Below are 461,373 nucleotides of genomic sequence, written 5' to 3' on the forward strand. Positions count from 1 at the left end.
CTGAAACAAAATACAGAAGTTGCCGGAGCATGGGTCAAGACTGTGGTTCATGAAGACTCACCATCAGTGCTCACCAATACCCCGGGATTCGGGGGACAAATAAACCGAGCAACACTTTGGCAAAAAACAGCCTTGTATCGAACTCAGTCGTTATCCCCGTTCATCCGGTTCTCCCCATCTTGTAAACAGTTGATGTGGGATGCGCAAGCTATCCAGCACTTTACCCACTAAAAACAGAATCAACTCATCCATAGTCTGAGGTTTGTAATAAAAAGCAGGCATAGCCGGTATCATTCGTACACCAAGACGAGAAAGCTTCAGCATGTTCTCCAGATGGATTGCATGAAGAGGCGTCTCACGTGGTACGAGAATCAATGTTCTTCCCTCTTTCATCATAACATCCGCTGCGCGAGACATCAGATTATCCGACGATCCCTGCGCGATGGACGAAAGAGTTCCCATCGAACATGGCATGATAATCATGCCGTCGGCCAGATAAGAACCACTTGCAATGGAGGCCCCTATATCACTCACAGGATGATAGATCAGAGAACCGGCACGGTTGCCGAATTTTTCTTCCAGCACCGCGTCCCGATTCGTCACATCCCAGTCCAATTCTTCTTTCAGTACACGCCACCCTGCATTGGATATGACCAGATGAACGTTATATTCCAAATCAAGCAGCGTTTCAATTAATCGAATGCCATATATGCTGCCACTCGCTCCGGTAATTCCGACAACCAGTCGTTTATTGTCCGGCTGCTGCACCATTTATTTCACCGCCAGATCAATCAGAGTGAACGTAAACACAATTAAACTAAGCAAACTGTTCATGGTAAAAAATGCCGTTTGAACACGGCTCATATCATTAGGCGATACAATATAGTGTTGATAGAACAGAATTCCATACGTCACCAACATGCCTGCGCCATACCACCAGCTCAGATCTGTCATCAACAATAACGCAAGAAAACCAATTGCAGTAATCACATGGAAGAACTTAGCGATCTGCAAGGATTTAACCAGGCCAAAACGGGAAGGTATGGAGTGAAGACCCTCTCCCTGATCAAATTCCAGATCCTGACATGCATAGATAATATCAAAGCCCGCTGTCCAGAACACAATCGTAACGTACAGCACAATCGCTGTCCAATCCATCGTTCCTGTTACTGCTACCCAGCCACCAAGTGGTGCCAAACCAATCGTCATTCCGAGAACAATGTGGCATAACCATGTGAATCGTTTGGTGTACGAATACAGTACCAACATAAACACAGCTATAGGCAACAGCTGCATCGATAATACATTAAGATTGGATGAGGCCCAGAATAACAATATAAATGAGATAATGACAAATATAACAACTTCCCCATTTTTCAACAGTCCTGCCGGGATGGCTCTCATCGCGGTACGCGGGTTTTTGCCATCAATCGCTTGGTCAATAATTCGGTTCAAACCAAAAGCCGCACTACGTGCACCGATCATCGCAAGCAATACCCACATGATCTGCATCCAGCTTGGGAAGGTATCATTCACTACCATGGAGCCGAGGATCGCCCCCATAAATGCAAAAGGTAAAGCAAAAAGCGTGTGTTCAATCTTGATCATTTCTAAAAAGATGCGAATTTTCCTAAACATGCTGATTCTCCTTGGTTCCAATATGCAGTGCCGCGATACCTCCGGTCAGAGGGTAGGCCTGCACTTGTTGTAATCCAGTTTCTGCAAAAATGTCTGCCAGTTCCTGCCTTCCCGGGAAAATGGCCAGTGAGTCCGGCAGCCATTTGTACTGCTCAAAACTTTTAGCAAACACTTTGGCAAGATTCGGTAAAACCTTCTCAAAATAAAAATAATAAATGCCTTTGAACGGCTGCCATGTTGGCTTGGACAATTCCAGGCACACAACCATACCACCCGGTTTGACCACACGTTTCATTTCAGACAACACTTGTCTGAGATCAGGTACATTACGCAACCCAAACCCGATCGTCACATAATCAAACGAATTGTCTTCAAAAGGAAGTGACATGGCATTTCCCTGTGTCAGGGTAATCTGTTTTTGACGTTGCACCGCATTGATCTTTGTCTGGCCGACCTCCAGCATGTTGCTACTGAAATCAAGTCCGTGCATGTGCCCCGTTTCACTTGCCTCTGCCATAGCAAGCGTCCAGTCACATGTGCCGCAGCACAAATCAAGACCGGTATCGCCTTTGGACATATTCATCTTTTTCATGGTGAATTTACGCCAAGCCTTATGCCTGCGGAAACTTAAAATATCATTCATGACATCATATTTTCCGGCTATACTCTGAAAAACCGAATGGACATATTCTTCTTTCGGTTTGGTCTCTCCGCTCCCCATTCGTCTGTCTCCCCCTCAATCTTCCCTTACTGCCGCATGTGAAGGCTGCAAATATGCCAAGTAAGGCTCTAGAATTGCATGTATCTCATGCAAGCCCATCCGCCCTTCCTCATCTTGCAACAACAGTTGAATGCGGTGTGTACACTCGCGAAGCTTGTCCAGCAAAACCTCGCCAACCCTATGCTTCAGCACCATAGCGTTCCATGCACGTGCATCCAATTCAGATTGACGCAACACATTGCGCTCATCGTCATTACCATGCTCGTATATGTGCCAGTATGCATAGCTGTGAAGATATTGTTGTTGGTCATTCATCCGCTTCAGTTCTTCCACGATCGTTTCGCAGGAGCTGAATTCGGTCAACAGGCTGTTCCATAATGACTCTTCCTTATGTTGAATCATGCCTGTAAATGAAAGAAACAGCTGCATTCTCAGCTGTACCGTTTCACGCAAGTATTCGTCAGCCGAAACGAGAAGCTTCTTCATCCGTTCATACAGCGTCATCTTGCGTGCGTTCACTCCGGATACAGCACCACTGAGTTTGCCAATCATTTCAATTCTGCCCGCTTGGGCAAGCAATTGATAAAAACGGCTACTTAAATAATCCCCGGCGAGTACATTCAACTGACGTGAACGCATCTCCTGCTCTTTCCGCTCACCGGAAATGGTATCGATTCGATCATGCGTATCCATGGCCAACTGAACGAGCGAAGTTGCAAGAGCATATAACTCTTGATGCACCTTTTCGTCTGTGCGGCCCACAAATACCTGCAACAGACGTGCTCGGCTATCCGGAAATGATGGGATTTCCGTATGTTGTCGAATCATGTCGTAATCTGTATATTTCTTTGCTAGTTGGGGTACGCGATATGAATTCATTCTCAGCCTCCGAGCCTTAACATTGTTAAACCTTTTCTGCACTACAATCTTATATATTATAGCATATGTTGAACGGGCACGCACTGAATCCTGCTATTCTATTACCCCTGACTTGTCATTTCGAATTGCTTCTTCCACAGTTCGGTCTCCATCAAATGAAACCAGTCCTTCAATTCATCTGAAAAGGCCGCACTTTTCCAGTTCCGTAATGTTTCAATCGCATACAGAGGCCACTCTCCACGCCGAATATCAGCAGCAAGTAACAGATGTCGTTTATGCATCCATTCATCTTCTGCCATCACACGCAGCAGCACCTGATCCACGTTATCCAGACTCCGAAAGCCAAGATCCGCCACAGCTGCCATGTTCTCATAGATTTCAGTGTAACTTGTACCCGTGCCTTTAACTTTGAGGTCCAGTGTCAAAATGGACTGTTTCCATTCCACTCTTGCAATGGGCGTTGATAGTTGCATGGAGCTTAGCACATCAACCAGATTGTCATTCGTTAGCTGAACTGGATGATGTGATGCAGAGGCAGGCTGTACGTTGTCCCCGCCCCATGTACGCATATGTAAGGTTTGTATCGCAACAAGCAGAAAGACCGCCGCAACCGTTGCCAGCATTGAAGCAGTAACAATCATCCGCGGTTTCATATACGCCTCCCTGCCTTTACCTGTTAGTGTAGTCTGTCCGGTAAAGGCTCATACCTCATTGTACAATGAAAAAAAGCAGGCTATGCCTGCAATCTTCATTTGAATGTATTCAATCTGTCCATTACTCCGATTCAATCTGTCCATGCTTGGTAATCAGCGTGGCTTTGCCCCGGATTTTAATAGCTGAAGTATGGGTGGTAAATTGGGCAAACATCACTTCACCCTTGTCCAATTTCTCGGTGTGGTGAAAACGTGTATCCTGACCTCGGGTTAATCCGATCACCTGGACACCATTTTCCTCTGCCTTAATTACAATATAATCATTGCCGGTTGGATGATCCATCACGCATGTCCCCTTCTTTAGTTCGATAGCGTTAATGATGATTAAGATTGTTTCATTTGTCAACCTGCGCCTTATACGAATGAACCGCAAGAATCATCGTTAAAGGGCAAAAGAAAAGGCCGTGAACAAGTCACGGTCTTTTTGTCGACATATGGAATATGTAGAAATCTTATTTAATTCCGTCTTTGAGCGCTTTACCTGGTTTGAATGCAGGAATTTTGCTCGCAGGAATTTCGATTTCTTCACCTGTTTGCGGGTTGCGTCCTTTACGTGCAGAGCGCTCGCGAACTTCGAAGTTCCCAAAACCAACCAATTGTACTTTATCTCCGCTTTGAAGAGCCTCAGAGATTGCTTCGAATACGGCATCAACCGCTTTCGTTACATCTTTCTTGGACAATTCAGTCGCTTCAGATACGTGTGTAATCAAGTCTGATTTGTTCATTTGTTTTTCACCTCCTGTATCAATGTCCTGAATGTTATACTGTGTTTCCGTTTTATAGCGAAATATACGTTCATACGCAAAAAATCTACGTACATCTTGAGCGCTGAACACAAATCTCCGCCTGCGGTCAACAGTCATTTTCGGCAGAATGTCGTCTGAAACCACGGGCATTTCAGACGCCGAACAAATTTCATACTAATACAGACAGCCCACAATTTCAAGTCCGGTTGCGGTTTAAGACGTAAAATGTAACCGCCAGGGCAAGCACGAGAACCCCACCTTTTACAATATCATGTGTGAAATACTGTACGTTCATCATTGTTAAACCGTTCACAAGTACACCAATCAGAACCGAACCAATGAAGGTTCCGATGACATTTGGTTTACCCGCACCAAACACAGAGAAACCGACAAATACTGCAGCTACGGATTCCATTAACAACGGTGATCCCGCATCAATTTGCCCAGATCCTACTTTGGAGGCATAGATGATACCCCCGATTGCTGCAAACACTCCAGCGGCTACATAGGCGAGTGTACGCACCTTTTTCACCTTGATTCCAGACAACCGTGCAGCTTCCTCATTACCACCTGTAATGTACATCTGGCGCCCATATTTCGTATACGTCAAAAAGATATGCACACCTATTACCGCAATAAGTAGCATGATAACCGATATCGGCATACCAAGCCATTTACCCTGCCCTATTAGCAGGAATGTCGGGTCCATCTCTCCCGCAGCTTTGCTCCCATCAGGGAACTGCATGTGATTGTAAATGGTATATCCCTGTGCATACGTTTTGTGAATACCTCCGATAATGTACATCGTGGCAAGGGTGGCGAGCAAATCCGGAATACGCAATTTTACAATGAGCAAAGCGTTAAGTAAACCAATAACAGCGCCAATGATTAGTGGCACAATAATTACAATTGCCAGTGGTTGTTGATACCAAATCATTAACGAAGCAGTAACAACGGTAGTTAATGAGACAGTCGCCCCAACCGAGAGATCGAATCCATCAACAATGAGAGATAACGTAACACCGATCGCTACAAAAGTAACGATAGAGATCGAGCCCAAAATATCGGTCAAGTTACTGTACGTAAAGAAATAAGGCAATTTAATGCCGAAAAATGCGATAACACCTATTATGACTATAATCGCCCCGTAACGGAACGCAAAATCCAGTGATTTATCCTTCATGATTGCACCTCTTGTCCACCGCTTGCATAGTATAGCAGCTGTTCTTGGTTAGTCTCGCCTCGTTTGAACTCTTTTACGATAACACCTTCGCACATGACAGCGATTCGGTCACCAATTCCCATGCCTTCATCCAGTTCACAGGTGAAATAGATTACACCCTTGCCCGCCAAAGCCAGTTCATTAATGATGCGGAAAATGTCACTTTTTGCCCCAATATCTACGCCTTTGGTTGGCTCATCAAATATAAATACATCCGCATCCGCATTAAGCCATTTACCAATGGCTACCTTTTGTTGGTTACCACCGCTTAGATATTTCACTTCCTGTTTCACGGACGATGTTTTAATTCCAAGCTGTTTCACCAATGACTCTGCGTTTAGACGTTCCCTCTTACGGCTTACGAAACCTAATGTACTAAGACGACTTAGCAAAGGTAGACTTAAATTTCGTTCCACGTTCTCCTGAATCAGGATTCCTTGTTTACGCCGCTCCTCCGGTACAGAAACAATCCCCAGAGCCGCCGCATCCGCAGGCTGAGATAGGCGGAGATTACGGTTGTTAAGCCGGATCTCGCCTCCCTCCAGCCGATCTGCACCAATCAGCAAACGAGAGCTTTCCGTTTTACCCGCGCCTACCAGACCCACCACAGCGAGGACTTCACCTCGGCTTACAGAGAGGTTAACACCTTTAACCTTCACTCCACGACGAAGCCCACGCGCCTCCAAAAGCAGTTCCCCCACGGGCGCTTCCGTCTTTGGAAATTCTTCTTCAAATGGTTTGCCTAACATCTGAGTAACCAAATCATTGATCGTCAGTCCCTTTGCTTCACCAGTAAATACATGTTGTCCATCTCTCATAACCGTAACGCGATCACAGTGACCCGTCACTTCCGCAAGACGATGGGTAATGAAAATGCAGGCTACGCCCCGCTCCTTCAGCAGATGTACAATACGGAAAAATGCATCCGTTTCTTCCTGACTCAGCGGTGCAGTAGGCTCGTCAAAAATGATGACCTTGGCATCCTGAATCAAAATCCGTGCCAGCAAAATCATCTGTTTTTCTGCAAGTGTCAGATCGGCCACTTTTTGGTGAACGGATATGTCCGCCCCTAATTGCTTCAATGCCTCAACCGCGCGCTGTTGCAGCTTCCGTGGACTTTTCCACCAACCTCCAGCAGATGAAGCCAACTGATCCAACATAATGTTCTCCGCAGCCGTCAGCTGTGGCACCAGTGCCGCATCCACTTCCTGATAGACACAGTGAATCCCACTTGCCTTCGCGTCTCCCGGAGAACTCAAATGAAGCGCTTGTCCACTTAACTGAATCGTTCCCTGATCCAATGGATAGGCACCGGACAAAATTTTCATTAACGTGCTTTTACCGGCACCATTGGCACCCAGCAGCGCATGAATCTCCCCACCTTTTACAGAGAAATCCACATCCTTCAGTGCAGGAATACCTGAAAACTGCTTGTGGATATGTTCCATTTGAAGCAGAATCGGTGCAGTGCTCATGATGTTAACCTCCAATCGTTCCCATACGGGAGTATCCCATTTCTCATCCAGACTTGCACATCATCTTCATTATGGTGGAAAAAGCGCGCCTTGCGGCGCGCTTCCCTTACGCTGCTTATTTAGCAGTAATTCCGTATTCACTCATCCAGTCCTTGATTCCTTGTGTGCTGCCACCCCAACCTTCAACGAACTCAGACAGCTCCGAAGTGGAGATTTGTTTATCCGGCAGAGCTTCGCGTTGAACATAGACCGGGTTAAGAACAACTGCATCTTCCGTCTCGTCCCCGTTCAATTTCTGATAAGCATAACGTACCTGGACGCGACCAATATCTGTTGGATCCACAGCCGCAGAAGCAACCCAAGGATTTTTCGGGTCCTGAATCATTTGCAGATCCTCGTCACTCATATCGATACCATACACTTTGATCTCATCACGTCCAGCTTGTTGAATCGCACGTGCTGCACCTTTGGCGAACTCATCCCATGCAGTCCATACAGCTGTAATCTCACCTTTAGGATATTGCTTGAGAATAGCTTCCATTTTGGCTTGTGTATCCAGCGCCGGATTCTGTGCAGAACCAAATGTAGCTATTTCCTTGATGTCCGGATTTGCTTTCATGAATTCACCGTATGCAATCTGACGGCGTTCCATCGGTGCGAAACCAGCTACCCATACTTTGACAATATTACCTTGTCCATTGATATCTTTTTTCATTTGCTCCAGCGTCAGTTCAGCCATCTTCTGGTCATCCTGCGACAGGACTGTGGCTCCTGGAACACTGATAGCTGCGTCAAACACGACCACTGGAATATTCTGTTCTACTGCCTTCTTCACGCCTGGCTCTAATAGGGAATCCCCATGATCCGTGAGAATGGCATCAAATTTCTGGTTAATAGCGCTATCAAGCAAGGATACCATTTTTGCTTTGTCATTATCGGCAACAAACGTTGTCAGTTCTCCACCGAATTTTTCGATTTCTTCTTTTACACCCTGTACATATTGCTGCGAGAAAGTACCTGTATTAAACTCCATAATAAGTGCGATCCGTTTGCCGCTTAGAGGGCCTGTAACTGCTTCCGTTTTTGGTGTATCATCTGATGCGCCCGAAGCCGGAGTGGCTGCCGGTTCTTTTTTGATTCCGCAAGCGGACAGCGCCAATGTAAATACTAATAACACACTCAACCATACCCATTTAGTCTCTTTTCTTTTCATCTCTGTATCCCCCTGTCCACTCTCTGTGATCTCGATCACAATAGTTGAATATTAATATAACGGCTAATCCCTAGTATGTAAATGGGTTTTAGCAATTTAAAGCTAAAACTCGCTAAGTTTTTTCGAAAGAACTATTCTTCCTATCCATTTCATCCAAAATAAAGAAATCATATAAAAAAGACCGCGAGGGGATGCCCCCTTACGGTCTTTTGATGTTTTACAGAATGATAGCGATCAAGCCGCCCGAACCTTCGTTAATGATTCTTCCCAGCGTCTCTTGCAATTTGTATCTTGCATTATCCGGCATCATGGCAATCTTGCCCTGGATACCTTCTCGCACGATGGAGTGCAGTGAACGACCAAACATGTCTGAATCCCATACCTTGATCGGATCGTTCTCGAAGTCCTGCATCAGGTATCTCACCAGTTCCTCACTTTGTTTCTCCGTACCGATAATTGGTGCGAATTCAGATTCTACATCAACCCGGATCATGTGAATGGACGGTGCCGTTGCTTTCAGACGTACGCCAAATTTGGTGCCCTGACGAATGAGCTCAGGTTCATCCAGAGCCATCTCGGCGAGAGATGGAGCAGCAATGCCATATCCGGTCGTTTTGACCATCTCCAGCGCTTCTGCGAAGCGGTCGTATTCTCTCTTCGCATGCGAGAATTCCTGCATCAATTGCAGCAGATGATCCTTACCGCGAATCTCGATGCCAACCACTTCCACGAGAATCTGATCATACAGTTCATCCGGCGCGTACAGGTCAATTTCGGCTACACCTTGCCCCATATTCATGCCACTCAGGCCTGCGCGATCAATGAATTCATATTCCATGAACTGTGCGACAACCCGATCCACGTCACGAAGTCTGCGAATGTCCTTAACGGTATCCCGTACGGAATTTTCGTAGTTGCTACGCAGCCAGTGAGTCTCATTGAGTACCATAACCCAGCTCGGCAAGTTTACATTCACTTCATGCACAGGGAACTCATAGAGCACTTCACGAAGTACACCCGTCACATCATCTTCCGTCATGGTCGCTGCACTGAGTGTCATCACCGGAATATCGTATTTGGCAGCAAGCTCACTGCGCAATTGCAGGGCTTCTTCACTGCGAGGACGAGTAGAGTTGATGACCAGTACAAACGGTTTACCCACTTCTTTTAATTCCGCAATGACCCGTTCTTCGGATTCCACATAGGAACTGCGGGCAATTTCGGCGATTGTGCCGTCTGTTGTTACCACAACACCCAGTGTGGAATGCTCCTGAATGACTTTGCGAGTACCAATCTCGGCGGCTTCCTGGAACGGAATTGGTTCCTCGAACCAAGGCGTGGAGATCATGCGTGGACCATTCTCATCCTCGTATCCCTTGGCTCCTTCCACCGCGTAACCTACACAATCCACAAGGCGCACATTGACATCGAGTCCTTCTGCCACCTTAATCTGGACTGCGTTATTTGGTACGAATTTTGGTTCGGTAGTCATGATTGTTTTACCTGCTGCACTCTGTGGAAGTTCATCCACCGCTCGACCACGGTCAGCCTCGTTAGTGATGTTTGGCAACACAATGGTTTCCATGAATCGTTTAATAAATGTTGATTTTCCCGTCCGGACTGCGCCGACAACCCCGAGATAAATATCCCCTCCGGTCCGCTCAGCTATGTCCTTAAAAATGTCCACTTTCTCCAATGAAATCCCCTCCCTAAATTACTCCGAAGGAAAAATGCTAAAGAGCATCCGCTTCGTTTTTTCAATCAGAAGACTGAAATCCCTGCAACGGTAGAGCCGCCTTTGTGAGTGCCCGGAAGTCGTCCGCCGCCGAACGTTGCATTCTGATGAAACCGGCGAGAGCGGCGTTAACTCGTACATGCAATTGGACTAGTATCATCTTATGTATCCGTATGCGGCAATATGACGCGTATTTTTGTTTTTTTATCTTAAGGTGATGACATTAGGAGAATCCCCCGATCTCGGACTGCGCGTCTTTATTTCAATCTACTTTATGTGATCCGCGAAGCTTTTATGACGGTTATTGCTCATACTGACAAAAGAAAAAAGAGATATCCCTTATTTGGAATATCTCTTTTTGAACCATTAGAGCCATGGTGGTCATACAGCTAAATCATTTGAATTGCAACCATGCTTATTTTATGGGCTGGGCAACCGGCGCATTATTTTTCCAAGCGTAGAAAACCGATTTTACAGGTACGAAGTAGGAGTGTTCCACCAGCAAATCCCGAACATCTTCAGTCTCTGCTGGAGACACGTCAGACTTTTCCACTGCCTGCATAATATCAAAAGCATAATCTACATAGACCTTGCCTTCGTCATCCATCATAAACGGTAACGCCTGACCTGAATATACACTATTCAGCGTAATGGATGGAGTACCTGCCTGAGCAGCCTGCTCCATATTCACAGCATATAACCCCGGATACAGTTCTTCCCCGCTTGGCAGCTTATTGTTATGTACGGACTTATATTGATTAACCAATCGTTGCACATCGTTTACTTTCTGTACGGTCAGAAGATCCATCACTTTAATGGTCGGATTCACTTCTTCGTCCTGAATAAGGAAGTAAGCGCTCCCACCACTTTCAAAAGCAGTCCCCGGTATTTCATCCAGATACCCCAGTTGTTTCAACTTGGGCAGGTCCACTCTGAACTTCTCATATTTTGGCGTTTCCATATCTGCATTGATGATTGGCAAAATCCCCTCATCTTGCTGAAATGCCTCGACCGCACTCTGGATGCGGCTCACGCTTTCCCGATAGGCTATCTTAGGGTCTGAATTGCTCTGGGATGGATACATACAACCACTTGCTGTAAAAGCAAACAACAGGAATAACAGCAGACCGCCCGTCTGATGTTTCAGACGCTGCCGTCTGCTTCCTTCCACACATTTTGGCTTGTTTCTAATCATTCGTGTCCTCCTTGAATAACTCATTAGAGAATCAATGTCATAACGCTCAGAACCAGTCGTCTTCCTGTTGTTGACGTTCCAGTTGTTTCCGAATGGCTGCCTTCAGCGGGTCCTCTGGAACATGAACCGATAGAGATCCACACACCTTGGCCTGACAGGACAGTCGTGTACCTGCTTCCAACAGTGAACCTAGCTTGCGCTTTTCTGCATCTGTTGGTGGATACAGTTCCGTCCGATGTTCTTCATCCACGTTCACTTTGCACATCAGGCAAGCCGCTTTGCCATCACATCGGGTCGTAATCTTGACTCCAGCACGTCGTGCTGCATGCAGAAGTGTTGCCCCTGGTTTGAGCACTATCGATTTGTTCATAGGTAAAAAAGTAACTTTATAGTCCATCATTTTCCTCCCTCAACCTACTGGGGCCATGTAAAGCCAACAAGCTCTTCCACTTCGGCTCTGAAGCGGCTTGTCCAGACATTCTGTTGACTTAACAGCATCATTATAGGTTGATGTGCATCTGGCTGCTCGCGCATCTGTTTCGCAATGGGGACATAACGATCTTCACGACCTCGTAGCAGATTAAACAAAAGCTCATGCGCAAGCGGCATCAGTCGCAGGCTATATGAACCCACTTGTGCTACTGGTGCATGCGGAGCAAGTACATGTTCAATCTCAATACGGTACCAACTTTTGCGAGCCCATATTTCGAAACCACCAACCAGTTCCAGCGCACATTCACCCACCTGATAGTGGCTCAGCAGAGAAGCATACGGTCCTGTCTTATCCACTGTAGGCTCGTCAAGCATTCCCCCCGGAGCGCTACGGTGAAGTTCTTTAGCAGCAGCAACATCCGCATAGATATCAATATCTCTCGGAGCCTGTTGCAACTCCACTCCTTGAAGCAGCAACCCACAACTTCCTCCAAGTAACCATGTCTGTGGCTGTGTGTTCCAGGCTTTGGCCGTTTCCAGCAAAGCCGCGTGTAATTCCGGATAACGCTCTGTCCGACCCTCCGTATCATGCGGCCCCATAGGCTCACACTCCCCTCATCCGTGTTCATTGTGTCAGTTCTTATGATGTGCTTATGCGGATGTTATCCTTCAGGCATGGGAAATCAGGTCAGAGAAGCGATTCCACCGAACAAGCCAATCAGCATAATCAAAAATGCAATCAGAGAAAGAATCCCCCGTACAATACCTTTTGTTTTGGCACGAGCAAACGTAATCAGGAATACAGATAGTCCCATAATGAGGATGGCCACCAATGACAGCCACATCTTGTCCATTGCGCTCATAATCCAGCAGTCTCCCCTTCAGTCCGATATTCATCACTGACACTGTGACAATTGCAACCATTATAACACGAAATTCAGCTCAACTTTCCAAAAAAAAGACAAAAAAGCAAGCCGGCAGAAGCCGACTCGTCTTTTTGTCTTACTGGATCACCTGCACATGCAGGTGTGATCTATTATTTTTTCATCATCATTTTCATTAACGATTCCATACTGCTCGGATTCAATCCGCTTTTCTTGACCGCACTCACAATATCCTTAACCGTATCCTCAGATACCGGAACTTTCGCCATGGCGGATACTTGTTTGATCAATTGGCGCAACTGAGCTTCATTCTGAATCGTCGTTGGTTTCACCGTGCTTGCCAATTTCTTAACGGCACCTTCCGTTATCGTTTTACCCGTTTTCTTGTTGATTGCATTCAGTGCATCTTTGGAAATGTTGTTACCCATTCGTCTCCCCTCCTCCGGCAATACTCATGTGTATAGTATGAGTCTGCTACAGAAAAGGTGAATAAGCTTCTTATTTCACAAGGTACGTTTAGGCTGATTACAATCAGGAATGCCACTGCTCCCAGGTTTCAAGCTTCATGACTTCCATTTCAGTCTTCGGGTCACGTCCCATCAAGGCTTCAACCGCATCACGCGGCTGTCTCTCCTGGAATAAAACGTGATATAACTGATCCGCAATTGGCATTTGTACACCGTATTTTTGTGAGATGAAATAGGCAGCTTGCGTAGTTCGAATGCCTTCTACCACCATGCCCATGGACTTCAGAACATCATCCAGCTTCTGTCCCTGGCCTAACATGGAACCTGCTCTCCAGTTCCGACTGTGCTGACTTGTAGCCGTTACAACCAGATCCCCGATTCCAGCAAGTCCCGAAAACGTTAGCGGATTTGCTCCCATCTCAACACCAATACGTGTGATCTCTGCCAAACCGCGTGTTAGCAAAGCGGCTTTGGCATTATCACCAAATTGAAGACCATCGGACATACCTGCACCAAGAGCAATGATATTTTTGAATGCACCAGCCAGCTCAACACCGATCATATCCCGATTCGTGTAAACCCGGAAATAAGCATTCATAAACAAAGCTTGGGCAGATTCGGCAGATGCCTTATCCAGTGAAGCTACAACCACTGTCGTTGGACAACGCTTCACCACTTCTTCCGCATGGCTTGGGCCAGAAAGAACAACCACACGTCCTTCTTCACATTCAAGCTCTTCTGAAATGACTGTGGACATCCGTTTGAGGCTTTCTGTCTCAAAACCTTTGGTTGCATGAATGACTAACATCTCAGGCTTGTAATAAGCCTTAAGCTGGTTCGTAACTGCACGCATGGCTGATGAAGGCGCAACAATTAACACAGCTATAGCGCCTTCCACCGCAGCTTCCATATCAGTTGTTGCTTGAATCCGTGGTGAAAGCTCCGCATCCGGAAGATAGCGAGTATTAGTGTGCTTGTTATTGATTTCGTTAGCCTGGTCTTCACCACGTGTCCACATCATCACATCCAACTGATTGGCGGCGAGTACACTGGCGAGAGCTGTTCCCCAGCTCCCAGCGACTAGAACAGCAACTTTTTTAGACAACTCGTTTACCCCCTCCAGGGTTTTTCGATCCCAATTTATTTTCCTGTCCTTTGGCGAGCTTCGCAATATTGGTACGATGTCTCCAGAACGCAAACAGACAAATAATCAGACTCCCCCAGAAGATATTCATTGAATATCCGGGTAATACCATGATAAAGATGGGTGTAAATGCTACAAAAATCAGAGAGCCCAATGAAACATAGCGTGTCAATACAATAGACAGAATGGCGATCACCCCAGCACATAACGCAGGCAGGAAAGCAAGACTTACCAGAACACCAATGGCTGTGGCAACGCCTTTTCCTCCACGAAAATGGAAGTAAAGCGGCCAGTTATGTCCTGCAATGGCTGCTATACCACTGAGTGCAGGAATCCAGGCAGAACCGTTACTCAGCCAGATTCCAATCCATACAGCTGCAACACCCTTAAGTACATCAAGTAACAGAACAGCAATTGCTGGTCCTTTACCCAAAATACGCAATGTATTGGTAGCTCCCGCGTTTCCGCTTCCGTGCTGACGAATATCGATCCCCCGTATCGCTTTGGCAAGGAGGACACTAAAGCTGATCGAACCGAGCAGATAACTCAGTACAATCGCTGCGATTTGTAAAATCACACACTTCTCCCCTAACTTTCGTCGGACTTCTTCCGAGTAAATATGCGAATTGGTGTTCCTTCGAAGTCAAACGCTGCACGGATTTTATTCTCCAGGTAGCGCTCATATGAGAAGTGCATCAATTCCGGATCGTTCACAAAAACAACCATGGTCGGTGGCTTAACGGCAACCTGAGTCACATAGTTAATTCTCATTCTCCGTCCTTTATCCGTTGGCGGAGGGTTAATTGCAACCGCATCAGACACCACATCGTTAAGTAGATGTGTTTGTACACGTAACGAGTGTTGATCTGCTACCCTTTTCACAACCGGCAACAATTTTTGTAAGCGTTGTTTTGTGAGGGCTGACAAGAATACGACTGGAGCATAAGTCATAAACAGGAAGTGATCCCGAATTTTTCTCTCAAACTCTTTCATCGTTTTGTCATGCTTCTCTACCACGTCCCATTTGTTCACAACAAACAATGACGCTTTACCAGCTTCGAATGCATATCCTGCAATATGCTTGTCCTGTTCAATAATGCCTTCTTCACCATTAATGACAATCAGAACAACATCTGCACGCTCAATCGCACGCATCGCACGCATTACACTGTATTTCTCAGTTGTTTCATATACTTTACCACGCTTACGCATACCTGCTGTATCAATCAGCACGTAACGTTGGCCGTCTTTTTCAAAAGGTGTATCAATTGCATCCCGGGTCGTTCCAGCCACGTCACTTACAATGACACGTTCTTCACCCAGAATAGCGTTCACCAGTGAAGATTTACCCACATTCGGACGTCCGATCAGAGCTACACGAATGACATCTTCATCGTAAGTCTCTTCCTCAAGTTCTGGCAACTTCTCCACAATTGCATCAAGCAAGTCACCTACACCTGTACCGTGACTTCCGGATACGCCGATGGGATCACCGAAACCAAATCCATAAAACTCATAAATGAGCTCACTTCGTCCGATATTATCCACTTTGTTAACGGCTACAACAATAGGCTTGCCTGAGCGGTAGAGCATCTCTGCTACCTCTTCATCCGATTGCGTAATACCTGCTTTTGCATCACACATGAATACAATAACATCCGCTTCTTCAATAGCGAGCTCTGCTTGCATCCGAATCGATTTTAAGATTACATCTTCACCATCAATTTCGATACCACCTGTATCAATGATACTAAATGGTTTACCGTTCCATTCACCGATTCCATATATACGGTCACGGGTAATGCCCGGCTTGTCTTCCACAATGGCCAGTCTGTCGCCGATGATCCGATTGAAAATGGTGGATTTACCCACGTTCGGTCGTCCGACAATTGCCACAACGGGTCTTGCCATACATTCCACTCCTCCTGTCCATACTTACGATACTCATCATAGCAAAAAAGATATATCTTGGCTAACGTTTCATGCCAAATTACTCGCAATAAAAACAATCGGCGAACCCGCCTTGGGCTCGCCGATCTTGCTTTTGTTATTCAGCAAAATATGCAGTATATAACTTAGAACCATGCATTGTTAACTTATTTGAATTTGCTGAGTTTGTCTCCAAACAGTTCGCCAAGCGTAGTGCTCATACCTTGATTGTTCAAGGAAACGTTTGGATTGTTGATTTCTTCACGCGGAGCGTTGTTTCTTGAAGGTCTTTCTGATTTTTGTGGTTGAGCTGGAGCTTCTTCTGTTTCTTTGATGCTCAAGCTTACACGTTGCTCAGAAGGGTTCATGTCCAAGATTTTAACTTGAACTTCTTGTCCTTCTTTCAGCACTTCATGAGGAGTGCCGATGTGCTTGTGGGAGATTTGCGAGATATGCACAAGTCCCTCAACACCAGGAGCGATTTCAACAAATGCACCGAAGTCTACCAGACGTTTTACAACACCTGTTACGATATCGCTGGAATTGAATTTTTCGCTTGCTGTTTCCCAAGGACCTGGTTGAACAGCTTTCATGCTCAGGCTGATTTTGCCTTTTTCAGGGTCAACTTTCAGCACTTTCACACTAACTTTATCACCTTCAGACAGTACGTCGGATGGTTTTTCAACGTGTGTCCAAGCCAGCTCGGATACGTGAACCAAACCGTCAACTCCGCCCACATCAACAAATGCACCGAATTGAGTCAAACGTTGTACTGTACCTTCGATCACTTGACCTTCTTGCAAACCAGCCATTACTGTAGCTTTGTTTGCTTCGAATTCTTGCTCCAGTACGTCTTTTTGGGAAAGGATCACTTTGTTGTTCTCACGGTCGATCTCTTTCACTTTAACACGCAGTGTGCGTCCTTTGTAGTCGCTGAAGTCTTCAACGAAATGGCGTTCAACCATGGAAGCCGGGATAAATCCACGTACGCCCACGTCTGCTACCAGACCGCCTTTAACAACATCACCTACAACAACTTCGAATACGTCTTGGTCTTCAAAATGCTTTTGCAATTGATCCCATGCGTTTTCGCTGTCGATTGCACGTTTGGACAGAACGAGTTTTTCTTTCTCGTCGTCGATGCTAAGAACTTTAGCTTCAACTTCTTGTCCAACTTCTACTGCGTCAGACGCGCTGTCAACATGTAATGAAGACAGTTCACGAATTGGAATGACACCGTCATATTTATATCCAATGCTCACATAGGCTTGGTTATCTTCCAATTTGACGATGGTTCCTTTTACGGTATCTCCTTTTTTCAAGGAAACGAATTGATCCAACTCATCTTGGGTTGCTTCTTGATTTTTCATTTCTTCCGACATGTCAAATACCCTCCTCAATTCAAAAACCCCATTATATTCAAACCTGCCTGTAGCAGAGTTCAAAACACTTTCATCACTGAGTGCTCAAACTTTAGTCTCCCTCAAAAATATGGAAACATGCACTCAGCTACCGACGAAGCCATTACTTGCTTGGCACGCCCGTTTGCACCATCTCGTTAATCTTGGACATAATCTTTTCAGTCGCCTTCTCCAGAGCTTCTCCAGATGGGTCTTCCTTGAACTCGTCCAAACTTACTGGTGCTCCATATACAACTTTCATCTTACGAAAAACTTTGTAGTTACCGATAATAGCAGTAGGAATAACTGTAGCGCCACTGCGGAGAGCAAAACTCGCTGCCCCTTTTTTGCCGATACCTCCATCATTGTGACGGCTTCCCGAGGGGAAGATTCCAAGCACTTGACCATCACGCAAAATATTGAGTGAGGTTTTGATGGATTCCTTGCTGACACCTCCACGTTTAACAGGGAAAGCGCCCACGGCTTTAATAATTCGGCCGAGTACCGGAATTTCAAACAATTCGCTTTTGGCCATGAAACGCACCTGACGGCGAAGTTTGATACCAACGGTTGGAGGATCGAAGTTACTAATATGATTGGAACATAAAAGTACGCCGCCTTCTTTCGGAATATTCTCCCGTCCAACGGCCTCCAAGCGGAAAAGAATGGTATAAATGATCCGCAGTAATGTGCTGCAAAATGTGTAAATCATAGACCGATCTCTCCTCTGACCATTGTGCAATAAGATACGATTTTGTCAACCACTTCATGAATGTTCATCTCCGTTGTATCAAGGACAATAGCATCCTCAGCACAACGCAATGGGGAAATTTCCCGATTCTCATCCAATCTGTCACGGGTGGCAATGTCTCGCTCCAGCTGTTGCAACGTCAGTCCTTCAGAGGGGTCCAGTTCTTTGAAGCGGCGAAGCGCACGCTCTTCCACACTGGCAGTCATGAAGATTTTCACTTCCGCATCGGGCAATACTGTCGTTCCGATATCGCGTCCATCCATGACGACGCCCTTGCGCAAAGCCATTTGCCGCTGAGTATCCACTAATTGCGTACGCAGCCCCTCGATTTGCGCATATCGGGACACGATTCCCGTCACTTCACGGGAGCGGATTTCCGAGGTTACTTCTTCCCCATTACAGAACACTTTCTGTCCGTCGGGATCCGGTTGTAAATCAATGACCAGCTTTTGGGCTTCCTGAAGTACCTGTGTCACATCTTCCGGTGTAATACCTTTCCGAAGCATATGCAAGGTTACCGCACGGTACATTGCGCCTGTGTCGACGTATACATACGCGAGCGCCTCTGCAACCAATCGGGCCACCGTGCTTTTCCCGGCACCGGCAGGTCCGTCAATTGCAACGTTCATTTTCCCGTTCTCTGATGTGTTCTGGCTTGCCAACGGGGCATTCCTCCTCAAACGATAAACCTCAATAAAAAAACAGGCATTGCCTGCATCGTGAAAATTATACCACACTCTACACATGGATGCAAAAACAGACAAATCAACGACGGTTGTAATCATTCATCGTTTGCACTTCAATTGGCGTTCCTTCCAGGCGGTCAATGGTGGTCAAATTCTTTTTGAAGCCTGGTACCAACAGCAGCAATTGATATACCACAAGCAGGATTAGAAGGGCTGCAATCAGAATCGTAACCTTTCGTTCCATTCGCCTGGAGAAAACATAATAAAGTCGTTCATATCTGCGAGTTGCATGACGACGATTCAAGGCAATACCTCCGTTTTTTCATTACGGTACCCGCAGTTCCCTCTCTTTATGCCACAACATTCCTATTTCGTGCGATAGTCAAGTTGCCGCTCAAAACAAAACTTGATAATTTTCTGGCGCTCCGAATCTGAAATCTGCATAAATTTGAGCATGCATAGCTGTCTGCCGGTTTCCAGGGTTTTGATCCGCACAACTTCAGCTTCAAAATTCACATGTTCAATGGTTGAATTCCGGTAGGGAACCAGCAACCAGCATTTCAATTTTTGACCTTCAGCTATTGAGAAACCTGTTTCGCCGTAGATGGACAATCCACCACCGCCAATATCTTCAGTCAATCCGACAGCACGGGTCAGATCTTCACTCTGGATGGCCAATTCGAGGTTTGCATGAACACGAAGAAAGCTACGCCGTTGTATTTTGGATATATCGCTCGGAAGCGGTTTGCGGATACGGACAAGACGGACCACATCTTCCTCAAATCCCGTGATATAGGTATTAAAATAATGCCGGACCCCATCCTCCGTAATATATGAAATGGACAATTCATCTCCGAAAAAGAGCCTTTTCAGACGGCTGCTTCCTTGTTGCATTGGGACCTCAATCAGAAAACTGCTGTCATCCATATCTGCAATGCGTGATTTGTACTCTTTGTGTTCCTCTTTTTCATCTGCAGAAGCAATCTGGATGTATAAAATTTCATTTATTTTCGGAAACAAGCTGTTCACCGCCACTTTATGTATTTATCTTCGTATGTACAAGGACTATTATACCATGACCTTTCTCACATTGAACAAGAAAAAAACAGACCACATCGTGGTCTGCCGCAGTTATTCGCTCAACTTCAAATTCAAATTATCCATCTTTTTATGAGGTTGCATTGACCGGTTTGATCTCTTCAACCGCTTCTTCTATTCCTGTATTCGCATTAATGTATATCCGGTAACGAGAACCGTTAATTTTCCCTCCGAATTCATAACACAATACTTCTTTGCTGTAATCATTCTCAATCAGGGATTTGCGAACATAATTTTCTTCGAACTCCGAATTAAGCTTTTTCCGCGCCTGTTGCTCCGTAAGAGTTGCTTTCGGAATTTTGCGCATGTCATTATGTTCGTAAACAAAGTCACTCGCCTGGAAGCCGGTTACTTCGCCTGTATCCAAACCTACACGAACTGACATTTTCTCGGGATAAATCAAGGTGTCCCCTTGCTTACGCACATAAGTAAGGTTACCCAGATTACCATATTCATCGTAGTTTACAGCCTTCATATCCTTATAGCCTTTGTTCATTAGAAATTGATCTGCTTTAGCCATGGCATTCTGACGAGACACTTTTTTGGTTCCGATTGGACGCGTATCACTGTAAGAGATCAGCATTCCGCCATTACGGGTGAAATCCATCATCAGTTTGCCATTGTTGGCATGATCAATCGTGGCAGTGTAGGACTCCCAGTCTGTTCCTTTGCCGTTCTCCTGCACTTGAATTTTGTTACGATCCGCATCAGAGAATTTTGCAGCCTTGCTCTGAATCTGTTCTTTGGTCACCGGCAAGCCGTCCAGTTTCTTGACTGATCGTTTTGCATAGATGTTGGATACGGAAGGACCCCAATCAAGCTCCGGGTATTCCTGTACCTTTTTGTTTACAGTACGAAAACCATCAACGATCGTGTTGTCCATGGTTTGCTCTTGTGTTGCCATGGCAGTCTCTGCATCCATCCAGCGCAATCGGTCCGTCAGGACTTTCTGCTGCACATCCTGCAGATTCTTGGTAATCTCGGATGAATTCTGATACAGCTTTTTCAGGTTGCCCATTTCCTTCTCACTTAGCGGTTCGTTCGTCAAGTCACGCATCGACGCCCGATAGGCAAAGTTGGAAATACGCGAGAGAAACTCCTCTGTCTCGTTAAATGGTAGCATGGTGAGTGGCAGTTGGTTGATCTCATTCTGCGCTTCACTGGTGAGTCGCCATACATTCATCAGACCTTTGCGATGCATCCCCTGTGATGTAGAGTGAACTGCCAAGGTGTTACCAATCTCCGAATGCAATTTGTCCATATGAAAAGATAAATCGTGAAAGGCACGCTGATATTGATTCTCTGCCTTGATCAGAATTGCATTCTTCTCCTGATTCTCCTGATAGCCCCACACGAGCGCACCGACCAGTAGAACCGCAAATATCGGAAACATAACTGAACTTAATCGTTTATACATCGGTAGAGTCTCCTTTCTTCTAAACCACTACCTCTATTGTGGATCGAAGAAAGATCTCTTATGCATGCGATTTCCAGTCCTTACACAAGCAGGCTGCTAAAGTACTGTCTGGGTCCTCCTTTTAATTCAGCTGGACCCCAGTTGCCATGCCCTCTTCTTCAATTTCGAACTGGTCTCTGTTATCACATAGGCACTGCTTGAATCCCGTCTCAATCCGGCCCCGATCTTTCTTGCCTCGTAATGTAAATCGTTCACCGCATTGTTTGCATCTGATTTTAATTTTAATTCTCATCACAACGATCTCCGTTTCTGTCGGTCATTCCCCGGGAGTTTATCTGTAAAAATAAAAACACACCGGAGTCATAGGCGCAATATGCGCTTTATGTCCACCAGTGTGTCCGTATTTTTATAATTTAACCTCTTCCTCCCGCTTCACAAAACGAAAAGGAGAACGGTTATTAGCTCGTGTGATTTTACCCATTGCCCCATACCACAGGCCCGCCATTAGCGGCGCTATAAACCACAACCAATGATTCACCATGGTGTTCATGATGACATCGTACAATGCATGCCAGAAAAAAGGTAACACCAGAGAAAGAAACAGATACCACCGCTTTTTCTTACCACCGATAAACTTGGCTTTACCCATATAATAACCCATGATTACCGCAAACATAGCGTGCCCTGAAACAGGGAGCAGTGCCCGAAGGAACATGGCTGAGACGGATGCATTCCCCGCAAAGGCATACAACACATTCTCAACAGTGGCAAATCCAAGTGAAACAGCGACTGCATATAAGATCCCGTCATACGGCTCATCAAATTCGGTGTGATTATAGATGATATGATAAAGTACGAACCATTTAACGAATTCCTCCACACCACCTGAGATCATAATGGCCTCAAGATAAGGATTATCCCCGAGCCACATCATCATGCCACGCTGAATAATCATCACAGGCAGTACCATCAGAATACCCATGAGGAAAACCCGCAGTACCATATGAAGTGGCTCATAATCATAACGGTCTTTCAGGTAAAAGTATGTTAACAAGGCGAGACCCGGAGCAACTGCTGCCGCTAAGACCGAAAACAAAAGCACCGAAATTCCCTCCTCTGACTAAAGACGCGATTACAACTAGAGATTAATCCTGGCGTTTGAAGTGGGTGCAGATAACATCAATCGCTTGTGCAGGAATAACAACCTTACCATACTCTTCCATGACTGCTGGAGTAACTGAGGAGCCTTCGCCAAATTCAGCAAGCAAGGCAATCAATGCCGCATGTTTGGTGGAATCTACCTCATCTGGCTCCAAATGCAAGAACCACTTGTCTTTATAGGAATAAAGTCTCCCAGCATCCGTAACATGCTGACGCAACATATGTGCAGCTTCAATGAGCACTTCAAAGTCCTTGAATGCATAAACAATGGAATCGCTTTGCTCGAGTGTAACTTCCATTTCATATACTTCTTCAGGAAGATCATCTTCATGACCTAAACCATATTGTTGCGGATCATATTTTCCACGTGTGACAATGACAACCATCCCTTGAGCGGGAAGTGCGAATACTTCGACAGCGAGTGGACCTGTGGCATCAAATCCAAGTTCGGAATAGGCCTGATCCATCATTTCAGTGAACAGTTCATGAACCTTAGGTATTTCCTGCCACATATCTTCTTTTTGTATTCCGCGCTCGCTCAGATCGTCAAAGGTCAGGAAAATCCGTATCTTATCGTGACTTAGTCGTTCTATTTTCATACAGGATCTCCCCTTTATAAGCAAGTCTTATAACAGATTATGAAGCACAAAACAATATGTGCTGAAAATAAATCTATGTAGTTATGTTATCATTTTATACCTCTAAATGCACGAAGTAAAATCGACAAAAAAAGAATCATTCCACAGCAAATCAAGACTGTGGATGATTCTAATTGGAGGTTTTGGTTTATAAACCCGGTACTGTTGTGTTTGTTTGGCTTAAAATTTGCTCAACTTCATGCTTCACATCGGGATTGGTGCGAATAAAATCTTTGAGCATGCTCATATTCGCTTCTTTTTCCTGCGGTGTGATTGCTCTTGCGGTCTTTGCTGCCGGATTTTTGTGGGATTCACCATGTTGATTTTGCTTGCTTGTGAACCCGTCCATACCCGGGAAAGTCATTTCCATCATCTTATGTTTTGCCTGATCCATCATATTTCTTGATGAACCCGATGACATCATGGGCAATTTGCCTTTGGACAGCCATGAACTGGCTGCAACACCAATGACAATGCCCCAAAAAAAGGATGAAGCCTTCATTACACCAACCTCCTTCAAGTGTTAAAATCATATTTAGTGTTTGCGGTAGTGAGCGATCTCATTCCGTATAATTACAGGAAAGCGAGTTGAAATCATGTTTAGACATACCGCCGCATTGATCATTGCTGCAAGTTTGCTGTTGTCAGCTTGTGGGACAGCGGAAGAAAAAACATCTGATAATTCCACACCAGCGGGCGAATCAACTACCACGGTTCAAGAAGAGCAAGGTAACTCTAACCCAACTGAAACAGGAGAACCCGGAACTGGTGTGCCCGAGTCTTCAACGGAAGATTCAACTGCGACAGAAGAAGAACCTGAATCTTCGGAGAAGGTTTCTACAGAAGAGAAAGTGGAAAAGACGTATCATATGAATGAAAATTATTATATTAAACCAAACGATGAAGCGAGCCCAAGCAAAGTGGTCTTGTTAACTTTTGATGATGGACCCAAAGAAGAAAAAATGATTACTTCACTGATCGACACTTTAGATAAACATAACGCTAAAGCGATATTTTTCGTCAATGGATATCGGGTGAAAAGCCATCCGGAATTACTCAAACTCATACATGATCGGGGTCAGATTGTAGGCAATCATGCCTGGGATCATGAGGATCTCAAAAAAATGTCCAACGCTGAGGCGGCAAAACAGGTTACAGATGTCCAAAAAATAGTGAAGGATACCATTGGTGAGGAACCGCAATTCTTCCGTCCACCTTTTGGTTCGGGAAATGATGCACTGAAGGCTGCTGTGAAGAAAAATGGCATGTTATACATGACTTGGTCTAATGGTTCTCTCGATTGGGATAAAAGCACCAAAGACAACCCGGAAAAAGTCATCCAAAATGTACTCGATCAGTTAAATCCCGGAAGCAATATTTTGATGCACGAGTTGCCATGGACGGTTGAAGCATTGGATGAGTTGCTGACCAAGCTCGAAAAGAAAGGTTATTCCTTTGTTGATCCGCGTGCAATTGAATTGGAAGCTCGTTAAATTGTAATTTTGCGCATTAAAATAAAACAGCCTTGATCCAATGGATCAAGGCTGTTTCTCTGTGAGTGCTTTTTCCGCGGGCACTCTTAACGTGATGATATGCATCTCCGCAGGACAACTTAGTCGGAGAGGAAGATGATTTGTACCGTATCCTCTGCTAACAAGCATTTTGCCTTCTTGGTGAATGTCCTCCGGACTTCGCTTCAGGGAGTACCACCCGTTCGATACCGGACGATACGCTTTGCTCAGGAACACAGGTCCGAAAAATGGCAAAACCAATTGTCCGCCATGTGTATGACCACTTAATATAAGATCTGCATTTTCTTCCAAGCGAAGGGCCTGCAAAGGATCATGGACGATAGCAATTTTGCAAAAACGGTTACCGATCTGCTGTAGTAATACATCGCCCTGTTTGGAACGATAGTCTATGCCGATCAGGCTCAATCTGTCGTTGCCCCTTTGCAGATATTCTACATTATCCTGCAGGAGCCTAACGTCCGATTCCCGAAGGATTCGCGCAAGTTGAGCGGTACCAGCCCTCTTGTCATGGTTGCCATACACCGTAAATGAAGGAGCAATGTTCGATAAAATTTTCATGTTATGTCTAACTAAAGACCATGAGATTCCTTTTTCCGCAACATCCCCACCGATGAGAACCCAGTCCACCTTGTTTTTAACGTTTGCCAGATCCTTCTGCTTCAGCTTGCGCTTGTGCGTGTCGGATACATACAAAATCATGGCCCCGTCAAAGGATGTTGGCAGATTAGGCACTTCAACCTCTTCTTCAATCATTTGATGAATATGGGCTTCACGCCACATATGAAAAAGTAGTAAAACTCCCATCAAAATGATTAAACCTGCGAGTAAAAGCATTACCACGGCAAGGGAAGGAACGTATTCAGAGCGGGTGCCCCTTCAACCCCCCACCAAACCAGACTAATCGTTAACATGACAAAAATAAAAATGAGTGAATTCACAAACCTCTTGCTCAATTTTAACCGACGTGAAGGATGTAATTCTGTCCGTGTAGGAAGCGAACCCGCTTCGGGGATCGATTCTTCCGTTGAATTTGGCGTTTTTTTGGAGCGTGATGGTGCCCTTTGAGGAAGTACTGGACTTTCCAGTTTTTCTGTATAAGGCTTGCGCTGTGATCTAGGTAAAGAAACGGAAGTAATTGGTGTGATTCCGCCAACCTCAGCAGCTGCTGCCGTTTCAGCAACGATGCTTACTTGAGAAGCCACCTGACGCTCGGATTTCTCTTTTTTATCCGATTGACGATGGCGCTGACTGCCATATGTCTTCATTCTACTTAATGGCTGATTCATGATCCCCTCCGAAAACGTATCGCTAATCCGGACACCAAATCAATAATAAAGTGACATAATATAGGTGCCCATAATGTGCCGGACTGCAAGTAAATCCAACCCAATCCATAACTTGAGACAAACACCCAGCCTGTTGGAATCCAGTGGCGCAAATAACGAATATGGATAACTGCAAATAAAATACTTGTCCAGTAAGGACCGATGGCATGTTGGATGGCTCCACGGAATAATAATTCCTCACACACAGCAACAATGGCTGCTATACATACAATGTGCCAGATCGGACGCCCACGGAACAACATCTCGTTAATTCCACCGTCATCCATGCTTTCCTGAGGTATAACATACGACAGTACCAAGTCCATAACAAGCATTATTCCTGCAAGACCCAGACCCCACCATATAAATTGGTAATTGTCAGGCCATGCGAGTACATCTAACAAGTTTCGTTTCTGCAATAAGATCCACACAACTCCGATAATCAGTGTCAGACCTTGTGTAAAGTATAGATTGATTAAAAGCAAACGCTCGGTAAGCTGCTGTGGCTCAGCCTTCTGAATCTTGAACTTGGGAAACTTGAATTTTTTCATCGGATGCGTCTGTCCTCTTGAGTTAAATTTGATGGATAACAATTACGTTGTCCAATCGGATAGTATACTAAATGATAGCCAAAAAACCAATTAGGTTCAAGGCCTGCCCCAAGTCCTGGTTAGATGTCCGTGCCATTACTTCATTAAAGCAGTAAAATTCAGTTCACCAAACAGCTTACTTTCCATCTTCTTGTGGTAGGTATATTAACTATTGTATTACTTATGGTGACTCTGTTTATGTGTGAATCTAAAGACATCTGCAAAACATTTTAAAACATTTAAGCCTATTGACATGCTCATGTCAGCCATGATACATTATGAAAAAATTAGTCACGTTAAACACGATGATGGAAAAAAGATGTTGCTTCGTCTTACAGAGAGCCGGTGGTAGGTGTGAATCGGTGGCAGGCAAATGGTCTTGAGCGCTCCTGAGTTATTGCATTGAAATTGGAGTAGGTGCAATCGGTTTAGACCCGTTATCCTCTTCGGTCTTCATTGACCGCTAAGACTGTCGTTGCGAAACGGCGGTGAATTAGGGTGGTACCACGACAACTCTCGTCCCTTATTGCGCAAGCAGTATGTGGATTGAGAGTTTTTTGATTTATTTTAAAGGATATCTGTGGGATCACTCTATTTGCTTCACCTTCCCCCTCTGTTGCGACACCGCGTTGTTGGGCGGAAGAATCAACCTGGTTTTAAGGAATACCTCTTCGCTGAGGTCAGACCTTGACGATATAGATACACATACCTAAGGAGGAAGAAACCATGTACAAAGTGTTAGTGTCGGACCCAATCAGTGATCTGGGGATCCAGCAACTGGTGGATGCAAATGATGTTGTTGTTGAGAAGAAAACCGGTCTTAGTGAAGATGAACTTGTTGCCATTATTGGTGATTATGATGCCCTCTTGGTTCGCAGCCAGACTCGTGTTACAGATCGTATTATGACGGCTGGTACCAACCTTAAGGTGATCGGACGTGCAGGTGTTGGTGTAGATAACATTGATCTGGAAGCTGCTACACAGCGCGGTATCATCGTTATTAATGCACCTGATGGCAATACCATCACAACCTGTGAGCACACGTTTGCCATGATGATGGCATTGGCACGACACATTCCTCAGGCATACGCTAAGACAATTCAGGGTACGTGGGATCGTAAAACCTTCCTGGGTGTGGAATTAAGAAATAAAACGCTCGGTGTACTGGGTATGGGACGGATCGGTAGTGAAGTTGCCAAGCGCGCCAAAGCATTCGGAATGGACATTCTTGCTTACGACCCGTTCCTCACGGAGGAGCGTGCCGAGAAGCTGCAAGTGAAGCTGGCTAGTGTAGATGATATCATTCGCAATGCGGACTTCATGACCGTTCACACGCCATTAACACCGGAAACACGGCACATGATTTCACGTCCACAATTCGAAGTGATGAAAAAAGGCATGCGTATCATCAACTGTGCTCGTGGTGGAGTTGTAGATGAGATGGCACTTGTCGAAGCCATTGATCAAGGTATTGTTGCTGGTGCAGCATTTGACGTATTCGAAAGCGAGCCGCCAGCCGCTGATCACCCGTTCCTGAATCACCCAAGCATTATCGTTACGCCTCACCTTGGTGCGTCCACAGTAGAAGCACAAGAGAACGTGGCTATCGATGTGTCGGAACAGGTGCTTCACATTTTGCGTAACGAACCGTTTAAAAACGCAGTTAACATGCCGGCTGTTGCACCAACCGTGATGAACAAATTGCAACCGTATTTCAAACTGGGTGAAACGTTGGGTAGTTTTGCAGCACAGATTACACAAAATGCAGTGCAGGAGATTCGGATCGACTATGCTGGTGAACTTTCTGAAGTAGATACTTCTCCTCTCACACGTTACATTGTGAAAGGGATTCTCGCCAGACATTTGGGTGGGGAAGCCAACATCGTCAACTCCATGCATCTGGCCAAAATCCGTGATCTGAATGTGGTTGTAAGCCAAACCTCAACAACTAAAGGATTTACTAACCTGATTACCGTAACATTGGTTACAACTCAGGATGCTGAGGAACGTCGTGTAGCAGGTACATTGCTTGCAGGTTATGGAGAACGTATTGTTCGTCTGGACAAATTCCCGGTAGATATCGCACCGGAAAGTCATCAAATTTTGATCTCCCACAACGATAAACCAGGTATTATCGGACGTGTAGGAACCCTGCTTGGACAAAACGATGTCAACATCGCATCCATGCAGGTTGGACGTAAAATTATTGGTGGTGCAGCGATCATGATTCTGACCGTAGATAAAGCTGTTCCAAAAGATGTGCTTGTGCAGCTTGCTGCGCTGCCTGAAATCAATACTGCTGTTGAAATTGTTCTGGAATAATCAAATATATTTTTAAATGTATAAGGAAAGACGGGACCCTAGTGGTTCCCGTCTTTTTTTCGTGTACCCGCTGAAATATCGGTGAAGAAGTTTGCAAACAAAATATTTGTGGAATTGGAAAAGGGGTGCCCATCACCCCCATATGAACTCCGCTTCTTTTGGCCAATGGAAATAGTCTTAATACGTAATCGAACTATTAACTTAACTGAATAATGTTTAGTGTAGACCCCGGAGGAGACAGAACGGCTGCGCCAACAAGCCCGAATAATTGTAACTGTATTGTAGAACCAGCGGTAACGGTAACCATAAAGTCAGACTGCAGCTGACTGAGAGAAAGTACTGGAGATACTACACTCGCTGGAATTGCTGCACCGTTAAGTAAAACCCGAGATTGGATAGCAAGTGCAGCTGTCAGATTTATTTTGTATGAGATATAGTAACGACCTGCATTGGTCAGTGTGAAGGTGTCATTAGCCCCATTGACGGTTATACCTGTGCCAATATTTTGGTTATTCGGTAATGGAACAAGTGTACCACCCAATATTACAACAATTGTACCATTAGTGTTCTCAGCAAAAGCCGAATTAGATGTTACAGATGTTCCGGTTGCACCGGTTGCACCGGTTGCTCCAGTAACTCCTGTACTTCCGGTACTTCCGGTTACACCGACTCCCGTTGCTCCCGTTATACCTGTGGCTCCTGTTCCACCAGTCGCGCCTGTTACTCCGGTACTTCCCGTTATGCCAACTCCTGTGGCTCCCGTTATACCTGTGGCTCCGGTTTCACCAGTGACACCAGTTACTCCAGTACTTCCCGTTACGCCAACTCCTGTTATACCTGTGGCTCCTGTTCCTCCAGTCGCACCAGTTACTCCAGTACTTCCCGTTATGCCAACTCCTGTGGCTCCCGTTATACCTGTGGCTCCGGTTTCACCAGTGACACCAGTTACTCCAGTACTTCCTGTTATGCCCACTCCCGTGGCTCCAGTTACACCTGTCGCTCCTGTTCCCCCAGTCGCACCAGTTGCTCCAGTACTTCCTGTTATGCCCACTCCCGTTACACCTGTCGCTCCGGTTTCACCAGTCGCACCAGTAACTCCAGTACTTCCCGTTATGCCGACTCCTGTTGCCCCGGTTATACCTGTCGCTCCGGTTTCACCAGTGACACCAGTAAACCCAGTGCTTCCCGTTATGCCGACTCCCGTGGCTCCGGTTATACCTGTGGCTCCTGTTCCACCCGTGACACCAGTTGCTCCGGTACTTCCCGTTACGCCTACTCCCGTGGCGCCCGTTATACCTGTTGCTCCGGTTTCACCAGTGACACCAGAAACTCCGGTACTTCCTGTTACGCCGACTCCTGTGGCTCCTGTTATACCTGTGACTCCTGTTCCACCCGTGACACCAGTTGCTCCGGTACTTCCCGTTACGCCCACTCCCGTTGCACCGGTTATACCTGTGACTCCGGTCTCCCCCGTGACACCAGTTGCTCCGGTACTTCCGGTTATGCCGACTCCCGTTGCTCCTGTCACACCTGTTACGCTTACTCCCGTTGCGCCAGTCAATCCCGTTACGCCTGTTGATCCTGTTTCCCCTGTAGCACCAGTACTACCTGTTACACTTACTCCTGTGGCTCCTGTGATCCCCGTCGCCCCAGTCAACCCTGCAACACCAGTCGCTCCTGTTTCACCAGTTGCCCCGGTTCCTCCAGTTACTCCTGTTGATCCTGTTACGCTTAGTCCCGTGGCTCCTGTAATTCCCGTCGCCCCGGTCAACCCTGTAAGACCAGTCGCTCCTGTTTCACCAGTACTTCCCGTTACTCCAACTCCAGTTGCACCCGTCACACCTGTCGCTCCTGCTCCAGCGATCAACGTGTAATCTGGTGAAGTCCCCGGCGTTCCCGTTGGTGATGCTACATTTGCAATATACGTACTGCCATTGAACGTTACAACCTGACCCGCTGGATATGTCGGGGCTACAGCTGGATCGAATGGTACAATACCACTTAAACCTACACCTGTCGCTCCTGTTTCGCCGGATGCTCCGGTACTTCCTGTTACTCCAACACCAGTTGCACCCGTTGCTCCTGCGCCCGCAAGCAATGTGTAATCCGGTGAAGTCCCCGGCGTTCCGGTTGGCGATCCCACATTTGCAATATACGTACTGCCGTTGAACGTTACAACCTGACCCGCTGGATATGTCGGGGCTACAACTGGATCGAATGGTACGATACCACTTAAACCTACGCCTGTCGCTCCTGTTACGCCGGATGCTCCGGTGCTTCCTGTTACTCCAACACCAGTTGCACCGGTCACACCGGTCACACCTGTCGCTCCTGCGCCCGCAAGCAATGTGTAATCCGGCGATGTGCCCGGCGTTCCCGTTGGTGAGGCCACATTCGCAATATACGTACTACTGTTGAACGTTACAACCTGACCCGCTGGATACGTTGGGGATACGGCTGGATCAAATGGTACAATGCCACTCAAACCTACGCCTGTCGCTCCTGTTTCACCAGTTGCCCCAGTTCCTCCAGTTCCTCCTGTTGATCCCGTTACGCTTAGTCCCGTGGCTCCTGTAATTCCAGTCGTCCCGGTTAACCCTGTAACACCAGTCGCTCCTGTTTCACCAGTACTTCCCGTTACTCCAACTCCAGTTGCACCCGTCACACCTGTCGCTCCTGCTCCAGCGATCAACGTGTAATCTGGTGAAGTCCCCGGCGTTCCCGTTGGTGATGCTACATTTGCAATATACGTACTGCCATTGAACGTTACAACCTGACCCGCTGGATATGTCGGGGCTACAGCTGGATCGAATGGCACGATACCACTTAAACCTACACCTGTCGCTCCTGTTACGCCCGATGCTCCTGTCACTCCGGTACTTCCTGTTACTCCAACTCCAGTTGCACCGGTCATACCAGTCGCTCCTGTTACGCCCGATGCTCCTGTAGCTCCGGTACTTCCCGTTCCACCAATGCCGGTTGCTCCTGTAACTCCCGTTGCTCCTGCGCCCGCAAGCAATGTGTAATCCGGTGAAGTCCCCGGCGTTCCGGTTGGTGACACGACATTAGTTATATACGTATTGCCGTTGAACGTTACAACCTGACCCACTGGATACGTTGGGGCTACGGCTGGATCGAATGGCACGATACCACTTAAACCTACGCCTGTCGCTCCCGTTACTCCTGATGCCCCTGTGACTCCGGTACTTCCTGTTACTCCAACACCGGTTGCTCCGGTCACACCTGTCGCTCCCGCGCCCGCAAGCAACGTGTAATCCGGTGAAGTCCCCGGCGTTCCGGTTGGTGACACGACATTAGTTATATACGTATTGCCGTTGAACGTTACAACCTGACCCACTGGATACGTTGGGGCTACGGCTGGATCGAATGGCACGATACCACTTAAACCTACCCCTGTTGCTCCCGTTACCCCTGATGCTCCCGTTACCCCTGATGCTCCTGTGACTCCTGTAGGTCCTGCACCTGCAAGCAATGTATAGTCTGGCGAAGTACCTGGCGTACCCGTAGGAGAAGCCACAGTCGTTATATACGTGCTGCCATTAAAGGTAACGACCTGGCCGGCTGGGTATGTTGGAGCTACTGCAGGGTCAAACGGAACCGCACCATTGAGACCGATGCCCGTAGCTCCGGTCACACCTGTAACTCCTGATCCTGCTAACAGCGTATAGTCTGGAGAACTTCCTGGCGTACCCGTTGGCGAAGTGACATTTGTAATATAAGTACTGCCACCAAACGTGACGATCTGTCCAGCTGGATATGTTGGTGCTAATGCGGGATCGAATGGCACGATGCCACTTAATCCTGCACCTGTGGCTCCAGTTGCACCAGTCGCCCCCGCAGCAGCGATTAATGTGTAATCCGATGAAGATCCTGGTGTTCCTAGAGGACCAGCTACACTCGTAATGTAAGTACTACCGTTATACGTAATTACTTGACCTGCTGGATAACCCGGGGCGAGCGCTGGATTAAATGCCACGGCTCCTGTCAAACCAGCTCCGGTTGCTCCCGTTGCTCCAGTCGTCCCACCCGACAGCAAAAGAGTGTAGTCTGGAGAACTTCCGGGTGTACCCAAGGGGCCATTTACATTAGCAACATAAAGACTACCCTCGTAGCTTACTACTTGACCTTGAGCATAAGTTGGTCCCAGTGCAGGATCAAATGCAGTAATATTGTTCAAACCCACACCAGGTGCTCCTGCCGGACCCTGTGCTCCCTGTGGACCAACTGGGCCAACCGGTCCTACTGGTCCAATTCCTCCTGGTGTGCCAGTAGCCCCTTTCACTCCAGGGACTCCTGGGACACCAGGTACCCCCGGGACTCCTGGCACTCCCTGTGGCCCGGCTGGTCCGGTAATTCCTCCAGTTCCAAGAGTTGTCGTCGCCCGGCTTAACGATATGGAGATCGATCGAATTAATCCCACAAGTTTATCTTTTTCTGCAGGTGGTACTTCAAGAAGCAGCGTCACACTTAACAAGTCATCCAGTAAGTTTTGCAAGTTACCTGCGAGATTAATAAGAGGAACAGGAACAACCTCTGAACCTGCAATCGTTAATTCCAATACGGCTTGTAATTCTGCCTTTACTCCGGCACGAAATCCGGATTGATTTACAAAAGTAAGTAACTGGCGTAATCCATTCTGTAATGACAGTATATTGGCTGAAGTCGGCTGACTGATTGCAGCAGGAATAGCCACAGCCAAAGAACGCAGTATGGATTCAAACTGCTCCAGTTCGCTTGTGGTTATTGGAATAAACGGAGAGCCTGCTCTAAAAGATCTGCCTTCCAAGAAAGCTTTAATATTGACCCTTTTTCGATCATCGGACATGCTTAACTCAATCCTCCTCTATCTTGCTTGCTTTTCAAGCTTATGTTACATAGGAAGGAAAATTATCTTGGACACTCTTTTTAGTCAAAAAAAGACCATTCTTGTTCCACGTTGAACAAGATTAAACGGTAGTCTTCAACAAAAAAACACCCTCCATAAGAGGGTGTTTCCGCACTTTTTGTATGAAATTCAGGCTATTTCGATGAATCCAAAGGAAATTGCAAAATAAACTCTGTTCCTTCGCCAAGCACACTATTGACGGTAATCATGCCTTGATGCGCATCAACAATATTTTTCACAATCGCTAAACCAAGCCCCGTACCTGCACTTTCTCCCCGAACACGAGCCTTGTCAGCTTTGTAGAATCGTTCGAAAATAAATGGCAAGTCAGATGAAGGGATACCTACACCCTGATCCTTCACAGAAACTCTGACAAATGGAGCACGAAGATAAGTGACCCGCTCTGCTGAGATCATTACATTTTTGCCAGTAGGTGTATGTCTGAACGCATTATCCAGCAAATTCGTAAATACTTGCTCAAGTCGATCCTCATCTGCCTGTTGAAGTTCAATTGTTGGCTGTTCGAACTCAAAGTGCAGTTGAATTCCCTGTTCTTTTGAACGCACCGAGAACTTCCGATATACACGTTCGAGTAGTTCTCCGAGGTCAACTTCCTTCATCACCATGTCCGTGTGTCCAGCTTCCATCCGCGCAAGATCAAGCAAGTCTTTAACCAGTCTGCCCATCCGTAGAGACTCATCATGAATGACTTGGATCAGTTCTTCGCTCTCTTCCGGTGAGGTTGCCATACCGTCCAAAAGGGCTTCACTGTAGCCTTGCATCATGGATAGCGGAGTTCGTATCTCATGAGATACGTTAGCCACGAAATCACGCCGCATTTTCTCCAGACGCACTTCTTCTGTTACATCTCTTAAAACAGCCACAGCCCCTCTGACAACACTGTCAGCGTACAACGGTGCCATCTGAACAGACCAGACACCTTGCTGTACGTGAACATTGGAGTTCTGGTCCCCGCCTTGCTCCATCACCATTCTGAACAAAGGAAGAAGGGGCTCAGGTACATCCCGCGAAGTCTTGTCAGACTGCTCGGATTCTTGTCCTTCGTCCATTTTCGCCCAATCGAGATCATACCATGCCTGCATGATCTTCTCTCCAGGCGGATTCGTCAGAATAACTTTGCCTTCACCATCGAATGTAACAACAGCATCAGTCATGCTGCGAAGCACACTCGCCAAATGTTCCTTCTCATGGTTAAGGTTTCGAATATTATCTTCCAGTTGGGCAGCCATATGATTAAATGTGTTGGCAAGTTCACCAATCTCATCACTCGTTACCAGGGAGAGACGTGTTCCGTAGTTCCCTTTGCGAATCGCATTGGCTGCCTGAATCAATTGCTGCATAGGCTGCGTTATTTTGGTGAATAGAAACAATGCAAAAAACGTGGTTAAACTGAATCCGATAATACAGATATAGGTGAACAACCGCTTAATATCTCTGGATTCGGATTCTGCAAAGTTCGTATCAATGTAGGGCAGCAAAAAGAGACCCAGCGCTATAAGTACACAACCCACAAGGCAGATAATAGTGATCCATAACTTCCCGACCAGTGATCTCCAGAAACTAAAACTACTTCGGTACTTCCAGTTTATAACCCACACCCCACACCGTCGTAATCATGGCCGCCGATTCAGGCGATACCTTGTTAAGTTTCTCGCGAAGACGCTTCACGTGCGTATCCACGGTACGAAGATCGCCAAAGAATTCGTAATTCCATACATCTTTGAGCAATTCTTCTCTGGAGAAAACTTTGTCGGGAGATGTTGCCAGGTAGTGCAGCAATTCATATTCTTTTGGTGTAAGACTAATCTCTTCGCCACCAGCGGTTACCCGGTGGGCATCATGCTCAATAACCAGATGCGGGAACACGATGTTGTTACTCGAATTGCTCTCCTTGGAGAGATAAGCTGTCGCGGAAGCTCGACGCAAAATCGCTTTGACACGATAAATCACTTCACGCGGGCTGAATGGTTTTACAACATAATCATCAGCGCCAACTTCGAAGCCTTGAACCCGGTTAATCTCTTCACCTTTTGCAGTGAGCATCAAAACCGGCGTTGATTTCACCTGACGAAGACGGGTACACACTTCAACTCCATCCATACCCGGCAACATCACATCAAGCAAAATCAGACCGTAGTCCCCTGCTGTTGCTTTACGCAGCGCAGTTTCCCCATCCTCAGCTTCATCGATTTCATAACCTTCTTTTTCAAGATACATTTTCAAAAGCCTGCGGATTCTCTCTTCGTCATCCACGACCAATATTCGATTCTCATGTTCAGCCATGCCTCTCCAGCCCCTTTGCAATAACTCCTCATCACTTCTATTATGTTCGATCTGGCGAACAATATTTGAATACCCTTCAATAAAAAGGTACATTTGTGTTTCCCGCTTCTAAACTCAACCTTTGCAATACGAGTCTGTCCTAGTCAGCTCCAGCATAAGAATGTAATCCGGCAATGATCAGATTCACTCCAACCAGCGTAAACATAACCACCAGGAAGCCAAGAACTGCAAGCCATGCAGACTTCTGACCTTGCCAACCTCTGGATAAACGCAAATGCAGATACACACTATAATATAGCCATGTAATCAATGCCCACACCTCTTTGGGGTCCCAACCCCAAAAGCGACTCCAGGCAATCTGAGCCCAGATCATGGCAAAAATTAATGCTCCCAGCGTAAATATCGGAAAACCAATGGCAATCGCGCGATAACTTATCTCATCCAGATCATCAGCATCGATTCCATCCATCATTGGCTGTAACGCTTGTCCAAGTGGTCTGCGCACAAGAAGTCGTACAATTCCATACAGGATCAGACCTACAATAAGTGACCAAACCACCGTATTCAGCTTGCGCCCGGCATTTACCCCGTTCATCCAGGAAGGCGTCTCAAGTAAAGGTTTTTTCATGCCAAGAAACGGTGTCATGCTCTCCACTTCGCTATTATATGGTGCAAAAATCGGAGGCATGCGATAAATCACTTTCTCTATTGTACTATTTTCCTGTACCTCTGTGTCAATGCTGACCGTTTTCTGTACAAAAACCGCCTCGTAACCAGCTGTACGAAAGGCAAATACCGTTCCTATGAATCCGATGACTACAACGATCGTAACTAGGGTGAATTCAACCCATCCTCGTTGACGTCTTGAAGACTTGTCTTTACCACTGAAATCAACAGTACGGAGCAAATACATGAACCCTGCGGCAAAACCCACGGCGAAGAATGCTTCACCAAGCGCGGCCAACGTCACGTGAATTTTCAGCCAGATGGACTGAAGCGCCGGGATTAATGGCTGTACCTCCTGAGGAAATACAGCGGCATACGCCATAATAATAATGGTAAGTGGTAACGCAAACAAACCCAGTAATGACTTGCGGTATATGGCATATACAACAATAAATGCAACCATAATCATCATGGACAGAAAAGACATGAACTCATACATGTTACTAACCGGGATATGTCCTGCCCCAGCCCATCGGGTTACAAAAAATACGAAATGCGCCGCCAAGGCGACAGTCGAAGCGATAAAAGCTCTTTTACCCCAGCGATTCATATGGTCCAGAGGATCACGATTACTCCATTTTTTGCCCATGACCGCGACAGCATATAACAAGAATGCAGCACAATAGAGAAAGAAAGATACGATAAATGCGTCGCTGCTGAAATCCAATAATCTCATGCCTGATTCCCCCCGTTATCCAACGACTTCTCTTCCACTTCCAAATTCATCTGTTTCAAGACGGCCGCAACTTCACGCCTGAAGCCAAACCAGTTTTTGTTGGTATGTCCACCCAAGGTGAGCTGTTTATCATCAAAACGAATCCAGATGCGGCGATGATGCCAATAAAAACCCATGACCAGACCCAACATAACAATACCGGCTCCTACCCACACAAAAGGCATTGCCTTATCCACTCTTATATTGAGATAACTTACGGACTGAATAATATCGACCTTGTCCATGCTGTCTACTTCCAGCTGTAAAGGAATCTCAGCTCCAATCAGCTGTTGGTTAATTGCATCCTGTTGAAACCGTTGTTTATCAATCTGCTTCGCAAAGTACAGATATTGTATCCCCTCTTCGGGCAGATCCGGTCCCTTGATGAGAAAGAGAAAAGCAGGTGCATTAGGTGAAGGCGATTTTGATTTGGGCTGACCATTCTCATCCAATCCAAAGTCCATAAACTTTTCTTTTACCGTGAGCTTATAAGGACCAGCTTCAAATGTTCTTTGGGTATCTACCATATCGATCTTAATTGGCCCATATACTTCACCCGTCTTTGTATTGACCAGATCAGGCGTTACGGACCGAATGGTGGGTGTTAGATCATAATCAAACTGATATGCTTTCAGACCGTTATAATTCAATGGATGATTCACGCGTACATCATGTCTGGCTACCTCAGCTAACTGAGGTTTCTTCGAGAGATCCGAACAATCTGCTGTACATTCATACAAAACAACTTTTGTTTCGAACAGTTTTGGAACGGTCTTGTTCAGGTTACGGAATTGCTCGGGTACTTCGTCCTCACTGTAGAATTCAACATTAAACTGTTCATTTTGCAGATACATCGATGTATTCGGGATCTTTTTGATCTCACCTTCAGGAAAAGCGACGTGCTCGTCCAAATTCAGACCTGGAAGACCTCGTGCGAGCACCGCCAGCAAAAATATAATGAGTCCAATATGGATGACATATGGGCCCCATCGACTGAATCGCTGTTTCTCGGCGAGTAATGCATCCCCCTGGGTGTGCACGCGGTATCCTTTCTTTTTCAACGGCGTAACCGCTTTCTTAATCCAGTCTTCTGGTGCCTCTTCGATGGTACCTTGGTACACGAGACGCTGTCTTGTCAAAAATTGCGTATGCTTACGTATTCTCTGTTTATTCAGTGCTTTGTAGAGCGGTAGGACGCGATCCAGACTGCATATCACCAATGATGCCCCAATCAGCACCAGCAGTAGAATAAACCACCAGGATTCATATGTATGGGATAAACCCAACAGATAATAGATATGACCCAACTGACCGTATGTTTCTTTGTAGTACACGGAGGGATCGATATTCAGAAATGTACTTTCTTGCGGATAGATCGTGCCAAGCATAGAACCTACAAGCGTAAAAACAATCATATAGACGGCAATTTTAACGGAAGAAAAAAAGTTCCATATGCGGTCAATGATATTAGGATTACTACGCTGTGAACGGCGCGCCATGCCATCATAACGCATTTCCAACACTTCATCCGATTTAGCTTCAGACTCCAGCAGCGGTTTCCCACATGCTTCACATAGTACAGTGCCTACCGGATTCTGGTGTCCGCACTCACATTTGGTATTTTGGAACACGAATAGACCTCCTGTCAGGGCTGCTTCGCCAGTTGCGAAATTTGAGCGTCAAGTGTGTCCAAATCAAGTTGCCCGATATGAATGGTAGAGATTTTGCCCGTGTCGGATACAAAAAATGTCGTTGGCATGGGAGAGATCCCAAAATCACGAACCGAGTTTTTGTCCCGGTCAAGCATGATTGGAAACGTAACGCCAACCTGCCGTACAAAATTATCCACGGTCATCTGGTCTTCTCCAACATTAATCCCGACAAATTGTACTCCCTGGTCCTTCCATTTGTCAGCTTGCGCCTGAAGTGCAGGCATTTCTTTAACACAAGGTTCACACCATGTGCCCCAGAAATTGATCACCATCGCTTTTCCTTTGTACTCATCAGACGTATGAACTTGACCATCCAGGCCCAGCAGTTCAAAAGAAGGAGATTTGTCCCCTTCCTTTGGCTTGCCATTCGAGCCGGATACCGATGTGGTAATCGCATATCCGCCCAACACCAGGATCAATAACAAAATGACGATTTGCACCGTTCTTCTTGATTTCCCCATGTGCTGCTCCCCTTTTAAGTGACTGTAGCATTCGCATCTTATTGGTATAAGACAACTGTGAACATCCTATGAACAATTATAGCGAATTTCGTCACAAAACTGCGGCGGTTTTATGAAAATTATGTGTCCTCACATTACCTTTTTTTCATTTTTTTGGCTGGCTCTGATTGTGCGAGGGTAATCAGGTTGTTGACTTCCTCTTTGGTCAGATGACGTGTCAGACCACGTTTCAGGTTTTGTAGCAAAATACCACCAAACGAAATCCGTTTCAGGCGGGTTACCGGATGGTTGATTGCCTCGAACATACGTCTAACCTGACGGTTACGTCCTTCATAGATCGTAATGGAAATGACCGACTCATTAGCCGCTGTATCCACATCTTTGTACTCTACCTCTGCAGGAGCAGTCATGCCGTCATCCAGCATAATGCCTGTCTTTAATTTCTCCAAAGCTGTACCATGTGGCACACCTTTAACCGTTGCATGATACGTTTTGGGTACGTGATGCTTAGGATGCGTCAGCAAATGTGCAAACTCACCATCATTGGTAAGGATCAATAAGCCCTCTGTGTCATAATCCAGACGACCTACAGGATATACGCGTTCCTTGACACCTTTCAGGTAGTCGGATACAATTTTCCGACCTTCCGGGTCAGATGCACTTGTGATTACGCCTTTTGGCTTGTTTAACATCAAGTACACTTTTTTCTCACTACGGATCGGTTTTCCATTAACCGTAATCATATCCTCTTCGGGGTTCGCTTTTGTACCCAGTTCGGTTACGACCTCCCCGTTAACTTCTACTTTGCCGGACAGGATTAGTTCCTCGCTCTTGCGGCGGGATGCAATGCCTGCCTGTGCGATAATTTTTTGTAATCTTTCCATGTTTGTCATGTCACCTCACACTAATGATACCCATCACGCAAGGAAATCACAAGGATAATCCATGGATTTTGTAAACTGGAGACACGAATATCCATTTCTGGCTACCTTCCTCCCCCAGATTGCCGCAAAAAAAAGCCTACCTTTACACGACCTGTTGAACACAGATGGCGTAAAGATAAGCCTTTTCCTCAAATCATTTAATTGGAAACTTTGCCGGCAACTGCAACCTGTTTTTTGGCAGGTGTGGTACTCTCTTTAATGAAAGTCTGCAATGTCTTGGAAGTAATATAATAGGTACGTCCACCGTACACAAATGTCATCATACCAATGACCCGGTTGTTCTGATCCAGAACAGGGCCACCTGAATTACCTTGGGCCATGGATTTCACAATACTGCCAATTCCCTTTTTACCTGGAACGTCCAAAGCTTGGGAACTAAACACTCTGCTTTTGGCTATCGTATTGAAGGTAGAAGGAAAATCTTCATCCAGGATGACAAGATCACCAGCAGGATTTTTGGGGAATCCAATCGTATAGACGACCTGGTTATCCCTTGCGTTTGTAAATGTGACCGGTTGGGCATCTATTTCCTTGTCCAGCTTCAGCAGTGCCATATCTGTCACCGGGTCTGTCTTAATAATTTTTGCCTTTACAGGCTTACCCAAGGAACCCGGACTCGCAACAGTCAGTGTACCTTCATCACCATCAGACAGTTCAGCAAAACTCTGAACGACATGATAATTCGTGAGTACTTCATCCTTTGAGATCAATATTGAGGTACCAACATCATAATATACCATATCGGGTTCATCCTGCTTAACCAAACGTACATTCACGACTGGAAAAGAATCCGCTGTGACTGCCATTTGTGCACGCAGCTGTTTATCGAAGTAACCTGTAAAATGTATCGTCTGAACGGCTTGAGCTGCCGCCAGCCCCGTTGACCCTGCGAGCATTGCAATAGCAAGCACGCCTGACATTCCGACACGGAGCATTCGTTTCCAACTCTTCTGCATGTCTCACTCTCCTCCGCTATTATTCTAGCATATCTAATATATCGGAAGGAAAGGAGATATCTTTTAACCAAAAACGAGCAAACAAATGGCGAGCGCAGCAATAAAACCAACGACATCGGAAAACAACCCTACTTTGAGTGCATATCGACCGTTCCGTATGCCTACAGCCCCAAAATAAACAGTCAGCACATATAACGTGGTGTCTGTACTCCCCTGAATCGTAGATGCCATACGTCCAATCATGGAGTCAGGGCCATGGGTTTTGATCAGATCGGTTGTAAACGCCAGAGAGCCAGTCCCCGTTAAAGGACGCAGTATTCCGAGTGGCAACACTTCGCCTGGAACACCCATCCAGGACACCAGCGGAGCAAACAGACTAATCACAAAATCCAGTGCACCCGAGGCACGAAATACGCTGATTGCGACCATCATGCCCACGAGATGCGGAATAATACTGATTGCAGTGGAGAAACCATCCTTGGCCCCATCAACAAAGGATTCGTAAACCGGGACCTTTTTGGTAAACGCATATAATGGAACAAACGCGATAATAACCGGGATGGCCCAGACGGAAATCCAGTTGATGAAGGTTAACAAAGGTGCTCATCCTTTCATGCCGGGATTGCCACTTTTCTGTATGCGCGGCGGTTTGTGTAAAGCCCTGTTTCGATACCAGCGATCGGCGATTATAGCAGCAAGTGTAGCGATAATGGTAGCCATCAATGTTGTTCCCACAATCTCTGTTGCATTGGCGGAATGATAGTTTAAGCGGATGGCGATCAGCGTTGTCGGAATAATGGTAATGCTAGCCGTATTCAGAGCCAGTAAGGTGCACATCGCAGGAGAAGCGGTTTGTTTGTCCGGATTAAGCTCCTGCAGCTGTTGCATGGCTTTGATTCCCATCGGTGTAGCCGCATTTCCTAGTCCCAGCAAATTGGCACTCATATTGGAGAGAATATAACCCATCGCCGGATGATTTTTGGGCACATCCGGGAACAGGAAGCCCACAACCGGACCGAGCAGCTTGGCAATCCGAGCCAGGAGACCCGCATCTTCAGCCATTTTCATCATGCCCATCCAGAACACAAGCACACTAATCAGTCCAAAACAGACCGTGACTCCCGTTGCCGCCCCATCAAAAGCGGCTTGCGTGACCACTTCGATATTGCCGTTGACGGCTGCAAAAACAAATCCGATTAAAATCATGAGCAGCCAAATTAGATTAATCATGGATTATATCCTCCCTTCAATGGCGATTTAGCTAAGGAGACAACAGATGGCTTAACACGGCGCGCCATGCAGCTGCCCAGGAAGAGACATCACCGATTCCACCCAGCGTTGCATCTTCTGTCTTCGGTTCAGGAGGAATATAACTGCCTTTGCGATACACGGGAATTGAGCCCACAAGTTTGCCGTCAAGCTGCATATCAATGCGACCTGCCAATCCGAACGAAGGATCTGTCGATTGTTCCTTGCCTTCCGTTTCCGACTGTCCTCGATTTTCGTGTAGGATCAATTTCTTAGTCAATGAGCCTTGTTCACTTTTAGCCAGTGGGTACCAGAATCCCCGACCCGTAACGACATCTGTATTTTGCACAGGCTGTTCTTGCTTCGCGACCTCTACCAACGGGAAGTATTCAAACCCAAAATCAAGCATCCGAGCATGATCGTTCCAATCGTTTCCGTCGTTCAGCGTTACCGCGGCGAGCTGCTGTCCATTACGTGTAGCGGAACTGACCAAACATCTGAAAGCTTTTTTTGTGTAGCCGGTTTTCACTCCATCCGCACCTTCATACATCCGCAGCATTTTATTTTTATTGTGCCAAGAGTATTCCCAGCTTTCATTGGGGTTCGGTGCGGATTTGTCCTCCGTGGCTACGATTCGTTTGAACACCGGATTGTGCAATGCATATGCCGTTAATCGGGCCAAGTCATTGGCTGTAGAATAGTGACCTTCTGCATCCAGTCCATGAGGGTTCATAAAATGAGAATGCGTCAGACCGATTTGCTCCGCCTTTTTGTTCATTAACAGGACAAAGCCTTCTTCCGATCCACCGACATGTTCTGCGATCGCAGAGGCCGCATCATTGCCTGAACGAAGCATTAGCCCGTACAACATGTTTTCAAGCGTCATCTCTTCACCTAACTTGAGATAGAGAGAAGATCCTTCTTTGGCAAAAGCCGTGGGAGACACTTTCACTTTATCATCCAGCTTGCTGTGTTCGATCGCTACGATCGCTGTCATGATTTTGGTCAAGCTGGCAATTCGCAGTTCTTTATCCCCATCCTTGCTGTATAAGATCCTGCCTGATGTGACATCAATGAGAGCAGCGCTTTGCGCATGTGTAGACGGACCTTGAATCGTTGCCTGGGCTTGAGTTGCCCCTAATGAAGACAGCAAGAAGACAGGGATAAGCATGCATGCAATGACTTTCGTTATTTTTCGCATCAATTCATTCCTCCGGGTCACTTGGAATCTTGTACTATCTTATGTCCGGACAACTTGGAGTATGTCCCATAGGGCAAAAACAGCAAAAATCCCTCACGCTTGGATGCGGGAGGGACGTTATGTATGAGACATTATATAAGATATGAAGTGCTTAGCTTAGACGACAATCAAGCCTGATCCTTTTTATCCAGCATTTTAGCTACTTTTCGCATAATTCTAGAGACTCTCATCTGGCTAATGTCTTCCATATCTGCGGTCTGGGTTTGATTAAACCCTTCAACACGATGCTTCAGTACAGTCACTTCTTTCTCACTAAGCTTGCGCTTGACCGAATCAATAACCGCATCAACGTATAACTTGTCCAAAATATCTTCTTCAATATTCTCCCCGCTATAGATGGTATCCATCAACGTCACGGATTGAGTTTGTTGATCATCAGCACCTACAGGCTCATCCAGGTATTTCACACCTTTACCCACTTGAAGTGCTTTATTGATCTTCTCTTCTTCCTCATCAAGCAACAATGCGATTTCATGTGCTGGTGGGAGGTAGCCCATATCGTGCTCAAGTCGATTGATTCGGTTAATTAATTCCGTAGCTGTGCGAGTTGGACGAATAATGCTTGCACTATCTCTCAGAAAACATCTGATTTCTCTGACAATCGCAGTAACACTAAACGAACTGAATTTTACGCCACGCCCCGTATCAAATGCTTTAACCGCTTTGATGAATCCCAGACGGCCCAGTTGAAGAATATCATCCTTCTCCACACAATGATTCTTAATAATCATTTCGGGCTTTCCAATATACTTATGAACAGAATGCCAAATCAAGTTCTCATTGACCAAAATACAATCCCCGAGGAAATGCTCATCGAGCTTACAACGTTCAATATTTTCTACGTCATCCATTGTGTAGTGCTTCTTATCTACCTGCAAATTCGTGCTAATATGTTCTGGAAATTTTCCCATTTGGATCTCCCTATGTAAAATTGATAACCGATATTATAGTATTCAAACTCTATTGTTAACTGATGTCTATTGACCTTTTTTGATTATTCCAAGCATCTTGTTATGATGTTCCTTCACTTGATTGTAGTACCAGGGGCGAGCCTTTCCCTTATCTACATTGCCCTCTCCCTGATTGTACGCAATGGTTGCTGTACGAAGATTTCCGTCGTACTTATGCATAAGATATTCAAAGTATATAATGCTTGTCCTGATATTCGTTTCAGGCTGATGTAGCTCCTGTTTACTCACTCCATACGATTTCGCTGTGCTCGGAAGAATCTGAAGTAAACCAATCGCTCCATGGGATGATACACTTTCCTCTAACATCCTGCTCTCTTGCCACATCATAGCCAGAATCCAGACGGAATCGATATCCGTATCCTTCGAATATTGAACTACCCACCTCACATACTTCAGCAGCTTTGCCCGGCTCACTGTTTTCTCATGGTGGAGTTCTATATACTGTTCAAGCATATCCGTCATTTGTATGTGCGCAGGAGCAACCGATTTAACTTGTTTTTGTTGTTTTTCTTGCTTCATTAGTTTTATTGGCTTTACCTGCTCTGCTTCCGTTGCTTGGTATTGTGAAGCTAATACCACCACCGCAACAACAATACCTATTACTCTTTCTAAAGTGAGCAACAGATTCGCCCACCTCCTTACTGAAAGCCTCTATATTATAGAAGGAATAATCTCATACCTAAGTTAGGATTGGTCTTGTTCACTTGGCTGATATACAATGATTGCGGCAAATTCCAACGTCTTACTGGTTGGTTCAACGGTGGAGGTAAACTCCAGTCCGGTGACGAACGTGTGCGGCTTGGATAACATCCATGCGTTGATTAATTCTTCCACACCTGCAGCGCTAGCGGACACAAACGTTTTTACAGCTAAATCCGAGGCGTAGTTTAACACCTTCATTGCTCTTCACCAGATGAGTCTTGTTCCTCTTCCTTTTTCTCTTCAATGAGTTGATTAAACTCCTCTTCGGTCAGTTCATGAATCTCCAATTCGTAAGCACTTGTCAGAATGTACCCCATACCATCCGTTAAATGAACGTTATAAAATGTTTGTAGTTCTTCATGGAAGGTACCCTCTTCGTAGTTGAATCCAATAATGGCTTTTTCGTAACCAGCTACACGACCAGCAAACCATACGTTCGCTTTTGTTGTTGCGCCAGTTGGCGTCTGGATTTCATGCATATTGGTCGGCGCGTGGATATACTTTCCAATCATACTGGATACGATTTCTTCCGTTAATTTATCATCTTTTGCTTTGATCATATGTGTCATTGAATTATTCCTCCATTAGTTAAAGTCTCGCGAATATGCTTGCCCTTACATTCTCTATACGTGTTATCGGAGCGGCAGTTAAATTGGAGCCGCAGATGAAGTATTGGTTCCGCTGCTTAGGACCATATAGTTCGTCCGCATATGGTGTACAGCCACGTCCAGATCAGCCACTCGTTTGGAGACAAAATCTTCGATGACAGGCTCCAATGGCCTGAAACCTACACTCAAGATCGGTTTTTTATGTATATACGCATGATGCATGATCACAATATCAGTAGAGGTCAAATGATCCATATCCAGATTAACCAAGACAGCATCAGCCTGTAACACTACTTTCTCAATGATCAAGGCATACTCCCTGTTGCTTAAATCAGAAGCTGTCGAAGAATCATGACTTGCCCAAGCGATATCCGAATACCCCTCTAGACGTTCCACAGAAAATCCTAAAACCACCACACTAAGCATCCTTGTTCCGCCTTTCTTTCTGTACTAATCTCTCTATACGACATAAAAAAGCACCCAGTTAAGGGTGCTCTCTCTGTTCTATGTAGGTTACTGAATCTATCTTCATCAAACTTAGGCTATTAATTGCCACTTATGACTACAATGCTTCGTATTTCTCACGAATCGCTTTCCATAACTGGGATATACGTGCCTTGGATACACCTAGCATTCCTGCAATCTCTACAAATTCATACCCCGAAGTCCGAAGCTTAAAGATTTGTTTCTCTCGTTCGTTCAGCCTCATATTTTCCATAATATCTGTTACAAACTCAAAATTCTCATAAGCAAACCCAGCATGACCAAGCGCTAATGCGATGTCTGAGCTTTCCGATTCATCGCCACCACCCTGATCCGTGCACATGATCTGTACAGCGTTAACCACACTCAGATTTTTCTCAGACATGCACTTGCGGTACATGTCCTTAATTTTATTTTCGATAAGATGATCAACAAACGTCGACATTTTGGCCTTTTCTGCATCATACTTGTCCAGGGAATTAACTAATTTGATCATAATCTCCTGGGTCACATCTTCTTTCTCCATCCCGGCAAACGTTTTACCTCTAAGCTTGTGACGACACTTCTCCTGAGCTTTGTTCAGGAACATGTCTATATCCCCAATCTCAAATAAATCATCAAAACCCATAGCAGTTGTAGCAGACATTATTCATTTCCCCCATTAACTATTTAATTATCAGTAATCGTATTCTTTCTTCACAATCTAGTCGCTATCCAGCATGATCTTACTCTACCTTCCCGCTTTTGCTCCCGAAATCTCATATACCATATGTAGTCTTGTTACACACAATTGAAGCTAATGAGCCTAATTACACACAAACAATCAAGAAATCTCCCTTTGATCCGCCTCCCCATTCCCATCCTATTACATTCAGAATAACAAATGCGAACTAATGTTCGCAACATTTATTTATTTCGTTCGCTTATATGCCTTTTACTGACTATATACGAAGTATACAGTGAAAGGTAAAGCAGCATTTTTTACAAACAAAAAGACCAACACAGAGCGCACCACTGGAAAATACCAAAATGGTGGAATGTGTCGGTCTTGGTCTGACATCTATTTCGTCCCAATTACCGAAGATATGGCCTTCAAGTTCTTTAACAAGGTTATAGGCTTCGTCAAGATTATTAATCTATTCGATCGCCATAAGGGTAGTATAAGGAAATATGTAGGATATTGTCAACAACAAAATTAGTTCCTAAGAACCTGTCCAGTATTCAAACGTTAGTTAATAGGTCTTAAGGCATGTTAATCTCATCATTTTTCAGCAGCACTTCAACATCCTTGTTCATCTTGAAGACTGTAATCTGCTCTGCAAAATCATGACCAAAAAATGTTGTTTCGATGTCTTCGATCTTCAGACCCATGTTGATATAGGAGAAAACGGGGTTGAAATCTTCTCTCATCATATGTGCTAGCTTCATCTTGTATTCGGCGAAAATTTGACTTGAGTGTGATTGCATATGTTCCAGCATGAATGCTTCAGGCTTGGTAAATTTTGCTGTAAACTTTAAGATGATAAAATGATTCATGATAGAGACTCTGGTATCTACCGGCCCGCGCTCAGTAAAATCTTTTCTTATTCTGGATGCCAACTTTGCGAGCTCTCTTTCCAAGTCTTTTATCTCAATGTCCCATCCCTCCTTGCCAATCATCCTGACCCCTTCTACTGCCCCTGAACATATGAATTCAACCTAGTTTAATCAAAACTGCTTGTACAAGACAAGTTTCAATGGATGCATTAAATCATGTCACTCTCAACTTTTCATGAAAAAGGAATAGACCCCAGAACTAGGCTTGGGGTATATCACTTTATTAACTATATTTTATAATTATTCAAATAAACTAGCACTTGGTGCTGAAAAGCTAACATTAGTTAGCTTATACGCTTAATTTATCATTTCATTGGTGAGCTCTATTTTGAGCAGGCTAAACGCAACCAGGTTTAAAACGACATTGGCACCGTAGTCTCTTTCGATCAAATCGAACGCTTCTTCCGTTGCTCCAACCAGATCCTCCTTATCCGAGGTCATCTCCGTAGTGACAATTTCCTCATCATTCAGTGCAAAGGTCAGCCTGTACAGCATCTGTATTCCCCTCCTTAGAGGTCAATTCAATATTTCGCACATCAGTAAGATCAATGATATGAACCACATCGTCTGTATCTTCCAACGTAATCGATTTCCCCTCGTTCTTGTGTTTGGTGAAAAGTCGGCGATATTCTTGCTTAACCTCATCCGAAGTTAACGGGATTTCGCGTACGACCTTATCCGAATCTTTCTCTTTCTGTTGTAATCTAGGATTATCTTCCATCCAGTTCACCGTTTTTTTCTTCCCACTTCCCTTGAAATAGAAATGAGCAGTAAGTTCAATATTCATCGTACACTACCTCCCGGAATAATTACGTTCTCATACTACTTTCTCTATACGTCTTGATCAGGTAATTGTTAATGCTAATCTTCAATGTAGATGTGGATTTCATAAATTATTTCGTTGTTAAAAGGAAAAAAGGACAGCATATGCTATCCTTCCGTATTAGTATTTCTTAACCGCTATACGATTGCCGTATGAGTCATATATATATTGGAAGTTAGTTTGAACAGGTGTTGTTCCCAACCTGATGATGGACTTGGCCACCAATCTTCCCTCATCATCATACTGATAGATGACATCAACCAAAGTAGGAAGCTGCACGAAGTCTAGACCATCATATCGATATATCTCACCAATCGAAATGACCAAGAAGGAATCATCCTGTGCATAACCTTCTGGAGAAGCCGGCATGGTAAGTACAGGTTCTCTAACAAGCTGCTCGGTGTAGTTGTCTGTAACGACTTGTCGAATAACTCTTCCCTGCATGTCAAAAGCAAAATATGTAACTACATCTGTATAATCTACCAAATCGCTGATCGATTCCCACGGATCAATGACATTCAGGCGTTTTCGTTCACCCCAAGTCATGCTCACATGTGTTTCTCCATCGCTGATCATATCGGCACTATGTGTGTCAGGATGTGTGTAATAATTGGCCTCAAGCTCGATGTTGGACAACTTTTCACGTTCGTTCAGAGTCATGATAACGTTATGACTTCCATCTGTTAACATATCAGCACTGTGTGTATCCGGATGGCTATAGATCACCGTTTTGGTACCATTAAGATTAATCGTTCCATTCTCAGGATGGTTCGAAACTCGATCACCACCCACCTTTACATATTTCCCACCGCTGTATGTATAGGTCGTTGATTCATTTTGATTGCTTGAGTCTTGGCGTACCAGATATAATCTTCCTGCTTCACCTACGGTTGGAAGTTCTGTTTTCAGTCTGACCGAGACCACGTTTCCTACTGACACTGCGTCCAGTCTGCCATCAAGTGAGGCATAAGAATCCCTGGCTTGTTTAACTTCACGTTCTACTTTGGCAGCTTTGCTGTATGAAACAATATCCATGTGGTGGTCCTCCTCTCACCTTGTAGTCAAACCAACGACCTCAATATCGAAGTTGGCAACATCTGTACCCAGATTTTTTAACGACAAGTGAAGTGTTGAAGTCCCATCTACGTCCTCATATGGCAAATCAATCATATCGTAAATCCCTTCCATAAAATTTCCCGTCGAGTATTGGGCATTGTTGAAATAGAGAACCTCTGGATGTGGACCCGCACTGTTCAAAACATGAACTTCCACATTCGTCTCTCTGGACGGAATGACCCTAATCGTTTTGATCATGAATCGAGGATGTTCCATGGGAATATCAATCATTGCCTTCGCCCCACCGCCAACATACTCTACTCTTTGGGCAAACGATACCGGCAATAGCACTTTTCTCATCTCCTCCATCAGTTTCCATGTCCTGTTCAAGAGCCTTCCCTCCTTCTAGGAATATGTGTATCCGGATACCGTCGTGGACGAAGATGACTATCAGATGTGTTTCCACTTCCGCTGTAGGACCAATCCCCCCACGTTTTCCCCACTAACCCAGCCTGCTGGACAGGAATCTTGACCTTAATACACCAATCGAGCCCCGCATAATTTTGTTTCACTTTGAGGCCTCTTATGGTATCACGAATTAAACCTACTCCACTGGACTGGGTCAAAAATTTATGCTTGAGTATCATATTTTTTTCATTAGGAACTCCCACTCTGGTTCGTGGCCCATAAATATACTTATCCGTAACGTATCCAATCAATTGATCATTATGGTTGTCCAGCATCCTCCATGTACCCCAACGGTAGATGTCAATTAATTCAGCCGTAGTGGATAACGTTCCTAATGAATAGACTATTTCCTTACCTTCAATGGTGACCGGAACAGCATCAAGATCGTATCCAATGCCATGGAGAACTGCCGCCTTACTCTGGGTATAGAGAGAACCGCTCTCGGCGGTCCCTACAACTTTCCCTTGATGTATAGCCATGTCCATCACCACCTTAATTCATCAGGACAGCAACCGTAGCGCCTGATAAAAAGCTCTGTCCACCAATCGACAGCGAGTATACCTTATATGTTTTAGTGCCCACTTTGATCTCATCTCCATGGGAAACCCCAGCAGAAGGTACCGCATAGATATCAATAAGTTCGCCTCTAGGGCCTTCCACACCATTACACATAATAACTGGAGCAAGATGATAAAGAGACCCCCACCCTGGATTAACAGGAAGCATGGCAGAGTAAGCATCATAAATGTTATTCACCATCTGTTTATCTTTATCACGCAACGTCCGAATACCATTATCCCCGTTGTAGCTGAGGCCAACACTCAAACTCGAGGAATCTGTCTCTGTGGCATACCTGTTCAGAATTCCGAAGTAACCCAGATTGGATATACCGGTAACCGAGTTCACATCCCCCTGCAAATAAATAATAATCCGGTTTGGTTGTACTGAAACTTGGTAATCGATTAATAGATTCGTATCAACGGCACTTGTATGACATAGGAAGTCCTTATTCACTTCGGCTCTGCCCAAAGGAATACTACCATCTGTTGCCATCACATCTTCAGCCACACTCACGGTCAATTTGTTTCCCGTAGTTCCCTTCGTGTTTCCAACCTCAAGTCTGAAGAACAGTTTATCTGAACCTGTTGTTCCCACTGATTTGAGCACGATCACACTCGCTGTCTCGTAAAATACGGACCAGGGAGATCCCGCAATCGTTTTAAAACCTTGAACAATATTCGCGAATAATTCATTCATCTTAACTTTGCCTGTGAAATTAACCATTCCTCATAAACACCTCCTATATTTGGAAAAGTAACGCTCTTTGTCCACCACCAAGCAGTCTGGCACCATGGAAGAACTTCGGCCTTGAATACACAGGAGCTAGGTTCGAATTGTAGTAATAACGTCCATAGTCTGTATTCGGATAATCCTGATCTACGACATGAAACACGTAATACTTGCCATCATTGCCAAGATCGAGGATCGATCCGTCCGGGTGCTGCGCACTGTTTTTAAATACAATGGAACGCATACCCTTGAATTCACCCCTAGCTCCTTCAGATGGATGATAGACCATAAAAGGTGTAACATAGTATCTTGAACCTACACCTGGAGAAGGGATGGACTCTGTCCCAAAATTGTACAGTGCGTACTCCGTTCCATTCCGTGAAGTCATCACGACACCTCTCGGTGTATCATATTGATCTGATATGTTGTTATCCGAAGCGGATAAAGGCATATGTGGAAAAACGCCATAAAATTTATTGGCAATCGCCGGGTCCTCTTGCTCTAATGGCTGGCATTTACCTAGGAATATTCGTACCGGGTAAGCTCTTTCCGGATAGTTCAGACTCTCTCCATGGATAAACAGGATATCCTCATTCGTAATTACAGACCACTTATAGTTCACATTATACTGTACGTTATGACACAAAAATGGCGTTTCCGTCATGAATTTATCTGTGTCCACTGGCGAATTTACGAATAGATCTGGTGATGCCACATTGCTTCCCAGGTTCTTCAGTCCCCAGCGAATGTTGACTCCTCTGGCGTGCGCCCATACACACATGGTAAAACGCATGGATGTATTTTTTTTATTGGTAAGCAGCGCATTGCCCCAGTTGGCATAAGTCGTTTCGGCCGTATGTATGGTATCCCAGTAAGGATCGAGTGCATCTTTCAATGTGTTAACAAGCGTTGAAGTAAATAAGCTTAGCGTACTGGTAAACTCGTGTCTGCGAATCATGGTCATGCACTACACCTCCTTCTCGATCTCGAATAGCAGCACCCGTTGTCCGCCACCGAGAAGTAACGCTGAATCGAAGAAGTAGGGTTGACCATTGTAGTAAGCTCCATTAGTTGCAAAAAATCCCTGATGAGTTGCCGGATGCTGCTGAACATTCACATGGAATACATAATAGCGCTCATCCCCCAGGTCAAGAATTGAACCATCCGGGTACATACTCGAATTTCTTAGTACGGCAGTACGTATACCGAAGAACTCTCCCCTTACTCCTTCCGTTCCATGCCAGACATAAAAAGGAGAGATAAAGTACCTTCCACCTAAACCCGGAGAAGGAACTTGAGAACTCGTTGAGAAATGATATAACGCATTACTTGTACCATTTCTTGATGTCCTCACGTAGCCTCTGCCTGTATTATGCTTCAATTCAACACCAGCAATATTCATCCCAACTGGATAATGACCAAAAATTCCCACAAAGTCATTTGCCACAAGTGGATCTTCTTCCTCAAAAGGCTTCATTCTGCCAAGATATAATCTAACAGGATAGGCTGCATCGCCAATGTAATTTTGTGCCTCACCAAATAAATAGATGTAATTAAAATTAGTGAATAGAGTCCACTTCCAGTAAACATTAGGAGCATTAGATAAATTTGAATACGCTTCGTTAATACAAGTATTCAGAGGAATTTCGGTTACAGCTCCTACATTGGTATAAAGATCAGGTTTCACAATCGAACCATTATTTCTCAAACCTGTTCTAAGCATATAACTCCTAGTGCAATCTCTGCTGTAATTGGGTGTATAGAACCTAGAAACATTCATACTAATTGTGAAGAACATACTTGGATCTTTTATATTTTGAGCCGTAAGAGTGCCCAGATTTGCATCACTCCTACTAGGATGAGTCCAACTCCTTGGAATTGAATATTCATTAGATGGTTCATAAGTCCAGTTCCAATGTATATCCCCATATAAATCTTGACTAACTGTTTTGTAAAGCTCTGCAATCAAATTAGAAGAATAAGAATAAAACTCATAGCGACGCAGGGCACCTAACAAAATATTTTCAGCCAACTATCCCACCTCCTTAAGCACCAAATCGGATTTTCATTTCGTGAAAGATGTTCTCTTTAAGTACGGTTAACAAGACTGTTTTCACCATGTCACTTCTCTCTGTTATGAAATTCTCTTGATAAGACTGCTCTTTGTCCCCAGCTCCATCCTCTGTCTCCACACCACTAGCAGCCTCATGAATTTCAGGTAGCCCTTTAAGTGAAGGCAGAAACTTATGAGCCACATTATCAAACAGAATATTGCTTTCAAAAGCAAAGATTAGAATTTCAATTTCCTCTGTACTGAATGGCTCTAAGTGATTGCCCACTAATTTATCCATGATGGTATGTAGTGCAAACTTCACATCCTGCACGGTCCTCGTCACGTCAAATCACAACCTTTCTAATTTTTACTTGTTTGATGTTACCGCTAGCATCATATTCAAATCCCTTCTGAACTCCTTGGCCGTCATAGATCAAGGTCTCAGTCTTAACGGTACCATCTGCATTGTAAGTAAACGATGTTTTCTTCAATAGCTGTGGAGTCAAATCTAATGAGAACACTTCTTCTGACTCAATGTCACCATTAGAGAAGTAGTTATATATGACATCCAGCTCAAGTGTACTTCCTTCAAGAAAGACAAGTCTCCTCCGGATGTCCGTGTCATCGAAGGTAGCACCTCCTTGAAGCACATAATACTCTGCACCATTGTTGATTTCGCGCAGTACTCTACCCGTAATGTCACGCTGATACTCAATGGACTTGATCTGTCCGTTACTCTCAGTAACCTCCTGTCGTTCCAGATTTCCATCCGGGCTATAGAAGTGCTCAATGGTCCGGTTGATCCCTCCATCAATCTTCTCCGTATGCACTTTTCCATCTGGATAATAGGTATATTCGGTTACCGAAGTGGTGTTAATAATTGACCCACGACCAATGACAGTTACTCGGGCTTCCTTGGGCACATCAAAAGTAAACCGTATAAGCGTATCATTATATTCAATGTAATCGTCTCCTGCATCCATGCGTATTCCATCCAGAAATACCTCTGCAGAATTTGAACCAATCACATATCTGGGCACTTGAAAATCTCTAGACATCGACAACCTGCTGTTAGGAGCAGAAGTAAAATGGAATACGGATTGATGCTCCATAGTGCCTTGACTCTCAGCGAGTTCAAGACGACTCTGCATGTTGTCGAGTCTGTCCTTGAGAGCATCATAGACTACTCCATTTTTATCTTTTTTTGAAGCCACAACTTCTTTAGCAGTTGCTTCTAATTGGACTTCCATCGCTTTGATCGCCGTATGATGTGTAGCAATTGTTGTGGTTTGCTCACCAACGTTTTTTTCCAGATCATCTACACGAATTCCCAATGCAGACATGTCATTTTCAACAGAACCCTTTGTTAAGAAATACCTGAAATCCAAAGCCGTGAGTGAAGTTGTTGGAGAAACTCCAACATCGAGTCCACCTATGATCATGGCATCCTTGGGCTCTTTTTGATCTGAGCTATAAGTGTACTCCCCATTTTCATGAAGAAAAATATAATATGTCGTATTGGCTTCAATGTCTGAAATGCTGAATGTCTGAGAAAACTGATCCACAATAACCTTGTTGATACTGGCTCGTCCTGCATTAATCGTAACTTGGACACTGTTATTTGCATCTAGGTACGTGGGGTTGGTAACACTGAGATCCTGAATGGGTTGCTTCACTACAACTTCAATCGCTTTCTCCAACGTGTCAAATCGATGATCTATGGATGCCTCTGCTCCACGTGCTTCTTTTATCTCCGTCTCCGCAAGACTCAATCTCTTTTCATGGTCATCCTGACTCTTGGAAATAGTATTGACATCTGCTCTTGCCGTCACAATATCCTGCTGAACATCATCCAATCGTGAGCTGTTTGAAATAACCTTAGTCTCGACATCGCCTAATCTCTGCTCATGATTTTTTACTGCGTCTCGGCTATCGTGTGCAGATTCTTCTACGAGTGTGATTCGATCACCTAGACTAAGCGCATTCCCTCTGGCTTCATCCAACTCTGCAAGATAGGAATCAATCTCATCATGCGTACGGACCCCAATATCACTTAATTCCTTATGACTCTTGGCGGATGATCGATGAGACTGGTTAATTCTTACTGACATTTGACCACCTCCATTCATGCCTTACATGATCTATACGTAATTACTCCAATACTAATAAGTCATATGTATGTCGAATACATCTGTAGCGAAAATTTGACCTGGGAAGCATACCTGTCTTGAGATTCTTCCCTTTCCATTCGCAGCCAGAATGGATAGGACGCTCCTGGTAGAATGGTAAACGCGGTGATCGAGTAGCTGAAAGACCCCGGAATGCCTTCAACATCAGGCGCAATCTGCACTTTATCCGTCCCGCTTGTGAGCGCAAAGGTTACATTTTTAAAGTCTCCTGATATCATGGGGTTCTTGGCAAACATTCGAACTTCTTGTGTAGCAGAACCACCTGCCGTTAAATAGCCTAGAAACCTATCCGTGTTGGGATAGAGAAGCACATCGAAATCTTCTCCTGTTTCAGGATTTGATTCTTTGTAATATAAATCTGGTGTAACCTCAAAATACATTAGGTCTCCCCTGTATAACTTTATAGAATCCATGGCCTGAAACCGATTTCCATCCGGAAGCCTAATCCCAAAATTGCCCTCAAACGGATATGAATATGGATCCATGTTAAAATGTACAACCGTTTCTTCAGATCGGCATACCCTGGACTCAAGCACAACACCATTCTGATCGATTAGATCAACCACAGTTCCTTTGGTTAGATTGTCTACGGTAATAGATGTTCCTTTGTTGATTCGAATATACTGAATATGCATGGGGTGATCCCCTTCACCCTTCAGATACAGACCAATTTTAGGGGCTCCCACCAGTTCTACAGAACCAATGATGTTCCAAATCATGCCATCATCCGACCAATACGCCGTATAATAGTTATAGTCTCGAATCAAACGTATCCACGGGTAAGTCTTCAGCAAAGGCTTTGGCAAGGACATATCCAAAAACTCTTCAATCTCCATGTAGTTATGTTCATCTACAAACACGATAACTCCACCGTAACATCCCTCTGTATCGGGATTGTAACTGTTCTTCACATCCATGACGAATTGCTTCATATCTGTCAGAGGTTTATAGAACATATACAGCGGATCTTGACCATGTTTGAGCACCAGGCTGCCACTACCCGCTTCATAGCGAGTAGCATCGTTAGGGAGTACTTCCCATTTGGAATCCAGGTTGGAGCTTACGAACGCATCCTCATAAATCCTGCCTGACTCTTTCAATCTCGCAACACCCATACAGAACCTCCTTTCTTTACGTGAATAACCAGATGCGTTTACCGATCACACACATCTTGGGCCTTGCTTTCCAAACTTCCAGCAAACATTTAATAAGCGCTTCAACACACTTGTCTCCCCCACCACCTTCGCAGTAAGGAATGACATAGACGTCATCACAGATCCAGTTGGTCAGTTCCATCCAATCCAGATTAGCGTATTCGTAACTACGCGTACCCACTTCCTGAAGTGAGGTGAACACCCATTTGAACTCATGTTTGCCTTTAGGCACTGGATGTGAAAATGTATAGTATCCACCCTCTTGAGTGAATGTTTTGATAAGCTCATCGTCAATGAAGAAATCCAGTTGACAATCAAACGGCTCAGGCACCCACACCCATCTTTCGTAGGCTTTGAAGTCATGCACCCGGAAGGTGGTCAGATATCGTTTTCCTGTCCAATCGCTGATTTGCCCCTTCTGATCTGTTGTAATCTCCACCTTATACTTGCTATAAGGCTTGGGAGCCAGATCATTCAGTTCGAAGCCACGATACCCATCCCCGTAATACTTTTCATCCCATAACACTTTTCCATCCTCGCGGGTAATTTTCACGCGCATATTACTGTTATCGCAGCCACCCATCCAGATCGGTTTATTATTCCAAACTTCAAAGTGAGTCACCTCAGCCCAGGATGGATCAACTTTGATAATATCATCAATATTCAGTTTCCCTCCCCAGATCATTGCGCCATCTCCCGGGCATCCTCGCTCGAATCGAACACGAACCTCGTAATTTTTTTTCTGATTTGAGGTATTTTCCACTTCAATAGAGATGATCTGGTCCTCTTCAGTTGTTACTTCTTTTATTGGAAGTAGTAATTGGCCGTTCTCAAAAGTTTCAATGACAATCTTTGTGCCAGAACACGCTCTGTGGTTATTCTTGTATAGACGAATAACATCTAGCCAAGCATGACTCCCACCATCTGGTGTTGTGGTATCTGGTGGATTCGATGGCTCTTGGCCTGGGTGAGGAGAATTGCCCTCAAGGAACATGTTTCCACTTGCATCAATACAGTAATTAGGCCATCTCTCGGAAAAACTACCTTCACTTAATGTAAATCCACCTGCATCAAGACCTGTCGCGTTGGTTGAGGTTTTATCTTTAATAAGTGTGTAAACCACTTTATATTTGTGTCCGGGTATTAATGAGTATGGGCTGTTAATGTGATCGCTAACTTTTTGACCATTTTCAACGGATATTTTAATCGGATTAAATTTGTTTTTTTCGTCTGTTAAATCAAACCACTGCACATTCACATAAGTTGTTCGATCCACTAAGACTGGATTTAGCAGTTTATTTTGATTCACACCATCGGGATCATCAGTGCGAACCACAAGGTCTTTGATGGCTGCGTAATAGTAATTACCTTCTCTTCCTCTTTCACGCCCATTATAAGTATCAGTAAGACCTATAATTAATGTATATTTCCCAGGTTTCTCAACTGTAATTGGAATAGAAAACTTTTCCGCTTTTTTCCATTTTGTTTCATCAATGCTTTTGCTATTATATCCTTTTTTATCTCCATAATTATCGTTACAATCAAGAATTGTTACCTCTTGACTTGCTTTGTCTTTAGGATAATAAGCAACCCTAAGTCGCCCTGCTTGAATTGAATCTTGAAACAGGTAACATAAATATTTGAATTTAATATCAAATGATTCAACACAATAGAATTCAAAAGTTATTTTCTTGGTATCTGGACCAAATAAACTATATTCAGGACTTTGAGGGTTGTCACCAGAAACATCCAATGAGTAATAGTCCACTGTACCATTTGATTTGTTGATAGTCTCAGCACGATCATATTTAGCACTCTTATTATTTAGTGCTCTCTTTACAAAGACTCTTCTCTTGGTAACCGGATAGACTGTCAACAATTCAGAATAATTAAAATTTCCAATCTTAGGGGCAGTAAACGTACGAACGATTGTCGATTTTTGCTTAGTAACACCCAAAGCGTACGCTTGACCAGAGGATGAGTAAACTTCACCTCTATTGATTGCATCAAACTTAGCAGCACGTGGCGAATGCCCTCCATATGATTTTTGCGCGTATTGGATGTTATCCGTTTTTGAATCTCCTGTATAACACTTCACTCCATATGGATCTTTCTTTGCACTGCCTTGCTGATCAGTTCCCGTACCTGTTCCAGCGGAATTTTCCGAACCCCCATCTCCGTTACCTGGCGTATATTTCTTACCGTCCCGGTATCTCCATCGGAATTGATGATTCCCCGAAGGTAGAGGATACATACAATTGGTCCCTTCTCTGTCATTCGACTGACTTCCTGTCCATACAGAGATACCATCAATTTGTAATTCCAATTTTTCTCCTGGATCAAATTGCCCTCCATATTGCCAACAGATGTAACCCGAATTGTCTAAATGCGCTTCAAAATCACATATAAAATCCTGATCATGGCCCTGTGCCCACATGACCCCATCGCCGTTAACAATTTTTTTCCACACCCAATTTCCAGAGAATCTCAACGATTCATGATACTTGCCTTCCTCATTAAACAATTCTTCGAAAACGTTAAAATCTCTTGTTACCCCCTTGTCTGGATCGTATGAAGAGTCCATCGCTGGATAGATACGCATATGCTCTTGAATGCTAAACTTAGCTCCAGGATTTAACTCTGCATTATATCTAATGGTATCACCATTTTTTTCAGTTCTAGCACCTGCATCTGTTACATCCCAACCACGTGTCACATCAACGTACGAACCTAAATCCGTTACTGTTCGATATGTATTGCCAGTATTGTTCCCGTACGTGAATAATTTTTCTATGTTATCGATGAAAGGCTGCTCAGTGTAATAATCTCGAATATAGAATTGGATAATGTTTAAACCTTCCTCTAGCGGAATTCGTATCTGCTCCCCCTGGCTATGCATCGTTGAATAGTATTCAAGCATGCCATTTACAGTCACCTCGAACGATTCCGTAGCTCGTAATTGATGAGAATAACTAAACAAAAACCAACCCTCATCTTGCAAGTTCACTTGGGTTTGAGCAATCATATCCCCTTCTATAGGTTCATCCAGTCTTAATACATTCCCTGATCTTACCCATGGCGGGCTGCCCGACATCTGCCACTGATAATTCCCAATCCCTTGACCATAAAGCGACGCTTCCCAATGATCAATCTCATACGTTGGACATATGACTTCAACTACACTTTTTAAATCTACAGTCGCCTCAGGGCCTGTTATAATTTCGTATTCAATTTTGGCTTGATTAGCTGTTGTTTCGGAATATTCCTCATTGAGATTCCACTCTACACCGTGTAAAGATTGAGCATGACTGCCATGACTGCTTTCTCCATGCTGAGTTCTGGATTCAAAAGTGTCATCAAAAAACAATTCATAATCTTTAGCTGGATAAGATTCTTTGTCTACTCCCATGTAGTAAGCAAAAGAAACTGTACCATCACATTCATTATCCAAATTCATTTTCATCGTCTTACTTCGCTCTTCATCTGTAATGAACTGAGCTTGAAAGTGGGCTTGTGCAATGCTTTGTGATGACTTTACATACCAATCACTATCACTTTGTTCCCCATCCAGATCAATATCCAGAGGTGCAGGCGGCTTACGTGTATCCACAATCTCAACGACTTCAACATCCTTAATATAGATGCCATTGTTCTGCCATACTTCAGGTCTCATTTTGCGAATTAACCAGTCGAACTTGTACATCTGTCCTGGCTGCAACGTAAAAGCCGCTTCCTGCCATCCGCTATTCTCGCTCCATTCACCTCCGACTTGCTGCCCATTAATATAGAACAGCATGCCATTACCGCGCTTGGCACTAGCCAGGTACTTGAACCTGATCTGTCCATAACGCTTCACACGCCAGTTAAATGTGATTTTGGATGAGTTGCCAATCTCCAGAAGCCCTAAATCCAGTTTTAAGATCATCTCTGATCCAGATTGTTCATTTCGGCCTACGGAGTGGACAGCTACCCATTCCTGATCCTCCGTCGATGATACATATCTGAAGAAATCAGGGAATTTATTCGAGAACGGGACGTCCTTTTTCATTGAAAAGAGTGGAATCTCATATACGGTTGCATCAAAATGATTAAAGTAATTCCCACTAAAATGATGGTAGTAGGGTGCCGGACAGACGGGCAATGATACACCATGATGACTACCGCCAGGCTTCTGAGCATTTTCAAGAATCTTGTGAATACAATCTTTAATCATCTGCAGTACTCGCTGATATTGTGTTTTATCTGGAGGCTGCTGCTGTTCTACCCACCATTCAATCCTGCGATACATATTCCACAGTGCTTCACGGCATCGTACACTCGCATACCACGACTTATCTTTCAGATATTGCTCAATGATTTGATCAATACTATTTTCCAGTGCATCCAATTGAACCGTCTGCCATCGTCCTATCTGACCGTAACCTGGATCACCCAGAATAGGATTATTTTCTTCACCATGCCGGTCCGTTTCACTCCTCGGTGCATTGGGACTCTGCGGTAAATACGCAGGGTTATTGGGGTTGCCGTAACTTTCGTCCGCAATCTTCGCTCTCATATTGGCGAACAATACACCTTTCTGTGACTTGGAGAACAAACCAAATGTATGACCCATACCAATCACCTCCCAATCTCTCTATACGACAAAAAGAGCACCGAGTTAATCGGTGCCCGTCAGATCATATTGCAATTTCGAATCTGTGTAGATCTGGAGTTTATTTTTCATGACCGACACGGACAATGTATACCATTTTTCCTTCTCCCACTTAAAGGGTTGCATCGGAGAACCCACTGCAGTTGGATTGCCAGCAACGATTTTATATAGCTGCATCGGCGTTCTCATATCCAGACTGTTATCGCTATCTCCTCCGTGAACCATAAACATCCAATAATTATTTTCATCGAAGTATTTGAAAATAATTCCTGCGCCATTCCCATCCGTACTTGCATCCACCTTGAAATCAATGGAGAACTTATACGTCTCAGCCAGGAAATTATTGCGGTACCATCCACTGATGTCCTTCGTATCTGCCTTAGAATAAAACTTTCCAAGCAATTGATCCCGATCCCAATCGCCTTGACCGAATTTAGTCCAATCGTCAGACTGGGATAATTCCAGCGCATCCATATCCTTGGAATACGGATAGTACACATTAAATGGATCATTCGGATCATAGTCCTCCGGCACACCCAAACCACCTTCCCAATCTTCAGGATCCATCCCTCGATCGAGCAGATCTTCCGAGTAATCGAATATGAGACCCTGTGCCATGGTGTCCATCATCGGAATGTAAGCATCAGCGGATTCCCGTTCAGCCACCGGATGATCATTCAGTGTGAAGCTCTCACGTGGTTCCATCTTGGCTTCGTGATACATTTCCATAAGATGAGCTGTTCTCTCGGGAAGAAAAGCGTGCAACTGTTCCAGATACTCTGCTCGTTTCTCAGGTCTTTCAGCGAAAATAAAACCTGTGATGACTTGAGAACAGCGTTCTTCAAATGAAGCCATGAGAGAATCAGGATCTTCAATTTCAGACAATCTGGCGTTTGCTGTTCCAGTCGGCAACTCTCTTGCAATGCTAGATTCACGTTCCTCAGTTATCCCTTTAAAAACATCTTCACTAAGATAACCCGGGTCTATTAACTTACTGCCAAAGCTCTGGCCGTCATTAACAACGTAACTTGTGTATGGCAGACTATTTCCGTAACTTAACTCGTCTCCTGAGAATGCAAACCTCTGAAGCGTGGTCCCGTATATCCCATCGAAATGCTCACCAGCTCGCTCACCCCCAACGCCACTTTCCATTTCATGTGAATGACCATATCGATCTATTTTCTCCGCTGCGAACTGCTCCCAATCCAGAGTCGTGCTTCTTAACAAGTTCATTCCAGAATCCAATTGATGGTTATACGCGTCATAAGAACTTCTGGAGCTCATGAACGAATTATCTTCAATATGAACGTCTCTCGTTTTAAGGTAAGCATATTCGCTTCGGATCAGGTCTAGCTGTTTATATTGGAAGCCAACCAGTTCCATGTCCAAAATGGATTCATTAAATTCCTTGTTTCCGTAGAACATGTCCTGATCCAACGATCCATTTCGCAGTTTCACTACATCATTGATCGTCTCATGGGTATGCGCCCATCTTTCAGCTTTTACCCCCAAAAGGTTGTCATGAAGGAATGCTGACCTATCCTCTTTATTTAACTCAAGCGTTTGGATCAAATCAGCTTCATTACCGTTTTTAAACGCATGAATTTGCTCATCAATAGTGGATTCTTTGGCATTTTTCAGACCGTACATGTTCTCTTCCAAATATCCATATTGCGGTTTGTCGGCGAGCAGATTCTCTTCCATATTGCCGTACTGGGGTTTGTCCGCTGAGAGTACAATCTCTGTTGTTCCATACTTCAAGTTTGTTCCACCAACAATCTCAACCGGAACATCACCGTACTTCAGATTTGTTCCGCCAACAATCTCTACAGGTATATCTCCATAAGTGAGCCCCGTCCCACCCACAGATTCCACTGGAACATCTGCATATTTCAGATTTGTACCGCCTAGTGGTAACGTGAGGTCAAGGTAACCATTTTGCGGTTTATCCGCTATAAGTTGTTCTTCAAGATTAGCAATCTTTTCAATCGTGCTATCAGTTGTCTCATGAAGGTAAGCGTCATGAGTATGCTTGTATGCAAGAATCACATCATGATCCAGTGCTGAATCCTTTTTACTCTTTATCGAATCATAGATCAGTTCGACCAAGTCAGTATCTCTGATACCTTTACCACCGTACCAACCCTCACCATGCAATTCACTCAAGCGTAACTTGACAACTTCACTCTCAATTTCATGAACTGATGCCTCTTTCACGATTCTTGTAAAATGGTTATCTTCAAGCATGAGGGATAATCTGTTCATGTTATCCGAAATGATTTCAACGTTCAATTGTCCTTTGCGCATGATTGAATGAGCCGTCAGCATATCGTCAAGATTCGCAGATTTCATTACAGTAGTGGCTAGAGATATCTCATCTTGCACCGATCCATATTGATCTACCCTAATCGCTTCAGGAGTAATATTTACCAACGTGGATTCCCAAGCTTGCCGCATACCTTCGTTAAACTCAATATCCATCGCACCTTCTCTTGCCCACGATGAACCAAGCGTATATCCAATCTCAGCTACTCCATCTCGATATTTCGAGCTGCTTATGGAATAATCCTCGCTGAGCAGCGCAGATCTCCATTTCAAAGTCGCCAGTGAGTAATCTATATCAATAGCTGCCTGACGTGGTTCAATCATGCCAATAGAATAGCTCTCATTCAAATACAACTGTCTGATCTTGGCTGTGCCTATGGAGTACTCACCACTGATTAAACCTTCTCTTATTGGATTAGTAGCCATAAGTTGTTGATCATACGAGTATCCATCACGAGTCTTTGACGTTCCAATAGCATATTCGCTGTTCAAAAGCATCTGGCGTAAGTTCGTGCCACCCATGGTATATTCATCATCAATTATTCCATATCGATACCGGGAAACCCCGCCCATATTAAATTCGGTATGAATCACACTCTCACGGTTCATGTTGGAACTCACGATATGATGGTCGAGAGCCATTCCGTCCCGTTTATATTTTGCGCCTATCCCGTACTCATCAAAGGTTTGTCCTCTGCGTTCAACTTGACTTCCTTCATACGCTGGGTCATCCGGGAATAATCCCCCTCCAGGATTCAGGTAACCTAATGAATCTTCAAACTCAATAATAGCCGGTCTTGCATTAAAATCTGCGCCGTAAATGACTTCCGTAATTTCGCCATGCTGATCTTCCTTTACTTTCACTCCCTCGAAAACGTCTGTCTCTAGAGTAGAATTACGTCTGTTCAGTTCAGCCGATCGAGATTCATCCTCAAGTACTGTTATGCTCAAATCTTTGGATGCTTCTGAGAGTTCCGTCCCTATATCACCAAGCTGAGATTCCTTCGCACCTTCGAAATTAAAGGAAATGATGCCTGATCTGCTTCCTTCTTTATCAGCTGTTAAGATCCCACAATCGATTAACGCATCTACCCGCTCTCTAACCCCAGCCAAAAACGGTTCATCAAAATAAACCGAAGCGTCTGCATTATTCACAGCTTCCATCATCATTTCCAGGATGACTGCCGGACTGTTCTCCAAGATCTCCCCTACGATAAATTCCTCGTCCAGATATCCAGGGTATGCTTTATTCCCCAACCATCCTCCACCAACCAAATTGTCCAAAAGCTCATCCCGAATCATGGTTGGTCGACTATTATCTCGGATGGATTGCAGGGTCGTTTCCAGATGTAGCTTTTTACGATCTCTATGTGATACAAGTGGTTTCTCTGTCAGATGTACATGCTTCTGTTCGTCGTTCTTTCCATACGAATTTAGCTTTTCGAGCATGGTAGAACGTAATAATTCTTTGTCAGCCAAATGGTCCTCAGACTCAGGTAACCACAAATCATGAGCCAACGCTCTTTCTGCCGTTGTTGAACCAGCCGTATAACTTTCAAAGGATGCTTTTCTTTCTGCACCTTCTTCGCTATTCGGGATGAACAAATTCCTTTTTTCTGTTTTTGCAGTATGGAACTTGTCCTCAATATAGCTATCGAACTTGCTTTCCCTTTCACCAAGTGATTGCTTGTTGAGTATTTCAAGAGCCTCTGCAGTCACTCGTTTGCCTAACCTACTCTCCCTCTCTACATACCCAGGAACCTTACTGATCCTTCTGCTCTCCTGCAAATCTCTGAAAACAAAACCGTGCTCCTTACTTTCACGATAAGCCTGTTCTGCATGACGGTCCACCTCACTATGAACCACATAAATTCGTCGTGCCTTAGGATGCTCGTGCTCAATATACATTTTCTCCAAATAAACTCTTTGCCCCGTAGTCAGATCACCCATGACGTTCATATCTTCCGCTTGATCTCGAACAGCCCAAGGAAATTGCCTTTCCACATCCGTAATAGTCCCTATATCTCTGGATGCCAAAATGATACCGGATGCTGTAGTTGCCGGATGTTTGTCTATAATTCTGTGAGCTTGGAGCGGATGCCAAAGGGTATCACTCGGACGAAAGACTAACGCATTTCGATGTTGGTCACGGCTGCTTTGACTGAGATCATCATGAAAGTAAAGTTGCTTGTTGACTTCTCGCGTACTTCTCATTTCGGTATGTAGAACAGTCGGGTACTGACGATCCTTCAGTTTGGCAAGTACATTCTCGTGAGTTGTCATTTCATTCTTAATAACCCTCGTAGCATGATTCAGTTGTGAAAGAAACATATTCTCTTCGTTGTCTCTCATTGCTTGAACAATTTTGCCTGTAGTCGTTCCACCAAACGTTGTTGCTCGCACAGCTGTTCCCAGTGTCTGCATGAGTGTCAATTGTGAAATGTTATCCACTCTTTGGGCTAACGGCAACGTCCGATCAAGGTGCATATACTTTATTTCCTGAAATCTACGAATATAAGCAGTCGACATATCAGAGAGAATGGATAATTGCTGATGATCATCTACCCTTTTCCCAATCATGGTAGCTTGTTCAGCAAATGTTTCTTTATGAACATCACGTAAACCTAGCAGATCCTGATATAGAATTTCCACGTCTTGTTTGCTTACCTTCCGGGATTGAAGGCTTCTCTCCAGTTCTGTACTTCTGAAGTGGTCTTGAATGGCTTCTAACAAAAAGTCATTTTGTGCCCGGCGTCCAATGATCTTCTCCACTTTCTCGAAAACCTCTGCCACATCCATATCCGGTTTATCGTTTCGAACAGAGTGTATCAATTGTTTAATCACCAGTTCAGAGCTGTTATCTTGCTCTGCACTATCTGCATAGTCCGCAATCATCCCAAATTCACTAACCCTGAAACTGATTTTTCCAGGCTCCAGCTTATCCAGATTCTTAACAAAGTTACGAGTTAAACCCAAATTACGGACAATCTTCAGCTCTTTATCGTTATCTACGCGCCAGCCCTCTGACATATCTTCAGGAATGAATGAGTCCTTTAAACCTCCGGGTCTGTGGCCCTCATCTTGATGATCCATCTCCAAAGCTTCAATTAACGCAGACCGCTGCATTTCAAACGAAAATTCCATGACATCGCCTTGCTTGGTACCTGAGCTCGATCCTTCCATGGAACTGTGCAGAAGTCCTTCTTTATCCTGTTTAGCTTCACTTAGGACAATAAATCGTTCTTCTCCTTCCAGATCCTTGCGAATCGCTTCCACAAGTTGATGATTAAATCCATGTGAGATCGATCTTGCCATGTAAAAATCAAGCATCAGGACACTTGGATACCGGCTGTAAGGCATGTATATAAATCGATAATCCTCAGGCCTGCTTCCTGTAGTTCCGACTGTAAACAGGTAACCGTACTGAGTTGTCGTGTAATCTATAACGGTGAAATCAAACTTATTGACTACTTGACTCACGTTACTGCCCCCTTCCAACTAAAAAAAAGGGAACCCCTGAGTGGAGTCTCAGAAAGTTCCCTCTCACTGAATCTATACGACTCAGTTTTGATTCAGTTTAACTTACGCCGTATAACGGACTTCCTTCAGAATAGCCACACCCATACGTTGGTTGGCAGACAGATTCATGAAATTCTGCGCTGTATCGGTATCGAAGTAACGATACACTTCTTGGTCCCAAGACTTGCCTTCCACATCAATAATTAACTCATCCAGGTGAAGGATATTATGCTTCGTAACCGCGATGCAGTTGTCGAATTGACCGCGGTAGCCCTCGTAAGGGTGAACCACGTAGATCGGAGACAAGTGATATTTGGATGTCCATTTGGACGCCTGGAAGCCTTGAGGCTCCAGTTCCAACCCCGTATCCCCCAATTCCGGATCTTGATAAGCTTTCCCCTTCGGTGGAGCTTGAGTAATAAAGGAAGGATAGTGCTGCTGGAATTCAATACCTGATTTGGTTTTCAACATCTGAAGTGTGTTGTTACCTGCAGAAGTATATTGACCGTAGTAATACGTTCCTGTTGTTGCAATCTGAGAGATATCTGGTTCTTCGATTACTGCTCCAGCTGTCAGCATTACATTTCCGTCTACGTCATTCAGGTTGTATTTGAACGGTTTCAATGCACCTGCATACAGGAAGGATTTTTTGTAATCAAGGAAGTTTACTGCTGGGTCCGCAACGAGAACCATCGCCAAACGATTGTTCATGACATTTACATACATGTATACAGGTTTTTCTTTATTCCGATCCGTTGGTGTATAGTTTTCCAGTGCCCATTGGTAGAGTACCGGATGTCCTGTTAGCTTGAATGTAGGGCGAGTGGTAACTGGTAGTGTAGTTGGTTCGCTGCCTTCCAATCCTTCAAGCAGCTGAACAGTCAACGTACTATGCTCCTCATAGGCTGGAACTGGTGCAACGACGCGTGGTACCAGAGCATGATTAATGAAACTAACATAGAAATGTTTAGTAATCGGTGTTGCTTGTGTTCCAATGGTCATGATCCCGCGAAGAATAAGTTCCTGAATACGGTCACTACTGTCCTTTTCTTCGTAAAATACTTCCCACAGATTTTGTTCCTGAGACTCGCCTGCAGTGGATTCAAATGGGAAACTCTTAAACCCTGTAACTTCCTCTTTCAGTTTTGTCAACACGTCCTGTGAAGTAGTGATTGTTTCTACATATTTAAAATTTGCCATTATGTAATCCTCCTTATTTTATCTCTTTCAAAAATGCAATCGTAATTACATCTGGTGATGGGGAATGCTTGAATAGATTCAACGGACTCTTGATACTGAAAAACTTGTAAACCTCTGTCCACGTACCCAACGCAGGTTTGGAAGGATCTTTCAGAATTTCTGTATCTACGATTAATTCATCGCGATTGACCAAATTATGGTCGTATATCGCAACTACACCGTCCATATAACCCCGATATCCTTCTGCCTGATGCACAAGGTAGATTGGGCTTGCGTGATACTTTCCTGTCCAGAGAGATTTCTGGAACCCATCCGTATCTACAATCAATTTCGAGAGGCCCGGGGGAAGTTTACCCACAGAAGGATAGTTCGGAAGATGCGAAATAAATGCCGGGTAATACCGCTGGAACAAGACATTACTGCGTGTCTTCAACATGGACATGGAGTCCATACCATTTGAAGTGTACTCACCGTATTTGGCATAGATATCCGGATTAAGATCCGTGAGAATATCATTTTTCGTATAACCTGTCATATCTGTTCGCAGATCACCCATGCCAACGGTGACACCAAAGTTTCCTCCATGGTCGTAATCATTGAACGGAACGATCTTGCCTATGTATCCAAAACTGCGGTAATAGCTATGAATATTCGGAGAAGGATCACCTTCCAGAACAAGAACTACTCGATCATTGTTTACCGATAAAGTGTAAGCTACCAGGTAATCCGGTCTGCGTTTTTTGTTAGGCAACCATGACGTGGTAGAATGTCGTCCGTGGAAAAATCGAGCTGCCGGGCTTACGATCTCTGTCTTGCCGTCATAATCCAGCTTCCACTTCGTGGATGGTGGGATGAAAGGTTTAATGGCTGATGAATCATTCCATGTTAAATACATATAATGTGCCTTCAATTGGTCAATGACTGTAGGTGCTTTCCCAATCGTTATGGTTGCAGGATCACAGATCCCATCATACGTTTCGCTCTGGCTTCCTTGAGCAACTTTCCCCTCGAAACCTTCTCCATAGTAGATGTTAATGTAATTCCAGTCATTGGGTGGCTGCTCAAACATGACATAATAATCTCGAACCTGAATCCCTGTGGGAACTGTAGGAGTTGCTTTCACTACGGTCTGAGCAGTTACATTGTTCAATACATCAGCTGTATAGAACAGTTCATCGAACTTGTAAAGTTGCTTTACAGGTTCATAAAAACTATCAACAATTGCTCCCCACGCCCAATACGGACTCCTGTCATAATAATTATCTGGTCTTGAAAAGTTGTATTGAAACTTTCCTTTCGGTGCAAGCTTGATTGCGTACGCCCAATCAGTTGGCATTTCTGTAACAATCTCAAACTGGTTCCACTCTTTTGATGGCTTTGTTGTTCCATCGAGTTTTCCAATTACCTGACGCACCAGATACGCTCTGTACCCGTCTGGAACTGAATTATCTAAAACAACGGTTACCAAGCAGCCAGGAACATCAACATATTTTGTTTCATTTGTCTGAGTGTCTTGGTAATTAAATTGTAAAACCTGAATTTTACGTCCTGTCTTATAATTGCCGTAAGTTTTTCCGATGTTTGCTGTGCCTGGTTGAGTCATGCCTTCCACTGCTTCGTCAAAATAGGTTTGCCTTACTTCCCATAAACATCCATCCGCATCTAGAGCAGAGTCTCCTGTGTAACTTTTGGCTTCCGTCCAATCCGGAATTTTGTATACTTCATACTGATTTCCATCCGAATGGGTGTACATGCCAACAATTCCTTTGTGATAACTTTTACTGTAGGTCACCCACTCAGCTCCGCTAGATTCGTAGACTTTCTCCCAGCGATTGGCGTCAATCCCGCCCTCTACTTTGGGAATATCAGCACCTACGATTTCATCGGCCAGCGTGTTAATTAGTTTTTGTGCTTCCGACTCTCCGTCAATATAAGCGGCAAAGTTCGTCTGCGGTTTTTGCAGTGCCATCGTCACCCTCCTTATCTCAAAAATTTGATGTTGTACCAGACCGACTTGGCTTCAGCCACCGCGTTAAAAAAGTCAAACGTGATGGTCGTTCCCGCCGGAATCGGGTAGACAATTCCGAAACTGTTACCCATGGAAACCGACTCGGGAAGTTCCTTCGTATAGATGGTACGACATACCTTCTCCGTCCCGATCATCAGCTCCCAGTAATCGCCGACACAGTAGTGGCTCGCAGCAAACGCAATGCTCAGGAACTCTGTGTCATACGCCAAGGTGAACGTATCAGACTTGGTGGTCTTCGCCGCCGGAATGTCCAACATCTGTCCCCGAATGAACGGGATCGTCTTTTTACTGAAGTGTGGGTACGGCAGCTCGCGCACTTTGTCGATGACGCCACCCGCGATGTAAGATACATTAAATGCCATGGAACCACCTCCTACATGTTATATACGACTTACGCTCGTTCCAGTTAAGCGTCCTTCGTCATCATAATTTAGACCAATATTGTAAGTGAACATGGACTCTCCAGCTGGATCATATGTACGGGCCGTCACCTGCGTTAGCCTGTAATACTTGTAATAATCATAATCCGGGTGGGAATAGCCCACCCCTGAAGGAAAGTCTTCCTCCTCCTCTGAGCCAAACTTCATCCAGATCGAGACCTTCCATGCTGATTCATACAAGAGGTCTGCCCCTGTCACTCTGTCCGGGTCCTGCATATGCTCCCGATATAATGTAACGGAAGGTTCACCTTCAAGAGGAGAAACATTTGAATTGGAGATACTGCTATATTTGCGAAGCTCCCGGTGGATTAGATCCAGCACGGGAAATACAATATTTTCATTCACAATGCCGGCCATTACACCATCACTCCCTTTCTTGCCCACATCATATCAATGACCTGTAACATGCCACGGTCGACCGAATAACTGGTTTTAATACTTTTAATCGTATATACAGCCCGTGTGGTGGTCGTTTTATCCGTCACAATGACGTTGTCGAGCAGATCAAGCGCAGGATTCGCAGGAATGGATACCTGTAACGTACGGCACATACGTTTCATATCAAAAAAAGCTCGTTCTGCCACCTGTCTTTTGGCTTCAACCGTCTTCGCCCAAGGAACGGCCAGCACCATGGTTCGGATTTCTCCTTTGAGTTCGAGCAAAATCTCCTTGTCTACGAAACTGCTCTGAATATCATTCGAGTCAATAACAACAATGTGGCTTCTTCCTCTGGACCAATCCGTGGATTTGGTAATGGAGATCAGATTGTCATTCTCAGAAAACTCTGTCACGACCGGTTTGTCATAATTTAAGCGCTCCAGTCGGTACGTACCATAACGGTCACAGTAGCTTCGATACGGAATCTCCGAGATCACCTCCTGAACAGCTTCCGTAACTTTGGCAGACCATTGCTCAAACGTCTTGCCATACTCCTCAATAAATGGATTAAGCCATCCGTTCGGTGTCAGCACCGTGCTTGCGTCCTTAACTTCAAACTCACCTTCCTGACCCGGTACGGGGACAATGACCCTGCCCGTCTTTTGATTCACTTCAATCAGATAGGTCTCGTCAATCACGTAGTCAGGATAAGAGCGATCCTTACTGGTTGCCCGCCAACCCACCATACCCGCATGTTTAACCAGATCTAGTACAACCGTTGATTTGACCCAAGCAGGCTTTTCAAATTCTACAGGCTGAGCTGGTGTTGGTGTAACTGCCGGGGTGGAGGTTGCTGTAATGGTCCAGCTTGCCGGATCTGCGAGCATCTCCTGATAATAGGTCCATACCTTGTCCACCCAATTCTCCCGATCTTGACTCCAGGTCATGGGAGCAATGTCTCCACCATTGTGGAAATAAAGTACATCGGCTTTTGAAGTCACTTTTTTACCTCTGGAAGCTAGTGCTTTGGACATCCGTTCTGCTCCGCGCTTCATTTGCTCCTGAATACCTGCGTATTTATCAGTACACGGTCCCTCACTAGGACAGCCATATCCAAGAATAAAGCTTCCGTTCTCATCTTTACCCTTCCCCTGTGTTCCGAGAACGGTCTCGTGCCTGCATATCGCAAGCAAAAACTTATGATCAGGCACACCATACACTGCAGCTTGGGCCTGTGCAGCCTGAATTATGGATGATGTCCGGTCCGTGCCAGCTGCTGCAGGCGGCACCGGATCTGGCACATTATCAATCTCTTCTACCTCTGGATAGGCTTTTTTCTCGGAAATGACTTTCTCGATAATGCGCTTGTACATATCTCGGGCCGTAATCTCCAGCGTGGAGCCTTCGCCATTGATGTCCACCTTGTCAATCAGTCCCGTAAATACCCGCATCATGTGCTGACCATATCCCATATATATGCGTATCGGTGTATTTTCACTCAGAACCCCGATATGGAATCCGTTTGCAAAATAAGACCATGGAGACGGTACACCACCAAGCTCGGGAAAATGAGCAGGATTATAATCCGGAGAGAAGAATCCTCTCGGATTGGAGATCGTCAGTCGTGCTTCCCTGGCTTCAGAATCAAACTGATCATCAATTTCGGCACTAATGATATTGGGAAGAACCTGCGTGTCCATATAGACAAAAGACCCGACCTGAATAACATCCGTCTCTGTCCTTCTATTATTGATAAAATCTCCGTAGCTGTTCGTTTGATAATATCCTTTGGACGGATCTAGCCCTTCTTCACTCTTTTGATTCTTCAACGGAGCAGGCAACAACTCTTGTATGCGAATATAATCAATGGCGAATTTTTTATACTTCTTACTCGAAGCAGGAACAGACCCGGTTGGGACAGTGGAGTTTTGTTTGCCCCCATAGGTCACCTTAATCTTGATACTCTTGGCTTTTGCAGGGATCACAATATTATTCAATTCCGTCAGTTTGGTCAGATCATATGCCCCGTTAAACTTATTCACATAGGCATACGTTTTACCATCAATCACCACCGCGAAAGAATCCCCTTCTGCTTCACTAAAATTAGTCCCCATTCCAATACTAAGCAGCCCTTGCGTGGGCATACTCAGTTTTGTCACGTTAATCTCAAATTCAGCTACGGCGGCTTTGCCTTCAAACGTATACAGTAACTTGCCTCCTGAATCAAACATAGTCCAGCCCGATTCAATCTTGGCATAATCCGAAAATTTCAATCCGGTTGTATAAACGTCTTTCTCATGCCAGTTTCGCTTGTCGAACTTCTCATTCAGTTTAATCTCTCCGGGATATCCCTCGACTTGAACCGGCTTTACATCAGTAAATGTTGTTTTCGCATTTCCATGCAGTTTGCGCTGTCCGCTCAGATATAATCTAGGATCAACTGGCTTGCCGCCCTCTCCGGTTCTCGTTGTTGGATTGACTCCTTCCCAAATTTCAAAATGCAGATGTTTTCCCTTGCCCGCCGCACGTTCTGCCGCAGACACCTTATGACCACCGGTATACACGCCACCTGTATTGCCCAGCGTTCCAATGACAGCCCCTTGAGCTACTTCATCATCCACCGAACAGAGAATTTCTTTCAGATGAAAATATTTGGTGATAACACCATTATCATGTCTTATATTTACGGCATTACCGGCACCTTCTGTTTTATTCAAGGATGTTCGGACTACTTTTCCGGCCCATGCAGCCAAAATTGGCGTTCCGATCTTCTCCGACAAATCGATGCCTCGGTGAATTTTTGACGCGCTATTACGAGGAGCACCAAATTCATCTGTAACAGGAGTGGTAATCAGCGTTTTACCCTTGATCGGAAAACAAATCTCCTGAGCATTCGCTTGAGTAGAACCGTTATATATACCATTACTCGACTCATCTACCCAAACGGATTCTGTACTGATGATGGGTACTTGCTCGGTTACGATATGCCTGAACTCTTCTGTCCGTCCCGGGATAAAGGCCAGCCGATCTACTTCGACACGGATATTGGGAAGTGCTCCTTCCCCCAGCTTCAGACGTTGGGACAGCACATTCATAACCTCATCCGAAATTGGAATCATTTTGTAATCTCCCCCTTACTTGAATCGCTCGATGGTCCATTTCATGAATCGGTCCAGGAAAGCTACGGCTTCAGCCCGGGTCATAGCGGAATTTCCAAGGAACCATAGCTCTGCCTGCTCTGTGCCATTTGTAGGTCTCCCCATATCTGTTACTATCGCTGCACCATCCAGCTTGTTATTGATAGGAATTCCATTAATTAGTGGATCATTGTTCGCAAATGTTTCGTCTTCCATTTCCGAGACGGCTATTTTCCAGAAAGCATCCTTGGACTGTTCTACCCGCTCACCTTTGGTTTGATAATAAATGGCTGAAGCTTTGCCGACATCTGCGAACCTCTCGCTCACATCTTTGAGATAATAGAATGTCACTTCGTCGCCTTCTGAAAAAGGTTGATTAAATACAACCGTGTGGTTGTCAATTTCCGAATAAGCCGGTGTTTCTGGGACGTTATCTTTTTTTTCGTCTTTAAATTTCACTGTAATTTTAAGTTTCTTTTTACCTGCCGGATAATTGCCATTAAGTCTAAACACCCGTTGACCCTGAAATGCCGTAATAGGCTGATTAATCTCCGTCGTTGGTGCTTCCATGTCCGTAAATCTGGCATAGAACACTTTGCGCAACTTGTTAATCAGATGAAATGCTTCTCCCCGCTGTATAATGGCATTAGGAAAAAAACAATTGTTGTATGCTGGTTTGAGTGTTGTCGCTTTGATATCTTCACTCTTGAATTTGTTATTCTTCGTCCAATAATTGAACTTGCAAGTGACACCGTTCAGATTAAAAGGAAGAAACACCGATCCCCCCGGGCTGACACAATATACATCCGTTCGGTAACCAATAGCCTTTGTTGCAATTTTGGTTACCGCCGCGGCATCCCCCTTGGTATCACCCCATACCTCGGAAGGAATACTGAGTCTGCGAAGCGGTTGGCCTGCTGCATACAAATATTCCTGATGATTACGACTGAATGGATCGTAGAAATAGGTCGTCGCTGCACTAAGTTCAGCTCTGGGCAGATCTCCAGTCCAGGAGACGGGCGGCCTTTTCCAAGCACTGTCCAGCAACGGTTCACCATAACTACAGAAGGACACCACCTGTCCTGCTTTTACGCCCGTATACAACTCCACATCAGTTAATCCCTTACTATTGGTTTCAGCCGTTTGGTAGATCGTTTGAACACCGTCAATAAACACATACAGTGGATTGTCATCTGTTGGTTTAATCAGCACAGGCAGACTAAATGAGGTTTGCCCCGCTTTCCCTTTGATTTCTTCATATACAAAAGGCTTGCCTTCCTCAAACTTGTTATAGTTGATTCCGGCCACAAAGACTTCACCATCTTCCAAAACCATATTCGTGGCTTCCATAACATCGTTATAGAACCAGTCCCCTTCGTTTACATCAACCCATTTTCGTATGATAAACACCTCCTATCTTTAGAATAGACAGAAAAGAGAGTAGGTCACCCTACTCTCGAATTGTTCGTTCCAGCAAACGTTTAGTACGCATCAGGAAAGTAACAAACTCTGCTCTGGTTATGAAGTTTTCCGGTCTGAAATATAGAATGGGTTTGCCATCCAATTGTGTTATAACCGTCAGTCCCAAATCAGCCAAGCGTTCAATGGAATCTCTTGCCCAGTGGTCCTTCCCTTCTGTTGTCTGTAAATCCTGAAACTGTATTGCACTCTTACGGTCATATCCATCTTTTTTGATCAGGGTCATGGTCAATTCGACCTTGTACCCCTTCTGATCTTTATCCATCGTATCCTGATGGTAGAAAATAGGGTCAACTTTGATGGACTCTACAACACCAACATAGATATTACCCTTCTCATCATAAAATTTGTGCGTCCAGCCTACGTACATGACGTAGTTGTGATAGGCCTGCTTGTCTTTAAATAGAAAATTAATAATTGCCTTGTATGAAGACACTCCCATTTGATGAAAATGTGAGGGTGCATTAATCATTTTAATTTCCCTCACTTGCGGATTGGGCGAAGGTGAAGAGTACGGATCAATAATTCTTCCGTTCACTAGCTCGAACTTCATGCCTGTATCTACATACAGCTTTCTTTTATACCGGTCATTAACTAAGCCAAACGGATCTTGCTGAGTCATATCAGATGCCCTCCTAACCTATTTTATCTGGGGTAATTCCTTCCCATTCCCGCACCAACATTGCTGGCCATTCGGTTTGCAATACCAGGACTGTTCTGCCGCAGTGTCTTGTCCAACGTAGATGTCAGTCTCTCCACATCTTTTGTACTGCCTGTCATATTATCGATGTTCACATGAACCGTGACATCACCTGAGCCAACCATCACACTTTTATGTGTATTGTTCGTCGTCATGTAGTCAAAGTAATCCATGACCTTAAGACCTGATGGAATGTTGAATGAAGATATCGGTTTATCCATTTTTTTGCTAATTTCATACAAATTTTTGGACTGTTCTACACCCAATGCTTGGATTTGTTTAAAAATCTCCATATATTCATTTGACCCTGGTTTAAACACACCACTATTCAGCAGATTCTTCCAATCTTGCTTGATCGAACTTATTTGTGAATTCATTTCAGATGCACGGGATTTGTTCAATGCAATTAATTCTGGTGCATCTTCCTTACCCCCATTAGCCGCAAGAAGATCATACATTCGTTTATCATAATCCAACTGTGTCAACTCAAACTGATCATTCATCTTGCGTCTAAGCTCATCAATCTGGCTGTTTTTAACACCATTCAGTTCAAGCTCTGATTGTGCCTTCTGCTGTTTCTTCTCATTGATCTCCAGGCCCAGTTCATCTTTATCCTTACCTTCAGCCATCTTGTCGTACGTCTTCTGTAAACTTGCAATGGCCTTATCGAAGAACTTGATATTCTCTTGCAAATATTTCTCCATTAGCGCGCGCATCTGACCAGAATCTTCGCGAACACCACTAATCAACAGGCGGGATCGAGTGACTTGGTAATTGGTTTCGTTATCACTTGTCGATTTGTTAAGCTGCCGATTAATCTTGGCGATCATTTCATCAATACCATTGCTTTGCGGCTGTGGCCTATAACCGTTAGCAATAGTTCCTATTCCACCCGCAGCAGGAATATACTGCATTTGAGGTTGAATATATTGTATCTGCGGTGGTTGTTGTTTGTTGTCCCCAGGCGGTTTTCCAGACTCTTTATCCATTTGAATCTGGGCTTCTTTTTTCTCCTGCTTATAGTTGTATTCCTTGCCCAGTTTCTTCTCAACTGCATCTCCGCCGTCTTCGCTCCATACCGCCTTAAATCCCTTCCAGTAATCCCCGAACTTGTTATTGGTAGCACTTTTTCCGAATATTGAACTCATTGTGCCAGACACAGCAGCATCCATCCCCAGGTTTAACCCTTTCCACACTTTCCCTACAAAAGATGACTGCTCCATATCCTTGAAATCTTTGGCCAACTCTTCTTTATTGGTTGCGCGAATACTCTGCTTCTCCGCTTCTGACTTCCCCATGTTGTTTAATGGATCGACAAGACCAGAGACGACATCCATAGCGGTCATCGCTAACCCAAGTGCTGGTACAGCTTTTAAAGGCCTCAATAATCTCCCGCCGGATTTGACTAATTTCGAAAATTTTCCGGGTGTTTTAATCCCACGGGCAGCTTGCTCCGCATTGATGTCACGCTGAGTAATCGAGTTGCCTTGTCTATCTCGAAGAATATTTCCATCTTTATTACGGATCGGGGCATTGCTATCAAAAAATGCTTTGCGATTGCCTGTATCTTTCATATCCTTAAATCTGGAAAGAAGACCTCTTTTGGGTGTGTTTTTATTCCCTTTTTTCGAGTCGCCCCCCGGATTGAATTCATCCATTATCGCGTCTTTCATGACATCTTTGATCAGGTCTTCATGACGAGCTACAAAGGTTTTGTTCTTGGGTTCTTCCTTGTCATCCTTAACAGGGGATCCAGGGGATCCAACGCTTCCTGCACCTTGAGTAACTAACAATCCTCCTGGACCACTCATCATACTCGCGAGCTGAACCTGTTCAAGTTCCTTCAGTTTGGATATGTATGCTGTAGCATCGATCATGCCTTGTCTAAAAGAAGCATTTAACTCATTGACTTCGGTTCTCAATGTGGAGAGAACATCATTCAATAGAGTTGACTGTTTACGCAGCTTCTGGATCTCGGATTCGTACCGTTGAACATCGGTTGAACCGTATGTAAACTCAGCATTAAGGAAATACAACTTATTTCGTAGTTCAACCGCATCGAGGTCCATGTCATCCATCGCCATCATCAAAACTCTAGCTTGGTGTTCAAGTTGCATCATTGCTCTACTCGTGTCATCCAACTCTCGCCCTAGAAACTCAAGGCTTCGCTTCGTCTTTGCAATCTGAATATCGAGTGAATGCATTTCTTCTCGCAACAGAAGAAGTTCTCGACTATACGTTTTGACTCGCTTCTCAGCTTCGTCACGTTCTTCTGCATGAATGGAAGAAGCCGCTGTATCCCCATCTTGTATAGCCTGATTGTACATTTTATGTTGATGATCTCGGTTAGTCCGAGCCTGAAGTACCTCACCTTGCTTGGCTGCGGCCCTACTTTGAATTTCTGTTCTGCGATGATCCAGAGTCTGTAGACGACTCTGCTGTCTGCCCATTTCTTGCGCTACACCAGCACGTTGCACATCCGTGACTCGAAGTGGCTCGGGAACGTTGCTCCCCGTATTTTCGACTTCCCCTGGATCCGTATTTGTAGCACCGTATCGCTTCTGATCGCCTTCATTCATCACTTCACCGAACTTATCCCACGCAACCTGAACTCCGACTTCATCCATAATTCGGTTAAGCACTTCCATATGATCAACAATGCCACCCGTACGATCTCCAATTAACCGCATGACTGCGATAAGATAATCGCCCAGCTCGGCAAATTCCTCTTTCAACCCTTGCATCGCCTCATGTGTTGCAATCTGAAATGCGATTTCGATCTGTCGTTGTCGGAATTGAAGGTTGTCTCTGCTTCCAGTGCGCTGATGGACCGACGCGTTTGCATCCGAAGCCTTCAATTGTTCAGCAAGAAGATCGAATCTAACTCGATTCGATGCAAAGCCCTGCTGAGGATGATCTCCTTTTGACTGAACCAACAATCCAGCCTTGCTAATCCAGTTGGCTAATGCATCCTCTTGTGCAAGCGTTCCATCAGGGTTACCAGCCATTGGAAGGGTCTGACGCATCATATCCATCAAGTCCTGAATGCCAACATCCAACATCGTTGAAGCTCTGATCATCATGTCTGTGACTTGGGACAGATCAAAGCTACTGCTTCCCCATGCCGGAGTAACAGCTTCCAGACCTGTTGCCGTCTGTTCTACATCCATATTGCCCACTGAATGCAGCTTGGCTACTTCTTCAGCAAACGCGACAGCTTCAGATGAATGATCATAATTACGAGAACCAATACGATAGGCAAGACCTACATCTTCCTGATCCATACCATGTTTCAGTGCAATTCGTTGCAGATTTTTGACCGTTCCGGTTTGTGTGAATTGCCCACTGCCATTTGTAGTCCCAGACGATCTAAGCTCCAAATTTTGGTCGGCCCGGCTTATCTGTTGATCCATCTGCTGCGACGAGTCAAGGGATTTCTTAAGTAATGTTGTTGAATACCCCTTGGTTTCACCTGCTGAAATATATTTCATCGTATTCATCACGGAGTCTATCAACCCCTGTGAGCCAGCTGCAGATACATCCTTCATTTCACTGAACGCTCCACGATAAAAGTGCTCCAAATCGGTAGTCAATGTTTCAATCATTTGCGACTGCATATCACTTCTGATTGTCTCCACTCGTCTAATCAGTGTGCTAACGCCTGAAGGGGAACTCTCTTTCAGTACTGCGTTTTGTCCAGTTAATTGATCCTTATCCGTTAATATTTCTTGTGTTAAGGAATGTTTATCTCCTTGTCCTTCTGTTTCAGTCAAAAGAATCACCGCCTTTATGCATAAATCCCGTTCTACCTTCATTTAGGCAAAACGGGATATCTCTCTCTTATCCTCCGAGCGCTTGTGCAAGCATACCGATATCATCTTCTGATATCTCTGCGTAATCCTCGTCATTGAAGGTTCTTTTACGTCTGACGGTCCCATCTTCTTCGACTTCCTCGCCCCCACCGCCACCGAACATGCGAAGAGGTGCTGTCATAAGCTCAACCTCAAATTGAATATATTTCTCGGCTGACTTGCACAGCTCCGCAACCTGAGGGAGTGTGTACTCCCAAATCTCCCACTTGTTCAGCCCACAGTGTTTATGGAGGGTGAAGAAGATTTCTCCCCAGTGAACAGGTTCCTGTGTTTCCGTATCACGGATTTCGGTTCCCTCCAAAGACTCCCCCTCGGTGCGTTCTACTTTTTTAAACCATTGAGTCCAATGAGCATATCAATGACTTTGCGAGCTGTGTTCAGATCAAGGTACTCATCCAGATACTCTCGATTGATGGTATACTCACCATGCTCATCTTTGGTCACGATATGTGGATAGTTTTTGAATGCCATTGCCAATACATCAAATAAATCCTGCTGCCGCTTTTCATCCAGTTCATCATTCTCAGTCGGAATGAAGTTAAGAATAATGGCATCGATATTCACCGTTTTTAGCAACTTCATCAGACGGCGGGCATCCTTCAGGTTACATGGCGGAATACGATATTTCCGTCGATCCCTCAGCGTAATAATCTCATCATCTTCAAAGAATGCACGCTCAGCAGCTTCCACTTCCTCCGGAGTCACCCGTTTGTTTTCCGGATCATCTTTGATTCGTTTCGCCGCTTCCTCATTCAGCTTTTCCGCAAGCTCACGCTCGGCTTTTTCTTGTTCTGTTTCCATGAATTTAAAGACCTCCCCAGGACATTCTCCCCCATATAATAAAAAACCTGGCAAGGCAAGGCTCTGTGAAGGGGAGGACACAGATGCCGTTTGATACCTTGCCAGGAGCAATCAACTTTATTTAGATATTAGATCTTGCTTGGTGCGCTGAAGCGTTTGATACTGCCGATTTTTCCATCAGCACGTTCAGGGTCAAGAATCTGCAAAGAGATTGCAGATGCAGAAGCGGCAGCGCGCTGGGCATTGATGCTGAATGTACCTTTTGCACGGCACATGTACAGCTCGGTTTCAACACCTGCATACGAACCATCTTTTTGCTGGAACGTCCCGTGATGAACGACAGAGATTGGGAATGGTACTTCGTCAACCAACAGATCAACCATGTCTACAATTTGATCTCGCTTGTAGTTCAACACAATCTCTTTACCGATATGGAACGCATTCAGGATGACTACACCGTTCGCTTCGTCGTAGAAGAACGCATTGGGTTCCACGGCTGTTCCTTTAGTAGTGAGTTGTTTCAGCAACGTGTTGGAATCTTTGAGACGAACCGTAATGTCACCGTTACTTCCATAGATATCACTTACATGCTTCGGTTTGGCTTCCGCAAATCCAGAATTGGAAACGCCTGCAGCCACTGTAGACTGCTCATTCAGCACCCATACATAAGACTTCACTTGCTCTTGTACCGTTGAACCCATCATCAGCTGGATCGCATCCAGATCGAATTTAGCATCTGTTGCCGATACTTCGATCGATTTCGACTTCACCAGTACATCAATGGCGAACAGACCGTCACCACCAAAGATGTCCTCAAGCTCCACGTTAAGGTCAATTTTCAGATCTTGCAGGGTGCCCAGGGTAACTACCTCAATTTCGCCCATCGGATCTTTTGGAAGGCGTTTAGCCATAAACGTACCTACACCTTTGATAATCATTTTTTTAGCCATTGAACAGTCCACTCCTTAGGATAGTATGTATTTTTAGCTACGGAGACTTGCTTAAGCCGGGATCAGGTTAAAGGACTTGATGATCGGGAGATCCTTCTTTAATCCGTCTGGCTATTCACCGTCTCTGCTTTTTATAGTGTAGAACGCTATCTTCAATCCCTAACGATAATGTAAACGAAATATATTGAAGCACGATTAGCAACCGTCATCTTTGCAAAAGGAATAGTCCAATAAAGGTCAAAGAAAAGACCCCTACATTAGAGGGGTCATTCTGTTTGGCAAAGCATCTATAATTTGCGCTACCTGTTCTGCACGTTCTTTGATCTCAAATTCATCGGCAGTAACCAGATGAACATGTGAGCAGTATTTGCCATGCTCATAGATTCTCTCGGGTGTAATGAAGACAACGTCAGCAACAGCTTCCATCTTGTGTTTGTGCTTCTCGTACTGATCCGGATCGGTCAACGAATCAAATACGACCAGATCAGGATAGGCTGTCTCGACAGAACTTGCCAGCCGGCTATCGTTCACCCAATAGATTACGCGATCACCTTGAAACAGCGTACGGACATTATGGCCCACACGGGCTACGACAAAGTTTGGAAGCTCCGGATGGGGATACTCCAAGGCATCTACCTGATAGAACTCATCACTGGAGTTGATATATATTACATTGTAGCCTACTTCCGCGAGTGCTTTTAACAGCCGTTGTGGTCGACGCCCGAATCGTTCACTATGGAAATCGATCGCAGGCAGATATACAATCGTTGTATCCATGTTTGGAGTGTATGTCGTAACATTGAACTCCGTCGCGTCAATCTCTATTTCTTCAAGCTCAATTGTCGGTGGTGAAGTCGATTGGCTACCAAACATTCGTTTAAATATCTTTTTCATTTCTCATACCTCCTATGACCTGATTAATCATCTTCACGGCATCCATTGCCCTGCCATCCCAACTATTAGACTTAGCCACCCTTACTCTTGCCGCAATTTTGGAAGCACTATTCTCACGAATCGCTTTCTCCAACATCACCCCGCAATTATGCTGATTCATAAAGTAAGTTACATCGCTGTACTTATGAACAATTTCCTCCATACGCGTCGTCAACACAGGTTTGCCCGCAGACAAATATTCATAATACTTGATCGGATCGCAGCCCCGGATCATCTCTGTCAGCTTGAATGGCACGATACAGACATCGAATTGAGCAATGTAGGCGGGAAGCACTTTATAATCTTTGTGCGGAAGACAAGTCACACTGGGATGCACAATATTTTTTTGATAGAGGGCATTGTTTCCAATCAAAACAACACGATAACCTTTATCTGCAATAGCGGTAATCAGCGAATAATCCACCCACGATGCCATTGCACCGTGGAAACCCACAATCTTTTGCCCATCATGAACATCGGGGAAGTCCGCCGGTTTGGGCAGAATTGCCCGCGCTTTCTCAAAATGTTGGTAATCTGCCCCGTTAGGGCACATAAAGATTGGTTTGCCGTCATGTTTATGTGCCTCGTACATCACCTTGGCAGTCGTGGCAATAAGATCTGCACGGTCGAAACATTTCGGGATGTAGGATTTCCACACAGCAAACTCATCAGCCGAATTATCAAGGTAATCAAATACGGTAAAATCAAACTTCCGTCCATCCGAATAATTGTACTGACCTGGATTCGAGAACCAGAGTACCTTCTTTCCTTTCACCAGGTGATCGTAGTTCACACCTTTTTGCACAAGGAACAGATCCTCATTTAACTTTTCAATCGGGCGGGTCTGCTTTCTGTACGTTTCTTCATTGATAAAGATAGCCCTTATACCTGGAATATTAGAGAAGGCGGTCATCAATTGCTGAGGACGTTGGAACAAGAGGTTCCAGTCAAGTGCGGGCGGGTAGACAATGGTCATTTCTATACTTTCAAAAACCGGATTTTCTCGTTGTTTTCTACGAAGCAGCCAATTGAGCAATCAACTCCACCCCTTCCGCATAGGCATGAACGGGACGCAACCGAGTATCTACAAACAGTTCAAACCCCAATCTTCTAGCTTGCTCACAGAATGGTGCATCTTCACCTGTTGGATGGGAACCATATCGAACCCCTGCTTCGATCACTTCACGCTTAATCAAATATACGGCACCTGTCAGTTCTACTGGGAACAAACCCGCTTTGAATTCAGGTATATGTTTTCCGCCGCTCATGGCATTATGAGCCTTCAATTTTGGGTGATTCCGTATAAGCATTGCGCATATATCTTTGTCATTATCCATTAACTGCCGTAGGCTACCCTCAGGAATGATGATATCCGTATCAATTGAGAACAGATAATCACAGTCCGATTCCAGAAACTCATCCAGAAGCATATTCCTCAACAACGCCAGGTTGTGATAGGAATATTGTCCACGTATATGACCATATGTTCTCCCCAGATGATGAGTCAGATAAGGAATCTGATGACAATCAAGGATATGCTCCGTCTGATCTTCACTATCATTCAGGATGTACATATAATGCTTCTGCACTGCTTGTTGCTCAAGTGATTGCAAGTGCCGTTCCATAATCCAAGCCCGGTTTCGTACAGGACTACCTATAAATACGTTTTTCACAGTCCATCCCCTCTCCCTTTTTACATAGTCTAGACTGTTGCTCAATAACCTTCGCACATTGAACAAAAAAAGAGTGATTCCTCAAAAGAAGAGAGAGAACGAAGCGTTTTTCCTATTCTAGTACAGAAGGAGTTGATGAATATGTATACCAAAGAAACCATTATTCACACATGGAAAGAAGGTGACCTGCATGCTGGGGAGTGTAGAATTAATCCACAACTGGTTCCAAATGGCCTCTGATGGAGAAGCCCATGCTTCTGTTCGATTTGGGGATGCTTCCAACACCATTCTGGCCCACGATACCGTTCTGACTATGGATTTCATTAAGTCTCATTACGGCTGGTTGAACGATCCTACCTATTGCGGGATAACCTTACCCAACGCGAGTGCGAGAGAAATTATTGTACACTGCCTGCGAAAAGCGGATTACGTCGGACATCTGATCCAGACAGATCACTGGTATTTCAAGCCGTTATTTGATATGTGCCTTGCCTATTACAAGGTGGAACCCAAAGAGACCTTCTATGCTTTTGAGAATAATTACATCGCCAGATTCAGGTTATTCTATGAAACATTCAAGACCATGCCTATTCTGCTCTGCGGAGCCAAGGCCGAGCAATATCGAGAAGTTCTGGAGCGGAGATACGGGTGGACAAGCATCGTGGGAACGGTGGACTGCCCCTCGTGGTCTCATGTGAGCACAGCATCCAAACAAATGGAACATATCTACCAACAGACACCGTGGAAGCTTGCTCTGGTGTGTGCAGGTGCACCCGGCAAGGTACTGGTTATTAAAGCGAAAGAACTGCACACCGTAGGTGTTGACTTTGGTTCCGGAGCAGATGTTGCCATTCAAGCCGACAGCGAAAATCTGAACGCATGGGATTACAACGGATTTCCTGATTATTGGGAAGGCAGACCCAAAAAATGACCCTCTCCGGGTCTTTTTGCTGGATAAAACTGTGATTCCAAATCCGATTTTATTGACTTAGTAGCTGTTGATAATTTAAACTATCTGCCTTATTATTGTTAAGATAACTCCTAATCTAACCTGGTTTAAACTTGCATGAAGAGGAGCTCTGCTAAGATATTCAAACCGTTGGAGGGAAATGTAATGGCGTACTCGCAGTCAAAGACCGAAATAGTAGCGACTCATTTACGAACAAGATTTATGGAAGGTAACGTGGAGGGACATGAGATCGTTGTTGCCTTGATCAGTATGGTCAAAGCTGAGAAGATTAATTTAGATGAGGTTGCCCCTATTCTCTCTACAGTCTTTTTTGAACAACCGCAAGGTATTCTGTTGGCACTCGAAAAAGCTAGCACCCTGATTGATGATGAATTAATTGATTCCATTCTCCACGAAGTAAACGAAAAAGCTTAATCTTACATACAAAGGGAGAGCTTATCATCAGATTTTAATTTACAACAACCAGTTATTCTCTCCACACTTTTAGATTGAATAGATTCATCACTGAGAAATTGGAATTTCTCGTTATTTTCTGTCCTCCTCCGCTTATTCTAGTAGTATTACGAAGGAGGGGACACCAATCGAGACAGTGAATAAAGCCATTTTATTTTTAGCAGTTATTGAAACCATGCTTGAAGCGCTCCACCATACAGAAGTAGATCAGACAGAACTTGTGGATTCGCTTGTCATGTTAGGTTTTGATCCCATTGAGATGTTGTACGAGACAAATACCATTAGATCTTTCCAAAAGATATGCAGGGCTTTCGCAGAACTCCATCTTACAGATGAGGCCCTGGACACGTTCTCAAAAGAGTAGTTACATAACCAGAACCCCACATCACATTCGACGTGGGGTTCTGGTTTTTTTTGAATTTGAACCCGTTTTGAACCGGATCATCTTAACCTTCCCCATCCTGCCTCGTATAGGTCATCTAGGGACTATGGACATCTCCATCGCCCCTGTTGACTCTGACTTAATTAACGAAAGGACGGTTGTATGAGCTCACCCACACCAACACATGTGATCGAAACAAATCAACTCGCTGTTATTGGAGTCGTCGATGAATTCTCGATTCAGACCCAATATGAACTTGAGTATCCTGACCATATCGTGATTATACAACATTTTTATTTTTTGAAAGATCCAGCACACTTTAACTCTTGGTTAACCAGCAGACAGGCATAACCTCTATCTGAGATGTACTTTGGGTCAGGACTTTTTACGTCTGCGCTCATCAATTAAAACCTTCAGTAACAGCAACTCTCCATAGGTTAACTTCTTCTTGCGTACCTTCTCTACCCATGCCCAATCTTCAATCACCTTGTCGTTGTAGGCATCTCCAATATACTGATCAAGTTCATTCCAGGCCCATTGTGCATAATCCAGAACTGTATTCATATCATCATCCTCCGTGACTGCTATTTCTTGCAGTGGGTTTAATTTTATATGTACTGCTTGCTTAAATCTTTCATATTCACCTGGTTGTTTAATCCATGGCAGCGGGCATTCCTTCCATCCAACCACTTCTTTATGTGTGAAGAAGACGGGTGGAAAGCCCCGTTCCCTGATTAGGTATACCGCGAGGTCTACAACGTTGTTAAATGTATCTTCATGGATACTGCCATCCTTTTCAATGCACATCTCAATGCCCACTGTACTATTGTTCGGATATGTCCCAAGTTTGGCTAGCGCTTCCTTCGTGTATGTTGCACTCCCACAGTGATAGGCTAGTTCATCATCCGGGAGACTGTTATATATCGAAGTGCGATCTACCGAGAAGTGTGCGCTTGCATAACGACCTTTCACTGCTTTATTGGAATCCTGCTGTGCCAGACTTGCAAAGTATTTGCTAATGTTCTTCGCGGGCGCTCCGGGAGAAGCCGTATAATGCATTACAATTCCACATTTCGCTTTTAATTTAAGTCCGGCCCGACTGTATTTATTCACAGGTATGTAATCCTTGGTGATCTGTATCATGACATCTTCTCCTTATCTTCAACTTGATCTTCATTCCCTCGAAGCTTAAAGAGTGCTGAAGTGATAAACTTCGGTACAGGCAGGCCCAGTTTTCCCATGTTCTCCAATATACTGATTCCTTCGGTACCAATGATGAACATTAACATTGCATCTCGCATAAAATCATTGGAATTGCCTGCAACCATATCCAGTTGATGTGCAATAATGACAAAAACAAATGTCAATGACTTACGAGCAAGCCCCCACCATCCAACCCTGCTGGATAACTCCTTCCTATACCATGCAGACAGCACCCCTGTGATGTAATCCAGCCCCACAAAGATGGTCACGGCAATAAACAGGTGATCAATTCCTCCTACCAAATACACGACTGCCGATAGCAGCCAGCCAAACAAAACCATAAACACGGTATCTCTGTGCATTAACGTTCCCCCTTTAATAACCTATTTCATGTCTAGGTTAGGCGGATCATAGACATAAGTCTCATGCAATACGGAAACCTCCGAAAAAACACTCACCATCTGCTATACAAACAGCAAAAATCCCTCACGCTTGGATGCGGGAGGGATCATGACGAAATGATTCAGCTATAGGTTGATGGATCTGGTGTAACTGGTACACCTGTTGTATTCGTTGGTGTTGTATTCCGTTGGAACATGCCTTGAATTCGGTCCAAAACATAAGGGGTGGAGTCAATGAGTTTCTCAAACAGATGTGTGGAGTTATCGAGTGGTACAATGTGTACCCCCTGTTTACCTACCACCAGGAACGCAATAGGACGTATGGATACACCGCCGCCACTACCGCCACCAAATGGAGAAGCTACTTTAGCTGAACTCGCATGTTCAGCAGAGGTACCCGTAGCACCACTTTTGCCACTACTTTCTCCATTAACGTGAAAATCACTACCACCGGCAGCAAATCCGAATCCCACCTTACTGATTGGCAGAATCACGGTACCATCTGGTGTTTCGACTGCATCGCCAACAATTGTATTGACATCCACCATGGCCTTGATATTTTCCATTGCGGTTTCCATTAAGCCTTGAATTGGATGATCTGACATTTAAATTCCCTCCAGTTTCAATGTAAGCTAGGTTTGATCTAACCATATCATCCCCAAACTTGAAGGGACTTATGTAATAAGCATTTTAAATACACTCACCAAATCCCAACCTTACATTCTCAAAAACAGACCGACTATGATGGGTTTTTATACTGTTGTCCCACTAAGTTTCTTCTTTTGCTTCTCCTTATGCCTGCGGCGCTGTTCCTGAAGAAGCTTGAACCACATCCGCCATCCGCCTTCGACTTGAAACACACGGGTGAGTAGTGTAACTCCAGCGATCAGAACGGCTGTAATCCGAATTTTCACTCTGAAATCAAGTTCCGTTCTAAATTCCATTTCATCGGACCATACCGGCATAACCTGAAGCACAGGTGTTTCATCAAAGCGGATCTGATAGGTGAGAAAACCAATAATAATGGACTTGATACTCCACACCCAGCCCGTCAGCACCGCTGTATATGCTGCATCACCAACGCCGATGTGGGTAGCCCAGGACAGTTGGGTCATATGTACGCGTGTAAGTGTTTGCTTCAGCCACAGCTTGAGCGCGTCCGTTGCCCTAAGCATAATTTTCACATCTTTAGCCCACTTCTTGACTTTGCGTTTGTTGACCCGCTCGCTTCCTTGGGCCTCGCCTCTCGAATGATTCATGGATTGTTCGGTCTTGACCAGAAAACCTTCCTTCATATTGCGAAAAACAATACTCGGGATCTCATAGTTAATCCGCACAATTCCATAGAGAAGACGAACATTAATATTGGCGTAATCATCACTTTTATGTTTACTGAATGTAAAATGTACATGAACATTTGAGATGAGGACTGCGGCAATCAGCAATGCGAACAACAAACCGATTCCTCCAAGCCAAATCCACACAGGCCTTACCTCCAAGCCCTCAATTCTTTTCTCGTCTAGTATGGCACTCTGAATAGGAAAAAATTCACGTCTGACCTAAAAATCCCATTTGATATTTGTTTGGAAACTGTTTTATTCACCATTTATCTAAAAACAATGCGCAAAAAAACCGACTCCACTGATGGGTGTCGGTTAGTATGAGCTTGCAAATTAGAGTGAAGAGTCCGTATTATCGTCTTCGTTGTCAAATTGACTTAGATCATCCACCGGATCAGCACTTTCCGGTTCCAGTTGTTGCAAATCCAGTTTGTTGAATAATAGTTGTGTCTCTTCCTCCAGGTTTTCGGAATCTTCGAACAAGCCCGGTTCCGGAAGGTCTTTAATTGAAGCCAGTCCGAAATAATCCAGGAATGACTTGGTTGTTCCGTACAGAATTGGTCGTCCGATCGCCTCGGCTCGTCCCACTTCAATAATCAGATCCTTATTCACAAGCGTATGGATGGCCCGCTCCGATTTTACACCGCGGATTTCCTCAATCTCTACCCGTGTAATGGGCTGCCGGTACGCTACAATAGCCAGCGTCTCCAGAGCCGCTTGGGATAAGGACGTACGCGCGGGAGAGTATGCCAGTTTCTCGAAATATACAGCGTGGTCAGGCAAGGTGCCCAACTGAACTACACCAGCGATCTTGAGAATCTGTACACCTCGTCCCTGCTGTGAAAATTCATGAATCATCTCCTCAATCGCGTCCGTTACAAGCTCCACTCGCTGGTCAACGATCTCGGCGATTTGTTTGATACTCAGACCTTCTTCTCCGGACAAAAACAGCAGGCCTTCAATAATCGATTTCAATTTCGGAAAATCCATGATTCTTTGTTTCCCCTCTCCACTCCATAACGATATCCTCAAACATCCGTTCCTGATAACAGACAATCTGCTTCATCTTCATCAGTTCCAGCACCGCCAGAAAAGTGACAACAATCTCATGGCGATAGATATGTTCATCCATCAACTTGGAGAATAACAGTCTGCCACCCGGCCCCATACTTTCCAAAGCGCCGATGACATCCCGTATCCGATCCTTAACCGAAATCTCATCCCGTTTGATCCGGGTTACGGTTGTACGCTTCTCAGCCTTGCGTAGCGCCTTCTGAAATGCTGCAATCAGGTCAGAGGTGTGTAAACCCTCAACCGGGTTCGATTGGGCTTCTACGGGCATATAGGGGCGCAGATCCTCGGGCTCTTTGGAAAATATAAGACTGCGTTCCCACTCCCGTTCATGAAGATGACGCGCAATTCCCTTGTACTTGCGATATTCTATCAGACGCGCAATCAGCTCTGCACGTGGATCATAATCTTCTTCTTCCATATAATCATAATCCTCGAAGTCCTCAATGACCGGTGGTTTGGGCAATAAAAGTTTGCTCTTGATCGACAGCAATGTTGCTGCCATGACCAGAAATTCACTCGTAATATCCAGTTCCAGTTCCTGCATCGAATGCAGATACGCCATGTATTGATCGGTAATATCGCTGATGGGAATATCCTGGATATGAATTTCAGCCTTATCAATCAGATGAAGCAGCAGATCCAAAGGCCCTTCAAAAGTCTCCAGTTTGTATGTAACTACCGTCACTAGACGAATCCTCCCGCCAGAAAAATACAAAACCCTGCTAAGCCGTCCGAATCGGTTTCCCGTGTTCGTCTGCGCAAAGCAGGGCACTACTATTAAATAAGCACTATTTTAGCTGTTTCGTCAAGTTTGCCATCTCAATTGCCGCCGTAGCTGCATCCCAACCTTTGTTACCCGCTTTGGTTCCAGCACGTTCAATCGCTTGTTCAATATTTTCTGTTGTAACCAGTCCAAAGATCGTAGGCACGCCAGTTTTCAGATTAATTGCTGCTACCCCTTTAGCCATCTCGTTGCACACATAATCGTAATGCGTAGTGGATCCACGAATGACAGTTCCCAAGGTAATCACCGCATCATACTTGCCGCTCTCTGCCATTTTCTGCGCAATCAAAGGGATTTCGAACGCACCTGGAACCCAGGCTACATCCACTTCATCATCCTGAACGCCGTGACGTTTGAATGCATCGAGCGCTGCGCTAAGCAATTTACTGGTAATGAATTCGTTGAAACGTCCAACGACAACTCCATATCGTGATCCTTCTGAAACTAAATGTCCTTCAAAAAATTGTGGCATTCAAGTCATCTCCCTAACGGTATAATGTAATGTAAGTAACGGAAATTCCTAATTAATCTCTTCCATAAATTACATGGTGAACATTGTTCATCTAAAATATATTTACTGTTCGTTTTGCTCGATATCATCAAACTTGAGCATATGCCCCAGCTTGGCTTGCTTGGTATGAAGATAAACCGTATTGTCCTCGTTCTCCTCCATCTGGATCGCGACACGCTCTACGACTTCAAGTCCATATCCTTCAAGACCTTTAATTTTACGAGGGTTGTTAGTTAACAGCCTGATCTGACGAATCCCAAGGTCTTTCAGAATTTGGGCACCAATTCCGTAATCACGCAAGTCAGCAGCAAAACCCAAACTCAGGTTTGCATCAACAGTATCCATACCTTCCTCTTGCAACTTATAGGCTTTGAGTTTGTTGATCAGGCCAATACCCCGACCTTCCTGTCTCATATAAAGCAGTACACCATTGCCTTCCTCGTGGATCTGTTTGAGTGCCGCATCAAACTGCGGACCACAGTCACAACGATGCGAATGGAATACATCACCTGTCAAACATTCAGAGTGCACACGTACAAGTACGGGTTTCGAACCATCAATTTCTCCTTTGACCAAAGCCACATGTTCCTTATTGTCCACAGCGTTTGTATAAGCCACCGCTTGAAACTCACCAAAGTCCGTTGGCATACGCACAGCCACTTCACGTTGAACCAGCTGCTCTTTTTCGTTACGGTAACGAATCATGTCCTGAATACTGATCAGCTTCAGATCATGCTTCCGGGCAATCTCCTGCAGATCCGGAAGTCTGGCCATCGTGCCATCTTCCTTAATCACTTCACAAATAACGCCAGCAGGGTAGGAACCACACATAATGGCCAAATCTACCGCCGCTTCTGTGTGCCCGGCACGACGAAGTACTCCGCCGTCTTTTGCAATCAACGGGAACATGTGACCAGGCTTACGGAAGTCCCCGGCTTTCGCCTCAGGATCAATTAGACCTTTCACGGTAATAGAGCGTTCATGTGCCGAAATACCTGTTGTCGTATCTTTGTGGTCCACAGAAACGGTGAAGGCTGTTCCATGGAAATCCGTATTTTGTTGAACCATCGGTTTCAGGTTAAGTTCGTCCGCACGTTGTTGTGTAATCGGAACACAGACCAGACCTCTACCTTCAGTAATCATGAAATTAATGACTTCAGGTGTCGCCTTTTCGGCCAAAGCGATAAAATCGCCTTCATTCTCCCGATCTTCATCATCCACAACAATGACGGGTTTACCACGCATGAGATCATATATGGCTTCTTCTATTGTGTCCAGAATGGATTGTTCTGACATTGGTCCACCTCCAGTTAATTTCTGTTCTCTATTTATGCAAATCCGTGATTGGAGAGAAAATCTTCACTGATACTGCGCGGCTTGCCAGCACCCGTCTCCCGATGTCCTCTCCCATACTGGAGCAGATGATCCACATATTTGCCCAAAATATCGCATTCGATATTAATGGTATCCCCTGTCTTTTTCACATTTAGTACAGTTTCACCAATGGTATGCGGGATAATGGAAACCGTGAATGCGGTATCCGATGTATGGACAACGGTTAAACTAATGCCATCCAGTGTAACCGATCCTTTGGGGATCAGATATTTGAACAACTGGTGATCATCAGGCTTGATCTCAAACACAATTGCATTCTGATCACGTGTTATACTGCCAATCACTCCAGTACCATCGACATGACCCTGAACGATATGTCCGCCAAAACGACCGCCTGATTGCATGGCCCGCTCCAGATTAACTTTACTGCCAGATTGCAGCTGACTGAGATTGGTATGGCGATAGGTTTCAGGCATTACATCGGCGGTAAAACCTCCACCTTCGAGCGTTGTCGCAGTTAAGCACACACCGTTCACTGCTACACTATCACCAATCTTCAGATCGTCCATGATGGCGGAAGCTCCGATATTCAGGACCATCGCTTCGCCTTTCCGACCAATACGCCGGATCTGACCGACTTCTTCCACCAAACCGGTAAACATGCTGCCGCCTCCCTTTTTCAAGTATAAAGAACCTAACTTTCTACTTTCAAATCCATTTATTTATTCAGGCCACACCGGAATACCGCCAATGCTGATATTATCTCCAACTTGTTCAATCTCCAACTGATTCAATTGAATCGCCTGATTCATACGTTCCACACCCTCGAAGCGGAAGCTTCCAGGTGTATCATAACCGCCTACAATCTTCGGAGCGATAAACATGAGCAGTCGATCGACCAACCTTGCCTCCAGCATGGCTCCATTCAAGGTGCCTCCACCTTCAAGCAAAATTGAACCAATGTCACGCTCACCCAACTTGCTAAGTCCGTTTAACAGATCCACACGTGGTCCAGGACCACAGCGTATAATTTCGACGCCGTAGGCTTCCAAACGTTCAGCAGCTTCAGGACTGGCTTCGTCTGTTGTCAGCACCCATGTTGGAGCAAGACCATCCTTAACCATTTTGGCACCTACGGGAAGACGTAACTTGGAATCCACTACAATGCGCACTGGACTAATGCCTTCGACTTGCAAACGGGTTGTTAGTTCCGGATTATCGGCGATTACCGTGTCGACGCCAACCATGATTCCCTGGTGACGATGACGAAGGGCATGCACAATCTCACGAGCGGGCTCGTTAGAGATCCACTTGCTGTCTCCGCTGCGAGTAGCAATTTTGCCATCCAGAGTAGTAGCCGTCTTCAGTGTCACAAAAGGTAGACCCGTTGTGATAAATTTAATGAACTTTTCATTCATGCGTCTTCCACGCTCACGCAGTACGCCAACTTCAACTTCAATGCCTTGTTGACGAAGCATGCTTATACCCCTGCCGGATACTTGCGGATTTGGATCTTCACAACACACCACAACACGTTTCACCTTTTCATGAATCAGGCGTTCACTACAAGGTGGCGTCTTGCCATAATGACTACAAGGCTCAAGTGTAACGTATACCGTACTTCCCTCTGCATCACTGCCTGCCATGTTAAGTGCATGCACCTCTGCATGACCGGTTCCACGTTTCAGATGGCTCCCCAGGCCTACAATACGGCCTTCTTTCACAACTACACATCCAACAACCGGATTAATCCCCGTCTGTCCCTGTGCTCGTTCCGCCATATCCAATGCCAGTGCCATATAAAATTCATCATTGATCATTTCCAAATCCGTTCACCCCGCGGTTTAAAGTCTTGTTTATTAAAAAATCCCCGTCGAACAATCAGTTCGATGGGGATGATGAGAGACAAATGTCACCAGCAGGAGTGAAATGGATACAGCACGCCAACACTTTGCCCAAAACTTCATTTCGGGCAAGTGAAAATAGACACATACCTTAATGAACATCAATTACAGGTAAAGAGCTTTTATAGTGCGGCATATGTATGGAACTGTCCGACGTAACCGGATCTTCCCTGCACAGTGCAAGACAATACAAATTGTGACTGTGCAGCAATACTCCTGCTGAATGCAAACCTGTTAGGTCTGCACCTCTCCTTCTCCCATCCAGACTATACTGTCGGTTCTGGAATTACACCAGATCAGCCATCTGCCAATGGCAGACAGGTCACGGACTTTGCATCAAGTGCTGGACACCATAGGTCCTTACACTTCCTGCATCACCGCCGGTAGGGAATTACACCCTGCCCTGAAGGATTGCTTTCGTTATTACTTGGATGTTAGCACTTTAATGCCAAAAAATCAATTGTTTTTTGTTCCTTTTTGTCACATACTAACTTTTAATAAGCTAAGAAACAACAAAAAACCGCTTCCTCTCAAAGAGGCACGGTTTTGGCTTGGAGGCCTATTTCACATCCATCGCATCATTCTACATATCAGGAAAACACCAGCTCGCCATATGCTTTAATTCTTTGGCATTATGGAATGGAGTGCGATCAGGTTCTTGCAGGGGCGAAGTCGGAAGCGGGAACTCTCTTGCCACCCTTCTGACCCAACTTGTGGAATCGATCGCAATAGCCGAGCATTTCCAGCGTCCATTCGCTCTCGGTCGAAACGTCCCATGCAAATCTGCTTTTCCCGGCATCTCTGGGAAGACTCCATCCAGATATTCAACGATGACGCGCTTGTCTCTGACTTCATGACAATATACAGTCACCCATACACCTTCCCGGACCCGAACAGCATACACATCTCCAGACTGTACCTCCCCGGTACCTGCATCAGGTGATGCCTTTGGTACTTTTCCGCGAACACTTCTCTTCTTCTCCAATGCCCCTAAGATCGTGTCCTTTACAGCTGGACTCTCACCAGGCTTATCCGCAAGTGATATATTATTCAGATCAAAATCATGAAATATCTTGTTCAGGTTGTTCTCATTAATTCCGACAGATGAATCCCACCACGCCAGAGGGGCCTGCACTTCAACCCGCACATTGGGGCGTGCGTCACGCTGCATGTATGAGGTGAATTCCGTGATCATTCCAGGATGTTCCTGCGTATCCAATATGCCAATCAGAGCTAACGTCTCAAGTAAATCACGGTAGGCATATTCCTTCTGTGTAGGCAAAAGACGTTCCTTCTTGAGCGCTACTGCTGCCTTGCTGTAACGTGTTTTGGGAGGTAATTCGCGCAGCACCGTTAACACCGCACGGAATGTCCAGCGGTCGTACTCATTGGGTATTGGAAGCTCCTGCGCGGTAGCCAGCTCTCGAAGTGCCAACACGCATCCAAAAGGATCACCGTCCAACGGGGTTCCATTGGTCATCCGCCAATACCATTGCAGCGTTGTGTCAGTTGCTTGATCCACACTTAATCCGCAGATCTTACAAGTGTTCGAAGATGGATATGGCGTATGTTCATGACTTGGCATACTGCTCGCAATAAGCTTGCCTGTAAGCAACGAACGCCAGATCATGGGTGCTGACCACAAAGAGGATACAAAGGCCTGCGCTGCATCATTGATCGTCCATTGGTTCGCAACTTTTTTCAGCTCAGTAATCGTTTCATCATGTTGCGGACGTACAAAGCGATTCGGTTCATGCCCGGCTGCCTCAAGCGCTTCTCGATCCTTTACGGATAGACTATCCGGAACGACATGGCGCGATGCCTGCAATTCTTCATCCCACAACGTGCGCTCACTATAAATTTGTTTTAACAAGCTTAGCTGAGTAACCATATCCAAGGTTATATTCATCCTTTCTAATTATCGATTTGAAGTATGTAAAAAATAAAAAAAGTGCTTCTATTAAAAGAAGCACTTCATGTTTGGATCCAGTTAAGGTGAAGGTATTAAGCTTCTACAACTTCAACAGTTTCCATTTTGTCTTTACCTTCTAAAGCGTCCACGAACTCCATACCTTTAGTTACTTTACCAAATACAGTATGTTGTCCATCCAAATGTGGTTGCGGTTGGTAGCAGATGTAGAACTGGCTTCCACCTGTGTTACGGCCAGCATGTGCCATAGCAAGTGTTCCGCGCTCATGTTTGTTCGGGTTAATTTCACAGTTGATTGTGTAACCTGGGCCACCTGCACCGGAACCGTTAGGGCATCCGCCTTGAGCTACAAAGCCCGGGATAACGCGGTGGAAAGTAAGACCATTGTAGAAACCGGAGTTAGCCAGTTTCTCAAAGTTTGCTACTGTGTTTGGAGCTTCTTGATCGAACAGATCGATCAGAACTTCTCCGCCGTTTGCCAATTTAATTTTCGCTTGTTTCGCCATATGTAAATGACTCCTTTCGTATTGACCATCGTTAATGGTGCCAGAACGCATGACCCTGGGCCAAGCATTACAGCACTTTTCTTAGTGTACACCGAAAATGTCTGGATCGCAAAAAAAACGGCAACTTTTTTTCATGATTTAGCTCAAATACGCAAAAAGCAGACAAAAAAGGAAGTTCCCTTTTCATCTGCTTCAACTGCAAAATCCCTATATCTTGAATAATGCAGAATCGCATTATCTTTTGACGAATTAGCGAGTTACTGGCTGTTTTCCAATGCGCGCTGGTACCAGGTCATTCTGGATGATATCTTGATACGTCTCACGGCGTACCACGACATCCCCTTGACCGTCTTTGACAAAGACAACAGCTGGACGACGAATCCGGTTGTAGTTGCTCGCCATGGAGTAGTTATACGCACCTGTGCAAGCTACAGCGAGCAGATCGCCGCTTTCCACTTTTGGCAGGTCCAGATCCCAGATCAACATATCGCCACTCTCGCAACATTTACCCGCAACAGATACTGTTTCCTGAGCAGCCTCATTCGCACGGTTGGCAAGCACAGCTTCATACTTGGATTCATACAAAGCAGGACGTGGGTTATCGGTCATACCACCATCAACGGCAACGTATTTACGCACGCCTGGAATGTCTTTGCTTGTTCCAACGGTATACAGCGTTGTTCCCGCTTCACCCACGATGCTGCGGCCTGGCTCAACCCAGATCTCAGGTACGGCATAGCCGATTTGAGCAAAATGATTTTTAACGGCATCTGTAATAGCCTTCACGTATTGTGCAACTTCAAGTGGCGTATCTCCATCGATATAACGGATTCCGAATCCACCACCAAGGTTAACCACTTTGAAAGCAACATTAAGACGCTCATATACACTTGCTGCAAATTCAGCAACACGTTGAACCGCCATCTGGAAGCCTTCAACTTCGAAGATCTGGGAACCGATGTGGGAATGCACACCGAGCAATACCAGATTAGACTGCTTGGAAGCCAAGTCAATCGCTTCAAATGCCGTACCATTACCGATATCGAATCCAAATTTCGAATCCGTCTGACCTGTGGAAATATATTCATGCGTATGTGCCTCAACACCAGGCGTCACACGAAGCAAAATGTTTACTTTACGATTTTTGTCCGCTGCTACAGCCTGCAACAGATGCAATTCATTGAAGTTATCAACAACAAAGCATCCAATCTCTGCATCAAGAGCCATTTCGATCTCTTCCAGCGTTTTGTTGTTACCGTGGAAGTGAATGCGCTCAGCCGGGAATCCTGCTTGCAGTGCAGTAAACAGTTCACCGTCAGATACGACATCCAAGGAAAGTCCTTCTTCAGCTGCAAGGGCACACATCGCCATTACACAGAATGCTTTACTTGCGTAAGCAACCTGGAAGCCAAGTCCGGAAGCACGGAATGCTTCCATGTACTCTCTGCAACGCTCACGAACCAATTGCTCGTCCACAACGTACAGGGGAGTTCCAAATTGTTCTTTCAGATCTGTTGCATCAACTCCGCCAATCTCTAGATGCCCTTGCGCATTTATTTTACTTGTACCATGTAAATACATAATCTGCATTCCTCACTTTTTATATACTGGAACAATTGATATTCCAATGATTTTACACCAGTATATCAAATTAGGCAGCGAGATGAATGGATTTTTCGGAAGATCATTTGTGTTTTTTACTTTTTTGCAGTTCCCCGTCCGGATCATCGGACATTTTGGTGTTGTCACGGGTTTTATTGAATGATGGACGTTTTTTATTTTCCAGCAGCGGAAGCCGGAATAAAAAGTTGCCCAAGGCCTTTGCATTAAACGGTATAAAAGGCCAGAGATACGAAGAATTGTACGACCGGTGAACGGTGAGCGCCAATATGAGTAATGTACAGCCCACGACCAACCCCGGAACCTTGAATATCGCAACAGCGACTAGCAGAACCAGCCTGACCAGCCTATTGGCGAGACCCAACTCGTAACTCGGCGTGGCAAACATACCGATGGCTGCTATGGCCATATAGAGCACAACCTCATTGACAAAGTATCCTGTTTTCACCGCGATATCCCCGACTAGAATGGCCGCGATTAAGCCCATAGCCGATGCCAGAGGTGTAGGCGTATGGACCGCTGCCATCCGTAATAAATCGACGCCTAGTTCGATCAGTAGAAACTGTAGAATCAGTGGTAACTTTACATTTTCCTGCGGACCAATGAAGTCGAGTCCCATCGGTTTAATCGAAGGGTCAATAACCATCAGAAGCCATAGTGGTAGCAAAAACAACGAGATGAGAATCCCTGCAAAACGGACCCATCGTAAATACGTTCCCATTAAGGCCGTCTGTCTGTTCTCCTCCGCATGCTCACATAGGTCGAAAAAGGTCGTAGGCAGAATCATCACACTCGGGGAAGTGTCTACGAAAATGACGACTCGCCCTTCCAGCAAATGGGAGGCTGTAACATCCGGTCGTTCCGAATATCGAACGAGTGGGAACGGATTCCAGCCCTTGTTGATAATCGCTTCCTCCAGCTGCTTGTCGGCGGCCGGAATACCATCGATATCCACTCGCTGAATTTTTTCCCGGACTGAATCCACCTGCACTTTATCCACAATATCGTCAATGTACACCACGCAGACATCCGTTTGTGTTCTCCGACCCACCTGCATGATCTCAAACTTCAGTCCAGGGTCGCGTATTCTGCGACGCACTAAGGTCACGTTGGTCAGGAGCGTTTCTGTAAAGCCGTCTCTGGAACCGCGGACCACCCTTTCCAATGAAGGTTCTTCTGGTGAACGAACCGGGTAACTCCGTGTATCCATAATTAAGACCGAGCGATCTCCTTCAACGAACATTGCGCTCATACCGGTAAGGACCTTGTTGATGACAGCACTCATCTTCTCGACTTTTTCCACCTGAATGTGGGGAATGTAACATTCAAAATAGGATTTGAGTGCATGTCCTGAGACGTCATCCGGCGTGAGATAGGTTAATCTTTTCAAGACTTCAAGCAAAATCTCATCCTTGGCGAAGCCGGTGATCATCAGCAATCCAACGTGCTTACCACCTAGGACCATTTCCCTCATATTCACGTCGAACGATTCTCCAAGCCCCAGCACCTGTTGCAGTGTATATCTGTTCTCACTCATGCGTGGGGAGATATCATCGTTTTCCTGCCAATATTGTACGGATTCCTCAATGCTGTCGGACATCTCATTTTGTTTTTTCTTATTGTACGCTTTCTCCTCTTCTTCCTTCTGAATCTCATAAGCAGACTTGTGTAACATCTCTTCCGTTATACCTTCACTATTTTCCTGGCCTGTGTGCTCCGTTCGTTCATCCATCTTCCATCCTCCTATGGCCACGAGTTACCGCTGATATATGAAAAAATCAAACAGGGAACCTGTCATTTTGCCCAAAATCATGGCGAGCAGTAATCCAAATAAATAAGGTTTCATGCCCAATCGTTTGGCTAGCACGGGCAGTACATTGAGTACCTCAGTGAGCGCTGCGGCGAGCAGACCGATGAACACGCCACAGAACAAACCAACGATCGGGCTGAGCAGCAGCACCCCATGCATTTTCCAATGCCAGAAGTCCGCCACCGTCCCGAGCAGTGAACCACCAATTAGCGCCCCTTCGTACCAGTGAGTTTTGTCATACGATTGCGTAAGTTGAGCCAACCTGGGAATCATATCGAGCACCAGAATGAGCGCAATTACGCCGCTCCCTACGGCAATCCCCCCTGCAATACCCAATACAATGCTGATTGCTCCATTAAGAACGCTCATCCGCATTCATCTCCCTGCGTTCCTGCTCGTGCATCCGTTCACTTTCTTCAATCACCACATATTTATCTACATTTTGCTGGTATAGGAACATCTCTACTTCCAGCGGGGTAGGTTCCTCATTCCATTTTTTCTTAAACAAATGATTAAAAAATACTGCCATTCCGAATCCAATACCAATAGAATACGCCACTTGGAACAGATAGGGATGTTCGTCCCGATGCCCAGTGAGCATCTCCACAATTCGAATCTGTACTTCCTGCATGTTCACATCGGCATGAAAATTCATAATGGTTAAGGCCGATCCGAAGAACAGCAGCAGCCAAACCAATATGAACAGAGACTTGGAAGGTTGACCATTTCCCGCAATGACTTCAACCAACGTATGGCCTGATCCTATCAGTTCCACACTTACCTCCGGCAAGATGTGCCGAATTTGGGGAATAATCTGCAATATATCAATGAGGATCAGATTGCCATCCTCTGGTCCAGGGCTTAGCAGTTCAAGCTCCAATAGCCTGCCCTCTTGGTCTTCTGAAGAGGTCAGTACATGTGCAATGTCTCCAAGCTTGACTGCTCTGCCCCTCTGGATGCGAATACGGCTGCGCAGACGAATATAGACCATTGGAGTGGGTGTCTGGGACATCCATAGCACTCCTTTACTGCGTAATTTAGGTTAGTATTTGAAGAATGTGCAAATTTATTACAAACGGGTTGGAAAAAAGGTGGAAGGCTGAGTTGGCGCTGCGGGATGGATCGGTCATTGGTCACTGTTGCTCGGGGGGAGGATACACGCAGACACTACGACGGCAGACCAACCTTCTGATCGCTGTTGTCTCCAAATTCTTTTTATTGATTTCTAAGTGTTAGAAATTTGGAGACAAAGGCGAACGCTTCGCTTCTTCAGGTCTAATCTGCCGCCTGCGTTGCTTATGTATCCTTAGGTGAGCCCTCACGCTTCGCTCCTTTTGACCGATTCCATCCCTCCGCTGCCCATCGTCCTCCCGTTTCCAAACGTTTGAAATAAATATGCTGGGGAGGTGGCAGAAGGGAATTAAAAGAAGAGCTTTTGGGGGTTATTTGGCTCAAAATTCTATGACGTTGGAGTTTGTCTTCTGCATGCGTCTTAGAATACAACTGTGTAGAAAATTGGAGACAATGATGCACGTTTCGCTCCTTTTGACCGACTTGAGGCGCAACCGAGTGCGGAGCATTTTGTTACATATCAAAAAAAGTCGCCGTATGGGCGACTCTTCGGTATTGGTAGATAGGTCACGGATCATATACAATAACTCAAGAATTATGTTCTTTTTCTCTTTTGTTCAATTCCCTTCTAAATCGTAAAGGGGTTGAATTCATTGTTTTGCGGAATTGGTTAATGTAATAACTCGTGCTGTTAAAACCGACCTCATAGGCAATTTCGGTGATGCTACGCTTGGAGGATTGCAATAGTTCAATGCTTCTTTGGATGCGGTACTCGATCACATATTGCATGGGTGTGGTTTTCAGGATTTGCTTGAAATAACGGCAAGTCTCCGATCGACTTAACTGTCCGGCCTTTGCAATATCTTCAAGCTTAATTGGATCGGCATAATTGAGATTAATCCATTGCAACATGTCTTTCATTCGGTTGTTTCTGCTCATCTCTGATGGATCATGTTCAAGAGAATATCCGTTCATAATCAGCAGTTTCCACATATTAAGCACCGCAGAAGCAACATTCACTTCGTAAAAAGGAACTTGGTGCACTAACTCTTTTCTAATCCGTGAAATAACATCCAGGATCTGTTCTCCCCAAGCGTTAGCTCTTTCGATATACAGAAAAGGCAAATTAGTTGCTGTTACATATGGATGTACGTACTTTATATACAAATCCGAAGGCATGATAACATGTGGGGACAAATTCAGACATAAATAAATGCAGTTCTCGCTCACCCCGTGATCTTCGGCCATATGCATTATTCCACTGTTGATAAAAACCCCGTCACCTTTGGACAAAATCATCTTTTGATCGTTGATATGGAACAACGCCTTACCCTGAAGAACGGCAACAAACTGCAATTCATCATGCCAGTGGAGAGGAATATGTCCGTGAACATTTTTAACAATGGTTGTCTCATAACAGGCTATAGATAATGTATCGGTACGGTGTTGCGTCATTTCTTTCAAATGTTGATCAATGATAAATTCGATCTTCTGCATGGCCCTCATCTCAATATAGTTATATTTTTAAGTGTAATATTGATATAAATGTATCGTATTTCTCTTTAATATAACACTATTCTTATATTTAAGGTGAGGCGAACAAGAATGACAACTTCTGCAAAATCCAAAATTTCAGGCATCGTGCTCGTTCTGACGGGAGCCATCTGCTGGGGCATTGGGGGGACGGTATCTCAAAAATTGTTTCAGCTGGATGGAATTGAGGTCAATTGGTATGTCACTGTACGATTGTTGATTGCTGGGTTACTATTACTGGTTATTCAATCGTTTACAAATGGAAGATTTCAGATTTTTGATGTATGGAGAAATAAAAAAACCGCTGGGCAGTTGATCATTTTTGGATTGGTGGGCATGCTTGCCGTTCAGTATACGTACATGGCATCCATTAAACACGGCAATTCAGCGGTGGCTACACTCCTACAGTACCTGTCCCCTGTCATGATCATGATTTACATCGCACTCCGTAAGCAGTCTGTCCTTACACGCAATGACCTTGCATGCGCCGTTCTGGCTCTCGGTGGGTGTTTTCTCCTACTGACGAACGGCTCACTCACGCAGTTATCTGTCTCCTGGCTCGCAGTGATGTGGGGCATATTATCCGGGGTTTCAGCTGCATTTTATACGCTGTATGCCGTGCAACTAATTAAAAAATTCGATTCACTTGTTGTGGTTGGCTGGGCTATGATCATCGCTGGTTTGGGAATGAGTTTTATTCACCCGCCTTGGAAAATGAATTTTGCTAGCATCACGCTCGAAACCTACGGTTATTTGATATTTACGATCCTTTTTGGAACCATGATTGCTTTTTGGTTTTATATTGCGAGTCTCAAAAGTCTTACACCCAAGGAAACTAGCTTGCTTGGGAGCGCAGAGCCGCTTGCTGCTGTTGGAACAACCGTCATATGGCTCCATGAACCTTTTGGCTTCTATCAATGGATTGGTATGGCATGTATTCTTGGCATGATGCTGGTCATGCAGTCCAATCGTTCGGGATCTCCCCGTATTAACAACAAATAACCTCCCTCGCCATAATGCGCGATAGAAGGTTGTTAGTTGTTGTATATTGGTGTATAAACGCCAATACTGTTGGTGCAACCCATGAAATCACTGCGCGATCTGGTCGCGGATGGATTGCAGTATTTTTTTCTCCAGACGTGATACCTGCACCTGAGATATTCCCAGCCTGCTGGCAACCTCGGACTGGGTCTGATCTCGGTAATACCGAAGATAAACGATTAATCGCTCCCGCTCGCTGAGACCACCGATGGCTTCGTTCAGAGCCAGCTTGTCAAACCAACGTTCCTGAGACTCGTCGGCAATCTGATCCATTAACGTGATGGGATCACCGTCATTCTCAAATACGGTCTCATGGATGGAGGTCGGTGGTTTGTTCGCTTCCTGGGCAAATACAACTTCCTCCGGAGTTACCCCCAGCTCTGCGGCAACTTCCTTAATCGTTGGTAAACGATCCAGATGTTTGGACAGTTCGTCCCTTTTTTTGCGGACTTTATTCGCCATCTCTTTCAGTGAACGACTGACCTTCAGGGTACCGTCATCCCGCAGGAATCGCTGGATTTCTCCGATGATCATCGGTACCGCGTAGGTTGAGAACTTCACGTCATAACTGAGATCGAATTTGTCCACTGACTTGAGCAGACCGATACAACCAATCTGGAACAGATCTTCCGGATCATATCCCCTGTTCATAAAACGCTGTACGACGGACCAGACGAGTCTGATGTTGCAGTTCACCAGCGTATCCCGTGAGACATGGTCACCCGACTGACTGAGCGCAATCAGCCGTTTGACCTCGGCATCGTCCAAATAGGTCTGTGAAGATGGTTTCACTTCAGCATCCATAAGAACACCAACCCCTAATTATACAATGCTTTCTTGGATTCAATCCTTTTTTTCATCTTGATGGAGGTGCCTCTGCCGGGCTCACTGCTGACTTCGAATTCATCCATAAAGTTTTCCATAATGGTGAAGCCCATGCCCGACCGCTCAAGTTCGGGTTTGGACGTATATAGCGGCTGCTTGGCGAGTTCAAGATCTTCGATTCCTTCACCGCGGTCTTCCACGATGATTGTAATCATGTCTTCCCGAATCTCGGCCTGGATAGACACAACACCTTCGGAGTTGTTGTTGTATCCGTGGATGATGCTGTTGGTCACGGCTTCCGAAATGACCGTCTTCAGGTCACTGAGCTCGTCCATCGTTGGATCAAGCTGGGAGATAAACGCAGCAACGGTTACCCGTGCAAACGACTCATTCTCTGACTTGGCCGCGAATTGCAGATTCATGAAATTTGTCCCTGTTCCTTCATTCATGAGACGACCTCCAGACCTGAGAGAGCAGTTCCCTCATTTTCGTATATCGGCATAATCTTGAACAGACCCGACATTTCCAGCAAACGGTACACTGGCGAATTGACGTCACAGACCACCATCTTGCCACCTTTATTCTTAATGAGCTTGTATCTTCCCAAAATGACACCCAGACCTGAACTGTCCATAAATTGCAGATCTTTCAGGCTGAGTACGAGATGCTCGCTTTGTCTCCGCTGGATGGCTTCATCCATTTGCATCCGTACCATGTCAGCTGTATGGTGATCCAGCTCCCCGGATAATCGTACAATCAGAATCCCGCGATGGTGTTCCATTTCCACATGCAAGTTCACGTTTGCTCACTCTCCTCCCTGTCTTAGAACAAGGATTTCTACGCTTCCGAAGGCTTTTCCTGCCCCCCGACAAAACTAGAAGAAAACCCCTATTTAACTACAAAATATGTTCGAAGGATACGTGCAACTCGCAGAAATCGCCGTTTAGTCAAACAGGTTGGACGTTGTCCGCTTGAACAGCTTCCACCAGCCAGCCTTATTCACATCCTGCGGAGCCTGAATTTCGAACTCCTTAATGACGTCGTTGCCCTGGTAAACCACCAGTTTACCTATACTTTGCCCGGCTTTGATCGGAGCTTTCAATTCTTTGGCAACCAGCAATTCATGCCGGATGTCGTTGGATTTGGCTCCTTTGCGCATCAGCACACTATAATTTTGCGTGGCATTCAGAGGCAATTCGGCAACTTCACCTTTTTCGATCTTCAGACTACCCAGCAGATCCCCTGCCTTGTAGAGCGCCTTCATCGTATATTGACTAAACGCATAGTCAAACATCGAAGACACTTCACTGTTCCGTGTTTTGGTATTTGGTTCACCGAGTACCACGGAAACGACACGCAGTCCATCTTTGGACGCTGTTGCGGACAAGCAGAATTTCGCTTCGGATGTGTAACCTGTTTTCAAACCATCTGCCCCTTCATAAAAACGAACCAGCTTGTTTGTATTCACCAGCCAGAATGGCTTTTCCGTATCTTTGCGAAGGTAATCCTGATATGCACCGGTGTACTTCGTAATCCCGGAATGCTTCAACAGTTCACGGCTCATGACGGCAATGTCATGGGCGGAAGAATAATGATTATCGACCGGCAGGCCGTTACAGTTGGCAAAATGAGTATCCTTCATGCCAAGCTCCTTCGCACGCTCATTCATCAGCTGTACAAAGGCTTCTTCCGAGCCAGCGATCTTCTCAGCCATCGCTACCGAGGCATCATTGCCCGAAGCCATCGCGATCCCTTTTAACATATCATCTACCGTCATTTCTTCCCCAGGCTCCAGGAAGATCTGCGAACCGCCCATGGAAGCTGCATACTCGCTTGTTCTTACTTTGTCGGTCAGCTTCAGCTTACCCGAGTCGATCGCTTCGATTGTAAGCAGCATGGTCATAATCTTTGTAATGCTCGCTGGAGGCAGCTGATCATGACTGTTTTTCTCATAAATGACCGTTCCCGTGTCTGCATCCATTAAGATCGCAGAGCGCGCCGACGGGGCCAGATCAGTTCCTCCCGCTGCCTTCGGTGTTTCTTCAGCCAATGCTGTTGATGCCATAAGGGACAGCAGGATACAAAGGGTCATGAACGATGCCATTATTCTTTTCTTCACAAGGTTACCTCCTCAAATGACTTGCTTACTGCATGTTCCATGCATGTACTGCTAATCATTGTCGGCCCGTTTCCAGTAAATTATTCCATGTAAAGCATGATTTCCCGAACTTTTATTGAAAATGTGGTCATAGCCAAAAAAAACGCACTGCACTCAAGGAATGAGTAACCGTACGTTCAACACAACAAAAAAAGGTTACCCCCCTATGATTTCTCATCCAAAGAGGTAACCTTATCTACTCAAATCTTGCTTACATTTGTGGAATAACTGCCACTACCAGCGCCAGGAACGACTCACGCACACGTTCCGTCGTCTCCATAACCTCATCATGTGACAGTGGCTGGTCCAGAATTCCGGCAGCCATGTTGCTGATACAGGAAATACCGAGTACTTCCAGGCCCGCGTGGCGTGCCACAATCACTTCAGATACAGTGGACATGCCCACTGCGTCTGCGCCCAGTGTACGCAGCATTCTGATCTCTGCAGGTGTCTCATAGTTCGGACCGAGCATACCTGCGTATACCCCTTCACGTACGTTAAAACCTTGTGATGCAGCCGTATCCTTCGCCAGCGCACGCAAACGGCGGCTATATGCTTCGGACAGATCCGGGAAACGCACGCCCAGTGCAGCGTCATTTGGTCCGATCAGTGGATTTTTGCCTGTGAGATTCAAGTGATCCGAGATCAGCATCAAGTCTCCAGCTTCATACGACGTATTCACGCCGCCTGCAGCATTGGTTACAAGCAGGCTGCTTACACCCAGTTCTTTCATAACCCGTACCGGGAAAGCTGTCAATTCCGGACCATATCCTTCGTACATATGGAAACGGCCTTTCATCATCACGACTGGACGACCTTTAATGGTTCCGACCAATAGTTCACCTTCATGTCCTTCTACTGTGGACACTGGAAAATGCGGAACATCCTGATAAGCAATACTTACGCCATCTTCAATCAGTTCTGCCAGTACGCCAAGACCTGAACCCAAAATCAAACCTACTTCCGGCTTGATGGAGCTTTTGCTTTGAATATAAGATGCTGCTTCCGAAATCATTTGTTGGTTTAATGCTGTCATGCGATGTATGTTCCTCCTTGAGTTGAAACGATCCGTCTTATGTATAACGGCGTTTGGATGTATTCAATTTATTTTATCCTAAATCGGCCCAATGTTCCGCATTTATTTGTGAATGCCATGCGTCAAAATCTATCTTGCCCTCGGATGATGGGTTTCATAGATTTCTTTCATGGTTTTGCGACCATGATTGCCATATTGTTGTCCAGGCTGCTCCACGTGACCCAGCATGTCTTGAACCGCACGTGTATCCGCCCCATTGGCAATCAGGTGTGCTGCAAACGAATGACGAAGGGTATGCGGCGTAATTTCTTCCGAGATTCCCGCATCCACCGCCGCTTTTTTGAGCAGCTTCCAGAAGCCCTGCCGGGTTAAACGTCTGCCAGATACATTCACGAATAGTGCCTGCTCGGCCGAATCGGTTTTGAGCAACTTGTTGCGGAATTCCTCCACATATACACTTGCCCAATGTGCAGCTGGTGCACCGATGGGAAGGATACGTTCCTTGCCCGCCCCACCGCATCGTATAAAGCGCATCCCTGGCTGTACATCCCGAATGTCAAGGGCAATCAGTTCCGAGACCCTAATGCCTGTAGCATATAACAGTTCAAGCATCGCTCGATCTCTCACACCCTGCGGTGAACGAGTATCAGGCGCTGTCAGCAGTTGTTCGATCTCTTGGATACTTAACACCTGTGGTGGCGTCTTGTCCGCCTTGGGAGCTTCCACATCAAACGTAGGGTCCTGTATAATATCACCCCGTCGCATCAAAAAATGAAAGTAGGAGCGCAGAGATACGATGCTGCGGGCAATGGTTGCATTGGCACGTCCTGCCTGTTTGAGCTGACCTGCAAACAGGACGACATGTGTACGTCTGACCTGGTCGGCTTCGCGTATGCCATATTCCTTATCTGCAAATTCAATGAACTTGTCCACGTCTCGGAGATACGATTCAAGCGTGCTGCTCGACATCCCTTTATCATCTTCCAAGTATAAGGCGTAGGCGTGTATCGTCTGTTTCATGTACAACGCTCCTCAACTGACAGATCTGCCGCTCTGGCAGACTGCTCCCGTATTTGCATCCCTGGCTGTTTGAAGCTACTCCCCGTACCAATAGAACAAACGGAGACGCTCTGCCATCGTAGGACGTCCTTCTCCATTACCCGGCCAATCCGTTTCCTGAAATACTTTGATTGCATTGCCAGTCGGCATCTGATACTGATCCACAGGTGAGATCCAGCCATTAAACAGATCCAGAACATGATAGAACAGATAAACTAATGCAGCAAAAAATATAATAAATCGAATAAAACGGAGCCCTCTCCGCACTGATATAATCATGGGCGCGTCCCCTCCTGATTCGAATCCGGTATTGTCCTTGAATCAGGGTATGTCCATAAACACAGGTTTATGCCATTCGGGGGAAACTCCAGATCATGTCCGGTGCCAAAAAAGCTCTCCCGTCAAAACCGCCGGTGAGAGCTTGAAGATATGCTATGTTATTCTTCATCTTTGGGTTTCTGTTCATTTTTAGCTTTGCAACGATAACAAATTCCATGAAAGTCCAGTCGGTGATCTACTACCGAAAAGTTGAATTCCCGCTCCAAACGCTCTTCAAGCGGTCCAAGCCAGTCTTCACGTATTTCATCCATACTTCCGCATTGAACACAGATTAAGTGATGATGGTGATGCTTGGATGTATCTCCGCGCAGATCATAACGCGCTACACCGTCGCCGAAGTTGATTTTCTCTACAACATGCAGCTCACTCAGCAGTTCGAGGGTACGGTACACGGTTGCCAGACCGATTTCGGGAGCCTTTTCTTTAACGAGCATGAATACATCTTCTGCGCTCAGATGATCTTCTTCATTCTCAAGAAGTACTCTTAAGGTGGCTTCCCGCTGGGGCGTTAATTTATATCCTTGGGACTGTAGTTGCTGCTTAATTTTATCAATCCGTGCTTCCATTTTCTCCCTCCCCCTAGGAAATCACTGCACACTGCAACTTAACCCACTCTTTTCATTATAGGGGGAGTGCGTAATTAAAGTCAACATTTTACACTATACGGTGCACGTTAGGCCGGTAGTAACATTGGCGTGACCCAACGCATCATTGCAGGTGTAACCCATGTTTCAAAAGACGCCACGCCGAGCAGCAATGCAGCCATAACCAAAGTTAACACTATATATGAAGCAAAAGGCCTTTGTCGACCAGGTGTTCGCTGCATCAAAACACGATTACGAATGATGTATAACGAGAACGTCATCGCCGCTACACTGCAGATCAGGAGGATCGGAATGACAAATAGATTATGCGGTGCCACGGACACCAGTGCAAACAGTAGCCCTTTCCAGGAATACTGTCCAACAAGGTACCCCACTGTGAATCCAATGAGCACACCTTTCAAAAAATCCAGAACCAGTATACCGGGTAGTCCAACGACGGATAAACCCAGAATAAAGATCAGACCCACCCATTTCAGATGGAGCATGGCAATGTCCCAATATGCCCCGGTCTCAGTCACTTGTGCACTGTGCTGCACGGTCATGAAGAAATTACCGAGATAACCCTCCAGATCCTGACGTTGCTCGAGAGACAATGCGTTCACCATGAGCGCGCCAAAAATGACGCCGACCAGAAACAAGACGGCCACGAATACATATAACGAAGTCTGACCTTTAAATGTAAAGTAGGAAGAGCGCATACAGGTACGAGTCCCCTTTCCGGTATCATGCTGCAAGGATTTTCATTTACATCCTCATAGTCATTCTTATGAACCGGAATGCACCTGTATGACTTCTTGTCCAGATTGGACCTCTGTATAGCGAAAGCTATATGAGTTGAACTAAAGATTATTTACACCGGTCACTCCGAGGCTTTTTCCTGAACAGCAACCTTTCCGTACGTACCGCCACCTCCGGAGGACAGCTCCAGTTGTCCGTTCCGTGCAGCCACAATCAAGCCTGCCAGCACAGGTCCAACAACCGCAGCAAGCTCTTCCTCACGCGTGCGATGAAGTACGTTCATTTCTGTACCAAAATGGTCCAGTAGCTGGCGCAGTTTGGCTTTGCCAAGTCCCGGGATGAACTCCAGTGGCACCTGATAATGATAGGCTGGTCTGTTTGCAGGAACATGAGGATTCTCTCGATCAGAGATCGCCAGGATGCGATCCAGCACCCCCTGCACCAGCTTCAGACTGCCACAGTGCGGACAGCGCTCTGCTGACATCGCTTGCTCATCCATAATGCTGCCACATGCTGCACAGTAGGTACGATGATATTTGCCCAGCCTTGGATTCAGTCCATAATTGGCCGCAATTTTCCTGCCGGCTTCTCCTTGAAGTGCCATACGGAATTCATCAAAAGAAGGGGCAGCAACTTGCAGCTCGTTATACTCCCGTCCAATCTTACCGAGCGAATGAGCATCCGAATTGGTCAGAAACGGTACATGATCCAACTCCCGAATATAACTGGCCATGGATGAGTCCGAGCTTAACCCCAGCTCTACCGCATCCACGAGACGGGTATCCAGTACATCGCCCATACGGGACGCCGTACTGCCATAGATGCCTTTATGCGGTGTAAATACATGTGCAGGAACAATAAGTCCACCACGGGCCTTAATCTCCGTCTGCATCTCAAGAGCGGGCACGTAGACCCGCTGAGAACTGAGATTCACATTTTTCATATAACGTTTCATCCAGTCCGTGAAGGACTTCATCGTTTTCAAATCACGGAAGTACGCCAGCATATGGAACTCACGCATTCCAGGCTCGCGCAACTCAATCTCTGTACCCAGCAGAATGGTCGTGTCCTGGTAGGCAATACCGCCGCCCTCAATCTCGGACATGGTGCCACTCTCCAGCAATTGCTCAATATCCGTCTGTACAACCGGAGAATGACAATCAATAACACCAAGTAAATGAATTCCTTTGCGATCCGATGCTTCCCGGGCAATATTCTCAAATGTCAGATCACGACTGCCGCTGATTTTCACGGCCTCCCCACGTGAGGTTCGTCCGATGTGGATATGCAGGTCTGTATAACAGGGCTCCCACATCGTGGACGTTTCCAGTTGATCTTGCATCCTTAGAACCGTCCTGTCGTTCTGTAAAGGTCCCACGCGTACACGGCCATCATCGTTTTGGCATCGCTAATCCGGTTCTCGTCCATAAGCGCATAAGCTTCCTCCAGAGTTATTTCGGCAACTTCAAGGAATTCATCTTCGTCCAGCGCCATGTCCCCTGCTTCCAACTCTTCAGCGATGTAAAGATGAATGATCTCATCTGCGAACCCCGGTGACGTGTAAAACGAACGCAAATGACGCAGCGACTTGGCTACATATCCCGTCTCTTCTCGCAATTCACGTGCTGCGGCAACTTCCGGCTCTTCTCCCGGGTCCAGTTTTCCCGCAGGAATCTCCACTTCGGTGCGTCCCATTGCCTGACGATACTGATCCACAACAAGCATGCGATCCCCATTCAGAGCGAGTACAGCTACCGCTCCAGGGTGCCGGATTATCTCACGTGTAGCCGTCTGGCCATTCGGTAGTTTAACGGTATCGACTTGAAGTGAAATCACTTTGCCCTCGAAGATTGGCTTAGTGGATACGGTCACTTCATCTAGTTTTGGATTGGCAGGTTGCGCCGCGTGGATGGATTGGGCAGATTGATTTGGTTTCATTGGTTCTTCAACTCCATATCGTAGGATTATATATTCGGTTAATGTATATATCTCTTATTTTGGGCATATGGTGAGCGTATAGAACTCTCACAGCAAATATAAACGAATCAGGGGGACTTTCAATGAATAGTTATATGACGCCTCAATCCTTACACGTGGTAGGACAAGCACGGCAAGTACAGCTCATACTCAAACAATGGTTACGCGAGTGGGGCCCGGATGCCAAGTTAATCGATCTCCTCGCTGGACGCAAATGAATGGGTAATCGATCCATTGTTTCAATTTGATCCTAAATTAACGAGTCTTCTCACTTGAAATATAACATGAATTCACAAAAAGTCCGAATCCGATACAGATAGACCGGGTTCGGACTTTTGTCTAACAACATGTGAGGTAACATGTGCTCTATATTATTTCTTGTCAGCTGCCGTTTCCTGAATAATAGCTACGACTACCTGGGATAACTTCACAATGTCTTCGGCACGAATACGTTCTTTGGTTGTATGAATATCCTCATACCCTACCGCCAAGTTCACTGTTGGAAGGTCGAATCCGTTAAAGATATTGGCATCACTGCCACCACCGGAAGCAAACGTACTTGTCTCCAGCCCAATACTGCGGATGGCACGCTGTGCAAGTTGTACAACTTCGTGTTCATCATGGAAGCCAAATGCAGGGTAAAGGATCTCACTTCTGAATTCAGCTGTTGCACCGTATTTGCGACAAGTCGTTTCCAACGCGTCACGCATCTGTGCAACCTGCAATTCAACTTTCTCCTGCACAATACTGCGAGCTTCCGCTTCAAGCTGTACAAAGTCACATACCACATTGAGTGCTGACCCACCCTGGAATTTTCCAATGTTTGCTGTTGTCTCGTCATCAATTCTGCCCAGTGTCATCGCTGCAATTGCTTTTGCGGCAACCTGAATGGCGCTGATCCCGTCTTCCGGATTCACGCCAGCATGGGCAGACTTACCATAGATGCTCATTTGAATTTCAGCTCTCGCTGGAGCAGCAACACAGATCGTGCCTACAGCTCCATTAGAATCCAGCGCATAACCGAACTCGGCATCGATATCCTTCGGATTCATGGCACGTGCACCCACCAGTCCAGACTCTTCGCCGACCGTAATGACAAATTGAATTTTACCATGTGGAATCTTGTTTTCCTGGATCACACGAATCGCTTCAAACAATGCCGCAATCCCTGCTTTGTCATCTGCTCCCAGGATCGTTGTTCCATCACTGCGGATCCAGCCATCTTCACCCAGTTCAGGCTTGATTCCCTGTCCCGGCGTCACGGTGTCCATATGACATGTGAAAAAGATCGGTGCAACCCCTTCAGTTCCTTCGGCTTCCCAGGTAATGACGAGGTTTCCGGCGCCATGTCCGGTTTGCTCCATGGTATCATCCTCATAGACATGAAGACCAAGCTCTGCAAACTGTTCTTTTAACACCTTCGAGATGTTCTGTTCATTTTTCGTTTCACTATCAATCTGCACCAGTTCCATGAACTGATCGATAACACGTTGTTGTTTAATCATAGGACTTTCCTCCCTCTCGTAGATACGGTACAATACAATTACTATGGCTTGTTTATTTTATGAGGTTGTTCAAAAAGTCTGCTTTTGATTACGAAGGATGCCTGGCGGCATCATCAGCATCGAATATGGAATTCAGCCGAAATAAGCGGGAGGCTTACGAAGTATGTTTCCTTTGGAAACATTGTGGTTGCTCACATAGTTTTCCCTACGCTCCGCTACTCCATTTCTAGCTTCATCCCATCTTCTTGGTACTGAAAACCAGTCTTTTTGAACATACACTTTATGTTGAAAGGAGTTCTCTCATCATGCAAAAAAAGAAATGGTTCAAAATCATCATCTATCTCATGCTGATCGCCATGATCGGGTCCACCCTTTTCATAGCTCTCGAACCGTTGCTGTTTGGATAGCAACCTAAAGCCTTTCGACGACCTGTTTACAGACGTTGAAGGGCTTCTTTTTCCGTGACCCAATTAATTTGATATTGAAAAATACGATTAAAGTACGGAACAATCTCCTGCGCTACTTGCTCCACCGCATAGGACTTGCCCGTTATATCCTCCAGTGAGGTAACGCCATACTGTTCAATCCCACAAGGAACAATCCCCTGAAAACCTGCATGTTGAATGCCTGAGCTGATGTTAAAAGCAAACCCGTGACTGGTCACAAAACCGCGGCGGTGTTTGCAACGATTAAACTTGATGCCGATTGCAGCAATCTTCATATCACCAATCCACACACCCGTGTAACCCTCTTTGCGTCCAGCTTCAATGCCCTGGTCTGCGAGATAATCCATAAGCACCTGCTCAAGTTTCCGTAGATAGCCGTGCAGATCCAGGTCTTCATCCCGACCAAGAATCAATAACGGGTAACCTACCAACTGGCCCGGGCCATGATAAGTAATATCACCGCCACGGTCAATTTGAAACAAAGAAATCCCTTGCTCACGCAACTCTTCCGGACTGAGAAGCAGATGCTCCGGATGATTTTGTGAGCCGATCGTATACGTTGGCGGGTGCTGTAAAAGTAACATCTGCTCCGCTCCCTCGCCCTCGTCCAATCGCTGCACAATCGCTTTCTGGCGGTTCCAAGCCTCTTCATAATCAAGCATTGGTATGTATGCAACATCCAGCAGCTTGCTCATGATTCCCCACACCCTTCTGCTTCAGGTTCAGTGTACAATTGAGCCCCTGTCCGTAGACAGCAGGAAAAGTGCACGGCCTCCGGCACATACACTTTCCCGACAACTATTTACTTAATACACCTTGGTCTCCATGGTATATCCTTCAAGGTTTTCTTTGACACGTTGCAAGAAACGTCCGCTGATTACCCCATCCAGGATTCGGTGATCCAGCGACAGACACAGGTTAGCCATCGAGCGAACAGCGATCATATCATTAATAACCACTGGTTTCTTGACAATCGACTCGAATGTAAGAATGGCTGCCTGCGGGTAGTTAATGATTGGCTGGGACAGGATCGAACCAAATGAACCGGTGTTGTTCACCGTGAACGTACCACCTTGCATATGGTCCAGCTTCAACGTACCTTCACGTGTTTTACGAGCTAGCTCATCGACTTCACGGGCCAGACCTGCAATATTTCGCTGATCGGCATGTTTGATTACGGGTGTAAGTACAGAATCTTCGGTTCCTACCGCCATGGACAGGTTAATGTCCCGTTTGACGATAATTTTGTCCACTGCCCATACCGAGTTCATGATTGGGTAGTCTTTAATCGCGTTAACGACTCCCTTCATCATGAAGGACAGATATGTCAGATTGATGCCCTCCTTACGCTTGAACTCATCCTTGAGTTTATTGCGCAGCATCACAAGATTGGTTACATCCACTTCGATCATCGTCCATGCATGCGGGATTTCCGATACGCTTTGACGCATATTCCGGGCAATGGCATTACGCACAGGGGTAACATCGATGAAATACTCCGATCTTCCCTGGCCGCCACCTTCCACTTCGATCTGTGGAATTTTCGGACTTTCGGTTAGATGAATGCCTGAATGTCTCACAGGAACACCTGCATCAGACGCTGAGATCGCTTCTCCAGCGGTTAAACCCATTTCTCCATTTCCACGATTCACTCCGCTGAATGGAGAAGCAGACGGCACACCAGAAGGCGCATGCTGTGCTGCAAGAGATGATGCTTGTGCAGACGATCCAGCCGCGTTACCTCCTTGTGCAACAAATGTCAGCACATCTTTGCGGGTAATACGACCACCGGCACCTGTGCCTTGGATACTTTGCAAGTTCAAGCCATGCTCTGCTGCCAAGGATTGCACTGCCGGGGAATACCGATTACGCATCGGCTGGTTCGGATCATGTCCTGCTGTATTTGACGCGGCAAGAGGAGTGGGGCTCGCATGTTGCTGCACTTGCTCCTGTTGCTGCGATACTTGTGTTACTTGCTCAGCCGCTTCTTCGTCAGAAGCTGCGACCTGCATGCGGCAGATTGCTTCACCAACAGCAATCGTTGTGCCCTCTTCCACCAAAAGGTCACCCATAATTCCATCCACAGTGGATGGAATCTCGGCATTAACTTTATCAGTGATTACTTCACAGATCGGCTCGTACTGTTCCACACGGTCGCCCGGTTTTTTCAACCATTTGCCTATGGTAGCCGAGACCAGCGATTCCGCCAATTGCGGCATAATGACCTCGATCCATTTCATACGTTCAGCCATTTGATTATCACTCCAAACTTTACTTTTAAACGATCCAAAAAACGAAATTAAAACTCGGCAAGTGTACGCATTGCTGCTTTGGCTTTGTCCTTGCTCAGCATGTAGAATTTCTCCAATGTTGGGCTAATTGGCATGGCCGGCACATCAGGTCCGCAGAGACGCTGAATCGGTGCATCCAGTTCAAATAGACATTCCTCACTAATAATCGCGGCAACTTCGGCACCTACACCACCCGTTTTGTTATCTTCGTGTACGATCAGCACTTTGCCTGTCAGACGAGCGGAAGCAATAATCGCTTCACGATCCAACGGTTGCAATGTGCGCAGATCCAGAACGTGTGCTGTAATGCCTTCTTCACGCTCCAGCTCCTCAGCAGCCTGCATAACAAAATGCAGCGGCTGGCTGTAACCGATCACCGTAATATCCGCACCCTCACGAAGTACATTGGCCTTACCAATCGGAACGATGTAATCATCTTCAGGCACATCTTCCTTGATAAGTTTGTAGCATTTTTTATTTTCAAAAAAGAGTACCGGGTCCGGGTCGCGAATAGCGGCCTTGAGCAGTCCCTTAGCATCGTATGCCGAGTAGGGAGCTATAATTTTCAGACCAGGTGTACCAAAGAAAATCGATTCCGGACATTGGGAGTGATACAACCCACCGAAGATCCCGCCACCAATCGGCGCACGGATAACAATCGGACAGCTCCAGTCATTGTTGGAACGATAGCGAATCTTCGCCGCTTCACTAATGATCTGGTTGGTTGCCGGCAACATGAAGTCCGAATATTGCATCTCGGCAATCGGCTTCATGCCATACATCGCTGCACCAATCGCAACACCTGCAATAGCAGATTCAGACAATGGTGTGTCCATCACTCGCATTTCGCCAAACTGATCTTGCAGCCCTTTAGTTGTGGTAAACACACCACCTTTGAGACCTACGTCTTCACCAAGGATAAACACATTTTCATCCCGTTCCATCTCTTCTTTCATCGCGAGACGGATTGCATCAATATATTCCATCACTGCCATACTTACCGTCCCCCTTCTTCGCTGTCCGCATAAACGTGCGTCAGAGTGTCCTCAGGTTTAGGATATGGCGCGTTGTCTGCATATTCAGTTGCTTCTTTCATTTCCAGCGCAAGCTGGGAAGCCAGATCCGCATCCCGGGCTTCGTCCCAGATGCCGCAATCGATCAAGTAGTTCTTCATACGAGGAACGCCATCTTTCTTCCAGTTCTCCTCAACTTCCTCTTTGGTCCGGTAAGCCAGATCATTATCGGAGGTGGAGTGAGGTGACAACCGATACATCATCGCTTCAATCAGTGTCGGGCCTTCTCCGGCTATGGCACGGCGACGCGCTTCCTTCACTGCAGCATATACTTCTAATGCATCGTTACCATCTACACGAAGTCCGGGGAACCCGTATCCTTGTGCTCGATCGGATATTTTGCCGCTCAACTGTTTGTGAATCGGTACCGAAATTGCATATTGATTGTTCTCACACATAATAATGACAGGCAATTTATGCACACCTGCAAAGTTGGCTCCCTCATGGAAGTCACCCTGATTGCTTGATCCTTCGCCAAACGTAACAAAAGAAACAAATTCTTGCTTCTTCATTTTGGCAGCCAGTGCAAATCCAACAGCGTGCGGAACCTGTGTTGTAACCGGGCTGGAACCCGTCACAATCCGCAGCTTTTTGTGACCGAAGTGACCGGGCATTTGCCGACCGCCACTATTCGGATCTTCTGCCTTCGCAAAAGCAGACAACATCAACTCACGCGGAGTCATGCCTACCGCCAGTACAAAACCGTAATCGCGGTAATAAGGTAAATAATAATCGTGATCCCGATCCAGACCAAAAGCAGCACCTACTTGCGCAGCTTCCTGTCCTACACCGGATACGTGAAAGTTAATTTTGCCAGCCCGTTGCAAGAGCAAGCAACGCTCGTCAAACTTGCGCGCGAGCAGCATGTATTTGTACATATCCAATACTTCACCATCGCTAAGTCCCAGCTGTTGATGCCGGTGGACCGCGTCTGCAGTACCTTGTGAACTCATATGAGGTACCTCCTTTTAATCAGAGCCTGTGCCACTCTTACTACCCGATCTTATAACCTGGTACTAAGACTTGGCTTAACCTTATTATAATCCCTTTTACCCAAAAAAGGAAAGGACCTTTCTCATAAGCTTGTTTGGCTTACATTCCAATGGCCTTTCCATCGACCGCCAACATGGCTTCACCCATAATTTCCGACAGAGAAGGGTGCGGATGAATGGTTTGTCCGACTTCCCAAGGTGTGGCATCCAGCATCTGAGCCAGAGAAGCCTCAGCGATTAATTCCGTCACATGGGTGCCAATCATATGTACCCCCAATATATCATTCGTCTTGGCATCTGCGATCACCTTCACGAATCCATCCCGACTTCCGTGAATAAGCGATTTGCCAATGGCCGAAAACGGGAACTTGCCTGTTTTAATGTCATAGCCACGTTCTTTGGCTTCACGCTCGGTGAATCCGATGCTTGCTGCTTCCGGACGTGTGTACACACAGCGCGGGATACGGTGGGATTCTACGGCATGTACCGTTTTGCCCGCCAGATGATCGACAGCGAGAATGCCTTCATGACTTGCGGCATGTGCAAGCTGCAAACCGCCGATGCAGTCACCAATGGCGTAGATGTGACCTTCACCGGTCTGTAACTGTTTGTTCACAGCGATGAACCCACGCTCCAGTTTGATATCTGTATTTTCGAGTCCGATATTTTCGACATTAGCCTGACGTCCAACCGACACGAGCATTTTCTCCGCTCTTAGCGTTTCCTGCTTATCTTCACCAAGCTGCACATCAATCTCAATGCCCTCTTGATCCGTGTTATATGTTTCGGTTAGAACGGTGGCACCTGTCAGGAAACGGACACCTCGTTTGCCAAGCAATCGCTGCATTTCTCTGGCAACATCCTCATCCTCGGCAGGCAACACGTGAGCAGCTGCTTCTACTACTGTGATGTCTACGCCAAAGTCATTCAGCATGGATGCCCACTCCAATCCAATCACACCCCCACCAACAATGATGAGTGATGCAGGAAGTTCATCCATACGCAGTGCTTCGTCGCTGCTCATTATGAATTTGCCGTCCGGTTCCAGGTCCGGCAACACACGTGGACGCGAACCAGTGGCAATGATGAGATTGGTTGGAACTACCGTATCCATCTCGCCATCTTCAAACTCCACAGCGACTGCTCCGCTCTGCGGTGAGAAGATGGATGGTCCGATGACGCGACCTTTCGCGTGTACAACCTGGATTTTATTTTTTTTCATCAAATATTGAACGCCCTGATGGAGCTGTTCGACAATTGCATCCTTGCGCGCCTGTACTTTGGGAAATACAAGTGTAGCTCCAGCTGTCTCGATACCATACGTCTCGCTCTCCTGGATTTCGGCGTATACTTCCGCACTTTTCAGCAAAGCCTTACTCGGAATACAGCCACGATGCAGACAGGTACCGCCAAGCTTGTCCTTCTCAATGATAACAACCTGTTTTCCCAGCTGTGCAGCCCGGATCGCGGCTACATATCCACCGGTTCCTCCTCCAAGAATTGCAACATCACATGTAATTGGCATCTCTCATGCTCTCCTCTATGAATCAAATTTCAATATAATTTATGATGGCTTAAATCATGGTTTGGCTTATACCCTCTATATGCCATTGTACTCTCCTTGAGCGGTCAACTCAAAGTTTGAACCAATCACACATGGACAGCCTATGCATTCCAAGCTATGATGGAATCAGGTATGATCTGTAAGCGTAACCTTTATTTAATGTCGACTTTGGCAGAAAGGGTATAATGCTCATGAATACAAGATTGGTCTTTGCGCGATTTTTGGCAATTGTTGTTCTGGTCATCCCCGGGTTAATGGCAATGAAGGGTTTTCTGATGATGAAAGATGCCCTGTTCCTATATTATGCCGAGCACGGGAACGAACTGATTTCACCAGGATTCCAGTGGCTTTCCTTTGGCGGTGGACTTGTCCTTTTTGCCGCAGGTATGAGTTTTCTGGGAGGCTGGATCTTGTTCCGTGACCGCAAGCGTAATTATGTAGGTCCCCGTTTCCGGTCCAAAAGTGTACCCGAAAAAGCAGAGACGCCCGGAAGGACTCCATGAGTCCGGGCTTTTTGTGTGTTTATACAACACACCGCCTACTTTACATAGACAGGATGGATCATCATGGTATCATTTCTAATCACGTTACAACGATTGCTCAAAGGCATTTTCCATGCGTTCAAAGACCCTAAGTTTCTGGCTCTGTTCGCGTTAACGGCAGCAACGTTGCTATCAGGCACTTTATTTTACACTCGTGTTGAAGGTCTGCACTGGATCGATGCGTTATACTTCTGTGCGGTTACCTTGACTACGGTGGGACATCCTGACTTTGTGCCAACCACCGGATTCAGCAAAGCCTTTACCGTAATCTACATGTTTGCAGGCATTGGTCTCACCTTTGCCATGATTGCCAGAATTACAGCAGGTATTCTGTTCCCTCGCAAATTAAAGACAGAAGAGGACCCGGAGTAATCTCCGGGTCATTCGTATAAGGCATCCCGCAGTTTGGTAGACATACGTGATTCTTTGGAAGAAGACTTCAAGATCGTTCTACGCAAGGTAAGGTTACTTGCCTGCAGTCTCTCCGCTTCTGCGAACAGTTCTGCAAATAACACCTGCGCCGCTTCATCTAGAGATCCCTGTTCTTTCAGGCTTTCATATCGCTCTTGAAGTGATGATAATGCTTCACTCATACTAAAACACCTCTTTTCACAACTCCTGTTAACTAGCTGCCGTAACCAATACCTTAACATTCCATATAGTAACACAAAGCTGCGCAGATTAGTTCTGGCTCTTTCCAAAGATTTTGTGGTACTCTGTAAAGGTCGCTTTTTTTGTTGAATCCCGTATGTGAGAGGAGTAGCAGCACCGTGCAAACAGGACGTATTACCGTAATTACTGGACCCATGTTCAGTGAAAAATCCGGTGAACTCATTCGCCGTTGTCAGAAATTAATACAATTTGGCCGTAAAAAGGTTGTGGCCTACAAACCAGCCGAGGATAATCGATTTGCCCAGGACGAGATCGTAAGCCGAATTGGTTATCGACTCCCTGCCCATTCCATTCCCCGGCAATTAACCCCGGAATCCGTAGAAATGATCTTGAACCAAACCATAGATGCTGATGTTGTTGCATTTGATGAAGTACAATTTTTCAGCAGTGCCATTATGGAACTTGTCTCGGAGTTAGCGTATTGTGGCAAACATGTCATTGTGGACGGACTTAATATGGATTACCGTGGTAAGGAATTCGGATATGTCGGTGGTTTGCTTGCCATGGCAGATGACATTGAGAAACTCTCGGCTTTCTGTGCGGTATGTGGCAGCCCAGATGCAGCCTTTACGCAACGTATCGTCAATGGGGAGCCTGTTACCTTGGGTCCGGTTGTCATGATTGGCGATTCAGAAGCTTACGAGCCACGCTGTCGTTGCTGCTTCATTCCTCCTCACAAAGTTGAATGCTCATCATAATTCCTAAAAGATCGATCTTAGATATTTTCCAAAAAGGCCCCTTGGGGCTTTTTTTGTTATAGAGCAAACATTCGCACAAAAAAGCACCGCTTCGCAGCGATGCTTCCAGAGTCACTTCCCGCTAGTCACGGGAAACAAAATATTTGTTGGTCATGTAGTAAGCGTCACCACGCGACGTTTCCACCATTCCTTTTTTGGCATCCAAAAATACAATCTCTTTACACTTTGTACAGTACCATTTTGTGCGCTTGTATGGGGATTCCGTCACATAAGCCGTGCCACATTTACAATCAATCTTCATTAATAACTCGGTTGATTTATAAGCACTGGACAAGCGTTCCAGGTTATCCTGCTGCTGTGTAGGCATAATGGTCTGCTGATAATCCGATAAATGATTCTGAACCTTGAAGTCTGCTACCAATCCTGCATTCAATCCAAAAAACTCCTTGCCGATTTCGGTCACGAAGCGCTTCTCATTTCTGTAGCAATCCAGCCACTCAATAATCTGCTTATTAGACAGTGGAACCGTACCCTTGATACCGCTGTTTAAGGTGTAGGTCATGATGTATAAAGTATCGTCTTGTCTACCTGAGTACATTAGAATCCTCCTTCGAATACATTTGCTAATGTACTACAAAAACGCGCATAAATCAAAAAAATCTTATTTCCTGAGCGCATCTCTTCTTATTAAATGGGAAACATTCCACGTTCATCCGCCAAAGACTTACAAGAACTGCATACACCTGAAACATTTCCCTGTGGCGCGGCATAATGCACGACCGATTTAACGTTTTTCTTGCATATGGAACAGTAGTGCCTCCTTTCCTTTTTTGGGATATAATCCGATAGCTTAACCACGTTTTTGTTCGGTCGGAATCGTTGTAAGAAACCCGGCCATTTCATCTCGCTTCACTCTTTCTTGTTCGTCTACTTCGTAGTCATTTTTTTACTCTGGGCTAAAAATCATCTCGTCTTTTTTTATGTATACGATTCCAAGTTGTGCGTGCCTATCTCATAATCTATTCGACGTTTTGAGCGTTTTTCCTGTTTTTAATCTCTACACATATAAAAAAAACCGACAGAACCTGCTCTCCTTATTTTACGAAGAACAGTATTTTAGTCGGTTCCATCCTTATTTATAAAAAGTTCCCAGAACGTCCAGCTCTGATGAGCGCTCAATTCGAAATGGATAGATATAACCCTGATTCATTCGGGTAAATTTGCGGCTCCACAGATCCAGTCCCGATGTGAACTGATAAGCCTGATATATAAACTTGGAGCAGTAATTGCGCTCAATACTGCGCAGATTGGTCTGCAAACGGTAGAATTTTACCTGCTTGTAATGGTCGTGTACCCACCCGGCTGCTTTCATTCCTGCCTCATTCAATCTGGAACGGAATACAATAAAACGATCTCCTTCATAAAATCGCGTCAGATACCACTCTAATGAATCAGCAAATACAGGCCCATAAGGGTGCACATGATACACCTTGCCGTCGAGACCGATAATGCCCATATGCCCGGCGTAATACGTCGATTCCGAGCTTGGCGTGTACACAATATCCCCTGGCTCTAGCTTCATCTCGCCCAACACGTTAATTGGCAAGTCCTGATGCAGCCGTTTGGCTGCAGAACGTTCACGCCGCCCTTCAACCAACAAGCGATGAAGCGCGCCAGCCAGTGCGAGATACATTTCAGACCATTTGATCTTTTTTTTATCAGATCGTTTGAACCACCGCTGGATGAAGGTGAAACCTCGTTGTGGCTGTGATCCCTTTTTCATACGCTGCACTCCACTCTAATCTAGTTATTGTATCTATATAAGTTGAAATAAAGTTTATTTACACTGATACTACGATGACAGAACAATCTTCCAATCGCTGTTATCCCCAGATTTTTTCGATTCCCTTTTTCTTAAGGGAAAATCCGGTGATAAAGGCGACCGCTTCGCTTTTTCAGATTTTTTCTGTCCTCTCCGTTATCGTGTAAATTATTATTTCAATTTATATAGTTGTTATTCTACAGTTTCTCAGGCTTATTATAGACATTTGGTGGTTCATGTTCAATTCTAAGCGTGTTCTATCTTGTGCCATTATGCCTTCTTATTACCCATTTTATGCAAAAAAGATGACTTCGGAATGAACCCGAAGTCATCTTAATATAACCGATCGAAGACCTTTATTCTTCTACAACACCAAGGGCTTTATTTTTCTCCTTAAAGCGACTGTTATGGGAAGAAACATAAGCCACTTTCTCCGCTTCAGGGTCCATGTAAAGCTTCGCACTGTTTACCGCTAGGGCTGCATCTGTGAAAGTACCCGCAATCAGGTACAGTTTGCTACCATAATCTACAAAATCGCCTGCGCCAAACACGCCGGGAATATTGGTTTGCAATCTCTCTGTTGTAGTGACATGCCATTCACCAAGATCAAGTCCCCAATCCCGTATTGGACCAAAGTCACTCTTCATGCCGTGGTTTACAATGACAGCATCGACTTCAAGCAGTTCAGTTTCACCTGTGTCCACGTGTGAGATGGTCACCTGTTCAATCACATCACCACTCATACTATGCAAGGTCTCTACCGCGTAAGGTGTACGGACATCTACAGAGGATTCTCTCATACGCAGTACATTACGCTCCAACCCGCCAAAGCGGTCACGACGATGCACAACCGTAACTTGCTCTGCCAGTGCTTCCAGTTCATTCGCCCAGTCCACAGCAGAGTCGCCTCCACCCGAGATTAGCACACGTTTACCGCGGAATGGCTCCAGTTCTTGCACGGTATAGTGCAGATTGCTAACCTCGTAACGGTCTGCACCTTCAAGCTCCAGCTTGGCCATTTTATATATACCATATCCGATTGCCATAATGACGGTACGTGTCCAGTGTTGCTCACCTGTTGCAGAAGTTAACAGAATCGTGCCATCAGGTTGACGCTCGAATCCTTCGATCTGTTGTTCAAATACGAGGGTTGGCTCAAAAGTTCGTGCCTGTTCTTCCAATTGTTTGATCAGATCTTCACACAGAATTGGCGTAACACCCCCGACATCCCAGATCATTTTCTCCGGATAAAAGAGCATGCGACCTCCCAATCTGTCACGTGCCTCAATCAACTTGGTCTTCATATCTCGCATGCCGCTATAAAAGGCAGAGTACATGCCCGCAGGGCCACCGCCGATAATGGTTACATCATAAAGTTCCAACTGCTGATTCATATTAAAAATACCTCCGTTAATTCGATCCAGAACATCGAGTATTTGATATCGATTCTCATTATCACTTAAATCCTAGTGTAATGGTAATCTTATCAAAATACAATGGCTAAAAAACAAACATTTCTTGTACAAAAATTCTACGAACACATCTTCTCTTTACTATTGCGCTCTTGGAGCCGCCAACAGCTTTTCAACGACAAAATCAAGTTGTTTATTAATTGAATAGATATCCGAATAATAGAAGAAATCGAAATCAATCTCAATTAGACGACCTTCTTTGATCGCTGGGATACTGCTCCATATTGGATTATCCGTCAAGTTATCTGCCCCTTCATACACAGAGCGAAACACATAGTCTCCGATATATTCAGGAAGGACTTCCATGGAGATTGTGGAGCCTGCCGCGTCCGAAACCACGTCTATTTTTTTCTGTACAACTTCAGGTGCTTTCATTCCCAAGTACTCGTATACCGCCTGAGATCCACGGCCAAATTGTTTGCTCTCTACAATAACCATCCCTTTCAAACCGCCCTCCACAATGGAGATTGTTTTGTCCAGTATGCCTGCATCTGCAAGAGTTTTTTTACTCTCTTCGACTTTGTTGTTGAGATTGGTGATTAACGTCTCGGCTTCCTGCTCTTTGCCAAAGATACTTGCTATATCATGAAGTCTCTCTTCTGTAGTCAATTTCTCATACGGAATATATACCGTAGGTGCAATATCTTTTAATAACGTATACGTCTCTTCTGAAGGAACAATGATCAGATCTGGATCAAGATCAATGACAGCTTCAGGATTCGGTTCAAACCAGGTACCCAATGCGTTTACACCCTCTAGCTCACTCTTGTATGCAGCCCCGTCATATACATCTGAGGTAGCGATTGGCTTAACTCCAAGTGCAACGACATCCCCCTGGAGATACAATACAACAACCCGTTTTGGATTCGCTGGAACAACTACGTCACCCTTAACCGTTGAGACCGTGCGTGTTTCATTGTCTTTGTTCGTCTGGCTTCCTGTGTCTGATGATACTGCCGTACTACTGTTATTGGAACTGGCACCCGTTCCTTCGCCAGCTGCTGGTGTTGTTGCTGTACCTGAAGAGCAGGCAGCTAGGAGCATCGTTATGCTCAATAATGCAACCATAATCATACTGGAACTTGTTTTTCTTCTTTTCATTGGTGTAGACCCTCCGTCTATATATTGATAATGATTCTCATAATCAATATATCCCGACTTCCATCTTCGGCCAATGGACGATTCAGAGATTACCAATGGACGATCCTCTGCTCTCGCTTCTTCTCTTATCTTTCGTTGATACTGAATCGGAGAGATCCCCACATGTTTTTTGAAGATACGACTAAAATAATACACATCGGAATAACCCACGTCTGCTGCAATTTCACTCAGCGTTGCATCAGATCGTACAAGCAGATTCCGAGCCTTGGCGATTCGAGTCTGAATTAAATAATCAATGGGACTGTAACCCGTCTGTCGTTTGAATTGCATGGATAAATGTCGGGAGCTGTAGTTAAACTGTTCAGCCAGGAAATCAAGCGTGACCTGTTCCCTATAATGATTCTGTATATAACGAAGTGTTTGTTTCACCGGGTCAGCAAGCTCTGTTTTGATCTCCTGCTCTGCCAATTGAACCATCATTTCATGAATGAATTGGTAAAATAAACTTTTTGTGTGAAGCAGATCCAGACTCCCAGATTGAATCCATGCACCCTCAAGCTCATCAAGGTAACGTAATAACCCCAGCGGACTACTCGGTGCAAATCCATATTGCAAAGAGAACGATGCAACTTCCGGCTGTGCCAATAACCACTTTTTACGATAACTAGGAAAGGCAAGGAATGCTCTGTAATAGAGCAGCATATATTCGAAATCTTCGTTGGTTTGGATATCCAGTGAAGATCCTTTGGCCCCATGAAGCATGTAGAACCGCTCTGCCTTGTATGTTTGTCCATCCAATTGAAGCACAGCCGATCCTCGAATCGTATATATAAAACCATTTGCCGGAAGTGTGTAGGAACTCAGTTGTGCCCCTGCCTCCATAACGATTCGGCGTATATCCAGAACCTTAACAGCGGCATGATTCCAGCATTTCATCTGTTCGTCTAATTGCATCGAATACTCTCCAATCCCAACCTCACCCGGAACAAAGGCCTTACAAGGTCATCATTCTGCCACACATCCGATAACATATGCGTAGCAAAGGTTCACTAATGTACCTTTATTATAGATGATAATAATTTTCATTATCAACTGAAATTTAGAGTGGAATTGGATTTCACCTCATCAATCACTTGTTAGACTTAATTTGGTTCAGAGATCTTCGTAAACCACGCGGCCAATTCCTCTGTTTGATCCAATGTTGCAATCGGGTCAAAGTACCATGAACGATCCGGGCTCCAGATAAACACACGATCATTTTTAACCGCATCGAGTGAACTCCAGACCGGTTTCGATTTCAACTCTTCCAGGGTCAGATTATCTGCTGTTAGAATGATATAGTCTCCGGCAAATTCAGGAATCGCTTCCGATGAAACTTCAACCAGTTGATCCTTCATTAAGATCTCTTTTTTATCTGCAGGAGGATTCAAACCAAGCGCGCTATAGACTGCCTGACCTCCCCGACCAAAATTATCACCAAAGGCCAACGGTGCTTTATCATAGAACTGCATGACCGACACTTCGGCCTGCGGATCAATCGCCTCACCAACACGTTTCTTGGCATCTGCAATTCTTGCGTCATAATCGGTTAACCATGCCTCAGATTCTTTTTCTTTATTTAACACTTCACCGAAATAGGTAATTTCTTCGTGGGTATTTTTCAATTCACCATAAGGTACAACCAAGGTAGGTGCAATTTTGCTAAAGGAATCAAATAAATCAGGATTACCTGTCACAATGAGATCCGGTTCAAGTTCCAACACCTTTTCTAGAGAGATGGTTTCATATTCACCAATATTCTGCACACCCTCAAGTGATTTGATAAAATAAGGATTCTTCAGGTTCATCTCGGGTGTACCCACAGGCTTGATCCCCAAGGCAATCAGACTTCCCAGATACAAGTCAACCACAATCCGTTTAGGTTCAGCCGGAATTGTAATGTCTCCCTTAACCGTTGAGACTATGCGGGGTTCCGATGATTTGCTTTGATTCTCCGCTGTTACTGTCTTCGTGGAACTTGACGTACTATTGCTTCCGGATGCATCCCCGCTCGAATTACTGGCAACACCTGTAGAGCAGGCACTCAGCAGTAATGTAAGACTTAATAGAATACTAAGCAGCATTCCCGTTCTTGTCTGTCTGTTCATATTTATTGACCCTCCATGCTTATATTGATAATGATTATCACCATCAGTATAAACATACCTTCCACTTCCACCTCTGAAAATGTCATTTCGCGCCACACCTGATGTCAGATCAGGCCAATATAGGGGTGCTGAGGTCTTTTCTTTAAATTGCAAAGGAGAAAGACCTGTATGTTTCTTGAACATACGTCCCAAATAATATCCATCCGGATAACCGATTCCTACAGCGATCTCATCCAACGTGGCGTCCGTTTGCAGCAACATCTCCTTGGCTTTGAACAAACGAAACTGAATCAGATAATCAATGGGACTATATCCCGTCGACTGCTTGAACTTGCGTGACAAACTTCTTGGGCTGCTGCCAATCATTTCTGCTAAAACATGAAGTGTAAGTGGCTGGGTGTAGGAAGACTCTACAATTTCAATGACTTTGCTAACCTGATCCAACATACTTGGATAACGATTGGATATACGAGGAATCTGTGATGAGATCTGCTCCACAAATGCATAGAACAAACTCTTGGCCTGAAAGTGCTGAATAGGGTTCTTTTGATCCCACAAAAAGTGCATCTTTTTCCATTGCTCATATAGAATGATTGGCATATCGGGGGTAAAGCCATAGTTCATTTGGAACGGATTGATACGCTCCATTAACCTTCCCAGATCGTTTCTCCCTCCACTAGGCAGGTTTGCTTTGTACATCAAGTAATATAGGCGCAATCCGGATTCGCCTGCTTGAATCACCAACTTACTCCCTTTTCCCCCATGGAAAATATAAAAGCGGCTCACTTCATATGTTTGATTGTCAATCGTCACTCCAGCATCACCCTGAATGGTGAGTACAAAGGTACTTGTCGGAAATTTGTATTTCATCTCTTCATATGCCTCTAATTCAATGTAACGGATATCTGTTATGCTCACCGCAGCATAGTTCCAGAGGATATAATAATCATTCCACATTTTGCTAACCCATCTCCGTCTACATAAATTGTGTCTGTACTCTACTCACTTATTGATAAACATTATCAATTATTATGATGAAGTACGCAATACAACCGACGCAAAATGAATCCATTGCGAGGAAACAAGAGATATTCAAATATTTCTCTTAAAATCCGATATATGTAAATAGAACCATGATAAAGTGGAGAAGGAGAACAGAGGATATGAATTCAATCTCATCTGCAACCAAAAGCAGTTTCACTCCCGGGAATCAAGTCTCCAATCGGGATAAAGAAATTCAGGGACTCATGCAGCAGAAGATCCGGCTCAATGAAGAAATGCAAGGTGTAAAAACCAATGACGAGTTGGATACCAAAACCAAAGCTCAGCGAATTAAATCCTTAACAAGCTCCATTTCCCAGATCGACAGCCAGATTGCCCAAATTAAAGCTGAAGAATTGCAAGAAAAGAACAAATTAAGACAGCCAGAAAAGGCTCAACAGCAACAACCCAAACCAACCGACGAGGCACAAGCCCCTTCACTCGATCATCTGATCAAGCATAGTCAGACTTATGATCAATTGGGTAAGCTGGTCGGTTTGCGTGATCGCATGCAGGGCTCCATTCAGACCACCGAAGGAGAAACCCGCTTTGACCGACTTGTTCTCGAGATCAATCCTCCCGCAAATGATCTCGATCTAGGCAAATCAATGATGTTGGAAAATTCAGAACGCACCGTCTTTCAGGCAAAGCGAGAGACCGTCCAGGACATCAACTCCCAGTTAAACAAGGTTAATCAGAAGATTGGGGAACTGGTGGAAGAGATTCATCAGCCGGCACCTAAAAAAGGGGTACAACCACCTATCTCTGCAACATCTGGAGAAGAAGAGCAGGAAGTAAATGAAGGAAAGAAAACGGGAAGTAAGGAGCACCCATCAGATGGCGGAACCACAGATCAGGAATCAGGAAATGGTCCGCAAACTACGGCTTCTACATCTCATGCTGCTTCATATCCATCCGTCGATATTCGAGTCTGAATACGCATTGATCAAACATACTTATATGTATACATAATGAGCTTAAAGATTAAAGTGGCTCGTTTGCTACACAACCTTTAACTCGCATCCAATGATAGAACCGCTATTACAGGTGACTAACTCCTGATAAATAGCGGTTTTTCTGTATTTTAACGTTATGGGTATAGAGGCGAAGCCTCAGCTTCCGAAGAAGCTTTCTTACAGAAAGCTTTTAGTCCACGTCTTCAGGTTCTCTCTGTCCTCTACGTTCTCGTAATTTTATTTCTAGCACGGAGTACCGGCGGTATCATTTGCACAGATGATACTTCCAGCAATCGCTTTACAACCTTTTTTGATGCGTGTGGCCTCATCAATAATCTGATCTATGTTTTCATATTTTCGCTTGCTATTGGTTACAACGGCGATGGATACCGACACCAGAGGAATGGGCCGTTTCAGCCCGGAGCGTCCTTCCCCCAGAACATATTGATGATGCCAATCATGTTCGTTATAAAATGTCTTTTTCATTTCCTCAAAACTTGAGATGACTTCCTCACTAATATATTTATAATCATGGTGATTTAGGATCGTAATAAAATCATCACCACCGATATGTCCAAGAAAAGCATCAGGGGGAACAAATAGCTTGCGAAGCAAGTTAGCTGTCGCCTGTATAAGCTGATCCCCCATTTTGAAGCCGTAGCTATCATTGTAGGATTTGAATTGATCGAGATCAACGTACAGTACGCTAAATTGGTCCATCTGAAGAGCCTGAGACAGCCTTTCATCTATAATATGATTACCTGGAAGACCAGTCAGCGGGTTCATAAAAATCGCCATTTCAGCCCGTACATCAGCAACAGCGAGTAGCAAACGCCGAATACTCACAGCTCCAAAGAAACTTTCCCCTGACGTGACCAACACAAGATCATATATTTCCCCTTCATCTCGGTCCATGGCTAGAACACTGACATCTGTAATGTTCCGAATAATCCACGACCAGTGCCTGTGTGTTCATCACCAGTTCTACAGGACGTCCCATATACAGATTATAGCCATACTGGGTGCCAATCTGCTGAAAGAATCGGGGCCGCATCATTAATGACACACCCTTCTCCCCCATAACAGCTATACCTTCCAGACTAGGATTGGACTTGAAAAGATGATAGACGATATCACATTTTGTATCAGATTGTACTACAGGAATTGGTTCAGCAATCTCGCCTATTTGCGTAAACATACTATTCTACTCCTCTGTTCGTAGCATCTTATCCGAACTTTTCAAATATATATGTAGGTCTTTGTCAATGGTCACATCGTACCACTTTCTACTTGAAAAAGCGTTAACTGAAGGTAAAAGTTTATGAAATATTTCCTTTTCTGAATTTTGCTATAGGGAGCTTACTTTAATGCTTGATCTCAAAATTCAGAAGCAATCATGCAACACTAAATCATCATCATGTTCTGTGTTATTTCGTTATGCAAAAATACCGTCCTTTACTGGATATCTTTAATCCAATAAATGACGGTATTCGTTGGCATATATTACAGAAGTTTATCGGCATGAAATGAACGAATTCAGATATAGGCCGCCAAAAACCATTTGGCTAGAATCAAATTTGAATCCAAACTATACTTGCCAGCTCACTACTCCTGACCCTTTCAGCTTACCTTATGCTCAATTCTCAGCTTGTCAGCAACCATCGCGATGAACTCGCTATTTGTTGGTTTCGACTTGCTGATGTTGATTGTATAACCAAACAAGTGGCTGATACTGTCGATGTTACCACGAGTCCATGCCACTTCAATGGCATGACGGATCGCACGTTCGACGCGGGACGGCGTTGTTTTGAATTTTTCGGCAATCGCCGGATACAGTGTTTTGGTGATCGCTCCCAAAATTTCGATATTGTTATACACCATCGTAATCGCTTCGCGCAAATACTGATATCCTTTAATATGCGCAGGAACGCCGATTTCATGTATGATGGACGTAATATTTGCATCCAGATTTTTGTGTTTGCCCATTGGCACAACATTGGATGATTTCATGAACATGGATGATCCGCTGCTTGTGGACATCGCCGTCTGTGTTCCCACCAGTTGACGCACACGATTCGCAAGCACTTCCATGTCAAACGGCTTAAGAATATAATAAGAAGCTCCGAGTTGCACGGCACGCTGTGTGATATTCTCTTGTCCGAATGCCGTAAGCATAATGACTTTAGGCTGTGGAGACAGGTTCAGGTCGCGCAAGCGCTCAAGCACACCCAGTCCGTCCAGGTGAGGCATGATAATATCCAGAATCAATACATCCGGCACATCCCGAGTTTGCTCCAGCAATTGCAGTACTTCTTCTCCATTGTATGCAATACCGGTTACTTCCATATCTTCCTGCTCAGATATATATTCGGCAAGCAAATTCGTAAATTCACGATTATCATCGGCCAGCAATACCTCAATTTTTTGCAAAACGGTATCCTCCTTTAAATTAAACATCGTTTCGTACATTTCCTTACACGTTTAATTTTCGACACAGCCAGTTAAATTCCTCCTGTCGAAAATTATTTTTCTTTATTTTTTTTTCTTGATCCTATATAATAAATAATTTATTTCATTATCCGATATATTATGTTTGCTTTCGACAAAAAAGAACCTCAGGGCTGTTTAGCCAGCCTTGAGGTTATTATCGTCTTCCTTTTTCATCATAACGCCAGCATCTTGTAACATCCATTCAATGAAGCAACCGTAACCCGATTTTGGATCATTCACGAATACATGAGTAACTGCACCGATCAATTTACCATTTTGTACAATGGGGCTGCCACTCATCCCTTGAACGATACCTCCGGTCTTATCCAGCAGTTTCGGGTCCGTAATTCGAAGTACCAGACCTTTTGTTGCTGGTTCAGTTTGATCTGCCACATGAACAATGTCAATGGAGAAGCGTTCAACTTGTTGACCGTCAACCACGGTAAGTATTTCGGCCGGTCCTTCCTTTACTTCATGAGAAAAAGCGACGGGAATACCTTTCGAATACAGACTGTGCTCAGGATTTCCGGACATTTTACCAAAGATACCAAAAGCCGTATTACGTTCAATATTGCCCAAAATTTTGCTTTCCTTGAGGAAATGAGCACGTTTTTCACCCGGATCACCGGTCTCACTTTTAGAAATGGACGTCACATTGGATTGAACGATCTGACCACTACCCACAACAATAGATGTTTGTGTGTTCATATCTGTAATGACATGGCCCAGTGCGCCATATACGCCCTGATCGGGAGCATAGAAGGTAAGTGTGCCAACACCGGCTGCAGAATCACGAATGTACAATCCAAGCCTCCACGCTTGATCCTCGGAGTCATACGCCGGAGTTAATCGTGTCTTCACCGTTTCCTTACCACGTTTTAACACAACATCAATACCTTTTTTACTTTTCCCTGCAAGTTCAACGGCTTCAGAGACACCTGCTACGCCATCCAGACGTTTACCATCCATATGCGTAATCAGATCTCCGAGCTTAATGCCCGCTGTTTCTCCGGGCGATACACGCTCATCCTGACCGGAACGGACCAAATGATGTCCAACCACCAGAATGCCTGCCGATTTAACTTTGACGCCAATCGTTTGACCCCCGGGTACAACACGCAAATCCGGTATCACATTCACATGGACTGTTTTGACCGGAATTTTACCCCACAACTTCAACGTTAATTTGGCATGTCCCGTCTGTTGAGGGTGAAGATGCAAAGGTTGTTGCCTGGTAACATGCATCGCTACCTGATCATCCAAACCAACGATATCAGGACGATCTACAACGGCACTTGAAACAGCAGGTACAGCGAGCCGGACATCCGCTTGCCTGCCAGCAAACACCTGCAATTCATCCGGCAGTGAAGCATAACTTTGCACAGGCTGAATGGCCTGGCTAATCACACAAAGAAAGAAGGCAAATAAAAGACCTAGCAATTTCTTCCTGAGGGGGGAATTCAATGGCTGTCACACTCCCTTTGCTTCTTTCGCTTGACGAAAGGTGGTCGCCAATTGCGTACCTTTAAGATAACCTCGCCCCCAGGCTTTTATTACTGTCAATCATTACGCCAGCCGTCCGTTTCACCCTTTTTTGGCTTCCGCCAAATTCAGCATTTCCTGTGCGTGATGCAGTGTTTTTTCTGTAATTTCCACGCCGCCCAGCATACGTGCCAATTCCTTCACTCTGCCTTCGTCTGACAGCGATTCCACCTGCGTCATTGTCCGTCCATCGTAGACATGTTTCTCAATGAGATACTGATGATCTGCCATACAAGCCACTTGTGGTAAGTGAGTTATTGAGAAAACCTGACAAGTCGAAGACAAACGGAACAATTTTTCCGCAATGGATTGAGCTGCTCTACCGCTAACTCCGGTATCAACTTCATCAAAAATCAACACAGGTATCAGGTCATGTCGCGCAAAGATACTCTTCATCGCCAGCATCATTCTCGACAACTCACCACCTGAAGCAATTTTGCCAAGTGGTCGTAATGGCTCGCCCGGGTTTGGTGAGATTAGGAATTCCGCATTGTCCGCACCATGACGATTCAGACGAATACGACGTCCATTCCATTCAATCCCCTTTGGATCTTCGAAAGGAGTAATTTGAACACGCAGTGTAGTCCGCTCCATTTGCAGATCCTTGAGTTCGCTTTCCACCTGTGCAGCAAGTTCCTCGGCGCATTGTTTGCGAACCTTGCTGAGCTCTTCAGCAGACTCCATCACAAGGTTAAGCATTTTGTCACGTTCAGCTCGCAATTTCTCCAGCCGTTCGTCCTTGTTCTCCAGTTGGTCGGTTTCATGGCTAATCTGATCATAATAACTCAGAATAAGTTCAACACTGTCCCCGTATTTCCGTCTGAGGCCAGAAATCAGATTCAGCCTTTGCTCCACTTCTTCCAGCCTTGCCGGATTAAATTCAATCTTCTCCCGGTAATCCCTTAACTGAAATGTCGCATCTTCCAATTGATAAAATGCAGATTGTAGCTGTTCTACGATTGGTTGCAGTCCTTTGCTATCATATCCAGAAATGTCTTCAATTCTTGAAAGAGCAATGCTCACAGCTTCAAGTCCGCGTTGACCGCTGAGCAGATCATATGCACCAGCAACACTGTCCATCATTTTCTCACTATGGGATAGTTTGACCCGTTCTTCCCCGAGTAATTCATCCTCGCCTTGTGTAAGGCTTGCTGCTGCGATCTCCTCAAGCTGAAAGCGATACATGTCCAAGAGTTGATATGCCCGCTGACTGGACTCCTGAAGGGCACGCAGTTCTTTTTCCGCCGTGATAAACTTGCTGTAGCGCTCCTGGTACTTCGCTTTGATCGGTCCGATGACTTCCGAGCCATAAGTATCGAGAAGCCCCAGATGGCTCTCAGCGCGTAGCAAACTCTGATGTTCATGTTGTCCATGAATATTGATCAGCTTCTCGCCTACTTCCCGTAGCATGGTCAGATTGACCAATTGCCCATTAATGCGGGACGTACTTTTCCCCTGCGTGTTCAGTTCACGTCGAATAACCAGATGCTCTTCAGGCTCACAATGGATACCCAGCTTCTCTAATGTCTGCCATACCGGATGACTCTGCTCCATCTCGAACAAGGCTTCCATCTCTGCCTTATCACAACCGTACCGGATCAAATCAGCTGAACTTCGTCCACCGGCAATTAAGCCAAGTGCATCTATAATAATCGACTTACCTGCACCCGTTTCCCCTGAAAGTACATGGAATCCCGGGTGGAATACAACATCCACTTCTTCCACCACAGCCAGATTACGAATCGATAACGTAACTAACATCTGCAAAAACACCTCCGGATGACTAACTCAGATATTATGTTTTTGAACCATTGATTCAAGAGGTTGTTCAAAAAGTCCGCTTTTGATTACGAAGGATGCCTGGTGGCATCATCAGCATCGAATATGGAATTCAGCCGAAATATAAGTGGGATGCTTACGAAGTATGTTTCCTTCGGAAACATTGCAGTTGCTCACGTAGTTTTCCCTACGCTCCGCTACTCCATTTCTAGCTTCATCCCATCTTCTCGGTACTGAAAACCGATCTTTTTGAACACGCACTTTAAGCAATGTAACCCATGATCCGCTCAATAACGGTCACACTGTTACCTTCAGTCCGGCAGATAATCAGAATGGTGTCATCTCCACAGATCGTGCCCATGACTTCATTCCACTCAATATTATCAAGCAAAGCTGCAATGGAGTTGGCTGTTCCGGGCAAACATTTCATCACAACCAGATTGTTTGCGTGATCAATGTGCAAGAAGTTGTCAACAAGTGCACGCTTCAACTTTTGAATCGGATTATATCGTTGATCTGTTGGTAAAGAGTACTTGTATCTTCCGTCATCCATCGGAATCTTGATTAACAGAAGTTCTTTGATATCCCGGGATACAGTCGCTTGAGTCACCTGAAAACCTGATTTGCGCAGTGCTTCAACCAGATCATCCTGGGTCTCAATTTCATTTTGACTAATGATTTCACGAATCTTGATGTGCCTTTGTCCTTTCATATATGCCTCCAGTTAGATGTATTGCAATAAAGCAGCATTTGTAATTCGCCGCAGACTTTGCCCTGCAATGTTCATTCTTTTATATTAGTCCAGATCATCTCCATCATACACATCTTCCTGATAGTCCATGAGCCTGATTAACTTAATATCGGAATCCTCCACGTCAACATACAGCAATCCTTCACAGCCAGGATATAACAACAAATAATTGAGGAAGCGATCCCTTAGCGCAGGGCCGGTCATATCGATTGGCTGTCTGCGACGAGACGTTTTCACGAGGTATCTGAGATCCTCACGTTCTGCAACATAATCAATGAATAATCTGCTGTAATAAACGGATTCATTGGCCTCAAAAGCCAGAGGGACTTTCATTTTGCCACCGATAACTTCGTAGCCCTGTGCTTCAAGCAAATCCAAGGCCGGGGAATCTTGAATCTTCACGTTCAGTTGCATTCCAGACAAGCTTACCGGCGTCGGTCGGTTCACCCAATTACGCAAGCCAAAGAACAGCCACAAGATCAAACAGACAGCAAGTACACCTATAAAGATTGTGTCATATTGACCATCCATTATCGCTCACCTCGAAGACATATTCGAGGTTCAGTAATGATTTCCCTTTACGTCAATCACCTTTCCAGCGAAAAGAAACCCATCTTATGATGAGTTTCCCGTAAATGTATGAGCTGCTTCCTTTGCAACTTGCTCCGCAAGTGCGTCAAGTGAAGCTGGATCGATCTCTGGTTGTGTTGCCTCTGGTGCTTCCAGACGCCAATGTGCGAGAAATTCTATATTACCTTCTCCACCCGTTATCGGTGAAAAAGTTAAACTCTGCAGATGTAAACCAAGTTGACTGGAAAAATGAAGCATTGTCTGCAATACATCCTTGTGTACCTTCGTATCACGTACTACACCGGACTTGCCTACTTTTTCACGCCCTGCCTCAAATTGAGGTTTAATCAATGCAACGATATCTGCAGGTTGTTTCAAAAGAGCCAGAAGTGGCGGCAATATGATTCGCAGTGAAATGAACGACACATCAATGCTCGCAAAGTTCGGCACGGGTCCCGTCAGATCTTCAGGAGTCACATAGCGGAAATTAGTTCGTTCCATAACGGTAACCCGCTCATCATTACGCAAAGACCAGTCGAGCTGATTATAACCCACATCAATAGCGTAGACGTGAGATGCGCCATGCTGAAGTGCACAGTCCGTAAATCCGCCGGTGGATGAACCAATGTCGAGCATGACAAGTCCGTTCATATCAAGGCCGAAATGACGGATCGCTTTTTCGAGCTTCAATCCGCCTCTACCGACATAGGGATGTACCGAGCCTTTAACTTTCAGCTCGGCTTCCCTTGGAATTTTCATGCCCGCCTTTTCGATCGGCTCATTATTGGCATATACCAGTCCAGCCATGATTGCAGCTTTTGCCTTCTCACGACTTTCATAATAGCCCTGCTCAACCAGCAGAACATCAATTCGTTCTTTCGGGAGTGACATGTCTGTCTCCTATCATGTAAATTTACGAAGGAAAACGTGTTTTGGGTATGCCGTAAGATGATTGAACAGCCATCTTGCGCAGTTCAGCACATACATTTTCAACGGTAAGACCCACTTCCTCACGTTGTTCCTTAATACTGCCATGCTCGATGAAGCGATCCGGAATCCCCATCAATTGTACATGAACATCATGTAGTCCCTGTTCTGCATAAAACTCCAGAACTGCACTACCCATGCTGCCTGCCTGGGATGTTTCTTCAAGTACAATCAATTTGGTGCCTCGAACAGCTAAATCACGCAACATTTGCTCGTCAAGAGGTTTCAGGAAGCGAGCGTTGATTACGCCTGCTGTGATCCCTTCCCGCTTCACCATCTCTGCTGCTTCTTCTGCAAGCTGCACCATCGAACCTGAAGCGATGACAGCATATCCCTCGGATGGACGCAGTTGCTCCCATGATCCGATTGGAATCGGAACAAGTACATCATCCAAAGGTACACCGACCACATTGTTTCGTGGATAACGGTAAGCAATTGGACCTTCATTATAATCAAGCGCCGTTTTCATCATATGACGCAATTCATTTTCGTCTTTTGGCATCATCAGAACGATATTTGGAATATGGCGCATAAATGCCACATCGTATACCCCTTGATGTGTTTCCCCATCCGGACCAACAAACCCGGCACGGTCAATGGCAAACATCACGTTGGCGTTATGACGGCAAATATCATGTACAATCTGATCATAAGCACGTTGCATAAACGTAGAATACACGGCAAAGACCGGCTTCAAACCTTCCATAGCCAGTGCAGCACACATGGTCGCCGCGTGCTGTTCTGCAATACCTACGTCAATCATGCGATCGGGAAATTCCTTACTGAACGGAATAAGACCTGATCCTGTAGGCATTGCTGGCGTTACAGCTACGACCCGCTTATCCTGCTTCGCAAGATCAATTAACGTTTGACCAAACACTTCCGTGTACATCGGTTTTCCGACTGCCTTCAGCACTTGCCCAGATTCAATTTTGTACGGAGAAATCCCGTGCCACTTGTGCGAATCGGCTTCTGCTGGCTGATAACCTTTGCCTTTGGTCGTGAGCACGTGAACGAGCACAGGGCCATCAACGTTATCTGCCTGTTTGAAGGTTTCGATCAATTTGGGAATATCATGCCCATCAATCGGTCCCAAATACGTGAAGCCCAGTTCTTCGAAAAGAACACCTGGTACCATCATATATTTGACACTATCTTTGATCCAGCTTGCCGATTTGGCCAAACGGTCCCCAATAGCAGGAATTTTTTTAAGCATGCCCTCGACATCATCTTTTGCTTTCAGATAATGACGATCCGAACGAATCTTGCTCAAATATTTATGCATGGCCCCAACGTTTGGAGCAATGGACATTTCATTATCATTCAGAATAACCATCAGTTTTCTCTGCTCATGACCGATATGATTGAGGGCTTCAAAAGCCATACCACCTGTAAGCGCTCCATCACCAATCATCGCGATAACTTGGTTGTCTTCACCCTTCAGATCACGTGCAAGGGCCATCCCCATCGCAGCAGACAATGAAGTACTGCTGTGTCCAGCTTCCCATACGTCATGTTCACTTTCGTTGCGTTTGACAAACCCGCACAGACCGTTATGTTGACGCAATGTATCAAAGCGATCCATACGCCCTGTCAGGACTTTATGCACATAAGCCTGATGCCCTACATCAAAAATCATTTTGTCTGCTGGACTGTTGTAGCAGTAATGCAGGGCTACCGTGAGCTCAACCACGCCTAAGTTGGGTGCGAGATGCCCACCTGTAACAGACAGTTTCTCAATCAGAAACTGCCGGATCTCTGCCGACAAAAGGGCAAGATCATCCTGAGACATCGACTTTAGATCACTGGGTTGTTTAATTTGTGGAAGCAGCACGAGAATCTCCCCGCTTTCCTAGATTGTTTAGTTATTGTTGTAAATCGATATATACATTATGAATCAAATGACATTAAATCATTATAACATAAAAGAACAAGAATCATAATTTACTGCACTATACTCCCGATAACGAGCATTCTCGCCAGCAAGTTATTTAAAATTCTTCTCCATATGTATTCGCGCATCCACTCGGGACAGACTTTTTCCATCCACTCGGAAAAAGGACATTACATTCATTACACGGTTATACAGGTTTTGAAACAGACCGCTCCGTCAGAATCTAATGGTCTCGACTCATCAGATAATCTGCAATTTCCAACAATCTGGATGCATCAGGTAACTCGGCTCTTTCAAGTGCGTCTTTTGCAGATTGGGTAAGGGATTTCACTTCATCTACAGAAGCCTCCATGCCAATAAAATAAGGATATGTTACCTTCTGCTGATTCACATCGCTCTGTGTTTTCTTGCCCATCTTCTGCTCGTCACCCGTCAGGTCGAGAATATCATCCTGAATCTGGAACGCCAGCCCCAGATCACGTCCAAACACACGTAAGGCTTCCAATTGTCCTTCCGTTGCTCCACCAATTCGTGCTCCAGCAATGAGTGAGAAAACAATTAGGTCACCTGTTTTGTGCAAATGGATATATTGGAGCTGTGAAAGATCGGTCATGCCTTGCTCGCCTTCCATATCCGCAACTTGGCCGCCGACCATACCTCTTGCTCCAGCAAGTTCGGACATGTCCTCTACGATGGACAGCAACGCATCTGCCGCTACACCGCTACGGCGTCCAGCTTGAACAATGCTATAAAAAGCATGGGTTAACAGCGCATCGCCTGCCAATATGGCTGTTGCCTCACCATATACCTTATGATTCGTTAATTTTCCCCTGCGGTAATCATCATTATCCATAGCAGGCAGGTCGTCGTGGATCAGTGAATACGTATGAACCATCTCCACGGCGCAGGCTACCGGCATTGCAGCTGTACGCTGTGCACCGAAGGCTTCCGCCGCAGCAACGACCAGAAGAGGACGAAGGCGTTTGCCTCCGGCCATGAGTGAGTACTGCATCGCATCCGTCAACGATTGGGGTACATCCCAGTGATCGGGAAGCGTGTGTTTCAACGCTTCTGTCACCGCAGCTGTGACCTCTTCGAGGTACACTTGAAACGAAGGACGATTACTCATGGACTTCACCGCTCTCATCGTCAGCAGTTCCGAAAGGCTTCTTGCGAAGCTCTCCATCTTCTTCTACGATCATCTCGATCTTGCGTTCCACTTGTTCCAGCTTAAGACCGCACAGTTGCGAAAGTTTCATCCCGCGTTGAAACAGATCGATGGCCTGTTCCAACGGAACATCACCATGTTCCAGCTGACCTACGATGTCTTCCAATGCCGCCATTGCCTCTTCAAAATTCAATTCCGGTTCATTCGCCATGGGTATTGTCGTCCTCCTTCATTCCCCAAACCTGACAGTCCAGCTGTCCGTCTGTTAATTTAATCTTAATTGAATCTCCAGGCTGTACATCTTTCGTTGACTTGATCAATCGCTGTTCCTGCTCGTCATAGACAAGACTGTATCCCCGTGACATGACTTTGAGCGGGCTAAGCGCATCCAGATGCCGCACAGATGATTTCCACTGTTGCTGCTTCGATCTGGCTATAGACCTGATCGCAAGTTCCAGTTGTCTGCGTGCTGCCGCATTCTCACGGCGTGCTGCATTGACCTGCTCACGAGGATTGAATCGTTGCAGTGCTGCCCGCAGACGCTCCTGCTTCTCTCCTGTCCATTTCATACGTGTATCCACTGTTCTCAAAAGCCGTTGATGCATCATATCAAGTCGTTCGGTGTGCTGCATCAAGGTACGTCTTGGATGCACCAGCACTGGCGAACGCTGTAATCTTGCGAGCCGTTCACGATTATGTACAGCACGCTGACGCAAGCTATGCTGTAATTGACGCTGACGTTGTCCAATCTGATCAAGCAACTCAGCTCGATTAGGTACAGCTAATTCAGCAGCTGCTGTAGGTGTAGCCGCACGCAAATCGGCTGCAAAATCAGCAATAGTGAAGTCCGTTTCGTGCCCAACCGCAGAAATGACAGGAATATCCGAAGCAACTATTGCTCTTGCCACAATCTCCTCATTAAAGGCCCACAACTCCTCCAGTGAACCGCCTCCACGTCCAACGATAAGTACATCGGCTTCTCCCATCCGGTTCAGGTTGCCAATCGCTTTGACAATGGAAGGTGCTGCACCCTTGCCTTGAACCAGAACAGGATATAAAACAACTTTGGCAGAAGGGTACCTGCGCTGGAGTGTGATCATGATGTCTCGCACCGCCGCTCCCGTCGGTGAAGTTACAACCCCGATGGTCTGTGGATAACGAGGGATCTGTCTTTTTCGAGAAGGTGAAAATAACCCTTCATCCTCAAGCTTTTTCTTCAGCTGTTCGTAAGCCAGATACAGACTTCCAATTCCGTCCGGCTGCATATGGGTAGCATAGAATTGATACTGCCCATCCCGTTCATACACCGAGACATTACCACGGGCAATAACCCTTGCACCCTCCTTCGGTACAAAGGGTAATCGCTGGTTATGGGACGCAAACATAATTGACTTGATCCGGCTGTCCTTGTCCTTCAATGTAAAATACATATGGCCGCTGGAGTGATGTGTGAAATTCGAAATCTCCCCGCGCAGCCAGACGTCCGACAGGACCTGATCCGATTCCAGTTTCATCCGGATGTATCGGTTCAGGTCTTTGATGGAGTAGATCTTTTGATCTGCCACAGACAAAACCCTAGGCCAATCCGTGAGCGCGCTTGGCAGCGATCAATGTATTTTGCATCAGCATTGTGATTGTCATCGGACCAACACCGCCAGGAACGGGTGTAATTGGACCAGAAACTTCTTTCACACTCTCGAAATCAACGTCTCCTGCCAGTTTGCCATTATCCAAACGGTTCATGCCGACATCGATAACAACAGCACCTGGTTTCACAAAATCAGCATCCACAAAATTAGCAAGGCCGATGGCTACAACTAAAATGTCCGCCTGACGTGTAATTTCTTTCATGTTGGCTGTACGGGAATGACACATGGTTACCGTCGCATTCTCACGTTGGAGCAACAGCGATACCGGTTTGCCAACGATGTTGCTTCTTCCGATAACCACTGCATGTTTACCGGACATTTCCAGTCCAGTACGTTTGATCAGTTCAATTACACCCGCTGGGGTACATGGAAGCAGACTATCGTCTCCAATTACGAGATTACCAACATTGACTGGATGGAATCCGTCTACGTCTTTATCCACGGCAATCGCATCAATAACCGCTTTCTCTTCGATGTGTTTAGGTAGTGGAAGTTGAACCAAAATTCCGTTAATGGATTGTTGATTGTTCAGCTTGTCCACCAGCGCAAGCAGATCTTCTTGGGACGTATCTGCATCCAAGCGATGCACTTCGGAGTAGAAACCGAGGTCGTGACATGCTTTTTCTTTATTACGCACATATACTTGGGATGCCGGATCTTCCCCGACGAGCACAACAGCCAGACCAGGTACTACCCCCTGTTCGCTAAGCTGTTTTACTTCTGTTGTCATGCTTGCGCGGATCTCTTGGGATACTTCTTTACCGTTAATAATAGATGCTGTCATTGTACTCTCTCTCCCTTATGTGAATATAAATTTAGAGGTTGTTCAAAAAGCCCGCTTTTGATTACGAAGGATACTGAAAACCGGTCTTTTTGAACACACACTATAATTAATCATAACTTAAGATAATTTTGCTTTAATCGCGTCAACTTCCTGAATCATGCGTCCAAGTACACCATTGACGAACTTGCCAGATTCTTCTGTACCAAAATATTTGGACAGTTCAATCGCTTCATTGACCGATACCTTTGCCGGAATGTCATCACGAAACACCATTTCATACGTTGACAGTCGTAGAATCTGGCGATCTACACGTGATAGACGGCTGATCTGCCAACCTTTCAAATAATCCACAAGCAGCCCGTCAATGGCTTCCTTATTGTTCCAAGCTCCTTGTACGATCTCAGTAACATAAGTACGCATTACATCTGCATCACGGATAACCACTTCGGTTTCATTATCTTCAGCAGCTTCATTGATCAACATGTTCACAGCTTCTGCTGCACCTACCTCATTCATTTCCATCTGATACAGACTTTGTACTGCAATTTCCCTTGCCAAACGTCTTTTCATGTCCTGCCTCCTGCAGCGCTCCGTCTGGAGCGTCATCATGCTTATTTTATAATCCATGCAACCATCTCATCAAATCCTGTATTGGATTGATCGATGACTTCCACGGTATTGTTATTGTTATCCCTTTTCACAAAAAAACCTGCAATACGTATCCTCCAAAAAACGGGCAACCTAAACTACAGCTCTATTTTCGGAAGAAACATATTGCAGGGTTCAGGTAGGTCACTTAAACGGACGCCAGCGATCGCCCAGCCATTGCCCCCACTCCCTCCAGGGAATGGACGAACCCAGCTTCGAATCGCTTCGTCTGCCTAACGTATAACCGATGAACACCAAGAGTGCAAAGAACAACATATCCCAAAAACCGATCCATACATAAAGAAATCCAAAAAAGATGCCGCCGATAATTCCGGTAATTCGGCCTCTGTGACTATCCCAAATCTCTTTCCACAGCATCAGTGAAACTCACCTCATTCCACTCGACTCTTGTAGTTAGGCGACTGGGTTACATTAGCGATATACACCGTGACAAAAGAAACCGGGATGCCCGTAATCTCTTGCACATGATCATGTATCGCCTTTTGCAGATCAGAAGTCAGCGCAGGAATAGGTGTCTCACCATCCACTACTGCACGGATCATAATCTCCAGTCCTGACTCAACCACACGTATGCGTGCCTTGACATCACGTACTCCCCGGAAACGGGAAGTTGCCTTCAAACAGAGATTCTCAATCGTCTCCATCGAAATCTGTACATCACCAAACTCAGTACGTTGATCTACAGACGGCAACGATGCACGCTCACGCCGAACCGAGATGTAGAAAAATCGCAAACTCAGGATAAACAAAATCGCTGCTGCAATAACCGACGCAACAATAACGTTCTGTTCCTGCTGGTAATTCAATTCGTAAGGCAGCACACCGCTAATCAGAAGAATGACGGCTGCCGATATTGCTCCAACGCTTATGCTGTATATAAACAACAGAAGCCGATCCAGTATTTTAGCCACGAACTGCACAGCCTCCCTTGCTCACTAACATGACTTAACCTGTTCACTAGCAAAAAATCAGATCCTCATCTAGCTTTCGCTATAATGAAGACCTGTCCAAGACGGGATAACCCCCGGCAGATGATGCCGGGGGAATCTGTCTTCTTTTATTTTACGCGCTGACTGTTCAGGTCGATCTCTTCCACTTTCTCGGTGCTCTTGAACTGAACGTCATGAATGTGCACATTCACTTCATTCACATTCAATCCTGTCATGTTCTCGATGGAACGTTTCACGTTCTGTTGAATCTCCGTAGCTACTTGTGGCAGACGGTATCCGTACTCGATAATTACGGAAACATCAACTGCAGCTTCACGTTGGCCCACTTCAACTTTAACGCCCTTGGAAAGGTTTTTGCGACCAAGCAATTCAGCAAATCCGCCAGCGAATCCGCCACTCATGCCTGCAACACCTTTCACTTCAAGGGTCGCCAATCCAGCAATCACTTCAATAACTTCAGGTGCGATCTGGATTTCACCGATATCCGTTCGTTCAAATTCAGTCGGTAGTGTACTCATAACTGTTCAACACACCTTTCGCGAGATAAGTTTGCGGCCATCCGTCAGGGCGCTGGACTCAGGTTAATCAACCTTCAGAACCCTTCCGGTCCGGCTTTACCGGAACTCCTGCAAACATCCGCGAGGTGCGGGCTTATCCTTTGCAGGAGACATGCGCTCTTATTATTCATACTATATCATTTGGGCTACATTATGACAAACAAGCCCAATATACCTTTTAAATCTCGTTTTCCTCAAGAAATTTGATATCAAAGTCACCACGAATGAACGTTGGGTGCTCCAGCAATTTCTGATGGAAAGGAATAGTTGTAGATATGCCTTCAATCGCAAATTCCCCAAGCGCACGTTTCATCTTGGCAATCGCCTCTTCACGATTCGCTCCCCACACGATCAATTTTGCGATCATGGAGTCATAGAAAGGTGAAATGGTATAACCCGGATAAGCAGCACTATCTACACGAACGCCAGGTCCTCCCGGTGCAAGGTAGAATCCGATTTTGCCTGGTGAGGGCATAAAGTTACGGTCCGGATCTTCTGCATTGATACGACATTCAATGGACCAGCCATTGATAACCACGTCTTCCTGACGGAATGAGAGTGGGTTGCCTTCAGCTACCGAGATCATCTCACGGATCAGATCCACGCCAGTAACCATCTCAGTTACCGGGTGCTCTACCTGAATACGCGTATTCATCTCCATGAAATAGAACTCGCCATTCGGGCTGAGCAGGAACTCCAATGTACCCGCTCCCGAGTAATCCACAGCAAGGGCAGCCCGTACCGCAGCTTCACCCATCAGTGTGCGCACATCTTCGGAGAGAATCGGACACGGAGCTTCTTCTACCAATTTCTGGCGACGACGCTGAACCGAACAATCACGCTCTCCCAAATGTGCTGCATTTCCGTGTTTATCAGCAATGATCTGAATTTCCACGTGTTTCATACCTGTCAGGAATTTCTCCAGATATACACCTGCATTGCCAAATGCCTTTTGTGCTTCCTGCTGAGCAGCGGTAATCTGCTTAATCAGCGTTTCTTCATCTTCGGCAATACGAATTCCCTTACCTCCGCCACCAGCAGTAGCTTTGATAATAATAGGATATCCGATATCTCTAGCAATCATGATGGCTTCATCCATATTTTCAACAAGGCCGTCTGATCCAGGAATAACAGGTACTCCTGCATCTTTCATCGTCTGTTTGGCAACAGCCTTGTCTCCCATTTTGGTAATGGCTTCGGGTGAAGGCCCGATGAATGTAATATTGCAAGACTCACAAATTTCCGCAAAATCAGCATTCTCCGCCAAAAAACCGTATCCAGGGTGGATTGCATCACATTCCGTCAGCGTAGCTACACTCATCAGGTTTGTGAAGTTGAGGTAACTGTCCTTAGACAGTGTCGGTCCGATACAATAAGCCTCATCTGCAAGACGAACATGCAGAGAATCCTTGTCCGCTTCCGAGTAGACGGCTACCGTTGAGATACCGATTTCACGGCAGGCACGAATAATACGTACCGCAATCTCTCCACGGTTCGCAATCAGTATTTTTTGAAATTTCATTTCGTTTTGTCCTCCTTCGAAGCTCATGCGGTTAGCTGTTAACCAGCTATAACGGTTATTCCGGTTTCACCAGGAAAAGGGGCTGCCCATACTCGACCAGCTGTCCGTTCTCAACCAGCACTTCAACGATTTCTCCCTTGATGTCCGCATCAAGCTCGTTCATCAGCTTCATAGCTTCGATGATACATACCGTTGTTTTCTCAACAACTTTATCACCAGCGCTCACAAAAGGACCCGCTTCCGGCGAGGAAGCTCTGTAAAAAGTACCTACCATCGGAGATACAATTTTATGTAAATGACTTGTAGTATCGACCTGCGGTGCAGCTTCACTTACCACTGCTGCCGGCTGTACTTGCGGAGCAGCAATCATTTGCGGTTGCACAGCAGTTGCTTGAACATACTCCGTTTTGCCCGGTTTGCGGATTGATAACCGTGATCCTTCATTTTCAATTTCCAACTCTTGAACGGAACTTTCATCTACCAGTTTAATCAGTTCTTTGATTTCACTCAATTTAAACATTTCCATTATTCACTCCTTCGGCATCATGCCAGTCTCACTAGGACGGTCATATGGCTTTATGTATTATATCATAATCATTAAAAATGGAAAGAGCCCGAGAGTGCAACCAGCTCCCGGGACTGCATTTCCATGATTTGGATTACTGTTCTGTGACGTATTGCACGCTGATTTTGTTCTGTGAAACCGCCAATTCTTTCATGACCAGATCCACAATGGATACCGCCTGTTTTACATCCAGTTTGTCACTGAGGACCACAACCTTATACTTGTCGGAATCTTCTTGAACGATCGCATTAGCGTACTGTTGAGAGAGCGTCTCCTCAATGCCAGTGATTTTAGCTTCTTTTTCTTCCAGTGTACGGAGTTGCTCGGTTGCTTTGGCATTCTCCTCTGGCGTTTTGCTCAGATCACCTGCCACGGTCATCAGTTCCTCATACTTACGATTGTTGCTTTCCTCACGTTGCCACTGGTAGTTCTGGAACTGGCTGCTCGCAGATGCTGTCGTATTCTGCTCTTCCATTTCCTTGAGGACTTCCTCATCTGTCTTGGTTGCAGTGCCGCCTGCCTGACCGTCTGTCTCCGGTGTAGTTGTTGCGCCTTTGTCGGTCTCTTTGTTGGTTTCTTTACCTGTCTCACCCTTATTTTCGCCTGGTTCGACAGCAGGTGTTTTCTCTGTATTTCCAGCTTCTTTACCTTCCGTAGCCGATGGTTCCTCCACAGCGCCAACCGCACTTGGATCACTTTCAACTTCGCCGCTATTCACCACTTCATTTACAACCAAACCTTCTGTAGGATCAAGAATGCCTGCCGTCTCCTTTGCTTCCCCCTGCTTGATTCCATCCACTTGCTGACTGTCAGCCACCGGCGCGTTGACTGGACCGGAATCCTCAGTGAACAGATAATACGCGGACAAAATGACCATCAGACTCAGCATGGAAACGAGCCATACCGTTTGACGTTTGTTATTCATTAGAACTTCCTCCTCAAATTGGCTTCAATCTTATGAGAATTGAATCTTGTGATTCAACACATCAGATTAGTCTTGTTTGCGCGGTACAACCGAAATCCGGTAGGCTGCCACATTCAGTCCTTTTTCCACAGCATCGGTTATCAGGTCCTTCACAACCTTGTTCTCTGCACCCCTCGCAACCACAAGCACCCCACGGATCTGCGGTTTGAGCTTTTTGGTCACTATAGGTGTCTGATCCCCTGCTATTTCGTAAGTAATAATCTCGCCATCACGGGTATATTGCGTCATATGCCGTTTGCCCCCGCTAGCATCGGTTTCTTCGGTAAGTTGCTGAGAATCCTTCACGTTCCGCTGAACGACCAATTCTTCTGTGGAATCCACGGTAACCATCACATCAACCGTTCCCACACCAACAATGTTTTCCAGCACACCTTTGATTTTGTCTTCAAATGCAATTTCGATCGCCTGAAAAGGATTCTGTTCCGACGGATCACTCTGTATGGATGCCATGGATGTTGCCGGGTCCGGTGGTTCCCGACCGATATTTTCGGAATCAATTTTTTTGACATTGACGAAGGAATTGAACAGCATGATTCCCACCCCGATCAAACCCAGGATAATCAGCCAGCGGAAGGTTTGACTTCGCCTTGCCCCACCCTCTCCGCCACCCATCCAGGTTTCCATCTTTTTGAACCATTGTTTCATCGGACACCCTCCTTCTCAGAGCACTTCAGCACTTTTTGGTTCTGTCACTTGAACGTTGTTTGCATCAACATCCCACTTTTCAGTCAACAATGTAATAATCTGCACCGCATATTCGGACCTTGTGGATGTCTCACCTTGCTGCTTCGTCTCATCTGCTTGATCACGTATAACAGGCTCCGAAGACGCTTCATTTCCATCACGTTGCCCTCTACTCACATCAATCTGAACATCAGGCACTTCAATCTGACCGATCTGGATGGGCTGCTGTATTTGATGTGATTTATCCTTCTCGACTTCTGTGTCTGTTCCAAATATGGGTTGTGTGTTAGCAGCGACTTCTTGCTGCCCTGCCTTCACTTCTCCTTCTACACCCTCTCCGGCCATCTCGACCAACACACGCTGGATCACAGGCAGTTCGACTGATGAGGCAGCTTCCATCTCCGTTTCAAATTTACTCATGGTCAGCTGTACCTCTACGGACCGCACCTTGGCTCCTGTTGTTTCTTCAATCTGACCTTTCATGACATTAGCCAGTTCTTTGGCTGTCCATTGTAAGGATTGTTCCTGTTCATTGGATTGTAGCCGTTTGCCCTGAGCTAATATCTGTTCGAGTGTCGCATTCCCATTCGATGGAGCATCCATTGCAGACATTGCCCGTTTCAGTTCGCCAACCGGATCACTTTTGAGCAGCTTGGTTATGGGTGATAAAAGGGTCAGCAGGATGAGAAGGCTCAGCACAAGCTTGACATAACGTTCCATGGATCGATTGGGCAACAACATATCCACAAAAGTCGCCAGCAGAACGATCATAATCAAATCCTGGAGCCAGTTGCTCAGCCACCCCATCCTTTCCACCCCCTTTCTTGCCAACATACATTCAGCGCATCATGACAGTCAGATTGCCCGCGGTCAGCAAGATGGTAATGGCCAGGAAAAACATCAGCCCGACGGCTGCCAGCGCCGCAAATACGTAGATCATGCTCTTGCCGATGGCCTGGAGGCATCCTACAATCGGGGTGTCTCCTAGCGGTTGCATAATGGCACCAGTTACGTTGTATATCAAGGCAAGAGCCAGAATCTTGAGTGCCGGAAAGGCACATAGAAACAAAATGATGATCACTCCGGTGAGTCCAATTGCATTTTTGACAAGTAAAGAAGCTGTAATTACCGTATCCGTCGCATCCGCAAATGTTCTGCCCACGACAGGGACAAAGTTGCCTGCGATGTATTTGGCGGCCTTCAGGCTAACTCCATCCGCTACGGAGCCCGATGCTCCCTGAACCGAGATTACACCCAAAAACATCGTCAGCAGGATACCCAGCAGTGCCACACTAATATTGCGCAGGAGGTCTGCCAGCTGTGTCAGCTTGTACTTGTCAGACAATGAACTGACGAGATGCAGAACAGCTGAGAAGAAGAGTAACGGGAATACCAGCAAGTGAATCAACGTACTCACCAGATGAATCATGAAAATGATGAGTGGATGTGTCACCGAGACGGTGATGACATTACCCATGGACGCAAGCAGTGTGAATAACAAGGGAACCATGGCCATCATGAAGTTGATCATGCCGGTTATGGCATCCTTGGCGTATCCAATCGCCACACTGAAGCTGTTAATCGCAATAATGATGATGACCATATAACAGATGGAATAGGCGATTTTGCTAATATTATTTTTCTCAAATGCGGTCTGAAGTGTCTCCAGAATCATGCTGAGTACACTTAACATCACAATCGTGACCAGAAGTTTGCCATTATATAAAATTTCATGCAGCATGAAGGTTCCTATCGCTACAAACACCGATTTCAGGCTGAACCCTTCATTGCCGGGGATTAACATATCCATGAAGGAAGGGGTCTTCCCATCCGGGAAGAAACCACCGTATTGTTGCATCAGTTGATCCCAGTATTTCTCCACCTGATCCTTGGGAAGGTGATCGGCCTGCTGCTCCATCCACTCACCGGAAGGCGAGGTTGCAGTAACCTGTCCCAGGATACCAAACAGAAAACAGAGCATCAGCACAACCGTAAGGCGCCACTGCGGCTTAAGATGCATTGATTTCATATGAAGTCCGCACGCCCTTTCTACACCGGCATCAGCTTCATGACGGTTTCGATAATAATGCTGATGATCGGTATAGCAAGTACAAGGATCAGTACCTTACCAGCCAATTCGATCTTGGACGCAATGCTTTCTTGACCTGCATCCCTGACAATCTGTGCGCCAAATTCAGCGATGTACGCTATGCCAATAATTTTCAGCACCGTTTTCAGATAAATACTTTCCATGCCTGAATTCTCGGCAAGCCGCTTCAACACTTCGATGACTGCTCCGATTTTGCCAATCAACAACATGAAGATGACAATGCCGGTCGCGGCAGCAATCAGAAAGGCAAACATCGGTTTCTGTTCCTTAATGACCAGAATGAGCACTGTTGCGATGAGCGCCAAACCTACAACTTGGATAATTTCCACAGGTCACCACCATCCGGCTTCATGACCGTTTTTCATTGAAAAAGAAATATCGATTTGATCTCTTGTAGCAGGCTGTCCAGCATACGGACCACCATGAACAATACAACGACAAATCCGATTACGGTCACCCAGTGAGCCATATCTTCCTTTCCCATTTGTTTCAGTACCGTGTGAATCATGGCGATGATGATTCCGATACCCGCAATTTGAAAGATTGCGTTCACTTCTAGATTCATGACCTTGGCACCTCACTATCCCGGCTATTTCAGAAGATCAGAATGACGATTAACGCTCCGACAAGCATCCCGAGGCTTCGGCTCATTCGTTCATATTTCATTTGATCGGCCTGGGCGCGGGATTCCTCATGCATTAGTTGTTGAATGGCTAACGATATATGTTTGGTCTGATCCTGACGGTCACTTGTGCCAAGGCTGAAGCTTAATTGCAGCATCACTTCCTTCTCGTCAGCCTTCATGGCCGATCTTCCCCACGCCAGATCCACGCCTGACTGCAGACTTTCCCGGGCAGTGAGTCCATGAGGAGGTTCCATCTGTGTAGCTGCATGAAGAAACAACGTCTTTACAGGTTCTTTGGTCTGTGCTCCCATCTTCCCCATGGCATCGGGAAGTGGAGTGAGCCCATAGTTAATCTCCGTCATTAGTCGCTGGAGGGCTGCAATGAGTTCTCGCAACTGTCTCGGTCTTAATGCATACTGTCTGGCCTTGTAAAATCCGGCGAGGGTGCTGGCTAACAGAATAATTACCGCACCAAACATGTTAACCAAAGGCTTCACCTCCTGCCCCGGTCAGCTGCAACCCACGCATTTTGCCATCAGCCAGCCGAAAGGTCATGCCCCGGCTCGTCCGTTGCAGCTGGACATAACGTTGAAACATCTGCTCCGTAATTAAGGTTCTGAGGGCGGGTCTGGCCGACAGCTCCGATAGGTCACGGCCATGCGCAGTCGCAATCACTGAGACTCCTGCATGCAGGGCTTCCATCACAGCCTCGGCATCCTCCGGACGACCGATCTCGTCCACAATCAGGACATCGGGCGACATGGAGCGAAGCATCATCATCATGCCCTCAGCCTTCGGACAACCGTCCATCACATCTGTTCGGGGACCTACGTCGAAGCCAGGTACTCCTTTGTAGCTACCAGCGATTTCGGACCTTTCATCCACAATGCCCACTTTCAGACGTGGACGTATTCCCTGAACCAGTTCAGTTCCCCCTGTAAGCTTTGTACCACTACTAATTTGTCTCGCCAGATCTCGCAGCAACGTCGTTTTCCCTTGTTGTGGTGGTGATAGGATCAACGTGTGCAGGACCTGTCCGCTCTTCATATCGAGAAGATAAGGAAGGATACGATCAGCCACTCCATGTACCTCACGGGCTACGCGAACGTTAAACCCGTTGATGTCACGCAAGTATTCGACACGCCCACCGCTTAGTACCGTTCGTCCAGCAAGCCCGATTCGATGTCCCCCAGGTATGGTGATGAACCCTTTGCGCAGTTCCTCTTCCAATGTATAAAGTGAATGGTTACTGATCAGGTCCAGCAACCTGTGCGTCACTTCTTTCTGAGGAACATACGCTTCTTCAGGATTCCCGGTCGGACAACCTTGAGGTGTCAGGAAGTGGTATGTGTTGCCTGCATTAATCTCCAGGGGTCTGCCTTCACGAATACGTACTTCCTCCACTTGTTCCAATAGAGCGGGTGGCATTCTTCCAAGAATGGTTCGGATCGGTTCCGGAAAAAGTTCCCTCCAGTTCACCTTCATGAGTAGGCTCCTCCAACCTTGAGATCATTTGGTTCACACTTCTGGCGCTTGTTCATATCTCAAGTTTATGCCTGTACATTTAATTTATGACGCTGAAATCTATCAATTCTTCAGAATGCGGTTGAGAGTTGAAACCATAGATGCACCTTCTGTTCTAGGCACCCGTCTAGATGTGCATGCATATAGTAATTGCAGATAGGTAAGTTCCATTCCGGTTCAAAACAGAACTACCGATCCCCAGATACCAGAAAGGAGTTGTGGGGAGTGCGAGTTGATGTCGTTGGCAATGTGAATGAAGTACGTACCATTGATATTGCAGGGCGAAGTGCAGTTGTCATTGATGTATTGTGTACGACCAGTACGATTGTTACGGCTCTGGCGTATGACGCTTCGGCTGTGATTGCCGTAGAGACCGTTCCACAAGCCAAACAAATGGAAGTGAAAGATTGCATTCGAGGCGGGGAGCGTTTTGACAAAAAAATCACCGGATTCGAAGTGGGGAATTCCCCCTATGAATATATGACTGCAGGCATTGCAGATAAAACAATCATTCTAACCACAACCGATGGAACACGAGCTTTGATCAAGGCTTCCAAGGGGAAACATGTATTCGCTGGTTCATTTCTCAATGTGCAGGCTGTTGCAGCAGCTCTATGTGAACTTCAACGAGATGTATTGCTGTTATGTGCGGGGAACCAGGATGAATTTGCTCTGGAGGACGGCTTGTGTGCTGGATGTATCATCGATGAACTGCACCGTCAATCCTGTTCTCCCCTCCAACTTAACGATCTCGGCATAGTGCTTCATCAGGCGGTATCCCAACGTAGTGAGAGCATCCCGGAGTTGGTCCAGGGGTCTGTTAGCGGGCGGAGGCTTGAAAAGTTAGGCAGAGTTCATGATATTTCGTATTGTTCTCAATTAAACCTGCTGGATTGTGTTCCCGAGATGGGGGAGGGGAACCGCATGCAGCCTTATAGAGGCATACGCGGGGGAAAGATGTTCAAGTTGATGTGAGAATTGCCATGAGAAAAACAAATAAGGTGTACTGCTGCCCGTTGGCAACAGTACACCTTTGCTAATTTACATATATTGAAGATACTTATCTGCGATCTTGAGGTCCACCGATAACGGCTTGCTCGGCAGTGTCGAGATCATATGCTGTATGCAATGCCTTAATGACGTCATGCAGCTTATCTCCGTCAATAACACAAGATACTTTGATCTCGGAAGTGCTCACCATCTTGATACTCACGCCTTCAGCCGAAATGACTTTGAACATCTTCGCAGCTACACCAGGATGACTGACCATGCCTGCGCCAACAATGGAGATTTTAACGAGGTTCTCCTCAGATGTAACTTCACGGTAAGGCAAGCGGCTGTGAAGGCCTTCAATGACACGTAATGCGTTCTCACGATCAGACAGCGCCACAGAGAACGAGAAGTCCGCTTTGCCATCCATCACTCCGCTCTGAACGATAATGTCCACATCCAGCTGATTGGATGCAAGCGCACCAAATACTTCGGCCAGAACTCCTGGTACATCCGGCACACCCAGAATACTGATGCGAGCCACGTTTTTGTCATAGGCAATACCACTAACCACTACGCCTTGTTCCATTGCTGCTTCCTCCTTCACAACCGTTCCTTCATTATGGTTAAAGCTGGATCTTACGATTAAAGGTACACCGGAATGCTTCGCGTACTCTACTGCACGCGGATGCAACACCGCTGCTCCCAAATTAGCAAGTTCTAGCATTTCGTCATACGATATTTCCTTCAGCTTGCGCGCAACCTTAACGATCCGCGGGTCCGTAGAATAGATTCCGTCTACATCCGTATAGATCTCACACGCATCAGCCTTAATCGCTGCCGCCAGCGCTACAGCTGTTGTATCCGAACCACCACGACCGAGCGTTGTGATCTCGCCGTCTTCCGTCATGCCCTGGAAGCCTGCAACAATAACAATGTTGCCCTCGGCAAGTGCTGCATTCACACGGTCAGGTTGAATATCATGAATACGTGCTTTTCCGTGAACCGGCTCTGTGCGGAATCCCGCTTGCCAGCCCGTAAACGATACTGCCTTACGTCCAAGCGCTTGAATAGCCATCGATAACAAAGAGATCGAAATCTGTTCTCCTGTCGTTAAGAGCATATCCATCTCACGAGCAGGCAGTTCACTATTCAGTTGTTTTGCCTGATCAATCAAATCATCTGTTGTATCCCCCATGGCCGAAACCACAACTACACACCGATGTCCTTCATCAGCTTTTTCTACAACACGTCCGGCCACACGCTTCATGCGTTCTGTATCTCCGACCGAGCTACCCCCAAATTTCATGACGTACAATGACAACGCAAATCCACTCCCTACCTTGTGCAGTATGCATAATTAATGTCCATCGTCATTATTCTCTACGAGAAATGACTTTAACCCAGTATATTACGAAAGCGCCTGATAGGCTAATCTTTTTTCGAAAAAACCCTCTGCCAAAGGAATGGCAAAGGGTTGTTAATAACCTTTTTTAGCTTACAAGCTGTGAAAGTTACGCACGGGAAGAGTATTTACCTTCACGTGTGTCAATCAGGAGAACGTCACCTTCGTTAATGAACAAAGGAACCTGTACGTTCAAGCCTGTTTCCACTTTTGCATTTTTGGTAGCGCCTTGTGCAGTGTTACCTTTAACACTTGGCTCAGTCTCGATGACTTTCAACTCAACGCTTGTTGGCAAGTCAATTCCGAGAATTTCACCTTGGTAGCTAACAATCTTAACGACCATGTTTTCTTTCAGGAAGTTCAATTCCCATTCCAGTTGTTCACTAGTCAATGTGAACTGATCATATGTTTCGTTATCCATGAACGTGTGCTCTGTACCGCTTGCATACAGGTAGGATACGCCACGGTTTTCAATAATGGCACGACCAATCGTTTCGCCTGCACGGAATGTTTTTTCAACAGTGTTACCGTTACGCAGGTTTTTCAATTTGGAACGTACAAAGGCAGCGCCTTTACCTGGTTTAACGTGTTGGAAATCAAGTACGGTATAGATATCGTTATCTACTTGCACGGTCAAGCCTGTTTTAAAATCGTTTACTGAAATCACAAAAAATCCCTCCTGATATGGTTAAAAAGTAGGTGATATAAGACGATGGGTTAATGTTATATGTAAAATGAGCCCAAGAATGGCCACCTCGTTCACTTCGATTGCAGTACCATCCTCTGATCGCTGTTATCCCCAGATTTTTTTGATCCCATTATCAATGGGAAAATCCGGTGATAAAGGCGAACGCTTCGCTTCTTCAGATTGGTTCTGCACTCTCTGTTATGGTGAAATTTCTTATTTTCAATTTAAATAACACATTAAAAATCGTCTTATATCCCTGTGGCTGTAATTTAGCCGATTACGGTGAACTTCTTGTCCGACTTCGTGAGAATATGAATACCCGTCTCGGTAATCACTACGTCATCCTCGATACGCACGCCGCCAAGCCCGTCAATATATATACCCGGTTCAACGGTAACGACCATACCCGGTTTCAATACATCGTCGCTAAGCTTGGACAAGCGAGGAGCTTCGTGAACTTCCATACCCAGACCGTGGCCTGTGCTGTGTCCGAATTGATCTCCATATCCGTGACCTGCAATGATATCACGAGCCAATGCATCTGCTTCCCGTCCGGTCATGCCCGGTTTCAGGTTCTCCAGCGTATGTAACTGAGCTTCCAGTACAATGTCATAAATTTTGCGCAGTTCAGGTACAGGTGTACCCGTTGCAATGGTACGTGTCAGATCTGAACAGTATCCGTCCAAAAGTGCACCAAAGTCAAATGTAATTAACTCATTTTGACCAATGACCTTGCTGCTCGCTACACCGTGAGGCATAGCAGAACGTTCACCCGAAGCTACAATGGTGTCAAACGAAGAGGACGTTGCTCCATGTTTGCGCATGAAAAACTCCATCTCCAGATCCACTTCACGCTCCGTCATACCTGGTTTTGCAAACTGCAAAACGTGGCTGAACGTGGCATCCGCCAGATCTGCTGCTCTCTGCATGACCGCGATCTCATCTTCATCCTTGAACATACGAAGTTGTTCCACGATCCCGGATACAGCTTTCAGTTCAATAGATTGCAGTGCTTCAGCATAAGCGGAATGCGTGCCAAATGTGACACTATCCTGCTCGAAGCCCACTGCTTTGATATTCGCGGATGCCAGTAGTTCACGCACTGTATCCATCGGCTTGGCTCCATGCTCCACAACGGTAAATCCTTTGGCTTGCTGAGGCGCTTGTGACATGTAACGGAAATCAGTCAGCAGATATGCATCCTGTTCCGTAATCAGCACATATCCCGCCGAGCCTGTAAAACCCGTCATATAACGACGGTTAATCGGGTTTGTAATCAGCATTGCAGTGAGTTCATGCTCACGCATGGCTTCACGCAACTTATTTACTCGTTTGTTTTCCATCGGTAACCCTTCTTTCTCTCACATTCCCGGGTTCCCGGCTCAGGTTTGTTTGTCCAGATGACGCACAAGAGCCAGCAATCCCAGTTCATAGCTTACTTCGCCAAATCCGGCAATCTGCCCGATTGTTTCCGCTGCAATCACTGAATGATGTCTGAACGCTTCGCGTGCATGAATGTTGGATAGATGTACTTCAACCGTAGGGACTTTTACAGCATTGATTGCATCACGTATAGCATAGCTATAATGGGTAAATGCTCCGGCATTCAGTATTATTCCGTCTGCCTCACCCATCGCTGCATGAATGCGGTCAATGATGTCCCCTTCATGGTTCGATTGATAAAAAGCGATGGAGACGCCAATTTCATCAGCCTGTCTGCGAATTTTGTCCTCAATATCCTTCAGACTAAGCGTTCCATAGATGCCCGGTTCGCGTACACCAAGCATGTTCAGGTTCGGACCATTGATCACAATAATTCGTTTCATCGCTGCTCCACCCTCTCTGCAAATAACCATCTGCTATTTTAACACAGCCATTGCCGGATTGAGAAGCTTTTTTGCGCTATGCCCCCGCTTGCTCCGGCTCGCGTTTGCGTTCGTCCGTGTACTCCATGGCTACCGTGTAACCAATGAACAGCCCCCATAGCAAAAAGAAACAGAGTTCCGTGATGATTGAATCCCACGTTAAACCGTTCAGAGGTTTCATCATCCCCAGTTTTGGTCCGACCAGTATAAAGAGAATCAGCCACCAGACGATTCCATACACCATGCCGGGTAACGGCCCTTTCAGTCTTCTAATCGTGAACGTGTAGAGTAAGGATGCCAAGATGGAAAAGACGATAAAAAACAGCCAACCTGTCAAATGTCCTGCTGCGGTATATATATATTCATGTTTGAAAAAAGGCTCGGCCAGAAATCCGACAGGTACAATCGTAAAATGCAACAGATAGAATAGCCAATGCAGTCCACCCCAGATAAAACCGGCAAAAAAGCCAAGCTCTAACGCAAAGGAAAATGGCTTGGTGTAGTAGTGTGCTTGGCCTTGCCTCTGGGTCGGGCGCCTGCCCTTGTCTTTTTGCTGCCGCTCATTGGGACGTTGACCTTCATCTTGTGATGTATCTTCATGCTTACGTTCTGTCATCGATATTCTCCTTCATTCAGTTGATAATCCCGCATTATGCCTCTAATTTCCGCTCCGATTCTACGAGGTAGTATGTTCAAAACAGGACAATCTTAACAACATCCTTTAAGGTTTGACTCACAAACTAGAAATTGGTCTTAAAATTCGATACAATAGGGTTATTAAACTGCCTTTGATTGCGAAGGCCTAGAACAGAATAGGAAGGTGAATAATTTGCCTCAACAATCCAAGCCTGTCAGCTATGGGGGGCAAGCTGTCATTGAAGGCGTAATGTTCGGTGGGAAACATGTCAACGTTACAGCTGTTCGTAGAAAAGACGGCGAAATTACGTATCTGGAAGTTCCCAAGCAAGACAAGTCCTGGGTCACGAAATTGCGGCGGATTCCTTTATTACGCGGAATTGTCAGCATTATAGATTCAAGTGTCAAAGGTAGCAGACATCTCAATTATTCTGCTGACGCCTATGCTGATGATGAACTGGAACCTGAAGAGAAAGCCAAGCAAAAAGAGAAAGAAGGTTCGGGCTGGAGCCTAAGCATGATCATTGGTGTGACCGCCGTCGCCATCCTTTCATTCCTTTTTGGTAAAGTTGTGCTCACATTGCTTCCTGTTGTTATCGAGAATTTTCTATTCAAAAATGCATTCGACAATCAGTTTTTGCATAATTTACTGGAAGGCGGCATTAAGCTGATCCTGTTACTCGCTTATCTGTGGTTAATCTCACAGACGCCGATGATTAAACGTCTCTTCCAGTATCATGGAGCGGAACACAAAGTAATCAGCGCACATGAAGCTGGTGAAGAACTGACACCGGAGAACGTGCAAAAGTACAGCCGACTGCACTACCGCTGCGGAAGCAGTTTCATTATGTTGACTGTCATTATTGGAGTGTTTCTATACTCCCTCTTCACGTACGATAACCTCTGGGAACGGATGGGTCAGCGTCTGTTGTTATTGCCAGTTGTGCTAGGCATTTCTTTTGAACTGTTAAAGCTCACGAATTCAGTACGTGATATTCCTGTACTGCGTTATCTCGGATACCCGGGATTGTGGCTGCAATTGCTGACAACAAAAGAACCGACCAACGAGCAGGTAGAAGTATCCATTGCTTCGTTTAACCGTATGCGTGAGTTGGATGCCAAGCTTGCCAATGTCTCTGCTACGTCAGAAGTACCTGTTGCAACACTCGATCCTGTGAAAGGGTGAATGATATGAACAAGCAGGCAATCTTATTTTGGACGTTCATCGCACTAGCTGCTGTTGGAGTCTTGACTTGGCTGGGGAACGCTAGTCCATCCAGGATCATTATTCCTCTGGTCGTGTTCGGAGCCGTACTCCTGCTGTACAAATATCCGCCTCGTCGCTGGGCACAAAAAGCCAAATCACCAAAGATTAAGCCATCTGCACGAACCATGGCGAAAGTCAATGCACAGTCCAGTGCCAGAAAGAGCAGCGGCTCTTCAAAGAAACGCAAGGATTATCCTTTCCAAGTGATTCAGGGACAAAAAGGGAAAAGCGATGAAGATATACCGAAATTTCACTAAAAGGTACTGAACATACAAAAAAGCAGTTCTCCCAACATGCGGAGAATTGCTTTTTTCACGTTTATACAGGAATCAGAGGGGGAGCTTCTGCTTGTTTCTTACGCAATTCTTTTCTTTGTTTGTCCAGCTGTTCACCATATATTTTCGTATTCCATCCATTGAAAAATTCGTTTCCTGCGGTAGCGCCTGATCGATATAAGGCTGTGCTGTCCTGTAACGATAAATGAAATTGCGTTGGTTTAATCCCAAGCGTTGGTATCTTCACTGTACGAAACCGGTTAATCTGTTCGATATAGCGTTCATCATGTGCTGTTAGCATCGTCTCTACAAGGGCCTGAAGCATGCTTAGCGGTCCTTTAATCCGGGCAGGTTCCACTTCCGTCTTCCCCACCATTTTGAATCCGACAACCGGAATAACGTCTCCTCCTCGTTCCGAGCGATCACCATCGAAGAGCCACAACGGAAAATTGCTAAGCAATCCACCATCCACGACATACACAAACTGATCTTGAAAAGGAAGCCCTTTGGAGAATACTGGTGATTTGCGTATGACTACCGGATCGAAAAAATACGGGATACTGCAACTCATACGTACCGCCTTTGCAACATCCAGCTTCGCAGGGTCAATGCCAAACCGCCGAATATCGTCCGGCAGCACCAGAATGGTCCCATTGGATATATCGGATGCGGTAATAAGCAACTTGCCTTGTGGCAAGTCAGCGAAGGTGCGAATCCCTTTCTGCTCCAGCATCTTGCGAATCCATGATTCCAACGCTTCTCCCGAATACAGTCCTTTCTTCAAGAACAGCCTTGCCGCGGGTCCGATCCATCGGGTATTAAATATGGGGGAACGACGCAGCAATGAAACAAAGGGGGTATTCTCAATAATGACTTTCATCTCTTCAGCCCGGTAACCAGCCGCTAACAGAGCAGCTACAATGGAACCGGATGATGTGCCTGCCACTCGATTAAACTGAATGCCGCAGTCTTGAGCACCCTGCACAGCACCTGCAAGCGAGATCCCTTTGACGCCTCCACCTTCAAACACCGCGTTAATTAACATAACAAAAAACCCCCGTTCTCCAGGCAGCCACGTTTCTACTGCCACTCTATGAGAACAAAGGTTTGTCTTATCACTGTATTGTTAAAATGTTTTATAGACCATAGTAGGCTTTTAATTTGGAAATTAAGCCGAGAGGGTTCTTCGTCAAGTACTGTGAACTAAAGAAAATATCCCCTTTGACCGAACCATACTTCTTGTTGTAGTTCAGCTGATCGATGATCTCCTGTGAAGTCTGCCAGCCAATTTCCGGCGTACCTAACTTATAAGGAGAGTGACCGATATACAATTTTACATTTGTGTTAGCCACTTCATTCGCCCACCAGTCCACGACTTTGTCGTATCTGGCTACACTTAATGTCATACTCCAATACACCTGCGGAGCGACATAGTCGATCCACTCCTGGTTAATCCATGTCCGCACATCTGCATTCATGCTGTCATATGCGGTTACTCCTGCTTTGGTATCAGAACCTGTCAGATCAACGGATTTGTTACGCCACACACCAAATGGACTAATTCCATATTCAACGTTAGCTTTCGCGCTGTGAATGCTCTGCCCGAGCTGCTTAACGAACTGATTGATATTGTCCCGACGCCATTCAGCACGGTCTTTGGTATTCAATGTGTTATAAGTTTTGAAAGCTGCATCATCATTAAAAGTCACATTGGATGGATAGAAATAATCATCCAGATGTACACCATCAATATCATACTGATTGACCACTTCCATGATCGTATCGATAATATGCTGTCTGGCTTCCGGGATACCCGGGTTAATGTACATTTTGCCGGATGCATTCACAATCCAGTCGGGATGAAGCTTGGAGATGTGGTTTGCAGCCAAGTTTGATGTACTTGCTGAGTTCGTTGCTCTAAACGGATTAAACCAGGCGTGGAACTCCAGACCCCGTTTGTGTGCTTCCTCGACCATAAACGCGAGGGGATCATAACCTGGATCTTTACCTTGTGTTCCTGTCAATACGCTGTTCCAAGGTACCAGACCTGAAGGATAGATGGCATCCCCATTGGCTCTCACTTGGACAAATACGGCATTAATGCCCATACCTTGCAACGTATCTAGTTGTTTCGTATACTCCTGTTTTTGCTTCTCTACATTTCCCTTGGCACCGGATGTAGGCCAGTCTCCATTCACAGTGGAAATCCAGGCTCCCCGCATCTCTTCAGAAGCTGGTACAGTGCCCGTGCCTCCAGGCTCCGCTGGGGTTGCCGGGGTTGGTTCAGGAGTTGGGACTGATTCGTCTCCTGTGTACAGATCAATGGTCTGGGCTGACTGATTCCAGTTCACTCGAATGCCCAGGTTCTCACTGACGAAACGAATGGGTACCATGACCCGACCTTGTTTCAATTCGACTGATGCATCCAGACCAACTACAGCGTTATCCACAGTTGCCTGCTGGCGTCCGCTTGTCATAGAGATGACCGAATCGGATTTCTGAATGGTCACGGTACGAGTAGCTTGAGACCATAGAACAGACGCACCCAATCCTTCGCTAATAACACGCAGAGGTACCATCGTTACATTTACTTTGGGCAAGATGTAGGGTGATACATCCGATTCCAAACGGTTGCCGTCTAGAAAAATAGCGATTTCCTTCTGCCCGGCTGCTTGTGCCGTCATGCCTGCTGTCTGTAATCCAAGTACAAAAATGAGCAGCAGCATCAATCCTTTACGAACGTTCATTAGTGCAGTCCTCCAAAATCATTATAAATTTGCGGTAAATTCTACTAGTTTAATAGACGCTCCTACCGTTCGTTTAGTTGCGAAAATCACCAAATTATGGTGTGATTGCACACAAAAAAATGCTTCCTGCCATTGAAACGGCAAAAAGCATCCTTTGATCACGGGATACAATTCATTGTATATCACCATGTGTATTCCACTGCTGAAACTTAAGACTCCGTATTACTCATGACGTCCTGAAGGTTTTTGAGGTCACGCAACCGGCTCTCATCCTGACGGAAGTATTCAACCAAGGACTCGATGCATGTAATGGAGTCCCAGCTCAGATGATGTTCAATGCCTTCAACATCATTGTAGATATTTTGTTCCTGAACACCAATCGTTGTCAAAAATTGTTCAAGCAGATGATGGCGCTCCATCAAACGTTTGCCCATCTTTTTGCCTTTTGGCGTAAGCACCAGTCCGCGGTACTTTTCATAGATCAGGTACTCGTCTTTGTCCAGCTTTTGGATCATCTTCGTCACCGATGAAGGATGTACTTCCAGTCCTTCAGCTATATCAGACACACGAGCATAGCCCTTTTCATCAATTAATTTGTATATACGCTCCAAATAATCTTCCATACTGGGCGTTGGCATCTGCTTCCCTCTTTTCTCTCTGACCGGCCCCTATTCGTGCCTGGTCCCTATCTTATAATGATACATGTTATCAATACGCATTGGCAAGTCCTGCACAGTTCGGAGCGCGTTGTTACACAAGTAATTGGCAGGCGTGACTTCTCCCCAAACGAGGCAAACTAAGCAAAGTTCCGCATCGAAAGGAGTGATTTCGTGAGTACAAGTGTAGCCTCACCGCCAGTTCGTAAAGCAAAAGGTACTAAACCCTTTATTCCCGATTTGGTGTATTTTGAACCCGGTGCGTTGGAATATGACAAAGGCAAACGGATTATGGAATGGGTGACATCCAAAAACATACCTTATCAGATGACCACATCCCATAACCGAATCACAAACTTGCCGGGTGAAACCGAACAAGAAAAATATCGGATGGCAAAGCGTACTCTGGTCGTTGGTGTGCGCAAAACACTCAAATTTGACCAGTCGAAACCTTCAGCGGAATATGCCATTCCCATCTCTACAGGCTGTATGGGGCACTGCCATTATTGTTATCTTCAAACTACCCTTGGTGCCAAACCTTATGTCCGTGTCTATGTTAATACCGAGGAGATCATTCAGGCAGCCAAAGGATACATCGAAGAACGCGCACCTGAAATCACGCGATTTGAAGCCGCCTGTACGTCAGATCCCGTAGGACTCGAGCATATCACGGAGAATTTAAGTGACCTGATTCGTTTTATGGCGGAAGAAGAATATGGACGCTTGCGATTTGTAACCAAATATCATCACGTTGATCCGTTGCTGAACCTTAAACATAACGGCCACACCCGTATCCGGTTTAGTGTCAATTCGGATTATGTCATCAAAAACTTTGAACCAGCTACCTCTAGATTTGAGGAACGTATTGAAGCTGCTGGCAAAATTGCACACGCCGGTTATCCCTTGGGATTCATTATCGCTCCGATCATGTGGTATGAAGGCTGGGAAGAAGGATACTCGGAGCTGTTGCAGAAGCTCGCAGACACACTTCCAGAGGAAGCAACCAAGGATCTTACCTTTGAGATGATCCAGCACCGTTTTACCAAAACGGCCAAAGCAACCATTGAGAAACGTTATCCAAAAACCAAGCTGGAGATGGATATCGAGAAACGCAAGATGAAATGGGGCCGCTGGGGTCAGTACAAGTATGTGTATAAGGATGACCAGCAAGATGCGCTGCGCGAATTCATTACGGAACGGATCTTTGAACATTTTCCACTAGCCAATATTGATTACTTCACCTAAACGAAAAACGCGACTGCCCGTAATGATATGCTCGTATAGGCATTCCTAACAAACGATTAAAAAGCAGGTTACATGACCCAGAATGTCTCTGGTAACATGTAGCCTGCTTTGTCATGCATTTTTTAATTCAAATTCAGTTCATCCGTTTAAATAATCATCCAGTCTGGTGTAATCTGCTGCAACCAGATCGTAATCTTCGTCATCTGATCTGTAAAAAGCAATACCCCAAGGAACAACATTAATGCTCCCCCGACTTTCATCATGACATTGGAATAGCGTAAGATCCAGCGTGTCGAACCGATGAAAAACGCCAAAATGAAGAACGGGATTGCAAACCCTGCCGTATACCCTGTAATTAACGCCAACCAGGTTGTGGGCTCACTTGCAGCCATCGCAATGATCGCTGTTAGAATGGGACCAATACAAGGCGACCACCCTGCTGAGAAACCGATGCCAAATATAAAAGAGCCCAGATAGCCTGCAGGTTTCCATTTCATATCCATCTTGCGTTCCTTCATCAGAAACTGTGGCTTGAACACACCAAGCAAAAACAACCCCATAAGCATAATCAAAATCGCAGACAATTGCCGAATCAGTTCCCGGTTATCATTGAAAAATTGGCCAAACAGTCCAGCACCAAGGCCAAGCGAATAAAATACAGCCGAGAAGCCTAAAATAAACGCCAGCGTATGCGTCATGGTCTTAAAGCGGACTTCGCGCTGATTACGATCATCCTTCAATTGTTGCACCGTCATACCTGTAATATAAGAGAGGTATGATGGATACAGCGGAAGACAACATGGTGATATAAATGAGACCAAACCTGCTACAAAAGCCATCCATACATTAACATCAGGCATGAAGCGGATGTCTCCCTTCCCCGGGCTCACGTGCTTGCTCGTTCAGTCGTCAGGCTCGGAACCCTTTTTTTCCAATCATCGTCAGAATCAGCATCATGATCAGTAATAATACAATCGTTGCTCCAGGTGCGAGGTTCCAGATACCTGCTACGACCAGTCCAAGGACTACGGCAATTTCGCCAATCACCACGGACAAAATAATGGCGGATTTGAAACTTCGGGCCATCAACAGGCTGACCGCTACCGGAATGGTCAATAGTGCTGACACCAGAAGCGCACCAACAATCTTGATCGCCGTGCTAATGACAAGTGCTGTCATCACAGTGATTAACATGTTCAGAATTCTCACAGGCAACCCTGTAACCGCTGCCGCATCTTCCTCAAAGCTGAGCAGGAAAAATTCCTTATGTAACAATGCCACTACAATCACCACGATCAGCGTAACCACACCTACCAGCTTCAGATCCGTAGCGTCTAATGTATATATACTGCCGAACAAATAACTCATGACATCTGCATTATATCCCTTGCCCAGCGTAAAGAACAAGGAAGCAAGAGCCACGCCTCCGGACATGATAATGGCAATCGATAATTCGGCGTAACTCTTGTACGCTTTGCGCAATTTCTCTATCGCAAATGAAGCAAGCACGGCAAATATCAAGCCCACTGCAATGGGATACACTTCAATCAGGAATCCAAGTGCAACACCGGCAATGGTCACATGAGACAAGGTGTCTCCGATCATGGATAACCGCCGCAAGACCAGGAACAGTCCGATTAACGGAGCGGTAATGCCAATTAACAACCCACCCGCCAGGGCACGCTGAAAAAAATCACTCATTAATATTTCCAAAACAAACACGACTCCTTCGGCCTTACTCTAATCTAATGGGCCACAAATACGGCTAGCGTACCTGTGCAGTGGTATGTTGCAGATTGGTCTCAGCACAATCTTGTACCTCATGCGAATGACGGACATGAAAATTAATTTTACCATTCGTTACCACAGCTTCAGAACCCAGATAACTCTCCATCCGATCCATATCATGAGACACCATTAGAAAAGTCATTCGATGATGTTCATGCATATGGGTAATCAGTTCAAAGAAACTGGCCTGTGATTCAGCATCAATACCTACAGTAGGTTCATCCAGAATCAACAGATCCGGGTGATTGATAAGCGCTCGTGCCAAAAATACACGCTGCTGCTGTCCGCCGGACAATTGACCAATACGTTTGTTCGCCAGATCCTCGATCCGCATGACTTGCAGAGCATCCGTGCACTGTTGCTGACATTTGCGAGACATACGACGGAACATGTTTTTGTTATTATACAAGCCTGACATGACCACTTCACGAACGGTCGCAGGGAACAACGGGTTAAATGCATTCTTTTGCGGCACATACCCGATTCGGTCCCAGTCCTTGAACCTGCGGATCGACTGTCCGAATAGTTTGATATCTCCCTGCGCAGGAGGAAGAAGTCCTACCAGCATGCGCAGCAATGTCGTTTTACCCGCCCCATTGGAACCGATAATCCCGACAAAGTCCCGCTCCTGGGCCATAAAATCGAGATTCTCAATCACTCGCTGGTCCCCGTAGGAAAATGATAGTTTCTCGATCTCTATAATTGGATCATGACATAGTGGCATGATTTGCTGCATGGCAAAGCCGCCCTTCATTATATATAAGAATCCCATAGCGTCCTAAGAGCCTTCACCGTGAACGGTAAAGACTCTTCGATCTAAATTCTTCATTATATCTTATTTTAATGCGATCAGCAGATTTTGCAAATTTTTCTCCATGAGGGTGAAATAATCATCCCCGTTTGTTGCCTGCTCCTTGGTCAATCCCTCAACCGGATTAAGGACCATGGTCTCCACTCCTGCTTCACTTGCCAGTGTTTTCGCCAATTTGTCAGATACCAGCTCTTCGAAGAAAATGTATTTAATGCCTTCATCTTTAACCAGTTTCGCAAGCTTCACAATATCCTGTCCTGTCGGTTCAGCATCCGGGGAAAGTCCCATAATGGCATGCTGGGTTAATCCATAATCACGTGCAAGGTAGCCAAACGCTTGGTGCGAGACAACAATCTCGTTGTTTGGTACATTAGCCAATTCATCTGTAAAACGCTGATCCAGCGTCTCAAGCTTGGTACGAAGCTCTTCATAACGTTGTTCGTAACCTGCTTTGTGATCAGGATCTGCCTCGACCAGACTATTTTTGATGTTTTCAGCCATGATCATGGCTGATTTCGGACTAACCCACGTATGTGGATCAATATGATGATCAGCGACCTCTTCACTGGTAGCCTCATCTGTATGTTCATCTGCATGCTCGTCTTCGTGCTCTTCGCCGTGACCGTGCCCATCATCACCCTCAGCTGTTAACAGCTTAACACCTTCACTAACGGCAACAGACTTCACCTGTGTATCGCTATTCAGCGACTTCAGGAAATTCGGCACCCATCCTTCCAGTCCAGCTCCATTATAGAGAAACAGCTGTGCCTTGGACGTATTAACGATATCCTGACTCTTCGGAGTCCAGTCATGTGGCTCTACTCCCGTTGGCAGCAGGTTAATGACATTGGCATCCTCACCACCGATTGCAGTTGTAAAAGCATATACAGGATAAAATGTGGTCACAACGTTTACCTTGCCTTCCACAATCTTCGCACTATTGGAACTATCCTGCCCACACGCTGACAATACCAGCAAAGTGAGAATAAGCAAACCCGTCCACAGTAACTTCATGTTGCCTCTTTTGCTCGTCTTCCCTGTCCGGTTATCCTGAACTTGATGTTGCACTTTATAAAATGTCATTATGATTCACTCCGCATCTCTTAATCGTAAACATTACTGAAAGAATTATAGGTAACCTGAACCTACTTGTCAAGCTATCCCGTCCTATTCATTCTTTCCTGAAGTACGGAGTTCATAACAGTATATGCTTGTTCTCTTCCCGTCAGATACGAATTATATCAACAAAAAAAGGGACCCGAATTACATCGGGCCACCTTGAGTCATAGTTACGACAGTATTTGAAGCAATTTCATAACTTAATTCTTATTTTACTTGTGCACCATTAGGCATGTTGTCTGGTACTGTAGCCAGTGTAAGCTGGTCGCCATGCGATGCTGCAAGGATCATACCCTGAGACAGTTCACCACGAAGTTTCACCGGTTTGAGGTTGGTCACACAGATGACTTTGCGTCCAACCATCTCTTCTGGCGAATAGAACTTCGCGATTCCCGATACGACCTGACGCTGCTCATAACCCAGATCGAGCTGCAATTTCAGCAACTTATCCGCTTTTTTGACCGGTTCGCAGGCAATGACTTGCGCGACACGCAGTTCAACTTTGGCAAAATCGTCAATCCCGATCTCTTCGGTACCTTCTGGGGCTGTTACCGGTTCAACAGATGCTGAAGCTCCAGCATCTGCTTGACTTGTTTCAGGTTGTGCTGCTTTTTGGCCACCAGTCATTGCTTCGGAGATATAAGCAATTTCCTGTTCGGAATCCAAACGCGGGAAGATTGGATCACCTTTTTGCAATGCGTTTCCAGTTGGAACCAGACCCCATTGCTTGGCTGTATCCCAAGCCGTAAGTTCACCCTCCTGAATGCCGAGCTGTGCCCAGATTTTATGAGGAGCACGTGTCAGGAACGGTTGCAACAGAATCGAAGAAATTCGCAAGCTTTCGATCAGGTGAGCCATAACGGATGCCAATTCATCGCGTTTTGCTTCATCACGAGCCAGCGCCCATGGCTGCGTCTCATCAATATATTTGTTGGTGCGGCTGACAAACTGGCTGATCGCTGTCAGTGCTACGGAAAACTGCAGGTTTTCCATCGCCTGTTCCACTTTTTCCACTGTAGCATGGCCTGCTTCTTCCAGCGAAGCATCAAATTCCGTTACATTTGAAGCAAACGCAGGGGCTTTGCCTTCAAAATATTTGTCTACCATGGCAACGGTACGGTTCAACAGGTTACCCAGATCGTTCGCGAGGTCGGAGTTGACACGCTCTACGAAGCTCTCTGGTGTAAATGTACCATCGGAACCAAACGGTACTTCGCGCAGCAGGTAATAACGCAGTGCATCGAGACCGTAACGGTCAATCAGGGTAACCGGATCAACGACATTACCTTTTGATTTGGACATCTTGCCATCTTTCATCAACAACCAGCCATGTGCAAACACTTTCTTCGGCAAAGGCAAGTCCAGCGCCATCAACATAATTGGCCAGTAGATCGTATGGAAACGAACAATTTCTTTACCTACCAAATGTACATCCGCAGGCCAGAACTTGTTATACAGGGATGCATCGGATGAACCGTAGCCCAGTGCTGTAATATAGTTGGACAACGCATCAATCCACACGTAAACCACGTGTTTTGGATCGCCTTTAACTTTGACGCCCCATTCAAATGTAGTCCGCGATACGGCCAAATCTTCAAGACCTGGCTTGATGAAGTTGTTGATCATCTCGTTCTTACGGGATTCCGGCTGAATAAAGCCCGGGTTCTCTTCATAATATTTCAACAAACGATCTGCATATTTGCTCATACGGAAGAAGTAAGATTCTTCTTTGACCAATTCAACCGGGTGTCCGCTATCCGGGCTCTTGGCCGAGATAATCTCACCCTTCTCATTCTTCTCTACATCCACCAGTTGAGTCTCCGTGTAATACGTCTCATCCGGAATGCTGTACCAGCCTTCGTACTCACCTTTGTAGATATCTCCCTGTTTCAGCAAACGGTCAAAGATATCCTGAACAATGGTTTTGTGACGTTCTTCGGTTGTACGGATAAAGTCGTCATTGGAAATGTCCAACTTGTTCCACAGTTCCTTGATCCCCACAACGATATCGTCGATAAAAGCTTGCGGTGTCTGTCCTTTCTCTTGTGCCTTGCGCTCAATCTTCTGGCCATGTTCGTCGGTTCCTGTCAGATAATGAGCATCATAACCGCGTAGACGCTTGTAACGAACCATCGCATCTCCCGCCACAGTTGTATACGCATGCCCAATATGCAATTTGTCACTCGGATAATAAATCGGGGTTGTCAGATAAAATGTTTTTTGGTCAGCCATGAATGACTTCTCCTCCTTCAAATGTTCCTGCTTCATGTGATCCCTTCGTCCAAAACAACTAAAAAAGAACAAAAAAAACTCCCGCCCCTATGGGACGAGAGTTGCTCTCACGTGTTACCACCCAAATTCCCCATGTTTTTCGCAAAACACAGGCTCTGTCGGTCCTTCGACCGCCCATTAACGCTGGATCACGCCTCAGCCTTACGACAGCAGCTCTGAAATCACTGTCTGCACGCTCGAAAGAGGTTCCTCCGGGACCATGTTCCATCCTCCTCCCAGACCGGTTCTCAGCTCATCCGGCTCTCTGCACTGGGGGTGTGTCTGTACTTATCCCTTCACTGGAAATCATATAGAAGTTGTTCAAAAAGTTAAAACTAGACTTTTTGAACTCGCATATATAGGAAAAATATACTGAAATGCGGACCCCTTTGTCAAGTGGACAGCATACTCAAGTTCAATCCTGGCCTGCTTCCAGGCCACCCGAATACTTCAAGTTACATCGTTACTCTGATACCATCATGGATTTCTCCACCTTTGGTGGCACCAGATCTACACCGCCTGGATGAAACGGGTGACATTTGGCAATACGTTTCGCTGATAACAACGAACCTTTGAGCGCACCGTGCACTTCAATCGCCTCCATGGCATAAGCCGAACAGCTCGGATAGAACCGACATGTTGGCGGTGTTAATGGAGAGATATAGTTGCGGTACACCCGAATGGGTGCCTGAGCAATTCTGCGCGATAACTTCATGGTCAGTGCTTCCCATGAGCGTGTTGATGTCCCGATGCCGCTTTGGCCGGAGCATGCTCAGCACAGTCCTTACAATATCCAAATACCTCGAACTTGTGGTCTACAACCTGAAATTGCTCAGGCGCATCCGCAAGCTGCATCGGGCAAAAAATAATAGGATATGTCTTCTGACACTTCAGACAGATCATATGATGGTGATGATGATCTTCACTACAGTGCGCTTTGAATTTAACGCCATCTTCGAAGATGACCTGTTCCAGTACACCCAGTTCCTGCATCACCCGCAAATTACGATATACTGTGTCAAAACTCAGTCCGCTGTAAGTCTTACCCATATATTCATAGACGTCCTTGGGTGTAAGATACCCCGGAGACTCGGCAAATAACCGGGCCAGTGTTTTCCGCTGATCGGTAATGCGAAGCCCCTGTGAGGACATGGTCGAAATAATCTGTTCTGTCGACAGCATGATCTAAAGCACCTCCTGTCATACGAGCATTTTGCATCATTCATAGAGCGACAGTTTATTCGGCAAAAGCGAAAACTTTTGCTTTCTTGTATACCTCTAATAATGCATCATATTACGATTAGAGTCAACGAAGACACCGGGTTAGGTCATTCCAACATCATATAAAAAAGGACTCCATGCACATGCATTGCCATTAGTCTAGCTTGAGCTAATGACATTACATTTTGATGGAGTCCCTTCCTGACGGTTCAGATGATCAATCGTTCGGGCGACTTTTGGGGTGAACGGGTATATATGATATAAGCTTTCACTCCAAACCGTCCGTGCACGTTCAAGTTATTACTTTTCAGCCGGAAGCGGCGTGAACAGCAGGTTAACAGGCAAGTTACTTCCTGGTGCCGCCGAGAAGAGAATGGTTACACTCTCGCCGTACGAACCTGTGCGATACATAACACTTTGCTCATTAGGTGCAGTGACAGATTTACCTGTGGAAATCTGAACGACCTGTCCATTCACAAGTGCCACACCTGAGTATCTGCCACCACGAGGGTTGAATGAAATCAACGTGCGCGGAGCAACATTATTCAATGTAATTTTGTACAATACACCGAAGTTACCTGCGTTGGACGCTTCCGTGTAAGCCATAGGGTCCGTTCCCACAAGGTTTGGATCACTTGCATTGTCTCCAAGTGGAAGACGTGCAGGTTTCGACCCTACTTCTTGATCATACGTAATGATCCGTGTTGCATTGGGATAGGTACCACGGTTGTGAACTCCATCACGATCCAGAACCGGCAGGCTCGATAACACTTCCATCGGGTCCTTGTTTTCTTCAATCATGATAATGTTGTAGTCCAGTTCATAGTCACTGAATACATCCGAATACAAGGAAATGACTTGTCCCTGTTTCATCGGAAGAACGCTCAGATCATTAAGAATCAGCTTGCTTTCTCCTGGCTGGATGTACACTTTCTTTTGTCCGGTACCATTCTGCATCGACTGGAACCAACGGTCAATCGACAGCTTTCCAGCTACCGTTGCAAAAGGAGACGGTCCTGCAAAACCCATGTTTTGTTGGTCAATGGACGCCGTGTATGCATTGTTGTTTGTCGCTACAACATACATTTTCACGTTTTTGCCCGTGTTGTTCACATGGTGAATCATGAAGCGTGTCTGTCCGAAGGAAGATTCCTTGTACACAATACCTTCCGTATTCACGGTTTCCGGGCTGTTACTGCGGATCAGCAGACTTGGTTCATCATAATAAGTGAAAGGTACTTTCTCCAATGCCGGTACTCCACCACCGTCAAAAGTGAACTTCTCACCGACTGGTGTGAACAATTGATTGAAGTCAGTCACACTATAAAGTGTTTCTCCCGTAATATTGATCATCTTGGTATAGCTATTGTTAGCACCATGTTTATCGGTAACTGTAATCGTTACGGTCTTCGGTCCTGGAACAAAGAATGCAAGTGCATTGTTATCCCATTCTGTTTTTACAATTGCGTTCTCATCATCTGTACTTTGATCAATATAAGTGATTTTCTCACCCATTTTGTATTCTTCTTTATCTGTCGTAAACATCGCAACAGGAGGCAGGTTTGGCCTTTCAACCTTAATCGTAACCGAATACGGATCACTCCATTGGCCACTTGAATCCTGGACCGCATAGGTTACTGTGTATACACCTGGTTGGTCGAATGAATCCTGACGGCCTGTCCAACGCTCATCTACAATGCTGAGTCCCTTGGGAGAGCTGGATCTGGTTGTGTAGGTTACCTGGTCTCCGGCAAAAACCTCTTTTTGTACCGTGAAGCTTGCCACCGGTTTGGTACTCAGATTCAATACAACCGTTTTGGCAGATTGATTTACTTTATACGTAATGTCCAGAGCCTGTGTAATTGAAGTCAACGGCACCATGAACGTATTTTTTTGTTGATAAGCCGCGCCCTTCATCGTTCTGGACACACCATTAACGGTATAGATCTTGCTGTTTGTTTTGAAACGCAACTCATCTTCGCCACTAATAATGATCGTTTCTTTGGTTGTGTTATCATATTTGACATCATAGCCAACCCGATCAACGAGAGCACGGATCGCTACATAGGATACTCCATTTTTAACAGCCATCGGCTGTCCAGCAAGATACGTTTTGCCATCTTGCATCATTTTATTACTGTTCATATAAAGAGTGAGGTCTCCACCCCCGCCTCCAGCAACAGATGAACTGCCTGTAGATGGTTGCTCCACTTCTACTGGTGCAGGTGCTGGTGTTTCCTCAGCTGTACCTTCTTCGTCTGTAGGTTCAATTACCGGCTCAACAGGAGTCGCGTCTGTTCCTGTAGGAACATCTGTCTCAGGGTTCACTTCTTCAGTTGTTTCATTATTTGATGTTGGAGTGTTTGTTCCGGATTTCACTTCGGATTCCGCGATGGTTTGTTCTTTCTTCACAACCTCCACGGATTTAACTTTGGCTGTATTCACTGATGTAGTATCGCTCTGATCTGCTGATTGTGCATTGGCAGGAATCACTGCAAACGCCTGAAACACAGCAAAAGCGGTAAGTATGGACAATTTCTTCTTCAAATTCATTCTTTGTCTTTGGCTCCTTCTGCTCCCATTTTATAAATATCCCCCTCAAAAAGTCATATTATTAGACGCTTGGAACCGGGAAAAGTTGCTAAAAAGTTAAGAGGAGAATTGTAAACTTTTAATAGAAGGAAAATACTATGAAAATAGTTATCTATCAATTATCTTTTTAGCATTCATATCCCAAAATTAACCAATAGAAAATTCCAACAAAAAAATCTCTCCAGGAGATGGTCAATCAGCACCATATCGCAGAGAGATGTAAGGATTGAATAGGCCTAGCGCAAACGGACAGGCAGACTTCCTGTTGGCTGCAGTCCACCGGTTAACACATGGGACAGTACCCGAACAACTGCAGGTGTATTCTCATACGTACACACATAACTTCCCGGCCTCGAAATCTCCAGCAGATCATATGGATTGCGCAGAGCAATTACAATCAGCGAATGATTCTTACTAAGCTTTTCAACCAAATACTGTTGCCCTTTCGGAAGATGACCTGCCGATGTGTACGTACATACGATAACTTGTTCACTCTCCGACACATCAGCCAATATCCGATCTGCTTCATCATAAGTGGGCTGAGTAGTAATTTTGTGCTCACGAACTGTGCCTCGCAGCTGCGATAACGCCATACCCAACGATTCTGTATGGGACCATGGTTCATCCACTTCTGTCCGCTGCACAACCTCAGGCCAGATGACATACACGTCCTTCTCTGGGTCCAACGGCAGCAGCCCATCATTATGAACGATGGTAATACTGCTTGATGCAATCTTGAACAATGTCGATTCGTTTAATTCACTGGGATCACTGGGTTCAGTGGATTCAATGGATTCATTGTTTTTAACAGGTTCAACATCTGCTCCTTCGAACGTTTCACTCGCTTTCGGCGAAACAAGATGATCATTCTGCTGGCCGCAGCGCTTTTTTTTCCATGTCATAATGCGTTCCACCGCCTGATGAATAACCTCTTCCGAAATGCGCCCCGTTCGAACTGCTTTCACAATGGCTTCCAGCGCAGCAACCTGATCTTGCAAGGTATGACTCACCAGAATCAGATCTGCTCCTGCCTCCACAGCACGAACGGCAGCTTCAGCTACCCCATATGGCTTGGATATTGCATGCATTTCAAGACAGTCTGTAATAATAATGCCTTCAAAACCCATTTCCTCACGTAGCAGACCCGTTAACACCTTATGTGACAACGTTGCCGGAATGGGCTCGGGCTCAATCGAAGGGAACATCACATGAGCTGTCATAATAGCATCAACTCCGGCCTCAATCGCCTTACGGAACGGTAACAACTCCATCTGTTCCAGCCTGTTTCGATCATGAGGTACTGTAACCATACCAAGATGAGAATCTACGGCGGTATCTCCGTGTCCAGGAAAATGTTTGGCAGTAGCAGCTATGCCCTGTGATTGATATCCGGTGATGGCTGCTACGCCATGAGTGGCCACACTTTCAGCATGTTCACCATACGAACGCACACCGATAACCGGGTTAAGCGGGTTGTTATTCACGTCGACCACTGGCGCAAGGTTCATATCAATACCGATGCTTTTTAACTCACGACCCAGAATTTGGGCACACTCCAGGGTATATTCCGGATTGCCTGTCGCACCAAGTGCCATATTACCCGGCACTTGGGTCATTCCCTCTTTGTCAATCCGTGCAACCATGCCACCTTCCTGGTCTACCGAAATCATGAGTGGTAGGGCCCCCGCTTCAGCAGCCATATCTTGCAGTTCGGCGGACAGCCGTGTCAATTGATCTACACTTTCGACATTGCGCCGGAAATAAATGACACCCCCGACGTGATATTCACGGATTAAGCGAGTAATCTGTTCATCTGCTTGCTGACCGTGAAATCCACACATCAACAATTGGCCTACCTTTTGCTCCAATGTCAGATCATTTAAGAGTTTCATTTGACCTCTCCTCCCGTTCCCCTTGCCACTACGAACCCAATCGTTTGCTCTGCCTGTACTCCGAGGGTTTCATATGGAAGTGTTTATGAAACACCTTGGAGAAGTAACGGCGCTCCTTGAACCCTGTCGCTTCCCCAATCGCTGTAATGCTCCATTCGGTTGTACTCAACAATAAAGCGGCACTTTCCATCCGTTTCTGCGTCATATATTCCACAAAAGTAACACCCATTTGGGTTTTAAATAGCTGGCAGAAGTATCCCGGGCTGATTCCAAGCCAATCGGAGACTTCATCTATTCCCAAGTCCTGTTGCAGCCGTGCATCCATATACTCACATGCAGACAAGATCAGTTCCGATACAGAAGGACGTGGCTGCGTTTGTTTGCCCTGATAGGCATGGGTAACAACCTCTGCAAGTTCAAGGAGTTCCCTCATGGATACGGCCCCTTGCAGTGCATTCCAAAAATTCACTTCGTGCTCTTCAGCGAGGGCCTGCACTTCCCGCAGTTCACGAAGCATGTGCACAAGCATAAACCGAAGATTGGTTTCATCTATCTTGCTGAAGGATTGTCCTGAATTCCCCATTTGCTGTTTAAGCCGGTCCAATACATCACGTAACCCCTGCTTGTTCCCTTGACGAATCCACCGAGTAACAAGCTCCAGATCTTCTCTTGTAATCCATGAGTTAGCCCCTTTGGAAGCCGTATGATCATACGATAAGGTGGTTTTGGGACAACTCGCCTTCAGCACCTTGTCTTCACTCTCCGAATGGGACATCAGTATTTTTTGACAATGCCGGTATCGCTCCAGAATTTGACTTTCCAGGTTCACGGGCACAGCATCCTGAACAACCCTAACCTTCACACTTGAATCCAAGGACAATATCCCATTTAATTCGAGACACAGTTGATGGGCCAGTTCCTCTGAGCGACGTTTCCACTCCCCCGATGCCTCCAGCAGGATGCACCACTCACCTTTGCGGGTCGAAAGAATCTGACAGTCATCTATAATTCTCTCTGCCACTTCCCTAAGTCTGGAACTTACGATCTCATGCCATCGTTGATGCTGAAGCTCGGACCAGCCGATAGAATGGCGAAAATAACCGACTGCATCCACCAGCAGCAACGTATAAGGTGCAGTAGTTGTTATGAATTCAGGAACAGAGGCAGGATAGGCAATCTTCAAAGGTGCTTCTCCTCGCAACAGGTCAATCAACTGTTTATGTCTGATCCAGCTTTCCATCTCTTGGCTGCGATAACGTTCCGATTCGTTTGCCAGACGTTTCTTCTGGATCTGCCCGGCAAGTTCACGCAGTTTATGTTCAAGATTCGAATAATCAATTGGCTTACATATGTATTCATGTACGTTATACTTGATAGCGGTTCGAGCATATTCAAACTGCTGATAGCCGGTCAGTAAAATAATCTCACACGTTTCACCCTGCTCTCGCAGCAAACGAATAAGTTCCAATCCATCCATAGACGGCATCCGAATATCACACAAGAGAATGTCTGGATGACTTTCTGTTACTTTCCCCAGCGCTTCTAAACCACTTCTCGCTGTACCTGTGATTTCAATCCCCATCTCTTCCCAGGGTAAAATGAAGTTCAGATTCTCCAGAATCGGCAGCTCATCGTCAACCAGCATTGCAGTCAGATTCATCCGGCTTCCTCCTGCTCATATAATGGAATGATGCATCGAATAACTGTGCCATACCCCGGTGCTGAACATATAAATATGCCATACCCGGCCCCGTATTGAATACGAATTCGATCTGCTACACTTCGTAATCCCAATCCCCTGCGTTCCGTTATGGACGATAATGATTCCGCCCCTTCCGCGAGCATATCTTCCGGCGGATCTTCTGCCATATACTCAAATCGTGCGAGCATTTCCTGGGGAATACCGATCCCATTATCCTCAACATATAACACCAGATGATCCCGTTCTGTATATGCGCTTATCCGCAGTACACCTGCATAGGTGATCCCCTCAAACCCATGTTGAATACTATTTTCCACCAGAGGCTGGAGGGTAAGCTTAAGCAGAATTGAGCTGTATAAATGGGGTGGAATGTCAATCTCATAGGTGAACAAATCACTGAACCTGTACTGTTGAATCTCCAGATAACTCTGCAAATGCCTGATTTCCTCACCCAGCGGAATCTCCTCCTGATCCTGAATGCTGATACGAAGCATATTGCCAAGTCGGGTCACCATCTCGCTTACTTTGCGGCCCTCCCCTCGCAGCGCTAATCCATTAATGGATTCCAATGTGTTAAACAGGAAATGAGGTTTGATCTGGGCCTGTAGTACACGCAGTTCCGCTTGGGCCTTCTGCTCTTGCTCTGCCCGAACACGACGGAATAATCCCCCGATCCGATCCAATAGTTCATTGAATCCTTGCGCAAGCAGCTGCATCTCATCGAATCCTTTTCCTTCCACCCTCGCATTAAAATCACCATCATCCACACGACGCATAAACCTGACAAGTACAGCAATGTTACCCGTAATGCGATTCATGAAAAAAAGATTAAAGATCATCGCTGCGAGCAGGCATGACAGAATAATGATGACAGACCAACCTGCAAAGGCATTGGTTTCCGCAGATAAGGCTTCCCATGAAGTCACACTGACGAGACTCCAGTTATAGTTCTTCAGATGATATTGCGAAATGATGCTCTCTTTACCGTCAAAGACCGTTCTGACACTGCTAAAACCGGGACCGTACCTGCCGGATTCAGCACCAAGGTTTTGCATGTTCTCACCGTTATATATACCTGCAGGATCATAGACGATCAGCCCTTCTTCATTAATTAACAGGAATGATGTATCCTGTGCCGAATCGCTGATTTGCAGGTGACGGAAGATCCGGTCGATCTCTCCTTTTTTGATCTGCACAACAAGCACGCCAATATTTTGAAAATAACTGAGTTCTTTGACCAGTCTGATCTGGGTGAAGACAGGCTCTACCCCGGTTAATTCGGGATATTCCAGAGGTGCTAGCCATTTGGGCACGCCATTGAGTTGCTGAATTTCGTTAAATAAGGGATGCACTTTGAATTGCTGAAAAGGAAGGGCTTGAAAATTTTCTTTGGTGAAAATGGAGACAATCTGGTTGTTCTCGGACGAACGCAAATCATATAAAAAGGCATAACTGATGAATGGATAGTTATATAGAAGGGAACGGAAATTGCGCTGGCTGGCATTCAGGGATAACTGATTACCGGTTCCCAGATCCTGCTTGGTCGGATCTTTGGCGTTCAATGCCATTTGGAAAACCGATGTGGCTATCCCGTTGTCGGTAACACTATTAATCTGCTGAAATACATTCTCGATATTGTAACTAATGGCCTGAAGTGCATATTCGGCCTGTTGATTGTATTTTTTCTCAATCGTATGTGATGTGACCAGAAACATGCCAATGCCTAGCGCACACATCGGTACAATAATCAGCAGCAAAAATGCCAAGGCCAGCTTCATTCGCAAGTTCATATCCCGTTCTCCCTATCAACTGGTTCATGGTATTAACCTTTGACACCACCTGCAGTTACTCCTTCTATAATTTTCTCCTGGAGTATAGCGTAGATCACAAGTACAGGTACAACGCTGTATACAATACCTGCTGACATCTGGGCATAGTTCATCTGATATTGATCCCGAAACTGGACCATGCCCACAGGCAGCGTACGCAATTTATCGGTGGATAAGAAATAGTTAGCGAGTAAAAATTCGTTCCAGTTGCCGAGGAAATTAACGATAAAAACGGTAACAATAGCCGGAACCGTAAGAGGTATCACTATTTTAGCAAAGATACCCGGGGCCCTCAAGCCGTCCATGACCGCCGCTTCCTCAATTTCTCCAGGCAGAGAACGCATAAAAGCCGCCAGGATAATAATGGTAAAAGGGATTGCATTGGCCACATAGGGCACGATCAATGCCAGATGGGTATCCAATATGCCCATTTTGCGTACAAGCAGATAAATCGGCAGCATAAGTGCATTGTTGGGAATAAGCATACCGGCCAGAATCAGGCTGTACAGAAACAGGCTCCATCTCCGGTGTCTCATCCGGGTTACGGCAAAAGCAAACATGGCACCGAGCACAATCGTACACGCCGATGATAAAACCGAAATGTACAGGCTGTTCCAGAAATACGTGCCAATCTTGGCATTCACCCAAGCCTCCACGTAATTGTTAAACTCCCATGTTGTAGGCAGACCGAATGGATTCAGGGCGATTTCATTGTTATCCTGCTTAAATGAAGAAAAAATTACAAATAAAAAGGGAAACAAAATCGCGATCAAGTACAACATTAACAACACATGAGGTATACTGCTTTTTAAGCTTTTTGCCATCAATATTCCACCTTCTCGCTCCGCCTCGCCACCAGCAGTTGATACACCGCAGTGAGCACAAGCGTCAGAGCAAAGATCAGCACTGCAATGGTATTGCCATAGCCATATTTGAAGTTGGTAATCGCGTATTTGATCATGTATGTGGCCAGAACCTCGGTGGACCCGGCGGGCCCACCTTTGGTCATGACAATCACGATGTCGGCTGCTTTCATGGCACCTGCGATGGACAACATGATCACTACTGAAATGATCGGCCGGATCAGCGGCAACGTAATTCGCATTGCACGTTGTACTGCTGTTGCCCCATCAATTGCAGCTGCTTCATCCAGATCACGAGGAATCGCCAGTATGGCCGCCAACACCATGACAATGTAAAATCCCGTCCACTGCCAGGCATTGGTCACCAAGATGGACAACATGGCAAATCGGTTATCGGATAACCAGTAGATGGGATCGATGCCCAGCACATGAAGCATTTTGTTTAATAGCCCGATATTCGGTTCATAGATGAATCCCCATAAAATACCGATAACGGCTGTCGACATGATGGATGGTAAAAAAACAGCTGTTTTATACAGACCCTTCAGCCTTTTCACATTGGCAATAAGAAGTGAAAACAGGACGATCAGGGGTACCTGAATCAGTACCGAGAATCCGATGAAAAAGCCGTTATTCCGTGTGGAAATCCAAAAGCGTTCATCGGTCAGTGCCTTCACATAGTTGGATAAACCCACAAAACGTGGCTCAGCCGATACCCCATTCCAACTCGTCAGACTGTAATACAGGGAGCTGCCAATAGGATATAAGAAGAACATCACAAACAGAATTAGGGCTGGCATTACAAATAACGTATAGATTAACGGGCTGCGGAGTGAAGTATTCATGGTCAGCCTCCTTCAGTCACTTCAACGAACGCAGTTTCAACTTGGATTGATTTATTCCACGGAAGCGTTTGCTTCCTCCTGCACCTTTTGCAACTCTTCTGCCATTTTCTCTGGCGTGGTCTGCCCACCAATCAACTTCTGAATCTGCAGATTGCCGATCTCAGTCGTCACATCGGCCTGAACGAGTGCATCAAATGCCGGGAACGACGTCTTGGACGCATTAAGCACGGCCACAATTTCTTTCATCAGATCATCGGTAATACTGTCGGTCAGCACTTTCTCATCCAGCTTCATGGCAGGCAACACACCATCTTCCACAAGGCCACGGACCTGCATATCTTCATTGTAGAAATTTTTGATAAAAGCTTTCACTGCTTCCAGCTTCTGCGGGTCATCCGCCACTGCTGCCGAGAATCCGTATCCATTGTTCACATCCCGCATCAAAGACGTCTGATCCCCTGCTCCGTTCTCTACCGGAGGCATATTGAAGAATCCAACCTTGCCAATGAGCGATTCACCGCTCTGACCTTCCTTGAATACAGATGATTTCCATGTTCCGTCATACATCAACACCGCTTCGCCGCTTGTAAATTGGGTGGTATATTCGGCATACTCAAAGCCCAGTTCACCTTTTTTGAAATAACCTTTATCCACCCATTCCTTATGTTTGGCAAATCCTTGGACCACACCCGGGTCGGTCCACTTCGCTTCACCTGTTGCAAACTTTGCGGTAATCTCCGGCCCGGCATATCGGGACCACAGATGGTTGGTTAACATAAGCGGCACCCAGCCCGCCTTGGATGCAGAAGCCAGCGGCACTTTGCCATCGGCCTTGATCTCGGCCAGTATATTGTCCAGTTCAGCCATGGTGGTTGGAGCTTTCCATCCTTTTTGTTCAAAGTACTCTTTATTATAGAAAAAACCTTCGCCCGAACCGCCAATCGGCAGTCCATATACTTTGCCTTCATACGTAAACGGTTCAAGCGATGTAAACTGGTCTTGAATGCCCAGCTCTTGCAAGATCGGAGTCAGATCAAGCAACATACCTTCCTTGGCATAAACTTTGGAATCCGGGCTACCGAACAGTTCAAATATATCCGGCGGGTTGCCTGCCGCCATCTCTCCGCGAAGCTTTTCCTTACGATTCACATCAGATTCGACGCCATCCAGCGTAAAGGTCAGATTGGGTATCTCACCCTCCACTTTGTCCACAACATCCTGCAGAATGGCCAGTCTTTTCTGTTTGTCAGCTCCCACCTGCGTGTGGCGGAGAAGCATCTCAACCGGTTCCTTACTTGTTTCCTCCACAGGTGTATTACCTGCGCCTTGCTGTGGCTCGTTACTTGAGCTTGCACATCCCGCCAAAGTCCATGAAGTGATAAGCAATAATGAAAGCAGTAATGTCATTCCTTTTTTCATCTGGTTGACCCTCCTCAAGATATTGAGCATTTGGCTTTACACTCTGATTATAAAAAGCCGGAGCTTACATCGTAAGGATGACAATTCATCAATGGAGGGATAAAATCCTTCACTGGACCCATAATCTTGCATTTACAATGGATAACAGCAAAAAAAACAGCCCCTGCGAAACATGTTCGCAAAGACTGCTTGGTTGGTATATACGTTGAACTCAAGAATATTTACACTTGCTACTCCGATGACAGAACAACCTTCTGATCGCTGTTATCCCCCGATTTTTTTAATCCACTTTTACAAAGGTGAAAATCTGGGGATAAAGGCGAACGCTCCGCTTCTTCAGCTTATTTCTGTCCTCTTCGTTCTCGTGTAAATAGTTAGTTCAAATTATATACATCCTGCATATAAAGGTAGTTAATTACCGGAACAGGCCACGCCAGCCGTTTCCTGGCGACCTTGTTCGATCAGACGATACGCCCGCTCCACTTCTTCTTCACTTGGTGAAGGAACACCATCCAGTGGATATACTTTACCGAGCGCTTCCCATTTGTAGATCCCCATCTGATGGTATGGAAGAATTTCGAACTTCTCGACGCCATTTAGTGTGCCTATAAACCGTCCGAGGTTAAGCAGATCCTCTTCCTCGTTATGAATACCAGGCACATACACGTGGCGTATCCACATTTTCCGACCTTGCTCCGATAACCACTTGGCCGTTTTCAACGTTCTCTCGTTGGATTTGCCTGTCAGCTTGATATGTTTCTCGTCATCAATATGTTTGAGGTCCAACAGAACCAGGTCTGTGTGATCCAACAGATCGTGAATCCGATCCGGTTCGTTAAACCCGTTGCTATCCAGTGTCGTATGCAATCCCCAGCGGCGCTTCACTTCCTTGAAGATTTCGGCTACAAAGTGAGCCTGTAACGTTGGTTCACCGCCAGATATCGTGAGTCCGCCTCCAGAGCTGCGGTAATAGGATAGATACGGCTCAATTTCAGCCAGTACCTCCTCAAGCGTCATTTCTTTTCCACCATCCAGCGCCCATGTATCGGGGTTATGGCAATACTGACACTTCAGTAGACATCCTTGCATAAAAAGCACAAAGCGGATGCCTGGGCCGTCAACCGTCCCGAAAGTTTCGAGTGAATGAATATGTCCGTTAACCATGCTGCCTCTTCCTTTCTGTATCCGCATCCGCTGTGCGTTTTATATGATTTGGAATGCCTTGCTCTAGCGGTCTTCTACTTGCAAATTACTTACATCGAGCCATGGAACGTACGGTTGATGACATCCAACTGTTGTTCACGAGTCAGTTTAATGAAGTTAACCGCATATCCAGATACCCGTACAGTCAGTTGCGGATAGTTTTCCGGGTGATCCATCGCATCAATCAATTGTTGACGATCAAATACGTTGACGTTCAGGTGATGAGCGTTTTGACCGAAGTAACCATCCATCATCGCAGTCAGGTTGGATTTACGTGTAGTCTCCTCTTTACCCAATGCTTTTGGCACGATAGAGAAGGTATTGGAAATCCCGTCAAGACTGTGTTCATAAGGCAATTTGGCTACAGAGCCAAGGGATGCCAGTGCACCTTTTTTATCACGACCATGCATTGGGTTTGCACCTGGAGCAAACGGTTCACCTGCTTTACGACCATCCGGTGTAGTCCCTGTTTTCTTACCATATACCACGTTGGAAGTGATCGTCAGAACGGATTGCGTTGGCACTGCATTACGGTAAGCTTTGTGCTTGCGAATCATGCCCATGAAGTTCTCAACCAGTTCAACAGCAATGCTGTCTACGCTGTCTTCATTGTTACCGTAACAAGGGAAGTCTCCTTCGATTTCGAAATCAACAGCGATGCCTTGTTCGTTACGAATTGGTTTTACTTTGGCATATTTAATTGCACTCAGTGAATCTGCTGTAACCGACAGACCAGCGATACCACAAGCCATCGTGCGTACAATATCACGGTCATGTAATGCCATTTCGATACGCTCATAGCTGTATTTATCGTGCATGTAGTGAATGACGTTAAGGGTGTTCATATACAGCTTCGCGAGCCACTCCATCATTGGTTTGAAGCGTTTCATAACCTCATTGTAATCCAGCACTTCGCTAGTAATGGCAGGATACTCAGGTCCAACTTGGGCTCCGGATTTCTCGTCACGACCACCGTTGATCGCATACAGGAGAGCTTTTGCCAGGTTGGCACGAGCGCCGAAGAATTGCATTTGTTTCCCGATCTTCATCGCCGACACACAGCAAGCAATACCGTAATCGTCACCGTAGATCGGACGCATCAGATCATCATTTTCATACTGGATTGAGCTGGTTTCGATGGATACTTTGCTGCAATAATCTTTGAAAGCTTCTGGAAGTTTCGTTGACCAGAGAACAGTCAAGTTTGGTTCTGGTGCAGGACCCAAGTTGTGCAGTGTATGCAGGAAACGGAAACTGTTTTTGGTTACACGTGTTTCGCCATTCACGGACATACCACCGATGGACTCAGTCACCCATGTTGGATCTCCACTGAACAGTTCGTTGTAATCCGGTGTACGCAGGAATTTGACAATTCGCAGTTTCATTACAAAATGGTCAACCAATTCCTGAGCCTGTTCTTCGGACAAAATACCTTCTTGCAGGTCACGTTCAATGTAGATATCCAGGAAAGAAGATACACGTCCCAGTGACATCGCAGCACCGTTCTGTTCTTTGATCGCAGCGAGATAACCGAAGTACAACCATTGGAACGCTTCTTTTGCTGTTGTCGCTGGCAAGGAAATATCGAACCCGTGCATATCGCCCAATTGTTTCAATTCTTGCAATGCACGAATCTGTTCAGACAATTCTTCCCGCAGACGAATGACATCTTCATCAATAACATCAACTTCGAGTGCATTCAGTTCGCCTTTTTTGTTACGAATCAGGAAGTCTACCCCGTACAAAGCTACACGACGATAGTCACCGATGATCCGGCCACGGCCGTAAGCATCTGGCAGACCTGTAATAATTCCTGCTTTACGCGCTGCACGCATGTCGGAAGTATAAGCATCGAATACACCCTGGTTGTGTGTTTTGCGAATGTTTGTAAATATATCAATGACGCCCTGTGGCATTTCAAAGCCATATGCCTCACATGCGTCAATCATCATGCGAATTCCGCCTGTTGGTTGAATGGAACGTTTGAACGGAGCATCGGTCTGAACGCCGACAATCTGCTCTTTGGATTGATCCAGATAACCGGGTTGGTGAGAAATAATAGTACCTGGTGTGTTCACGTCAACGTCAAGGACACCGCCGTTATCCCGTTCTTTTTTGGTCAGATCAGATACGATCTCCCACAATTCTTTGGTATTCTGGGTTGCACCTGCGAGAAATGCTTCGTCACCGTAATACGGAGACAAGTTGTGTGCCAGAAAATCATTCACATCTACGGATTTGGTCCATGTTCCTTTGGTAAAGTTTCTCCAGCCTGTTTGTTGTTTGACATCTTTTTCAATCACCGACATCGTAATCCCTCCACTAATTTGGATTTCTGGACACATAACATCTTGCTTCATTCGTAGCATTGTGTGCCCAGAGCCGCGATTAATGTGAATTGTTTCACATAAACCGGAACATGTTCTCTCTACTTGGGAACCGGAACCGCGGGATGAATGTTTTTCTTACATTTTCAGTATACGACTTGGGGCTTTCATCATCTGTGATTTTTGTCACAAAGCCAGTGAACTAACTCACTCCACCTGCGCTGTGTCGCATTGACCCCTGTAAATTCACACTTAGCCACTGCGCGGGCAGAACAACTTCCGATCGCTGTTATCCCCGGATTTTTTCAATTTTATATTTCAAAGGGGAAAATCCGGGGATAAAGGCGAACGCTCCGCTTCTTCAGTTTTTTCTGCCCTCTCCGTTATTGTGTGAACATCTGGCTCAAACAGCCACATCACGAATTCCATACTACCTCTTTAGAACCCTTTTGCTCCTCTAGGTTCGGAGCAAACCAAATCTTAGAAATAAACCCTGAAAAACAGATGCTCGCTCTTCTGTTTTTCTGCCCTCTTCGTTATTGTGTGAACATCTGGCTCAAACAGTCATGTCACGGATTCCGTGTAACCTCTCTAGAACGCTTTTGCTCCTCTATGCTCGGAGCAAATCAAATCTTAGAATATACCCTGAAAAACAGACGCTTCGCTCTTTTGTTTTTCTGCCCTCTCGTTATTGTGTGAAAGACGGCAATCGGGGCTCCCCTCTCGGGGAACCCTGATCTTCTTGCCGTAAGGCACGCTTCGTTCTAGATTCTTTATTCAAACTTTCCGTAGAAAGCGTTGCGGTATACATCAGCCAGTTCAGTTACCAGCGGTAACTTCGGATTAGCGGTTGTACATTGGTCTTCGAAGGCACGGTCTGCCAGATAATCTACATGTGCTTCGAAGTCTTTGGCATCAAATCCGATTTCCTGGAACGATTCTTCAATGCCCAAGATTTTGTTCAGGTTACGGATGGCATTGATGAGACTGGTAACACCTTCTTCTGTCGTGCGAGCAGGCAATCCCAAGATGCGGGCGATTTCGGCATACCGCTCATCTGCTACAAAGTGTGAATATTTCGGGAACGATGCAAATTTGGTCGGTTTTTTCGCGTTGTAACGAATGACGTGTGGCATCAGGATTGCATTTGTGCGTCCGTGTGCGGTGTGATACTGACCGCCCCATTTGTGCGCCAAGCTGTGGTTGATGCCCAGGAATGCGTTGGCAAACGCCATACCTGCAATCGTGGAAGCATTATGCATTTTCTCACGTGCCAGTTTATCTCCTTGCAGTGCCGATTGCTCCAGGTATTGGAATACCAGTTGGATTGCTTTGATCGCAAGTCCATCCGTGTAATCATTTGCCATAACAGATACATAAGCTTCAATCGCATGCGTCAGTACGTCCATGCCTGTATCTGCAACGGCTGTTCTCGGCAGGGAGTATACGAACTCCGGATCGACAATCGCTACGTCTGGTGTCAGCTCATAGTCGGCCAATGGATATTTGGTGTTACCTTGATTTTTATCTGTGATAACCGCGAACGATGTCACTTCAGAACCTGTACCGGATGTTGTTGGGATCGCTACAAATTTCGCTTTTACGCCGAGACGTGGATATTTGTAGATCCGTTTGCGGATATCCATGAATTTTTGTTTCAGATCGTTGAAGTCCGTGTCCGGATATTCATAGAACAACCACATGGCTTTGGCAGCATCCATCGGTGATCCACCGCCGAGTGCGATAATGCAGTCTGGTTGGAAGCGGCGCATCATTTCGGTTCCACGATCTACCGTTGTTGTGGATGGATCTGGCTCAACATCGGAGAACACTTCGATCGCTACTGGCATTTGGCGTTGACGCAGATAGTGTTCTACCTTTTCAACATATCCAAGCTTCACCATCATGGCATCCGTAATAATCGCCACACGTGTGATGTCAGGCATTTTGGCAAGATACTGCGTTGCCCCTTTTTCGAAGTAGACTTTGTTCGGCACTTTGAACCATTGCATATTCACGGTACGGCGAGCCACCCTTTTCACATTGATTAAGTTCACAGCGGTTACGTTGGAAGAAGTCGAGTTACGTCCGTATGATCCGCATCCCAGTGTCAATGACGGCATGTTTGTGTTGTAGATATCCCCGATGGCACCATGTGTGGATGGTGAGTTCACAATAATCCGTCCAGTTTGCAGACGATCTGCGAATTTGCCGATCACTTCTTCATTTGTGGAGTGGATAACCGAGGAGTGACCCATGCCGCCAAAAGCAACCACTTCTGCTGCACGTTCAATGCCCTCTGCTGCCGTTTTAACTTTGTAACAAGCCAGTACCGGGCTTAATTTCTCAGCCGACAATGGGAATTTGGTACCTACCCCTTCAATCTCGGCCACGAGAATTTTGGTGCCTGCTGGAACTTCAATACCGCACAACTTCGCAATGCTTACCGCAGATTGACCAACAATCGCCGGGTTCACCGCACATTTCTCGGTATTAATCGCACCTGCTGTCAATTTTGCTGCTTCATCTTTGTTAACAAAGTAACAGCCATTTGCAATCATTTTTTTCTTCACTTGATCAAAGATCGGTTCTTCAATGATGACCGCTTGCTCGGAAGCACAGATCATGCCGTTATCGAAAGACTTGGACAGGATCAAATCCGTTACTGCCTGATTGATATCCGCGCTTTTCTCGATAAAGCAAGGTACGTTACCCGGTCCTACGCCCAGTGCAGGTTTACCACAGCTGTACGCTGCACGTACCATGCCTGATCCGCCTGTTGCCAGAATGAGAGCCACATCATTGTGATTCATCAGTTCGTTTGTACGATCCATGGAAGGATCATCAATCCACTGAATGCAATCTGCTGGTGCACCATGTTTCACAGCCGCTTCCAGCAGGATTTTGGCAGCTTCCCGGCTACAATTCTGTGCAGATGGGTGAAAACCAAAGATGATCGGGTTACGCGTCTTGATGGAAATCAATGCTTTAAACATCGTCGTTGATGTTGGGTTGGTAACTGGTGTAATACCCATGATGATGCCGACCGGCTCCGCAATTTTTTGGAAGCTTTCATACTCGTTATCTTCAATCACACCTACGGTTTTATCGTACTTGATACTGTGGTACACATATTCTGTTGCAAATATATTTTTGGTGATTTTATCCTCATATACTCCGCGGCCTGTTTCTTCTACGGCCATCTTGGCGAGCATCATGTGTTTATCCAGACCCGCAAGCGCCATTGCTTGCACAATCCGGTCAATCTGCTTCTGGTCCATCTTCATGAATGCGGCGTGTGCTTTATTCGCTTTGTCGATTAACGTTTGAATATACTGACCTGCTGTCGGTTCTTTTGCTGGGGCGACTTCGTTCTTTACAGCCATCTCCCTCATCCTCCTAAAGGTTCGTATTAGTTTGTCTCTCTCGTTTACATTCACATCGTAACATGACAATAAACTTAATTATGTGATTTTTTTCACAAAGTATAACAAATTTAATTTAAGTTTTGTAGTGTCCTTCATACGACCATTTTCACTTCCTATTTAAAATATAGAGCTGTAAAATTCATCCTCTCCATTAAAAGTGAATTTTATCACAATGTTTGAAATTTCGTCATTTTTGCCCCCTTTCCTTCCCCCTCAAACGGTAAGATTAGGTATATACTGAACTTAAAAATTGAACCACCGCAATTTGTACCGTCCTTCCTCCCGGCCGAGATGACCCTGATCAGGACGGCAACGGTTTGCGGCGAACCTCGGAGGCTACTGCTTACTACAGAAGGTCGTCCGATGGACATAAAGGGGAGATAGACTTATGAGAGAACTAACAACTGTACTGGAAAAGCGCGGTAATACTAACTGTTTCTCGGAAGCAAATTTCAACCATCTGCTGGTTACCATGAAAGATAGAACCTATCCGGAAGGTACACATCTGTACTGGGAAGGCGACATCTCTGACAAACTTTATTATATGAAACGGGGCCGTGCCCAGATCACCAAATCCACGGATGAAGGCAAGGAACTGATCATGTACATGTATCAATCCGGTGATATGATTGGGCAGGCTGATCCCTTCTTTGGCTCTAAACACAGCTTCTCAGCGGAAGTATTGGAGGACAGTGAGATCGGTGTACTGGAACATAAAGACCTGGAAATGTTAATCTGCCAGCATTGTGACTTCGCGATCGATTTTATGAAATGGATGGGCATCCACCACCGGTTGACACAGACCAAATTCCGGGATCTCATGTTATATGGCAAACCGGGTGCACTTTGCTCCACCCTCATTCGGTTGTCGAATTCGTATGGTGAGCCTCATGGAGAGCATGTCATTATTCACAAAAAAATTACCCATACGGACCTGTCCAATATGATTGGAGCCACTCGTGAAAGTGTAAACCGCATGTTAAGCGATCTGCGTAAGAAAGATGGGATTGAATATGACAATGGCATGATTGTCATCAAAGATCTGAAGATGCTGCAAGGAATCTGTCACTGTGAGCTTTGCCCGAACGAGATCTGTCGTATTTAACATTTGACTATGATAATCGGATATTGCTTATATATATTTAATGAAAAAAAGCCCAGTTCTCTAAAAAGAGATTGGGCTTCTTGGTATACTTAGGATGCATTGGTCAATTCAAGCTTTACCGCATCACGTGGATTCAATTTCATGTCCAGACCATTTTCCATTAATTCTTTGTCATTCACCATAATGACCCACCGCTCATTCATACGAGGCGTGACATTCTCGACCGAAACGACAAATTTGTTATTCTCCGACATTCTTACAATGCCGCTCGACTTCAACACATCACGAACTGTGCACTCCTGAACGTAGACGCCGGCATATTGACGATTAAGGGTTGGCATAATGTTTCCACCGCTAACCTTGAGTAACGTTGTCTGATATGCAACGCCATCCCCCCCACTGTCAGCGGCTTTCACGTAAATGATCACTTCATCTTTGGCATGAAGTTCCATGTCCCAATCTTCCTGTTCAATATCCTTGCCATTCAATTTGACAGCCCAGCTAAGCGAAGAATCCAGAGAAACTTCACCGACGGATTGAATCCGCTTGCCATCTGCCGTAAAATCAACCAGTCCGCTATTGAGTAATGCTTTTTTGAGTGTCAAACCCTCACTAAAATCTCGCTTAATGGACTTTGTTGCATCAGGCAAAAACGTACTGCCATCTACAGCCACTGTGATTGTATTCGCTGTTTCTGTCTCCTTGACAATTGGCTGCTCAGAAGGCTGTGTCTCACTACAACCAGCCAAGATCGCCAGTAGGAGCAAACATACACCTATGTAACCGGGGATTTTCTTCATCATGTAGGTAACACCACCCTGCGTAAAATCATTCACCCTGTTGTCCATAACCTCTATTATGGCACAACTTTCGGCAAAAAAAAGTGTCAAAGCCGTTACTTTTATAGGGTACCGCCTCCAAATAAGGCTTGTACAAGAAAGAGAGCCTGCACACAGGCTCTCCAATCTATATCATTTTTATGTTCTCATTGGTTACGTTATCATTGGACACTAGCCTGCATGTATGTCCGTCCTCCATCGCCATCTTTCAGATATGGATTAAGCCCGAAGAACTGCTCCTCAGATACATATACACCTGTCAGCAATCGCCCTTCAAGCAATCCACCATCCACCTGTACGCAAAATGTAGGTGCATCTACATACTCCTGATACAACGGAATCTGCCCATATTGTTGATGTACCTTGAATACCTTGCCTTGCTCATGCAAAGGCCGTTCCGAGAAATAGGTAGGCACAATATAACGGGCAATGACATCCAGTTCCTGCACGCTATAAAAGGGTTCATCACCAAGCCATGGTGCAAACATTCGAATCTTCTCATATTGAGACCAGACAACCGCCTGAATCAGCATTTCTGCCTGAACCAATCGACCTTCTCCCACATCCAGAACCAATTGCTTTCCATGGATTGTTTCTTCCATCTGAGACATCGTTGAATCAGGTTGTCCCAGCTCACATCCGATACACTTCCAGCCCCTGGACGTTTGAATCCATTTTTGCAGCACCGCCGGAGCTAATTTCGGACCATCGCTGTTCACAGAATGCGTATTCACTTCGGCAAAATCATCTTTAACCGAACGCGAATATGCTGTGCGCTTAAACAACTCCGCAGCTTTTTTGTAGATTAGATGTACCTGAATGGATGCGCTCTCAAGTTCCGCAATATCTTTTTTGCCGTAGCGTACTTCACGGGATAAGCTTTCTTCTCTCATGACAAGTGGGCCTCCTTCGCTCCGGCCGTCTGTGGCCATTTTCTATAGATTATACTACAACTCATGACAACATGTGCATAGCCTAAGAGAAAAACGCCGATCCACCTAATAATGAAGACAAAAACCCCTGATTTCCACGGAAATCAGGAGTCTATGTCACTCATGTAACGAAAGTGGGTGATGCTTATACGTTACTCAACCCACTGCTCAGCCCAGTCTTGAATTTGATTCATGACAGGCTGGAGCGCTCTACCTTTATCCGTCAGTTCATATTCAATACGAACTGGCGTCTCGGGATAGACGTGACGAACCAGAATACCTTCACTCTCCAGATCTTTCATCCGTTCGGATAACATCTTATCACTCATGGATGGAATCAGATTGGAAATATCCTTGAATCGCTTCGAACCACTCATCAACGTTTGAATAATTAAACCATTCCAGCGCTTGCCCAAAAAAGAAAACGCCGTCTCAAAACGCGGACACATCCGCAAGTCTTGACCTTCCACATTAATCACCTCTTTAGAGATCACTCAAATCAACTTACATTTTGTTAGTATATTTCATAATAACATATTTAAGCTTCAAAGAAAACGCCTGCAACTAAAAAGTTTAAATTTTAGAAGCATATCATCCAAAATGGATCATACATCCCAGTATACATTACACGCTACGTCGTCACCATGGGAAATATCGTATAACTTCCCCATAGTACTATCTTACCCAAAAAGAACCCAACTGCCACAGTCATCAATGACTCGGAGAAGGGTTCTTTTTGAATAAAACTTATAATTTCCATTACACGATTGAGTTAGTGAATTAGACCAGCACGCCACCAAATGGTCTTACAGGTTCGCTCTTGCCAAATTCCGGCTTAAAGCTGCGGGCAGGATATGCCCATTTCACAGCGTTGCTGATCACTCTTAATATTTCCGGTTTGTAATAGGTCGGATACGTCTCATGACCTGGTCGGAAATAAAAGATTTTACCTTCACCACGCCGGAACGTACATCCGCTCCGGAATACTTCCCCACCCTGGAAGTTGCTCACAAACACCAGTTCATCCGGTACTGGAATATCGAAGAATTCACCGTACATCTCTTCTTTTTCCAATACAATCTTGCCTTCGATGCCATCCGCAATCGGATGAGATGGGTTAACACACCATACAATTTCCTGCTCGTCAGCTACACGCCACTTCAGATCGCAGCTTGTTCCCATCAGCGCTTTGAATGGTTTGGAGAAATGACCTGAATGGAGCACAATCATCCCCATGCCGTTCAGCACTCGCTGCGCAACCTTCTGTGAGATCTCATCGCTTACGCGATCATGTGCCATATGTCCCCACCATATGAGCACATCTGTGGAATTCAGCACTTCATCACTTAATCCGTGTTCAGGCTGATCCAGTGTAGCTGTACGAATAGCAAAGCCTTCGCCGCCAAGTCCGTCAGCCAGTGCTCGATGCAGACCATCCGGGTAGACTTCCCTTACTTCATCGTGAATTTTCTCATGGACAAATTCATTCCAAATGGTGACGTTGATCATATTCAATTTCCCCCTAGTGTAGCTCTAAACCCACCACATGTCGCCCAGCGGTTCTTCGATCAATACTTGCTGGAGATTTTGCACGGCTTTAGAGAATCCTTCTTCAACCGACATCAGACCGTCTTCGTGCTCAATACTTACTACATAATCATATCCGACCAGACGCAAGGCACTCATAATATCTGCCCAAGTCTTGTTATCATGTCCATAACCGACCGAGCGGAACTGCCAAGCCCGATCCAGCATATTGGTATAGTCCTGCATATCCGTTACACCGTGTTTGTTCACGTTTACCGGATCAATTGTTGTATCTTTTGCATGGAAGTGATGGATAGCTCCTTCACGTCCCAAGATGTGAATTGCCTGAACCGGATCAATACCTTGCCACCACATGTGACTTGGGTCCAGATTGGCTCCGATCACTTCACCTGCTGCTTCACGCAGTCTCAGCAAGGTTGCTGGTGTATGAACGGAGAATCCACCGTGCAGCTCCAATCCAACTTTTACGTTACGATCTGCTGCAAATTTACCCCACTCTGTCCAGTAAGGGATCACTTTGTTCTCCCATTGCCACTTCAGGATCTCCTGGAAGTCATTTGGCCATGGTGCAACAGGCCAGTTCGGATATTTGGCATCCTCATGGTCTCCCGGACAACCGGAGAATGTATTCACTACAGGTACTTCCAGCTTCTCAGCCAGTTCTACCGTTTTAACAAAATCATCGTGAAATCCTTTGGCAATATCCTTTTGCGGATGTAGCGGGTTACCGTGACAGCTGAGTGCACTGATCGTCAAACCACGTGATTCCACTGCATTTTTGAAGTTTTTCAATGCTGTAGGATTGCTTAACAACTCATCTGGCTTACAATGTGCATTGCCTGGATGTCCGCCTGTTCCGATCTCTACTGCTTTTAATCCCTTGGATGCTACATAATCAAGAGCATCCTCCAATTTACGTCCTCCGAATAGTACCAAAAATACGCCGAGTTTCAAGTGCGATTCCTCCCTGGATTAGATATCGTATGATTGCTGAATTCATGAATATTGAACTGTATACAATTACCGTTCAGATCACATGCCTGTTTGATTAGTGTGGAAAATCGAGAGTGTTTCTATCCTGAAATTGAACGTAAGAATACTGGTTATTCTGCTTCACTCGTAAGAGCATCAAGCTTCGAACACTTATTACTCAGACTAGTGGGATTCCACGGTTTCAATCTCAGTTTGAACTGTGCGAGTTACTGCAAAAGAATCATAGCTGCTCTCCAGATGTATGTGCTTGCCTTCAAGTGAAGAACGCTGGAATGAATGCATGGCTTCCAGAACGTGATAAGCTAGCTTGCTACTGGCTTTGTGTTCCCGTCCGGCACGAATGGATTCAACCATTTCGGTTACGCCGATGCCTCTTTCGTTTTGTCCACTTTCGAAGACTGGTTTGACCGTCTCCCAAGTGTCTTGACCGTATCTGCGAACCTTCACTTCCCCGTTAAAATAATTGGGGTCCGGTACACTAAGCGTACCTTCTGTACCATAGATTTCAATACGTGGCAGATCCGAAGCTCCGCGAATATCAAAACTGGTGATCAGGGTTGCAATGGCACCTTCTGCAAAATCAATGGTTCCTGCCAAGTGAGTAGGCGTCTCTACTTGAAGCGCTGTACCTTCCTTTGGCCCAGAGCCAATCTTGCGATCTGCAATCTGTATGCCTGCCGAGGCGCTGATTCTGCGTATCGGTCCAAGCAGCGTAATCAGAGCGGTCAGGTAGTAAGGTCCCATATCAAACATCGGTCCGCCACCTGCGACATAAAAGAACTCCGGATTAGGATGCCAAGCCTCTGGTCCTCCACCCATGAAGAATGAAGTCGCTGCAACCGGCTTACCAATCAGCCCATCCTCAATGGCTTTACGAGCTGTCTGTATGCCTGAACCAAGGAAGGTATCCGGTGCAGAACCAACATACAATCCCTTTTCCTCAGCCAACTCAACAACCTTGCGACCATCCTCAAGAGAAATTGCCAGCGGCTTCTCGGCATACACATGTTTGCCTGCTTCGAGTGCAGCCAGATCGGTCATGGCGTGACTGCCAGGAACCGTAAGGTTCAACACAAGTTCAATTTCGTTATTTTGCAGCAACTCATCTACATTGTAAACGTTTGCGATATTAAATTCATCTGCCCGTTCCTGAGCGCGTTCACGAATCAAATCCGCAACAGCCACGACTTCAATGACCGGGTTGTTTTTGAGATTTTCCAAGTAGATGGCGCTGATGTTACCACACCCGATGATGCCTGCTTTCATTTTCTCCACTGTGACGTTCATCTCCTTACGCATGGTGAAAATCTGCGTTTGAATGGTTGAGATACATATGTTTTGTTGGATGTTTCCTGTTCCTTAAATCTAATACTATGGTATTCCGTTTCAGCTTCAATTAAAATGAATAATATGATTGAAACATGAACTATCTGGTCATAATTTTCAAATTGCAAGGAGTATGCCCATGCCGACAGATCAAACCTGCCAAGTTCTTACAGCAGGCTTTTCATTTCATCGTAAACCCTACGCTATGGTGCAGCCTGAAGGGGTGAAGAACTACCTGTTAAGACTGCAAACAGACGGACGTTGCCGTGCACGCATAGACGGGGACATGTCCCTGGTGGATGCGGGCGATCTGCTTCTTTTTGATCCTGACGAACCCTATGAGCTGAGAATAGACAATGAAACCAATCCGATGGGAGAACGACTAGTGGAGAGTGGTGACTATCACATCTTCTTTAATGGTTCCTGGGTGGATGAGTGGTGGAAACGTCACAAACGGCCGACCCGAATCAAAGTCGAACTGACGGAAAGTCTCTTGGTCCTGTTTCGACAGCTCGTACTGGAGCAGCGCCGCATCTCCAATCCTTATCCGGAAATTTCAAGTTATTATATGCGAATTTTATGTCTCGAAGTGGATCGTCTGCTCGCGGAGCATCCAACGATAACCAACACCAATTATGTGGCTTATGAGATCAAAAACTACATTGAAGAAAACGCTTCCTCTTTATTCAAGCTCGATGATGTGGCAACACATATTGGCATCAGTGTTTCACGGGGCGTTCATCTCTTCAAAGAAGCGTTTGGCAAAAGCATCATGCAATACACGCTTGACGTACGGCTGAATATGGCCAGGGAACGAATTATTTTCAGTCCAATGACCCTGGAGCAAGTGTCTGAGTCTTCCGGCTTTAACAACTATACCTATTTTCATCGGGTATTCCGTTCCCGGTTCGGCATGTCCCCGAAGGAATTCCGCGTCATTCACCGGGAACAGATGTAATCATACCAGTATACGTAAGTTGAACTTATTTGCGCGCGGCTATGGCCTCGGATACAACCATCGCCAGATCTTCATTGCCAAACATGGACAACACGCCAAGTACCGTATCATCCGGGATCTCACCGGCTTCCTCCTTGGATACAATCAGCTTCTGCACCTGCTGCAAACGCTCGTTGCTCTGCTGATCCGGGTAGGCTTGCCGGTACATCTCTTCCGGGTCCAAACCATTATTGACACACCACTGGGCAAATACGAGGATCATCATCTCTTCTTCCTGTTTATAGGTTTCTACAACAGCTTCCTCGATCTGTTTATTACGTTCCTTTTCATATTCATCCATGACTTGTATTCCTCCGTATGTGTATTCTGCAATTATTTGCGAATCAATTGTTCCGCCAGTTCATGACTGTCCATGACGTGACTTGCACTGATCAGGCAATCATCAGGTGAGTCCAGACAAGCCAGGAAATTATCAACTGCTCCGCTAAAACCTCTGCGTGTTAACACGGTTTCCCAGCTCCCGAACGTTTCTTTGGTTTCCAGACTCCCCTGTTCCATGCAGCTGATCGTGTCCATGTTCACCACTTCAACAGATCGTCCACCACCATGCAATTCGATCTTCTCCAGATCTGCCCCAGCTTCACACAACATATCGAATCGACCGTAGGCTGTTCTGCCCAGCTTGGCCGTTCCGGTTGCGTGCAGCAGTCTGTCCAGATCATTCTTCCGAATCCATTGATGAAGCAACTCCACATTATGATCCGAGTACCACAACATCAGATCCAGCATATGGATGAGATCATCATAGATGGTTTCTGCCGCAGGACGATCCTGAATGCCTGTACGATGTTTGGTCACTGTCAAGGATTCAAAACCTTTTCCACCCTGCATCCATTCTTTCGCTTTTTGGTACATCGGTGCGAATCTGCGGTTGAAGCCCACTGCCAGTAACAGCCCTTGTGCCTCGGCAAAAGCAGTCATCTCTTCCGACTCCCGAATCGTATAGGACAACGGCTTGTCTACGTACACGGCTAATCCCTGTTCCAGACATTGCATGACAATGTCAAAGTGCGCTTCCGTTGCTGTATGTACAAACACCGCATCCAAGTCCCAGGACAACAGTTCTTTCAGATCCGTTGTTCCCCGTTCTAATCGATACGCCTCCTGAACGGCTTTGACCGGCTCCGGAGATCGGTTCATAATGCCTACAATCTCCACGTTCGGATGAGCTGTTAACAGCGGCAAATATACTTTACGTGCAATATCGCCGAGGCCGATAATTGCAACTCGTTTACGTTGGGTTGTTTCCATGATGATCATTCCACCTTCAGTTCGGTTCTATATTTCCACGTCCTATAGTGTAACCCTTCGGACAGCAACTTGCCAATGATTGCAGCACACTTCGTACGAATTGTTCAGACAATGGGCGAACGTGGTAAACTTAGGAGGAACAGCAGTACAGATCGGGACACGACCAGACCTGCCTGATCTGAAAGGAGCGTTTGGGATTTTGCGAAAATGGTTATGGCTTCTGTTATATGTTTTACTTGCAGGAGTCACGTTTATTTACAGATATGAACTGCTGGCCTGGACCGATCTCCATCAGTCCATTCCGCTGTTACTCGCCATGGCAACATTGTTCGCTCTTGTGCCTGTAATTCCTTATAAGTTTGTTATTATCGCCTTTGGTTACAGTTACGGTACCACCACAGCAGCCTGGATATGCTGGCTTGGCACCACACTTGCTGCCATGCTCGTTTATGGCGGAGCAAGAACCATCTTCAGACATCAGGCGAGATCGTACCTCGAACGTATTCGGGGTCTGAACCGTTTTACCACATGGATGGAAGCACATCCGTTCATGGGTGTCATGTCGATGCGACTGTTGCCGATCGTGCCCCAGATGGCCGTTAATATCTACGCAGGTATAACGTACACGCCATTCTGGGTCTTCATGCTTGCCACGGCCATTGGGAAAATGCCAGCGATTTTTGTATTTGCCTATGCAGGTGCACAGGCTGAAACCTCAATCTGGCTGAGCCTGGCCATCCTTGCCGGATATCTGGTGTTCATGGCCATTGTATTACTCTTATTTCGCTTCCGGTCACGCAACAAAGCCTGAATTCAGAATTAGCAAACCGTTCAGATTCAGCTTGTTTTCATTCCGGCTTGGTTGGCTTGCCAATTCAGGATATAATAGAAGAGCAAGCCTAATGCTTGTGTAACAAGTTTCAATAAAACAGTAGATTGCTGGAGCTCGAACACGAGCGCTAAATCTTCATCAGAAATGGAGTGACTATAGCATGGAACAACATTCAAGTGAGTTAGCAACTTTTGCAGGCGGATGCTTCTGGTGTATGGTATCCCCCTTTGAAGAACTGCCCGGTATTCATAAGATCGTATCGGGTTATACAGGAGGAGATACCGAGAATCCAACATATGAAGAGGTCTGCTCGGAGACAACAGGACATGTAGAGGCTGTGCAAATTACGTTTGACCCTGCCATCTTCCCTTATAAGAAACTGGTTGAACTGTTCTGGCAGCAGATTGATCCTACGGATACAGGCGGGCAATTCCATGACCGTGGATCTTCCTATCAGACGGCCATCTTCTATCACAGCGAAGAACAGCGCCAGATTGCGGAAGCTTCCAAAGCGGAGCTGGGACAAAGCGGACGTTTTGATAAACCAATCTTCACTCCGATTTTGCCAGCCAAACCGTTCTATGAAGCGGAAGAACATCACCAAAATTATCACCGGAAGAACCCTGCCCATTACAAACGCTACAGCAAAGGTTCTGGACGTGTAGATTTCATCGAACGCAACTGGACCGGTAACGTGGATAAAGACGGGCTGAAAGAGCGTTTGACGCCGATTCAATATGAAGTTACGCAGAACAGCGCGACCGAGCCTGCATTCCATAACGAATTCTGGGATCACCACGGTGATGGTATCTATGTGGACATCGTATCTGGCGAGCCATTGTTCAGTTCTACCGACAAATACGACTCCGGCTGCGGCTGGCCGAGCTTCACACGTCCATTGCGTGACCACAACGTGAAGGAAAAAACCGATCTCAGCCACTTCATGATTCGTACCGAAGTGAGAAGTCGTGAGGGCGATTCCCATCTGGGTCACCTGTTCAACGATGGTCCTGCCGAAGCAGGTGGAATGCGTTATTGCATCAACTCTGCGGCACTTCGTTTTGTACCCAAAGAAGACTTGCAAAAAGAAGGATACGGTGAGTACGCCGTCCTTTTCCAATAAGTTATAATGCAAATACAAAAAGAGCAGTGGGATGATCCCGCTGCTTTTTTGTTGTACATTCTTTTTTTCATAGACGAACTATTGTTGCATGAGAATGCATTGATTAGGTTTGGCTCGAAGAGATTTCCGAATTTAATTGGCTGGCAGAAGCCGTCTGATCATTACGAAATTGAATTCGCATCGCTGGAACAATACCCATGATCATCACGGTAACCGAAATTGCGTAGACGATAAAAATGGATGTGCTGTTCATCAGTACACCTGCCATGGAAGATCCAAGAAGCATACTTCCTATGAATAAAGGGGTGATGGTGCCATTCACTCTCCCGATCAAATGCTCATCTATCCGAGTGACCAAGTACGTGGAGATGATGACGTTGATGAATGCCATACTGATTGAGCTTAAGAAGCTGATCAAAAGGGTCAGCCAGAACCAACTGGATAACACTTCCCCCATCGTGGCTACAGCCAGACACAGCACACCTACAAGCAGAATTAAGGTCTGGTTCAGCTTAGCACTTACAGCAGCCGCAATACCTCCTCCAATCAATAAACCTATTCCAGACGCACCAGATAAAAACTGTAACGACGTTGCTTCAAGTCCCAGACGTTCAGTGATCAGAAATATTCCAAGTGGACTGATGAGACCTGCAGAAAGCCCTATACAGATGAATACCAGACTAAGCATTTTTAACGAGCGAGATCGAGCAACATATTGCCAGCCCTCTCTGATATCCGCTAATAATGAGGTACTTGTTACCCGCTGAGTGGCGTCTTTAGGCAGAAATGTGAGTAGAAGCGCAGAGATCAGGAATAGAATGAGTAATGCGTACATGGATGCCTGAATTCCCATTGCAGTGTATATAAACGTTCCGACGATTGGTCCGAGAATTAAAAACAACGATTGACCACTCTGGGTAATAGCAATTGCAGACTGCAAATGTTCTCCTTTTACATTTCGCCTCACAATCTTTAGAGAGGATGGTTGAGAAAACTGGCTAACGATAGAGGATACAAATGTGGCTACGTATAGAATCTGCCAATACCCGGAAGATAAAACGCCAATTATCATGACAATAGACAACGCACTCAGAATATCCCCCAGTATCATCGTACGTTTGGGATTCCAGCGATCAGCAAGTGCACCGCCTATGATGGAGAAAACAAAAATCGGGGCATATTCAAGTACGGTAATCAGCGAGACAGCTATTGGACTTCCTTGAGTTCGATCCATTACATAATAGAGGATTGCCATATTCCGGATCCATATCGCCAGATTTTGTAGCAGATCAGACCCTGTCACGATTAAAAAAGCTTTGTTTCTGAACAATGTGTTCATTCTCCATCTCCTCTTTTAAACCGACTGTCCGGTTTATTAATATTTAAAAAGAAAAACTGACAGTTACATCAGCTTTTCATAATTAATGTTGTTGAATACCTGCCAGCAGACTGGCCATGCCTTTGTGGTAAATACGACGAATATCCGTCAGGTCCTTCTCATAATAGAGTGTAGTCAATCCGCTAAACAGACCGTAGATGATGTGCATTACATCCTGTGGGTCATCCGGTTTTAACTCTCCATCTTCCATCCCTTTAGTAATAATGGACTCGTATGTCGCATACGGAATTCGGATCAGGGAAAGCATCTCATCAAGCATCTCCTGACTGACGACCTGACCCGAGACAAACTCGTTAATGGCGTGATTCAGCGGGTTAGCCAAATCATCCACGTAATGATCAGCAAGTCCGTACAATTTGTCTATGGCAGTCTTATACCCGGTTTCTTTGTCCAGCCAAGCATCCATCCAATCTTCATTGTTAAGCTTGATTAGATACATGAATAACTCTTCTTTGCTTTTGAAATGATAATAGATGCTGCCTTTACTCCGATTGTTAATCGTACATATGTCTTCCATGGAAGTTGCACTATATCCCTTTTGGGCAAACAGTTCCTTGGTATTACGTGCAATGTCTTTCTTTATCTGGGTAACATCTTTTCTTCGTTTAACTTCGATTGGAAAAACCTCCATAAATTAAACCGACTATTCGGTCTAATAGTATCACAGCACAAATACCCCGTCAATTCAATTTGCTCAGGCACCCTCTCATTTGCTGTTTCAAAAGGATGTACAAGAGAGTGCCTGGCTACAATTCAGGAAAGAAGTCGTCACATCATACTTACGATCCAACCGATCCAATACGCAAATGGAATTAATAACAACTGTGCCAACAGAGTACCGAATAAACGGGATACGAGCATGCATCCATAGATCTGATTCATGCGATCCAAACGGATCTCGCCACGTAATGATTTGTCACTGAGCAGGGAAATCCGCGGATCAATCAGGATGGTTAACAAAATAGTCGCTATTCCGTTAATTAACCCGGTTGATTGGGATGCAGCTACAGCCTGCCCTGGGTAAAGGTACGCTGCGTATAAGCTGGACAGGACACCTGTGGTATAGATTGCGGTTACCGCTACATTAAGCAGCATTAACCGTCTTGGCATCCCATGTTGTACTAATCGTTTGGCCATCTTCCAGGATGGCGGGGTGATGTAATACGTTGCATTTCTAATCTTGCTTCGCTTCAGCATACCGCGAACCATCGCAGGGATGGAACCGGCTGCTTCAAAATGTACAACCATTCTTGATGAGAGCTTCACCATGGTTGGAAAACACAATATGGCTAATGCCGTTCCAATTGTTGCCGCACCCATTAACCAGTGCAGCTGCGCCGCAAAGTGTGGATTGGTTCCACGTGTTGCAGTATCCACTAGATTACCTACCATCGGACCCTGGGCCATATTCGAGGTTCGAGAAACCAACAACAAGATACCTGCCAATGAAATGGCCAACGCGATTCTGCGGGTGCGTAATCCACCGAGGCGGAGCGCGTATGACAAGCTGTCTGCGGCATGAATCAGCATGGTGAACAGCATAGGGATTGCCAGACTAAGACTAAACATATGTACGTACTCCTTTATATTCCTGTTATTGAACTTATTTCTTTCATGGACAGCATTATACTCCTCTGACTTGCAAAAGTATAGGAACGAGATCCCTTTATATAAGTTGAACTAAAGAATGTTTACACTGGACACTCCGATGACAGAACAACCTTCCGATCGCTGTTATCCCCAGATTTTTTTGATTCCTTTTATAAAGGGGTAAATCCGGGGATAAAGGCGAACACTTCGTTTCTTCAGTTTTTTTCTGTCCTCTCCGTTTCGTGTAAATGTTTATTTCAATTTATATAGATCATCGGTAAATGCACTTACGACCTCGGCTGTTCATCGTTTATCCCTCACCTCAGAGGGTAATATACAACTAATCCATTATTGTACAGGAGGGGTTTATATGCCTTGGAACAAACATGATTATCCGGTATCCATGAAGAACCTGGAACCACGTGTCAGACATAAAGCAATTGAGATTGCCAATGCTCTGCTCGATGACGGGTATGAGGAAGGACGCTCGATTGCCATAGCGACAGCTAAGGCGGAAGAATGGGATGAAAATCATCCCGCACCGGAAAGTTCGAAATCGGACTTCACATCTTCTTCCGATAATTCCAACCCTAAAAAGTCGTCTTCCACGGATCGTCGTCATTCCGAGCCCGTCTCTTCGTCCAAAAGTCATGACAACATCCATGTCGTGCCTACTGACTCCGGCTGGGCGATCAAAGAAGAAGGAAAGTCTACCTATCTGTCCACATTTGATACTAAGGCAGAAGCTGTAAATAAGGCCAAAGAACTGAGTAGCAAACAAAATATTCGAGCGATTATCCATAATCAGGATGGTCAGATTGCTTCTTCGATCAAGTCCTGAATGAATCGGAAAACAACAAAATCCCTTTTGCTGCTGAAGAGCAGTCAAAAGGGATTTTGTATGAACTTTAACTATCAAGACCTGAATATGATGCATACAGGTTATGGTTGTTCTGAAACGTATGGTTAATTGGATACCCCTCTAGCCACCGTAGTCCGTTGTGAAATAGCAGCAGCGTTAACTGCCTTGGCTGCAGCCGATGGTATCGGCAATTTCACAGCCGAAGTTGTAACCACGGTTCCGCGAGCCGGAACACTAACGACGTACGTGATGACTTTGCTGGCAATCCATACGGCCAGAATCGTATATAAAGTTTCTTTTACCGGAAGAAAGAAAAGCGACAATCCCAATACAAAAGCATCGCTGACAAAGAAAACTGTTCCCAGCTTCCATCCCTTCCAGCGGCTAACCAGCACGGCGAGAATATCGTCTCCACCTGTCGCTCCACCGAATCGAAGCACGATCCCAGCGCCTACCCCTGTCAAAATACCGGATAGAACTGCCGGAATCCACAGATTTCCGTTAAACGACAATACCAGTGTGGAGTATCGTTCAAAGCCGTCATAGAATAGGGAAAATGCACCGACGCCAAGCAATGCCTGAATCATGAATTTCCAGCCTTTAAGGAACCAAGCCAGGATCATGACCGGAATGTCCAGTAACAACATACCGATAGCAGGTGATAAGCCTGTTGCGTATTTTCCGAGCAGGGCCAGACCAACAAATCCGCCCTCCGATAAATGATTCTGAAAGTTAATGTGATAATAAGCAAAAGCTAAAATAAATGTACCGAGTAGCATAATGGCGAATTTGATCGCCTCTGTTTTAACGTGTTGTAAGGTTAACGATGTTCTCTTCATTCAGGTTCCCTCGCAGTTTGTAGGTTGGTTTTTTAGACCGACCGTACCCTGCAAAAGGTAAGCCTGGAAGAAATCATCGTGTACGTCCTTCGAATATTCATTCCAATCCCCTCTTTCGCAGAGTCAGCCGTTTTTTTGAACCGGTTGGTGTACTCTACAAGGGGCGCTATGTGTATGAGAGATCGTAACGTTTCCAGATCGTCCTTGGGGAGATTGTCCTTCGGGAACTCATGGTATCCTGATCCTTTCTGTTCTGTTGTGGTTAGCTGTGCTCAGTTAAACTGAAAAATAACTACAATGCATAAGCTTGAACATTTAATTGTACACTTACACTTGGATTACAGTACCCTCTTTTGATCGCGGTTATCCCCGGATTTTTGGAATTCCATTTTCCCTCTGGGGAAAATCCGGTGATCGCTTATGCTTCCGAAGCTGCTTTCATTCAAAAAGCTTTAAGGCGAACACTTCGCTTCTACAGATGGGTTCTGCACTCTTCGTTCCTGTGTAAATTGTAAATCCAACTTACAGCAGTTGCAAGTTCATTCAGTTTAAACACCAAAGCTAACTTGCTTGTTCTTCTATTATATAACACCAACGTGACCGGGTCTAAACAGTAGACCCCTCAAAAACAGGCATAAAGTAGCCTTTGGACTGCTCCAGCAGTCATACGGCAACACCAGGATAAGCAATGCTTGCTAATGGTGCAACCTGCTCCTTTATTCTATGACCAAAGCTTCCAAAAATAACTGTCAGTCACCCAACTGTGACAAATTGGGGCCTTTTTTTATTTTCTTGCGCTTTTTAAAGGAATCATTTTCCTTTCACACATACACTATAGCAAACGTAATCGGCTTATTCTTTGTCCAGTTCAGACGTTTCCAGACTTACTCTGCTGTTTATGGTATAATATAACAATTGAATCCCACTACCGTTTAAGCGAGGCGGATTGATGAAAACGTTAAAGCCAAGAGTCTTTATTGGCTGCTCGCTGGAAGCGAAGCCGATTGCAGCCGCAGTACACGAAAACTTACGTTTTTCAGCCGAAGTTACCCCTTGGTATTCCGGGGTTTTTAATCCAAGTAGCTATACCATGGACGATCTGGAAGTAGAGGTCCGTACGACTGACTTTGCCATTTTTATTTTTCATCCGGATGATATATCCAAAATTCGCGGGAAGTACTACGCGTCAGTCCGGGATAATACAATGCTGGAAATGGGTCTGTTTATGGGTCGTCTGGGACGAAAACGTATTTTTTTCATTCTTCCTGAGGATATTACAGACATCAAGGACACAACCAAGGTTGAAGGATTGCGTATGCCCACAGATCTGCTGGGGTTAAATCCACTCGTATATGAAATCCGTTCTGACGGAAAGTGGGCACCAGCCGTGTCCGTGGCATGTTCCAAAATCGCAGACAGTATTGAGGAACAAGGACGCTGGAGTGATCCAGAATTGGAGAACATCATTGAGAAGCATAAACGCACTGAGGGAGAAGCAAGGTTACAACTGCTTAAGTTGCTGCGGTTCTTTAGGGAATTGCTGCGTACCCGCAAAGCAGATGCCAAGATGCTGGAGCGAATGAGCGATGCCTTACGTACTGCCTTTGTCTCTCATCCTCCATTCGCTGTACGTGGCACAGCCATATACCGTACAGATGACAGTGGTTACATTGAGCAATTATGTGGTAATGTTGGAGAACCGGGGAGAAAGTATGACTTGTCCGCTAACGACGACAAACAACCGGATGATCCCAAGCGCATTCTGGTGATTGATTCTTACCGGGAGAATAAAATCAAGATTAACCTGTATGATGATTACCTTGAGAAAGAGTATCTGCTATGCTATCCTGTAGCCAAGAGGTATGTTATCACCGTTCACATTATTGGACATATTGAAGCGGATGAGGCGGTATTTCAGCAGATTGACCTACAGAATCGTCAACTGTTCAACGCCATCAACGATTTGTTAGGAGGCGAACCGGAATGAAACCGGAAACGAAAAAAATAAGCAAGCGCTGGGGCAGCGAAAAAAAGGTACGCCTCAGTTCTGCGCCCGAATCATCACGACCGGTTCCGGAACCCAAGGAAGAAGATCGTTTCCACAAGCCGGCCGTACCGCTAACTACCATTGGGCCCTCCCTGAAGGGCAAGGAAAGACCTTATAAGGTCATTCTTGAAAAAGAGGCGTTCTACGAAAAGCCTCAATATCTTGCTTAATTTCTGAACACATCATCAGACCTGCCGCTGAATCGGCAGTATTCCATAGGCCCCGCCGCCCAAGGCAGGGGCTTTTTTGTTGCTCATTTTCGCTAAAATAAAGCTACTTCTACTCGTTGACCTGGTGCCATTGTGTTAAGGCAAGACATCCTTAAATCATGATCATAATCGTAATAGCAATTCATTGCAGTAATTCATTGCTTGTAATTACTTCTGTAGCAGACTGCATTGCATAAGGCTTATTTGGTTTATGGCCTTAGGTTTCCTGCAAAACCCATAAATTATACCTTATTTTGGAGCAGGCTTGTCCCTAAATCCCTAGCTTCATTCATTATCTGTACCTTTAGGAAAATGCGGTAATGTGTGCTTCCAATATTTCTCGGTTGTATTGTGTATCTCCATTACATATATTGATTATAATATAGGAACACATGTTCTGTAAATATAAAATTCCAATTAAAGGTTAAGGAAGTGAACATATGACATCCTCAACTTCCGCCCCATCCCCTGCGGATGAAGACCATCGTCTGATCAAAGGTCTGGTTGTGCGCACGCTATTACTGGATGTACTTGAACGAGATATTCACACACTGGATACGTTGCTGCTGAAGATGCCCGAAGTCTACATTCTGTCGCTGACCCGCATTCAAAACAATGTGCTCAAGGAGATGTTGGCCCTTCGTAAACAGATGAGAACCCGCGGTGTCAAAGTACTGGAAGAGAAACGGGAAGCCGAGGGTATCGAAACTCTGTATATGTGCAGAGGGTATTGGCAACGGTTCTATATGCTGTGGACATTCGCACGTAATGAAGTCAAAAAAGAACTCAGTCGGCATCTGCAGATGGACTTGGCGCAGACTTGATACAACTCTGACAATATAGAACCCATTCCCCAGCAAAACAAGTTGACCATCGCTAGCTGTGTTCATTAAGATGGAGAAGAGATATCCAACCATTCCAATAAGGCATGAATTGATTTCAACCGGATATACGCTCAACGTCTTATCAATCAAGGAGTTGTACTTCATGGATTTGAATACACATTCGATTAAACAAACACCCGCACATACAGGCATTGCCGCAGATGTGACAGAACTGATCGGCCAGACACCTGCCGTTAAACTGAACCGACTCACAGGCAGCGACTCCGCTGACGTATACGTGAAACTGGAATACTTTAACCCGAGTGGCAGCGTCAAAGACCGTGCCGCCTATAACCTGATCATTCAGGCTGAACTTGCGGGACACTTGCTCCCTGGTGCTACCATTATCGAACCAACGAGCGGCAATACCGGGATTGGTCTTGCGATGAATGCCGCCGCCAAAGGATATAAAGCCATTCTGATCATGCCGGACAATATGTCCAAGGAACGCATCAACATTCTGAAAGCCTACGGCGCAGATGTGGTGCTCACCCCTGCTGCAGAGCGGATGCCTGGTGCGATTCGCAAAGCGAAAGAACTTCAAGCAGACATTCCGGGAAGTTTCATTCCGCAGCAGTTCGAGAATCAGGCGAACCCGGACATTCACCGGATCACGACGGCTCCCGAGATTATGCAGCAGATGGATGGCAGGCTGGACGCCTTCATCGCTACGGCGGGCACTGGCGGAACGATTACGGGAACCGGGGAAGAACTGCGCAAGCAGTTACCCGGTATTCGCATCTATGCGGTGGAGCCCAAAGGTTCTCCGGTGTTGTCCGGTGGCGAGCCCGGACCACACAAGCTCGTCGGTACAAGTCCGGGGTTCATTCCGGACATCCTGAATACCGACGTGTGGGATGCCATCATCCAGGTGTCCGATGAGGACGCACTGGATACGATGCGGCAGCTTGCTGCCCGGGAAGGGCTGTTGCTCGGCCCTTCCTCTGGGGCATCGGTGTGGGCCTCCCTTCGCATCGCGAAGGAACTGGGGGCGGGTCACCGGGTGCTCTGCATTGCGCCGGATACCGGGGAACGGTATCTGAGCATGGGTATTTTTTAACACAGCATAAATCTGTACACATCAAAAAGGGGCTTCCATCTCCCATAAGTCATGAGCATGACAGAGGCCCTCCCTTATTAGCGCTCATTGGTCATTGGTTCTAATGAACCTGACACACGCTATTCGCTCCTATTTGCGCAGGTCTGACGTGTAACGAATCACAGCGACGTTATTTCTCCAAATCGGTCGATTTACAGGCTTAAGAGCTATTTTCGGCGGGATAACGTTACTGAGATTCGTTAGAATTTACATCTCTTCATTATCACCCTAATAAGGTGCGGTAGGTTCGTTAGAATGTTGGAGCGATTGGTAGCGAGGAGCGAGGGAAAATCCCTCGAAAAAAGGGAAGAGAAGTACATTGAAGGAACCATCAAAACAAAAAAAGCCCTTGCTCACTTACGGATGGTGAATCCGCAGAGAACAAGAACTTATTTTGGCAAGAAACTTTATCATCGAAAATAAAGCAAGAACATTTAACGTAAGCTAGTTAGTGTGTCAGGGTTGTCCATTCCACACCTTCGGGAAGCAGGGCCGCAATGCGGTCTTTGGCTTCCTTTTTGGTATACAGCGATTCATCGAGAATGACCGCAGAACCGGAATCGGTGCTTGTCCGAATCAGACGTCCAAGACCTTGCTTCACACGCAGGAGCATATACGGAAGATCGATCTCTTCGTATGGTGCTGCCGACGCACTGCGTTTTGCATTGAAGACAGGGTCCTGTGGTGGATACGGAAGCGACCAGATCATGACATTGGATAATGACGGACCTGGAACGTCCAGTCCTTCCCACAGATTAACGGAGCATAGCACACTCTCCTCATCCTGCTGGAACGCCGCAATCAGATCACTGATCTCCCGGTCGCCCTCATACATAAAGCGCAAACCTTCTGCTTCAGGTACATGAACGATGTCCTGCTTGAACGCACGTAGCTCTTCCATCGTACGGAACAGAACCAGCGCACGTCCTCCACTCTCCTGAAGTAACGACACCGCATCACGCATGCGATTTTCATTCTCCGGGTGACCCGGTATAGCTTCATCGGTAATTTTCATCTTCATTTTGTCCGCATAATCATACGGAGAAGCCACCGAGAATGATACAAAATCATCAATGCCCAGGCTGTCCGCCACATAACGGAATGAACTGTCCACAGATAACGTGGCGGAGGAGAACACGATTGGAATACCTGTGTTGAACACACGCTCGTTCAGCATTTCCTTCACGGTGCGCGGCATGATCGATAAGGTCGTCTCATCCTCGCTCTCTTCCGCCCAACAGATGTAACCATCTTCCTTGCGGAACAAGGCAAGCGCAGACTGAATCATATCGAGATGTTCTTCCACAACACGCATCTGGTAACCATCCAGCGAGAACAATCCGCTCTCAAATACCAATTCCTCACCGATCGCATCCAGCACACTCGTCAGACGTTCAATCTCACGCAGAAGCGGTGCTTCTACCCGAACTTCTTTCCGTTCCGAACCAGGGATCGCCACCGTATACGTATCCAGCAATGCAAACAGTCGCTCACTGCTCTCAATCGCTTCATCTACACACTCCGCGAGGGATTCACGAATCTCTCCTTCTAACAGGCGAGTGACGAGTTCCTCAAAGATGCGGTGTTTCAGCTTGTAGCTCAGTGCGTTCAGGGCTGCTTCTTCCAGCAAATGTCCTTCATCAAATACAACTGAGCTGTGGTCAGGCAGCAAGGGCAATTGTCCCTCGCGTTTGCGCGCATCATAGGTCCACACATGCTCCATGTAATAATCATGGGAACAGATGATGATGTCTTTGGAACGTCGGTAATGGTCACGCGACAGCGTCAGGCCGCAGCGTTGTCTTTTAGGACAAACAAAACAATCCTGGAACGGGTCCCAGTTGATTTTGTTCCACTGACGATCATTCAGATGTGGATACTGTTTGCGGTCACCATACGGATGGAAGGCCTGAAGTGTACCCGGCGTGTTCACAAAATCCGGCAGACTCTCATGCACTTCTTCAATAACAGGCGCATCTTCATCCGCAAATCGCATCGCACTTAGTTTGTTCAGACAGACGTATTGATCCGGTGACTTGCCCAGACGTGCGTCCACTTCCAAGTCCAGATGTGCAGCCAGCTTCGCAATATCTCCACCGGGCTTCACAAGCTGTTCAATCAAGGACTCATCGGCACAGGCGATCACTGCCGGTTTGCCCGTATAACGTGCATAACAGACCGCGTAGAGCAGATAGACTAACGTCTTGCCTGTTCCGACACCGGCCTCCGCCATAATGGTCTTTTTATCTCCATAGGCCCGTTCGAGTTGGTACGCCATAAAAATCTGTTCATCCCGTACCTCGAAGCCGAACTCTGGCAAAATATCGTAAAAAACATCGGCAACCCATTCCCCGAGACGGGATACAAAAGGTTCAGCCGGATCATATGCAAAAGGATAACGTTGTGTAGACAATCCTAGGTCAGCCTCCATTCTTAGACGCGGTCCTCTTTCATTTTTCCGTTCAAAAAAGGCCGCAGGGCAAAAGTTAATTATCTCACGCGATGAAGCGGGTGACAAGCTTTTTTTACGAGATTATTTGCGAGGTTTAATGTATAGAACCAATTTTCAGGGAAAATATATACAGGAATCCACTTTAAGGAAAGGCGGTGCTCCACTCCATGAATCATCAGTCTTCACAACCAGAGCATTCCTCAGACAAATCAGCTGAGACATTAACGGATCGACAAGGGCATCCCATTACGGACAATCAGAATGTACGAACCGTTGGTAGCCGGGGACCGACTACGCTGGAGAACTATCATTTTCTCGAAAAAATTACTCACTTCGACCGCGAACGTATTCCGGAACGTGTGGTCCATGCCCGCGGCGCTGGCGCTCATGGCATATTTGAAGCGTATGGATCAGCCGGGAGTGAACCAGTATCGAAGTACACACGTGCACGTCTATTTCAGGAAAGAGGCAAACAAACGCCCGTTTTCGTTCGCTTCTCTACCGTTATACATGGCGGACATTCACCGGAGACACTGCGGGACCCGCGCGGATTTGCTGTAAAATTCTATACCGAAGATGGCAACTGGGATCTGGTGGGTAACAATCTGAAAATTTTTTTCATTCGTGACCCGCTTAAATTCCCGGATATGGTACACGCCTTCAAGCCAGACCCGTTGACCAATGCACAGGATATGGAGCGGTTTTTCGATTTTGTATCGCTAAGTCCTGAAGCTACCCATATGGTGACATTCCTCTTCTCTCCATGGGGCATTCCAGCGAATTATCGGCAGATGCAAGGGTCGGGTGTTAATACATACAAATGGGTCAATCAGGAAGGCACGGGCGTACTCATCAAATACCACTGGGAACCGCTCAATCAAGGGATACGCAACCTGCTGCAAAAAGACGCGAGCGAGATTCAGGGACAGAATTTCAATCATGCGACATTGGATCTGTATCACGCCATCGAAAAAGGGGAATATCCCGAATGGGAGCTGTGCGTTCAAGTGATGGAAGACGGCGAGCATCCGGAGTTGGATTTCGACCCGCTGGACCCGACCAAGTTGTGGCCGCAGGAGCAGTTTCCTTTTCTACCTGTGGGCAAAATGACACTGAATCGTAATCCCGAGGATTATTTCAATGAAGTGGAGCAAGCAGCGTTTGGCACAGGTGTATTGGTAGACGGGCTGGATTTCTCAGATGACAAACTGCTGCAAGGACGGACCTTCTCCTATTCGGATACCCAGCGTCACCGGGTGGGTGCAAACTACCTGCAATTGCCTGTGAATGCACCGAAAAATCGGGTAGCCACGAATCAAAGCGGCGGGCAGATGCAGTATCAGGTCGATCGGGCACCGGGTCAGAATCCACATGTGAACTATGAACCTTCCTCGCTCGGTGGACTAAAGGAAGCGGCGCCACGTGGTAAGGAGCATGAACCATTGGTGGAGGGCAGGCTAGTGCGTGAGAAGATCGAACGTACGAATGATTTTGGTCAAGCCGGTGATACGTACCGGGCATTCGAGGATTGGGAGCGAGATGAGTTGATCAGCAACATGGTCGGGGCTTTGGCGCAATGCAAACCGGATATCCGGGAGCGTATGATTTCTTACTTCACCCAAGCCGATGCCGATTACGGTCGTCGTGTAGCTGAAGGGCTGGCCTCTGTGCCAACCGATGATAGTGCGACGGTCCAACCGAAACATGAACCAAGCGTGGAGCAAGCGAAGAAACAGAGTCGTGAGACGGACGGATATTAAGGTGGATGGACAGCGTTTGGATAGCTGAGTCTGACACTGTTAGTACATTTGGATATTTTGAGTAAGCAGATTACGTTCTGGATTAAGCATAGCCCTGATCGTCAAGTTGCCGGTTGCAACTGCCATCAGGGCTTTTTCATGACTAGCTTGAGTGTAATCTCCACTTCAGGATGCATGCAGCTATGTATTTTAAATTAAAAGAAGTTCATATGAGTGGATCGAAGGTAAGACTTGTGCTCGTGGGATGGAAAAGCGTACTTCTCTACGTTCATTTCAGATGATTCTTCGTTAAATGAGAGCTATCACCCAATGGAAAGATTACATAATTCACGTGATATTACAGGCATTGGAAGCTTGCAGGCCTGACCTGCCTGCATGTACCTCCATCTGATCAGATGATTATTGATGATAACGCTTACAACATTTACCATAAAGTTGTGTCCTGAGATTACATCTAACCAGCCGGCATGACCTATCTCATAGGTAACGGTCTGGTACACGGATACCACATGCTCTTCATTCTATTCCCAATTAACCAAGGAGGCTTACGTAATGAAATTATTCCCATCCACATCCACTCATGTATCTGCACGTTCTCTGAAGGAACGCTCCCTCAAATCCAAAATGGCCCAGATCTGTCTGAGTGCCGCGTTCCCTCTATTATTAATTGGTGGTGGATCGGCCGGTGCTGAGGAACTGATCGAGAGCAGCTTGCAAAATAACCCATCAGAAGCAGCCGCTACCTCAAGTGTGACACTTGCTGCGGGTGATCTGTATGTGTCTCCTGGCGGCTCAGCCAGCAATCCGGGAACACTGAACAGTCCAACGTCACTGGCTAACGCATTGACCCAGATCGCACCAGGCAAAACGATCTATCTGCGCGGCGGCAACTACAGCTTTTCTCAGACTATTACCATTGAACGTGGCAACAGCGGCACATCGAGCCAACGTAAAAACCTGGTGGCGTATGGATCGGAAAAACCGGTCTTTGATTTCTCAGCCCAGGCCTTCGCTTCCACCAATCGTGGACTGCAAATGTTCGGAGACTACTGGTTCGTCAAAGGGCTTGAGGTGAAGGGTGCGGGCGACAACGGCATCTTCATCGGAGGCAGTTACAACCGTCTGGAGCAGATCGAAGCTCATCACAACCGGGATACGGGTATTCAAATGGGACGTTATGCTTCCACAGCCGCCAAGAGTGAATGGCCTGCATATAATGAAGTGATTCGTTCCTACTCCCACAATAACTATGACCCGGATGACGGCGAGGATGCAGACGGTTTTGCGGCCAAACTGACCGTAGGCCCGGGCAACGTCTTCGACGGTTGTATTGCGGCCTATAACGTGGACGATGGCTGGGATCTGTATAGCAAAACGGACACAGGCGCCATCGGCGCGGTTACGATCCGCAACAGCATCGCCTATGCTAACGGTGCAACATCAGACGGCACCTCCACCTCCAACAGCGATGGCAACGGGTTCAAGCTCGGCGGCGAGAAGATTGCAGTGAATCATATCGTAGAGAACAGCATTGCGTTTAATAATAAAAAGCACGGCTTCACCTACAACAGCAATCCCGGTTCGATCCAGATGAAAAATAACACCTCCTGGAACAATGGGCAAAGCAACTTTGCCTTTGATGTAGGCACCCACATCTTCACCAACAACCTGTCCTTCCAAGGCGGCGCCAGCGACAAAACAAGCGGAACCGACGTCAGCAGCACCAACGTCTGGTGGAAAAACAAAAAAAGCGAGAACGCCAAAGGCCTGCTCGCCAGCGCAGCCGACTTTGTCTCCCTCGTCCCTTCAGTAACACGTAGCGCGGACGGAACGCCTGTCCTGGGCAATTTCCTCAAGCTTGCGGGTGGCAGTGATCTGATCGGCTCGGGTACGCCAGCGGGTAAGAATATTGGTGCGCGGTAAGCGGTAGGTAATATGATAAAAGAATGATTTAAAAGCAAGTCCCCTTCCCCATTCCGCCTAAGCGGTGGTAATGGAGGAGGGGATTTTTGAATTGCTGTGCATTGTCTGCCGCTGGCTTATGAAGTAGGTAAATACTCACGGTTTAGCTAAAACCTCAATCATCAGTCTGCCGCCTGTGCGAAAACCTTGCTCGAATGCCGCTTCCACATACATGGACGTGGATTGTCCGATCAAGTCGATCAGTTGCTCCAAAGCATCGTATTCGTTCTCGGTAAGCTGTATTTTGTAGTCCTGCATCAGGTCCGATATTTGACGATTGATCTCTTGATACTCGGCCTGCTCAGGATGAATCGACTCGTCCAACCGCAGGTTTCCATGAAACAAATCCTCGATCAGGTTTGACATGTTATCCCCACCTAGTGTTTTTACCAACTATTCTCACTATACTTTAGCGGATTTTCCGCTAAAAATCAATAGCGGATAACACGCTAAAGTATGATGTTGATGAGGTGATGATAATGTACGCTCGTATACGCAATTTGCGTGAAGACAAAGACTTATCCCAAACACAAATGGCCGCCTATCTCGGCTGTAGTCAACGTGTTTATAGCAACTATGAACGAGGCGAGTTGGATATTCCAACAGCTATATTGATAAAATTGGCTGATTATCATCAGACCAGTACAGATTATCTCTTGAATCGGACGGATATAAGAAAACCTTATCCCTTAAACTAAAAAGTCCTACCCTTGCGAACACAATGACAATGAACTCGTATTCCACGCTCATCAAGACGTTTGCTAAGCAAAAGAAGTGACTGAACTGGTCGTTCACAGGGACCAGTTCAGTCACTTTTTATTTCACTTATAACCTAGACTCTCTTGTTATCTTTGCATCATTTCATGGCTTAGTCTTCTCACAGGTCCAATCTGCTTTTCAAACATTAAATCCCAAATATCTAGACATTCTTGTGCTATACATCTTATCTCTGGCCTCGTATCTTCAGTAGTTTCATCATATAGGCCAATAACTAATTTAGAGATATCATCATGGATACCCCATAGACCTTCATATCCTCTAGTATCATTCTGAATTAAATGACGACTCATTGATAATATTATATCTTTGAATTCAACTACCGATTTTGCCTCTTCTTCGAGATAATTTACAAATGCATGCAATGTTCTACGACTCAAATCTGAACTCATTAGTTCAATTAGAAAATCCTTATCTCTCTCCAAATCGATTAAATTATCATAAAATAATCTTGAGATCGGCATTTCTAAATCTAAGGTGCTTGTTTTAAATTTAAGAATAATATTTTTAGCTAATGAATTGTACTCTTCTTTATCGAAATACAACATAACCATATAAATAATTTCCTCAGCTTGTAATTTACTCATATTATCTACGTTAGCCATTTCATCAACAAAATCATTTTTTATGATAAACATTTCAGACAAACAATGCGCCCCTGATCTAATTAGTTGATCATCTTCAGAATCGTAACACTGCTTGATAATATTGATTATTCTTTGACGATATCGGGGATATAACCAAAAAAACATATTTCTTGTATCATGGAATCCAGCTAATCGATAATCTTGTTCATAAAGATAAAGGATTTTTTCAGACGCCCAATCCCTATCAATGTTGTAGGAGGGCCATAGTGCGAATAGGCTTGCATACCTTACTGCTGGGTTTTCATCAAATACTAACTTTTCAATGGTATCTTTAAACTCACTGAAAAGATCACTTTTTTTCCATAGTAAGTTAGCTATGGCTTGAGCTGCTTCACCTCTCACACAATTTATTGCATTACTTTGTAACATCTCAAAGCTACGCATTTCTTTATCTTCATTATTAGTTACATTTGGCTTTCCAATTTCCGGATTTTTGTGTTTAATTGCAATATCCTTAAGTGAATCTAACATCTCCTGTGACCATCCAACATCATCACTTTTCTCAATCATTGTACATATAGAATTTGCTCTATATGAAGTGAAATTAAATGAAAATTTAAAAATCATCGATTCTAGTAATTCTAATGGGATATTCTTAAACGTTTTACTGTGGGCTACTCCATTAAATAAAGTATCAATGTAAATTTCAGATATTGTATCGTTACATGAGAGCAACAACTTTATCATTCTTTCTGGTTCTTCTGAAACGGCAGTGCTAAAAGTGCTTGAAAAGGATTGAATTGAACTTTCAACAAAACCTCCTGGAACCTCATTCCAGCGCGAACCACCTTTTGTTCTTAGTTTTTGATTAGTCAATATAGCAATCCATCTTTTATCACTAAGCTTCTTCCCAGCAATAGGCGAACTTACAGAGCCACTGTGTCCGTTAGAATACATATATAAAGTAGTTTCATTTTTATATCTTCGCCGTAACACATGAATCAAATCTCTGGCTTTTTTGCTAAGCTGATTCAATGGCAATGCTTCAAGGATTTCTTTTTGTAAGTCCCCCCAAAAACTCCAGTAAACTATCGATCCATTATTCTCTCGGTTATATTCAATTCTACGTTGATATAGTCTTCTAGCTAACGGGGATACATAACTGATAACCGTCTTTTCTAGTAACTCAAAAATAGGTAAACTACAGTGTTCCGAATGTCTTGCCATAACTTGTTTTGCTAGTAATAATTGATCACCGTTACCACTTGTTTTATCAAAAATATTATTTTCAAAATCACTACATAAGTACTCAACAATAGCATCGCTATAGGAATACGGTAATTTGATCATTGCATCTAAAATAATTTCGTTGTATACGTCGTTTCCTTTACCCATATATCCTTTATAACGTTCCCAAAATGTTTTTGGATTTGATAAAATTATTACCGTATTTGCTTTTTTTATGATCTGAATACAAGCTCGCTCAAGACCATTTATGTGTGAATACCTTGCAGACCAATCATTAAAAGATGAAATTTCGTTCTCTATAGTTGGAACAAAAGGTAGTAGTAAATTAATAACTTCGCTACCTTCCTGAATTAGAAATTCCGAATCTTCCAGTAGAAATTCTTCTTCGTATCTATACAAAGTTTGAGCATGACGCTTCAGTTTATTTTCTAAAAGAAATGCAAACACCCGTATTGTTCTCATCTCGCATTTTCTTAGCATTGCCTTAAAGTCAAGATAGTTTTCTGCCATGTTCGGATATCGACGATAAAATTTCATTCTCAATTCGAACATCTCGTCAATATCCATATTAATATCATGTAAGAAACATCGCATGAAATTAGTATCATCTTCTTGTGATTGAAATGCATGTTTCTCTATAAATAGTGCATCTTCTACTTCATATTCAGGTGATTTACTAATAATAAGATTAATTACCGTCTGTTTCTTCTCTGTATCTTCAAACCATCGATCAAGAATACCTTTGTTTCTAAGTAAATTAATATATTGAGGTTTGAAATTTACTACATTATTAATTATATGAGAAGCAAACATCTCATTTTCACAGTTATCAATAATATAATTTTGTACATTACGATCTAAATGTTCCAATTGATTTAATATTTCAAAAAAAACAAACTTGACACTGTATCGGATATTCTCAGACGCAAGAATCTTTTGTCCAGCAACAAGAAAATCTGCACTGTCAAACTCCACTAAATTTTGTAACATCATCTGAACTTGATATCTTCTTCCAGGTGTTTGCTTCTCCTTGTCGCCAATAACATTTAATATGTTTTCGTTCTCATAATATTGTTTCAGCATCATCTCAGCTAAAAAGCAATCTAATATTGATTGATGAGCAAAAGAAATTTTATTTCCTTGTAACATCAGGAAACCGTTTGAAGATAAAAACTCCAAACTTGACCTGTTGACACTTAATAAATTTATAGGAATAGATATTCTACCTAATTTATCAAACTGCTTAATAAGTTGCTCCTTAGTTTCATTAAGAGATCCCTCATTAAGTCCAAATTCAAAACATCTTTTTTCTAATTGTCTCCACCATTCTAAGACCAGATGATTTGCCGTTGAACATTCATTATATTCACTAGCATTATCTAAGTGTTTCCAGATATATAGATTACTTGGAACTCGTAATACTTCTTTCAATTTTTTTGTCAAGTTCTCATAACGATTACCGACAATAACTTTGACCGAATCATCGGGAAATTCATTGATTTGAATCTTATTCCAATGCAAAGCTGTTTTTTTGTTATTATCGGTTTTGAAAAGAGATTTAATATTATTATCATTTTCCAAGTCATATGTTCTACATACAAAAACTACTGAAATCTTATTTTCTCTTTCTAAATTTACTCTTTCAACTTGATCTATAATTTGAGTACACACCAATAGAGCATCCCTTGAGTGTGCTTGAGTCCAACGTAGTGCATCTAACTGATCTAAAATAATCACAGCACTCTCAGTCTTGGAAACACTATGGATACAATGAACTATAGAAGAGGGCAACCCTAAATCTTCACCCCATTTCTGAGCACTTACACTTGGAGTACGCTTATCTAATTTTAAAGCTATAAACGTTATAGCATTTTCTTGACAATAGTTAATAATGTCTTCTGTACAACCGCTTTTTCCTCTCCCAGCTTTTCCATGTATTATTAATGATTCGCCTGAACTTATTGCTTTTCTGCTCTCATAAAACTCCTTTCTTTCTATAAGTTTATTATTTAATGGAAGAAATAAAGAGGTATATTCACGATTTAGCTCTTCAAATCGTGGGATAATTCGTTTGTCTAATGCAAGATTTTTTAAAATCATTGTTCTTCCATTAATTAACTGATAAATGACGGATGGAGTAATTGGTTTCCCTAAGATATCTCCGTCTATAACCCAAGTAGCCAACGTTTCATATATCTCATTTTCGTCACCCAGAAAAAGGTAATTAATTCTGGATAATATCGTTCTTTTTAAATCACTATCTGAAGTCTGACGATACGATATTCTCTTCAGAAGTGAAATGCACTTTATTAAATCATGATCCACTTGAGGGATCAATTCCATTGATTTGCAAAAATTCTCAAAGAAGCTTCTCAGTTCTTTACTGGCAGTAAGTATTTGAAATTGATAAAAATCCTGAGGGGACGTGCTTGTATTATTTGCTCTATTAATTAGGTCTTCTAATAGGGTAAATGCTAACGGAGATACTAATGAAACTGTGTTAGACTCATTTCTTTCTAATTGGAACTTCCAATTTGTGAAGATTCCTTTTGCATTAGCTGTGCCATAATCCCAATATTCTTTACTTGCATTTCGTCCTTTACATTGCTGTGCTTCTCTAGTGCCATTCTTTAGTCCGACCCAGATATCAACTCCTTGCTCGTCATCTCCGAGAGGTTCTAATGTAATATAATCTAGTCTTTCATCTAATACTTCAAGAATCTGATTTACTGTCCATCGAATTTCAAATTTATTTCCACTTTTATCTGATCTTCCTCCTAATTCATACGGCACACTTGAAACCTCCATTATTTTACATCATTATAAAAACCGCTTAATAACTAGAGTTGATCCATGAACGTAAAAAGAGACATTCTTGACTCGCTGTGTAAAATATAAGTGACGCCAACTATTCTACTTAGCGGAGCAAAAGATATGTCTCATAATTATACGTCATCATTTAGAAGTTAGTCTCTAGGATTCTGATAACACCAATCTGGGTCATACGGTAAAGATTTTAGATTTTGCATGTCCTCCAACCTGTATACCCAATCATTGTCTGCAATCCAGAAATAATCATCAGGATTCAGCTTGAGATATTCATAAATAAAATGAAGTATCAACTCTTGATTACCATAAATATCATCCATGTGCCCGACTTGGGATAGTGATACATTAGGATCTAAACCCAAATCTTCGTGATAATAAAATTCTGTGCTTGGGCTACTAATGCTGTGAATATGGAAAATCAATGAGGATTCCTTGTCCCCTGTGAATGACTTATGATTAATATTCAGCGTTGTATACAGGAACTCTCCTTCATTTGTATACGTCTTATTATTATAGAAATAGAGAGCTACGTCCGAATGAAAAGCTGCAACAATCGTATCAGCTAGAAACTGCTCTGGTGAATATTTGTCTTTTTTTGTTAAAATAACAGCTGAAGTCCCCATCTTATTTAGCTTTCTCCCCTATTACGAAGTGCAGTTTATCTGGTGAGCCCACATTACAGGCAAGTTCGAGCATAAAATCTATTCCTTACTCAAACTTTTGTCCTGCAACCACTTTATAGCTTCCTCACCCACCAGAATATTTGGTTCTTCTGGCGTTCCGATATTGATGCTTTTTATAAAGGCTTCTTCTATTCCCCTAAGCCCTGTTAAGTTAGCACCGTGCAACAAAGTTCCTTTAAACGATGCTGAACTGACATCTACCTGATTCATATTAGCATCTCGAAAATCTGTAAGGTACAGGGAGCTGGAAATTAGCTTTGCATTTGACAAATTCGCATTTGTAAAAATGGACTCAGAAAGATCCGCTTTGGCAAACCTTGCACCTTGGGCATCTGCATCTGTAAAATCGGCATAAGACAAATCTGCCTTATAGAAATCAGCATTTACTACGTTGGTGTTAGTAAAGCTGGATGAACATAACAACGATGATGACATGTCCATATGTTCCAAATTCATGCCATCAAATGTACATTCGGTCAAAAAAGCTTGATCCAAAGGATATCCCGATAAATCGACATGACGAAAGTCTATTTCATCTACACCTAATTTTTCACCCTTTTCTCCAATGGTTTCAATCCACACTCGATGTGAATTTAATTGCTCTATGAGTTCTTGTTGGTTAGTTGTTTTCATTGCTGCATCACATTTAGTCACCCTGACGTTTTACTACTTTTCTGGAATTTTGAAAACAACAAGACAGAAAGAATCTTGAAACTCAACATTAATCTTTTCTAATAAACGATCGGCATGGTCAACGATCTTTTGCGATTATTGACTCTCAATCTCACAGATTTCAATATATTTTTTGTTTATCCAATCTAATGCTAATTCCGCTTCTTCTTTCAAGATAACGCCTCGTCGGCTTTTATACTGAAAGTTCTCTTTTGCCCACAACAATAGTATCTTTACATATTCTAATGTTTCAATTTCACATGTACTGTCCTCTTCATCTTCTTCTGCAAAGATATCTTCAAAAGTTGTGAAAGACTTATCAGATTTTATTAAGTTTACATTCCCTCCACCTTCGTATAACGTTATTTTCCCTTTCAGTAATTCGATTAAGTTTCCGATCTCTTCCTGGATCGTGGCAAAGTCTCCAAATATATCCGATCCCAAAGAATTACTAATCAAATAACCATTCTTTAATGATGAATCGATGCCTAAGTCCACGATAACTTCGTTGAAATCTTCTTTATATTCGATTGTATACCTGTATTTAATCATGTTCGTATCTCCAATCTTCTTAATACAACGGATAAGCCGATGTGATTTTCTCATTTTTTATAACAAATTCAATAGTCACTCCTGTACTGGAAGTCCCTCTATATCTATTATTTTTGAAAAGAACTTTGTTATCGAAAGCTATATTTATCTCATCAATTACTTGTTGTGGTGTCCAATCTTTCGAAAAAAACGTGGTCTTCGCTTTTTTTAGTATTCCATCTACCTCTACATTGGCTCTATACACACCATACTCATTAGGAGGATCAATATTTCCAACAACTTTCCCTTTGGTATTTGGCATACCTTCATAATGAAATCCAACCGCTTGTCCCTTTATTATTTCACCCTCGAAGATATGATTCAATGCATTACTTGTAGTTCCTTTTTTAAAAACCTCAGTATTCTTTAATTCATTGATTTTCCAACTACTCTGGTACGCATTCGCTTTCCTTGCTTCAGCCGCTTCCATATTCTTTTTAATCTTCGCCGCAACTGGATGAGAAGAAGATAAGCGAAACGGACCTTTGCCACCCGGCATACTCCCACGAACCATCTGAAATGCCATAAATAGCTGGCTGAACTTCAGAGAAGTCAACATCATCTGAGCATACTTATCGGATACAGGCTCGCCTGTGAAGGGATGAATTCCATTTTCAAAAGCTTTGATCTGCATCGCATAAATATCTTCCCCTGGCGCTTCAGCATCCGTAGCTTGCATCCGATTAAAATCTAAATGCCCCTGATCCTTCTTATATGCCTGCAGGGCTGCCTGATCCGTAACACCATTCTCATTCACAGGCATCCACATCAGCTTCCCAAACATATTGACTTGTGCCATCCGGTAGCCCTTATCATCCGAACCAGCATAATATCTTGAGGTCTTCATCATTGCTCCCGCACCTACAGCGCCAACAGTACTACCAAGACTCACCTTTTCAGCATCAACATTCTCAAATCGCGTGGCAATATCCTTCAATTCCTTAGAGGTGTTCACCATACTTTCCAGCGCCTTCTGCAATACAGGACGTGACCGCGCAAACTCATCATAAAAACGCTCCTGCGTCACACCTAGCCACATCTGCTGAAGGAACATGATCTGTCTTGTGATATCCTCCCGTATATGCTCCAATTGTTGTCTCGCCTGATCCACTTGATTCGATACGTGATGTAACTGTTCAGGGGTAACTTTAATGGTATTCATCCATTTTCACCGCTCATCTAAGATATGATAAAACTATGTTAGCAGAAGTTTAATGGCAATTACATCCGGCTAATCTCCTGATTTCACTGCATGAATCCACGCTCAGAATGATTTATATCCGTCCCTCAGCCCATACGATCTCTATGTAGGTGTATACATGTTCCAGAGGGTTTTCCTTTTACGACTACAGGATACTGTGGCATTTTACTAGAACAAGCCGAAAACTTTAACAAATCATAGTATTAATGAAGAAACTTGACTCGTGCGGATGATTAGGTGTACTATATGTTTGTATAAATGGAATATATTACAATTTAAATATTTATTTTGGAATCTTATATTATCAAGATGGGTATCAGAGCCTATCATAGCTAAGATATCAATGCGTATAAATGAGTTTTACATTTTGTCTGCAACACATAATCATTGGCAGGCATTCATTTTACATATACATTCCTACTTCATAGAGTTTTCTAGCCTGTAGAGTTCTACCTCCTTAAATTCTTTTTCAGTAAAGAAAAAAGGGGAAGAACCATCTTTAAAAGAGAGGAGGGCAAGAGGCTTTAATCTGCAAGCAGGTCTATTTGTCGTAACCACATGTTTTTGTAAAAGAATACCCATAACAAGAAAGGTGGAATTTATTGCTATGAGAAAATTGTTTAGTTTAGCTCTTATTCTTGTTCTAGTGCTTTCATTTAATGTAGCTGCCTATGCAGATGGTGACGTGACTCAAGCCAAACCTATGACAAAGGAAGAAATTATTAATTCCAAAGAATTCCGTGAAGCTGTGAAAGCGGCTAAGGCTGAATTCGAATCGCAGAAGGCTGATAATGCGGGTGGTCCAGTTCTGTTTGCGCCTGCTCCGAAAGTATCTCACATTAATGTATATGGTGTCGTATCTCCTAATGGTGGTCAAGAAATTTACGGCTTCAACAACAACCCGCTCTCCACGACCAATGATCATGGCGGGGCTTGGATTCAGTGTATTACTTTCCAGATCGGTTATGACAGCAGTCACTACGGCACACTCGCCGGCAATACAATGACTAACAACTGGTCTGAAGCTATTGATCTGGACGGTGATCGTGTCGTTGATGCTTTTGCCCATTCTTGGGTTTATGAAGCGCCTAGTACAGGTGGACAATTTGTAGGTACGGTCTATTCCATTAATATTCCAACACAGTGGACCGCTTGGATTAATGTTCGTTAACCGGAAGGATGTAATATGAATATTGGAGGAATTGGCTATGACAGCCCACTCTTCTGCTAACAATTATATTAGTATATTTTCTCAGGCGGCCTTGAAGAATGCATCTCAAGAAGGTCCAGGATGCGTGGAACAAAGCAGATGAAAAAAAAGTAGCTTCAATCCCTTAACCGATGCTGATGGTAAACTTACAGGTTCCTCCTTGATGGCGCGACATATGGAGATGGAATACAACTTGATGCTTCGTTATGGTAATAAGGAAGCCCGTGTACGCATGGACAATGTGTTTGTAGACAAAGATTCCGCAAAGGCTCTTATCCGTGCGGCTTTGGAACGAGCTAATCATCCGTTAGCAAGCACTAAAGGCTCTGCCCAGCTTGAGTTAGAAAAGCATTTATTAGAGTCCTTTCTACCCTATATGGATTGATGGACACCGATTTGATTTCTTGATCAGGCGCAGGGATATACATCCCCTGCGTCTTTTTTTGTTGTGACATTACCCTAAGAGCAGTAGCAGAGCCACTTTTCAAGGAAATTGACGAGTGTCTAGTTCAATAGGGTCAAACCTTCCAGTTCCACTTGTTTTAATATGCTCTTATTAAACGTATGGTCTCAATACGTTTAATCCGACTTTCAGGATTGGCTACGTGAATTCAATGTCACATTACAATTCATATCATTCAATTGATTTTGGAATAATATCAAGCGTTAGTTGCACCCATTGCTCTTCTCTGTAGTTGTACACATATTCTTGTGAGTTGTCCTTAAATTTAACCACAATAGGACACTGAGGAATTTACTACGACGAGCTTTAATGCTAACAATATTATTTTTTTCTATCCCTTTTTAACGGTTCAATACGTTCTTAAACCATCTTCAAGATCCTTCATATCCTTTTTATATGAGGCATACGAAGGAGGGGATATTAAATAAAGACCTTGAGGATTAGAGTCCTCAAGGTCTTATCAGTTCCTAGTTCTTAATACTATAATGTTTCATTAACTTATTAGTCACATCTTCGGGTATACCTTTGGTAAAGTTTAAGGCCACCAAATCAGTAATAGCCCTGTCTATTGAAAAACATGAGTCACTACTGTACTTGCTCATTTCATCGTTAAAACCTAAAATACAAATGCCGTAACTTCTTTCTCCCCATATTGCCCAATTCAGCGACGGCGATAACCATATAACTATTTCAGAGTTAGATAGAATAGCATCAGCAGGGCTTTCTTCTGGTCCCTGATTAAGGATATTCCAATACTCATCAGCGGTGGTACCCTTTTGTAAAACGCACCAGTTATATTGGGAAAACTCACTGTAGTAATAATTTACAGGGTCTGGATCTAAAACAGCCATAATTACAGAGTAGTCACCAAAAGTATCCATGATTTCAACACAAATTACTTTTGAAACCAAACGTGATGCTTTCTCAAACTCTTCTGAGCTTTTAATCATTTTTCTCAATTTGTCAGTCCCCAATAGAATCTTAGTTGTGACCCCTGTCGCACCCTTAGCCCAAAATTCAGCGTTGAGTTATTTAGATTCAATTGTATACCTATATTCAATCATGTTAGTATCTCCAATCTCCTTAATACAACGGATATGCCGATGGTTGCAACTCATACTCTCATTAATATTAGAGAAGATGCCCCGATGTATAACGAGGTCATCTTCTTTAAGAACGATACGGCAATTTTTATTATCCATATTAAAATGCAATATAAGAATGAACTCATTTCTCTCATTTTTCAAACAATCTTTTACTGTATTTTTGTTATGTTAATAGGGGTGTCCCAATTATCAAGATAAAAAATAACATTGGATTTAATATTTACTTTGTTCCAAACTTTCTTGTCTATAGGAAATGTTTCATCTCCAAAACTGTTTGATTTAACTTTAATATAGAAGGCTCCTTCATTTTCTAACTTTTTAGTTACCACTCCTGACAAAGGATCTTTCGTTGGTTCTTTATTAATTGAAACGATGTATAGATACTTCCCTTCATTCAGATACCGATAGGTTATTGAATCACCTTCTTTTAATTTGTTACATGATGGACTTTCAAATCGTTCTGTTTGAGTACTCCTGTTTATAGGCTTTGGTGGATCATTAACAGTTACCTTGCATGAATTACCTTTAAGGTCGACTGATATTATATGCCTGCTAGTTTGTACTGGAGTTGAATCTTTAATGAAAATAAAAAAAATGAATATGGTAATCATTAATAAAACACCTATTATTAATACCTTTCTCAAAATAACACCTCTTCCCTACAAAATACTTAATAGTATGGATTCCAACCAGTCCATCCAGTAGGTTTACCATCACTAGTAACAATTACAGTTTGCATAGTATACCCTTTGGGGTTGGCCACATAAATCATAGTAGTTACCGTACCCTTTTTAGTTACTTCAACATTGCCAAAAACTGATGCTACTAAATAGTTTACATTCCCGAATTTTTCACTGGTAACTAGACTTGTAAGTCGTGAGGAAACATCCCCCATAATTGCATCTGCTTTTCCCTTCGTGTAAGTTGTCTCATCGTAAATGCAACCAGTGCAATTATATTTTGACGCGTCCGCATAATAAACTATATTACTTTTAGGATCTACCATTACTTTCATATTTCTTGAAGTATCATTTTGTAAAACAAATGCATTAAAGACGGGATCACTTTGCTTTAAAAGTCCTTGCATTCCTTTATTGCTGTTTCTTATCGCTTTTGCTTGATTTGCAGCTTGGTTTCTTTTTTTGTGTGCGTGAACCCACATTGATGAATTGTCTTTGGATCCTTTAAAAACCCCATCCCAGTAAACCCAATCTGCTTTTAAGGAATTTAATTTCCAGTTAATGTTAAAAACATCTACATCTACGGCCACATGGCCACTCGGATCTACATATTTTAGAGGATTATTACTTACATAAGAGTATAAATTCAAACTTAATGGATCATTCAATTCTCCCTCATACGTGTCCTCACCGATGAAACGTGCCATGCCTGGATCATACCAGCGCGCTCGCAGATATTGCAGCCCTACCGTATCATCCCAATATTCTCCGGCATAGCGAAGCATATTCGGTACGGTTTCCTCTGTTGTTAACGGTCCGCCCCAGATATCATAGGTATAGCTGTTCAACACTTTTCCTGCATCGTCTACAAGGCCAACGACATCGCCATGACCATTCAACTGGTAGTATTCCAGTTTACCTGTTTGCTTGTCCTGGCGAGCCCATAATTGCCCATACAGATCATAGATATAGGCATATGTCAGCTCTGCTTTTCCAGACGTCACAGTGGCCTCAGCCATGAGTTTGGCTTCTTCATCGTAATAATAACGAATCGTTTGGTCGCCTTCCGTACGTTCATACAACAATCCATCTCCATTATAGCTGTAGGTTACCGTTTTGCCTTCACCCGTTGCTTTAATCAGACGATTCTGGCTGTCATACGTATACTGTGCATCCTTTAGACCGTATACCTTACCACTTCCGGTACTGTACCGGTTACCATTCGGGTCATAAGTATACGTTTCTTTTTGCGTACCCGTTTCGGTCTGAATCCGGCTCAATTCATCGTATGTGTATTGATCAGTTTCCCCATTCTGTGTACGGGACGTGATGTTTTTATTACCATCATATTCATAGGCGAACTGTTGCACCGCAGATGTCCCTTGAGAGATCGTGATTCCCGACAGGTCATAGCCGCTGAACTGGTAGCTTGTGCTCAGGCCCTTGCCAAACGACAATTTCTCCAGCAAGCTATTGGACGCATAACTGAATGTCATACGATCCACAGGCGTCGTTCCCGATGCTGCGAGTGCAGAGGCCCCTCCTGAACCCGTGGTAATATCCATGGAGGTTACCCGATTCATGGCATCTACTTCGCCGTGAATGCGCAAGGATTGTCCTTTGGCATCCGTTAAGGTATACCCTAGACGTTGCTGGGTATTGTTTTCGTAATCAAGTCGTGTCCCATCCGGGAACGTCAGTCCGTTCAACATCCCATCTGCCACTCTATAACTGTACGTGGTCTTTCCATGATCATCGGTCATCGATGTTCTACGGCCAATCTCGTCGTACGTATAGGATACATTCGTATCCGGTGCTTTCATACCTGTGAGCATGTTGTCACTGTTATACGTATACTCTGTTACTTTCCCAAGTCGATCCTGTTTTTTAATCAGATTACTTTTCTTATCGTAATATAACGTTGTCGCATACCCGGCTGGACTCGGATGCGTCTGTTTAATGAGTCTTCCCAATTCATCATACTGTTTTGTGACTGTTTGCGTATTCGGTGATACGATCTGTGTCACTTGGCCCTGATAGCTATAGAAGTAGCGGCTTGTCTCTTGCTTCGGTGTTGTCACTGTTGTGATCTGTCCAAGCGCATCATACGTATAGGTCGTTCGTTGACCGTTACCATCGATAGATGCAATTACGTTACCATCGATATCATACTCGGTTTGTTGTAACGGAACATATGCACCATTCCGATATTCTTCCACCGCCGTCACTCGACCAAGTAAATCCTTCTTCTCCCGTGTTTGATTGTCAGCGGCGTCCTTATAGGTCACCGTTTGGGCCACAGCATCAATGTTGGTTGTTTCGATGGTCCCGTCTGGATACTTTGTCTCTATCGCTTGTCCAAACGCGTCGACTACAGCTCTCGTAACATTGCCTTCAGCATCCTCAACAGCCGTAACATTACCTTCGCGGTCATAGGCGTATTTGTACGTAGCCTGAGCCGTCTGCTCTTCTACCAAAAGACCTAACGGATTATACCGCTCGGTCGTGACAATGCCATCTGGCGATGTATTTGTAATGATGTTCTTAACATCATCATACGCCGTAGTTGATTTCGTACCATCAGCATGTACGATTTGTAGAAGTCGCCCTCTCTTATCATACTGATAGGATTCCTGTTCCCCGGATGCATCGGTTGTCTTTTCCAGTTCACCAGCATTCGTATATTGATACGATTCCACGAGGGCTTCTGCTTTACCAGCAGCATCATTCACGGTTATGGACTTGGATTTCACCAAATGCCATGCATCAGCCTGATAACTCAACATCGCTACGCTGTCTTTAGCTAAATAGCCGCCTTTATCCGTGGTGCTGGTGACTCTTCCTTTATCATCCAGCTTCACTTCCGATTCAGTGAGCAACTGCCCGCCGTATCCATTTTTAGTTGTGCTCCGCAGAACGGAACCTTGGCTGTTATAGGTTGTTTCGGTGTATCTCTCCAAGGTACTATTAATCTTGCTGGTCGAACGAATAGGTTTGATCCAGTGATATGGAGCCTTACTCGTTTCATACGCATAAGTGGATTCTTGTCCGGTACTGCGCTTTTCTGAAGTCACCATTCCATTGATATCATAGGTCATGGTCGTGGTTAGCTTCTCGCCTGCACGTCCACCCTCACTAACCCACTCCGTCATTTGAGTCGGAAGGTTTCGCTTCGTCTGGTTATCGTACTGCAACTCCGTTGAATAAGTCACGTCATCTCCAGTTAACGTGTGCTTATCTGCGCGAACCAAATCTGGATGAGCTGCAGCGCTAAACGTTTTGGAAAACGTCCAAGTATCTGCGGTGTTCTCTGCTTTCACTTTCGTTGTCCATAATGCGGATTGACCGTAAGAGTCCAGATCTTCTCCAGAGTACTCAAAGTTAACCTTGTCCAGAACGCCTTCGCCATCCGTTGTACTAAACTGGCTCTTGCGCTCTCTTACTTGGAATACGAAATGAGAGGAAGCTTCGCCAATCTGCTTCAGCGCCGGAATATATGCATAATCCGTTATAGCTGATGAGGGGCTTGTAATGCGCGATAGCAACGCTGTATGCATCACACCTTGAGCATTTTGGTTACTTTGCAAGTCAGGCAGGAAATTGAATTTGGATTCCGGATAATAGTACGTATACGTCGTTGTCCGATCAAGAGCATCTGTGTATTCTAGCAAAATGCGAATGCCTTCGTCCTCGCGTTGCGTGTACGTTGCTTTCCGATCTGTTCCGGCAAGCTGTACAGTAACCTTCAGGTTGTCATAAGCAAATGTCAGCGCCTGACCTTCGCTGTTTTCAATTCGTGCAATAGCTTGGTTTCCGTTCAATGTCGTATAGTCAAAATTCACGGTATTGCGGTAGCCATCTGTAATTTGCAACAGCTCTCCGGCTTCATTAAATAGATAATCGTAGCCGTTTCGGATGGATAGACGATAACTGCTAGATACGCCATTAACAGTCATGGTCGCATCTCGCTTAACGGTTAAATCATTCCATACGTAACCTTCCAGTTCCAGATTAGCATTTAAGCGGTAGTAGCCCACGCCTGGAATAAGAATATACTGATGATCGCCACGCTTTTCCATGAAAGGAATGTCCCAACGCCAGCCTTGCCCCAATCCAGCAGAGAGTTCTTCCTTGCGTGGCGTAACCATATTGGAATACGTCTGTGTGGTTTCGTCATATTCAACGCCCAGCTGTCCACTCGCTCTAGCGCTGTCATAGACGCGTGTCAGATCGAACGAAATGAGACCAGGTAGAGAAAGGTCAGTACTCTGAATCATCATTTCCCCTGTAGCAGTTGAGATGGATTCTGCTCCATATGACGTCATATAAAGCGATGCATCATCTCGGATATCTACATGGTTAAGTCCAGTTTCGTCCACGGTTGTTCCTGTACCTGGCGCATCCTCATTAAGAGCATTAATCGAGAAGTTATTTTGCTGTGATGATCCGGAAGGGCGTAGCCCCTCCATTTGGATCGGTTCACTTATTTCTTGTGCTTCTAGCCATTTCTCAGCAGCCTCGCCGCCTGTGCGATCTGTCTGTAAAGCTTTATACAACTGGTACAGCGAGTAACCTTGATCTAGTTTTTTCTCAATCCAATCTTCTTTAATACCAAATTGCTCTTTTAAACTATGGATTGTAATGTAGGTAGCGGAAGGGAGGGAATCCCTACCCTCAGCCGCCGCTGCTGCTTGTCCTCCATATCCAAAAGAACCGAACCCACTAAGAACCAATATGACGCATAACCAAATAATCGTTATTTTCTTAAACACTCCATCACCTCAACCTAGATTTAGACAATCATTAATTAAATGGGAAAATCTTTTTCGTTCGTTTCGTTAAATTACCGTTGCGATCATACTCAAACACAATTTGATCTCCTGTAAATAGAACGACTTTAAGCAATTGATTGCCATAGCCGTACTCATAGCTATTGTCATTACGAATGTTCATCCATGCTGCTTTTATGGCTCCCTGAATCGGTTTTCCTTCTTTTTCACTTAGCTTGAGATAATAATTCTGTCCACCTTCAAGCTCCCATTCAAGAACGGTATATTGCTCACCATATACCTGTTCTTGCTCTATTGAAGCAGCTACCGGAATGCTCAATTCCTTATCTGAATACAATTCGATCCGAGGTTCAATGGAAAAATCACCTGATTCCTTTATGGCAATCCGATACTTGTCAGAGCTATACGGACTAAAACGGTAGTATACATTCCCTTGCTGAACTGTCGGAAGCACCGTCTCTGTGTTTTCATACAAAGTCAGAAACTCCACTTCCACTTCCTTGACCGTAAAGTGCCGATAAGCACCTACAAATTTCAGCGTTTGAGCTGACACGTTATGCACCTGAATGTCAGACTTTCCAGGTACAAATTGTCCTCCTGTAGCGTTCTTTCCTTCCTTAATAACCACTTGATTCTGATTCCGAATAACGTAATCATAGGTTCCTCCTTCAGAAGGAGAACCAACGAGTATAGCCTCATAAGGTGAGGTGTTCGAGAACAAGAGCGTGTTATTTGGCGTCAAATTCCGCTTGATAAGTGCAGGCTCCTGACTTGAGCTGGCTGTCACAGGAGAATGATATTTAATCGTTACAGGTTCCGTAGATACTACGGTAACAACAAGCGTTGCACCTGCTGGAATATCCCATGTTGCATGACTCATACCTTCCACGAAATACAATGCTTTATTAGATTTATCGTAGACTGTATAATCCACAACGGATGCTACTCCTGCGATTCGTTCAATTTGAGCAGGTTTTGAATCCGGATTCGTAAATACTGCGCTCTGCCCTTGGTTAACAGTGATTTCCGATTCTGGTGAAGGGACTTGATCATCTTGTCCACGGAAAACGCGGTAAATCCCACCATACGTTATGGGTTGATCCGAGATGTTGGTAACAACAACTTTTTTACCACCCAAGACATACGCCTCGATCGCTGTTGCTGTTCTACTGCTTGACACTGTTCCATCTACGTTGTAAATCGTGTAATCATACACCCGTCCCGCGCTGCTGGAAGCATCATTTCGAAGCCTTTTTGGATCTGAGCTTATGTTGGTGAAGGCATAGCTCTCGCCTTTGTTCAACGTTACGCGCAGATAAGCTGGTTCCTGGCTGTCCACTACAGAGAAATCATCCGTGTATTCAAATATTACAGGTGTACTTCCCCCTACGGTAATGACGGCTTCACCACCAGAAGGAATGGTAGCGAGACTTACATTGCTATTGAATTTGTCACTATGTGCTCTACCGTCTGCCTTATACACCACAATATCAAACAGTGCACCTAATTTTTTGGCGTTACTCCGTATTGGGTTGCTGAGTGAGCCTCCATTATGGAATTTGACCGATTGACCCGGTGATACAGTAATCTTAGTTAGTGCTTCATTTGGTCGATCCTCTACATCAAAAATGGTGTAAATCGCCCCTATGGTTACAGGTTGAGCAGATACACCTGTAATTACTGCTTTATTTCCATAGTAAACAACTGGTTCAACCGTTGTTGCTTTTCTTGTACTCCGTTCTGTACCATCTGGATAATAGGTGACGTAATCAAATATCCGCCCTTGGGTGGTGGACGCATCACTGTCGAGATATTCCCGATCAGTAGTGTTATTCCAAAATGTCACGCTTTCTCCCTGTTTGAGTGTTACGCGATGGTACGCAGGTTCCATGCTTTCTTCAACCGAGAAATCATCCGTATAACTAAACTCAATTGGGACTTGCCCAACTACAGTCACGACTGCGTAACCTTGTGAACGAATGATCGGATTTGTATTTTTGTTGAATCCATCCGAATGAACGACGTTTTCTGCTGTATAAAGAACATAGTCAAAAAGGGCTCCATTGGAACTGCTGGCATTGTTTTTTATCGGATTGGCCAACGAACCATTATTACTGAAAATCATAGATTCTCCAGGATATACAGTGATTCGAGTAATTGCATCGCCACCGGCTTTTTGGACATCAAATGTCCGATAGGGCACACCATATGTTACAGGCGTTGCTGTAACCAAAGTTACAACGGCGGTTCTTCCTGCTGCTACAGTAGGTTTAGTGGTCGTATTCGTCCCTGTAGAACTTTCCGTTCCATCCGGAAGATAAACAACGTAATCATGCTTATCTTTGGTCGTTCCATCCGTTTGGAGTGCATCGGATTTGGAACTGATATTAGTGAACTGGTAGCTATCTCCCTGATATAGCGTTGTACGCGTATAGGCTGGCTCATCGCTCCATTCACCGGTATAGACTTCATAGGGAAAACCAACACTAACAGGCTGTGAGCCCGCTCCAGTAATAATGATTTCGTTCCCTCCCGCAAGTGAAGGTTTCCCAGTCGTTTCGAAATTGGAAGCTACAAGACTACCATCTTCTTTGTATGAAGCGTAATCTATCTTCCTGTCCTGAGCTGTGGAAGTATCGGCACTTAGAACTCTTGACTGTGTCCCTTCATTAAAGTATCGATAGCTCTCTCCTTTGGATAACGTAACCCTAAGCATGGCTGGGTTAGCTGATACACTGTAAGAAAATTCTGAACGGATTGTCACTGTAAACGGATTCTGACCCGTAGAGGTGATTACAGCTGTATAGCCTGAGCCTACTGATAAACTGCTAATAGAGTTCATGTTTTCGCTCATGATGCTGCCATCTGGTCTATAAATAACGTAATCGTATGCACTGCTTCTTGAAGTCGCGGCATTGGTACTTAACGATCTTGCGGCACTTCCGTTATTCGTGAACGTATAGGAATCTCCGGGACTCATGGTCAAAGTTCCATCTGCCATGGCCATAGCTTGAGGAGAGAAAGAGTTTTCCCCATATGTATCATCAGTTACCGTCGCTTCATCTTCTGCTTCTTCGATAACTTCATCTACACCTTCTGGTTCTTCGTAGACATCCGGATCAATAACATCTAGATTCTCGCCGTCTGTTAAAGCTGATTCCTCCATAGAAACATCAACATTCTCCGCGCTACTTTCACTTGTTATTATGGCATCCGATTGGTCCGAAAGCGCATAACCGCTAGTCGGATACATGGTTCCAATCAACAACAAAGCCATCAGAAAAACAATAAAACCTTTTCTTAAACTCATGGAATTCATATTCCTCCTTTATGTTTTTTATCCATTTACTCCCTCAACAGATGTATAAATGGAGCCTAATAAATCATTATCGTCATTTTCCTTATTTTAGGACATAGTAAATTAGTCCCTAAATTCAGGGACTTTTTTCCTTTTATATCTCAGATAACAATTTAAAATATAACCTGTCATTATCCTGATACAAAATATATTCCTATTTTGATTAGGACTTAGATTTAATATCTGAAAAATAAAAAAGCCGCCAGTTGGCGACTTTTAATTGAATCAAATAGTTATCATTCTGGTACATGATCAGCGCACAGCAGCTACTGTACCTCTGCTTGTATAAAAACAAACGTACTCTCGTCGGATCGTTCTTCTGAAAAAGCGAAATTCAACCGATCAAAGTTTCTTACATCCCTCACATCTGTAATCTTATGCTCTGCCATATAACGTACCATTTCACCTCTGGCCATCTTGGCCCAGGTTGCCTTTTCAACAAGCTTCCCATTGACCATTTGTCCGAATACACAAGTAATGAACCGGGTTTCCTCACTCAGAAAAGGTAAAATATTTTTGCTATACTCTTTGGAAGCCAAATTAAGAATACAGTTGCTGTCCGCTTGAAGTTGATCTGCCAACTTGCTGCCCCAGAATTGATAGAGCGATTTGAAGCCCGGACCTTGTAACTTGCCCTGCATCTCCAACCGATAAGGGGTAACCCCATCCAAAGGCCGCAACATGCCATAAAAACCGGATAAAATACGTAAATGCTGCTGAAGATACTCTAATTCCTCATTTTGAAAAACACCCGGAGCCATATATTGATACTGAATGCCCTCATAGGCATAGATGGCTATGTAAGATTTTCCTTTATATTCATATTCTGAATCCGTTCCACGTTCTGTTCGGCGATTGCATCGTTACACTTCCACATCGCTTTGAGTTCGTCATAGGATAACTCTTGAAGCAGACTCATTAGCTGTTCTGACTCGTTTATAAACTGCGGCATCTGCGCGATAGCCATAAGATCGGTATCAATCTTCATCTTTTTAGCTGGTGATATGATAATTCTCATCGTGCTAATCCATCCTTAATCTACCGTTGTTTTTGTCGTTATCCATTGTACAGGATTGGGCAGGCGAATCCAATGTCTAGCGCGTTCATTACAACTCGAAAAGTTCAATTGGTTTTTGAATATGGATTAGGCATAAGTTGTACTCATTGCTCTCCTCTATAAGTGAAGGGGGTTATCCTTCATTTTGACGACTACAGGATACTGTGTCGTTTTACTGCGACGAGCAGTAATACTAATAATACCATGTTTATCCATACCCCTTTCAACAGTTGACCACATCAAAAATCATCTCCAAGTTTTGTCATATCATTCTTATAAAACCCATACAATAACGTCATTTAATAGAATGCTTCTTTAATATAGTCAAAAAACCGCCGTCTATCGACTCGCTACAATAAATTTAGCGTGTACGCTCAAAGATATTCGACTCTGACCTGTATTAAGTATCATATTTCCACCTTTGTTAAATGTTATATAATGTAGTATTTTGTCACTTAATCAGGTATTTCTTCCTATTCAAAATATAAACAAAAAAATCCATAATAGATCTAAATTAATATAAGGAGGTTATATAAAATTGAAGAAACGATCTATGCTTCTTAGTTTTGGTCTTTTACTTTCCCTCTTTGCAGGCAGCACTTCCTCAGAAGTTTATGGTGCAGATGACACAAAACAGTCCCCCCTTTCGGAGTCTATAGTTAGCGATATAAAGGATATATCTCCAATTGTTACATTTCCAGAAGATGAGATGGCTCGCGAACTTGAATTTAATGAGGAAATAGTTCAAAAACATCAGCGATACCGAAAGTCAAATAACCTCGATTATTCCAATCAGGCTATCATGAACGCATTAAATTCTTCTAATGCAAGAGATACTATTCCAAAATATAGTATAGCGCTCACTGAAGAAGAGGAAAGATACATTCAAGAAAGAGATGAGCTTATGAATAAGTATGGACCCCAAATATCAAACTTACTCACTAAAAATGGTGTAGTATCTGCAAAAGGTCCAAATAATGACATAATAGAAAAATATAGTGATATTGGAACATTTCATCAGGAAAAAGAAAACGGATTAAAATTTGTTATTGGTTTCTCGGTAGAAAATGAAGAAGTCAAAGAAATTAAAAAAGCAATTGAAGCGCTTGTCCCAGCAGAATATTTAGAAATCAAGAAAGTAAATTTCTCAGAGGCCGAACTTGTAAGCGCCTATGAATCTGTGATAAATGAAAGTAAGCAGCTTGGGATTCCTTTCGAAACTGTTGCTGTAAGAGTAAAAGAAAATGTGGTTGAGATTCAACTTGCCGACAGTACGAATGCAACGAAGTTAATGGCATCTAGCCCAATTAAGGCGCTAACTGTAGAAAATGATAATATTTATAAAATAGTGACTGGCAAGTCGAATGAAAAACTGGATGCAAGAAACACTAAGCTTGACACTATGGTTGGTGGATTACTTATCGCTGATACTGCAACAAACTCTACAAATTCTATAAACTATTGTACAATAGGAACCTTGGCCACAAAGAGTAGTGATCGCTTTATTATCACAGCTGCACATTGTCTCGAATCATGGAATACCAATAATGCATACCAAGGCGGTTCATTAGTTGGAACAGAGCATTTTTCTTATAACGGAAACTATGCCGACGTAGGTGTTATCAAAGTACCGTCTACTAAAAAAATTTCTAACTACGTCTATAAATATTCTTGGACGGATAGCAAAATCACTTCTTATCAAACAAGTACAAATTCCCTCAATGTAGGTGACAATGTTTGTTTATCTGGGGCAACTAGCGGTTTTAGCTGCGGATCAGTTACAGCAAAAAACATCACCTCAATAGGAAACAGTGGGTATATGGAGGCTGATGTTGTTTCTCTTGGAGGCGATAGCGGAGGAACTTGGTGGTATAACGGAGTTTTGATTGGCATACACAGATCTGGTGACGGCGCTTCGTTTGCAAGATTCTCGCATATTTCTAATGCAAAAGCCTATGGTGGGGATTGGACTCCATATACATCAGATACAGCTAAATAATTGTAAGAACTAATTCAAAAAAGCGATCTAGCTAGATCGCTTTTTTTCAATTTTATTCTGCTATATTTATTTCTTTGGCAATAGATGTTGGAGGAACAGTATCAAGATGTTCTTTTTCAGCAACATAATTGATTTTCACCCCAATCTCCAGAGCATTAAAATCTTTTTTTTCTAGTGAGATGTCTTTTAGGTCTAGCCATTCTAAGTTATATTTATTTTTTTTTAAAATCTCCTGAACGGTTTGACCCGTAATTTCTTTTAGGTTTGACTGTAACTCGGGATTTTTTGTGTCTAATGCAAGCAGAATTTTCTTCTGTCCCTTTGACTCCTGCTTTGCAAGGACAATAGCCTCAGACGTCTTTAGAGCGTCTTGCTGTTCTGTTGAATTGTTAGAATGGTCACCTTTACCGCTACAACCTGTAACCATAAGAATCAAAATGAAAACAGACAATATAGATTTCAATGTCTTCCTCTCCTTTCCAAAAGTACTTATTAGACGGTTAAAGTAATGCGAAGGTTGCAAGCCAACGGAAAGTAACTATTGCGAAACCAAACGTGTCTTACGTTTTTCTGTGTTTGGCCAATTTGCTTTTATATTCATATTCCGAATCCGCTCCACATTCTGTTCGGCAATTGCATCGTTACACTTCCACAACGTTTTGAGTTCATCATAGGATAACTCTTGAAGCAGACTCAATAGCTGTTCTGACTCGTTTATAAAATGCGTCATCTGCGCGATAGCCATAAGATCGGTATCGATCTTCATCTTTTTAGCTGGTGATATAATAATTCTCATCGTGCTGATCCATCCTTAATCTACCGTTGTTTTTGTCGTTATCCATTGTACAGGATTGGACCGGCTTGTTCATTAGAATTCAACACATTAATTTGTTAAGAAAGTAAGACGTGCACTTCAAACCACTAATTAGGGAGATACGCTTCCCGCGCCACTATTTTGCTCTACTTTAGTACCCGGTAATTGAATCATTGGCGTGTTTGACCCACTTACATATGGAAGGGCTCCATCCCATTTCTTGATGGTTTCATATTCAACGAGTTGACTCGATAATGATTGTTGAAGCTCTTTATTTGCTTTAGCTTGACCTTCTGCTTCGATCAATAGTTTGTCTGCATTACCTTGCGCTTCCACGCGCTTACGATCTGCTTCTTTTTTGGCGATCTCAAGTTCAGTCGTTTTACGTTCCAGTTCTTGAGAAGCTTCAACACGCTTATCGATTGCTTCCTGAGTCTTAGCGTCAGGTTGAGGAACACCTACAGTAACGTTTGATACAATAAAGCCTAAATCTTTAACGTCATCAGAAAAACGTTGTTGCACGTCTACTCCTGCTTCGGATGACTTTTCACCATACACATCAATGACTGTAAACTTGGAGATACCTTTACGAGCTGCGTCACGGAAACGTGTTTTGAGATATGTATCCTCAATTTCTTGAATGCTAATTGGCCCAAATGTATTAAAGATAGAAGATACTTTACTTGGTTCTACTTGGTAGTTGTAAGCAAAATCGATTGTGATGTTTTTCCCGTCAGAAGTAGCAATCTGAATATCTCTGTATTCCACCGTTTGAATTCGGATCGGATATTTCGTCACTTTATCAAACGCTCCAACGAGTTTCCACCCTTGACTCAGTGTGCTATCTTTTACGCCTCCATTGGGTGAATAAACGACCCCAACATATCCATTAGGAATTCGTGTTAAAAAGAAGGTCACCAGTAATACTCCTACAATAATAACGAATGCAACTGTAATTGCCCCTACTCTAAACGTCTTTGAATTTTTCATCACCATTCTCCTCTTGTTTGAATTTATTGTATTTCTTCAGAATTCTACTACCTATTTTATTGAATAGCGGGATCATTAATGCCCATAGAATAAATGCTAGGATCAAGATTAAAATGATTCCCCCAATAAATGGCATATTCGTCCTCCCCTCTTTGGATGTAACCGAGTACAAATTTATAAATAACAACTAATTATATCCTTCTTTATATATACTTTGTAAATTCATATTAGGTTTCAAGGATATTCGGCGTCACTTCCTGTAGACCTCTGTAGATACAAACATATTCCGAACAAGACTGCCTTAGTCTTACAAAAAAAAAGCCATCAAATTATTTGATGGCATTTTACGAATGCGTAACCTATACAAACCAAAATTTATAAACCATTGTGCAACAGGCTACTGTCCCTCTGAATATATAAATACATAAGTACACTCATCCGACTTCTCTTCTGAAAAAACAAAACCTAACCGATCAAAGTCTCTTATATCCTCCACATCTGTAATCTTCCGCTCAGCCATATATCGTACCATCTCACCTCTAGCCATCTTGGCCCGGGTTGCCTTTTCAACAAGTTTCCCATCGACCATTTGTCCGAATACACAAGTGATCAACCGGGTTTCCTCCTTCAGGAAAGGCGTGATGTTCTTGCTATACTCTTTGGAAGCCAAATTTAGAATACAATTGCTTTCAGATTGAAGTTGATCCGCCAATTTGCTGCCCCAGAATTGATAGAGCGATTTGAAACCTGGACCTTGCAGCTTACCCTGCATCTCCAACCGATACGGCGTAACGCCATCCAAGGGCCGTAAAATGCCATAAAAACCGGATAATATGCGTAAATGCTGCTGAAGATACGCCAGTTCCTCATTTTGAAAAACGCCCGGTGCCATATATTGATACTGAATGCCCTCGTAGGCATAAATGGCTGGCGTAAGATTTGCTCTTATATTCATATTCCGAATCCGCTCCACGTTCTGTTCAGCGATTGCATCGTTACACTTCCACATCACTTTCAGTTCGTCATAGGATAACTTTTGAAGCAGACTCAATAGCTGTTCTGACTCATGTATAAATTGCGGCATCTGCGCGATAGCCATCAAATCGGTGTCGATCTTCATCTTTTTAGCTGGTGATATTATAATTCTCATCGTGCTAATCCATCCTTAATCTACCTTTGTTTTTGTCGTTATTCATTGTACAGGATTGGATGGGTAAATCCAATGGTGTTGCATATTATCCTCTATTATCTTAGTACGTATGATTGAATTATTCATGCGGATCAGGCGTCAGCTGAATCCATTCATCTGCTCTATAGTAGATATATTCCTGCGGATTGTCCTTGAATTTGACGACAACAGGATACATCGGCATTTTGCTTCGACGAGCAGTGATGCTTATAATCTTATTTCCATCTATTCCTTTTTCGGCGGTTAAATATGTTCTCAAGTCATCCTCCAGCTGCTTCATATCACTCTTATAAGAGCCATACCATGTAAAAGAAGCGATGACCACTAGTGGAACTATAACTAATGAGGTCTTTAGCAACTTCATTTTTACTCACCCTGACTTTAATTTATATACTAATAATCCGAATTTCTCCAATCTGATTGAACCACCTTATCTAGAATAGGCCCTTGCTACTAGATCAGATCAAAACTTGTCAATATGCTATTACCTGAAGTTGGGTCGAAATTCTCATGGGTGACTATGATCTGGTTTGTTATGATTATAAATAAAACGTATTTAAATTAGTAGGGTCTATGAGAAAGGGTGCCGCTTCTTATGTTTATTGTTCATCTATTGCTCGCTCTCGCACTGTTGGGCGGTTCAGACAGCTCCAATGATGCCACATCTACACAACTTCAAGTCAATCCGTTACAACCTCATCCTGCTTATTCTGAACTAGTCTTGGAATCCGGTTTAAAGCCTTTCCGTTCTGAACGAACATACAAAGGATATGATCCAGACTATAATCAATTTGAGCAGGCTGCTAAAATTCTACAAGACAAGCTTCTTGAAAGCGCACTACCACCACTTCTATCCAAATCCGGAGATACAGGTACATTTGATTATGGAGGACATTTAAAATTGTTAAAAACTGTCCCTCTGAAGCAAAGTATTGAATTCGGCCCATTAACTATTCACATGATGGATGTACAATTATTAGAAGCTAGTGATATACCAAATGATACTAGTAAAAACATTTCTATTCTGAACCAAGAAGATATTGGTCCTGATATGACGTATATCAAAATCATCTACAGTGTAGAAAATACAACGGATCAAAATATCGGATTTTACGGTTTGAATTCCATTCATCCGAACACCGGTAAACCAATTTCAGCAGACCGTAATTTCATGAGGAAACCCTATGTTTATCATCAATATGACGGTGTAGTCATGGATAACATGGGCTATGGTTTAGTCTATACAGATGACCCCGACAAGCTGGAATCCATTGAATTGGTTTTCAATAGAATCTATGACTACGACACTGGAGAAACCATTGTAGAGCCTACTTCGTTAAATATTCCTTTCACGTTCCAGAAGTAATATTAAACCCCGGTCACGTACCTGCAGATGAGCAGCATACAGCCGGGGTCACTTGTTGTTTTAAAAGGATGCCTTTGATTTATTTAATATCTCAAACTATCTCATCTCGTAAAATCATGCTGACCAATCGTCAGCAACGTTGGCCTGCTCTTACTCCATACCGAAGTCGCAATCTTCGGATTGTAATAATACAGCGCTCCATTCGTCGGATCAACACCATTTAATGCTTTGCGTGCTGCCTTATAAGAGGTCGCCGTCGGCTTGGTATTAAACTGGCCATCGTCCACCGCCGTGAACTGACCTTTCTGGAAAATGACCTTCGAGATCGATGACGGGAATTCACTCGAATGTACCCGATTCAACACAACCGCTCCTACAGCGACTTGCCCTTCAAAAGATTCTCCGCGCGCTTCACCGTGGATCAGCTTCGCCAACTGGCGTAACGTCTCGCCTTCGGCTTTGGCCTTTTTGTTCAGTCTGTTCAGTGTTGCTGGACCTGCAACGCCGTCTGCACTCAGTCCCTGCGCCTGCTGGAACTTGCGGACAGCGCTTTTGGTAATCGAACCGTAATAACCGGTCATTCCCGCATCAAAATACCCCAGGTCACTTAATTGCTCCTGCAATTGCAGCACATGTTCACTGCGAACGCCTTGTTCCAGCTTCTGTGCCCCCGCAGAAGGTGCTGCTACGGTCAACCCGACAGCCATCGCACAAGTACCGAGAAGCATACCCACTCGTCCTGCTCTTTTGCCTGCCTTTCTCCCTCTCCGATGGGTTACTTTTCGACTAACGGTGATAGGCTCTATGAAGTCAGCACCCAACTGCATATCAGACCCCTCATTTGTGCTACCGACTCTAATCCGTACATCCTCACTGCCCGTGTACTCCATATTTTTCGTAATCGTCATGTTATTCATAATATTGGTGACCTCCATCTCTTTCGTAGGTTTACTTTCATCCACAACATACACATCATACATTCCGTTTATCTCACTACGTCCATTAATGTTATTATCGCTGTACATTACATGTATGTTGTTATTCCCATGTACTCGCACCATGTCAATCACGTTGTTGTGGCTTCCATTTATGCTATTCGCTCGAGTCGCTTCACCCATCGTATTGTTTTCATTGAATTCACGCATTTGATCCATTTCACGCTTGATCTTCATCTTTTCGTTACCCTCCACTTTTCTGAATCCAGATCCCACTTCTTTCCCCTGAATCCTCACAGTTGGACATCCCGAGTGTCATTATAGGATATAGAAAAAACGAAGTCTATCGGACCGATGACGCAGTGAAAAAACGAAGCTGAACATAACAAAAAGAGGCATGAGCCCATGGTCACACCATGGTCATGCCCCTTCTTGTATCAACCATATACCGCTTGTCTAACCCGTTTTTCCGTAGGCAGGCAGACCTGTACAAAAGTTGCGTTGTATTTATTGACAATTACTCAGCAAGTTCCTGACCCTTCGTTTCCCGGCCCCAGAACAGTACAGCCGCTGCGCCAATGAGGATTGTCACGAAGAAAATCGTGAAAATCAGGCTGATTGCCACTTCGCGTTGAACCAGCATACCGACCATTAATGGAGCCAGTACGCCACCGATTCGGCCAACCGATGTGGCAAGGCCAACACCTGTCGAACGAACGGAAGTCGGATACAATTCCGGGCTGTAGGCGTACAGACCACCCCAGGCTCCCAGATTGAAGAAGGAAAGACAGATTCCTGCGGTCAGGATCGTGGCTTCCGTTGTAGCCAATCCAAACGCAATCGCACTGAATGCAGTCAAGGTAAGGTACACAACCAGTACGAACTTGCGCCCGTAACGTTCAATGAAGTACGCTGCGGTGAAGTAACCTGGCAACTGTGCAATCGTCATGATCAGCACGTATTGGAAGCTTTTAACCAACGTGAATCCTTTTGCCATAACAACCGAAGGTAGCCACAGGAACATTCCATAATAAGAGAAAATGACGGTAAACCACAAAATCCAGAGCATCAACGTTGTACGGCGATGTGGTGCTGACCAGACGGTAGCCACTTTTTCGCGGAACGTGATTTTATGAAGCTTGGTATGATTCTTGTACCGCGGCGGGTCCTGAATGGCACGACGCAGATACAGTGCATAGAACGCCGGAAGCGCACCAATGGCAAAAGCAATTCTCCATCCGTACTCCGGGATGACAAAGTTGGCAATGAGCGCGGATACAATCCAGCCCCCTGCCCAGAAACTTTCCAATAATACAACGGCACGTCCCCGTTCCGCTGTAGGCATCGACTCCGATACCAGTGTGGATGCCACGGGCAGCTCTCCGCCAAGTCCAATACCCGCAACCAGACGCAGTGCACACAATACGGCGAATCCAGTCGCCAATGCAGACAGACCGCTTGCAATCGTAAAGATTAACAAGGTCCACATCAGTATGGCCTTCCGTCCAAAACGGTCCGCAAGTGCACCTGCAAGCAAAGCACCGAGCGCCATACCGATCGAGTTAATACTCGTAAGCACGCCGACTTGTCCGGGACTGAGACTCCATTCCTTGGCGAGTGCAGCCACGATAAAGGAGATCATACCAACTTCCATCGCATCAAACAGCCAGCTCATGCCGGCACTGAACAGCAGCTTGCGCTGCTTGGGATTCCGCAATACTTCCAGTTTGCTCATCACTTATAGCTCCCTTGATCTCTATGTAGTCATTCTGACACTAAATCATTATTATGCAGAATGCTCCAGAAATCAATGCAAAATAAGCTTTTCCTTCCGATTTCTGCGATACCTCACCCCTTGAGTGAACCCGCTGTCAGACCTGCTACAAAGTAACGCTGGAGTAGAAGGAACAACGCAATCATCGGAATGGCCGTTACCAGCACACCCGTAAGCATCATCGGATAGTTCGTCACGTATTCCCCGCGGAACTGCATAAGTGCGAGCGGTAAAGTGAGCTTGGACTTACTGCTGAGCATCAGCATCGGAATAAGCAAGTCATTCCAGACCATGACGAGCAGGAACGTAGCCGTTGCAGCCAGCGAAGGTGCAGCCAGTGGCAGTGCAATCCGCGTATAGAGTCTCCACTCGCTTGCTCCATCCATACTGCCCGCTTCCAGAATCTCCGAATTGAGCATGCGCATGAAACCTGTCAGCATAAATACTGAGACAGGCATCAGCATAGCCGCGGATACGACAATCAATCCCGTGAGACTGTCCGACCACCCGAGTGTACGCGTGAGGGAATAGATTGGCAGCATACTCACTTGGGATGGAACGATCAACCCTGCTACGTACAGAGCAAACACGATTTTTCCTACACTGCCGCCCCAGCGGACAATGGCGTAAGCAATCATGCTACTCAGCAATAACTCAATGGCAACCGTACCAAGCGTCACGACCAGACTGTTTCCGAAATATTGCCACATCGGCTGATTGCGGAACATGCCAGTGATGTTATCCCACGTAAACGGGTCCGGCCAGCTGAACGGACTGGTGAAGAAGTTGCTGCTTGTTTTGAACGAGGATACAAATACAAAGTACAGCGGCACCAGAATCAGCAGCGCGTACACCAATAAGATCAGGCGATTGAACCATTTTAAAAACATGTGAACTCCCTTCTGCCTCGATTGCAGGATGAATGCTCCAACATCAACCTCAATAACTTACCCGGTCGGCACGCAGTGCCTTGAACTGCAACAGCGTCAAGAGCGCGAGCAACACCAGGAAGATCATGGAACCGGCAGAAGCCAGACCAAATGAATAGCTGCCAAAGGCGGTATGATAGATATATGTTGTCAAAATTTCAGTTGCGTAGTTCGGGCCTCCGTCCGTCATGGTAAAAATGAGGTCAAATGCCTTGAACGACTGAATGGTCGTATAGGCCACAACAATCGTTGCCGAAGGTGCCAGCAGTGGCCAGGTCACGGTACGAAATACCTGCCATTTGCTGCCGCCATCCATGCGAGCCGCTTCATACAGTTCTGCCGGGATGCCTTGCAGACCTGCGATGAATACAATCATCATCTGTCCGGCATGGGCCCAGACTTGTACCGCAGCGATGGAATAGATGGCGATCTTGGGATCACCAATCCAGTTACGAGCGATGCTGCTCATGCCCGCTTCATTCAGTCCATAGTTGATTAGTCCGATAGATGGATCATACATAAATGCCCAGATCAGTCCAACCGATACGGAGGACAGAATCGCAGGCAGGAAATACAATGCCCGAAGCACAATGCGTGTCTTGGTATTACGTACCAAGAGCAGGGCCAGGACAAGTGAAATAAAGGTTTGTGCAATAACAACCGTTAACATGAACTCCACGTTGTTGCCAAAGGCTTTGCGGAATACGATGCTGCTGAGACTGTCCTTGTAATTATCCAGCCCTACAAATGCATACGACGGGGATACCCCATCCCAGTCCGTAAAGGAATAGAACAGCCCCGTCAATGTAGGAAATACGAACAATCCAACGTACAGCAGCAACCCGGGGATCAGAAACAGGGATAGCTGAAGACGGTTTTTCATCGTTTATTTCCCGATATGCTGATCAATGATCGCTTGTGCCTGCTGTGCTGCTTCTTCCGGAGAAGTGCCGCTCAGTACAGCCTGAATGGAGTTGGTTACTGCTTTTTGATTATCTCCGTTCAGGATGGTGAACCGTGGCTGGAACACGGTCTTTTTGGTTGCCCATTCTCCGGCTACCTGAAGCTCAGGCGTATCGTACTTCACACCATTCACCGTTACATTTTGTCCCGTTTGGTTGGCATAGTCACTCGCTACATCGGGATTGCTAAGGAATTCGAGGAACTTCTTCGCTTCTTCCGGATGTTTTGACTTGCTGTTCACCGCGAGCATGAACGTAGTAGTATGCACTCCTTCATACTTCGCTTGATCTGCACTTACTGTAATCGGTGCAAGCAGTTTTTGCTCCAGATTAGGATTCTGCTGCTTGTTCTGAGCCAATTGATACGATCCACTTGCCAGCATCGCTGCTTTCTCTTGGATAAACAGTGCGCCCGCCGCAGGGTCTTTCGTACCCAGTGCATCCTGTTGGAAGTAACCTTTATCGTTCAGTTCCTTGATTTGAGTCAACGTTTTCACCCAGAACTCATCCGTCAGTTTGGCTTCGCCCGCTTCTACTTTGGTAAAAATGTCGTCACTCGGTGCATTGTTCATCACCATCGTATTCATGAATTGTCCTGGGCCAATGTCCGCTCCGGCAAAGGCAATCGGAATGATGCCATTGTCTTTCAGCTTCTGGCAAAGTGCCAGGAAGCCTTCCCAATCGGTCGGCGGCGTCAAGCCGTATTGTTCAAACAGCTTTACATTATAAATTGGATCGTTATATACGAGTTGATACGGGATCGCATATTGCTTGCCATCGTGCTGTCCTGATTCAATCAGCTTGGAATTGTAGGCCGACAGAAACGATGATCCGGTCAGGTCCGTGAACAAGCCGGCTTTGGTGAAAGCTTCGAACTGTGCACCCGGGAAGGAGGCAAATACATCTCCTACCGAACCGTCACTGATTTTGGATTGTACGGTGGACTGATATTGATCGGAAGGCAGCGTCTGCATCTCCACTTTAATGTTCGGATTTGCTGTCTCAAAAGCGTCAATGGTTTTGTTCAGTGCTTCCACATCTTCTCCACGCCAGTGCATGAAGCTGATTGTAACTTTACCTGAACCCGAGGAGCCGTTCTCTCCAGATGACGTGTTATCCCCACCGCCGCAAGCTGACAGCAGGATGGACATCACCAGCATACTGACAAGCGGCAGGATTAATTTTTTATTTTTTTTCATGAAAGACGACCTCCTGAGGATGCTTGATATTTTAACTAAAGAATGTTTATACTGACCACTCCGATGACAGAATAACCTTCCGATCGCTGTTATCCCCGGATTTTTTGAATCATTTTTCTCAATGGTTAAAATCCGGGGATAAAGGCGAGATGATGCTTACGAAGTAGCTTTCTTTCAGAAAGCTTTTAGCTTCGCTTCTTCAGATCGGTTCTGCCCTCTCCGTTAAAGTGTAAAAAAAGGGGCTCTTACTTTAGTTAGTAGTAACTTGATGCTGCTTCTGTCTTGTTTTCCATTTCTCGCGAATGATCGGCATCACGGTCCGTCCGAAGATTTCGGCCTCTTCCAGATGCGGGTAACCGGACAGAATGAAGGTTGTCACGCCAAGATCTCCATATTCCATCAAACGTTCTGCGACTTGTTCGGCTGTACCCACAATGAGGATCGCACCGCCGGAACGCACAACGGACAAGCCTGTCCACAGGTTGGGACCTACGACAAACTGCTGCTTCTCGGACAGTTCCCGTAGCTCGTTCTGTCTGCGTTGGTTGGTTGCATCCGTCTCGGCAAAAGCGGCTTTGGCTTTCTCAATCGCTTCTGGTGGTACTTTGCTAATAATCTCCCAAGCTGCTGCCCATGCTTCTTCTTCGGTATCCCGAATGAGTACCTGAGCACGCATGCCGTAACGGAGCTGACGATCTTGTCCCGTTTCCTCTTTCACCTGCTGACGAATGACCTCAATCTCTTCGATCTGCTCCTGAATCCAGTCATGAGGCTCGCCCCACATGAGGAACGTATCCGCATGTTCAACAGCGACCTTTTTCGCAATCGGAGAACTTCCTCCCAGATAGAATGGTGGATGCGGATTTTGCACCGTCTCCGGCATGCCTACCGGTCCTTTGAAGTTGTAATACTGGCCGTTGAATTCAGGATTGGGATCACTGGATGCATCTGCACCAGATTTTGAACCATTTCCGGCAAACTCCGTCAGATTCAGTCCCGTCGATTGGGTCCATGAACGCTTCATGACTTCCATATACTCGCTCGCCCGCACATACCGCTCATCATGCGCATGTGCCAGTGGATCGCCAAGTTCCTCCAGATCTCGAACAGAACTGCCTGTCACCACATTGATCATGGCTCGACCACCCGATAGCTGATCCAGTGCCGCTCCCATTCGTGCAGCGAGCACGGGGGTAACTAATCCCGGGCGAATGGCGACAAGGGGACGCAATGTCTTCGTGTGACTCATCACAGCTGAGCCGACCACCCATGCGTCCAGACAGGCTCCCCCTGTCGGAATCAATACAAATTCGAATCCTGCCTTCTCCGCCGTCTGTGCCACATCGATCAGATAATCCAAACTTGGCTCCCGCTCCGGGGCAACCCCTACATACTTACCATCCCCTGCTGTAGGCAAAAACCATCCAAACTTCATTTCTTCCTGTTCGCTCACAAAAGTCAATCCCTTCTATGATAAATTGCTCTAAAAATGTTTCACTCAAGCACTTCGGTTACAGAAAACCTTCCGAGCACTCTTGTCCCCAGATTTCTTCTCATTCCCCTTTCATGGGGAAATCTGGTGACAAAGGCGCACGCTTCGCTTCTTCAGGTCCTTTCTGTCCCCTCCGTTGTCGTGTCATTCTTTAAATTGATTTATTAGGCATATCCAATCTCAAATGCCGATTAATTAACTTGGTTTAATAGGTATGGACATCATAACAATTGATTTGTCTGTGAGCAATGTCATTTCGCGGCAATTTTATTTTGTCATTTTGTGGTCTTTTCTCAGATTTAGGTCTTCCTGATCTTGAATATATATAAAACCCACCTGTATAATAGGTTTAAATGCATGTTCAAAAAGTCTGATTTTCAGTACCGAGAAGATGGAATGAAGATAGAAATGGAGTAGCGGAGCGTAGGAAAACTACGTGAGCAACCACAATGTTTCCAAAGGAAACATACTTCGTAAGCCTCCCGCTTATTTCGGCTGAATTTCAGCTTCGATGTTGATGATGCCACTAGGCATGATTCGTAATCAAAAGTGGACTTTTTGAACTACATCTGTAAGCGAAACTTTTAGAATGTACAAACGATACTTATACAATAAAGAGGTGTTCCTGATGACCGAGAGCATGAAGGAGGACCACCATGAGTTTTTGGATATTATTTTCTTCACTCCATCTGAATTCGAGAAAGCTGGTGGCGCCTGGCCGATTCGCATCGGACGAAATATAGCCAAAACCAACTATCATATTGGCCCGCGCACTACGCCTTATTATTATTTGCTGTTTGTACTGGAGGGGGAAGGTACATTCATACAGAACGGACAGCGTCATGCCCTTCGTGCCAGGGATGCGTTCTGTCTATTTCCACATGTTACCCATGAGTACTGGACGGACCCGGAAGACACGTTGCAGAAAATATTTATTGCATTTGACGGTGCACATGCAGCCGAGCTACTGTCTCGAATTGGACTTACACCCGACTCACCGTACCGTTCAGGTGTACTGACCCCGGAGACTGCAAGTGCCATGCGCTCGTTCATGGAGGATGTTCGTAAACCGCAGGACGGAGCGAGTGATCTGGGACGACTCACCCGATTTCTAAACCTCTTCGACCGAATTGCCCGGTCACCCGCAACCAAAGGATTGCAACCGGATTCAGCCACGCCTTGGCTCCAGAAAGGCAAGGAATACATGGACATTCATTTTGCAGGCGGCATCTCCGTGGAAGGTGTGTCCGCTCATGCGGGTGTGGATCGAACCCATTTTGCCAAACAGTTCCGCAAAGCCTATGGTCTGTCCCCTGTGCAATATATCCAGCAATTGAAAATGACCCAAGCCAAACGTCTACTCGTGCAGACGCCGCTAAGCTTAACTGAAGTGGCTCATTCCGTAGGTTACCCGGACTTGTTCTCCTTCTCTAAAGCGTTCAAAAAGCAAGTCGGTCTGCCGCCCAATCGCTATCGGACAGCGGAAAATGACTCAAATAAGATTAAATAAAAAATACACCCTAGAATTCATAAATAAACTTGAAGTTTATTTATGAATTCTACAGGTGCAATTTCATTAGTTTTGAGCACAACGTTATTGCATTATAGTATAGCTTTTTAAGCTAAAAATTATCTGTAGTTCTTGGCCATCTAGTATTTTAAGATGAGCAAGATCATTTCTTGAAGCATATATTAACTGAAAAATATCACTATCCTTTTTACTTAGTCCTTCTTTAGTTTTTAAATAATAAAAACGAATATGTCTTAATTCCATATCCTCAGGACGCTTAATTTTTTTCCCAAATTCATCTGTAACAGGTAGTATTGTAACTAATTCATTATAATAAAATTCTATTATTCTTCGCCTTTCCTGCTCAATTATAGGAAATACAGTCTGAATCTGAGCTTCCCATAGGATATATTCAACATTCTTTATGCTATTTAACATTGTTCTAATCTCAGGATCATATTTCGCAATATTATTTAATAATCCTATGGCATCTTCTCCAATCTGTCCTACAGCTAATTTTTTACATATTATAGGGTTATCCACAGATAAGCGTGATACAATCTGCGTAATGTAATTCTTCATCATAACAGACAAATCTGTTTGTTCAGCTAGACAGTAAGAAGCAAATAGTTGCATATCGTAAATGGTAATATAATCCTTAAAATCAAATACAGAGATTTGTTTATTACTTTTCATTAAGCTCTTTTTGTCACCATAAGTCAGCAGAATAGCTCCACTATTAAAAGAGCAATATTTAGCAAATTCTGTCCCAATTTCAATCCATCGCTGGTCTTCTTCAATATTCCTTATAATTATAATTTTCTCATTCAACAAGTTTTTACTAGCCATGGCTTTTGTTAAAGAACCATACATTGGATGATGATCATAATCTGCTGCGTATTTCTCTATTAAAGTATCCTCGAGATTTTCAGACATTTTGTAATCTACCGCATCATAAATATCTATTTGTAAACTACTATTCTTGTGCAGTAGCTTGTCTTTCAATTGAATAAAAAACTGCTCCATATAAGCTGTCTCTTTTAAGATTGTAACTCCACCATCTGAAACAGCTTCAATTGTATCGTGAAGATAACGAGATGGCCCAGAAACTTGATTCCACCAGAGCATTTCACTACTTAACATAACTATGCTCCTTGCTCACTATATTTCAGTAATTGGTCAAATACATTTTCTGAACTACCTAGCATTTGGAAGAAGCTATACCTATTAAAAATATATTTCCCATGTAAACCTTGTTCTTGTCTAAGAATATTCAGCTCATCCATTTCTTCCAAAAGAGCCTTCAAATTATCCTCAGACATTTTGCAAATCTTCTTTATTTCGAAATATTTACATATTTCCATTATTTCTTTTACTGTTGCTCCCTTGTTCACACCCCTTGAATAATAATGATAGGCCATTGCATTAGCCAATATGTCATAGAGATCATCTTTATCTAACTGTAAAGTAATTCGGAATCTATCTTCAATCATTTCTAGAAATTCAGATTGTGATAAAAGAGTTCTTAAATGCTTCTCATCCAACAAATATGGAGGAGAACTATTTATTGAGTAGCTTCCATTTTTATAACTATCTATAGTCGCCTCAATAAGCTTTTGACAATAGAAATGAATAAGGCCTGGGTAATAGTTAGTCTTGGCCAGAATCAAACTTAACATGTGATCATCTCGTTCATCTATACGAAAACCTAAATAATGTAGTGGTTTTTGTAAAAGATCACAAGCATCAGCATAAGCTAAAGGACGGATTGTAATATGTCCCATATGAGCCAATACACTATTTCCACTCAATCGCCGTTTGTTAAATCGAACAACATCTCTTAGACCAGCTAAAATAAATTTGAATTGGTCGTTAAAAGAATCTTTAATTTCCTTAAGTATTTCAAGAGGCCGATTTTCATCTTGCTCACAGCTCGAAAGAAAACGATCTGCTTCATCTAAAAGCAACAACAATTTATTGACAGGCCTTTCTTTATTATTCAATCTTTTCTTCAGTGCTACTTTCAATTCTCCCCAAGTAGAACACTCACGATCTAAAACTCGAGCATAGACAAGTTCTTCACTTATCTTTTTAGGGGCAGTATGACAATTATCTTGCTTCAAGTCTATAAAAACAGCATAACTTCCTTTTTCTGGGTGGTGGTCTAGATTCTTAGCTTGACGAAGTAAAGCCGTTTTTCCAAGTTGTCTCCCCCCATACACAAGCACAGGTCCATTTAAATTCCTTATCCTATTGAGCTCATCTGTTCTTCCAATAAACATTTCTGGTGGAATTATTCCATTTGGAATGTATGGTTGTATGTTACTAAAAGGAAGTGAGACCTGCAACATAACATTTCCTCGCTCCACTTGGTTATATCCAGCAAGAAAGAGCGCCATAACACGATCTATAACAATAATAATTTCAGGAATCCCTCTAAGTTTTACTGATTTGGCAAGAACTCGTCTCTCCACTAAAGGCAAAGCATAGTCTAAGAAAACTATTGTTGAAGCTGCACCGCTTGCACCATATTGAATCAACTCATCTAGTATATTATCAGCAGATCTTGTACCTGCCATATGAATAACACGAATACCTTTCTGAGACGTTTGGGTTCCAAAAGCAGTAAAGGGGTGACTATATTGACCCAATGTTCCATCAATAGTTTTAGGATAGATGAAAAATTCATTTTCTTTACCATTTTCCAATTTATCTATCTCATGGAATGAGAGATGCTTCATAATAGATTCTAAACTTCCAGCACTAGCAATTTTAGACCAAAGTCGAATAAACTCATCCGCATTGGTTGTATTACGATTACGCTGGTTCGCGAAAATACTGGATTTTACTTCTCTCTCGTAAATTCGATTTAAATCACTGCTCTTATTAGAATTACACGCAGTAAATAATGCTTGGTAACGCTGAAAGAACAATCCGAAAGGATCAAAATCATTTTGTTGAATAGAAGGAATATCTTGTTGTCCATTTCCATTGTTGGCTAGTTGAATATAATCCTCTGCCACAGTCATGTTACGTTTTTCTAACATAAGATCTATTTTTTCTAAAATAGGCCACTGTTCAAGCACCTTTTCATTATCTAAATCCTCATCTTGTTCTCTTAGCGCTACATTAAGAATATTGTTTTTAAGTTCTTTTAATCTAACCTGCGTTGCTTCTAAACGTTCTTTGGAATCTTGAAGTATTTGCTTTCTACACGCTTCAAGTAATCTGTTGTAAAAACCAGAATTATTCAACTTTATTGCATGTTGTTCAGCAACAACAGCAAGCCTAAAATAGTTATCCATAATTCCCTTACTTGAAATTTGTCCATAATTTTGTGCTATTTCAACGCTAGTCATAAACTCTTCTTTATAACGTGTAATTTGAGTTGAGAATTTTTTTCTAATATCTACAATTACTAACTCATCTATTGATATTTCTTTATGGAATCTATTAAAAATCAAACCATATCTTCCTAAATCATAATCAAAAAGAGCCTCCATAGCAGCCTTTTGCCAATTTCGCTCTTGATATTCACAATGTTTAATGGCCCTCTCCCATAAACGGAATTCTTTCACATTAGGCAATTCGTGCATCCAATTATCCAATACAGGAATATACTGGTCATCAAGTTCAATTTCACCAGTCAGAAGTAAATTTTCATAAAAGTAATTTTCTTCTGGAGTATCTTCGTTTAATTCTTTATGAATTTGTTTAATTACCGTTGTCAAACAAGTGTGTCCTGGTTTTTCCTGAGTATCAATAATATTTTGTGAAAGTTCATTTAGAATATCCATCATAATCTCATTTGCTCTTTTACGATATTTATTAAGAGCTTCTGGACTAACTACATCCATGTTACTTCTTTTCTCTGCTTCAAGTCGGTAGATATAACACTTCAGTACTGGTGTTACCGCGTCTCTTAGCCAACTACGCTGATGCTCTCGTTCTCTTCCAAGCAGACTAACATTTTTATCGAAATTAGCTTTAAAGTTCATACCATTCCAATAGTTATCAATGAAAACTTCTAGCTTTTTGTCTTCCGGCGTAAAACCACTTGTATGGTGATTAACGGAAAGCATATCTGCCGATATGAACTGTTCACAAAATTCTTTTAATTCATTCATATTAATTGTATAAGCTGTTCTTACTACATTGGTTAAAACACCATTATTTCCATATAACTCCAATACCATCTGATGTGCTTTTTTATGCCCTATTTTAGCTTTAATATTTCTCGTGTTAAATACATTGATTGCTTCTGTAAGCTGAATGTTAATTTGTTCAAGTGTTTTAGTTATGTTCATCTGATCACGTACAGTACCAGATGTACAAAATATAAACCCTACGTTGTGACGTTCAAGGAATAACCAGAAGTGACTAATTAGTTTTTTTAGAGAAGGACAGTTCTGTAAGACTAGGCTAGAGTTGTCACTGTTAATTTGACCCCAACGTGATTTTAAACGATGATCATTGGGATTTTCAGGATTAAAGAAAATACGCAACCACATCGCAACATTTAAATAGTCATTTAGGACCTCTTGGTTCTTCTTAACGGACAGATTAAGTGGTGTATCTACTAGTGCAAACAAGTCATCATACTTACATATAGGGTCCTCTAAAACAAATGAAAGCTTGTCTCTTAATACTTTGTCTTCAACTGAAAATTCAGCAATAGAATGAAGCAATATCATAGCTTCAGCCAACTTATTGTCTGAAAGCATCATTAATGATTTTTCAACAACTGAATACAGATCATCTTTTTCAACATATGGAGTAAACTCAGGTAATGAATCTTCGCCTTCACGTTGAACATAACCTTCAGTTCCGAGACTACTTTCTTCTCCTGACATATGTTGCACTACTTCAATTGTCTTTTCTTGTAACTTTTCGTAGGACATAGATAAATCATCATGTTCGGTAGGACTAAATTTGGGAACATTAACTACTTCTAAATTATGTGAGTTAGTTTCTTCATTAAGCTTTCCATCCTCAACCAAGTTCTTATCTTGCTCAAAGACCACATGGAATTTGTCGTCACCTTTGTAATCACCTAATAATATTTTGTCATTTTCATCAGTCAAGAAATAAACAATGTGATCGTCTACTGACAATTCTTCGCTAAGGTAAAGGCCTTCATGTGTTGATGTTGTCCAAATAATTGGAACACAATCTTTCTTCATCTCTATAATCTGCTTAATTAATTTCAGATCATAAGTATCATCTTTCATAATTGGAGCTATTATAACCAAACGAATCCCTAATTTACGGTATTCAAGATCTCTATGAGGTAATGGAACAAGAGTCTTCCAATTTTCTAAAATAAATCTCGACTTTAATGATTTCTCTAGTAAAAATTGTGCTCGATTAATCAAACTCAACTGACAAGCCACCATATAAATTTCTTCATACTGTTCCAAATCTAAGTAGTCATCTCCTGGATTTCTATAAGAAGGTTTAAGTTTGGAATTTTGTAATAATTGCTTACGACTAGTCTCCTTTTGAAAAGCTTCTGCTCCGACAGAACTCAGGGTGTAGAAAACAGTAACTTGTTCATCATTACTAATCTCCCACGATGTAAGATATCCTTTCTGACATAAACCACTTAGTGCTCTACGATAGTAATCTAATTTGTTATCATTATCTGAACCCGAAGTATCCGAGTTAAATAAGAATAATTCATTTTCGCTGAGTATACCGTGATTATAGATGTAAGTTAACATTAGCTCCGTCGGCCCACGACTTGAAGAAATTCTTTTCAGATCTTGTTCAAATTTACTTACTGAGAATTTCTGTAGTTTCTTTCCTCCAACTTTGTAACTAATCTTAGGATTTACAAGCTGATCCGATGTTATATCATTTTTTTGTGGAATTAGTTCAGAAAATTCAGTCATAGAAGGATTTATAGTCTGCATTTCCATTGTTTCAATATCGTAAATCTTAAATAAACCCTTTTTTAGAGCATAACTTGTAGCGAATCCTATTTCTTTGGTTATACGACTATAATCATTAGCTTCGGGGGTAATTGTACGAAGAGCTATCTTCATTGCTAAATCATACTTTTCACCCAATTCAGTTAATTTTTCACTTGAAGAATAGTTATCGAGTAGCTCTTTCGCTGCAGCTTGTTGTTGTTTAATTTCTTCAATAATATCTTGGTCTATACACTCTAACTTAATGAATTGAAGGATGCTAATTTTAATTTGTTCAATTGCTCCTTTGATTCTTTCATTTTGTTCAATTTCTTCTATTAACACTCTAACATCATTAACATTAACAAATTGTTGTTCATGGTTCATTGATAGATACTCTAGTAGTTCTTTCTGCTCAACAGATAAAACTGATAATACTTCAATCGCATCCCTCATAACTGACTCTGGTGGGAATTGATCGTTTGTGATTTCTTTAATTAATGGCTCAATATAGTCGATTGCTTGCCGACGTAAATGGACTAAAGAATCAACTTTTGCTTTTAAATAGGTATTTCTATTTTGTATAATCAAAATAATTTACTCCGATCTTTTAATTAGATAATAGCTCTATAAATTATAAGGGTGTATTCAATCCTCCTCCTTCTTTTTATAATTCATTAGTACTGATTCTTTAGGATTACTTTTATTAGTATAATACTACTATCATGTCGTTTACTGTCAGATTACGCCGTCGAAAAACAAAAAAAACAGGTTAGTCTGATGAAGGCTCTTTACCCACTTCAGACTAACCTGTTAACGCTGACCTAAAACTATTCCTTCTCCTCATTCTTGCGCGCAAGCGGAATACCGTTCTCCTTGGCATACCATGCTTCATAATGATGCACAGCCACACCTGCAAATGAAGAATGAGAGGTACCCAGATCAAACACCTTTGCCATCTCTTCATTCATATTGCTAACCGGTTTACGGAAAAAGGTCAGGTGATCCCCCTCGTGTGTATCCGCGAGTTCCGCTCCGATCCAGACTTTCTTGCCGAGATCATCCGCTTCGTCCAGTTCTTCCTTGGACAGATCATACATCTGCTGCCCACTATCCCGGTAAGCCATAATAGCCACCGCATCAAAGTGGGAGATCACCCAGCGACTGAATGTACCTCCTTCAGCCGACTGACGGGCATCAAGCCAGAACGGAATGGCAGCGCTCATGTACAGTCCGGCATCCTCGCCGGCTTTTGTCCAGGCCTTCATGTTGTTCTGCCACTCTGCAATGACGCTGCTCTCCTCGTTCTCCCAGCGCTTCAACTGATACGGCTCCACATCCAGTTGAATGCCTTCGAAGCGTTCATTCTTGGCCGAAGCTGCATTGTATGCTCTTACTCGCTCAATAAAAGCAAGCCCTTCATCCCGCTTCTCCTCATAGGCCCAGTCTGCATGACCGTTAAGTCCATGCACTTCAATCTCAGCCTGTCGGGCAGCCGCAATGAATTTGCGGTATGTTGCGTCAGGAACCTCATCCTGGATTTGCAGGAAGATGGTATCCACGCCCTGTTCTTTGGAAAAAGCAATAATCTCAGGTGTCTGCTCTGCAATAATGGACGCGTCCCACAGCCAGGTCGCTTTGTGTTCCTCTGCCGAGAACCATTTGAACATCCAGGACAGAAGCAGCAGGCACAACACCACAGCCAGAATGGCCCATTTCGCCATACCCACCAGTTTGCCCCGTTGCCTCATATATTTCCTCAGACGAGCAACGCTTCACTTGGTTCAAGCACAGGATGCTGTACCGAGTGACCAATCTTGTAGATATGCGGATGTGTGTATGAACGGAACGCATTACGTGTATCCAGAATCGGTACACCCATCTCGGCAATATCAAAGTAAGGCAAATCGCTGTGGTTGGTGATCAGCACGATGCAATCGTACTTCTTGAACTGTTCCAGATTGAACGCTTCGCTGTGTACGGTCTCGCCATGTTTGTCCTGGAAGGAATCCGCATGTGGATCGTAGTAGCTAACGTTAGCTCCACTTTCCTTGAACAGTTCATACACTTCCAGTCCTGGTGATTCACGCAGGTCGGCAATATTTGGTTTATACGACATACCGAGGAGCAGAATATTGGATTTACGTACGGATTTAGCGTATTCGTTCAGAATCGTTGACGTTTTGTTTAGCACATAATATGGCATGTTGTCATTGGTGGATTGCGCCAGCTCAATGAATTTGCTATAGAAACGGAAGCCCTTGGCCTTCCATGACAGGTACATCGGATCAAGTGGAATGCAGTGTCCACCGATGCCTGGGCCTGGATAGAATGGCATGAAACCAAATGGTTTCGTCGCCGCCGCGTCAATAACTTCCCAGATATCGATGCCCATGCGGTCACACATCATCGCCATTTCATTTACAAAGGCAATGTTCACACTGCGGAATGTGTTTTCCAGCAGTTTGGACATCTCAGCCACTTTTGGTGAGGATACCGGTACTACGGTTTCTACATATTTTCCATATAGCGCTGTTCCGAGCTTCAAGCAAGCTTCAGTTGTGCCCCCGATTACTTTCGGCGTATTAAATGTTGTGAAACGTCCGTTCGACGGGTCCACACGCTCAGGCGAGAAGCAGAGGAAATAGTCTTTACCTGCTTCTTGTCCGATCTTGTCCAGCTGCTGCTGGATCAGTTCTTCGGTTGTACCTGGATAAGTGGTGCTCTCCAGCGTAATCAGCATGCCTGGTTTCATGTGCAGTTTGATCTGATCCACAACAGTCTCGATGTAAGACGTATCCGGGTCCTGATTCTCACTAAGAGGTGTCGGTACGCAGATACTGAGGGCGTCGATCACACGCAGCATGCTGTAATCTGTCGTTGGCTGGAAACGACCGCTTTGCATTACTTTTTTCAACTCATCAGACGAAATATCGTGAATATAGGAATCTCCTTGATAGATACTTTCTACTTTGGACGCATCCAGATCAATTCCGATTACCGTGAAACCTTGATTGACCATTTCCACGGCAAGTGGAAGTCCTACGTAACCGAGCCCGACGACGCCGAGTACAGCTTCTTTATTTTCAATCGCATTCAGTAATGTGTGGAATTGTTGATTCTCCATGATATTCCCTCCGGGCAGTGTATTTGGTGGTGCTTAAAATCCATATAAATAGATGAGTGTCTGTGCTCTAAATGTTGCTCTAATCTATCTGATTCATAGTGTAAAAAAAGCTCTTACTTTGCACTTCACACAATCAGCTTATTCAAGCCGTCTTCTAATGCAGGCAGCGTCTGATTCGGGCATCCAGCTCTACAGGCGAGAACGGTTTAGTCATGTAATCATCGACTCCGCTGCGGAAACATTGACTAATCGTCTGCTCGACACGCTGTTCGGTCAACACGACAATTTTGGGTGGCTGCTCCATCTCCAGATTCTGAATATGATGGATGAACGGCAGACCATCGATGCCATACAAATTCAGTTCGGTGAGCACCAGATCTGGTGTGACTTTCTCGATCAACTCCAGTGCAGCCAGTCCATCAACGGCTTCATAGGTTTCGTATCCCTGCATCTTCAACCGCAATTGCAGGAATTCGCGTACCGTCGGATCGTTGTCCACAATCAAAATTCGTTCCGGCTCGTCCGCCGTATTGTCCAGCGTGTAGATATGAATTTCCGACGAATCTACGAGCTTCGAGGACTCAGCCATATGCTGAATAGTTGCCTTCGAAGGGCGCTCCCCTTCCGGGAAACTGGCCAGTGTAATCTGTGGATCGGCACCGGGTACAGTCTCTTGCAACTCATGTTTGATCCGAAGTCCTTCATAATGAACTTCATCCAGTGACAAACCTGGCAGCAGGACGGCAATCGTTTGGGTAGCCCCATCCTTCCATACCTGGAAGGCAGACTCACTCGTTTGCTCCAGATGTGTCCTGACCTGCTGCTCAGGTTGAGAGTTTCCTGCACAATGGATGAACATTAAGCCGCATGTTTCGGCACCCGTTTCCTTCAATCCCTGTTCTACACTTCGGTACACATTAACGGCAGCCTCACGCTGCAATGTCGCCGTATTTGGCATGTTCTTTTCCACCCTTCTCCTCGATTATCTATATAAGTCCAAAAAATATTATTTACACTGACACTCCGATGACAGAACAGCCTTTCGATCACTGTTATCCCCAGATTTTTTGATTCCTTTATACAAGGGGAAATCCGGGGATAAGCGTATGCTTTCGATGCAGCTTTCTTTCAGAAAGCTTTTAGGTGCACGCTTCGCTTCTTCAGGCTTTTTCTGCCCTCTCCGTTATCGTGTAAATGTCTAGTTGGACATATAATTGCTTTGATTATTCTTTACTTAAGCGGCTTCGCTTGTTTTCTTCTCATCCTCGGACCAGCTTTGACGTGTCATAGTACCCCATGAGTTGTTGTTTTGCATGAACTGCACATGTCCCTGCAATCTCCACAGTACGCCGAGCTGGTGGTAACCCACGAATTTCAGCGCGGAGTAGACGAGCATTTTGACCAGATCGGAGAGTTTGTTGTAACGTTTGAAAGCAATCTCCTCCAGGACAAGTGCGCCTACACTCAGCAGATAACCACTCACAAAGTTCAGCAGTCCGAACAGAACCAGAATCGGCCATTGCGTCATATCCAGAAGAACATATCCAGCGAGAGCCAGAAGTCCGGTAATCCGGAAATACGGGTTGAGCGCTTCAAAAAGGACGTTATATGGCATGGTCACCATACCCATAACCTTATACTTCGGATTGAACAACATGCCACGATTCTCGATCATGTTCTTCAGATTCCCGCGGCCCCAGCGCTTACGCTGACTGGACAAGATCCGGTAGGAATCCGGTGCCTGCGTCCAACATACGGCCTCAGGACAGAAGGCAATGCGGTACTTCAATTTGTTTTCCAGCATGTAACGGTGAAGTTTGATGATGATGTTCATGTCTTCCCCAGGATAACCATCCCGGTATCCACCTACGGCGATAACAGCGTCCTTACGGAACATACCGAAGGCACCGGAGACAATGATCAGACCGTTCATGTGACTCCAGCCAATCCGTCCGCCCAGGAAGGCTTTGAGATATTCAATCGACTGGAACATGGGCCAGATTTTGCGTGGCAGCGATACATCTTGTACTGCCCCGTTTTCAATTTTGCAGCCATTAGCGATCCTTACATCTCCACCGATGGCTACCGTCTCTTCCGGATTCTCCATATACATGCGTGCCATGCGGATCAGGGCATCCTTCTCCAGCAAAGAATCGGCATCGATGGAAGAGATCAACGGATAATGGGACAGGTTGATCCCGGCATTGAGGGAATCGGCCTTACCGCCGTTTTCCTTGTCAATGACATACAGATCCGGAAACTCCGGGTTATGATAGATTCCACGAATTTTCTGACAGGCGATCTTGCCCCGAATCTTCGTATTGGGTACTGGCTTCAGACGATATTCCTCCAACAGGATATTTAGCGTGGCATCACTGGAGCCATCATTCACAACAATGACTTCATACGTTGGATAATTCAGCGTCATCAGGCAGTTCACATTTTCAATAATCGTCAGTTCCTCGTTGTATGCCGGTACCAGCAGAGAAACGGAAGGAACCAGTTCCGAGCCTGACAATGTATTGTATTTGGAATAATGCGACCGCCGGAAGATCGTCCAGATGTTACGGAACGATAAGGCCAGAATGGAAAAATAGAGCGTATTTACAAAAACAACATAGTAGATTGCGACCATGCCGTAGATTAATAGTAGATCCCTAAGCAGTGTAATCCCCTCCTACCGTAGCGACACCTGTACGTTTCTTGCTGGTTCTGTTCTCTCGTACAGGGCCAAAATAGCGATCGTACAGCAGTCTTTTTTTGTTATGTGCAATCATCTGCTCTACAGCTCTGTCATCGGTTCTCGTATGCTGCATGGTACTCTCAATCTGCTGCATCGCAATCTCGCGCTCAGCAACTGTACCTTGCACCGCAGCCTGACACAGCGCTTCGAATCCCGGTTCACCGAGCTTGCTCAGACTCTCCGCACTGTTATATCGAACTCTCCAGTCTTCATCCCGAAGCGCTTTGCGCAGCAATGGAATGCTGCCAGATGCATGCTTGTAACCAAGCGCTTGTACCACTTCGGCGCGAACTTCCGGATCGGGGTCCTGGATCAGCTTCAGGATTGTCTCATCCCGGAGTGCCGGACTTGCGCTAAGATACAGCTTCACCGCCTCGGCACGTACATCCTGATGTTCTGCGCCTACCAGTCTGTCGAGTGCAGGCATCACTTCAGGTACAGCCTGTCCCCACATGGCAACCAGTCCGACTTTGACAAAATCAGGATTCCGGTCTTCCAGCAAATCAATTAGAATTCTGCTCGTATCCAGACTCGTTTCGAGCAGAATATCTGCTGCCAGATGGTGAATGGACTTACCTTTGGTTAACAGCAAAGCGAGCATGTCTTTCAGTTCACCTTGCCGAGTCGTACATCTGGAGATGGATCGACCAATCATAATGGCCATCGGGCCCGGTTTCTCATCCTTCAGTAATTCCATCAAACCCGGAACGGCTTCGGGACAACGCATGCCACCCAAGCGATAAGCTGCATCAATCTGGCGACCATAACGCAGACGGCCCAGTTCCTTCAGATCATGCTCTACGAATCCTGCTTCACGGCACAGTGCGATTAATTTGTCGCGATACTCACCCTTGAACTGGTCGATCCATTCAATCAGTCTGTCCTGAATGACTCTGCGTTCCAGCGGAGCCAGTTTGCCTGGTGGCAATCTGAGTGGACTATTCTCGGTCAAGGCTGTTTGCAGATAGGTGAAATAGTCACGCTGCTTCAATTCATAAAATGCCGTCTTACGTCGTTTGCCATTGTGGGACATTTTCATGGCAAACAATACGATGACGCCTACAACAACAAGTGCGATACAGATGTACAAAAACAGATAGGCCAAAGCCAAACTTGGAAACATGTGAAAAGGTCCTCCTTTATACTCTTTTATTCGATCTGAAAACTAGGAATTTTTTCGTAACTCTTCTTCATTTTTTCGTAGCTTAGCTTCAGGCGTTCACTATACTGCACCTGCTCCCAAGGCTGCCAGCTATATACCGGCAAAGTCTTCAGGTCCAGGGTCGTCTGTTCACCCCCAGGCCAAGATACGTTCTTCGTGGCGCGTTCCGTTAACCACGGAATGAGGGTAACGCCTTCCACAGCAACTGTGGAGAACTCACGTCCATTCTTGAGCGGTCCATAGTCGATCGCTTGCAGCGAACTCGGATCACCGAACCCAAGCAGCATCCAGGGAATTCGCATCTCCACTTGATTGCCATTATACTGCCATGCCGTTAATGAATCCGTATCAGGTTGGCCGGGAGCCGTCGTTCCCCGCTTCAATGTTCCGACCTTTTCATTCATGAACGGTTGAGCAGATCGGGTATCCGGCGGTGTCATCCTTAGGCTGACTGCCAGATTCCATGGGTGGAACGGATCTGCGGAATCTGACTGCTGATCTGGCAGCATGTCGTATCCTTCTTTGCCGTACAGACGCTGATTAAAGTCATAATCCTTGGCAATCTCCACCTGTGATTCTTCATCCTGCCCCAGTGTAATCACTGTCTCAAGACCATCACTGAGTGTCCGGCCCGGGAGTAACTTATCAGTCTGACTGCCTCCAGCAAGTGTATCTGTGCCAATTCGCAGCACTGTCTTCTCCGGGTCAAAAGGTTGATCCAAGGTCAGCCCAATATACAGATAGGCTTCATCATGGGTCATCTTCATTTCTTGAATGCCGTCCACTTGGCCCTGCCAGGTCGTGACCTCTTCATCCTTCAGATCATCCCAGTCATCCAGTGATCCGTCGATGGTCAACTGTTCCTGTTTACCGGGGTCCATGGCAAGCAGACCAAACATCTTCTCGTTTGTCAGCACGTTCAGCCAATATGCACGGCGATCAGCCGGGATTTCCAGTGGCATCGTGTTCCATGTTTTTTTGAACCATTCATCCTGCCACATGAACACAATGGCTCCCGAATACCCCTCATCATAGATATCCTGCGTCAGTGACGCGTCAATATCTCCCTGCTCTACTTCGTTATGTCCACCCTGATTCCGTCCACCCATACCCAGATGGGAAATACCAAGAGAAGAGGGTACGCCATACTCTGTAATCATTACAGGCATATCGGAAAACTCGGCTTTTAGTTTGCGCAGATAACTTTTGTACGTGTTGTACTCACCGTTCTCATCCTTGATGGTTTGGAGTGTTTTATCGATATGGAACAGATCCGGGTAATACGGGTACACATGGTAGGCTGCAAAATATCCACCCTGCCACGCCTCCGGCTGAATATGACGGGCATCCACACTGACGAGATCCTCTTCATACAGCGGCTCGCCGGGATGATCCAGCACATCGGTGGTTACCCAGTTGGTGAAGGTCATCGGATGCTCCCACCCATACTTCTTCTCCAGGACCGCCGTATGATCCAGCAACTCTGCCAGCCAGTTCTCAAACGGTGACGCTTCTGGACTCGCCGAGAAATGAACTCCCTTGTACTGCGGCACGTCTGCATGTTTTGCGTTTGTGTTGTCTACCATCGCCGGGTCCCATTCCGTCCCCACATGCCAGGCCATCAGGTATTTTCCTGCATTTGTTTTATATTTGCCGCTGGACTCTCCCTGCTTGGCAGGAATGTCCGCATCGCCATAGACAGCAGATACGGCCTTTTCAATCTCCTGCTTGAACGTCTGCTCAATATGCGCCGCATAGGCATCCTGCTTCTCAATTAACTCTTCTTCAGGTGACCATATGCCCTGTATAAAATATAACGGTTGCTCCCGGCCGCGGTTATATTCGACTAATGCGGAGTAGAAAATCGGTTCGTGAACCGTGTATACCCGGATTACATTGGCTCCCAGATCCTCGATCTGCTGGAACCACCGCAAGTAATCCTCTTTGGTCAGCGGGAATTCTCCCGGGTAATGCCCCGGTGAAGTTGCGCCCAGGTTGACACCTTTGACGAACATCTCCCTCCACGTTCCATCTGGCCCGTATTCCATGAACCGGTCTCCATCGGTCTTGAATTTCATCTCCGTGCCGTTCTCCGCTGTGTACGTAACGAGCTTGGGTTGCATATAGTGCCATCCGGCAAATATTCCACCGGTCACCACCACTGCTCCTGTCAACACCGTTAATAACCAGCGTCTTCGTCTTTGTCTGCTCATGTCTTTAGATTGCTCACCTCTCTAATATGCATCCTGCTTCAACATCGAATGGTCCAACATGAAGTTTACGAATCTTTCCGCTTCGGATGTCCGCTTGGTAGAGATGTCAGCGGTGTAGTTCTCACTATAGCGCTAAGACTCTGCATTTGTAACTAGGCTGATGGAAGCAAACATGAAATGGAACATTCTGCCCATAATTCGTAAAAAGCGCCATCAACTAGCACCCGAAAGCCTCCAGGATACGACTGATTCCCAAACGCTAATATTTGCTGGGATCGCATGGATTAAATGGCCTGCTGATCTTGCACTTCTGGAACCTTTATTGTTATGTGCAACGCGGGTACAGGCAACGTTTGCCGTTTGAACACATACCCCATTAAACGCGAGTCATATGTTAAAGTTGCGGACCTTTTTACAGTATTAACCATAAAGATTACAAAATTGATACTATAGTCCGATAACGCATCAGCGATATTCCGCGTCACATCAAGGTTTTCTGAAAAATGCAGAAAACCAAAAAAGGACGTCAGTCCCCCTCTATAGGACTGTACCCATTTATAAACCTTTTACAAAAACCTAAATGAACGCCCGGTCATCACCCAGAGGTCACAGATCTCTCACATTAAATGTAAAAAAGCACATCTTATTTCCTAATTTCTGCCTCTAATATGGCTAACCCATAATTGTGTCCAATTTGCAAAATAATTCCGGTTGCCGCATTTCGAATTGTCAGATATGCTTATAAAACAAGAACACTTGTTCCATACTGTGAATAAACTGTTAATTATCGATGTTCAAATGAAAATAATTGCTTCTTAACATAAGAGCTTAGCATCACGAATAAGGAGAGAAGTCTTATGCCCCGCCAAGACAGACGTGTCATCATGCTGGCAGACTGCCAGTCATTCTATGCCAGTGTGGAGAAGTCTGCACATCCCGAATACAAGGACCGCCCCCTCGTAGTCGCGGGAGATCCGGCGCGCCGTTCGGGTATTATTCTTGCGGCCTGTCCACTCGCCAAGTCCTATGGAATTACGACAGCAGAACGACTGGGCGAAGCGCTCGCCAAATGTCCGGATGTTGTTGTTGTTCGCCCCCGGATGGCCGAGTACATTCGGGTGTCCCTTCATATTACGCGTATCCTTCAGTCTTACACCGATCTGGTGGAACCCTATAGTATTGACGAACAGTTCCTCGATGTCACCGGAAGCCTGGATCTGTTCGGCAGCCCCGAGACGATTGCGCGCAGCATTCAATCGAGGGTGATGGATGAGACGGGTGTGTACATTCGAATCGGTATCAGTGATACCAAGGTCGTTAGTAAGATGGCCTGTGATCTATATGCCAAAAAAGTCCCTGGCGGAATCTGCACGTTGCCTCGCAAAGATCTGCCGTCCACCATCTGGCAGAAGCCTGTACGAGACATGTTCATGGTTGGTTCCCGCATGGCGCAGCATCTCTACAAGATGGGCATTCATACCATTGGTGATCTGGCCCAGACCCCACTGTCCCGACTAAGAGAACGTTGGGGGGTGAATGGCGAGGTACTGTGGCGTATCGCTCGCGGTATTGACGATTCCCCGGTCAAACCCGGGACCTATGCTCATCAGCAGCAGGGGATCGGACATCAGATGACGCTACCCCGGGACTATGACTCCTGGGAAGATATCAAAGTGGTACTGCTTGAACTGGCGGAACTCGTCAGTCGACGTTCCCGGGACAAATCACTCATGGGCCATGTGGTCTCGGTTGGATGTCGCGGACAGGATTATGATCGACCAACCGGTTTCTCCCGCCAGATGAAGGTGAATGAACCCACCAACATTACGGATGAAGTATACGATGCGGCAGCAGCTCTGTTCCTGCGCCATTGGGACGGATTACCCATCCGCCGCATCAGCGTGTCATTGACCGGACTTGTACCCGATTCCGAAGTGCAGCTGTCCTGGTTTGATGACCGCGAACGCAAAAGAGAACTGGAACGTGCCACAGATGATATCAAGCGCAGGTACGGAGAAACCGCCATTATGCGGGCTTCCTCCCTCTGCTCGTCCGCGCAAGCCCATGAACGTTCTCATAAAATTGGAGGTCATTATAAATGAGTAAAAAATTGCAGCAAAACGGTATCTTCGAGTCCTCACGCATGATGCTCCCCGAACACCGGGAAGCCTACATTCTTCATCAGGAACAACTTGCTCCTCGTACCCGCCCATCTCTGGATGCCCAGGCCGCGGAAGAAATGTCCCGTTTGCTCAGCAACTCGATGATGCTTGGAGATAGGGTCACTATTACGTTGTTTCACGAACATGATGATATTCGTTACACGGGGCAAGTGCTTCGACTGGACCGTCCGGCTCGTACCCTCAGACTGCTGATGGAAGATGGGGCCCGGGATATTCAGATGAACCTCATTACAGATGTGGCCCTAGCCGATGACTGAAGGGAGATATACCCACCCCGATGTTGTGGATATTCCATGATAGATGCAACATAGCCGTTGCCATGCAGGACTGTCTTCCTACACTTCCAGGTGAATACCAAAAGCAGCCGACGAGACATACCCAGACCATTCACTTCGTTCTAAAGAAGCAAAATATCAGATATGTGATTCATCGGCTACATATAAGGGTAATGCTTCTTTTTTCTGAAAAACTTCTTAGAAAAAGCTCCAGTCAAATTCCTTTGACAGACGCTCCAGCAGATGCACACCGGCAATACTGTTGCCTTTGCGATTCAGAGCCGGGCCAACAAGACCTATGCCGAATTGTCCCGGTACAAGGGTCAATATCCCTCCGGATACTCCACTTTTGGCGGGCAAGCCGACCTCGATGGCAAATTCGCCTGATGCATTATACATACCACAGGTGGTCATGAAGGTTTTGGCAATCTGAACATAGCGACGAGGGATGAGTTCTTCTCCCGTAATTGGATCTGTTCCATTATAGGCCAGAACGAGTGACATTCGAGACAGATCTGCACACGTCACTTCAATGGAGCAATGACGGAAATACACGGCAAGCACGTCTTCAACATCATCCTTAATGACCCCGTTGTGCTTCAAAAAGTAGCCAAGTGAACGATTCATATGACCGCTCTCCGATTCGGACTGAAACACCTCTTCGTTATAGCCCAGCTGATCATTATTCGCCAGTTTGCGGAAAAACTCCAGAATGCGGCGTGATTTCTCTTCCTTACAGTCTCCTCCAACAAGCGAGGACACCGTAATCGCACCCGCATTGATTAATGGATTAAACGGAATACCGGGTTCGACTAGTTCAAGCTTGATCATCGAATCGTAATCGTCGCCTGTGGGTTCTTTTCCTACATTAAAGAAGACTGCTTCTTCACCATGGTCCATTAAGGCCAGAATAAGGGTAAATACTTTAGAGATACTTTGCATCGTAAATGGGACACCGCAATCCCCTGCCGACACATAGTTCCCATCGGCGTCCATGATATGTATACCAAGCTCATCCTGAGAGGCTTTGACAAGCTCCGGGATATAAGAAGCCACCTTACCCTGCCCGGTGTGCAGACGACTGGTCTCCAGCCACTCCGGCAGCAATGCATTCAGACGTTCCATGGTTGAATTGCTCATATGTCATCTCCTCCACATCTCTATATAAGAAAGCATCTTGCATGAAATGTGCATGGTGAACCCATGTACATGATGATAATGAGTTCTAGCCCTCTCATGCAAGATGCCCTATGTTATCTGATTATCCTCAGAACAGTTCCTTTACCGCTTCATTTGAAGATTCAACTCCAAAATCTCACCAGGAAGACCATCGTAATCACCTGTCCAGGTGGATACAAAGTTCTGCCTGGTCAAGATCCGGCGGGAAGCAGCGTTACCCGGATCGATAACTGCATAGAGTGATCCAATCCCTGCGGCTTGTGCCTGAATAATCAACCGTGACGCTATGGATGTGCCTTGACCTTTGCCCCAATGTTCAGGTAGGATCATGTAACCTATCTCAGCCTTGGTCGGGTCCTCCTGATCCGGAATCAATTTGGCATACGCCACACCGGCACCATCTTCACTAAATACCCGGTAATGTCCGCAAGTGGAACGCTCATTAAAATCCAGCATGGACTCAAATTGCGTTCTCGCCTCTTGCTCAGGTATTGCACGTTCTGTAATCTGTTTCATTACTTCCATATTGGAAACCAGTGCATAATAATCATCAAAATCAGGTTGTGTGTATTTAATGAACTTCATGTTGTGCCTCCTCTGGGGTACATAACTTATCTTGGTCTTGTTGAATTCACCTAGAGTATAACAGATGCGAATGATGGAATGCACACAAGGCACCACGCTTGCAGGCAGCCAGATGGTCCGATAGGCCAACAGTCCGGCAATCTGACAACTGTAGATACCAAAAAGCGGCCTCATCTGGACACCGCTTTGTTTACTTTGTTTTTTAATTTGCTTTTTAAGATGAAGAAATATTCTCTGTTCCGTACTTCCAGTGCATGTTGTTAGCTTGCCCGTGATGAAGGGTTAAGGTTCATCTGTTTTTCACGTTGACGTGCACGACGACCTTCACCTGGAGGGGTGATGATCAGTGCGAGCAACAGCGAGACAGCGCAGAGTACAGCAATCACAATGAAGGTCAGATGGAATCCGCCCAGCAGGGCGCTGATGAATGATCCAGCCAAAGCACCAAATCCAAATCCCTGATAGATGACGCCATAGTTTTTGCTTTGATTTTTCAATCCGAAGTAATCGGCCACAATCGCCGGGAATACCGTAATGTTACCGCCGAAGCAGAATGCAACGGCCGCCACACAGGCGAAGAAGATCCCGAAGGTCAGTGGAACCAGACTAAGTGTCATGACAGCTACGGCTGTAACCAGCAGCGCACCAGCGATGACTTTCATTCGTCCTACTTTATCCGACAACGCACCGAGAATAATACGTCCTGCCGTGTTAAAGATTGCAACCATGGCCACTGCGTTTGCAGCGGTAGCTACATCAAGACCTGCAAGCTGTACACCGATATCTTTGACAATACCGATCAGATACAAACCGCTCATACACGCCGTGAAGAAAATAACAAACAGCATGTACGCTTCTTTTGTACGCAGCATCTCTTTCACCGTGTAATCATGACGTGCTACGACTTGTTTGGATCCTTCCTTGCTTGCCGGAGCCTGTTCACGAACAACCGCTTCGCGGATCAGGAATGATCCCGCAACGACCAGAACAAGAACAATAATGCCCCAATACATAAATGCCTGAGCAGGACCAACGGCACCAATCAATGCCGTGTTCACATATTTGAACAATAAACTACCGGTACCAAAGGCGCCGACCGAGATCCCCGAGATCAGACCTTTACGCTCCGGGAACCATTTGATCAGATTAGACAGCGACGTAATGTACGCCGTACCATCTGCAAAACCAACGACAAATCCAGCCAAAATGTACAGCAGTGTTAACGAAGTGACTTGGGAACTCAGAATAAGACCCAACCCGAGCACAACCCCAGCTACACGGATCAGACGCTGAAGACCCCAACGTTCCTGCAATCGTCCTGCAAACAATGTGGCAAAAGCCAAAGCAAAACTGGTAATTGAAAAAGTTATCGCGACCGAGCTGACGTCCCATCCGAAACGATCAGACAACGGTTGATTAAATAAACTCCAAGTATAGATGGTTCCAAGACCCATTTGTACAATGATGGTCCCCAATACAATAAGCCAGCGGTTCATTTTTGTAGGTGCAGAAGTTGATTCAGGTGTTGATGAAACGGATGAAATTGTTGCTTTCATCGTGATCTCCCCTTTGCCGATGTCATATACATGAATGCGTTCACAAGCTAATCATACATGAAAGGGGATTCATCACACCGTTTTGAGCATGAGTTGCATCAGATGCGGAATGAAATGCTTCTAGATGCGCATGAGTTGCCTGAATTCTTTGACCTTCCCACGACTCACGGGCACTTCAGCTTCCAAATCGCGCAGGCGGAGCAGATACGTATTGTTGAACCAAGGTACAATTTCACGGATTTGCGACAGATTTACGACGTACGAACGGTGGCAGCGAAAGAACGTATCCTGTGGCAGACGGCTGTGAAAATCCGATATGCTCACTGGCATGGTGAACTCCCCATTTTTGGTATATACCTTCGTCACTTTCTCTTGTGCTTCCGCATAGTAGATATCTGCCGTATCCGTAACAATAATATTGTCATTCCGCAGCAAATTAATTCTTCTGTCTGTATGGGAATTCGTATCTCGTTCTCGTACCAGTTCACCATGCGCAGCAGATCCGTCCGCCGTAGGGGCTGGTCCATCCTCAACATGTTGCTCCACCGGCGCATGATCACGTTTGAATGCAAGTTCCAGCTTATGGAGCATTGCAGCAATTCGTTTCTCGTCATACGGCTTCAGAATATAATCAAACGCCTCCAACTCAAAGGCTTCCGCTGCATGTTCCTTATATGCCGTAGTAAATACAATGTAGGGTTTCGTTGCAAACTTTCCAATATGATGGGCCAGCATCATACCGTCCAGCGAGGGAATATTGATATCGAGAAAAATAACATCAACTTCTTGTTCTTGCAAAAACTTCAGTACATCTAGCCCATCTTCAAGGCGATCCACCACTTCAATCTGACTATGTTCCTGGATTAAATAATTCAATTCTTCACTTGCCAGAATCTCATCTTCCACAATAAGAGCTCTCATTGATCCATCATCACCTTGTTACGACATCTCCTTTGGGCACATCAAATAAAATATTGGTTCCTTGTTCCAGCCGCGTAATGGTTACACCTTGTCCGTAGATAAGCTTGACCCGTCGATGCACATTGTATAGCCCGATCTGGTTACCAGGCATACGGTCGTGGTAGACACGTTCAATAATATCTGCACTGATGCCTGCACCTGTATCACTGACACTAATTCGCACAAACTCCGGATAATCTTGTACCCGAATTCGAACAGTCCCGGGTCCTTTGACCTTGAGAATGCCATGAATAATTGCATTTTCGACGAGCGGCTGGATAACGAGACTCGGAATATGCACCGCGACCTCATCAATGTCATAGATCACGTTAAGTCGGCTACCAAAGCGAGCTTTCTCAATCTCTACATAATTACGGACCTGCTCCAGTTCCTTATGAATATCAATTAACTCATCCGACAGCTCCAGATTGTAGCGCATGTACCCGGATAGGTTCACAATCAGCTCGCGCGCTCGATCCGGTTTGGTTCGGATGGACGATGCAATCGCATTTAATGCATTAAACAGAAAATGAGGATGAATGGTTGTCTGTAACGCACGTAGCTCTGCTTTGTTGGCAGCAGCCTTGATCTCCTCTACCCGCGATACCTCCATCTGGGTCGAAATGATCTGTGACAGACCTACAGCCATCGTTTGTAATGGATACGTAATTTTGTACGCTTTGCGATAATAGATTTTGAGCGCACCTGTAATGTCTCCTCGTTCTTTGAGCGGAATGATTAACAGCGAGTGGATATCGGGTGTTTTTTCATCAATCACATCATTACTGATCGTAATCTCCCCGCTGGATATTGTCTTCTTGGTCATCTCACTTATAATTTCATTACCGATATGATATCGTTCTTCACCAAATCCTACATACGCCAGTACATTCCGGGTATCCGTAATTGCAACCGCATCGGCCTGAATATCCTCCTGAATAATCCGGCAAATTTTGCGCAGAGAATCCTCATCAATCGAACGGAAATAAGGCAAGGTTTTGTTTGCAATCTCCAGTGCCAGCTTCGCCTGACGAGCTGCAATCATCTCTTTTTCCCCTTCGACACTCTGTACCAAGAGCACAATCAGCCCAATGTTGACTTCACCCAGAATCATAGGCAGCGCAATCTGCGAGACAATATCGGCACCCAGTGGATCGGGATAGGAAAATAGCAGGATTAATAACATCGTGAGCGCTTCACAGATCATTCCAGCACCAATACCGATGATCCACCGCTTGGGCTTGGGCGTGTACTTATGTATATATCCGGAGACCAGACCCGCCAGGATACTTGTGATCAGACACGGTATAGCTGTGACTCCATCCATATCAATCAAATACCGATGTACCCCGGAGACAATCCCCGTAATAATACCCACAGGCGCTCCGAACAAAATACCACCCGATAACACGGCGATGATCCGTACATTCACCAGTGAACCTTCAACATTAATGCCCGTATATGTCCCGAAAATGGCAAAAGCACAGAATAACAAGGTAACCGCAATAGACTCCTGCCACCTTAATTTCCCCTTTTGCAGAATCTGCCTAAACCTTGGCACCCTCGACAGAAAGAATAAAAATATAATCAACAGCGCCGCCCGTTCAAATAAACCCAGCAGCATCGTAAACATTTCCAATCGTACTTCCTCCACATCTGTTTGAAAAATAAAATGCATATCAGCACAGCCACGCCTTTTTTGACGTAAAATCCAGGACATTAATCCATAAGGCTAGTACGCTCGTATGCAACAGTTTACCGCTCTCCCCGGAGGAAAGCAAAGTCCATCCTGTGAAAATACATCAACTATATTGCACCAAGCACACCATAGTTCGTCCCTTAACTTCTATGAAAATGTCCGACTCCAAAAAAACCTATGTTATAATTAGTTGTCATGTTATTCCAATTATTCAATGAAATTAATACAGAAAGGTGTTCATTCATGCTTGCCATTCTACTCCTGGGTTCACTTCTGCTCTTTAGTTTTTTATGGTACACCCTATACTTTATCTCCAAAAGAAGCCAACATCCCGATCGCTCATCGGCGATTGTCCTGCGAATAATCTTAAGCATCTCAACTCTGACACTCATCGTTCAAGTCTACAACCTTAAAGGAAACCCATATAACTTTATTTTAATATTCGTATTTATCGCTTCATTAATAGCCACTCGTTCTTTTATCGGTACGAACAAAAACAGATAAAAATAAAAACAATAGGCCATGGCAGGCTTTATACGATCTGGAACTAATCCAAAAAGGCCAACCAGACGTACCTGGTTGACCTCAAGTCCAAAATTCATGAAAAATTTCGCCTGATAAAATAACTTGGTGTGCAGCTCCAAGCATGGCAATAACTGTTGACCAAATTGCTACCATAAGGAGAATACGTTTTGTCGTCCGGGTCGTAGAGCTCCCAGAAGGTGTCCGCCCCATCTTTTAGCATGCCGCCCCAATACCTTCGGATCTGCTCCAGTGCCTTCTCCTCTTCCCCGCACATAAGCAATGCATCAACATAATGATGAACCATGTACGGCGTGGTCATGCCAATGGCTTCTCCGTTACTCGTTAACCGATCAAGTAATTGCCGGGCCGCTGGAGCATCCATGATCTCAGCCAGTACCATCCATACTTGCGATGCCCAGGATACCTGTCTTTTTTCACCACTGACGAAAAAGCTCTGCTCACCATCCCACAGATATGTGAGGGCTGCTTGCTCAGCGTCTTTGATGTGTGCGTTAATCCATTCCTCATACTCCGGCAGCCCTATTTCTTTGGCAATCGATCTGCCCCTTTTCATACTATAGATGAGCACTGCCTGAGCACCCGCCTGTTTATTTAATTCTTCATGCCAGTCCAGAAAACAATACCATGTATCGTCATCCCTTACGATGCCCCGCTCATCAAGTCGTTTAAGCCCAATCTCAATCTGTTCTCGAGCCACCGGCCAAAGTTCTTCCAACGTTTCCCTGTCCTTCGTAGCTTCAAAATAGTCCCATAATGTCGCAATAAAGAACAACGCATAGTCATATAGGTAAATGTCGTCCACGTACGGTTCTGGTTGTTCGTACAAACAGGCTCCTACCTGGCCGCCTTCCAGTCTCGTTCCGGCAAAGAGATACAAACAGCGCTTGACGAGATCATTACAGCCGAATGTTTCATAATTGACGAGGGCCTGAAGGCGAAGATCTCCGATCCATAAACGTCGATCGCGCTTCGGTCCATCTTCGAATACCGTCTGCATGCAATCCCGGAGTGTCTTCACGGACACGCGATCTATTTCCAGCAGCTCCGTGTCGATACCTTCAGGCAATTGAGGTACTGCCCCTGTGTCTGCTGAAGTCACCGTCAAGCAATATATATCGTTAATTCGAATATCGTAACGGATCGACGTTTCTACCACCTCGATTTTCAGATACCGAAAGGCATACCGACGGTCCAGTGTTAGCGTGCCAGGTAACACGTCCACATTCACGATCTCATCTTGAAGCCATGAACGGCTAAGCCAACCCGAATATTCTGCAAAATCCTCACCGACCTCACAGGGCATTTCTCCAAATGTGAGCTTCAACCTGAGAGGTGCATCTGCATTACTGCGCTCGTTAAGAAGCGACAAGGTCAGATAACCGACGAGATGCTCCCCGAAATCCAGCGTAACACTGTCTCCCTTGCACAGCACTTGATCCGATAAGTGTTCTACTAAGCCGAGTGGTTCGATACGCCATCCCTGAAAAGCTGACGCATCCGGAACTGCGCTCACGATATGTTCCGGATAGACCTTTTGCTGGCTAAGCTCCGGCATCAGACCCTGCGCTTTTTCCAGCCAGGCTGTGTTTATCACTTTTTCATTCATTGCAGTGTCCTCCTTAACCTTTGACCGCCCCAACGGTCATACCACCGATAAAATATTTTTGCAGGAACAAGAACGCCAGCAGCAACGGTAGTGCGCACAGAAAGCACGCTGCAAACAGGACATTCCACTGCGTGGGATTTTGCTGATCGCCCAAAAATCCGAGCATGGCCAGTGGTAACGGTGAATCTCCTGCGCTGGAAATAAAGATCATATTGAAGAAATAATCGTTCCAGATCCAGACACCTTGTGTAATAATGACCGAAACCGTTACCGGAATGAGTAAGGGGAACACGACGGTCCAGAACCGTTGGAATAATCCCGCCCCGTCGATGTGCGCCGCTTCTTCTACCTCCTCAGGCACACCGCTTCTAATGAAACCCGTGTACAGGAAAGTTGAAAATGGCAGACTGCACGTAATGAACATGAAAATAGGCGTATATTGATTCGTTGGGATATGCAGCGCATTGATCATTTGCACGATCGGTATCAATACCATTTGCGCAGGTACCACGAGTCCTGACAAAAAAAACAAATACATGAACTTACTTAGCTTTGTCTTCAAACGGGCCATCGGGTAGGACGCCATCGCAGCAAACAGGACAACAAACACGACCGATACGCCGGTTAACACCACGCTGTTCCATAGCGCTTCCGGAAAGTGCATGCGGTCGAAGGCAGCCTTGTAACTTGCAAAGGACATCTCCTGGAACAGGATCAGCGGATTGGTGTTGTTGCTTGGATCTCGGAGTGATGTCGAAAAGGCAATAATTAACGGAATCAGGTTTAACGCCATCACCAACAACACAACGACCTGAACGGACCCTTTCCCCAAAACTTTACGAAGCATCATGCCGACACCTCCCGTTTGTTCATTTTCAGGACAAAAACAGCGGTAATGACGATAATCACGGCAAAGGAAATGACACCAAGAGCCGAAGCTTTACCAAAGAGTTGTTCGGTAAATGCCATCTTGTAGATGGTATAAATCAGCGTGTTGGTAGCCGTGCCGGGACCGCCATTCGTCATGATAAACGGGAAGTCGAACGCTTTGAGTCCATTGATCAAACTTAACGTCACGTTGATTGTAATCGCTGTTGCCAGTAATGGAATCTTCACATGTCGCAGCAATCTCCAGGAGCCGCAACCATCAATCCGTCCGGCTTCCAAAAGGTCACTAGGAACAGTCTGTAGTCCTGCAAGGAAGATAATCATTGTCGTTCCGATCGTCTTCCAGATTTCCACGAAGATAATAGAATACAGTGCGGTCGAGTAATCACCCAGGAAATTCAGTTCATTTGCGATACCTAGTTTATCGAGAAAGGAAGAAATCAGCCCGTAATCCGGCATATAGACGTAACTCCACAAAAATCCGACGACGATCGCACTGAACAATGTGGGAATATACGCCAGGGAACGGTAAATCCCGGTTCCTCTTATTTTCATGTTTAACAGCAATGCCATTGCCAAACCGATGATATTGCCAGCTATGACGGTGACAAACGTATAGATCAGTGTATTTTTTAAAGAAATGCCTAGGATGTCGCTCCGAAACAATTCCTTATAGTTGTCGAAACCGATATAGTTATAGGCTTGGGCGTACCCGTTGTAATCCGTTATACTGTACTGGAACAACCGCAGGATCGGGAAGATCCAGAAGGTCAGGTAGAAGATCAATGCCGGCAAAGCAAACCAGTACATGGACTTTTTCATTACAGTAGAGCTCATCCTGCTCCATCCTTTCCAAGAGGGCCTGCGGCAAGGGAGAAGGACAATCATTCTCCCCTTTACAGCAGACAGCATCGTTTTGTTCTAGTTTTTCCACAGCTCTCTAAACTTGGTTTCCATGGCGTTTGCCACATCTTCTGGTGTTGTTTTCTGTCCAGCAATAATCTCGGCAAACTTTGCTTGCATGACGTCCGATACTCCTGCTGGCCACATCTGGTTGCTGAAGTAGATGGAATTTCCAGTTTGTTGATAATTGTCATTCACTTCCTTGAACAATTCATTTTCAAGTTCTACGTCCTTATAGACGCTGATGGAACTGTTGGCTTCCACAAATGCTTTGAACAGATCGGATTCACCATCAAACAGGTAGTTCAGTACTTCCTTGGCTGCATCCAGGTTTGCCGATTTGGCGTTCAAAGCGTATCCGGCAGATGTTGCAGCAGATACAAACACCGGCTGTTCCGGCTCGTTACCTGGCAATGAAGCGAATCCGCGAGTAAAATCGGTAGCGCCTTTGGACGTCATGGAGGCATAATCCCATGTTCCCGTAAAGGTCATGGCTGCTTTCCCGTCGATAAACAACTGTGCAGATTGGGCACTGCCAATACCAAGCGAGTTTTTGACAACGTAGTTGTTATCATAGAGCTCTTTGTATTTCGATATCGTTTGAACCCACTTTGGATCAGTCAGCGATTTTTCGCCGTTCTGCAGTTTGACATCAAAATCCAGCTCATTCGGATACACGACATTGGCCGCAATCGGATACATACCGAATTGGATCATCCAAGGGTCCTTGTCACCCATCGCAATTGGTGTTACGCCCGCTGCCTGCAACTTTTGGCATAAGTCCAGAAACGAAGGCCAATCCTTCGGAAACTCGGAATATCCCGCTTGTTGTAACAACTCCTTATTGTAGTAAACGCCCAAGAAGTCCAACCCTTCGGCCACCCCGTAAGGTTTACCCTCATAGGACATATCTTCCTTCGCTCCTTGGCTGATGTTGTCCCAGAACTTCAGATCTGACAGATCTGCAGCGAAACCAGCCTTTGCAAAATCAATGACACCGCCAGCCGCATTCTTCGGGAAAATCCAGAAAATGTCCGGTCCCTGTCCAGCCGCAAGCTTGGTTCGAACAGATGTATTGTATTGATCATCAGGCAACTTTTGTACTTCCAAGTTAATGTTCGGGAACTTCTCTTTGACTAGACGCGGCAAGGTCTCCAGCTCGAAATCCTCTCCCTCGGATGCCTTGTTTCCCGAAAGCATCATCGTCAACGTAATTGGCTTTCCTGACTCATCTGAACTCCCGTTATTGGTATCCGTACCGCTCCCCTCCTGGCTACTGGAGCTACATGCGCTCAGAAACATCATGAGCAGTACCAAAGTTAGGGACCACAGTCGTTTTCTTTTTTTCATCTTGTCATTCCCCCAATTCATGTTTATTCTTGCTTTGTGCACATTCTCATCATACGGTGGGCAAAAGTGCATTTGCTTTGGCTCGTATGGTGCACTATTTTTAGAATTGACAAATGGCGGGAGGAGCACGTATGATTCTGTTCAACATCAAAACTAAACTTTTTCTGGTCCTCGTCCTCGTATCAATCGTGCCAATTATCGTTGTTTCTGTCAGTTCCTATCGCAGTTACACGAAGCTGGTGAATGAGCAGACCTCTCTCGTGACGTCGACAACTATAGGCAATTCGGTCAAGAGCATGGAGGAAATTTTGCAGAACATTGACCGGATCTCTGTCACACTCCTTCAGCAGTCTTCCAATGCAACCGCTTACAGCACTGTGAGTGATGAATTAATCAAGTTGAACGGTACCAACGATCAATATGAAATCTTCATGATTCGCAGCAAATTGAAATTGATCTTTGAAAACATTCTGCTTGGTTACAATTACATCAATGGTTTGTACCTTTTCACACCTGATGGCAAATGGATAAGCTATGGCAGTAGCGGCACAGACCTACGCCTCGATTATGTCGCACTTCGCGATGAGTGGTATCTGGATACGATCCAGCGCAAAGGCGATTTGTATATTGGTGAAGTTGGCGTCAAACCTTACATCATTAACGCCAAGGAATCCATTGGCTTCTCCAGAGCCCTCTACGATCCCAACAACAACGAGTTCCTAGGCGTGTTTATGCTGGATTGCAGTATGAACATTTTTGACGGTCTAAAACGTAATCCGGCACCAAGCTTGTCCAATCTATATCTGGCGAACGACGCTGGCGAGATCCTGTACTCCAGCGACGGAAGTAGAGTTGGCACTCCTCTCTCCGATACTCTGGCTGCGGCAACGCATCAAGTCGGCAACAGTTCACAGTACAAATCAATCCAAGATAACATGATGACGGTAATCCAGAAAGTTCCCGGCCGCAATTGGAACGTGATTGCCAACATCTCTATGGATCGGCTGTATGAGGAGTACAACATCTCACAAAAGTTGCTGTTATACGTGGCCGTAAGCTGTGCCGTCATTTTCCTTCTACTTTCCTTTTTCTTGTCCAACCTGATCACCAAACCCATCATCGAATTGACCAAACTGATGCGCAAAACCAAATCTCATCGTTTTGTGACCATCAAGCCTCAAGTAACAAGGCAAGTCGACGAGATTGGAATCCTTTACCATGAGTTCAACAAAATGATGAAAGACATCGATACGCATATCCGAGAAAGTTACCAGAATAAAATCCTCATGCTGGACTCCCAGATGAAGGCATTGGAAGCACAGATCAACTCCCATTTCCTCTACAATACGCTGGAGTCGATTAATAGCATTGCCGAGATCGAAGAAGTTGAGAGTATTGTGGTGATGACCAAGTCACTCGGGGACATGTTCCGCTACAGCATCAAAACGGACAGCGAGCTGGTCGTGGTCAGCGAAGAACTTCAGCATGTAGAAAACTACATGGCCATCCAGCAGATTCGGTATGGTGACAAGTTCGCGTTCAACCTGAATGTGGACCCGGAAATTCGGAGTCGTCGCATGCTGAAACTTCTGTTGCAACCACTCGTGGAAAATGCCATCTATCACGGGTTGGAGAACAAACGTGGGAAGGGTACCGTTACCATTACCGGGTTGTTTCAGGGGGACAGCATCGTGTTCGAGATCTGGGATGACGGCGTGGGCATGTCCTCAACACAAGCGGAGGAACTTCGACAATTGCTCCAGCAGCCACCTGAATTCATCGCCGTTGGTCAAAGGCATAAACAAAGCATCGGCATCAAAAACGTGCATTCACGAATTGCTTTGTATTACGGAGAGGGTTACGGCCTTTCGTTTCATACCGATTTGAATACAGGAACTCGAATTACACTCGAAATTCCGGCCAATTGGGAAAAGAGGTGACCAAGAGATGTACACGTATATCGTTGTGGACGATGAACCCTTGATCCGCAAAGGTTTGTTAAAAAAAATCGGGAATTTTGAGCACTCGCTTGAACTCTTAGGCGAAGCAGATAACGGCGCAGACGCCTTGGCTTTGATTGAATCGTTCAAGCCGGACATTATCTTTACGGACATGCGCATGCCTGAGGTCGACGGCAAGCTGTTGATCAGGACAGTATGCCAGCAATATCCGCGCATTAAGTTAATTGTCATTAGCGGACATACCGATTTTGATTATATGCAGGAGGCAATCTCTGCGAAAGTTGTAAATTACCTGCTGAAGCCTTTTAGCCGGGACGAGATCCACGGTACGCTTCACCAAGCCATCCAAGCCATCGAACAGGAGCGCTCTCTTCAGCGGGAAGTCGTTCTAAGAGAAGAAGAAACGGAGCAGATGAAAAGGGATGCAGACATGCAAGCCTTCCTGAATTACGTGCTGGCTCCCCATTCATCCATCAAAACACCTGTGTTCCGCTCTGCGGAATTTGCCGCCATCATGGCATCTGACCAGTTCATTTTATTGACGATTTATGGTCCTCAACCGCTTACAGCACAGCAACTACCTACCTTTTCGAATGGCCTGTACATTCCTCATCCACAAACGGATCAGGTACTGTTTTTCCTGATGCATGATCTGGATTACTCAGGCCAGCTTGATTTGCAGAAAATGGCGGAACAAACTGCGAGTATCATTTTGACCAAATCTGAAACTACGGATTGTTGTGTGGGGATCAGCTTGCCTCATACAGGCATTGGTGGGGTCCGAGAAGCTCATCATCAAACGATCCTTGCGTTGGACGAACGAGCCATTACCGATTTTGGCAAATGTTACGTATTTTCACGGGAGCAAATTCCTTTACATCAACTGAAGTGGGCTCGAACATATGAACTGTTATTTTTTATAGAGAGCGGGAATGTGCCGAAGGTGGAAGAGCTCATCACCGATTTCTTTGCTTTCTACATACGCCAGCCTGACGCTTTGCTTGCCCACCTGAAAGAGCAGTGCAGAGACATTATCACGGAAACCAAACGGCTGCTGAGTAACTATATCCAGAACGGAGGTAACAGTAGCGCCTCTTCCAGCTTGGAGGCCGTCCTGAACGTCTCGTTCGATATGGAGTGCATTAGGCATTACATGGTAAAGGTGCTGACGGGAACAGCTCTTCTGCTTAAGGAAGACAACCCCTACGCATCAGATCAAGTGATCGACAACGTCAGGACATATATTGATAATCACTATACCAAGGATTTAACGCTGGAATGGGTATCGTCCCTGTTCTACCTGAACCCGAGTTACCTCAGTCATTTATTTAAAGAAAAGACATCCGAGAACTTCACTGATTACATAAACAGACTACGGATCAGGCAAGCCAAGCAGCTCTTAACGAGCACAGACGATAAAATCTACCGTGTTGCCAAACAGCTAGGTTACGACAATCCAAAATATTTTTTTCGGGTGTTTAAAAAATTGACCGGTTGGACTCCAGAGGAATACCGAAAGCAACACAAATCCTTCACCGCAAAAAACAAGGAACCAGGCCATGCATGATGGCCCAGTTCCTTGTTTTCGTTGTTGTGGTTCTTAGCTGACAGTCTTCTCCCTGGCACCATACCGTTCAAAAAGGGGTGTTCCATTACGTCATCTGCATGACTAATGAAACACCCCTTCCTAAATTACCACACAACTTGAATGTAATTTGGGTTTTGTAAAATATATCAATTTACACAACAACGGAGAGGACAGAAATAACCTAAAGAAGCGAAGCGTGCGCCTTTATCACCGGATTTTACCCTTGGAAAGGGTCAATCAGAAAATCCGGGGATAACAGCGCTCGGAAGGTTATTCTGTCATCGTAGTGCCCTCGTGTAAACGAATGTTTTTTTCCACCCACATTACATCGAATCCCTACCTAAACATCCCCCACAGCTTAATCAAATGAAACGTATTGTTCGGATCAATCTTCTGCGCGAGCACAAAAGCAACAAACTGCTCCTCCTGCGCCGGAGAGAAATTCTCATTCATAATAACTGCCGAAGACTTGACCAACCTTCTGACCTTGGCCTTATCTTGCAGATCAGACTTGGTCACGCCATCAATCAACTTTTTGATACGCTCTTTGACAGCGGGATTTTTCATCTTTAATTTAATCCGCTCCACCAGCTGCGGACTAATTCCATATTGTTGATAACCCAAAACGTATAGCACCTCCCAAAGAATGAACTCACTTCTTATTCATATGTCGGGAGGGCTTGTACACTTGTCTTTTTTTACAAAGGTAATACGAAAAAACAGCTATCAAGGCAAGCTTTAGTCAATCAGATCACCCTTGAATACTTGCTGTTGCTGTAGGAAATCACGCAGAGGTGCATAGTCCATGGAGGTCCAGAAAGTCGCATCCTCAATTAAGTGGGTCACGTCATCTCTGGCCTGTTCCAGCACAGCAAAATCGGCAACCATATCGGCAAGACGGAACTCGGGTAGTCCGCTCTGTTTGGTACCAAAGAAATCACCCGGACCCCGGAGATCGAGGTCACGCCGGGATACCTCGAATCCATCCTCCGTTTCCGTCATGACCTTCATGCGTTCCTGTCCAACCTCCGTCTTGGGATCAGCAATGAGTACACAATAGGAAGCATGCGCACCACGACCGACCCGACCACGAAGCTGATGCAGCTGGGAGAGACCGAAGCGGTCCGCGTCCATAATGACCATCAACGTGGCATTTGGCACATCGACCCCAACCTCGACAACGGTGGTGGAGACAAGCAACTGAATATCATTGCTATAAAAGTCCCGCATCATCTCTTCTTTCTCCGCAGCCGTCATCCGGCCATGCAACAGACCTACACGATATTTTGGAAAGTTCTGTTGCATCTGCACATGCAGATCAATAGCATTCTGCACATCCAGCTTCTCCGACTCTTCAATGAGCGGACAGATCAGATAGGCCTGACGGCCCTGATCCACTTCTCTGGAGATAAACCCGAGCACCCGCTCCATCATATCGTGTTTGACCCAATACGTGGAGATGGGAATCCGTCCCTTCGGACGTTCCGAGATCGTCGATACTTCAATATCCCCAAAAGCCGTAATCGCAAGTGTCCGTGGAATTGGCGTAGCCGTCATCGTTAACACATCCGGATTATATCCTTTGCGTCGTAAAACGCTTCGCTGATTCACCCCGAAGCGATGCTGCTCGTCCGTCACCACAAGACCCAGATCACGGAAGAAAACATCTTCCTGAATCAGGGCGTGTGTACCCACCACGATATCAATCATGCCCATTTGCAACGAGGCGATCAGATCTTTACGTTTGCGTCCATTTACACTGCCCGTTAACAGCCCTACGGTTACCCCAAACGGTTCAAACAGTTTTTGCAGTGAGCGCATATGCTGTTCCGCCAGAATCTCCGTAGGCACCATCAGAGCCCCTTGGAACCCAGATCGAACAGTTGTGTATAGCGCAATTGCCGCAATAACCGTTTTACCTGATCCGACATCACCCTGCAATAACCGATTCATTGCATAGGGCGAACGCATATCATGCAGAATTTCAAGCTCCACCTTTTTCTGAGCATCTGTCAGTTCAAAAGGTAAACTGCGTACAAACTCACGAATCGTCGTATTGTCCGTGGTATGTACCACACCATCCATGCGATTCCGGTTGAGCGCACGATACGCCTGCATTTTCAACTGGAACAGAAACAGCTCTTCATATACCATCCGCTGTCTGGCCTGTTGACCTTCCCGGTTGTCCTGTGGACGATGAATTCCCGCAATCGCTTGTTTACGAGGCATCAAGCTGTATTTCTTCATCAAGGACTGAGGCAGAATCTCAGGAATCATATCTCCGAATTGAATTAACCCTTGATTGATCGTTTTTCGCATCCATTGTTGCGTCAGTTTGCCGGTTACCGAATATACAGGTTGCAATGTACCTGAACGCCCATCGCCTTTATCAGGGAACTCCGAGTCAGTAACTGTCATCTGCATGCGTTTTTGTTCCCATTTTCCCGTAATCACAATCTCCCGATTGGGGGTTAGTTGTTCTTTGAGGAAATGGCGATTGAACCAGGTGGCTGTAATCATCCACTCTTCCGTCATGATCTTACAGGTAAGACGGGACTTTTTACCGTATCGTTGTAATACAGGAATACCCATCACCTGTCCCTGGACCGTAATCTTGTCCCCATCCTTCACTTCACTAAGTGAACGCAGACGATAATCCTCGTAACGGAACGGATAATATTCAAGCAGGTCTTTAACAGTAGAGATGCCAAAGGCGTGAAGCTCTCCCTCTTTGAGAGCACTCACGCCGTTAATTTGCTTAACTGATATTTCTTCCAATTTCATGTCTAATCCCTCATTCCGGAACAGGCCACATAAAGATCGCAATGACACCAGGTCCAACATGACTGCCTATTACGGCTCCAATATTGGTATAGATCACTTCATTCAGTGTAAAATGACCCCGCAGCTGCTCTGCACAAGCGATCGCTGATCCCGGGTCAGCGGTATGACCTACCGCCAGGTTCACCCGTTTGCCTGCAAGATCCTTCTGGAACAGCTCAATAATGCGTGCCATTGCTTTTTTATGACCTCTGACTTTCTCAACTGCGTAGATAACGCCTTCTTCATCAATAGACAGGATCGGCTTAATGTTAAGCAACGTTCCCAAAATGGCTGAAGCTTTGCCAATCCGACCGCCCTTTTGCAGATACTCCAAAGTATCCACGAGAAAGAACAATTTACGCGATTGTTGCATCCCTTCAATAGCCGCAGCGATTTCGACTGCTGACTTGCCCTGTTCGGCAAGTTCAGCAGCCTGTACCACCATTAGACCGTATCCATACGATGCTGACTTCGAATCCAGCACGGTGATGTCACCCTCACGCTCCAGCAAAGACTTGCCAAGCATGGCCGATTGGTAGGTACCACTCATGCCGGATGACAGGTGGATCGATACAATCGGACGTTCCGGGTTCTCATCAAGAAGTGATTGGTACACATTCATGAAATCGGTTGGAGATGGCTGTGAAGTTGTAGGCAACACAGATACCTTCTTCAACTTTTCGTAGAACTGTTCCGAAGTCAGATCAACGCCATCTGCATAGGTCTCTTCACCGAATAGAACACGTAGCGGAACAATATGAATCCCGTATTTGCGAATGAGTTCTTCGGGAATATCTGCCGTACTGTCTGTTACTATCGTAACCTTGTGGCTCATGACTCTCCTCCTCTTCGCTAGAGTGCTATTAGGACTCTACGGAGAACAGATAATAATACACCGGCTGTCCTCCAAGATGTACCTCTACCTCAGCATCAGGATACTGTTCTTCAAGCCATGCAGCGAGGGCAGCAGTAACCTCAGGGTCAGCTTCGTCCCCTTCAAGGATCGTCACCACTTCATCTCCACTCTCCATCATCTGTTTGAGCAGACCTTCACATGCTTGAAGCATGGTTTCATCCGTCGCTACAATTTTGGAGTTATGAATACCGATATAGTGCCCCGCCTTGATATCCAGTTCATCATATTGCGTATCACGAACTGCATGAGTCACTTGACCCGACTGCACCCGGCTAATGGCCTCCAACATTTGGTCACGGTTTGTTTCCGCAGACTCATCTTCTTGGAAAGCAAAAGCAGCAGCCATTCCCTGTGGAATGGTCTTGCTTGGAATAACCGTAATCCGGCGCTCATCTTCAAGCAATTCACGAGCCTGCTCGGCAGCCAGTACAATATTCGAGTTATTCGGGAGTATAAATACCTGCTCCGCAGCAATGGAACGAACGGCTTTTACAAAATCCTCAGTACTCGGATTCATCGTCTGTCCTCCGGACAGAACAACATCAACGCCAAGACTTTGGAAGATCTCTGCAATACCGTCACCGGAGGATACCGCAATAAAACCATACGGTGCCATCTCATCTGCAGGAAGCACAGCCTCTTCCATACTGCGCGCTGCCTCAGGTGGAATCTCTGCAAACAATTCAGGTGATGGAGCAATATCCATGCCTGCTGTCAGGAGATCCCGATGCTGTTCACGCATATTGAGAATATGAATCTGTGTAATCTCACCATAATGCAGCGCCAGGTTTAATACATCGCCTGGTGTCTTGGAATGGACATGAACTTTGATGACTTCATCGTCGGCAATGATGATGATCGAATCCCCATTAACTGACAACGCTTTCCGGAATGCTTCGTCATCAAATGCTACTCCTGCGTTCTCTCCAAGCTCACGATTAATGAAGAATTCCATATCATACAGGAATTCAATATCTTCCGTTTCCAGTCTCGCCTGAGCAGACAATGGCATCTCCGGTGCAATCACCTGCTGCTGTGCAGGCTTCTTGATATCCACTTCTGTCGGTGCAGCCGGTTTCAAAGCAGTTGCTGCCACGGATGGGGTTACTTCTTTGTTCAGTGAAGTCCGACTCCCTCCGTCACTTTGCAGCAATACTTCCATAAAGCCCTCGTAGATATATACAAGCCCCTGACCACCTGAATCCACAACACCAACCTGTTTCAGTACAGGCAGTAATTCCGGAGTCATTGCCAGTGCTTCTTTTGCTTTTAACAAAACTTCATTCATTAATTCAGTAATATCATTCGTCCGTCTTGCGTAGTAGTTGGCATGTTTCGCCGCTTCCTTGGCTACGGTAAGAATGGTCCCTTCAACGGGCTTTACGACTGCTTTGTAAGCTGCGTCAACGCCGTTCTGCAGGGCTGCTGCAAATTGGAGCGTATTCAGTTCCTCATAGGGAGCAGCTGAACGACTAAAACCACGGAACAATTGCGACAGAATAACTCCTGAATTCCCCCGTGCGCCCATAAGCAGGCCTTTCGATAGAATACCGGCAGCTTCGCCGATGGAGGCAGAACTTTTTCTTTTAATCTCTGCGACTCCTGCACTCATTGTCAAATTCATGTTCGTTCCCGTGTCACCATCCGGCACAGGGAAAACATTCAGGGAATTGACGTGCTCTGCATGCTGTCCAAGTTGTTCCGCTCCGGCAAGTACCATTGCGGTGAAATCTGTTCCATTTAAAGAACGTATACTCAAGTGAGAATTCCCCTTCCTAGCTTGATACACGAACACCTTGCACCAAGATGTGTCTGGTCTGTTCATGCGCTAACGCGGACTGCGTTATTCTTCGTCCATACCTTGTCCGGCACAGGCATACAATACAACATGTCAGCCGGATTAACGGTCTGGGCGGCCGGGCTACCAATATCCTGCACTCTCTGCACCCCTAACTTCGGGGCATACGGATATGCACCGGTATCAAGAGCCGGCATGAATGCCGCATGGAGACTGGTGCCAATGATGGAATGCCGCAGCTCACAGCGTTGCCAAAAAGCAGACCACCGACCTCTAAGTACGGTTTATTCTCCGACTTCCTCGCGGCAACAGCCTGTTCACCACTGTATTATGGACTACTCAACATTGTACTATATTAGACAGGAGAAATAAATAAAGTTTTTGGATCAGTTGACGAAGCTTTTTTAATTATGATATTATATTCAAGTATTGTTTTATGCAGGTTAAGTAATGGAAATGATCCGGTTCATGCCGGCTTAAACAACGCCATTAGCTACTGAAACCTGATCTTTATGATCAGGAAGAACAATTTAGTCCTTATGGAATGACTTTTCGTTTCTGAAGGCAACTGGTTATTTTAGGATAGGAGGTGTAATCTATGTCTCGCAAATGTTATGTGACAGGTAAGAAACCGGGCACCGGTAACCACGTATCCCACGCTAACAACCGTAACCGTCGTACTTGGGGCGTAAACGTTCAGAAGGTCCGCATTCTCGTTGACGGCAAACCAAAACGTGTATACGTAAGCACCCGTGCACTGAAAGCCGGTAAAGTGACTCGCGTATAATCACGCAAAGCTACTATAAATCGGGTAAGCAAAAAGCACCTTGTTCCTTGCAGGTGCTTTTTTGGTATTCAAAAAAGGGATTCTTGAATACGCTCATTAACATGTGAATGGCCGCCGCATGGCGCTTCGCAGGTACGAATTCCAGATAAGCCTGAGCCAAAGCGGCGGTATCCCTGTTACCTTATCAATCGGATCAGTTCTTTTGAAACGTATTAAGAATCGCCTTTACAAACCCTCCCAAAAACTTCGGCAGTTTGAATGTGTAAAATTTCATAATTCACCCTCCCCATCATGCTCATGCGTCCGCCGTATCCTATGCTTCAGGCCTTCTTTACCTCAAACACGACAAAAAAGGCTACATGAGAAACCTGCTCATGTAACCATATTTATGCGGAACCTTCGATCCCTATTCCACAATGACAAGCCCGAAGATCAGGTCATTTACGTTTGGGCAGGAATATATTGATAGGCAGCGATCATGAAAACACTCAGTAAATAATACAGTATGCCGAAAATGACAAAAGTAACCCGATGTCCCGTACGATCAAATTTGCGGAAATACATAATAACAACGCCTACCCCGATTAATGACGTAATAGCATTAAACGGGGATTGAATAACCGCAAACAAAGCAAGCACAAGTCCCGTCACGAGACTCGCAGCCATCGTCCACAGTGTCTCCTTGAGGGTCATAGATCAGCCTCCGTAGCTACGGCGAATTTCAGTAATCGCGGCAGCGCGATCCTCACGGCCAAATACGGCACTCCCAGCAACGAGCACATCTGCTCCAGCTTCCACCACAAGCGGGGCTGTATCGGCAGCAATTCCGCCATCTACTTCGATATGTACATCATGGCGTCCCTTTTCGTTCAACCAGGTACGAATCTGCTTGATTTTGTTCATCGTACCCGAGATAAATGCCTGTCCGCCAAAGCCAGGATTGACCGTCATGACAAGAACCATATCCACATCATCCAGAACTTCGAGAATGGCAGACGCTGGCGTTCCTGGATTAAGGGCAACTCCTGCTTTCACTCCTTGCTCCTTAATTAAATGAATAACGCGGTGCAAATGCACACAAGCCTCAGCATGAACGGTAATTACCGCTGCACCCGCTTTGGCAAATTCCTCAACATAACGCTCCGGATTCTCAATCATCAAATGCACATCGAGCGGCAAGCTTGTATGTGGAGCGATTGCCTTCACAATCGCAGGTCCAAGCGTAATATTAGGGACGAAATGGCCGTCCATAACGTCAACATGAATCCAGTCTCCTCCTGCAGCTTGGGCTTCTGCAACTTCCGCACCAAGGCGGGCAAAATCAGCTGATAATATCGATGGGGCAATTTTAATCATGTTAATACCTCCGCTTCTTATCTTTCATTTCGTTCAGGAACAGCACATAGTGCTGATATCGGCTTTCGGAGATCAGACCTTCCTCCTTGGCCGCAAGCACACGACAGCCTGGTTCATGTGTATGGGTACAACCTCGGAATTTGCACTGATCTGCATACTGGGCGAATTCCCGGAAACAAGTGGAGAGTTCCTCCACACCGATCTCCAGAAAGTCCAGTTGGCTGAATCCTGGCGTATCCGCAACAAATCCACCATTATCCAACGGAATAAGCTCCACGTGCCTGGTGGTGTGTTTCCCTCGTCCTAGACGCATGCTGATCGCATTTGTCTCCAGCGTCAGGCCCGGCATCAATGCATTTAACATCGAAGACTTGCCTACACCGGATTGTCCGGAGAATACGCTGATCTTACCAGCCAGACGGTCTCTGAGCAATTCACTGCCTTCACCGGTACGTGAACTTGTGGAGATCACCTCATAACCAACCTGTTCATACAATGCTTTCACTTCAGCAACAGTGTCTTTGGATGGATCAGCCAAATCCAGTTTGGTCAACACAATGAGTGCATCCAGCCCCGCCTGTTCGATGTGAACAAGGAACTTGTCCAACAGGTTCAGGTTCATATCCGGTTCCTTCACAGAGAACACAAGAACAGCCAAACTTACATTGGCTACAGGAGGACGGATAAGTTCCGTCTCACGCTTCCGAATTTCATCAACCGTTCCTTCTCCATTCTCAGTCAACATGTAGCTGACGCGATCACCTACAAGCGGTGATGTTCCCCGCTTTCTGAAGATACCTCTGGCTCGACATTGAACGGCGGAACCTTCAACCGAAGGAACCCCGTTGTCTTCCACTGGCATGACATAATAGTAACCGCTTAGCGCTTTAACGATGATACCTTCTGGCATAGCTCCGACGCCCTCCTTTAGATGGTGGTACATTTACTCCAGACGCCAGCATAAGCCGCCCTTATGGACGGCTTGATGCGTTAATGACTTCCTTTTTCTTCTCTTTTTCCTTGCCGTGCCCCTTACCATTATTCATGGCAGAAGTGTCCTCATCTACGCTCTCACCCTCACCGTCTGCCGGTGTGGACTCAGGTTCACCTTCCTGATTGGAATCAACACTTCCCTCATCCACGCTACCTTCACCTGGATCAGGCTCATTTTCTGGCGGCGTCTCAGTGCTTTGTTCCGGGTCAATGGAAGGTACGTTTACTGTTCCGTTTTTGGCTTCACTGTAGGAGACAAGATACGTATCCAGGAACTGTCCATCACGATAGACGGACACAGCCCCATTTTCATTTGGAGCGAGTACAAGTGGAATGGTCAAGATCTGGGTTGAGTTCACGGTGCGAGTTCCCCATTCCTGATTCTTGCCACGTGCATCTTCATATGTGATACGGATTTTACTGTTTTTGCCCTCTTCTTTGGGTGATACATTGATATCAAAAGGATATTGCAGCGCTTCAGGTGGATACCCTGTGCTGATAAAGATCGTAATCTTATCGCCAGGACTCACATCTGCGCCCGCTTCCACAGGCCATTGCTGCGTCACTTTGCCCTTTTCTACCGTATAACTTTGTTCTTCCTGTACCTGAGCAAGCTCAAGTCCAGCAGATTTAAGTTTTTCTTCGGCTTCACTGCGGGTAAGATTTTTCAGATCAGGCATTTTGACCGTTTCAGTGCCTTTACTTACGGTTAACTCAATCTGAACTGTCTCTGGATCAAATTCCTCATTGACACCCGGTGTCTGGGAAATAACAGAACCTGAAGCCACATCATTGGAGAAGTCATCTTTCCGCTGAATCTGATCTTCCTTAATGCCAAGCGCAGTCAACTTCTTGACAGCCTCATCATAAGTTTCTTGTTTGACATCAATCATCTTCACCAGTTCTTTTTCTGCACCAACACTGATCTGGACTTCGGAGCCTTCTTTGACAACATCGCCTTCTTTTCTGCTCTGGTCAAACACAATACCGGGTTCGACACCTTCCTGGTACAGACGGATGACCTCATCACTGACGACGAGTCCTTTCTCCTCAAGCATTTCCCGAGCCTTTTCTTCAGTCTGGGTGATCACGTTAGGTACGGTAACTTCAGGTACAACCAACATACCCTTGACATACCATACAACACCCACCATGGCGATTAGAATAAGAACGGTTAATGAAATGAGTAGAGCTGGCTTCTTCCAGCTCTTCGATTTCGCTTTACCCTTGCCAGTTTCTTCGTCAGACTCCATCACAGGCACCGCACCCGTCGATGTAACTCCACGCGGTTCAGGCTTGATCGCTGGCATTACGCGAGTCTGGTCTATATCATCCTCATCCGGAAAATCAATCTTCGTTTCATTTCGTCTCTCCGGCATCAGGCAAGTTTCCAGATCGGTCTGCATTTCTTTGGCCGACTGATAACGTTCCTGCGGATTTTTACGCATGGATTTTAAGATGACATTTTCCACACTTTGCGGAATCAATGGATTGAATTTGCGTGGTTCATCGAACTCTTCCTGCAAATGCTTCAATGCCACACTGATTGGACTTTCACCCAGAAACGGAAGTTGCCCGGTAAGCATTTGGTAAAGTACGATCCCAAGAGAATATAAGTCCGATTTTTCACCAGTAACGATGCCTTTGGCATGCTCTGGTGAGAAGTAATGTACAGAACCAACTACGGAACCGGTCTGCGTAATCGTTGTAGATGTAACCGCACGGGCAATCCCGAAATCCGTTACTTTCACACGGCCATTCCGGCCAATTAATATATTGTGGGGTTTGATATCCCGATGAATGATTTGATTATGATGTGCATGATCAAGAGCATCTGCAATCTGGGAAGCGATTCGCACCGATTCGTCCACCTGCAGAGGGGCACGTTCTTTGATAATTTCATTCAGGTTTTTGCCTTCCACATACTCCATGACAATATAATGAACGTCATCTTCCTGCCCCACGTCATAAATGCTGACTACATTCGGATGAGACAGCGATGCTGCCGACTGTGCTTCCCTGCGGAAACGGCGAATAAACTCTTCGTCATGCACAAACTGTTGTCTAAGAACTTTGATCGCTACATTCCGGTTCAACAGAAGATCCTGGGCTTTGTACACAAGAGCCATGCCGCCACCACCGACACGCTCAATCACTTCATAGCGTCCGCCTAGCTGGTGCCCAATCATGACTCACACCCCGTTTCCGTATCCACGGAACCTTCCCTCTGCAACTCGAACAAAGCAACCGTGATGTTGTCGTCTCCCCCAGCAAGTAAAGCCAACTGAAGCAGTCGGTCTGCACGATCTTCCAATGCCAGTTCCAGATTGCCGGCAACCTGAATAATCTGCTCATTGCTGACCAGGTTACTGAGACCATCACTGCACAGGAGAAGAACTTCGCCTTCCTCCAGCTTGACGGTATCCAGATCTACCTTCACCTCGGCATCTGTTCCAAGCGCACGAGTTAGTACGTTGCGACGTGGATGATGGGACACATCCTCTTTGCTAATCTGACCATTTTTGAACAATTCATTCACCAGTGTATGGTCCTCGGTTAGCTGGATCACAGCTTTGTTCGCAATTTTGTAGGCTCTGCTATCACCGATGTGTCCAATAACACCTTCCGTATCGTTCAATAAAGCCGCAACTACCGTTGTTCCCATGTTGTGATACTTGTCATCTGTTGATGCCGTGCGGAAGATAACTTCGTTGGCATGCAAAATAGCATCGCTGAGAGCCGCAGACAGAGACGCATGTGACAGACCTGGTTCCAGTGTTCCCAGATCTTTCACCAACGTCTCTACTGCCAAGCGGCTTGCCGTATCCCCTGCAAGATGTCCACCCATGCCATCGGCAACAATACCCAGAATATATCCTGTATCGAGATTACGAATCCAGGCTGAATCTTCATTCACCGAACGCACTCGTCCGATATGGCTCACATGAACTGTTTTGATCAAAACGTTCTCACCTCAACTCCATATGCTTTGCACGAAGCTGACCGCAAGCGGCAGCAATATCATGTCCCTGTTCACGACGAATGGTTACATTAACACCCTGTTCCGAGAGAATCTTCTGAAAATTGAAAATGTCGCTTCTCGATGTTCTTACATATTTGCGTTCAGGTACATGGTTAACCGGAATCAGATTCACGTGGCACAACATGTTCTTAAGCACACTTGCCAGTTCTGCTGCATGCTCTGGCTGATCGTTTACCCCACCAATAAGTGCATACTCGAACGTAATTCTCCGACCTGTTTTGGCCAGATAATAACGAAGGGACTCCATCACGTCTTCAAAAGGAAAACGACGGTTAACCGGCATCAATTTCGAACGCAGTGCATCATTTGGTGCATGGATCGAAATGGCGAGGTTAATCTGTGTATCTTCATCTGCAAACTTGTAGATGTTCGGAACGATTCCGCTCGTGGATACCGTGATGTGACGCTGACCGATGTTCAGCCCTTTTTCATGAATCATAATGCGCAGGAAAGTCATCGTAGCTTCATAGTTTTCAAAAGGTTCACCCGAACCCATGATCACGATGCTGCTGACACGCTCGCCCCGTTCATCCAGAATTTTCTGAGCCTGCACAACCTGTGCAACAATCTCCCCAGCCGTAAGGTTACGCTTGAGACCACCCAATGTGGATGCACAGAACGTACAACCAATACGACAACCAACCTGTGTGGTTACACAGATGCTGTTCCCGTAGTTATGCTTCATGATTACTGTCTCAATGGCATGATCATCATGAAGACCAAAGAGGAATTTAACCGTTCCATCCTTGGATTCAAACTTGGTAATTTCCTTAAGCGTTACAAATTCAAATTGCTCTGTCAGTTTTTCACGCAATGGCTTGGACAGATTGGTCATTTCACTGAAATCATTCACGCGTTTTACATAAATCCAGTCAAAGATTTGGCCACCGCGAAACGCCGGCTCCCCATTCTCCACAGCCCATTGCTGCAGTTGTTCCAGAGAATAATCATATATAAAAGGTTTCATTTTGTTGTCAACACCTATTCCTTCTTTTCTTTTCGTTGGCTTCCTTCTTTTCGTTCCATTCGTCCTATTCTATCACAAAGACCACGTTACATCCATGTATACCCTTGATATCTGTACTTCATGCATTATAACATCTCAATGCCGCCATCGCACCCTGTCACCACATTCTCTGACAATTATATCGAAGTCCCATCACAAAGAAATCCGCCGAAGTTCCCCTCGGCGGTCATACTTCCGTGCTCTATTAAACTGTTATTCCACTGTTTTTGTCAACCGTGCGATGAAAAATCCGTCACTGTGAGCGTATTGTGGCAAAATCTGAATACCACCGTTCACAACCTTCAAGTTCGCTGTCTCCGATTCAGACCAGACGGATGCTTCTGCTGGGCTGTATTCCGGATGTCGATTCAAGAAGTCTGCAACCATATCCTCATTCTCAGCAGGCTCAATCGTACACGTGCTATACACCAGAATACCACCTGGTTTTAACAACGGCGCAACCTGATCAAGCAATTCACGTTGCAAGCCTGCGATATCTTCGATATCTTTTACGGTTTTGGTCCATTTCACATCAGGCTTGCGGCGAATAACACCCAGACCTGAACATGGTGCATCCAGCAAAATGCGGTCAAACGACGCTTCCGGGTACCGTTCATTCAGGTCTAGTGCATCTCCAGTTACAGCATCGATACAAGTCAGACCGAGACGCTCCGCCTGATCCAGGATCAGCTGGCGCTTGTGAGCATGTACATCATTCGCGACAATACGACCGCGATCCTGCATTTTCTCAGCCATATGAGCTGTTTTACCACCTGGAGCTGCGCAGCAATCCAATACAAGTTGGTCTACTTCTGGCGCAACTGCTTCAGCGACAAGCATGGAACTTTCGTCCTGTACAGAGAACAACCCGTCCCGATACCAGGACGTTAGAGCCATGTTTCCGCCACTACGTACAAGAATTCCATCGGAACTCAGCTGAGAAGCTTCAACGACTGCACCTGTACTGGTCATCTCATGCATCAGTTTCTCCCGTGTGGTCATTGTTGTGTTGACCCGGACACTCACCGCTGGCGGCTCATTATTCGCACGACAGATCGCTTCCGCTGTCTCTTCGCCGTACTGGGCAATCCAGCGTTCAACCATCCATAACGGGTGGGAATGCTCCAGTGAAATACGTTCTGCAGCGGACAGATGTTCTGGAATACGAAGTTCATCCCGATTGCGGATCATATTGCGGAGCACTCCATTCACCATACCCGAGATTCCCTGATGGCCCAGTTTCTTCGCCAGATTAACCGCTTCGCTCACCACGGCATGCTCCGGAATACGATCCAGGTATATCATCTGATAGACGCTGATTCGCAGCAGGCTACGAACCCATGGTTGCAGTTTGGATACTCCTTTGGCGACGTAACGTTCCAGAAAATAATCAAGTGTATTCAATCTGGCGATTGTTCCATACACCAATTCGGTAGCTAGTCCAGCATCTGCGGGGCTTAAATCCGCCTCTTTCAGACGGCGGTTCAACTCCAGATTACTGTATGCTCCATCTTGCTCAACAGCACTCAGAACCTTGACTGCCAATGTACGAGCAGATGTTTTGGGTTGCTGGGAGCGCGATGCACCACCCGATTTACCCGAATTCGAACGCCGGTTTCCTTCACGTCCGGATGAATTTCCATTAGCTTTCTGGCCTTTTCCTGACGAACGACCTGGTATGTTATCGCTCATCGCAGCACCGTTCCAGGTTTCAGTGTACCACCGCGAGCAAAGTCAGCGGCCTGCATCACCTTTTTACCTGCTGGCTGCACTTCAGTCAACCACAGAGACCCATTGCCTGTGCGGACTTCAATCCCTGCCTTGTTCAATTGCAGCACCGTTCCAGGCTCTGCTTGTCCAGCATCCGAAGAAGTTGCCAGGTCCACCTGATCGGGATTAGCCGCAGCCCAGACTTTGAAGACCTGATCATCCCACATCGTAAATGCACCGGAGAACGGCACAAGACCACGAATCTGATTGAACAGTTCACGTGAAGTACGACTCCAGTCCATTTTCTCGTCATCCCGAGTCAGATTGCGAGCATATGAAGCCTCGGCATCATCCTGAGGGACCGCTGTTGTCTCGCCTGCAATCAATCGTGGCATTTCTGCCTGAAGCAGTTTGGAACCAGCCTCACTTAATTTATCAAACATCGATCCTGATGTATCTTCATCCGTAATTGGCAGTTCCACACGCGAGATCATATCTCCGGTGTCCAAGCCTTCAGCCATATACATCAATGTGACTCCTGTCACGGATTCCCCGTTAATAATGGAACGTTGGATCGGGGCTCCTCCCCGATATTTTGGCAAAAGAGATCCATGCACGTTCACACAACCGCGAACAGGCATATCCAGCACGGCTTTGGGCAGAATCTGTCCAAAGGCCGCGGTTACGATCAGATCCGGCTTCCATTCAGCCAAGCGGGCTACCGCTTCCGGATCACGCAATTTAACAGGTTGAAACACCGGCAGACCGTGGCGTTCTGCCGCGGCCTTAACCGGTGTTGGCGTAAGTACTTTTTTGCGTCCCTGTGGTTTATCAGGCTGAGTCACCACACCCACCACATTGTATCCCTCTGCCATCAGCATATCGAGAGAAGGAACTGCAAATTCAGGTGTTCCCATAAAAACAATATTCAAATCGATCACTCCTTAATTACGACGCGGTCCCGTTTGATCGGCTGCAATTTCGTACACTTTCTCGGCGACATCCGTAAAGAGTACGCCATCCAGATGATCAATCTCATGCTGGAATGCACGGGACAGCAAGCCACTACCCGTAATAATCAGCTCTTTACCTTCACGATCCAGACCTTTAACTGTAACGGTCTCGAAACGGCGAACATCACCATTAATTCCAGGGATACTCAGACAACCTTCAGGTCCAAATTGTTCTCCCTCACTTGCAATGATCTCCGGGTTAATCATCTTGATCAGCCCTTGCTCATCACCTGCGTCGATAACAATCAGACGTTTCAAAATACCGACCTGTGGCGCAGCAAGACCCACACCTTCCGCATCGTACATGGTATCAGCCATATCATCCAGCAATTTTTGTACATTTGGTGTAATTTTGGTTACTTCTTTGGCTCTCTTGTGGAGCACCTCATCTGGTTCTTGCACGATAATGCGAATCGACATGTTGTAAGCACCTTCCTAATCCTCATCATAATTTCAGGACGATATCTGTATTTTTGGGGTATTCATTTTAATCTATGTTTATACCGCTTGTTTACATCCGCATTGCTGCAAAATGCTTACATTAACATTTGCGGGTCTACATCCAGACTAATAAGCAATTTTTGCGCCTGAACATCATCGTCCATGCGCCGGGCCGTAGCCAGAGCGAGTCCTATGGCGTCTACATCCCCCCGCCATTTTATCATACATTGGAATCTGTATCTATTCTTGATCCGAGGAATCGGAGACGCTACCGGCCCCAGTACATCAAAGGCATCATTGCTGAATCGATCCAGACTGCCGAGCCATCCAGCCGCATTAGCCTTCTCTTTCAGTATTCGCGTATAGTTCTCGGCAAGACGAATCAATACCGGAAGTTGCTCATGCGAAAAGGTCACCAGAATCAGGCGACAGTATGGCGGATATTGCAAATTGCGACGGTGCAGCAATTCCTCACGTACAAACGACACATAGTCATGCTGACTCGCATGGCCAATGGAGTAGTGTTCCGGCGTATAGGACTGAACAAACACCTCACCAGGCAATTGGTGCCGACCCGCTCGGCCAGCTACCTGTGTTAGCAACTGAAACGTTTTTTCCGCAGCACGGAAATCAGGTAAATTCAACGCTGAGTCCGCTGTTATCACGCCAACCAGGGTTACATCCGGGAAATCAAGACCCTTCGCAACCATCTGGGTGCCCAGCAATACATCCGCCTTTTTCTCACGAAACTGTTTCAGTAGCTTCTCGTGAGCCCCTTTTTCCGTTGTTGTATCCACATCCATCCGAATGACCCGAATACCCGGGAAGAGCTTGGCAAGCTCTTCCTCGACTCGCTGTGTACCTGTACCAAAGTATCGAATATGCTCACTTCCACAGTCCGGACACACTTCCGGAGCCGCTTCCGCATACCCGCAGTAATGACAACGGAGATTATTCGAGCGCTGATGATACGTCAATGAAATATCACATTCAGGACAACCTGCCACATATCCACAACTTCGGCACATAACAAAGGTCGAATACCCACGGCGATTCAGCAGAAGCACCGTCTGTTCACCACGTTCCAAGCGTTCCTCCAGCCCTTTGTGCAAAGCCCTGCTGAACATGGAGCGGTTGCCATCCTTCAACTCTTCACGCATATCAACGATCCGCACTTCAGGCAGCTTGTTACCCAGTGCCCGCGTTGGCATCTCCAGCAAGAGTGGTGCAAAATCATCATTACTCTGCGAGCGTGCTGCATAATAACTTTCCAGCGAAGGTGTCGCTGAACCCAGAACAACCACCGCCTGATGCTGCTGTGCTCTTTTTACCGCCACATCACGGGCATGATATTTCGGAGTTTCCTCCTGTTTGTAGGAAGTCTCGTGTTCTTCATCCATAATGATCAACCCAAGCCGACTGAATGGAGCAAATACAGCTGAACGTGCCCCAATTGCAACCTTTACCTGACCCTCACGAATCTTGCGCCATTCATCATAACGTTCACCGCCAGACAGACGACTGTGCATAACAGCAACTTGGTCCCCAAATCGCCCTTTAAAACGTTCTACCATCTGTGGTGTGAGCGCAATCTCGGGCACCAGTACGATAGCCTGCCGATCCTGTTCGATGCATTGTTGAATGGTTTGAAGATAGACTTCCGTCTTGCCACTTCCCGTAACACCATGTAACAAAAACACCCCATGGCGTTGTTCCTGCAATCGGCCATTGATATTGTCGTAGACAAGTTTTTGCTCATCGGTCAGAACCAGCGGTTCAGTCGCTTTGAACGTCCTGCCCTGATACGGGTCACGGAAGACCTCAACGTCCTCGGTGACGATTAGTCCCTTTTCCTCAAGCCCTTTAATCGTCGCGGCCGATACCTGTAGTGTAGATAACACTTCTTTCATCGGCATGGGCAGCAGTTCTTTCATTTCCAGCAAAAAAGCCAGAATCTCCTTCTGCCGCTGTGCTTTCGCCGGGAATGAAGCAAGTGCTTCCTGAGCAGCAGCAATATCTACAGCCAGATCAACGGACTTCATCGTTTTTTTATTTAACTTGTCCTTGATGGCCTGACTTTCCAGCAGTACACCACCAAGCAATAATTTCTTAATTAGTGCAGCATGATTGGGATATTTTCGACTCAGTTGTTGCAGCGGTACCTGACCCCGACTTTTGACAAAATGGATGATATCCTGCTGTACTTTCTCAGTCGTAGACTCTTCTCCCCAAACAAATAACACCTCATCATCCGGTTGTGCACCCGCCATCTGTCCATCAAGTGCATCTCCCAGCGAGATGTATCGCTCTGCTTTCCCTTTCAATGCCGTCGGCACCATGACCTGCAATGACAAAATCCGGTTACTGGCATAACGTCCACTCATCCATTCGGCCAACTCAACCAAATCCTTTGACAACGGGGGAACAATGTCCAGTAACTCCTGAATCTGCTTAAGCTTGAATGTTTCCTCTCCGGTACGCGGCACAAGATCAATCACGAATCCCTGCACCGTCCGATGACCAAAAGGCACACCCACCCGGCTGCCAATCTCGATCCATTCTCTCATCGATTCAGGTACCAGGTAATCAAACGGCCGATCTGTTTCCTTAACGGGAACATCGACTATGACCTTGGCAATCTCCATATCCTAATTCCTCCCGGCAATGCGCTCCGCCGCAATCTGGAGCAACCGATGAGCCACATCGTCCTTGGCCATCACTGGAAGCTCCTCCACCAAACCTTCCCGGTCATAGATATGTACCGCGTTGGTGTCTGTTCCAAATCCTGCACCCGTGCGGGTTACATCATTGGCTACGATCAGATCACAGTTTTTCCGTTCCAATTTCTCACGTGCATACATCTCAACTGACTGAGTCTCCGCAGCAAAACCAATCAAAAATTGATGGGTTTTCTGTTTGCCCAGTGTTTCAAGAATATCTATATTTTTAATAAGTTCGAGCGACAGCGTGTCGCCTTTCTTCTTGATCTTCTCGGTATAAACTTCCTTTGGACGATAATCGGCAACTGCCGCCGCCTTAACCACGATATCAGCATCGTCCCACTCGCGTGTTACCGCTTCATACATATCCTGTGCAGACTGTACAGGGATCAACTCAACGTTCTCCGGTGGCTTGGCTTGGGTACTGCCCATAACCAATCTCACATCTGCCCCCAGATCACGCGCAGCTGCGGCTATGGCAAATCCCATTTTGCCAGATGAATCGTTCGTAATGTATCGTACTGGATCAATGCGCTCAATCGTACCTCCAGCCGTAACGACAACCTTCTTGCCTTGTAACAATGAAGCTTGTCCCTGCCGACTAATGTCTGCAGATTCTTTCTGTTCAAAGAAACGTTCTACCACATCCACAATGCTCTCCGGTTCTTCCAGACGTCCCTTGCCCACATATCCACACGCAAGCAGACCTTCACCCGGTTCGATCATCATGGCGCCCCGTTCAACAAGCAGGTTCATATTATGCTTTACAGCTGGATGATCATACATATGTACATTCATCGCTGGAGCAATCATGACAGGGGCTGTCGTCGCAAGAAGAGTTGTTGAGAGCATATCATCTGCCATGCCATGCGCCATCTTGGCAATCACATTGGCTGTTGCCGGAGCAACCAGAACAAGATCAGCCAGATCGGCCAGATGAATATGAGATACGACTGCCGGTTCACGCTCATCAAATGTATCCGTATATACGGTGTTTCGGGTCAACGTTTGCAGCGTCAATTCGGTAATAAACTGTGTAGCGGAAGCTGTCATGATCACATGAACATCCGCTCCCTTTTGCACCAGTCTGCTGCATAATGTTGCCGCTTTGTAAGCGGCTATGCCGCCAGTCACACCAAGCACGATTTTTTTACCGTTCAACATGTTTATTTCCCCCGATATTTATACGACGTCTAGGGCGCGTCTGAAAACTCCGAAGGAAGCAGATTTTCCCGAATTTTCGTTCCAAGCAAGGAAGTTTTCCGCAGGCGTGCCGGGGCACGTCAAGGGAAAGTGACGCAGCAGGGGGCGAAAAGGCGGTAAAAGATGCACTTCAGCGAGTTTTGAGACACGTCCTAAGTAAGATTCCGTTAAAATATGATTATTCGTAAAAAAATAACAACCTCGCGGTTGTCAATTAATCCGGCTTGCGCCGTATGCAGTTGAAGAGCAGCCGCAGGCGGCTTACTCTTCTTCTTCGTCCTGTCCTTTGATGACAACGAGCAGGTCTCCATAGATTTCTTCCAGTGCAACGCCAACTTGTTTATGGGATCTTGCACCTCTTAAATCCGTTTTTTCACCTTCACGTAGCTGTCTAGCCCGGCGGGAAGCAGCAACAACAAGGGAATACTTGCTGTCGACTTTGTTCATCATTTCATCAATAGAAGGATACAGCATATTAACAAACACCTCTTCGCATTAGTATAATCACAAGTTGCCGCCTGACAGAACTGATGTGGCATGTCTTCACACCCGGGCATTCCGAGAAGGAGTGCTTCAGTATATGATATGACAACTGCCCCACTTATATCGCATTCTGCAGCGGCAAAAGGGATTATTTATTGATCTTACAATGTTCGGCGATTATGATGCTTTCTATTCTCTTGCACGCCAAATCAATTTCATCATTAACAACAGCGTAATCATACTGCTCCAGCAGACTGATCTCATCAACCGCCACGGACATCCGGTGATCAATGGTCGCTTGGCTTTCGGTACCACGGCCCTGAATGCGATCTTTCAGCTCGTCCAATGAAGGAGGAAGCAGGAAAACAAAGATCCCTTCCGGGAATTTCTCTTTCACTTTTAACGCGCCTTGAACCTCAATCTCCAGAATGATGTCGCGGCCTTCGTTAATCGTTTTCTCTACAAAATCACGCGGTGTTCCGTAATAATTACCAACATACTCCGCATGTTCCAACAATTGATCTTCAGCAATCATGTTCTGGAACTCTTCATGACTTCTGAAGAAATAGTTCACACCATGTTCTTCACCAAGACGAGGCTGACGGGTTGTTGCCGATACGGAATAGATCAATTCCGGCACCCGTTTGCGCAAAGCGCTGCATACAGTACCCTTCCCGACCCCAGATGGGCCGGACAACACTACCAGTAATCCCTTAGACATATTACACTCCATTTTATTCGTCGTTATCATCATCTTTCGAAGAAAGACGATGGGCGACCGTCTCAGGCTGAACTGCAGACAAAATGACATGATCGCTATCCGTAATAATTACGGCACGAGTACGTCTTCCGTACGTTGCATCAATCAGCATGTGACGATCTCTTGCCTCTTGTATAATTCTCTTGATCGGCGCCGATTCCGGACTCACGATGGATATAATCCGGTTCGCCGATACGATGTTACCGAATCCAATGTTAATGAGTTTGATTGCCATAATCAGGTTCTTCCCCCTATACATGCGACTCTTTTGCCGAAATGTGGCCGTTCATTCGATATTCGCAGCTTGCTCACGAATCTTCTCCAGCTCCGCCTTCATCTCGACAACACGATTCACCAGAGCCAAATGGTTGGCTTTTGATCCAATCGTATTGACTTCCCGATTCATCTCTTGAATTAGAAAGTCCAACTTACGACCTACGGGCTCATCACTCTTCAGCAGTTCCCTGCTCTGTCCAAAGTGACTCTGTAGACGCGTAAGCTCCTCTTCTATGTTAGAACGATCGGCAAACATTGCAATTTCCATACCCAATTTATGCTCATCAAAAGGGAAAGAGCCTTCTTCCTGCATTTCCGTAAGCCTTTGTCTTAGCTTGTTGCGATAATCACTTACCACAGTCGGTGCAAGATCAAGCATTTCGGTATGCAGTGACTCCAGACGGGTAATCCGCCGTTCCAGATCATTGGCCAGATGAAGACCCTCGCGAGCGCGCATCTGTTCAAGGCTGGACAGAGCCTCTTTCAATCCTTCCTGCAGAACTCGCTCCCATTCGTCCTTCTGCTCTTCGGGAATGGAACTTGTCCCATCCGAATGAACCATGACGTCCGGCAGCCCAAGCATATCCACAATACTTGGTTTGCCCTGCAATCCATATTGGGTCTCCAGTTGCTCTGCAGCCTGCAGATAGGCCCTGACAGTCTGTTCATTCAGAACAGCGGGAAGAGCCTGGTCTTCCTCTTTTTCTTTCATTACATAAACATCAATCCGCCCACGTTTCAAACGACTCTGTACGATCCTCCTCAAACCGTCTTCATAATACGTCCACTCTCTTGGCAGACGCATCATCACTTCGCAATAACGATGATTAACAGATTTGATCTCTAATTGTACTTTATAGCCGCCAAAATGAAAGGCGGATTGACCGTATCCGGTCATACTGAATGACATCGGCATCACATCCGTTTTACTATTGTAATTGATTATTAGGGTTGAAACAAGTAGGACATTGATGCTCCGACTTCTCCCATACGTATTGAGTCAGTTCGGCCGTCATGCCGTAGAACATAAACGGTGTCATGAGATAGATGCCTTTGAAATGCGCTGTTGCTACGTCCAGCAGTTCTTTGGCAATTTTTACTCCCATCGCACGGCCTTCTTCGCCTTCCAGACCTGCCATACGGGAACGCACTTCATCCGAAAGCTGGATTCCGGGAACCTCGTTGTGCAGATACTCTGCATTCCGTCCACTCGCTAGCGGCATTACACCTACAAAAATGGGCACATCCAGATGTTTGGTCGCTTCGTGCATTGCTACAATCAACTCAGGATCATAGATCGGTTGTGTCATGATGTAATCAGCGCCAGAGGCAATTTTCTTCTCCAGACGTTGTACAGCTTTCTCCAAATATTTCACATTGGGATTAAATGCTGCTCCGATTACAAAACCAGCTTTTTGCTTCAGTGGTTTACCTGAGAAAGCTACTCCATCGTTCAACTGTTTGATCATGCGTATGATTTCAAAAGAAGTCAGATCGTATACCGAGCTCGAACCAGGCAGATCGCCAAATCTTGCAGGATCTCCTGTTACAGCCAGTACATGATTAATACTCAAAGCATCAAACCCCATCATGTGGGACTGCGTTCCAATCAGATTCCGGTCACGGCAGGCAATATGCACCAGTGGACGAAGGCCCGTGCGATCCTGAACGAGGTGACCCAGCGCCATGTTGCTCATGCGTGTAACCGCGAGTGAATTATCGGCCAGTGTCAGGGCATCGGCTCCGGCTGCTTTTAATGTCTCGGCACCTTTCATGAACTTGGCAATGTCCAAGTCACGTGGCGGGTCAAGTTCAACGATAACGGTGTGACGATGCTTGACCAGATCAACGATCGTAGGCTGTCCGCCACGTCCGGAACGCTCATCCACTTTTTCATGCAACACAATACGCGGTTTGGATTCTGACGGATCAGGCTCCAGAATAAGCGAAGGCACATAGTCAGCAAGCGCCTCTTTCATAGCGGTGATATGATCAGGTGTCGTACCACAGCAACCACCGATAATACGAGCGCCCAGTTCAGCAAATTGCACTGCCGTCTGACCAAAGTACTCCGGAGTCGCACCATAACGGAACTCACCATCTACATAATCTGCTGCACCCGCATTCGGGTAGACGGACATTGGAATACCAATTCGTCCCGAGACGGTTTCCATGGCACGCATAATCCCGTTTGGACCTGAGCGACAGTTAAAACCAATGACATCCGCGCCCTGCTCCCGCATAATCCGGAAGGCTTCAGGCATTGTATATCCGTCCAGTGTGTGTCCTACATCCTCTACCGCGAACTGTCCAATTACGGGCAGATCACTTAGCTTGCGCGCTTGCAAAAGGGCAATATCCATTTCCTCGATATCATAGAAGGTCTCAAGCAAAATGCCATCCACGCCTTCATCTAGCAGTGCAGAGATCTGTTGTTGATAAAAGCGTTTCAGTTCACTCGTTGACACGTTTGTCCGCTTGCCACCTCGAATGGAACCAACTGCACCAAGCACATAACCGGTATCTCCAGCTACCTCTTTGGCGATGCGTACGCCGGCACGGTTCACGTCCTCCACCTTGGACTCCAGACCGAACTTGGACAACTTGTCGTAATTGGCAGAATACGTATTTGTTTCAAATATTTCTGTACCTGCATCCCGATAACGGCGATGTACATCCGCCACTACTTCAGGTGAAATCAAGTTCAATTCTTCATATGAAATCCCCACCGGGAACCCCATTTGGTACAGAAATGTTCCCATGGCCCCATCTCCAACGAGAACCCGTTCCTGCATAACTTTGCGCAAATCCGCCTTCATCCCATTTCCCCCCGCCTAGCTGTGATCATTTACATACTAATGTAACACAAAAAACGCTAAAAAACGAAGAAAAACACAGGTTTTTAATGAGTATCCAGCTCATATGGACTTTCTTGCCATACAGCCCCCAATATGTCTCTGTACAGGAGACACGACCTATCCTTTTTGACAAAAAAAGAGGCCCGCAGGCCCCTTTGGTTAAACCTTTCACTTTTTATGAAGTGATTCCTTTAAAAACAACTTCAGCAGGTCCAGTCATGTACACATGATTGTCAGCTTCATTCCACTCAATGTGGAGATCCCCACCTTTGAGGCTGATGACTGCTGTACGATCTGTATGTCCATTCAGGACAGAGGATACCAGTGTCGCACAAGCTCCGGTTCCACAAGCTAGTGTTGGACCCGCTCCGCGTTCCCATACACGCATGTCCACATATCCACGGTCACGAACTGTGGCGAATTCCACATTGATTTTTTTTGGAAACATCGGATGCACTTCAAGAAGTGGTCCCCAAGTCGTGAGGTCAAAATTCACAGCGTCATCTACATAGATAACCGCATGCGGGTTACCCATGGATACGGCGGTGAATTTGAACGCATGTCCATTCGCTTCAATGTAGTGATCAACCACTGGGTTGGCATCCACCGTTGTAGGCACTTGAAGACCGTTCAGGATCGGCTCGCCCATATCGACACGAACAGTTTCCACTTTACCATCACGAATGTTGAGACTCACAGGTTGTACCCCTGCACCAATCGTTTCAATGGTGATCTGCTCCTGGCTCACGTGACCATGATCGTATACGTATTTGGATACACAGCGAATGGCATTACCGCACTGTTCTGCTTCCGAACCGTCCGAATTCATGATACGCATCTGAAAGTCCGCCTTCTCCGAAGGCAGTATATAAACCAGGCCGTCCGCACCGATGCCAAAGAAACGGTTGCACCATTTCACAGCCAACTCTGCCGCATCTGCCGGAAGCTCCTTTTCACCAAATACAACGATAAAATCGTTACCAAGTCCATGCATTTTCGTAAATTCCATAATCTTGCCCACTCCTTTTGGCAGTCTACTGCCAAAGCTATATTCTTGCTCTTCTACAGGATTACCATAGAAATTCATATTCAGCATTTACACAAAAAAGCTATCCTGCAAAATGCCAAAGCTTCCGCTTTGAATCATTTTGAGGATAGCATACCGAAATAGGTAAGGAAAAGGTATTGATTTTATGCCGAAAACTTTGTACTTTTCGGTACGAAGCGGCCAGTACCACCCATACGGCGGCGGTTACGACGACCACCCCAGACGCTGCCTGCGCCCATAAGGAACGTTGGAATGCCTGCAGCAACGATACAGAGCGCCCATTCACGCAATCCCAGAGGTACGGTTTTGAAGATCGGCTGCAATGGTTCAACGTACATGACAACCAGCATCAGTACAACCGATGAAATCACCGCAAGAACCAGATATTTGTTCTGTAAAGGATTCCGGTGGAAGATGGACCGCGAACTACGGCAATCAAAGACATGAATGAGTTGCGCCAAAACGAGTGTAGCAAAAGCCACAGACTGTGCCTTGATCAGTTGACCCGGATTATCCGGCGCAGCCTGAAGGGTAAGCCAGAACGCTCCGAGTGTGCATAATCCAATCAACACACCACGACTGACGATTTTCCAACCCAGTCTGCGGGCAAAAATGTTTTCCTTGGCGCCACGGGGTTTGTGTTCCATCAGATCTTTCTCAGGCTGATCTACCCCCAGTGCCATTGCAGGCAAACCATCCGTAACGAGGTTAACCCACAGAATCTGAATAGGCACGAGTGGCAGCGGCAGGCCCATCATCATTGCAAAGAACATTGTCAATATTTCGCCCACGTTTGATGCCAGCAAATAACGGATAAACTTGCGAATGTTCTCATAAATATTACGGCCTTCTTCAATGGCAGCCACAATGGTTGAGAAGTTATCATCACTCAGAATCAGCGCCGAAGCTTCCTTCGTGACATCTGTACCCGTAATGCCCATCGCGATCCCGATGTCTGCCGCTTTAATAGCTGGAGCATCATTGACTCCATCACCCGTCATGGCGACGACATGCCCTTTGCGCTGTAACGATTTTACGATCCGAAGCTTGTGTTCAGGACTTACCCTTGAGAAAACATATATGCCCTCTACCTGTTTATCCAGTTGATCGTCTGTCATGCCTGCCAGCTGCTGACCACTTAAGGAGGCACCTCCACGAGGAAGAATCCCGAGTTGATGAGCAATGGCTTCTGCCGTTGTTCCATGATCACCTGTGATCATGACAGTTCGTATCCCCGCCTTGCGGCATGTGGCAATCGCATCTCGCACTTCACGACGCGGCGGATCAATCATACCTGCAAGTCCTACGAAAACTAGCTGACTTTCGGCGGCGTGTTCGTCAGCCACTTTTTCTTCCGGCCGCACTTCACGGTAGGCCATTCCGAGGACACGTAGTGCTGCTCCGGCCATGCTCTCATTTGCTGCCATCACTTTCTGGCGCAGTGTCCCAGTGAAAGGCACGACCTTGCCTTCCCACAAAATATAACTGCAGTGTCCGATCAACACATCCGGTGCACCTTTGGTATAGATCATTCGGCCCCCCTGATGATGAACCAGGACCGACATGCGTTTTCGCTCCGAATCAAACGGGAATTCCTGCTGGCGGGCATACAACTCTTTGAGTCCGGCAGGAGTAAGCCCCATTTTGGAGGCCAGTGTGACGAGTGCCCCTTCCGTCGGATCGCCTTTCAGCTCCCAGAATACATTATCTCGTTGAACGGTTTCTTCTTGGAGGTCACCTTTTTTCGTGTTTTTCTTGCTTTCCTTTTTGGTATCCTTGCCCTTTTTCTTGCTCCCCACCTCGCTTGCAGCACTTTCCACAATACTCGCATTGTTGCAAAGCGCGCTGATCTGAAGCATTCTGCGCAGGGACTGGTCGCTCTTCAGTTCCACCGTACGACCGTTCTCCAGCATCTGCCCTTCAGGTGCATAACCATCCCCGGTAACCTTGATGTTACGTCCCTCCAACCACACATCCGTTACCGTCATCTTGTTCTGGGTGAGCGTGCCAGTCTTATCCGAACAGATTACGGATGCACAGCCCAGAGTTTCGACAGAAGGCAGTTTGCGTACAATGGCTTTACGTTTGATCATACGCTGCACGCCTAGTGCGAGTGCAATGGTTACAATGGCCGGCAGGCCCTCCGGTATGGCAGCCACCGCGAGGCTGACCCCTGCCAGAAACATGCCAACGGCTGGTTGTCCGTGCAATATACCTGCGACGACAACCATAATGGTTAATCCCAATGCGACAAAAATCAGAATTTTGCCCAATTGCTCCAGCCTGTGCTGTAACGGTGTTTCTTGCTCCTCCGTATTTTGGATCAGATCGGCGATTTTGCCCATCTCCGTCTCCATCCCAGTACGAATGACTACACCTTTAGCTGTGCCACGAGTGACCATGGTACCCATAAAACCAATATTCTTCTGATCACCCAGCGGAACGTCCTCGTCCGCAATCGGAAGGCAATGTTTGCTTACAGGAACCGATTCCCCGGTAAGTGCCGATTCCTCGACATCCAGACTGTTCGTTTGCAGCCAGCGCACATCAGCGGGTATGCGGTCCCCACTCTCCACCATGATAATATCCCCGGGGACAAGTTGTTTGGCGGCAAGGTGTACTTCCTGGCCTGAACGAAGCACTTTGGCAAGAGGTGCAGACAACTGTTTCAATGCACGAAGAGATCGTTCAGCCCGGAATTCCTGTACAAACCCCAGAATCGCATTCAGTACGATAATAGCCACAATCGTTACCGCATCCAGATACTCACCCAGTAATCCGGATACCAACGTTGCTCCCATCAACACCAGCACCATAAAATCCTTGAACTGATTCAAGAGCAATGTAATTGGAGAAATGCGTTTCCCCTCGCTCAGCTCATTCGAACCGACCACTTTCCTCTTCTCTGCTACAGCTTCATCCGTCAATCCTTCCTGCGGGCTGACGCCAAGAGTGTTACGAAGCTCTTCATCACTAAGTTGATGCCACTTGGTATGTTCCATGCTTCAAGTTTCCCTCCCAGTCTGTATTTCATCTGCAAAATAAGCTCACATGACTCACCGGCGCGCTGGTCGACAGGCTGTACACTATGCCGGACAAACTACCTGCTCTATATGTATTCGGACAGGTCTGTGATTAGCACCCGGAAGGTGAATCCTTTCCCTGATGGACAGAATAGGCTAAAATAAAAGTCTGCGATGTTCTGCGCAGTACCAATTCCATTGTTCAACAGGCAAGCAACGAAGAATCTGTAGCCAGTCCTTGTTTTTTTACATACCTGGTTGCACGTTTCAGTTATATAGATGAAGCATTTGGCATGATAAATGCAGATGCTCGATAGAGAGAGGAAGTGGAAAAAATGGCATTGGACGGCATTGTGACACGGGCCATTGTTCATGAACTGCAAGGCTGCATTGGTGGACGTATCAGCAAAATCCATCAGCCGAATGGCCATGACGTAGTTCTCACCCTGCGTGCTCAGCGCGGAAATAGTAAATTGCTTGTTTCGGCAAGCCCAACCTATCCCCGTGTGCATTATACGGAAAAGACATTCCTTAACCCTACGGAAGCACCCATGTTCTGCATGTTGCTCCGCAAGCACTGTGAAGGTGCAATCATTGAGGAGATCCGTCAGATTGGCATGGAGCGTATTATCCACATCAATGTGCGCCAGCGCGACGAACTGGGGGATGTTTCGGTTAAACGGATCATCATTGAATTGATGGGGCGTCACAGTAATATTATTTTGCTTGATCCCGTTACAGGAACGATTCTGGATGGCATTCATCATGTGACTCCGTCCATCAGTAGCTACCGGGTAATCATGCCTGGATTCGCGTATACTGCCCCACCCGAGCAACATAAAAGTAATCCGCTCGAAGTGAGTCGTACAGCATTCGAGGACAGCTATCATGCCGCTGAAGAAGAGGCATCACGCTGGCTTGTGAACTCCTTTAGCGGTCTTAGCCCGTTAATTGCGGGAGAGATTGCTACCCGTGGGATTGCTGCTGAAGGCACCGTGAGCACTCAGACTGTGGTGGAGGGTGAGAGCCGAGTTGAGGCTGGTGCACTCTGGAACGCTTTTGAAGCCGTGATGGGACCTGTCAGAGATCATATCTACACACCTGTAACCGGAATGAACGCCAAAGGCAAAATGATTTTCTCAGCCGTTCATCTTCAGAGCATTCAGGATTTGGAGAAAACCTATGACACGATGAGCAAGTGCATGGAAGATTATTACGGAGATAAGGCTGAACGAGACACGGTTAAACAGAGAGTAAGTGATCTGCTCCGTTTTCTGCAGAATGAGCGAAGCAAAAACATCAAAAAGCTGGACAACCTGAACAAGGATCTACTGGAAGCGGATGATGCGGACAAGTTCAGACTATGGGGTGAGTTGCTGTTTGCCTCCCTGCATCTGGTTCACAAAGGGGACAAGAGCGTGGAGCTTGTGAACTTCTACGATGAAGACCAAGCCAACATTACCATTCAGCTTGATCCACTGCTTACACCATCTGACAACGCACAACGTTATTTCAAGCGGTATAACAAATACAAGAACAGTCTGGCTGTCATTCATGAGCAGCTTGGCAAAACCAAAGACGAGATTGACTACCTCGATAACCTGTTACAGCAGCTCTCCATTGCATCGATGAACGATATTGAGGAAATACGGGACGAGCTTGTACAGCAAGGATACCTTCGTGACCGTAATAAAAAGGGTAAAAAGAAGAAGAAAAGTGACCGTCCAACCGTACACCAGTTCACCTCCTCGGAGGGAATTGATATTCTTGTGGGCAAAAACAACCTGCAGAATGAGTACGTGACCAACCGTCTCGCTTCTTCCAACGACACCTGGTTGCATACCAAAGACATTCCAGGTTCACATGTCGTTATTCGCAGTACGGACTTTGGTGAAGCTACATTGGAAGAAGCAGCACAGCTTGCTGCCTATTTCAGCCAGGCCAAGGAGTCCAGCAGTGTGCCTGTGGATTACACGTTTATCCGTCATGTGCGCAAACCAAGTGGTGCGAAGCCTGGTTTTGTGATCTATGATCATCAGAAGACCTTGTTTGTCACGCCAAATGATGAATTGATCAAGAGTCTGCCATCCACCATTAAAAATGGATAGTAAGTTGAACTAAAGATTATTTACACTGACACTACGATGACAGAACAACCTTCCAATTGCTGTTATCCCCAGATTTTTCTGATCCCCTTTTTCAAGGGTAAATCCGGGGATAAAGGCGAAGCTTATGCTTCCGAAGTAGCTTTCTTGCAGAAAGCTTTTAGCTCCGCTTTTTCAGGTTTTTTCTGTCCTCTCCGTTATCGTATAAATGATTAGTTCAACTTATATAGATGTAACAGTAACAATAGAAAAATCCCCTGACCATTAACGGTTCAGGGGATTTTTGTTATTGCATTAGTTGTTTGAATGCTGGTTGAAGCCAACCTATTTATCATTTTATTGAATATTAATTCATTTATATGTATAATAATTCAATTCTAAGAAATATAAATTACTGTTAAGGAAGTGTACCATGACCATACATATCAGAGAAACTCAACCTGATGATCTGAAACCCTTGATGGCATTAATGCATGACTATGTGGTGGGATTCTACAACAACCCCTGGCCTGGTGATCAATCCATCCAGCTTTTGATCAACAACCTGCTTAATCAGAAGATCGGTGCTCAATTTGTGGCAGTAGAGGACGGGAAGCTTATCGGATTTTCTACCCTGTTCTTTACATACAGCACGATGAAAGCAGAGCGTGTCGCCATTATGAACGACCTATTTGTTACGGAAACATTTAGAGAGGGCGAAGCAGAAGCTAAATTATTTGCACACTGTCAGCAATATACGCGGGACCATGGATGTGCATATATGTCTTGGATCACAGCAGTGACCAATGAGCGGGCACAGCAATTATTCGAACGTCTTGGGGCTACACGTGGCGCTTGGGTAAACTATTCCATTACATAGACTATTTTCAGAACAAAAAAAGGGACATGCAAACATGAAGGTTCAGCCTTATCATGCTTGCATGTCTCTTACTCCTTCGATCTTAAAATGTATCCAGTAACACAGTATTTATTATAGTCAGATAGAGCGTTGCAACGTCTCGCTTACTCTCCCCTTTGCTGTGAAGCAGCTGCCTTCAGCCTTTCCAACACATCAACCGTTACGGTCTTGCTACCAAGATCCCCGTGGAAAACAACACCTTGCCGTTTACCATGATAATCAGATCCACCTGTTTCAATGAGGTCGTATTCCTTGGCCAGCTTACCATACCTGCGTTCCTCTTCTGGGCCATGGTCCGAATGAAACACCTCAATGCCATCCGGAAGGGCGTCTTCAATGATGCGACGTACCAATTCATCATCATTATAGAGACCCGGATGGGCAATCACAGCGGCTCCACCTGCGGCTCTAATCCACTCACACGCATCCTCTGGTGCAACTCGGGGTACAGACACGAAGCCAGGCTTGCCTTCAGCAAGATATCGATCGAATGCATCCCGCATGTCGACAGCATATCTCTTCTTCACCAGCACATCGGCCATATGAGGTCTGCCAATACTCTCATCCGGCTCTAACGGGCGTCCCAGCTCATCCAGTACCTCCTGCCAGCTTATATCAAGCCCGAGTTCCTGCAGCTTGGCGATAATCAGATGATTCCGCTCATCTCGCGCTTCTCGTAATCCGGCCAACCGTTGCAGGAATATCTCATCCTCCGTATTAACGTAATAGCCCAGCACATGAATATCTTTCCCACCAGCCCGAGTGCTGATCTCCACTCCGGCAACAACATCAATATCGTACTCTTTTCCCGCTTGCTGTGCTTCCGCTACACCAGCTACTGTATCATGGTCCGTTAGGGCAACCGCAGATAGCCCTTTTTGTTTGGCAAGCTTCACATTATCAGCAGGTGGCTGCATTCCATCGGAAGCCTGACTATGCGTATGAAGATCACAGCGTCCTTGGCACTGATCCATGATCAACAGCTCCTTTGTTTAAAATTGATTATGATTCAATCTTATCTACCATTGATGTTGCCAACTATTATGCCTTCCCCGTCTTATGTACCGACTTAGGCTGCTCCTGCTGACGCAGATAATTCAGGAAAGCGACTGCTGACAGGGGCAACAAGGACGATTTTAGATGGATGGCATAGAACTGCCTTTTGAATTCGAGTCCGCGGATATCCACAATATGAACAAGTCCCAGAGCCAGTTCATGCTGCACCGAAGAAGGAGATAACATCGTAATACCTACCCCTGCCTCCACGGCCGATTTTACCGCTCCTGTACTGCCAAGTTCCATCACCACATTCATATCCTGTGGATCAATCTTTTTCTTTTGCAATTGGTCTTCCATCACCTGACGAGTACCCGAGCCCTTCTCACGCAGCACAAAAGGATAATTCATTACATCCTCAATATTCACTTTGCTACGCTTAGCCAAATCATGTCCGGCAGGTACAATCAGTTTCAGCTCGTCCTGCATGACAGGCTCCACAATCATGTCCGGGTGGTGCACTGGCGCTTCAATCAGACCAAAATTAAGCTGGTGCTTCAATATATCATCCATAATTTGCGTTGTATTCATCACTTTCATGACAATTGAAATATCGGGATACTGAAGTGCAAATGGTCCGAGCATGCGTGGAAGCACATATTCCCCGATCGTTAAGCTGGCTCCCAGCTGGAGTCGGCCCTGTAACATCTGGGTAAACGCCGACATCGCTTCGTCCGTCTGTCTGACCAGCTCTACACTCCGTTTCGCATGAGGTAATAAAGTCCGGCCAGCCTCGGATAATTCTATTTTTTTGGTGGAACGATGCAGTAACTTGGTGCCAAAATAGTCCTCCAATGATTGAATCTGCATCGTTACTGCCGGTTGAGTCATATGTAATGCTTGTGCAGCCGCCGAGAAACTCCCCTTCTCTGCTACCGTATAAAAAATATGCAATTGGTGAAAATTCATATCTTCGCCCCTCTTCGATTACACTCTCTACATTGTAGCCGATTTCTCGCTTGGCAACAAAAAAAGCATGCAGCTTGTCTGCATGCGATAATCCTTGAATCTATGATTTCAACATATTGAATCTACTCAGGCTTACTTATGCTTACGGCTATTTTTGACCAACGTCATTCTTCTTGAATGTCTTAACCATGAATAATATGACTTCAGGTCCCTTAATTCAATGGTCTCCGACATACGTCCCAGAAACGTAACTACAATCATTTTGTGCAGCGGATTGCCCGCAATATCATATTCTCCTTCAAGTTCGGAAAATTCGGCGACCACCACCAGATCCTCATCAATCAGGTAGACGTCCTGTTCATTACGGTAGTATGGTGTTATACGGTCCTGCTTCAGACACTCCCATAACCACGCCGCAATATGGTCATCATCACTACGTGCAGGCTCAATACGGTCTGCATACCGCATCTTGGCATGATGGGTAATGACGATGTCGGCCACTTTCTTGTCTCCAAGAGCCACGAAAAACGGCTCGTAGGTGCTCCAACGTTGCATCACCTTATCACGCATGGGAATCACTCTCCACCAGATAGGACTTTCTATCTATTTATTACCAAATATATTACAACATTAGTCCCGCAACCTCAAGGCGTAAGTTTAACTTTTTTTCACAATAGCCAATTTGTGTATAATTCAAGAAAAGAGCGACCCCAAAGGGTCCCTCCAGTTTCTCTTCTATATTCCGTAAAAGCTCGTTTTGTCCATCGTTTTGCTGGCATACTCGGTTTTGATCTCATTACGATACGAGCGTTCGATCTTGCGCACATAGGAAAGTCGCTTCACATTTTTCATCGTATCATCTGCCCGTTCTGCATTAACATACATGACTACATAATGCATACGGCGGGAGATATAATGCACGGTGCCATATTTTTCGAGATTACGGGCAGCCTTCAAATCACTGACCCAAATAATATATCCTGTCCTTTCCGCAAACATCATCGTTCCCCGCCCTTCTATAATGATTACTTAACTGCAACCACACTTGCCGCCACTACCGCAGCCGCCCTTCGGATTCGGGTCATTGCTCGGTACCTTAATGGTCGTTGACACTGCAAATGCAATGGTCTCTGACATCTGGAATAACATATCATCCAGGGACTTCTCTGCCTGTTTGAAGCGGATTACCGCCTCGAAATTTTCCAACTCCTGTTCCAGAGCCTTCACCTGGTCTTTTGCTGCATGATAATCCGGGTGAAAATGACCGAAACGCTGTGTTTCTTCAAACAATTCCTTCTTGGCATTCAGCTTCCGAATCCCCATCTGAATCTCAGGAGTAGTCTCGACTTGCTGCTTCCAATATAAATAATCCGATACTTCGGCAGATTGGTTAATCATGTCGCCCAGTTCATATGCGCCCGTTAACACTTGGGCCATATCGACCGTGTTCATTTCCGCTACGCTCATGAAATATTCATCCTATCTATATATAAAGTTCTACTTAACGTAGACTACCTCATCATAGCATATCCATGAATAGTTAAGAAGAGTTTTTCCTGCAATTAGAAATAGGGGGAACTCGAAAATTCGCCTTTCAACCTGATATTCACGTGAAATAGTCAGGTTATGACATCATCTGGCAGGATAAGACGCATTGTATCCCACTCTGACGGGGAGAATGTACGCCATTCCGTCTCTGGTGTATTTTCACTTGAATCCAACATGCACCAACCGCTTAAAGTCCATTGTTCATGACCCTCTACCTGATGTGGAATGAGGTATTGCGTACGATTTTCCTGTTGTATCCCCAGCTTGGTCTGCCACTCAATGGCTTTGGCAGCAATCTGTCGGGCGGTTGAACTATGATATCGACGCCACTCCCTGTACCAGGTCTCCGGTATCTCCTCAAATCCCAACAGAGAGAACTTCTTCTCAATGACAGATTGATCACGCTCCAACCCATGCAGAGAAGCAGGGACATCAACCAGACCTAGACTATCGGGAGTGTAGAAAGAAGAATATACACCGCTCAACATATCCTTTTCTAATAACTTCGGATCATATGCAGAGCCTGTACTTGCCTCCATTACCTTCATACTCCGATTTACAGTCAACGGTGCAGCATCCGTCTCCTTGCCCCAATCTGCTAACGCAATACGTACATTCTCTGGTATGCCTGTCAGCGCATATTGATCCAGACACTCTATCACTTCATGTAATTCATACCCTCTGGCTAAGGCCGAAATGAATCGCTCTCTTGTCATACGGTAGATGGACATTCGATCACGCGTCACCCGTTCTGCGCATTGCTCCAGCATCCAGATCACATCAGGCCCTGCTTCGGGCGGCACCAACATTTCGAAATCAGGCTGCATGTAAAATCCACACGGCTCCGCCTCACTTACCATCTCTTGTTCTCGATATAACAGGCTATGCGGTTCGATCAGCCAACGGAATGCCAGCGCTCCCGACTGATCTTCTCCTACTTCACCATAACCCCAGCCAGCCAGTGCGTATAGCCAGCCCCTGATCCGTGGTTTCAATTCCAAATTCTCTATATGGCACCATATGTTTTTTTCTGGAGCCAACACTGCCAATTGATAACGGAAATGCTGCAACGCGGGTTCAGCTTCTCCGTATCTTTCCATACACGCTTGATATATTTCCCGATGCATCTGTCTCCACGAGAGCTGCAACCATTTTTGTAATCGATGATCTACAATCTGAATTTGGCCACCTGACTTCTGAACGAGATTCAGACTGAGCAGTAGATCGAGAAGGATAGCTACGTGGGTCGGATACAAATCCGAATGATCATATCGGATGCCCAGACCTTCAAAGTCTGTCGAAGATAACACCGTGATCACACTTAATTTTTGAACACTTTTCTTATGTATAGTGCCCTTCCCTGTCAAAGGAAGTCCTTCTCTTTCAATCCACGCGATCAGATGAAGAAGTTCCGCAGCAGTATCCGGCTTTCCTTCCTGTAATACATGAGCATGCCGTGCCATCTGTTTAACGGTTATACCCACTCTTTGTGCGTAAGCAATCGTCAATGTCTCCATCAGCGAAGCAGGAATATAGAATAATCGCTCTCCCCAACTCTTATATACAGATTCAATCCATCTTTGCTGCCTAAGGCTGGCGAATGAAGAATTGGCTTCTGCGACACTGAGTCCTTCGATGGCCCACTGTTCTCGTGGCAGGAGGGAGGAAAAAGGCTGACCGGCATGTTTGTGAAAAATTGCACCAAGCACTTTTTGTTCCACCAAAGCAAGCTTTGACCATGAATCAAGGTTCAGTACCAACGGCTCATCTATTGGTTCAAATGAAGACATATCCCAATCCCTCCTCTTTTCGCGAGTATAAATGGACTATTCGTTCTCGTGCACAATGGCATATTCATATCCCTGCTCCACCAAGAACATCTGACGGTTTAATGCAAACTCCTGTTCCTTACTATCCTCTGATACCAACGCATAGAAATATGCTTTGTTTTCTCCAGCTTTTGGTCTCAGAATTCTTCCCAAACGCTGTGCCTCTTCCTGCCTTGACCCGAAACTTCCGGATATCTCAAGCGCAACAGCAGCATCAGGCAAATCCACAGCAAAATTGGCAACCTTGGATACCACAATTGTTTTAATCTCTCCACGTCGAAAAGCGGCAAACCACTTGATTCGCTCTTGCTGTGACATGTTACCCGAGATCAAAGGTGCTTCAATTTCCCGGGCAATCAACTCAAGTTGATCCAGATATTGTCCAATCACTAGCGCAGGCATATCCCGATGACGTTCCAGCAAACGCTTAACTACATGTACCTTCGCCGGATTCTCGGCAGCCAATCGAAATTGATGTTTAACCTCGGCTTGCAGATAATTTGATCTTAGTTCCGGGGAAAACGGAATACGTATCTCTTGACATTGTACATCAGCAATCCACCCTTGCTGCTCCAGTTGTTTCCACGGCATATCATAGAGCTTTGGACCAATCAACGAAAACACATCCTGTTCACAGCCATCCTCTCGAACCAAGGTGGCCGTCAATCCCAGCCTTCGCGTAGCTTGAATATCCGCAGTTGCACGAAACACTGGTGCTGGCAGCAAATGTACTTCATCATATATGATCAGCCCCCATTGCCGCTCACTGAGCAGTTTGATGTGGGTAAAATCAGCATCCTTTGATTTCCGGTGTGTAAGAATCTGATATGTAGCTACAGTCACAGGTTTCACCTGTTTTTTCTGACCGGAATACTCACCGATCTGTTCGCTGGTAATCGTGGTTTTGTCTTGAATTTCCTGAATCCACTGTCGCACAGACGTTGTATTGGACGTCAAAATAAGGCATTCACATTGAAGCCGCTCCAGCACGGCCATCCCAATGACCGTTTTTCCTGCCCCGCAAGGAAGTACGAGTAAACCGCTTCCTCCCATGCCCTCACTGCCTTCAAATGCATCCACAGCCTCTCTCTGGTAAGAACGCAACGCAAACCGCTCAGAGTGGTCCCCCGGATCATTAGACCGCCAATCAAATGAAAGCTTGGTTCCCTCCCGATATCCTACGTAATCAAGTACGGGGTAACCCAATCGTGTTAATTCCCTTTTTAATAACCCTCGCTGTTCTCCTGGGAGCAGAAGTTCATGAGCGTCCTTACGTTCCATGCGAAAGGCAGCTATTGTTTTCAATCCACTTAATTCATCCAGCAACCGCTCATCCTCACTGTAAAGACGCATTCTAGTGTGATCTGCTTCGGAATGCAGCTTTAATTTGCCATACTGATCCATGATTCTCCGAACATCCTGTATCAGTGCAGCAGGCACGTTCCAGCGGGATACCAGCTCCAAACTTGCGATGACCTGATCTGCATTCCATCCCAGCGCAGCCGCATTCCAGAGCGATAACGGAGTGATTCGGTAGGTATGAAACGCTGCTGGTGTCTTAACCAGTTCTGAATACATCCCAAGCTGCTCTCTTGCTCTTTCGAATCCGGGGTGGCCAACTTCCAGCAAAACTGTAAAATCTCGCTGAACGATACAAGCATCTGTGCTTACCATATGTTCTGTTCCTTCCATTTGGAGCCTTCCTCCTATCACAAAAAAGTCCAGTTCCGGCAGCTTCCGAAAATGAACCGCTACAATTTCGAGTTCAAAAAGTCTGATTTTCAGTACCGAAAAGTGGACTTTTGGAACAACCTCTAATAAAATCCACAAAAAAAACATCCTGCCCATACCTTGGTATGAACAGGATGCCCAACTGCATCTAAAGTCATTCTGCTGTGTAACCTTTGGCCATGGCGATAAATAATTTCACGGCCGTCTGCATCGCGTCTTCATCAAAATCAAACATCGGATGATGATGCGGATAGATCGCATTTTTATCTGGGTTGCCTGCTCCAACAAACATAAAGCACCCTGGAACCTTTTGCAGATAATACGCAAAATCTTCCGCTGGCATCAGCATCGGGGATGCTTGCACTCGTTCTGCCCCAAATAATTCTGTAGCCTCTCTGAAGAAACGTGCTGTCTCTTGTTCATCATTCACCACAGGCGGATATCCCATAATATATTTCACTTGCGTCTCTGCTCCGTAAGCTGCCCCTGTCTGGGCTACCATGGTAAGCACACGCTCTTTCATCCCGTTTCGGGTCTCTTCATCAAATGTTCTTACCGTACCGCTCATTTTGCATTGCTCTGCAATTACATTCTGAGCCGAGCCCGCCTGCATTGTACCAATGGTCAGCACCGCGGGTTGCAATGGATCAACCGAACGACTGACAACGGTCTGAAGCTGCATCACAAGCGCAGAACCCGCTATAAGACTATCTATCGTGGATTGTGGCATCCCGCCATGTCCACCTTTGCCTTTGATCTCAATGTAAAAATCGTCCGCCGCCGCCATCATCGGTCCTGCCTTACTGGCAACAACACCTACAGGCAGCGGGGTCCACAGATGAATGCCATATATGACATCCACGCCTTCAAGCGCACCATCCGCAATGACCTGGACTGCACCACCCGGAAGCAGTTCTTCTGCTGGCTGGAACAAAAAGCGAATCTCTCCTTGGATCTCCTGCTTGTGACGACTGAAATACAATGCCGTACCGAGCAAGATGGAGATATGACCATCGTGGCCGCATGCATGCATCGCTCCTGCTTGTTGTGATGCATACTCGATATTCTTTTCATCCTGAATTGGAAGTGCGTCCATATCAGCTCGCAGCATGACGACAGGACCCGGCTTGTCCCCACGAATGGTACCGATGACCCCGTGACCACCAACATGACGCCTCACTTCAACGCCAAAGCTCTCCAACATATCCGCTACAAAAGAGGATGTCTTCTCCTCATGAAAGGAAACCTCGGGATTGCGATGAAGATGACGCCGCCATTCCACCATGTGGATCTGCAGATCTTCCCACCATATATTATTAGTCATGTCTCTCCACCCTTTCAATCTTGAACGGGACTTGGATCAAGCCCGAACCTTCCTCTTCAAACCTATTGCTGTATATTGTAGCAGAATTGGAAGAAAACCGATACGAAACGCCTTCGGAAAGCTTGCACGGGAAGGGGAAACATACTATCATGAACTAGAGAAATACTCGAGAAATTATACTCGGAAGCTTATGAGGAGGATCAAACGCTTATGATTTTTGAGAATACAGGCTTGGATGGCTTGAAGAGCGACTTGGCATACCTGGATGAGAGCGCCGAGAAAGTCGGATTTGTCCGGTGGCAATGGGAATATTACCGTGCTACATATGACTACAAAATTGAAGATGAACAAACCAACTCAGAATACTTTGTACGCATTAATACCCGCGCTGTGGAAGGCAAATTGGAAAAACCGGATACCGTTCTTGCTGTGGAAGCAGTATACCTCGGCAAAGCCACTTTCCCTCACGGCCTGGATTATGACTCTTCCGTTCCGCAACCAGTCGTGAAGCTGGCAGCCGAAAAATTACAGCAGCTTAAAGAACTGCTGGAAGCATAGGCTGGGCCAAACGATGAAACAACAAACGGCCCAAACGAAAACGAAGAGAGGCACGCCGGATTTTCAACTGCTAATCCTCACTTTATTGTTGGTGGGCTTTGGACTGGTGATGGTATTCAGCTCCAGTTCCAGCATTGCAATCGCAAGCGATAAATTTAACAATGATGCCCTTTACTTCACGAAAAAACAACTTATGTGGGCGATTATCGGTCTATTTGGCATGTTTTTTGCCATGAATATCCGCTTCAACAAGTACAAAAAGCTCTATGCACCCTTTTTCCTGCTCACTACGGTCATGCTGGTGATTGTTTTGATCTCAGGTGCAGTATTGAACGGTGCACGAAGCTGGATTCACATTTTTGGTTTCAGTCTTCAGCCTGCAGAGTTCGCGAAAATTGCTATCATTCTCTATCTCTCTGCTCTTATTACCAAAAAAGGTGAGAAATTCAGGGTTTTCAAGACAGGGTACGTTCCCGTCCTGTTTATCGTTGGATTCATCGCAGGACTGATTATGCTGCAACCAGACTTCGGTACCACCTTCATTCTGGTGTCCACCTGTGGTCTCTTGATCTATGCCGGTGGAGCCAGTATGAAACATATCCTGGGTTCGATTCTCCTGGTTGTACTCGGTGGGGCACTGGCGTTCGGAGCGAATTCCCTGTTTTCTTCCATGTCTCCTTCCGACACAACGACTGCTACAACAGCAGTCACTGCGGAGCAGAACTACAAGATCGGACGTATTCAGGCTTTCCTTGATCCAATGTCCGATATTAATGGCGGAAGTCTTAACCTCTACCGTTCTCTTGTTGCCATTGGTGATGGCGGCATGACAGGTTCAGGGATTGGACAAGGTACGATGAAGCTGCACTATTTGCCAAACGCGTATAATGACTTTATTTTCTCCGTAATCGGGGAAGAACTCGGATTCATCGGAAGTGCCTTATTCCTGCTTGTTTACCTGTACTTCATCTGGCGCGGAATTATTGTCTCTCTCCGCTGTCCCGATCCATTCGGAACATTGGTCGGCATAGGTATCATGGGACTAATCGCGATTCAGGCATTTATCAACATCGGTGGTGTAACTCAAACCATTCCGGTGACGGGAGTTACGCTTCCGTTTATCAGTTATGGGGGTACCTCACTCTTTGTAATGATGGTTGCCATGGGCATTCTGCTCAGTATCTCACGTACTAACAATCTGGACGTGATCAAGGAAGAGAAAACGAAGTCCGTAACTGTACAGACACAGACTCGTACCTCTCCTGCTCTTCGTTCACGGGAGTCCATCCGTCGGATTCGATAAAAAACAACACAAAAAAGGCTGTGCACCTAATGGATGCGCAGCCTTTTTCTGTGTACTCGGTACAATTGTGTCTATCAAGATGAAGAACAGGTCAATATCGTTCTGTCCTCCATTGCGGAGTGCGATTTCTACAGATCGTCGCCTTTGAAAGATACGCCTTCTACCTTTACATTGACTTCAACCACGCGTAATCCGGTCATGGTCTCTACCGCTTCTCTTACATTCTGCTGAAGCATACGGGAAACTTCATGAATCGGGGTTTCGTACAGGACGATGATGCGCAGGTCAATGGCTGCTTCCAGCTGGCCGACCTCAACGCTCACGCCTTTCTGTACGTTTTTACCGCTGAGTCGCTTCGCCCAGCCCTCTGACAATCCTCCAGACATTGCGGCAATTCCGGGTGTTTCCATTGCAGCCATTCCGGCAATTTTTGCAACCACGTCATCGGCAATCCGGATGTTTCCGCTCTCCAGTTGAAGTTGTTCTGCCATGCCACATCCTCCTTCACTTCGTTACTCGTATTTTAAATCCTTTCCACCCCAAAAAGCAAATTAAACTCAAAAAGATGCGTTTACAACCTACCACCATTTGGTTATATTGAAATATGAAAATAATCTCATAAGCGATTTACAGTGTAATTCAAAAACAAAATAATTTATAACCGAGGTGTTTGTTGTGAGAAACCGGATTTCATCCATTTTGCTGATTGCGTTCTTTGCACTCAGTGCCATCGCCCACTACTTGAAATGGGATTCGATTCTACAGTTCGTGATATCAGCCATTTCGGTTATTTTTGTGGCCGGTTTTTTAGGCAAAGCCACCGAAAATGTAGCCCACTACGCCGGACAGCGGCTAGGTGGATTCTTGAATGCCACCTTCGGCAATGCTGCCGAATTGATCATCGCCATTTTCCTCGTCAAAGAGGGACTCTTCGACATGGTCAAAGCTAGTCTGACAGGTTCCATCATTGGAAATCTGCTGTTAGTGCTCGGGTTAAGTATTTTTGCCGGAGGACTCAAGTTCAAAATTCAGAATTATAATGTTTCACTCGCAGGTCTGAATGGTTCCCTGATGATTGTTGCCATCATTGCCCTGTTTATTCCGGCAGTCTTTCTCAATACACATTCCATTACACAGAAAGACACCAATACACTTAGTCTCATCGTGGCCGGATTGCTCATCCTCGCGTATATTGCGTGGTTGCTATTCTCCATGGTGACGCATAAGAACTACCTCGCAGACGTCACTGAGGATCGCGATGAAGAGCTACCTCATGAGCATGCTCCGGCATGGTCCAAGAAAAAATCAATCCTCTATCTGGTGCTCGCAACAGTCATGGTTGCCTTCGTCAGTGAATGGCTGGTGGGCACGCTTGAAGTCTTCACTTCGGAATTTGGACTTAGCGAACTGTTTGTCGGTGCATTCCTTGTGGCCATCATTGGTAATGCCGCCGAACACAGTGCAGCCATCATGCTTGCCATGAAAAATAAAATTGGAGCCGCCGTGGAAATTGCGGTTGGCAGCAGCTTGCAGATCGCACTCTTCGTTGCTCCTGTACTGATTTTTGTCAGCTACTTCACAGGCAGAACCATGGATATCGTATTCACAACGATTGAACTGGTCGCCATCGGCGTATCCGTATTTATTGCGAAGTCCATTACCCAAGATGGTTCAACGAATTGGTACGAAGGTTTACTCCTGCTCGTCGTATATATCATACTCGGTGTATCCTTCTTCCTGGTGTAACCAGGCCCTCACGTAGCGATATAAGTTGAACTAAAGAATATTTACACTGGCCACTACGATGACAGAACAACCTTCCGATCGCTGTTATCCCCTGATTTTTTTGATTCCTTTTATAAAGGGGTAAATCCGGGGATAAAGGCGAACGCTCCGCTTCTTCAGGTTATTTCTGTCCTCTCCGTTTTGTGTAAATGTTTAGTTTAATTTATATAACACTAAAATATACAAGCCACAAGAGGCAGCCCGAATTTACATCTGGTGCTGTCTCTTTGTTTGTATACGCCCTCCGGCTGGCTTGCATCCCCACCCCGTTCAGACGCACAAAAAAAGCATGCATAAACGCCTGCATGCCTTCTATTCTGACCCGCGCATTTGCAGGCTATTGCTCATTCTTCTTGTTCAAGGCTTCATATAAAATTGCCAAATTCCGCTCAAGCGCGCTAACCAGCTGCTTACCTGCACCTTCTGGAAGGAGCCCTGCACGAACAGCAAAATCAACTTCTTTGGAGAACCCATACATCTGTGTATCCAATACTTCCTCATAGAGAGGGCAGTAGCGGGTAGCCAGATTCTCCATCTGTACTTCAATAAGCTTCTGTATTTTATCTGCATCTTCTTGAAGAAGACTGATCGCTTTCAAACTCAGCTGGTCCTGCAGATCAGATGAAGTCATGCATTTTTCCCCCCTATGTCCCAAAAATCGCGTAAAGACGTTCTACCTCTAATATTAGACGAAATGAAGAGCTAATACAAGAACCTGACCAAAATAAGCCCGCAAAGTTAAGCCTTTTGTTGAAGCTTAATCCACCTGTTCCAGTCACGTCCAGACGAGTATTCAGATCATTCCATGCCAAAAAACACCCCTGCCAAAAAAGGCAAAGGTGCTTCTTGAGAGCTATTACTCAGATGCGATGCTTACATTCAGTCCATGCTTGGCAAATACTTCTGACATGGCTGCTTTCGCTTCAACTGCATCTGGACCATGAACATGCAGTTCATAGCTGTGCGTGCTGATCAGCGTTGTAAACAATCCGAGAATACTTTTTACATCGATATACTTGTTCTCCGAATGAAGCACGATTGAAGAAGTAAACTTGCCTGCTGTTTGAGCAATTTCTACTACAGCCGCGTTATTACTCGACATAGGAATCCCTCCGTCTTTTTACTATTGGTATCATCTATTAATTACCACTACATGATACCGTGAATCCGCTTTCCTAGCAACAGCAAAATCCTGTTCCTACTTCAAACGGTCCGGATTCAAGCATTCCAGCTCAGGAATGACAAAGATACCGTCTTTACGAATCAGCACATCGTCAAAATAAATCTCCCCGCCGCCATAATCCGGACGCTGGATCAATACGAGATCCCAGTGGATGGACGAGCGGTTGCCATTGTCGGTTTCTTCATACGCCTGACCTGGCGTAAAGTGTAAGCTGCCTGCGATTTTTTCATCAAACAGGATATCTTTCATCGGATGAAGAATATGCGGGTTAAATCCAATCGCGAATTCACCGATATGACGAGCACCCTCATCCGAATTCAAGATTTCATTCAAACGCTCTGTATCGTTACTTGTCGCTTCAACAATTTTGCCATCCTTGAACGTGAACTTGATATTTTCAAAAGTCACTCCATTGTACAGGGTTGGCGAGTTATAACTAATCGTTCCGTTCACGGAATTGCGCACAGGGGCACTGTACACTTCGCCATCCGGGATATTTTTTTGGCCAGAACATTTCTCTGCACCGATATCTTTAATGGAGAAGCTCAGCTCTGTTCCTGGTCCGGTGATACGAACTTTATCCGTCCGCTTCATCAGGTTAGCAAGCGAGTCCTGCGCTTTGTCCATTTTGGCGTAATCCAGGTTACATACGTCGAAGTAGAAATCTTCGAACGCTTCTGTACTTGTATTGGCGAGTTGCGCCATACTTGCGTTAGGGTAACGCAGTACAACCCATTTCGTATGTTTGACACGTTGTTCACTATGTACCGGGTGGGAGTACAATGCATTGTACATTTTCATTTTTTCTTCCGGCACATCGGACAGATCATTCACATTTTCTCCCGCACGAATACCGATATAACAATCCATCTGTTTCATACGGTTCAGATCAATCTCTGCCCATGTTTTCATCATTTCTTCTGTGGCATTTTTCAGCATCGCACGCTGTACGGTTTTATCGGTCAACTGTACAAAGACGTTACCACCTTTTTTTCCTACCTCTTCAATAATGGCGTTAATCAGATCACGTTCCGATCCAATCATCTCAACCAATACATTTTCACCAGGCTGTACATCTACTGAATAGCCCACCAGGTTTGCTGCAAGCTTTTGAATTCTTGGGTCTTTCATCTTGGTAAAATCCTCCTGTCATCTGCCATACTTGAATTGAACAACGGTAAATTACGATACTATTGTAGCACGCGAACAGTCATCCCGTCAGTAGGCAGTCCCTCACTTCGTTTATTGATATGACTTGAAGTTCACATCGGTGACAAGGGCTTCTTTGTTACTTTTACGGTTGTTGTCCGTGTAACTCATCTGACTTTCAGAGGATAAGCGAAGAGGCAGACTGCTCTTCCGATCTACCGTGAGATGATATACCGTCTGCACGCTCGCTTGTTTCATCATCTGTTGCATCGTTGTTTCGCCCTGTTTCCAAACTTTCTCCAGATCCTTCTCAAGCTTCTCCTTACGCGCCCCTTTCACCGTAGCTGCCTTATGCATATATTCTGCCCGAATGGCGTTCATCTCGTCGTTTAGCTGGGTTACAGCCCATGATTTGGCGTCTTCCGGTGCAAGTTCAATCCGTAATGTTCTGGTTCGACGACCGGCCCCATACTCGGATTGAATCGTTTTGTGCATCCCATCAATCTTCTCCAATTGGGCGATTGGGTTAAATCGAGAAAGAGACCCACGCAGCGGCTCATGCTGCGCTGACAATGCCATCCATTGCCCTTGTTTCCGCTCAAAAGAGGCGCTAAACCCACTGGGCTGTCCATTATTTTTTACGGCAGTTGTTTGAATGCCTGTCCCCACAGCAGTTACTTCTCCAGGTAATCGGGTCTGAAGGGTCAGACGATCATGATTCTCCAGCTTGCCTTCAAATTTGAACTGATTCTCAAACAGCCCACTGTTCTCCCGTCGAAGTCCTGCCTCTCCTTCAAAACTCAACGTTTCTTTTCCCGCTATCCCCGATAAAGCCAAGGAAAAGACCTCTTCAGGCGTTTGATCTCGCTGGATTAATCCACAACCCGGAACACCAATAATCACGATGCTCACAAATAACCATAATGTACGTACCGAATGGCGGTTAAACATGTCTATCTTCACCCTTCCATGAACTTTCTCCATAGATTGCCCCGCCCGTATACGCTTATACTTCCTTCTATACACATCTTGATTCTCCCATGCACAAAAAAAAGAGAACGACTCCGCAATTGGAATTGTTCTCTCTTAACGTGTTACATCCTGTTCCTCTACAACGATTCTGTTCCGACCACCATTCTTGGCGCTATACAAAGCCATATCAGCCCGATAAAACAAGGACTCTACACTGACCTTTTCATCCATCCAACTCCACTCTGCGATGCCACTGGATACCGTAACGGGCGGTCTGGTCTCTTCTGCGACTCTCTTTCGAATCACTTCCGCATAATCTAACGCCTGCCTTACACTCACCTGTGGCATATAGATCGCCAGTTCTTCTCCACCCCATCTGGCGCAGACATCCTCCGAGCGAACAGAGCTGGTGACGATCTCACTCACTTGCTTCAATACTTGATCCCCCGTCTGGTGTCCGAATGTGTCATTCACCTGTTTGAACTGATCAATATCCACCACAATGAGGGAGCCACAGAATTCATGAGCCTGTCGCTCGTGAATCACACTGTCCAGATAATGCCTCACGTACAGGCCTGTCAACATATCCAGATTAGCCAAGCGCCGAACCTCGGCATGTAACGTGGCATTTGACAGGGCAAGCCCAATATGAATAGATAACATCTGCAAGAGCCTATAGTTATCATATGAAAAGTAGTGCTCTCTACTGTGTCCCAGCAAAATGGCACCCTTCACTTCACCATTGACTCGGATCGGTGATGCAATCAGTGACATGGATCCAGTATCTTCCATGAAAAAGGAGGACACTTTATCAAATTGCGCATAATTGGCTATAATAAGCGGTTCCTCTGTTCGATAGACCAAACCTGCGATACCGTAGTCTACAGAAAAGGATTGGTGAAAAACATCTTTCACGTTAGATGACATGACTTCGAAGTCATTTGTACTGTCATTGAGTTGAAGAATGCAACACGTTTCAGCCTGGAATATTTCCTTTAACTCTTGTTCGGATAGTTGATAAATCTCCGAAAGATGCAGACTCTTGTTCAACCGCTGTGTAAGATCATTAATTAAACGAAGTTCCTGAATTAACATATTGGATTGTTCATGCAACTTGGCGTTCTCAAAGGCCGTTCCTGCAGTGTCTACCATCATCGTAATCAATTGCAAGTCCGATTCTTCCATAATCTCTTCATTCATTTCGATATGGAACACACCGTATATGCCTTGTTTGCCTTTCAGCGGAATCCCTACATCTACAATGCGGTTCTCTGCATCATGTGAGCGAGCAACGATCAGCTTACCTTCCATAAATGAACGCACACAAATATCTTCTCCTCGCTCGTGGACAAGCAACGGTTTAATCCGTGGATCAGAGTTGCTCTGATCCTGAGACATATACAATTTGATATAAGTAGCCGGGTACAAGTAATCCATACTGTCAAATACCTCATCCAATATGGCCTCGACATCCATTTTGTCATGCATTCGCTGAACAATCTGAAAGAGGATGGACCTCCGGTGTTCCTCACGGGCTGTTTGTTCATGAGCATGTAACAGGTCCGTCATAAATATGTATTCGAATCTTCGGTAAAAGCAGGTGTGATAATGCAATGCCTCAGATTGAACCACAGCTTCAGACGTTTCATATCCATTGGATTCATAGATCACAGCAGTGAATACGGCAAACATATCCTTGTTAGTTCTGGAGAATAAGGGATGTGTTATTATAAGATATTCTCCGTGTTCGCTTGTCCCTTTAAGGGACAGGGCCTGTCTCTTATCCAAACATTCCAATACCAGCCTGCGTGCATTTACGCCCGGATCAGCTTCATGATCGCTATCGTATCCTATGCAATCACCTTCCGTGTTCCACACACTGTAAAAGGTTGATGGTCTGGCCAGCCTTGAACCCACTCTGGAGTTCCAGTCACTGTATGCCTGCTCTAGCAAGCTGCCCAAATATGAAAAATCAAAAGGTGTGATATCCATTTTTTGCATCCACAACACATGCTCTTCATGAGAACGAGGAGCGGCAAAAGATGCGGAATCGCCCGAACTTCGTGAATTCAAGCTGGCAGGTAAACTTCTTAGATGTTCTAACATGTCAGGCGCTCCTTTGCACCGTTTTTGCATCCACCAGGATGCATTAATCTGCAGACGTTATCGCAAACCTGCAAATTCGTTGCGATAACCTTGTTACATAAAGATGATTTAAAGTTAAGATACAATCTATTTTACTCTGTTTAAACCATTTTTGCATCCATATTTCAGAAAAATGTCCCATTATTTTAGGCCCAATGACCTATCGACAAATTTAGACGTTTTTTTGCTTTTATTCTGCGCTTGACTTTGTTTCTCTTAAACTGTAATATAAATTGTTGATGAAGACTACTAATGGGTCTTTAAATTTGGGCATTACCGGTTGTGTCACCCTCATTCTTTTTGTTGCTTTCAGGACAGCGGCTGAACTTTCCTGATCGTTCTATGCGTGGCCAAGCCCGCATCAACAAATTGGAGCGCAAACAGAGCCCTAATATGAACTTTAACTAAAAAGGAGCTACTTTAAACATGGCACGTTACACTGGTCCTAAATTTAAATTGAGCCGTCGCCTCGGCATTTCCCTTAGCGGAACAGGCAAAGAATTGAAACGTCCTTTCCCTCCAGGTCAGCACGGAGCTAACCAACGCAGAAAAATCAGCAACTACGGTATGCAATTGCAAGAAAAACAAAAATTGCGCCACATGTACGGTTTGGGCGAGAAGCAATTCCGCACACTGTTCTCTAAAGCTCAAAAAATGCAAGGTATTGCCGGTGAGAACTTCATGTTCTTGCTTGAGTGCCGCCTTGACAACCTCGTTTACCGCCTTGGGTTTGCTAACTCCCGCGCTGGAGCGCGTCAGTTGGTAGCACACGGTCACGTAACTGTAAACGGCAAAAAAGTCGATATCGCTTCTTACCAAGTAAGCACTGGCGATGTAATCGGCTTGCGTGAGAAGAGCCGCGCTCTTTCTTCCATTAAAGAAGCTTTGGAAGGCCGTTCGCATCTTCCAGCATACGTTGAATACAACGAAGCAGCTGTAGAAGGTAAATTCATCCGCTTGCCTGAGCGTGCTGAATTGTCCCAAGACATCGATGAAAAACAAATCGTCGAGTTCTACAACCGTTAATCGTTGCAATCACATTAAAGTTTCAACCCAAACAGCTGTCGAGATTTTCTCGACAGCTGTTTTTCTATGCTTTTTTTTAATTATCTTCATTATAGGAACGTAAATAACGATATAAAATATAGACTCCCTTCAGGAGAAGCACACATCCATATATACATCACAAGAATGACATCGAGGGGGATTAAAACATGCATTTTTTTCGCAATCGCAAGCTCGCTGTTAAGCTTGGACTTTTACTCGGGATCGTATTACTCTGTTGTATTGGAGCCCTGATTGCATTTAATACCAAATCCATTTACGACAAAAGCCTCCAGTACGGCGAAACCGTTGCTGGACAGGCAGCAAACCGGGCTACGAATGAGTTTATGACTGACATTAATCAGGTGAAAAACACGTTGGACACCATGAGTACCACGTTATTGGATGCCGCTCAGAACGGATCACTCAACCGTGAAGAAGTCGTCAGACTCCTTGAACAATATCTGAAGAAGGACGAGAAAGTTTTTGGCTTTTATACGGGCTGGGAACCAAATGCCTTTGATGGAAACGATGCGGAGCACATCAACAAAAAAGAATATGATGATGCTACGGGTCGATTCGTTCCATACGTTATACGTGATGGCAACTCCCTGCATTTTGAACCTATGCCTACTTATGAGGGAAGCGGTGAAACTAGTACTTACTATCAGCAGCCAAAGAAAACCAAATCCATCTATTGGTCCGAGCCTGTTACCTACACGGTTGGTGGAAAAGAAACACTGCTCGTTTCGATTGTCCTCCCTCTATTAGATGAAAACAAAAATTTTCTGGGCATTGTTGGGGCCGACTTTACCATTGATCGTTTTCAGCAAAATATAGCATCACTTAATCCGGATCAGGGTTATGCCATGCTTATTACTAGCGAAGGGCAGATTGCTGCACACGGCTCCAAACCGGAGCTGGCTCATGAAGGAGCCGTAATTCCATCTGAAATGAAGACAGTCATTCAGCGTATACAGTCTGGCGAATCTCAGTTTTACGCTACAGACCCTGAAGTAGGTGAAGAACTATTTATTGCCGAGCCTGCCAGGTTACAAGGAACAGATTCGAACTGGTACCTTGTATCGGCGCTGCCAAAGAGCCATATCCTTCAACCCTTTTATGACAGCTTGAACTGGTCCGTACTGATTGCCGTACTGGCAGTACTTCTGCTTGCAGGTGTGGTTACCTACACCATCGTCTCCATTGTTAGACAGTTGAATCAAGTTAATATCGTCGCTGGACAGCTGGCTGGCGGGGATTTGACACAAAAGTTACCTGTACGATCCAAAGATGAATTTGGCATCATGGCGGGTCATATGAATCAGATGATGGATACCCTGCGTCATACCATATCGGTTATATCCGAACATGCTTTATCTGTCGGCTCCACCTCTCAACAGTTGACCGCAGGTGCCGAAGAAACAGGTAAAGCAGCCGAACTGATTGCATTAACAGGAGTCGAACTTGCAGATAAAGCAGGTAAACAGGTGCAGGAGCTGCAAGAGTCCTCCCGTTCCATGAATGAAATATCTGCAGGGATCGGAAGAATTGCAAAGGCCGCCTCCGATGTATCCGATTCATCGCGAACTGTGGCCGAACGAACAACCATCGGAACTGATAAGATTCAGTCCGCTATGCGTATGGTCGATAGTGCCACTTCTTCTGTGCAGACGTCGATGACCGCACTGGAGAATTTCCGCCAACGTTCGGAAGAGATTGGCCATATTACAAGCATGATCACGGAAGTTAGCCGTCAAACCAACCTACTTGCACTTAATGCTTCCATTGAAGCATCGCGAGCAGGTGAACACGGGCGCGGGTTCGGTGTTGTTGCTTCCGAGATTCGTAATCTGGCTGAACAATCCAGAGTATCAGCAGCGCAGATTGCAGCGTTAATTCATAGCGTTCAGCAAGAGGTCCTTTCTCTCGTTGAAAATATGGAACATGGAAATGCCGAGGTGAGCCATATAGCGGAAGTGATTAATGAGAGTGGTGAACTATTCCTCTCGATTTCATCACAGATTACAGATGTTAATGAGCAGATTGAGCATGTCTCAGCCATTGCGCAGCAGATGTCAGCTGGATCACAACAGGTTGATGCCACGTTAGTGCAACTCAAAACCATTGGTCATGAGACAGCAGATCACGCAACTCGTGTCGCCTCTGCCTCTGAAGAACAACTCGCATCCATGGAAGAGATTACGGCGGCATCTGCCTCACTGGCTAATCTTACCCAGGAACTATTAGAGCTGATTCAACGATTCAAAACCTAATGTAGAAGACCTCCATTACGACACATCATTCAGGCCACCCTATGCACCTCAGCATGGAGGTGCATAGGGTGGCCTGCTTATTATGGCTTACAACTCATGAAATGTGCTTCAATATCGCATGATATATAGCATAATGCATGGCAGAATGGCAAATTTCGACCATTACTTGTATTTCTCAGGCATGCAAACCCGCCTTTTTATGCTATAATAAGTGCTGTTAAAAGGAGGAAGACACTGAATGGTTGATGTTAATAAGAAAAAGCCCGATGAACAGCCTGTACGCAAACGCAGCTTTGCCCGCAGACTGGGAAGTTTCGTCAAATGGATGGTTGTCCTTGGATTTATGGGGGCACTATTTGTAGGCGGTGCTTTGATGGGATACGTCAGTTCCATTGTGAAAGACGAGCCTGTCCGTTCAAGGGCCCTGATTGAACAAAAAGTCAGCGAAAACTCCATCACAGGCTTTGCTTACTTTGCCGACGGCAGTCCGATCGGTCAATTACGTACGGAAGAAGACAGGCGTCCGGTCACTACGGACCAGATCCCACAGAAGGTTATTGATGCTGTCATTTCGATTGAAGACAATCATTTTTACGAACATAAAGGTGTAGACATGAGCGGAACACTGCGTGCCGTGAAACAGAAAGTGCTGAAAGAATCAGTACAAACCGGCGGTAGTACACTGACTCAACAATTGGCGCGTCGTGTGTTTTTGAATCTGGATCGCACGGAAGATCGGAAAGTGAAAGAAATTTTGCTCTCACTCCGACTCGAACGTTTCCTGACCAAAGACGAGATCATGACAGCCTATCTGAACAAAGTTCCTTTTGGTAATGGTTCCAGCGGATACAACGTTTACGGAATCAAAGCGGCAGCCAAAGGATTGTTCAATATTAACGATCTGGAAAAAATCAACATCGCTCAAGCTGCTTATCTTGCTGGATTGCCACAACTCCCCTCCTCTTACTCCGCTTTTAACGGTAAAGGTGATTTTGTAGAGGAGAATTTTGACCGCGCAATCAACCGGCAGCATCTGGTACTACGCCGTATGCTTGAACTGGGCAAAATCAATCAGTCCGAGTATGACAAAGCTCTTGCTTTTGATATCAAAAGCTCTCTCGCTCCGAAGACCATCAAGGCTTACAACACTTATCCATATCTTATGATGGAAACAGAACGACAAGCTGCACAGATTTTGATGAAACAGTTGAATTCCGACACAGCTGAATCTACAGACAAAGCTACGGATGCAGCCACACCTCAGAAGGAAAGCAGTGCATTATTAGAGGAAGCTCAGACGCAACTGCGGACAGGTGGATATCGTATATACACGACCATCAACAAAAGCATCTACAAAACGATGCGTACCATTGCGGAAGATGACAGCAATTTCTCAGCAGATGATCCTGTCAAAGGAAAAGAACAAACTGCTGCTATGCTGATTAATCACAAAACCGGTGCAATTCTGGGGATGATTGAGGGTCGGGATTTCCAGGATGAACAGATGAACTACGCAACGCAGATGATACGCCAGCCAGGTTCAACGATGAAACCTATAGCCGCTTATCTTCCTGCGCTAGATGAAGGTCTTGTTCAGCCAGCTTCAATTATTGATGACTCACCGATCATTCTCAAAAATGGTCCGAGCGGATACCACATTGCCAAGAATGCCAACAACCGGTATCAGGGACTCGTCACTGCCCGCAGAGCACTGAATTATTCTCTCAATATACCGGCTCTGAAGTTGTTTAATGAAGAAGTAGGGATCGAGAAGGCTTGGACCTTCGCCAAGAAACTGGGGATTACCACCATTCAGAAGGAAGACTATCAGGCTCAGACTGGTGTTCTCGGAGGTCTCCAATACGGTGTAACCGTTGAAGAATTAACCAGTGCCTATGGTGCTATCGCCAATAAGGGTGTATATAACGATTCTTACATGATTAGCAAAATTGTAGATTCCAAAGGAAACATCGTTTATAAACACGATACTGAACCTGTCCAAGCTTTCTCGGAACAGACAGCATACCTGATGACCGATATGCTGCGGACCGTTATTACAGAAGGAACGGCAGATAAAGTACGTGAAAATTACAAATATTCCAAGAGTGTGCCAATCGTAGGTAAAACGGGTTCCACTCAAAACTACGCAGATGTCTGGTTTGAAGGTTATACACCAGATGTCACACTTGGCGTGTGGGTTGGATACAAACAGCCCGTGAATACGCTGGAAAGTAAATCACAGAGAAAACGTGCGCAGCAACTGTGGTCGAAAATCCTGAACGAAGTGATCGATACGCAAAAAGATCTGTTCGTTACGGATTCGTTCAAAAAACCATCTGGCATCGAAACGCGCACGGTGTCTGCATACAGTGGCAAGTTGCCAACATCCATGACTGACAAATTTGTTACGGATATTTTCAACAGCAAGTTTGTTCCGAAGGATAGCGATGATGGTGTAGCCAAAGCCAAGTACATTACTTACAATGGTGTAAACTATATTCCGCGTGACGGAACACCTTCGGACATGTTGAAGGAAAAAACAGTAATCAAGCGTAAAAAACCAATCTCGGATCTCATCAAAGAATTGCAAAATGCATTTTCACGTATGAGTCGACATGAGTCACTTGCTTATTATCTTCCTGAAGATGCTGGTGCAGACATGCCAACACAGATTGATCCAAGGACAGATAACGGCAAAGCTCCTGATGCACCAGGCAACGTACGCATCTCAACCTCGGGTGACAGAGCAGTCATTACATTTAATGCCACACCTGAAAATGATGTCGTGGGTTATCGTCTGTACCGTTCTGTAAACGGTGGAGGATTCCAGAACCAGGGCCAGGTTGTCTTGGCCGGTGAATCCAGATCATTTTCTGCATATGCAGCGCAAGGCGGTAACTTCGCCTTCTATGTAACGGCAGTGGATGTTGCCGGCAGAGAATCTGCTCCTAGCGCTACAGTAAATAGTGCTGGTGTAGCTCCCCCTGTGGAAGAAGAGATTGATCAACCGATTGAAGTTCCTGGTACAGTCGTTACGCCGGGAGAAACGCAGACCGATAATACAACAACGACAGCCCCAGGCACACCTGGTCAAGTCAGCGTATCTGCCCTCACTCAAGGACTGCGTATTCAATGGGCGGCCAGTCCAAACGCAGATAGTTATACTGTATATTACAGTGAAACAGGCTCAGCTCCTTACACCAAAATTGGAACAACAGCGGGAAATACCATGGATTATGGAGTACCCGCATCGACCAGTGGATGGTTCAAGGTATCTGCCAGCAACAGTGCGGGTGAATCCGAGCCTTCTGCAGCCCTACATTTTCAACCCTGATTCAGGCATAGCGATCCAAAACAAGCCGCATTCTCAGACCATATCTGAGAGTGTGGCTTTTTATTTGCATGTGCAGCAGGCAGCAGCTAAAAAAGCCTGCTTCATGCCATTGGCATAAAGCAGGCTTTTACAACCGATTTTAATGGGTAGAGTCACTGTATTCGGAACCACAGAAGAGTAACTTCTTCCCCACTACTCAATGTATCACCATCGATACCAACACATTGATGATCCTTGCATTGTCGCGTTAGTCTTCAATGGTGGATAGATCTCCTGTTGGCAGATCAAGCTCCCAGGCTTTCAGGACACGGCGCATGATCTTGCCGGAACGTGTCTTGGGCAGTTTATCCTTAAACTCAATCTCACGCGGAGCAGCATGGGCAGACAGGCCCTCTTTGACAAAACGATAGATCTCTTCTTTCAGCTCCGGTGTCGCCTCATATCCTTCACGAAGCGCCACAAAGGCTTTGATGATCTCTCCACGTGTTACATCCGGCTTACCGATTACACCCGCCTCTGCTACCGCAGGATGCTCCACAAGCTTGCTCTCCACCTCAAAGGGGCCGATACGCTCGCCTGACGAATTAATCACATCATCAATACGTCCCTGGAACCAGAAATATCCTTCTTCATCCATATAAGCGGAGTCACCGGATACATACCAGCCCGTAAGCCTGAAATACTCCTCGTATTTCACAGGGTTATTCCAGATCTTCGCCATCATGGATGGCCAAGGTGTCCGTATGGCCAGATTACCCATACTGTACGGCGGCAATTCCTGCCCGCGATCATCAATAATCGCTGCTTCGATTCCAGGCAACGGACGTCCCATGGAGCCAGGCTTGATCGGCATTCCGGGATAGTTACAGATCAGCTGAGCGCCTGTTTCCGTCATCCACCATGTATCATGAATTCGTTGACCATAGGCTTTCCATCCCCAACGAACAACCTCCGGATTGAGCGGTTCACCAACAGACATGACATGACGCAGACTGCTCAGATCATGCTGGGCAATGGTCTCTTCTCCCGCTCCCATCAGCATACGAAAGGCCGTTGGTGCACTGTACCAGATCGTGACTTTGTTCTTCTGGATGGTGCTGTACCAATCTTGAGGACTGAAACGACCACCCCGTATCACATTGGTCACTCCGTTGAGCCATGGAGCAAAGATACCGTAAGAGGTGCCTGTCACCCAACCAGGGTCAGCAGTGCACCAGTATACATCATCCTCGCGTAAATCCAAGACAACCTTACCTGTATAATAGTGCTGAATCATGGCATTTTGAACATGGTACACCCCTTTGGGTTTACCCGTAGAGCCTGAGGTATAGTGAATAAGCAAACCATCCTCACGATTCAGCCACTCTACTTCCATCTCATCCGAAGCTGCAGACATCTCTGCATCAAAATCGATGAGTCCTTCCTCAGTCTGCGCGCCCCCACCCACAATAAATATATGTTTGAGCTCGGGCAATTCGGAACGTTTGATGCGTTTTAGCAATTCCGGAGTGGTGACGAGCGCTACTGCTCCGCTATCCTCCAGCCGATCCTTCACAGCCGTTTCCATAAAAGCTTCGAACAACGGGCCCGCGATGGCTCCAGCTTTCAATATACCCAGGAGACTAAAATACAGCTCAGGACTTCGAGGCATAAAAATAAACACTCGTTCCCCTTTGGCTATGCCATATTTGCGGAGAACGTTCCCGAACCGACTCGACTGTTCACTCAGATCAGCAAAAGTATAGGACTCTTCACGTGAAGCATCGCTATACAATAAAGCGGTTTTTCCGCCCCTTCCTTCCAGTACATGACGATCAATCGCTTCATGCGCCATGTTTACTTTTCCGCTGGCGTGCCACGTAAAGTGCCTTTCCACCGATTCCCAATCGAACCGGCTTCTCGCCTCCGTGTAATCGCCCAGATTAGATTCAGACACAACCGTTTGCAGCATCTCACCATGTGCTTGACTCATGCTTGCCAGCCTCCTTCAACTCGACATTTCGATTCCCGTTAGGGGTCACTTCCCATTGCCTTTGTGTTGACTGAACTTCCAGTTAGCGCTTACATTAGTAGAGAGAACTTCTCATCATGTACTTGCTCGGCCAAACAGATGTTATCCATACTGTATTGAATTGTGAACATTTTTTGTCTACGCAATTATAGCAAATCTTTTCAATTGTCGTCTATGGCTTTTCAATTTTTTGGATTTTTGCTATAGCGTTCTTTTTGAAGAACAACCTCTATAAGCAGGAGAGAGAGGAGCATGAACCATGGAACATATCAAAGAACATCATATGCGTTCCATCTTCAAGTCCGGCCACCGAATTACTGTTGAAGGCCCCGTGCAGGCCGAGGAGATAACCCGTCTTGCCTTCCATCCGGATCTGGATGCCTTTCGGCGCCCAACGGAGCAGCAAGAAGCTCTGGCCGAGATCGCAGCATTGCCTGAAGGGCGAATTATCATTGCACACGAAAATGAAACCATTATTGGCTATGTAACCTTTCACTATGCGGATGATTGTGAACGCTGGTCCGAGGGCAATATGACTGATCTGATAGAGCTTGGGGCAATCGAGGTTGCGGACGACTATCGCTCGCTTGGCATTGGACGTGAGATGTTACTTACCGCTCTGGAAGATAAATACATGGAGAACTACATTATTTTCACCACAGAATATTATTGGCATTGGGATCTGAAGGGCAGCGGACTAAACGTATGGGATTATCGCAAAATGATGGAGAGGCTGATGGAAACGATCGACATGACCTGGTATGCAACAGACGACCCCGAAATCTGTTCACATCCTGCGAACTGTTTGATGGTACGAATCGGAAGTCATGTACCAATAACATCGGAAGAACAGTTTGATCGTGTGCGTTTCCGCCACCGGTTTATGTACTAATGCAATGATCTGTTCCAAACGATATACATAACAAAAACCGCCTCTCGCAGCGTTGCTCCATACTTCATGGAACAGCTAATCGAAAGGCGGTTTTTTAAGTTACTACCATTACATATTTTCTAACATATGCTCCACAATACGATGTGAACGCTGCGAAGATTCAACCGTAAATTCAGCAAAGTTCACATGCGCCGAACCATCCGCTTTATCAGACATCCCACGCAGGACAACAAATGGTACACGATTCATGTAACAGACCTGAGCGACTGCTGCCCCTTCCATCTCGGCACATGCACCGTCCATTTCGGTATATAACATGTTAACCGTATCTTTATTTGCAATAAATTGGTCTCCAGATAACACTTTACCGATCAGGTAATTGGCTCCCTGTGCTTTACACGCTTCTTCAGCCAGTGTAATAAGCGAAGCCTCGGCAGGGAATGCAGATGTCTCCTGGTAAGGAATAACCCCGCGTGCGAACCCCAGTGGCGTTACATCCATGTCGTGCTGAACACATACAGACGATATAACCATATCTCCAATGTTCAGCTCCGGGTTAACTGCACCCGCAACACCTGTGAAGATAATCCGATTAACCTGAAAACGATCAATCAAGATCTGCGTTGTAACCGCTGCATTTACTTTGCCTACGCCGGATTTGCACACGACAATTTGCTTGCCCAGCCACTCGCCCGCAACGTATGTAATGCCGGTTTGTTTGACCGTCTCAAGCTGCTTCATACCTGCCAGCAAAAGCTCGACTTCCTCATCCATCGCTCCGATAATACCAATCGTTTCACGCATCTTCTGATACCCCCTGTTTTCATTTTTAAACTAATTCAGCACAAAAGCTCCGTCTCCGGAGCTTTCGCATATCCACTATGTAGAGAGAATGACTTCTCCCTTACTGTATATAATCCCGATTAAACTACATCTGCGTGACTTACAGACAGACGAAGAATCGTTTCATGCGGCAAAATAACCCGTGGGTTCTCCACATTTTCTTTCTTCATCAACTTGGTCAGCAAACGCATCGCTACTGCGCCAAGGTCGTACATTGGCTGAGCCACTGTTGTCAACTGAGGACGCACCATGGAAGCCATACGGATGTTATCCACACTAATAATGGAGAAGTCATCCGGTACTTTCAGACCGTCATCCTGAATGCTGTGAATGGCACCAATGGCCATTTCATCTGTAGCAGCAAAGATAGCTGATGGTTTTTTCTTGAGTCCAAGGAAATATTTCATTGCTTCCACACCGGATTCATATCGATAGTTACCGATTCGAACAAGATCCTCCTGGTATTCAATCCCCGCTGCTTCCAGTGCTTTTTTGTATCCTTGGAAACGGGCATATCCATTCGCCGGATCTTGCAGTGTACCACTGATCATCGCAATTTCCTTGTGTCCATGACGAATCAGGGTGTTGACCGCGTCAAACGCAGCCGCCTCATGGTCAATATCCACCGAAGGGAATGTGCCCTTCTCATCACTCGTTGCACAAAGTACAATCGGCACAGCCGCAGACTGGAACGCCTGAATGTGTTCGTCCGTTACTGTTCCGCCCATGAAGAGCAGTCCGTCTACTTGTTTTTCGAGCAACGTGTTGATAACACGAATTTCTTTTTCTTTCTTCTTATCTGCATTACACAAAATAATATTGTAGTGATACATATTCGCAATATCTTCAATTCCGCGGGCAATCTCCGCGAAGGTTGAGTTCGAAATATCTGGAATAACGACCCCGACCGTGGTTGTCTTCTTGCTTGCCAGACCTCTGGCTACCGCATTCGGACGATATCCCAACCGCTCGATGGCTTCATATACTTTTTTCCGCGTTTGCGGTTTGACATTAGGGTTATTATTAACTACCCGTGATACCGTTGCCATAGACACTCCAGCTTCACGTGCCACATCATAAATGGTTACCGTCACAGTACTTCTCTCCATTACCAGTAAATTTTCATACCATTTTCATTAAGATTTATATTACGACAAATTTTTGCATTAATCAATTAAAATAGGCTTTAGGACTCACTCAAAACATTCGTAAGTGTGGTTCTAGTAATATCTGAATGGGAAGTATGCCATACAGGAATTCCCTTTTTAATCAGGATCGCCTGTGGAGATTCATGCTTAACACCCAGCTTGTCTGCTGCTTCATTGGATACCGCGCGATCTTCCACAACATAGATGATGCCATATTTCACTTGTTCATTGGCATTGTTAAGCAAATAATCGTTCATCTCCTGATAAGCGTTCGAGCTGATCGGACAGCGCGTGCTATGCTTAAACAGAAGCAAGGGTTGATCCTTGGTAGCCTCCACTGCGGAGTTTAGCTGTTCAATACTTGTCATTTTAGTCATGTCAGCCATTAGATATACATCCCCCTTTACCAGGAATACCGCTATGTTGAGCGTTTTCACTCTTCGATATCTTAACAAAAAGTGCGCGAAAAAGCCAATTTTCATGAAAACAAGCATTTTACACGTCAAAATTAGACAGCATTTGAGAAGTACTCCTGCCACACAAATCCGGATAATTGACTTAATCTGCGCTCCGTGGTCTCCATCCACGCTGCATCACCAGACTTCGTTGCGTAACCCATAATGTCCAGCAGCAGATTGATACGCTCCTCCACTGCTTGCTGCATTCGATATTCCATCTCCCGATCAGTCGCATCCGGCCAGGCCAGCAGTAGCTCATGAAACAGGTCTGCCAGTTCATTACGTTCACCAAAAGATACGTCTTGCTTCACGGGCTGTTCACCCAATGTGTTAATGCATTCTGTTAAGTCCGGCTTGACCGGCGGAAGCACTTCATATGATACACAGTCTGTACACGCAAATACGGGTACGTTTCGAATCTCCACTTTTTTGGCGTATACCACTGTTCTTAATTCCAACTCCATTACATGTCCACATCTGCACGACTTGCGCACCACCATCACCTCATTCGTTCTATACTCTATATAAGTACCATTCGACCTATTTCGGCTCAAATCCTGCTATAAACGAAAGGTTGCACAAATTACCACTCCCTCCAGATGAAGGTTGTCGAATGCAGGCAGTTACTGACTTGTAATCGCTTCCTCCAAACTGAATATGCACTTCCATGAAGTCCCTTGGAGAATCTGTTACAATTAAAGACGCAACAGACCTAATCACCGCAAAAAGGAGAGATGGACATGAGATTAACTGGTAAAAAAGTCATCGCTCTGGTCGATGAAGAATTCGAGGATTTGGAATTGTGGTACCCTGTACATCGGGTTCGTGAAGAAGGTGCAGAAGTGCATCTTGCAGGAGAGAAAAAAGGAAAAACCTATATTGGCAAATATGGTGTGCCTGCTGAAGCCGAATACAGTTTCGATGAACTCGACAGTTCAGATTACGATGGCATTCTGGTGCCAGGCGGTTGGGCGCCAGACAAGCTGCGTCGTTATCCCAAAGTACTGGAGCTTGTGAAGGAAATGAATGCTGACCGGAAACCGATTGGACAGATCTGTCATGCCGGCTGGGTGCTGATCTCTGCCAAAATTCTGGACGGAGTTATAGTAACCTCTACACCAGGCATTCGGGATGACATGGAAAATGCAGGTGCCATCTGGAAAGATGAAGCCGTTGTTGTTGATGGACATATCATCTCAGCACGTCGTCCGCCTGACCTTCCCCCTTATGGCAAGGCATTCTGTGATGCACTCGCTGACAAGTAAAAATAACCCCATTGTGCTCTCATGCACAGTGGGGTTATTTTATATAACAAGGTTTCCAACAAATAATTATCACAAATGTAAATATATTAACTTGAAGGTATTTATATCCAGTTTCCCTAATTACGATGCGTTCGAACCACTTTGTTCATCCGGACTTCCCGTGGAGTCATTAAAGACTTGCAGTCGCTCCTCAATATCTCCGCTGGTCCGTAAGGCGAAGCACTTTCGCGCTTCTTCTTTGGCGGCCGATGCTGTTGTGTTCAGCACTCTGTGCTTCACACGTAACAAGGATTGTGGAGACATACTCAAGTGGCGAATGCCAAGCTCCAACCAAAGCGGAATGGCACGTTCGTCCCCTGCCATCTCTCCGCACACACTGACATCAATTCCAGCCGTATGAGCCGCATCTGCTGTCGCACGAAGCATCCTCAGAACAGCCGGATGATAGGGGTGATACATATGAGCGATCTGCTCATTCATTCGATCTACTGCAAGTACATATTGAACCAGATCGTTCGTACCAATACTGAAGAAATCAGCTTCCTCTGCGAGCAGATCAGCAATCATCACCGCTGCAGGAACTTCAATCATAATTCCCACCTGAATGTGAGGGTCGTATGATAATCCCCGCTCGTCCAGATCGGACATCGCCTCACGAAGAATCTCATTGGCCTGCTGAAGTTCTTCCACCGAAGAGATCATAGGGTACATGATTTTGACATTTCCGGCCGCGCTGGCACGCAGAATGGCTGTAAGCTGTGTTTTGAACAGATCCTTGCGGTCGAGACTAATCCGAATTGCACGGTAACCCAGAAACGGATTGTCTTCCTCCGGCAATTCAAAGTAATCGAGTTGCTTGTCACCACCGATATCCAGTGTACGAATAACAACCGATTGTCCTGCTGTTTTCTCTGCCACAAGACGGTACACCTCATACTGTTCTTGCTCACCAGGGAAAGTAGCACGGTCCATATACAAAAACTCTGTTCGGAACAAGCCCACACCTTTGGCTCCTTGTTTCAAAGCAAGGTCCAATTCCTTCACCGAACTGATATTGGAAGCCAAGTGCAAAACGGCCCCATCTTTGGTTACGGCATCCACGGTAGCAAGGACTTGAAGTTGTTCCTTTTTCTTCAGTTGTTTGCTGCGAAGCATGGTATACCGTTCAATTGTCTTGCGATCCGGGTCCGTAAATACCAAGCCATTGTCACCATCCACCACAAGCATATCCCCTGTCTCTACCGGCATGCCAAGACTCGCTTCCAGACCGGAAACGAGAGGAATGCCAAGGGCACGAGCCATAATCGCAGAATGTGATGTTTTCCCGCCAATCAAGGTCACAATGCCTAGTACATGGGTGGGATTCAGATGCGCCAGTTGAGATGGCGACAGTTCTTTGGCAACGAGTACATACGGCTGGGTATCCGAAGGAAGTGTAATCTCCGGTGCACCGAGCAAATGCTTGAGCAGACGGTTACCCACATCCTTGATGTCAATGGCCCGCTCCTTCATATACTCGTCTTCCAGCAAGTCAAACATCGTGACAAAATGGTCTATGGCTTCTTTGACCGCCACTTCTGCTGCCTTATATTGACGCTCAATAATACCGCGAATTTCGTTCATGAATACCGGATCTTCCAGGATTGCCAGATGTGCATCAAAGATACTGGACTCCTCTGGACCAACAACTTCCTTGAACTCATTTTTGATATATTCAATCTCATCCTTAGATGTCCGTATGCCCTCATACAGCCGTTCGAACTCTTGGGCGAGATCCACCGAATCCATCTTCTGATCCGGCAGATCCCATTCCCAACTGGGCAGGACAAATGCTTTGCCGATGGCTATGCCTGCAGCTCCGTTGATGCCTTGTATCTTCATTCTACCCCTCCAACGTTCCTGTCATAGAGCACCACGGACATAACGGATGCCTGACCTTTCTTAACTTGCTTAAATGGAGCAAAACTCCATGATTTTACACGATCTGGATTCGTAATTACCATTGGTGTTGTTAGTGACGCCGCTTGCTCGCGGAGTACTGCCAGATCAAACTTGATCAACAACTGCCCTGGCTCCACCGTATCGCCCTCCTGAACAAAAGCTTCAAAATGGCCTTTCAACTGAGAGGTATCGATGCCGATATGCAGTAACACTTCAAGCCCCTCACGGGTAGATATACCCAAGGCATGCATGGTCGGGTACAAGTGCATAATCGTTCCGTACACGGGTGAGACCAGCTCTCCCTTTTCCGGGACAAAGGCTACACCATCACCGACAAGCTTGGCTGCAAAGATCTGATCCGGCACCTCTTCAATCGGGAGCATTTTGCCCTGAACGGGGGCACAGAACAGAACCTGTTGCAGATCTCTTTCCAGCAGCTTCGCGATTTCTTCCCGAATCAATTCCGAGTAGGTCCCGAATACCACCTGTACGTTACCGCCACCCAGCTTGATCAGTCCAGCGGACCCCATACTCTTCATGGCACCCGTGTCGATCAGGCGGTCATCATGCACAGTCAGGCGAAGGCGTGTAATACATGCTTCAACCTGTACAATGTTACTCTTCCCACCCAATGCTTCGAGGATTAAAGGTGCCTGATAAGGAATGTTACCTACCCAATCTTCCAGCATGGAGCCCTCTTCACGTCCTGGTGTTGGAATCTTGAACGTACGAATCGCCCATCGGAACAGGAAGTAGTAAACCAGCCCATATAGTATGCCAATCGGAATGAGCTTCCAAGCATTCTCCGATAGATGGAAATTGAGTATGTAATCAATAATACCTGCGGAGTAAGAAAATCCATGCCGGATATCAAGCCAGTAACTAATCCACATGGCAACGCCGGACATCACTGCATGCACGATGAACAGATAAGGTGCTGCGAACAAAAAAGCAAACTCAATCTGTTCCGATACCCCGGTTAGAAAACAAACGAGTGCCGATGTCAGAAAAGTTTTCTTGATTTTTGGTTTCAGATCTTCCCTGGCTTCCTGAATAATAGCAAAGGCTATTGCCGGAATAGCAAACATCATGATGGGAAACAAACCCGCCATAAAGAATCCTGCTGTTGGATCACCTGCAAAAAATCGGGGCAAATCCCCTTGCACAATGTTACCATCAGGCGTTTCAAACGTCCCTAGCTGGAACCAAAACACATTGTTAAGCAGGTGATGAAGCCCAAAAGCAACCAGCACCCTGTATAACACTCCGTAGATGAACAGTCCAAAACCCCCGAGACTATATTCCCAGGTAGCAATGCCGTTCAATCCATGCTGTAGGATCGGAGCGAGCCATAACATAAAACAGGAGAACAATGCCGAACAGAGTCCGACAATGAGCAAAACAAACCTTGAACCTCCAAAAAATTGTAAAATTTCAGGCAGTTTAATGCTTTTAAACCGATTATGCATCCCACCGGCAAGCGCGCCGAGTATGATTCCGATTAAGGAAGCGGGCTGAACGGTGCCATCCCCGAAGTTCCGAGTCACCTGATCATATATCACGATACCAGCCAGAGCAGCAAGTCCCGCTTGTCCGGCCTGGTTGGAGAGTCCCAGTGCTACACCGACAGCGAACAGATACGGTAAGAAATAAAAAATACCGTGTCCGGCCACGGTAGACACTTCACCGACAATATCCAATCCCCAGGCGTCCCAAGGCAGACTGCCAACACTGAGCAAAATTGCGGCGGCGGGCAGGACCATTGTAGGCAGCATTACCGCTCGTCCGAGCTGCTGCAAGGATCCGAGCCAATTCATGGCGACCTCTCCTTTCTATCCTAGATGGTAAGCTTTACGCAACGTTTTGTCAAAGCAAAACAGTAACCAATTGGTAATTAATACGGCAAAAATAGAACAGAAAAAATCCCGTCAGCTTCAAGTTAACGGGATTCATCCTATGTTCATTCAATTGGGAAAGATCAGGAGATCATCCGATCACAGGTGAACGAGCCTCTCAGCCGCGTCCAGCGCCGCGCAGAACGATGGAATCCTCTACCTTGATACAACGATTCGTTACCGCTGTCATGCCGTTCTCTGCAGCAATCTGGACCGCTTCATCACTATGGATGCCAAGCTGCAGCCACAGCACATTTGCTTTGATGGCAACGGCGTCACGAGCGACATCCGCGCAAAACTCTTCGCGACGAAACACATTGACAATGTCTACCGGCTCTGGAATATCCGCGAGTGTGGCATATACCGTCTCGCCAAGGATTTCACCTTGCACCTGTGGATTAACCGGGATGATGCGATAACCTCTGCTCTGCATGGCTTCTGCCACCATATAGGAAGTGCGATCTGATTTGTCTGATAAGCCGACGACTGCGATGTTGCCTGCCTTGCGCAAAAGTTGTCCAATTTCTTCACGAGTAGGGTTGTTAAATTCCATGTTCAAGCACCATCCTTTTCTGATTAAAGTGCGTGTTCAAAAAACAGGTTTTCAGTTATTTACTCTTTTACCCATTGAACCGAGGCGCCAAGCGCCTGCAAATGATCGAAATATTGCGGATAAGACTTGGCTACATGGTGTGCATCCCGAATACGAAGCGGCTCCTTGGAACGCAGACCAACAACAGTGAGCGCCATAATTACGCGATGATCGTAATGAGCGTTAATCTCAACGCCGCCTTCAACGCCTTCTGGACGTCCATGTACGATAATCTCAGCTTGACGCTCTTCAACGTTCGCTCCTGCCTTCCGCAGTTCGTTCAAATAATCGGTGATTCGGTCACATTCCTTGTAACGCAGGTTCTCTACATTATAGAACCGTGACGTGCCTTCCGCAAACACAGCTGCGGCTACCATAGCCAAAACGGCGTCCGTCGCGGCATCCCCGTCGAATTCGATCGCTTTCAGTCTGCCATTACCTTGAACATGTACAACATCGTTCTCATGTGTCAATGGCACTTCCATCATGCGCAGCACGTCAACGATGGCACGTTCACCCTGTTTGCTCTGCTCCATCAGGCGCAGAATTTTCACATCGGACTGTGTAACCGCTGCTGCGGCAAGAACCGCTGCTGAGCCGGGATAATCCCCTTGAACTGTGTAGGTCGTTGGTTGGTAAGCCTGTCCACCTGGTACACGGAAGGACATATAATCATCACTTGCATGGATAACGATACCTGCCTGCTCCAGCACTTCCAGCGTCTGTCCGATAACGACCTTGGACTTCAGGTCATTCAGTACTTCAATGGTGCTGTCTTCTGCAAGCAACGGAGTTACAAACAACAACGCACTCAGATATTGGGAGCTGACGGAGCCGGATACACGAATGAGTCCACCCTTGGCATTGCCACCCTTGATTGTAATAGGCAGGCGTCCTTGTTCATGCTGTACATCTACACCCAATTGACCAAGCGCATCGATCAGGTCATCATGTGGACGTTTGCCCAGCGAATCCGGGTACGTATTCACAAAAGTAACTTCAGGGCAGAGCGCTGTAACGCCCATCAGGAAACGAAGTACAGCACCCGCATTCCCAACATTCAATTCACGCACATCACGGGGATGACTGCCAAAACCCTGGATCACAATCTTGCTGTCGTCTTCTTCAAGTACTGCCCCCAGATCACGAATACATCTGCGCATGGCGTCACTGTCTTCACTGTGTGCCGGGAAATGAATGGTACTTGTGCCTTCCGCCAGCGCAGCAGCCAGCAAATAGCGAGTCGTGTAGTTTTTAGAGGACAGAGCCCCGATTTCCCCGTTCAGAGTGGGGGTTGGTTTAACAATAACGTCCATGGATGAAATTCTCCTTCATTGATTATATTGTGGCCAAATTGACATTCCGTGCATCGCTTGGGTATCATTATAAGCGTTAAGTCCATACAGAAAAGAGGACCTGAATATGACACAAATAGCTGAAATTGAAACGTCTGAGCTGCGCCGCCGTTTACAGGCGGGAGAGAAGCTGCAGATGATAGACGTCCGCGAGGACGATGAAGTCGCGCAAGGCATGATCGAAGGAGCCAAGCATATTCCGCTTGGACAGATTCCGGACCGACTGTCTGAGATTGAGAAGTCAGGCGAGATCGTGATCATCTGCCGTAGTGGTTACCGCAGTGAGCGTGCATGTGAATATCTGCAGCAACTGGGATATGAAGGCTGTACAAACATGGTCGGCGGTATGCTCCAGTGGCAACAGGAAGACTAGAGAAGCCCGGAGAGAAGCCAAGTCATTTGTAACCTTGTGACCTCAGCTCTGCTCCACTCCCAGAAACGGGCCTATACGGCCCGTTTTGTTATATCTGCCACCACCTATCAACCATCAAACTTCGATGATAACAAGCTTAGACGCGGTAATGCGCTAAAATTAAACGAGTCACTTCAGCAGCGGATAACTCGGTTGTATCCACCGTATAATGTGCGAACCGATATGCGTCTTTCCGTTCTTCCATAATTGCCTGAATGCGTTCCTCTGCATTGCCTGCGAGGAGTGGGCGATTGTCACAGCCACTAACACGCTCTACAATCACTGCCGGATCAGCAGTCAAGGCAACAACCCAACCATTCTTCAACATCACGTCACAATTATCCGAACGCAGCACCACGCCACCTCCGGTCGCTATGACCTGTGACTTCTTCTCCAGCACCGAGCATAACATGCGGCTCTCGGCATCACGGAAATACGTCTCTCCCTTGCCAGTGAACAATTCCGGAATCGTACAGCCTTCCTCTTTTTCCACCGCGGCGTCTACATCAATCAATCGATAACCAAGCTCGCGTGCAAGCATGTCAGCGACGGTTGATTTGCCGGTTCCCATCATACCAATGAGAATAATATTGTTAGACTTGCTCAAGGTGTACACTCCTTTAATTCAAGCAATTCGTGAGCACTTTTGTCCTATCATAACACAGCCCTGCGGACTGGGAAAGACCATCTCCTCACTGACTTCCTTTCGACCATCCGCAAGTACTTCCAAGACAGATTAAGTAACTCCCGGCACTAAGCCTACGTCAGATCACCCTCAAGCAGTTTTGAGCCTCCAAACATCTCAATCAGTAATCATCCAACAACCTAACGAACTCCAATGAGCTTATTTACCTAAAATAGGAGCAGTTAAACTTCTAACAAATCTCAGTAAACTTATTTCAAAAAATCACCGTCAAAACCTCGACATCTCGCTGCGAATTATTGAAATAGAGCCATCTGAGTTCGTTAAAAAATAGAACCGGCTCATTTTGCCAAAATAGAGTGTCTCCTGTTCATTAGGTCTAGAACCAGCTACATATCTTCTCCATCAACACTATTACTGTATAACACAGTAAAAAAAGAGGCCTAGCGTTAACCGGCAATCACCGGAACGCCAAACCTCTTTTGAGCCCCTTAGCAGGCCAAACCTGCCACTTAAAGTGGCACTAGCCAAATCATAATAGACTTGTATATGTGGTACTACTCCATCCAGTTGTGGTGGAAGCTACCTTCTTTGTCCACACGTTTGAACGTGTGAGCACCGAAGTAGTCACGTTGGGCTTGCAGCAAGTTTGCTGGCAAGCGCTCTGTACGGTAGCTGTCGTAGTAAGAAAGAGCGCTGGAGAATCCAGGTACTGGAACACCTTGTTTTACAGCAGCCGCTACAACTTCACGCCATGCGCCTTGATAAGACTCAACGATGTTTTGGAAGTAAGGATCCAAGAGCAAGTTTTTCAGCGCTGCGTCTTTATCATAAGCTTCTTTGATGTTTTGCAGGAACTGCGAACGGATGATGCAGCCACCACGGAAGATCATGGCAATGTTGCCGTATTTCAGATCCCAGCCATACTCATCGGAAGCTGCACGCATTTGTGCAAATCCTTGTGCGTAGGATACGATTTTACTTGCGAAGAGGGCTTTACGCACGCTCTCGATGAACGCTTTTTTGTCACCGGAGAACTCTTCAGTTGCTGGTCCATTCAGGATTTTGCTAGCTGCTACACGCTCGTCCTTCATGGCAGACAGGAAACGGGAGAATACGGATTCTGTAATCATGGACAATGGAACGCCGAGATCCAGCGCACTTTGGCTTGTCCATTTACCTGTTCCTTTTTGTCCAGCAGCATCCAGAATGACGTCAACCATTGGTTTGCCGGTTTCTGGATCGTATTTGGAGAAGATATCTGCTGTGATTTCAATCAGGTAGCTATCCAGCTCTCCTTGATTCCATTCCGTAAAGATCGTATGCAGCTCTTCAACGGAAACGTTCAATACGGATTTGAGCAAGTGGTATGCTTCACCAATCAACTGCATATCTCCGTACTCGATACCGTTATGAACCATTTTCACATAGTGTCCGGCACCATCAGGTCCAATATATGTACAACATGGATCGTCACCGACTTTGGCCGAGATCGCCGTCAGGATCGGTTCAACCAGTTTATAAGCACTTTCCTGTCCACCTGGCATGATGGAAGGGCCTTTCAGTGCGCCTTCTTCACCACCGGATACACCTGTACCGATGAAGCGAATGCCTTTGTCTTCCAACTCTTTGCTGCGACGTTGCGTGTCAGGGAAGTATGCGTTCCCTCCGTCAATGATGATATCGCCCTCATCCAGATGAGGAAGCAGTTGTTCAATGGTAGCGTCGGTCGCTTTGCCGGCTTGTACCATGATCAAAATTTTGCGCGGGGATTCCAGGGATGCTACGAACTCTTCAATGGAGAATGAGCCTGTCAGGTTTTTACCTTCAGCTTCTTTCAGAAGATCATTGGTTTTCTCCGGGGAACGGTTAAATACCGATACTGAGAAACCTTTGCTTTCAATGTTAAGGGCCAAATTTTTGCCCATGACAGCCAGGCCAATTACGCCAATTTGTTGTTTTGTCATCTGGTCCTCCATCCTTTGCTCCAATTAATTTTATTGAAATAAATTCTCAACAATACTCCCATTTTAACGGTTTTATGTATAGAAGTGAACCCCGTGGCACAGCTACGCAACGAGAAAACACCCCAATCTGCTGAGGTGTTCATCGTATTTTCATAAATACGGCCGTATCTTGTCATCCTTCCAACATTAACAGATGTCCAGACAACTGTTTTAAGACTTGACGGCAAGCATTTGCTTTTTCGATATTATCCATCTGCATGGCCGTGTAGAGGCGCTCCAGTTCATCGTCTACTTCCATGCGCAACAACATGAGCCTTTCCTCGCCTTCACGCGAGAGGAACATTTCTTCCATCTCTTCCGCCGTCGGCGCAGGTTCCTTTTGAAAAATGACACGCTGTTTGAACCCAGACACTTCCACGAGCCGAATGACTTCACCGAATAAAATGTTCTCCACAGTCATCTGCTGATCCTTGAAACGCTTCACAACTGCATGCCCGCGTGTATCTCCAATCAGCTTCTCCAGCCACTCTGCAAGTTTTGCATCCTTAATGATATAATCCCCAGTCATCTTGTAGTTCCCCGTGCGTGTCTGTTGAAAGCGGAGCTTTACCAGCTTGCGGCCGGTCCGGACTGACAGGATAAAAAAGGATTCGTCCTCGCTCCAATATAGTGAATATCCCTCACGAATAAGGTCTCTGATCAAATTTTGGATATGCCGACGGTTGAACCGCAGCTCCAGATTGCAATATTCAACTTCATAACTCTTATTCACGGCACTCCCTCCATCTGTACCGGATCAACTCCGGCCCTCGTCTTCAATCGCTTCTACTCAATCGGCTTACCCTATTTTATACTTCATTTTATGTAAGGGTACTTGGTTATTTGACTATTTTTCACCGAAAGGACCGCCGGATTGCAGCTTTCCGCAGACGCACAGGGGCAAGCCCCCGATTATCGTGATATATTGGACGCTAAAAAGGGAGCTCCACAACCAATACGGTTGGTGGAACTCCCTTTTCTTTTGCTTATTTGGCCGGAGCGGTGCGAAACGGATTGCGGGATAACACAAAGTGCACAACGGCAAGTCCTGCCATGACGATGGCACTGCCGATGAATGGAGCCGGATGGCTCACGTGGTCCCACAGCAGTCCGGAAACAATGGGGCCTACAACCATGCCTGATCCCTGCAATGTAAGGAAGAATCCCCAGATCGCACCCCGCTCCCCTTTGGGAATCAGCGTGGCTACAAAAGCATTCCAGGCGGGCAAAATCATGGCATAACTGATGCCCACCAGCATGACAACACCAAACACCACCGGAATGGATGTTATGGAGGAGAATGCAAACAGACTTGCCGCCGCCATCAAAAAACCAACATTCAGGAACGGTTTCGTCCCAAACCTGTCTACCATTTTACCAACAGGCAGCAAGGCAATAACGGTTATTCCACCACCTGCAATCAGCAACAAACTGTATAGATTCGGTGAGATGTGCAGGTCTGTGCGTGTATATAGCGTGATGACTGGACTGAGCAGCCCGATGACAAACGACTGCATAAACAGGGCAGGATACACCAGTGGATTAACATTAAGTGTGCTGCGTACCCGTTGCAGTGTGTCCTTCACACTCTTTTGCAGCCGGATGAACGGCGTGAGCAGATTCGGTTTGGCTGGATATTTCACATCACTATTCTTCGCTGCTTGCTCGGCATGCTCTCCTTCAACAATGACACGTCCAGGAAGAATCATGGCCACCAGAATAACGAGAATGGCACAACCCATCAGCACGAGGAATATAGTTTGATAATCATGATGCGTGCGCTCCAGCAGCCAGTTCATACCTATAGGTCCAAGCCCCGTTCCGCCGAGAGCAGCCACCTCCAGCGCCCCCATTGCTGTACCATTCTTGTTCTGTGGGCCTGACATCGCCGTTACCCCTGTCATGGCGCAAGGCCAGAGCGGTGATGTACCAATGCCAAGAATCAGACAGGCCATGGCCAGTCCAACGGCACTTTTGAGAAAAAGGATCATAATAACAGCGATTAAGGTACAGATTAATGCTGTAACCATCGTTGCGCGGAACCCGATCCGTTCTGCTGCCCAGCCGGAAGGCGCCCGGAACAGATTATCTCCCAAATATTGAAGAGCAAATGCCACACCAATGACGCCTGCAGACAGACCCAGTATATTGTCCATATACACGGGCAGAACAGCTACCAACAGGGCCCCTTTGATAATTTCAACTAGAAAAAGTGTCAGCCACATCGCGATAAAAAATGGTGATCGCAAAATTTTGGCTGGTTTTGTGTCGGTTTGCATTCTTTTTCCCCTTTCGGTGTTCATTTGCCTATTCCCTATCCTTAGTGTAACCGTGGGGAATGTGCGCAAATCTCGGCAATTTAAAAAATTGTCGATTTATACTGTTGCATTCGGTTCTTAATTTGCTATACTCATCTTTGTTTACCAATTTTATTAGGAAGGGTTGTGACAGCACTGATGAATCACCACCGTACGCCGCTGTTTACCGCTTTAAAAAATCATGCGGCACTCAATCCGGTACAGTTTCATATTCCGGGCCATAAAAAAGGATTGGGAGCGGATACCGAATTCCGTGAATTTATTGGCGATAATGCCTTCTCCATAGATTTGATTAACATCGCACCGTTGGATGACCTGCATCAGCCAACCGGTGTCATTCAGGAAGCACAGATTTTGGCAGCAGATGCCTTCGGAGCCGATTATACCTATTTTAGTGTACAAGGCACAAGCAGTGCCATTATGACCATGATTCTGTCTGTATGCTCACCGGGTGACAAAATTATTGTGCCCCGTAATGTGCATAAATCGGTTCTGTCCGCGATTATTTTCTCAGGCGCCAAACCCGTATTTGTTTCTCCTTCACAAGATCCCAATCTGGGCATTGACCACGGAGTGACCACACAGTCTATCCGTCGCGCACTGGAGCGTCATCCGGATGCCAAGGCATTGCTTGTAATTAACCCGACTTATTACGGCGTGGTTACTGATCTGAAAGAGATTGTTGAGCTGGCACACAGTTATCAAGTCCCTGTGCTTGTTGATGAAGCCCATGGCGTACTCATTCATTTCCATGAGGATCTGCCACTGTCTGCGATGGCAGCAGGTGCCGATATGGCTGCAACCAGTGTTCACAAGCTTGGTGGCTCCATGACACAGAGTTCCGTACTCAACCTGAATACCAAGAATGGGTTCGTAAATCCACAGCGTGTACAGACGATCCTGAGTCTGCTCACCTCAACATCAACTTCATACATTTTGCTTGCTTCACTCGATACATCAAGACGTAACCTGGCACTCCACGGTCGTGAGATTGCACAGAAGGCGATTGAACTAGCCGAGTTTGCCAGACGTTCGATTAACGATATGGATGGCCTGTATTGCTTCGGTAGAGAGCTGCTGGGTACAGAAGCGACCTTCAACTATGATCCAACCAAGGTAACGATCCATGTTCGCCATCTGGGTATTACAGGGTATGAGACAGAGAACTGGCTGCGTGAACATTACAACATTGAGGTCGAACTTAGTGATATGTACAATATTCTGTGTCTCATTACGCCAGGAGATACGGATAATAGTGTGGATATCTTGCTGAACGCTTTGCAGGATCTCTCCCGTACCTATTATCAAGTGAACCCGGCCCATGAACTGGTCGTAAAAGTTCCGGATATTCCACAGTTGATGCTGACTCCACGTGATGCATTCTACGGTGATACCGAAGTGATTCCGTTTAAGGAATCCGCAGGACGTATTATCTCGGAATTCATCTATGTCTATCCGCCAGGAATTCCGATCCTGTTACCGGGTGAGGTTATCACCCAGGAAAACATCGACTACATCATCGATCATGTCGAAGTTGGATTACCCGTCAAAGGACCCGAAGATCGCAGCGTAACCAACGTTAAAGTGATCGTGGAAGCCGATGCCATTTTCTAGAACAACCTCCTTGCGCTGTGCAGGGGATAAACTTAAAGGACCAAGCCCTAGCTTGGTCCGTTTTTATTTTATGGGACAAGCGAGTTTGCATTTTCCCGTCTATTTCGTCGTTCAAACCGGTGGTGTAAATGCTCGTATACCTCTTGAAAAACAAACAAAAGGCCCCCTGAGATCAAGGAGCCTTCATGTTATGTTCCAAAAGAATGACTATTCTTGTGATGCAACGAGTTCGTTGTAAGCCGCTTCAACGCGGTTCCACTCTTCTTCGTCTTCAATATTGTAGAGCACCATTTCCTCGTCTTCTTCTTCCATACGCAGGATGATGCCGTCAGCTTCAGGATTGTTACGTTCCAGCAGGAGCGCATAAACATGCTTCTCCACGTCAAACGTCTCCACCAAAACCATCTCCACGTCTTGGCCGTTCTCGTCTGTTAATGTGAGAAGGACTTCTTCATGCTCGTGGTCGTGGTCGTGGTCTTGCCCGCATCCGCAGCCATCGCCGTGTTCATGTGTGTGATCGCTCATTGAAATACCTCGCTTTATAAATAGAAATTGTGTAACCCTGCATATCGTAACATGTTCAATGACACAGGTCAATTTAACTCACAGGGTTATTTTCGCTTCAATCGTTCAGCGCTGTAATGATTTTCTCCGCTACCAGGACGTAGCTGCTGTTTGCATTTTCTTTAATATGAAAGCCGACCTGATATTTGCCGGCACGACTGAAATCATACGTAAAATCATATGTGCGGAACCAGAAGTTATCCTTCTGGGTTGTAAGCTCCTGTGACTGGATATCCTTCACCTGACCGCTTGGATTGGTAATCGTTACTTTCACCGCAGCTACATCTGCTGTCAGACTGTCCACTTGTGAAAATACATTGAATTTCAGCTTACCTACGTTAACGTTGCCAAATACAGTGTCTCCCTTGAAGAGAAAAATATGTACATTCGGTTTGATCACCGTTACTCTCTTGTTACTGCTGTCCCATTTGACGACGCCTCCGGCTTCCCTGACAGGTACATAGGTCGTTCCATCAATGAGATAACCTCCATCAGCTGCTTCCTTGCCGTTAATGAGAACACGAATCTTCTCGTTCACCGAATCTGCAAACAATAAAGACCCGCCGAGCAAGGAGAATACCGTGACACAAAGCAATATTCGTTTCCATTTCATCCCGTCAATATTCCCTCCCCTGCTGCTAGCTGTTGTACATTTATACTGCAGATTCATCCACAAAGTTGCGCTGTTTTTCATCATTTTTCATTTTTTATCCAGAATTTTTTCCACCCCTTGGAATGCACAAAAAGAGGCGATCCTCATTAAAGGATGCCCCTGATCTATAATTGTTATATATACGGGATTATACGAAGAGTTTATGAAGAAGTATGGCGGGTCAATATACAGGGAACGCCCTTGCCTAAAGCCCCTTCAATTCTCATACGTGCAGCGTAATCCATACCTCGTGTACATGGTGTCTTACATCTCTCGCATACATCCGATGTGACCAACTTCATGGATACACGTATTTTATCACTCTTTAATGCGGGAGCTTTCTTACCTTTTGCCTTTGCCATCCCGGATTCCCCATTTCCCCAAGTGCTTACTGATGTAATGCATCATATGGGGATTCGCCCGGTTGTGTGTCTATTTAGAAAACGTATTTAAATAATAAAAATATGACAAGGAGGATACCTCCGAGAATGAGCCAGTTGCTGATTTCATACCAAATACCCTTGCCTCCGGACAGGTATTTCTGTTCATTCTCCTGATGACGCTGACGGTGGGTATCGGTCTCAGAGCCATGGGGTGGTTTGCTAAAATCCATCATAAGTACATTCCCCTTTCAGCAGTTTTGTGTAAACTTACTACCATTATAACCCACAATTGAGTGCGAAATTGATTTTTATGCATAAAAAACCAAAAAACCTCCGATTTCTCGGAGGCTTCTTATCAACAAATAGTATCAGTGATTACGCGAGTTCCACGTTAACATTCACGTTCCCTTTGATTCCTTTGGAATATGGGCAGTAGTCATGGGCAAGTTTCACAAACTTCTGTGCTGTTTCTTCATCTAGACCAAGGATTTTAACTTCCAAATCGACTTGAAGCTTCACGCCGTTATCCTCAGAGTCCGTCACCAACATTACGGTTGCAGCTACCGTACTTCTTTCAATCTCAACTTTGTGTTTCTTCAATTGAAACTCCAGTGCGGAGTTAAAACAAGCACTATATCCTGCTGCAAACAACTGCTCCGGATTGGTAGCTGTCGTCACTTGTCCTCCGAGTTCAGGCGGTGCAGCAACATCCAACATAAACACGTTATCTGGGGATTGTACGATGCCTTGACGTCCACCTGTATTGATTACTGTAGTTTCATATAATGTTTTCATTTGTGAAAACTCCTTTAGTTAATTAGATTTATTTTGACTAAAATTTGATCTCATTTGTATCACCAACAATTACATTGTACACAATTAAATTGTGTATTTAAATAGTTAATATAAAAAATAATATAGTTTAAAACACGTTTGGAGAATAATTCTTTTCTAACCCCGGACAAGCCCAAGCCTAAAGTCAGTGCACTTTCTGAGTTGTTCGCTGTATCCACCAAACTTGGCCTGACTTCATTCTCTAAATAAAAATGGTACCCAAACACTGCACTTCATTTTCAAAGCGTCCGTGTTTAGGTACCAAATTACTGCACGTATATCTTTTTACCGATCCATACAGATAATCTATTTATTCTCATAGTCATTCCAATTCAAATCATGCACCTTGTTCATCTTCAGATGTCTTCCCAGTTTGATTAATTACTCCAGATATCCACTTTCATCTGTGCACATTTGAAATACTTGGCCTCGGCCTTACTTGTAGTCAGCTTCAAAAGACATTGCAGTTCTCCATGTTGGAACAACCCACCGCTAAGGTCAGCAGCAACACCGCCATATTGATCATCCGCACCAAGCCATACCGACGGTCTCTCGAACCCAGCTGAGAACTGTAATCCGGTACAGAGCAACACAGTGAGATTCTTACGGTTCTGTGCTTCATCTCCTGCTACGCCATGTGTGGTGAAGAACACCATGTTTTGATTAAAATCCGTGTACGTTCCATCTGCTTTATAGGCACGGACCATACCATATTTCTGATTTACGTTTTGAAAAAAAGTGATTCCGGCCTTGCTATCCTTCGATTTAATGCCAACCTGAACTGAGATTCCAATGTTCCCGTTTAATTGTAGCGCTTCCAAAGTGATTGCAATTGCTGTTACTTTCGAGCTGTCAATCAGATGTTTCATTTTTAACTCTGCCGTGGCTCCTGCCGTTGTCGGAGTTGTAACGGTAATGGTCCCTCTGTCGGGCAAAGGCTCAAACGTAGGGGTGCCCACCACCTCCACCCAATCCGGTAACGTTCCGTAAAGAAAATCGGCCACAAGCTGTTTGTGAACCTTTCCAAAGGGCACAATCTGACCCGCTGCATCACGTATAACCATCTCTACACCCCCACCGAATAGGCTACACCGATATTATGATCGGTATTGTAATACACGTACACTACACCGTCCATAACGGACACCATCAAGGACTGCATGTTGGTCGTTTCCCAATCCAATGCCGGAAAATATATATCTGTAGGTTTGTCCAGCAGTTGACGAAAGTCTGCACTGATCTTGGCAATGGCAGGCCGAGCTACCGTCGTAACCCCACCGGAAGCATAAGCTGATAACATACCCAGCCACCACATGCTCCCTTTGTACATAAATACACCAGCATTGGGTCTCGAAATGTTTTCTCCTGCACTTAAAGTGGCATCATTCCCACCCATTAATGGTCTTGGATCAGCTAACCAGCTACGTCCGTCATGTGAATGCCAGATACATTTACGGCCAAAGTCACCACCGCCCATCACCGAGAAACCGATCCATTTGCCGCCATTTCTGAAACACGAGAAGTAACCGGTATGACCATCACCTGGGAACCCGGGAGGTTTGTCCAAAATCAAACCCACTCTTGTCCAGTTGATCATGTCTACAGAGGACGCAAGTGCCGTCGATTGATTGATCCCCAGTCCGTTTTGTTGATAATACATAAAGAACAATTGTTCTTCATCGTTCCAGATCACAAATGGAGTTTCCGTCGAATTCCCAACCACAGTATCGAGATACACCTGTCCGTGTTTGGTCCATGGTCCTGTCGGGCTGTTCGAGTAGGCTAGTCCAATTCCTCCGATGTGATTATGGTTGGTAGAATACGTAGCATAATAATCTGCTTTTGCATCAGGGATAAGCCCCTTCACCTTGATCGCCCGAAACCAATAGATCGATTGAAGACCCGCCATTGCAGCGGTATACATAGGATTGTCCATTTTTTTATCAAATTGAGGCGTGTACATCCGTCTGGTTTCTGCATCACAATAATCATAAGGCGCAACGGCCCTGTTTGCCTTCATCGCTGCGTCGAGTGCTGTCTGAGCAATATTTTCAGTCATAGACATGAGAACTCAACTCCTTCGTGAGCAGGGTATTACCATTTACCGGTCGCGAATATAAAACATCCGAAGTGTCCTTTAATAGGATTGAATAATCAACAACATTACCCTCATTCGCAGTCGGCTCCCGAGTAATACAAATGATAGGACAAATTCTAGCATTATATGAATACGCTTTCATTTTGTTCATTCCTTTATTTCCTTTACAGTTGTAATCAGCAACTGTCCCTTTCATTGGTACGCTCGGATAATGTTGATCCTTCATATTAATCCCTCCTATTGTTTTCTCCCGATAAGTATATTCATGAAGTTGCCTTTGTGTTAAAGCATTATGCCCATCTTGCAGCCTATTATTCTAAGACTGGTTTTCATATAAAACATAAACAGGCTAACCAATACAAATTGGCTAACCTGTTTGAACGAAGAAACTGCAAAACCAATTACTTATTACTCTGCAAAAAGTGAAGATATGGGATTCGTAACTTTTTTATTGGATTGCTCCTTGCCTTGGTTATCCAATACATAGTACTGATAAAAGTCGTTAGTGAATCCGGTAGACTCCTGTATTTTCAGCTTAAAAGCTTCAAATGCCACATCACTCAGATGATCCTCATTCCAGAAATAATGAAGCATCAATCGATTCTGGTTATAGGGATGTTTGATAACATATGCACCCGCGGCGAGAGGTTGATTCATGGTATTTTTCCAAGGAAAACCCGTCTGTTTCGTTCGATCAATAATGTTGAATTTTAAAGCCTGCACCAATCCGTTTGACTTGGCATTGCCAATGACAATAAGGTTGCTGTTGCCGATCTCTTTTTTCATCTTTTGCTTCAGTTCCTTGCGATCCCTTATAATGTCGTATCTCATACCAGTCATATCAAGGAATCTGGTCAACTGATTAACCATATCTTCCTGCTGTTTAGTTGCAAGCTTACTCACCTGATCGCTGAGCACAATGGTTAATTCCTCGCCTTGAAGGGCTTTGTACATCAATCGATTCATCACTTCATAAGGCAGATTAGGAACCATACCCATGACAGCCTGATATTGCACTTGTAAGACATCATGCACATAGGCGGCGGTCTCTTCCTGTGATAATTGGTATTCCGGCTTTAAGACAAAATCAGGCTGATATAGGGCCATCTGCATTTCTGAACGTACTTCTTTACCAAGCACATCTTCAATGGTTTGAAGCAGCCCCTCTACCGTTGCATTTTGGTACACGTAGCGTTTGAAATATGTCCTCATCAACTCGTCAAATTTCTCTTCACCGACGGAACGGTAAAGCTGATAGATCGCTTGTCTTCCCTTCTGATAATACACCAAACCGGCCAAATCCCCAGCTTCATCGTTTGTTGACGCAATCGCCATATCTACGGGCGCAGTATCAAACTGTATGGATCTGAACCCATTTAGCTTGTCTCCCTGTTTCTCGGCAAAATACACCATGGAGAAATCGGCAAAGCCTTCATCCAGGAAGGATTCTGTCTCCGAGTTATTACCGATCAATGCATGGAACCACTGATGTGCTATTTCATGAATAAATGTTGTGTCTTCTTCTGGAATAGCACCATTTTGAATCTGTCCCATCTGGATGAGCCTCGCGTACTCCACGGCAACGCCTTGTACATACGTCTCGACAATTCGGAACTCTGGATAGGGATACTTGCCATATTTCTCACTATAAAAATCGATGACCTTGAATGCCTGATTAATGTACCGGTCAACTATCTTTTTCTTGGATGGATCATCGTTATAATAGTAGTATTCCACCGTCAGACCGTTACGGGTAACACTCTCCAATTGAAGGTTTGGACTAGCAAAGAATACAAACTCCCTTGTATTCTCGGCCACAGCAGACACAATCTTACGACCATGTTCTGTACTGTTTTGAGTAGTGATCGTACCCGGCATAGCTACCTGATACTCATCAGGAACATTGAATTGAACTTCAAAGTCCGATGAGGTGTAATAATCGCTCTCAAATGTTCGACTATACGGCGCCTTGTTCCATTGATGCTTAACCTCGTCATATACAGACATCACCGGGAACCAGTGTGCACCATTGATCATGTCCTTGTAGTAGGAAACTCGCTGTGAGCCATAGGGTATATTCAACTGAAACTCCAGTTGGAATGATACTGATTCGCCTGGTTGTACGGGCTTTTTCAACTGCACGGTCAACGCTTGGTTTTCCTTATGGAAATCCAGCGATTGCCTATCTGCGGTTACAGCCTGAATATCGATGCCACCCAGAAAGTCCTCCGCTGTCTTCTCCGGGTGATCTTCACTAATCTTCTCATTATGCTGTTGGTACATGCTCGCCTGTGTAGACTTGGAGAGGTTTGCGTCAGCATATGTATGAAGGACCAGCTGCTGGAGTGCATCCTTGCTTGTGTTGCGATACGTTACCTTCTCGCTCCCCTGGATCGTCATGTCCTTCTCATTTAATCGAGCCTGAATCTGGTATTGAATCGGCGTCTGCTCTAAAGAGTCTTTAGGTGTGTTATATATCTTCGTAGATACAGGTGCTGGGCCTGCTTCCGCTGCAACAACCCCCATGTTGGCAAGTGGGCTTGCTGCCAGAATTAAAGCCAGTGTACCCGCGATCCCTACTCTGGCTAACTTTGATGTAAATGGACTTGAATAGTTCATAAGTTCTCTCCTTCTTCTGTTCTATGTTGACCTCAGAACCAAGTATAGAAGACGAACCTTACGCTGAATTTATGTTTTATTTAAGTTTTGTTTAAAAAGAGGAAGAGAAACTGAAACTATCGCAAATCGCATTCATGTTTGTATGTAAAAAAAAAGAAAAGAAGCCTTACAATGTAAGGCTTCTTATGTATGATCTGTAGTGGGCTCGAACCACTGACCCCTACCCTGTCAAGATAGTGCTCTCCCAGCTGAGCTAACAGATCATGATATATAATTGTTTCCCAATCAAGTAACAGTATCATATCAAGTAACCGTGTTCATTGTCAATGATTTATTTGGTTATAATTCACCCGAAATGGTGCACAATAAAGGAAAGATTACCATTTCTACAACGAGGTGAATTCCCTATCAGAAACATAACAAAACGGTCAAAATCCAATAAATATACATTTACCAAATGCTTCTTTCTCTTTGCTGGGCTTATGATTCTCATTACTACCGTTACGGGTTGCGGCTTGGAGAAGGATGAACATACGGTACAATTCCAACAATTACAACAGCCCAATGAAAATAGTGAGTCTCTGCCCGTCTGGCTGGACGTATACTCCAAATCTGTAATTCAAGATGTGTATTCTCCGCGAGGAAGCAGTGAAGTCTTGCCGTGAAGGTTAACAGGTGAATTACTCATCTTCATCCCACTTGCGTGAGTATGCTTTCTTCGTAACGTAATACAACAGAGTAATCATTCCCGCCGACATTAACAATGTAATTACCATGATGCCTGTCATGCCCATCACTACCCCCTCCTCTCCCAATATGTTCCAGACTTCACTATACAGGAAAAACATTTTTTTGTATAATTCAGTCTGATATGTCGCGCAAGAGCAGAAAGAAGGAATGGAATTGGCAGCTGAGATTAGTTATGTATCGACAGAAGAACAACTGGAGCAAGCCCTGGGAATTCGCCATCACGTTTTTGTGATCGAGCAACAGGTGCCTGCCGAGATTGAGATTGATCAATATGATGTCATCAGCCCGGATGTGCATCATGTATTGTTAAGTACGGATGGCCAAGCTGTAGCCACAGGACGTCTGATCTATTACAGCAAGGATACGGCCAAAATGCAGCGGATCGCAGTGCTTGAATCTCATCGTTCATTTGGTTATGGACGTGTGCTTCTGCTCGCGATGGAGGAGCTGGCACGTGAACTCGGCTTATCCTATTCTGTACTGGATGCACAGTGTCAGGCACAGAAATTCTATGAAAAACTGGGTTATGAAGTGATTTCAGAAGAACCTTTTTATGATGCAGATATTCTGCATGTTCATATGAGAAAGAGCTTGTAAAACCTCGACGTTGGCAGCTCTTATCAGCATATGATGCATACTTCCGAGGAAATCGGATAGGCTAATCAGGTAGACAGATTCCTATCTCGTCATATAAGGAGAGTGTGACATCATGGATCAAACGACACGCGAGAGTTTCACAGCCGTACAGAAAAATGGTGACGGTGACCTGACAGCTTTTCAAACTTCAGCAGGACGTGTACTGGATTATCAGCAGGCACTTGCAGAAGTAAAAGCTGGCGCTATTGCCGGTGTGAATGTATTTAAAGGCAAGGATGGCGAAATGTACATTCGCGGAGATGCTGACGGTGACCCAACCAACAACCTGGACCAACTTCCCCATTTCTAAAATAGATGCACATGTCGTACATGTGTGACACAGTAAGCGCCGATCCGGTTATCCGGGTTGGCGTTTTCTTATTATGATTAGTAGTCCGTAAAATATTTTACGGAATCACCGGAAGGTTGGCTTTTGCGAATCGGCTGTTGTACCTGTTCCCATGCCTGTAAAATCTGTATCCCCTCGAGATTAGACCGGTTCTCCCAGGCGATGTGCCCGGTGCGTTCAAGCTCCAGCAAAGACTCATGAATGTAAGCTCTGCTTCGTCCCGTCTTGTTCTCCAGTTCATCCATACGCGGCAGCCTGCGCCGTTGTCCTGCATAGTTCACCATAATACGCAAAATCTTGCGTTCAAAGTCGTTCAGCATACTTTACCTCCCCATTCAGATCGGTAACAGGACGCCATGCCAGAATACCTTGCTCCAGAAATGTTCGGGGTGAGCCTTCTTTTCCCGCTGATGCTCTAATCATCCCGCCACGTACACTGTTAATTCGAATCTGTCGCTGCGTAATCTGCCCTGCACGATCCATGTAGACAAGCTCCACCATCTGGCCAATATATTTCCCTAGCATAATCATCCCTCCGATAAGAACGTTTGTTTGTATTTCATATTATATGCGAACATAAGTTCTTTATTCAATAGTAAAAAAAGGATTTTGTAAAATAAAAAAAACCAGACTTTCACCTTAATGATTAAGGCAGTCTGGTTCATAACGGATCAGTGCCGATCCGATTCGGAAAATTGTACTTTCTTTAATTGCTGTGTAAACGGATTAAAATCAACATTCACATAGACTGCGAATTGTTTGCCGTCTTTCGCACGAACCCATAGCTTGAACTGTTCCCGTGATTGATCTGCTGTTAGAGAGGTGCGACCGATATGCTTATAGTCCAAAATATCCACATTATACTTGGTCTGTGTTTCTTTGACCGCAATAATTCCCCACTTCGCATAATCAGGGATGGCGGCGCCTGTGCCTGATGTAATTCCGGCTAAACTCAGAACTACCGACATGACGGTAACGATGAGCATTCTCATTTCACTCACTCCTTGGGACAATATGTTTCTGTTATATTGCCCGTCCGGGTTTCATTTTACACGAATAAACGAAAGATCCAGGCCAGTGGCCGTAGGGAAAAAGGAACCACATGAACAAGTCGGTCAAACGAATCAGGAGGCTCCGTCCGGAAACTCATTCCCCAGTCACCCGAGAAAAAGTGTTGTTGTGTCTTCGGCTCCTCAGGACGATCCAACCCGTATTTCTTTTCAAGTAACTGCCGTGTTTCTTCATCCACCTGAACCTCATTCGTAACGACATATGCTGTGGCAGGCTCGCTGCTTATGTACATCTGAATCATTAGAAACATCACAATCCCAACTATTTGTATCCAACGCTTGTTCATCTCTTACTCCTTTATGGATTCATGACTCTCTTCTCTTGTACGTGAAGACTCGTTTGAATGTTTGATTATACATAAATTTGACCGTATTGGAAATAACAAATGGGAGAAGAGTTGGGGCATGCGTTATGCGATGCTTAAGTCCCATTTGGTTGATTTTTTGTTTAAAAAACCCAATAGACGTGTAATAGGCCATGACAGAGTGACTCCACGATCTGAAACCCTACACGATCTGCAATACTAATTTGAGGAGGTTACACCCGAATGTTCAAACGCTTGGATGAAATCCTGATTGAGATTCCCAATGTCGAGAAGCCAGATCCGAATGCTGCGGCAGCTATACAAGAATTACTCGGCGGCAAATTCGGAGAAATGTCAACGTTGAACAACTACCTCTATCAATCATTTAATTTTCGATCCAAAGAAAAGCTGAAGCCCTTCTATGACCTCGTCATGAGCATTACGGCCGAAGAATTGGGTCATGTTGAACTCGTGTCTCATGGCATTAACAAATGCCTCCGAGGTTCAACCGAGTACAAAGAACCCGACGATACACCGCTAGGTTCCGTGAAAGATGCTCGTCTGTCGTATCACTACCTGGCAGGTGCACAAGGCGCAATGCCTTTTGACTCTATGGGTAATCCCTGGACGGGAGCAAACGTCTTCAACAGTGGTAACCTGGTCGAGGATCTGCTGCATAACTTCTTCCTTGAATGTGGCGCTCGTACCCATAAAATGAAAGTATATGAGATGACGGATCACCCGGCAGCCCGGGAAGTGGTTGGTTTCCTGCTGGTACGTGGCGGTGTGCATGTTGTCGCATATGCAAAAGCACTTGAGATTGCAACTGGCGTAAATGTGACCAAGCTGGTTCCTATCCCTTCACTGAACAACAAAGCCTTCAACGAGGCTCGCAAATATGAAGAAAAAGGGGTACACACCAAACTGTACACCTATAGTGATAAAGATTTCAACACGATCGGCCAGATCTGGAAAGGAACCCACCCCGAAGATGGACAACCTCTTGAAGTCATCCAAGGGATACCTGAAGGATTCCCGATTCCAGAAGCTCCTGCGGTCGAGGAAGAATTTGCACCGGGCATCTCACAAGAAGACTTTAAGGAAATTGCACGTCGTCTGAAAATGGCAGGGAATATTGCGGATTAAGGAACAATTTGTTTAACAATTTCTTTCCCTATATATTGTTAACTCTATGTTTATGTGAAGCCCTCGAACACTGCTGCTGAATGCAGAGAGGATTTGAGGGCTTTGTTACAATCAATTTTTGATACCATTTTATGATGCAAAATAAGTATTTTGTATGCCGTCATTTTCTGAGAATTTAGCTGTAAAAGTAAACCGGATCTCTGCTCACATCGTTAAACTTAGTTAAACTCCAACACCGATTCCTCCCGCTGACTCATGACTTCAATTAGCATGTTGGCACCCAGACGAAAACCTTGTGCAAACGCTGCTTCCGTATGCATGCCCTCACATCTGCCACACAAGTCAAATAACTGTTCAAGCTCACGGAATTCTTCCTCGCTCAATCGATTCTTCCACTGCTCTGTCAGAGCTGCAATCTGCCGTCCTAACGCTTGGTATTCAGGATGTGTCGGCATCATCATCTCAGCCGGTCGAAGTCGTCCATTATATAATGCTTCTAATATCGAATTCATGTGCATCCTCCTGTATATCAATTCGCACCTCACTTGAATGAACGTTCTGCACATGGTAGGATATTTATGCAGTCGCTCATTTAAGTGATTGCGGGATAGGAAGCAGCGTGTTCTTCGTGGGACTCAAGCTGCTTCCTTTTTTATTTTTGGAGCTCGTCGTAAATCTTCTCAATCCCTTTGCGAACGATGTCTGATCGATTCGTATTCAGCTTCTCAGCCGAAATATCGAGCTTGTTCATAATTTCCTCGTCGACACGTATATCAATCGTTCTGCTTTTGGGTTTGTCAGATTTAGGCCGCCCCATCTTTTTGGCGGACATTGCTTCACCTCTTTTTTTGTCCTGACAACAATATATTATTGTCAGGACAAAAAGTCAATGTAATTGTAAAACATGCTTTCTTTTCTTATGGATTGCAGACTTTTAGACAGAGTTATATCATCATTTGTAGGCTTGACTAAATTCATACCTCTGAATTTAATCAGTCTGTTGACAAAAAAACAACCTTGAAAGGTATGAAGCCCTCCAAGGTTGTTAGAGTACAATTATATTGTTGTACCAACTCTTTTTCTGAATACATCCTATCTCAATCCATTTTTTCTAGGGGTCAGTTCACCCTGTCTTAGATCCCACCAATTTGATTGCTAATAATATATTATTTTTGCCCAAAAAATCAGGAGACTCATGGAAAATCATATCGTATTCTGATGTATAATTCATTGCCCTACCAAAAAGAATTGATTCTGAGAAATGTTTCTTTCTCTGAAATATCGAATAAGTTAATTAATTGTTGTACGATGTCCAAATAGTAAATTTCCGTATTCAAACAAGTAGGAAAAAGAATTTGGTGTTACAGCATTTTTTCACTCCATATTTAATATTTTCAGTCTATTCCTCCAAGATCCAATACGATAAGAATTAAGTTTTTAGATGTCGCACACGATTCGTTCGGCAATGGATAGGTAAATGAATGACCTTGAGTATTGGTGCCCTCAAGGCCAAAATTACTAAGTTTTGATGAATTTCCTTTTTTCTTTAGACCAAACTTTAATTATAACCCCATCATTCCTTACTAATTGACCATTCTCCCATTCTTTAATAATATACCTCCAAAGATTATTTTGAAGAATTTCCTCTACAGACAAATCTATCGCATGCCAATCCACTTCGATTTTTAAAACTTTTTTGGTATTAATATCCTCATAATTTTTGTACTCATTAAGGCACTCCGAACATCTAAAATGAATATTATGGCTAAGACTGTTTCTTTTAACCTCAATCCATCCTTGATTACATGCATCGCACCAATCAACCTTATGTTTATTTTTTTCCACTAGATAACATACAACTCCCTAAAATAATTAAGTGTAAAGTTATTTCATTTGGGGAACGCAGTAATTATTCGATTATCAGAAGCATTATTTACAATAATTCTGACTTTGTTTAAACTACTTCCATCGCCATATTTCCCACCTGAAATTCCTGCATTATTATAAATAACTTCATAATACCAATTCTTCTGATTAGAGTCATATTTAGCTCGAATTTTTTTATCTTTTATTTTTTCCCAAGCGCCTTCAACAATCTTTACAGCATCACCAGAAAAAACTCCATGCGATGGTTTTGTTAAGTCGTTAATTTCATGTTTTTTAACATGGGCTACTGCCTTGCTCCAATCTAAGCAACCACCAATGTTATGCACCCAAATTCCTAAACTACTTACAAAGTATGTGTGGAACTCTGCCACAGTAAAGTTATAAACCTTTACTTTTTTATCGTGCTGTACAATTTCGATATTGTCAATTTTCAGATGATTCCGGTTACTTTGTACTAGTTTATCGTTTACCTTGAGATCAACAGCAAGTACCCATCCTTTACTTTCAACCCAGAATGGATGATTATCGGTAGTTTCAATAATTTGGTTACCCACTGTCAATTTATATGTCGTATCTTTCTCATTTCGATGAAGAGCAGTAACTTCCTTATAAGCCTGTTCTCCAGTCTCTTCATCTTTGGAAAGAACCTTATCTCCGACTTCAATGTCTTCAATATTTTTCTCTCCACCGTCTATTTGTACCTTAGTTCCAGCGGTGAAACAATTACAGGCTTTAACTACTTTAGTTGTTGTTGTAGTAGCTTTATTGATGACTTTACCTTCTTTATTTGCCCATTTAACAATAAGCTTTCCGCCTTTAAAGACTTTTCCTACGGGCAGGAATCCTGCGACAGCCATGCCTCGATCAAATAAAGACGACTTCGGATCTATAAACGTCTTAAGGTCATCTAAAATAAGGAAGTTGGCCGTAGCAACGCCAGCTTTCTTAACAACTTTCCAACTGTCACCTACCCATTTCCAAACATTACCACTTGGATCTACATAGATGAGCGCATTATTACCCGCATAGACATATCCATTTTGGGTCATAGGATTCTGGAGATCACCTTCAAAGGTATCTTCCGTAATAAACCTTCCTAACGAAGGATCATACCATCTCGCTCGCAAATATTGCAATTCCGTTGTATCATCCCACAGCTCGCCCGAATAACGGAATGGGTTGTGTACTTTCTCTTCTTTGGAAACAATATTCCCCCAGAGATCATACTGATACTTGTTCAACAACTCACCATTTGCATTTCTTAATTCTGTAATATCCCCATGGCCATTCGTTTGTACATAAGCTTTGCTGCCATCAGGATACGCGATGGCTTCCAGCTTGGTTCCCCGGATATAGTTTGCCTTCAGTTCAGGCGTCCCGTTCCGGACTTCAGCTTCCGCTATAATCTGCGCGTCATCATCATAGTAATAGCGTGTAACTGCACCATTTTCCGTTCGTTCTACAAGTAAGTTATCACCATTATACTGATAACCTACCTTCTTCGCGTCTTTGGTGACCTGAGTTAGACGGTTGCGGGTATCATATTGATACTCGCTTTCACTGACATTAAGGTCTTTGTCAGACTGCATTGTCAGTCGATTTCCTTGTTTATCATAAGTGTATTGCTCATTATTCGGACTGGAAGACAGAATGCGATCCAGCTTGTCATACGTAAATGTATCCTGAGAACCTTCCTGAACACGATTAATCATATTTTTATTGTTGTCATAACTATAATTGTAGGTACTCAGTGCAGATTGATCTCGGATCTGATCCATATAGACTAGATCCAAACCATTGTAGGTTTTCCGATCGTTCACACCATTTTGAGATTGAGATTCTTTAAAGAGTCCATTCAAGTAGTAACTATACTGTGCATCGGGAGTATCTTTGGTTGTTCCCACCGATAACATACGTTGCATGGAATCATATGCAAAATACACTGTGTTACCAAAAGGACCTTTCATTTCAGTACGGTTACCATTCAAATCATAACTGAATTCTGTAGAAAGACCATCCGGATAGGTCATCCGTGCTAACTGTTCCGTCGATGGATCATATTGATACGTGGTAGTCCCCGTACGATCCGTCATGCTGGTTCGTTTACCCAGAGCATCCACCGTAAAGTTGATCGTCTCATCTGGACTTGTTTTACGAATCAAGATACCACGCACATCATAATCATACGTCAATGCATTGCCATTGCGATCGACGTGTTTCGTCAGGTTACCATTAGGACTGTAATAGCTTCTGGTCACATTTCCCGACTTGTCCAATGTCTGGATTCTGCGTCCCATCTGATCATAACGATTTTCTTTGATATTTCCATTAGCATCAATAGTTTTGGTCAGATTTCCCATCATATCATACACATATTTGGTCTGTTCACCATTAGCATTGATAACCATACGAAGTTGTCCCATCACATCATACGTAAATGAAGTAACATTACCATTACCATCGATTTGTTCCATTGTATTGCCACTGATGGTATCGTATTTATTTTTCTCCAGCGTTCGTAATCCCGTATCCTGCTGTGTCTTCTCTTCCGTTTTCAGCACTTTCCCCCACTTATCGTAGGTTTCAATCTGCATGTACCCTTCAGCATCTGTACTTGTCGCCGTTCGAGCCACATCATTATACTTCATCGTAGTGGAGGAACCGTCCGGACCTGTGGCCGAAATGACCCGGCTCCAGTTGTCATAGAAGTTACTAGTACGATTACCTAATGCATCTTCTGACCAAAAAGCTCGACCATATGGATCATATCCCGTTCGTTTGGATACAAGATAAGTACCGTTTGAGAAATATCCTTTCTCGATTTCCTGCCCCAACGAGTTCCACTTTGTCACCTGTTGTTGACCGCTCTCATCCGTAACCGTGATCGTATTTGTCATGTCATCATAACTGGCATTTAGAACCTTACCATCTGGTTGTACCACTTTAACCGTACGACCTAATGCATCCAGTTGGTATTTCGTTGTATGATTTTCTCCATCGGTAGAGGATAGCATATCACCAGTGACCGGATCATACTCTACGAAAGTACTGACTATCGTTTGTTTGCCGTCAACATCACTCACAACCATACTTTGCTTGGTTGGGAAAGCATTCTGATAACGACTATCATATTCCAACGTAGCGGACCTTTCCTGAGAGCCATCCGAAATACGCTGGGTCAGTAAATTTCCGTATGCATCATACGTATAGTCTGCTTGTTGAAGCAATTCACCACTTGTACTATCTTTTCGATTAATGATTTGCGTAATATTGCCTTCATTATTTCGCTTGATGAGTGTGTACTTCTTGTTTGTTGAATCTACCATGTCTATCATACTAGTCAACCAATGTCTTGTGTCATCGTATGTGCTTGTAACGGTACGTCCTGTTTCATCTGTCATCGATGTAATATTTCCGTAATCATCCAGTTGAACCGTTGTAGTTAATACATCCTTGGCCTGATTATCGGTTTCAGAGGTGATGGTAGGCGTAGGTGCAGCGTAACCACGTCCCTTGACCGTTTTTCCATAGGTGTACGATATCGTTTGTGTTTTTCCTTCCGCACTAACGATTGCTCGATCCAGATAAAACTGTGTTGGAGTATCGACATTGATGTAATCTTTGCGATAGTTGTATTGCGTATTGGTTAATCCGTTATTAATCGCTGTTGTAAATGTTACATCCTGTCCATAAGTCTCCCCCAGATCTGAAGTGTAACTCAATGTCTGACGGTTAAAATCCTCTGTCGAGCCATTTTCATAGGTTAACTGGTCTCTACGAGACAATACACGATACGCTTCGTTAAAAGAATCCTCACCAATATATCGTTTAACAGGGCTATTTTCATACTCGTAGAACGTTTTGGCACCTGTATTATGCTGCACGGATGTGAGCAACGCATATGGATTCAATACCGCACGTTCCGGGCTAAACCCAAGTAAGTTAAACTTAGCATCGGCCAGCTTGTATGAGTAAGTGGTTTTTCTACCCAATGGGTCGATGACGGAATCGAGCAGCTCCATGCCGTTTTTCGTTTGTTTGTTGTAGGTAACCGTGCGGTTCCCCTGAACAATTGTTACGGCTGAGGCCGTATAACTGATGCGAATCGTATTGCCTATAGCATCCTTTACTTGAGTCAACAACTTGCTGTTATATATTGTGTTGTTCTCATAATAGAATTGAACATCATTTTTCTGTCCATCTGAAATCTGAAGCAGACGTCCATCCGTAGAGAAATATTGCTTTGTTAATCCATCTGCAGATATCATGACCAGTGCAGAAGTTTCGCCATTTACAGCAGCAGACGTATCCGGATTCACCGTAATACCTTCCCAGTCGTATCCCTTTAGTGTATTGCCGACGATCTCGTATCGCCCACCATCAGCAAATACTACTTCTTTCTTATTGTTCTTCGTCTCGATGGATGGCAGTTTCCAAGACCATCCTTTACCGAGTGGATAGGTTTTATCCAGAGGATTTGGAACGGTTTTATTATAATAGGTCACATCCGTGCCATTGCCTACCTGATAAGCACGAATTTCTGCATTAGGCTTGGAAGCCATGTAGTAGTTATAGCCATCATCGACTCCGTTTTGGAACGCGGCATTGGGATAGTTATTAATTTCGTTTTTGAGATCGCTCGCTTCGGACCAATAGTCTGTGCCATCCGTCGCCTGAGTGGTCGATTCTGCCGCTCCCTCGGTAATCTCAGTTTCTACCCACGGGAGCTCATTCACGTTATATGCTTTACGTTGCTTGCCTCCGCCTCCAAGAGACACCCAGTTATCATATCGTCTGGACGAGTAAGCGCCTGGCTTGGTGACGGTGCCGGCATAGGTCTGTGAATAACTACGTGTATCCGATGCCGGAATGGTTACAGAACCATCATATTTGGCTTCCCATGTCTTGGTACACACGTAGTTTGCCACCGATTTATTCGGTGATGGACAAGCCTTCGTATTCGTTACAGACGAACGAGTCAATGTAATGGTCTGACCCTGTACTGTAGCCGTTTTAGTTTGCGGGCAAGGGCTCTCAGATCCCGTTTGTACCCAAACCCCCTTGGCATCGTATTTACCAGGAATGGAATTCACACAGGACTGAGTAGGCGCTGTAATGGTACGGGCTGGTTTATATTCACCGGAAACTACCGTTGGTCCGCCCTGCTTGTTCAATGTACCACTGAAACCTCCACTGTTGTAATCCACACTTGACGGAAGGTTACTCGTGCTCGCAGCATACTTTATGGTTTGCTCTGTGCGTGATTCAGGAGCTGTGTAGTAAACTATACGCTGACTTGCGACTTGCTTGGCCTCTGCTTCTGTCGTATACGTGCCCTTCGGCATGATTTTGGTTTCCTGAATCGAGGTTTCAGTATCTACTGTACCATCCCCGTTATTGTCTAACTGGTACCACATGCTTTCACGATACTTTACGTGGTATTTAGGAATTTTCTTTTTTCTAACCGCACTATACGTGACAAAATATTTGTAAATTGGATAATCATATGTGTTATAGCCCACATCCATATCGTAAAACTGTGCGGATGCCGAGTTATACTGTCTTTCCAAGGAAAACCCCATGCCATTGCGGCCCGGAAGCGTAGCATCCACATGCTCCAGCATCAACCCACCACTCATGTTAGAAATGGCTTCACCGTTTTCTCCCACCGTATAGGGTGCTTCATTAAACGAATTTTTGTTAAACACCGGTGCTTTCTCGGTAATATGCTTCCCAGGATCGGGCACGCTGGTTGACGCTGCTAAGGGTTGGATGACGTCAGCAGTATCTGTGCTATCTTGCTTTTCATCATCCGGTACATCACTTTGACCTTGATCTGTGGTTTCAGATTCTGGGATGTTCGTCGATCCCGTTTGCTCGTTATTATCCTGAGCTGGCTCCTCGACAGCGGGCTGCTCTGTCTCAGTTGTCCCACTCTCAGGATCTGTTACAGGCTGTTCGATTTCTTCAGAATTTTCTTCTTCCTCTTCTTCATTCTTTGACTCGCCGAGATCAGACTCCCCATAGACCTCCGCAGTCACGGCAAACGTGTCATATCGTTGCATGATGCTGGACTGATCCGCACCAACACTGACAATCGATATATCGTTGTTAAGAGAATATTCTGAATATACGTCACTTGTAACGCTTTGAGATTCATTGATTTCATTTGGATAAAGTACACTTAGTGCTTCGTCAAACCCAATCTGACTCTCTCTCATTTTAAAGAAGGCTGACAGGATCTGATTCAGATTGTATCCTTGATCCAGATAGCCCTGAATAAAGCCTTCCGTCGTACCAAATTCGTCAATCAGAATCTGAATCAATTCATTGGAATTGCCCTGTTCTTCCTCCGCATATGTAGTCGCCGGAATCCAGTTTGCGAAAAGTCCTGATAATACTGAAAATATAAGGATAATAGAAATAAATTTCTTCATTTTAGAATGTTTCAACTATGTTTCTCTCCATTCAAATGTAAATAAGCTACAACTAATTAGCTAATGAGACTACGGATTTACTACAGTCGTTTTTTTCAAATTCCCATTTTTATCGTATTCATAACTAATCTTCTTGCCAGATCCGAAAAGGATGCCAGTAAGTTGTCCTGCAGAATTATAACTGTAAGAATACTTTTCAATTCCTCTCTTCTTTACACTATTGCTTGCTTCGGATTCATTTCCTAATATGCCTTTTGTAGTGACAAAGAGATTATATTCTTTAGTAGGATCGATATTATTAATAGTGATGATTTTATCTTTGGTAGTTTCAATAATCTGATTATTCAGATAAATATTATATTTATTCCAATCATTACTACGTTCTTTAGTCTGATCCCAAGACAATTGAACAGAATTGACACTTGTAACTTTAAGTTTTAGATCTGTAGGCTTTTCGATTGGCAAAACTTCACTCGGCTGATCATCAATAGATATACGTTTGGGACTGGTTATTGAGCCAAGCATGTGAAAACTTCCCCAAATGTACACGTCAGAGGAATCACTCACAGCACCACTCATTCTGTCTCCAGCATCAATGCTGTATATATCCGTTAACCCAGGCACTGGTTCAGGAGATGTGCGTTCAACGTTCGTACCATCTCCAAGTTGTCCACCCGAATTTTTCCCCCATGCGAGCACTGTACCATCATCTTTCAAAGCAAGTGCATGATCTTTCCCTAATGCAAGCTGTTTGACTGATTTGATACCTTGGTCTAATACTGGTTCACCATAAACTGATGATTTTACTTTAGAAGGATAATCTTTTCCCCACCACCAAACAGAGTTATTTTCATCAATAGCCGCACCGTAAACAAATGTATTACCCTTACTTTGATATATGTGTTTTATCTTTACAGGTATATTGATTCGTGTAGGAACCAAAGACTTATCCCCGTTTGTACCAAGTTGATAATTACCATTACTCCCCCATCCCCATACTGAACCATCCCTTTTAAGTGCATATACTGTGCCGGATGTGGGGCTGCTTGCGATTTCTATAACTTCTTCCAAGTTTGGAATTAACGTTGGTTCAGAACGATCATTGCTATCGCCTATTCCTAACTGTCCAACATAATTTCCTCCCCATGTCCAAACTCTTCCTTCTTCAGTTAGAACTACACAATAATTTATTCCTGTCGCAAGAGTTTTAACCTTCTTAACAGAATCGAAGATTACTGTTGGAAAATAACCGTTCCAACGAAATATAGCTCCTTCTTGCGTAACTCCATAGCTGTGTAAATTTGCTGAAATACTAACTATATTTTTAGCAGAAGGTATGACCCTTAGTTCCCCCTTATTCCCACTTCCACTCCATCCAAGTCCTCCATATGGATTAAAGCCTGCCGCCCATACCGAGCCGTCCCTTCCTAAAACATGATAACTCTGGAACCCGATATAAATTTGATTAATTTGATTTGTAACTTCTTTTTTTTCATTTGCTTCTACTCTTTCAGAAAAACATATTCCTAGAATAAAACTTAAAGTAATTAATAAGGTTAATAGTTTTTTACTTTTCATTTCTCGAATAATCCATCCTTAAATTGTATTTTTATTCATTCTAAGTTTCAAGAACATACACTCTACATATAATAAGCTTCACTCCACCCCTATGACATCTACTGAATAGCTTTATTATTATCATCTATTCAACACTTTAAGGAAATAGGTTTATTTTGTAATATTGTGTCCTATTTTGTCGAATAAAAACCTGATATATTATATAAAAGTTTTAATATGTATAATCTTCTAGTCAACTGAGAGTTTATTGTATAAGCACATATTACTAAAAGAACAAAAAATAATTCACTTAGATACAGCGATTGTAGAAACAAGAAAAAAACACCCATACAAGTCATTTAACATTTATCAATTATTTATAGTAATTAGTAGATTAAGAGAAAAAGATTCCTTATACAGGAGTATACTAGTAAAAAAACATAGAACTACAACCTTTACTATATAAGCCTATTTTATGGTATTATATATTATTCAATAACAATCTATCCCCCTTGCTTTTTTATCAAATTATAGATCTACATGTCTACCATCCTCAGCTCTTTCTCATCAAATCAAGCAGCAGTTTCTATGTATCCAAACTCCCATTTCCTCTTACCTCTCGTTGGTATCCTTCATCTTTTCCAAAAGTTCCATTATAACCTCATCCAACCCCTCTAGTATCTCATCATGTGTAGGAGACTCCAGTATTCTTACCAAATCCGACCGTAACATACTTAGATGAAATACAGACAATCGATCAATCCTACCAAAATGAAATATTCCCACTGTGGATCTTGGGTTTGTAATACATCCTTAATATGAGGAACTAAGTCCTCCCCCAGTCTCAATAGTAGATCCTCTATCGGTTTAGAGATAGGCCAATTCCCGTCTTGTAACCACTCCATCAGCTCTGGGATGATAACTTTCAACTCTTCATTTCTAAATTCATTTAACTTGTTAACCGCTTCAAAGTCATGTTTGTCGCGGGGAAGACACGCCCTAATATCCATTTAGACTTCCTCATCTCTATGTGCAAAATCATATACTCCCTCTGTTATTCTACTGGCTCTACATCCTCTACTCTGATCTCAATCTCATCTTGATTCTTCGTCGTTGACATCGCATCTCTCATGCGAATCGTCCACATTCCTGCATCCTGATAAAAGTGTACATCTTCAATCACAGGAACACGTAATTTTTCTCCATCTGGTGAGTATAGCCCACCCCGAATTGCGTCCTCCTCACTTAGATGAGCACCATCTGGAGTATTTGGACAAGATACCGCTATCGTTTCTGCTCTGGCCTCCCCAGAATAGGGTTGATTTTCCGGGCCTCCATCCGTCCAGACTTCAACATAGGAGCCGATCTGCGGATCAGGCGCATTGGAGAACCATTTTGCCGGATAATACCGATTTCCTCCTCCGTTCGCACTGAAATCTTCATATGCAGGATCAACCACAAGAATGGAATTGTCTTTGCGTTCAACCACATAACCAGTGAAACCATCTTCACTTGGTGCATTCGCTTGAGTCTGCACAGAGTTGCACTCGATATGTCCTGAACATCCCGTAAGGCATACGATTAGGATTGAGAGCAATATGAGGACTCGACGAAGATTGGACATATCTAAATCCCCCTTAATAACACCTCTTTCTAAATTTAACGTTCCATATCAGTTTATTGTTACAAATACAGCTGTCAGCTCACCCTTAACTTCCTGACGGGCTCAACACGATCAACCCAAATATTCACTTCTTTATATCCCTTTTGTACACGTACCTTCCCCATACCACCAACGCCGCACACAACAAGATCACACAATAAGCCCATACAAAAAACATGGCAAGCCCCAACCCGATGTTGGCATCCAGGCTCTTATCAAAGATCTCTGTGTATAGCGAAAAACCGAGTGGCACGGCGCCAACAACAAAAAGTCCAATGGACCATCCACCCCAGCGTTGTAAACCGGACCCCGCACGAGTACTGGAAAGTTTGCGAATCCCTTGAGTCAGTAGCCACCAAATCAGAATAAATAATAGACAGGTTATAAGAATTTTCAGCATATCGTTCAACTGCATATCGTGTACCTCCTATATCTTGCAAGATGATGAACATATCTTACACGTTAAGTGTTCTCTTTACTATATTACCCGTTTCCACATCCATGATCACAGGCAGATATGAGCACAGTACCCCTGACCCACAATTGATTATGAAAAAGAAAAAAACGCCAACGTCCTGACTCCTTCCAAGTCAAGAACGATGGCGTTACTTCTCGTATTTACATTGTTACATCCACATCGAATAGGTTACGCGCCAAACTGCGCATAGTGAAGGCGGCTGTACACCCCACCTGCTGCGAGTAATTCTTCATGGCGTCCCTGCTCCGTAATGCCTTGTTCAGCAACGACAATAATGCGGTCTGCATTTTTGATCGTAGCCAATCGGTGAGCAATAACCAGTGTGGTCCGGCCCTCGGACAGCTCAGCAAGGGATTGCTGAATCGCCGCTTCCGTTTCTGTATCCAGAGCAGATGTTGCTTCGTCCAGGATCAGAATTGGCGGGTTTTTCAGGAACATACGGGCAATCGATAAGCGCTGTTTCTGTCCACCGGACAGCTTCACGCCGCGTTCACCAATTAACGTATCCAATCCTTCCGGCATCGATTGAATCAAAGGTTCCATCTGTGCACGTCTGGCAGCCATCCAAATTTCTTCTTCAGATGCATCCAGCTTGCCGTAGGCAATGTTCTCCCGAATGCTTCCATCGAAGAGGAACACGTCCTGTTGTACAATTCCGATATGACTACGCAAGGAGTCCAGTGTCATATCCTGTATCTCCTGCCCATCGATCGTGATGCGACCTTCCAGCACATCATAGAATCGTGGCAGCAGACTGCACAACGTTGTTTTTCCTGCACCCGATGGACCGACAAGCGCTACGGTTTCACCTGCACGTACGTTTAGATCAATACCTTTGAGCACAGGCTCCTGATCTGAATAACCAAAGGTGACTTGCTCATAACGAATATCTCCACGCAAATGGGATACCGTAACGGCTCCTGGACGATCTTCCACATCCGGTTCCATATCAAGCAGCTCCGTATAACGTTTAAAGCCTGCAATCCCTTTTGGATACGTCTCAATAACCGAGTTGATCTTCTGGATCGGTGTCAGGAACACATTGGACAACATAATAAATGCAATGAACTGACCGTAGGTCATACTGCCTTGAATGACAAACCACGTTCCGCATACCAGGACAAAGAGGGATACCAGCTTCATCAGCATATAACTGACAGAGGAGTTCCAGGCCATGATTTTGTATGCGATTAGTTTGGTCTGACGGAAACGACCGTTGTTCACAGCGAATTGTGCTTTTTCATGCTCTTCATTAGCAAAAGCCTGAACAACACGGATACCTGTGATATTGTTCTCTACACGAGCGTTGAAGTCCGCGATATCTCCAAACATTCGGCTGAATGCCTTGGACATTTTGCTACCAAAGTAGAGCGACAGATAAATAATCAGTGGAACGATGATAAAGGTTAAAACTGCCAGATTCCCGTTAATGCTCATCATGATGCTGAATGCACCAATTAGCGTCATGACCGCGATAAATACATCCTCCGGACCATGATGGGCAATCTCACCGATATCCATCAGATCGTTAGTCATACGGGACACGAGGTGTCCTGTTTTTGTATTATCGAAGAAACGGAACGATAACTTCTGCACATGATTAAACAGACTTTTACGCATATCCGTCTCGATGTTAATACCTAGCTTGTGTCCCCAATAGGTGACCACGAAGTTCAAAAATGAATTCAATAAGTAGATGCCCAGCAATGCCAGACACGCCCATAGAATCCAGTCCCAGCGGCCGCCTGGCAGCAGATCGTCGACTACCCGGTTGACTGCCAGTGGAAATGCCAGCTCCAGCAGGGCGACTAAAATCGCACAACTGAAGTCAAGAATAAAGAGCTTTTTGTAAGGCCTATAATAGGCAAAGAAACGGCGAAGCATGGACTGAAGTCCTCCTTATGCAATCACACAATGATGATTACGTTTTATTTCGTCTTGCTTAAGAGGTACAGGAAGTATGGTGCACCAATAATGGCAACTAGGATCCCCGCAGGAATCTCCGAAGGCTGCAGGATGACACGACCCAGCGTATCTGCAACCAGTACAAGCAATGAACCGATCAGTGCAGATGCGGGTAACAGGAATTGATGTTTTGGACCCACCAGACGACGTGCCAAATGCGGTCCGATCAGACCTACAAAACCGATCCCCCCACTCACAGATACACATGAGCCGGCAAGTCCTACAGCAGCCGCAAGCAAAATCAGTCGCTCACGCTCAACCGGAGTCCCGAGTCCACTCGCAGTCTGGTCCCCCAGATTCAGTACGTTCAATACACGTGCCTTATACAGGACAAGCGGGACAAGAATGATCAGAAACGGCAGTAATGCCGTTACAAATTTCCAGTTCGAACCCCAGATGCTGCCTGCCATCCAGGTAGCTACAAATTGATACTTTTCCGGACTAAGCCTTAACGTAAGCACGATCATGGCAGAACTGATTCCCGCTGCTACCCCGATCCCTGTAAGCAACATACGAGTAGGCATAATGCCCTCTCCTTTTTTGTAAGAGAGAATGTAGATCAGAAATGCAGCAAAACCGGAACCGATCAGGGCCAGAATTGGCAAAAGAAATACCGGCGCTGCTGTCGTTGTCGGGAAAAAGGAAACAAATAACATGACGACCAGACCAGCACCTGCATTAATCCCGAGGATCCCCGGATCTGCCAACGCATTCCGAGATACTCCCTGCAAAATACAACCAGATAACGCAAGTCCGGCCCCGACCAGCACCGAAATCACAATACGTGGCAGACGGAATTCAAACAGGATCAATTCCTGTTTCGCCGTGCCTCCACCAAACAGGGTTCGCAACACCTCAAGCGGCGAAAGCTTGGTAAAACCTGTGTTCATGCTCACCACAAAAGCCGTAATAATTAATAGGGCAAGCACAATGAGGACAATCGTACTCTTGGTTCTCTTCTTGCGCTCTGCTCCAACTATTGTTGAGGATTCCATCGTTACAGAGTCCTCCTTTCTTTACGCGCCAGATACAGGAAGAATGGTACCCCGATGAGGGCAACCAATGCGCCAATTGGCGTCTCGTACGGCGGGTTAATCATACGTGCAGCCAGATCCGCAAATACAAGCAGCAAACTGCCCATCACAGCGGAACATGGAATAATCCAGCGATAATCGACCCCAACCAGCTTCCGCGTGAGATGGGGAATAATGAGTCCAACAAAACCGACCGCACCCACCACGGATACAGCCGTACCCGCGAGAATCAGTACAACAATCAGGCCTATGAGCTTGATCAGCCCAGTACGTTGCCCCAAGCCCACCGCAATATCTTCTCCGAGACTAAGCAGAGTAATGGAACGGGAGATGAGAAGACCTGCGATCAGTGCCGCGAGTACCCATGGGAACATGACCTCAAGTTGAGACCACTTCGTTCCGGCTACACCACCCGCTGTCCAGAAAGCCAGATCTTGTCCAATCCTGAAATATAATGCAATCCCTTCACTGAGTGCCGACAACATCGCTGATACAGCCGCACCTGCAAGCACAAGGCGTAGTGGTGTAAGACCCGATTTGGAAGCTGCACCAAAACCATACACCAACAGGACACCAAGCCCTGCTCCAAGGAAGGAATACATGATGATATACATAAATGGCAAGCCAGGGAAGAAGGCAAAACAAACTGCAAGTGCAAATCCAGCTCCTGCATTTAACCCAAGCAGACCTGAATCGGCCAGCGGGTTACGAGTCATGCCCTGCATGATCGCACCAGCTACAGCGAAACATGCACCTACCATTGCTCCTCCAAGGATACGTGGTAATCGAATCTCCCATATGATCTGATGTGGAGTCAACTCAGGATTGAAATCAAAGATAGCCTTCCAGACTACACTAAGCTTAATATCAGCAGCGCCAAAAGAAATGGACAACGCCATACCCAGAGCGAGTAGCAAAACTCCCCCTGTAAGAATAAGTGTGGCCGCCCACGGACGAGTGTGTATCTTCGCTGTGGGTGAATCCGGATTATGTTTTTCTGGTGAAGCTTGTGAACTCATACGCGCCCACCCTCGTTATGAGTGGAGCTGCTCAAACCTATGTACATAACAATCACCTCTCTATAAATACCAAACTTTAATGATATTGATTCTCATTCCCATAGACCATTGTAAGTGAATCCACCGGCTCTGGCAATGGACAAATAGGACATGTTTATTGCATATATGAATATTTGCACACAATTTCACACGCAAAAAGGCTGCGCAAGAGCCAAAAAGCTCGAACACAGCCTTATCATTGCATATGTAGAACATGTAAAATACAGACTCGTTTAACGGGCATGTACCGTAAGTAAGGATGCCAGGACATCCGGAACATCGGTAATTATCCCTTGCACACCCATATCAATCATGGCCTGCATCTCGGCAGGATCATTCACCGTAAATGGATAGGTAACAACGCCATGTGCCAGTGCAGCAGCAACATCTTCTTGTGTGACTGCCAGCTTGTAGGGATGAAGGCCGGTAGCTTCGAGTTTGGCGGCATAATCATAGGGACGATATAACTTTTCCATATATAGAAGTGCTGTACGAATCTCCGGGGCAAGACGTTTACATCTCACGAGCGAAGCATGATTGAAGCTCGACAGCACAACCTGTTGCTCCAGATTCCAATCCCGGATCGCCTGTATGACCTTCTCTTCCATCCCTTTATAACTCACAATACCATTTTTCAATTCCAGATTAAGCAGTGTTCCTTTCCCCTGTACCAGCTTGAATAATTCCTCCAGAGAAGGAATACGTTCCCCGGTAAAATCAGCATGGAACCAGGACCCCGCATCCCGTGTGCGCAATTGATCGTAAGTCGTATCCTTAACCCAGCCTTCTGCGCCGCCAGTTCGGCTTAACGTCTCATCATGAATCAGTACCAGTCTGCCATCACTCGTCATCTGCACATCGGTTTCAATGCCTGTTGCTCCAAGCTCCAGACTCCGTTCAAAAGCGCTCATCGTATTCTCCGGGCATACGGCAGATGCACCGCGATGGGCAATAATCTCCATGTTCCTCATTCCAGCGCCTCCTGTGTTCAAGCTTCACTCTATGATCCTTACTATAAACACCGTTTGTTAGACCTGTATTAACAGAGCGTATAATGGGTTACCTGCTTCGCTGATACTAGCGAACGGGTTCAACATCTAACGGGCTGGGGATTCACTCATTTTTGCGAACTCAATCTGAAAATCGACATAACATAGTATGAACGATGGAAGCACTGAACTCCGTTATAAGGAGGTTGACTATTGAATCCCTCAAAGAAAAAATCGATACCTACGCGTCCTCACACATCCCAGTTACAGTCGGCTTCCAGGCTTTCCAGAACATCTGTCCATATCAAAAACAAATCCGGTAAGACGGCTAATCAGCGTTCTCTTAACTCCAGTTCACCCAACACACTGGATCAGCTGGCTATTGTTGCAGCAATACTCTCCTTAATTGCAGCCGCCATCGGGCTATATATCGCCTGGAAATCGTTAAGTAATCCGGATCAAACTGCTGTTGTGGTGTAAGCTGCTTGTTGTGCAGCTAATGGCTCAGGAGGCTCTCTCCTGCTTCTGACCTTATTCAGGGGCAGGTTTTTGCTTTTTCAATTACTTAACGTATGCTGGAAACGTCAAAAAACCGTTCCCCTGAAACGCCGGGATATACCGGCGTCTCTTTGGAAAGGTCATTTTTTATTCGGGCGCTGCCTCTGCAGCATGATCCCCGTCCCGGGATTTGACCGAATTACAGAATGAATGTGCGAGAGATAATAACTAACAGAATGAACAATACCAGAATTGCACCTGTTGATGTCCATGCTCCACCACCGAAGCCTCCGCAATATCCGTAACCTGTACCTTTGAGTTCGCTCATCAGTGACACTCCCCTCTTCATCGAAGTACACTATAGACTATGTCCGATAGCGCAACTTGCTTGGGCAGATCGAAAATTCTCCCGAGGAACGAGTAGGTTCAGGCCCGTCTTCTTATGCACTCATTTCCCGTTGAGTTGTGACCACTTCTGAGTCAGCTCTGCAGGAATATAGGATGACATTTGTTTGATCAGTTCAGCCGGATCAGCTTCCAGACTCCATAGACTGAGATGGGAAGTATTGGAAAACCCTTCCTGTACGCTGTGTTCTACCATCTTCATCAGCGGTCCATAATACCCGTTGACATTCAATAAACCGACAGGCTTACGATGAATACCGATCTGTGCCCAGCACAGCACCTCGAATAGTTCTTCAAATGTACCCATACCTCCGGGAAGTGCAATGAATCCATCGGATAATTCAGCCATCGTAGCCTTCCGTTCATGCATGGTTCCCACTTCAATCAGTTGTGTGAGCCCTCCATGAACAACCTCGCCCCGGAACAATCCAGTAGGCATAACCCCGATTACCTCTCCCCCTTGCTCAAGAGCAGCATCGGCTACTGCACCCATCAAGCCCATGCAAGAACCACCATAGACCAGTGCATAACCACTATCAGCAATCTGTTTGCCCAGTTGAATAGCCTTCTCTGTATAATCGGGGTGATTTCCCGGATTGGAGCCTGCAAAAACAGCTATACGTTTCATTGGGTTTCACTCCTTCTCATGATCTTTTTAGATTGAACTAAAGAATATTTACACGTGCCACTTCGATGACAGAACAACCTTCCGATCGCTGTTATCCCCAGATTTTTTGATTCAATTTTACAAAGGTGAAAATCTTGGGATAGCGTATGCTTCCGATGTAGCTTTCTTTCAGAAAGCTTTTAGGCGAACGCTTCGCTTCTTCAGGTTATTTCTGCCCTCTACGTTCTCGTGTAAATGTTTAGTTCAATTTTCTATTTTAATAGTATACAACATGAATGTTATGGGTATGTACAACAGGTTAACAGAACCAATGGGCAAAAAAATACCCGACCGTTTGCAGCCGGTCGGGCTCCCATATCAATACACATCAATTTAGAAGGGGTTGTTATTACCTAATATACAGACCGAACATTAAATCCATATGATCTTTGCATGAAATGAATATTAAATCTTCGTATAACTAACGTATCCCACGGCGTGAACGTACGACAAACATATGCTTGTCTTTACGAAGAACCCGACCATCTGCAAGTTCAACCTGATCCTCGTCATGACGCAGAATCGTCGTGGATAACGCTACAATTTTGGCCCGGCGCCAGATCATCACCTGCGACTTGAAATAGATCGCATTTTCGAACTGAATCGCCTTTTTCATCACATATCCAACCTTGTGCACTTCAGAACGTGCTTTCTTTAAGGGAAGACTCTCTTCGGGAAGAGGTCTGATCATTGCGATATTGTCAAACGATACCTTAATCCGTTTCGGTCCGATCCGCACACATTCCGCTTCTTCATCCCACTCAACCAGCGTTCCCTTCAATGGCTCCCGTATGCCTGTTGCACGATATACCGCTACTTTTCGTCCTATCCAATGTCGCAATGTTCTCACCTCCATCTGTCTAGTTTTCAGGTATCTTCCAATCGATCGGTTCAATACCTTTGGAGGTCAAGAAGTCATTGGCTTTGGAAAAGGGACGACTGCCGAGGAATCCACGATGCGCAGCCAGCGGACTGGGATGTGTAGACTCCAGTACCAGGTGCTTGTCCCTGTTAATAAATGTACCTTTCTTCTGGGCATGGCTCCCCCACAGCATATATACCATCGGCTCTGAACGTTCATTCAACGCACGAATGACAGCATCCGTAAATGTCTGCCACCCTAGTGCCTGATGGGAGTTCGGCTGACCTTCACGAACCGTCAGAACAGCATTTAATAGCAGGACTCCCTGCTGTGCCCAATGAACGAGAGATCCATGATTCGGAATTGGTAGGTCCAGATCGGCATGAAGTTCCTTATATATATTTTTCAGAGAAGGCGGTACACGTACCCCCGGTCTAACCGAAAAACTTAATCCATGAGCCTGTCCCGCTCCGTGATAAGGATCCTGACCAATAATAACGGCCTTAACCTGATGATATGGCGTCAGCTTCAGTGCGGAGAACAGGTCTTCTTTGGGCGGAAAGACCGTCTGCGTTTTGTACTCGGCGGCGAGAGTGTAACGAATCTTGTTAAAATAGTCGGCTTCCGTCTCTTCCTGAAGCACCTTGTCCCAATCGTTTCCAAACATATGTATAGGCTCCTTTCCCCTGATGAGTGCAGTTTCGTTCAGCCCAACTACTGAGCTCTTCCTTCTGAGAGCCGCATGTCATGCAACTCATAGACTATCCACCATTTTAACATAACCGGGGACAGCAGACCAGAATTGCACATCAAGGTGTACGTTCGCCTCGAAATAAATCGTATTCTTGCTACAATCAGTATACTAGAGTAAAAGGCTGGCAAAACCCAGCCTCTCCTCATCAAACCGTACGTGAGGTTTTCCCTCATACGGCTTTCCGATGTTTGTCATTCATGGGCGTGCAGATTACAATAGCGTTTTTAATTCATATTGACTGGCGATGTACTTCACCTCGGCTATTGAACCGATCCATTTTCTGCGTTGTCTTTTCTTCGCGTACCACCGGGTTAACCGTTGCAACATATACCAGTCCAGCTTCGCTAATCTCTTTTGGCTGTAGCTCGTGTAGTAATAATTTCTCCACCCTTGAATCTTCGGATTGAGCCATTTCACCTGTTCCTCAAATGATCTGGATCGCATACTCGGTGGGGATAATCGCTCTTTAATGACTCCACGAATACGTTCTTCCGCCTTTTTGGTTAGCCATTGCTGCGTGGTGTAATATACCTTCCCTTGCGACGTTTCTGCTTTCGTTTTGCGGTGGTGCATTCCTAGAAAGTCGAATCCTTCGGCTCCTGTCCATAGACCGACAATCCGGGTTTTGGTCGGGTGTAACATGAGCTCCAGACGTTCCATGATTCTGCGTATAAGTTCAAATGCATGTTCCGCATCCTTTTTGGTTTTACAGACCACGACAAAGTCGTCTGCATACCTTGTCAGGTCTCCCAACCCACTTCCGTGTTTCTCCCATAGCCGGTCAAAGTAGTTCAGATAGATATTCGCTAGAAGCGGTGAAATCACGCCACCTTGCGGTGTTCCTAAATCGGATCGCCTCACCTTTCCTTCTTCCATCACTCCCGCCTGAAGCCACTTCCGTATTAATTTCAAGATTCGCCTGTCATTGATACGCATTTCTACCAGTTTCATGAGCTTCTCTTGATTTATATTGTCGAAGTAGCCTTGGATATCGACGTCGACTACCCAATTTCCTTTGCGGTTGCAGGCTTTCCGAATTCGCTCTAGCGCTCCTTTCGCACTTCGTTTCGGACGAAATCCGAAGGATACTTCCTCGAAATCTGCTTCAAAGATCGGTTCAATCACGAGTTTGGTTGCCATTTGTATGACTCGGTCGCGCACGGTGGGGATGCCTAACGGCCTTTGCTTCCCATCTTTCTTCGGGATATAGTGCCGCCTTACAGCCTGCGGATGATATTTGCCTTCTTTCAGTTCTCGCTCACATTCCGCAAGGAAGCGTGTCTCTCCTTGTTCCTCAATATGTGCGAACGTCACCTCATCTACTCCCGCAGCTCCCTTGTTCGCTTTCACCCGTTTCCAGGCTTCACACAGCACATCCCTGCGATAGACTTTGTCGTACAAAGCATGAAATTTACGCTTCTTGTTCTCCTTGGCCGCATGACCTAGCTTTTCTTGGAGTTCTTGAACTTTTTCCTTTGGTGTTGTTAGCCGGTTGGCATTCACTCACTCGTACCTCCTTCAAAAGCATAAACAAAGCAGGGCTCCTTTCCTCCCCAAGGTTATGTTGTCCTCAGGTTCTTCGGTACTATGAGCCCCTCGGACTCCCTTCCCACAAACGGTTCATTTCATCTTCTGGATTTATAGAGCGTCTCTTTACGGGGTTAAAAAAAAAAAAAAAAAAATCCCGTGTGGGGGAGGGTCTCCCCAGTTCACTGCATCCTCTTTCAGACCATGCCGTTCCCTTTACGCCGGAGGATTCTTCGCTGTCGCTCCAAGTTCCAAACAGCTTCCTTGGCCTTCGTCGATATGAGCGCGACTCGGCTTCCTCTTGTCCCTCTTGCGAGGCCTTTTTGACGACGCGGCAGAATTCACTTGATGTTACGGCCTGGCGTGTCGCTCGCCCTGTCTCTGACAGGTACTTTTGTCGATACGCTTTTACGCACAGATTTCGCCATACGCAAGTATCCTAGCTACGCAGGGGCTTGGCCCCTCCTGCGACCGGACTTTCACCGGCTAGAAGATGCGTGCTTTTCTGGGCACGCCTCATACAAAAAAGTCATCTCGCTATTGCGTGATGACTTGATGACTTTATACTTGAACGGGCACCTCTTCGACTTCTTTCACAAGCACACTACTGATTCTTCGTAACCCTTCCTGAAGGACAGAACGGGGACAAGCCAGATTCAACCGAATGCAACCCTCACCATTGGCTACAAACATATGACCATCTTCGAGCAATACACCCGCTTGCTCAGCGAAGAATAAAGGTAAACTTACATTTTGGGGAGCATATGCCGAAATATCGATCCAGGCCAGATACGTGGCTTCCGGGATGTGAAAAACAGCCCGTGGCAGATGCTGCTTCACATACTGTTCTACGCAGGCGAAATTGGCGTCTAGATACCCTTTTAATTGTTTCAGCCATTCATCACCCATTTCGTAAGCCGCTTGAGTGGCAGCAATGCTTAGTGGGTTTTTGAAACCATAATGGCGTGCCTGCCAGATGTCTCGAAGTGCCTTATTCGGAATGATGACATTAGAGAACATCAGACCAGCCATGTTGAATGTTTTGCTCGGGGACATACATGTAATGATTCGATCCATATCCGGGAACAGCTTTGCAAGTGGCGTATGTCTCTTACCCGTCCGCAGCAGATCACAGTGAATCTCATCCGAAATGACCCATACGTTGTTCCGCAGGCAGATCTCACCCACACGTTGTAACTCTTCCGTTGTCCAGACACGTCCAGACGGATTATGCGGGTTGCAGAAAATACATACCCTTACCTTCTCATCCTTGGCCTTAGCTTCAAAATCCTCATAATCAATCGAGTAACGTCCCTGCTCATTGAGCATATCCGAACACACCAGTTCAAGATCATTATGCTCCGCAGCTGACTTGAAGAAACCATAGGATGGGGTCACGATCAGTACTTTCTCATCCGACTGACAGATATATTCCACCAGTTCATACAAAGCGGGAATGATCCCGTTTGAGGTCTCCAAATGCTCCTTCGGGAAGGACCAGTCATAGTATCTTTTCATCCAGTTCGAGACAGCTTCATAGTATGCCGGATCAAATACCTGAGAGTAACCCATGATTCTACGGTCCAGACGTTCCTTAACTGCATCCAGAATCTCGGGAGGTGTGGCAAATTCCATATCTGCAATCCACATGCGAATGAATTCTTCATCTTTGAATGGAAAAGTCATGTCCTCTGTGGCGTTAAAAATATATTGACGGAAACCATCCGTATTCATCGCATTTGTTCCTGTGCGGTCGATAATCTCATCAAAGTTATATTTCATAGCTTCTGCTCCTCTATCTGCTTTACTTTTTCATTGTCGTTTCATGTCGTATTACACCTATTATTTCATGACGCAGGAATTGCATCAAATGTAATACAATCTATCCTGACGAAACAAATGAAGTTAATTGTTTCTCCAGAATAGGTATTTCCGTGAAAAAGTGATATATTTCTCATATACCATCATTTTTATGAATGACTTTCATCATTTTCACGTACTCTCAAGAAACATTGGCATAAGGAGAACCGGTTATGAACAATATCAATCAGGAAGTTGGCAAGAAAATACGAAACTTTCGGAAGTGGCGGGGACTGACCATTCAACAGCTTGCGGATCAGATCTTCAAGAGCAAGGGGACTCTGTCCAAATATGAGAGCGGAGATATTACACTTGATCTGGTCACGTTACATCATATTGCGAACGCGCTCAACATTCAGGTGGAGCAACTCTTGTACCAAGAACCAAGGCATGCATCTCCCCTGATGAATGCGGTCCCGTCCAGCTTTTTCAAGAACTCCACACGTTTCTATTCTTACTTCTATGACGGGCGTAACAACAGTCTCATTCGTTGTGTCATTGACATGATGGCTCAATCGGATGCCAACCGTTATCGCACCGTGATGTATATGAATGTGAAGGATTTTGAGAACTACCAGGAGTGCGAGAATATGTATTGGGGCCACACCGAGCATTATGATACACTCACCACGCTGATTTTGAAAAATCAGGCCACGCCGCTGGAGAATCTATACATTAATATTCTGGCGTCTTTTCAGGAATCGGAGAAAAAGTGGGGACTGATGGCTGGTGTCTCCTTCAGACCTTTCATGCCTATCGCGCTCAAAATGTTATTCTCCAGAACCCCGCTGCCCGAGAATCAGGAGTTATATAATGAATTAAAAATCTCAAAGGAAGATCTGCGGACCCTGAAAATATACAACATGCTCGCTGTCACCTGAACAACGCAGTGTGTCACACATTCTCATATGGGATGGAGACAGTCCCTCCCCATTAGAAAAGGCACTTCTATAAGCTGTTGAAACCAGCTCATAAAAGTGCCTTTCGCTTTGACGCTTATTGGATCGTGGAATAAACGAGACTAACGCTTAGTTTTTAATTAAATCCAGCGTTTCGTCAAACATTTGTTTCTGTTCCTCAATCTTGTTCTCATTACCGATCACGCAGCGCTGTTGCTGTTCAAGTATGGCCGATAAAAGCTCAGCAAAACCGATAATGTCGCTTTCCTTCGTGCTTAACACTTCGTCACGTTCCTGTTGCAGATCCGCTTCAGTCACATTCGACAGATAACACTCCAGCGAGAATGCTCCTTCGCCATAAGGTGTTCTCGGCGTATCGAGATCCTGAATCGCACCAATGATATAACGCGTCATCTCCCGCTCGTCTGCCCGGAACTCGTTCAAATACTGCGGTATTTCTTCATATACTTTGTACGTTTTATCCAGGTTCGGATCACGATACGATGCAACGTAGCTGTCTCCGTTCCGTCTGAAGCCTGACATGCAGCCATAAGCTCCGCCTTTGGCCCGGATATTCGTCCACAAGTAATCCAGAGACAGGATTCCCTGCAAGACCCGTAGTGAGCCGGTGTATTGATATCCTTTGTCGATATAATTGCCCGTTTGCACCACGTACTGCACCTCTGAAGGAGAACGGAATCCTTCCTTATGAGTAGCCGGTGTGAATGTAAATTCTTCCTTGGCAACCTCATGTGTGAACAGCTTCGCTTTCAGATCGGATACCTGTTGCTCCAGTCCTTCATATCCCTGCTCATCGGCAGTATAACTAACAAGCAAGTTCTCCGGTCTGAAAATATACCCCGTCAACTCTTGCAGACTGGAAGATAACTCTTCTTTTCTCGCCTCAAAGTTCTCCTGAAGATCCTCAAGCCACTGGTAAAACGCGATACCACTCACAGCTTCTCTGAAATCCGCAACCGCTGAATGTTTGGACGAAGACCGGCCAATTCCTGCTGAATGTCCACTATTGATCAGATTACGTTGCAGGTTACCTTTCATCTGAGAGATGATCTCATATAACCGCTTCGAATTATCAAATTGGGACGTGAACACGATTTCTTTGATCATATCAAAGGCAAATCCAAGCTTGTCATACAACACTTTTGCGTTGAACTCATAGGTAGCCTTGAATTCATTGTGCTTATGCGCGTTAGCATAAGATCCTATCCCGCTATGAATACCACCCGAATGGATATGGATTTCATTGGACAGTTCATTGAACGAGTAGTTTTGAGTATCCACGTAACCCAGTACATTTTTCAGCAACCCTGCATACGGCAGGAGATGACGTGGCACTTCTTTGATATCAAACAACAGTCTCAGATAACCAATTCCGTTGGTGTAGAGGTTATGATGGAGAATGGTTGTGCCATCGACCTGGCTCACCGTTTGATGCAACGTAGAGGCCTTCGGTTCAATATCTTCAATCGATAACGTCGGAATGACCTGCTGCTGCTCTTTGGTTGAAGGTGTATTCTGATACTCGGCGAGCGCTTCTGTTTTCTGAATCAACGTCTGAACTTCTTCCTCACTAAGACCGGCCTGAATAGTTTTCAGACGTTCTTTCAACGCTTCCTCCTTGCGTGAGTTCAGCCCCTTATCCGGGGTAAGCGCCACAAAAGAAGTATGTGTGTTCTGCAAAATATATTTCTCAATCAGTTGCTCGAAGTAACCTTCGTTCATTTTTGTCCGCAGTTCAGCAAATACGTCATTGGCTTCTAAATGAGTGAAAGGCGCTTCTTCATCGTACAACCAGCTTTGCAGAGAGGAGAATCCGTAGATCAAGCCCTTCGGCATTCTGCCATAGTCCGCTTCCCTGTGATTGAACTCATACGAGTTAATTCCAGCAAGCAGCGCTTTTGGATCAAAACCTTCTTTTACCACACGCTCAAGCACTTCTTTGACCGTTCCCAGGAAATCCTCTTTGCTCGCCAGATTGCTCTTCTTCAGTCCCACAGTGAACACAGGCTGATACAGACTGTCATCATAGGAACCGTAGACGTCCTTCGCGATTCCTTTATCCAGCAACGCCTGCTTCAGTACCGCTCCCGGAGCGTTCAGCAGGGCGTATAACAAAATTTGAAACGAAATGTTCAGTTCCTTGTCTAGACTTGTGCCGATCACCGCGTTATAGGTCAAGAAGCTGTTATCCACTTCCGATTCCGTACTTCCCGCAGAGTAAGTCTTAACTGTGTCTACCCGTTCTGCAAAGGCAGGTTGAAGTTGAATGACCGAATCAATCTCGATTCGATCATATGCACTCAGGTAGTTCTCATCCAGCCATTGCAGCTTCTCTTCCATATCCATATCCCCGTAGAGATAGATGTAACTGTTGGAAGGATGATAGTATCTCGTGTGGAAATCCAGCAGCCCCTGATACGTTAAATCCAGAATAGCTTCCGGGAATCCGCCAGACTCGGAGGAGTATGTGGTATCCGGGAAAAGGGAGTTCAGCACTTCTCTGCGCACCATTCGTTCCGGTGAAGAAAAGGCCCCCTTCATCTCGTTATATACAACTCCGTTGTAGGTTAACTCATCATCTGCAGAGGCCAGGTTGTAGTTCCAACCTTCCTGCAAAAATATCTTTTCATTCTCATAAATATTTGTATTCAATACCGCATCTAGGTAAATATCCATCAGGTTATGGAAGTCATGATCATTACGACTCGCGATCGGGTAGATCGTCTTATCGGGATACGTCATGGCGTTAAGGAATGTATTTAATGAACCTTTCAGCAACTCAACAAAAGAATCCTTGGCCGGAAATTTCTTGGACCCACAGAGCACGGAGTGTTCTAGGATATGGGCTACCCCTGTATCATCTTCCGGAGGTGTACGGAAACCGATACTGAATACTTTGTTGTCGTCCTGATTGGACAAAAGTACAATTTTGGCTCCGGATTTCTGATGTTCCAATAGATACGCATCCGATTTCAGTTCTTCGATTCTGCGCTCCTGTAACACCTTGTATGGCTTAAGCTGTTTCAACATAAACTTGAGTCCTCCGTCCATAAGATTGTTTTATTGGTTTTGTGACTCTACATAAGTTCAAATATGTTTATTTACACGGGCACTCCGATGACAGAACAACATCTGTCCTCTCCGTTATCGTGTACATGTGTAGTTGAACCTATATCGTTCAGCAAGGTAAAGGTAATATATGCCTACGGATAGTATACACCATTGTTCTCTCTCTTCATAAAAGTCAGGTAAATGTCCCTTCTGATATGTATTATGCAGGGTTTATGTTTATGAGCTGCATGGTGATGTGGTCTGCAATGAAGTGACGATCATATTAAAGAACACAAAAAAAGATCGCATGCAGCTTGGTTAACAAGCGTCATACGATCTTCTTTTTAAGATGCCGAGGACCGGGATCGAACCGGTACGGTAGTCACCTACCGCAGGATTTTAAGTCCTGTGCGTCTGCCAATTCCGCCACCCCGGCAGGATTATGTATTTCTTGGCGACAAGAAATATCTTACCATGAACTAATTAACTTTGCAACACTTTTTTATAAAATAATCTAACTATATAAGTTTAACTAATGATTTACACGATAACGGAGAGGACAGAAAAAACTGAAAAAGCGAAGCGTTCGCCTTTATCACCGGATTTCCCCTTGAGAAGAGGGAATCGAAAAAATCTGGGGATAACAGCGATTAGAAGGTTATTCTGTCATCGGAGTGTCAGTGTAAATAATCTTTAGTTCAACTTAAAAAAATGAAACAGGCACTGCAAGCGTCAGCTCACAGTGCCTAGGAAGTCCGAGTTGCGGTCCCGGACTTCCGGTAAACCAATCTATATTAAGGGAGGTGTGAGATAAGAATACCTCCCCAACATTAAAGAAACCTAAAATCAGCCTTAAATTAAACTAAAAAGTAAAATAGGTCGAACACGAGCCGCTTCTTCCTCACTGCACTCCACGATAACCAAGATATGGTCCTTTAACAGCCAATCTTCGTAATACCGCGCATCCTCCTCCGAGATTCCCGCTTCAGTCAGTGTAAGCACCAAATCATCGGTCTCACTTCCAATCTCATTACCAGCGAGTCTACGCACTGCATTTCCGATCGACATCGTCTGATCCATTCGCTTCCCCAGACCAGCCAATATGCCTTTCAGAGCGCCAAAGGCACCATCTGTTCCGGCACCCTTCAAAGGTTTGGGTAGCCCCGTCTTTTCGCTCACCAGCTCCAGATTAAGCTGCTCCTTGGCCACCGCTCCTAAATTTTTCTCCTTGACGCCTTCCTCTTTCACCTTATTCAGCATAATTATAGCCTCGTTCTCGGTACGGGCCAGCCCAATAATCAATTGTGTCATTCCGTTCCCCTCCTTTTACCCTAATATAACCCCTTAATCCCCATTCAAAAACGGTTCGTCCACAGCTAAGACAAATCACCTAGAAGAATGTTGATTTCTCTTCTGGAAATCTATACCTAGTTCTGATAGACTAGATAAAGAAGACAAATTAACCATTGAAAACATTGACATATGGATTTAACATCTCATAATCAGGAGCAATGACTTATGAAAAAAGAGGTAGAAATTGCCATCCGGCGCAAGCAACAGATCATGGTTCGTAATACAAGCGGTCAGACGGTAACCGGATTTCCCGAGCGTACCGCTGATACATCCATTCTTTCCTTACGTACGGTCCACGGCAGTCTGTGGATACCGTTTGATGAGGTGGAACATGTTACGCGTCTGTTAAGCATCCGGTCTCATCATTTAAGCGGAATGCAACTCGTTTAGTCGGCTCTGTAATCCTAGAAACTCCAGTTCCCGTATAGATACGTTAACTAGATCTATTTATGCCAGCACTTTACACCAAAAAACCAGACGCATGCACGTCTGGTTTTTCTCTTCTACTTATCCTGTACCACGCTGCCACTGACCTCACAACAAAGGCCTTACAATCCTTATTTCTGCCCAACCATATCCTGTTGTTACTTCACTACAAACTTCACTCGTGTTCCATCCGGATATGTACTTAACTGATTCCCTACCCATGAACCTGCACCACGATTATCCTTCGGGGTAATGTACTGGATATCTGCACCTGTTCCTCCCTCAGCACACATCGCCATGGGCCACTCGTCACGATCCTTACCTTTTTTGACCGGAACACCCTTAAGTGATAGATCCCGATTGCCTTCCGCTCCATTACGATTAATGGTGCATACATCCGAATGCCCTGCCTTGATAGCAGCTTTAATATGGTTGGCTGTTTCGGGGTAACGCTCTGAAGGGAACGTAATGGTATGGTCTACACTCTTATTAGTCCCACCGAATGGATTAGGTATCTCCTCGGGCCATTCTCCCCCAGCCCAGGCGTAGAGGGCTACCAGCAGCATCGCTACCAGCGTCAGAACCTGCTTTTTGAAACCTTGTTTACCTTTACGCTTTCTTCTTGTGCGTCTCTTACTCATGCTGTGTCTCCCCCATTCAACACTTGCATTATAACAGAACGCCCGTTCGCAAAACAATCCAATATAATAAAAAAACAGCCGAGACCGCCCGGCTGTCCTGCTTGATTGATTATCCTACATTGGGAATGGCCTGTTGGCGCAGCAAGGGCAGTGTCACCTCAAACTGTGTACCTTTCCCCTCTGTACTCTCCACCGAAATCTGACCATTCATCAGTTCCAGCAGTTCTTTGCAGATGGTCAGACCAAGACCGCTTCCGCCAAATCGGCGCGCATGGGAGATGTCGGTCTGGGTAAATGCATCAAACAATGGTTCGATCTGATGCTGAGGAATGCCAATTCCCGTATCACGCACAGAAAATACCAATACAACGGTATCCATCAGTTGTTGTCTCACATCCACCTGTAACTGCACTTCACCTTGTTCCGTGAACTTAATTGCATTACTCAGCAAATTATCCAGTACCTGCCGAAGTCTTAGCGGATCACCGATAAGCACATCAGGAACATTCAGATCAGCATGACAGAGCAAACGAATTTGTTTATTCCGTGCCGCAGGTTCATGTGTCTTCACAATCTGTTGGATCAGCTTCAACGGCTGAAACTCAATGTTTTCAACATCCATTTTGCCTCTGCCCAGTTTCGCCATATCCAGGCTATTGTTAATGATGTTCAGCAGCGCCTCACCTGATTGACGTGCAAGCTCCAGATATTCTGTCTGCTCATCCGTAGTTTCACCCATACTGGCAAGTTCGATCATGCCCATAATGCCGTTAAGCGGGGTACGAAGCTCGTGATTCAGCTTGCCGATGAATTCCAATTGCCCTCTGCTGTTCATCTCAGCCATGGAAGTTGCAAACTTCAACTGCTGTTCGGCATACTTCCGTTCTGAAATATCGTATTGAATGCCTACAAAATATAAACACTCTCCGGATTCATTAAAGATCGGATCGATATTCAATTCGTTCCAGAACTTCTGACCACTTTTTGTATAATTTAAAATATCAATCTTAATGGATTGTTGTTTCTTTATTGCATCACGAATCTGCATTATCGTTTCCGGGTCTGTATCCTGCCCTTGCAAAAATCGGCAATTGTGTCCGACAGACTCTTCATACGTATATCCTGTCAGTTGGGTAAAGTGTTCGTTTACATACATGAGCGGAAGCTCAGGCAAGGTAGCATCGACCACCGTCACGGAGGATTTCACTTTCGAGATGATAAATTCCCATTGTAATGAGAGTTGATTATGTTGGCTCATGCCTTCCTCCTTCATCTCACACACATTAATGTTTATATATTCTGCAATCGTACATTATAAGGAGAGAAAACTAACCAGTCGGAATGTGTTGATATTAAATCAATATATTTTAATTGTAACATAGTTATTCAAGTCATGTGGTTTATGGGTAATAGTTGATAACTAACATTCCACAATAACCTAACTACTCACCAGGAGGAACATACATGAAATTTCTGTTAATTATCATCATTATTATTTTGATTGTAGTCTTTTTTACCAGACGCAAACGTTAAAATAAGATCCGTTATGTAAGTGAGAAAGGAAGATGGGTATGAGAACCCTCTTTTTTATATTCATGGTACTCTGTATCATCAATCTCTGTTTCCCAAAATTCGGCTGGTATCTGCGCTATGGCTGGATTTCCCGGGGCGAAGCCGAACCCAGCAGGCCTTATATGACTATGGTCAGAACGACCAGCCTGCTGATGTTGCTTATCGCCTTCACACTTGCTATGGCATGAACTATAGGCATTAGAAGATGACTGCCCTGTTGGGCAGTTTTTTTGTGATGAAATGACGGGAAAATGATAACTTTGTTTGTGGTGCAATGATGACAATGCCCGTAATATAGATATATCGTTTCGGAAAGGACATCATTGGCATGAACATCGCATTTTATCCGTACTGGGCCGCCAAGACGCTGCTCTCGCTTATTAATGTCATATATATCATGGTCATTACTACATTCATATACGGTCTCACTGGATCGGTACTCTCTGCTGCAATGTTTCCACTTATTCAGATCATTGCACGCATAATAGCCGGTCTCACTTTGCCATTACTTGTGAACCGTTTCCCATTCTCCAGACTATTGATCAGCATTTCCATAGCCAAAACATTAATCATGACCTGTATAGCCATTTCGTTGAATCACTTGATTTCACAACTGCCGCTTATATTGCTCGGAGTGATTGCATTATCCTTCTTGGACGGATGGGAAACTCCGTTACTGAAGACTTTAACGCCACGATTGGTTCAAGGTGAAGACCTTATAAAAGCAAATAGCCTACTATCTTTCTCCAATCAGACTGTAACCATTGTCGGTTACGCCATGACGGGATTCGCCGTGATGAACTGGGGGGCGTCACAGACCTTCTGGGCAGCTACAAGCCTGTCCTGGGCCGTTCTGATCTTCATGATTGCCATGGGCTCGCTCACACGGAATGTAGAACAACCTCAGAAATCTGCTGTATCGCGGAATGTATTGAGGGAAGGTTGGAGTATACTTTGGAAGAATCCATCATTACGGCTGATTACGCTTATGGGCATTGCCCAAGCACTTGCGGGTTCCATCTGGATCGGAGCTGTTACGCTGGCCTTTGCAAAAGAAGCTCTGGGACGAGGAGAAGGTTGGTGGGGACTCATGAACTCGAGTTACGCTGCTGGAACCATGCTTGGAGGTATTCTGGCTCTTGCACTAGCCAAACGTATTCAGAAGCATCTAATCGCTAGTATGACCATGGGTTCTCTTCTCTTCAGCCTGCTGACCGTCGTTTATGGTCTAAACAACCTGCCATGGCTCGCTCTGGTGTTATGCATACTGATGGGTCCAGTTCATCAGATTCGTGATGTGGCTCAGCAGACAGCGCTTCAGAACAGTGTACCTGTCGAATCCCTAACCAAGGTATACGCCACCCATGGCGTCCTGATATCCACGGTTATGAGTGTATCCATAGTTATCTTTGGTCTAGTCGCCGATCAACTGGGCGTTCGGTGGGTATACCTTATCGGTGGAGCCTTGTTTATTGTATCTGCGATATGCTCATTATCGTTGAGCAGAATTCACAGAAACCATCCCATTGCTAAACATACGAAAAATATGTAAATCAAAAGAGACGAGCAACATTCTGCTCGTCCCTCACAATCTCAATCCAATCGATAATCTGTAAGCGGCTTGCCTTTTTTATAATACAAAGTAGGTGACAATATATTGAAGAAAATGTGCACATCCGGCATATATGCTTCTTCCAAAATAGCTTGCACCGACGATGCAATCCGATTATGAATCTCCTGGTCACGTTGAAACATCAGAATCTCTATAGAAGCCGGAGAAGGTGTTAGCGCTTGTACATCATGACGCTCTGCCTTCATTCTCTCCCTTGGAATATGAGTAATTAGGGCCATCTGCTCTGTAATTTGGGGTACAACTTCCTCTAGCTGAGGACCTGTGAATCCTTTAAAGCGAATAAACGGCATTGCTATCCCTTCAATCTCTGTTAATAGTCTCTTATGTGATTTTAAGCACATTGTTTTCAGTTGTCAAATGTCATGGATGGCATATGTTGCTTCTTATAAACAGGAAAAGCCCCGCTGAAGTCTCAGCGGAGCCCACTGTTTGCACGTTTCTATACGTGACTTACAGCCAGAAAGATTTTGTGATGATCACGAGCAGGATAAAAAGCACAAGAATTGCACTTGTAGAAGTCCATCCGCCACCAGCATTACAACAACCGTATCCAACTTGACTCATTTGATTGGCCTCCTTTGAATTTCAAGGTATGCCATAACATATGCGTATTCCGTGCAAGTGACCGGGCGAATCGGCAAGTTCAACAGCCCATTCATCCGGGATTCATACCCGTTGATTTAACCGGATGGGGCTATGGAAATTTTCAGTTGTTTTTCTTGTGACTCCTGAGGTAAAGGGTCTGTATTTCCTCTGTCCAGAAGGATTGTACGAGTACGTGTATCACTTCGGGATGCCAGAACAACCTCTCCATCAGGTGTTATGCAATACGCGATTGGAATGGATATCTCGCTATCACGGTACGAACCATCCGCATGGCTAGTCCCCATGACAATACATTGATGCTTCAAGGCGATCTGCCGAGCCTCTTTGACCCACTCACTGTACTGCTCTTCACTGAACATGCCCACACCAATGGAATGCATCACAATGTCCACATTTCCTATATTCTCATTGCAAAATCCTTGCAGGACCAGCTCATCACACAACAAAGTGCTTATTACCCAACCCTGTTCCTCAACCCTCTCAGCAGGTGTATATTTAGCTTTTTCCAATACAATCTCTCCAGCCTTACTGATGATAATCGATCGGTCCTTTGGACGTTCGTCCAACCTGCGATGACCTGATACAATCATGGTTCCATTTTCAGCCGCCAGGCGGCAAGCGTCTTCGACATTCTGGTTCAGATAACCTTCAGGAAAGAATACTACATCTGCATCAGGGTGTTGCTTGAGTTCGGTTTCAAGCTGCAGCAAATCCTGTTCCAGCCTTGGTTGTCCAATGATAATTTTCAACTGGCATCCCCCATTCGATAATAAAAGCCGGTTCATACCCGAATAAGGTACGAAACCGGCTTAAAGGTTGTACGGACAGAACTCCTGCTAACCGTACTTCGCTTCAAGAGTAATTGGTTCTCATGTTATTGCTTGGTGAAACAATTACCTTTACAGTTGAATGATATGTAGTTAGGCATTTCTACGTTCAATACTATCATATATAGCCTGCCCATCATAGCTTCGATCTGTAGCGATATCTTTCACAAAGAGGGCGCTACCTGCTGCACTATTTGCATTTACAGACAGAAAGCTAACTGCACCCACAACCCACATCAATGGATATAATGCAACGGATAAAACTTTTTTCATATCTTTGTCTCCTTTTCTGCTTAAACAGACGATTGGTTGAATATCCCATTAATACGATTACAACCCAATTAGGTTTCAATTTTATATACAACCATCACTATTTCTAGACATACAGGAGACAAACTAAAATTGTTCCGTTCAGATCAATTCAAAACTCTGGAGCAACGCTGCTGCCTCTTCATGATCAGGTTCCAGAGCCAATACTTTATGCGTATATGACAGGGTTTCTTCTTCCAGTTCAAGTTCATAACAGCACACAGCCAAATCGTATAAGACGGCTGGATTATGGTTACTCGGATCGGCAACCAATGATATCTCCAGAAACCGTTTTGCATCCTCATACATATACATCTCATATAACAGCTGCCCTGCCAGAAATGCGAGACCTCCTTGCTGCTCCATCACGTAGTAGGACGACCACATCGTATGAATACCAGACTGAATATCAAGCATTTCCTCATCACTTGCATCAGGAAGAAGACTGGAAATGTGAGTAGCACTGTGAATCAAGAACTCCGCATCATATCCACCCAGACGCCAAAACGGCAAAATATGCTTTAACTCCATACTCTCTATTCGAGAGTCTACCCATTGTTTCATGCTGAAAAAGTCATCCGGTCCAAAACGTTCAACAAATCGATGGTAAGCCAGACGTGTGTTCACATAACTAATGGGTTCTTCAACCATCAACATGCACCCAACATTCAGATCTTTATAATGATGTGTTGTGAATCGAGTATGAGCGCCCTGTTGTTCAAGAACATATTGAATCGCATGGTAGTTAGCCGTTAGGGAAAAACTCCCGTGCAGAACAAATTCAGGTGGCTCTGCGAACTTCCAGTTATCCAGGCGATGATCCCCTTTATCAGCGGTAATTAACACATAACCCGACTGTGACAGCTTGTTCAACCGTTCGAGACAGGACAACCCGATTGCAGGGAACAGAATGTGCGAATCCTCCAGTTCCTCTTTGTACAATGTGATAAGCTCCTGATACGGATAGTTATCCGCACTGTATTCGGGCGCTCGGCGATACTCATAACTCAGCGTCATGTTCTTCAGCATCTCAGCGGGCTCAAGATCAAGACGACGATCCGGAGACTGTACAAGCAGATCACACTCATAGATCTCGCCATCCCCAATGTAGATTAATTCCTGTGGAATGCTGTCAAAAAAGTAATTAGCAATCAACAACAACGGTTGTTTCAGATCACCGGGCCGAATAACCGTGCCTGCAACGGCCAGATTCAATTCCGTATCCGCTACAGCATCAAAACGTGCAAAATCCACTATACCTTGTTCAATAAAGGATTGCATGGATGGATGCTCTTTCCATCCCAGCACATTCTCTGCAACCAGATCCGTCATCACATATCTGAAAGGCGGTAACTGTATTCCAGCAAATTCTTTTAACTCAATCAGTTTCAGGAGAACTTGGTGTGCCAAACGCCCTACACCCGCTCCAAGTTCAAGAATGGTTACGGTCTCGCTGATCTTTCCTTTGTTCGAGAGGTCCTGAAGAAAGCCAAAGATCATCTCTGCATACGCCGTGGCAATCATCGGATTACTCGTAATATATTGAGGGACTTGGTTCTCTGTCCAAGCTTGTAGCCCCTTCTGTTCATAATAAGCTCTTTGCCAATCCCATACCGGAGCTTCACTGTAACGAAAACGTTGACTTTCATTTAACGTCATTAAACGGAAACCTGCTTTCTATCACTAATTTCATACGTTTCTCAGATGTTCACGTATTATTTTATGTCCAATACCATTCAATCTCTGTAATACATTATATCATAGAACCCTACCTACTCGATGAAGTTCAGTTTTCCCCTTCAACAGGAAAAAACCTGCTTTTGAGGGCAGGTCCTTGAGGCCTTTCAATTAAGAAGACTACTGATCTAGTTTACTTAGGCAAGGACGCTCAACATTAGTCGGAATATACAGCTCCATCAAAGTTCTCAGGGCCTACACGGATCGTACCGAGCAAGTTGGAACTGATAAATGCAGTGTACGTCAATTGAGGTGTGATAGGCGGGTTGAAGTCATCTGCAGAGAACGTAATAATCTGAGGTGCAAGGACACTCAAGCTAAACGTAGACGTTGCGGAATAGATCACAGGGTCCGTAGCCAAAGTCCCCCTAACAATTGTAATAGTTACACCAACGAGTGCCAAAGGAAGTTGCACAGACACCGTTCCTTTGAATTGTACCCGCGGGTTTGCCCCTGCTCCTGCTGTTTGCAGACCAATCTGACCGAATAATTGTGGTGTATTAATAACCAGGATTGGTATTGCAATAGAGTTAGCCAAACTCGCATTCTGAGATGTTCTTGCATCAAGAAATTGACTCATGAAATCTACCTCCTATGGGTTGGGATAAGGTAGTATATGCGAGATTTGAGATATGGCATGGACATACATCGTGATTCGAAAAAAAGGGCATACTAGAAAGACACCATTACAAGATACCTTTTACTTCAGAGCTTACATGCAGACAGAAAAAAACCCTTGCTAGGCAAGGGTTTTAAGAGTATGGGCCCTACAGGACTCGAACCTGTGACCAATCGGTTATGAGCCGACCGCTCTAACCAACTGAGCTAAGGGCCCTAGACATAATGTATAACGTGCAGATGATGGCTGTGAATCATCCAAGTGAAACTAAATTGCGGGGGCAGGATTTGAACCTGCGGCCTTCGGGTTATGAGCCCGACGAGCTACCGGGCTGCTCCACCCCGCGTCAGTAATAAATATTAAAACAGCGACTTAATTAATATACACCATTCTATCCCAATAAGTCAAGGGGTAATGTCAGGGAATAAAACGTACACCGTAACGTCCTTTACGTGATCGATAAACTTCCACTTCCGCTGGTTCATTATGACCGTAAATCCACCCATCCTGCTCCATACGTTTGGCCAGACATCCTGCCTGAAATTTGGTTGCATACAACTTGCTGAAATATACCCAGTGCATACCGCTCGTCCTTTCCGGAGTCGTCATTTATTCCTGCTTTTTGTAGAATACCCCATTTTCATAAAAATAGCCGCCAAAGATTAAAATCTTCAGCGGCTATCCTAAACTTATGATATGACTACTTCATCAAATCTCATTGAAACGTAGCTTTAGGATCCTTTTTCAATTTCTCCAGCATCTCGTTTCCTTTAGCTGCCCACTCACCAAGCGCTTCTTTTGGTGTCTTTTTGTTCTCTAGTACTTGGTTGAAATATTCCATACCTTTTTCATTCACTTGCCATAAGCCTGGGGATTTTTGATACATTTTATCCAGATTGGTATTGGTTGGCGGAATTGGCTTCAGCGCATAGAATGCTTGAATGTTATAATCCAGGCCATCTTTGGGCTTAATGAAGCTCTTACGTGATACCATCTCATAGCTGCTACGTGCTTTGATCTTAGCCCAGTCCTCACTGTTCATGTACTTGATCAGTTCCCACGCATCATCCGGGTTCTGAGCCGCACTATTAATCGCCATGAGGTTGCTCAGGTAGATGCTACCTCCAATTTCAGGAGCTTCCGGGTGAACTGGAGGTGTTACCACATCCCAATCCACTTTCGTAAAGTCTTTCATTTTATCCGCATTTTTATTAGCATCAATTAATTGATTAATATAGCTGTAATCACCAATAACCATGGCTGACTTGCCACTCAGGAATAGGTCACCCTGTACTGGATCATAACGTCCATTCGGATTCTGATCCTGCGGTTCGTCGCCTTTAGGAATAACTTTGTCAATTGCAAGTTTGCTGATGGTGCTCCACACTTTCTCCCATTGAGGAGAATCTACGGTCATCTTCTCTGCTTTGTCATCAAACGTCTTCAGCTGCAACGAGCTGTAGTACTGTTGCATGGAGTAGTACGGCGAACCTCCCTGATATGTCGTGAAGGAGAAACCAAATACATGATCTTTACCTTCACCTTTCGTTAGACGGGTACCCAGATTGAAAATATCGTCCCATGTCATGTTGTCCGTTGGCGGTTCCACGCCTGCTTTTTCAAACATACCCTTGTTATAGAACAAAGCCGAGGAGGAGAACGTTGGTGTCAATGCATAAATGCTCTGATCCCCAAGGTCCTTAATTCCCTCCAGTACACTAGGCACGATATCACTGGTATCAAACTTATCTTCCTGCATCAGTGGGTCCAGCTGTTTCACCAGATTCTCCTGAATTAATGATTTCACTGTGGCGGTATCGGCCACGATAACGTCAACCGGGTTATCCCCAGTCATAATCTTCTTCAGACTTTCCATTGTATCTGGAACTTCTGGCTGTTCTTCCGTGTTGCCATACCCATACATACTGCTCTGATCAACAGCAGCTACAATTTCGATGGTTACATTGGGATGTGTCAATTCAAAAGCATCGGTAAATTGCTGACGGAAGTAACTGTCATCCTGTCCTCCCCACAACGTAGCCACACGTAATACACGCTGCTCCGTATCCTTGGCCTCACTTGCCGTACAACCGGCAATCAGCGGCAGTGCTAGCGTCGCAGTAGCGATGACAGCCAGCACACGTTTTCCCCACATACTATTCTTCATTTCCCAGTTCCCCCTCTTAATTATCTTGGCGGTGTAATGACAATACGTTCACCGTCAAATTCCAATGTCGCCCGGTTATCAATGGATAAGGCCTCCAGATACTCTTTTGGCACCTGAAGTCGTCCTGCACGGTCTATAATGACAAATGCTTCATGGATGTCTGGCATACCCGCCTCGGACAAGTTATGCTCATCATCCAGATTCGGGTTGCGCTTCACAAACTCGGTACTGGTCAAGCCGTCCCGAATCGCAACGATCCGGTCCACCTTGCCAGCAAGCGTCAAGTCATGGGTAACGATGACAATCGTAACGCCAAGTTCCTTGTTCATTCTTCGAAAAATGCCCATGATTGTATCACATGTCTCGGAATCGACCGAACCGGTAGGTTCATCTGCAAGCAGAATTTTGGGACGATTGGATAATGAGATCGCAATCGCTACCCGTTGTTGCTCTCCTCCTGACAATTGATGCAATTTGTTATGCATCCGATCCTTAAGGCCTACCCATTCGAGCAACTGTTTCGCGTAAGCACGATCACGCTTGCCTCCCAGAATCATGGGAGTCTCCACATTTTCCAGTGCAGTGAGATAAGGCAGCAAGTTACGACCGTTATTTTGCCAAATAAAACCTACCGTATGACGTTTGTATTCGACCAATTGGGCATCTGTCATTTTCAGCAAATCCCAGTCTCCCACAACAGCCGTACCAGCTGTAGGACGATCAAGTCCGCCCAGAATATTCAGCAGCGTGGATTTACCGCTACCGCTGTTCCCGATGATGGCCATCATTTCACCTTGATTGACAGTCAGGTTGAGACCCTGAAGGGCAACGACTTCCACATCGCTGGATTTAAAAATTTTGACAAGTCCTTCGCATTGGATCACGTTTACCTCTCCTCTCCCATTTTGACTGCCTGGTGAACTCGCAATCTGCGAATCTGCCAGAGCAACATCGTTGCACCAATGACCAGCATCACTACGGTGACCCCATACAGTTGCAACATATCTTGCTGTTCAAACACAATCCGGAACGGAGGTACCTGGGCAGATACATTATCCGTCGTTTGCAGGAATGGCAGGAATAAACGACTGGATACCTGACCAATCCCAATACCTAGCAGGATCGATAGACCTGCTGTGAACACCTGCTCCAGCAGCAACATGCCGCTTAGTTGTGCCCGGGATAACCCCATGGCCCGTAATACACCAAACTGCACAACACGTCCGGACAGGTTGAAGAACCAGTACAGCACGTATCCGATCAACGAGATAATAACCGATACCAGGAATCCAAGGCTCAGTATCCCGAATACGCCACCTCTTGACGGATGTTTAGCCTGAGATACCAATTCGGTACGTACGTCACGTACAGACGATAACTCAATGCCTTCTGCTGCAAGTTTCTCCATTAGTGGAGCCACTTTGGCATCCGGTTCCATTTTCAGCCACACCTCATAAGGAATCAAAGGTACCTGATCATAGATATAATCCAGATTCGCCACGAAAAATGGCATCTGATCCGGATACTGGGCTGGCCAGTAAGGAATAATTCCGAAGACTACGAATTCAATCGCCTGTCCCTGTACACCCATGGAGACGAGGTCTCCAGTTTTGAGTTTGAACTTGTCAGCAAATTTGGAAGAGATCAATACAGCCCCTTCATATTTACCAAGCAAGTCAAGGTACTTGTAGGGATGTGCCGGGAACAGATCATTGCGGAACCACGCCACTTGAGCAAAGTCCACATTATCAATTCCGACCAGCATCCCCTGTCCACCCGATTTACCAGAGACGATAATATTGCCTTTGGTCTGCAGCACACGTGCTGCATGTTCAACCCCGTCTAATCTGCGGAACACCTCGAATGGAGGTTCGGAGTAGATGACTTTGGATGGCTGCGAAGAACCGCCACCACCTGGAGCACCTCCACCGCCGTTGCCTCCGCCGGAACCACCACCAGCAGAACCTCCTCCTCCATTGCCACCACCTTGTTGACCTCCACCCGTACCGCCATTCTGTCCGGAACCACCAGGTTTAACCTCAGGTGTCCCTTCCCACACAGTCTGCATAATCACATCAGAACCATAACGGTACAAGGTACGCTCAGTGGAATTCAGATCAATCGTCCGAGCTGCAGCCGAGTTGTACACCCCAAGTCCCAGTGTCAGTACAAGGAGGATCATCAGCGGGTAATAGGAAGAAGATGAACGCGATAACTGCGTTAATGTCAGATACAACGGGACCGGGAGAAACTTGCGACCGATCAACTGAATAAGCTTTAATATCCACGGGAACAAGCGCAAGAAGAATAGTCCAAGCGCAAAGATCGCGAGTGCGGGTACAAAGAATAGAAACGGTTGTACCTGCAACTGATCGGTTGTCATTCCGGTCTGGAAGGTCAACATCTGACGTTCATAGAACAGGTAGTATCCATATCCAGCCAGACCCAGCAACACAACGTCCAGGAACCAGCGCTGCCATACTGGAGCACGGTCTGTTCGTGCTTGCCGCCGTTTGGCAGATACAATGGTTGCCCGTGCATAGGTTATCGCAGGGATAAGTGATGCGATGATCGCTACAAGGACCGCTGCTACTCCCAGGAGAATAGCTTCTTTTGATACACCGATCGGAATAGACTTCCGATCTACGAACGAGAGAAAGCCACTTGCTGAACCAATACTCTTGGCCATAAACCAACCAAGCAACGGCCCAATAACCAGCGCAATAGCGCCCAGAAATATGCCTTCAAGCAAGTAGAGAGAGAAGATCTGCCGAGCTGAAGCTCCACGACTGCGCAATACCGCAATATCACTCTCTTGCTTCTGTAATGACTGTCTGGCGTTCATCGCAATAAAATAAAAGACCATCGCAATCATCGGTGCTGCCAAGGTAAACAACATGGTCTGCAGTTGCAGACTCTGACTGCGGAACTGCTTGAGCAGATCACCAAAGGTGATGTCCACTTTTGTATCTTTCAGCCGCTGGTACAGATCGATATCCAGCCTTTCCAGCATGGAAGTCAGACCTGATAACTGGCTGGTTTGAATTTCTTTCAGATCAAAGGCATAATACCAACGTGAATTTTGAAGTGGAATCCCTTTTTCCTTCAGTAAAACATCATTAAAAACCGATTCATCCACATATAGTCCATTCATCATGCCGTCAAATCCTTGTACCCAGTAAGGGCTGTTTGGATCATCTGCCTTGAAGGACCCGGTGATCTTCACACGTAACGTGATATCAAGACCGCTATACACCGGATATTTCAGAATATCGCCGATATGCAGGTCGTTACGGTACATACCCTCTTCCAACATGACTGCCTCGATCGTGTCATCTTTGACCTGGTTTCCAGGTTTCACCCCGGCAGAGTAATTCACCTGTGCATCCAGCCCACTCATCGTACCCAGACTCATACTGCGCGCCCTGCTGGCATCCACTTTGGTTGGATCTTCCGGGCTCACCTCTGTGCTGCGAATGGATCTCGAATTCACATACGTATGAAAAGGAAACCCGATGTCGCGAGGAACATCCTCACGAATATAACGATCTACTTCATCCAGACCCCGTGTGTCTGTCTTCACGCCACCGGGTGCCTGATAACTCATAAGCAACGAACCGGCTGGCAACCCTTCACTGTTATCCTGCAGCGTTTGCGCGACGACCCGTTTCAACGCACCATCGGCATACATTGGAATACTGACGGTGAACGCTACCGCCACAATCAATCCGATCAGTGTGCTGAAGGTCATCCAGCGCGTGTTCCACATTTTGCGGAACAGCAGCCGAAGCAATGGCAGCCCCATTAGCGTCCCACTACTTTCTGACCTACGGTCAGACCTTTCAGAATCTCGACATCTGTCGATGTCTGCTGTCCAACTTCAACGTCCACTTCACGCTTGCTGCCATCACTCTCCACCACTTGTACATACGTTCTTGAACCGATGGAGCGTAAAGCGGATACAGGAATCACAATTGCGTTCTCGGTACGCTGCGTTACAATCGAGACCGATAGTGGTGTGCCACGTTCGACGCCTTTTGGCATTTTTGCAAGTGTAACGATGACATACTTATCCAGCGTTTCCTTGGTTGGAGGCGTACCGCCTTCACCCGTCCCTTCGCCACTGCCGCTTCCCGATGCTTCCGCGATAGGCATAACTTTAATTTTGCCAGCGACTTTACCAGCTCCATTAATATCTACTTCTGCCTTCATACCGGCCGAGAACTTCTCCAGATCTTCCTTGGCAAAGGTAGCTGCCACAACCAGATTCGATGTATCCGCAATCGTAGCAATCGGATCATACGCTTTCACGGTTGCACCCTTCTCTACCTGCACTGCAATAACGGTGCCGCCAAACGGAGCGGTCAACGTGGCTTTGCCCAGTTGTTCCTCCAGATCAGCGAGTTCCTGGCGTAGTTCTTCAAACGCAATCGTTGATTCTTCGAACTCTACCGGGTCCATCTCATCCTTCTTGCGGAGTGTTTCCTTCATTTGAACTTCGGATTTGCGAATAGCCAGTTTCTTGCCACGGATCTCCTTTTCTACACTCTCCACATCGAGGACAGCAAGAAGTTGACCCTTTTTCACTTTATCCCCTGGTTTAACATTTAACTCTTTGACATGCATGCCATCAAGCGTGAAGTACACCTTCTCTTCCCGCTGACTCATCATCTTGCCGCTGCCACTTACTTTTTTCTCCAACGTTTCCGTCCGGACTTCATATTCCGGTTTCTTGGAGATCGTTGGTGGTGTAATAGGCGGAAGCACTTCTTCCTCTGTTTCTGACGGCAGCAATGAGCAGCCGGACATCGTTGCAACCATTATCGCACCGAGTACAATAATCGCTGCGCGTTTCCCCCTCTTCGGAGCGGCCCCTTTACTTGATAAATCTGCCGTCCGCCATTTCATAAACATGGTCCGCAACCTCCAAAATTGTAGGATCGTGTGTAGTCATACATATTGTTACTTGTTCTACTTCAATAATATTGCGGAATACGGCCATGACCTGAGCGCCCATCTTGGAATCCAGTTCAGCTGTAGGTTCATCCGCAAGCAACAATCTGGGTCTATGGGCAATCGCCTTGGCTATAGCCACCCGCTGCTGCTCTCCCCCGGACATCTCGAAAGGTCGGTGCTTCACCCGTTTGGATAGTCCAACCAGATCCAGACAGTGACCAACCCTGTCCTTCCACTCCGCTCGCGGAACGTCCGCCATGCGCAGCGACAGTTCTACATTTTCCCAAGCAGATAATAAGGGCATGAGTGCATATGCCTGGAAAATAAAACCGATCTCTTTGCGCCGCAAAGCGGTCCGCCGCCGGTCTCCCCAATCCTGAAGAGGCTGACCAGAGAACAGAATGTCTCCACTTGAAGGCTGATCCAGTCCACCGAGCATATTCAGTAGTGTTGTTTTGCCTGAGCCCGATCGCCCCTTCAGCATGACCAGTTGTTGCGGATTCACTTCCATATCAATGCCTTTGAGCACATGGATAATGCGACTGCCTGTCTGGAAACTGCGATGCACGTTACGCACCTCCAGTACAGGTCCATCATATGGAGGCAGCATATCCTTCTTTGGTTTGATCTTCTTCTGGGGTTCATCAACAGTGATGACAGCAGCTGCAGCCACTTCATCTGAAGCGATTTCACTTTCAGGTAACGGAGGTTTACTCGTCGGGTAATCGTGTTCATTGTTGTATGTATTTTCCCCCGACTCCGTCGATGCCTCCAACGGTGTTTCCCCCTGTTGATGTTCATCGCCTGACTGGCTCTTGGCAGGTCTTTTTCTGAGAAATAAATTCTTCATGCCAGCAATCACGCTCATCCTTTCTTGAAATCCCGTTCATTTCTTCAAAAAACCTAAAATTAGAAATCTGTTCCATCCTACACTGAATTATAAACGACCGATCACAACTAAAAGTTACAAGCTTTTTACAACGGTAGAGAGAAAAAGTTAATATTTTGATGAACAAACAAAAAAAGCACCCCAAAGTGCGGGATGCCTCTTGCATATTCGATCGTTTTGCCGCTATGACGGCAATCATTACAATTTTGATACCGTTCATTCCTGAACATTTTTTTGAGGTATCAATGATATTATTTACCAAATGAAGAAGGATCTTCACGCCAGGATTTAAGCAACTCAAAGTCACTCTCCTGAATCGTTCCCTGAGCCAAAGCCACATCCATCAGCGCCGTGTAATTGGACAACGTCTGAAGTGGAATTCCAGCATCTTCAAATGCTTTAACACCTTTATCCAGCTGGTAGCTGAAAATGGCAAGTACGGCGAGAGGTGTTGCGCCTGCTACACGTACGGCTTCGGCTGCTTTGATCGAGCTTCCACCTGTAGAGATCAGATCTTCGATGACAACCACTTTCTGTCCTTCGGTAATCAGACCTTCGATCAGGTTCTCCTTGCCGTGTCCTTTCGCTTTATCACGAATGTAGGCCATCGGCAGATCCAGCTTCTGAGCCACCCAGGCAGCATGCGGAATACCTGCGGTTGCTGTACCTGCGATGACTTCTGCATCCGGGTACTGGTTCCGAATGATTGTTGCAAATGCTTCAGCGATATCGTTGCGAATCTCCGGATAGGACATCGTTAAGCGGTTATCACAGTATATTGGTGATTTGATGCCGGATGTCCATGTAAATGGCTGCTGCGGACGTAACGCCACGGCTTTAATTTTCAAAAGTTGGGAAGCAATATGATTCGGAATCTCATTCAGTTCGATCATGCGTTCAACATCTCCTTCAAAATGGTTTCTACCGCTTCTCGCGGATTGGGAGCGCCTGTAATGGGTCTGCCTACAACAATGTAATGACTGCCTCTGGCGATGGCTTCACCTGGGGTCAAGACGCGTGTCTGATCTCCCAGACCACTACCCGCTGGACGAATTCCTGGAGTAACGGTGTGAAAAGCACTGCCACACGTTGCCCGAATTGCGGGCACTTCCAGTGGAGAAGCAACAACTCCATCCAGTCCGGCCTCTTGGGCTAGTCCTGCATAACGGACCACAGCAGCTTCCACACTTCCCGGGATGCCAATCTCGTTATTCATCGTTTCCAGACTTGTACTGGTGAGTTGGGTGACTGCAATGATCTCGGGCTTGCTAAGGGAAGGATCGGCAGCGATTGCTGCCTCAGCACCTTCACGTGCAGCACGCATCATAAGGGCTCCACCCGCTGCATGTACATTGAACATGTCTACGCCAAGACGTGTGATACTCTCAGCTCCGCCACGAACGGTGTTGGGAATGTCATGCATTTTCACATCCAGAAAAACGGAGTACCCTTTGGATTTCAGCTCCCGAATAAAGTCAGGTCCTGCTGCGTAGAACAGCTGCATACCCACCTTGAGATAACAGGGAATGCCCTCAAGAGCTTGTACCAATTCTTGAGCTTCTTCCGCTCCAGGATAATCCAGTGCCACCATCAGACGGCCAGCCATTTCATTGAAACTCGCTTGATTCATCACCAGCGCTCCCCTCCACTTGCTCATTTTTTCCGTTTTTGCCCGATATAAAGGACATCCCGCCAGCCCGCAGGCTGACTGATGTCCTTCATCAGAGAGTTATTTATTTTACAAAGACAGGCATTGCTTCCGAAGAGAAGTTGATCGTTTGCAGCATGATCAGCAGCGCACGAATCGTATCCAATGAAGTCATACATACAATGCCGTTTTCTACCGCTTCACGACGGATACGGAATCCATCACGCTGCGGTGTTTTGCCTTTGGTGAGTGTGTTGAAGACAAAGTTTGCTTCGCCGCTACGGATCATATCCAGAATGTTCGGCGAACCTTCACTTAATTTGTTCACAGTCGTTACCGGAATGTTCGCTGCTTCAAGCGCAGCTGCTGTTCCGCCGGTAGCCATGATTTTGTAACCCAGTCTGTAGAAACCTTCGAGCAAAGGAACCGCTTCGTCTTTGTCTTTGTCTGCTACAGTTACTACGATCGCTCCTGTTGCCGGAATTTTCATTCCTGCGCCGATGAGACCTTTGAACAACGCTTTAGCGTAATTCGGGTCACGGCCCATAACCTCACCTGTAGACTTCATCTCAGGTCCGAGGGTTGGTTCTACACGACGCAGCTTCGCGAAGGAGAAGACCGGAACTTTAACCGATACATGATCCGATTCAGGCCACAGCCCGTCAACATAACCAAGATCTTTTAGTTTCACACCCAGAATGGCTTGTGTTGCCAAGTTCGCCATCGGAATGTTGGTTACTTTACTCAGGAATGGTACGGTACGGGATGAACGCGGGTTCACCTCGATAATGTACACTTGGCCATCATGGATAACAAACTGGATGTTGACCAAACCTACCGTTTTCAGTTCTTTCGCAATTTTGATTGTAATCTCTACAATTTTCTCTTTCAAATCCTGGGACAGATGTTGAGGAGGATATACCGCGATGGAGTCACCAGAGTGAACCCCTGCACGCTCGATATGTTCCATGATTCCCGGAATCAATACCGTTTCACCATCACAGATGGCGTCAACCTCAACTTCTTTACCCATCATGTAACGGTCGATCAGGACCGGATGCTCTGGATTGATTTTAACCGCCTGTTCCATGTATGTTAGCAATTCAGCATCGGAGTATACAATCTCCATCGCACGACCGCCGAGTACATAAGAAGGACGAACCAAGACAGGGTAGCCCAGACTTTGAGCTGTTTCTACCGCATCATCAACGGAAATGACTGTTTTACCTTTTGGCTGTGCAATCTCCAGACGGGAGAGCAGACGTTCGAACTTCTTACGGTCCTCCGCCTCATCGATGCTTTCCAGATCCGTTCCGAGAATCGTTACACCTGCATTACGCAGTGGTGCTGCCAGGTTGATGGCCGTTTGACCGCCGAACTGTACGATAACCCCTACTGGTTTCTCCTGTTCAATCACGTTCATGACATCTTCGAAGAAGAGCGGTTCAAAGTACAGGCGATCCGATGTATTAAAGTCCGTAGACACCGTCTCCGGGTTATTGTTGATAATGACTGCTTCATAGCCTGCTTTTTGCAATGCCCATACTGCGTGTACAGTTGAGTAGTCGAACTCGATCCCTTGACCGATCCGGATTGGTCCTGAACCCAGCACCACAACTTTTTTCTTGTCTGAAGGGATAACTTCATTCTCTGTCTCGTAAGTTGAGTAGTAATATGGCGTTGTTGCTTCAAACTCAGCCGCACATGTATCTACCATTTTGTACACTGGGCGCAGGTTCTCTGCTTCCCGACGAGTTCTAACTTCCGCTTCAGTTGTTAATGTGCCTCCTGGTTGACCTTGCGCACGCAGTTCAGCAATGGCACGGTCTGTGAATCCAAGGCGTTTCGCTTGATACAGAATGTCGGAAGACAATTCGGATTCTTCGCGAATGCGATCTTCGAATGCAATCAAACCTTCGATTTTGTCCAGGAACCACCAGTCAATCTTGGTCAGATCCTGCAGCTGTTGCAACGTATAACCTCTGCGGAATGCTTCGGCAATCAGGAAGATACGCTCATCATCTGCTTTGATCAGACGTTCGTTCAAGGTCGCTTCGTCCAGCGTTTCGGCATCCTTCAGGTAGAGGCGATGTACGCCAATTTCCAGGGAACGAACTGCTTTGTGAATCGACTCTTCGAATGTCCGGCCAATAGCCATTACTTCGCCTGTTGCTTTCATCTGAGTTCCCAGTTTACGGTTCGCCGAGATGAACTTGTCGAACGGCCAGCGTGGGATTTTGCTCACGATGTAATCCAGTGTAGGCTCAAAGCAAGCATACGTTTGGCCTGTTACCGGGTTCACGATTTCATCCAACGTGTAACCCATGGCAATTTTGGCAGCCATTTTTGCAATCGGATAACCCGTTGCTTTGGAAGCCAGAGCCGATGAACGGCTTACCCGTGGATTTACTTCGATAACATAGTATTGGAAGCTGTGTGGGTCCAGTGCAAACTGTACGTTACATCCACCCTCGATATTCAGGGCACGAATGATTTTCAAGGAAGCTGAACGCAGCATTTGATATTCACGGTCCGACAATGTTTGGCTTGGTGCTACGACGATACTGTCACCTGTATGAATACCTACCGGATCAAAGTTTTCCATGTTGCAGACAACGATACAGTTATCGTTTTTGTCTCGCATAACCTCATACTCGACTTCTTTCATGCCTGCAATGCTCTTCTCGACCAGACATTGCCCAATCGGGCTGTAACGAATTCCCGCTGCCACCGTCTCGCGCAGCTCTTCTTCGTTCGCACAGATTCCGCCGCCTGTTCCGCCCAGTGTATAGGCTGGACGCACGATGATTGGATAACCAATCTCATTCGCAAATTCAAGTGATTCTTCAAGTGTCGTTACGATGACACTCTCTGGTACAGGTTGTTCCAATTCACGCATCAGGTCACGGAACAGATCACGATCTTCCGCTTTCTCGATGGATGTCAGCTGTGTTCCGAGCAATTTCACATTTTCACGTTCCAGCACGCCAGCACGAGCCAGCTCTACAGCCATGTTCAGACCTGTTTGACCACCCAGTGTTGGCAACAATCCATCTGGACGCTCTTGACGAATGATTTGGGTTACAAAATCCAGTGTAATTGGCTCAATGTAGACTTTGTCAGCCATGTTTGTATCCGTCATAATGGTCGCCGGGTTGCTGTTGATAAGTACAACTTCCACGCCTTCTTCTTTCAGAGCCTGGCAAGCTTGTGTACCGGCATAGTCGAACTCGGCCGCTTGACCGATGACGATTGGACCGGAACCAATCACCAGGATTTTTTTGAGATCTTTGTTAATCGGCATGTTATTGTGCTCCTTTCACTGCGGCTGCCAATACGGCTTGACGCGGCTTTTGCGGGTTAGTGATCTTGTGCTCGCGAATCATCTCGATGAAGCGGTCGAACAGATAGCTGTTGTCGTACGGACCCGGGGCTGCTTCAGGGTGATATTGAACCGAGAATGCCGGGAATGATTTATGTTTCAGACCTTCAATGGTCTTATCGTTATTGTTGATATGTGTAACTTCCAGGTCTGTACTCTTCACAGACTCTTCGTTTACGGTAAATCCGTGGTTCTGGGATGTGATGAAGCAACGTCCGCTCTCCAGTTCTTTCACCGGGTGGTTTCCTCCGCGATGTCCAAACTTGAGCTTTTCGGTGTCTGCTCCTGCTGCAAGTGCGAACAACTGGTGACCCAAGCAGATGCCGAAGATCGGGTATTCGCCAAGCAGTTCACTGATCATGTTAACCGCGTGAGGTACGTCTTTCGGGTCCCCAGGGCCGTTGGACAGTTGAATTCCGTCCGGGTTCAGGCGACGAATCTCGTCTGCTGTTACATCGTGTGGAACAACAACTACGTCACAGTCACGTTTGCTGAGTTCGCGCAAAATCCCTGTTTTTGCACCGTAATCCACGAGCACAATACGCTCAGCCGTTCCCGGGCTGTTGTAGACATGCTCTGTAGAAGTCATTGGCACCTGGTTACGCAGCTCAGCAATGGTGGTGTCTCCCATCATCTCCAGCAGTTCTTCCACAGGCTTCGATCCTGTTGTGAGAATTCCCTTCATTGTGCCGTGGTGACGAATCCGGCGAGTCAACATGCGTGTATCAATTTCGCTGATTCCTACGATGCCGTATTCTTTGAGCAGATTGTCTACGCTATATTCCGCACGCCAGTTGCTTGGCGTTGGCTCATGACGACGCACAACAAAACCGTGCACGTATGGACGAATCGACTCAAAGTCATCACGCGTAATGCCGTAGTTTCCGATCAGCGGATACGTCATGGTTACGATTTGACCGCAATAGGAAGGATCCGAAAGCACCTCTTGATAGCCTGTAATTCCCGTATTAAAAACGACCTCACCTGTAGTTTCACCTTCAGCACCAAATGCTTTCCCGGTGAACAGTGTGCCGTCTTCCAACAATAATCTTGCCTGTGCCTGCATCCCATTTCACTCCTCTGTGTTTATCAACGTTGAATACTTTGAGTTGAACTTTCTGGAAACTTCGTGCGGCTCCGCGTACAGAAAACCCTTTGATCGCTGTTATCCCCGGATTACTTTTTATCATTTTTCAAATGATGTAATCCGGTGATAAAGGCGAACGCTTTGCTTCTTCGGGTCTTTTCTGTCCGCTCCGCAGTTACGTTGGTGTCCAAGTTCAAAATCATGACATTCAACTTTGCTTGTTTCGTATGTTAGACTCTCGGCATGATTTGCCTCGAGTTAGTTGTAAAGATGTTACTGTGTAGAAGTTGTAAGTTTAGAGTTATAATGACTTGTTGATTAAAGAGTTAAGAATTACTGTTACTGTTTTAAAGAGTTGAAGATATAGAGTTACTGTTTTATTAATTTACTAAATTACCGTTTTACTGTTGTACCGTGTTGCTCCACACGCTTTTGCCATCCACCCATGTTTGTGTGGCCCAGCCTTTCAGCTTCCAGCCTGTGAATGGTGTGTTTCTTCCTTTGGTTGCAAACGTTGCAGGATCAACTGCTTTTTCCTCGTTCAGGTCAATCATCGTGATATCGGCTGGTGCTCCCTCTTCCAGTTTGCCTGTATCCAGTCGGAATACACGTGCCGGATCAGCTGTCATGCGTTTCACCAGGAATTCCAAGCTCCACAATCCTGTTTCCACAAACTTGGTGTACAGCAGCGGGAAGGCTGTTTCGAATCCTACGATTCCGAAAGGTGCCAGCTCCATGCCTTTGGCTTTCTCTTCTTCACTGTGTGGCGCGTGATCAGTTACGATCATGTCCAGCGTTCCGTCCAGCAAACCTTCGATACAAGCCTGCACATCACGTGGTGAGCGCAGCGGCGGGTTCATTTTCCAGTTGGCGTCCATGCCCGGGATATCTTCATCCGACAACACCAGGTGGTGTGGACATACCTCAGCAGTTACTTTAATGCCGATGGACTTCGCTAGACGAATCAAGCGAACCGATTGCTCTGTACTTACGTGGCAAACGTGATAATGGACTCCCGTTGCTTCTGCCAGTAGGATATCACGGCCAACGTGAATGGCTTCGGATTCATTTGGAATGCCTTTGATGCCGTGGCGCTTCGAAAACTCACCTTCCGTCACATATCCACCAACAACCAGTGAGTCATCTTCACAGTGAGCGATCACTGGCATATCCATGCTTGCTGCGAGGCTCATGGCATCTTTCATCATTTGAGCGTTTTGTACGCCTACACCGTCATCTGTGAATCCAATAGCGCCTGCTTCTTTTAATGCGGCAAAATCGGTAAGTTCACGACCCAGTTCGTTTTTTGTAATGGCTGCATAAGGCAACACTTTAACCAGATCAGCTTCTTTGGCCTTATCCAGTACCAGCTTCACAACTTCCGCTGTATCTGTAACTGGTCTCGTGTTCGGCATGCAAGCGATTGTTGTAAAACCACCTTGTGCTGCTGAACGGGCACCTGTCTCGATCGTCTCTTTGTGTTCGAATCCAGGTTCACGCAGATGCACGTGCATATCGATCAATCCCGGAATGACCAGTTTGCCTGATGCGTCTGTCACACTTTGCGCTGACTTTTCGGCATCCAGAACGGCTTGGTCTTCCAGACCAGCGATCTTTTTAATTTTACCTTCATCTATAATGATGGTTTTCCGTTCAAGTTCCCCTTGTTGGTTCAAGACGTTCGCGTTTTTTATAATCTGTAGCATAATTGCCCTCCGCTTCGGTTCTGTCCGGCTTACCAGGCAAGCCGGTTGATTTTCTTTATCGTGTACTCTCTTATTGCTCTATAAGAACTACCGTACCGTCAGCCTATGACCTACAGCCAGACCCTGTTACAGTTTCATCGCACGTTCCATAACCGCCATGCGGATTGGAACGCCGTTTGCCATCTGCGGGAAGATCCGCGATGCTTCACTTTCCACAACCGCGTCATCTACCTCGACATTGCGATTCACAGGAGCAGGGTGCATGATAATGGTGCTTGGTTTTAGGCGTGATGCCCGTTCTTCCGTCAATCCGTAGTGTTCGCGATAATCCTCAGCTGAAGTAATTAAGCCATGTTGATGACGTTCCAGTTGAACACGAAGCATCATGACTACATCTGCATCCAGCGCTTCTTCAAGACCGACATAAGGAGCATGCTCTGCGAGTTCCGGTGCCTGCATCGTTTGTGGTGCACAGAAGCGTACATCTGCACCAAACTTTTGCAGTGCCCACAGGTTGGAACGAGCTACACGGCTATGCAGGATGTCACCAATGATGGAGACACGCAAGCCTTTCAGTTCGCCAAATGCTTTCCTCATCGTGTATAGATCCAGCAACGCCTGTGTGGGATGCTCATTGTTGCCGTCTCCGGCGTTCACGAGTGGTACATTCACTTTCTGAGCCAGTTGTTGCAGAACGCCTGCCGGTTTCAACCGGATCACGCCTGCATCAATGCCCATCGACTCAAGTGTTCGTACCGTATCGTAGATGGACTCTCCTTTTTCCACACTGGATGCGGCTGCCGTAAAGTTCAACACTTGTGCGCCCAGGCGTTTCTCTGCCATTTCGAAGGAGAAGCGGGTACGTGTGCTGTTCTCGAAGAACATGTTCGCAACAAAGCGTGATTCCAGTACAGGAGCCAGTTTCTCTTTCTGCGCTTCCCAGTGAGCCGCTCTGTTCAGAATGGACTCGATTTCTCCTCGACTAAGTTCCTTCAGTCCAAGCAAGCTTCGGTCTCTCAATGCTGTCTGTGTAATCATTATGCTTGCTCCCCCCGGTTCTGAGTGATTTTGACTTCGTCCTGTCCGTCCGTTTCCATGAGTGCAACTTCAATCTCCTCTGATTTGGAAGTCGGCACATTCTTGCCGATAAAATCAGGTCGAATCGGAAGTTCCCGGTGTCCGCGGTCTGCGAGTACAGCCAGCTGAATGTTCTGCGGTCTTCCACAGTCCATCAGGGCATCCATCGCTGCGCGAATCGTCCGTCCGGTATAGAGCACATCATCGAACAAAATCACTTTTTTGTTATGGATCGAAAGTGATTCAGGTGTCATAATCAACATTTCCTTGCGATTCGCTTTATTTTCGTCCAAGCGGTCATCGCGGTAAGGAGTCACATCCAGTTCTCCCCAGGGGACTTTGGCGCCTTCGATTTCTTCAATCTTGGCGGCAATCCGTTCTGCCAGGTAAACCCCGCGTGTACGGATACCAACCAACACACAATCGTCGATTCCTTTGTTTTTCTCCAATATCTCATGGGCAATCCGTGTTAATGCGCGGCGGATCGCCGTCTCATCCATAATGACATGTGTCTCTGTGCTCATGCGTTCAGCCTCCTCAGGATTTCCCTTCAGCATCATGGCCCCGTGACGAGGAGAAAAAAAAAGACTCCTTGCCGTGTTTATTGGCAAGGAGTCTCCGAACTTCAGACCGCTCTGAAGAAAGTTTACTCTCGGGGATGCATCGCTTCATTTGCCGCAGCAAAAAAACGATGTATCGTTCACGTTACCTTGCCAGTCTCACGGGACTGATTTAAAGGTGCTATTCATGTCGTTCATATTGCAGAACCTCACAGGGTTCTGTAATCAATATGTCCGTTTGTCTTCATGAATTATGACAGAAAGACAACCCCCTGTCAACACCTCACCATCGCAGGTGAAAACCCTCTGCTACGTTCTTCTTAGAATCAGCAGTTAGGCTGAAAAACATCCATGCACAATACATCTCATTGGTTATTCATAATTATACAACATTTCTGCATATTTATCCATAGGCAAATGAGAAATTTGATATAACCAAAATAAACCTCTTACTGTACTCAAGTAGAGACAAAACACTTCTTTTTAGAACAAACGGTGAGTTTCATTTTACGCAATATATGAAGGCTCTGAATTAGTACCAAGTGAAATGGGTACAGTTTATAAACATGAACCCATTATTAGATACTGCAATAATGCCGATATACATAAGATTCACAAATTTACGACATAGAAATAAGTTACGCCCTACATTTATGTACATTTAGGAGGAAGTCATGCGTCACATTTGGCACGTTTACAAAACAGACTGGTTGCATATTCTGAAGGTTCCCACAGGTATATTTCTAATTGTGGCTATTATTCTACTGCCCGGGGTGTATGACTGGGTCAACGTGAAGTCCGTCTGGGACCCATACAGTAATACCCAGGGGATCAAAATTGCGGTGACAACTGAGGACAAGGGTGCGACTGTTGAAGGAACCCATGTTAATATCGGAGACGAACTGGTATCCAGCCTTAAACACAACGAAAAGCTGGGCTGGACTTTTGTGGACCAGGCTGAGGCTAATCGGGGTGTGCAAACTGGAGAGTATTATGCAAGCCTGCTCATTCCGGGGGACTTTTCATCCAAAATTACAGGCATCGTTGATGGGAAGCTGGAGCGACCGGAAGTAATCTATACCGTCAATGAGAAGGTGAATGCCATTGCTCCTAAAATCACAGGCTCTGGTGTATCTGCCATAACAACGCAAATCAATGAAAATTTCACTGAAGCCGTCAGTGAGGCCGTTCTAACCAAGCTGAATGAAGCCGGGGTTGAGATTAATTCCCAGCTTCCAACATTACGCAAAATGGAGAAAGGCATTTTTACACTGGAGAAAAATCTTCCGGTTATTCAAGCCGCAGGTCAAAAGGTTCTGGAAGTAGAAAAAGCCATGCCCGAGATTGTAAAAGATGCTCAAAAGATCGTTGAAATCGAGAAAAAACTGCCTGAAATCAATGAAGCAGCACAGTATGTGCTCAAGGTGCAGGAGTATTGGCCACAAATTAATGAGGCGGCTTCCGAAGTGCTGGCTATTCAAGGGCGAATACCGGATATACAAAAAGCGGTAGATCGCATTCGAGAAGTGGATGAAAACTTTGGACAGGTATCAGATGTTATCCAAACGGCGCTGGATAAAACGAACAAAGCTCTGTCTATCGTAACGGCCGCAGAACAAGATTTGGACAAAGTATCACAAATCGCTGGCAACGGGATTGAGCTTGCAGAGGGATTAAATCAGTTCGTGGATTCCAGTGAAGAAGCGTTTCAGACAATTGGCCCGACGATCCGCCAAAATCTGCTGCTGGTGCAGCAGATTACTAACGCTGCAGGAGACGTATTTGCACAATTGCAAAATTCGGATCTTAATAACCTTCCTACAGTAGAAGATCTCGACCGGATTGCTTCACGTTTAGGGGTTGCGGTAAAACTCGTGGACAGTATGGCAGAACTACTGGGCAACATCAATAACTTGCTTCCAAGCCAACCACTTGCCGATAAAATCACACAACTGAACTCCATTTCAGATAAACTTCAGTTGCAGATCCGCTTGGCTGGCATCATCAGTGATGCCATGCGTCGTAATACAACTCCACCAACAGAGGTCATCGCTCAGTTAAATACTCTCTCGAAGGACATCAGCAGCGGGATAGGCAATATCTTAAACACCTATGAAAGTGAAATATCGCCTGCACTTGCAGCTGGTGCGGATAAGCTCAGGTCTACCCTCTCCACTTCAGCAGAAACTCTGCAAGGAGCAAAAGATCGTATTCCGGATATTGCGGACATTCTTGCATCAGCCAAAGAAGGAATTACGTTTGGGCAGGCCGAGTTGACAAAAATCCAGAGCGAACTGCCTCAAATACAATCTAAGATCCATGAGATATCAGAAACACTCGCGAACAAAAGTGAAGGTTTTATCCAAGCTCTGAACACAGTGTCTTCATTAATTCGAAACGATCTGCCCAAGCTGGGAAACAAACTGAACGAAGCAGCTGATTTTGTTCGTAATGATCTGCCTACTGCCGAGAAACAGATAGGCAAGGCATCCGATTTTGTACAGAATCAGCTGCCGGAGGTCGAAAAAGGAGTTCACCGTGTTGCCGCGCTTGTACGTGATGATCTGCCAGCATTGGAAAGTGCCATCAGCAAGGCTGCTGACAAACTTCGGGAGGTCGAAGGTAATAACCAGTTTGCGGAGCTCGCCAAACTTTTGCGCGGCGATATTGAAGAAGAGAGTGCTTTCCTTGCAAGTCCGGTGCAAATTAAGGAAAAACAGCTTTACCCAATTCCGAATTATGGATCGGCCATGTCACCATTTTATGGCGTGCTGTCTCTGTGGGTTGGCTCAACACTGTTGATTTCTCTGCTTCGTGCCGAAGCTGAAAATCCAGGGGGCAAGTTCCGGGGATATGAGTTATATCTTGGACGTCTCGCTACTTTTCTGACCATTGGGTTACTTCAGGCGATATGTGTCACCCTGGGAGATATCTTAATCCTGGGTACCTATGTTGCAGATAAACTGTGGTTTGTCCTGTTTGCCATGCTGGTGAGTGCCGTATTTGTCACCATAACGTACACCCTGCTGTCCGTATTTGGAAATATCGGAAAAGGGATCGCCATTATCTTCATGGTGTTCCAGTTCTCCAGCTCCGGCGGTACGTTCCCAATCAGCATGACATCACCCTTTTTCCAAGCATTGAATCCGTTCATGCCCTTCACGTATGCGATCAGTCTGCTGCGTGAGTCGGTCGGCGGCATATTGTGGTCTACTGCCATCAAGGATATTCTGTGGTTGTGTATGTTCATCGCGCTGAGTCTCATTGTTGCTCTCGCTTTGAAACGTCCACTCAGCAGTCTCACCAAACGTTCAGCCGAGAATGCCAAGAAGACCAAAATTATTGCTTAACTCATTTGCTCAACGCTAAATAAGAAAAGGCCATTGGACTTTCCATCCAATGGCCTTTTCTCGTTTCATTATATGAATGGATACATTTACTATTTGACTATTTCACTGAGCGTTCCTGTTCCAACTGATTATAGGATTGTTTGATTGTTGTTAATGTTTCTACATGGCGATAGATGTTGTTACTTGCCGTAACGATAACACATAACATGATCAAGCCTATAACCACTTTTTTCCCCAATCCCGGACGAAGGCTGATGACGAAACTTCCACCCAACAGGAAAAACGCAAACAGATAATGTCCCGCATACAGGTACATATCGTATTGAAACACAGCTAGACCAAAGCCCACGACTACGTGAAGCAAAAAGGCAAACAAAATATATGGCACAAGGGTCCACACTTCTCGTTCACGAATGCCTTTAATGAAGCCCATGAATGCCAGTAGTAAAATAAAGATACCTGTCATCTGCACATGGATTGGATTGGAACGGGATAGATCCGTAACAAAGGCCGCCATGCCCGGGTCCAGTAAATGCATTTTCGGTGTCAGCATCGGATTAATCGTTAACATGTTCAATGCTTTCCAGTGAACAGCGAACTGGAATGGCGTTGCATAGCTGGTTCCACCATTTTGAATGCCCAACAGCCAGTTACTAACCCAGCTGCGACCTCCAAAGGCAACGTACTGGACGCCAGTTAATACGACGATGATCAGAACCGCTAATGCCATGATACCGATGTATTTTTTCAAATTCGCCTTATTGCGCCATGCATGCATATTGAAGAATGTGGCAGCAGCAAATGGTACGATATTGGTCGAGGTTAGTCCAAAGTTAATCGATGTAAGCAATGCATTGGGTACATAACGTACGTTCTGACGCTCACGAGTATACTGCATGTAAACCACCGACAACAGAATAACGAACTGTACATAAGGATACGAATCCGGGATCAATGCAGTAAACATTAAGTAGGAACTGAAACCAAACAATAAGGCAAACAGTAGCGGTACGATGGTCGGTTTATCTTCTTTTTGACTCAGGAACAGATACGCCAGCACCACCGAACCCGCATTTACCAGCGATTGCAGGATTAGAAAGAACCAGTTGCCTCCCAGCAGTTTCGCTACAGCCGCAAGGGTGACAGCGAGAAAGGAAATCAGCGGATGGATCACGGAAGAACTGTTGTCCCCATAATACATTGAAGGATCAAAGTTGAATAAATTGATTGGAAACAACGTCGTATTAAAAGGGCTATACGCCCCAAGCATCTCTGCATTATTTTCAATGTACAGAACATACGAGCCGTTCATTAAACCATAAAACAGAGCAAATCCCGCAAACAGGTAAAAGGCTGTCCAGTTGGCTCTGCGATTATAAAAGAAGTAATCTAAAAAGTTCATGCTTTCATTTCACATCCTGATTAATTAAGTTCTAAAATACCAATAAACATAGGCCACCCATAATACATGCCACGCCTATCCAGCGTAAAGGGCCCACGGTCTCTTTAAATATCAGCCGAGCTATGATAAGAGTCCACACATATGTTAATGCGTTCGCAGGCAACACTACGGTTAATGGAAGAAACTTCAGCAATACAATATTCAGCAACGCACCCGTTCCGTAGAATCCAAGTCCCATGAGTACATGCAGACGATTGCGACTGGAAGCATAAGCTTTCAGTCCGGCCCCGCCCAGTGCACCACACAACGTCATGACAATTAATACGGCAACCATCCAGCTATCAATCAACACTGGTTAATGTCACCCCGATTCCAAGCAACACAACTGCTGCCAGCTTTTGCACCGTAATTTCTTCCCCAAGCAAAAAATACCCATAGATTAAGGCAAATACGTAGCTGGCACACATCAGAGGATAAGCAACAGAGAGTTTTTCCAGAGCAAAAGCTTTAATCATCAAAATCGCTCCAAGTCCATAACACAGAAAACCAATACCCAGGTAAATCCACTCGGTTAGTCCCCATTTCCAAAACAATTGACCCGTTGCTGTCAGAAAAGCGGAAACGAGCATCAACCATTTACCAGTATGACGCGATTTTATTTCCCCCACGTTAATGCCTCCATGTCCGGAACACGCTTGTTAATAAAGTATCGTTGACTTACAAGTTGCATGACTGGAAGGTCGGATAAGGAGTCCGAGTAGGAACATGACTGGTCGTAATCAATGACCATATTCTTTTCACTCAGATAAGCCTGAATTCGGCGTACCTTCTCTTCCCCTTTGCAATTGCTGCCATCAACTCTGCATGTGTAACCATTCTCATGACGGACAAGTTCAGTTCCAATTACATGATCCACCCAGGGAAAATTATTAAAGTATTTCATATAGGCATGCGGAGATGCAGTTACCAGCAAGACATGATACCCTGCTTCTTTGCGATGTTGCATCTCTACACTGGCCTCGGCAAAAATGGACGTACGCAAGCGAGTATCAAAGAAATGTTCGAGATCTTTTTCAGACATACGCTCAATTTCTTGAAAGTAGGATCGTTTGACTTGTTCAACCGTCATGAAGCCTGCCTTGAATAACACGGTATGTAATGCAATGACAGGTAATCTCCATACCTGCCACGGGTAACGGCGAACACCGTAATGCACAAATTGAAACATGGAATCACTGCGTATGATCGTTTTATCAATATCAAAAATTGCGACTTTCGTGCTTTTCACCCTGATCCCCCTCAGCCTTTATTCAAAGATTGCAAAGATTGTAACAACACTTATCACATACAACATAACCGTAATTAATATAGGCTTGTCCTCAAACAGCACACGATCGGGCGAACCTCCCTGGTTCTTCATGTGGATCAGATACAGGTAACGGAACATGCCGTAAATGACCAATGGAATCGTCCACATGAGATGAATGGTTCGATCTGAAGTGAATGTGAACAGGGAATAACTGATAATCGTAGCTGTCGTCACAATTGTATTGAATTGATCCAGTAATGTAATGGAGTAGTTATCCAAAACCTTACGATGTGATCCCGTATTTCCCTCAAGCAACGTGAGTTCATTTCTGCGTTTTCCAATGGCCAAAAACAACGACAACAGCATGGTACAGATCAAAAACCACGGCGTGAATGGCACATGGATCAGCACACCACCTGCAATGGCACGAAGTACAAAGCCGGCTGCAATGGTCATCATATCCAGGATAACGAGATGTTTCAGCACAAATGAATACGATACATTCAACAGGAAATAGACGATACATAACACCCCGAATAGAGGGTTCATCATGAAGGCCGTTCCTACGGAAAGGATTAATAGAATAATGCCAAACAACAAAGCATGACTCGGATTCACCTGCCCAGAAGCCATAGGACGATACCTTTTCACAGGATGCTGTCGATCCCTGTCCCGGTCTACAAAGTCATTTAAAATATACACACAGCCTGCAACAAGGCTAAATAGAATAAAACCAAGCAACGTCGCAAGAATGGTTTCAGTCCGAATCTCCTCAAAAGAAAATAGTAACGCAGCAAATAACAGCAGATTTTTAGTCCACTGTTTGGGTCTTAACAATCTGATTAATCCTGACACTGTACTGCCTGTTCCTGTAGCCCGTGAGGACACAGTACTTGTTCGTGATGATAACAATTGTAATAACTCCCTTCAACAACAACTTCTGTATATAAGAAATAACGTAAAGATCTAATCATATGTTGCTTGTATAATTTTGTAAAGGGAGTAAATGAAAAAATTCTAATATGGGCATAAAAAAAGAGACCGTTTCCGGTCTCTTCTTTAGTACATGATTTAACTATTGGGTACTACGATTAAAATTCAAATTGTACGTCGCTCAGACGACGTTTGATCTCAGCAATAACACGTTTCTCTTCCTCTTCACCCTTCGCTTCAAAGGTTACGGAGAAACGAACAAAGTTACCGGCATCATCCCAAGGTACGGATGAGATCAGTTTCTCACGGATCAGGAATTGGGAGAAATCTTCGCCGGATTCAAAGCGACGTCCGTCAACCACACCTTTTGGTGCTTCTACATACAGGAAGAATGAACCTTTAGGTTTTTCAGCCTGGAAGCCCAGTTCGTTCAATGCGGCAACGAGCATGTCGTGACGACGGGAATATTTCTCTGCAATTTTTTCCGTGATCTCAGGGTGATTCAATCCATAAGCAGCAGCCTTTTGAATCGCGATAAACTGACCGGAGTCATTGTTGTCCTTCACATCACTGAATGCTTTGACTACAAGCGGGTTACCCGCTACAAATCCGATTCTCCAACCTGTCATGTTGTAGGACTTGGACAGAGAGTGCAGCTCTACGCCGACATCCTTCGCACCAGGTACCGAGAGGAAGCTGAACGGTTTTTTGCCATCATACGTCAATGCTGCATATGGAGCATCATGTACAACCACAACATTATATTTCTTAGCCCATTCAACGACTTCAGTGAAGAACTCCACCGTCGCGCTTGCGCCTGTTGGGTTGTTCGGATAGTTCAGGTAGAGCAACTTCGCACGTTTTGCGATGTCTTCCGGGATAGCCGTCAGATCAGGCAAGAAGTTGTTCTCTTTCGTCAACTGGATGTTGAACACTTCTCCACCCAGATACTTCGTATGTGTACCCATAACCGGGTAACCTGGAACGGTCATGATCGTCACATCACCCGGATTGATGAAGCATGAAGGCATCATCGCCAAAGCCGGTTTTGAACCAATGGAGTGTACGATCTCAGTATCTGCATCGATACCTTCTACGTTGAATACGTTTTTCAGGTAGGAAGCAGCAGCAGCTTTGAATTCAGGAATACCATTGTCGGCATAACCACGGTTCTCAGGTCTGGAAGCTTCTTCTGCAAGTGCAGCTACAATGCCTGCATCAGCCATTTCGTCCGGTTCACCTACACCAAGGTCAATCAGTTCCACATCGGGAAAATCTTTTTTGGCCGAAGCTTTGGCACGTTTGATTTTCTCGAATTTATAAATGTTCGTGTCTTTACCATAGTTGGAGCCACCGATACGGTCGGCAAAATTAGTCTGAATGTAAGTTTCTTGGTATTTATCGATACTCATAACGTTGTTCATCTCCTCATTTGACGCAAATTTCTACACTTTAATATGAAGCATTTGCGTGATCAAAGCCATGGACAAAGTATCCGAACATTTGTACTTTCTTGGAGCTGTTAACGACTGCGTAGCGAGGCGAGCACGTCTTCCATATCTTGCGGAATCGGAGCTGAAAATTCAAGGTATTCTCCCGTTGTTGGATGCACAAATCCAAGAATGGCCGCATGAAGAGCCTGTCCTTGCATTTTGATGCCTTTATTCCGTCCATAAGTTGGATCTCCTACAAGCGGGTGACCAATAAATTTCATGTGAACCCGAATCTGGTGAGTACGTCCTGTCTCCAGTTTCAATTCCAGCAAGGTGTAATCATTAATCCGCTCTGTAACGGTAAAATGCGTAACGGCATGTTTACTGTTACGTTCTGTGACCGTATACATTTTGCGGTCATTGGTATCCCGTCCAATCGGTGCATCAATGGTACCTTGATCATGATTAAGATGACCATGAACAAGCGCAATATACCGTCTATTCACCGTATGTTCCTTCAACTGAGCAGCCAGTGATGCATGAGCACGATCGTTCTTGGCAGCCATGATCAGGCCGGATGTATCCTTATCGATACGATGCACAATACCAGGACGCAACTCCCCATTAATACCCGAGAGGTCTTTGCAGTGATGCATAAGTGCATTAACGAGGGTACCCGACGTATGTCCTGGTGCTGGATGCACCACAAGACCACGCTGTTTGTTAATCACGATCAGGTCGCTGTCTTCATATACCACTTCCAGCGGAATATCTTCGGCAATGATCTCAACGGCAGCCGGTTCAGGAATCTGTAGTTCAATCAGATCACCTTCGGATAACTTGGCATTGGCTTTGACTACAGCACCATTTACTGTAACCATCCCGTCTCTGATCCACAATTGAACTTGGGAGCGAGATACGTTATCCACGGCTTCCGTAATATATTTGTCAATTCGTTCTTTTTTATGTTCAGCGGCAACGGTCCATTCCATACGTTCATTGCCATTCATTAGTTCTTCGTCGTTAATCTGTTCCTTATTCGGATTACTCATGATGTTCATTCCCTTCAATCTTCGCGGCTGCTTTTTCGCGCCGTCCTTCAAGCAATGTCTCCACTATGATCAACCCTACACCGATGCAGATTGCCGAATCGGCGATGTTAAAAATGGGAAACGTATAACTTCCAAAATTAAGTTGTACAAAATCTACAACTTCTCCAGTCAATGCCCGGTCAAGGAAGTTGCCAATTGCTCCACCAAGCACCAAACTAAGCGCCACAGGCAGCAATTTGTGCGGGGTATCTTTTACCTTTTGCAAATACCAAATCAAGGCAACGACCACAATCAACGTAACCACGATAAAGAACCAACGCTGGTCTTGCAGAATGCCAAATGCTGCTCCTGAGTTACGATGTGATGTGATGACAAAGAAATTGCCAATGACCGGAATTTCTTCTCTGAGTTCCATCCGGGTTGCAATCAGATACTTGGTTCCCTGATCCAATAAAAATACGATAAAAGCAAGGATATAATACACCACGTTTGTTTGTCACTCCGTTCTTGTCTTTTCCAAACGATACCAGGCTTACGCCAGACTTGTTTATTGTAGCACAGCTGTTTGGAAATCGTCCACGACGCGCTACATCGCAATGCTTATGGCAAAAACGATAACATTTCCCTTCTGTAATCTTGCCCTCAATGGCACATCCTACAATAGAGTCAAAATCCGGATTCCAGCATGAAAGCAGAAAGGGGAAAATCATGTCACATTTTACTAACAAACAACTACAATTTCTACGTTCCCAACTGATGTCCGATAAGCGCGATATTGAACATAGACTGTCGGAAAACGAGCATTATGGACTTGGAGACTCCCTTAAACTACAGACAGGTGAATTATCACCAATTGATAACCATCCTGGCGACATAGCTACGGAGGTGTATGAACGCGAGAAAGATATTTCCCTGCTGGAACATGATGAATTCCAATTGGAACGAATCGATTCTGCACTGCACTCCATCGAAGAAGGACATTACGGTACATGTGCGGTCTGTCAGCAACCCATCCCTTATGAACGCATGGAAGCTGTGCCCTACACCAAATACTGCAAAAAACATCAACCAGAAACCGTTGTCTCTGAGAACCGCCCTGTAGAGGAAGAATTCCTTGCCCCGGCATTTGGTCGAACCAGTCTGGACGAGCGTGAGGATCAAAATGGCTTCGATGGTGAAGACACTTGGCAGATTGTTGAAAGTTGGGGCACATCGAATTCACCAGCCATGGCTGAAGGACGCGATATCGACAGCTATGATGTTATGGCGATTGAAGCTACCGATGAAGTGGAAGGCTGCGTTGAAGCGTACGAAAGTTTTGTTGCCACGGACATCTATGGTCATGACGTCTCCATCGTGCGTAATAGGCAATATCGTCAGTACCTGGAGAACCGTGAGGGCGAGGGTCTGTTAGAACCGGATATGGAGACGGATGACATTTACTAAATGTACTTTGATATCTTTCACCTTTAATTACTAATCGCTTAGTAAGTGTTCATATCAAGCTGACGCTGGACAATGCGCACAATATCAGCGATGTAATCTCCAACAATGGGAAGATTGAGCGCCCCAAGTAGCTGCAAAACGTAAATGATCGTTGCTGCGAAAAAGGTAAACCCAATCGCAATCCCCACACCTCGTGCGGCTCCTGACAACAGGTTAAGTCCAATCAATTTCCATGGCCTGTTCAGCAATTCTGTGTATTGCGCAATTCGTGAACGTTCCAGTTCATTCGCCAGACGATTCGTCAGGGTATGTAACTCTTCAATTTTGTCATGCGAATTCAGATTATCTGATGTTGGTTGTTGTGAAGTGGCTGCGGTTTGCTTGTCATGTTCGCTCATGTTTTGGTCAGTTCCTTTGATCAATATAGATTGACTGCACTATAGAATCATTGCCTTATTGCCTAAAAAACAAACGAGCCCAGATACAGGGAATATGTCCCTGCCTCTGCGGCTCGTTTGTTTATACTCTATATTCTGTCCTAATTGAATGGGACATGCTCCGAATTACGCTTCGATGTAAATACCGATCGATTTGCCTCCGGCTTCAACGCGTTCCATGGACTCATTCGAGCCAAATGTAACTTCGGTTACGAGAACATTTTCACGCAACACATCATCAAACGCCTGAATAGCTTCCTGAAGGGATGCATCCACATCCAGTGTCAAACGTACTCTTTTCTCAATCGGCAGATCCAGACGTTTCCGGGTATCCTGCACAGCACGAACCACTTCACGGACCCAACCTTCCTGTTCCAAGGCTGGCGTGATTTCGGTATTGAGTGCAACCGTCAGACCGTAACCTGATGCTGAAGCAAAGCCAGATTTGGCCTGTTTATCAACCAATAATTCTTCGCTCGTCACTTGCAGCTCTTCGCCTTCTGGAGAAACGATGTTCAGCACACCCTCCGAAACCACTTTACGCGTCTCATCAGCCGACATTCCTTTGAAGAAGTTTTGCAGGAACCCTACGTTTTTACCGTATTTCTTACCTGCGACCTTCAGGTTCAGCTTCAATGTAAAGTCAACGAATTCCGCATCATTATGCTCCGTACGGATTCCTTTTACATTGATCTCTTCTTTGATGATCTCTTCATAACTTGTCAGGTCAAAGCCTTTATCCAGGGAAACGATCAATTCGGACAGTGGCTGACGTGTCTTAATGCCTGTTTCGTTACGAACGTTACGGGCAAGTTCAACCACGCGGCGAGCCGTCTCCATATCCTGTTCCAGTCCTGCATCAATCAGCGCTTCATTAGCTACCGGATAGTCTTCCATGTGCACACTCTCACCTGTTGCAAGGTTCAGATAGATGTCTTCTGCCAGCATCGGTGTGAACGGAGCAACCAACTTCGCAGTAGTCACCAGTACCTCAGTCAATGTGCGGTAAGCGTCCAATTTATCGTCTGTCAGGCCACTTCCCCAGAAACGGTCGCGGGAACGACGGATGTACCAGTTACTCAACTCATCAACAAATGCTTCAATCGCTTTGGAAGAGTTCAGATAGTCGTTAACCAGCAGCGCTTTTTCTACAACCAGGATCAGGCTGTTCAGTCTCGACAGAATCCAGCGATCCAGCTTGTGTGCGGACAGTTGGAACGGGTGCTCCTGTGGATCAAATCCATCAATGGTAGCATAAAGCGTCAGAAATGCATGGGTGTTAACCAGCGTATCCACCATTTTGGATTTGGCTTCCCCTACGATACCTTTGGAGAAACGTTTGCTGTTCCACGGTGCACTGTCAGACAACAAAGCCCAGCGGAATGCATCTGTACCGTATTCTTCAATTACTTCCCAAGGATCGATAACGTTACCTTTGGATTTGGACATCTTCTGTCCGTTCTCGTCAAGAACGTGTCCTGTAGCCATAACCGCTTTGTAAGGCGCTTTGCCTGTCAAAAGGGTGGAAACCGCCAGCAAGCTGTAGAACCAGCCACGTGTCTGGTCAATCCCTTCACAGATCATATCCGCAGGGTACTGCTGTTCGAATACTTCTTTATTTTCAAATGGATAGTGCTGCTGGGCAAACGGCATGGAGCCGCTGTCGAACCAGACATCGATCACTTCCGGTGTACGTTTCATCTCATATTTGCCACAAGAGCTCATGACTTTAACGTCATCCACATATGGTTTATGCAATTCAAGATTCTCTGGCACATCACCTACCGCACGAGCACGCAATTCTGCAATGCTGTGTGGTGCAAATTGTTCGCCAGTCTCCTCACACACCCAGATGTTCAGCGGAGTTCCCCAATAACGATCACGGCTGATATTCCAATCCACCAGATCCTCAAGGAATTTCCCGAAGCGACCTTCACGAACGTGACCGGGGTACCAATCCACTTCACTGTTGTTGGCAATCAATTGGTCCTTGATGGCTGTTGTTTGGATAAACCAACTGTCCATTGCATAGTACAGAAGCGGTGTATCACAACGCCAGCAGAATGGATAGCTGTGCTCATATTTTTCTTTGCTGAACAACCGTCCATGCTCAGACAGATATCGCACGATATCAATATCACAATCCTTCACAAAACGTCCCGCAAAGTTAGTAACCTCAGCGACAAATTTGCCTTCCAAGTCCACCATGTTCACAAAGCTGATCCCATTCTCACGGCATACACGATAGTCATCTTCACCATGGGCAGGAGCCATGTGTACGATACCCGTACCACTTGCATCCGTTACAAAGCCTGCACCCAGAATAATGTTGGCTTTCTCAGCCTGTACGTAGTTGAACGGAGGATCATACGTTTTGCCAACCAGATCGGCACCTTTCAGTGCACCGATGATCTCATACTCACCTTTGGTATCTTTCATCACTTTTTCAACTAGATTGGTTGCCATGATGTACACTTCATCACCTTGACGAACACGGGAGTAGTCCATATCCGGATTCACGGCAAGTGCAACGTGTGAAGGCAGCGTCCAAGGTGTTGTCGTCCAAGCCAGTACAAATTCTCCGCTGTCATTCAGTTTGAATTTCGCTGTAGCACTCAGATCTTTGACGTCTTTGTACCCTTGTGCAACTTCATGGGAACTCAGTGTTGTCTGACAAGAAGGACAATACGGGCTCACACGGTGACCACGATACAACAGGCCTTTCTCATGGATTGTCGCCAGGATGTTCCATACACTCTCGATGTAGTTGTTATCAAGGGTGATATACGGGCTATTCATATCCGTCCAATATCCGATACCTTCTGTCAGATCACGCCATTGTTGCTCGTATTCAAATACGCTCGCTTTACATTCGTTAATGAATTTCTCCACGCCGTAATCTTCGATTTCCCACTTGTGGGAGATACCAAGCTTTTTCTGTACACCCAGTTCTACAGGCAGACCATGTGTATCCCAACCCGCTTTACGAACGACACGGTAACCTTTCATCGTGTTATACCGTCCAACAAAATCCTTGATTACCCGTCCCAGTACGTGACCGATATGCGGTTTACCGTTTGCTGTAGGCGGCCCTTCATAAAATACGAAGTTTGGCTTGCCCTCCCGGTTTTCGATGGATCTTTTGAATGTATTCTCCGTTTTCCATTTATCTAACACGCGTAATTCTCTGGCACGTGCCTTCTCTTTGACGTCAACTCGTTGCATGATGATTATCTTCCCTTTCTTTGGTTGGATTGTGGACCGTCCACAAAAAGCGTTTCAATCCCCCTAAATCCCCCTTGCCAAGGGGGACCCCATAGGCGCTCCGCCCTCTGGACACCCGGGATGGGTTGTCGTTGGGGGAACGGTGGCGCTTATGGGCGAGGGGTGGATGTGCGTAGTGGCGGCCATTTTGCGGCTGTTCCCTGCGCGAACGCCGCATGGCCTTACCGCGAGGCGGGTGTTGCCGGGTGCTTCGCTTTCCCGGGCAGGCGGCTCACTCCTTGAGGACCCTGCGGGCCTCATGAACGCTCGCCTTAGCGAACCCGTGTGCCGGGTGCTTCGCTTTCCCGGCGGGTGGGCTCTCTCCCTGAGGTCCCTGCGGGCCTCATGGGCGTTCGCCTTTTTTGGACACAAAAAAGCCCCGTCCCTGGAAAGGGACGAGGCTATACTCGCGTTACCACCCTAATTCTGTTCATCACAAACCACATCCAGGCAAGCCTGGGTATGCTCTGTCATCAACAGCGCTTATGCCCCGCTATACTACCGCAGGGTGCCGTTATAACGTACGGCTTACGGTTCGGCTTACACACGGCAATCATAATCACCGCTTCAGCGTCACTTCTCCGGGGAGATATTCGGCTATAACTCATCCATTGGTTTGCACCAACCACCAACTCTCTGAGGGATGAGATCATAACGTACTGAACCCGTCATGGAATCACTATTCATTATGAATATAGTTATAGCCTCTTTGCAGACAAAAGTCAACCAGGCGACAGACTAATAAATTTCTTTCATCTCCCGCTCACGGTCACGCACTTCCTGCTCCCGGCTCTCCAGCACTTCCCAACCATCCTGAGTCAACAGTTCAAGCTGCGCTTCAACAAGCGTGCGGAAACGGGCACGATAAATCGAGGCCTGCTTTTTCAGTTCTTCCACTTCCAAAGCAATTTTGCGAGATTTGCCCAACGATTCGTTCACGATCCGGTCTGCATTTTTCTCTGCTTCCTTCACGATCAACTGCGCTTCTTTCTTCGCATTACCCTTCACATCATCAGCAGCTTCCTGCGCAATGATGATCGTTTTGCTAAGCGTCTCTTCAATTGTAGAAAAATGATCCAGTTTCTCCTGAACGGACAGCAACTGATTGCTCAGCTCTTTGTTCTCGCGAATGACGCCTTCGTAATCTTTGATGACTTGATCCAGGAATTCATTGACTTCATCCTCGTCATACCCGCGCAAACGTCGGGAAAATTCCTTGTTGTGTATGTCCAGCGGCGTTAATGGCATGCTGTCCACCTCCTGTTAAAGTTCCTTCCCGTCCAGAGAAGGTTTGCAGCATATGGGTACCACCCAAGGGGCCGTATCGTTGTTGCCTAACCTTGACAACGTATACGGAATGCAGGATCAGAATTGCATCCTCCAACGTTCATGTAAAGCTTTGACTTAATGTTTATCGGATACACCGCGTATTTTCTACACCTTTATGATAAACATTTCGACAAGAAAGCGGATTTTCCTGCAACAGACTCAGGCAAATTTGCCGATTTTCACTCGGCAACGCCCTTTTTTGGTCATCCCATCCTGTTCCATAACCTTGAAGCGGCCAAATCCCTGAATGGATACGACATCACCCGCTTTTAGCGATTTGGAGGGATCTTCCTCAACTTTCCAGTTCACACGGCAGCGACCAGCTTTGATCGGAGCCAGCACTTTACTGCGACTAAGCCGATACACATCTGCGCAGATTCCATCCAAACGAAGCGAAGCGACCGTAATGTCCATCGTCTCCAGTTTACTCTCTGACCATCGCATCTGATCCAAAGGAAGTAACTCTGTGAACACATGTAACCGATGCACCTGATTCAGTTGAAGCGATAAAAAAGCGCCGGTTTCCGCCGCCACCACTGTATGGCAACCGTCCTCCAGCACTTGGATATCCCCGATCTTTCCACGTTTCATCCCAAGCCCGAGCAGGGAACCCATATAGTCCCCATGCTCCAGCTCCGAGATTTTCTGATCATCAGACGTAATACTGAGCACCTGCATACCCATATCCTCATCATCCAGATACATATAATCAGGTGCAACCAGCGCACGCTTGCGTTCAGCAGCCTCGTAACCACCATCCAGACGAATCTGAACGTCGTTACGGCGATTGGCAAGAGTCTGTAATATAAAAACCTGTCTTGGATCAAGAAAGTCAGTTAGCTTCATGTCATGATACTTACCCGCCTGCTCAACCCAATCCGAAGCCTTATCTACAAAATCCCGCTCATCATGGCTAAAATGTTCGTAAATTTCACCGCTCATCTATGTCACCCTACCCTAATATGCAAAATACCGGAGTATGGAGATTAGCCCATTAAGCGCAAGTTGCAGAACGATCAGCGCCACAATCGGGGAAATATCCAGCACACCGAACAAAGGCGGTATAAATCGGCGAAACGGTCTTAAATATGGTTCCACTAATTTGCCCAGCCATTCACCGATGAAGCTTTCCCGCGCATTGGGAAGCCAAGACATCAATATGTAGACAATGACCATGTAAAAGTAAATCTGGTATAACGTGTACAACACGCTTTCAATCTGATACAAAAGTGGCTCACCTCATTCTGTTATAATCTTGCTCGCTGTCAGCCAGTATTTCCGTAATTGATCCCTGAATTTCAACCGTATCTGGCGTACAGAGAAAAATGTTTCCGCCGATTTTGGAAATACCGCCACCCAATGCATATACCGTGCCACTCAAAAAATCAATAACGCGCAGCGCTTGGTCCTGGCGAATTCGTTGCAGATTCACCACAACGGTACGATGCGAACGCAGATGGTCGGCAATTTCCTGAGCCTCGTCATAAGAACGCGGTTCATACAGGACAACTTTAACATTTTTCTGGGAATGAATGCTCACCACATTATTCCCCCTTTGGTTTCTACGTTTATCGAGACTGGAGGTTTCAGCTTCCTGATGTTCAGATTCATTTTCCTCCTGCGCAGCCATTCGTTCACGTTCCACAATCTCTTCCTCTTCCTGAAGTCCGAGGAAATTCATAAATTTATTCATTACGCCCATCGTGAACCCTCCTCTTTTCCTACGAGAATCGATCCTAGCCGTACCCAGGTTGCACCTTCTTCAATGGCCACTTCAAAATCATTGGACATCCCCATCGACAGCTCAGTCAATGGCTCTGCTGTAAGGGCTTGTCCATTCAATTGATCTCTCAGCTCACGCAATCCACGAAATATGGGACGCGTCAGCTCCGGATCTTCCTCATGAGGTGCCATGGTCATCAGGCCAACGACCTTGAGATTGTTGAACGAACGAATATCACGCAAAAAAGAACTTGCCTGTTCAGGCTGTAAGCCATACTTGCTCTCTTCACCCGAAATATTCACCTGCAAAAACGTTTCCACTTGGATGCCAAGTGAAGCTGCTTTTTTATCCAACTCCTTCGCCAATGACAAACGATCCAGTGAATGGATGTAACGAAACTTGCCAATCACGTCTTTCACCTTGTTTGTCTGCAAATGACCGATAAAGTGCCAGGTACCCTGCTGACCAAAAGCTTCCCATTTGGCCTGTGCATCCTGCCACCGGTTTTCTCCGATATGCTCAAGACCATGATCCAGCACCGATCCCGTTGTTTCAAGTGAGACATATTTCGTGACCGCAATCACATTCACATCATCACGATGACGGTTACTGCGCCGACATGCGTCCTCGATCTTCTGATTTACCTGTTGAATACGCTCCTCCAATGACACAGAGGGTCACCTCTCTTCCAGCCCAATCCAGCTCGCCATCCGCCCCGTAACACCATTTTCCTTCCGATAGGAGAAAAATAGTTCGGGATGACAACTTGTACACCATGTTGTACATTCGATATGATCCGGCATTATTCCTGCTTTCATCATAATGTGTCGATTACATTCTTTCAAGTTTAACATCGTTTTACCGTTATTCACGGCTCGATATGCTTGTTTAGAAGCAGAATCCTTGTATTTATCATTAACCGGGGAATCATCAAACCAAACCCGTACATGCTGCATGACCGCCTCATCCACTTCATAACAGCAATCCCCAATCGACGGACCGATTGCAGCTCGAATGTCCTGCCTACGGCTGCCATACTCCCGTTCCATCGTCTCCACCATGGATACAGCGATACCCGCGACTGTACCTTTCCAGCCGGCATGAGCAAGACCTACCGCCTGCTGCACAGGGTCATAGAAATAAAGCGGAACACAGTCTGCGTAGAAAGAAGTCAGCAGCACACCAGGCACATTCGTGACCAATCCATCCGTATCCTGCAACGCAGATTGACGATCAAGTAATCCTCTGCTCCGATCTTCAGCGGTAATTACAGCTACATGTTTGCCATGCACCTGCTCTCCACAGGTCCATGCTTCTGCTGCAAAACCAAGCTTCTCGGTTACAAGCCTACGGTTGTTAAGTACAACTTCAGGGTCATCCCCCACATGATAAGCACAATTGAGCGTAGCATACGGAACTTTTCCAACTCCACCATGCCTCGTCGTAAACCCGACTGACAGCTGTTCAAATTGCTGTGTCCAGGGCTCAACATATAATAATAACGGATCAGGACCGAAATCTGAATTTGGGTTCTTGGTCCGTTCAAGTAATTCTTTATCCAATACAAAGGGTTCCATTATCTCACCTCACCACTTCCAGTGTACCAAATGAGCCACATTCTGTCTCATTTATATCGTTCGACGCTGATTACGTTCTGACCGTTCAATGCGTTCCACTCGCTCTGTGCGGTTATGCTGCTGTTCATCATACAGGCGCGCTTCGCGATCACGCTCGTCATACGTATTTTCCTTCACCTCATCCATCTTCACCAGTATCACATCTGAACCAATCTTCACAATGTTTCTCCAGGGAATCACCAGGTCCGTTCCCCCGCCAAAAAGACCCATAAAACGGCTGTACCCTGGCACAACAATCGCTTCAATTCGTCCCTGCTTCAGATCCAGCTCCAAATCACTGATCTGACCGAGGCGTTTACCATCCGTAATGTTAATGACATCCTTTGTCTGAAAGTCCGAGATTTTCATGCCTCGTGCCGCTACTTCGCTCGTATTTACTTTCATTCATTTCCGCCCCCTGTTATTCCTCTTCTGCCCGTTCTTCACGCTTCTATACAATATATGTTTCGGGGGCGAAAAATGTCCTGTTTTTCATCAAATGTGGAAACGGTCCAAAACAAAAAGACGACCAACGGTATACACTGCCCCGATTGATCGTCCTTCTGCCTTTGCATCGTGTTATGACTTTACATGTTTTTGCATCTGCTGTATCGCTGATTTCTCCAGACGTGATACCTGAGCCTGGGAAATGCCAATTTCATCAGCCACTTCCATCTGGGTTTTCCCTTCGAAAAACCGCATTGACAGAATCATTTTTTCCCGCTGACCAAGACGATGCATCGCTTCACGAAGTGCAATTTCCTCGATCCATGACACATCTTTGTTTCTGTCATCGCTGATCTGATCCATAACATAGATCGGATCTCCACCATCATGATAAATCGGTTCGAAGAGCGAGACCGGGTCCTGAATGGCGTCCAATGCAAAAACAACATCTTCCTTCGGCACATTCAGTACTTCCGCAATTTCGAATATCGTCGGTTCCCGGGAATTTTTATTCGTCAGGCTGTCACGGACCTGAAGTGCTTTGTAAGCAATGTCCCTCAAGGAGCGAGATACCCGAATTGGGTTATTATCACGCAGGTATCGACGGATTTCACCGATAATCATCGGCACCGCGTAGGTTGAAAATTTGACATTCTGGGATAAATCAAAATTATCAATGGCTTTCATCAGGCCGATGCAACCAACCTGGAATAGATCATCGACAAACTCCCCCCGATTGTTAAAACGCTGAATGACACTGAGTACCAGACGCAGGTTGCCATTCACTAATTTCTCTCTTGCTGAGCGATCATGGTGTTGCTGAAGGGAATGAAACAATTCCCGCATTTCAGTGTTGGTGAGGACAGGCAATTTTGCGGTGTCCACGCCACAAATCTCGACTTTGTTTCGGGTCATCGTGATTTACCTCCCAAGGAGAAACATTAATGTACATTATCTCCGGGGCAGGCTTTTTTATTCGTACTTGGCACCCTTGCCAGTAATACCCATTCTGACCAATGATGTATTTCAGACCATTTTATTAAACTCCTTGCGGAGTCTTTTAATGATTCTTTTTTCGAGTCGAGAGATGTAGGATTGGGAGATTCCGAGAAGATCGGCTACATCTTTTTGTGTCTTTTCTTCCCCATCCGTCAGGCCAAAACGAAGCTCCATAATCATTCGCTCGCGCTCCGTTAATTTTTCCAGTGCCTTGTGCAAAAGTTTCCGGTCTACCTGCTCTTCAATATTCCGATAGATTGTATCGTTTTCTGTACCCAATACATCGGATAATAATAGTTCATTTCCATCCCAATCAATGTTGAGCGGTTCATCAAAAGAAACTTCAGTTCGGATCTTACTATTACGTCTCAGGTACATTAAAATTTCATTTTCGATACAACGTGAAGCATAGGTTGCCAGTTTGATTTTCTTTTCCGGGTCAAATGTATTAACTGCCTTGATCAATCCGATCGCTCCAATGGAGACCAAATCCTCAATATTGATTCCTGTGTTTTCAAATTTTCGTGCAATGTACACCACCAGACGCAGGTTGCGCTCAATAAGCATCGCGCGAATGGCCGAGTCTCCCGAGGATAATTTTTGCAGCAAAAATTCTTCCTCTTCCCTTGTCAAAGGCGGCGGAAGTGCCTCACTCCCCCCAATATAATAGATCTCTTCACTTTTGAGTCCCAACAAAAATAACAGACGGTAATATTGCAGCTGCGCCACCAGTTTCCATTTCACAAGCATGTACGTTCCTCCTATACCACATTCAGCGGCTTTTCTGTTGCTCCCGCAGAGAGAGCCGTAGACTGCGCAGAAGCAGCGTCTTGCACAAGTTCAGGATGAATCACGGCCTGGTATTTCCCATCCGACGACAAAACACCTCCATCCAGCCCAATAAGTACCCTTGTCGTCTCATAACATGTTTCCTCCATCGTCACCTTCACCCGGTCCGGCTTCATTGCCAGCATAAACGCAGTCCCTTTGTTAATGCCCCGATAAGGCACCAGCCGCAGTCGATCCTGCCACTGAAAACTTTCCTGATCAAGCTCCAGAATAAGGTTGTCCGGCGCCTCGTCCTTGAGTCTACCCTTCCATGAAGCGGGTAACATGTCTTGCCATAACGAAACCTCCATTACCATGACCGGCATGCGCGATAAGGGATCTGTGAGTTGATTGCCCGTATCCAGAAGGCCTGTACAAGAAATGACTACCTCATCGATGCAGACCTCAACTTTACCCAAATAGGTCGTCATGCGATCCGTTTTCCGTTTTGAGCTCTGCACAGCTTTGAATAAAAACAGGACAGCAAAAAATACGATAAACGTGAACCAGAAAGCAATTTTCAGATCAAATGACATACCGCCAGAAGCCGTGAACCAAATGCCGTTAAACAACTCACCGGAGCTCTGAAGCATGTAATGCACACCCATAATACCTCCGGCAGCGACAAAATTAATCACATAGAAGGTACCGAGCGTCCTCGCAAAAGCCTGCAGACCTTTAAAACCAAAAGCAATCGTAAGCATGACCAGCGAGAACCCGAACTTGATCAGAAAGGTGAACATAAAATCAAACTCCGGTACAAACATCATGACCACGTATAATGCACCCACAATGGCTGACAGCAACCATCGCCACCAAACCAGCTTTGTCTTGCGCATCCAGGCGGTCATTCCGATGAGTGCACCGTCAATACACAGGTTTGTCAAAAAAATCAGATCCACATAAACAACCAAAGTCTTCACCTGCCTGCGCGCAACATATCGAAATACCGGTACCCGATATCCTGATATTCATGAGCATATTCACAAGTATACGGAGCCCCCTGTTCAAAGTCTGTCTAATCATGGGGGTGTGGTTCCAACTTTTTTTGTCGGAATTGCTCAGGCCCTTTGTTCAGAATTTGTTCATTACTGTATGCTATGATATCTAAATAAACAGAAAAAACCCGGTCGCTCCATAAGGAGTACCGGGTTTCCAATAAATTGATTTGCGTATTAATCGTTGTTATTATTGCGTGAACGATTGCGTAAAAATGTCGGAATGTCCAGCTGATCATTGCTCGGCTGATTTCCGAAAGGACGCAGGTTCGGCGAACGCGTATCCGTCGTCTCCGCTGTTGCTGGAGCTGGCTTACGTCCTGGTGGTGGTGGAGCAGGTTTATCTTCAAAACCGGTTGCAATAACCGTAACCTTAATCTCCTCTTTCAGGTCTTCGTCAATGATGGCACCAAAGATCATATTCACTTCCGGGTCGGAAGCAGACGTTACGATCTCTGCCGCTTCATTCACTTCATACAGGGACAGATTAACGCCACCCGTAATATTCATGATTACGCCGCGAGCACCTTCAATAGAAGTTTCAAGCAAAGGACTCATAATGGCTTTCCGTGCTGCTTCTGCGGCACGATTCTCACCAGTTGATTCACCAATCCCCATAAGGGCTGAACCACGTTCGTGCATAATCGTTTTGACGTCAGCAAAGTCAAGGTTGATCAGACCAGGTACAGCGATCAAATCAGAGATACCTTGTACCGCTTGACGAAGTACGTTATCCGCTTGACGGAATGCTTCAAGCATAGGAGTCTTTTTGTCTACGATTTCGAGCAAACGATCATTAGGAATCACGATCAGTGTGTCGACTTTTTCCTTGAGAGCTTCAATACCTTGCTCTGCATGGCTGGAACGCTTGCGTCCTTCAAATGTAAATGGACGAGTTACGACACCAACGGTAAGTGCACCACACTCTTTAGCGATTTCGGCAATAACCGGAGCCGCACCTGTACCTGTACCACCGCCCATACCAGCTGTAACAAATACCATGTCTGCACCTTTCAACGTGTTCATGATCAGATCGCGGGACTCTTCCGCTGCTTTTTTACCTACATCCGGGTTGGCGCCAGCACCAAGACCACGAGTCAATTTATCACCGATTTGCAATTTATGCTCGGATTTTGCCAGGTGTAACGCCTGAGCATCCGTATTCACCGTAATAAATTCAACACCTTGTACACCATTTTCAATCATACGGTTGACTGCATTGCTTCCGCCGCCGCCTACACCGATGACTTTAATTTGAGCCAAGCTCTCCATCTCGAAATCAAATTCCAACATATTATTCCATCTCCCCCTCAATGTGCATGGATGGCCCGTCCAATTTTTGATTTGAACCGAATCAATTTCATATATCGACGAACGAAAGCGTTTATTTTAGTACCGGCGCATTCAGACGGCTTCAAGAATGTATGAAATGGATCCAACCTGTTATATAAATTCGCTGAACATATTCTTCAGCCGCTCGAACAGACCGGGTTTTTGCTCCGATTCCTGTGCCGCATTTGGCTTCGGACGGTTGGTCGGTTTCTTGTTGTTATTATTGTTGTTATTTCCACCGCCGTTATTGATCGAGGGACGAATGCGCAAACTGCGAATTACACTGTGCAATATGCCGACTCCGCTTGTAAACCCGGGGTCACGCACACCAATATAATCCGGAACTGCAACTCGTACCGAAGCAGCAAGCTCATGCTGAGCGACCTGCAGAACCCCCGGCATAGAGACCGTACCTCCCGTTAGTATATAACCTCCAGGAAGCTCGTTGTAACCAAGACGTTTCACTTCTTGGGATATCATCTGGAATATTTCTTGAACCCTAGGTTCAATAATTGCTGCCAGATCCTCCTGTGAAAACTCCTTGTCTACATTACTGCCAATTCGGGTGACTTTGAACATCACATCCGCAGCAGCATCATCCAACCAGGCGCAGCCATATTTCAGTTTCACTTTCTCTGCCTGATCCGTTAACGTGCGTAAGCCATAGGCGATATCATTTGTTACGAATTCCCCACCTATAGGCAACGTTGATGTTGCAACAAGACTGTCTTCTTCAAAAATGGCGATGGTTGTTGCACCTGCTCCAATATCAACAAGCACTGAACCCATCGTTTTTTCATCTTTGGACAAAGCCAGTTGACCCGCTCCAAGCGACATGAGAACCAGATCGCTTACTTTCAGACCCGCTTTTTCCACGCAGCGCAAAAGATTATGTATCGCGGTTTTTGCACCCGTTATGATCGTTGCTTCAACTTCCAGACGAACACCAATCATACCACGGGGGTCCTGTATGCCCTCCAAGCCATCCACAACATATTGCTTGGCGACAACATCAATAATTTCCCGTTCCGGCGGAACTGCAATGACTTCGGCTGCTTTCAACACCCGTTCCATGTCTTCTTCTCCGATTTCACGATCCTCGTTAGACACAGCCACGACGCCGTGACTGCTCATCAGTCCGATATGATTTCCCGAGATTCCAACATACACTTCGGATATTTGAATACCTACCATACGTTCTGCATGATCCACTGCGTTGCGAATCGACTGCACCGTCTGATCGATATCTACGATTACACCTTTGCGAATTCCCTCCGAGTCGGCAGATCCAACTCCTATAATATTAAAGGTTCCATTATTCATTTCCCCAATAATAGCGCGAATTTTGGATGTACCGATGTCCAAACTAACAATGATGTCATTGTTGCTCAAGTCTGTGGCACCTCCTGACTCCAATAGTAAATTACGTTCGAATTTAAACACTCTTAAAACATATTCAACACACTTCAGGCTTTCCCTCTTTTTTCTACAATGTTTTTGGGTGTCAAAATCTGGTTGCCAGACATAAAACATTGAAGAAAAAAGAAGGAGGCAACTCATGTGCCATAAGTTCAAGTGTATCATTTTTTCTTCATCTCAGAAAGAACAAGTTTCATTGCTCTGACGGGGTCAAACCCCGACCTGCCTAGGCTTTCATATTCAGTCCAGCCTCATGATGGCAAAGATCAGGGGCTTGCTCCTGGTTCAGCATCATCTTCCGGGTCATCCGGGATGAAAGGGACATAGGTATCTGCCTCAAGCATGGTGATTTTCCCAGGCCGCTCGGTCTCAATCACCTGATTCAGATACTCCACTTTATCCGATAAAAGAGAGACGGTTGTAATCACTTCAAACTGCGATTTGGTATACATCCGAATCTGATCCGGAAATGAAGGCGTTGGATTCGGAATAATTTCCGAAATATCCGTCGTTAATTCATTCGGAATTTTAGCCAGTGTCTGGCTCAGCTTGGCTTTAAGTGGATCATCAGCCTTCCATTGGGTCAATATGGGCTTCTCCACAGCAACACCAATTGTTGCCGGAACCGTCAAGCTTGTCCCACTGGCTAATATCGCTTTTAGCGTACCGTCAGAACCAAGCTCATAAGCAACCGTGGCATATTCCTGAACCTTGATATGGATAATCCCCGGAAACTTTTTGTCCACGGTAACGGTGGAAATCGCCTTGATGGTCTTGAGACGCTCAATAACCTCGGCAGTACTTGTCCCAAAAAATTGTTCGCCTTCTTTCAGTCCGCTTTTCTCCAGCAGTTCTGAAGTTGCTGTATATACATTACCCGTAATTTCAATTGCCGAAATCCGACTCATGGAAGAACGAAAGAATAATACAGCCAGCAATACAATAAATAATAATAAGAGAATAATTACAATTTTGCGGCTTGTGTTTCCTTTTGGCCGATTCTTCTTCAGAACCGGAATTTGACTTTTAGGCATAAGTAGCGCTCCACAAAGCCTCAGGTCCCCTCCCTTCAAGAAGGGGACGCCAAGGACGTTAATTGGCAAAATCCAACTGTTTCGAAACGGGTGACTGTCGCTCAACCGATGCTCCAAGACTTTGGAATAACTTCTCGATCTGATCGTAGCCCCGGTCAATATGATGCACTTGCTCCACAACCGTTTTGCCTTGAGCAGCCAGACCAGCAATGACCAGAGCTGCACCTGCACGAAGATCGGTTGCTTCTACTGTAGCCCCGTACAGACGGGGAACACCACGGATAAATGCTGCGTTCAGATCGACTGAAATATCAGCCCCCATCACATTCAGTTCATCCACATGTTTGAACCGGCCCTCGAATACCGTTTCCTTCATCACACTGAATCCGTCTGCCAGACTGAGCAGCACCATGATTTGCGATTGCAAATCTGTCGGAAACGAAGGATACGGAGAAGTCACAATACGGTCTACTGATTTGGGACGGCTCATACAGCTCACCGTCATTATATCATTGCAGACTGTGATTTGAACACCAGTGCGCTTCAATACATGTATAAGTGAAGTAAGATGAGCAGGATTGCAGTGTGTAAGCGTAACATTGCCTCGTGTTGCTGCTGCTGCAATCATCACGGTTCCGGCAACGATTCGATCCGGTATAATCTCATAGGAACAAGGTTTCAGTTTCTCAACGCCATTGATCGTGATTGTGTCCGTTCCTGCACCAATAATGCTTGCACCCATAGCATTCAAAAAGTGTTGCAGGTCCTGGATTTCAGGTTCTCTTGCGGCGTTGCAGATGGTTGTCGTCCCTTTAGCCATAACGGCTGCCATCATGATATTCTCGGTCGCTCCCACACTTGGGAAATCCAAATGAATATCTGTACCCACCAGATTGTGCCCATGACAGATAATCTGTTGGTCCTGCTCTTCAATCAAAGCTCCGAGCGCTTCCAGGCCCCGGAGGTGAAGATCAATTTTGCGTTCTCCAATGGCACAGCCTCCTGGCTGATACACTGACACTTGCCCAAACTTAGCCAGCAATGGTCCCATCAAAAAAATGGAAGAGCGCATCTGCTTCATTAGATCTTCTGGCACATCATATGACCTGATAGACGAGGTATTAATCGTCACTGTTCCCTGTTCATGCCGACACGTGCATCCAAGCCGTTCCAGGATATACAGCATCACTTCAATGTCCAGCAAGTGTGGAACGTTATGCAGTGTAACTTCTCCATCTGCCAACAAACTTGCGGCCATAATCGGTAAAGCGGCATTTTTTGCTCCATGGATGCGTATGGATCCTGAGAGGGGTTTCCCGCCTTCAATCACCAATTTGTCCAATGTATCACCTCCGGGGTTTACCGCTCACCCACTACGAAGACTTCCGGTACCAGGTTAATACCGTTTTGAGATGATATAGTGCTCTGTATCTGCTGCATTAGGGTGATAACGTCCTCTGCTGTTGCTTGGCCTGTATTAACAATGAAATTGGCATGCATGGTGGATACCTGTGCGCCTCCCTGGGTCATTCCTTTCAGCCCTGCTGCTTCAATCAGGCGGGCTGCATGATCACCCGGTGGATTTCGGAATACACTACCTGCACATGCCATCTGCAGTGGCTGTGTGCGGCGCCGGCGGTCTTTGTAAGCCGCCATCGTTTCCGAAATGACGTTGCGCTCTCCATGCTGGAGTTCAAACGTAGCTTCCAGCACGATGCCTCTCCGATCATGCAGAACAGAGTGGCGATAGGCAAAATCCATGTCCTCCTTGCTGTAACGTACCAATTCCCCTGTCTCCAGTACAATCTCAGCGAATTTGAATATCCGTGACACATCCGATCCATGCGCGCCTGCATTCATGTATACGGCTCCACCGACAGTGCCGGGGATACCGCTGCCGAATTCCAGACCGGTCCATTCCTTTTTGGCAGCAACCACACTGAGTTTAACAAAAGAATGCGCCGCTCCGGCGGTTACACCGCCTTCGTGAAATTCGGCATAATCAAAGCCCTCGCCTGGTTTCACCACAACACCACGTATTCCTTTGTCTGACACCAGCATGTTTGAGCCCCGTCCTAGTTGCATCCACGGAATCTGATACGTGTGAAGCAATTGAACGAGATTCATCATCTGCTCTTTATTCTCGGGAATGACCAGTGCATCCGCAGGACCGCCGATCTTCCATGTGGTGTATTTGGCTAGCGATTCGTTTTCAAGAACTCTGCCAACATTATTCTGGGATAGTAACGATATCCACTGATGCATGTTTGCTTCCTCCTTTGCTTCAAAACCGATGAGCACGGTATGTTCTGTTATTACAGACCGTGTTCTGGCGCCATGGAACGATGGTCACGATTTATACGGTATCTTATGTCAGCCCCGTCTTGTGTGTGACAATCGCCCACAATCACACTTTATCGGTGTGCAGCAAGACGCTGAATTTCATGAACAAGCACTTCAGCTGCATCGGGTTTCCCCAGTTTCCGGGAGGCTTCAGCCATTCGTTTGCGTCCCGATTCATCATTCATAATCTTGGCGATGGCTTGATACAAGACTTTGCCTGTAAGATCCTTCTCCAGCATCGTGAGTGATGCGCCTCCACCTTCAAGCGTGCGTGCATTGGCTTCCTGATGATTATTAGTCACGTTAGGTGACGGAATCAGGATCGAAGGAATACCCAGTGATGTAATCTCCGCAAGGAATGATGCACCTGCGCGGTTTACAATCAAGGATGTGCAGGCAAGCACCTCAGGCATATTATGCACGTAAGGCAGGACATGCAGGTGGTTTGGCATCGTACCCAATGAGCTGCGAATGGCTTCACGCGTTTCATCAAAATAGGTATCGCCTGTCACGTAAACGACATGTACATCGTCCAGTTGTTCCAGCATTGGAGCCATGTCCACCATGGCCTGATTGATTGCTTTTGCCCCGCGACTGCCACCAACCACAAGAACAACACGGCTGTTCATCGGTACACCTAACGTTGCAAAACCACGATCACGGCTAGCCTGGGCTACCGTAGTCGCTCGCGGATTACCGGTGTAAATCACCCTTTTTGCGCCGGAAAATGATTTTTCAGAACCTTCAAAGCTAACGGCAACCGTGTCCACATAACGCATCAAAAATTTGTTCGTCAGACCAGGGATGGCGTTCTGTTCATGAATTATACTCGGAATTCCCAGTTTTGTTGCTGCATATACCACAGGTCCACACACATATCCACCTGTACCAATCACAACATCCGGTTTGAATTCCTTCAGCATTTTTTTGGACTTGCGTACACCTTGAATGAAACGCATGACCGTTTTTAGGTTGTCGATGGACAATTTCCGCCGAAAGCCCGTAATATCAATGGATTTAAAAGGAATATTTTCTTGGGGAACCAGTTTACTTTCCAGACCTCTGGTTCCTCCGATGTATAGAAATGTCGAGTCCGGATTCTCCGCCTCGCATTGTCTTGCTATGGCAACGGCCGGATAGATATGTCCACCCGTACCGCCACCGCTTAGAACGACTCGCATCGCATAGTCACCTCGCATAACGGGATAAATTCACTAAAATACCCAGTGCTGTGAGCATGAGGGTCAATGATGATCCGCCGTAACTGATCAGAGGCAATGTAATGCCCGTAACAGGCATCATGCCAATGACAACACCAATGTTAATAATGACCTGTACGGCGACCATACCTACGATACCAACACCAAGCAGACTGCCGAAGGCATCCGGAACGGTCATGGCTACACGCATCCCTCTCCACACCAGCACCAAAAACAACAATAATACAATCATTCCACCTATAAAGCCGAGTTCTTCGGCCAAAATACTAAAAATAAAGTCCGTTTGCGGTTCAGGTACATAACTGTACTTCTGCCGGCTCATACCCAGTCCCAATCCCGCCAGTCCTCCAGGACCAATCGCGTATAAAGATTGAATGATCTGATATCCGGCACCCAGCGGATCGGACCACGGGTCCAAAAACGCTGTGATACGCTGCAGCCGATAGGGTGCTGCTGCAATCAAAGTTGCAAACCCTGCTACGCCGCCAAGAGCAAGCAAGCTCAGATGTTTCATTCGCGCTCCGGCTGTGAAAATAATAAGCATCGATGCACCCATCATCACGGTGCCAGTCCCCAAATCAGGTTGCAGCATAATAATCCCAAAAGCCAAACCAATCAATCCCAGCGGTGGCAGAAGCCCCGTTGTGAAGGTTTTGATTTTGCCCGGTTCCTTGCTCAGCCAGTGAGCGAGAAACAGAATCATGCCCAACTTCATGAATTCTGAGGGCTGAATACCGAACGAACCAATGCCCAGCCAACTTCGTGCACCACCGCGAACTACACCAATTCCAGGAATGAGCACCCCAATGAGCATAATAAAACAGGCAATCAATATAGGCTTGGCATATTTCCTCCACACCCGGTAGTCTACATTAGCAGTTACGAACATGGCCACAAGCCCAAGCACCGCAAACAGGGCCTGTCTTTTTACAAAATAAAATGAATCGCCATAGTCATGAAAGGCAAGCACCGAGCCCGCACTATATACCATAATAATGCCGATGGCAAGCAATGCCAAAATACAAATCAGCAACCAAATATCTGGTGCCGGTCGCGTCTGTTTCATCAGGAGGCCACCCCTTGCATGGAAGTAGGGGCTTTTCCACCCCCCTACTTACAAGTTATGCGCCGCCTCTTTAAAAATGCGTCCCCGCTCTTCATAGGAAGCAAACATGTCCCAACTTGCACATGCCGGGGATAACAAAACGACATCACCGGCACTGGCAAGCTTCGATGCTTCCTGCACAGCAACGGTTAACGTCCGGGCAGCGTCCTCCTCATTATCGACGACCTTAATTTGCTTTAATCCGGCAAGTTCCGCGACCTTGGCAATTTTTGTCCGTGTTTCTCCAATTGCAACGACAGCTTTTACCCGTTCCTGGAACAAGGGTAACAACTCCATCATGTCTGACCCGCGATCCAACCCTCCAGCAATTAATACAACCGGTTCCTTGAACGAATTCAGAGCCATAACCGTAGCTTTCGAATTGGTCGCTTTGGAGTTGTTGTAGTATGCAGAGCCGTTATGCTCCAGGACATATTCAAGTCGGTGTTCAACTCCCTTGAAGTCTGCAAGCGGAGCAGCCAGCACCGCAGGATCAGCTCCTGCCGCTACGGCGATAGCCACAGCAGCCAGTGCATTTTCCACATTAAATCGCCCAGGAAGGCCAATGTCCTCAACGTCGATA

At 45.5% G+C, this 461,373-nt stretch carries 416 protein-coding genes, 4 tRNA genes, 1 riboswitch and 2 other annotated features (1 of these 423 running past the window's edge); of the genes, 62 read left to right on the forward strand and 358 right to left on the reverse strand.

Annotation, left to right across the window (positions count from 1 at the left end; all coding sequences use genetic code 11):
• Window positions 1–150 precede the first annotated feature (150 nt).
• The 29 genes from NST38_RS19180 to NST38_RS19320 all read right to left on the reverse strand — a co-directional run bounded on the left by NST38_RS19180 (window position 151) and on the right by NST38_RS19320 (window position 24,046).
• Window positions 151–771 carry a UbiX family flavin prenyltransferase gene (locus tag NST38_RS19180; protein ID WP_017687702.1) on the reverse strand — a complete coding sequence of 207 codons (621 nt, stop codon included), beginning with the start codon at window positions 769–771 and terminating at the stop codon, window positions 151–153.
• Window positions 772–1,638 (reverse strand): UbiA-like polyprenyltransferase, encoded by an 867-nt coding sequence (locus tag NST38_RS19185; RefSeq protein WP_076250002.1) that lies wholly within the window; start codon window positions 1,636–1,638, stop codon window positions 772–774.
• Window positions 1,631–2,359, reverse strand: coding sequence for a demethylmenaquinone methyltransferase (locus NST38_RS19190; RefSeq protein ID WP_036607690.1), 729 nt, complete (start codon window positions 2,357–2,359; stop codon window positions 1,631–1,633). Before NST38_RS19190 ends, NST38_RS19185 begins: the two co-directional genes overlap by 8 nt.
• Window positions 2,360–2,374: 15 nt before the next feature.
• Window positions 2,375–3,238 (reverse strand): heptaprenyl diphosphate synthase component 1, encoded by an 864-nt coding sequence (locus NST38_RS19195; protein ID WP_076250001.1) that lies wholly within the window; start codon window positions 3,236–3,238, stop codon window positions 2,375–2,377.
• Between the two features lie 101 nt (window positions 3,239–3,339).
• Window positions 3,340–3,891, reverse strand: coding sequence for a hypothetical protein (locus tag NST38_RS19200; protein ID WP_076209915.1), 552 nt, complete (start codon window positions 3,889–3,891; stop codon window positions 3,340–3,342).
• Between the two features lie 121 nt (window positions 3,892–4,012).
• Entirely contained in the window at window positions 4,013–4,234 is a 222-nt protein-coding gene (gene mtrB / locus NST38_RS19205; RefSeq protein ID WP_017687697.1) for a trp RNA-binding attenuation protein MtrB, read from the reverse strand.
• 169 nt (window positions 4,235–4,403) lie between these two features.
• On the reverse strand, window positions 4,404–4,676 hold the full coding sequence (locus NST38_RS19210; RefSeq protein ID WP_024630670.1) for an HU family DNA-binding protein: 273 nt from the start codon (window positions 4,674–4,676) through the stop codon (window positions 4,404–4,406).
• 217 nt (window positions 4,677–4,893) lie between these two features.
• A complete protein-coding gene (locus tag NST38_RS19215) occupies window positions 4,894–5,880 on the reverse strand; it encodes an ABC transporter permease (RefSeq protein ID WP_017687695.1) in 987 nt (328 codons plus the stop codon).
• The gene (locus tag NST38_RS19220) at window positions 5,877–7,394 is read right to left on the reverse strand and encodes a sugar ABC transporter ATP-binding protein (protein WP_076250000.1); all 1,518 of its coding nucleotides are present in this window, start codon (window positions 7,392–7,394) and stop codon (window positions 5,877–5,879) included. The genes NST38_RS19215 and NST38_RS19220 overlap by 4 nt, the downstream gene beginning before the upstream one ends.
• Before the next feature lie 115 nt (window positions 7,395–7,509).
• Window positions 7,510–8,607 (reverse strand): sugar ABC transporter substrate-binding protein, encoded by a 1,098-nt coding sequence (locus NST38_RS19225; RefSeq protein ID WP_036672016.1) that lies wholly within the window; start codon window positions 8,605–8,607, stop codon window positions 7,510–7,512.
• A 217-nt stretch (window positions 8,608–8,824) separates the two neighbouring features.
• Window positions 8,825–10,303 carry a stage IV sporulation protein A gene (gene spoIVA / locus NST38_RS19230; protein ID WP_036607700.1) on the reverse strand — a complete coding sequence of 493 codons (1,479 nt, stop codon included), beginning with the start codon at window positions 10,301–10,303 and terminating at the stop codon, window positions 8,825–8,827.
• A gap of 454 nt (window positions 10,304–10,757) precedes the next feature.
• Window positions 10,758–11,537 carry a hypothetical protein gene (locus NST38_RS19235; protein WP_101313628.1) on the reverse strand — a complete coding sequence of 260 codons (780 nt, stop codon included), beginning with the start codon at window positions 11,535–11,537 and terminating at the stop codon, window positions 10,758–10,760.
• Between the two features lie 46 nt (window positions 11,538–11,583).
• Window positions 11,584–11,934: a 2Fe-2S iron-sulfur cluster-binding protein gene (locus NST38_RS19240; protein WP_076249998.1), complete on the reverse strand. Its 351-nt coding sequence runs from the start codon at window positions 11,932–11,934 to the stop codon at window positions 11,584–11,586.
• Window positions 11,935–11,951: 17 nt separating this feature from the next.
• Window positions 11,952–12,569: a hypothetical protein gene (locus NST38_RS19245; protein ID WP_076249997.1), complete on the reverse strand. Its 618-nt coding sequence runs from the start codon at window positions 12,567–12,569 to the stop codon at window positions 11,952–11,954.
• A gap of 83 nt (window positions 12,570–12,652) precedes the next feature.
• The gene (locus NST38_RS19250; RefSeq protein WP_036607705.1) at window positions 12,653–12,832 is read right to left on the reverse strand and encodes a DUF2768 family protein; all 180 of its coding nucleotides are present in this window, start codon (window positions 12,830–12,832) and stop codon (window positions 12,653–12,655) included.
• Between the two features lie 173 nt (window positions 12,833–13,005).
• The gene (locus NST38_RS19255) at window positions 13,006–13,281 is read right to left on the reverse strand and encodes a stage VI sporulation protein F (protein WP_017687687.1); all 276 of its coding nucleotides are present in this window, start codon (window positions 13,279–13,281) and stop codon (window positions 13,006–13,008) included.
• Between the two features lie 103 nt (window positions 13,282–13,384).
• Window positions 13,385–14,425, reverse strand: a complete 1,041-nt coding sequence (locus NST38_RS19260; RefSeq protein WP_036607707.1) for an NAD(P)H-dependent glycerol-3-phosphate dehydrogenase — start codon at window positions 14,423–14,425, stop codon at window positions 13,385–13,387.
• Window positions 14,418–15,041: a glycerol-3-phosphate 1-O-acyltransferase PlsY gene (gene plsY, locus NST38_RS19265; protein WP_076249996.1), complete on the reverse strand. Its 624-nt coding sequence runs from the start codon at window positions 15,039–15,041 to the stop codon at window positions 14,418–14,420. The genes NST38_RS19260 and plsY overlap by 8 nt, the downstream gene beginning before the upstream one ends.
• Window positions 15,042–15,052: 11 nt before the next feature.
• Window positions 15,053–16,375, reverse strand: a complete 1,323-nt coding sequence (gene der / locus NST38_RS19270) for a ribosome biogenesis GTPase Der (RefSeq protein ID WP_017687684.1) — start codon at window positions 16,373–16,375, stop codon at window positions 15,053–15,055.
• Between the two features lie 185 nt (window positions 16,376–16,560).
• Window positions 16,561–17,775: a 30S ribosomal protein S1 gene (rpsA, locus tag NST38_RS19275; RefSeq protein WP_036607712.1), complete on the reverse strand. Its 1,215-nt coding sequence runs from the start codon at window positions 17,773–17,775 to the stop codon at window positions 16,561–16,563.
• Window positions 17,776–17,917: 142 nt separating this feature from the next.
• Window positions 17,918–18,505, reverse strand: coding sequence for a lysophospholipid acyltransferase family protein (locus tag NST38_RS19280; protein ID WP_036607713.1), 588 nt, complete (start codon window positions 18,503–18,505; stop codon window positions 17,918–17,920).
• Window positions 18,502–19,206 (reverse strand): (d)CMP kinase, encoded by a 705-nt coding sequence (gene cmk / locus NST38_RS19285; RefSeq protein ID WP_036607714.1) that lies wholly within the window; start codon window positions 19,204–19,206, stop codon window positions 18,502–18,504. The genes NST38_RS19280 and cmk overlap by 4 nt, the downstream gene beginning before the upstream one ends.
• 103 nt (window positions 19,207–19,309) lie before the next feature.
• Complete coding sequence (locus NST38_RS19290; protein ID WP_036607715.1) at window positions 19,310–19,534, reverse strand: hypothetical protein; 225 nt, start codon at window positions 19,532–19,534, stop codon at window positions 19,310–19,312.
• Window positions 19,535–19,596: 62 nt separating this feature from the next.
• Window positions 19,597–20,250 (reverse strand): flagellar brake protein, encoded by a 654-nt coding sequence (locus tag NST38_RS19295; RefSeq protein WP_076249995.1) that lies wholly within the window; start codon window positions 20,248–20,250, stop codon window positions 19,597–19,599.
• A 148-nt stretch (window positions 20,251–20,398) separates the two neighbouring features.
• Window positions 20,399–21,745, reverse strand: coding sequence for a germination protein YpeB (gene ypeB, locus NST38_RS19300; RefSeq protein ID WP_047843571.1), 1,347 nt, complete (start codon window positions 21,743–21,745; stop codon window positions 20,399–20,401).
• A gap of 121 nt (window positions 21,746–21,866) precedes the next feature.
• A complete protein-coding gene (locus tag NST38_RS19305; protein WP_179087834.1) occupies window positions 21,867–22,037 on the reverse strand; it encodes a hypothetical protein in 171 nt (56 codons plus the stop codon).
• Window positions 22,038–22,151: 114 nt separating this feature from the next.
• A complete protein-coding gene (prsW, locus tag NST38_RS19310; RefSeq protein ID WP_076249994.1) occupies window positions 22,152–22,847 on the reverse strand; it encodes a glutamic-type intramembrane protease PrsW in 696 nt (231 codons plus the stop codon).
• A gap of 43 nt (window positions 22,848–22,890) precedes the next feature.
• Window positions 22,891–23,505 carry a genetic competence negative regulator gene (locus NST38_RS19315; RefSeq protein ID WP_017687675.1) on the reverse strand — a complete coding sequence of 205 codons (615 nt, stop codon included), beginning with the start codon at window positions 23,503–23,505 and terminating at the stop codon, window positions 22,891–22,893.
• A 187-nt stretch (window positions 23,506–23,692) separates the two neighbouring features.
• Window positions 23,693–24,046, reverse strand: a complete 354-nt coding sequence (locus NST38_RS19320) for a hypothetical protein (protein ID WP_036607724.1) — start codon at window positions 24,044–24,046, stop codon at window positions 23,693–23,695.
• A 94-nt stretch (window positions 24,047–24,140) separates the two neighbouring features.
• Here NST38_RS19320 and NST38_RS19325 point away from each other — a divergent pair, with 94 nt between their 5' ends.
• On the forward strand, window positions 24,141–25,037 hold the full coding sequence (locus tag NST38_RS19325) for a polysaccharide deacetylase family protein (protein ID WP_076249993.1): 897 nt from the start codon (window positions 24,141–24,143) through the stop codon (window positions 25,035–25,037).
• Window positions 25,038–25,082: 45 nt separating this feature from the next.
• Here the strand turns inward: NST38_RS19325 and NST38_RS19330 are convergent, their stop codons facing one another.
• Genes NST38_RS19330 through NST38_RS19340 form a run of 3 tightly spaced genes read right to left on the reverse strand, consistent with a single transcriptional unit; the run spans window position 25,083 to window position 26,952 of the window.
• Window positions 25,083–25,880: a metallophosphoesterase gene (locus tag NST38_RS19330; RefSeq protein ID WP_341344035.1), complete on the reverse strand. Its 798-nt coding sequence runs from the start codon at window positions 25,878–25,880 to the stop codon at window positions 25,083–25,085.
• 29 nt (window positions 25,881–25,909) lie between these two features.
• On the reverse strand, window positions 25,910–26,362 hold the full coding sequence (locus tag NST38_RS19335; RefSeq protein ID WP_017687671.1) for a hypothetical protein: 453 nt from the start codon (window positions 26,360–26,362) through the stop codon (window positions 25,910–25,912).
• Window positions 26,359–26,952: a CPBP family intramembrane glutamic endopeptidase gene (locus tag NST38_RS19340; protein WP_036607728.1), complete on the reverse strand. Its 594-nt coding sequence runs from the start codon at window positions 26,950–26,952 to the stop codon at window positions 26,359–26,361. Before NST38_RS19340 ends, NST38_RS19335 begins: the two co-directional genes overlap by 4 nt.
• A 335-nt stretch (window positions 26,953–27,287) precedes the next feature.
• Window positions 27,288–27,518 (forward strand) — a binding site (T-box leader).
• Window positions 27,519–27,717: 199 nt separating this feature from the next.
• Here NST38_RS19340 and serA point away from each other — a divergent pair.
• Window positions 27,718–29,313, forward strand: coding sequence for a phosphoglycerate dehydrogenase (serA, locus tag NST38_RS19345; protein WP_047843574.1), 1,596 nt, complete (start codon window positions 27,718–27,720; stop codon window positions 29,311–29,313).
• Window positions 29,314–29,509: 196 nt separating this feature from the next.
• Here serA and NST38_RS19350 read toward each other — a convergent pair whose 3' ends face one another.
• The 45 genes from NST38_RS19350 to NST38_RS19570 form a co-directional block, all read right to left on the reverse strand.
• Entirely contained in the window at window positions 29,510–34,159 is a 4,650-nt protein-coding gene (locus tag NST38_RS19350) for a BclA C-terminal domain-containing protein (protein WP_341344036.1), read from the reverse strand.
• A gap of 194 nt (window positions 34,160–34,353) precedes the next feature.
• On the reverse strand, window positions 34,354–35,751 hold the full coding sequence (locus tag NST38_RS19355) for an ATP-binding protein (RefSeq protein ID WP_235193867.1): 1,398 nt from the start codon (window positions 35,749–35,751) through the stop codon (window positions 34,354–34,356).
• A gap of 55 nt (window positions 35,752–35,806) precedes the next feature.
• Entirely contained in the window at window positions 35,807–36,523 is a 717-nt protein-coding gene (locus tag NST38_RS19360) for a response regulator transcription factor (protein ID WP_036607918.1), read from the reverse strand.
• A 139-nt stretch (window positions 36,524–36,662) separates the two neighbouring features.
• A complete protein-coding gene (gene ccsA, locus NST38_RS19365) occupies window positions 36,663–37,925 on the reverse strand; it encodes a cytochrome c biogenesis protein CcsA (protein WP_036672251.1) in 1,263 nt (420 codons plus the stop codon).
• The gene (gene resB / locus NST38_RS19370) at window positions 37,922–39,595 is read right to left on the reverse strand and encodes a cytochrome c biogenesis protein ResB (protein ID WP_036607737.1); all 1,674 of its coding nucleotides are present in this window, start codon (window positions 39,593–39,595) and stop codon (window positions 37,922–37,924) included. Before resB ends, ccsA begins: the two co-directional genes overlap by 4 nt.
• 14 nt (window positions 39,596–39,609) lie before the next feature.
• On the reverse strand, window positions 39,610–40,137 hold the full coding sequence (locus tag NST38_RS19375) for a redoxin family protein (RefSeq protein ID WP_036607739.1): 528 nt from the start codon (window positions 40,135–40,137) through the stop codon (window positions 39,610–39,612).
• A gap of 134 nt (window positions 40,138–40,271) precedes the next feature.
• The gene (locus tag NST38_RS19380) at window positions 40,272–41,021 is read right to left on the reverse strand and encodes a pseudouridine synthase (protein ID WP_036607741.1); all 750 of its coding nucleotides are present in this window, start codon (window positions 41,019–41,021) and stop codon (window positions 40,272–40,274) included.
• A 197-nt stretch (window positions 41,022–41,218) separates the two neighbouring features.
• On the reverse strand, window positions 41,219–42,037 hold the full coding sequence (locus NST38_RS19385) for a S1 family peptidase (protein WP_076251197.1): 819 nt from the start codon (window positions 42,035–42,037) through the stop codon (window positions 41,219–41,221).
• 63 nt (window positions 42,038–42,100) lie between these two features.
• Window positions 42,101–42,634 carry a spore maturation protein gene (locus tag NST38_RS19390; RefSeq protein WP_017687658.1) on the reverse strand — a complete coding sequence of 178 codons (534 nt, stop codon included), beginning with the start codon at window positions 42,632–42,634 and terminating at the stop codon, window positions 42,101–42,103.
• A gap of 6 nt (window positions 42,635–42,640) precedes the next feature.
• Window positions 42,641–43,267: a nucleoside recognition domain-containing protein gene (locus tag NST38_RS19395; RefSeq protein WP_036607746.1), complete on the reverse strand. Its 627-nt coding sequence runs from the start codon at window positions 43,265–43,267 to the stop codon at window positions 42,641–42,643.
• A 31-nt stretch (window positions 43,268–43,298) separates the two neighbouring features.
• Window positions 43,299–44,486, reverse strand: coding sequence for a D-alanyl-D-alanine carboxypeptidase family protein (locus NST38_RS19400; RefSeq protein ID WP_076251196.1), 1,188 nt, complete (start codon window positions 44,484–44,486; stop codon window positions 43,299–43,301).
• A 167-nt stretch (window positions 44,487–44,653) separates the two neighbouring features.
• Window positions 44,654–45,457: a sigma-70 family RNA polymerase sigma factor gene (locus NST38_RS19405; protein WP_076251194.1), complete on the reverse strand. Its 804-nt coding sequence runs from the start codon at window positions 45,455–45,457 to the stop codon at window positions 44,654–44,656.
• Window positions 45,458–45,523: 66 nt separating this feature from the next.
• Window positions 45,524–46,138 carry a lytic transglycosylase domain-containing protein gene (locus NST38_RS19410; RefSeq protein WP_076251192.1) on the reverse strand — a complete coding sequence of 205 codons (615 nt, stop codon included), beginning with the start codon at window positions 46,136–46,138 and terminating at the stop codon, window positions 45,524–45,526.
• 63 nt (window positions 46,139–46,201) lie between these two features.
• Window positions 46,202–46,417, reverse strand: coding sequence for a hypothetical protein (locus tag NST38_RS19415; RefSeq protein WP_076251190.1), 216 nt, complete (start codon window positions 46,415–46,417; stop codon window positions 46,202–46,204).
• Window positions 46,414–46,788, reverse strand: coding sequence for a hypothetical protein (locus NST38_RS19420; RefSeq protein WP_051447052.1), 375 nt, complete (start codon window positions 46,786–46,788; stop codon window positions 46,414–46,416). The genes NST38_RS19415 and NST38_RS19420 overlap by 4 nt, the downstream gene beginning before the upstream one ends.
• A 78-nt stretch (window positions 46,789–46,866) precedes the next feature.
• A complete protein-coding gene (locus tag NST38_RS19425; protein ID WP_341344037.1) occupies window positions 46,867–47,223 on the reverse strand; it encodes a hypothetical protein in 357 nt (118 codons plus the stop codon).
• A 166-nt stretch (window positions 47,224–47,389) separates the two neighbouring features.
• Window positions 47,390–47,956, reverse strand: coding sequence for a sigma-70 family RNA polymerase sigma factor (locus NST38_RS19430; protein WP_051447053.1), 567 nt, complete (start codon window positions 47,954–47,956; stop codon window positions 47,390–47,392).
• A gap of 596 nt (window positions 47,957–48,552) precedes the next feature.
• Window positions 48,553–48,969, reverse strand: a complete 417-nt coding sequence (locus NST38_RS19435) for a Na-translocating system protein MpsC family protein (RefSeq protein WP_036607758.1) — start codon at window positions 48,967–48,969, stop codon at window positions 48,553–48,555.
• A gap of 234 nt (window positions 48,970–49,203) precedes the next feature.
• Entirely contained in the window at window positions 49,204–49,401 is a 198-nt protein-coding gene (locus NST38_RS19440; protein WP_076251186.1) for a hypothetical protein, read from the reverse strand.
• Window positions 49,370–49,693, reverse strand: coding sequence for a hypothetical protein (locus NST38_RS19445; RefSeq protein ID WP_101313626.1), 324 nt, complete (start codon window positions 49,691–49,693; stop codon window positions 49,370–49,372). The genes NST38_RS19440 and NST38_RS19445 overlap by 32 nt, the downstream gene beginning before the upstream one ends.
• A gap of 156 nt (window positions 49,694–49,849) precedes the next feature.
• Window positions 49,850–50,764, reverse strand: coding sequence for a hypothetical protein (locus NST38_RS19450; protein ID WP_076251182.1), 915 nt, complete (start codon window positions 50,762–50,764; stop codon window positions 49,850–49,852).
• A gap of 15 nt (window positions 50,765–50,779) precedes the next feature.
• Entirely contained in the window at window positions 50,780–51,175 is a 396-nt protein-coding gene (locus NST38_RS19455) for a hypothetical protein (protein WP_036672279.1), read from the reverse strand.
• On the reverse strand, window positions 51,172–51,732 hold the full coding sequence (locus NST38_RS19460; RefSeq protein ID WP_076251180.1) for a hypothetical protein: 561 nt from the start codon (window positions 51,730–51,732) through the stop codon (window positions 51,172–51,174). The genes NST38_RS19455 and NST38_RS19460 overlap by 4 nt, the downstream gene beginning before the upstream one ends.
• 13 nt (window positions 51,733–51,745) lie before the next feature.
• Window positions 51,746–52,537 (reverse strand): hypothetical protein, encoded by a 792-nt coding sequence (locus NST38_RS19465; protein ID WP_076251178.1) that lies wholly within the window; start codon window positions 52,535–52,537, stop codon window positions 51,746–51,748.
• 16 nt (window positions 52,538–52,553) lie between these two features.
• Complete coding sequence (locus NST38_RS19470; protein WP_076251177.1) at window positions 52,554–53,507, reverse strand: hypothetical protein; 954 nt, start codon at window positions 53,505–53,507, stop codon at window positions 52,554–52,556.
• Between the two features lie 3 nt (window positions 53,508–53,510).
• Complete coding sequence (locus tag NST38_RS19475; protein ID WP_143781244.1) at window positions 53,511–54,575, reverse strand: hypothetical protein; 1,065 nt, start codon at window positions 54,573–54,575, stop codon at window positions 53,511–53,513.
• 13 nt (window positions 54,576–54,588) lie between these two features.
• The gene (locus tag NST38_RS19480) at window positions 54,589–54,894 is read right to left on the reverse strand and encodes a hypothetical protein (protein ID WP_179087859.1); all 306 of its coding nucleotides are present in this window, start codon (window positions 54,892–54,894) and stop codon (window positions 54,589–54,591) included.
• Window positions 54,895–54,940: 46 nt separating this feature from the next.
• Entirely contained in the window at window positions 54,941–56,707 is a 1,767-nt protein-coding gene (locus NST38_RS19485; RefSeq protein WP_076251175.1) for a hypothetical protein, read from the reverse strand.
• Window positions 56,708–56,766: 59 nt separating this feature from the next.
• The gene (locus NST38_RS19490; protein ID WP_076251173.1) at window positions 56,767–57,900 is read right to left on the reverse strand and encodes a hypothetical protein; all 1,134 of its coding nucleotides are present in this window, start codon (window positions 57,898–57,900) and stop codon (window positions 56,767–56,769) included.
• 16 nt (window positions 57,901–57,916) lie between these two features.
• Window positions 57,917–62,551, reverse strand: a complete 4,635-nt coding sequence (locus NST38_RS19495; RefSeq protein WP_076251171.1) for a hypothetical protein — start codon at window positions 62,549–62,551, stop codon at window positions 57,917–57,919.
• Window positions 62,552–62,596: 45 nt separating this feature from the next.
• The gene (locus NST38_RS19500; protein ID WP_076251170.1) at window positions 62,597–68,395 is read right to left on the reverse strand and encodes a hypothetical protein; all 5,799 of its coding nucleotides are present in this window, start codon (window positions 68,393–68,395) and stop codon (window positions 62,597–62,599) included.
• Between the two features lie 102 nt (window positions 68,396–68,497).
• Window positions 68,498–69,634: a hypothetical protein gene (locus tag NST38_RS19505; protein WP_036607790.1), complete on the reverse strand. Its 1,137-nt coding sequence runs from the start codon at window positions 69,632–69,634 to the stop codon at window positions 68,498–68,500.
• Window positions 69,635–69,647: 13 nt separating this feature from the next.
• Entirely contained in the window at window positions 69,648–71,603 is a 1,956-nt protein-coding gene (locus NST38_RS19510; RefSeq protein WP_076251168.1) for a hypothetical protein, read from the reverse strand.
• An 11-nt stretch (window positions 71,604–71,614) separates the two neighbouring features.
• Window positions 71,615–72,025 carry a hypothetical protein gene (locus NST38_RS19515; RefSeq protein ID WP_076251166.1) on the reverse strand — a complete coding sequence of 137 codons (411 nt, stop codon included), beginning with the start codon at window positions 72,023–72,025 and terminating at the stop codon, window positions 71,615–71,617.
• A gap of 18 nt (window positions 72,026–72,043) precedes the next feature.
• The gene (locus NST38_RS19520; RefSeq protein WP_076251164.1) at window positions 72,044–72,460 is read right to left on the reverse strand and encodes a hypothetical protein; all 417 of its coding nucleotides are present in this window, start codon (window positions 72,458–72,460) and stop codon (window positions 72,044–72,046) included.
• Complete coding sequence (locus NST38_RS19525; protein ID WP_076251163.1) at window positions 72,460–75,600, reverse strand: M23 family metallopeptidase; 3,141 nt, start codon at window positions 75,598–75,600, stop codon at window positions 72,460–72,462. Before NST38_RS19525 ends, NST38_RS19520 begins: the two co-directional genes overlap by 1 nt.
• A gap of 15 nt (window positions 75,601–75,615) precedes the next feature.
• The gene (locus NST38_RS19530) at window positions 75,616–77,028 is read right to left on the reverse strand and encodes a hypothetical protein (protein ID WP_339186675.1); all 1,413 of its coding nucleotides are present in this window, start codon (window positions 77,026–77,028) and stop codon (window positions 75,616–75,618) included.
• A 40-nt stretch (window positions 77,029–77,068) separates the two neighbouring features.
• Window positions 77,069–77,719, reverse strand: a complete 651-nt coding sequence (locus NST38_RS19535) for an S-layer homology domain-containing protein (protein ID WP_076251159.1) — start codon at window positions 77,717–77,719, stop codon at window positions 77,069–77,071.
• Window positions 77,720–77,742: 23 nt separating this feature from the next.
• Window positions 77,743–81,570 (reverse strand): hypothetical protein, encoded by a 3,828-nt coding sequence (locus NST38_RS19540; protein ID WP_143781243.1) that lies wholly within the window; start codon window positions 81,568–81,570, stop codon window positions 77,743–77,745.
• Between the two features lie 67 nt (window positions 81,571–81,637).
• The gene (locus NST38_RS19545) at window positions 81,638–81,970 is read right to left on the reverse strand and encodes a hypothetical protein (protein WP_235200726.1); all 333 of its coding nucleotides are present in this window, start codon (window positions 81,968–81,970) and stop codon (window positions 81,638–81,640) included.
• Window positions 81,971–81,990: 20 nt separating this feature from the next.
• Complete coding sequence (locus tag NST38_RS19550) at window positions 81,991–82,470, reverse strand: hypothetical protein (protein ID WP_076251155.1); 480 nt, start codon at window positions 82,468–82,470, stop codon at window positions 81,991–81,993.
• A 128-nt stretch (window positions 82,471–82,598) separates the two neighbouring features.
• Entirely contained in the window at window positions 82,599–83,420 is an 822-nt protein-coding gene (locus NST38_RS19555; protein ID WP_076251153.1) for a hypothetical protein, read from the reverse strand.
• Window positions 83,421–83,672: 252 nt separating this feature from the next.
• Window positions 83,673–84,314 carry a hypothetical protein gene (locus NST38_RS19560; RefSeq protein WP_076251150.1) on the reverse strand — a complete coding sequence of 214 codons (642 nt, stop codon included), beginning with the start codon at window positions 84,312–84,314 and terminating at the stop codon, window positions 83,673–83,675.
• Window positions 84,298–85,329, reverse strand: a complete 1,032-nt coding sequence (locus NST38_RS19565) for a glycosyltransferase (protein WP_341344038.1) — start codon at window positions 85,327–85,329, stop codon at window positions 84,298–84,300. Before NST38_RS19565 ends, NST38_RS19560 begins: the two co-directional genes overlap by 17 nt.
• Window positions 85,330–85,366: 37 nt before the next feature.
• The gene (locus tag NST38_RS19570) at window positions 85,367–86,026 is read right to left on the reverse strand and encodes a glycosyltransferase family 2 protein (protein WP_076251147.1); all 660 of its coding nucleotides are present in this window, start codon (window positions 86,024–86,026) and stop codon (window positions 85,367–85,369) included.
• Between the two features lie 190 nt (window positions 86,027–86,216).
• Here NST38_RS19570 and NST38_RS19575 point away from each other — a divergent pair, with 190 nt between their 5' ends.
• The 4 genes from NST38_RS19575 (at window position 86,217) to NST38_RS19590 (ending at window position 88,182) form a co-directional block, all read left to right on the forward strand.
• Window positions 86,217–86,957 carry a GT-D fold domain-containing protein gene (locus NST38_RS19575; protein ID WP_076251146.1) on the forward strand — a complete coding sequence of 247 codons (741 nt, stop codon included), beginning with the start codon at window positions 86,217–86,219 and terminating at the stop codon, window positions 86,955–86,957.
• Between the two features lie 183 nt (window positions 86,958–87,140).
• On the forward strand, window positions 87,141–87,410 hold the full coding sequence (locus NST38_RS19580) for a hypothetical protein (protein ID WP_036607821.1): 270 nt from the start codon (window positions 87,141–87,143) through the stop codon (window positions 87,408–87,410).
• A gap of 175 nt (window positions 87,411–87,585) precedes the next feature.
• A complete protein-coding gene (locus NST38_RS19585) occupies window positions 87,586–87,813 on the forward strand; it encodes a hypothetical protein (protein ID WP_036607823.1) in 228 nt (75 codons plus the stop codon).
• A 180-nt stretch (window positions 87,814–87,993) separates the two neighbouring features.
• A complete protein-coding gene (locus tag NST38_RS19590; protein WP_076251145.1) occupies window positions 87,994–88,182 on the forward strand; it encodes a hypothetical protein in 189 nt (62 codons plus the stop codon).
• Window positions 88,183–88,206: 24 nt separating this feature from the next.
• On the opposite strand, the gene NST38_RS19595 is transcribed toward NST38_RS19590, so the two are convergent.
• The 17 genes from NST38_RS19595 to NST38_RS19675 form a co-directional block, all read right to left on the reverse strand.
• Window positions 88,207–88,974, reverse strand: coding sequence for a peptidoglycan recognition protein family protein (locus tag NST38_RS19595; protein ID WP_076251143.1), 768 nt, complete (start codon window positions 88,972–88,974; stop codon window positions 88,207–88,209).
• Window positions 88,971–89,396: a phage holin family protein gene (locus NST38_RS19600; RefSeq protein WP_036607828.1), complete on the reverse strand. Its 426-nt coding sequence runs from the start codon at window positions 89,394–89,396 to the stop codon at window positions 88,971–88,973. Before NST38_RS19600 ends, NST38_RS19595 begins: the two co-directional genes overlap by 4 nt.
• Before the next feature lie 161 nt (window positions 89,397–89,557).
• Window positions 89,558–90,040: a GerW family sporulation protein gene (gene ytfJ / locus NST38_RS19605; RefSeq protein WP_036607830.1), complete on the reverse strand. Its 483-nt coding sequence runs from the start codon at window positions 90,038–90,040 to the stop codon at window positions 89,558–89,560.
• A 147-nt stretch (window positions 90,041–90,187) separates the two neighbouring features.
• On the reverse strand, window positions 90,188–90,919 hold the full coding sequence (locus NST38_RS19610) for a DUF2953 domain-containing protein (RefSeq protein WP_076251141.1): 732 nt from the start codon (window positions 90,917–90,919) through the stop codon (window positions 90,188–90,190).
• Window positions 90,920–91,108: 189 nt separating this feature from the next.
• A complete protein-coding gene (gene scpB, locus NST38_RS19615) occupies window positions 91,109–91,765 on the reverse strand; it encodes an SMC-Scp complex subunit ScpB (protein WP_076251139.1) in 657 nt (218 codons plus the stop codon).
• The gene (locus NST38_RS19620; RefSeq protein WP_036672308.1) at window positions 91,734–92,534 is read right to left on the reverse strand and encodes a segregation and condensation protein A; all 801 of its coding nucleotides are present in this window, start codon (window positions 92,532–92,534) and stop codon (window positions 91,734–91,736) included. The genes scpB and NST38_RS19620 overlap by 32 nt, the downstream gene beginning before the upstream one ends.
• A 103-nt stretch (window positions 92,535–92,637) precedes the next feature.
• Entirely contained in the window at window positions 92,638–93,105 is a 468-nt protein-coding gene (ribH, locus tag NST38_RS19625) for a 6,7-dimethyl-8-ribityllumazine synthase (RefSeq protein ID WP_017687651.1), read from the reverse strand.
• Window positions 93,106–93,207: 102 nt separating this feature from the next.
• Window positions 93,208–94,440, reverse strand: coding sequence for a bifunctional 3,4-dihydroxy-2-butanone-4-phosphate synthase/GTP cyclohydrolase II (locus NST38_RS19630; protein WP_036672311.1), 1,233 nt, complete (start codon window positions 94,438–94,440; stop codon window positions 93,208–93,210).
• A gap of 32 nt (window positions 94,441–94,472) precedes the next feature.
• Window positions 94,473–95,141: a riboflavin synthase gene (gene ribE / locus NST38_RS19635; protein ID WP_036607839.1), complete on the reverse strand. Its 669-nt coding sequence runs from the start codon at window positions 95,139–95,141 to the stop codon at window positions 94,473–94,475.
• 60 nt (window positions 95,142–95,201) lie between these two features.
• Complete coding sequence (ribD, locus tag NST38_RS19640; RefSeq protein ID WP_036607842.1) at window positions 95,202–96,305, reverse strand: bifunctional diaminohydroxyphosphoribosylaminopyrimidine deaminase/5-amino-6-(5-phosphoribosylamino)uracil reductase RibD; 1,104 nt, start codon at window positions 96,303–96,305, stop codon at window positions 95,202–95,204.
• A gap of 323 nt (window positions 96,306–96,628) precedes the next feature.
• Window positions 96,629–96,798: riboswitch (FMN riboswitch) on the reverse strand.
• Window positions 96,799–96,966: 168 nt separating this feature from the next.
• Window positions 96,967–98,274 carry a hypothetical protein gene (locus tag NST38_RS19645; RefSeq protein ID WP_341344268.1) on the reverse strand — a complete coding sequence of 436 codons (1,308 nt, stop codon included), beginning with the start codon at window positions 98,272–98,274 and terminating at the stop codon, window positions 96,967–96,969.
• Between the two features lie 113 nt (window positions 98,275–98,387).
• Window positions 98,388–98,819 (reverse strand): peptidylprolyl isomerase, encoded by a 432-nt coding sequence (locus NST38_RS19650; protein ID WP_017687646.1) that lies wholly within the window; start codon window positions 98,817–98,819, stop codon window positions 98,388–98,390.
• A 249-nt stretch (window positions 98,820–99,068) separates the two neighbouring features.
• Complete coding sequence (lysA, locus tag NST38_RS19655) at window positions 99,069–100,400, reverse strand: diaminopimelate decarboxylase (RefSeq protein WP_017687645.1); 1,332 nt, start codon at window positions 100,398–100,400, stop codon at window positions 99,069–99,071.
• A 103-nt stretch (window positions 100,401–100,503) separates the two neighbouring features.
• Window positions 100,504–102,171 carry a spore germination protein gene (locus tag NST38_RS19660; protein WP_017687644.1) on the reverse strand — a complete coding sequence of 556 codons (1,668 nt, stop codon included), beginning with the start codon at window positions 102,169–102,171 and terminating at the stop codon, window positions 100,504–100,506.
• Between the two features lie 24 nt (window positions 102,172–102,195).
• Window positions 102,196–102,624, reverse strand: a complete 429-nt coding sequence (locus NST38_RS19665) for a stage V sporulation protein AB (RefSeq protein ID WP_026080996.1) — start codon at window positions 102,622–102,624, stop codon at window positions 102,196–102,198.
• The gene (locus tag NST38_RS19670; RefSeq protein ID WP_017687642.1) at window positions 102,605–103,261 is read right to left on the reverse strand and encodes a stage V sporulation protein AA; all 657 of its coding nucleotides are present in this window, start codon (window positions 103,259–103,261) and stop codon (window positions 102,605–102,607) included. Before NST38_RS19670 ends, NST38_RS19665 begins: the two co-directional genes overlap by 20 nt.
• Before the next feature lie 647 nt (window positions 103,262–103,908).
• A complete protein-coding gene (locus tag NST38_RS19675) occupies window positions 103,909–104,817 on the reverse strand; it encodes an AraC family transcriptional regulator (protein WP_076251134.1) in 909 nt (302 codons plus the stop codon).
• A gap of 108 nt (window positions 104,818–104,925) precedes the next feature.
• Here NST38_RS19675 and NST38_RS19680 point away from each other — a divergent pair, with 108 nt between their 5' ends.
• Window positions 104,926–105,855, forward strand: a complete 930-nt coding sequence (locus NST38_RS19680) for a DMT family transporter (protein WP_076251132.1) — start codon at window positions 104,926–104,928, stop codon at window positions 105,853–105,855.
• Window positions 105,856–105,942: 87 nt separating this feature from the next.
• On the opposite strand, the gene sigF is transcribed toward NST38_RS19680, so the two are convergent.
• The 11 genes from sigF to NST38_RS19735 form a co-directional block, all read right to left on the reverse strand.
• A complete protein-coding gene (gene sigF / locus NST38_RS19685) occupies window positions 105,943–106,698 on the reverse strand; it encodes an RNA polymerase sporulation sigma factor SigF (RefSeq protein ID WP_036607856.1) in 756 nt (251 codons plus the stop codon).
• Between the two features lie 14 nt (window positions 106,699–106,712).
• Window positions 106,713–107,168 carry an anti-sigma F factor gene (spoIIAB, locus tag NST38_RS19690; protein WP_036672324.1) on the reverse strand — a complete coding sequence of 152 codons (456 nt, stop codon included), beginning with the start codon at window positions 107,166–107,168 and terminating at the stop codon, window positions 106,713–106,715.
• The gene (gene spoIIAA / locus NST38_RS19695; protein WP_017687636.1) at window positions 107,165–107,518 is read right to left on the reverse strand and encodes an anti-sigma F factor antagonist; all 354 of its coding nucleotides are present in this window, start codon (window positions 107,516–107,518) and stop codon (window positions 107,165–107,167) included. Before spoIIAA ends, spoIIAB begins: the two co-directional genes overlap by 4 nt.
• A 144-nt stretch (window positions 107,519–107,662) precedes the next feature.
• Window positions 107,663–108,784: a D-alanyl-D-alanine carboxypeptidase family protein gene (locus NST38_RS19700; protein ID WP_256720020.1), complete on the reverse strand. Its 1,122-nt coding sequence runs from the start codon at window positions 108,782–108,784 to the stop codon at window positions 107,663–107,665.
• Window positions 108,785–109,088: 304 nt separating this feature from the next.
• Complete coding sequence (locus NST38_RS19705) at window positions 109,089–109,913, reverse strand: purine-nucleoside phosphorylase (RefSeq protein ID WP_076251128.1); 825 nt, start codon at window positions 109,911–109,913, stop codon at window positions 109,089–109,091.
• A 129-nt stretch (window positions 109,914–110,042) separates the two neighbouring features.
• A complete protein-coding gene (locus tag NST38_RS19710) occupies window positions 110,043–110,933 on the reverse strand; it encodes a tyrosine recombinase (protein WP_076251126.1) in 891 nt (296 codons plus the stop codon).
• A 75-nt stretch (window positions 110,934–111,008) separates the two neighbouring features.
• On the reverse strand, window positions 111,009–111,251 hold the full coding sequence (locus NST38_RS19715) for a DUF4227 family protein (RefSeq protein ID WP_017687632.1): 243 nt from the start codon (window positions 111,249–111,251) through the stop codon (window positions 111,009–111,011).
• A gap of 158 nt (window positions 111,252–111,409) precedes the next feature.
• Window positions 111,410–111,877, reverse strand: coding sequence for a ferric iron uptake transcriptional regulator (gene fur / locus NST38_RS19720; RefSeq protein ID WP_036607866.1), 468 nt, complete (start codon window positions 111,875–111,877; stop codon window positions 111,410–111,412).
• Window positions 111,878–111,984: 107 nt separating this feature from the next.
• The gene (gene spoIIM / locus NST38_RS19725) at window positions 111,985–112,614 is read right to left on the reverse strand and encodes a stage II sporulation protein M (RefSeq protein ID WP_017687629.1); all 630 of its coding nucleotides are present in this window, start codon (window positions 112,612–112,614) and stop codon (window positions 111,985–111,987) included.
• Between the two features lie 161 nt (window positions 112,615–112,775).
• On the reverse strand, window positions 112,776–113,996 hold the full coding sequence (locus NST38_RS19730; protein WP_076251124.1) for an endonuclease Q family protein: 1,221 nt from the start codon (window positions 113,994–113,996) through the stop codon (window positions 112,776–112,778).
• Window positions 113,997–113,998: 2 nt separating this feature from the next.
• Complete coding sequence (locus NST38_RS19735) at window positions 113,999–114,592, reverse strand: NUDIX domain-containing protein (RefSeq protein ID WP_051447058.1); 594 nt, start codon at window positions 114,590–114,592, stop codon at window positions 113,999–114,001.
• A gap of 122 nt (window positions 114,593–114,714) precedes the next feature.
• Here NST38_RS19735 and NST38_RS19740 point away from each other — a divergent pair, with 122 nt between their 5' ends.
• Entirely contained in the window at window positions 114,715–114,849 is a 135-nt protein-coding gene (locus NST38_RS19740; RefSeq protein ID WP_100527202.1) for a Z-ring formation inhibitor MciZ, read from the forward strand.
• A 153-nt stretch (window positions 114,850–115,002) separates the two neighbouring features.
• Here the strand turns inward: NST38_RS19740 and NST38_RS19745 are convergent, their stop codons facing one another.
• The gene (locus NST38_RS19745; RefSeq protein WP_036607871.1) at window positions 115,003–116,136 is read right to left on the reverse strand and encodes a M20/M25/M40 family metallo-hydrolase; all 1,134 of its coding nucleotides are present in this window, start codon (window positions 116,134–116,136) and stop codon (window positions 115,003–115,005) included.
• A gap of 305 nt (window positions 116,137–116,441) precedes the next feature.
• On the opposite strand from NST38_RS19745, the gene prli42 reads away from it, so the two are divergent.
• Window positions 116,442–116,543 carry a stressosome-associated protein Prli42 gene (gene prli42, locus NST38_RS19750; RefSeq protein WP_017687624.1) on the forward strand — a complete coding sequence of 34 codons (102 nt, stop codon included), beginning with the start codon at window positions 116,442–116,444 and terminating at the stop codon, window positions 116,541–116,543.
• Window positions 116,544–116,569: 26 nt separating this feature from the next.
• Here the strand turns inward: prli42 and lipB are convergent, their stop codons facing one another.
• The 5 genes from lipB to lpdA all read right to left on the reverse strand — a co-directional run bounded on the left by lipB (window position 116,570) and on the right by lpdA (window position 122,463).
• Window positions 116,570–117,277, reverse strand: coding sequence for a lipoyl(octanoyl) transferase LipB (gene lipB / locus NST38_RS19755; RefSeq protein WP_076251122.1), 708 nt, complete (start codon window positions 117,275–117,277; stop codon window positions 116,570–116,572).
• 111 nt (window positions 117,278–117,388) lie between these two features.
• A complete protein-coding gene (locus NST38_RS19760; RefSeq protein ID WP_076251120.1) occupies window positions 117,389–118,834 on the reverse strand; it encodes a dihydrolipoamide acetyltransferase family protein in 1,446 nt (481 codons plus the stop codon).
• A gap of 47 nt (window positions 118,835–118,881) precedes the next feature.
• Window positions 118,882–119,868: an alpha-ketoacid dehydrogenase subunit beta gene (locus tag NST38_RS19765; RefSeq protein WP_017687621.1), complete on the reverse strand. Its 987-nt coding sequence runs from the start codon at window positions 119,866–119,868 to the stop codon at window positions 118,882–118,884.
• A gap of 2 nt (window positions 119,869–119,870) precedes the next feature.
• Window positions 119,871–120,899 carry a thiamine pyrophosphate-dependent dehydrogenase E1 component subunit alpha gene (locus NST38_RS19770; RefSeq protein ID WP_017687620.1) on the reverse strand — a complete coding sequence of 343 codons (1,029 nt, stop codon included), beginning with the start codon at window positions 120,897–120,899 and terminating at the stop codon, window positions 119,871–119,873.
• A gap of 139 nt (window positions 120,900–121,038) precedes the next feature.
• Window positions 121,039–122,463 (reverse strand): dihydrolipoyl dehydrogenase, encoded by a 1,425-nt coding sequence (gene lpdA / locus NST38_RS19775; RefSeq protein ID WP_076251118.1) that lies wholly within the window; start codon window positions 122,461–122,463, stop codon window positions 121,039–121,041.
• A gap of 224 nt (window positions 122,464–122,687) precedes the next feature.
• Here lpdA and NST38_RS19780 point away from each other — a divergent pair, with 224 nt between their 5' ends.
• Window positions 122,688–123,005, forward strand: a complete 318-nt coding sequence (locus NST38_RS19780) for a DUF2627 domain-containing protein (protein ID WP_017687618.1) — start codon at window positions 122,688–122,690, stop codon at window positions 123,003–123,005.
• A gap of 63 nt (window positions 123,006–123,068) precedes the next feature.
• Window positions 123,069–123,416 carry a potassium channel family protein gene (locus NST38_RS19785; RefSeq protein WP_076251116.1) on the forward strand — a complete coding sequence of 116 codons (348 nt, stop codon included), beginning with the start codon at window positions 123,069–123,071 and terminating at the stop codon, window positions 123,414–123,416.
• An 8-nt stretch (window positions 123,417–123,424) separates the two neighbouring features.
• Here the strand turns inward: NST38_RS19785 and NST38_RS19790 are convergent, their stop codons facing one another.
• Complete coding sequence (locus NST38_RS19790) at window positions 123,425–123,637, reverse strand: hypothetical protein (protein ID WP_076251114.1); 213 nt, start codon at window positions 123,635–123,637, stop codon at window positions 123,425–123,427.
• Between the two features lie 177 nt (window positions 123,638–123,814).
• Here NST38_RS19790 and NST38_RS19795 point away from each other — a divergent pair, with 177 nt between their 5' ends.
• On the forward strand, window positions 123,815–124,414 hold the full coding sequence (locus NST38_RS19795) for a thymidine kinase (protein ID WP_017687615.1): 600 nt from the start codon (window positions 123,815–123,817) through the stop codon (window positions 124,412–124,414).
• A 121-nt stretch (window positions 124,415–124,535) separates the two neighbouring features.
• On the opposite strand, the gene NST38_RS19800 is transcribed toward NST38_RS19795, so the two are convergent.
• From NST38_RS19800 to NST38_RS19820, 5 genes are all read right to left on the reverse strand, one after another.
• On the reverse strand, window positions 124,536–125,012 hold the full coding sequence (locus NST38_RS19800; RefSeq protein ID WP_017687614.1) for a hypothetical protein: 477 nt from the start codon (window positions 125,010–125,012) through the stop codon (window positions 124,536–124,538).
• A gap of 534 nt (window positions 125,013–125,546) precedes the next feature.
• Window positions 125,547–126,197: a hypothetical protein gene (locus tag NST38_RS19805; RefSeq protein WP_036672336.1), complete on the reverse strand. Its 651-nt coding sequence runs from the start codon at window positions 126,195–126,197 to the stop codon at window positions 125,547–125,549.
• A 395-nt stretch (window positions 126,198–126,592) separates the two neighbouring features.
• A complete protein-coding gene (locus tag NST38_RS19810) occupies window positions 126,593–127,630 on the reverse strand; it encodes an NAD(P)/FAD-dependent oxidoreductase (RefSeq protein WP_047843595.1) in 1,038 nt (345 codons plus the stop codon).
• A gap of 159 nt (window positions 127,631–127,789) precedes the next feature.
• Window positions 127,790–129,763, reverse strand: coding sequence for an AraC family transcriptional regulator (locus NST38_RS19815; RefSeq protein WP_341344039.1), 1,974 nt, complete (start codon window positions 129,761–129,763; stop codon window positions 127,790–127,792).
• Window positions 129,764–129,951: 188 nt separating this feature from the next.
• Window positions 129,952–131,913 carry an AraC family transcriptional regulator gene (locus NST38_RS19820; protein WP_076251109.1) on the reverse strand — a complete coding sequence of 654 codons (1,962 nt, stop codon included), beginning with the start codon at window positions 131,911–131,913 and terminating at the stop codon, window positions 129,952–129,954.
• 206 nt (window positions 131,914–132,119) lie between these two features.
• On the opposite strand from NST38_RS19820, the gene NST38_RS19825 reads away from it, so the two are divergent.
• Window positions 132,120–132,932: a hypothetical protein gene (locus NST38_RS19825; protein WP_076251107.1), complete on the forward strand. Its 813-nt coding sequence runs from the start codon at window positions 132,120–132,122 to the stop codon at window positions 132,930–132,932.
• A 264-nt stretch (window positions 132,933–133,196) separates the two neighbouring features.
• On the opposite strand, the gene NST38_RS19830 is transcribed toward NST38_RS19825, so the two are convergent.
• From NST38_RS19830 to spoIIIAA, 27 genes are all read right to left on the reverse strand, one after another.
• On the reverse strand, window positions 133,197–133,868 hold the full coding sequence (locus NST38_RS19830) for a GGDEF domain-containing protein (protein ID WP_256720017.1): 672 nt from the start codon (window positions 133,866–133,868) through the stop codon (window positions 133,197–133,199).
• Window positions 133,855–134,151: a hypothetical protein gene (locus NST38_RS19835; RefSeq protein WP_256720016.1), complete on the reverse strand. Its 297-nt coding sequence runs from the start codon at window positions 134,149–134,151 to the stop codon at window positions 133,855–133,857. Before NST38_RS19835 ends, NST38_RS19830 begins: the two co-directional genes overlap by 14 nt.
• A gap of 422 nt (window positions 134,152–134,573) precedes the next feature.
• Window positions 134,574–135,383: a sporulation transcription factor Spo0A gene (gene spo0A / locus NST38_RS19840; protein WP_036614349.1), complete on the reverse strand. Its 810-nt coding sequence runs from the start codon at window positions 135,381–135,383 to the stop codon at window positions 134,574–134,576.
• Between the two features lie 195 nt (window positions 135,384–135,578).
• The gene (spoIVB, locus tag NST38_RS19845) at window positions 135,579–136,907 is read right to left on the reverse strand and encodes a SpoIVB peptidase (RefSeq protein ID WP_076251035.1); all 1,329 of its coding nucleotides are present in this window, start codon (window positions 136,905–136,907) and stop codon (window positions 135,579–135,581) included.
• A gap of 120 nt (window positions 136,908–137,027) precedes the next feature.
• A complete protein-coding gene (gene recN, locus NST38_RS19850; protein ID WP_076251032.1) occupies window positions 137,028–138,746 on the reverse strand; it encodes a DNA repair protein RecN in 1,719 nt (572 codons plus the stop codon).
• 280 nt (window positions 138,747–139,026) lie between these two features.
• Window positions 139,027–139,476: a transcriptional regulator AhrC/ArgR gene (ahrC, locus tag NST38_RS19855; protein ID WP_076251030.1), complete on the reverse strand. Its 450-nt coding sequence runs from the start codon at window positions 139,474–139,476 to the stop codon at window positions 139,027–139,029.
• A gap of 84 nt (window positions 139,477–139,560) precedes the next feature.
• Window positions 139,561–140,046: a hypothetical protein gene (locus NST38_RS19860; protein ID WP_036614357.1), complete on the reverse strand. Its 486-nt coding sequence runs from the start codon at window positions 140,044–140,046 to the stop codon at window positions 139,561–139,563.
• A gap of 84 nt (window positions 140,047–140,130) precedes the next feature.
• Window positions 140,131–140,976 (reverse strand): TlyA family RNA methyltransferase, encoded by an 846-nt coding sequence (locus NST38_RS19865; protein WP_076251028.1) that lies wholly within the window; start codon window positions 140,974–140,976, stop codon window positions 140,131–140,133.
• Between the two features lie 22 nt (window positions 140,977–140,998).
• Complete coding sequence (gene dxs / locus NST38_RS19870) at window positions 140,999–142,906, reverse strand: 1-deoxy-D-xylulose-5-phosphate synthase (RefSeq protein WP_036614362.1); 1,908 nt, start codon at window positions 142,904–142,906, stop codon at window positions 140,999–141,001.
• A 283-nt stretch (window positions 142,907–143,189) separates the two neighbouring features.
• Complete coding sequence (locus NST38_RS19875) at window positions 143,190–144,113, reverse strand: polyprenyl synthetase family protein (protein ID WP_083669823.1); 924 nt, start codon at window positions 144,111–144,113, stop codon at window positions 143,190–143,192.
• Entirely contained in the window at window positions 144,088–144,345 is a 258-nt protein-coding gene (gene xseB / locus NST38_RS19880; protein ID WP_017687599.1) for an exodeoxyribonuclease VII small subunit, read from the reverse strand. Before xseB ends, NST38_RS19875 begins: the two co-directional genes overlap by 26 nt.
• Window positions 144,335–145,699, reverse strand: coding sequence for an exodeoxyribonuclease VII large subunit (xseA, locus tag NST38_RS19885; RefSeq protein ID WP_017687598.1), 1,365 nt, complete (start codon window positions 145,697–145,699; stop codon window positions 144,335–144,337). The genes xseB and xseA overlap by 11 nt, the downstream gene beginning before the upstream one ends.
• A 10-nt stretch (window positions 145,700–145,709) precedes the next feature.
• Window positions 145,710–146,567, reverse strand: a complete 858-nt coding sequence (gene folD, locus NST38_RS19890) for a bifunctional methylenetetrahydrofolate dehydrogenase/methenyltetrahydrofolate cyclohydrolase FolD (protein ID WP_341344040.1) — start codon at window positions 146,565–146,567, stop codon at window positions 145,710–145,712.
• A gap of 117 nt (window positions 146,568–146,684) precedes the next feature.
• On the reverse strand, window positions 146,685–147,137 hold the full coding sequence (gene nusB / locus NST38_RS19895) for a transcription antitermination factor NusB (protein WP_017687596.1): 453 nt from the start codon (window positions 147,135–147,137) through the stop codon (window positions 146,685–146,687).
• A 222-nt stretch (window positions 147,138–147,359) separates the two neighbouring features.
• Complete coding sequence (locus NST38_RS19900; RefSeq protein ID WP_017687595.1) at window positions 147,360–147,593, reverse strand: DUF2273 domain-containing protein; 234 nt, start codon at window positions 147,591–147,593, stop codon at window positions 147,360–147,362.
• Window positions 147,594–147,607: 14 nt separating this feature from the next.
• Window positions 147,608–148,147, reverse strand: coding sequence for an alkaline shock response membrane anchor protein AmaP (gene amaP, locus NST38_RS19905; RefSeq protein WP_017687594.1), 540 nt, complete (start codon window positions 148,145–148,147; stop codon window positions 147,608–147,610).
• A 146-nt stretch (window positions 148,148–148,293) separates the two neighbouring features.
• The gene (locus NST38_RS19910; RefSeq protein ID WP_017687593.1) at window positions 148,294–148,704 is read right to left on the reverse strand and encodes an Asp23/Gls24 family envelope stress response protein; all 411 of its coding nucleotides are present in this window, start codon (window positions 148,702–148,704) and stop codon (window positions 148,294–148,296) included.
• 217 nt (window positions 148,705–148,921) lie between these two features.
• Complete coding sequence (gene accC, locus NST38_RS19915; protein WP_036614375.1) at window positions 148,922–150,265, reverse strand: acetyl-CoA carboxylase biotin carboxylase subunit; 1,344 nt, start codon at window positions 150,263–150,265, stop codon at window positions 148,922–148,924.
• 55 nt (window positions 150,266–150,320) lie between these two features.
• Entirely contained in the window at window positions 150,321–150,785 is a 465-nt protein-coding gene (accB, locus tag NST38_RS19920; protein ID WP_076251231.1) for an acetyl-CoA carboxylase biotin carboxyl carrier protein, read from the reverse strand.
• 139 nt (window positions 150,786–150,924) lie between these two features.
• Window positions 150,925–151,755 (reverse strand): SpoIIIAH-like family protein, encoded by an 831-nt coding sequence (locus NST38_RS19925; RefSeq protein WP_076251024.1) that lies wholly within the window; start codon window positions 151,753–151,755, stop codon window positions 150,925–150,927.
• Between the two features lie 66 nt (window positions 151,756–151,821).
• Window positions 151,822–152,460: a stage III sporulation protein AG gene (gene spoIIIAG, locus NST38_RS19930; protein ID WP_036614381.1), complete on the reverse strand. Its 639-nt coding sequence runs from the start codon at window positions 152,458–152,460 to the stop codon at window positions 151,822–151,824.
• Window positions 152,461–152,475: 15 nt separating this feature from the next.
• Window positions 152,476–153,306 carry a stage III sporulation protein AF gene (gene spoIIIAF, locus NST38_RS19935; protein WP_076251022.1) on the reverse strand — a complete coding sequence of 277 codons (831 nt, stop codon included), beginning with the start codon at window positions 153,304–153,306 and terminating at the stop codon, window positions 152,476–152,478.
• 31 nt (window positions 153,307–153,337) lie between these two features.
• Window positions 153,338–154,480 (reverse strand): stage III sporulation protein AE, encoded by a 1,143-nt coding sequence (gene spoIIIAE, locus NST38_RS19940; RefSeq protein ID WP_370511423.1) that lies wholly within the window; start codon window positions 154,478–154,480, stop codon window positions 153,338–153,340.
• Window positions 154,481–154,548: 68 nt separating this feature from the next.
• Window positions 154,549–154,938 carry a stage III sporulation protein AD gene (spoIIIAD, locus tag NST38_RS19945; RefSeq protein WP_017687586.1) on the reverse strand — a complete coding sequence of 130 codons (390 nt, stop codon included), beginning with the start codon at window positions 154,936–154,938 and terminating at the stop codon, window positions 154,549–154,551.
• A 32-nt stretch (window positions 154,939–154,970) separates the two neighbouring features.
• Window positions 154,971–155,174, reverse strand: coding sequence for a stage III sporulation protein AC (gene spoIIIAC, locus NST38_RS19950; protein WP_017687585.1), 204 nt, complete (start codon window positions 155,172–155,174; stop codon window positions 154,971–154,973).
• A gap of 29 nt (window positions 155,175–155,203) precedes the next feature.
• Window positions 155,204–155,722, reverse strand: coding sequence for a stage III sporulation protein SpoIIIAB (gene spoIIIAB / locus NST38_RS19955; protein WP_036614389.1), 519 nt, complete (start codon window positions 155,720–155,722; stop codon window positions 155,204–155,206).
• Window positions 155,715–156,719 carry a stage III sporulation protein AA gene (gene spoIIIAA / locus NST38_RS19960; RefSeq protein WP_036614390.1) on the reverse strand — a complete coding sequence of 335 codons (1,005 nt, stop codon included), beginning with the start codon at window positions 156,717–156,719 and terminating at the stop codon, window positions 155,715–155,717. The genes spoIIIAB and spoIIIAA overlap by 8 nt, the downstream gene beginning before the upstream one ends.
• Window positions 156,720–156,983: 264 nt before the next feature.
• Between spoIIIAA and NST38_RS19965 the strand changes: the two genes are divergently transcribed.
• The gene (locus tag NST38_RS19965; protein WP_076251020.1) at window positions 156,984–157,733 is read left to right on the forward strand and encodes a 2-phosphosulfolactate phosphatase; all 750 of its coding nucleotides are present in this window, start codon (window positions 156,984–156,986) and stop codon (window positions 157,731–157,733) included.
• An 85-nt stretch (window positions 157,734–157,818) separates the two neighbouring features.
• On the opposite strand, the gene NST38_RS19970 is transcribed toward NST38_RS19965, so the two are convergent.
• The 5 genes from NST38_RS19970 to NST38_RS19990 all read right to left on the reverse strand — a co-directional run bounded on the left by NST38_RS19970 (window position 157,819) and on the right by NST38_RS19990 (window position 162,322).
• A complete protein-coding gene (locus NST38_RS19970; RefSeq protein ID WP_036614392.1) occupies window positions 157,819–159,072 on the reverse strand; it encodes an aspartate kinase in 1,254 nt (417 codons plus the stop codon).
• Window positions 159,073–159,262: 190 nt separating this feature from the next.
• Window positions 159,263–159,820: an elongation factor P gene (gene efp / locus NST38_RS19975; protein WP_036614394.1), complete on the reverse strand. Its 558-nt coding sequence runs from the start codon at window positions 159,818–159,820 to the stop codon at window positions 159,263–159,265.
• A gap of 290 nt (window positions 159,821–160,110) precedes the next feature.
• Window positions 160,111–161,184, reverse strand: coding sequence for a M24 family metallopeptidase (locus NST38_RS19980; protein ID WP_074095697.1), 1,074 nt, complete (start codon window positions 161,182–161,184; stop codon window positions 160,111–160,113).
• A gap of 39 nt (window positions 161,185–161,223) precedes the next feature.
• Complete coding sequence (gene aroQ, locus NST38_RS19985) at window positions 161,224–161,667, reverse strand: type II 3-dehydroquinate dehydratase (protein WP_036614400.1); 444 nt, start codon at window positions 161,665–161,667, stop codon at window positions 161,224–161,226.
• Window positions 161,668–161,743: 76 nt separating this feature from the next.
• A complete protein-coding gene (locus NST38_RS19990) occupies window positions 161,744–162,322 on the reverse strand; it encodes a YqhR family membrane protein (RefSeq protein ID WP_076251018.1) in 579 nt (192 codons plus the stop codon).
• Window positions 162,323–162,535: 213 nt separating this feature from the next.
• Between NST38_RS19990 and NST38_RS19995 the strand changes: the two genes are divergently transcribed.
• Together NST38_RS19995 and NST38_RS20000 are read left to right on the forward strand one after the other, a co-directional pair.
• A complete protein-coding gene (locus NST38_RS19995) occupies window positions 162,536–163,528 on the forward strand; it encodes a DUF1385 domain-containing protein (RefSeq protein ID WP_062835280.1) in 993 nt (330 codons plus the stop codon).
• A 5-nt stretch (window positions 163,529–163,533) separates the two neighbouring features.
• The gene (locus NST38_RS20000) at window positions 163,534–163,866 is read left to right on the forward strand and encodes a hypothetical protein (protein WP_076251016.1); all 333 of its coding nucleotides are present in this window, start codon (window positions 163,534–163,536) and stop codon (window positions 163,864–163,866) included.
• Between the two features lie 61 nt (window positions 163,867–163,927).
• Here NST38_RS20000 and NST38_RS20005 read toward each other — a convergent pair whose 3' ends face one another.
• From NST38_RS20005 to mntR, 3 genes are all read right to left on the reverse strand, one after another.
• A complete protein-coding gene (locus NST38_RS20005; protein WP_076251015.1) occupies window positions 163,928–164,929 on the reverse strand; it encodes a patatin-like phospholipase family protein in 1,002 nt (333 codons plus the stop codon).
• A gap of 91 nt (window positions 164,930–165,020) precedes the next feature.
• Window positions 165,021–166,631, reverse strand: a complete 1,611-nt coding sequence (locus NST38_RS20010; protein WP_076251013.1) for a family 10 glycosylhydrolase — start codon at window positions 166,629–166,631, stop codon at window positions 165,021–165,023.
• 209 nt (window positions 166,632–166,840) lie between these two features.
• Complete coding sequence (mntR, locus tag NST38_RS20015) at window positions 166,841–167,269, reverse strand: transcriptional regulator MntR (protein WP_036614415.1); 429 nt, start codon at window positions 167,267–167,269, stop codon at window positions 166,841–166,843.
• Between the two features lie 192 nt (window positions 167,270–167,461).
• Here mntR and splB point away from each other — a divergent pair, with 192 nt between their 5' ends.
• A complete protein-coding gene (gene splB / locus NST38_RS20020; protein ID WP_076251011.1) occupies window positions 167,462–168,532 on the forward strand; it encodes a spore photoproduct lyase in 1,071 nt (356 codons plus the stop codon).
• A 146-nt stretch (window positions 168,533–168,678) separates the two neighbouring features.
• Here the strand turns inward: splB and NST38_RS20025 are convergent, their stop codons facing one another.
• The 17 genes from NST38_RS20025 to adhE form a co-directional block, all read right to left on the reverse strand.
• Window positions 168,679–169,392, reverse strand: a complete 714-nt coding sequence (locus NST38_RS20025) for a cytochrome c biogenesis CcdA family protein (protein ID WP_076251009.1) — start codon at window positions 169,390–169,392, stop codon at window positions 168,679–168,681.
• A gap of 49 nt (window positions 169,393–169,441) precedes the next feature.
• Window positions 169,442–170,245 (reverse strand): metal ABC transporter permease, encoded by an 804-nt coding sequence (locus NST38_RS20030; protein WP_017687569.1) that lies wholly within the window; start codon window positions 170,243–170,245, stop codon window positions 169,442–169,444.
• A gap of 52 nt (window positions 170,246–170,297) precedes the next feature.
• Complete coding sequence (locus NST38_RS20035) at window positions 170,298–171,056, reverse strand: metal ABC transporter ATP-binding protein (protein ID WP_074096964.1); 759 nt, start codon at window positions 171,054–171,056, stop codon at window positions 170,298–170,300.
• A 99-nt stretch (window positions 171,057–171,155) separates the two neighbouring features.
• Window positions 171,156–172,214, reverse strand: a complete 1,059-nt coding sequence (locus tag NST38_RS20040) for a metal ABC transporter solute-binding protein, Zn/Mn family (protein WP_083684430.1) — start codon at window positions 172,212–172,214, stop codon at window positions 171,156–171,158.
• A 243-nt stretch (window positions 172,215–172,457) separates the two neighbouring features.
• Window positions 172,458–174,482 (reverse strand): methionine--tRNA ligase, encoded by a 2,025-nt coding sequence (metG, locus tag NST38_RS20045; protein WP_370511420.1) that lies wholly within the window; start codon window positions 174,480–174,482, stop codon window positions 172,458–172,460.
• 502 nt (window positions 174,483–174,984) lie between these two features.
• Entirely contained in the window at window positions 174,985–175,236 is a 252-nt protein-coding gene (gene yidD / locus NST38_RS20050) for a membrane protein insertion efficiency factor YidD (protein WP_076251004.1), read from the reverse strand.
• A gap of 2 nt (window positions 175,237–175,238) precedes the next feature.
• The gene (locus NST38_RS20055) at window positions 175,239–175,703 is read right to left on the reverse strand and encodes a Fur family transcriptional regulator (protein WP_074095707.1); all 465 of its coding nucleotides are present in this window, start codon (window positions 175,701–175,703) and stop codon (window positions 175,239–175,241) included.
• Window positions 175,704–176,042: 339 nt separating this feature from the next.
• Window positions 176,043–178,295 (reverse strand): stalk domain-containing protein, encoded by a 2,253-nt coding sequence (locus NST38_RS20060; protein ID WP_076251002.1) that lies wholly within the window; start codon window positions 178,293–178,295, stop codon window positions 176,043–176,045.
• Between the two features lie 275 nt (window positions 178,296–178,570).
• Window positions 178,571–180,226 (reverse strand): beta-N-acetylhexosaminidase, encoded by a 1,656-nt coding sequence (gene nagZ / locus NST38_RS20065; protein WP_076250999.1) that lies wholly within the window; start codon window positions 180,224–180,226, stop codon window positions 178,571–178,573.
• Between the two features lie 28 nt (window positions 180,227–180,254).
• Window positions 180,255–181,886, reverse strand: coding sequence for a response regulator transcription factor (locus tag NST38_RS20070; protein WP_076250998.1), 1,632 nt, complete (start codon window positions 181,884–181,886; stop codon window positions 180,255–180,257).
• Window positions 181,883–183,718, reverse strand: a complete 1,836-nt coding sequence (locus tag NST38_RS20075; RefSeq protein WP_076250995.1) for a cache domain-containing sensor histidine kinase — start codon at window positions 183,716–183,718, stop codon at window positions 181,883–181,885. The genes NST38_RS20070 and NST38_RS20075 overlap by 4 nt, the downstream gene beginning before the upstream one ends.
• 32 nt (window positions 183,719–183,750) lie before the next feature.
• Window positions 183,751–184,581, reverse strand: coding sequence for a carbohydrate ABC transporter permease (locus NST38_RS20080; protein WP_076250993.1), 831 nt, complete (start codon window positions 184,579–184,581; stop codon window positions 183,751–183,753).
• Window positions 184,581–185,465 (reverse strand): carbohydrate ABC transporter permease, encoded by an 885-nt coding sequence (locus tag NST38_RS20085; protein WP_076250991.1) that lies wholly within the window; start codon window positions 185,463–185,465, stop codon window positions 184,581–184,583. The genes NST38_RS20080 and NST38_RS20085 overlap by 1 nt, the downstream gene beginning before the upstream one ends.
• 51 nt (window positions 185,466–185,516) lie before the next feature.
• Window positions 185,517–186,884, reverse strand: coding sequence for an ABC transporter substrate-binding protein (locus NST38_RS20090; RefSeq protein WP_076250989.1), 1,368 nt, complete (start codon window positions 186,882–186,884; stop codon window positions 185,517–185,519).
• Window positions 186,885–187,295: 411 nt separating this feature from the next.
• Window positions 187,296–188,048 carry a pyruvate formate-lyase-activating protein gene (gene pflA, locus NST38_RS20095; RefSeq protein ID WP_076250986.1) on the reverse strand — a complete coding sequence of 251 codons (753 nt, stop codon included), beginning with the start codon at window positions 188,046–188,048 and terminating at the stop codon, window positions 187,296–187,298.
• 89 nt (window positions 188,049–188,137) lie between these two features.
• Window positions 188,138–190,396, reverse strand: coding sequence for a formate C-acetyltransferase (gene pflB / locus NST38_RS20100; protein WP_047843639.1), 2,259 nt, complete (start codon window positions 190,394–190,396; stop codon window positions 188,138–188,140).
• A 791-nt stretch (window positions 190,397–191,187) separates the two neighbouring features.
• Window positions 191,188–193,800, reverse strand: coding sequence for a bifunctional acetaldehyde-CoA/alcohol dehydrogenase (gene adhE, locus NST38_RS20105; RefSeq protein WP_076250984.1), 2,613 nt, complete (start codon window positions 193,798–193,800; stop codon window positions 191,188–191,190).
• A 430-nt stretch (window positions 193,801–194,230) separates the two neighbouring features.
• Between adhE and NST38_RS20110 the strand changes: the two genes are divergently transcribed.
• Window positions 194,231–194,947 carry a Crp/Fnr family transcriptional regulator gene (locus NST38_RS20110; RefSeq protein WP_036614443.1) on the forward strand — a complete coding sequence of 239 codons (717 nt, stop codon included), beginning with the start codon at window positions 194,231–194,233 and terminating at the stop codon, window positions 194,945–194,947.
• 89 nt (window positions 194,948–195,036) lie between these two features.
• On the opposite strand, the gene NST38_RS20115 is transcribed toward NST38_RS20110, so the two are convergent.
• From NST38_RS20115 to NST38_RS20140, 6 genes are all read right to left on the reverse strand, one after another.
• Window positions 195,037–195,750 (reverse strand): hypothetical protein, encoded by a 714-nt coding sequence (locus NST38_RS20115; protein ID WP_017687552.1) that lies wholly within the window; start codon window positions 195,748–195,750, stop codon window positions 195,037–195,039.
• Window positions 195,751–195,947: 197 nt separating this feature from the next.
• Window positions 195,948–196,679 carry a hypothetical protein gene (locus NST38_RS20120; RefSeq protein ID WP_076250982.1) on the reverse strand — a complete coding sequence of 244 codons (732 nt, stop codon included), beginning with the start codon at window positions 196,677–196,679 and terminating at the stop codon, window positions 195,948–195,950.
• Window positions 196,680–196,870: 191 nt separating this feature from the next.
• Window positions 196,871–197,167, reverse strand: coding sequence for a winged helix-turn-helix transcriptional regulator (locus tag NST38_RS20125; RefSeq protein ID WP_179087864.1), 297 nt, complete (start codon window positions 197,165–197,167; stop codon window positions 196,871–196,873).
• Window positions 197,168–197,498: 331 nt separating this feature from the next.
• Window positions 197,499–198,227: a ThuA domain-containing protein gene (locus NST38_RS20130; RefSeq protein ID WP_017687549.1), complete on the reverse strand. Its 729-nt coding sequence runs from the start codon at window positions 198,225–198,227 to the stop codon at window positions 197,499–197,501.
• 24 nt (window positions 198,228–198,251) lie between these two features.
• Window positions 198,252–199,220, reverse strand: a complete 969-nt coding sequence (locus NST38_RS20135; RefSeq protein WP_036674961.1) for a sugar phosphate isomerase/epimerase family protein — start codon at window positions 199,218–199,220, stop codon at window positions 198,252–198,254.
• 201 nt (window positions 199,221–199,421) lie between these two features.
• A complete protein-coding gene (locus tag NST38_RS20140) occupies window positions 199,422–200,534 on the reverse strand; it encodes a Gfo/Idh/MocA family protein (protein WP_076250980.1) in 1,113 nt (370 codons plus the stop codon).
• A gap of 190 nt (window positions 200,535–200,724) precedes the next feature.
• Between NST38_RS20140 and NST38_RS20145 the strand changes: the two genes are divergently transcribed.
• Entirely contained in the window at window positions 200,725–201,543 is an 819-nt protein-coding gene (locus tag NST38_RS20145; RefSeq protein WP_036674960.1) for an AraC family transcriptional regulator, read from the forward strand.
• A gap of 25 nt (window positions 201,544–201,568) precedes the next feature.
• Here NST38_RS20145 and NST38_RS20150 read toward each other — a convergent pair whose 3' ends face one another.
• Window positions 201,569–201,883: a hypothetical protein gene (locus tag NST38_RS20150; RefSeq protein WP_036674958.1), complete on the reverse strand. Its 315-nt coding sequence runs from the start codon at window positions 201,881–201,883 to the stop codon at window positions 201,569–201,571.
• A 32-nt stretch (window positions 201,884–201,915) separates the two neighbouring features.
• Complete coding sequence (locus NST38_RS20155; protein ID WP_076250978.1) at window positions 201,916–202,854, reverse strand: Gfo/Idh/MocA family protein; 939 nt, start codon at window positions 202,852–202,854, stop codon at window positions 201,916–201,918.
• Between the two features lie 100 nt (window positions 202,855–202,954).
• Between NST38_RS20155 and NST38_RS20160 the strand changes: the two genes are divergently transcribed.
• On the forward strand, window positions 202,955–203,665 hold the full coding sequence (locus tag NST38_RS20160) for a TVP38/TMEM64 family protein (protein WP_162158991.1): 711 nt from the start codon (window positions 202,955–202,957) through the stop codon (window positions 203,663–203,665).
• 181 nt (window positions 203,666–203,846) lie between these two features.
• Window positions 203,847–204,809: a peptide-methionine (S)-S-oxide reductase MsrA gene (msrA, locus tag NST38_RS20165; RefSeq protein ID WP_076250976.1), complete on the forward strand. Its 963-nt coding sequence runs from the start codon at window positions 203,847–203,849 to the stop codon at window positions 204,807–204,809.
• 103 nt (window positions 204,810–204,912) lie between these two features.
• Here msrA and NST38_RS20170 read toward each other — a convergent pair whose 3' ends face one another.
• The 3 genes from NST38_RS20170 to NST38_RS20180 all read right to left on the reverse strand — a co-directional run bounded on the left by NST38_RS20170 (window position 204,913) and on the right by NST38_RS20180 (window position 207,777).
• Complete coding sequence (locus NST38_RS20170) at window positions 204,913–206,148, reverse strand: MFS transporter (RefSeq protein ID WP_076250974.1); 1,236 nt, start codon at window positions 206,146–206,148, stop codon at window positions 204,913–204,915.
• An 82-nt stretch (window positions 206,149–206,230) separates the two neighbouring features.
• On the reverse strand, window positions 206,231–206,839 hold the full coding sequence (locus NST38_RS20175) for a TetR/AcrR family transcriptional regulator (protein ID WP_076250972.1): 609 nt from the start codon (window positions 206,837–206,839) through the stop codon (window positions 206,231–206,233).
• A gap of 137 nt (window positions 206,840–206,976) precedes the next feature.
• Window positions 206,977–207,777 (reverse strand): lipid II flippase Amj family protein, encoded by an 801-nt coding sequence (locus NST38_RS20180; RefSeq protein ID WP_036614460.1) that lies wholly within the window; start codon window positions 207,775–207,777, stop codon window positions 206,977–206,979.
• Window positions 207,778–208,168: 391 nt separating this feature from the next.
• Between NST38_RS20180 and NST38_RS20185 the strand changes: the two genes are divergently transcribed.
• Complete coding sequence (locus NST38_RS20185; RefSeq protein WP_076250971.1) at window positions 208,169–208,639, forward strand: DUF2188 domain-containing protein; 471 nt, start codon at window positions 208,169–208,171, stop codon at window positions 208,637–208,639.
• Window positions 208,640–208,764: 125 nt separating this feature from the next.
• Here NST38_RS20185 and NST38_RS20190 read toward each other — a convergent pair whose 3' ends face one another.
• Window positions 208,765–209,499 (reverse strand): YitT family protein, encoded by a 735-nt coding sequence (locus NST38_RS20190; RefSeq protein WP_047843647.1) that lies wholly within the window; start codon window positions 209,497–209,499, stop codon window positions 208,765–208,767.
• A gap of 949 nt (window positions 209,500–210,448) precedes the next feature.
• Between NST38_RS20190 and NST38_RS20195 the strand changes: the two genes are divergently transcribed.
• The 4 genes from NST38_RS20195 to cysK all read left to right on the forward strand — a co-directional run bounded on the left by NST38_RS20195 (window position 210,449) and on the right by cysK (window position 213,699).
• On the forward strand, window positions 210,449–211,486 hold the full coding sequence (locus NST38_RS20195; protein ID WP_051447360.1) for a nucleotide-binding protein: 1,038 nt from the start codon (window positions 210,449–210,451) through the stop codon (window positions 211,484–211,486).
• Window positions 211,483–211,716 (forward strand): hypothetical protein, encoded by a 234-nt coding sequence (locus NST38_RS20200; RefSeq protein ID WP_017687536.1) that lies wholly within the window; start codon window positions 211,483–211,485, stop codon window positions 211,714–211,716. Before NST38_RS20195 ends, NST38_RS20200 begins: the two co-directional genes overlap by 4 nt.
• Window positions 211,717–212,195: 479 nt before the next feature.
• Entirely contained in the window at window positions 212,196–212,579 is a 384-nt protein-coding gene (locus tag NST38_RS20205) for a hypothetical protein (RefSeq protein WP_036674948.1), read from the forward strand.
• A gap of 163 nt (window positions 212,580–212,742) precedes the next feature.
• A complete protein-coding gene (cysK, locus tag NST38_RS20210) occupies window positions 212,743–213,699 on the forward strand; it encodes a cysteine synthase A (protein WP_076250969.1) in 957 nt (318 codons plus the stop codon).
• Window positions 213,700–214,186: 487 nt separating this feature from the next.
• Here the strand turns inward: cysK and NST38_RS20215 are convergent, their stop codons facing one another.
• Entirely contained in the window at window positions 214,187–216,151 is a 1,965-nt protein-coding gene (locus NST38_RS20215; protein ID WP_338706507.1) for an ATP-dependent DNA helicase, read from the reverse strand.
• 206 nt (window positions 216,152–216,357) lie between these two features.
• Here NST38_RS20215 and NST38_RS20220 point away from each other — a divergent pair, with 206 nt between their 5' ends.
• Together NST38_RS20220 and NST38_RS20225 are read left to right on the forward strand one after the other, a co-directional pair.
• Window positions 216,358–217,950 carry a catalase gene (locus NST38_RS20220; protein WP_076250965.1) on the forward strand — a complete coding sequence of 531 codons (1,593 nt, stop codon included), beginning with the start codon at window positions 216,358–216,360 and terminating at the stop codon, window positions 217,948–217,950.
• Window positions 217,951–218,502: 552 nt separating this feature from the next.
• Window positions 218,503–219,873, forward strand: a complete 1,371-nt coding sequence (locus tag NST38_RS20225; protein WP_101313603.1) for a right-handed parallel beta-helix repeat-containing protein — start codon at window positions 218,503–218,505, stop codon at window positions 219,871–219,873.
• A gap of 135 nt (window positions 219,874–220,008) precedes the next feature.
• Here the strand turns inward: NST38_RS20225 and NST38_RS20230 are convergent, their stop codons facing one another.
• A complete protein-coding gene (locus NST38_RS20230; RefSeq protein WP_076250964.1) occupies window positions 220,009–220,278 on the reverse strand; it encodes a DUF6809 family protein in 270 nt (89 codons plus the stop codon).
• A gap of 113 nt (window positions 220,279–220,391) precedes the next feature.
• Here NST38_RS20230 and NST38_RS20235 point away from each other — a divergent pair, with 113 nt between their 5' ends.
• Window positions 220,392–220,610, forward strand: coding sequence for a helix-turn-helix domain-containing protein (locus NST38_RS20235; RefSeq protein WP_076250962.1), 219 nt, complete (start codon window positions 220,392–220,394; stop codon window positions 220,608–220,610).
• 147 nt (window positions 220,611–220,757) lie between these two features.
• Here NST38_RS20235 and NST38_RS20240 read toward each other — a convergent pair whose 3' ends face one another.
• The 5 genes from NST38_RS20240 to NST38_RS20260 all read right to left on the reverse strand — a co-directional run bounded on the left by NST38_RS20240 (window position 220,758) and on the right by NST38_RS20260 (window position 228,461).
• Complete coding sequence (locus NST38_RS20240) at window positions 220,758–225,317, reverse strand: hypothetical protein (protein ID WP_076250960.1); 4,560 nt, start codon at window positions 225,315–225,317, stop codon at window positions 220,758–220,760.
• A gap of 173 nt (window positions 225,318–225,490) precedes the next feature.
• On the reverse strand, window positions 225,491–225,976 hold the full coding sequence (locus NST38_RS20245; RefSeq protein WP_076250958.1) for a hypothetical protein: 486 nt from the start codon (window positions 225,974–225,976) through the stop codon (window positions 225,491–225,493).
• Between the two features lie 78 nt (window positions 225,977–226,054).
• Window positions 226,055–226,669: a pentapeptide repeat-containing protein gene (locus tag NST38_RS20250; RefSeq protein ID WP_076250956.1), complete on the reverse strand. Its 615-nt coding sequence runs from the start codon at window positions 226,667–226,669 to the stop codon at window positions 226,055–226,057.
• A 135-nt stretch (window positions 226,670–226,804) separates the two neighbouring features.
• Window positions 226,805–227,260 carry a hypothetical protein gene (locus tag NST38_RS20255; RefSeq protein ID WP_074095734.1) on the reverse strand — a complete coding sequence of 152 codons (456 nt, stop codon included), beginning with the start codon at window positions 227,258–227,260 and terminating at the stop codon, window positions 226,805–226,807.
• Between the two features lie 19 nt (window positions 227,261–227,279).
• Window positions 227,280–228,461, reverse strand: a complete 1,182-nt coding sequence (locus tag NST38_RS20260) for a WXG100 family type VII secretion target (RefSeq protein ID WP_076250954.1) — start codon at window positions 228,459–228,461, stop codon at window positions 227,280–227,282.
• Between the two features lie 646 nt (window positions 228,462–229,107).
• On the opposite strand from NST38_RS20260, the gene NST38_RS20265 reads away from it, so the two are divergent.
• Complete coding sequence (locus NST38_RS20265) at window positions 229,108–229,671, forward strand: DUF4879 domain-containing protein (protein WP_076250953.1); 564 nt, start codon at window positions 229,108–229,110, stop codon at window positions 229,669–229,671.
• 214 nt (window positions 229,672–229,885) lie between these two features.
• Window positions 229,886–230,095 carry a hypothetical protein gene (locus NST38_RS20270; protein ID WP_076250951.1) on the forward strand — a complete coding sequence of 70 codons (210 nt, stop codon included), beginning with the start codon at window positions 229,886–229,888 and terminating at the stop codon, window positions 230,093–230,095.
• Window positions 230,096–230,640: 545 nt separating this feature from the next.
• Here NST38_RS20270 and NST38_RS20275 read toward each other — a convergent pair.
• The 6 genes from NST38_RS20275 to yaaA (NST38_RS20300) all read right to left on the reverse strand — a co-directional run bounded on the left by NST38_RS20275 (window position 230,641) and on the right by yaaA (NST38_RS20300) (window position 241,125).
• A complete protein-coding gene (locus NST38_RS20275) occupies window positions 230,641–231,132 on the reverse strand; it encodes a hypothetical protein (protein ID WP_076250949.1) in 492 nt (163 codons plus the stop codon).
• A gap of 296 nt (window positions 231,133–231,428) precedes the next feature.
• On the reverse strand, window positions 231,429–231,923 hold the full coding sequence (locus NST38_RS20280) for a hypothetical protein (RefSeq protein WP_076250947.1): 495 nt from the start codon (window positions 231,921–231,923) through the stop codon (window positions 231,429–231,431).
• A 26-nt stretch (window positions 231,924–231,949) separates the two neighbouring features.
• Window positions 231,950–236,731: an RHS repeat-associated core domain-containing protein gene (locus NST38_RS20285; protein WP_341344041.1), complete on the reverse strand. Its 4,782-nt coding sequence runs from the start codon at window positions 236,729–236,731 to the stop codon at window positions 231,950–231,952.
• A 31-nt stretch (window positions 236,732–236,762) separates the two neighbouring features.
• On the reverse strand, window positions 236,763–240,059 hold the full coding sequence (locus NST38_RS20290; protein ID WP_076250943.1) for a hypothetical protein: 3,297 nt from the start codon (window positions 240,057–240,059) through the stop codon (window positions 236,763–236,765).
• Window positions 240,060–240,373: 314 nt separating this feature from the next.
• Window positions 240,374–240,868 (reverse strand): YaaA family protein, encoded by a 495-nt coding sequence (locus NST38_RS20295; protein ID WP_256720011.1) that lies wholly within the window; start codon window positions 240,866–240,868, stop codon window positions 240,374–240,376.
• Window positions 240,869–240,903: 35 nt separating this feature from the next.
• A complete protein-coding gene (yaaA, locus tag NST38_RS20300; protein ID WP_256720010.1) occupies window positions 240,904–241,125 on the reverse strand; it encodes a peroxide stress protein YaaA in 222 nt (73 codons plus the stop codon).
• Window positions 241,126–241,702: 577 nt separating this feature from the next.
• Between yaaA (NST38_RS20300) and NST38_RS20305 the strand changes: the two genes are divergently transcribed.
• On the forward strand, window positions 241,703–243,163 hold the full coding sequence (locus NST38_RS20305) for a S1 family peptidase (protein ID WP_076250940.1): 1,461 nt from the start codon (window positions 241,703–241,705) through the stop codon (window positions 243,161–243,163).
• Between the two features lie 52 nt (window positions 243,164–243,215).
• Here NST38_RS20305 and NST38_RS20310 read toward each other — a convergent pair whose 3' ends face one another.
• From NST38_RS20310 to NST38_RS20330, 5 genes are all read right to left on the reverse strand, one after another.
• The gene (locus NST38_RS20310) at window positions 243,216–243,626 is read right to left on the reverse strand and encodes a hypothetical protein (RefSeq protein ID WP_076250938.1); all 411 of its coding nucleotides are present in this window, start codon (window positions 243,624–243,626) and stop codon (window positions 243,216–243,218) included.
• A 75-nt stretch (window positions 243,627–243,701) separates the two neighbouring features.
• Window positions 243,702–243,959: a peroxide stress protein YaaA gene (yaaA, locus tag NST38_RS20315; RefSeq protein WP_076250937.1), complete on the reverse strand. Its 258-nt coding sequence runs from the start codon at window positions 243,957–243,959 to the stop codon at window positions 243,702–243,704.
• 129 nt (window positions 243,960–244,088) lie between these two features.
• Entirely contained in the window at window positions 244,089–244,967 is an 879-nt protein-coding gene (locus NST38_RS20320; RefSeq protein WP_083684427.1) for a prohibitin family protein, read from the reverse strand.
• Window positions 244,968–245,364: 397 nt separating this feature from the next.
• Window positions 245,365–246,117 (reverse strand): peroxide stress protein YaaA, encoded by a 753-nt coding sequence (yaaA, locus tag NST38_RS20325; RefSeq protein WP_076250933.1) that lies wholly within the window; start codon window positions 246,115–246,117, stop codon window positions 245,365–245,367.
• 118 nt (window positions 246,118–246,235) lie between these two features.
• Window positions 246,236–246,520, reverse strand: coding sequence for a DUF3139 domain-containing protein (locus tag NST38_RS20330; protein WP_076250931.1), 285 nt, complete (start codon window positions 246,518–246,520; stop codon window positions 246,236–246,238).
• Between the two features lie 231 nt (window positions 246,521–246,751).
• Between NST38_RS20330 and NST38_RS20335 the strand changes: the two genes are divergently transcribed.
• On the forward strand, window positions 246,752–247,522 hold the full coding sequence (locus NST38_RS20335) for a hypothetical protein (RefSeq protein WP_076250929.1): 771 nt from the start codon (window positions 246,752–246,754) through the stop codon (window positions 247,520–247,522).
• Between the two features lie 101 nt (window positions 247,523–247,623).
• Here the strand turns inward: NST38_RS20335 and NST38_RS31680 are convergent, their stop codons facing one another.
• The 6 genes from NST38_RS31680 to NST38_RS20365 all read right to left on the reverse strand — a co-directional run bounded on the left by NST38_RS31680 (window position 247,624) and on the right by NST38_RS20365 (window position 254,756).
• Window positions 247,624–248,250 (reverse strand): cell wall hydrolase, encoded by a 627-nt coding sequence (locus NST38_RS31680; protein ID WP_076251225.1) that lies wholly within the window; start codon window positions 248,248–248,250, stop codon window positions 247,624–247,626.
• A 724-nt stretch (window positions 248,251–248,974) separates the two neighbouring features.
• Complete coding sequence (locus NST38_RS20345; RefSeq protein WP_036614537.1) at window positions 248,975–250,192, reverse strand: MFS transporter; 1,218 nt, start codon at window positions 250,190–250,192, stop codon at window positions 248,975–248,977.
• Window positions 250,193–250,305: 113 nt separating this feature from the next.
• Window positions 250,306–251,121, reverse strand: coding sequence for a carbohydrate ABC transporter permease (locus NST38_RS20350; RefSeq protein WP_076250927.1), 816 nt, complete (start codon window positions 251,119–251,121; stop codon window positions 250,306–250,308).
• A 49-nt stretch (window positions 251,122–251,170) separates the two neighbouring features.
• Entirely contained in the window at window positions 251,171–252,043 is an 873-nt protein-coding gene (locus tag NST38_RS20355; RefSeq protein ID WP_017687487.1) for a carbohydrate ABC transporter permease, read from the reverse strand.
• Window positions 252,044–252,046: 3 nt separating this feature from the next.
• Entirely contained in the window at window positions 252,047–253,321 is a 1,275-nt protein-coding gene (locus tag NST38_RS20360; protein WP_076250925.1) for an ABC transporter substrate-binding protein, read from the reverse strand.
• Between the two features lie 250 nt (window positions 253,322–253,571).
• Complete coding sequence (locus NST38_RS20365) at window positions 253,572–254,756, reverse strand: LLM class flavin-dependent oxidoreductase (protein ID WP_076251223.1); 1,185 nt, start codon at window positions 254,754–254,756, stop codon at window positions 253,572–253,574.
• A gap of 685 nt (window positions 254,757–255,441) precedes the next feature.
• On the opposite strand from NST38_RS20365, the gene NST38_RS20370 reads away from it, so the two are divergent.
• Window positions 255,442–256,323: a helix-turn-helix transcriptional regulator gene (locus tag NST38_RS20370; RefSeq protein WP_083684424.1), complete on the forward strand. Its 882-nt coding sequence runs from the start codon at window positions 255,442–255,444 to the stop codon at window positions 256,321–256,323.
• An 84-nt stretch (window positions 256,324–256,407) separates the two neighbouring features.
• Here NST38_RS20370 and NST38_RS20375 read toward each other — a convergent pair whose 3' ends face one another.
• The 8 genes from NST38_RS20375 to NST38_RS20410 all read right to left on the reverse strand — a co-directional run bounded on the left by NST38_RS20375 (window position 256,408) and on the right by NST38_RS20410 (window position 271,480).
• Entirely contained in the window at window positions 256,408–257,466 is a 1,059-nt protein-coding gene (locus tag NST38_RS20375) for a hypothetical protein (protein ID WP_083684421.1), read from the reverse strand.
• Window positions 257,467–257,468: 2 nt separating this feature from the next.
• Window positions 257,469–262,826: an AAA family ATPase gene (locus tag NST38_RS20380; protein WP_076250923.1), complete on the reverse strand. Its 5,358-nt coding sequence runs from the start codon at window positions 262,824–262,826 to the stop codon at window positions 257,469–257,471.
• A 239-nt stretch (window positions 262,827–263,065) separates the two neighbouring features.
• A complete protein-coding gene (locus tag NST38_RS20385) occupies window positions 263,066–263,986 on the reverse strand; it encodes a hypothetical protein (RefSeq protein WP_076250921.1) in 921 nt (306 codons plus the stop codon).
• A gap of 8 nt (window positions 263,987–263,994) precedes the next feature.
• Complete coding sequence (locus NST38_RS20390; RefSeq protein ID WP_036674926.1) at window positions 263,995–265,362, reverse strand: nucleotide sugar dehydrogenase; 1,368 nt, start codon at window positions 265,360–265,362, stop codon at window positions 263,995–263,997.
• Window positions 265,363–265,516: 154 nt separating this feature from the next.
• Entirely contained in the window at window positions 265,517–266,320 is an 804-nt protein-coding gene (locus tag NST38_RS20395; RefSeq protein ID WP_076250918.1) for a response regulator transcription factor, read from the reverse strand.
• A 276-nt stretch (window positions 266,321–266,596) separates the two neighbouring features.
• Window positions 266,597–267,997: a glycosyltransferase family 2 protein gene (locus NST38_RS20400; protein WP_174806433.1), complete on the reverse strand. Its 1,401-nt coding sequence runs from the start codon at window positions 267,995–267,997 to the stop codon at window positions 266,597–266,599.
• Between the two features lie 22 nt (window positions 267,998–268,019).
• Window positions 268,020–269,228, reverse strand: a complete 1,209-nt coding sequence (locus NST38_RS20405; protein WP_076250916.1) for a HEAT repeat domain-containing protein — start codon at window positions 269,226–269,228, stop codon at window positions 268,020–268,022.
• A 26-nt stretch (window positions 269,229–269,254) separates the two neighbouring features.
• The gene (locus NST38_RS20410; RefSeq protein ID WP_341344042.1) at window positions 269,255–271,480 is read right to left on the reverse strand and encodes a hypothetical protein; all 2,226 of its coding nucleotides are present in this window, start codon (window positions 271,478–271,480) and stop codon (window positions 269,255–269,257) included.
• 857 nt (window positions 271,481–272,337) lie between these two features.
• Between NST38_RS20410 and NST38_RS20415 the strand changes: the two genes are divergently transcribed.
• The gene (locus NST38_RS20415) at window positions 272,338–273,582 is read left to right on the forward strand and encodes a DNA polymerase IV (protein ID WP_076250911.1); all 1,245 of its coding nucleotides are present in this window, start codon (window positions 272,338–272,340) and stop codon (window positions 273,580–273,582) included.
• A complete protein-coding gene (locus NST38_RS20420) occupies window positions 273,579–273,920 on the forward strand; it encodes a YolD-like family protein (protein WP_101313597.1) in 342 nt (113 codons plus the stop codon). Before NST38_RS20415 ends, NST38_RS20420 begins: the two co-directional genes overlap by 4 nt.
• A gap of 216 nt (window positions 273,921–274,136) precedes the next feature.
• Here the strand turns inward: NST38_RS20420 and glsA are convergent, their stop codons facing one another.
• From glsA to NST38_RS20465, 9 genes are all read right to left on the reverse strand, one after another.
• Window positions 274,137–275,078 (reverse strand): glutaminase A, encoded by a 942-nt coding sequence (glsA, locus tag NST38_RS20425; RefSeq protein WP_076250906.1) that lies wholly within the window; start codon window positions 275,076–275,078, stop codon window positions 274,137–274,139.
• Between the two features lie 141 nt (window positions 275,079–275,219).
• Window positions 275,220–275,702, reverse strand: a complete 483-nt coding sequence (locus NST38_RS20430) for a GNAT family N-acetyltransferase (protein ID WP_076250904.1) — start codon at window positions 275,700–275,702, stop codon at window positions 275,220–275,222.
• Between the two features lie 260 nt (window positions 275,703–275,962).
• A complete protein-coding gene (locus NST38_RS20435; RefSeq protein ID WP_036675050.1) occupies window positions 275,963–277,198 on the reverse strand; it encodes an L-lactate MFS transporter in 1,236 nt (411 codons plus the stop codon).
• Window positions 277,199–277,378: 180 nt separating this feature from the next.
• Entirely contained in the window at window positions 277,379–278,179 is an 801-nt protein-coding gene (locus NST38_RS20440) for a LytR/AlgR family response regulator transcription factor (protein WP_047843671.1), read from the reverse strand.
• A 10-nt stretch (window positions 278,180–278,189) separates the two neighbouring features.
• Window positions 278,190–279,842 (reverse strand): sensor histidine kinase, encoded by a 1,653-nt coding sequence (locus NST38_RS20445; protein WP_076251217.1) that lies wholly within the window; start codon window positions 279,840–279,842, stop codon window positions 278,190–278,192.
• A gap of 673 nt (window positions 279,843–280,515) precedes the next feature.
• On the reverse strand, window positions 280,516–282,069 hold the full coding sequence (locus NST38_RS20450; RefSeq protein ID WP_076250901.1) for an alpha-L-rhamnosidase-related protein: 1,554 nt from the start codon (window positions 282,067–282,069) through the stop codon (window positions 280,516–280,518).
• Between the two features lie 13 nt (window positions 282,070–282,082).
• The gene (locus NST38_RS20455) at window positions 282,083–282,919 is read right to left on the reverse strand and encodes a carbohydrate ABC transporter permease (protein ID WP_076250900.1); all 837 of its coding nucleotides are present in this window, start codon (window positions 282,917–282,919) and stop codon (window positions 282,083–282,085) included.
• Complete coding sequence (locus tag NST38_RS20460) at window positions 282,916–283,767, reverse strand: carbohydrate ABC transporter permease (protein WP_339194495.1); 852 nt, start codon at window positions 283,765–283,767, stop codon at window positions 282,916–282,918. The genes NST38_RS20455 and NST38_RS20460 overlap by 4 nt, the downstream gene beginning before the upstream one ends.
• Window positions 283,768–283,878: 111 nt before the next feature.
• Window positions 283,879–285,210 carry an ABC transporter substrate-binding protein gene (locus NST38_RS20465; RefSeq protein WP_076250897.1) on the reverse strand — a complete coding sequence of 444 codons (1,332 nt, stop codon included), beginning with the start codon at window positions 285,208–285,210 and terminating at the stop codon, window positions 283,879–283,881.
• Between the two features lie 131 nt (window positions 285,211–285,341).
• Here NST38_RS20465 and NST38_RS20470 point away from each other — a divergent pair, with 131 nt between their 5' ends.
• Window positions 285,342–287,150 carry a sensor histidine kinase gene (locus NST38_RS20470; RefSeq protein WP_076250895.1) on the forward strand — a complete coding sequence of 603 codons (1,809 nt, stop codon included), beginning with the start codon at window positions 285,342–285,344 and terminating at the stop codon, window positions 287,148–287,150.
• Between the two features lie 7 nt (window positions 287,151–287,157).
• Window positions 287,158–288,738, forward strand: a complete 1,581-nt coding sequence (locus NST38_RS20475; RefSeq protein WP_076250893.1) for a response regulator transcription factor — start codon at window positions 287,158–287,160, stop codon at window positions 288,736–288,738.
• A 357-nt stretch (window positions 288,739–289,095) separates the two neighbouring features.
• On the opposite strand, the gene NST38_RS20480 is transcribed toward NST38_RS20475, so the two are convergent.
• From NST38_RS20480 to NST38_RS20500, 5 genes are all read right to left on the reverse strand, one after another.
• Complete coding sequence (locus tag NST38_RS20480; RefSeq protein ID WP_036614589.1) at window positions 289,096–289,383, reverse strand: stage VI sporulation protein F; 288 nt, start codon at window positions 289,381–289,383, stop codon at window positions 289,096–289,098.
• Window positions 289,384–289,497: 114 nt separating this feature from the next.
• The gene (recG, locus tag NST38_RS20485; protein WP_076250891.1) at window positions 289,498–291,543 is read right to left on the reverse strand and encodes an ATP-dependent DNA helicase RecG; all 2,046 of its coding nucleotides are present in this window, start codon (window positions 291,541–291,543) and stop codon (window positions 289,498–289,500) included.
• 10 nt (window positions 291,544–291,553) lie between these two features.
• Window positions 291,554–292,417, reverse strand: coding sequence for a DegV family protein (locus NST38_RS20490; RefSeq protein ID WP_076250889.1), 864 nt, complete (start codon window positions 292,415–292,417; stop codon window positions 291,554–291,556).
• Window positions 292,418–292,445: 28 nt separating this feature from the next.
• A complete protein-coding gene (locus tag NST38_RS20495; RefSeq protein ID WP_076250887.1) occupies window positions 292,446–294,257 on the reverse strand; it encodes a DAK2 domain-containing protein in 1,812 nt (603 codons plus the stop codon).
• 62 nt (window positions 294,258–294,319) lie between these two features.
• Window positions 294,320–294,493 carry a hypothetical protein gene (locus tag NST38_RS20500; protein WP_155985128.1) on the reverse strand — a complete coding sequence of 58 codons (174 nt, stop codon included), beginning with the start codon at window positions 294,491–294,493 and terminating at the stop codon, window positions 294,320–294,322.
• A gap of 401 nt (window positions 294,494–294,894) precedes the next feature.
• On the opposite strand from NST38_RS20500, the gene rpmB reads away from it, so the two are divergent.
• Complete coding sequence (gene rpmB / locus NST38_RS20505; RefSeq protein ID WP_017687459.1) at window positions 294,895–295,083, forward strand: 50S ribosomal protein L28; 189 nt, start codon at window positions 294,895–294,897, stop codon at window positions 295,081–295,083.
• 193 nt (window positions 295,084–295,276) lie between these two features.
• Here rpmB and spoVM read toward each other — a convergent pair whose 3' ends face one another.
• The 19 genes from spoVM to NST38_RS20600 all read right to left on the reverse strand — a co-directional run bounded on the left by spoVM (window position 295,277) and on the right by NST38_RS20600 (window position 316,995).
• Window positions 295,277–295,357: a stage V sporulation protein SpoVM gene (gene spoVM, locus NST38_RS20510; protein WP_019424875.1), complete on the reverse strand. Its 81-nt coding sequence runs from the start codon at window positions 295,355–295,357 to the stop codon at window positions 295,277–295,279.
• A 167-nt stretch (window positions 295,358–295,524) separates the two neighbouring features.
• Window positions 295,525–295,776, reverse strand: coding sequence for a hypothetical protein (locus NST38_RS20515; RefSeq protein ID WP_047843680.1), 252 nt, complete (start codon window positions 295,774–295,776; stop codon window positions 295,525–295,527).
• A gap of 3 nt (window positions 295,777–295,779) precedes the next feature.
• A complete protein-coding gene (rpe, locus tag NST38_RS20520; protein WP_017687456.1) occupies window positions 295,780–296,439 on the reverse strand; it encodes a ribulose-phosphate 3-epimerase in 660 nt (219 codons plus the stop codon).
• A 1-nt stretch (window position 296,440) separates the two neighbouring features.
• Window positions 296,441–297,349: a ribosome small subunit-dependent GTPase A gene (rsgA, locus tag NST38_RS20525; RefSeq protein ID WP_076250885.1), complete on the reverse strand. Its 909-nt coding sequence runs from the start codon at window positions 297,347–297,349 to the stop codon at window positions 296,441–296,443.
• 61 nt (window positions 297,350–297,410) lie between these two features.
• The gene (gene pknB, locus NST38_RS20530; RefSeq protein ID WP_076250883.1) at window positions 297,411–299,621 is read right to left on the reverse strand and encodes a Stk1 family PASTA domain-containing Ser/Thr kinase; all 2,211 of its coding nucleotides are present in this window, start codon (window positions 299,619–299,621) and stop codon (window positions 297,411–297,413) included.
• The gene (locus NST38_RS20535) at window positions 299,618–300,394 is read right to left on the reverse strand and encodes a Stp1/IreP family PP2C-type Ser/Thr phosphatase (protein WP_036614606.1); all 777 of its coding nucleotides are present in this window, start codon (window positions 300,392–300,394) and stop codon (window positions 299,618–299,620) included. Before NST38_RS20535 ends, pknB begins: the two co-directional genes overlap by 4 nt.
• A 7-nt stretch (window positions 300,395–300,401) precedes the next feature.
• The gene (gene rlmN / locus NST38_RS20540; RefSeq protein WP_036614609.1) at window positions 300,402–301,442 is read right to left on the reverse strand and encodes a 23S rRNA (adenine(2503)-C(2))-methyltransferase RlmN; all 1,041 of its coding nucleotides are present in this window, start codon (window positions 301,440–301,442) and stop codon (window positions 300,402–300,404) included.
• Window positions 301,443–301,694: 252 nt separating this feature from the next.
• A complete protein-coding gene (gene rsmB, locus NST38_RS20545) occupies window positions 301,695–303,173 on the reverse strand; it encodes a 16S rRNA (cytosine(967)-C(5))-methyltransferase RsmB (RefSeq protein WP_083684417.1) in 1,479 nt (492 codons plus the stop codon).
• Window positions 303,170–304,123 (reverse strand): methionyl-tRNA formyltransferase, encoded by a 954-nt coding sequence (fmt, locus tag NST38_RS20550; RefSeq protein ID WP_076250881.1) that lies wholly within the window; start codon window positions 304,121–304,123, stop codon window positions 303,170–303,172. The genes rsmB and fmt overlap by 4 nt, the downstream gene beginning before the upstream one ends.
• Window positions 304,124–304,135: 12 nt before the next feature.
• Window positions 304,136–304,624, reverse strand: a complete 489-nt coding sequence (gene def, locus NST38_RS20555) for a peptide deformylase (RefSeq protein WP_017687449.1) — start codon at window positions 304,622–304,624, stop codon at window positions 304,136–304,138.
• A 116-nt stretch (window positions 304,625–304,740) separates the two neighbouring features.
• Window positions 304,741–307,290 carry a primosomal protein N' gene (gene priA / locus NST38_RS20560; RefSeq protein ID WP_076250879.1) on the reverse strand — a complete coding sequence of 850 codons (2,550 nt, stop codon included), beginning with the start codon at window positions 307,288–307,290 and terminating at the stop codon, window positions 304,741–304,743.
• Between the two features lie 3 nt (window positions 307,291–307,293).
• Window positions 307,294–308,529, reverse strand: coding sequence for a bifunctional phosphopantothenoylcysteine decarboxylase/phosphopantothenate--cysteine ligase CoaBC (gene coaBC / locus NST38_RS20565; protein ID WP_076250877.1), 1,236 nt, complete (start codon window positions 308,527–308,529; stop codon window positions 307,294–307,296).
• A 300-nt stretch (window positions 308,530–308,829) separates the two neighbouring features.
• A complete protein-coding gene (rpoZ, locus tag NST38_RS20570) occupies window positions 308,830–309,042 on the reverse strand; it encodes a DNA-directed RNA polymerase subunit omega (RefSeq protein WP_036614619.1) in 213 nt (70 codons plus the stop codon).
• A 157-nt stretch (window positions 309,043–309,199) separates the two neighbouring features.
• Window positions 309,200–309,772, reverse strand: a complete 573-nt coding sequence (gmk, locus tag NST38_RS20575; protein WP_017687445.1) for a guanylate kinase — start codon at window positions 309,770–309,772, stop codon at window positions 309,200–309,202.
• Between the two features lie 13 nt (window positions 309,773–309,785).
• Window positions 309,786–310,046, reverse strand: coding sequence for an extracellular matrix/biofilm regulator RemA (gene remA / locus NST38_RS20580; RefSeq protein WP_006209218.1), 261 nt, complete (start codon window positions 310,044–310,046; stop codon window positions 309,786–309,788).
• A 51-nt stretch (window positions 310,047–310,097) separates the two neighbouring features.
• Window positions 310,098–310,997, reverse strand: coding sequence for a YicC/YloC family endoribonuclease (locus NST38_RS20585; RefSeq protein WP_341344043.1), 900 nt, complete (start codon window positions 310,995–310,997; stop codon window positions 310,098–310,100).
• Between the two features lie 19 nt (window positions 310,998–311,016).
• Window positions 311,017–312,906, reverse strand: coding sequence for a bifunctional homocysteine S-methyltransferase/methylenetetrahydrofolate reductase (locus tag NST38_RS20590; protein ID WP_076250873.1), 1,890 nt, complete (start codon window positions 312,904–312,906; stop codon window positions 311,017–311,019).
• A 214-nt stretch (window positions 312,907–313,120) separates the two neighbouring features.
• On the reverse strand, window positions 313,121–313,954 hold the full coding sequence (gene dapF, locus NST38_RS20595; RefSeq protein ID WP_076251213.1) for a diaminopimelate epimerase: 834 nt from the start codon (window positions 313,952–313,954) through the stop codon (window positions 313,121–313,123).
• A gap of 182 nt (window positions 313,955–314,136) precedes the next feature.
• On the reverse strand, window positions 314,137–316,995 hold the full coding sequence (locus NST38_RS20600; RefSeq protein WP_076250871.1) for a calcium-translocating P-type ATPase, SERCA-type: 2,859 nt from the start codon (window positions 316,993–316,995) through the stop codon (window positions 314,137–314,139).
• A gap of 356 nt (window positions 316,996–317,351) precedes the next feature.
• Between NST38_RS20600 and NST38_RS20605 the strand changes: the two genes are divergently transcribed.
• Both NST38_RS20605 and NST38_RS20610 read left to right on the forward strand, forming a co-directional pair.
• Window positions 317,352–319,124, forward strand: coding sequence for an Rqc2 family fibronectin-binding protein (locus NST38_RS20605; protein WP_076250869.1), 1,773 nt, complete (start codon window positions 317,352–317,354; stop codon window positions 319,122–319,124).
• A gap of 409 nt (window positions 319,125–319,533) precedes the next feature.
• Window positions 319,534–319,980 carry a GNAT family N-acetyltransferase gene (locus NST38_RS20610; protein ID WP_076328033.1) on the forward strand — a complete coding sequence of 149 codons (447 nt, stop codon included), beginning with the start codon at window positions 319,534–319,536 and terminating at the stop codon, window positions 319,978–319,980.
• A gap of 143 nt (window positions 319,981–320,123) precedes the next feature.
• Here the strand turns inward: NST38_RS20610 and NST38_RS20615 are convergent, their stop codons facing one another.
• The 8 genes from NST38_RS20615 to NST38_RS20650 form a co-directional block, all read right to left on the reverse strand.
• Window positions 320,124–320,993, reverse strand: coding sequence for a PHP domain-containing protein (locus tag NST38_RS20615; RefSeq protein WP_076250865.1), 870 nt, complete (start codon window positions 320,991–320,993; stop codon window positions 320,124–320,126).
• A 67-nt stretch (window positions 320,994–321,060) separates the two neighbouring features.
• Entirely contained in the window at window positions 321,061–321,984 is a 924-nt protein-coding gene (locus NST38_RS20620) for a selenium metabolism-associated LysR family transcriptional regulator (RefSeq protein ID WP_036614641.1), read from the reverse strand.
• 132 nt (window positions 321,985–322,116) lie between these two features.
• Window positions 322,117–322,554 (reverse strand): hypothetical protein, encoded by a 438-nt coding sequence (locus NST38_RS20625; RefSeq protein ID WP_017687436.1) that lies wholly within the window; start codon window positions 322,552–322,554, stop codon window positions 322,117–322,119.
• A gap of 165 nt (window positions 322,555–322,719) precedes the next feature.
• A complete protein-coding gene (locus NST38_RS20630; RefSeq protein WP_076251211.1) occupies window positions 322,720–322,983 on the reverse strand; it encodes a YlbG family protein in 264 nt (87 codons plus the stop codon).
• Between the two features lie 30 nt (window positions 322,984–323,013).
• Window positions 323,014–323,451: a YlbF family regulator gene (locus NST38_RS20635; protein ID WP_036614642.1), complete on the reverse strand. Its 438-nt coding sequence runs from the start codon at window positions 323,449–323,451 to the stop codon at window positions 323,014–323,016.
• A gap of 152 nt (window positions 323,452–323,603) precedes the next feature.
• Complete coding sequence (locus NST38_RS20640; RefSeq protein ID WP_076250863.1) at window positions 323,604–325,322, reverse strand: helicase-associated domain-containing protein; 1,719 nt, start codon at window positions 325,320–325,322, stop codon at window positions 323,604–323,606.
• Between the two features lie 36 nt (window positions 325,323–325,358).
• Window positions 325,359–327,053: a DNA repair helicase XPB gene (locus tag NST38_RS20645; RefSeq protein WP_083684415.1), complete on the reverse strand. Its 1,695-nt coding sequence runs from the start codon at window positions 327,051–327,053 to the stop codon at window positions 325,359–325,361.
• Window positions 327,054–327,246: 193 nt separating this feature from the next.
• Window positions 327,247–328,416 carry a M20 family metallopeptidase gene (locus NST38_RS20650; RefSeq protein WP_076250861.1) on the reverse strand — a complete coding sequence of 390 codons (1,170 nt, stop codon included), beginning with the start codon at window positions 328,414–328,416 and terminating at the stop codon, window positions 327,247–327,249.
• 210 nt (window positions 328,417–328,626) lie between these two features.
• Between NST38_RS20650 and NST38_RS20655 the strand changes: the two genes are divergently transcribed.
• Both NST38_RS20655 and ftsW read left to right on the forward strand, forming a co-directional pair.
• Window positions 328,627–328,974, forward strand: a complete 348-nt coding sequence (locus tag NST38_RS20655) for a YugN family protein (RefSeq protein ID WP_074095774.1) — start codon at window positions 328,627–328,629, stop codon at window positions 328,972–328,974.
• A gap of 13 nt (window positions 328,975–328,987) precedes the next feature.
• Window positions 328,988–330,277 (forward strand): putative lipid II flippase FtsW, encoded by a 1,290-nt coding sequence (gene ftsW / locus NST38_RS20660; protein ID WP_036614653.1) that lies wholly within the window; start codon window positions 328,988–328,990, stop codon window positions 330,275–330,277.
• 128 nt (window positions 330,278–330,405) lie between these two features.
• Here ftsW and NST38_RS20665 read toward each other — a convergent pair whose 3' ends face one another.
• Window positions 330,406–330,768, reverse strand: a complete 363-nt coding sequence (locus NST38_RS20665; protein ID WP_017687428.1) for an Asp23/Gls24 family envelope stress response protein — start codon at window positions 330,766–330,768, stop codon at window positions 330,406–330,408.
• Window positions 330,769–330,952: 184 nt separating this feature from the next.
• On the opposite strand from NST38_RS20665, the gene cax reads away from it, so the two are divergent.
• Window positions 330,953–332,023, forward strand: coding sequence for a calcium/proton exchanger (gene cax, locus NST38_RS20670; protein ID WP_036674882.1), 1,071 nt, complete (start codon window positions 330,953–330,955; stop codon window positions 332,021–332,023).
• A 376-nt stretch (window positions 332,024–332,399) separates the two neighbouring features.
• Here cax and NST38_RS20675 read toward each other — a convergent pair whose 3' ends face one another.
• From NST38_RS20675 to NST38_RS20695, 5 genes are all read right to left on the reverse strand, one after another.
• Entirely contained in the window at window positions 332,400–332,693 is a 294-nt protein-coding gene (locus tag NST38_RS20675; protein WP_036614657.1) for a YlaN family protein, read from the reverse strand.
• Between the two features lie 225 nt (window positions 332,694–332,918).
• Window positions 332,919–333,164 carry an HPr family phosphocarrier protein gene (locus tag NST38_RS20680; RefSeq protein ID WP_036614658.1) on the reverse strand — a complete coding sequence of 82 codons (246 nt, stop codon included), beginning with the start codon at window positions 333,162–333,164 and terminating at the stop codon, window positions 332,919–332,921.
• 96 nt (window positions 333,165–333,260) lie between these two features.
• Window positions 333,261–334,376, reverse strand: a complete 1,116-nt coding sequence (locus NST38_RS20685; protein ID WP_076250860.1) for an aminopeptidase — start codon at window positions 334,374–334,376, stop codon at window positions 333,261–333,263.
• A 111-nt stretch (window positions 334,377–334,487) separates the two neighbouring features.
• Complete coding sequence (locus tag NST38_RS20690; RefSeq protein ID WP_076250858.1) at window positions 334,488–335,378, reverse strand: hypothetical protein; 891 nt, start codon at window positions 335,376–335,378, stop codon at window positions 334,488–334,490.
• 102 nt (window positions 335,379–335,480) lie between these two features.
• Window positions 335,481–337,472, reverse strand: a complete 1,992-nt coding sequence (locus NST38_RS20695) for a sensor domain-containing diguanylate cyclase (protein ID WP_076250856.1) — start codon at window positions 337,470–337,472, stop codon at window positions 335,481–335,483.
• A 465-nt stretch (window positions 337,473–337,937) separates the two neighbouring features.
• Between NST38_RS20695 and rpsD the strand changes: the two genes are divergently transcribed.
• The 3 genes from rpsD (at window position 337,938) to NST38_RS20710 (ending at window position 344,165) form a co-directional block, all read left to right on the forward strand.
• Window positions 337,938–338,537, forward strand: a complete 600-nt coding sequence (gene rpsD, locus NST38_RS20700; RefSeq protein ID WP_017687421.1) for a 30S ribosomal protein S4 — start codon at window positions 337,938–337,940, stop codon at window positions 338,535–338,537.
• 188 nt (window positions 338,538–338,725) lie between these two features.
• On the forward strand, window positions 338,726–340,831 hold the full coding sequence (locus tag NST38_RS20705; RefSeq protein WP_076250854.1) for a methyl-accepting chemotaxis protein: 2,106 nt from the start codon (window positions 338,726–338,728) through the stop codon (window positions 340,829–340,831).
• Between the two features lie 238 nt (window positions 340,832–341,069).
• Entirely contained in the window at window positions 341,070–344,165 is a 3,096-nt protein-coding gene (locus tag NST38_RS20710) for a transglycosylase domain-containing protein (protein WP_076250852.1), read from the forward strand.
• A gap of 247 nt (window positions 344,166–344,412) precedes the next feature.
• Here NST38_RS20710 and acsA read toward each other — a convergent pair whose 3' ends face one another.
• A complete protein-coding gene (gene acsA, locus NST38_RS20715) occupies window positions 344,413–346,137 on the reverse strand; it encodes an acetate--CoA ligase (protein ID WP_076250851.1) in 1,725 nt (574 codons plus the stop codon).
• A gap of 298 nt (window positions 346,138–346,435) precedes the next feature.
• On the opposite strand from acsA, the gene NST38_RS20720 reads away from it, so the two are divergent.
• Window positions 346,436–347,068, forward strand: a complete 633-nt coding sequence (locus NST38_RS20720) for a GNAT family N-acetyltransferase (RefSeq protein ID WP_076250849.1) — start codon at window positions 346,436–346,438, stop codon at window positions 347,066–347,068.
• 108 nt (window positions 347,069–347,176) lie between these two features.
• On the opposite strand, the gene NST38_RS20725 is transcribed toward NST38_RS20720, so the two are convergent.
• From NST38_RS20725 to NST38_RS20740, 4 genes are all read right to left on the reverse strand, one after another.
• Window positions 347,177–347,872: a 5'-methylthioadenosine/adenosylhomocysteine nucleosidase gene (locus NST38_RS20725; protein WP_074095784.1), complete on the reverse strand. Its 696-nt coding sequence runs from the start codon at window positions 347,870–347,872 to the stop codon at window positions 347,177–347,179.
• Between the two features lie 119 nt (window positions 347,873–347,991).
• The gene (ccpA, locus tag NST38_RS20730) at window positions 347,992–349,005 is read right to left on the reverse strand and encodes a catabolite control protein A (RefSeq protein WP_036614690.1); all 1,014 of its coding nucleotides are present in this window, start codon (window positions 349,003–349,005) and stop codon (window positions 347,992–347,994) included.
• Between the two features lie 92 nt (window positions 349,006–349,097).
• Entirely contained in the window at window positions 349,098–349,445 is a 348-nt protein-coding gene (gene ytxJ, locus NST38_RS20735) for a bacillithiol system redox-active protein YtxJ (protein ID WP_076250848.1), read from the reverse strand.
• Window positions 349,446–349,567: 122 nt separating this feature from the next.
• Window positions 349,568–349,975 carry a hypothetical protein gene (locus tag NST38_RS20740; protein WP_341344044.1) on the reverse strand — a complete coding sequence of 136 codons (408 nt, stop codon included), beginning with the start codon at window positions 349,973–349,975 and terminating at the stop codon, window positions 349,568–349,570.
• 282 nt (window positions 349,976–350,257) lie between these two features.
• Between NST38_RS20740 and NST38_RS20745 the strand changes: the two genes are divergently transcribed.
• Window positions 350,258–350,782, forward strand: a complete 525-nt coding sequence (locus tag NST38_RS20745; RefSeq protein WP_076250844.1) for a type 1 glutamine amidotransferase domain-containing protein — start codon at window positions 350,258–350,260, stop codon at window positions 350,780–350,782.
• A gap of 120 nt (window positions 350,783–350,902) precedes the next feature.
• On the opposite strand, the gene ptsP is transcribed toward NST38_RS20745, so the two are convergent.
• From ptsP to aroA, 4 genes are all read right to left on the reverse strand, one after another.
• Window positions 350,903–352,663, reverse strand: coding sequence for a phosphoenolpyruvate--protein phosphotransferase (gene ptsP, locus NST38_RS20750; protein WP_036614699.1), 1,761 nt, complete (start codon window positions 352,661–352,663; stop codon window positions 350,903–350,905).
• The gene (locus tag NST38_RS20755; protein WP_036674872.1) at window positions 352,660–354,540 is read right to left on the reverse strand and encodes a glucose PTS transporter subunit IIA; all 1,881 of its coding nucleotides are present in this window, start codon (window positions 354,538–354,540) and stop codon (window positions 352,660–352,662) included. The genes ptsP and NST38_RS20755 overlap by 4 nt, the downstream gene beginning before the upstream one ends.
• Window positions 354,541–354,736: 196 nt before the next feature.
• Window positions 354,737–355,171 (reverse strand): CoA-binding protein, encoded by a 435-nt coding sequence (locus NST38_RS20760; protein WP_076250843.1) that lies wholly within the window; start codon window positions 355,169–355,171, stop codon window positions 354,737–354,739.
• A gap of 59 nt (window positions 355,172–355,230) precedes the next feature.
• Entirely contained in the window at window positions 355,231–356,526 is a 1,296-nt protein-coding gene (gene aroA, locus NST38_RS20765) for a 3-phosphoshikimate 1-carboxyvinyltransferase (RefSeq protein WP_076250841.1), read from the reverse strand.
• A 106-nt stretch (window positions 356,527–356,632) separates the two neighbouring features.
• On the opposite strand from aroA, the gene NST38_RS20770 reads away from it, so the two are divergent.
• On the forward strand, window positions 356,633–356,938 hold the full coding sequence (locus NST38_RS20770) for a rhodanese-like domain-containing protein (RefSeq protein ID WP_017687407.1): 306 nt from the start codon (window positions 356,633–356,635) through the stop codon (window positions 356,936–356,938).
• Window positions 356,939–357,074: 136 nt separating this feature from the next.
• Here the strand turns inward: NST38_RS20770 and NST38_RS20775 are convergent, their stop codons facing one another.
• The 4 genes from NST38_RS20775 to NST38_RS20790 form a co-directional block, all read right to left on the reverse strand.
• Window positions 357,075–357,584, reverse strand: a complete 510-nt coding sequence (locus tag NST38_RS20775) for a shikimate kinase (RefSeq protein ID WP_036614703.1) — start codon at window positions 357,582–357,584, stop codon at window positions 357,075–357,077.
• Window positions 357,585–358,177: 593 nt separating this feature from the next.
• Window positions 358,178–359,587, reverse strand: a complete 1,410-nt coding sequence (gndA, locus tag NST38_RS20780) for an NADP-dependent phosphogluconate dehydrogenase (protein ID WP_076250839.1) — start codon at window positions 359,585–359,587, stop codon at window positions 358,178–358,180.
• Window positions 359,588–359,759: 172 nt separating this feature from the next.
• Window positions 359,760–360,359: a hypothetical protein gene (locus tag NST38_RS20785; RefSeq protein ID WP_036614719.1), complete on the reverse strand. Its 600-nt coding sequence runs from the start codon at window positions 360,357–360,359 to the stop codon at window positions 359,760–359,762.
• 253 nt (window positions 360,360–360,612) lie between these two features.
• Complete coding sequence (locus tag NST38_RS20790; protein ID WP_076250836.1) at window positions 360,613–361,905, reverse strand: MFS transporter; 1,293 nt, start codon at window positions 361,903–361,905, stop codon at window positions 360,613–360,615.
• Window positions 361,906–362,082: 177 nt separating this feature from the next.
• Here NST38_RS20790 and NST38_RS20795 point away from each other — a divergent pair, with 177 nt between their 5' ends.
• On the forward strand, window positions 362,083–363,558 hold the full coding sequence (locus tag NST38_RS20795; protein ID WP_036675042.1) for an aminotransferase class I/II-fold pyridoxal phosphate-dependent enzyme: 1,476 nt from the start codon (window positions 362,083–362,085) through the stop codon (window positions 363,556–363,558).
• Window positions 363,559–363,765: 207 nt separating this feature from the next.
• Here the strand turns inward: NST38_RS20795 and NST38_RS20800 are convergent, their stop codons facing one another.
• The 9 genes from NST38_RS20800 to NST38_RS20840 form a co-directional block, all read right to left on the reverse strand.
• The gene (locus NST38_RS20800; RefSeq protein ID WP_036614722.1) at window positions 363,766–364,083 is read right to left on the reverse strand and encodes a DUF1292 domain-containing protein; all 318 of its coding nucleotides are present in this window, start codon (window positions 364,081–364,083) and stop codon (window positions 363,766–363,768) included.
• A 97-nt stretch (window positions 364,084–364,180) separates the two neighbouring features.
• Window positions 364,181–364,735, reverse strand: a complete 555-nt coding sequence (locus tag NST38_RS20805; RefSeq protein ID WP_036614723.1) for a copper amine oxidase — start codon at window positions 364,733–364,735, stop codon at window positions 364,181–364,183.
• Between the two features lie 475 nt (window positions 364,736–365,210).
• Entirely contained in the window at window positions 365,211–365,390 is a 180-nt protein-coding gene (locus tag NST38_RS20810; protein WP_036614724.1) for a hypothetical protein, read from the reverse strand.
• Between the two features lie 142 nt (window positions 365,391–365,532).
• A complete protein-coding gene (locus tag NST38_RS20815; protein WP_017687397.1) occupies window positions 365,533–365,952 on the reverse strand; it encodes an organic hydroperoxide resistance protein in 420 nt (139 codons plus the stop codon).
• Window positions 365,953–366,368: 416 nt separating this feature from the next.
• Window positions 366,369–367,055 carry a hypothetical protein gene (locus NST38_RS20820; protein WP_047843708.1) on the reverse strand — a complete coding sequence of 229 codons (687 nt, stop codon included), beginning with the start codon at window positions 367,053–367,055 and terminating at the stop codon, window positions 366,369–366,371.
• A 2-nt stretch (window positions 367,056–367,057) separates the two neighbouring features.
• Window positions 367,058–368,056 carry a hypothetical protein gene (locus NST38_RS20825; RefSeq protein ID WP_076250834.1) on the reverse strand — a complete coding sequence of 333 codons (999 nt, stop codon included), beginning with the start codon at window positions 368,054–368,056 and terminating at the stop codon, window positions 367,058–367,060.
• Window positions 368,043–368,315, reverse strand: a complete 273-nt coding sequence (locus NST38_RS20830) for a hypothetical protein (protein WP_076250832.1) — start codon at window positions 368,313–368,315, stop codon at window positions 368,043–368,045. Before NST38_RS20830 ends, NST38_RS20825 begins: the two co-directional genes overlap by 14 nt.
• Before the next feature lie 182 nt (window positions 368,316–368,497).
• Entirely contained in the window at window positions 368,498–370,708 is a 2,211-nt protein-coding gene (locus NST38_RS20835; RefSeq protein ID WP_076250830.1) for a M1 family metallopeptidase, read from the reverse strand.
• Window positions 370,709–370,898: 190 nt separating this feature from the next.
• A tRNA-Val gene (locus tag NST38_RS20840) sits at window positions 370,899–370,971 on the reverse strand.
• Window positions 370,972–371,190: 219 nt separating this feature from the next.
• Between NST38_RS20840 and NST38_RS20845 the strand changes: the two genes are divergently transcribed.
• The 3 genes from NST38_RS20845 to NST38_RS20855 all read left to right on the forward strand — a co-directional run bounded on the left by NST38_RS20845 (window position 371,191) and on the right by NST38_RS20855 (window position 372,404).
• On the forward strand, window positions 371,191–371,373 hold the full coding sequence (locus NST38_RS20845; RefSeq protein WP_143781238.1) for a hypothetical protein: 183 nt from the start codon (window positions 371,191–371,193) through the stop codon (window positions 371,371–371,373).
• Between the two features lie 238 nt (window positions 371,374–371,611).
• Entirely contained in the window at window positions 371,612–372,055 is a 444-nt protein-coding gene (locus tag NST38_RS20850; RefSeq protein WP_076251207.1) for a GNAT family N-acetyltransferase, read from the forward strand.
• A gap of 112 nt (window positions 372,056–372,167) precedes the next feature.
• On the forward strand, window positions 372,168–372,404 hold the full coding sequence (locus NST38_RS20855) for a DUF3892 domain-containing protein (RefSeq protein ID WP_017687389.1): 237 nt from the start codon (window positions 372,168–372,170) through the stop codon (window positions 372,402–372,404).
• A gap of 77 nt (window positions 372,405–372,481) precedes the next feature.
• Here NST38_RS20855 and NST38_RS20860 read toward each other — a convergent pair whose 3' ends face one another.
• The 4 genes from NST38_RS20860 to NST38_RS20875 form a co-directional block, all read right to left on the reverse strand.
• Window positions 372,482–372,763, reverse strand: coding sequence for a hypothetical protein (locus NST38_RS20860; protein WP_076250828.1), 282 nt, complete (start codon window positions 372,761–372,763; stop codon window positions 372,482–372,484).
• The gene (locus tag NST38_RS20865) at window positions 372,747–372,968 is read right to left on the reverse strand and encodes a hypothetical protein (protein WP_017687387.1); all 222 of its coding nucleotides are present in this window, start codon (window positions 372,966–372,968) and stop codon (window positions 372,747–372,749) included. The genes NST38_RS20860 and NST38_RS20865 overlap by 17 nt, the downstream gene beginning before the upstream one ends.
• A 146-nt stretch (window positions 372,969–373,114) precedes the next feature.
• On the reverse strand, window positions 373,115–373,435 hold the full coding sequence (locus NST38_RS20870) for a DUF3889 domain-containing protein (protein ID WP_076250826.1): 321 nt from the start codon (window positions 373,433–373,435) through the stop codon (window positions 373,115–373,117).
• Between the two features lie 56 nt (window positions 373,436–373,491).
• Window positions 373,492–373,800, reverse strand: a complete 309-nt coding sequence (locus tag NST38_RS20875) for a hypothetical protein (protein WP_036614747.1) — start codon at window positions 373,798–373,800, stop codon at window positions 373,492–373,494.
• Between the two features lie 261 nt (window positions 373,801–374,061).
• Between NST38_RS20875 and NST38_RS20880 the strand changes: the two genes are divergently transcribed.
• Window positions 374,062–374,964 (forward strand): manganese catalase family protein, encoded by a 903-nt coding sequence (locus NST38_RS20880; protein WP_036614750.1) that lies wholly within the window; start codon window positions 374,062–374,064, stop codon window positions 374,962–374,964.
• 218 nt (window positions 374,965–375,182) lie between these two features.
• Here NST38_RS20880 and NST38_RS20885 read toward each other — a convergent pair whose 3' ends face one another.
• From NST38_RS20885 to NST38_RS20940, 12 genes are all read right to left on the reverse strand, one after another.
• On the reverse strand, window positions 375,183–375,476 hold the full coding sequence (locus tag NST38_RS20885; RefSeq protein WP_101313578.1) for a DUF6809 family protein: 294 nt from the start codon (window positions 375,474–375,476) through the stop codon (window positions 375,183–375,185).
• A 140-nt stretch (window positions 375,477–375,616) separates the two neighbouring features.
• Complete coding sequence (locus tag NST38_RS20890; protein ID WP_047843716.1) at window positions 375,617–375,796, reverse strand: ribbon-helix-helix domain-containing protein; 180 nt, start codon at window positions 375,794–375,796, stop codon at window positions 375,617–375,619.
• 686 nt (window positions 375,797–376,482) lie between these two features.
• On the reverse strand, window positions 376,483–376,809 hold the full coding sequence (locus NST38_RS20895) for a hypothetical protein (protein WP_076250824.1): 327 nt from the start codon (window positions 376,807–376,809) through the stop codon (window positions 376,483–376,485).
• Window positions 376,810–376,853: 44 nt separating this feature from the next.
• Window positions 376,854–383,288 carry a polymorphic toxin-type HINT domain-containing protein gene (locus NST38_RS20900; protein WP_179087854.1) on the reverse strand — a complete coding sequence of 2,145 codons (6,435 nt, stop codon included), beginning with the start codon at window positions 383,286–383,288 and terminating at the stop codon, window positions 376,854–376,856.
• A gap of 69 nt (window positions 383,289–383,357) precedes the next feature.
• Window positions 383,358–384,866 (reverse strand): RCC1 domain-containing protein, encoded by a 1,509-nt coding sequence (locus NST38_RS20905; RefSeq protein ID WP_076250820.1) that lies wholly within the window; start codon window positions 384,864–384,866, stop codon window positions 383,358–383,360.
• A 713-nt stretch (window positions 384,867–385,579) separates the two neighbouring features.
• Window positions 385,580–385,855 (reverse strand): DUF5071 domain-containing protein, encoded by a 276-nt coding sequence (locus tag NST38_RS20910; RefSeq protein ID WP_083684413.1) that lies wholly within the window; start codon window positions 385,853–385,855, stop codon window positions 385,580–385,582.
• 44 nt (window positions 385,856–385,899) lie between these two features.
• Window positions 385,900–386,469 (reverse strand): DUF3221 domain-containing protein, encoded by a 570-nt coding sequence (locus NST38_RS20915; RefSeq protein ID WP_076250818.1) that lies wholly within the window; start codon window positions 386,467–386,469, stop codon window positions 385,900–385,902.
• 124 nt (window positions 386,470–386,593) lie between these two features.
• Entirely contained in the window at window positions 386,594–386,923 is a 330-nt protein-coding gene (locus NST38_RS20920; RefSeq protein WP_076250816.1) for a hypothetical protein, read from the reverse strand.
• 231 nt (window positions 386,924–387,154) lie between these two features.
• Entirely contained in the window at window positions 387,155–388,870 is a 1,716-nt protein-coding gene (locus NST38_RS20925; RefSeq protein ID WP_076250814.1) for an ABC transporter ATP-binding protein, read from the reverse strand.
• A gap of 44 nt (window positions 388,871–388,914) precedes the next feature.
• Window positions 388,915–389,946 (reverse strand): FecCD family ABC transporter permease, encoded by a 1,032-nt coding sequence (locus NST38_RS20930; RefSeq protein ID WP_076250813.1) that lies wholly within the window; start codon window positions 389,944–389,946, stop codon window positions 388,915–388,917.
• A 2-nt stretch (window positions 389,947–389,948) separates the two neighbouring features.
• Window positions 389,949–391,004, reverse strand: coding sequence for a FecCD family ABC transporter permease (locus NST38_RS20935; RefSeq protein WP_036614761.1), 1,056 nt, complete (start codon window positions 391,002–391,004; stop codon window positions 389,949–389,951).
• A gap of 272 nt (window positions 391,005–391,276) precedes the next feature.
• A complete protein-coding gene (locus NST38_RS20940) occupies window positions 391,277–392,014 on the reverse strand; it encodes a glycerophosphodiester phosphodiesterase (protein ID WP_076250811.1) in 738 nt (245 codons plus the stop codon).
• 231 nt (window positions 392,015–392,245) lie between these two features.
• Between NST38_RS20940 and NST38_RS20945 the strand changes: the two genes are divergently transcribed.
• Window positions 392,246–392,512, forward strand: coding sequence for a hypothetical protein (locus NST38_RS20945; RefSeq protein WP_036674861.1), 267 nt, complete (start codon window positions 392,246–392,248; stop codon window positions 392,510–392,512).
• 217 nt (window positions 392,513–392,729) lie between these two features.
• Here NST38_RS20945 and NST38_RS20950 read toward each other — a convergent pair whose 3' ends face one another.
• From NST38_RS20950 to NST38_RS20975, 6 genes are all read right to left on the reverse strand, one after another.
• A complete protein-coding gene (locus NST38_RS20950; RefSeq protein ID WP_255319930.1) occupies window positions 392,730–392,858 on the reverse strand; it encodes a hypothetical protein in 129 nt (42 codons plus the stop codon).
• A gap of 120 nt (window positions 392,859–392,978) precedes the next feature.
• Complete coding sequence (locus tag NST38_RS20955) at window positions 392,979–393,563, reverse strand: LOG family protein (RefSeq protein ID WP_076250810.1); 585 nt, start codon at window positions 393,561–393,563, stop codon at window positions 392,979–392,981.
• A gap of 460 nt (window positions 393,564–394,023) precedes the next feature.
• Complete coding sequence (locus NST38_RS20960; RefSeq protein ID WP_017687369.1) at window positions 394,024–394,443, reverse strand: hypothetical protein; 420 nt, start codon at window positions 394,441–394,443, stop codon at window positions 394,024–394,026.
• A 19-nt stretch (window positions 394,444–394,462) separates the two neighbouring features.
• Window positions 394,463–395,131: a uracil-DNA glycosylase gene (ung, locus tag NST38_RS20965; RefSeq protein WP_076250808.1), complete on the reverse strand. Its 669-nt coding sequence runs from the start codon at window positions 395,129–395,131 to the stop codon at window positions 394,463–394,465.
• Window positions 395,132–395,428: 297 nt separating this feature from the next.
• On the reverse strand, window positions 395,429–396,721 hold the full coding sequence (gene ltrA, locus NST38_RS20970; RefSeq protein WP_076250806.1) for a group II intron reverse transcriptase/maturase: 1,293 nt from the start codon (window positions 396,719–396,721) through the stop codon (window positions 395,429–395,431).
• A 585-nt stretch (window positions 396,722–397,306) separates the two neighbouring features.
• Window positions 397,307–398,527, reverse strand: a complete 1,221-nt coding sequence (locus NST38_RS20975) for a MalY/PatB family protein (protein ID WP_076250805.1) — start codon at window positions 398,525–398,527, stop codon at window positions 397,307–397,309.
• Window positions 398,528–398,778: 251 nt separating this feature from the next.
• On the opposite strand from NST38_RS20975, the gene NST38_RS20980 reads away from it, so the two are divergent.
• Window positions 398,779–399,486: a helix-turn-helix domain-containing protein gene (locus tag NST38_RS20980; RefSeq protein ID WP_017687366.1), complete on the forward strand. Its 708-nt coding sequence runs from the start codon at window positions 398,779–398,781 to the stop codon at window positions 399,484–399,486.
• Window positions 399,487–399,633: 147 nt separating this feature from the next.
• Here NST38_RS20980 and NST38_RS20985 read toward each other — a convergent pair whose 3' ends face one another.
• The 3 genes from NST38_RS20985 to NST38_RS20995 all read right to left on the reverse strand — a co-directional run bounded on the left by NST38_RS20985 (window position 399,634) and on the right by NST38_RS20995 (window position 403,887).
• Window positions 399,634–402,555, reverse strand: coding sequence for an insulinase family protein (locus NST38_RS20985; RefSeq protein WP_076250803.1), 2,922 nt, complete (start codon window positions 402,553–402,555; stop codon window positions 399,634–399,636).
• Between the two features lie 371 nt (window positions 402,556–402,926).
• Window positions 402,927–403,012: transfer RNA gene (locus NST38_RS20990), tRNA-Leu, on the reverse strand.
• A gap of 416 nt (window positions 403,013–403,428) precedes the next feature.
• Window positions 403,429–403,887, reverse strand: a complete 459-nt coding sequence (locus NST38_RS20995) for a general stress protein (protein WP_076250801.1) — start codon at window positions 403,885–403,887, stop codon at window positions 403,429–403,431.
• Window positions 403,888–404,094: 207 nt separating this feature from the next.
• Between NST38_RS20995 and NST38_RS21000 the strand changes: the two genes are divergently transcribed.
• Window positions 404,095–404,319 carry a hypothetical protein gene (locus NST38_RS21000; protein ID WP_017687353.1) on the forward strand — a complete coding sequence of 75 codons (225 nt, stop codon included), beginning with the start codon at window positions 404,095–404,097 and terminating at the stop codon, window positions 404,317–404,319.
• Window positions 404,320–404,513: 194 nt separating this feature from the next.
• Here the strand turns inward: NST38_RS21000 and NST38_RS21005 are convergent, their stop codons facing one another.
• Window positions 404,514–404,996 carry a NucA/NucB deoxyribonuclease domain-containing protein gene (locus NST38_RS21005; RefSeq protein WP_076250799.1) on the reverse strand — a complete coding sequence of 161 codons (483 nt, stop codon included), beginning with the start codon at window positions 404,994–404,996 and terminating at the stop codon, window positions 404,514–404,516.
• Window positions 404,997–405,105: 109 nt separating this feature from the next.
• A complete protein-coding gene (locus NST38_RS21010; protein WP_076250797.1) occupies window positions 405,106–406,254 on the reverse strand; it encodes a sensor histidine kinase in 1,149 nt (382 codons plus the stop codon).
• Between the two features lie 307 nt (window positions 406,255–406,561).
• On the opposite strand from NST38_RS21010, the gene NST38_RS21015 reads away from it, so the two are divergent.
• A complete protein-coding gene (locus NST38_RS21015) occupies window positions 406,562–406,756 on the forward strand; it encodes a DUF6199 family natural product biosynthesis protein (RefSeq protein ID WP_036614780.1) in 195 nt (64 codons plus the stop codon).
• 140 nt (window positions 406,757–406,896) lie between these two features.
• Complete coding sequence (locus tag NST38_RS21020; RefSeq protein ID WP_076250796.1) at window positions 406,897–408,120, forward strand: MFS transporter; 1,224 nt, start codon at window positions 406,897–406,899, stop codon at window positions 408,118–408,120.
• A gap of 41 nt (window positions 408,121–408,161) precedes the next feature.
• On the opposite strand, the gene NST38_RS21025 is transcribed toward NST38_RS21020, so the two are convergent.
• From NST38_RS21025 to pyrR, 21 genes are all read right to left on the reverse strand, one after another.
• Window positions 408,162–408,491 (reverse strand): DUF1904 family protein, encoded by a 330-nt coding sequence (locus NST38_RS21025; RefSeq protein WP_036614785.1) that lies wholly within the window; start codon window positions 408,489–408,491, stop codon window positions 408,162–408,164.
• A 160-nt stretch (window positions 408,492–408,651) separates the two neighbouring features.
• Complete coding sequence (locus NST38_RS21030; RefSeq protein WP_082219140.1) at window positions 408,652–408,765, reverse strand: YjcZ family sporulation protein; 114 nt, start codon at window positions 408,763–408,765, stop codon at window positions 408,652–408,654.
• Window positions 408,766–408,881: 116 nt separating this feature from the next.
• Complete coding sequence (locus NST38_RS21035) at window positions 408,882–409,556, reverse strand: hypothetical protein (RefSeq protein WP_341344046.1); 675 nt, start codon at window positions 409,554–409,556, stop codon at window positions 408,882–408,884.
• A gap of 171 nt (window positions 409,557–409,727) precedes the next feature.
• Entirely contained in the window at window positions 409,728–409,907 is a 180-nt protein-coding gene (locus NST38_RS21040) for a hypothetical protein (protein WP_062835425.1), read from the reverse strand.
• A 138-nt stretch (window positions 409,908–410,045) separates the two neighbouring features.
• Window positions 410,046–411,602 carry a tetratricopeptide repeat protein gene (locus NST38_RS21045; protein ID WP_341344047.1) on the reverse strand — a complete coding sequence of 519 codons (1,557 nt, stop codon included), beginning with the start codon at window positions 411,600–411,602 and terminating at the stop codon, window positions 410,046–410,048.
• Between the two features lie 235 nt (window positions 411,603–411,837).
• The gene (locus tag NST38_RS21050) at window positions 411,838–412,260 is read right to left on the reverse strand and encodes a hypothetical protein (protein ID WP_036614795.1); all 423 of its coding nucleotides are present in this window, start codon (window positions 412,258–412,260) and stop codon (window positions 411,838–411,840) included.
• Between the two features lie 181 nt (window positions 412,261–412,441).
• A tRNA-Ile gene (locus NST38_RS21055) sits at window positions 412,442–412,515 on the reverse strand.
• Window positions 412,516–412,571: 56 nt separating this feature from the next.
• Window positions 412,572–412,645, reverse strand: a tRNA-Met gene (locus NST38_RS21060).
• 71 nt (window positions 412,646–412,716) lie between these two features.
• Entirely contained in the window at window positions 412,717–412,908 is a 192-nt protein-coding gene (locus tag NST38_RS21065; protein ID WP_047843730.1) for a hypothetical protein, read from the reverse strand.
• Between the two features lie 106 nt (window positions 412,909–413,014).
• Window positions 413,015–414,466 (reverse strand): ABC transporter substrate-binding protein, encoded by a 1,452-nt coding sequence (locus NST38_RS21070; RefSeq protein WP_047843731.1) that lies wholly within the window; start codon window positions 414,464–414,466, stop codon window positions 413,015–413,017.
• Window positions 414,467–414,486: 20 nt separating this feature from the next.
• Entirely contained in the window at window positions 414,487–415,350 is an 864-nt protein-coding gene (locus tag NST38_RS21075; RefSeq protein WP_036614799.1) for an ABC transporter ATP-binding protein, read from the reverse strand.
• A gap of 2 nt (window positions 415,351–415,352) precedes the next feature.
• Complete coding sequence (locus NST38_RS21080; protein ID WP_341344048.1) at window positions 415,353–418,271, reverse strand: ABC transporter permease; 2,919 nt, start codon at window positions 418,269–418,271, stop codon at window positions 415,353–415,355.
• Window positions 418,271–419,380, reverse strand: a complete 1,110-nt coding sequence (locus tag NST38_RS21085) for an efflux RND transporter periplasmic adaptor subunit (RefSeq protein ID WP_036614803.1) — start codon at window positions 419,378–419,380, stop codon at window positions 418,271–418,273. Before NST38_RS21085 ends, NST38_RS21080 begins: the two co-directional genes overlap by 1 nt.
• Complete coding sequence (locus tag NST38_RS21090) at window positions 419,343–420,272, reverse strand: ABC transporter ATP-binding protein (protein WP_338706573.1); 930 nt, start codon at window positions 420,270–420,272, stop codon at window positions 419,343–419,345. The genes NST38_RS21085 and NST38_RS21090 overlap by 38 nt, the downstream gene beginning before the upstream one ends.
• A 290-nt stretch (window positions 420,273–420,562) precedes the next feature.
• Window positions 420,563–421,204 carry an orotate phosphoribosyltransferase gene (gene pyrE, locus NST38_RS21095; RefSeq protein WP_036614805.1) on the reverse strand — a complete coding sequence of 214 codons (642 nt, stop codon included), beginning with the start codon at window positions 421,202–421,204 and terminating at the stop codon, window positions 420,563–420,565.
• Window positions 421,201–421,941 carry an orotidine-5'-phosphate decarboxylase gene (gene pyrF / locus NST38_RS21100; protein WP_076250785.1) on the reverse strand — a complete coding sequence of 247 codons (741 nt, stop codon included), beginning with the start codon at window positions 421,939–421,941 and terminating at the stop codon, window positions 421,201–421,203. The genes pyrE and pyrF overlap by 4 nt, the downstream gene beginning before the upstream one ends.
• A 103-nt stretch (window positions 421,942–422,044) precedes the next feature.
• Window positions 422,045–425,263: a carbamoyl-phosphate synthase large subunit gene (gene carB / locus NST38_RS21105; protein WP_036614808.1), complete on the reverse strand. Its 3,219-nt coding sequence runs from the start codon at window positions 425,261–425,263 to the stop codon at window positions 422,045–422,047.
• A gap of 1 nt (window position 425,264) precedes the next feature.
• A complete protein-coding gene (gene carA, locus NST38_RS21110) occupies window positions 425,265–426,407 on the reverse strand; it encodes a glutamine-hydrolyzing carbamoyl-phosphate synthase small subunit (protein WP_017687333.1) in 1,143 nt (380 codons plus the stop codon).
• 422 nt (window positions 426,408–426,829) lie between these two features.
• Window positions 426,830–428,134 (reverse strand): dihydroorotase, encoded by a 1,305-nt coding sequence (locus NST38_RS21115; protein WP_341344049.1) that lies wholly within the window; start codon window positions 428,132–428,134, stop codon window positions 426,830–426,832.
• 126 nt (window positions 428,135–428,260) lie between these two features.
• Window positions 428,261–429,172, reverse strand: coding sequence for an aspartate carbamoyltransferase catalytic subunit (locus NST38_RS21120; RefSeq protein WP_036614815.1), 912 nt, complete (start codon window positions 429,170–429,172; stop codon window positions 428,261–428,263).
• A complete protein-coding gene (gene pyrR, locus NST38_RS21125; protein ID WP_017687330.1) occupies window positions 429,172–429,735 on the reverse strand; it encodes a bifunctional pyr operon transcriptional regulator/uracil phosphoribosyltransferase PyrR in 564 nt (187 codons plus the stop codon). Before pyrR ends, NST38_RS21120 begins: the two co-directional genes overlap by 1 nt.
• A gap of 710 nt (window positions 429,736–430,445) precedes the next feature.
• On the opposite strand from pyrR, the gene NST38_RS21130 reads away from it, so the two are divergent.
• Complete coding sequence (locus tag NST38_RS21130; RefSeq protein ID WP_341344050.1) at window positions 430,446–433,121, forward strand: YhgE/Pip domain-containing protein; 2,676 nt, start codon at window positions 430,446–430,448, stop codon at window positions 433,119–433,121.
• Window positions 433,122–433,218: 97 nt separating this feature from the next.
• On the opposite strand, the gene NST38_RS21135 is transcribed toward NST38_RS21130, so the two are convergent.
• The 8 genes from NST38_RS21135 to lspA all read right to left on the reverse strand — a co-directional run bounded on the left by NST38_RS21135 (window position 433,219) and on the right by lspA (window position 439,737).
• Window positions 433,219–434,523, reverse strand: a complete 1,305-nt coding sequence (locus NST38_RS21135) for a DUF6080 domain-containing protein (RefSeq protein WP_341344051.1) — start codon at window positions 434,521–434,523, stop codon at window positions 433,219–433,221.
• Between the two features lie 31 nt (window positions 434,524–434,554).
• A complete protein-coding gene (locus NST38_RS21140) occupies window positions 434,555–434,875 on the reverse strand; it encodes an EamA family transporter (protein ID WP_235431595.1) in 321 nt (106 codons plus the stop codon).
• Window positions 434,865–435,152, reverse strand: coding sequence for an EamA family transporter (locus NST38_RS21145; protein WP_445933727.1), 288 nt, complete (start codon window positions 435,150–435,152; stop codon window positions 434,865–434,867). Before NST38_RS21145 ends, NST38_RS21140 begins: the two co-directional genes overlap by 11 nt.
• Window positions 435,153–435,178: 26 nt before the next feature.
• Window positions 435,179–435,811 (reverse strand): HAD-IB family hydrolase, encoded by a 633-nt coding sequence (locus NST38_RS21150; protein WP_036614827.1) that lies wholly within the window; start codon window positions 435,809–435,811, stop codon window positions 435,179–435,181.
• A gap of 18 nt (window positions 435,812–435,829) precedes the next feature.
• A complete protein-coding gene (locus tag NST38_RS21155) occupies window positions 435,830–436,720 on the reverse strand; it encodes a decaprenyl-phosphate phosphoribosyltransferase (protein WP_341344269.1) in 891 nt (296 codons plus the stop codon).
• Between the two features lie 203 nt (window positions 436,721–436,923).
• On the reverse strand, window positions 436,924–438,177 hold the full coding sequence (locus NST38_RS21160; RefSeq protein ID WP_341344053.1) for an LL-diaminopimelate aminotransferase: 1,254 nt from the start codon (window positions 438,175–438,177) through the stop codon (window positions 436,924–436,926).
• Between the two features lie 110 nt (window positions 438,178–438,287).
• Complete coding sequence (locus NST38_RS21165; protein WP_445670885.1) at window positions 438,288–439,250, reverse strand: RluA family pseudouridine synthase; 963 nt, start codon at window positions 439,248–439,250, stop codon at window positions 438,288–438,290.
• Entirely contained in the window at window positions 439,243–439,737 is a 495-nt protein-coding gene (gene lspA, locus NST38_RS21170; protein WP_017687321.1) for a signal peptidase II, read from the reverse strand. Before lspA ends, NST38_RS21165 begins: the two co-directional genes overlap by 8 nt.
• A gap of 221 nt (window positions 439,738–439,958) precedes the next feature.
• Between lspA and NST38_RS21175 the strand changes: the two genes are divergently transcribed.
• A complete protein-coding gene (locus tag NST38_RS21175; protein WP_340935211.1) occupies window positions 439,959–440,696 on the forward strand; it encodes a TraR/DksA C4-type zinc finger protein in 738 nt (245 codons plus the stop codon).
• 38 nt (window positions 440,697–440,734) lie between these two features.
• On the opposite strand, the gene NST38_RS21180 is transcribed toward NST38_RS21175, so the two are convergent.
• The 20 genes from NST38_RS21180 to murD all read right to left on the reverse strand — a co-directional run.
• Window positions 440,735–441,094: a DUF5665 domain-containing protein gene (locus NST38_RS21180; protein ID WP_340935207.1), complete on the reverse strand. Its 360-nt coding sequence runs from the start codon at window positions 441,092–441,094 to the stop codon at window positions 440,735–440,737.
• 165 nt (window positions 441,095–441,259) lie between these two features.
• Window positions 441,260–444,358, reverse strand: a complete 3,099-nt coding sequence (gene ileS / locus NST38_RS21185; RefSeq protein WP_341344054.1) for an isoleucine--tRNA ligase — start codon at window positions 444,356–444,358, stop codon at window positions 441,260–441,262.
• A 427-nt stretch (window positions 444,359–444,785) separates the two neighbouring features.
• Window positions 444,786–445,078 (reverse strand) — a binding site (T-box leader).
• A 57-nt stretch (window positions 445,079–445,135) separates the two neighbouring features.
• On the reverse strand, window positions 445,136–445,645 hold the full coding sequence (locus NST38_RS21190) for a DivIVA domain-containing protein (RefSeq protein ID WP_017687316.1): 510 nt from the start codon (window positions 445,643–445,645) through the stop codon (window positions 445,136–445,138).
• 240 nt (window positions 445,646–445,885) lie between these two features.
• Window positions 445,886–446,668 (reverse strand): YlmH family RNA-binding protein, encoded by a 783-nt coding sequence (locus NST38_RS21195; RefSeq protein WP_036614847.1) that lies wholly within the window; start codon window positions 446,666–446,668, stop codon window positions 445,886–445,888.
• Between the two features lie 15 nt (window positions 446,669–446,683).
• Window positions 446,684–446,953 carry a YggT family protein gene (locus tag NST38_RS21200; RefSeq protein ID WP_036674839.1) on the reverse strand — a complete coding sequence of 90 codons (270 nt, stop codon included), beginning with the start codon at window positions 446,951–446,953 and terminating at the stop codon, window positions 446,684–446,686.
• Window positions 446,954–446,960: 7 nt separating this feature from the next.
• A complete protein-coding gene (locus NST38_RS21205) occupies window positions 446,961–447,428 on the reverse strand; it encodes a cell division protein SepF (protein ID WP_017687313.1) in 468 nt (155 codons plus the stop codon).
• Window positions 447,419–448,120: a YggS family pyridoxal phosphate-dependent enzyme gene (locus NST38_RS21210; protein WP_076250767.1), complete on the reverse strand. Its 702-nt coding sequence runs from the start codon at window positions 448,118–448,120 to the stop codon at window positions 447,419–447,421. Before NST38_RS21210 ends, NST38_RS21205 begins: the two co-directional genes overlap by 10 nt.
• A gap of 6 nt (window positions 448,121–448,126) precedes the next feature.
• Window positions 448,127–449,026 carry a peptidoglycan editing factor PgeF gene (gene pgeF / locus NST38_RS21215; protein WP_076250764.1) on the reverse strand — a complete coding sequence of 300 codons (900 nt, stop codon included), beginning with the start codon at window positions 449,024–449,026 and terminating at the stop codon, window positions 448,127–448,129.
• A gap of 51 nt (window positions 449,027–449,077) precedes the next feature.
• The gene (locus tag NST38_RS21220) at window positions 449,078–449,470 is read right to left on the reverse strand and encodes a YlmC/YmxH family sporulation protein (RefSeq protein ID WP_017687310.1); all 393 of its coding nucleotides are present in this window, start codon (window positions 449,468–449,470) and stop codon (window positions 449,078–449,080) included.
• A gap of 174 nt (window positions 449,471–449,644) precedes the next feature.
• On the reverse strand, window positions 449,645–450,427 hold the full coding sequence (gene sigG / locus NST38_RS21225) for an RNA polymerase sporulation sigma factor SigG (RefSeq protein WP_017687309.1): 783 nt from the start codon (window positions 450,425–450,427) through the stop codon (window positions 449,645–449,647).
• Window positions 450,428–450,538: 111 nt separating this feature from the next.
• Window positions 450,539–451,261: an RNA polymerase sporulation sigma factor SigE gene (gene sigE, locus NST38_RS21230; RefSeq protein WP_017687308.1), complete on the reverse strand. Its 723-nt coding sequence runs from the start codon at window positions 451,259–451,261 to the stop codon at window positions 450,539–450,541.
• A gap of 11 nt (window positions 451,262–451,272) precedes the next feature.
• Window positions 451,273–452,253, reverse strand: coding sequence for a sigma-E processing peptidase SpoIIGA (gene spoIIGA, locus NST38_RS21235; RefSeq protein WP_076250761.1), 981 nt, complete (start codon window positions 452,251–452,253; stop codon window positions 451,273–451,275).
• A 261-nt stretch (window positions 452,254–452,514) separates the two neighbouring features.
• A complete protein-coding gene (ftsZ, locus tag NST38_RS21240; RefSeq protein ID WP_017687306.1) occupies window positions 452,515–453,630 on the reverse strand; it encodes a cell division protein FtsZ in 1,116 nt (371 codons plus the stop codon).
• Window positions 453,631–453,780: 150 nt separating this feature from the next.
• Window positions 453,781–455,061, reverse strand: coding sequence for a cell division protein FtsA (gene ftsA, locus NST38_RS21245; RefSeq protein ID WP_076250759.1), 1,281 nt, complete (start codon window positions 455,059–455,061; stop codon window positions 453,781–453,783).
• A gap of 293 nt (window positions 455,062–455,354) precedes the next feature.
• The gene (locus NST38_RS21250) at window positions 455,355–456,122 is read right to left on the reverse strand and encodes a cell division protein FtsQ/DivIB (RefSeq protein WP_036614865.1); all 768 of its coding nucleotides are present in this window, start codon (window positions 456,120–456,122) and stop codon (window positions 455,355–455,357) included.
• A 58-nt stretch (window positions 456,123–456,180) separates the two neighbouring features.
• Window positions 456,181–457,464 (reverse strand): UDP-N-acetylglucosamine 1-carboxyvinyltransferase, encoded by a 1,284-nt coding sequence (murA, locus tag NST38_RS21255; protein WP_036614867.1) that lies wholly within the window; start codon window positions 457,462–457,464, stop codon window positions 456,181–456,183.
• Window positions 457,465–457,481: 17 nt separating this feature from the next.
• Window positions 457,482–458,387 carry a UDP-N-acetylmuramate dehydrogenase gene (murB, locus tag NST38_RS21260; protein WP_076250757.1) on the reverse strand — a complete coding sequence of 302 codons (906 nt, stop codon included), beginning with the start codon at window positions 458,385–458,387 and terminating at the stop codon, window positions 457,482–457,484.
• 149 nt (window positions 458,388–458,536) lie between these two features.
• Entirely contained in the window at window positions 458,537–459,646 is a 1,110-nt protein-coding gene (murG, locus tag NST38_RS21265) for an undecaprenyldiphospho-muramoylpentapeptide beta-N-acetylglucosaminyltransferase (RefSeq protein WP_101314794.1), read from the reverse strand.
• Window positions 459,647–459,653: 7 nt separating this feature from the next.
• Window positions 459,654–460,751 (reverse strand): stage V sporulation protein E, encoded by a 1,098-nt coding sequence (gene spoVE / locus NST38_RS21270; protein ID WP_076250753.1) that lies wholly within the window; start codon window positions 460,749–460,751, stop codon window positions 459,654–459,656.
• A gap of 48 nt (window positions 460,752–460,799) precedes the next feature.
• Window positions 460,800–461,373: the 3' portion of a UDP-N-acetylmuramoyl-L-alanine--D-glutamate ligase gene (gene murD, locus NST38_RS21275; RefSeq protein ID WP_076250750.1), read on the reverse strand. It continues 848 nt past the right edge of the window; the window shows 574 of its 1,422 coding nt (coding positions 849–1,422); the start codon falls outside the window, past its right edge — the gene reads right to left on this strand; the stop codon is at window positions 460,800–460,802.

Origin of the sequence: Paenibacillus sp. FSL H8-0104, assembly GCF_038050215.1 — a bacterium.
GTDB classification, from domain to species: domain Bacteria; phylum Bacillota; class Bacilli; order Paenibacillales; family Paenibacillaceae; genus Paenibacillus; species Paenibacillus amylolyticus.

Bases quoted from the DNA above. Each gene is read 5' to 3' on its own strand.
- NST38_RS19180 (WP_017687702.1), bottom strand. From the start codon at position 771: ATGGTGCAGCAGCCGGACAATAAACGACTGGTTGTCGGAATTACCGGA.
- NST38_RS19185 (WP_076250002.1), bottom strand. From the start codon at position 1,638: ATGTTTAGGAAAATTCGCATCTTTTTAGAAATGATCAAGATTGAACAC.
- NST38_RS19190 (WP_036607690.1), bottom strand. From the start codon at position 2,359: ATGGGGAGCGGAGAGACCAAACCGAAAGAAGAATATGTCCATTCGGTT.
- NST38_RS19195 (WP_076250001.1), bottom strand. From the start codon at position 3,238: ATGAATTCATATCGCGTACCCCAACTAGCAAAGAAATATACAGATTAC.
- NST38_RS19200 (WP_076209915.1), bottom strand. From the start codon at position 3,891: ATGAAACCGCGGATGATTGTTACTGCTTCAATGCTGGCAACGGTTGCG.
- mtrB (WP_017687697.1), bottom strand. From the start codon at position 4,234: ATGGATCATCCAACCGGCAATGATTATATTGTAATTAAGGCAGAGGAA.
- NST38_RS19210 (WP_024630670.1), bottom strand. From the start codon at position 4,676: ATGAACAAATCAGACTTGATTACACACGTATCTGAAGCGACTGAATTG.
- NST38_RS19215 (WP_017687695.1), bottom strand. From the start codon at position 5,880: ATGAAGGATAAATCACTGGATTTTGCGTTCCGTTACGGGGCGATTATA.
- NST38_RS19220 (WP_076250000.1), bottom strand. From the start codon at position 7,394: ATGAGCACTGCACCGATTCTGCTTCAAATGGAACATATCCACAAGCAG.
- NST38_RS19225 (WP_036672016.1), bottom strand. From the start codon at position 8,607: ATGAAAAGAAAAGAGACTAAATGGGTATGGTTGAGTGTGTTATTAGTA.
- NST38_RS19235 (WP_101313628.1), bottom strand. From the start codon at position 11,537: ATGATTAGAAACAAGCCAAAATGTGTGGAAGGAAGCAGACGGCAGCGT.
- NST38_RS19240 (WP_076249998.1), bottom strand. From the start codon at position 11,934: ATGGACTATAAAGTTACTTTTTTACCTATGAACAAATCGATAGTGCTC.
- NST38_RS19245 (WP_076249997.1), bottom strand. From the start codon at position 12,569: ATGGGGCCGCATGATACGGAGGGTCGGACAGAGCGTTATCCGGAATTA.
- NST38_RS19250 (WP_036607705.1), bottom strand. From the start codon at position 12,832: ATGAGCGCAATGGACAAGATGTGGCTGTCATTGGTGGCCATCCTCATT.
- NST38_RS19255 (WP_017687687.1), bottom strand. From the start codon at position 13,281: ATGGGTAACAACATTTCCAAAGATGCACTGAATGCAATCAACAAGAAA.
- der (WP_017687684.1), bottom strand. From the start codon at position 16,375: ATGGCAAGACCCGTTGTGGCAATTGTCGGACGACCGAACGTGGGTAAA.
- rpsA (WP_036607712.1), bottom strand. From the start codon at position 17,775: ATGTCGGAAGAAATGAAAAATCAAGAAGCAACCCAAGATGAGTTGGAT.
- NST38_RS19280 (WP_036607713.1), bottom strand. From the start codon at position 18,505: ATGATTTACACATTTTGCAGCACATTACTGCGGATCATTTATACCATT.
- ypeB (WP_047843571.1), bottom strand. From the start codon at position 21,745: ATGTATAAACGATTAAGTTCAGTTATGTTTCCGATATTTGCGGTTCTA.
- NST38_RS19305 (WP_179087834.1), bottom strand. From the start codon at position 22,037: ATGAGAATTAAAATTAAAATCAGATGCAAACAATGCGGTGAACGATTT.
- NST38_RS19315 (WP_017687675.1), bottom strand. From the start codon at position 23,505: ATGAAAATAGAACGACTAAGTCACGATAAGATACGGATTTTCCTGACC.
- NST38_RS19320 (WP_036607724.1), bottom strand. From the start codon at position 24,046: ATGAAGGCTTCATCCTTTTTTTGGGGCATTGTCATTGGTGTTGCAGCC.
- NST38_RS19325 (WP_076249993.1), top strand. From the start codon at position 24,141: ATGTTTAGACATACCGCCGCATTGATCATTGCTGCAAGTTTGCTGTTG.
- NST38_RS19330 (WP_341344035.1), bottom strand. From the start codon at position 25,880: ATGGGAGTTTTACTACTTTTTCATATGTGGCGTGAAGCCCATATTCAT.
- NST38_RS19335 (WP_017687671.1), bottom strand. From the start codon at position 26,362: ATGAATCAGCCATTAAGTAGAATGAAGACATATGGCAGTCAGCGCCAT.
- NST38_RS19340 (WP_036607728.1), bottom strand. From the start codon at position 26,952: ATGAAAAAATTCAAGTTTCCCAAGTTCAAGATTCAGAAGGCTGAGCCA.
- serA (WP_047843574.1), top strand. From the start codon at position 27,718: ATGTACAAAGTGTTAGTGTCGGACCCAATCAGTGATCTGGGGATCCAG.
- NST38_RS19350 (WP_341344036.1), bottom strand. From the start codon at position 34,159: ATGTCCGATGATCGAAAAAGGGTCAATATTAAAGCTTTCTTGGAAGGC.
- NST38_RS19360 (WP_036607918.1), bottom strand. From the start codon at position 36,523: ATGGCTGAACATGAGAATCGAATATTGGTCGTGGATGACGAAGAGAGA.
- ccsA (WP_036672251.1), bottom strand. From the start codon at position 37,925: ATGAGATTATTGGATTTCAGCAGCGACGCATTTATCGTATCTTTCTTT.
- NST38_RS19375 (WP_036607739.1), bottom strand. From the start codon at position 40,137: ATGGGGAAATCAAGAAGAACGGTGCAAATCGTCATTTTGTTATTGATC.
- NST38_RS19380 (WP_036607741.1), bottom strand. From the start codon at position 41,021: ATGGAAAGATTACAAAAAATTATCGCACAGGCAGGCATTGCATCCCGC.
- NST38_RS19385 (WP_076251197.1), bottom strand. From the start codon at position 42,037: ATGCAGAAGAGTTGGAAACGAATGCTCCGTGTCGGAATGTCAGGCGTG.
- NST38_RS19395 (WP_036607746.1), bottom strand. From the start codon at position 43,267: ATGATTAATCTAATTTGGCTGCTCATGATTTTAATCGGATTTGTTTTT.
- NST38_RS19400 (WP_076251196.1), bottom strand. From the start codon at position 44,486: ATGCGAAAAATAACGAAAGTCATTGCATGCATGCTTATCCCTGTCTTC.
- NST38_RS19405 (WP_076251194.1), bottom strand. From the start codon at position 45,457: ATGGGAAAATTTCCAGAACATATTAGCACGAATTTGCAGGTAGATAAG.
- NST38_RS19415 (WP_076251190.1), bottom strand. From the start codon at position 46,417: ATGAAGGTGTTAAACTACGCCTCGGATTTAGCTGTAAAAACGTTTGTG.
- NST38_RS19420 (WP_051447052.1), bottom strand. From the start codon at position 46,788: ATGACACATATGATCAAAGCAAAAGATGATAAATTAACGGAAGAAATC.
- NST38_RS19430 (WP_051447053.1), bottom strand. From the start codon at position 47,956: ATGTCTGCTACAACTGCTATGGGTTTTGATGATTTATTTGAGATTGGG.
- NST38_RS19435 (WP_036607758.1), bottom strand. From the start codon at position 48,969: ATGATTGGCAAGGAGGGATGGGACATTGAGATAAAAGACTTGGAAAGA.
- NST38_RS19440 (WP_076251186.1), bottom strand. From the start codon at position 49,401: ATGCTGTACAGGCTGACCTTTGCACTGAATGATGAGGAAATTGTCACT.
- NST38_RS19445 (WP_101313626.1), bottom strand. From the start codon at position 49,693: ATGAATATTGAACTTACTGCTCATTTCTATTTCAAGGGAAGTGGGAAG.
- NST38_RS19450 (WP_076251182.1), bottom strand. From the start codon at position 50,764: ATGGATATTGTTTCATACAGCAAAGCTGCCAAAGTAGAACGTGAAGTT.
- NST38_RS19460 (WP_076251180.1), bottom strand. From the start codon at position 51,732: ATGGCTATACATCAAGGGAAAGTTGTAGGGACCGCCGAGAGCGGTTCT.
- NST38_RS19465 (WP_076251178.1), bottom strand. From the start codon at position 52,537: ATGGTTAATTTCACAGGCAAAGTTAAGATGAATGAATTATTCGCGAAT.
- NST38_RS19470 (WP_076251177.1), bottom strand. From the start codon at position 53,507: ATGACCATGATTCGCAGACACGAGTTTACCAGTACGCTAAGCTTATTT.
- NST38_RS19480 (WP_179087859.1), bottom strand. From the start codon at position 54,894: ATGGATAAATTAGTGGGCAATCACTTAGAGCCATTCAGTACAGAGGAA.
- NST38_RS19485 (WP_076251175.1), bottom strand. From the start codon at position 56,707: ATGTCAGTAAGAATTAACCAGTCTCATCGATCATCCGCCAAGAGTCAT.
- NST38_RS19490 (WP_076251173.1), bottom strand. From the start codon at position 57,900: ATGGGTGTTGCGAGATTGAAAGAGTCAGGCAGGATTTATGAGGATGCG.
- NST38_RS19495 (WP_076251171.1), bottom strand. From the start codon at position 62,551: ATGGGTCATACATTTGGTTTGTTCTCCAAGTCACAGAAAGGTGTATTG.
- NST38_RS19505 (WP_036607790.1), bottom strand. From the start codon at position 69,634: ATGGCAAATTTTAAATATGTAGAAACAATCACTACTTCACAGGACGTG.
- NST38_RS19510 (WP_076251168.1), bottom strand. From the start codon at position 71,603: ATGGCACTGCAAAAACCGCAGACGAACTTTGCCGCTTATATTGACGGA.
- NST38_RS19515 (WP_076251166.1), bottom strand. From the start codon at position 72,025: ATGGCATTTAATGTATCTTACATCGCGGGTGGCGTCATCGACAAAGTG.
- NST38_RS19520 (WP_076251164.1), bottom strand. From the start codon at position 72,460: ATGGCCGGCATTGTGAATGAAAATATTGTATTTCCCGTGCTGGATCTA.
- NST38_RS19525 (WP_076251163.1), bottom strand. From the start codon at position 75,600: ATGATTCCAATTTCGGATGAGGTTATGAATGTGCTGTCCCAACGTCTG.
- NST38_RS19535 (WP_076251159.1), bottom strand. From the start codon at position 77,719: ATGACTCAGCAAGATCCGTTTGGCTTAGTTAATGACCGGTATAAAAGA.
- NST38_RS19550 (WP_076251155.1), bottom strand. From the start codon at position 82,470: ATGGAAACAGAACAAGAAAAAGCCGAGCGTGAGCTTGCGGAAAAGCTG.
- NST38_RS19555 (WP_076251153.1), bottom strand. From the start codon at position 83,420: ATGGCTAAAAAAATGATTATCAAAGGTGTAGGTACGTTTATGGCTAAA.
- NST38_RS19560 (WP_076251150.1), bottom strand. From the start codon at position 84,314: ATGAAAAAGATATTTAAACGAATGTTTGGTAGCCAATCGACTTCACCA.
- NST38_RS19565 (WP_341344038.1), bottom strand. From the start codon at position 85,329: ATGACCATTGTCTACCCGCCCGCACTTGACTGGAACCTCTTGTTCCAA.
- NST38_RS19575 (WP_076251146.1), top strand. From the start codon at position 86,217: ATGCTGGGGAGTGTAGAATTAATCCACAACTGGTTCCAAATGGCCTCT.
- NST38_RS19580 (WP_036607821.1), top strand. From the start codon at position 87,141: ATGGCGTACTCGCAGTCAAAGACCGAAATAGTAGCGACTCATTTACGA.
- NST38_RS19590 (WP_076251145.1), top strand. From the start codon at position 87,994: ATGAGCTCACCCACACCAACACATGTGATCGAAACAAATCAACTCGCT.
- NST38_RS19595 (WP_076251143.1), bottom strand. From the start codon at position 88,974: ATGATACAGATCACCAAGGATTACATACCTGTGAATAAATACAGTCGG.
- NST38_RS19600 (WP_036607828.1), bottom strand. From the start codon at position 89,396: ATGCACAGAGATACCGTGTTTATGGTTTTGTTTGGCTGGCTGCTATCG.
- ytfJ (WP_036607830.1), bottom strand. From the start codon at position 90,040: ATGTCAGATCATCCAATTCAAGGCTTAATGGAAACCGCAATGGAAAAT.
- scpB (WP_076251139.1), bottom strand. From the start codon at position 91,765: ATGGATTTTCCGAAATTGAAATCGATTATTGAAGGCCTGCTGTTTTTG.
- ribH (WP_017687651.1), bottom strand. From the start codon at position 93,105: ATGCCACAATTTTTTGAAGGACATTTAGTTTCAGAAGGATCACGATAT.
- NST38_RS19630 (WP_036672311.1), bottom strand. From the start codon at position 94,440: ATGTCAGAACAATCCATTCTGGACACAATAGAAGAAGCCATATATGAT.
- ribE (WP_036607839.1), bottom strand. From the start codon at position 95,141: ATGTTTACCGGTTTGGTGGAAGAAGTCGGTCAGATCCGGCGTATTGGT.
- NST38_RS19645 (WP_341344268.1), bottom strand. From the start codon at position 98,274: ATGGTTACTCAGCTAAGCTTGTTAAAACAAATTTATAGTGAGCGCACG.
- NST38_RS19650 (WP_017687646.1), bottom strand. From the start codon at position 98,819: ATGGCGAAACAAGCGAAAATTAAATTGGCAAACGGCGGAGAAGTTCTG.
- lysA (WP_017687645.1), bottom strand. From the start codon at position 100,400: ATGTATTTACATGGTACAAGTAAAATAAATGCGCAAGGGCATCTAGAG.
- NST38_RS19660 (WP_017687644.1), bottom strand. From the start codon at position 102,171: ATGGATGAACGAACGGAGCACACAGGCCAGGAAAATAGTGAAGGTATA.
- NST38_RS19665 (WP_026080996.1), bottom strand. From the start codon at position 102,624: ATGCGGATGAGCGTTCTTAATGGAGCAATCAGCATTGTATTGGGTATT.
- NST38_RS19670 (WP_017687642.1), bottom strand. From the start codon at position 103,261: ATGTCCCAGACACCCACTCCAATGGTCTATATTCGTCTGCGCAGCCGT.
- NST38_RS19675 (WP_076251134.1), bottom strand. From the start codon at position 104,817: ATGCAGAAGATCGAATTTATCATTGATCAACATTTGAAAGAAATGACG.
- NST38_RS19680 (WP_076251132.1), top strand. From the start codon at position 104,926: ATGACAACTTCTGCAAAATCCAAAATTTCAGGCATCGTGCTCGTTCTG.
- sigF (WP_036607856.1), bottom strand. From the start codon at position 106,698: ATGGATGCTGAAGTGAAACCATCTTCACAGACCTATTTGGACGATGCC.
- spoIIAB (WP_036672324.1), bottom strand. From the start codon at position 107,168: ATGAATGAAGGAACAGGGACAAATTTCATGAATCTGCAATTCGCGGCC.
- NST38_RS19700 (WP_256720020.1), bottom strand. From the start codon at position 108,784: ATGGCATCAACAGCATTGGCTGAAGAAACACCGAAGGCAGCGGGAGGA.
- NST38_RS19705 (WP_076251128.1), bottom strand. From the start codon at position 109,913: ATGACAGCATTAAACCAACAAATGATTTCGGAAGCAGCATCTTATATT.
- NST38_RS19710 (WP_076251126.1), bottom strand. From the start codon at position 110,933: ATGAAACAGACGATACACGCCTACGCCTTATACTTGGAAGATGATAAA.
- NST38_RS19715 (WP_017687632.1), bottom strand. From the start codon at position 111,251: ATGATTATATCAGTGCGGAGAGGGCTCCGTTTTATTCGATTTATTATA.
- fur (WP_036607866.1), bottom strand. From the start codon at position 111,877: ATGGAAGCACGGATTGATAAAATTAAGCAGCAACTACAGTCCCAAGGA.
- spoIIM (WP_017687629.1), bottom strand. From the start codon at position 112,614: ATGCGCTCTTCCTACTTTACATTTAAAGGTCAGACTTCGTTATATGTA.
- NST38_RS19730 (WP_076251124.1), bottom strand. From the start codon at position 113,996: ATGCAAGATCAACTGGAAACGTCCACGATGTGGGAGCCCTGTTATACA.
- NST38_RS19735 (WP_051447058.1), bottom strand. From the start codon at position 114,592: ATGAAACCAAATCAATCTGCCCAATCCATCCACGCGGCGCAACCTGCC.
- NST38_RS19740 (WP_100527202.1), top strand. From the start codon at position 114,715: ATGAATAGTTATATGACGCCTCAATCCTTACACGTGGTAGGACAAGCA.
- NST38_RS19745 (WP_036607871.1), bottom strand. From the start codon at position 116,136: ATGATTAAACAACAACGTGTTATCGATCAGTTCATGGAACTGGTGCAG.
- prli42 (WP_017687624.1), top strand. From the start codon at position 116,442: ATGCAAAAAAAGAAATGGTTCAAAATCATCATCTATCTCATGCTGATC.
- lipB (WP_076251122.1), bottom strand. From the start codon at position 117,277: ATGAGCAAGCTGCTGGATGTTGCATACATACCAATGCTTGATTATGAA.
- NST38_RS19760 (WP_076251120.1), bottom strand. From the start codon at position 118,834: ATGGCTGAACGTATGAAATGGATCGAGGTCATTATGCCGCAATTGGCG.
- NST38_RS19765 (WP_017687621.1), bottom strand. From the start codon at position 119,868: ATGGCAGTGATGGAATATATTGATGCAATCCGTCTCGCGATGAAAGAA.
- NST38_RS19770 (WP_017687620.1), bottom strand. From the start codon at position 120,899: ATGAGTTCACAAGGTACTGCAGACGCGGTCCACCGGCATCAACAGCTG.
- lpdA (WP_076251118.1), bottom strand. From the start codon at position 122,463: ATGCCAATTACATGTGATGTTGCAATTCTTGGAGGAGGAACCGGTGGA.
- NST38_RS19780 (WP_017687618.1), top strand. From the start codon at position 122,688: ATGCTCATGAATACAAGATTGGTCTTTGCGCGATTTTTGGCAATTGTT.
- NST38_RS19785 (WP_076251116.1), top strand. From the start codon at position 123,069: ATGGTATCATTTCTAATCACGTTACAACGATTGCTCAAAGGCATTTTC.
- NST38_RS19790 (WP_076251114.1), bottom strand. From the start codon at position 123,637: ATGAGTGAAGCATTATCATCACTTCAAGAGCGATATGAAAGCCTGAAA.
- NST38_RS19800 (WP_017687614.1), bottom strand. From the start codon at position 125,012: ATGTACTCAGGTAGACAAGACGATACTTTATACATCATGACCTACACC.
- NST38_RS19805 (WP_036672336.1), bottom strand. From the start codon at position 126,197: ATGAAAAAGGGATCACAGCCACAACGAGGTTTCACCTTCATCCAGCGG.
- NST38_RS19810 (WP_047843595.1), bottom strand. From the start codon at position 127,630: ATGAATCAGCAGTTGGAACTTTATGATGTAACCATTATCGGCGGTGGC.
- NST38_RS19815 (WP_341344039.1), bottom strand. From the start codon at position 129,763: ATGCAATTAGACGAACAGATGAAATGCTGGAATCATGCCGCTGTTAAG.
- NST38_RS19820 (WP_076251109.1), bottom strand. From the start codon at position 131,913: ATGTGGAATGATTATTATATCCTCTGGAACTATGCTGCGGTGAGCATA.
- NST38_RS19825 (WP_076251107.1), top strand. From the start codon at position 132,120: ATGAATTCAATCTCATCTGCAACCAAAAGCAGTTTCACTCCCGGGAAT.
- NST38_RS19830 (WP_256720017.1), bottom strand. From the start codon at position 133,868: ATGGACCGAGATGAAGGGGAAATATATGATCTTGTGTTGGTCACGTCA.
- NST38_RS19835 (WP_256720016.1), bottom strand. From the start codon at position 134,151: ATGTTTACGCAAATAGGCGAGATTGCTGAACCAATTCCTGTAGTACAA.
- recN (WP_076251032.1), bottom strand. From the start codon at position 138,746: ATGTTAGTTACGTTATCGATTCGTAATCTGGCTGTGGTGGAAGAAGTG.
- ahrC (WP_076251030.1), bottom strand. From the start codon at position 139,476: ATGAAAGGACAAAGGCACATCAAGATTCGTGAAATCATTAGTCAAAAT.
- NST38_RS19860 (WP_036614357.1), bottom strand. From the start codon at position 140,046: ATGGATGGTCAATATGACACAATCTTTATAGGTGTACTTGCTGTCTGT.
- NST38_RS19865 (WP_076251028.1), bottom strand. From the start codon at position 140,976: ATGTCACTCCCGAAAGAACGAATTGATGTTCTGCTGGTTGAGCAGGGC.
- NST38_RS19875 (WP_083669823.1), bottom strand. From the start codon at position 144,113: ATGAGAGCGGTGAAGTCCATGAGTAATCGTCCTTCGTTTCAAGTGTAC.
- xseB (WP_017687599.1), bottom strand. From the start codon at position 144,345: ATGGCGAATGAACCGGAATTGAATTTTGAAGAGGCAATGGCGGCATTG.
- folD (WP_341344040.1), bottom strand. From the start codon at position 146,567: ATGACAGCATCTATTATTAACGGTAAAGAAGTATCCCAAGAGATCCGC.
- nusB (WP_017687596.1), bottom strand. From the start codon at position 147,137: ATGAAAAGACGTTTGGCAAGGGAAATTGCAGTACAAAGTCTGTATCAG.
- NST38_RS19900 (WP_017687595.1), bottom strand. From the start codon at position 147,593: ATGCTGTGGAAAGAGATTTGGGATAGTCACAGAGGCCGAATTACCGGA.
- NST38_RS19910 (WP_017687593.1), bottom strand. From the start codon at position 148,704: ATGAGTACACTACCGACTGAATTTGAACGAACGGATATCGGTGAAATC.
- accC (WP_036614375.1), bottom strand. From the start codon at position 150,265: ATGAAATTTCAAAAAATACTGATTGCGAACCGTGGAGAGATTGCGGTA.
- accB (WP_076251231.1), bottom strand. From the start codon at position 150,785: ATGTTTAAATTGAGTGAAATCAAAGAACTGATTAAACTGGTAGATGAA.
- NST38_RS19925 (WP_076251024.1), bottom strand. From the start codon at position 151,755: ATGAATAACAAACGTCAAACGGTATGGCTCGTTTCCATGCTGAGTCTG.
- spoIIIAG (WP_036614381.1), bottom strand. From the start codon at position 152,460: ATGAAACAATGGTTCAAAAAGATGGAAACCTGGATGGGTGGCGGAGAG.
- spoIIIAF (WP_076251022.1), bottom strand. From the start codon at position 153,306: ATGGGGTGGCTGAGCAACTGGCTCCAGGATTTGATTATGATCGTTCTG.
- spoIIIAE (WP_370511423.1), bottom strand. From the start codon at position 154,480: ATGCTCTGTTTTCTGTTTGGTATCCTGGGACAGGTTACTGCAACCTCG.
- spoIIIAC (WP_017687585.1), bottom strand. From the start codon at position 155,174: ATGAATCTAGAAGTGAACGCAATCTTTCAAATTGCGGGTATCGGAATC.
- spoIIIAA (WP_036614390.1), bottom strand. From the start codon at position 156,719: ATGAAGGTGAACTGGAGGGAACTTTTTCCGGAACCGATCCGAACCATT.
- NST38_RS19980 (WP_074095697.1), bottom strand. From the start codon at position 161,184: ATGGAAAACAAACGAGTAAATAAGTTGCGTGAAGCCATGCGTGAGCAT.
- aroQ (WP_036614400.1), bottom strand. From the start codon at position 161,667: ATGAAACGAATTATTGTGATCAATGGTCCGAACCTGAACATGCTTGGT.
- NST38_RS19990 (WP_076251018.1), bottom strand. From the start codon at position 162,322: ATGACAGAACGTAAGCATGAAGATACATCACAAGATGAAGGTCAACGT.
- NST38_RS20000 (WP_076251016.1), top strand. From the start codon at position 163,534: ATGAACAAGCAGGCAATCTTATTTTGGACGTTCATCGCACTAGCTGCT.
- NST38_RS20005 (WP_076251015.1), bottom strand. From the start codon at position 164,929: ATGTTAATTAACGCGGTGTTTGAAGGTGGAGGCGTCAAAGGGATCTCG.
- NST38_RS20010 (WP_076251013.1), bottom strand. From the start codon at position 166,631: ATGAACGTTCGTAAAGGATTGATGCTGCTGCTCATTTTTGTACTTGGA.
- mntR (WP_036614415.1), bottom strand. From the start codon at position 167,269: ATGCCAACGCCCAGTATGGAAGATTATTTGGAGCGTATATACAAATTA.
- NST38_RS20025 (WP_076251009.1), bottom strand. From the start codon at position 169,392: ATGCCTGATGTTAATGTATGGATGGCTTTTGTAGCAGGTTTGGTCTCA.
- NST38_RS20035 (WP_074096964.1), bottom strand. From the start codon at position 171,056: ATGCAGCAAATCATGCCACTATGTCATGATCCAATTATAGAGATCGAG.
- NST38_RS20040 (WP_083684430.1), bottom strand. From the start codon at position 172,214: ATGACATTTTATAAAGTGCAACATCAAGTTCAGGATAACCGGACAGGG.
- metG (WP_370511420.1), bottom strand. From the start codon at position 174,482: ATGGCTGACCAAAAAACATTTTATCTGACAACCCCGATTTATTATCCG.
- yidD (WP_076251004.1), bottom strand. From the start codon at position 175,236: ATGAAGTTATCGCGCAGAATTGCTCAGGCACCCATTCGGGTGTACCGC.
- NST38_RS20055 (WP_074095707.1), bottom strand. From the start codon at position 175,703: ATGCTGTCGACAGAACAGATTATTTCGACCATGTCCTCACAGGGGCTT.
- NST38_RS20060 (WP_076251002.1), bottom strand. From the start codon at position 178,295: ATGAATTTGAAGAAGAAATTGTCCATACTTACCGCTTTTGCTGTGTTT.
- nagZ (WP_076250999.1), bottom strand. From the start codon at position 180,226: ATGAAACTCTTAAATGATCTGACATTGGAGCAAAAGGTAGGCCAATTG.
- NST38_RS20070 (WP_076250998.1), bottom strand. From the start codon at position 181,886: ATGAATCTGACTGCAATGCTGGTTGACGATGAGCTGCCGATTCTGGAG.
- NST38_RS20075 (WP_076250995.1), bottom strand. From the start codon at position 183,718: ATGAACTTGCGAATGAAGCTGGCCTTGGCATTTTTGCTGCTGATTATT.
- NST38_RS20080 (WP_076250993.1), bottom strand. From the start codon at position 184,581: ATGGCAAAAAGCTTAAAAAGCAGTATACCTCATGTGTTGTTAATGTTG.
- NST38_RS20085 (WP_076250991.1), bottom strand. From the start codon at position 185,465: ATGAATACTTCACTCCGCAGCCCGTTAATCTATACGTTATTTGTAATG.
- NST38_RS20090 (WP_076250989.1), bottom strand. From the start codon at position 186,884: ATGAAAAAAGGAATGACATTACTGCTTTCATTATTGCTTATCACTTCA.
- pflA (WP_076250986.1), bottom strand. From the start codon at position 188,048: ATGGTTAACGGACATATTCATTCACTCGAAACTTTCGGGACGGTTGAC.
- pflB (WP_047843639.1), bottom strand. From the start codon at position 190,396: ATGTCGGTGATTGAAAAAGATGTCAAACAACAAACAGGCTGGAGAAAC.
- adhE (WP_076250984.1), bottom strand. From the start codon at position 193,800: ATGGCTGTAAAGAACGAAGTCGCCCCAGCAAAAGAACCGACAGCAGGT.
- NST38_RS20110 (WP_036614443.1), top strand. From the start codon at position 194,231: ATGAGAGAACTAACAACTGTACTGGAAAAGCGCGGTAATACTAACTGT.
- NST38_RS20115 (WP_017687552.1), bottom strand. From the start codon at position 195,750: ATGATGAAGAAAATCCCCGGTTACATAGGTGTATGTTTGCTCCTACTG.
- NST38_RS20120 (WP_076250982.1), bottom strand. From the start codon at position 196,679: ATGAGAGAAGAAAGCTTATCCCGTGAAGTACGCTACGGCAAAAAAGAT.
- NST38_RS20125 (WP_179087864.1), bottom strand. From the start codon at position 197,167: ATGTGTCCGCGTTTTGAGACGGCGTTTTCTTTTTTGGGCAAGCGCTGG.
- NST38_RS20130 (WP_017687549.1), bottom strand. From the start codon at position 198,227: ATGATCAACGTCACCATTTGGAATGAATTTGTCCATGAGAAAATTCAC.
- NST38_RS20145 (WP_036674960.1), top strand. From the start codon at position 200,725: ATGCCGACAGATCAAACCTGCCAAGTTCTTACAGCAGGCTTTTCATTT.
- NST38_RS20150 (WP_036674958.1), bottom strand. From the start codon at position 201,883: ATGGATGAATATGAAAAGGAACGTAATAAACAGATCGAGGAAGCTGTT.
- NST38_RS20155 (WP_076250978.1), bottom strand. From the start codon at position 202,854: ATGGAAACAACCCAACGTAAACGAGTTGCAATTATCGGCCTCGGCGAT.
- msrA (WP_076250976.1), top strand. From the start codon at position 203,847: ATGGAACAACATTCAAGTGAGTTAGCAACTTTTGCAGGCGGATGCTTC.
- NST38_RS20170 (WP_076250974.1), bottom strand. From the start codon at position 206,148: ATGAACACATTGTTCAGAAACAAAGCTTTTTTAATCGTGACAGGGTCT.
- NST38_RS20175 (WP_076250972.1), bottom strand. From the start codon at position 206,839: ATGGAGGTTTTTCCAATCGAAGTTAAACGAAGAAAAGATGTTACCCAG.
- NST38_RS20180 (WP_036614460.1), bottom strand. From the start codon at position 207,777: ATGTTTAGTCTTAGTCTGGCAATCCCTATGCTGTTCACCATGCTGATT.
- NST38_RS20185 (WP_076250971.1), top strand. From the start codon at position 208,169: ATGCCTTGGAACAAACATGATTATCCGGTATCCATGAAGAACCTGGAA.
- NST38_RS20190 (WP_047843647.1), bottom strand. From the start codon at position 209,499: ATGAAGAGAACATCGTTAACCTTACAACACGTTAAAACAGAGGCGATC.
- NST38_RS20195 (WP_051447360.1), top strand. From the start codon at position 210,449: ATGAAAACGTTAAAGCCAAGAGTCTTTATTGGCTGCTCGCTGGAAGCG.
- NST38_RS20200 (WP_017687536.1), top strand. From the start codon at position 211,483: ATGAAACCGGAAACGAAAAAAATAAGCAAGCGCTGGGGCAGCGAAAAA.
- NST38_RS20205 (WP_036674948.1), top strand. From the start codon at position 212,196: ATGACATCCTCAACTTCCGCCCCATCCCCTGCGGATGAAGACCATCGT.
- cysK (WP_076250969.1), top strand. From the start codon at position 212,743: ATGGATTTGAATACACATTCGATTAAACAAACACCCGCACATACAGGC.
- NST38_RS20220 (WP_076250965.1), top strand. From the start codon at position 216,358: ATGAATCATCAGTCTTCACAACCAGAGCATTCCTCAGACAAATCAGCT.
- NST38_RS20225 (WP_101313603.1), top strand. From the start codon at position 218,503: ATGAAATTATTCCCATCCACATCCACTCATGTATCTGCACGTTCTCTG.
- NST38_RS20230 (WP_076250964.1), bottom strand. From the start codon at position 220,278: ATGTCAAACCTGATCGAGGATTTGTTTCATGGAAACCTGCGGTTGGAC.
- NST38_RS20235 (WP_076250962.1), top strand. From the start codon at position 220,392: ATGTACGCTCGTATACGCAATTTGCGTGAAGACAAAGACTTATCCCAA.
- NST38_RS20245 (WP_076250958.1), bottom strand. From the start codon at position 225,976: ATGGGGACTTCAGCTGTTATTTTAACAAAAAAAGACAAATATTCACCA.
- NST38_RS20250 (WP_076250956.1), bottom strand. From the start codon at position 226,669: ATGAAAACAACTAACCAACAAGAACTCATAGAGCAATTAAATTCACAT.
- NST38_RS20255 (WP_074095734.1), bottom strand. From the start codon at position 227,260: ATGATTAAATACAGGTATACAATCGAATATAAAGAAGATTTCAACGAA.
- NST38_RS20260 (WP_076250954.1), bottom strand. From the start codon at position 228,461: ATGAATACCATTAAAGTTACCCCTGAACAGTTACATCACGTATCGAAT.
- NST38_RS20265 (WP_076250953.1), top strand. From the start codon at position 229,108: ATGAGAAAATTGTTTAGTTTAGCTCTTATTCTTGTTCTAGTGCTTTCA.
- NST38_RS20270 (WP_076250951.1), top strand. From the start codon at position 229,886: ATGGAGATGGAATACAACTTGATGCTTCGTTATGGTAATAAGGAAGCC.
- NST38_RS20290 (WP_076250943.1), bottom strand. From the start codon at position 240,059: ATGAGTTTAAGAAAAGGTTTTATTGTTTTTCTGATGGCTTTGTTGTTG.
- NST38_RS20295 (WP_256720011.1), bottom strand. From the start codon at position 240,868: ATGGCTCCGGGTGTTTTTCAAAATGAGGAATTAGAGTATCTTCAGCAG.
- yaaA (WP_256720010.1), bottom strand. From the start codon at position 241,125: ATGAGAATTATCATATCACCAGCTAAAAAGATGAAGATTGATACCGAT.
- yaaA (WP_076250937.1), bottom strand. From the start codon at position 243,959: ATGAGAATTATTATATCACCAGCTAAAAAGATGAAGATCGATACCGAT.
- NST38_RS20320 (WP_083684427.1), bottom strand. From the start codon at position 244,967: ATGAAAAATTCAAAGACGTTTAGAGTAGGGGCAATTACAGTTGCATTC.
- yaaA (WP_076250933.1), bottom strand. From the start codon at position 246,117: ATGAGAATTATAATATCACCAGCTAAAAAGATGAAGATCGACACCGAT.
- NST38_RS20330 (WP_076250931.1), bottom strand. From the start codon at position 246,520: ATGAAGTTGCTAAAGACCTCATTAGTTATAGTTCCACTAGTGGTCATC.
- NST38_RS20335 (WP_076250929.1), top strand. From the start codon at position 246,752: ATGTTTATTGTTCATCTATTGCTCGCTCTCGCACTGTTGGGCGGTTCA.
- NST38_RS31680 (WP_076251225.1), bottom strand. From the start codon at position 248,250: ATGCTTCTCGGTACTTGTGCGATGGCTGTCGGGTTGACCGTAGCAGCA.
- NST38_RS20345 (WP_036614537.1), bottom strand. From the start codon at position 250,192: ATGAGCAAACTGGAAGTATTGCGGAATCCCAAGCAGCGCAAGCTGCTG.
- NST38_RS20350 (WP_076250927.1), bottom strand. From the start codon at position 251,121: ATGTTTTTAAAATGGTTCAATCGCCTGATCTTATTGGTGTACGCGCTG.
- NST38_RS20355 (WP_017687487.1), bottom strand. From the start codon at position 252,043: ATGAAAAACCGTCTTCAGCTATCCCTGTTTCTGATCCCCGGGTTGCTG.
- NST38_RS20360 (WP_076250925.1), bottom strand. From the start codon at position 253,321: ATGAAAAAAAATAAAAAATTAATCCTGCCGCTTGTCAGTATGCTGGTG.
- NST38_RS20365 (WP_076251223.1), bottom strand. From the start codon at position 254,756: ATGAAGTTTGGATGGTTTTTGCCTACAGCAGGGGATGGTAAGTATGTA.
- NST38_RS20370 (WP_083684424.1), top strand. From the start codon at position 255,442: ATGACCGAGAGCATGAAGGAGGACCACCATGAGTTTTTGGATATTATT.
- NST38_RS20375 (WP_083684421.1), bottom strand. From the start codon at position 257,466: ATGTTAAGTAGTGAAATGCTCTGGTGGAATCAAGTTTCTGGGCCATCT.
- NST38_RS20385 (WP_076250921.1), bottom strand. From the start codon at position 263,986: ATGAGGCAACGGGGCAAACTGGTGGGTATGGCGAAATGGGCCATTCTG.
- NST38_RS20390 (WP_036674926.1), bottom strand. From the start codon at position 265,362: ATGGAGAATCAACAATTCCACACATTACTGAATGCGATTGAAAATAAA.
- NST38_RS20395 (WP_076250918.1), bottom strand. From the start codon at position 266,320: ATGCCAAATACGGCGACATTGCAGCGTGAGGCTGCCGTTAATGTGTAC.
- NST38_RS20400 (WP_174806433.1), bottom strand. From the start codon at position 267,997: ATGGTCGCAATCTACTATGTTGTTTTTGTAAATACGCTCTATTTTTCC.
- NST38_RS20405 (WP_076250916.1), bottom strand. From the start codon at position 269,228: ATGTTTCCAAGTTTGGCTTTGGCCTATCTGTTTTTGTACATCTGTATC.
- NST38_RS20410 (WP_341344042.1), bottom strand. From the start codon at position 271,480: ATGAGCAGACAAAGACGAAGACGCTGGTTATTAACGGTGTTGACAGGA.
- NST38_RS20415 (WP_076250911.1), top strand. From the start codon at position 272,338: ATGCCCCGCCAAGACAGACGTGTCATCATGCTGGCAGACTGCCAGTCA.
- NST38_RS20420 (WP_101313597.1), top strand. From the start codon at position 273,579: ATGAGTAAAAAATTGCAGCAAAACGGTATCTTCGAGTCCTCACGCATG.
- glsA (WP_076250906.1), bottom strand. From the start codon at position 275,078: ATGAGCAATTCAACCATGGAACGTCTGAATGCATTGCTGCCGGAGTGG.
- NST38_RS20430 (WP_076250904.1), bottom strand. From the start codon at position 275,702: ATGAAGTTCATTAAATACACACAACCTGATTTTGATGATTATTATGCA.
- NST38_RS20435 (WP_036675050.1), bottom strand. From the start codon at position 277,198: ATGAACCGCTGGCTTATTGTATTGGGGACCATCATTGTACAAATGGGT.
- NST38_RS20440 (WP_047843671.1), bottom strand. From the start codon at position 278,179: ATGAGAGCTCTTATTGTGGAAGATGAGATTCTGGCAAGTGAAGAATTG.
- NST38_RS20445 (WP_076251217.1), bottom strand. From the start codon at position 279,842: ATGCTGCTGGGTTTATTTGAACGGGCGGCGCTGTTGATTATATTTTTA.
- NST38_RS20450 (WP_076250901.1), bottom strand. From the start codon at position 282,069: ATGAATGAAAAAGTGATAAACACAGCCTGGCTGGAAAAAGCGCAGGGT.
- NST38_RS20455 (WP_076250900.1), bottom strand. From the start codon at position 282,919: ATGATGCTTCGTAAAGTTTTGGGGAAAGGGTCCGTTCAGGTCGTTGTG.
- NST38_RS20460 (WP_339194495.1), bottom strand. From the start codon at position 283,767: ATGTACTGGTTTGCTTTGCCGGCATTGATCTTCTACCTGACCTTCTGG.
- NST38_RS20465 (WP_076250897.1), bottom strand. From the start codon at position 285,210: ATGAAAAAAAGAAAACGACTGTGGTCCCTAACTTTGGTACTGCTCATG.
- NST38_RS20470 (WP_076250895.1), top strand. From the start codon at position 285,342: ATGATTCTGTTCAACATCAAAACTAAACTTTTTCTGGTCCTCGTCCTC.
- NST38_RS20475 (WP_076250893.1), top strand. From the start codon at position 287,158: ATGTACACGTATATCGTTGTGGACGATGAACCCTTGATCCGCAAAGGT.
- recG (WP_076250891.1), bottom strand. From the start codon at position 291,543: ATGAAATTGGAAGAAATATCAGTTAAGCAAATTAACGGCGTGAGTGCT.
- NST38_RS20490 (WP_076250889.1), bottom strand. From the start codon at position 292,417: ATGAGCCACAAGGTTACGATAGTAACAGACAGTACGGCAGATATTCCC.
- NST38_RS20500 (WP_155985128.1), bottom strand. From the start codon at position 294,493: ATGCCGGCTCTTGATACCGGTGCATATCCGTATGCCCCGAAGTTAGGG.
- rpmB (WP_017687459.1), top strand. From the start codon at position 294,895: ATGTCTCGCAAATGTTATGTGACAGGTAAGAAACCGGGCACCGGTAAC.
- spoVM (WP_019424875.1), bottom strand. From the start codon at position 295,357: ATGAAATTTTACACATTCAAACTGCCGAAGTTTTTGGGAGGGTTTGTA.
- NST38_RS20515 (WP_047843680.1), bottom strand. From the start codon at position 295,776: ATGACCCTCAAGGAGACACTGTGGACGATGGCTGCGAGTCTCGTGACG.
- rpe (WP_017687456.1), bottom strand. From the start codon at position 296,439: ATGATTAAAATTGCCCCATCGATATTATCAGCTGATTTTGCCCGCCTT.
- rsgA (WP_076250885.1), bottom strand. From the start codon at position 297,349: ATGCCAGAAGGTATCATCGTTAAAGCGCTAAGCGGTTACTATTATGTC.
- pknB (WP_076250883.1), bottom strand. From the start codon at position 299,621: ATGATTGGGCACCAGCTAGGCGGACGCTATGAAGTGATTGAGCGTGTC.
- rlmN (WP_036614609.1), bottom strand. From the start codon at position 301,442: ATGAAACCTTTTATATATGATTATTCTCTGGAACAACTGCAGCAATGG.
- rsmB (WP_083684417.1), bottom strand. From the start codon at position 303,173: ATGAGCGATAACATACCAGGTCGTTCGTCAGGAAAAGGCCAGAAAGCT.
- def (WP_017687449.1), bottom strand. From the start codon at position 304,624: ATGTCGATTCGCATTATCGTGCAAGAACCAGATGAGGTGCTCCACAAG.
- priA (WP_076250879.1), bottom strand. From the start codon at position 307,290: ATGGAGATTGCCAAGGTCATAGTCGATGTTCCCGTTAAGGAAACAGAT.
- coaBC (WP_076250877.1), bottom strand. From the start codon at position 308,529: ATGTTGAACGGTAAAAAAATCGTGCTTGGTGTGACTGGCGGCATAGCC.
- rpoZ (WP_036614619.1), bottom strand. From the start codon at position 309,042: ATGCTGTATCCTTCTATTGATGAAATGATGAACAAAGTCGACAGCAAG.
- gmk (WP_017687445.1), bottom strand. From the start codon at position 309,772: ATGTCTAAGGGATTACTGGTAGTGTTGTCCGGCCCATCTGGGGTCGGG.
- remA (WP_006209218.1), bottom strand. From the start codon at position 310,046: ATGGCAATCAAACTCATTAACATTGGATTCGGTAACATCGTATCGGCG.
- NST38_RS20585 (WP_341344043.1), bottom strand. From the start codon at position 310,997: ATGTCATTCAGTATGACCGGATACGGTCAATCCGCCTTTCATTTTGGC.
- NST38_RS20590 (WP_076250873.1), bottom strand. From the start codon at position 312,906: ATGAAGGCGGATTTGCGCAAAGTTATGCAGGAACGGGTTCTCGTTGGA.
- dapF (WP_076251213.1), bottom strand. From the start codon at position 313,954: ATGGAATTTACGAAAATGCATGGACTTGGTAACGATTTTATCGTTGTA.
- NST38_RS20600 (WP_076250871.1), bottom strand. From the start codon at position 316,995: ATGGAACATACCAAGTGGCATCAACTTAGTGATGAAGAGCTTCGTAAC.
- NST38_RS20605 (WP_076250869.1), top strand. From the start codon at position 317,352: ATGGCATTGGACGGCATTGTGACACGGGCCATTGTTCATGAACTGCAA.
- NST38_RS20610 (WP_076328033.1), top strand. From the start codon at position 319,534: ATGACCATACATATCAGAGAAACTCAACCTGATGATCTGAAACCCTTG.
- NST38_RS20615 (WP_076250865.1), bottom strand. From the start codon at position 320,993: ATGGATCAGTGCCAAGGACGCTGTGATCTTCATACGCATAGTCAGGCT.
- NST38_RS20620 (WP_036614641.1), bottom strand. From the start codon at position 321,984: ATGAATTTTCACCAATTGCATATTTTTTATACGGTAGCAGAGAAGGGG.
- NST38_RS20625 (WP_017687436.1), bottom strand. From the start codon at position 322,554: ATGCGTGATAAGGTGATGCAACGTTGGAGCACCTACGAGCCGTTTTTC.
- NST38_RS20630 (WP_076251211.1), bottom strand. From the start codon at position 322,983: ATGTTTGCGGAAAGGACAGGATATATTATTTGGGTCAGTGATTTGAAG.
- NST38_RS20635 (WP_036614642.1), bottom strand. From the start codon at position 323,451: ATGAGCGTAGCGGAAATGAACACGGTCGATATGGCCCAAGTGTTAACG.
- NST38_RS20640 (WP_076250863.1), bottom strand. From the start codon at position 325,322: ATGTCTTCATTTGAACCAATAGATGAGCCGTTGGTACTGAACCTTGAT.
- NST38_RS20645 (WP_083684415.1), bottom strand. From the start codon at position 327,053: ATGGAAGGAACAGAACATATGGTAAGCACAGATGCTTGTATCGTTCAG.
- NST38_RS20650 (WP_076250861.1), bottom strand. From the start codon at position 328,416: ATGACTAATAATATATGGTGGGAAGATCTGCAGATCCACATGGTGGAA.
- NST38_RS20655 (WP_074095774.1), top strand. From the start codon at position 328,627: ATGATTTTTGAGAATACAGGCTTGGATGGCTTGAAGAGCGACTTGGCA.
- ftsW (WP_036614653.1), top strand. From the start codon at position 328,988: ATGAAACAACAAACGGCCCAAACGAAAACGAAGAGAGGCACGCCGGAT.
- NST38_RS20665 (WP_017687428.1), bottom strand. From the start codon at position 330,768: ATGGCAGAACAACTTCAACTGGAGAGCGGAAACATCCGGATTGCCGAT.
- NST38_RS20675 (WP_036614657.1), bottom strand. From the start codon at position 332,693: ATGACTTCATCTGATCTGCAGGACCAGCTGAGTTTGAAAGCGATCAGT.
- NST38_RS20680 (WP_036614658.1), bottom strand. From the start codon at position 333,164: ATGTCGAGTAATAACGCGGCTGTAGTAGAAATTGCTCAAACAGCAGGC.
- NST38_RS20685 (WP_076250860.1), bottom strand. From the start codon at position 334,376: ATGAAAGACCCAAGAATTCAAAAGCTTGCAGCAAACCTGGTGGGCTAT.
- NST38_RS20690 (WP_076250858.1), bottom strand. From the start codon at position 335,378: ATGGAGAAAGTTCATGGAAGGGTGAAGATAGACATGTTTAACCGCCAT.
- NST38_RS20695 (WP_076250856.1), bottom strand. From the start codon at position 337,472: ATGTTAGAACATCTAAGAAGTTTACCTGCCAGCTTGAATTCACGAAGT.
- rpsD (WP_017687421.1), top strand. From the start codon at position 337,938: ATGGCACGTTACACTGGTCCTAAATTTAAATTGAGCCGTCGCCTCGGC.
- NST38_RS20705 (WP_076250854.1), top strand. From the start codon at position 338,726: ATGCATTTTTTTCGCAATCGCAAGCTCGCTGTTAAGCTTGGACTTTTA.
- NST38_RS20710 (WP_076250852.1), top strand. From the start codon at position 341,070: ATGGTTGATGTTAATAAGAAAAAGCCCGATGAACAGCCTGTACGCAAA.
- acsA (WP_076250851.1), bottom strand. From the start codon at position 346,137: ATGAGTCAAGCACATGGTGAGATGCTGCAAACGGTTGTGTCTGAATCT.
- NST38_RS20720 (WP_076250849.1), top strand. From the start codon at position 346,436: ATGGAACATATCAAAGAACATCATATGCGTTCCATCTTCAAGTCCGGC.
- NST38_RS20725 (WP_074095784.1), bottom strand. From the start codon at position 347,872: ATGCGTGAAACGATTGGTATTATCGGAGCGATGGATGAGGAAGTCGAG.
- ytxJ (WP_076250848.1), bottom strand. From the start codon at position 349,445: ATGGCTGACATGACTAAAATGACAAGTATTGAACAGCTAAACTCCGCA.
- NST38_RS20745 (WP_076250844.1), top strand. From the start codon at position 350,258: ATGAGATTAACTGGTAAAAAAGTCATCGCTCTGGTCGATGAAGAATTC.
- ptsP (WP_036614699.1), bottom strand. From the start codon at position 352,663: ATGAAGATACAAGGCATCAACGGAGCTGCAGGCATAGCCATCGGCAAA.
- NST38_RS20755 (WP_036674872.1), bottom strand. From the start codon at position 354,540: ATGAATTGGCTCGGATCCTTGCAGCAGCTCGGACGAGCGGTAATGCTG.
- NST38_RS20760 (WP_076250843.1), bottom strand. From the start codon at position 355,171: ATGGAATTTAACAACCCTACTCGTGAAGAAATTGGACAACTTTTGCGC.
- aroA (WP_076250841.1), bottom strand. From the start codon at position 356,526: ATGGACGTTATTGTTAAACCAACCCCCACTCTGAACGGGGAAATCGGG.
- NST38_RS20770 (WP_017687407.1), top strand. From the start codon at position 356,633: ATGACACAAATAGCTGAAATTGAAACGTCTGAGCTGCGCCGCCGTTTA.
- gndA (WP_076250839.1), bottom strand. From the start codon at position 359,587: ATGACAAAACAACAAATTGGCGTAATTGGCCTGGCTGTCATGGGCAAA.
- NST38_RS20790 (WP_076250836.1), bottom strand. From the start codon at position 361,905: ATGCAAACCGACACAAAACCAGCCAAAATTTTGCGATCACCATTTTTT.
- NST38_RS20795 (WP_036675042.1), top strand. From the start codon at position 362,083: ATGAATCACCACCGTACGCCGCTGTTTACCGCTTTAAAAAATCATGCG.
- NST38_RS20800 (WP_036614722.1), bottom strand. From the start codon at position 364,083: ATGAGCGATCACACACATGAACACGGCGATGGCTGCGGATGCGGGCAA.
- NST38_RS20805 (WP_036614723.1), bottom strand. From the start codon at position 364,735: ATGAAATGGAAACGAATATTGCTTTGTGTCACGGTATTCTCCTTGCTC.
- NST38_RS20810 (WP_036614724.1), bottom strand. From the start codon at position 365,390: ATGATGGATTTTAGCAAACCACCCCATGGCTCTGAGACCGATACCCAC.
- NST38_RS20815 (WP_017687397.1), bottom strand. From the start codon at position 365,952: ATGAAAACATTATATGAAACTACAGTAATCAATACAGGTGGACGTCAA.
- NST38_RS20820 (WP_047843708.1), bottom strand. From the start codon at position 367,055: ATGGTTATACGTGATGCAGCGGGTCAGATTGTGCCCTTTGGAAAGGTT.
- NST38_RS20825 (WP_076250834.1), bottom strand. From the start codon at position 368,056: ATGTCTATGACTGAAAATATTGCTCAGACAGCACTCGACGCAGCGATG.
- NST38_RS20830 (WP_076250832.1), bottom strand. From the start codon at position 368,315: ATGAAGGATCAACATTATCCGAGCGTACCAATGAAAGGGACAGTTGCT.
- NST38_RS20835 (WP_076250830.1), bottom strand. From the start codon at position 370,708: ATGAACTATTCAAGTCCATTTACATCAAAGTTAGCCAGAGTAGGGATC.
- NST38_RS20845 (WP_143781238.1), top strand. From the start codon at position 371,191: ATGATTCTCATTACTACCGTTACGGGTTGCGGCTTGGAGAAGGATGAA.
- NST38_RS20855 (WP_017687389.1), top strand. From the start codon at position 372,168: ATGGATCAAACGACACGCGAGAGTTTCACAGCCGTACAGAAAAATGGT.
- NST38_RS20860 (WP_076250828.1), bottom strand. From the start codon at position 372,763: ATGCTGAACGACTTTGAACGCAAGATTTTGCGTATTATGGTGAACTAT.
- NST38_RS20865 (WP_017687387.1), bottom strand. From the start codon at position 372,968: ATGCTAGGGAAATATATTGGCCAGATGGTGGAGCTTGTCTACATGGAT.
- NST38_RS20870 (WP_076250826.1), bottom strand. From the start codon at position 373,435: ATGAGAATGCTCATCGTTACCGTCATGTCGGTAGTTCTGAGTTTAGCC.
- NST38_RS20875 (WP_036614747.1), bottom strand. From the start codon at position 373,800: ATGAACAAGCGTTGGATACAAATAGTTGGGATTGTGATGTTTCTAATG.
- NST38_RS20880 (WP_036614750.1), top strand. From the start codon at position 374,062: ATGTTCAAACGCTTGGATGAAATCCTGATTGAGATTCCCAATGTCGAG.
- NST38_RS20885 (WP_101313578.1), bottom strand. From the start codon at position 375,476: ATGAATTCGATATTAGAAGCATTATATAATGGACGACTTCGACCGGCT.
- NST38_RS20890 (WP_047843716.1), bottom strand. From the start codon at position 375,796: ATGTCCGCCAAAAAGATGGGGCGGCCTAAATCTGACAAACCCAAAAGC.
- NST38_RS20900 (WP_179087854.1), bottom strand. From the start codon at position 383,288: ATGAAGAAATTTATTTCTATTATCCTTATATTTTCAGTATTATCAGGA.
- NST38_RS20905 (WP_076250820.1), bottom strand. From the start codon at position 384,866: ATGAAAAGTAAAAAACTATTAACCTTATTAATTACTTTAAGTTTTATT.
- NST38_RS20910 (WP_083684413.1), bottom strand. From the start codon at position 385,855: ATGGATATTAGGGCGTGTCTTCCCCGCGACAAACATGACTTTGAAGCG.
- NST38_RS20915 (WP_076250818.1), bottom strand. From the start codon at position 386,469: ATGTCCAATCTTCGTCGAGTCCTCATATTGCTCTCAATCCTAATCGTA.
- NST38_RS20920 (WP_076250816.1), bottom strand. From the start codon at position 386,923: ATGCAGTTGAACGATATGCTGAAAATTCTTATAACCTGTCTATTATTT.
- NST38_RS20925 (WP_076250814.1), bottom strand. From the start codon at position 388,870: ATGCTTCGCCGTTTCTTTGCCTATTATAGGCCTTACAAAAAGCTCTTT.
- NST38_RS20930 (WP_076250813.1), bottom strand. From the start codon at position 389,946: ATGGAATCCTCAACAATAGTTGGAGCAGAGCGCAAGAAGAGAACCAAG.
- NST38_RS20935 (WP_036614761.1), bottom strand. From the start codon at position 391,004: ATGAGTTCACAAGCTTCACCAGAAAAACATAATCCGGATTCACCCACA.
- NST38_RS20940 (WP_076250811.1), bottom strand. From the start codon at position 392,014: ATGAGGAACATGGAGATTATTGCCCATCGCGGTGCATCTGCCGTATGC.
- NST38_RS20950 (WP_255319930.1), bottom strand. From the start codon at position 392,858: ATGAGCGAACTCAAAGGTACAGGTTACGGATATTGCGGAGGCTTCGGT.
- NST38_RS20955 (WP_076250810.1), bottom strand. From the start codon at position 393,563: ATGAAACGTATAGCTGTTTTTGCAGGCTCCAATCCGGGAAATCACCCC.
- ung (WP_076250808.1), bottom strand. From the start codon at position 395,131: ATGTTTGGAAACGATTGGGACAAGGTGCTTCAGGAAGAGACGGAAGCC.
- NST38_RS20975 (WP_076250805.1), bottom strand. From the start codon at position 398,527: ATGAAATATAACTTTGATGAGATTATCGACCGCACAGGAACAAATGCG.
- NST38_RS20980 (WP_017687366.1), top strand. From the start codon at position 398,779: ATGAACAATATCAATCAGGAAGTTGGCAAGAAAATACGAAACTTTCGG.
- NST38_RS20985 (WP_076250803.1), bottom strand. From the start codon at position 402,555: ATGTTGAAACAGCTTAAGCCATACAAGGTGTTACAGGAGCGCAGAATC.
- NST38_RS20995 (WP_076250801.1), bottom strand. From the start codon at position 403,887: ATGACACAATTGATTATTGGGCTGGCCCGTACCGAGAACGAGGCTATA.
- NST38_RS21000 (WP_017687353.1), top strand. From the start codon at position 404,095: ATGAAAAAAGAGGTAGAAATTGCCATCCGGCGCAAGCAACAGATCATG.
- NST38_RS21005 (WP_076250799.1), bottom strand. From the start codon at position 404,996: ATGAGTAAGAGACGCACAAGAAGAAAGCGTAAAGGTAAACAAGGTTTC.
- NST38_RS21010 (WP_076250797.1), bottom strand. From the start codon at position 406,254: ATGAGCCAACATAATCAACTCTCATTACAATGGGAATTTATCATCTCG.
- NST38_RS21015 (WP_036614780.1), top strand. From the start codon at position 406,562: ATGGGTATGAGAACCCTCTTTTTTATATTCATGGTACTCTGTATCATC.
- NST38_RS21020 (WP_076250796.1), top strand. From the start codon at position 406,897: ATGAACATCGCATTTTATCCGTACTGGGCCGCCAAGACGCTGCTCTCG.
- NST38_RS21025 (WP_036614785.1), bottom strand. From the start codon at position 408,491: ATGCCGTTTATTCGCTTTAAAGGATTCACAGGTCCTCAGCTAGAGGAA.
- NST38_RS21030 (WP_082219140.1), bottom strand. From the start codon at position 408,765: ATGAGTCAAGTTGGATACGGTTGTTGTAATGCTGGTGGCGGATGGACT.
- NST38_RS21040 (WP_062835425.1), bottom strand. From the start codon at position 409,907: ATGAAAAAAGTTTTATCCGTTGCATTATATCCATTGATGTGGGTTGTG.
- NST38_RS21045 (WP_341344047.1), bottom strand. From the start codon at position 411,602: ATGACGTTAAATGAAAGTCAACGTTTTCGTTACAGTGAAGCTCCGGTA.
- NST38_RS21050 (WP_036614795.1), bottom strand. From the start codon at position 412,260: ATGAGTCAATTTCTTGATGCAAGAACATCTCAGAATGCGAGTTTGGCT.
- NST38_RS21065 (WP_047843730.1), bottom strand. From the start codon at position 412,908: ATGACGACTCCGGAAAGGACGAGCGGTATGCACTGGGTATATTTCAGC.
- NST38_RS21070 (WP_047843731.1), bottom strand. From the start codon at position 414,466: ATGAAGAATAGTATGTGGGGAAAACGTGTGCTGGCTGTCATCGCTACT.
- NST38_RS21080 (WP_341344048.1), bottom strand. From the start codon at position 418,271: ATGGGGCTGCCATTGCTTCGGCTGCTGTTCCGCAAAATGTGGAACACG.
- NST38_RS21085 (WP_036614803.1), bottom strand. From the start codon at position 419,380: ATGTTTATGAAATGGCGGACGGCAGATTTATCAAGTAAAGGGGCCGCT.
- NST38_RS21090 (WP_338706573.1), bottom strand. From the start codon at position 420,272: ATGAAGAATTTATTTCTCAGAAAAAGACCTGCCAAGAGCCAGTCAGGC.
- pyrE (WP_036614805.1), bottom strand. From the start codon at position 421,204: ATGATCGAACTGAATGAGATTCCGAATCATATTGCTTCCCAACTTTTG.
- pyrF (WP_076250785.1), bottom strand. From the start codon at position 421,941: ATGAATCAAGCGAGTTTCAATGAAATGGCTGGCCGTCTGATGGTGGCA.
- carB (WP_036614808.1), bottom strand. From the start codon at position 425,263: ATGCCGATTAACAAAGATCTCAAAAAAATCCTGGTGATTGGTTCCGGT.
- carA (WP_017687333.1), bottom strand. From the start codon at position 426,407: ATGCAGGCACAGGCAAGATTATTGTTGGAAGACGGCACACTGTTCACC.
- NST38_RS21115 (WP_341344049.1), bottom strand. From the start codon at position 428,134: ATGCTACAGATTATAAAAAACGCGAACGTCTTGAACCAACAAGGGGAA.
- NST38_RS21120 (WP_036614815.1), bottom strand. From the start codon at position 429,172: ATGATTACACAGACAGCATTGAGAGACCGAAGCTTGCTTGGACTGAAG.
- pyrR (WP_017687330.1), bottom strand. From the start codon at position 429,735: ATGAGCACAGAGACACATGTCATTATGGATGAGACGGCGATCCGCCGC.
- NST38_RS21130 (WP_341344050.1), top strand. From the start codon at position 430,446: ATGCGTCACATTTGGCACGTTTACAAAACAGACTGGTTGCATATTCTG.
- NST38_RS21135 (WP_341344051.1), bottom strand. From the start codon at position 434,523: ATGAACTTTTTAGATTACTTCTTTTATAATCGCAGAGCCAACTGGACA.
- NST38_RS21145 (WP_445933727.1), bottom strand. From the start codon at position 435,152: ATGCTCGTTTCCGCTTTTCTGACAGCAACGGGTCAATTGTTTTGGAAA.
- NST38_RS21160 (WP_341344053.1), bottom strand. From the start codon at position 438,177: ATGAGTATCGATAAATACCAAGAAACTTACATTCAGACTAATTTTGCC.
- NST38_RS21165 (WP_445670885.1), bottom strand. From the start codon at position 439,250: ATGAGTAATCCGAATAAGGAACAGATTAACGACGAAGAACTAATGAAT.
- NST38_RS21175 (WP_340935211.1), top strand. From the start codon at position 439,959: ATGTCACATTTTACTAACAAACAACTACAATTTCTACGTTCCCAACTG.
- NST38_RS21180 (WP_340935207.1), bottom strand. From the start codon at position 441,094: ATGAGCGAACATGACAAGCAAACCGCAGCCACTTCACAACAACCAACA.
- ileS (WP_341344054.1), bottom strand. From the start codon at position 444,358: ATGCAACGAGTTGACGTCAAAGAGAAGGCACGTGCCAGAGAATTACGC.
- NST38_RS21190 (WP_017687316.1), bottom strand. From the start codon at position 445,645: ATGCCATTAACGCCGCTGGACATACACAACAAGGAATTTTCCCGACGT.
- NST38_RS21195 (WP_036614847.1), bottom strand. From the start codon at position 446,668: ATGAGCGGTGAAATTTACGAACATTTTAGCCATGATGAGCGGGATTTT.
- NST38_RS21205 (WP_017687313.1), bottom strand. From the start codon at position 447,428: ATGGGCGTAATGAATAAATTTATGAATTTCCTCGGACTTCAGGAAGAG.
- pgeF (WP_076250764.1), bottom strand. From the start codon at position 449,026: ATGGAACCCTTTGTATTGGATAAAGAATTACTTGAACGGACCAAGAAC.
- NST38_RS21220 (WP_017687310.1), bottom strand. From the start codon at position 449,470: ATGAAAGTAAATACGAGCGAAGTAGCGGCACGAGGCATGAAAATCTCG.
- sigG (WP_017687309.1), bottom strand. From the start codon at position 450,427: ATGACCCGAAACAAAGTCGAGATTTGTGGCGTGGACACCGCAAAATTG.
- sigE (WP_017687308.1), bottom strand. From the start codon at position 451,261: ATGCTTGTGAAATGGAAACTGGTGGCGCAGCTGCAATATTACCGTCTG.
- ftsZ (WP_017687306.1), bottom strand. From the start codon at position 453,630: ATGTTGGAATTTGATTTCGAGATGGAGAGCTTGGCTCAAATTAAAGTC.
- NST38_RS21250 (WP_036614865.1), bottom strand. From the start codon at position 456,122: ATGCCTAAAAGTCAAATTCCGGTTCTGAAGAAGAATCGGCCAAAAGGA.
- murB (WP_076250757.1), bottom strand. From the start codon at position 458,387: ATGCATCAGTGGATATCGTTACTATCCCAGAATAATGTTGGCAGAGTT.
- murG (WP_101314794.1), bottom strand. From the start codon at position 459,646: ATGCGAGTCGTTCTAAGCGGTGGCGGTACGGGTGGACATATCTATCCG.
- spoVE (WP_076250753.1), bottom strand. From the start codon at position 460,751: ATGAAACAGACGCGACCGGCACCAGATATTTGGTTGCTGATTTGTATT.